This is a genomic window from Hyalangium ruber (assembly GCF_034259325.1).
Lineage (GTDB): Bacteria > Myxococcota > Myxococcia > Myxococcales > Myxococcaceae > Hyalangium_A > Hyalangium_A rubrum.
On the sequence record NZ_JAXIVS010000007.1, the window covers coordinates 1 to 461,373 of the forward strand.

Consider the following 461,373-nt stretch of genomic DNA (forward strand, 5'->3'; position numbering starts at 1 on the left):
GGCCGCATGGTCTCTCAGTCCCTGAAAGCCGGGCTCGGCCTATGTGCCGTGCCCGGCTTTTCTCATTGGAGGAATGCGCTACTGGCTCTCATTCATTTCTCTGCGATTGATCTTGTATTCCTTGAAAAATCCGCTTATTCAGTTCTCCATGAGATTCCGCGAAAGACCTGGGATCTCCTGCTCACCCACCGGCAAGGAGTCTGAAATGAAGGGATTGTTCGGAGCTGGCGTCGCGTTGGCCGCAGCCGCTTTCCTGCTCCCAGGGCTTGCGGAAGCTCAGCCTATCAAGCTGCAGCGCTGCAACGCGGATAGCCTGGATCCAGCGCAGGCAGAGAAGCGCCTGAACTGGGCTCGCCGCTGTGGCCTGCTCGTCAACGTCGGGGCCGCAGCCCCCTTCGACACCTACGCGCCGGCCGCGAACGGTGGGACCCTGCTGGAGTACCAAGAGGATGACATCAACTACAACTTCTTCGGCCAGAACACCTACACGGGCGAAGATGATGCGTACGAGATCAACTCCTCGTTCATCAACAAGCTTTTCCTGTACGGCCCGACCTCGCAGTTCATGGATGGCAACGGGTACTACCGCTGGGAGCGCCCGCTAGCGCGCAAGAAGGCCCGTCCGCTCTACCCCACCTTCGGTAGCGAGGACGACATCGACAGCACCACCAACAAGCAGCTGTGGCCGCACCCCAGCCAGCTCGTCGATGGCAGCGCGCTCAACTGCAACCTCTACCTCAACCAGGCCGGCACGGTGCTGGCGACGGGCTATAACTTCTTCGTCAACGCCTACTGCGAGGCGTCCTGCTACACGCCCGAGCAGCGCATCCGCTTCCCTGAGGGGGATGTGGCCATCGCCGAGGCCGTCACCCAGATGAAGGAGGACGTCGTCACCCTGACGCCGGACTCCAGCCTGGACAACATCGCGCTGAAGACCAACAAGACCCACAGCTATACGGCGGAGTTCCGGGACACCGAGCACCCCATCGTGCTGCTGGAGATGGCCTCCGGTGGCAAGCTGAGCGTGACCACCGAGCACCCGATGATCAACGGCGAGGGCCGTCTGGTCACCGCTCAGACGCTCAAGGTCGGCGACGAGCTCATCAAGGTGGATGGCTCGCGTGACGCCATTGTGAAGGCCGAGCACACCAAGTACTTCGGCAAGGTGTACAACCTGCGCCCGGCGACGGACGACCGCGTCTCGAACATCCTGGTGGCCGAGGGCTATCTGGTCGGCTCCTCGCTCTTCCAGAACGATGAGGTCGGCTACCTCAACCGCATCCTCCTCCACCGGGTGCCGCAGGCTGTGATTCCCTGAGCACCCTGAGGGCTCGGAGCCTCTCGGGGCTCCGGGTCTCTCTCGTGATACCGGCCGACGACACGCCCGGCCCGCGGATCACGACCCGGGCGGTGAGTGAGCCCGGGAGCTAAGGCTGCTTGTTCTTCTCATCCCAGAGCATCGGCTCCCAGAGCTCCACCTTGTTGCCGTCGGGATCCATGAGCCAGGCGAACTTGCCGTTCTCGTGCGACTCCGGTCCCTTGAGGATCTCCACGCCACCTTCTTTCAACTGCCGGATCAGCGCGTCGAGATCATCCACCCGGTAGTTGATCATGAAGCTCGACTCGCTCGGGCTGAACCAGCGGCTGTCCTTCTCCGCCACGTTCCAGACGGTGAGCCCCTTGTCCTCGGCCTTGTCCTCGGGCCACCGGATGATCGCGCCGCCCCACGGCTCGAGCGCGATCCCCAAGTGGCGCTGATACCAAGCGGAGAGCGCCTTGTGATCGCTCTTCGACTTGAAGAACACCCCGCCGATTCCCGTCACTTTCGCCATGGCCGCGCCTTATATCGCTCGTCGCTGGCGAGATCACCCCTGCTCCGCATCTGTTCAGTCCAACCCGACCTTGCCCGGTGCCCAGTACGCCTTGGCTTTGACACTCGCCAGGCCAATCCCTCGGGCCTTGAGCCCCTGGCGCACGCCCTGGATGGCTGCCGCGCGTCCCGAGAGGACGAGTGGAGCCCCCGGGTGCGCCTGCAGCGCGTTGGCTACCGCTTCGACCAGCACCTCGCGGTGAGCTTCGTTCGACTGGCGGGCGACTAGCGTCGCGCCGCTGAGACCCAGCGCGTCGAGGGCCGCTCGCGTCTCTCCCGTGTCGGTGACCTCGAGCACCGTCCGCTCGGGCGCGCCATTGGCCCTCGCCAGCGCCAGGCTCGTCTCGTCGCCGATGACCACCGCCGGCGGAGTACCGCCGACAACGAGCGAGCCTCGCGGTCCGAAGACCTGGATCGCCGCCCCAGGCTTGACCGTCCTCGCCCACTGCGAGCCCGGCCCTTCTCCGTGCAGATACGCGAGCAGCTCGGTCTCACCCGTGCCCGCATCCCAGCGCAGGGGCGTGTAGGCCCTCGTACCGATGCCCGGCAGGAAGATTTGGAGCTTGTCGCCTGGCGTCCAGGTCACTCCACGCAAGGCGGGACCCGAAAGCACCAGCCTTCGGAAATGGGGGCCAAGGTCCTCAACGCGGGTGACCGTGGCGTCACGGAAGAGCAGGCGGCCGATGACGCCCTGGAGGGCGGCTTTGGCGGAAGTCATGGCGATCCTCGTGCGTAAAGCGCAAACGCTACTCGGGGAGCCACTGTCGCGAGCATGAAGAAAAGTTGAGTGAGCACCTCATGGGTCGCTCAGCCCATTCGGATTCTTCTTCTGCAGCGGGTCCCAGACGTACTCCTCAGTAGGGATGAGTTTCATATTCGTGAAGCCGTGGCGCTTGATGAACTCGGCGAAGCGCTCAGAGACGACAATGTCACCCTGAAGGCCACGGGGACGAAACACGTCCTCGCCCCGCCAAGTGCCCGACTCCAGAGTAAAGCCGTGGATGGCATCTACCCCGGTATTGCGGCACTCAGAACAGGTCACGGGTTTATTGCGCTGCAAGCGACTGCGGGCCTCATCGACAGCCCCGTGACCGAAACGGGCGGTGGCGACGAAATAACAAGGCATTGTATCAACCTTGGGACCCCTGCCCTTCCTCCGAACACGTACCACTTCCACGGGATGAAAGCCGAGCAGCCCAACGAGCCCCTCCGCCTGAAAAGCCTCCTTCATACGTTCTGAGATGAGGACCTCATTGCCGGGGCCCCCCACGAAGTCGCCGAGACCCTGGCCATGCAGTTCCAACTCGGCACGGTACGGTGGCAGCCACATCAACATACCGATGGTCTTGCCGCACTTCGGGCATGGGGGCGGGTCTCCTCGACTCGCGGGTTCGAGCTTGCTGAACTTTGTGTCATAGGGTCCCCACACATCATCTTCGAGGATGAAGAATCGCGGGTCAGGTGGCAGGTCCGAAGCCATTGGGGAACCTCTTGAGCATATCCTTACGGTTGTAGAGTGCGCGTAGGAACGCCTCGAACTCCTTCTGCGTTGCATCATCGAAGCGTCTGATCCACCTGATGACCTCCAGGTCCACGTCACGGTGCCATTTTTGATAGCCGCAGTGTGACTCCTTATCCTTCGCCTTGGCTACGTAACGCTCATCCCTCGGCTCGTACAGCCCACTGAGGATCTTGTGGTCCATTAGCGCCTTGGCGATAGGCCGGGAGATGACGTGATGGTTCTGACCTGTGCAGTCGGGGGGCTCAGGCGCGGCTTCTCCTTCGGCTTCGGCAGCTTCGGCGAACTCGGCGTCCTCTGTCGATTGGGCCTCATCCTTGAGCGTCGCTGTCTCGGCTGGCATCGTCCCATAGACTGTCTTCAAGCCATTGAGGACTTCGGCAATCCTCGCGGGGCTGACCAGACAGCGGTTGGCCGCGGTCAGAGGATCCCGCACGATGCAGCAACTCTCCGTGTCCCAGCAGGAGATTTGAGCCAGATAGATGGGTTGGCTTGCGGTGGAATGCGCACTTGAGGAACACCCCGCCGTGAGCCCCGCAGTCACCAACAGACAGAAAAGGAGAGCACGACCCGCGTCTTTCATTCGATCCACCAGTTACGTTCGCCGAATTCGGCGCGAGCATCTCACGGTGGGGGCTCATCACTGACGAGTATTCAGCGCGGTCGACGGGGACTTCCTGATCGTCTACTCATGCCCGCCATGCACATCGTCGTTCTGGGTTGTGGCGTCTCGGGACTCTCCTGCGGCATCCGGCTGCTCGAGGCCGGGCACACCGTGGAGATCTGGGCGCGTGAGTTGCCCCCCAACACCACCTCCGACGTGGCCGCCGCCGTCTGGTCCCCCTACAAGGCCTGGCCCCAGGATCGCGTGACGACCTGGGCGGGGCGCACCCTGGAGGTGCTGTGCGCGCTGGCCGAGCGCCCCGAGGCCGGCATCCAAGTGGTTCGCGGCGTCGAGCTGTTCACCCAGGAGCCTCCCGAGCCCTGGTGGGCCTCGTGTGTCCCCACCTACCGCCGGGCCACTGCCGAGGAGCTGCCTCCGGGCTACTCCCACGGCTACTCCTTCGAGGCGCCCATCATCGAGATGCCCCGCTACCTGCCGTTCCTCATGGGCCGCTTCCGGGAGCTGGGCGGCCGAATCCTCCAGCGCGAGGTCCATTCCCTGGAAGAGGCGTGGCGCGAGGCCGAGGTGGTGGTCAACTGCACCGGACTGGGAGCGCGTTCCCTCGTGGGGGATGACTCCCTCTACCCCATTCGAGGCGAGGTGCTGCGCGTGGCACCTCCTCCCGTGCGGCGCTTCCTCTTCGACGACACGGAGGAGCACGGCGTCATCGCCTATGTCATCCCCCGCTCCGCTGACTGCATCCTGGGCGGGACGGCCGTGGAGGGAAACACCTCGCTCGTGCCAGAGCCCGCCAACGCCGCGGCCATCCTCGCCCGATGCAGGCGGCTGGTACCCCCGGAGGTCCACATGCAGGTGCTGGAACACCGCGTGGGCCTGAGGCCCGGCCGCCCTACCGTGCGCCTCGAGCTGGAGCGCGTGGCGGGCCGCCGCGTTGTCCACAACTATGGCCACGGTGGCGCGGGCGTCACCCTGTCCTGGGGCTGCGCCGAGGAAGTCGTCACGTGGGTGGCGTCGGCGCCGCCGTCGGCAGCTCCAGCGTGAAAGTGGTGCCCTGCTGGAGACCCGGGCTGGCGCAGGTGAGCTGCCCTCCCATCTCCTTGGCGGCCAGCGCGCTGATGTGCAGGCCAAAGCCATGCCCGGTCTTCTTCGTCGTGAAGCCCTGGGTGAACATCCGCGCCAGGTTCTCCGGCGCAATGCCCACGCCGTTGTCGGAGACCTCCAGCAGGAAGCGGGTTCCGCCCTCCTTCGTCCGGACATGGATGCCCAGGCACTTGTCCTGTCTGCCGCTCTCCAGCAGTGCATGCTGGGCGTTGCTCAGCAGGTTGACGAGGATCTGCAGCAGCTTGTGCCGGTCCACGACGATGGGCGGCACGTCCGCATAGTCTCGCTCGATGCGAATCCCCATCCGCTCCAGGGACACGGAGTGCAGGCGCAGCGCCTCGTCGATGAGCTGGGGCACCCGGGTGGGCTCCGCGGCCCCCGTGCCGCGCGCGTGTCTCTGCTGCATGCTGATGATCGACTTGATGTGCTCGATGCTCTTGCCCAGCGTGCGCATCTCTTGAAGCAGCTCCTCGCGCTCCTTATGGAGCTGCTCGGACAGGGCCGTGAGGTAGACCGGCAACTTCTGCCCCTGGGGATCGATCGTCAGGAAGGTGCCCAGCTCGGAGGCATGCTCTCGCAGCAACTCCACGCTCCTGGCCAGACCCGGGACACGAGACTTGTGCAGCTTGTCGAGGACGAGGTTGGCCGAGACGTTGATGCTGTTGAGCGTGTTGCCCACGTTGTGGAGCACGCCCGTGGCCACCTCCGCCATGCCCGCCTGGCGGGAGACGTCCACCAGGGTGCGGTGCATCTCTCCCAGCCGGGCCTCGGCCTCCTTTCGCGGGGTGATGTCACGCGCGAAGATCGTCATGCCCGTGACGCGGCCTCCCTCCCCCTGGATGGGATTGACACAGATATCCAGCGTGGCGCGCACACCTGCCCGCTCCTCCGTCTCCTCGAAGCGCGAGCGCTGGCCGACGAGCACCGGGGCAAAGTGTGCCTCCCATAGCTCCTTGAGCCGAGGCGGCATCGGCGAGAAGAGCGACTGCCCCAGCATGAGCTCGGAGCCGGTGCGCTGGAGGTGCGCCTGACGCATCGCCATGTTCGCGGTGAGGACGTGGCCCTCCCGATCGAGCGAGCAGACCTGATCATCGGTGCTCTCGATGAGGCTCTGAAGCCTGCTCTCGCTCTCGCTCAGGATCTTCAACGTGCGCTCGAGCAAGGCCTGGGCCGCATCCCGAGAAGCCTCGTGCAGCGAGCTCAGCCCCCAAGCCGCGAAGATGCAGATGCCACTGATGGCGTACAGCGGCCAGAAGTAAGGAGTGAGCTCCAGGTGCTGGCTGACCTGGTACAGGGGATGGAAGACCGACTGCGTCCCGATGAGGACCAAGGTGAAGAGCAGCCCCAGGCGCGGCCCCATCAAATACACCGCGAGAACGGGCAGCAGCGTGTGCGCGCTGTACATGCCCATGAATTGGAGGCCCTTCAACGTCAGGGTGACCACCACCAGCGCCAGGAAGACGCAACCACACAGGAGCATGGCCGGCCCGGTGGGCGAGGAGGCTCGGCGCACCAGCAGCAGCGTACCCAGATAGCCCAGGGCCAGAAGGACCAGGACGAACCGGGTGAGCGGGCCCGGCAACAACACGAGGACGAGCAGATCGAACAGGAGCAGGAAGGCCGCGGAGCCCGCCAGCACCCGATAGCGGATGAGCTCCGAGGCAACGGCCCCGCGCTGACGCTCCGAGAGGAGCAGATCCAGGTGCTCCAGGAACCAGATGCGAAGACCCCGAGACGAGCCGCGCGGCTCCAGTGGCGAAGGAGCAGAGGGACCTACCGGATCCACCTCGAGAACAGGAGTCATCGCATACGCGATGATGCCTCGCGAGGCGTGGACTTCACCCGACCCGGCCAGTCAATTGTTCCTTCACTCACGGTTGTGGAGACAGGCCGAGCAGGACCGCCAACAATGGGTTGGCATGCGCACTCTTGCGCCATGCCGCGTAGATGGGGAACTCCCGCGCGGGCTGGGTGAGCGGCTGGGCGACCACTCCCGGAACCCGAGGCCCCTTGGGCAGCAGCGAGGCGAGCAGCGAGTAGCCCAGCCCCGCGGCCACGAAGCCCAGGATGGTCTCCGAGGAGTCGGCCGCATGGAGCCTGCGCGGCGTCACCCCATGGTGCGCGAGCGCGGAGAGCTGCAGCTCTCGCAGTTGGAGGTCCGCGCTGTAGGCGATGAAGGGCTCGTCGCCGAGCTGCCGAGGGCTCGAGAGGCCCTTCCGGGCAAGCGGGTGGTTCGAGGGGAAGACGAGGAAGGCGCGCGTGCTGCCCACCTGCCGCGCTTCCAGGTCCGAGGGGATCTCCGGCAGGTGGTCCACCAGCAGGTCCGCCTCGCCCGAGCGCACGAGCGCCACCGCGGGGACCTTCGCCTCGAAGAGTTCCACCTCGATGTCGGCGCGCTGGCGCTGCAGCCGCCGCAGCCACGGCGGCAGGAGATAGCGCAGCATGTGCCCCGAGGCGTGGATCCGCAGCCGGCCGCCCACCTCGTTCGAGCGCAGCGAGCGGGCGACCGCGGGCAGCCCCTCCAGGAAGGGCGCCACGTAGGCGTAGAGCGTCCGCCCCTCGGGGGTGAGGAGGACCCGATCCTTGCCCACCCGCTCGAAGAGGCGCACCCCCAGCTCCGCCTCCAGGCGCTTCACCTGCTGGTGAACCCCGGGCTGGGTGATGGGGTACGGGAACGAGCGCGCGGCGCGTGCGTACCCCTCGCACCGCGCCACCCAATAGAAGCCCTCGAGTCGCTGGAGCTGAATCATTCACTCCAGGTTATCGAAACGGGATGGATTAGTTCCATGCAGTTGGCGATGGAAATGGGCATTCTGTTCCTCGTCAACGCAAGCGAACCCGGAGAGAGCCCATGTCCATGTCCCGCACGTCCCCTACCGCCGCTGTTCAGCCCGTCCACAGCCACGCATGGGTGATCCAGACCTGGCTCTCGTTCGTCCTTGCCCTCGGCGTGACGGCGATGGGCGTCTACCACCTGCCCGTGGATGGCTGGATGAAGGCCTTCCTCGGCATGGGCATGCTCTTCACCGTGGGCTCCACCTTCAGCCTCGCCAAGACGCTGCGCGACGTCCACGAGCAGCAGCGCATCACCGCCCGCATCGACGAGGCCCGCATGACCAAGCTGCTCGCCGAGGTCGACCCGCTGTCGCCCAAGCTGTAATCACACGCCCGGCGGCCCTCGGAAGGCCCGCAGGAAGTCGTCCGCCTCGGCGGCGATGAGCCCCAGCGAATCGCGCAGCTCGTGCCCGTCGTCCACCTCGATCAGCCGCACATGGCGCTTGCCCTGTGCCCACTGCCGCGAGGCGTGGATGTCCGTGGTGTCGTCCTGGCGCCCGTGGATGATGAGCGTGGGCACTCGCACGTCGGGCCAGCCTCCGGAGCGCCCGTCGATGACCTCGAGCTCCCTCGCGAAGCCGAAGTCCACCCGGCCCATCCGCTTCTCGGCGTGGTCGTGGATCGCCACCCAGCCCGTCTCCTCCCAGCGGCGCATCCCCTCCACCCCCACGCTGCGGCGCATCTGCTCCATTCCCCGCAGCGCCGGGGCCAGGAGCACCAGCGCGCACACCCGCGCGTCCTCCTCCGCCACCCGACAGGCCGTCAGCCCGCCCAGGCTCGACCCGAAGAGGATCGCCCGCTCCCTCTCACCGCCGATGGCCTCCCGCACCGTGCGCATCATCGCGCTCAGGCGCAGGTGCTCCAGCGACGGCTGCCGCAGGTTGAGCCGCTCCAGGTGGATGCCCTGGCGCGCGTAGTGCTCCGCGAGCGCCACGCCCTTGGCGGACTCCGGGCCCGAGGCGAAGCCATGGAGGTACAGCCAACGGGGGCCTGCGTGCGGAGCGTGCTCGACATTCATGGGCGTGCAATGTAGCGCGTGCCCCCGGCGCTTCGCCCACCTCGCCGTTCATTCCCATCGCGACCGTCTAGGCAGTGCCTTTTGCGTGGCGCCTTGCTAGTCATGGCCTCGCATGGGGAACACTCTGAACCTGCCAGCGGTGACGGACGCGCGCGGCCGACCGCTGGACATCATCGAGCTGCAGGGCCTCACGGTGGACTGCATCATCGGCATCTACCACCGTGAGCGCGTGGCCCCTCAGCCGCTGCGGCTGGATGTAGCCCTGTTCCTGGACACCCGCGAGGCGGCGCTGGGCGGCCGGCTGGGGCGCACCGTCCACTATGGGCGGCTGGAGGGTGAGCTGCGCTTCCTCATGGAGGCCTGCCGCTTCGAGCTGCTGGAGTCCGCCGCCGAGGCGCTGTGCCGCTACGTGCTGGCGCCGCCCACCGAGGACTCCCACCGTGCCTCCGTCCGCGCCGCCACCGTTCGCATCACCAAGCCCGAGGCGCTCTCCGCGCGGGCCATTCCCTCCCTCCAGGTCCACCGCGCCGCGGAGGAGATGCACTACGCCGGCGAGGACACGCCCTTCGGCCACGTGGACGTCATCCACGAGGGCCACGGCTATGGCATCTACCGCCTGCGCATCAAGCCGGGCGGCACCCTGCCCGCGCACGCACACCAGAAGCTGGAGGAGAGCGAGCTGGTGCTCGGCCCAGGACTGCTCTTGCAGGGGCAGCCCGTCGCGCGCGGCCAGTCCTTCCACTGGCCCCAAGGCGCCGCGCACCAATACGACAACCCCAGTCCCACCGAGCAGTCCGTGTTGCGCGTGGACCGGCCCCGCCTCGCCTCTTCCCACGAGGTGGAGGCACGGGAGCCCGCCTCACTCCAGAGCCGCTCCTACTACCCTCCGGAGTAGCCCGCGCGCGCTACCGCAGCAGCGCCAGGGCCCGTTGGAAGTCCTCGGGCAGCGGGGCCTCGACCCGCACGGGCTCTCCCGTCAAGGGGCTCGGCAGCGAGAGGCGCAGCGCATGCAACGCATGCCGCCCCAGCGCTTGCGCCGCCGGGTGCATGCGCGCCTCCACGGGGCCATAGATGGCATCCCCGAGCACCGGGTGGCCCGCCTCCGAGAGCTGCACGCGAATCTGGTGCGTGCGCCCCGTCTCCAGCTTCACCTCCAGCAGCGTCGCGCCCGCCAGCCGCTCGCGCACCTCGAAGGAGAGCGCCGCGCGCCGCGCCGAGCGCACCCGGGTGGTGAACTTCCGCGGATCCTTGGGGTCCCTGCCGTAGGGGCCCTCCAGCCGCCCCTGCTCGGGCGCCTCTCCCAGCACGAGCGTCCAGTAGCGCTTGTCCACACGCTTCTCCTGGAAGGCCCGGTCCAGCGCCGCTACCGCCGCGTCCGTGCGCGCCAGCGCCAGACAGCCGCTCGTCTCCCGATCCAGCCGATGCACCACCCCGGGCCGGGCCACCCCCTCCACGTCGAAGGGAGGCCGCTGCGCCGCCAGTAACTCCACCACCGAGGCCTCGGCCCCCCCCGGCTCCACCACCAGCCCCGCCGGCTTGTTCACGATGAGCATCGACGCATCGTCGTGGAGCACCGGCAGGGCGGGCCCCTCCACCCGGGGGCTCGCGGCGGCTCGCGGCGGCGGGCGCTCCAGTTCGATCTCCTCGCCGCCCCAGAGCTTGCGCGTCGGCTGGCACTTCTTGCCGCGGATGCGCACGTGCCCCTGGGCGATCAGCGCGCGCGCACGCTCCAGCGAGAGGCCCGGCACGCTCTTGGAGAGGTGTTTGTCGAGCCGCTCTCCAGCGGCCTCCCGGGGGACTGTGAGTGTCTGCGGCGCCATGGGTCGTCTCGCTCTCCCGCCTTCAGCGGTACAGCCGCTCCAGGAACGCCCGCAGGCTCTCACGCTCGAAGGGCTTGTGCAGGAAGTCGAGCGCGCGCGCCTCGATGAAGCTGCGAGCCTGCGCATCGAATACGCCGCCGGACATCAGCCCCGTACGCCGCGCCATCTCCGGCGCCACCCGCTCCAGTTCCTGGACGAACTGCACCCCGCTCATGCCCTGCATCATCACGTCACACAGGATGGCGTCATAGCGCTCTCCCCGGGCGATGAGCCCGAGCGCCTCGCGCGCGTCCTGGAGGGTGTGGACCTCGTGTACCCCGCGCAGGAGCCGGCGCACCGAGGCCCCCACCGCCGGCTCATCGTCGATGAGGAGCACGCGCCGACGCGGCTCCTGCGTGGGCGGCGCCACGGGCGTCGGGGCGGGCTCCGGGGCCGCGGCCTTCTCCTGGTAGACCGGCAGCACCAGCCGGAAGGTGCTCCCCTTGCCCTGGGTGCTCTGGACCTCGATCCAGCCCCCCATGACCTGGATGAGGGTGTTGGAGATCGACAGCCCCAGGCCCGTGCCCTTCCCGATCGGCTTGGTGGTGAAGAAGGGATCGAAGATGCGCTTCTGGACCTCGGAGCTCATCCCCTGCCCGTTGTCCTCCACCTCGATGTGGACCCAGGCGCCCTTGTGGTGCGTCGCGATGCGCACGCTGTTCTGCTCGGACGGACGATCGATAGGCAGGGCCTGCAGCGCGTTCACCAGCAGGTTGACGACGACCTGGCCCAGGCGCCCCTCGCTCCCATGGACCGCGGGCACCGGCTCGAGCGCGCGGGTGAGCAGGGCGCGGTGCTGGAACTCGTTGCGGACGATGCGCAGCGCGCCGTGGATGACGCGGTGGACATCCACCGCGCCCTGCTTCTCGTCATCCGCGCGCGCGAAGAACTTCAGGTCCTGGACGATGCCGCGGACACGCCGGGTGCCCTCCAGCGATTCGAGGACGGCCTGTCGGAGCTCAGTCCGGGCCTCGTGTTCGAGCTCGTCCTGCGCCAGCTGCTCGGCGATGAAGGACAGGTTGGAGGAGATATAGGCCAGCGGGTTGTTGATCTCATGCGCCACCCCGGCCGCCAGCGCTCCCACCGAGGCCATCCGGTCCGCCAGCCGCAGCTGCATCTCCAGCCGCCGCGACTCGGTGACGTCGCGGATGACGGCCACGATGAACTGCTCGCCGCCCGCGCCCGTGAAGGCCGCCTTCGTCGTGATGAGGGTGCGCGAGCGCCCCGCGCTGTCCGTGAGCGTCTCCTCGTTCTCGTTCGGCTGCCCGGAGCGAAAGACCTCCTCGTCCTTCCGCCAGAAGATGCTGGCTTCGTGCTCGGGGACGAAGTCGTAGTCGGACTTGCCGATCAGCTGCTCCTCGGTGCGCGCCATGAACCGGGCGAACGCGGCGTTCATGGCGACAAAGCGGTGCTCGCGATCCTTGACGAAGACGGGATCCGGAACGGCGTTGATGATGTTCGACAGGAAGTCGCGCGTGTGCTCCAGCTCGGCCTGGGCCCGGCCGCGCGCCAGCTCCGCGCCCGCCCGCGTCCCCAGCGCCCCGAGCAGCGCATAGTCCATGATCCCCGCCTCGAAGGGCTCGCCGTGCGCGACCGCCATCACCCCGACGGCCTGCTGGTGGGAGTCCCTCAGCGCCACGCCCAGGTAGGCCCGGTAGCCCTGCTCCTGGAGGAGCGCGTCATCCGGGAAGCGCTCCACCAGCGCATCGGGAATGTGACAGCTTCCATGGGTGATGGCCTCCTGGTGCGGCGTGCCTCGCAGGGGCAACAGGCGGCTCTCCCGGAAGCCCCCGTCCGTCCAGAACGCGAGCAGTTGGAGGTGCTCCTTGTCCGGGGTGAGCGCCCCCACCAGCGCGCCGGTGACGCGGAACGCCGAGACGAGGTGCGCCACCAGGGCCCGGAAGAACTCGGGGCCGATGTCCGCCGAGGTGCTGGACAGCAGCGCGTAGAGCGCCTCCTGGGCGGTGACGCGCGGCTGCTCCAGCCGGACCAGCGCCGGGGCCTCCATGCCGTCCAGGTGCAACCGCCGGCTGAGGGCGATGAGCCGCACGCCCCAGTCCTCCCCGGGTGGGGAGATGCACTCATCCGCGCCCGCGCGCGCCAGCGCCTGCAGCTCGACGGGGCTCCGGCGCGTCAGCACCGTCAGGTGCGTGCGCCAGGAGAAGCGACGCGCGTGGACCCGTCGGCACAGCTCCACCATCTCCTTCAGCGCCCCTCCGTCATCTCCGAGGATGACCAGGCCCGGGGGCAGCCGCTCGGGAAGGTGCTCCAGGCCGGCCGCGCGGAGCACCTGGCAGCGGGGCTCCTGGCCGCCCTCCCCCTGCAGCCTGCGCTCCACCTCATCGCACAGGAGCAGGGGCACCTTCAGCAGAATGACTTGCACCGTGCCTACCCTCCCGAGAACTCACCCAGGATGACCCGCGCCCGGCCCTCCATGGGCAGGGCCTGCTCCTCCACGGTGGTAAAGCCCCGCTCCCGCGCCAGCGCCGCGAGGTGCCGCATCCACGGATTGTAGGGCATGCTGTTGTCGGAGCAGCACGGAACCACCGCGAACGGCAACCGGTGTATCGCCGCGTATTCAATGATGATTCGCGTGGCGCCGTCCGGGTGCATGCCCACGAGCAGCTCCGCCTCACACGGCTCGTCCAGGGTGAATGCTCTCTCCGCGAAGCGGACGGGTAGGTGCTTGTGGCGTAAGTCGAAGGTGGTGACGGTGCGCCCCAGCTTCGTCAGCGCCTCGTTCAACCGCCCCTGGCCCCCGGCGATGTCGAAGATGCGCGGTGCGGGGAAGCGCTCGACGAGGAAGCGGGCGAAGAGGTCGAAGCGGCGCTTGTCAGCCATGGGCCGTCTCTACCTCAAGTCTCGCCCGGGCGTCGCCGCGCGTCTTTCCGGCCACCCGGGCCAGCGCCCGCCCGCCGCCCTACCCCTCTGGAGGACCGGACAGCGCGCTCCAGATGGCCTCGGCGCCCGGAGCGTCCACCGTGCCGTGCAGGCTGGCCAGCACCCGGCCCTGCTCATCCAGGGCCAGCACGTAGGGCTGCCGGCTCGTCGCCAGTCCGAAGGTGTCCGCCAGCTTCCCGTTCTTGTCGAGCCAGGTGTCCGCCCAGAAGCGCCGGGGCACCTGCTCCTTCGCCCGGCCGCGCGCCATGCCGGTGCTCACGTAGAAGGGCAGGCTCAGGGAGATGATGGAGGCGCGGTGGACCTCCTCGGGGAGGCGGGCGGCCGCGCCGTCGAACCAGCGCCGCATCTCGTCTCCGGCGTGCTGCTCGGTCATCACCACGAGCAGCGTGCGCTGGCCCCTCCACTCGCTGCTCACGTGGGGCGTGTCGAGCAGGTCCTTCGCCGTGAAGGAGGGCACGCTCTCCCCCGGCCCCGGCAGCGCCCCCACCCGTCCCGGCAGGAGGAGGGCCGCCCCCATCCCCAGCACCACGAGAAGCCGAAGCATCGCCATGGCCCACCTCCTGTCCCTCTAGAGATGTGTACGGCCCCGCGCCCGCTCCAGCACGGGCGCGCGGGGAGGTGGCGCCCTGCCCGCCTGCCCCTACACCGTCCGGGAGAAATGCGGTGACGCGCTCCAGTGAAGGTAGGCATCGAAGACCATGGCCACGTTGCGCACGAAGAGCCGCCCCAGGGGCGTGAGCTCCAGTTGCGTGCCGGTGCGCACCAGCAGCCCGTCGTCCTCGAAGGCGCGCAGTTGCGCCAGCTCCTGCGCGAAGTAGCCCGCACCCTCCGGCCCCAGGTCCACCCAGAAGTTGCACATGAGCTGGGAGATGACCGAGCGCCGACGTTGGTCATCCTCGGACAGGCGCAGGCCGCGCACGGTGGCGAACCGGCCCTGCTTGATGTGGGCGGCGTAGCGCGGCAGCTCGCGGACGTTCTGGAAGTAGGCTCCCGCCACGTCGCTGATGCCGGTGCTGCCCACCGCCACCACGTCCGTGGCGGCCTTCACCGTGTAGCCCTGGAAGTTGCGCCCCAGCGTGCGCCGCTCCTGAGCCCGTGCCAGCTCGTCCTCCGGCACCGCGAAGTGGTCCATGCCGATGGGCCGGTAGCCCGCCTCCAGGAAGGTGGCGTAGGCCGCGCGGAACAGCTCCAGCTTCTCGCGCGGATCCGGTAGGGCCTGCGCCGGCAGCCGCTTCTGGTGCTTGAGCACCTGGGGCATGTACGCGAACGAGTACACCGCCAGCCGATCCGGCCGCATCTCCCGCACCTGCGCCAGCGTTCGCGCCCAGCCCTCGGGCTCCTGGTACGGCAGCCCGTAGATGAGATCGAAGTTCACCCCGGAGAAGCCCAGCGCCCGCGCGTGCTCCAGGAGGGCCCGCGTCTGCTCGGGCGTCTGGAGGCGGTTGGTCACCTCCTGGACCCGGGGGTCGAAGTCCTGCAGGCCCATGGAGAGCCGGTTGAAGCCGAGCCGCCGCAGCAGCGTGAGCTGCTCGGGAGTCGTCACCGCGGGGTGGACCTCGATGGCGAGCTCCGCGTCCGGCAGCGGGGTGAAGTGCCGGGTGAGTTCGCTCCACAGGCGCTCGAGCTGCGCCTCCGAGAGGAACGTGGGCGTCCCTCCGCCCCAGTGAACCTGCGCCAGGGCGCGCCGCTCGCCGAGCCGCTCCGCCAACAGCTCCAGCTCCAGGGACAGGTGGTCGAGGTAGCGATCCGCCGCGCACTGTTCCCGGCCGACGACGACGTTGCACCCGCAGTACCAGCAGAGGCTGCGGCAAAACGGGAGGTGGACGTAGAGGGAGAGCGGGGTCTCCTCCCCCGCCGTGCTGGCGACCGCGAGCCGCTCGGCGAACTCCTCCGCGCCCAGGTCGTGCCGCCACTCGGGGACGGTGGGATAGCTCGTGTAGCGCGGCCCCGGAACGTTGTACCGACGCATCAACGCTTCAGAGGGAGTCGGGACTTCGTGGGAAGCAAGCATGCTCCCTGCCGACTCCAAGGTTCGTGCCAGGGCCACGCCCCCGGCCTGGGAGCGCAACGCCCGCGCGGGGTTTGCGCCCGCGCGCAAGCGTTGCGCGTTCCAGGGGCTCCGGGACTACTCCCGACGCCTCCGGGCCAGCAGCGCCGAGAGCACCGCCAGGCCCACCATCGCCAGGGACGAGGGCGTGCTGCCGGTGGTCGTGCAGCCCACACCGCCGCCGATGATCGCTCGATCCACGGGGGGAGGCAGGACGTTCCAGGCGGCGGTGGCGGGGGTCGCATCCACGTTGCCCGCCCGGTCCTTGGCGCGCACCTGGAGGGTGTGCTCGCCCAGGGCGAGATCCTCGAAGGTGACGGGGTCCGCGCAGGCGGTGAAGGTGGCGCCATCGAGGCTGCACTCGTACGTCACCTCGGCCTCGGTGGAGCTGAAGTCGAACCGGGCGTCCGGTTCCACGGTGTCACCCGAGGGACCCGTGACGATGGTCGTGTCCGGTGCCGCCGTATCGATGATGAAGGCCACGCTCTGGGAAGGAGCGCTGGTGTTACCCGCGGCATCCGTAGCGGTGGCGACGAGGGTGTAGGGGCCATCCGCGAGCGGCGTGGTGGGCGTGAACGTCCAGTTGCCCGCCGCGTCCACCGTCACCGGGCCCACCTCGGTGCCATTGAGGGTCAACGTCACCGTGCTGCCGGGCTCGGTGGTGCCGGCGATCGCAGGCGTGTTGTCGCTCGTCACCGTGCCCCCGACGGGCTGGGTCACCACCGGCGCGGCCGGCGCCACGGTGTCGACGGTGAAGCGATTGACGTTGGAGCTCGGGCTGACGTTGCCTCCGGCGTTGGTGGCCACGGCGCTGACCTCGTGCGCGCCATCCGCGAGCGGGGTGGCGAGCGCGAACGTCCAGTTGCCCGAGGCATCCGACTGCGTGATGCCCAGCGCGGCGCCATCCAGGAACACCGTCACCGTGAGGTTGGGCTCGGACGTGCCGGTGATGACGGGCGTGTTGTTGTTGGTCAGTGAGTCGTTCGCCGGCGTGAGCACCACCGGCGCCGCGGGAATCGTCGCGTCCACGATGAAGGTGTTGGTCGCGGAGTCAGGGCCGGTGTTGCCCACCGCATCCCTGGCGTGCGCCCGCACCGTGTGCGTGCCATTCGCGAGCCCCGTGGTGGGCGTGAAGCTCCAGGTGCCCGCCGCACTCGCCGGCGTCGTCCCCACCTCCACCCCGTCCACGATGAGGGTGACGGTGCTGTTCGGCTCCGCCGTGCCGCTGTAGGTCGGCGTGTTGTCGCCGATCGTCTCCCCATCGGCCGGCGTGAGCACCACCGGTGCGGCTGGGGCCGTCGTGTCCACGGTGAACGTGTGGGTGGCCGAGTCCGCGCTGGTGTTGCCCACCGCATCCGCCGCCCGCGCCAGGACCGAGTGCGGACCGTCCGCCAGGGGCGTGGTGGGCGTGAAGCTCCAAGTGCCACCGGTCGCCACCACCGTGGTCAACACGTTGCCATCCACCACGATGGTGACCGTGCTGCCCGCCTCTGCCGTGCCGCTGTAGGTCGGCGTGTTGTCGCTGATCGTCACCCCATCGGCCGGCGTGAGCACCGCCGGTGCCGCCGGAGCCGTGGTGTCCACGGTGAAGCCGTTGGTGGCCGAGTCCGGACCCGTGTTGCCCAGCGCATCCGTGGCCCGCGCCAGCACCGTGTGCGGACCATCGGCCAGCGCCGCCGTGGGCGTGAAGCTCCAGGTGCCGTCGGTCGCCACCACCGTGGTCAGTACGCTGCCGTCCACGACGAGGGTGACCGTGCTGCCCACCTCCGCCGTGCCGCTGTAGGTCGGCGTGTTGTCGCTGATCGTCACCCCGTTGGCCGGCGTGAGCACCACCGGCGCCGCAGGAGCCAGCGTGTCCACGGTGAATCCGTTGGTGGCCGAGTCCAGGCTGGTGTTGCCCACCGCATCGGCCGCCCGGGCCCGGACCGTATGCGGGCCATCGGCCAGCGCCACGGTCGGCGTGAAGCTCCAGGTACCGTCGGTCGCCGTCACCGTGGTCACCGCCGTCCCATCCACATAGATGGTGACGAGGCTGCCCAGCTCCGCCGTGCCGCTGTAGGTCGGCGTGTTGTCGCTGGTCGTCGTCCCATCGGCCGGCGTGAGCACCACCGGCGCGGCTGGGGCCGTCGTGTCCACGGTGAACGTGTGGGTGGCCGAGTCCGCGCTGATGTTGCCCACCGCGTCCGTGGCCTGTGCCAGCACCGTGTGCGGGCCGTCCGCCAGAGGCGTGGTGGGCGTGAAGCTCCAGGTGCCGTCGGTCGCCACCACCGTGGTCAGCACGCTGCCGTCCACGACGAGGGTGACCGTGCTGCCTGCCTCCGCCGTCCCGCTGTAGGTCGGCGTGTTGTCGCTGATCGTCACCCCGTTGGCCGGCGTCAGCACCACCGGTGCCGCCGGAGCCGTGGTGTCCACGGTGAAGCCGTTGGTGGCCGAGTCCGGACCCGTGTTGCCCAGCGCATCCGTGGCCCGCGCCAGCACCGTGTGCGGCCCGTCGGCCAGGGGCGTGGTAGGCGTGAAGCTCCAGGTGCCATCGGTCGCCACCACCGTGGTCAGCACGCTGCCGTCCACGACGAGGGTGACCGTGCTGCCTGCCTCCGCCGTCCCGCTGTAGGTCGGCGTGTTGTCGCTGATCGTCACCCCGTTGGCCGGCGTCAACACCACCGGCGCCGCAGGGGCCAGCGTGTCCACGATGAAGTTGTTGGTCGCGGAATCCACGCTGGTGTTGCCCACCGCGTCCTCCGCTCTCGCCCGGACCGCATGGGGACCATCGGCCAGCGCCACGGTCGGCGTGAAGCTCCAGGTGCCATCGGCCGCCACCACCGTGGTCACCGCCGTTCCATCCACGTAGATGGTGACGAGGCTGCCCAGCTCCGCCGTGCCGCTGTAGGTCGGCGTGTTGTCGCTGATCGTCACCCCGTTGGCCGGCGTCAGCACCACCGGCGCCGCAGGCGGTGTGGTGTCCACGGTGAACGTGTTGGTGTTGGAGTCCGGGCCGGTGTTGCCCAGCGTATCCGTGGCCCGCGCCAGCACTGTGTGCGGCCCGTCGGCCAGGGGCGTGGTGGGCGTGAAGCTCCAGGTGCCACCGGTGGCCACCACCGTGGTCAGCACGCTGCCGTCCACAATGATGGTGACGGTGCTGCCCGCCTCCGCCGTGCCGCTGTAGGTCGGCGTGTTGTCGTTGATCGTCGCCCCGTTGGCCGGCGTGAGCACCACCGGTGCGGACGGGGCCGTCGTATCCACGATGAACGTGTTGGTGTTGGAGTCCGGGCTGATGTTGCCCACCGTGTCCGCCGCCCGCGCCACCACCGTGTGCGAACCGTCCGCCAGCGGCGTAGTGGGCGTGAAGCTCCAGGTGCCACCGGTCGCAACCACCGTGGTCAGCACCGCTCCGTCCACGATGATGGAGACCGTGCTGCCTGCCTCCGCCGTGCCGCTGTAGGTCGGCGTGTTGTCACTGGTCGTCGTCCCGTTGGCCGGTGTGAGCACCACCGGAGGGGCCGGCGGCGTGGTGTCCACGAAGAACGTGTTGGTGTTGGAGTCCACGCTGGTGTTGCCCAGCGCATCGGCCGCACGTGCTCGCACCATGTGCAGCCCATCCGCCAACTGCGTGGTGGGCGAGAAGCTCCAGGTGCCATCGGTCGCCACCACCGTGGTCACCACCGCTCCATCCACGATGATGGTGACGGTGCTGCCCACCTCCGCCGTGCCGCTGTAGGTCGGCGTGTTGTCACCGGTCGTCGACCCGTTGGCTGGAGTAATCACCACCGGAGCCGGGGGCGGCGTGGTGTCCACGATGAAGTTATTGGTGGCCGAGTCCGGGCCGGTGTTGCCCACCGAGTCCGTGGCCCGCGCCAGCACCGTGTGAGGCCCATCCGGAATCACCGTGGTGGGTGTGAAGCTCCAGGTGCCACCGGTGGCCACCACCGTGGTCAGCACGTTCCCGTCCACGATGATGGTGACCGTGCTGCCCGCCTCCGCCGTGCCGCTGTAGGTCGGCGTGCTGTCGTTGATCGTCACCCCGTTGGCCGGCGTCAGCACCACCGGCGCCGAGGGGGGAGAGACATCCACGGTGAAGGTGTTGGTGTTGGAGTCCGGGCTGGTGTTGCCCGCGGCATCCGACGCCCGGGCCATCACCGTGTGCGGGCCGTTCGGCAGCGCCACGGTGGGCGTGAAGCTCCAGGTCCCCCCAGCGGTCGCCGTGACGGTGGTCAACACGCTTCCGTCCACGAGGATGGTGACGGTGCTGTCCGCCTCCGCCGTGCCGCTATAGGTCGGCGTGTTGTCGCTGATCGTCACCCCGTTGGCGGGAGTCAGCACCACCGGCGCCGGAGGGGCGATGAGGTCCACCGTGAAGTTGTTGGTGGGGCTCGGAGGGCTCTGCAGACCCAGGCCCGTGTTGATCGCCACGGCATAGATGGTGTGGCTGCCCGACGCCAGCGGCGTGGTCGGAGTGAACGACCAGTTGCCCGAGGCATCCGGGGTGACGCGCGCCACCTCGGCGCCATCGACATAGATGATGACCTGGGTCCCCGCCTGCGCGGACGGATCGAGCGTTCCGCTGTAGATCGGCGTGGTGTCGTTGGTGCTCGAGTTGTGAGCAGGCGTCACCACCGTGGGGATGGGCAGCGAGGTGTAGCAACCCGGGATGGTCTCGATGAGCCCAGGCCCGCCAGGCTCCGCGCCGTAGGGATTCCCCTCGTCCGGGAAGCCCGGATCCGGGTGCGTGCCGGCGTTACCGCCTCGGACGGAGTTCTCCACCGGGGTGCAAGTGCCGCCGCAAGCCTGAATGAGGATGCGACCACCACCGCCACCACCGCCGGGGCCAACGAAGGTCCCGCCCGCCTCGGCATTCGTGCTGCTGCCATTGCCGCCCATGGCCTCGAGGGCGACGCAGTTCGCATTCCCCGCGAACCGCATGTGGATGCTGCCGCCCGCGCCACCGCCGCTTCCGCCTGTCGTGCCAGCGGCCGCGGCGTTGATGCCATTGCTGACGATGCTGCCGCCACCGGTCAGATTGGTCGCCCGGAAGAAGATGATGCCGCCGCCTCTGCCACCCGGCTGCCCCAGGCTGTTCGCGGCGTGTCCCGTACCGCCCGAACCGCCCGGCGTCATGTGATTGACCAGGGAGTAGAGCAGCGCCGTGCCACCCTCTCCTCCCACCGGCCGACTCCCATCCAGGAGCAGGTCGCTGTTACCGCCCTGACCACCGGCGCCATAGTTGCCACCACCGCCGCCACCCGAGCTGAGGCACACCCCGCCCGCTCCGCCGTTGGTCACTCGCCCGCGCCCGGTCTGGTTCGTTCCAAAACGCCCCGGGGCGATCCCGTTCCCCTTCTGGCCACCGCGAGGAGCAGGCTCGTCCAGGCCGGTGCAGCCCACCGCGCCGGTGTTGTCCACCACGGACTGGGGGTTGCCGAAGCCGCGGTTCGTGGCGCTGATGGAGCCATCATTGGTCACCGTGCCCGTGGCCAGGAAGGCCACGATGCCGCCAGTGTTCGTGAGCGGGGTCCACTGCTGGGCGATGATGCTCCGGGTCGGGCCGATGGAGACGCTGGTGAACTCGGGCACCCGGACCACCTGGGTGCCAGGAGACGCGTAGGAGTACAGCAGCGGCTCTCTCAGGGTCAGCAACGTCGACGTCCCGGAGGCCAGCCGTGCCAGTTCCCAGCGGCCCACCATGTTGTTGCTGAGATCGATGGGCCCCGCGCTCCCCGAGGGCGGCTCGGGGCTGATGCCCGTCGTCTGTATCACCAGCACCAGGTCGTCCCCGCCGAAGGACCCTGAGCCCGTGACGGCATTGATCGGGATCTGGGTGGCGCCGGCGGGCACCGCCGACGTCACCCGGGCGTAGGCGTTGATGACGGAGTTGAAGCCCGCGCCGTATGCGCCGTCGCTGCCGTTGCCCAGGAAGTAGGTGTCAGCCCCGGCCAGTGCTGGCAGCGCACTCACGGTCACCGCCAGCAGCGCGGCGCGGAGGAGGGTTCTCAGGAGTGTGTTCGTCATGTGGCTCATTCCCCGCGGTTAGCGCTGCTCTTCGCCCTCGCGGGGCGTGGTGAGGAACTCGACCCGGCGGTTGGCCGCCCGGCCCTGCTCCGTGGTGTTCGACGCGACGGGACGATCCTTGCCGAGGCCCCTCGCCTCCAGCCGCGCGGGCGCCACGCCCTTGCGGATGAGGTAGGTGCGCACCGCGTCCGCGCGCCGCTGCGACAGGTCGCGGTTGAAGTCCAGGGTGCCCGTCTCGTCCGTGTGGCCCTCGATCCAGACCTTCTCCAGCTCGGGGTGCTCGATGATGACCTTGGCCACCTGATCCAGCAGCTTGAAGCTGCGGCGCTGGATCGTCGACTTGCCGGAGTCGAAGAAGACCTTGTCCTTGATCTCGATGCGGTCCTGCTGGATCTCCACCAGCTGCTTCTGCTGCACCGGGCAGCCCTGGTTGTCGACAGGGCCCGCCTCGGTCGGGCAGTTGTCGCGGTGATCCGGCAGCGTGTCGCCGTCCGTGTCCTTGGACGGGCAGCCCTGCAGCTCGCGGATGCCAGGCTCGGTCGGGCACTTGTCCTCGGAGTCCTGGATGCCGTCCTTGTCCGTGTCCGGGCAGCCCTGGAACTCACGCACGCCCGCCACCGCCGGGCACTTGTCCTCGGAGTCCTGGATGCCGTCCTTGTCCGCGTCCGGGCAGCCCTGGAACTCGCGCACGCCCGCCACCGCCGGGCACTTGTCCTCGGAGTCCTGGATGCCGTCCTTGTCCGTGTCCGGGCAGCCCTGGAACTCGCTCAGGCCTGGCACCTCCGGGCACCGGTCGTCCGGATCGACGATTCCATCGCCGTCCGAGTCCTTCACCGGGCAGCCCTTCTCATCCACCCGGCCACCCTGGGCCACGCACGTGTCGTCACGGTTCTGCACCCCGTCGTTGTCGTCATCCAGCTCGGGGCACTCCTCGGGAGCATGGTCGCCGCCCGCCACGCACTTGGGCGGCACACCTCCATAGGCCACGCCCAGGAGCCCGCGGAAGATGGGTGTGCCGGGCGCCTCTCCCAGCCCGATGCCCGCCAGCGCGTAGGCTTCCAGCGAGGCGTTCAGCGGCAGCCGCGCGCCGGCCAGCACCTCCAGGGCGCTGCCCTCGCGGTTGAAGGGAACCGCGGCGATGAGGTTCAGCTCGCCGCGCAGCCCCTCGCCCGTGGTGGCCACCGCCGCGCCCAACCGCAGCATCGTGCCCACCTCGTCCTGGATGTTCTCGTCGGGGCTGAGCACGGTGCTTGAGCGCAGCATCACCCCCACATCCGCCGCGGCGCGCAGGAAGCCAAAGCCCTTGCCCACCATCACACTGGGGAGGATGCGCGCGGAGCTGTCCCGCGCCAGCGCCGAGGCGCTGCCCACGGGCAGGCCCACCTGCGCGCCGAGGGCCAGGTCCACCGCGTTCTCGTCACGCTGGGACAGCAGCCCCAGGCGCACCGAGAGGTGCGGGGTTCCCAGGGCCGGGCCCGAGGCGGGCTTGGGCAGCCCGCGTCCCGTCAGGTCGTCGCCGCTCTGGGTGAGCAGCAACGGCAGCTGCGCGGCCACCTCCACCCGGTTGAACAGACCGTACGCCGCCGTCAGGTGGCCCGTCAGCCGACTGCCCACCAGCGCTCCCACCCGCTCGCCGTTCTCGTGAACCACCAGCGGATCACTCTGGTAGTGGCCCGTGAAGGAGAAGCGATAGCCGCGGCGCTGCAGCAGCTCACCCGTGCCCAGCAGCAGCGAGCCCGTGCCCGCGGGGTTGAGCGTGATGCGCTCCAGCTCGATCTGCGGCAGCCCTTCCAGCTGCGCGGAGGCGGCGGAACCCGTCAACAACGTGCCGAGCGCCAACAGGCGCACCAGGGCGAACGGGGAGCGCGGCAGACGCGCGCGTCGGGCTGCTCTGGCCGGCGAGCCGGTGAGCGGTGTCACTTCGGTCATGTCTCGTCCTCTTCCTGAGAGGGCAACGGCACTGAACTGGGAGAAACGCGGTGGGGGCCGCGCCAGGACGTTATTGATCAAACACCATCGTACCCGTTCAGGCGCGGGCCGGCACGTTACGCTCCTACACTCGAGGTGAAGGCACGCCCCAGCCCCTCTGCTACAGGAAGCAACGGCCTGGAGCGCGACGTCCGACATCCGCCCTCGGGACCGAACCTGTTGGATTGGGCTACCCCCCTTCGCGGGAGGTATCGCGTGCGCAGTCTCCTCGGGAGAACGGCGGTGCGGACACTCCCGCGGGGCGCGGTGTGCGCCCGGGTGACGCCTCGCGGGCGGGTGGAGCGCGACCTCCACGCCGTCCACGACAAGCCGGGAAAGGTGACGAAAGCCCGCGTCGAGCGTTACCATGCGTCTCAGCCCCGTGAGGGCACCGGCGAGAACACGCGGGTGCGCTTCCGGCAGGGGGGAGATGACGACATGTGGCAGCGCCTGAATGCACCTCGGCAGCCCACGCTCATCCACCGGGGCTTTCTCCTCCCAACGCGTCCTCTCCCCGAGCCCGGGCCACGCCTTCAGGGAAGCGTATTGAAAAAACCGCTCCCCTCTGGCGCCTGGAAGATTCTTCGTGTATTGAACACTTCAGGCGTTTTTCTTGAATTTCAATCAAACCAAGGAAGCCTTCTTTCCTTCGGTTTACTTCTCCCGCTCATCACACTTCCCGCGCATGGGGGCGACACCCCATGTTGAGGCCGGCGCGGCCCCGTTCGCTGTCCCGCTCTTTCTTGCCAACCCGCCGTCGTAACCCCACCGCCATGCGCATGTCCTCTCCTCCTCCATCGCCCGCCAAGTCCCAGAACACCCCGGACCCGCTTCAGCTGCTGCTGGAGAGTCACCAGCAGATGCGCAAGTTCGCCGCGCTCGCCGCCCAGCTGGGCAAGGCCCGCGGCAAACAGCCCGCGGAGCTGTCCGAGGCCGCCTCGCAGATCATCCGCTACTTCACCCTGGGCATGCCCATGCACGCCGAGGACGAGGACTACTCGCTGGCCCCGCGCCTGTTCGACGTGACGCTCCCGCCCGAGGTCATCAAGGGCCTGTGGGAGATGGCGCGCCAGCACGAGGACCTCGAGCGCGCGGTGGATGAGCTGCTGCCGGCGTGGGTCGCCGTGCGCGACACGCCCGAGCGTCACCGCGAGCTGGCGGCCTACCTGACGCTGGGCGGGCGGCAGCTCATGTCGCAGGTGGAGGAGCACCTCTCCATGGAGGAGCAGCGCCTCTTCCCGCTCATCCGCGAGCGGCTGGATGAGGAGACGCTGGCGGTCATCGCCATGGAGATCCTCGACCGGCGGGGTCAGCTGGCCTGAGCCCGCGGGGCCGGCTCAGCCGGCCAACGAGGTGTGGGTGAGGACGCCACGGCCAATGGCCATGATGGCGCCGACGATGAGCACCAGGGCGGCGGCCACGGCGATGACCGGCAACAGGTAGCCGGGGTTGGGGCGCTTGCGGTTGATGCTCAGCAGCGCGTGGGTCACCCCGATGGCCAGGATCATCATCACGATGTGTCCGATGAGCCTCGGGTAGTAGCGGCCCAGGGCCACCATGACGAGGCCCAGCAGCATCTGCAAGTCGAGCAGCCCGGCGAAGATGGCGCCCATGACGCGCCCGCCCTTGCCGAAGGGGCGCTTGGCCACGAGCCCGGACAGGAAATACGCCAGGGCCACCAGGCCCGCGAGCAGCACGAGGTAGCGCAGCCCGGAGTGGGCATGGAACAGGATGTTCATGCCCGCCTCTTACTACCCGCGAGAGCGGTACGCACGAGCCATCACGAGGGGTCCGGCTCCGGCGTCTTCCGGGTGCTCTTCGGCAGCTCGGGCGGGGCGAGGTAGTGCTGGGGCAGCTCGCCGGTGAGGCTGCGCAAAAAGGCCACCACGTCCTCCACCTCGGAGTCCTTCAGCGTCTTGCCGAGCTGGTGCTTGGCCATCAGGCGCACCATCTCCGGCAGCGCCTGCACGGAGCCGTCATGGAGGTAGGGCCCGGTCTTGTCCACGTTGCGCAAAGTGGGGACGCGGAACTTGGCCTGGTCCTCCTCGTTGCGCGTCACGTCGAAGCGGCCCTTGTCGGCCAGGTGGGGCCACTCCTCGATGAGGCCCAGCTTCTGAAAGGAGGTGCCGCCCACCGCCGGCCCGTTGTGGCACGTGGTGCAGCCGGAGGAGACAAAGAGCTCCAGCCCGCGGCGCTCCGCCTCGGTGAGCGCGGCCTGCTCACCGGCCAGGAACTGGTCGAAGCGCGAGGGGGTGGTGAGCTGGCGCTCGAAGGCGGCGATGGCCCGCGCCGCGTTGCCCGCCGTCACCGGCTTCTTCTCCCCGGGGAAGGCCTGCTTGAAGTGCTTCACGTACTGCGGAATGGAGTTGAGCGTGGCCACCAGCCGCTTGTCGTCCGGCATGGCCATCTCCACGGGGTTGAAGATGGGGCCCTCGGCCTGCACCTCCAGCGTGGGCGCGCGCCCGTCCCAGAACTGGGCCACGTGGTTCGCGGCGTTGTAGACGGTGGGCGAGTTGCGCGTGCCCTTCTGCCCGCGGTGCCCGTCCGACAGCGCCTTGTTGTCCACGCCGAAGGTGGCCAGGTTGTGGCAGGTGTTGCAGGAGATGTCGTGGTTCTTGGAGAGCCGCGGGTCGTGGAAGAGCATCCGCCCGAGGGCGATGCGGACCTCGGTGTCCTGGACCTGGGGCGCGTCCTTCACGGGCGCCAGCTTGAAGGGGGCCAACAGCTTGGCGGGGTCCACGGGCTTGGGCTCGGCGGGTGCGGCGGGGACTTCGGGCGCAGCGGGCGCGGCGGCCACCACGGCGGGCTTCGCGGGGGGAGCCTCGGTGGGAGGGTTGGAACAACCGTTCAGGGCAAGCGCACCCATCGCCAGCAGCGCGGTGCGCCCTGGAGTGAGCCTGAGCCAAGTCCGGTCCTTCATTGCGAGCCTCCCACGGCGCCAATCAACGGGCGACACAGAGTAACAGGGTGACGGCCTCGCTTGTGCCCTGTGTTCTCGGAGGGCATGGCCCGGGCTTCCACCCTCCATCAGCACCGCCCCGCCTCTGCTGGACGGCCCTCGGCGCCCGCTCGCTGAGCAGGCTGTCGATGAGCCACGCCAGGCCGAGCCCCACCGCCGCCCCCGCCGCGTCCCAGGCCAGGTCCTTGACCGAGAAGAGGCGCCCCTGCGAACGGTCATGGAGCTCCTTGCCGAGCCCTACGCCGAGCGAGAGCCCCGCTCCCGTCAGCCAGCGCACCGGCCGCTCCTCGGAGAGCGCCGCGCCCGCGCCGTAGCCCACGCCCGCGAGGCCCATGCTGATCAGGAAGTGGTTGCGCTTGTCCGCGGAGAACCAGTCATCCCTCGGCGGCGCGCCCAGGGCGGCGGGGCTGGAGAGCAGCAGGACGAGCAAGGCGAGGCGGCCGCGGGCACGGATACGCATGGCCCCGTGCTGTAGCACTGGCCCATACACCCCGTCATGCCGGGAGCGAGGCGGCATCGGTCATCCGGCCGCACGCCTGGCGTTTTCGAGACGGGCCCCGACTCTCCACGTATGCTCCGCGGCGCTTGCAACTTTCGGACTCCTTCAACCTGCGGCCCCCTCGCCACCCCGCCCTGGATGGTGCGCGGGGCTTCGCCGTGATGGCGATGGTGCTGGGCCATACGTTGGATGCCCTCCTGGCGCCCGCCACCCGCGAACACCCGTGGGTGCAGTACTACTGGAGCCTGCGAGGCATCACCGCGCCCCTGTTCCTGCTGGTGAGCGGCTGGGCGGTGGTGGCCGCGCTCGACAACCGCCCCGGCGCGGCGAAGAGTACCTACGGCCGCCGGGTCCGACGCGCGCTGCTGCTGCTCTTCCTCGGCTATCTGCTGCACTGGCCCGGCTGGGAGGCCCTGCACGCGCAAGGCTGGAGCCAGGCGCTGCGGGTCCAGTTCTTCTCCTTCGACGCGCTGCAGTGCATCGGCGTCAGCCTGCTGCTGGGCGCCACCGTGCTGGCACTCACCCCGGGCACCTGGTCTCGGGCCGCCGCGCTCGCGGCGTTGGCGGTGGGCATTCCCCTGGGCAGCGCGCTGCTATGGGGCATGAGCCTGGGCATGCCCACCGTGCTGCACCATGCCCTCGGTGCGCAGGGCAGCCCGTTCCCCCTCTTCCCGTGGGCGGGCTTCTTCTTCATCGGCGCGCTGGCGGCCCACCTGCTGCGGCTGCTGCGTCCGGGCTGGCCCCAGGGCGTCATGCTGGCGCTGCTGGGCGGAGGACTGCTCGGCCTGACGCACCTCTTCACCGAGGAGTGGAGCCCTACCAGCGTATGGGTCGTGGTGCTCCGCTCGGGCCAGGGCCTGCTGGTGCTGGCGGCGATGAACCTCGTGCCCCAGTGGCTGGCGCGGCTCTTCTCCCCGCTCGGGCGGCTGTCACTCGGCGTCTACGTGCTGCACCTCCCCGTGGTGTACGGCTGGGCGGGCACCCCAGGGCTCATCGAGCGCGTGGGGCCCACGCTGGGGCTCGATCTGGCGCTCCTCGTCGGCGTGGGGTTGCTCGCCGTCACCTACTTCATCTCCCGCCTGGGACTGTGGCTGCGCGGGCTGTCGGTTCCCTGGCGCGTGGGCTCGACGACGTTCAGCCCGGGCCTGGGCAGCGGCCAGCGCGTCTGAGGTTCCGCTTCAGTTCCGGACCGGCGGCTGGGTGGCCTGCCCGCGCCGGATGAGCTCGCGCGCCACGGCCTCCAGGGCCTGGATGCGTCGGCCGGCACGTCCGGGAGCCCAGAGCGCGGGAGGCTCGGTGCCCAGCAGGGACACGGCCTGCTCCACCCCACCCGCCTTGCCCTTGAGGGCCCGGGCCGTCGCCATGCGGATGTTCGTCGCGGGCCTCCGGGTGACTCCGTCGCGCCACAGCAGGTCCAGCGCATAGGTGGTCCACACCGCGAGCACCGCGTCCTGGCCCAGGAACGCCTCGAAGCGGGCGAGCGCCGTGTCGCGGTCCTCGCCCGCGCGCAGGACGCTCTCCTCCAGCTCGGTGTGTAGGGGCGTGCTTCGTGCGAGCGGCTGGCGGGGCGCGAGAATGGCCTCGAAGCGCTCTCCCGTGGCCGGGCGGCAGGCCACCAGGTGGACCAGTTCCGGCTCCAGGCCCGCCTCCAGCGGGTGGGCATTGGCCTCGGCGTATAGGAGGACGAGCCGGGGGAGGTCCTCGGCGAGCGAGCGCAGCTCCAGCGGGGGCTGCCACGGCGCCTTGTAGATGCGACGGCGCGGCGGATCCTCTCGGGTGGACTGGCTGTCGAGCTGCGTGTCCACCATGAACTCGAAGGGGTTCAGCATGGCGTCGAAGCGCTTGGGGTCTCCGCCCTCCAGCGCGCCGAGCACCTCCACGACCGCCTCGATGGTGGAGACGCAGTGCTCGGCCGGCTCGGCGCGGATGCGGTAGTTGCTCGGCCGGCTCGGGGTGAAGCCGATGCGCGGCAGCCCCGCGAGCATGGGGTTGGTCTTGACGACCTTCTTGGCCAGGGGCCACGTCCCATCGACGACGATGAGCGCCTCGGGAGGATTCGCCTTGGCCTGTTCCAGCGTCATGGCCCCTTCGCCGGGGAAGAGCACCGCCACGCGCTGGGGGCTGGCGGCGAGCGCTTCAATGCGGGAGTGGCCGGTGAAATCCACGCCCAGGTGCAGCTCGGAGTTGGGCAAGGACAGGTGGGCCATGCGCGCGGTGCCGATGGCGACCCGGCGCTCCCGGGGGTGCTGGAGGAAGACGACGCGCATGCGGGTCTCGAGGCGGGGCAGCCGCGCGCAGTAGCACGTGGACTCGGGACGACGACAGCGCAGGCAAAGGGGACGCACGCTCCGTGCTTTACGGCACCCGGCATCGCCCCGCAAGCCGCTGGAGATGACCCCGGCCTACCGACCCGCTGCACGCCCGCTCGCCGCTCAACCTCTTGAATCCTTTAGAGGTTCACGGCGGTCCTGCATCGTGGCTCCCCCGCACTCCAGACGAGGAATCCCACATGCACCTTGTAGCCTGTTGTCATCGAAAGGCGCAGCGGCTCCATCGGCTAAGCGGTCTGGCGCTCCTGCTGCTTCTGACCGGCTGTGCCGCAAAGCCCTCCCTGGCGGGGCCGCAATGGTATGGGCAGAGCGGCGCTGGACTAGCTTATGACTCTCCGGCAGCCGCGAGTGCCGGGCAGTCTGCTGTCGATGTCGACTTCGAGGTCCCCACGCCTCAGCAGGCGGGTGCTCTGCACCGCCGCGGCGTCATCCTGCCCCGCGTCACTCCAGGCACAGCCGACCCACGGACACATCGAGACTTCATCGATCTGCGCGTGACGGCCGTGGGCTTTGGCATCACCGCCGGAGGCTATCTCCTTTACTGCGAGGGGCTGCCTCTGCCTGTGCTTGTCCCTGAGGCTCATGTCGACTTGGGAATCACGAGCGCGGAGCCACTGAGCGTCTCCGTCCATTCGGACCGAGACACGGCTCTGGAGGACCTTGCGGCCCATCCCACCAGCACAGGGCACAAGGCGTACGCCTATTACCGTGGGGCGGGAGGCGCACTCATTGCGCCCACTCTCTTCTCTCCGGCTACTACCCCGCGCACTGCCCAGGCGATGCTTGAGGTTCGCCAGCAGCTGGCGGAGACGATGCAGCGCGACTTGAAGGTGCTGCTGGTGAGCCTTACAGGCACCAAGGTTCTGCAGGGCGTCTTCTCGCGTGTGGTGCGGGTGAACCCGGAGCCAGCAGTCCATCCGCTCCCTCGGCGCCAAGGTCAGGGGGGGCAAACTCTGGAGCCGCGACCGCCGGCACAGAACTCCGCGACACACACACTTCCGCCCTCGCCTGGACTGGTCCAAACGCTGACTGGCAACAACCCCACGCCACCGATGACTCCTGGTCCGCGCTTGCCTCAGGATGTCGGAGTCAGCCCGAAAGTGCCTCAGCAGTTGCCAACAAACCGTCCCATCGGCTTCAGCCCTACCCAGAACGCGCAGCTCCAAGCGGACATCCGCTATCTGCGGGACATCGGCGCCACAAACATCCGCGTGAACCAACAGCAGCTCAAGGTGGACAACGGCCAACGCATGGGAACCAATCGACCGGATCTGCAGTTCGACTATAACGGTCGTCGCTACCACGTGGAGTACGAGACGCCCACCTCGAATCGTGGCCCTGGTCACCAGTCGCGCATCACCTCCAACGACCCGGATACGGAGGTCATCCTCCTGATCGTGCCCTGAAGGACGAGGCGTACATAATGGCCGAAGACATGAAAGGGCTCCTCCTGGATGACCGCTGGGCCCCTATCACTTCGGAGATGGGCTTTCTGGAAACCAGTGCAGCGCACGCCGCGCGTGCTTTCGCCGCGTGGCAAGCAGGGCTGCTGACACCCCGTGGCATTGCCGTGCAGGTACACCCGGCTTCGGGCTCTCTCGAGCAGGTCCTCTCCTCCCTGCTACCCCTGACCACTCCCGAGAAGCGACGGCACCTCCTCATGCCGACCCGCAGCCCGTGGACCGCCTACATCGACAACGGATGGCGGGGGACCGACGCCGCGAGCGCCATGTCCTATATGGCCGAAGCACTGGGCTGCCGGGGCCTGCGTGTCGTCGCAGTGCCCCATACCCTAAGCAAGAACCAAGGCCGCTATGGCGCCGTGATGTTCGAGATGTACGGCCCACACCGAACGGACTGGCTCAACTATGTCCGGACTCTCCATGCAGCAAACGATGGCGGGCGCTGGGTCTTCGATGAATCTGGAGAGCCCTTCCCCTTCGAGAAGGTGGAGCGGTACCAGGCGCGCCGCGCCAGGGACCGCTTCACCTTCGACATGCTCAAGGAGTACCTGCACCACCTCGGCCTGTCCCCCTTCGAGGAGGACTTCTACCTGCCGGACGGTGCCCCCGGCTGGCTGGTGGAGAAGACGGGGCCCGTCGCCTCCACCCACCAGGAGTACAGCCTGGCCCAAGCGCGTGAGCAGTTCTGACGCGAACTTGCGCTCAGTGCTCCCCGCCTCCGGTGACCTTCAGGCCGACGATGGCGACGAGGAGCATCCCCAGGAACACGATTCGCATCGGGCTGACCGGCTCGCGGAAGAGCACGATGCCCAGAATGGCCGCGCCCAGCGCCCCAATGCCCACCCACACGGCGTAGGCCGTGCCAATCGGCAGGCTCCGAGCCGCCCACGACAACAACGCCATGCTGGCGATGAGGGCAATGGCCGTCAGGATGCTGGGCAAGGGACGGGTGAAGCCCTCGGTGTACTTGAGCCCAATGGCCCAGCAGACCTCGAGCAGCCCTGCAATAAGGAGAAGAACCCACGGCATGACACACGCTCCCTGTAAGCGTCGTCTTGTCGTGACCGGGTACGGCGCGCCTCGTCCGGGCGCGATGACTCCCCAAGAGCCATCGCACGGGAGGAAGGAATAACCTCCCGCCGCGCGACTGGCAACCCACGAGAACCCCACGTGAACCTGCTCCTGCTCTTCGACGAGGACTTCCTACCCGATGGCACCGCCCGCCTCACCGGGCGCCGCGCCCAACACGCCCGGGAGGTGCTGCGCGCCGAGCCCGGAGAAACGCTGCGCGTGGGGCGCCTCGGAGGCCTCGTCGGCACCGGCGAGGTGCTGGAGAACACCGCGGACACCCTCCGCCTGCGCGTCTCCCTCACCGAGCCCCCGCCCGAGCGCGCCGGGGTGGACCTGCTGCTGGCCATCCCCCGCCCCAAGGCCCTCAAGAAGGTGCTGCCCGCGGTGGCCTCCCTGGGCGTGGACCGGGTAGTGCTCGTCAACGCCGCCCGCGTGGAGAAGAGCTACTTCGACTCCAAGGTCCTCGCCCCCGCCTTCGTCCAGGAACTGCTCCTCCAGGGCCTGGAGCAGGCCCGCGACACCCGCCTGCCCGAGGTCCATGTGCGCGAGCGCTTCCGCCCCTTCATCGAGGACGAGCTGGACACCCTCTTCGGGCGTGACGCACTGCGGCTGCTCCCCCATCCGCCCGCGCGCCAGCCCCTCACCACCACGGGCGTGGAGAGGGCGCCCCGGGTGGTGCTGGCCATCGGGCCCGACGGAGGCTGGGTCCCCTTCGAGGCCGAGCTGCTCGCCGCGCACGGCTTCCACCCCTTCACCCTGGGCCCGCGCATCCTCCGCGTGGAGACGGCGGTACCGGTCCTCCTGGGCCAGGTGGCCCTTCTGCGAGACAACACCTCGTCTCTCCGGACTTGAAGCCGCTCGCACGGTTGTTGAAGAGTTGCGCCATGACGACCCAGCCCCAAGCCGCTGCCGCCCAGCCCGTCACCTCCGAGCCGCAGGCCAAGCCCGCCAGCCACGACACCGTGCCGCCTCCAGCGCTGCTCGACTTCATGGTGAAGCGCTGGAAGCCGGTCACTCGCAAGCTGCCGCCCAAGCTCAAGTACGCGGACTCCTTCCTCAAGCGCCGCCGGGCCCTCTCCCAGCTCTTCCCCGGCGAGACGCTCGTCATCCCCACCGGCCACGAGAAGGTGCGCGCCAACGACACCTACTACCGCTTCCGCCCGGGCACGGACTTCTACTACCTCACCGGCAACACCGAGCCGGACTGCGTGCTGGTGCTCCAGCCCAAGGAGGGCGGGGGCCACACGGACATCCTCTTCGTGGAGCCCAACCCGGGCCGCAGCGACGCCACCTTCTTCACCGACCGTGTGAAGGGCGAGCTGTGGGTCGGCCCGCGCCTGGGCGTACCGGAGAGCAAGGCCCGCTTCGGCGTGGACGAGGCGCGCGGGCTGCCTGAGCTCAAGGACTTCCTCTCCGGCCTGCACGGCGCGGTGTCCCGGCCCACGCGCGTGCTGCGCGGCTTCTCGCCCAAGGTGGACGAGGTGCTGCCGGCCCAGGCCGAGCGGGACAAGGCGCTCGCCGTGGCGCTCTCGGAGATGCGCCTGCTCAAGGACGCCCAGGAGCTGCGCGAGCTGCAGGCCGCCATCGACTCCACGCAGCGCGGCTTCGAGGACGTCATCGCCTCGCTGAAGACGGCCAAGACCGAGCGCACCGTGGAGGGCATCTTCAACCTCCGCGCGCGCGTGGAGGGCAATGACGTCGGCTACGGCACCATCGCCGCCAGCGGCTCCCATGCCTGCGTGCTGCACTGGACGCGCAATGACGGCCCGGTGAAGAAGGGCGACCTGCTGCTGCTGGACGCGGGCGTGGAGGGCAACAGCCTCTACACGGCCGACATCACCCGCACGCTGCCGGTGTCCGGCAAGTTCTCCAAGGAGCAGAAGGAGATCTACGAGCTGGTGCTGGAGGCGCAGCTCCAGGCCATCAAGGCCGTGAAGCCGGGCAACGACTTCATGGAGCCCAACCGCGTGGCCATGCGCGTGCTGGCCGAGGGCCTTCAGCGGCTCGGCGTGCTCCCGAGCGCCGAGGAGGCGCTGAAGGACGAGCACCAGTTCTACAAGCGCTACTCGCTGCACAACGTCAGCCACATGCTGGGCCTGGACGTACACGACTGCGCCCAGGCGCGGCAGGAGGCGTACAAGTACGGCAAGCTCAAGGCGGGCATGGTGCTCACCGTGGAGCCGGGCCTGTACTTCCAGACGGATGACCTCACGGTGCCGGCGCGCTACCGGGGCATCGGCGTGCGCATCGAGGACGACGTGGTGGTGACAGCCAAGGGCTGCAAGGTCCTCTCGGAGGCCATTCCGCGCACGGCCAAGGACGTCGAGGCCTGGATCAAGCGCGTCTGGGCGCAGAAGAAGAAGTAGCCGCGGCGCATGCGGCTGGCGCTCATCTCCGACACACACATGAAGCACGCGGCGCTCACGGTGCCCGCGTGCGAGGTGCTCATTCACGCGGGAGACTTCTCGCGGCGAGGGACCCGCGAGGAGCTGGAGGGGTTCCTCGCCTGGTTCGCCTCCCAGTCCGCCCCGACGAAGCTCTTCATCGCCGGCAATCACGACTTCGTGTGCGAGCGCGAGCCCGCCCTGGCGCGGCGCCTCGCCCGCGAGGCCGGCGTCCACTACCTCCAAGAGGAGGAGGTCCACGTCGGAGGGCTGCGCATCTGGGGCTCTCCGGTGACGCCCTGGTATCGGGGCATGGCCTTCAACCGCGACCGAGGCGAGACCCTGCGCGCGCACTGGGAGCGAATCCCCGCGGGGCTCGATGTGCTCGTCACGCACGGCCCTCCACTGGGGCTCGGCGATCGCACCTTCTTGAAGTCCTCCGTGGGCTGTGCCGAGCTCCTGGCCCGGATCCGCGAGGTGCCGCCCCGGGTCCACGTCTTCGGCCACATCCATGAGGCCCGGGGCGAGTACTCGCTGCCGGGTGTGCCCACGCGCTTCCTCAACGTGTCGACGTGCCGGCTGCTGCCAGTCGGCCTGCGCGCCCCCGTGCTGCTCGAGCTGGAGCCCGCGTCCGAGCGGGAAGCCTCCGTCCGCCCGACGGCGTGAAGGGCCCTACTCCAGCACCTGCACCGGGTCGCCCACCTGGAGCGTCCCCGGACGGCGCACCAGGACGTTCTGGCCGAACATCACCTTGCCCTCGCTGCGGCGGAACGTAGCGAGCGTGCGCAGCGGCTCTCCGTCCGCGGCCTTCTGCCCCGTGCGCGGATCCACCGTGGTGAAGACGCACCGCGCGCACGGCTTGACCACCTCCAGCTCGACCTCTCCCACGCGCAGCCGCTTCCAGGAGTCCTCCGCGAACGGCTCGCTGCCCTCCACCACGAGGTTGGGGCGGAAGTGCTCCATCGTGATGGGGCGAGGCAGGCGCCGATTCAGTTCCTCCAGCGAGGCCTGGCCCACCAACAGCAGCGGGAAGCCATCCGTGAAGCCCACCCGGTCCCCGGGCGCCGCGTAGTGAGGATCCACCGGGCGCTCCATCCGGGCATCGACGAACACCAGATGGGTCGGCTCACCGAGGTAGCGGGAGAACCAGCGGTCCGCCTCCTGCCCGGCCTGCGGCGCCGAGCACTGGTCCTTCCAGATGGTGATCTCCAGGCGCGGCGCATCGGCCGGGGGAACGGGTACCTCCAGGTCCGGATGCCCCGGTGCGGACACGCGCAGCCCTCGTTCGGAGGGCACGGCGCTTACGAGCACCAGCGAGGGATTTTCACGCCCGGTGATGAACGAACCATCGGATCGGACCAGCATCCACCGACGGTCATTCTCCAGCCCCATAGGCTCGACGGTGGCCCGCGTCAGCGACAGTCCGCGCGTGGACTTGAGGGGGTGGATGAAGAGGTGACTCAGGGCTGGCATGGATTTCCTGGGTAGGCTGTGTCTATTGGGACCCACCGGGTCATAACTCCGCGTGAAGTCCTTGGGACCGCAAGCAGGACCCCCACTTGCGAGCGAGGCGGTCCGCACCATAGAACGCCCCCGCTTCTCGCGTTGCACCGCTTCACACAAGGAAACCCCCATGCTCAAGAAGATCCTCCTGGGCCTCGTCGTCGCCGTGGTGGCGCTGGCGGGCTACATCGCCTCCCGCCCCGCGCACTTCAGCCTGCAGCGCACCGCGACGATTCCGGCTCCGCCGGAGGTCGCCTTCGCGCTGGTGAACGACTTCCACTACTGGAACCAGTGGTCTCCCTGGGACAAGTTGGACCCGAACCAGAAGACCGCCTTCGACGGGGCGCCCGCGGGCACCGGCGCGAAATACTCCTGGGTCGGCAACGACGACGTGGGCGAGGGCCGGATGACGATCGAGGAGAGCAAGCCCAACGAGCTCGTCCGCATCAAGCTGGAGTTCATCAAGCCCTTCGAGGCCACCAACACCACGACCTTCCACTTCAAGCCGGAGGGTGAGGGCGTCTCGGTGACCTGGCAGATGGAGGGCGAGAACAACTTCATGAGCAAGGCCTTCTCGGTGTTCGTGAACATGGACGAGATGGTCGGCAAGGACTTCGAGAAGGGCCTGGCCAGCATGAAGACGGCGGCCGAGGCCGAGGTGAAGAAGCGCGCCGAGGAGGCCGCGAAGGTGGCGGCGGAGAAGGCGGCGGCGGAGAAGGCAGCCGCCGAGGCTGCTGCCGCCGCGGCCGCGGCCGCTGCGCCCGCCGAGGGTTCGACGGCGGCGGCTCCCGCGCCGTAAGCCGGGCTCCTCCCCTTCGCCTGTCAAGAGCTCCCCTCCCCTTCGCGGAGGTGGGGAGCCCCGAAGCGAGGAGGAAGCAGCCAACCTGCCAGGGGGGCTCTCCCGGTCCTGCCCGCACCCGCCGTAGACTCCGCCCACGAGGGTCTCGGCGATGACGAGTGGGCTGAAGACAGGGCTGGTGCTCGGCGGTGGCGCCGCACGCGGTGCCTACGAAGCGGGAGTCATCTCCTACCTGCGCGAGGAGTTCGAGCCAGAGTTCGGCCGTGAGCTGAAGCTGGACATCCTCGCCGGCACCTCGGTGGGTGCCATGCACGCCTGCTATCTGGCGGCCACGTGCGATCGGCCCCGGGAGCAAGCCCAGGGCCTCATCCAGCACTGGACCACGATGAAGGTGGAGGAGGTGCTCCGCTGCAGCTTCGGAGACATCTTCCGCCTCCTGCGCGAGGCGATGAGCAAGCCGGCTCCGCACGAGCGCGACATCCAATATGGCGGGCTGGTGGACCCCCGGGGGCTGCGCTACCTGGTGGGCCGAGGCATTCCCTGGCTGAACGTCGGCCGCAACCTGCGCAAGGGCCACCTGGAGGCGCTGGCCGTCAGCGCCACGCACGTGGGCACCGGCGGCGCCCGGGTCTTCATCCAGCGGCGCGGCGGCGGAATCCCCCAGTGGAGTGACGATCCCGAATACCGGGCGATCGCCACGCGCATCGGCCCCAACCACGCGCTGGCCTCGGCGGCCATCCCGGTCATCTTCCCCGCGGTGAGGATTCGGGGACAGCTCCACATCGACGGGTTCGTGCGGCTCAACGTGCCGATCAGCCCCGCGCTGCGGCTGGGGGCCCAGCGCGTCATCGTCATCTCACTGCGGCCCCGGGAGCGCATCCAGACGGGCGCCATGCAGGAGGAGCGTGAGCAGGCCGTCGCGAGCGCCCCGTTCCTCGTGGGCAAGATGTTCAACATGTTGATGACGGACCGCACGGACCAGGACCTCGGGCGGCTGCGGCGGCTCAACGCCACGCTCGAGGCGGGAACGGCGGCCTACGGGCCCGGCTTCGCGGACGTGCTCAGCTCGGCGCTCTCTCCGCACCGCAGCCAGCCGGTGCGCTACGTGCGAGAGCTGCTGGTGCGGCCCTCGCGGGATTTGGGAGAGCTGGCCGCCGAGTACGTGAAGACGGCCGAGTTCCGAAAGAGCGGCAACGGGCTGGCGCACCGCACCATCCTGAAGCTGGTGGAGCGCGAGGCGGCCCGCGAGGCGGACATGGCCTCCTACCTGCTCTTCGACGGAGGCTTCGCGGACATCCTCATCGACCTGGGGCGCCGGGACGCCCGGGCGCTGCGCGAGCAGTGGAAGCGCTTCTGGTCGGACGAGCCCCAGAGCGTGGCGGAGGCGGCCATGCGGAACAAGCCCGCCGCCACCGCCGCCTGAGCTACTTCTTGTCCGGGTTGTGCTCGAACACCTGGAACTGCCGGGGCTCGGTCCGCGTGTCCTCTTCCACGGTGAGGGACAGGCGGTTGATCTCGTGCCCGTCCTCCGTCTCCAGCACCACGCGCCAGTCACCGGGCTTGGGGTTGGAGGTGAAGGCATAGCTGCGGTAGCCGCGCTCGATGCCCTTGTTCGCGATGGTCAGCAGCGTGCCGTCACCGTAGGTGGTCCACCCCTTCTGCGGGTGGTCGTAGTACCAGCGCACGCGCACCTTGTACTGGTGGAAGCCCTTGGGCGCGAAGACGCTGAAGAAGTAGTAGGCCTTGTCGCCCGAGCGCGCCACGAAGTCCTGGTCGCCCTTGTGCCAGAACTTCCACCACACCTGCTCGTGCGAGAGCTGGTACGCCCCGCCCTTCTTCTCCACCGCGTGGTAGATGCCGCTGAAGGTCACCGCCAGCGGCACGGGGGGGATGACGCGCACCAGGAACAGCACCAGCAGCGCCGCCAGCGTGCCGTAGCCCGGGATGGCGATCTGCCGGATGGCGGCCAGCTGATCCAGCGTGCCCCAGCGGCGCAGCAGGTGGATGAGGCCGTAGATGACGCCTCCCGCCAGCACCATCGCGAGCAGGAAGATCCAGAAGTTCATCCGCCCGATAATCACCGGCAGCACGTAGGCCATGTACATGCCGACGCACAGGCTGAAGAGCGACACGCGCACCACCGGCCCGAGCTTGCGGAACAGGGGCAGCTCGTTGGCCACCAGCAGCGCGAACATGGCCACCAGGAACAGGAACGGCGTGAACCCCGACGCGCTCTTGAAGAAGAAGAGCATGAAGGAGCTCAGCAGGCTGCCGTAGAAGAAGTGGATGGCGTCCTCGCGCCAGCGCCACACCTTCGCCAGCACCTTCGGGGGCTCGGTGCCCTCGGGGTGGCGCTGCTCCAGCATCAGCAGCGTGGCCAGCACGCCCAGGTACACGAACTGCTGCACCATGGTGAGCGTGTCGTCGATGCGGCTCAGCGTGAGCACGTCGTAGACGAAGCCCACGAAGAAGAACGCCGCCATCTCCCACTTCTCATGCCGCGCGCGGAACTCCTGCACGCGGTCCATGACCGTCTTGATCTTCTCGGTGGGAGTCGAGTCCTCCGGGTCCGCCGGCTGCGCCACGGGCAGCGGCGCCGGCGCGGGCGCGGCCAGGCCTGGCGCGGCGGCTACCTCGTTGGAGACGGCATTGGAGGAGACGGCCGAGCTCGGCTCAGGAGTAGCGGTCGTCTCGCCAGGGGTGGGCGGTGTTGCTGTAGCCACGGCGTTCCCAGAAGCCTGGTTGATCGTGCTGGAGGAACTCGATGCGCTGGATCCACTTCGCCCCCTTCCAGGCGTACAGCTGGGGAGTGATCATCCGCACCGGGCCACCGTGTTCTGGCGGTAGCGGTTGCCCATTGTACGTGTGAACGAGCAGCACGTCGTCCTTGAGGGCCTCCTCCAACGGCAGGTTGGTGGTGTAGCCGTCCGAGGCGTGGATGAGGACGAACGCCGCCTTGGGATGAGGCCTTACAAGCGCCGCCACTGTGGAGAACTGTACCCCCTTCCAGTGGACGTCCATCAGGCTCCACGTGGTGACGCAGTGGAAGTCGCTCACGTCCTCGTACTGGGGCAGCGCGTGGAAGCCCTTCCAGTCCAGGGTGACGGGAGCCTCCACGGCGCCGTCCACGCGCAGGCGGAAGGACTCGGGGGTGACGGGCTCGAAGGGGACGCCCAGGTCCAGCACGGGCCACTTCTTCGTCTCGTGCTGGCCGGGGGGCAGCTTGGGCATGCCGTGCCGGTTGGCTGCCCCGCTGCCCATGGGGCGAGCGTCGCTCAGCGAGGGCGTGCCCTGCATCTTGTCCAGGTAGCGGGCGCGCAGCTTCAGGCGCGCCTCGACGATGCGCTGGAACTTCTCGTCCCGGTCGTCCATCTAGCTCTTCGGAGCGGCGATGAGGTCCTTCAGCTCGCCGCGCTCTTCCATCTCCATGAGGATGTCCGAGCCGCCGACGAACTCCCCGTTGATGAAGACCTGGGGGATGGTGGGCCACTTCGTGTAGTCCTTGATGCCCTGGCGCACCTCGGGGTCCGAGAGCACGTCCACCGTGTGGACCTCGCCGTACTGCTTCAAGATCTGCAGCGCGCGGGCGGAGAAGCCGCACTGGGGGAACAGGGCGTTGCCCTTCATGAACAGCACGATCTTGTGAGAGCGGACCGCCTCATCGAAGCGGGTCTTGAGTTCCGGAGTCATGTCGCATCCTTCCTAGCGAGGCCCGAGCTTCTTCCACTGCTCGGGCGAATAGGTCTTTAGCGCCAGCGCGTGCAGTTCGCCCGTGTCCAGCCAGTCCTGAACGGAGGCGTAGACGAGCTTGTGCTGCTGCACCAGCGTCTTTCCGGCGAAGTCGGCGCTGACCACGCGGGCCTCGAAGTGGTCGCCCGTCCCCGTGGAGTCCTGAATCTGTACCTCGGCGCCCGGCAGGGCCCCGAGAATCCGTGCGGCGATGCGCTCTGCGTCCAACATCAGTGCAGTCCCCTTCCCACCATCAGCATGGCCGGGTCCACGCCCATGCCCTTGAGCGTCTCTTCCCAGAGCTGGGCCGGATTGCCCTCAAGGATGGCCTGGGCGCTCGCCTCGGCGAACAACCAGGAGCCTGTCGCCATCTCCCCCTCGAGCTGCTTGGGCCCCCAGCCGGCATAGCCCAGGCAGAAGCGCAGGTTCGCGGTGGGGTTCTCCAACAAAGGCCCCAGCGCGTCCAGCGTAACGCTCAGGAACAGGCCTGGCAGCACCGTGTGCTTCTCGGCGATGCCCTCCACGTCGTGGAGGATGAAGCCCCGGTGGGGCTCCACCGGCCCGCCGACGAAGACGGACTGCTGGGTGCGCTCGGAGGCGATCTTCATCGACTGCCCCCGGGCCAGCTCACCGAGCGTCAGCGGCGCGCCCCGGTTGATGACCAGCCCCATGGAGCCCGTCTCCCCGTGCTCGATCATCAGCACGACCGAGCGGTGGAAGTTGGGATCCCCAAGCTGGGGCATCGCCAGGAGCAACCCGGGAGCGAGCGTCTTCACCCCCCGAGCATCGGGCGTTCGCGGTGAGCGCGCAACCGGTTCTCGCGCTCCCGCGCGGAGGGTGCCCCCGCCATGCCAGGAAGTGGGCAGAGGGGCGGGGCCTCAGTGCCAGCTGGTGTGCTTGGACTGGAGCGCCGAGGCCAGCTTCTCGGGAAGCACGGGCTTGCCGATGAAGAGGTCGGCGCCAAGTCCCTTGCACTTGCGCGCCATGGCGGCGTCGCTCATGGCGCTCACGCCGATGAGCACGGCCTGGGGGAAGCGCTCGCGCAGGCGGGACATGAGGGTGGCGCCGCTGCGGCCGGGCAGGAAGACGTCCACGATGGCGGCGTCCATGCGCTTGTTGCGCACGGCGAACTCGGCCTCCTCGGCGCTGCCCACGGGCAGCGGCTCGTAGCCCCATTCGGTGAGCATCTCGACGAGGAGCTCGCGGCTGGCGGGGTCATCCTCGACGACGAGCACCGCGCCACGCACGGGCTCGACCCGCAGCTCATCATTTTGCCGCTCGCGCTCCGTCGTCGCGAGACCCGGGACAGTGGAGATTTCATCGGTGGGCAAGGACATGGCGTCGGCTCGGGAATGACAGGTGGGATATGCGTTGAGGGAACCCGCCCGCGCGGGCGGGGAATTCCTCCGGCACGCCAAGGAAAATCGAGGGAGCTTGGGCGCTTCTCAGGCCCGCCGGGGGCCAGAGGCGAGTGCCTGAGACGCCAGCGAGGCGCCGAGCACCAGGAGCACGAGCAGCGCCCACGCGGGAATAACGACGCGAGTGCCCCCTTCGTAGATGAGGGCCGCGTAGCTGGTGCCGAGGTAGCGACCGAGCGACATGGGCTCCATGCGGGCGATGCCGAAGAAGCTCACGGTGGACTCGGCGAGGATGGCGGCGGGCAGACGGCTGAGGAACACCGCGAGCACGAAGGGCCGCAGGGAGGGCCACAGGTGGACGCGGAGCAGGTGCGGCCCGGTGCCTCCCAGGGCGCGCGAGGCGGCGACGAACTCCTGCCCCTCCAGCGTGTCCAGGCGGTTGCGGAACATGCGCGCCGGCCCCGCCCAACCCACCAGGGCCAGGGACACCACCATCAATCCAAAGGGTCCCAGGCCCGCGCTGGAGCCCGCGTCCGAGAGCGACTGGCCCGCGAGCTGGAGCACCATCACCACCAGCACGTCCGGCAGCGCGAAGAAGGCATCCGACAACCGCATGACCCAGCGCTCCAGGACTCCGCCCACGAGGCGGGCCACGGCGGCCACCCCGAGGCCCAGGCCAGTGGAGAGCGCCCCCGCCGCGAGCCCGATCGCCAGGGAGACCCACAAGCCCCCGAACGCCAGCTCGCACACCGTGCGGTCAGGCCGGCTCGGATCCCTGCCGAGCGGGCAGGTGTCCGCCAGCACCTCTGGGAAGACACGGCCGGCGAGGAAGCTCAGGGCGCCAAGCCCGCCCAGGAGCGCGAGGCCCACCCAGGCCCGTGCGGGGATGCGCCTCATGCGCGGGCCTCCCGGGCGCGGGGATCCACGAGCAGCCGCACCACCTCCACGGTGAGCCCCACGACGACGAGCACCGAGGCGAAGACGGTGGTGGCCACCACCACCACGGCCACCTGTTTCTGGAGGACGGCGAGGACGTAGAGCTGTCCGAAGTACGGCAGACCGAATACGCGCTCGGCGGCGAAGGAGCCCGCCAGCAGCGCGGTGGCCACGGGGCCGATGGCGTCCAGCAGCGCCGGCAGCACATTGGGCAGCACATGGCGGCGCAGCACCACGCCGGGCGGCAGGCCCTTGCTGGCGGCGGTGCGCACGTAGTCGCGCGCCAGCTCCGTCTCCAGCGCATCCCCGAGCAGCGTGCCCAGGAAGATGCCAGGCCAGAGGGAGATGACGAAGGCAGCAGTCAGCTCCGGGAGCAGATTGCCGCGCTCGACGACCGCGGGGGCCAGCAGGAGCGCGGGAATGAAGACGGGTGTGCCGAAGGCCACCGCGGGCACCGCGTCCCCCATCACGGCGAGTCGGCCGCGCCTCCACCGGTTCTTGAAGAGGGCGAAGGCCAGCGCCCACACCAGCGCGAGCACCAGCGCCACCAGCCCCACGCCCACGCTGCCGGAGAGCTTGAGGAGCAGCTCATCGCCGGTGACACCCTGGGCGCTGGTGCCCAGGCGCTCACCGCGGAAGAGCTTCTGCCACGGGCGAAGGAAGCCCAGCGGCTCGCCGACGCCCAGGTCCCTGCGGTAGGAGGCGGCGAGTTCCGGGGACACCTGGCGCTTGTTGTCGTCCTCGGTGGTGAGCGGCAGGCTGGCCATGAGGAAGTACGAGGCCACCGCGACGATGGGCACGAGCACGAGCTGCCGGCCGACCCGGAGGAGGAGCTGCCTCATGGCCGGGCCGCCTCCTGCGCCTCGGGAGCGAGCCGCAAGTCCCTCAGGGCGAGGAAGTTGAACGGGTCCACATCCAGGCCGCGCAGCCGAGCGCGGGCGCGGTAGTACCGGTCGGGGTGGTAGAGCGGAGCGATGACCGCCTGCTCTCCCACCAGCACCTCCTGGGCCTGGGCATACAGGGCGCGGGCCTTCTCGGCATCGGCCTCGGCGTCAGCCCGCACGAGCAGTTGCTCGAAGCGAGCCATGGGCTCCCCTGCCCCTTGTGTCTCCCAGCCGGACTGGTGATTGCCCTCGCGCTCGAAGAGGGTGAAGAAGGTATTCGGGTGCGCGTAGTCGGCCCCGAGCCGGCGCATGTACAGGTCATAGGCGCGCGACCCCTCCGGGGTGCGCCGGGCCACTTCGGCGGAGTAATCCGAGCGCGCATCCAGCGTCACGGTGATGCCCACCTCCGCGAGCTGCGCGGCGATGCGCTCGGCGATGGCCACCTCCGGCACGAAGGAGTCCCCGGCCCTGAAGACGAGGCGCAGCGGGCGCTCCAGCCCGGGCACGCCCTGGAGCGCGGCCCTCGCCCGCTCCCGGTCGAAGCGGGGCAGCCGCGCGGCCTCCTCCGGTGTCGCGGCGCCGGGCAGCTCCGGAGGCAGCAACACGTTCGTGGGCCGTACCGCGGGCAGCAGCCCCGCCAGCAGCGCCTCCCGGTCCAGCGCCTGGGAGATGGCGCGCCGCACCTCGGGCCGGTTCAGCGGAGGCCGCTCGGTGTTGAAGACCATGAAGTAGGTGGACAGCAGCGGCTCATGGCGGAGGTCCTCCGGGTGGCGGCCCCGCAGCGCCAGCGCGCTGTCGACGAAGACGAAGTCCACCCGGCCGCGCTCATAGAGGGCCGGACCGATCTCCGACTTCATCAACGTGACGACGGGCGCGAAGCGCTCCCCGGGCCCGAGCGTCGGCTGAAAAGCCGAGGCGGGGTTGTGGACCAGGCGCACGCGCTCTCCGGCCCGGTCCCAGCGCTCCACGCGGTATGGCCCGAGCGCCAGCGGGCGGCCCTCGCGGGGCCGGTCGAAGTAGTCGCGGATCTCCTCATCGGACCTGCCCGCGAGATCCACGGAGGGCGCCGGGAAGAATAGGTAGACGTTGGCCAGACGGGCCAGGAAGTAGCTGCGCGGGCGCTCCAGCGTCACCCGCAAGGTGTGGGGCTCCAGCGCCTCCACCCCCGTGCGCTCCAGCGCGGCGCGGACCTGCTCCACCGGTGCGCCGCGCTCCTGCAGCTCCAGCACCTCCCGGGCGCCGAGGATCTCCGCCATCTCACCGCGCTCCCGACCGAGCATCGCGCGGCGCCAGCCGAACACGAAGTCCTGGGCCGTCATCGACGTGGCGCCATCCGACCAGCGCACATCCCGCCGCAGGTGGAAGGTATAGACCTCGCGCCCCTGTGCGTCCCGCTCCCGCTCCCAGCGCTCGGCCAGACCGGGCTGCACGGAGTGATCCGGCCCCAGCGTGGTGAGCCCCCGCTGGGTGGCGAGCATGACTGGATAGTTCGACCAGCTCGCGGGATCCGAGTAGCTCCAGTCCAACGTGGTGGGCATCGCGGGGACGATGACCTTCACGCCCGGGTCGGGCTGGAAGCCGCACGGCCCACAGGCCGCGGCGAGCCACAGCCCGAGGAGCGTCAGCAGAAATCGAGGACGGGAAGCCACCAGCGGACTCTACGCCCCCTTCTTGCGCGCGATGTACTCATCGATGACCCGCTCCAGCAGGCCCATGGGCAATGCGCCATTCTTGAGCACCTGGTCATGGAACTCGCGGATGTCGAACTTGTCCCCCAGGGCGGCGCGGGCCTTCTCGCGCTGCTCGAGGATCTTCAGCATGCCGACCTTGTAGGCCAGGGCCTGCCCGGGGTTGACGAGGTAGCGCTCGATCTCGGCGATGACCTCGCCCTCGCCCATGCCGGTGTGCTCGCGCATGTACTGGATGGCCTGCTCACGGCTCCAGCGCTTGTGGTGCATGCCGGTGTCCACCACGAGGCGCACGGCGCGGAACATCTCCGCCTGCAGGCGGCCGAGGTCATCCAGCGGGTTCTTCTGGAAGCCGGCCTCCCACGCGAGGCGCTCGGTGTAGAGGGCCCAGCCCTCGCTGAAGGCGGTGAAGGGCACCATGCGGCGGAAGATGGGCAGGCCCTTGAGGTCCTGGGCGATGGCGATCTGGAAGTGATGGCCTGGCACGCCCTCGTGGTAGGCCAGCGTGCGCATGCCGAAGCGGGGGATCTCCGAGAGGTTGCGCAGGTTGGCGTAGAAGGTGCCCGGCCGCTTTCCATCCAGCGAGGGCGAGTTGTAGTAGGCGCCCGGCGCGGTCTTCTCCGAGAACTCGGGCACGCGCTTGACCACGACGCCCACCTTGGGCTTCACGGAGAAGTACGGGTCCAGCCCGGCGCTGATCTCATCGATGATGGCCTGGTAGTCCTTGAGCACCTGCTCGCGGCCCGCGTCGGTGTCCGGGTAGAGCTGCTCGGGCGCCTTGGAGAGCTGTGTCACCCGCTCGCCCAGGGTGCCCTCCGTGTAGCCGGCCTCGCGCAGGATGCGGTCCATGTCGGCGCCGATGCGGGCCACCTCGGACAAGCCGATCTGGTGGATCTGCTCGGCGCTCATCGTGGTGGTGGTGTTCGACTTCACCTCGTAGGCGTAATAGGCGTCGCCATCGGGCAAGCGCCACACGCCATCATTGGAGGTGGCCTTGGGCTGGAGCGACTCGAAGTAGGCGATCATCTCCCGGTAGGCGGGATAGACGTGCTGCTCGACGGCACGCGCCGCGTCCTCGAGGAGGACCTTGCGCTGCTCGGCGGAGAGCTTCGACTCCTCGATCTTCTCGAGCTTCTGCCGCAGCGAAGTGACGAGCATGTGCTCCGCCGGCTTGGGCTCGATGAAGCCGCGCATCTGCAGGAGCACCTTCTCGACGGTGAACTTTGGGGGCAGCACACCCTTCTGCTCGCGCAGGCGCAGCCCCTCGAGCACCTGGGAGAACTTGACGGAGAACTTCTCCAGGCGCGCGATGTAGTTACGCGCGTCCCGCTCGCGCTCGACCATGTGCTGGTCGGCCATGAAGTTCGGCAGCATGGACTGGACGCCGAACATCTGGTTGACGGGGAAGTTGTGGTAGCGCCAGGGCTCGCCCTCGAGCTGGCTCGACCAGAAATGATCCCAGACGTCGTAGGACAGCAGCTCCTGGCCGGTGAACTCCGAGCGGTCATAGCGCTTGAAGGTCTCGTAGTTCTCTCGGAGCCAAACGCGCTGGCGCTCCTCCTTCGCCAGAGAGGCGTCCGCCAGCTCGTCCGCATGGAAGTCGATGCCGTACTGATCGAGCAGCCGCATGCTCGTCAGCAGCTCGGGATTATCCAGCGCGAACTGAGCGAAGACCCGGTTGTAGTAGAGGTCGATGCGGAACGGCTTGAAATACCAGACGTGGATGAACAGCACTCCACTCAGAGTGAGGATCAGCAGCGACGGGTAGAGCAACAACCACTTGAGTACACGTTTCATCCAGGCGTTCCCTCGCAACAAAACAGGTTCGCGACGTTATCAGTCTGGGTGGGGCTCTTGACGCTCGACAGCCATGTCTTCCATGACAAGCCACATGAAGGTCGATCAGCAGGCGTGGACCGTCGAGGGCGGCTGGCGCGACGTGGTGGACGGGGGGGCGGGCCCCGGCGCGCGGCTGATCCTGCTGTTCGGCGCCAGGGCCGCGCTGCAAGAGCCCTCCGCCCTGGAGCACCTCCGCGCCCGCTACCCGGAGGCCCTCATCCTCGGCTGCTCCACCTCGGGAGAGATCTGCGGCACCTCGGTGCGAGATGACTCCCTGGTCGCCACGGCGGTGGGTTTCGAGCACACCACCCTGCGCCTGGCGCACGCGCAGGTGGACACCATGGAGCAGAGCCATGCCGCGGGTGTGACCCTGGCCCGAGCGCTCGACCAGCCTGGTCTGTCCCACGTGCTGGTGCTGTCCGACGGGTTGAAGGTGAACGGCACCGAGCTGGCGCGGGGCCTGCGCGGGCGCCTGCCCGAGACGGTGGCGGTGACGGGAGGGCTCGCCGGGGACGGCCCCCATTTCCTGCATACCCTGGTCTGCGGCAATGACACGCCCGCCGAGGGACAAGTCGCCGCGGTCGGCTTCTACAGCGACAGGCTGCGAATCGGCTATGGCTCGCTCGGCGGGTGGGACCCCTTCGGGCCCGAGCGCCTCATCACCCGCTCCAAGAGCAACGTGCTCTACGAGCTCGACGGCCGCTCGGCGCTGGAGCTCTACAAACAATACCTGGGCGAACATGCCGCGGGGCTGCCCGCCACGGCGCTGCTCTTTCCCCTGGCCCTTCGCAACGGCCGCGAGGGCTACAGGGTGGTGCGCACCGTCCTGGGCATCGACGAGAAGGAGCAGAGCATGACCTTCGCGGGCGACGTGCCGGAGGGGACGTACGCGCGCCTGATGAAGGCCAACTTCGATCGCCTCATCGACGGGGCGGCCGACGCGGCGCGCACGGGGCTGGAGCGCCTGGGCAGCTTCACGCCCGACCTGGCGGTGTTGATCAGCTGCGTGGGGCGAAAGCTGGTGCTCAAGCAGCGCGTGGAAGAGGAGGTGGAGAGCGTCCGCGAGGTCCTTGGGCCCAAGCCGGTGTTGACCGGCTTCTACTCCTATGGGGAGATCTGCCCTCATGGCGCCATCACCCGCTGCGAGCTCCACAACCAGACCATGACCATCACGGCGTTCACCGAATCGTGAGCTACCACAAGCTGCTCGAGAGACAGCTTCGGCGCTTCTTCGGCGACCCGGAGCAACTGCCGCCGGAGCTGAAGCCGTTCCTCAGCTCGGTGGATGAAGCCTATCGCACCTCGGACGACGACCGGCGCTCGCTGGAGCGCTCCCTGGAGTTGATGTCCGGGGAGCTGACGGAGCGCTATGAGCAACTGCGCACCGAGCTGGCCGACCGACAACGCGCCCAGCAGGCGCTCCTGAAGGAGAAGGCGGAGCAGGAGGCGCTGATCAAGAAGCTCGAGGACACGCACAGCCAGCTGGTGCAGTCGGAGAAGATGGCATCGATCGGCCAGCTCGCCGCGGGCCTGGCCCACGAGATCAACAACCCCGTGGGGTTCGTGAACAGCAACCTCGGCACCCTGCACGACTACGTGAACGGCCTGTTGGAGCTCACCGCCGCTTTCGAGAAGGAAGAGGAGGGCCTGAGCGAAGCGGCGCGCCAGCGCCTCGCTGAACTCAAGAAGCGGGTGGAGCTGTCGTTCGTGCGAGAGGACGCGCCGGCGCTGCTCACGGAGTCCTCGGAGGGGCTGCGCCGGGTGCGGCAGATCATCCGGGACCTGACCGACTTCTCTCACGTGGACGATCCGCATTGGCAGAACACGGACCTGCACAAGGGGCTCGAGAGCACGCTGAACATCGTGCACAACGAGGTCCGGTACGTGGCCGACGTCCACAAGGAGTACGGCGAGCTGCCGGAGGTGGAGTGCCTGCCCTCGCAGCTCAACCAGGTGTTCCTGAACATGCTGGTCAACGCGGCCCAGGCCATCAAGGGCAAGCGAGGGACCATCACGGTGCGGACGGGCAGGCCCGACGAGGCGCACGTCTTCATCGAGATCGCCGACAACGGCGAGGGCATCTCCCCCGAGAACCTCAAGCGCATCTTCAACCCGTTCTTCACCACCAAGCCGGTGGGCAAGGGAACAGGCTTGGGGCTCTCGGTCTCCTACGGCATCGTCGCCAAGCACCAGGGCCGCATCGAGGTGAGCAGCCGGCCAGGCGAGGGCACCACGTTCCGCATCGTGCTGCCGGTCAAGCAGGCGGCCTCGCCTGCTTCCCCGAACGACTAAACAAAAACCCCGCCCTCTCCAAGGGAGAGAGCGGGGTCGAAATCCTGCGAGAAGGCGCCTTCCGCTAGGCGGGAGCCCCGGCGGGAGCCGGCTGGACGTCCGGGCCCGTGGTGGGCGACTTCAGGCCATCGCCCACGGGCTTGCCGCGGCCGAACTCCTCCGGCTTCTCCAGCATCAGCGCCACGCGCAGCACATCGTCCACGAACTCCACGGGGATGATGCGCAGCTGCGAGCGGATCTTCTTCGGGATGTCCTTCAGGTCCTTCTTGTTCGCCTTCGGGATGAGGACGGTCTTGATGCCGGCGCGGTGCGCGGCCAGCGTCTTCTCCTTCAGACCGCCGATGGGCAGCACCCGGCCGCGCAGGGTGATCTCACCCGTCATCGCCACGTCCTTGCGCACCGGGACCTTGGTGAGCGCGGAGACGAGCGCGGTGCAGATGGTGACACCGGCGGACGGACCGTCCTTCGGGATGGCGCCCTCGGGCAGGTGGACGTGGATGTCGTAGTTCTCGAACACCTTGCGGTCGATGCCGAACTTCTCGGCGCGCGAGCGCACGTAGGACATGGCGGCCTGAGCCGACTCCTGCATCACCTCGCCCAGCTTGCCGGTGATGATGAGCTTGCCCTTGCCCGGCATGACCGTGGCCTCGGTGGTGAGGATCTCACCGCCCATCTCCGTCCAGGCCAGACCGGTGACGATGCCCACCTGGTCCTCGCGCTCGGCCACGCCGTAGCGGAAGCGCGGCGTGCCCAGGAACTTCATGGCCTGCTTGCGGTCCACCGCGATGTCGCGCTTGCCGTTCTTGAGGATGTCGCGGGCGATCTTCCGGAACACGCCGCCGATCTCACGCTCCAGCGAGCGCACGCCGGACTCACGCGTGTAGCGGTGGATGATGGTCCGCAGCGCGTCGTTGGTGAAGTCCACCTTCACCTCGGTGAGCCCGTTGGCCTCCTGCTCCTTCGGGATGAGGTAGCGCCGCGCGATGCTCAGCTTCTCCGGCTCGGTGTAGCCGGCGATGCGGATGACCTCCATGCGGTCCTGCAGCGGACCGGGGATGTTGTGCATCGTGTTCGCGGTGCAGATGAACATCACCTTGGACAGGTCGTAGTCGAGGTCCAGGTAGTGGTCATTGAAGTTGTGGTTCTGCTCGGGGTCCAGCACCTCCAGCAGCGCCGCGCTCGGGTCGCCTCGGAAGTCGGTGGACATCTTGTCGATCTCGTCCAGCAGGAAGACGGGGTTGTTGCTGCCCGCCTTCTTGAGGCTCTGGATGAGCTTGCCCGGCATCGCGCCGATGTACGTGCGCCGGTGGCCGCGGATCTCGGCCTCGTCACGCACGCCGCCCAGGGACAGGCGCACGAACTTGCGACCGGTGGCCCGGGCAATCGAGCGCGCCAGCGACGTCTTGCCGACGCCCGGAGGCCCCACGAAGCACAGCACGGGGCCCTTGAGCTTCTTCACCAGCTGCTGCACGGCCAGGTACTCGAGGATGCGCTCCTTGGGCTTCTTGAGCCCGTAGTGGTCCTCGTTGAGCACCCGCTCGGCCTCGGTGACGTCCAGGCGATCCTGGGTCTCCTCGTACCAGGGCAGCGTGATGATCCAGTCGATGTAGTTGCGAACGACGGTGGCCTCGGCGCTCATCGGGCTCATCATCCGGAGCTTCTTCAGCTCCTTCTTGACCTTGAGCGTGGCCTCCTTGCTCATCCGCTTGTTCTTGAGCTTCTCCTCGATCTCCTGGATCTCGTTCTTGAACTCGTCCCGCTCACCCAGCTCCTTCTGAATGGCCTGCATCTGCTCATTCAGGTAGTACTCCTTCTGGGTCTTCTCCATCTGCTTCTTGACGCGGGTGCGGATCTTCTTCTCCACCTGGAGGATCTCGATCTCGCCCTGCATCAGCTCGTAGAGCTTCTCCAGCCGCTTGGCCGGGCTCTCCGTCTCGAGCAGCGCCTGCTTGTCGTTCAGCTTCAGCGACAGGTGGGCGACGATGGTGTCCGCGAGCCGCGCCGGGTCATCGATGCTCGCCACCTGCATGAGCATCTCGGGTGGAATCCGCTTGTTGAGCTTGACGAAGGCCTCGAACACGGAGTGGACGCTGCGAACCAGCGCCTCCAGCTCGACGGTCTTCTCGCTCTGCTCCTCGACTTCCTCCACCTCGACCATGAAGAAGGCGTCGTTGGGCTGGAACTTCTTCACCTTGGCGCGGCGCACGCCCTCCACCAGCACCTTCACGGTGCCATCCGGCAGCGGCAGCAGCTGGATGACATGGCCGATGGTGCCGAAGTGGAAGATGTCGTCCGGGCTCGGGTCGTTCGTCTTGGCCTTCTTCTGCGCGGCCAGGAGAATCACTGCCTTGTCGTCGGGGCCCTTATGGGCCATCGCATCCTTGAGGGCCGCGATGGACTTCTCCCGGCCGACGAACAGCGGCACCACCATGTGCGGGAACACGATGATGTCCCGAAGGGGCAGGAGCGGGACCGTCAAGCCGCGCTTCTTCTCATCCTTCTTGTCGTCACGTCCGAAGAACATTTGCTCGCCACCTGCCTGCTTGCCGACCGAGGTCGCAAGCCCCTAGGAAGTTACTCGCATGCATGCCAGGCAGGCATGCGAGGTGAAATACCGTTCTATAACACGGCCATTTCAGCCGCCGTTCCCCGGAGTAAAAGTGGGGACCCTCGACCTGCCATCAAGGGAACACCCGTTCTTCGCCGGGTGTCCGCCTGCTCCTTCAGCGGGCTTCCGCCGTCGCTCCACCGGCGGGTCCCGTCATTCCGAACGTCTGGAAGAGAAAAGCGAACATGTCCGCGCTGGACTCGATGGCCTTGGCCACCTGGTCGGCGCCGGTATGGCCCGCGTTGGCCTCGATGCGCAGCAGCGCCTGCCCCGAGGGGCCCTGCGCGTTCTGCACCGCCGCCACGAACTTGCGCGCGTGCAGGGGGTCCACCCGGTCATCGTGGTCCGCGGACATCATCAACATGGGAGGGTAGCGCACCCCGGCCTTGACCGCGTGGTAGGGCGAGTAGGCGTGCAGGAAGCGGAAGTCCTCGGGCTTGTCGGCGGTGCCGTACTCGAGGATCCACGTCCGCCCGCTGCCGAACTGGTGGTAGCGCACCATGTCCAGCAGGGGCACCGAGCACACCACGGCGCCGTAGAGCTCCGGCCGCTGCGTCATCGCCGCGCCCACCAGCAGGCCCCCGTTGCTGCCGCCGTGGATGGCCAGCCTGCTCGCCTGGGTGTACTTCTCGCGCACTAGGTACTCGGCCGCGGCGTGGAAGTCGTCGAAGACGTTCTGCTTGCGGTGGAGGCGCCCGGCCTCGTGCCACGCCTTGCCGTACTCGCCGCCGCCGCGCAGGTTGGCCACCGCGTAGATGCCGCCGGCGTCCAGCCAGGGCAGAATGCTGGCGCGGAACGCCGGCTGCATGCTCACGTTGAAGCCGCCGTAGCCGTACAGCAGCGTGGGCCGCTCCCCGTCCCGCTTGAGCCCCTTGAGGTGTACCAGGAACAGGGGCACCTTCGTGCCGTCCTTGGACGGGTAGAAGACCTGGCTCACCGTGTAGCGCTCGGTGTCCGCGGGCAGCTCCACCTTCGCCCACAGCTCGGACTTCCCGCCGGAGACGGACGTCTTGTAGACCTGCCGGGGGGTGGTGAAGGAGCTGAAGAGGAAGAAGGCCTCGTCCTGGTCCTCCTGGCCCACGAGGTTGCTGGCGGCGCCCACGCCGGGCAGTTGCACGGTGCGCACCGTCTTGCCCTCCAGAGTGGCCACGCGCAGCTCGCTGGCCGCGTCGCGCATGTACTCCAGCGACAGGTGGCCACCGACGAGGGTCATGTTCTCCAGCGCCGCCACGGGGTCCTCGGGGACGATCTCCTTCCAGGCCGCGCGCTCGGGCTTGGAGGGCGAGAGGCGGAAGATGCGCTGACGGGGCGCGCCCTCATCGGTGAGGACGTAGAACTGATCCTTCCAGGCGACCACTTGGTACTTGGCGCCATCGCCCTTGGCGAGCAGGCGGAAGTCCTTCTCCCCCACCCGCTTCCAGTAGACGTCGTTCTCACTCCAGCCGCGCACCACGTAGGCGAAGAGGTACTTCCCGTCCCGGCTGAGGTCCGAGAAGAGGAAGGTGGTGGGGTCTCCCAGGCGCGGGTGGACCACCGTGTCCTTCTTCGGGTCGGTGCCCAGCGTGTGGAAGCGCACCTCGGTGTAGCCCGGCCGCTGGTCCACGGGGATGGAGGGGTCCACCGGCAGCCACTCGTAATAGAAGGCCTTGTTGTCGGGCGTCCACTTGGGGGTGGCGTACTTGCCACCTTCGATGACGTCCACCTGGGACCAGGTGCCGGTGTCCACGTCCAGAACGTGCAGCACGGCCTCGTCCGCCGCGTTGGGCCTCTGGGCGAAGGCCACCTTGCGGCCATCCCAGGAGGGCACCCAGACGCCGAGCGACACCGTGCCGTCCTTGCTCCAGGTGTTCGGGTCGAGCAGCACCTTCTCGGCGCCGTGTTCACCCTCGCGCCAGTAGACGATGGCCTTCTCCTTGTCCTTGTGCGTGCGGGCGTAGAAGAAGCGGTTGCCGTAGCGCACCGGCGCGGAGATGGAGTCCACGTAGAACAGCTCGCGGAAGCGCCTGGCGAGCGTGTCTCGGCCGGGAGCCTTCGCAAGCCAGTCGCGCGTGAAGGCATCCTGGGCCTTCATCCACGCCTGCACCTCCGGGGCCTTCTCATCCTCGAGCCAGCGGTACGGATCGGCCACCGCGACACCGTGCAGGGTGTCCACGATGGGCTCCGAGCGCGTCGCCGGATACGCCATGCGCTGTGCTCCTTCTTGTACAGACGAAGCCGCCCTGGGAGGCGACGTGGGAGATGCCGCGGAAGGGAGCTCTTCACGCGTGGCCTCCTTCGGGCCAGTGCAGGCGGAGAGCATCAGCATCGCGGAGAGCAGGAGTCTCTTCATCGACGATTCCAGATACAGGAAGGGCCACGCCCGTCCCACAAAAAGTGCGGGCGGGCCACCGTGCCCCACCCCTCGCTCGGTGGCACAGGAGGCATACACCCTCCCCCGCCCCGCTCCCAGCGGGAGACGGTAGAAGCGCGCGAGGCGCGCCGGAGCCGCTCTCGCGGTCCTGACGCGCCCCGTCATGCGTGGCCTGCCCGGAGGGAAGGCCGGTCCGCTAGGCGGACTCCTTCTTGGGCTCCGACTCCTTGTCGTGAGCGTAGAGCACCACCGGCTCGCTCTTCTTGAGGATGACCTCCTCGGAGATGAGCACCTCGCGGGCCGTCTTGCGCGAGGGCAGCTCGTACATCACCTCGAGCATGGCGCCTTCCAGGATGGAGCGCAGGCCGCGAGCACCCGCCTTGCGGCGGATGGCCTCGGAGGCAATCGCCTTGAGCGCCCCGTCGGTGAACTTCAACGTCACGCCGTCCAGCTCGAAGAGCTTGCGATACTGCTTGGTGAGCGCGTTCTTCGGCTGGCTGAGGATGTTCACCAGCGCGGGCTCGTCCAGTTCCTCCAGCGCGGTGATGATCGGCAGACGGCCGATGAACTCCGGAATCATGCCGAACTTGAGGATGTCCTCGGGCTCCACGTGCTTGAGCAGCTCGGTGAGGTTGCGCTGCTTCTTCGACTGGATGTCGGCGCCGAAGCCCAGGCTGCGCCCGCCCAGGCGCCGCTCGATGATCTGATCCAGCCCGCCGAAGGCGCCGCCGCAGATGAAGAGGATGTTGGTGGTGTCGACCTGCAGGAACTCCTGCTGCGGGTGCTTGCGGCCACCCTTCGGAGGCACGTTGGCGATGGTGCCCTCGATGATCTTCAGCAGCGCCTGCTGCACGCCCTCGCCCGACACGTCGCGGGTGATGGAGGGGTTCTCCGACTTGCGGGCGATCTTGTCGATCTCGTCGATGTAGACGATGCCGCGCTGGGCCCGCTCGATGTCATGGTCGGCGGCCTGGAGCAGGTTGACGATGATGTTCTCCACGTCCTCGCCCACGTAGCCGGCCTCGGTCAGGCACGTGGCGTCGGCGATGGTGAACGGGACGTTGAGGATGCGCGCCAACGTCTGCGCCAGCAGCGTCTTGCCGCTACCGGTGGGGCCCAGCAGAAGGATGTTGCTCTTCTGCAGCTCCACATCGTCCATCTGCACCTTGGACTCGATGCGCTTGTAGTGGTTGTGCACCGCCACCGAGAGCACCTTCTTGGCCCGATCCTGGCCCACGACGTACTCGTCGAGGATGGCCTTGATCTCATTGGGCCGAGGAATCCGCAGCTTGGTGTCCTTGGTCTCCTCGCGGTCGATCTCCTCCGCGATGATGTCGTTGCACAGCCCGATGCACTCGTCGCAGATGTAGACCGTCGGTCCCGCGATGAGCTTCTTCACCTCCTTCTGCGACTTGCCGCAGAAGGAGCAGCAGAGGGTCTGGTTGTCTCGCTTCTCCACGTTCTTGCCCGCCATGATGCCCTCGCTGCGCTCCTCGGAAAGAAACCGCCCGGAAAACCCGCGCCCGTCCCAATCTAGTCAGCCCCGATCCGGAACGTCCATTCACCTGCGGGGTAGTTAACAGCAGAAATTCTCCACCGCAGGAAGCACAAGGCCGGAGGCGCGGGGAATCATTCCCACGGCTCCGGCCGTCTGCCTCACTACGGGGCGCGCACGCGCCTACTTCTTCTCGTCCTTACCCACCGCCGTCGGCTTCCGGGGGTTCTGGATCTCGTCCAGGATTCCGTACGCCTTCGCCTCGGTGGCGCCCATGAAGTAGTCGCGGTCGGTGTCCTTTTCGACTCGCTCGAGCGGCTGGCCGGTGTGCTTGACGATGAGATCGTTCAGCTTGGCCCGCATGCGCAGGATTTCCTTCGCCTGGATCTCGATGTCGGTGGCCTGGCCACGCGCGCCGCCCAGCGGCTGGTGAATCATGATGCGAGCGCTCGGCAGGGCGTAGCGCTTGCCCTTCGCCCCGGCCAGCAGGAGCACCGCGCCCATGGAGGCCGCCTGGCCCACGCAGATGGTGGAAACCGGGCACTTCACGTACTGCATCGTGTCGTAGATGGCCAAACCCGCGGTGACCGAGCCACCGGGCGAGTTGATGTAGAGGTTGATGTCCTTGTCCGGGTCCTCGGACTCCAGGAAGAGGAGCTGGGCGACGATGGCGTTGGACACGTCATCGTCGATCTCCGTGCCGAGCATGACGATGCGGTCCTTCAGGAGCCTGCTGTAGATGTCGTACGAGCGCTCACCCCGGTGGGTCTGCTCGATGACGTAGGGAATGGGCATGAAGGGCATGTCGTCCTCGGAAAATCGCGTCAGAAGGGCCTAGGAATACTTCGCCTGAGCCTTCAGGAATTCAATCGTCTTTTCTTCCCTCAGTCGGAGGGACAACCCCAGGCGATCATCGGGGCGCTGGAAGTACTTCCGAACGTTGGCTACTGGCTGCCCGGCCTCGTTCGCCAGTTCTTCGATCTTCTTCTCGATGTCCTCCTCGCCCGCCTGGATGCCCTCCTTCTGGGCGATGGCCTCGAAGAGCAGCGTGCCCTTCACCTCCTGGACGGCGCGCTCGCGCATCTCCTCGCGCAGGCGCATGAAGTCCAGGCCGAGGTTGCGCACGTCCAGGCCCGAGCGGGCCATCTGCCGCATCGCGCCCTCGAGCATGGAGTCGATGGCGCGCTCCACCATCGCCCGGGGGACCTCGAAGGGGTTGCGCTCGACGAGGCCCTTGATGAGGGCGTCGCGCTCCTCGACCACGGCCTGGTTCTTCTTGGAGCGCTCCAGGTCCTCCTTCACCTTGGTGCGCAGCTCCTCGAGGCTCGCCGCGCCAATCTCCTTGGCGAAGTCGTCATTGAGCTCCGGCACCACCTTGGTCTTGATGCCCTTGAGGTTCAGCTTGAAGCGCGCCGTCTTGCCCTTCACCTCTTCGACCCGGTAGTCGGCCGGGAAGACGTAGTCGATCTCCTTGCTGTCGCCGACCTTCACGCCCTCGAGGGCGGCGATGTTGGAGTCCACCAGCTCACCGGGGGCAATCTCCACCACCACGTCCTCGGCCTTGCTGCCGGGGAAGGGCTTGCCGTCCACGTTGGCCTCGTAGTCCACGCTGGCGAAGTCGCCGGCGCGCGCCACGTCCCGGTCCGCCACGGGCTCCATGCGGCTCTGGTTCTGGCGCATCTTCTCGAGCTGCTCGGTGACCTGAGCGTCATCGACGGCCGTCTCGTTCTTCTTGAGCGCCAGCTCCTTGTAGTCCTTGGGCTCCAGCTTGGGCTTCACTTCCACCCGCGCCTCGAAGCTGAAGGGAGCGCCCGCCTTGAGGCCGGAGTTGGTGACCTGGGGCTGGCTGACGGCCTCCACGTTGTGCTCGCGGATGGCCTCCATGTAGGCAGTCTGCACCACGCGCTGGATGACGTCGTCTTCCACCTGCTCGCGGAAGCGCTGCTCGAGGATGCGCCGGGGCACCTTGCCCTGGCGGAAGCCGGGCAGCTTCACCTGCCGGCCCACCGCCGCGTAGGCGCGCGTCAGCTCGTCGGCCACGCGCGTGCTGTCGACCTCGATGGAGAGCTTCTTCTCGACCGGAGACAGCTCCTCGACCTGGACCTTCATGAACGCCTCGCTCGCCGGGCGGGGCAGTCCCGCGCCAGCGCCGGAAAAAGAGTGAGTGGGGGTGCGCCTTTAGGGGATACGCACGATGGGGTCAACGCGAAATGGGCGAGGAGGGACTCGAACCCTCACACCTTGCGGTACCAGATCCTAAGTCTGGCGCGTCTACCAGTTTCGCCACCCGCCCAGCGTCGCTGCGCGTCCTTCTACTCCGAAACGATCCGGGTGTTCAGCCCCGGACTGGAGGACCCGCGTGCGGTTCCCCGAAAAGACGTCGGGGCCCCTTCATTTCTGAAGGAGCCCCGACTTTACGACTTGAGAGCGGAGGGAATCGAACCCACAACCTATGGATTAAGAGTCCATTGCTCTGCCAATTGAGCTACGCTCCCGACCTGGCGCTCGATGCGGCCTGACGGGCCCGACGTCGAGTGGCGGCGGTGTCTACAGAAGCCGGCCCGCGCTGTCAAAACGTTTTTTATCCCCCAGCCCTATTCCGCTGAGACGAGGCCGGCCGCCCGCTGTCCGATCGGGCCTGGATCCGTCCCTGCTGGGGAGAAGGCCCGGATCACATCCTGTGTTGAACCACGCTGCGGCCTCTGATCGTTCCCGGGCTCTTTTTCCCGGGCGGTGGAGGGAAGCACTCACAGCGTGGTCGTACCGCAGCACGCCAGGTGTCGGCGGACGGTGGTCGTTCGCCTTTACGCAGTGTGTAGCTCAGGAGAAGCAACGTGACGGACGGACACAACAAGGACACGGCGGCTCAGTCGGCGTGGAGCCGGGAGCGCGTGGACCTCATCAAGCGGACCATCTGCCCCAAGGGCATTGGAGAGGACGAGTTCGCCCTCTTCATCGAGCAGTGCAAGCGCTCGGGGCTGGATCCGCTGCTGAAGGAGGCCTTCTGCGTGGGCCGGAGGCAGAACACCGGCAGCCGGGAGCGGCCCAACTGGACGACGCGCTACGAGTTCCAGCCCTCGGAGGCGGGGATGCTGGCGCGTGCCGAGCGCTTCCCGGACTTCAAGGGCATCCAGGCGAGCGCGGTGTATGCCGAGGACGAGATCATCGTGGACCAGGGCAAGGGCGAGGTGGTGCATCGCTTCAACCCGGCCAAGCGCAAGGGCGCGCTGGTAGGCGCCTGGGCGCGGGTGGTGCGCGAGGGCAAGCTGCCGGTGGTGGTGTGGCTGGACTTCTCGGGGTACGTCCAGCAGACGCCGCTGTGGGCCAAGATTCCCACGACGATGATCGAGAAGTGCGCCCGCGTGGCGGCATTGCGCAAGGCGTACCCGGAGGCCTTCGGCGGCCTGTACGTCCGCGAGGAGATGCCCGCCGAGGAGTACGAGCCTTCGTCGGTGGCGGAGGAGCCTGCTCCCTCCACGGGCAGCGGCACGTACGAGGTGCTCGGCGCCCGGGTGGGGCCGGTGAAGGCGTCCTTCCCTCCCCTGCCCACCGTGGCGAAGGAGGAGAAGGCGGCCAACGGCAACGGCCAGCTCACCATGGACGTGCAGCCGGCGGCCCCGGCGCCCACGCCCCGGGAGGAGCCGGCCGCCCCCGCCGAGCCGGCGGCGCGTCCGCGCAGCGCGTCCACGGTGGTGGCCTTCGGCCCCAACAAGGGCAAGACGGCCTCGGAGCTCAGCGATGAGGAGCTGAGCGAGACCATCGAGCTGGCCCAGGAGAAGCTGATGGAGCAGCCCAAGGCGAAGTGGGCCAAGGCGATGCGCGAGAACCTGGCGGCGCTGGAGGCGGAGACGGAGCTGCGCTGCCGTGTCCCCACGGCGCCGAAGAAGGAAGCGTCCGTCGAGGCGTAAGGGCCTGGAAACACGAACGCCGTGCCGGGGAAGCCCTGGCACGGCGTTTTTTTGCGCCCAGAGGGACTTGAACCCCCAACCCTCGGCTTCGAAGGCCGATGCTCTATCCAGTTGAGCTATAGGCGCTTACGGGAGCTAAAGGAGGGCGGCCAACCGGGATCGAACCGGTAACCTCTGGAGTCACAGTCCAGCGCTCTAACCAGTTGAGCTATGGCCGCCGTTACTGCACGGTGCTGCGAAAAACGGCGGCTTCCCTATCGTGGAAGCCGGAGCCATTCAAGGCCCAAATGATCCTAAGCCGGACAGCTGCGCCCCAGGCAGGGCTCGAACCTGCGACCCCCGGCTTAGAAGGCCGGTGCTCTATCCAGCTGAGCTACTGGAGCCTGTATGTCCGGTGCTACTCAGTCGGGGCGAGAGGATTCGAACCTCCGACCCCCTGCGCCCAAGGCAGGTGCGCTACCAGGCTGCGCTACGCCCCGATGAGACGGACATTCTTGTGACATCGCGGACGGACGCGCAAGGTGAACTTGGCTGACGGTGTCATCCACCTGCCTGGAGGCTCAACAGCGCGGCCCGCATCTTCCGGAAGGCCTCCCCCCGGTGGGAAATCCCTGATTTCTCCTCCGAGGTGAGCTCCGCCATCGTCTTGCCCAAGGCCGGAATGAAGAAGACCGGGTCGTAGCCGAAGCCATGCGCCCCCCGGGGGCCGGTGAGGATACGCCCCTCGCACCGCCCCACCTCGATGCGGACGCCCCCATTCGGAAGGGCCAGGCACAGGGCGCACCGAAACGAGGCCGTGCGCCGCTCCTCCGGCAGCCCCGAGAGCTCCCCGAGCAGCTTCTCGTAGCGCGCGCGGTCGTCGCCTTCCGCGTAGCGCGCCGAGTGAACCCCGGGCCGTCCCCCCAGTGCGTCCACGCACAGCCCCGAGTCGTCCGCCAGGGCGGGCAGTCCGGTGGCCTGGGCATAGGCGCGGGCCTTCTTCTCCGCGTTGGCCTCGAAGGTCTCCCCGTCCTCCACCGGCTCGGGCACGGGGGGCAGGTCCTTGAGGGACACCACCTCCACCGCGTCGCCCACCAGTTGGCGAAGCTCCTTCAGCTTGCCCGCGTTGGTGGTGGCGAAGAGGAGGCGAGGCGTCATCCCAGCACCTTCGCCTGGGCCTCGGTGAGCTTCTGGATGGCCGCCAGGCCCCCGTCGAGCATCGAGTCCAGCATCTTGCGGTCGAAGAGCTTGTGCTCGGCCGTGCCCTGCACCTCGACGATGCGCCCATCCCCGGTGGCTACCAGGTTCAGGTCCACGTCGGCGCTCGAGTCCTCCTCGTAATCGAGGTCCACCCGCACCTCACCGCCCACCACTCCCACGGAGACCGCGGCCAGCGGGGTGAGCTTCGGCATCTTCGACATGACGCCCCGGCTGTTCAGGTTGCGCATCGCCAGCACCAGCGCCACGTAGGCCCCGGTGATGGAGGCGGTGCGCGTGCCTCCGTCCGCCTGGATGACGTCGCAGTCGAGCGTGAAGGTGCGCGGCCCCATCGCCGCCAGGTCCACCGCCGCGCGCATGGAGCGGCCAATGAGGCGCTGGATCTCCATGGTCCGGCCGCTCTGCTTGCCCTTGGCCGCCTCGCGCGGCGAGCGGGTGTGCGTGGAGCGCGGCAGCATCCCGTACTCGGCCGTCACCCAGCCGGTGCCCTTGCCCATCAGGTGCGGCGGTACCCGCTCCTCCACCGAGCAGGTGACGAGCACGCGCGTGTGGCCGAACTCCACCTGCGCGGAGCCCTCGGCATGACGGGAGACTCCCGGGGTGAGGGTGACGGGACGAAGATCCAGCACACCACGTTGGAAGGACCGCACGGGAGCTCCTCGGGCTAGAGAGAGCCGCTGTCTAGCAGAGGCGCCCGGGCCCCGTTCAAGGAGAAGCGGGGGCTGCTACCGCGGGGGCCTCCTCGGCCTGTTCAGGCGCCGCCACGGCGGGGGCCGAGTCGCGCTTGCGCTGCTCCCCCAGGAAGCCCTTCACCCCCTCGGTGATGGCGGTGGCGAGCTTCTCCTGGTACTCGCCGTTGCCCAACCGAGTGCCCTCTGTCGGGTGGGAGATATAACCCACCTCGATGAGGACGGCCGGAGCGCCCACGCCCACCAGGACGAAGAAGGGCGCCTGGTGGACGCCCCGGTCCGAGGCTCCCGTGGCCGGAATGAGCTGCTGGTGGATGGCATAGGCCAGGCGCGAGGAGCCCTCGTGGGCCTCCATGCGCACCAGGTCGTTGAGGATGAGGTTCAGCGTGGAGTCGTCCTGGACGGCCTGGGCCTGGGGCGCCTCCGCGTTCTCGCGGGCCGCCACGGCGCGCGCGGCCTCACCCGAGGCGGACGCGGACAGGAAGTACGTCTCGATGCCCTCGATGCGCTCTCGCAGCTTCCGCGTGGGCATGGAGTTGGCGTGGATGGAGAGGAACAGGTCCGGCCGCTTGCGGTTGGCGAACTCCACGCGCGTGGGCAGGGGCAGCGTGCCGTCCTTCTCGCGGGTGAGGAACACCTGCGCCCCCACCTCCTTCTCCAGCTTCGTGCGCAGCCGCTTGGCGATCTGCAGCACGACTTCCTTCTCCTGCAGCGTCCCGGGTCCCTTGGCTCCCTCCTGGGAGCCACCGTGTCCAGGATCGATGACGATGCGCAGGCCGCGCTCAGCGGCGCGAGCGGACGGAGCCAGGAGCAGCAGCACGAGAGGGACGAGGGTGCGAAGCGTCATGCCGCCCCCGATGCTATCGGAGGCCGGGCCCAGGGGTGAATCCCCGGACTCCTACCTCAACCCACCACGTCGATTCCGGGACGGCCTCGCTGCACCTCGCCGATGAGGGCGACATCCACCCCTGCCTTCTCCAGGGCGAGGAGGGCCTTGCGGATGTCGCGCGCGGGCACGGAGGCCAGGAGCCCTCCGTTGGTCTGCGCGTCCGCGAGCACCCACTGAATCTCCTCGGGAAGTCCCTCGGGGAACCGTACGTGCTTGTGGACGTGGGCGAGGTTGGCCTTGGTCCCCCCGGGCACCACGCCCTGCGAGGCCAGCGCCGGCACTTCCTGGATGATGGGGATGCGCTCCAGCGACAGCACGCCCCGGGTCTTGGAGCCCTTCATCATCTCCAGCAGGTGCCCCAGCAAGCCGAAGCCCGTCACGTCCGTGAGCGCGTTCACCTTGAACTTCCCCGAGGCGAACGTCTCTCCCGCGGCGCGGTTGAGCGCGGACATCACCCCCACCACGCGCTTCATCAGCGCCTTGGAGGCCACGCCCCGTTTGATGGCCGTGGTGGCGATGCCCGAACCCAGCGGCTTGGTGAGCAGCAGCACATCACCCGGCTTCGCGCCCGAGTTGGTGAGCACCTTCTTGGGGTGAACCACGCCGGTGACGGCCATGCCGTACTTCGGCTCGGGGTCCTGCACGCTGTGGCCGCCCAGAATGGGGATGCCCGCCTCGTCCGCCTTGGACTGCCCGCCGGCGAGGATCTTCGAGAGCATCTTCAGCGGCAGTTCCTTGGGGAAGCCCACCAGGTTGAGCGCGAACAGCGGCCGCGCTCCCATCGCGTAGATGTCCGACAGCGCGTTGGCCGCGGCGATGGCGCCGAACTGGAACGGGTCGTCCACCACCGGCGGGAAGAAGTCGACCGTCTCCACCACCGCCAGCCCGGGCGTGAGGCGATACACGGCCGCGTCGTCGTTGGTGGAGAAACCCACCAACGCCTGAGGTGCCTTCGCGGTCTTCAAGCGGCGCAGGACCTGCGCCAGATCGGCGGGCCGGATTTTAGCCGCTCAGCCCGCACAGTGACTGAGCTCCGTCAACCGCTTGGGCTTGGGCTGCAGGGTGTCGGCCATGGTCTATCCCGCCTGGATGTACTCGCGCTTGACGAGCTGCATGACCGCCTCGGCCGTCAGAACGTCGTCCTGGTCCGAGTGGTCCAGCACGCCCTGGAGCGAGCCGTAGTTGTGGATGAGTTGCAGGATGTCGAGCAGCTCCGGCGTCAGCTCCTTGAGCGGCGCCGTCATCGGCTGCGCCAGCCGCATCGGCTGGGCCAGGTCCGGCAGGTTCGGCTGGATGCGCTTGAACTCGTCCAGCTGCCGAAGCGCGTCCATCAGCAGCGCCTCGGTGGACGAGTCCAGCTCCACCATGAACTCCTGGTTGTCGGCCGGGCGCAGCTCGAAGTCGCCCACTTCCCAGGTGATGATGCGGTTGAAGCTCTTCTGCGGCCCCAGGTTGTGGTTCTCGTCGATGACCGCGTAGTACACGCGGCCCTGGCGCAGGTAGATCTTCCCCTCCTGGGAGCTGCTGATGACCAGCACGCCGTTCTTCTTCGACGTGTGGAACAGCTGCAGCAAGTCAGGCAGCGGAATCTCCTCGATCTTCCCCGTCATGGACGAAGTCTTGGTGGAGCGCGCCGCCTGAGCCGCGGCCGCCTCCTCCAGCTTCTGCTTCGCCATGCTCTCGTCCACGTTGGCCGAGTCGGCGCCCTGGTGGATGAGCTTGAGGATCGAAGTGCCGATGAGGATGCGGTCACCCTCCTTCAGCCGCGCCTGCTTCACCTTCTCGCCATTGACGAAGGTGCCGTTGGTCGACCCGAGATCCTCGATGGTGATGGAGCCCTGGCTGACGAGGATCTTCGCGTGCTTGCGCGAGACCATGTCCTCCACGAGCACCATGTCCAGCTCGCTCGAGCGGCCAATGACGATCTGCTTGTCCGACTTCAGGGGGAACTCGCCCCCCTGATACTTGCCGGAGATGAACTTGAGGGCGAAGGCCTTCGCCGTCCCACTCGGAGTGCTCACGGTACCGAGACCTCGATGAAGAGGGTGTCCATGGAAATCAGCCCGCCTGTTCAGCCTTCCCCGCCGGTTCCTTCACCAGATTCAGGTACATCTGTGCGCTCTTGTTGCCAGGGCTGCGCACCAGCACGTCCTCCCACACCTTCACCGCCTCCACGCGCTGCCCCGCCGAGTAAAGCGCGATTCCATAATGCACGCGACCCGGCATGAACGCAGGGTTCTGCTCAATGGCCTGCTCGAACTGCTTGAGCGCCTCGTCATGCCGTCCCGCGTCCCGCAAGGCATCGCCCAGCTTGATGCGGATGTCCACGAACTGTGGACACAACACCAGCGCCCGCTGGTACTCCTCGATGGCCTGCCCCCAGGCGCCATTGGAGGCGAACACGTCGCCGATGTCGGCGTACATGTTGGCGATCTTCCCCTTGACGTAGGGGTCCATGTCCCCCGGGGTGTTCTTCTGCCGGGCGAGGGCGGCCTGGTAGACCTCCTTCGCCTCGGCGTACTTCCCCATGTCGTTGTAGATGACGGCCAGGTTCAGCGCCGCCTCCGTATACGCGGGGTTGATCTGTAGCGCGGACTCGAAGGACCGCTGGGCCCGGGCGAACTGGCCCTGATCATGGTAGATGATGCCGAGCATGTTGTAGACGTCGGCGAACGACTGGTTCTGCTCGACGAACTGCGACAGGTGCTGCTCGGCCTGCGCGTACTGCTTCTTGTCGAAGTACCCCCGCCCGAGGGTCAGCAGTTGCTTGAGCGGCTCGTCCATGTCCCAACCTTGCCAGGCCCGGCACTCCCGGCCACCGGATCGGTAGCCTACATGAGCGCGGGAGAAAACAAGAATTCCTCACCACTTCGTATGAGGATCAGCCGCCGCTCGCCACGTTGATCCACCGGTCGGGATGGCAAGGTCCCCTCCAGACGCCAGAGTTCGGTGACCACCGCCTCGTCCCGCTCCAGCCTCAGGCGCCACCCACTCACCCCGTAGCGCCGCTCCTTCAGCGCCAGCAGTTGCTCCAATTCCGGGCCTCCCACCTCCACCGCCCCCCCTCCGTCCTCCCGGGCCGGAGCCGCCAGGAGTGCCAGGGCCTCCCGGTCTCCCGCCTCCAGCGCCCGCCGCCGTCGCTCCAGCGCCAGCACCGCCGCCGCCAGCCGGGGCGCCTCCAACCCCTCGGGCACCCAGTCCCCGTCCTTGAGGACGAAGGGCACCCGCTCCACCCCCAACGAGCTGACCTCGATGGCGCCCAGGGTGCCGGTGAAGTCCAGGGTGGCCAGCGCCTCGGCGCGCTCGCCTCCGGGCTCTACCCGAACGGTGATGCGGGCGAATCGGTGCTCCCGGGCCGTGAGCGGTGTGGGGATTCCTGGGAGAGAGAGTGAGAGCCCCTCGCGCTCCGTGGCCTTGAGGGCGGAGATGATCTCCACCTCGGGCCCGGCGGCCCTCCCGAGCAAACGGGGGCCCAGCACCGCCAACGCCGTGGCGACCGCGAGCGCGGCGATGAGCACGCCGCCCAGCCGGCTCCAGTCCTCCGTGGTCCTCACGAGCCGAGCATGCGCTGGGCCCGCTCCGCGGCGGGCGTGTTCGGCAGCCGCTGGATGACCTTGCGCAGCGTCTCCTGGGCGCGCTCGGGCTGCTTGAGCTTCAGGTAGGTGTCATACAAATCGAAGAGCGCCTGCTCCTCGTACTTCGTGCCCGGGTAGCGCGTCAGCATGCCCTCGAGGCGCTGGGCCACCGCCGGCCAGCGCTCGCGCTTCTTGTAGAAGGCCGCCACGTACAGTTCGTGCTCCGCCAGGCGCCGCTTCGCGTCGTCCGCCTGCGTCTTCGCCTCGTCCGCGTACTCCGACTTGGGGTACTGGCGCAGGAAGTCATTCATCGCCCGGAGCGCCGACTGCACCTCCGTCTGGTCCTTCTCCTCCGAGGGCGGCAGCAGGATGAAGTCCGAGGGCATCTCCTGCACGTGGGTGAGCGCGGCCCGGTAGGCGGCGTAGTCCACCTTGGGGTGCGTGGGGTGCAGCTTCACGAAGGAGAGGTACTTCTCGCGTGCCTCGGGGAAGCGGTCCTGCGCGAAGTCCACGTCCCCCAGCCGCAGCTCCGCCTCCTTGGAGGCCTCCAGGTACGGGTACTTCGTCTTCACGTGCTCGAAGTACTGCTCGGCCCGGAAGTAATCCTTGTCATCCAGGGCCTCATCCCCCAGCCGGAGGTTCGCATCGGCCTGGGCGGCGTAGTCGGGCTCGCCTGCCTTCCCCTCGGAGAGGGAGGCACAACCCGTGGTCAAACACACGAAGACGGACAGGCACAGGACGGCAAGACGCATGGTCACGGGGCGCAAGCTAATCGTCCCGCTCCGAGGGGTCCAGCGATGGTTCGCCCAGCAGCCGATGGATGACGTCCTCGGAGAAGCCCCGGCTGTGGAGGAGCCGTCCAGCCCTCGCGCGCTCCTTGGGAGCCAGCTCGCGCCCCCAGAGCCGACGCTGCTCGAGCACCTTGCGCGCGGCCTCCAGCGGCTCGAACGCCACCGCGCCGCTGGCCGTCGCGAGCGCCGCGCGGGCCTCCTCGCCTTTCAGGCCGTGGGCCTCCAGCTTCTGGAGCACTCCTTCCGGGCCGAGCCTCCCCCGGCGCAGCAACGAGGCCGCTCGGTCCCGCGCGAAGCTCGCGTCGTCGATGTAGCCGTAGCCCTGGAGCTTCTCCAGCACCTGCGCCTGCACCTCGGCGGAGAAGCCCTTGCGCTTCAGGGCGAGCGTCAGCTCGTGCCGACTCCGGGCGCGCATGGCCAACAGCCGCAGGCACATGTCCGTCGCCTGCTTCACGGCCTCCGGTCCCTCCGCCTCCGTCGTCATCGCTTGTCCTCTAGCATGTGGTAACAGGCGCGGCATGCACCCACTCATCGCCCGCTACCTCGACCCCGAAGCCGCCCGGGAGACGCTCCGCAAGGAGAAGGCCGGCGAGCCCCTCAGCCCCGAGGAGCAGCTCTTCGCGGCCACCGCCGCCGGGCACCCCCAGCAGCGCGCCGAGCTGCTCGGCGTCTCGGGACGGAAGCTCTCCTCGGACATCCAGGCCTCGCTCGTGCTGCTGGCCGCGCACGCCGCCGCGCGCTCCATCGCCCAGGAGCCCCGCCTCGCCGCCGCCACCGCCAAGGCCCAGGAGGCGCTCACCTCCGAGGGCGCCAGCGCGGAGGAGACCGAGTCGTTCATCGCCTCCATGCTCCTGGAGGAGGCCTTCGGCTACGAGGACGAGGTGGACGACTTCGACGCCGACTATGTGGAGGAGGCGCTCGGAGAGGTGCCCGCGCTGGCCGCCCTCACCCGCGAGAGCGTGGACGCCCTGCTCATGAAGTTCGCCCAGCAGGGAACCTCCGAGACAGAGCGCACCGAGCGCTCGCGCATGGCCAAGGCCCTCTTCGATGTGGCCTGGTCCGAGGGGCCCGCGCCGATTACGCCCGAGCACATGGAGACCCTGCTGGAGGCGGAGGTGTCGGACCAGCCGGAGGAGACCCAGGAGGCACGGCTGCGCGCCATCGTGGAGCTGCTGCAGGCGCTCTCCCGGGAGGGCCTCATCGGGCCCCTGCGCCTGTCCCGCCTGCGCGCCCAGCTCGGCGACGAGGACGCCTGAGCGGGCACTGCGGTGGGATAGAGAAACAAGCGGCCCTCTCCCAGCAAGAGAGAGGGCCTGCCCTTCGCGCCTTCGTTAGAAGCGCTCGATGCTGAAGTCGTCGTCCCCACCGCCCGTGGCTGCCGCAGGAGGAGGAGGAGGACGCGCCGCGCCACCAGCGGGAGGACGTCCCGCGGCCTGCTGCGGAGGCGGAGGAGGACGGGAACCCGGCGGAGGCGGAGGTGTCGCCGCTCCCGGACGCGCCCCGGCCTGCGGCGGCGGGGCTCCACCCGGCGCGCCCTTCTGCGCGAACGCCTGCGTGCCCGGCACGGGCTTGGCCTCGCCCGCCTTGCCGTCGAAGTTGTCCCACTTCGAGTCCGCCGTGCCGCTGATGCCCGAGAAGCGCAGCGCGAAGTCGTCGGGGTTCGTCGCCTGGCGGTGCGCCTCCTCGTAGGAAACCAGCCCGTTGCGCACCAGCCCCATCAGCGACTGGTCGAAGGTCTGCATTCCGTACGAGTCGAAGCCCTGGGCGATCGCGTCGTGGATCTCCTTGGTGCGGTCCTTGTCCTCGATCATCTCGCGCACGCGCGCGGTGACGCGGAGGATTTCCACCGCCGCCACGCGGCCCTTGCCGTCCGCGCGAGGAATGAGGCGCTGGCTCACCACCGCCTTGAGCACCGAGGCCAGCTGCAAGCGCACCTGCTTCTGCTGGTGCGGAGGGAACGCCGACACGATGCGGTTGATCGTCTCCGTCGCGTCCAGCGTGTGCAGCGTCGACATCACCAGGTGGCCCGTCTCCGCCGCGTGGAGCGCCGTCTCGATCGTCTCGTAGTCGCGCATTTCGCCCACGAGGATGACGTCCGGGTCCTGCCGCAGCGCGCTCTTGAGGGCCTGCGAGAACGACATCGTGTCCACGCCCACTTCGCGCTGGTTGATGATCGAGCGCTTGTCGCGGATGAGGAACTCGATCGGGTCCTCCACCGTCATGATGTGGTTGGTCTCGTTGGCGTTGATGTGGTCGATCATCGCCGCCAGCGTCGTCGACTTGCCCGAGCCCGTCGTCCCCGTCACCAGCACCAGCCCGCGCTCCTCACCGCAGATCTTCTCGAGGATCTGGGGCAGCAGCAGGTCCTTGATCGTCATCACCTTGAAGGGAATGACGCGGAGCACCGAGCCGATGGTGCCGCGCTGCTGGAAGATGTTCACGCGGAAGCGGCCCAGGCCCGGAACTCCGTAGGCAAGGTCCACTTCGTTGCTCGCCTTGAACTTCTCCTTCTGGAACTCGTTCATGATCCCGAAGGCCATGCGGGCCACTTCCTCGGGCGGCAGACGCTTGCCGTCCTTGAGGGGCACGAGCGAGCCATCCACGCGGAACATTGGCGGGAGGCCGGCCTTGAGATGGATGTCCGAGGCGCCGCCTCGAAGCGCGATCTGAAGAATCTCGTTGAGTTCCATGGTCGGCGCAGATCCTAACACCGCATCTGGGGAAGGGCGAAGAGGTCCCCCTGGCCAAAAACACAACGGCGGAGGCTCCCGATTGGGAACCCCCGCCGTGGGTCGCTCCGAGAGGAGCAGGCAGGCTAGCGCTTGGAGAACTGGAAGCGACGACGCGCGCCCGGCTGGCCGTACTTCTTGCGCTCGACCGCGCGAGCATCGCGGGTGAGGAAGCCGGCCTTCTTGAGCACCGGACGGAACTCCGGGTTGAAGGCGCACAGCGCGCGGGCGATGCCGTGGCGGATGGCGCCCGCCTGGCCCGACAGACCGCCGCCCTTCACGTTGACGGTCAGGTCGATCTTGTCCTTCTGCTCGAGCATCTCCAGGGGCTGGAACAGCACCATCTTGGAGGTCTCGCGACCGAAGTAGTTGTTGATCTCGCGGCCGTTGATCGTCACGACGCCGCTGCCGGCCTTCAGCCACACGCGGGCGGTGGCCTCCTTGCGGCGGCCGGTGGCGTAGAAACCATTCTCAGGGTTGATAGGCATGGGGTTCTGCTCTCGTAATTCAAAAGGTGGGGGAGAAGGTTACGCCTCGACCTCGCGCGCGACAGGCTTCTGCGCGGCGTGCGGATGAGTGTCACCTGCGTAGACCTTGAGCTTGGTCATCATCTGCCGGCCCAGCGCGTTGCGCGGGAGCATGCGGCGCACGGCGTTGATGATGATGTCCTCGGGGTGCCGCTGACGCAGCTTCTGGAGATTGGTGATCTTCAGAGCGCCCGGGAAGCCCGCCCGCGGGTGGCGGTAGTAGAGCTTCGCCTGCTCCTTGGTCCCCGTCACCTTCACCTTCTCGGCGTTGATGACGATGACGTGATCCCCGGTGTCGATGGACGGGGTGTAGGTCGCCTTGTGCTTACCCTTCAGGAGGGTGGCGATCTGGCTGGCGGCACGGCCCAGCACCTTGTCCGAGACATCGATCACATGCCAATCGCGCTTGATGTCCCCTGCCTTCGCGCTGTAGGTCCTCTGCGACATTGTATGCACTCCAAAAGCTGCGGCGGCGGCCGCGTGCGCTGGCCGCCTGACATAGTCGAACCAACCACGGGTCCTATCCAAAAACTCCAAGGAGAGGCCCGGAAAGGCCGACCCTCTTAGGAGGACCGAGGGGGTAAGTCAAGGCCGCACCGCTTCCGGGGGCCTCAAACCCCACTTTCCCCTCGGGGAGGGCCTGCTCCCCCGCCTGCTCCCTTGGGCTTGAAGCGCTCCTTGAGGTTGGCGAAGAAGTTCTTCTCCTGCTCGGTCGGGGCACCCGTCCGGGGGGCATCCATGTCGATCAGCTCCACGGCCTCGGCGGGCAGGTCTTCCAGGAACCGCGAGGGGGTACAGGGGACTTCCTTGCCCCGCTTCACCCGGATCGCCGCCCGCGTCAGGTAGAGCAGCTCCTTGGCCCGGGTAATCCCCACGTAACAGAGCCGGCGCTCCTCCTCGAGGTTCTGCGGCTCGCCCTGCATGCCCTTGTGGGGCATCAGGTCCTCCTCCATACCAATGAAGAAGACCAGCCGGTACTCCAGCCCCTTGGAGGAGTGGACCGTCATCAGGGTCACCCGCCGGTTGCCGCCGGGCACCTCGTCCTCCTCCTCCTGCCGGGTGTCCAGGCTCAGGCGGTTGAGGTAGGTGAGCAGGCTGGCCTTGGGGCCCTCGCGCTTCTCGAAGGCCTCCAGCGAGTTGAGCACCTGGTCCACGGACTTGAGCTTCTTGTCCGCCGTCGTCAACGAGACGGCCGTGGCGCGCGTGGCCTCCTTGAAGCCGATCTCCTCCAGGAGGTTGCGCGTCACGTGCGCCAGGTTGCCGCCCTCGAAGAGGTTGCGGTAGCGCTCGATCATCCGGAGGAACTCGCCCACCTTGCCCGCCGCGCCCGAGGGCAGGTCCTCGTACTGCTCGCCGCGCTCCATCGCCTCCCACAGCGAGACGTTGTCGGCCCGCGCGTGCGCGTGCAGCCGCTCCATCGTCACGTCGCCGATGCCGCGCGCCGGCACGTTGACGATGCGCAGCAGGCTCACCTCGTCCTTCGGGTTGGCGATCACCTTGAAGTAGGCGATGACGTCCTTCACCTCGCGCCGATCGAAGAACTCGCTGCCGCCCACCACCTCGTAGCCGATGTTCTTCTCCCGCAGCGACTCCTCCACCGGCCGGGACTGGCCGTTGGTGCGGTAGAGCACGGCGATCTCGTCAGCGGGGATTCCGTGGGCGATGTGCTTCTGGATCTCCCGGGCGACGAAGCGGGCCTCCTCCTCCTCGTTGGGGCACGTCACCACGCGGATGCGCTCGCCCCCGTGGCGGTCGGTCCACATGCGCTTGGCCTTGCGCTCGGGGTTCTTGGCGATGACGGCGTTGGCCGCGTCCAGCACCGTCTGCATGGAGCGGTAGTTCTGCTCCAGCCGCACCTCCTTGGTGCCCGGGAAGTGCCGGTCGAACTCGAGGATGTTCTTCACCTCGGCGCCGCGCCAGCTGTAGATGGCCTGGTCGTCGTCGCCCACCGCGCACACGTTGCGCGCCTCGCCCGCCAGGAGCTGCAGCAGGTTCATCTGCGCCAGGTTCGTGTCCTGGAACTCGTCCACCAGCAGGAAGCGGAAGCGCCGGGTGTACTTGACCTTCAGGTCCTCGTGCTCGCGCAAGAGCCGCGCCGGCAAGAGCAGCAGATCATCGAAGTCCACCGAGCCCTGCGCCTTCAGCGCCAGCTGGTAGCTCGGGAAGACCATGTGGGTGATGAGATCGTAGTCGTCCCCCATCCCCTCCGGCTTGGGCTGGGGCTCCTGGCCCGAGTTCTTCGCCTTGGAGATGAGGGTGAGCACCTTGCGCGCGTCGAACGCCCGGTCGTCCACCTGGCGCTCACGCATCGCCCGGCGAATCAGCGCCAGCTGGTCCCCCATGTCCGCGATGGCGAACTTCTTGGGCCAGCCCAGCCGGTGGATGTCCTCCCGGAGCATCTCCGCACCAAAGGCGTGGAAGGTACACACCAGGACACCCTGTGCGCGTGGACCCGCCATCTTCACCAGCCGCTCCTTCATCTCCGTGGCGGCCTTGTTGGTGAAGGTGACGGCGAGGATGTTGCGGGCGGTGACGCTGAGTGGCCGCTCGTTGAGCAGGTGGACGATGCGGTGGGTAATCACGCGCGTCTTGCCACTCCCGGCGCCTGCCAGCACGAGCAGGGGGCCTTCCAGGGTGGTGACTGCTTCGCGTTGAGGGGCGTTGAGCTTCGAGAGGTCCATTGCGCGCCGCGCGGGGATACCTTTTGATCGGTTCCGTGCGCGAGATCAAATCCCTATTTGCCCTGCTCCTGCTGGCGCTGCCGCCGGGTTTCGGTTGTCTGGACGACGACCGCGCTCCGCGGTCCCCCGCGTCCGCCATGGCCTCGGAGGCGACGGCGGACGCACCCTGCGTGTACTTCAAGGATCTGGCGCCCTTCCTCCCCGAGGCGCTGGACGGCTTCACCCTGGCCACCACCGAGGGCTCCACCGGCAAGTACGGCGAGGTGTCCGTCAGCGAGGCCGAGCGCACCTTCACGCGAGGTGAGGACCGCGAGGTGAAGGTACGCATCGTGGACACCACGCTGGGGGAGAAGATCGCCAAGGCCATCCGGGCGGCGGCGAACGAGGCGAAGGGCCGGCCGGCGAGCGATCCGACGGCTCCCATCTTCTGGGATGCGGCGGTGGGCTTCGTGCGCTACGACGCGGCGGACGCCACGGCCGAGGCGAACCTGCTGGTGGGAGACAGGTATGTGGTGGCGGTGACGAGCCGGGGCTTCCCCAGCACCGTGGAGGTGCGGCGGGTGGCGCAGGGCATCGACCTCGCGGGGCTGGCGCGGCTGCGGTAGGTAGGCGGGTACAGAGACCGGAAGGAGTCTGCCGAGTGAAGGAGAAAGCAACGCGCTCCCCTACCCCCGAGTCGCTCTCGGAGGAGAAGGCGGCGCGAGAGGCGGTGGCGGCGCTGGGCAAGCGCGAGTTCATGGACCAGTTCCAAAAGCTGGCCAAGGGCTTCGCGGCGGACCCGGGCAACCCGGGCTCCTACTCATGCGAGGGGTGTCAGCGCTGCACCAACTGCATGTTCTGCAAGAACTGCGACAGCTGCTACCACTGCACCCATTGCGTGCGGTGCGAGCTGTGCAACAACTGCTCGCACTGCGTGGACTCGAAGAGCTGCACCGCGTGCGCCTACTGCGTGCAGTGCGAGAACTGCACCGGCAGCGCGTACCTGCTCCTGTGCCGCAACCTCCAAGACTGCAACTACTGCTTCGGCTGCGTGGGCCTGTCCAAGAAGGACTTCCACATCCTGAACGTGCCCTTCAGCCGCACCGAGTACTTCAAGGTGGTGAACCGGCTGCGCAAGGAGCTGGGCATCTCCTGAGGTGACTCACCCGCTGCGGCACTCGAAGGTCATCTCCGCCTTGTCGGCCTGGATGTCCGCGAGGCGCGCCTTCACCTTGGGCGTGATGGGGGCCTTCGGGAAGGCTTTCAGGAACTCCTCGAAGCCGGCGATGACCTCGGGCTTCTTGCCGCAGGCACAGCTCCGCTGGGTCATCATCTCATCGAGCCGGGTGAGCTGCTTCTCCACCTGCGCCGCGTAGGCCTTCGGGTGCTTCTCCGCGAACTCCAGCCAGCCCCGGTAGACCGGGATGAGCTCTGGCTCATCGAAGACCTCGCAGCCGCTGTAGTCCGTCTGCTGCCGGAAGTAGACCGGCCAGGCGTCATATTCAGGATAGGTGCGCTGGAGGTTCTCGAAGAAGGCCACGTCGACGGCCGTGCCCTTCTTGCGGGCGAGTTTCAGGAAGAAGCTGACCTTGGGGACGGCGAAGAGGGCCTCATGGGTGCCGACGACGAAGCCTTCGAGCTTCGTGGCCGCCGCGGGCAGCTGCTTGCCCGTCTCGTTCGCATTCACGATGGCCTTCTCGAGCTGCTCGGCCGCGACAAGCCCCTGCTGGAACACGGGCTCGAGCTCACCCTGGGGCCCCGCGCGCAGCTTCTTGAGGGCGGCGGCGTACTTCGCCTTGGGAGAAGCGTCCTTGCCCTTCGCCCGTGAGGAGAGTGGCACCAGGACGAGGAGCGCCACCAGCGCGCATGAAAACCGAGAGGAGATCATGCGCGCCAGTGTACGCGAGGCTCAGTCGACGAGGAGCGCTCCCGCACGAACCTTCACGGTCTTGCCGTCGAAGGTCTTCACCGTGAAGGCAAGGGGCTCGTTGTAGAGGATGCTCTGCTCCTGCAGCACCCGGAGGGCGATCTGCTCTCCCAGCCGGAGGGACTCGGAGTAGTCGGTGCGCCAGTGGACCCCGGCCATGTTGCGACCAAGGGCCATGTTCGCCGCGAGCTTGTCCAGCTCGCCGCCGAGGGTGAGCTGACCGGCGTCCGCGCCGGTGTAGTCGATGAGCGCGTCCCCCTGGGCGTTGGCCATCTGGACGGGGCCTCGCAGGGGCTGCCCTCCATCGAACCAGGCCTTGAGGACGGTGACGCACGCGCCCGCCACCGTGGCATGACCCGCGCCGTAGGCCGGGTGCGTCGGGCAGCCCTCCGGGAACACCTGCGGCAGCAGCGAGCTACCGAAGCGGCTGAGGATCCGCTGGAGCGCCTCGGACGACAGCAGCGCGGGGTGTACCGGGTAGCGGGCCAGCCCCAGCCGGAGCACTTCCACGCGGCCTCCGAACTCCTCGGGGCGCAGCCGCCGGTGGACGAACCACTTCTGGAACCACACGGCCTTCAGGGCCCGCGTGGCCACCTCGGACACCAGCGAGAGGATGTGCGGACTGCCCAGCGTCCCGAAGCCCTCCTGGTTGCGAGACCTCCGGTACGGATTGCCCGCGCCCACGGCCTGCTCCTGCTGCGACAGGAGGATGAGCGCGGCGTTGAGATAGGCCTGGTAGAGCGTGTCGCGGTGGACGTAGTGGGCCATGTCCCGCATGTCGCGGATGTAGCGGCGCGTGCGGTCGAACGCGGGCTCCTGGGCCGGCGAGTTGCCTTCCTGGATCGCCAGCCACGTGCAGAAGTCCGTGAGGTAGTCGCCCCCCGGCACCACCGTCTGCTGGAGCTGGGCCATCCGCAGCGAGCCGTAGGGGATCTCCCGCAGCAGGAACTGCGAGATGGGCGGGCCCATCATCGCGCCCACCGTGGAGCCCCGGAACACCGTCCTCGGCGTCAGGGTCACCCCGGGCGGAAGCCGGCCAAGGTGCTCCCGGTGCTTCTCGAGCTCCCTCGCCGCGGCGGCCACGTCTGCGTGCCGGTCGAAGTCGACGAAGGGCACGTCGCGCAGCAGCGCCATCCAGTACAGCTCGATCATCTCCGCCGTGGTCTGCGGGCTGTCGAAGCGCGGCGCCGGAGCCAGCGTCACGGCCTGGGCGTCGGCGCCCTCCAGCTCGTACGCCAGCCCTGCCTGGGGGTTGGTCAGCCTCCGGCCACCCGGGGCGCCCAATGGGATGTTCTCGAAGTCCGACGGCCGCCCCGTCCTCAGCGCGTGGTGGAGCTTCTCGAAGGCGTTCGGCTCCACTTCGCCCCGCGCGTTGTGGGGCAGCCCCTTGGAGTAGCTCGAGAAGGAGGCCTCCTCTCCGTTACCGCGGTGCTCGGGGAGCGGATGCGACAGGGACAGGCTCAAGGCCTGCTCACGGCGACGGCGGACCTCCTGGCGGCGCGTCTCAGGGGTGAGAGGAAATAGAGCAGTGCCAGTCATGTCACGGTCCTTTTCAGACTACTTGCGAAGCTCTCGGGCGATCCGCCCCGCTTCCTCGCTCCAGCCGGGCTCATTGCGCGCGGCGAGCTGCTCGAAGGCGGCGGCGGCACGTTCTTTCTGCCCCTGCTCTCGCAGCACCAGCGCCCGGTTCCAGAGCGCCTGGATGTGCTGGGGGTCGGTTCTCAGGGCGTGCTCCAGCAGCGCCATGGCCTCCTGGAGTCGCCCCTCCTGCATGGCCACCACCGCGAGATCATTGTCCCGGTCGGGCGAGGCCGGCGCCGTCTCCAGGTAGCCACGGGCCTGCGCCACATCCCCGTGGACGAGGAAGGCGGTGGCGATCGCGATCGCGTCCTTCTTCTCATCCAGTCGGGCAAGCTCCTGGAGCGGCAGGGGCTCCACCTCCGACGGGCCGCCGCGCATGGCCACGTAGGGGCGGTGTACGTCCACCCGGTCGTAGCTCAAGCGGGCCTCGATGCTCCGGGTTGGAGCCTCCGCGAGCCAGAGTTGAGCGGAGGGCTCCACGTTGAACACGCTCACGTAGAGCAGCGCGGCGAGGGCAGCCACGGCGGCCCCGCCCCAGGCGACGTTCCTGCGGGCGGCATGATGCGCGCGGGGAGGCGGGGCGCGCCGGGCCCGCTGGGGAGAGCGCACGCCCGTGGGGACAGTCACGGCGTCGGGCCTCGGCCTCGCGGCTTGTCCCTCGGTGTCGGCACACCGTCCGTCTTCGTGGAACGCCTCGGCGGCGAGCATCTCGAGCTGTACCGCATCCTCGAAGCGGGCCGCACAGGTGCCACAGCGCGCCAGGTGGCCGCGCACATGGTCTGCCTCGGGTTCGGCGAGTTCGCCGTCCAGGAAGGGGTTGAGCTTCTCGCAAAGGGTGTTCATGGGCGCACCTCGGGCTCCTCTGACATGAGCGTCTCTCTCAACTGCTTGCGGGCCTGGAAGAGCCAACTGCCAACCGTTCCCTCCGAGGCGCTCAGGGACTGGGCGATGGCCTTGTAGCTCTGGCCCGCCAGCCTCATGCGGAACGGCGCGCCGAGGAACTCCGGCAGCTGCTCCACGGCTCGCTGCAGCTCCTCGGGTGACACCTGCGCCCAGCGCTCGGGGCTCTCGGCGCCAGCGTGGAGCGCCGACTCGGCCACGGGCACCGGATCCGACAGCAGCTCTTCCTTGCTCTGCCGCCGGCACAAGTCGATGAACAGCCGAGAGACCGTCTGCGCGAGCCACGCCCGCTGCGCGTTGGGGTGCAGGCGTGACACCTGGGAGAAGTGGAGCAGCGCGCGCTCCAGCGTCTCCTGGACCAGGTCCTCGGCATCCTGGCCGCCACGGCAGAACCGCCTGGCAATCCTCAGCAGGCCCGGACGATGGCAGCGGATGAACTCAGAAAACTCCGACATGAGATTGCCCCCCTGGCCGTGGGGGTTCGGAGGCCCCCACGGCGAGACACCGCCAACCACCCTGACTCTCTCGTTCCTGGGGTCCCCCCTCCCGTACCGCGAGATCCCGGGCAGAGACCTCTCAGTTCTGCTCCTTCGGCCCCGGGGGAGGATCCACCGGGGGACCGCGGACCCCCAGGATGCTGCGAATCTTCTTCACGAAATTCGAAATGTAGTTCGACATGACGACCCACCTTCCTGTGCGAATCACTCAAAAATGAGGACGTCCCCTACCCACCTTTCTTGAGGACGGGTCTTCAGCCACGCGGCTCGCTCGGCTCCCAGGGCTACCGCCGGAGGAGCACCGTCCCGGATGCGCCGGCCCACGGCCTCGAAGAAGAGGCCCACGGTGTCGGGCACTTCCACCGTGGCGGCCAGCACGGCGCTGGCGCCCGCTTCGATGAACGCATCCGGCAATCCAAACGCCTGCTTGTGTGACAGGGGGTTTCGAGAGGCCGTGCCACAGGCGGCCAGGAACACCACGGGTGCGCGCTTCAGCGGGTGCTGGCGAAGCCTGGCGGCGGTGAGCGCGTATTGCCCATCGCTCCCTCGGGTCAGCGCGACGAAGGGCGCATCGAAGAGCTCCGGGCGCGAGAGTCCATGGGCATGGATCTCGATCTCGGTGGCCTGTTCCATCTCCGCGAGCACGCGGGGGAGCGTGGCCTGGGCACCTCTGAGTTCGATGACGCCCGGCGTCCCGGGCCGAAGGGTCCGCACGGAGAGGTTCGGCAGGCCCAGCTCTCGCGGGGGCTCGACGTTGTGGACGATCAGCCGTCGGGCCTCGGGGCCCGGTGGGGGATGAACCGTGTGGCCCACCCGGTAGCTCCAGGCCATCTCGGTGGGGAGGATGCGGGTACTCCCCAGCGCCGACGGAGAGGCGAGGACTTCCACCTGCTGGCAGCCCCGAAGCGCTTCGAGCTGGTGCGCGGGGATGACGCCCTCTCCGTTGCCGAGCGAGCGCGTCCGTGCCCCATCGAAGTGCGTCAGCACCTCTCCCTGGGCACCTCTCACCACGATCAGCAAGCGGGAGTGGCCGTCCTCCACTACCACGGCGCAGCGCATGGGGACGGCGATGCGGCGGTCCTCGGCCACCAGCGCCAGTAATTCCTCGATGCCCTCTGCACGAACATCGCGGCCCGCATCGAGGATGAGGGCGGAGTAGCCGTGCGCACGGGTATTTCGCGCGTCCAGGTCCGTGTCTGGCAGACGCCGGGCCTCCTCGATGGCCTGGCGTAACAGGTGCCGCCCCTTGTCCCGATCCCGCTCCAGTTCGAACTGCCCTTCGATGAAGCGCAGCCAGACCCGCGTGCCCGAAGAGGACGAGGAGCGACGGAGCGCATCCAGGGTGCGATGGAACTGCTCCACCTCCCAGTCGGAGACGCCAAAGCGCGCCAGCTCCGCCAGCAGATAGGCGCCCAGCTTCGTCAGGGGCTGCCCGCACTGGAGCGCCAGCTCCATGTGCCTCCGCTCTCCGGGAATGTCGAAGTCGAGCATGGCGAGGTTCGCCAGGTTCTGGTGGACGTAGACGCACTGCTCGGGATCCCGCTCGAGTGACTCCTGCAAGTACGCGCGCGCCAGCGGAGACTCGTACCGCGAGATGGCGATGTTGCTGAGTTCCTGCAGGAACGTCCGCTCGAAGGCCCATTCTCCCGACGCTCTCGCCAGCGCGAGGCTCCTGCTGGCGAGCCCCTGGGCCTCCGCGAGTCGGTCCAGGGCGATGTAGAGATCGGTCAGGGACTTGGCGATGTCGAGGCACCGATAGGCAAACCGCTGCGCATCGCAGCCCGTGTGCAGTGCCACCAGCGCCGCCTCGACCTGCCCGGCGCGTCCGGCACGCCCGGAGGAGAACTCCTGCATGGCCAGCTTCCCCTCCCCCATCATCCGGACCCAGGGATCGTCGGAGTTCTTGATCAGGGCCGCGAAGACCTCCGGGTGCTGGGCAATGGTTCCCTGGTCGAGCATCACTCCCATGGCGATGTCCTCCTCGCCTGCCGCGAGCGCCTGCTTCAGGAGCTCCTCCGGGTTCGCGTGCGCGTCCTGAAGGAGGAGGCCATAGTCACGTGCCAGCGGCGCCCGCTTGCGGAAGTCGCGTTGGGCCACATGGCGCACGTAGCCCTCGAGCGAGGCATCGCCTTGGAGCGCATCGAGCTGTTGGGCGATGGGAAGCAGCGCGAGCACCGCGTCCCGACTGGGGCTGGACCGGACGGCCTTGTAGAAGACCACCCGCGCCGTGCCCGGCAGCTCGCTGAAGGAAGAGGACACCAGCCGGGTGAGTCCCCCAGGAGACCTCACATTCGCCTGGAGCGTGGCCCAGGCAAGCCTCCGCGCTTGGATGTCCTGGCGCAGCCGCAAGGCCTCCGCGCGGGCCTCCTCGCTCCAGCCCGGCTCCCCCAGGCGGGCCACCTCATCGAAGGCGTTGGCCGCCAGGAAGGGCAGGTCCAGCTCGCGCAGCACCAGCGCCCGATTCCACAGGGCCTGCGGATGCCTGGGAGCCGCGTCGAGGGCAACGTCCAGCAGGCGCAGCGCTTCATTGAAGTCCTTCTCCTGAAGAGCGACCACCGCCAGATCACTGGCGTCATCGGGAGTCGAGGGCTCTTGAGGCAGCCGGGCTCGGGCCTGAACGTACTGGGCGCGGATGAGGTAGGTCGCGACGAGCGCGCGCCACTCCTGGTGTCGCTCGAGCCACGCCAATTCCTTCAAGGGGACTCGGGGGACCACTGAGGGCTCGGCTCGAAACGGGCGATGGTGATCCGCCAGGGGATGGGTGACCCGAGCCTCGATGCGTCGCGTCGGCTCCCCCGCGAGCAGGACACGCTCCAAGGCGGGCGTCCGCCGAGCTTGGCGGAGCGCGAAGGTGCCGGCGGCCAGCCCCGCCACGAGGGCTAGCAGCCAGAGCAGGCGCGAACCTCGGAAGTTCCAGGTCCACCGGGGACGGCTCGTCACCCGGTGCCCAGGCCGCCGGCGCGCTGCCCCCCGTGCTCCCTCGCTCGCTGGACTCTGGAGCATGGCGCTGGCCTCCCCCTTACCCGGCCCCTTCCCGCTCTCATGCTGGGCATGGCGCGGGTGTGTGCCAATGGAGGAGCGCGAGGCAAGGCTTCGTCGCGCCCCGGGCATTGCAGGGAGGAGCAGGCCTCCGACCAGGCGCTCAGTCCACGCTGGCGAATGGCGGCGCCGTTACGGTAGGGTGGCCGCATCCTGAGGAGCGCTGCAACGGGGCACCCTCCCCGCCAGGCTCAGGTTTCGTAACGGCGCTCGCTGACTCGTGGCTGGTTGCACGGGAAGCGAGCAAGAGCCCGCCTCCTCTGCGCCCAGCCCCCTGCCAATCAGGAGCAACACATGAGGGCTGCAGCCGATCTGAAGAAGTTCACCGACTATCACGTTGCCGACATCTCCCTGGCCGACTGGGGCCGCAAGGAGATCGCGATCGCCGAGACCGAGATGCCGGGCCTGATGGCGATCCGCGAGGAGTTCGCCAAGACGCAGCCGCTCAAGGGCGCGCGCATCGCCGGCTCGCTGCACATGACCATCCAGACGGCGGTGCTCATCCAGACGCTGGAGGCCATTGGCGCGGAGATCCGCTGGGCTTCGTGCAACATCTTCTCCACGCAGGACCACGCCGCCGCCGCCATCGCCGCCGCGGGCACCCCCGTGTTCGCCTACAAGGGCGAGACGCTCGAGGAGTATTGGGAGTACACCCACCGCATCTTCGAGTGGGCCGACGGTGGCGCGCCGAACATGATCCTCGACGACGGCGGTGACGCCACGCTGCTGGTCCACCTGGGCAGCAAGGCCGAGACGGACCCGTCCGTGCTGAACAACCCCGGCAGCGAGGAGGAGATCGCCCTCTTCGCCTCCATCAAGAAGCGCCTGGCGTCCAAGCCCGGCTGGTACACCAAGCTGGCCCAGAGCATCCAGGGCGTCACCGAGGAGACCACCACGGGCGTCCACCGGCTCTACCAGATGGCCAAGGAGGGCAAGCTGAAGTTCCCGGCCATCAACGTCAACGACTCGGTCACCAAGTCGAAGTTCGACAACGTGTACGGCTGCCGTGAGTCGCTGGTGGACGGCATCAAGCGCGCCACCGACGTGATGATCGCCGGCAAGGTGGCCGTGGTGGCCGGCTACGGCGAGGTGGGCAAGGGCTCGGCGCAGGCGCTGCGCGGGCTGCAGGCCCAGGTGTGGGTCACCGAGATCGACCCCATCTGCGCGCTGCAGGCGGCCATGGAGGGCTACCGCGTCGTCACCATGGAGTACGCGGCGGACAAGGCCGACATCTTCGTGACGGCCACCGGCAACTTCAAGGTCATCACCCACGAGCACATGAAGCGGATGAAGAACAACGCCATCGTGTGCAACATCGGCCACTTCGACAACGAGATCGATGTGGCGAGCCTCAAGCAGTACCAGTGGGAGAACATCAAGCCGCAGGTCGACCACATCATCTTCCCGGACAAGAAGCGCATCATCCTGCTGGCCGAGGGCCGGCTGGTGAACCTGGGCTGCGGCACCGGTCACCCCAGCTACGTGATGAGCTCCTCGTTCGCCAACCAGGTGCTGGCGCAGGTGGAGATCTTCGCCAACCCCGGCAAGTACAAGCCGGGCGTGTACATGCTGCCCCGTCACCTGGATGAGAAGGTGGCCCGCCTGCAGCTCACCAAGCTGGGCGCGGACCTGACTGACCTGTCCGACGAGCAGGCCAAGTACATCGGCGTGTCCAAGGCCGGCCCGTTCAAGAGCGACCACTACCGCTACTAAGCGGTGCCCAGCGCGCGTGTACCGTCTTCACACGCGCGCTGGAGTTGGACCCTTCAGCCCTACTGGGCGCCGAAGTCCTGCGTCCAGTAGTGGCTGTAGGTGCTGCCGGAGCGGAGGTAGTAGCCCACGCCCAGGTGCTTGTAGTTGACGTTCATGATGTTGTTGCAGTGCCCCGTGCTGGCCATCCAGCCGGTGACCACCGCGCTCGGCGTGCTGTACCCGGCGGCGATGTTCTCCCCCGCGTACTTATAGGTGTAGCCGGCCAGGTTCATCCGCTGGAAGGGCGTGGAGCCATTCGAGCCGGTGTGGCTGAAGATGTTGTTCACCGCCATGTCCATGGAGTGCTTGCGCGCAGCGCAGCGCAGCCGCGTGTCCAGGGTGAGCGCGGGCACCGCCGGCTTGGCGACCCCGCCACACGTGGCCCCCGCCGCGCGCCGCTGGTTCACCAGCGTGAGCACCTGATTCTCGAAGTCCGTCGACGCCGCCGGCCAGGTGGTTACGTCATCACAGTAGGCCAGGGCCGTGAGCTCCCGCTCCCCGGCAAGGCCCTCGGCTTCTACTTGGAGGGACTCGCCCAACACGCCCTCTGGCGTCACTTCGGTGCGCTCCTCGGCGCCACAGCCCGCCAGCAGCACAGTCCCCATCAGGAAGAAGGCAGTACGGTTCAGATACATGGTGTCCCCTTTCATGATTTTCAAGCTTAACACGTTTTACTGACTACAAGCCTGCACGCATGCTGGGGTGGCGTAGAGGCCCTCTCCCCTCCTTCGCCGGGAGGCGCTTCCGCGGCTTTGTGGAAGACTGCGCCCCATGCGAGCAGTGCTTCGTTCATCACTGGTTTCCCTGGCGCTCGTCCTCGCGGTCGTCGGTGACGCGGCCGCCCAAACGAAGACGCGGAAGGGCTTCGTCGAGCGCACCCCCGACGAGGCGCGCGTGGAGCGCGTCCTCCAGTCGTTGTCGCTGCGCGAGAAGGTGGGGCAGTTGGTGCTCGCCTATCCGCAGATCAGCAAAGAGGGGCCCGTGGAGGTGGGCGGCGTGCTGTTCGTGGGCGCGACGCTGCGGAAGATCGACGCGGCAAAGGAGAAGATCCGCTCGAGCCGCGCCCGCGCCCGGCTTCCTCCCTTCTTCGCGGTGGACATCGAGGGCGGCGGCTTCAACCGCCTCGACCGGCACCCCAGCCTCAAGGGCCTGCCATCCGCGCGGGAGATGGCGGCGATGCCGGACACCGAGGTGGAGACGTGGGGCACGCGCGTCGGCGGGGCCATGCGCGAGGTGGGGTTGAACATGAACCTCGCCCCCGTGTTCGACGTGTCCCCCTCGGGCCACATGTTCCGCAACGGGCGCGCCTTCTCGGGAGATGCCGAGGTGGTGAAGAAGAAGGCCACCGCTTTCTCCCGTGGCCTGGCCCGGGCGGGCGTGGTCGCCATCGGCAAGCACTTCCCCGGCTATGGCGACCTGGACGCCGACTCGGACCATGAGCGCGCCACCGTCGACTGGGACGAGGCCCGCGTCCGCGCGGAGGCCTCGGTGTTCCGCGCCGCGGACCGGTATCTGGGCGGGGTGATGATGTCGAACATCGTCTACTCGAAGTTCGGCTCCAAGCCGGCCATCCTCGAGCCCGCCCTGGTCGCCCTGGCCCATGAGAATGGGTGGATCACCGTGACCGATGACGTGGCCATCCGTGCGCTGGCCGAGCAGATCGGCGCCGAGCAAGAGGAGGTGGTGCGGCTGGCGTTCCTCGCTGGCAACGATCTGATCCTCACCACCGCGCCGCCGGACTGGGACAAGGGCATGGACTACTTCGGCATCCTGACGAAGCTGGCCCAGTCGGACCCGAAGCTGACCGAGAAGCTGGACGCGGCGGTCCGGCGCGTGCTGCGCCTCAAGGACCGGATGGGCCTGCTGGAGGGGCACCCCCTCGCGACCACGGAGGGCGCGGCGCCGTAGCGCGCCGGCCTTCCGCGCGTGGGTTACAAGGCGCGGACGTAGAGCGCCTTGAGGTACTCGGTCTCCAGCAGCCCGCCGAAGACCGGGTGGTCCAGCCCCGCGCCGCGCCGCTCGAGGATCTGCACCGGGCGCTTCGCGTCCTCGGCCGCCGAGAGCACCATCTCCTCGAAGGCCTCGCGGCCCAGCTTGCCAGAGCAGGAGCAGGTGACCAGCAGCCCCTCGGGCTTGAGGCACTTGAAGGCCCGCAGGTTCAGCTCGTGGTAGGCGCGCAGCGCCGTGGCCAGGCCCTCGCGGCGCTTGGCGAGCCCCGGCGGGTCCAACACCACCGTATCGAAGCGGCGGCCCGTGTCGGCGAAGCGCCGCAGCACATCGAAGGCGTTGGCGTTCTCCACCGTCACGTTGGCGCGGCCGTTGCGCGCGGCGTTCTCCCGGGCCCGCTCGGCCGCCTTGGGATCCTGCTCCACCGCGAGCACCGAGTCGCACGAGCGGCTGAGCGCCAGCGCGAAGCCACCGTGGTAGCTGAACAGGTCCAGCGCCTCACCCCGGGCCAGCTCTCCGGCGCGCAGGTGGTTGTCCACCTGGTCCAGGAAGGCCCCCGTCTTCATGTCGCCCAGCAGGTCCACCTCGAAGCGGTTCTCGCCCTCGTGGTAGGTGAAGCGCGCCTCGCCCTTGCCGTGCAGCAGCACCACCTCGCGCTTCAGGCCCTCGAAGTCGCGACCGGAGGCATCGTCCCGGCACACCACGTGCGTGGCCCCTGTCAGCTCCACCAGCGCCCGCGCCGCCCACTCCTTGCGCGCGTCCATGCCCTCCGAGAGCGTCTGGAGCGTGAGGCCCGTTCCATAGCGGTCCACGAAGAGGCCCGGCAGCAGGTCCGCCTCGCCGTGTACCAGCCGCAGCCCGTCCCGCTGCTTCAGCGGCGCGCGGCGCGCCAGCGCGGCCTCCAGGCGACGGCGGAAGAAGGCCTCATCCACCGGCTCCTCGGAGGGAGGGCGGCGCGTGAGCAGGCGCAACGCCAGCGGCGAGCGCTGGGCATAGAAGGCCTGGCCGATGGGGTTGCCCTGCGGGTCCACCACCGCCACCACCGCGCCGCGCGCCTCCACGGAAGGGGGCTCGGCCAGCTCGGTGCGGTAGAGCCAGGGGGTGCCTCGGCGCAGGCTCTTGGCGCCCTTGAGGCTGACACGGACAGTGGGAAGGGTTCGGGCAGCCATGGCTCACTCCAGGCCGCGTGCGGCCAGCTCTTCGTCGTCCTCGCCTCGCAGATGCCCCACCTCGTGTAGCAGCGTCACCTGGATCTGCTCCACGAGTTCCGCCGGGCTGTTCACCGCGCGCGCGAGGTTGCGGCGGTAGAGCACCACCGAGCGGCAGGGCGTCTCCGTCCCGTCGCAGGGCTCGGCCAGCGGCGGGCCCCGGAAGAGGCCCAGGATGGTGGGTGACAGCGGCGGCTGTCCGGACAGCAGGTCCGCGTCGGCGGGGATTTCCTCGGTGGTAACGGGCACGCCCTGCAAGTCCTTGCGCATGTCCTCGGGCAGCCCTTCCACCGCACGTGCCACCGCCGCTCGGAAGTCGGGCTCGGAGGGAAGGGGCGGCACCGGGAAGTCCTCGGGGGCCAGCTCGCGGGCCTTGTCGAAGTGGACCTGCGCCTGCTTCCACTTGCCCTCGCGCTCCAGGAGCAGACCGAGGTGGTGGTGCGCGTGGGGGCCATGCTCCACGTCGTTCACCAGGGCGGTGAACGCGGCCTTCGCGTCGGCGAAGCGGCACAGCTCGAAGAGGGCCAGGGCCCGCTCGTAGATGGCCTCGTGGCTCTCCGGCTCGCGCGCCAGCACGATGGACGCACGCGCCAGGGCCTCCTCCGCCTGGCCGAGATCATTGAAGGCCATGGCCGACAGGAGGGCGAACTGCACCACCAGGTCCGACGGCATGCCGGGCTGGGACAGGCCCTGCTCGGCGTAGAGCAGCCCCAGCTCGTCCCGCTCGCGGCTGGAGGGCAACTGCACCGCGTACAGGTGCGCGGCGCCCAACAGCGCGTCCGGAGAGCCCGGGTCGATGGCGAGCGCGCGGGCGAAGGCCATCTGCGCCTCGGGCACCCGGTCCAGCGCGGCCAGCGCCACACCCCGCTCGGCGTGGGCCGGGGCGAAGTCCGGATCCAGGGCCGCGGCCTGGGCGGCGCAGGACAGCGCCTCCTCGAAGCGACCCTCGTCGTAGTAGCGGCGCGCCGCCTCGAACGGGGGCGCCCCATCGGTCCGACAGACGGCCAACGGGGCGACGGCGGGTGTGGAGGCAGCGGGCCGTGCTGCCTCGGCGACGGGCGCGGCCACAGGGGTGGGTGCGGAAGTGTGCGCAGCGCTGGAGACAGGCTCCGCCGGAGCAGGCTCCGAGGAGCTGCGCTGACAGGCACCAAGCAGGAGGCAGAGGGCGAGCAGACCGCGCCGCGACATGGAGGCGCAGGCTACGGCATCCCCTCGCACTCGGGAAGAATCGTCCCCCGCCTGCCTGCCTATAGTGGGAGGCAGGGAGCTCGCATGGAACGCTTCATCGAGGTCAACGGAATCCGGTTGCACTACCTGGACCACCCAGGCGGGGCGCCGCTGCTGGTGCTGATGCATGGGCTGTCAGCCAACGCCCATTGCTTCGATGGGCTGGTCGAGGCAGGGCTGAGCCCGCGCTTCCGGGTGGTCTCCGTGGACCTGCGGGGTCGGGGGCTCAGTGACAAGCCGCCGAGTGGCTACTCCATGGCGGAGCACGCGCGCGACATCCTCGGGCTGCTGGATGCCTTGGGGACGGGACCGGTGGTCCTGGGAGGGCATTCCTTTGGTGGCCTGCTCTCCTTCTATATCGCCGCGCACTGGCCCGAGCGCGTCTCCCGCCTGCTCATCCTCGACGCCGCTGGCGCCATGCACCCCCGGGTGCGAGAGCTGATTCAGCCTTCGCTGGATCGACTGGGCAAGGTGCTACCCTCCGTGGACGCCTATCTGGCGGCGATGAAGCAGGCGCCGTACCTGGAAGGCATGTGGAACGCGGGCCTCGAGGCGTACTACCGGGCGGATGTGAAGGAGAACCCGGACGGTACGGCGCAGGCGCGCTCGTCGCCCCAAGCCCTCGCCGAGGCGGTGGAGAACGCCCTGGGCGAGCCGTGGCCCGAGCTCTTGCCTCGCATCCGTCAGCCCACCCTCCTCCTCCATGCGCCCAACGGCTTCGGTGTCGCGGGCACGCCTCCCGTGGTTCCCCGGGAGCAAGCCCTGGAGACGGTGCGCACGTTGCCGAATGGCCGCTACGTCGAGGTGCCTGGCAACCACTACACGATGCTCTTCGGCGGCAATGCCTCCGCCGTGGTGCAGGCCATCACCGAGCAGCTCATGGCGCCCAATCCCTGAAAGGCGTTTTGCTACGCTCGACCGATGAGACAACCGAAGCGGCTCGTACTGGGTTTCATGGGGTGGGTGCTTGCGGCCGTCGTCCTGCTCGGAGCGACTGAGTCACCGGCGGCACGCGCTCCGAAGACTCCAGCGCCCGCCTCGCTGCCAGGCACGCCCGCGGGGCGCGAGGCCGCGGTTCTGATCGAGGTGTTCAACACGGGTTCAGGCAGAGCGATGCTCTCCTTCATCGAGGACCACTACGCGAAGCCGACCCTGGCCCAACGCTCCGCCAAACAGCACCTCGACACCTTCGGGACGCTCTGGGAGAACACGGGCGGGCTGATCCCACAGAAGGTGGAATCGTCGAGTGAGCTGTCGATCGTCCTGGTGGCCCGGGACAAGCTGGCCGGCGACTCGGTGCGGCTTCAAGTCGACGTCGAGGCGGTGGATCCGCACAACATCCTGCGGGTGGAGGTCCAGCCCATCGAGCCACCCTCGAATGATGCGGGCCGCCCGCTGACGGACGCGCAGGTCGCCAGCGCGACCAAGGCCTACGTCGAGAAGCTGGTCGCCGCCGATGCCTTCTCGGGCGCGGTGCTGATCGCGCACGGGAACAAGGTGGTCTACCAGGGCGCGTTCGGCCTCGCGAGCCGCGCCTATCAGGTACCCAATCGGGTGGACACGAAGTTCAACCTCGGCTCGATGAACAAGATGTTCACCTCGGTGGCGATCGCCCAGCTCGTCGAGGCGGGGAAGCTCTCGTATGAGGACACGGTGGGGAAGATCCTCCCGGACTACCCGAACAAGGCCGTCGCGGAGAAGGTGACGGTCCACCAACTCCTCACCCACACCGCGGGCCTCGGCAGCTACTTCAACGACCAGTACATGAAGGCGGACAAGAGCCGCTTTCGCGACGTCAATGACTACCTCCCGCTGTTCGTGCAGGAGCCGCTCGCGTTCGAGCCCGGGACGAGCTGGCGCTACAGCAACTCGGGCTTCATGTTGCTCGGGGCGATCATCGAGAAGGCCTCCGGCCAGAACTACTTCGTCTATGTGCGCGAGCACATCTACAAGCCCGCCGGCATGACGAACTCGGAGGCGTATGAGCTCGACCGCGAGACGCCGAACCTCGCGGTTGGCTACACGAGCCAGGGGCCCGGCGAGCAGCAGAGCCCCACCCGTGAATGGAACAACCTCTTCCTGCACGTCGTCAAAGGAGGGCCCGCGGGCGGCGGGTTCTCGACCGTCGAGGATCTGTGGAAGTTCTCCCGCGCGCTCCAGGCGCACAAGCTGCTGAGCGCCAGGTCCACGGAGCTCGTCACCACGGGCAAGGTGCAGCCCAGCCCCAAGCATGAGAACGACAAGTATGCCTATGGCTTCTCCGATGAGCTCGTCCAGGGCACGCACATCGTCGGCCACAACGGCGGCTTCCCCGGCATCAACAGCCAGCTCGATATCTATCTGGGCAAGGACTACACCGTCGCGGTGATGTCGAACTACGACCCGCCCGCCGCGGGGCGCGTCGCCCAGAAGGTCCGTTCACTGCTGCTTCGGAAGTGACACCGCGCTAACGCCGCGCCAGGACCTGCAGCGCGGCGCGGAGTTCATCGGGAGAGCGGGCCCCCTGCAGCGTCTGCCCACCAATCTGGAAATAGGGCACGCCCCGGACACCGGAGGACGACGCCCAGGCCGCTTGCGCCCGCACGTCGGACAGGCGCTTCGGGTCGGTCGCGATGGAGCGGGCGAACTCGGCGGTGAGCCCCGCTTCCTCCGAGGCCGAGGCGAGCACCTGGACATCGCCGATGTTCAGCCCCTGCTCGAAGTACGCGCGGTGCAGCGACTCGAGCAGGGCGCGCTGCCGCTCGAGAGGCGCAGCCGCGAGCAGCGCGTGAGCGGCGGCGGTCTGCGGGGAGACGCGGACCTTCTCCCAGTTGAAGCGAACCCCGTACTGGGTCCCCATCTGCGTCACACGAGAGAAGATCTGATCGACGGAGACGTTGCCGTACTTCGCCGTCAGCATCGCGCGCAGGTCCGTGCCTTCCGCCGGAGCCCCGGGCTCGAGCAGGAAGGGGTGCAGGAGGAGCGTCACCGGAGGACCGGACCACGCGCTGAGCACCTGGCCCAGGTTGTGGAGACCAATCCGGCACCAGGGGCAGCTCATGTCGTGCCACACGTCGACCTGCAACCGCGTCGTCGCCTGAGCCGCCGGGGCCGCCTGCGGAGCACCTGCGTCGAGAACCGCGGGCGCCGGCTGCTCGCGCGTGCAGGCACACAGGGCCACCACACCCGTGAACTTCAGGAAGGCTCGGCGGTTCATCGTGGACATGGAACTCATCGGGACACGAGGGAAGGCCAGAGGATACCGGCATCCGCGGCGGGGTTCACCTCGGGAGCCTCCTCGCTTAGGGTGCGCCTCCATGCGAACCCTCATTCTCGCGTCCACCTCGAGCGCACGCCGAGCCCTGATGGATGGACTGGGACTGCCCTACCGCGCGGAGAGCCCGGGAGTGGAGGAGGACGTGTCCCCTACCCTCTCGGCCCGTGAAGCCGTGCAGGTGCTCGCCGGGCGCAAGGCCAAGGCCGTACATGCGCGCCACCCGGAGGCCTGGGTCCTCGGCGCCGACCAGCTCGTGGAGGTGCAGGGCGAGGTGCTCTCCAAGCCTCCCGATCGCGAGGCCGCAAAGCGACAGCTCGGCAAGCTGCTCGGGCAGACCCACGACATCTGCACCGGCGTGTGCCTGCTCGGTCCCGGCGGCCACATCGCCGAGGCCGTCGAGGTCTCACGGCTCACCTTCTATCCGGTGCGCGACGAGGAGCTGGAGCGGTACCTGGACCTCGGCGAATGGCAGGGCTGCGCGGGCAGTTACCGCGTCGAGGGCGCGGGGCAGGCGCTGCTCGCACGCCTCGAAGGAGACCGCACCAACGTGCAGGGGCTGCCCATGCTTACCGTGGTGCGGATGCTGCGCGACGCCGGGTTCCCGTTCTTCGAGCGTCCCGAGCCCCTGAAGCCGTGACGGCGATCCAGGCAGCCGATCCGAGGCTCGCTGCGGCCCTGACGCCCATGTCCACCCTCAGGGAGAGGAGGACGTCATGGATGTGCTCGCGCCGATTGGCCGGCTGCTCTTCTCGGCCATCTTCATCACCAGCGGTCTGAACCACTTCCTCCACCTTCAGGCCATGACGGGCTACGCCCAGTCCTCGGGCCTGCCCATGCCCCAGCTCGCCGTCCTCGCCTCGGGGGTCGTGCTCGTCGTGGGGGGTGTGTGCGTGCTGCTCGGCAGCTTCGCCCGACTGGGCGCCGCGCTCATCGCGCTCTTCCTGCTGACCTCCGCCTTCACGATGCACCGCTTCTGGGACCTGGCCGATGCGCAGCTGGTCCAGCAGCAACAGGTCCACTTCATGAAGAACCTGTCCATGGCCGGAGGCGCCCTGCTCCTCGTCTACTTCGGACCCGGAGCCTTCAGCCTCCGGCGCAAGAAGGCGGAGGGGCGGCGCACCTCCTTCGGAGTTCCCCTGCGACACCGCATCCAGGAGTAGCGCGCGCATCGAGCCGGTACTCAGCCGATGGTCTCGTTGACCATCTCCAACAGGAACAGCAGGTCATCGCGCGTCCCAAGCGGATCGAGCAGCCCCGCCACTCCGCACAGCATGTTGCCCAGCAGGTTGCTCCCACCAGACACGGCGGACAGGTCGAGCTGGAGCGGCGAGAGGTCGAGCCCCTGCCCCAACCGCCCCAGCTGGATGGTGCCAATGTCGAAGGTCACGAGATCGCAGACGGCCTTCTTCGTGGGCGTCGAGGAAGCGCGCTCCTTGAGCGAGGCCCGAATGCCCTTCACCGACTGTTTGACGTTCCCGAGGCCCCGACCGTTGGCCTTCCTCACCTTGCCCTCCAGGAACCCATCCACCGTCAGGCCCTTGAGTTCGTCGTAGCCCAGGCGGGTAACGGTGAGCTTCCCCGTGAACACCCCGCCATCCGAGAGCTCTCCCTCGACCTCGAGGTCCTTGAAGAAGTGCTCCTCGCTGATGGCTCGCGCCGAGAACGGCAGCACCGCAAGAGCGAGGAAGACCCACACCTTCCCCTGAGACGACCACATCCCGCGCGCCATGCTGTTCCCCCCTGTGATGGCTGGGCATGAAGGCGGCCACCCAGCGGGGCGAAACAGTGGGAACCGGATGGGAGGCTCACAATCAGGCCGCCGGGACGACCTCAATGTCGAGCGCAGCCGCGCGCTGATCCACACACAGCGCACGAGGCATCGCGACACCGCGCTTCACGGAAGCGGTTGCGCCCCCTCCAGAGGAATCTCCAGGGTGAACGTGGCGCCCTGGCCGAGGCCCACGCTGGTGCAGGAGAGCCGGCCCTTCATCTCCTCGGCGGCCAGGGCGCTGATGTGCAGACCGAAGCCGTGACCGTCGTGCTTCGTGGTGAAGCCCTGGGTGAACATGCGCGGCAGGTTCTCCGGAGCGATCCCCACGCCATTGTCGGCCACTTCGATCAGCAGCCGCGCGCGCTCGTGTACCTTCTGGACGCGGATGGTCATGCGCTTGTCCTGCCGAGCGCTGTCCAACAGCGCATGCCGCGCGTTGCTCAAGAGGTTGACGAGGATCTGCAGCAGCTTGTGCCGGTCCAACAGCACGGTGGGCACATCCGCGTAGTCGCGCTCGATGAGGATGCCGTGGCGATCGAAGGAGCCGGCGTTCAGGCGCAGCGCCTCATCGATGAGCTGGGGCACCGACACCGGCTCCACCGCTCCCGCGGCGCGCGCGTGCTTCTGCTGCATGCTGACGATGGACTTGATGTGCTCGACGCTCTCGCTGAGCGCACCCATCTCCTTGAGCAGCGTGTCCCGCTCCTCCCGCAGCTGCTCCGAGAGCGCGATGAGGTAGCCCGGCAGCTTCTGTCCCTGGGGATCCTGGGTGAGGAAGGTGGCGAGGTCCGAGCTGTGCTCGCGCAGCAATTGGGTGGCCCGGCTCAGCCCCGCCACCCGGGACTGGCGCAGCTGGTCGATGACGAGCCCCGTGGAGACGTTGACGCTGTTGAGCGTGTTGCCCACATTGTGGAGCACGCCCGTGGCCACCTCCGCCATGCCCGCCTGACGCGAGACGTCCATCATGCTGCGGTGCAGCTCTCCCAGCCGGGCCTCGGCCTCCTCGCGGGCCGCGATGTCCCGGCCGAGCTGGGCCAGCGTCCGCTCGAGCGAAGTCTGGGCCGCGTCCCGCGCGGTGCTGTGCAGCGTGCCCAGGCCCCAGGCGGCGAAGTACGCCAGGCCCGCGAAGAGCTGCGCGGACCAGAGCCCCTCGACGGTGAGTCCGCCGGGGAGAAGGCCATGGTGCGTCCAATAGAGCGGGTGCCCTACGCCCAGCGTCACGAACAAGATCAGGGCGAACATCAACCCCAGGCGGGGACCGCTCAAATACACCGCGAGCGCGGGCAGCAGCATGTGCGTGGCATGCATGCCGCTCAGGACATTGCCAGACGCAAAGCTGGACCCCACCAACCCCAGCCCCAGGGTCATCAACAGCAGGACGGCCGGCGCGGTGGCCGTGCGGGCACCGCGCGCCAACACCAGGCTCCCCAGGTAGCCCAGGCCGGGGACGACGCCCGAGGCCAAGGGCTGCCCCCACCTGAACAACCAGAGCACGTACAGCCCATTGACCACGAACAGGAAGAGGGAGGCCCCCACCAGGATCCGGTGCCGGACGAGCTCGGCCGGCGGCGCCCCGCGCAGGGACTCCGAGAGCAGAAGGTCCAAAAGGGACAGGACGCCGGAACGCGCTTCGGCGGATGCGGGCTTCTCCATGTGCGCCTTATCAGGGACGAGGACTCAACCGCTCGAGAGCTCCGCGAGGATCTCCCGGTAGGCGGCGCGCGCCTTCTCCAGCTCTCCCGGCTTGAAGCTCACCGCCGCCACCACCGGGTGCCCTCCGCCGCCGTAGCGCCCGGCGATGCCTGCCAGGTCATGCTTGCGCAGCTCCGGCCGCCAGGGATTGGAGCCCAGCGACACCTTCGCCCGGCTCGGCCCCTGCCCCACCCACAGCGTGTAGCGCGCCTCCGGGTAGAGCGCGTAGGCGATGAACTTGTTGAGGCTGTCCACGCCCTCGTCCGCCAGGTCGAAGAACACCACCCCGTTCTCGTAACGCGCCTTGGCGCGCACCTGCTCGATGTGACGCTGGTGGCGCTCGAGCAGCGGCGCCAGCGGCTCGGCGATCAGCGGAGAGGCCGCGATGGAGGCCAGCGACTCGCCCTGCATCCGCTGGATGACCTGGGGGATGAAGTCCGGCGACTTGTTGGCCTCCAGCACCGTCATGATACGCAGCGCCGGCTCCTCCAGCGCCACCGCCATCTGGGGGCTCGGGAACTGCGCCCCGTCGATGATCTCCGCCCAGTGGATGAGCTCCTGCATGGACGAGGCGTCCCACCCGAAGCGCTCCCGGGCCACGTCCGCCAGGTACTTCGTGCAGCTCTTGCGGTGCGCGTCATGGAACTTGCGCCCGCTCGTGTCCGCGCGGAAGTGCGCCTCGTCCCCCGGCTGCTGGAAGGCCGAGGCGTGGTGATCGAACCACCACGTGAGCCGCGCATCCTGGCTGTAGCGGAAATCGACGATGGCGTTCTCGTCCCCGGAGAAGACCGAGGCGTCGATGCCCTCGGCGCCCGGCTTGTGCGCCAGGCCCCGGTACGTGAAGGAGGCATCCGCGCGCACGCGCTCCCGGTAGAAGCGGGTGAACACCGCCGCGCTCGCGGCCCCGTCGAAGCAACTGTCGTGGAAGAGGACCTGGACTTTCATGGGAGCCCGCCTTTACTGCAATGCCAACCCGGCGCCCACCGCCACGAACGCCGACTCTCCACCCGTCGCGTCCGGCGGCGCCGCGACCACCGCGAAGCCCACCAGCCGCCCGTCCGCGAGCTTGCCGCAGCTGAAGGTGCCCCGGGCGCCGCTCCCCGTGCTCAGCTCGTACACCAGCGCCTTGGTCCCCATCGCCAGCGGCGCGTGCTTCGTCGAGGGCTTGATTGACGGATCTCCTCCGAACGCCTTGAGCAGCGCCTGGCAGTCCGCCGTCACCGGCTGGCTCGCCCCCCGGTCCACCCACAGCGCGCCGTAGCGGCCCTGAGCCGCGTCGCCAAACCCCACCCCGCTGCCCGTGAGCGTCGCCAACGGCAGCGTCAGGTGCGGCGCGAGCTGCTCACGCGGCAGCCGGCCCCAGCCCGCCGGCAGCTCGAGCTGGTAGCCCAGGTCCCGCCCCACGAGGAGCTGCCGCGCGTCACCGCCGGCGCCATCCACCGGGCCCATGGGCCGCACGAGGAAGACCGCTCCCAGCAGCGCCGCGACGACGCCCAGCCCCAGGCCGGCGTAGCGGCGCACCGGGCCCGGCTCTCCCACCACCGACACGAGCGCCACCACCGCGTGCGCCATGTACGCCAGGTGTACGGGCTCCAGCGGCGCCGCGCGCGCCAGGAACCCCGCCACCATCAACTGCAGCACCATGCCCACCTGCGCCAGCAACTTGGCAGGACCCAGGTTCAGCAACAGCACCAGCCCGAGCACCAGATCCAACGCCACCAGGCCATACACCCAGATCGGCTCGTTCAGGTTGCCGAGCACCCCGCCCGCGCGCAGGAACCACGCCACCGCGCCCACGAAGAACACCGCCACGATGGGGCCGGGGTGGGCCGTCACCTCTCCGGTGATGTTGCCCCCGAAGACGGTCTGCTCCATCTCCTCGCTGTCGCGCTGCCGGTCCACCCGCTTGCGCTGGCCCCGCTTGTACATCTGCAGGAACTCGAACGGCTCGTGACAGGAAGGGCACGCTTCGGCGCCGCGCGGGATGGGGCTGTGGCCGCAGCTCGGGCAGAGGGTCTGGGGCATGGCGCTCCCGGGTATACCGCACCGCGCTACTTCCCTAGGAGAACCCCGGGTATCCGACTTCTACCCACTCCACGTTTCATTGAAACGAAGTGTTGAATGCCCTGCAGTACTAGAACGAACCGAGGCATTCGTGACACGTTTTGAGGGGGCGGGTGGAAATCTTCCCACTCATTGCGGATCCACCATCCGTGTAAGTGCTTGAAACCTGGTGGGAGACATCAGGGCATGCGCCTGGCGCGTCGCTTGCTTATGTAAATGCCTGCAATCGGTGAACAACCCATGACGTTGGGTGGGGAGGAGCACCATGGCCAAGGCGACGACAGCCCGGAAGAGCCGTTCAGTCCGACGCCAGGCACGGCGGGTGATGCCCTCGTCGCGGCGCAAGAACCGACGGGCCCCGGCGCCTGCCGCCAAGACGGGCCCGCTCACCTTGGGTGAGCTCATCGCGGCGGCCTTCGACACCGCGGGGGGAGAGTTCCTGGAGGTCCTCCGGGTGGTCAGCTCCCCTCAGCTCTCCAAGGCCCTGGGTCGCCGTATCGTCCTGGAGACCTGAGCCTCGTCACGTCGCTACGGGTGATCGGCGCCCGCGTAGAAGGGCGTCGGGGTCGCCTCACCCGCGAGCGCCTTGGCGAAGTCGTCGGCGTGCTGAGGGCTGACCAGGAAGGTGCCCGCCGGCGTCTGCAGGCGCACCGGAGCGGCCTGCTCCAAGGTGCTCCCCACGGGTCCGCCGCCCCCATCCGAGAGGGCCGCTCCCGACGGAACGGTGGCACAGCCAGCAAAGACCAGGAAGCAGAGCGCGGCGTGGAGCTTCATCCGTGTCCTCCCAGGCGAAGGCCCGAAGTGTGGCGCGCTCTCCTACGTTGAAGTTCGCCGCGTGACAAGCCCCCTGCCCTGGGCCTGAATGCTCGCCTGCTCATGATCGACACCCACTGTCACCTCGATGCTTCCCGGTTCGAGCCGGATCGCTCCGACGTGCTCGTGCGCGCCTGGGCCGCGGGGCTCCACGGCATCGTCATTCCCGCCGTCGGCCCCGACACCTGGGAGCCGCTGCTGGAGCTGCCCCGGCGTGACGCGCGCGTGCAGGTGGGGCTTGGCATCCACCCCCAGCTGCTGCCGGAGTTGCCTCCGGAGCAGGACACGGCGCACCTGGAGCGGCTCGACGCGCTGCTCTCCCAAGGTGGCGCCGTGGCCGTGGGCGAGTGTGGGCTGGATGGGCCCTCCATCCCCGGCGCGTCGATGGAGCGACAGGTGGCCGTGCTCCGAGGCCACATGGCGCTGGCGCGCAAGCACCGGCTGCCCGTGCTGATGCACTGCCACCGGGCCCACCCCGCCCTCATCGAGTTCCTGAAGGAGGAGCCCTTCCCCGAGGCGGGCATCCTCATGCACAGCTACAGCGGCGGGGTGGAGCTGGCGCGCTTCTACATCCAGAAGGGGTGCCACTTCTCCTTCGCCGGCCCCGTCACCTGGGCCGAGGCGCGCAAGCCGCTGGATGCCCTGCGCGCCATCCCTCCGGACCGGCTGATGGCGGAGACGGACTCTCCGGACCAGGCCCCCACGCCCCACCGAGGGAAGCGCTCCGAGCCCGGCTTCCTGCCCCACATCATCGAAGGCATGGCCCAGGTGTTGGGAGAGCCCGTCGAGGCGCTCGCCCAGCGAACGACCGCCACCGCCCGCCGCTTCTTCCGGGAAGCCTTTCCCCCTCCTTCGCGGTAGGCATGCGTCGCGTTATAGAGGGACTCCATGAGCACGCAGCCCACCACCTCGGACATTTCCCCGGCCCCGGTTCCTGAAGCCGGTGCCCCTTCGCTCGCCAAGCCCTTCAAGCTGTCCCGGCGCTTCGATCGGACAGGACGTCTGCTCGGCGACTCGGCGATGGAACGCCTGGCCGCCGCGCGTGTAGTGGTGTTCGGCCTGGGAGGCGTGGGCAGCTACGCCGCCGAGGGACTGGTGCGCAGCGGCGTGGGCCACCTCACGCTGGTGGACCATGACGACGTGTGCGTCACCAACACCAACCGCCAGCTCCACGCCACGGTGCGCGGGGTGGGTAAGTCCAAGGCGGAGCTGATGGCGCAGCGCTGCCGGGAGATCAACCCGGACGCGAGGGTGGAGGCCGTGCGCGAGTTCTACCGTGCCGAGGTGGCCGAGCAGATGCTGCCGCCGGGCCAGTATGACTTCGTGGTGGATGCCATCGACAACGTGAAGGCCAAGCTGCACCTGCTGCACCGCTGCGTGACGCTGGGCCTGCCGGTGGTCAGCTCCATGGGCGCTGCGGGCCGGCTGGACCCTACCGCCATCCGCGTGGAGGACCTGTGCGAGACGCACATGGATCCCTTCGCCAAGGACATCCGCAAGCTGCTCAAGCGGAAGTACGGGGTGGAGACCGAGCGGCACACCGGGATTACCGCCGTCTATTCCATCGAGACGCGGCGCCAACCGGTGGCCCTGCGCTACGACGACGCCACGGATGGCTTCCTGTGCGTCTGCCCGCAGGACAATGACTTCCACACCTGCGATCACCGCACGCAGATCGACGGCAGCGCGGTGTTCGTCACGTCCGCCTTCGGCATGAACGCCGCGGGCGTGGTGGTGCGCCGGCTGGCCTCGACCCGCTGACCGCTTCCCCTGACTACCCGCCGATGTACCAGGTCAGGGCAATGATTCCGCGCACGGGTCCTCCATCGGCCGAGACGTTCTCCCGCGTCAGCCCGTTGTCCCGCGTGGCCTCCGCGAGCGGCAGCGCCGCGTCGACCTCGGCCCCCAGCGACACCGTGCGGAAGAGGAAGAGTTCAGCCCCCACCCCCGCAGTGCCGTAGACAATCGGCGTCACCGGCTCCAACACCCTCGCCCCGAGCCGCGCGTTCAGCCGCAACGGACCGAACTTCCCCGTCCGCAACGTCAACCCCGCGCCGTAGCCGAAGTAGGGCCCCTCGCTCTCCGCGTTCGCCTCCACCGAGGCGAAGAGACCCACGTACCGAGAGAAGTCATAACCGAGCCGCAGCCCTACCCCGCCACCATTGCGAAGCTCCACCTGGGTGTCCTGCTGCATCGCGGGATCGTCCACCGTGATCTTCCAGCCCGTGAGCGCGTGGATGTGCGGCTGGAGGTACAAGCCCGTGGGAGGCTTCTTCTCCTCCTCCTCGTCTGCGAACGCCGGGGACAGCGACAGGAACACCGACAACACCGCGCCGCGAGCAACGAGCTTCCGATGCATTCCGTGAGTCATCCTGGAGAGGGCCATGCGCGCCACGGACTGCAAGGCATGCGCCGCAACCGTTCCAAGGCATGCATGCACCTGCCCCTGCGGCGCGTGTGCAGTCCTCTGCCCACCACCGCGGCATTTCCCTGACAGCCCTGTCACAACCCGGCAGCGCGCAAACCGTCCTCAAGGAGGCCCCCGGCGTCAGGTGTTCCGCGCCGCCCTACCCTCCGGGTTGAAGAAAGGACAATTCTGCTTTTCCACGGCTAGCGGATTTCCTCCTGCATCAAAAGATTATTTCGGCCCCTTGGTACTCCCACACAGTGCCACCACCGAGCACTGGGCCAAGGGGGGCGGATTCCCCTGGAGGAACCATGGAATCGAGGGTCGAGAAGGTGTCACTCGCGCGCGGCGTCCACTTCGCGGTAGTGCTCTGTGCATGGCTGGTAGCAGGGCCGGTGCTGGCCCAGACCCCCGAGGGACAGGTGCCCTGGCCCTATCGGGCGCCTGACGCGGCGCTGCCGTCCGCCCAGGAGTCCAGCCCAGAACTCTCGAGCAGCGCGGCCTCCACCCTCCTCTACGTGCATGGCCCCACCCTGGTCTTCACCATGGATCTGGCCACCCGCGCGGCGGCCGACCTGGGCGCCGCGGGCGTCACCCTCACCGATGTGGCGCTGGCCCCCAACGGCATCCTCTATGGCAGCAGCTTCGCCGGGCTCTACCGCATCGACACGACGACGGGTGCCACGACCCGGCTCCCAGGCTCCTACCCCGTCCTCATCAACGCCCTGGTCTGGTCGCCGGATGGCTCCCTGCTGGCCGCCGGCAGCCGGACACTCCTGCGCATCAACCCGACCACCTGTGCCGCGACCGTCATCGGCCAGTTCGGCATTCCGTACGACTCGGCGGGAGACCTGGAGTTCGGCGCGGATGGCGCGCTGTACCTGACCGCGACCGGGCCCACCGCGACGACCGCGCTCCTGAAGGTGAATCCCCATACGGGCGCGGCCACCGTCGTCGGAGACATCGGCTTCGCCGGGGTGTTCGGCCTGGTCCGCGACGCGGAGGGCAGGATGTGGGGCGGCACCGATTCGGGGACCCTCCTCGAGATCAACACCGCGACGGGGCAAGGCACGGCGGTCTTCTCCTCGCGCCGGGCCATCTGGGGCATGAGCGGCCACCCCCAGGTCCGCCCCACGGACACCACGCCCCCTGTCATCACCACGCCGGGCGATCTCACCCTGGAATGCACTGGCGCGGCGCCGCCCATCGCCTCGCAGGTGAGCGCGGTGGACGCGGAGGACGGACCCGTGTCGGTGACGTGTACGCCGGGCGGCGCGTACCCGCGGGGCACCACGCTCACCACCTGCTCGGCCTCGGACGCGGCGGGCAACGTGGCGACGGCCCAGTTCTCGGTGACGATGCTGGCCACGGGCGCTCCCACCCTGAGCCTGCTGGGCGACAGCGTCATGGAGCTGGAGTGCGGCGTGGACACCTATGTGGACCCGGGCGCCACGGCGCAGGACTCCTGCTCGAGCCCCTTGGTGGTCCACAAGTACAACTCGGGACAGGACGCGTACGGCCCCGGCCCCAACACCGCCGCCGAGGGCACCTATTCGGTGCAGTACATCGCCTGGGACGCGACGGGCTACACGGTGAGCGCCCTCCGCTCGGTGAAGGTGAAGGACAACCGTCCGCCGACGCTCCAGCTCCGAGGGCCCTCGCACATGATGCACACGTGCGGCCGTGGGTGGGTGGATCCCGGCGTGGAAGCGGTGGATGCGTGCTACGGGAACGTGGCCCCCACGGTGCGGACCACGGGCTTCGTGAACGGCTGGGTCCCAGGCACGTACACGGTGCGCTACGAGGTGACGGACAGCGGGGGTAACAGCGCTCCGCCCGTGACGCGTACCGTGCAGGTCGTCAACTGCCCCTGGTAGCGGCACCAGGCCTCAGCGGCGCAGCGGCAGCTCCACGGAGAAGGTGGAGCCACGGCCCGGCTCACTCGTGACGTGGATCTTCCCTCCGTGGATGTCGACGATCTGCCGCACGATGAAGAGCCCCAGCCCCATGCCCCCGAACGAGCGCGCGGAGGCGGCGCGCTCGAACTTGTCGAAGATGCGCGGCAGCGCCTCCGCTTCGATGCCCATGCCCTCATCACGGACCACGAGCCGGGCCTTCTCCCCGTCGGTCGTCACCTCGATGAAGAACGTGAGCTGGAGCTGGCAGCCGCACCGCTGCGCCTCGGCCGCGAACTGCTCCGCCACCGCCTGCACCATGTGAGCGCCCGCCAGCTGGGACTGTCGTCCGCGAGCGCGCCCTCCGGTGTGAAGCACCCACACCACCTGCCCCGTGGCCTCGGCCGCCGCGCGCACCGCGTCGTGGTTCACAGGCTGCGTCATGGCTTCAAAGCCCCTCGTGTCTGGCGCTGAACGGAAGCTCGCGCCCCCTGGCTGAGCGGACAGGTCCTGTTCTGTAAACTGGGCTCCTCCTTTAACAGGGTGGGCGCTGGGGAGGGGCCTTCTGAGAAGAAGGTGGCGCCTGCCATGTCGGTCATGCCCTGGCGCGGGGTCTCCCTCCATCGCTGTCCTGGAGCGAGCCCATGAGTGCTACCCCGGCAGAGACTCCTCAGGTGCTGAACCCCGAGCAGGTCGTTCGCGGGCTGCATCCGCTCATGATGGCAGGCAGCTTCATCCTGTCCCTGGCGGTCACGCTCCAATACGTGGGCCAGTGGCGGCTGATGGCCTGGGCCTTCGGGCTGTCGGTCCTGCGCATCCTGGCCAATGTGCTGCTCTCGAAGGTGTTCAACCGCTGGCTCGCGCCGAACACGGTGGAGTGGATCCGGATGGTCTGCAACGTGTCGGGCGTCGCGGGGATCGGGCTCATCGCGGGGTGGAGCCTGCTGCTGTGGATCTACATCCCCTTCGCCATGCTCTGGATCTTCGGGATGGAGGGGCAGAGCCGCCTCCGAGCCCTGACCTACCTGGTGCTCATGGACACGACGGCGCTGCTGAGCGGGGCGGATCCGTTCCAGCCCGTGGCCTTCACCCTCCTGGCGGTGCTGATCTTCCGGCTGACCGAGAAGCGGGCCGAGCTGCTGCAGCAGTCGCTGGAGCACATCATCCACCAGCGCGAGCAGCTCTCTCAGGCGCAGGGGCAGCTGCGGGTGCTGCATGAGCGTGCCCTGGAGCAAGAGAAGTTCTCCAGCCTGGGCATGATGGCCGCGGGCGTGGCGCATGAGATCAACAACCCGATGGCCTTCGTCACCAGCAACGTCCACTCGCTCTTCAAGGACTTGCAGCAGGAGCCGGTGCTGCCCGCGCCCTTGAAGGAGTACGTGGACGAGGTGCTGCCGGCGACGCTGGATGGCATCAAGCGGGTGAACGCCATCGTGTCGGACCTGCGGCGCTTCGCGCGGGGCGACCCGGAGGCCTATGCCGAGTACGACTTGAACGCCGAGGCGGAGGCCGCGATGCGGATCGCCCAGGGGCAGCTCGGCCACTGCCGGGTGGAGGTGGCGCTGGGCGAGGTGGGCCTGCTGGTGGGTCGGCCGCGGCAGATCGTCCAGGTGCTGGTGAACCTGCTGGTCAACGCCGGGCAGGCCACGGGTTCAACCGGCGTGGTGCGGCTGTCCACGCGCCGCCAGGGCGAGGGGGTATGCGTGGAGATCCGCGACACTGGCGCGGGGATGACGCCGGAGACGCTGCGCAACCTGTTCCAGCCGTTCTTCACCACCAAGCCGCCAGGCATGGGCATGGGGCTCGGGTTGGCGGTGGCCCATGGCCTCATCACCGGACAAGGTGGCCACATCCAGGTGGAGAGCGAGCCGGGCAAAGGCTCGTGTTTCACCCTGCACCTGCCCCGGGTGGCGCACCGCGCTGCGTTGAGCTCCAACAAGAGCCAGGGCGTGACCCTGGCGGCTGGCTAGCCGCGCAGCCGACAGGGTAGCACCGGACCCTATCCCCCGAGGCGGGCTCCTCCCGCTAGACTTGGCACGGCATGGCCGCTCCCACCCCCTCCTTGTCGCTCCCGAGCCGGTTGCTACAGGACCATCTGCGCCAGGACGTCCTGCCGCGGGAGTCCTCCATCTTCCGGTTCATGGGGGGGCTGACGGCGTTCTGCGGCGTGGCCGTGTTGCTGGTCGGGGGAATCATCGGCTGGGCGCTGTCGCTGTGCATCGCGTCGCTGATGGCCCTGCTGTGCCTCTACTACGTCTGCACCCTGTGGCTGGTGCGGCGCCGTGGGGGCCTGCCTCCCGTGATCCAGTGGGTGGACACCGCGGTGATGGTCTCCATTCCCGCGGTGGTCTTCGCCCTCGACACGCTCTTCAACGGCGCGGAGTACGCGCTCACCACGCCGCCGCTCGTGGTGTGGGCCGCTCCCATCGTGGTGTGCTCGCTGCGCGCGGGAAAGCGGCTCGCCTACGTGGCGGCGACGCTCGCGGCGCTGGAGTACCTCGCGCTGTACTTCGTGCTGGCGCTGCCCCGGCTTCCGGCCGACACGCTGAGCACGCTGACACCGCCGCTCATCGCCTTCCGCGCGGTGTTCCTCTTCGCGTACGGGCCGCTCACGGCCACGCTGGCTGGACACCTGGTGCGAAAGGCCGAGGAGACGCTGCGGCTCATCCGCGAGCGGGATGTGATGGGCAAGTACCTGCTGCACGAGCGCCTGGGCGTGGGCGGCATGGCGGAGGTGTTTCGCGCCACGTACAGCCCCGAGGGCGGTTTCGAGAAGCAGGTGGCGGTCAAGCGCATCCTCCCGGCCTATACGGAGAACGAGAAGTTCCTCGCCATGTTCCGGCGCGAGGCGGAGCTGGGCTCGCGGCTCATCCACCCCAACATCATCCAGGTGCTGGACCTGGGCCGGCACCAGGGCACCCTGTTCCTGGCCATGGAGTTCGTGGACGGGATGCCCCTGAGCACGCTCTTGCAGCGGCTGCCCGGCAAGCGGCTGCCCCCAGCGGCGGTAGCGTATATCGGCGCGGAGCTGGCCGGGGCGCTGACCTACCTGCACGGCCGCACGGACGCCAAGGGCGAACCGCTGGGGCTGGTACACCGGGACGTGAATCCGCCCAACGTGCTCCTGTCCTGCATCGGCGAGGTGAAGCTGTCGGACTTCGGCATCGTCCGGGCTCGGCACGAGGTGCCCATCACCCAGGGCAACGACGTGAAGGGCAAGGCGGGGTACATGGCGCCGGAGCAGACCTACGGGCAAACGATCGACGGCCGGGCGGACCTGTTCGCCCTGGGCCTCACGCTGCACGAGGCCCTCACCGGCCGGCCCACGCTGTACGGCGAAAACGAGGTGGCGCTGATGCTCGCCGCCTCGGAGCAGCAGGTGGCGCCGCCCTCCAAGCTCCAGCCCGGCATCTCCTCCGTGCTGGATGCCATCATCATGGGGCTGCTGCACCCGGAGGCGGCCCAGCGCACGCCCTCGGCCGAGGTGCTGCAGCGCCAGTTGCTCGTGCTCGCCGGGGACGAGGCCCCCTACCCTCAGGGCCGCCAGCTCCTCGTGGAGGCCGTGCGCCAGGCCCGGAACGCTCCGCCGAGCGGGCCGGACATCAGCGCGGCGCCCACGGTGTCCTTCGAGCGTCCGCAGCGGCGGTCCTGGGCCGGCTGAGCGTCCGGTACGGCTCAGCCTCGCTCCAGGGCGATGAAGCATTTGGGGCAGGAGCGTAGGCTCCGGGCCTTGCGGCGGATGTCCGGGTCGAGATCCAGCGACGCATCACACGCCGGGCAGCGCCACACCGCGCAGGACAGGCCTCCGATCAGCCCTGCTCCCGCGATGACGAAGAACTCGGTCCACTCCCAATGCTCGAAGAGGATGAAGCCCACGATCGCGGCTGGGATGGTCCCCAGCCGCATCCCCAGGGTGATCCACATCCGGCGCCGGAAGGACTTGTGGACCCGATTCGTGAAGGCAATCCCGCTCTCCTGCCGCGAGAAGCGCTCCCCCGGAGTGCGGCCCGTACCCGCCGCGCGCTCCTGGCGTTCGGGAGCGGGCGGCTGTGATGGAAGCTCGAGGGAACGGGGGCGCTGCCCACGCTCGGACTCCTCTGTTCCCGCCCGCCCGAACTCCACCGCCAGCTCCGCCGTCTCCTTCACCACGCCCTGCAACTGGTCCCCGGTGAGGCTGGGCGGGAGCGGGACGATCAGTTCGTCTCCCGCGAGGCGAGCCCGGGGGTGCGTGGTGAGGAACGCGGGCAGATGCCGCAGCAGCGCCTCGTCCTTCAACAGGCGGATGGCGGCGGCGGGGTTGAGCGCTCGCACGTGGACGCACGTGTCGAAGGCGGGTACGCCCACTTGGATGTCTCGGAAGCCCGCGAAGCGCCCCGAGGCGCCGACCGCCTGCTCCGATTCGATCTGGAGCCCGGTAACGAGCGGCCCCGGAATGCGCGCCCGGGTCACGAACTCCCGCCGAGCGTTGAGCTCCAACCGCACGTCGGTGCCAAAGAGCCGTCCGCGCGCACCGCTCGGACCGGGAGGGCCCAACCCCAGGGTCTTCGCGAACTCCTCGAAGCGCTGGGAGATTTCATCGACCGTAGCCATGGTGGTACCCGAATAGATACCACCCGCCCGAGGCTCCAGGCACCCTGCCCCGCCCCGGTGCGAGGGCCATCATGCGGTGGTGAGCAAGCGGGCGGTGGTGTCTCGTACCGCGCGCCGCGTGGCCTCATCCTCGGCGACTGGAGGCCAGGACTGCTCGGCCTCCTCCACGAGCCAGCGCGCCTCACCGGGGGAAGACCAGCGCTCGCGGGCGAGGATCCGCGCCAGACGCGCGGCACACACCTCGGGTGCCTCCCAGCTTCGCTTCGCCAGCGACAGCAGCCAGCCGATGGGGCCCGAGCGCGCCCCAAGGTCCGTGCGCACCACGCCCGGGTGGAGCACGACAACGTCGATCGCCGGATAGGCGGCGGCGATGTCTCGCATGGCGAGAGCGAAGCAGAGCTTGGTGTTGCAGTAGGTGCGGATGCCGGAGAAGTCACCGCCGGTGGGAGTCCGGGCGGCGTCGAAGCGCCCCTTGAAGATCAACCCGGCGCTCACGACCATGATGCGGCGCAGGCGCTCGGCGTCGAGGAGCGCCTTCTGCATCATCAGGGGCGCCAGGTGGTTGACGGTGAAGGCGGTCTCGAAGCCTTCCGGGGTAAGCACCCGCTTGGAAGGCCACAGCCCGGCATTGTGGATGAGCGTCGCGCCCGGGGTGACGACCTCGACCAGGCGCTGCCCGAGGGCACGGGCCTCGGAGAGTGACGAGAGATCCCCCGGCACCGCGATGGCACGGCCGCCCTTCTGCTCGACGGCGGTAACGAGCGCGTCCAGGCGAGCGCGGTCCCGAGCGACAAGGACGAGGCGATCGTCGCGCCGCTCGGCGAGCGCCAGGGCCAGGGAGTGACCGATACCGCGAGAGGCGCCGGTGAGGATCAAGTCAGCCATGCCCCAAGCCTAGACAGGCGGGTCTCGAAAGTGGAATTTTATTCCAATTACGACGGACCCATGGGTCCAGGGCGATCGACCGCGGACAGCGCTCCGCATAGGGTGGAGCGCGCATGAGTCCCCCTCGAAGTGACGGAGTGAAGCGACGTGACGCGCTCCTGGACGCGGCGTTGCGATGCTTCGTGGAGCGGGGAGTGCTCGGCACGGGAATCGAGGAGATCCGCCGGGCGGCGGGGGCGAGCCCGTCGAGCGTCTACCACCTCTTCAACGGGCTGACCGGCATCACCCTGGCTCTACTGGAGCGCACCTTCGAGCGTCTCTTCGCGCACCTGACGGCGAGGGTGACGACGACGACGACGGCGGAGAAAGCGGTCATCGCCCTCGTGGATGGGCACCTCGAATGGATCCTTGGCCACCCGGACGAGGGGCGCTTCATGTACCAGGCCACTGCGCTCGAGTTCGAAGCCGACGCGAGGGACGCGCTTCAGGCGAGAAAGGCCGAGATGCTGGGGCCGATCGTCCTCCACCTGGGCCGCTTCATCGCCGAGGGGATGCTGCCCGCGTGGTCCCCGCTGGCCCTCGATGTGGTGCTGCTCGGCCCGAGTCACGAGGCGTGCCGCCGCTTCCTCGCCGGGGCTCCGCTCGATCCGGAGTGGATGCGCGCCACCCTGCCCCAGCTCGCCTGGCAGAGCGTCGCGCCCCGGCGCTCTACCCGACGTCGCTGATCAGGAACACCCGCCTCACTCCAGGACTCGCGACCCCTCCGGAGGCTCGTCCGTGGGAGCGCGGAAGCAGGCGCGCACCTCTCCGCAGGAGTGCGGGTGTACCAGGTCGTCGTCGGGCCCGACGCTTTCACCTGTCGCGACGCACCAGAACGTCGCGGTCGAGACGAAGCCCGCATCCCAGGACACCGCCGCGTCGTACCGGACGCCGGGCGTTCCCTTCGAACGCATCCGTCGGCAGACGCGCGGCGGCTTCTGCTCGGGGCTCGAGTCCATGCGCTCCCTCAGGCCGCGGCCGCAGCCAACACCGTTCTCCGAATCACCGCTTCGAGGACCGGAACCTTGTAGGCGTTCTTCGACAGGGGCGTCGCCCCCTTCACGGCCGTCTGCGCCACCTGTCGCGCGAGCCCCTCATCCAGCGTCTTCCCCACGAGGAGCTTCTCGGCCTCCGTCGCCCGCCGAGGCGTGGGCGCGACCCAGCCCATGGCGATCGACGCCTGCCGGATGGTCTTCCCCTCCATCTGCAGCACCACCGCCACGTCGCAGATGGGCCAGTCGTAGCTCTCCCGCTCACCCTGCTTGTGGTAGGCCGCCTTCGTTCCCGCTCCCGGCGCGGGGATGCGCACGCGCGTCAACAGCTCGTTCGGCGCGATGACCGTGTCACGCGGGCGATTCATGTCCGGCGGCAACAGGAACTCGGACAGGGGCACCACCCGCGACTTGCCTCCAGGGCCACTCAGCTCCACCGAGGCGCCATAGGCCACCAGGGCCGTGGCAGGGGTGGAGGCATGCACCATCACCGTGCGCTGGTTGTCGAAGATGGCGTGGTACTGGTTCTGGCCCGCGCGGACCCGCTCCACATCGTCTCCCCCGGCCTGATGAAAGTGGTCATGCCGGAAGTACCAGCAGCGGGGCCGCTGGAGCAGGTTCCCGCCAATCGTGGCGGCATTGCGGACCTGGGGAGTCGCGGCGTGCTCGGCCGCATCCGCCAGCGCCACGAAGCGACGGCGCACCTCGGACTCCCGCGAGAGGCGGGCCAGCGTCACCAGGGCGCCAAGCTCCAGGCCCTGTTTGGCATCGAAGCGCACCCCGTCCATTCCCTTGATGGTCTTGAGGTTGACCACCCGGCGCGGGGCCACCACCCCATTCTTCATCAGATCCAGCAGGTCCATTCCTCCGGCCTTGGCGACGACCGGCTGGCGCTCGTTGCCTTCACCCAGCAACGAGACGGCCTGCTCCACGGATTCAGCGTCTACCCATTCGAAGCTCTGCATGAATCCTCCGATTCGACTCAGGCGCGCAGCGCCGCGAGCACGTTCGCGGGCGTCATCGGAAGCGTCCGAATGCGCTTGCCCGTCGCGTTGTAGAAGGCATTGGCCACCGCCGCCGCGGTCGCCACGTTGGCGGGCTCGGCGACTCCGCGCGCATCCGTCGAGGACTGCGCCCCGAGCTGCTCGAGCAGGATGACCTCGATGTTCGGCACCTCGCGCGAACCGACGATCTTGTACTGGTCCACGTTGGCGTTGAGCTGCTGACCGCTGCCGGGGTCCAGGTGCCGCTCCTCGTAGAGGGCGTAGCTCACCCCCTGAATCACCCCGCCGTAGATCTGGCTCTCGGTGAGCTTGGGGTTGATGGGTCGCCCGCAGTCATGCACCGCGACCAGCCGCTCCACCTTGACGATGCCCGTCTCGGTATCCACCGAGACCTCAGCGAACTGCACGCCTCCGATGCCATGCTTGCTGATGCTCATCTCATCGGTCTGCATCATGTAGCCGTCGTAGTCGTCACGGCGCTCGGCCCGGTGGGAGATCTCCTGGAACCGGGCCTTCTTGACCGCCTCCCGGAACGGCATCGCCGATGAGGCCTTGCCCTTCACCATCACCTTGCTGTCGGCGAAGACGATGTCGTCCGCGTTCGCCTGGAGGATGGGAGCCAGCCGCGCGGCCAGGTCCCGGGCACAGCGATAGGCGGCGTTGCGAGCCGCGGGCGTCAGGGAGCTGGTGACCCGGCTGCCTCCGGAGGCGGGCCCCGTCGGATAGCGGGTGTCCCCCACGTAGGAGCCAATCTCCTCGGGACGCAGGCCGAACTCCTCGGCCACCACCTGCGCGAGGATGGTGCGCGTCCCCGTGCCGATGTCCTGCGTGGCGCTGAAGGCCTCGACGGAGCCATCCCCCGTCACCCGCACCTCACAGGCCGTGTGCCGGTGGACCAGGTAGAGCCACTGGGACTGGGCGAACCCGACTCCGCGCTTGATGGGCCCCTTGTCCGAGCCCGCGGGCCGCCGCTTGTTCCAGCCGAACCGCTCGGCGCCCACCTTGCGCTCCTGGGCGCGGGCCACGCAGTCATCCGTCCCCGAGACGTCGATCTTCCCCCGCAGCGCCAGGGGGTCCATTCCAATCTTCTCGGCCAGCTCGTCGATGGCCTGCTCCAGGCCGAAAATGCCCTGGACCTGACCGGGCGCCCGGAAGGCGGCGCAAGGCCCGGCGTTGGTGAAGACGTCGAACTGCTCTACCTGCACGTTCGGGCAGGAGTAGAGCGTGGCGTGACAGAAGCCCACCCCCGCGCCGCCGGCAACGCCTCCGCTGCCGTAGGCCTGGAGCTGGAGCGCCACGAGGGAGCCATCACGCTTCGCCCCCAGCTTGAGACGCTGGATGCTGTTGGGACGGTTGCCGCCCGAGACATGCTCCTCCCGGCGGTCCAGGACCATCCGCACGGGCAGGCGGGCCTTGCGCGAGAGGTGGATGGCGAGAAGGCCGTAGTTGCCAATCCCATACTTCGCGCCGAAGCCGCCTCCGGTGAAGTCGCTGATCACCCGAACCTTGCTCTTCGGCAGGTCGAAGTGCTCGGCCGCTTCTTCCCGCACGCTCCCCACGTACTGGGTGGAGGCGTAGAGGGTGAGCCCATCGTCCCGCCAGTCGGCGACGAGGCCGTGCGGCTCCATGGGCACGTGCGTCTGAACCTGAGTGCGGAACTCCGCCTCGATGACCACGTCGGACTCACGCAGCCCCTTGGCGACGTCTCCGCGCGGGCCCACGCCTCGGGGCTTCGTGTCGGGACCTCGCACGTTGCCCTTCTGGGGAAGGCCTGGGGGCGCGCCGCCACCGCCCGCGGTCGCCGGCTGCTCGGTGGGACCCGGGAAGACGCGCGGCGCGTTCTCCTTCATCGCCTCCTCGAGCTCGGTGACATGCGGCAGGGGCTCGTATTCGACTTTGATCAGCTTCACCGCGGCCTCGGCGGCGCGGGGACTGTCCGCCGCCACCGCCGCGATGGGCTGGCCCGCGTAGCGGATCGTCGGGTAGCGATTGCCCTTCTCCGCGTTGGCGTCGCGCAGCTTCGCCGTCGCGAGCACGCGCTCCAGGACGTGAATGGCGCGGACTCCCGGGTAGCGCTCGGCCGCCGAGGTGTCGATGGACTTGATGCGCGCATGGGGCTGGCTCGAGACGACCCGCGCGCCCCAGAGCATGCCGGGCAGCTGGATATCGAAGGTGTAGCGGGCCCGGCCGGTGACCTTCTCGATTCCGTCCAGCCGAGAGACCGGCTTGCCGATGGACTTGAGCTTCGCGTTCTCGGGCAGGGGCGGCGGCTCGTCCAGCGGCACCCGGCGGGTGACCTCCTTCAGATCCGCGCCGACAATCCCATACGGGAGTGCCTGCTGCCGGGAGGGCCCCGGGTTGGGAGTTGGCGGCTTCTGGGGTCCCCCGGCCTGTTCCTTCTGGCCATCGGAAGGCTTGTTGGAAGCGCGGGTATCGGAGGTGTCCTTGACGCCTTGCATATCAGCTCTTCCCCTTTCCCTTGCCGCCAGCCTTGGCGGCCGCCAGGGTCGCCTTGAAGACGTTGGGATAGGTGCCGCACCGGCACAGGTGACCGCTGACCGCCTGCTTCACATCATCGAGGGTGCATTTCGGATTGCGCTCGACCAGGGCGGCGCAGCTCATCACCATCCCTGGCGTGCAGAACCCGCACTGCATCGCATCGTTCTCCACGAAGGCGCGCTGAACCGGGTGGAGCTCGTCCCCCTGAGCGAGGCCTTCAATGGTGGTGACCTTGCGGCCCCGGGCGTCGAAGGCCAGCGTCATGCAGCTCGCGGCGACCTCGCCATCGAGCCAGACCGTGCAGGCGGAGCAGGCGCCGCGGTCGCAGCCAATCTTCGTTCCCGTCATCCCCAGGTGGTTGCGCAGGACCTCGGCCAGCGTCGTGGCGGGGTCGGCCTGAACGGCGACGGAGCGCCCATTGATGGACAGGGACAGGGATGCGGGCTCGGGCCCCACCACCGCCGGAGAGGCGTTCGCCGCCACGGCCGTGGCGGACTGGGCCAGGGTGGCGCTCAGGGCGGAGGCACCCGCTCCCGTGAAGAAAGCGCGGCGGCTGAGCTTGGGAAGCAACGGCTTGGAATCGGAGTCATCATCCGGTGGGGTCACTGTCGAACGCTCCTCTCGCCGGGCAAGGTACAAGCCCCTCTCCAGACGCCCCACACGGATTGCGCGGACTGGTTCACCAGCTATCGAATCGGCGCCAAGTCGGCTCCCGCCGCCCTCCCTGCGTCGGGCCGGGACGCATCCGCGTTTCCACGGGACGCAAAGAACGGCCGTATTGCTGGCTTTCCCTCTTAAGCGCGCATGGCCCGCTTCTTGCTGAACCTCTGCCCGTCATCAGGAACCGGACCTCTGAGGAGCACAGCATGCTGAACATGATCTCCAGCGTCAGTCGGCAGCCCGCGGCCCGCATGCACAAGACGGAAGTCCCCTCGATCGTCTTCGCGCTCGGCAGGCTCGGCTACGACTTCGGCTCCGAGGCACGGCGGGACTTCTTCCTCCAGCGGCTGGGCGGCACCGCGGCGCACCCCTTCTCCCCGCGGACGCTGGCCGAGTACCTCCTGGCCCACCCCGAGGACGCGCACGGCCTGACGTGGACCCTCACCCTGGACGGCGCGCCCGCCTATGCCCTGGAGCCCCTGGAGCAGTTCGCCGGCGCGGCCGTTCAGCAGTTGGTCCGGCTGCTGCTGGAGCAGGAGCAGGAAGGGGTCGAGCGCATCTCCCTGGCGGGCTGCATCGTCGGCTCCACCTGCCTGCTGACCGGCACCGGCCTGCCCAAGGTCGTCCCCCTGATGCGAGGCATGACCTCCTGGAACATCACCCGCTTCACCACGCGCTGCCTGGGAGCACTTCCGCCCGAGGAGGCGACGGAGGAGCGCGAGCGCTACGAAGAGCGGCAGGCGTACCTGCAGCGCTTCGTGGAGCAGCTCTCGCTGAAGGCCTGGAACCTGGGCACCTCGGCGCGAGATCGGGCGTTGAACTTCGCCATCACCCACGCCTTCCGCGCTGGAGAAGTGTTCGAGGACGCCTTCCAGTCGCAGCTGGTCCTGGACACCGTCAGCGTGGAGGGCAGCACCGCCTCGAGCCCTGGCTGCGAGTGCTGGGACGTCAAGCTGCGCTTCCGGGACCCAGCGGGCCGTCACGAGCACGCGCGCAAGGTCTACCGCTACACGGTCGACGTGAACGACTCCATCCCCAGCCTCCTCGGAGGGCTGCACACCCGCTTCGAGTTCTGAGGCGGGACTGTCTCCAAAATCACGCGGGCGGAGGGCTCCCGCGCTTTGGACTCGACGCGTGCCCCTCGCGCGGGGCTAGGGTGCCGGCCTTCTCTTGCAGTGGGGGGTACACATGGCCGCGAAGAAGGGGCGTTTCGACTGGTACGACTTGATGACGACCGACGTTGGCGGTGCCCGGTCGTTCTACTCGGACATCATCGGCTGGAAGACCACGAAGTGGCCTCAGGGCGACTACGAGATGTTCACCGTGGGCGAGCAGTCCATCGCTGGAATGATGAAGCTGCCGGAGGAGGCGACGAAGACGGGCGCGATTCCGCACTGGATGGGCCACATCGAGACCGATGATGTCGACGCCACGGCGAAGCAGGCCGAGCAGTTGGGAGGCCGGGTCTACAGGCGTCCGGAGGACATCCCGACCGTCGGCCGCTTCGCGATCCTGGCGGATCCCCAGGGCGCGATCTTCTCCGTGTTCAAGCCGCTGTCCCCCATGAATGACGCGCCCCGGGAGCCAGGCTTCTTCAGCTGGTACGAGCTCAACACCACCGACTACCAGGCCGCCTCGAAGTTCTACACGGCGCTGTTCGGCTGGAAGCAGACGGGCACCTTCAACATGGGCCCGGAGATGGGCGATTACTGGATGTTCGGCCTCGACGCCCAGAAGTCGATGGGCGGCATGTCGAACGTCGCCACGCAGATGAAGATGCCTGCGCACTGGCTGTACTACGTGACCGTCAAGGACCTCGACGCGGCCTTGGCCCGCGTCCAGCAGAAGGGGGGCAAGGTGCTCAACGGTCCCATGGAGGTGCCGGGCGGCGACAGGATCGCCCAGTGTCTGGACCCGCAAGGCGCCGCGTTCGCCCTCCACATGGGCGCCAAGACATAGCGCGCCGCCGCGTCACAGATACACCGTACACCCGCGTTGCTCGAGCCGCTGGAGCCACGCGGGAAGCGCCGAGAGCTTGTTCCACCGCAGGTCGAGCTTCTCCAAGCGTGGAAGCGCTCCGAGGCTGGCGGGGAGCGCGCGAAGCCTGTTGCCCCTCAAGTCGAGCGACACCAGGCTTCGCAGCTCCCCCAGAGACTCCGGGAGTACCCCGAGCTGGTTGTTCCTCAGGTCGAGCTCCACCAACCCCGTGAGCCCACCCATCGACGAAGGGAGCGACGCCAGCCGGTTGTTCTCCAGGCTGAGCTTCCGGAGGCGCACCAGCCGGCCCAGGGACTCCGGCAGCGAGACCAGCGCGTTGTTCTTCAGGTGGAGCTCCAGCAGGTTCGCCAGCTCGCCCAGCGACGCAGGCAGCACCTCCAGCCGGTTGTTGTACAGGCGCAGCTCGATGAGCGAGGCCAGCTCGCCCAGGGCTTCGGGGAGCGTCCGCAGCGCGTTGTCCGTGGCGTTGAAATACCTCAGCGCTCGCAGCTTGCCGATGGATGCGGGCAGGGCCGTCAGCGCGTTGTCACTGAGGTAGAGGTAGTCCGACAGTCCGGTGAGCTGGCCCAGCGTCTCGGGCACGGCGGTCAACGCGTTGTGGCCCAGGTCCAGCATCCGCAGCTTCGTCAGCGCGCCCAGCTTGGGGGACACGGACACGAGCTGGTTCTCCGAGAGATCCAACGTCTCGAGGTCCGTCAGGCGCCAGAGCGACTCAGGCACCTCGGTCAGCAGGTTCTTCCCCAGCCGCAGGTCCTTGAGCCCCGTCAACTGGCCGAGGTGCTCCGGGATGGCCGCCAGTCGGTTGCGCCGCGCGTGCAGCCGCTCCAGGCGCGTCAGCCGCGCCAGGCTCTCGGGAAAGGTGGTGAGCCGGTTGCCATCCGCGAAGAGCAGCTCGAGCTCGCCCAGCTCGCCCAGCGACTCGGGGAGCTGGGTGAGCGGGTTCTCGTCGGCCATGAGCCGCTTCAGCCGCCGCAGCCGCCCCACGCTCTCCGGGAGCTGGGTGAGCGAATTGCCTGTCACGTCGAGCTGCTGGAGCCCTTCGAGCGCGCCCAGGGACTCCGGCAGTGCCGTCAGGCCACACCCTCGCAGGGCCAGGCCACGCGGGACACCCTCCTCCAGATGCACGCTGGCCCCGTCTGCCTCGCTCTCGAGCCGGTCGATCGACACGGTGGGAAGGGACGCCCCTTCCGACAGATGACCGCTGCGCCGCAACAGGGCTTCGAGCTCGTCCAGGATGGGCATGGGTACACTGGCTCCTCAGGTGGGACCGCTGCGCTGACGTTCAGTGCCGCCCTGACGGTATGCTGAACGGGCCGCATTTCCGCGGCGCATCACACCAGAATCTCCCGAGACACCTCATGGCACCTGTCGCACTCGTTACTGGCTCCTCCACGGGCATTGGACTCAGCGTAGCCGTCCACCTGGCCAAGGCCGGCTTCGAAGTCGTGGCCACCCTGCGCAACCCGGAGAAGGCCGATCGCCTGCGTGCCCGCGCCGCCGAGGAGGGCGTCACGCTGGACATCCGCGCGCTGGATGTGGAGAGCGACGACTCGGTCCGCCAGTGCGTACAGGGCGTCCTTCAGCGCCACGGCCACATCGACGTGCTGGTGAACAACGCGGGGGTGGGCTTCTTCGGCTCGCTGGAGCAGACGCCGATCGAGGCCCTGCGGCGCATCATGGAGGTGAACTTCTTCGGCGTGTGGCGCGTCACCCAGGCGGTGTTCCCGTCGATGCGCGAGCGACGCTCGGGGCGCATCATCACCATGTCCAGCATCGGCGGGCTGCTCGGCCAGCCGTTCGGCGAGGCATACAGCTCGGCCAAGTTCGCGGTGGAGGGCTTCATGGAGAGCCTCGCCCATGTGGCGCGGCACCTGGGCATCCATCTCTCGCTCATCCAGCCTGGGCCGGTCCTCACGGAGTTCGTCAACACCGTGCTGGTGGCCGGCAACGGCATGGCCGGAGAGGCGGGGCCCTACAAGCCCCTGTTCGATGCATACATCTCCCAGTCCAAGGCCTACTTCGGCCCGTGGCAGACGGGCGATGACGTGGCACGCCTCACCGTCGAGGTGGCCACCGCCGCCCAGCCCCACCTGCGCTACGTCACCTCGGAGCGCGTGCGCGACATGGGAGCGCGCAAGTACGTGGACCTGACGGGAGCCACCTCCATCGCCTTCCCGCGCCTGAACGAACCCCAGGCCTGAGCGCGGGGCTACCGGGGCGGGGACACGGTCAGCACGGGCGGGGGGGTATAGGGCTGATTGAGGCGGGGGGCGGGAGAGACCTCGTCCTCCTTCTTCAGCTCGAAGTACTTCTGGAGGATGGCCATGCCCGTGGGCGCCGCGTCCACGCCGCCGGTGCCGCCGTGCTCGTTGAGGACGATGACGGCGATCTCCGGGTTGTCGGCGGGCGCGAACCCGGCGAACCAGGCGTGGTGGCGGGCGAAGAAGTCCATCTGGTGGGTCTTCAGGCGCACCGCGCCGATGCGGGCCACCTGGGCGGTACCTGTCTTGCCCGCCACCTTCACGTCCTTGAGCCGTGAGCCAAAGGCGGTCCCACCCACCTCGTTCACCGTGGCCACCAGTCCTTCGATCACCGCGCGTCGGTGGGCCTCGGGGATGCTCACCTCGCGCACCACCTGTGGCTCGAACGCCTCGAGCAGCTTGCCGTCGGGGCCCTCCAGCCGCTCCACCAGCTGCGGCTTGAGCAGGGAGCCGCCGTTGGCCAGGGCCGCATACAGCAGCGCCATCTGCAGCACGGTGACGTTGTCGTCGCCCTGGCCGATGGAGCTGTTGAGCGCGAGTCCCTTGAAGTAGCCGCCGGGGGTGACGCGGTTGTGGTACTCGGTGGAGGGCATGATGCCGGGCACCTCCGCCATCACGCCCACGCCGGTGGGCTGTCCGAGACCCAGCGCCTCGCCCATCTCCGCGATGACGTCCAGCCCCAACGTGTCGGCGACCTTGTAGTACCAGACGTCGCAGGAGGACTTCATGGCCTGCACGCCGTCGCGTGGCCCGTGGCCGCGGTCCAGGTGACAACGCCAGACACGCGAGCCCAGCTTGTAGCCGCCCGGGCAGTTCACCACGGTGTGAGGACTGAACGCGCCGGACTTGAAGGCGGCGAGCGCGGTCACGACCTTGAAGATGGAGCCGGGGGGGTAGTGCTCGGCGGCCACCCGGTTGATCATCGGCTTCATCGGATCGCGCGCCAGGGAGGCCAGCTGCGCCGGGGTGATGCGGCCGGTGAGCAGGTTCGGGTCGAAGCCGGGGCGACTCACCAGGGCGCGGATGAAGCCGGTCTTCACGTCGATGGCCACCACCCCGCCGGCGATGCCAGGGAAGGACTGCTCGGCGGCCTCCTGCAGGCGCATGTCGAGGCTGAGCACCACGTTGGCGCCGGCGGTGGGAGGCGTGACGGCGTCCGTGCCCAGAATGCCGCTGAGCTCCTCGAGGGTCTGACCGCGCGCGTTCACCACCTCCTTGCGCACCCCGTCCGCGCCGCGCAGCTTGCCCTCGAAGTAGCGCTCCAGGCCTCGCCGCCCCACGTAGTCGCCCAGGGCGTAGCGGGCGCCCTCGCTGTTGAGCTTCTCGAGCTCGTCGGGGTTGATCTCGTTCATGTAGCCCAGCACGTGGCTGAGCACGGTGCCGGCGCGGTAGTTGCGGTGCGGCACGGGCACCACATCCACGCCGTCGAGCACGTCGCGGCGCGCGTTGAGCCGGTCATATTCATCGCGATCGAGATCGACCTTCACGGGCACGGGCTGGAAGGCCCCGTTGCGCCTGCCGGCCTTCACCGCCGCCTCCAGCTTGAGCCGCTGTGCCTCGTCCCAGCGCAGCAGCTCCGCGAGCTTGGGCAGCACCTTCTGCGAGCAGTCCAGGCAGAAGGCGGGGATGAGGAAGGCGTCGAAGGACGGACGGCTGTCCACGAGGATGGTGCCCCGGCGGTCCTTGATGACGCCACGGTCGGCGCGCAGCCGCACCTCCTTGACGAAGTTGGCCACGCTCTTGGCGGCGTACTCCTCGCCCTGGATGATCTGCAGCCGGTACAGCTGCATGGCCAGCACGAACAGTCCCGCGATCAGGGCGAGGCCCAGGTAGAGGAAGTGGCGCTTGAGCTCGCGCCCCGATGTGGTCTGCCCGAGCGTCTGGCTCACCGCGACAACCCTCACTCGAGATTCGTACTGTCCACGAGCAACAGGATATCAAGGATAGGCTCACCGCTCGCCCATCGAGGAGGTTCCATGCCCAGAAGACCCAGCCGTGACGTGGAGAAGGCCTACCCCCGCAAGGAGTTCGTCGCCAAGCTGCGACGCCTGGCGGATGCCATCGAGGCGGAAAAATCCTTCACCATCCAAGTGGCCGGAGAACGGCTCCACATCCCCGCCGACGCGGTCTTCAACATCGAGCACGAGCGCGAGGGGGGCGTCGACGAGGTGGAGTTCCAACTTCGCTGGAAGCGGGATTGAGACCAGGGGACGCGAACACAGGAAGCCTCTCCCAGCCTGCCTGGTGCGCGGCTCGCGCGGGATGCCCAGACATTGGGGACTCTCCGCCGGGAGGCTGGTCATGCCTGAGGTTCGTTCCAAGGGAGCAAGCATCCACTACGAGGAGATGGGCCGCGAAGAGCCGGCACTGCTCCTCGTGCCTGGCTGGTGCTGTAGCCGCGCGGTCTTCGGCTCTCTCTCGACGCGCCTGAGCCCCCGGCACCGCGTACTCTCCATGGACCTTCGAGGCCATGGCCAGTCCGACGCGGGCTCCAGGGACTTCACCAGCGACACCCTCGTCGAGGATTTGCTCGCGGTGGTGGAGGCCAGCGCGGCGCGGCAGGTGGTGCCCGTCGCCTTGTCCCATGCGGGGTGGTTTGCCATCGAGCTCCGGCGCCGGCTCGGGCAGCGAGTCCCTGGGTTGGTATTGCTTGACTGGATCGTCCTGGAACCGCCCCCGCCATTCCTCGCGGCGCTCACGGGGCTGCAGTCCGAGTCCTGGCGGCAGAGCCGCGATGCACTCTTCGGCATGTGGTTGCAGGGCGTCGACTCGGAGGACATCTTCCGGTTCGTCCGCGAGGACATGGGCTCCTTCAGCGGGGAGATGTGGCAGCGAGCGGCCCGGGAGATCGCCAGCGGCTACAACCGGGACGGCTATCCGCTTCGTGCGCTCTCCGCCCTGACACCTCCGGTGCCGACGCTGCACGTGTATGCGCAGCCGGAGGATCCCGCCTACCTGATGGCGCAGCAGTCCTTCGCCGCTGAGCACCCGTGGTTCCACGTCGCCCGGTTGAACGCGCGCAGCCACTTCCCCGCGCTGGAGGTGCCTGCGGAGGTGGCCGAGCACATCGAGCGCTTCCTGGCGCTCATCGACCGCTCCGCTTCACGCGACACCCAGGGGCCTTCCGCCCCCACGGAGGCCGGCGCCTGAGCGCTCACGCCACCTTGGACGCCTGCGTCGCCTGAGCCGCCGCCTCCAGCCGCCCACAGGGGCGACGGAACGCACAGCGCACGCAGGAGGACAGCTCCTGCGTCATCGGAAACGCCGAGGCGTCCTGGGGCGTGTTGGTGGCCACGTCCTTGAGCATCCCGCGCATGCGCGCCACGCTCTCGGTGAAGCGCCCCTTGAAGGACTCCAGCGACGCCAAGTCCACGTGGACGTCCTGCTCCAGCCCCGCGTTGAGGTACACGAGCGAGGCGCGCACCTTGTCCAACGGGAACTTGTAGCGCTGCGCCACGTAGAGCGCGTAGCCCAGCACCTGCTCGTCGTACCCCTCGCGCGCCTTGCCCGTCTTCCAGTCCACCACCACCGGCGCGCCCGTCTCGTCCAGGTAGGCGAAGTCCGGGATGGCGAACACCTTCACCCCATCCATCGTGAAGTGGGAGAAGTCGAAGCCGGCATCCACCTCCAGCCACTGCGCCGGCTTGAGCGAGCGCGCCAGCGCCGGCCACCGCGAGGAGAAGAACCACGCGAGCGCCGCGCGCACCGTCTCCCAGTTCTGCTTCCAGGCCTCGTCCGCCACGGCCTCGGCGTACTCGTGCTCCACCAGCCCGGTGAAGCCCTTACGGTACTTCTGCGTCCAGAACGCCTTCTTCTGCGAGTGCCGGAAGTCGTCCTGCATCTGCTTGCGCGCCCGGGCCTCCACCGCCGCCGCGTCCACCGCGCGCCCGGCCCGCACGTCCAACAGCACGTCGCGGATGCTCTCATGCACCACGCTGCCCGCCCACGTGTAGCGGTTGCTCAGCTTCTTGAGCACGTACAGCTCGCGCACGTCCTTCGGCGCCTCCGCCTCCCACCCGCCCCACGAGCCGTAGTAGTAGAGGTAGTACGACTTGAGGCATTCGTTGAACTTCTCGTGGCGACTCTTGGACCAGGAGAAGTCGTTGGTAAGGGTGTTGCGCCGCATGGAGTGCGCGCATCCTAAGCCCGCGCACGTCCGGCCAGAAAGGGGGCAGGCAGGGAAACGAGCGAATCCTTCAGGCTAGCGCCGCCCTCCCACATCCGACCTGGCAGGTGACGCGCCTCCGAGGTGCCCTTGCTTTCACGGGGTGTGCGTCTCGTACCTGGGTACAGGGCTTACAAGTTTGGGAGCGCTCCCTACCTTGGAGGCGCAGTCTTCACCCGGGAGGCCGAATGGCCGCAAAGAAGAAGAGCAGCAGTGCCCGCAAGGGTGGCGCCGCGACCAAGAACCCGCGCCAGTACAAAGCCCTCAAGCGCAAGGGCATGCCCAAGGCCCGCGCCGCGAAGATCGCCAACGCCGGCAAGTCGGCCAGCCGCAAGGGCGGCAAGAAGGGCGGGGCTCGCAGCAAGTCCACCAGCCGCTCCAGCAAGAAGTAGCCAAAGCCCCACACCCGGTTCCACAGAGCAGCTCCGCCAGCACGCGGCCTCGGGAGTTCATATCCATACTCCTGAGGAGGAGTGTCATGCGTGCTGCACGTGGACTGTGGGTCATCGCGATCGGCATCCTCGCCGGCTGCATCCCGGAGGCCCGCCTCCAACCGCTGCCCGAGGCCCGATCGCTCGCGGGGGAGCCGAGCGCCGCCGTCGCGGAGTCCTTTGGAGTCCGGCTCATCGCCGATGGAGCCTCTTGGAAGGGCCGCCCCGGCAACCTCGAGCGCCGCCTGACGCCCGTCGAGGTGCGCCTGGAGAATCACAGCGGCCGCCCGCTGAAGATCCAGTACGAGTTCTTCGACATCGAAGGAGCGTCTCGCTTCCACTATGCCGCCATTCCGCCCACGAGCCTGGATGAGGCCACGGCGGACAGCACTCCGGTCTGCACGGCCTCGCGCCCGGCCTGGGGAATGAGCCTCGCCTGGGGGACGCACCGCCCTTGGGGCTGGCGCCGCTGGGGAGGCTACGGCCCGTGGGGCCCTGGATGGTCCAGTCCCTTCTATGACCCGTTCTACGATCCCTTCTATCGACCGTACGTGCAGTGCGAGGAGCCGCTGCCCACACAGGACATGCTGGATCGGGCCCTTCCAGAGGGAACCTTGGAGAACGGCGGCATCATCTCCGGCTTCCTCTACTTCCAGGGGGTCGCCGAGCGGGAGCGGCAGGTGACGCTCGTGGCCCGCCTGGTGGATGCGCGCACGGGAGAGCCGGTGGGGACACTGAGCATCCCGTTCCAGGTCCACACCGGCTAGAAGGCGGTCGCGGGGAAAGTCGCTTCGCCCCGGACTACCAACCAGGTAAGGTGCGCGCCGCATGACCCAAGGAGCCTTCGCAGGGCGAGTGGTCCTCATCACCGGCGCTTCGAGCGGCATCGGCCGGGCGGCAGCCCGCGCGTACGCGGCACAAGGCGCGCACATCCTCCTCGCCGCCCGGCGCGAGGAGCCGCTCCGGGAGGCGGCGCTGGAGGTCGAGGCCTTCGGCGTCCGGGCACTGCCGGTGCGCTGTGACATCACCCAGCCGGAGGACGTGGAGCGGCTGATGCGCGAGGCGCAGGCCGCCTTCGGGGGGTTGGACGTCCTCATCAACAACGCGGGCGTCGGGCTGTTCGGTCCGGTGGAGGCCATCTCCGAGGAGCAGCTTCGCCAGGTGTTCGAGGTGAACTTCTTCGCCCTGGTCCGGGTGACGCGCGCCGCCCTGCCCCTGCTGCGCCAGCGCCCGGGCGGGCAGATCGTCAACGTGAGCTCGGTGCTCGGCCACCGAGGGCTGCCGCTGCTGGGGGGCTACGGCGCGGCCAAGGCGGCGGTGAACGCGCTCACCGAGTCGCTGCGCGCGGAGCTGGCCGCCGAGAGGATCTCCGTGCTGCTCGTCTCCCCGGGCTTCACCGAGACGGAGTTCCGCCAGACGCGGCTCCATGCCGAGGGCTGGCGGCAGAGCCCTCCCCCGCTCAAGCAGATGAGCGCCGATGAAGTGGCCAAGGCGATGGTGCGGGCCAGCCGGCGCCACCACCGCGACACCGTCCTCACCCTGCCCGGGCGCCTCATGGTGCTCGCCAACCGGCTCGCCCCGAGCCTCTTCGACCGCGTCGCGCGCCGCATGGTCACCCGGATGGCCAAGCGCCCGGAGCCATGAGCAAACGCACCTCTCCCGCCCTCGCCTCCCACGTCCCGGAAGCACAGAGGCTCTCCACCATTCGCGGACCGCTGCTGGCCTGGTACGACCGCGAGCGTCGGGATCTTCCCTGGCGCCGCACTCGGGACGCCTACGCCATCTGGCTCAGCGAGGTGATGCTGCAGCAGACGCAGGTGTCCACCGTCATCCCCTACTGGGAACGGTTCCTCGCGCGCTTTCCCACGGTGGAGGCGCTGGCCCAGGCGCCACTGGAGGAGGTGCTCACCGGGTGGAAGGGGCTCGGCTACTACTCTCGCGCGCGCAACCTGCACCGCGCCGCCCAGGAGGTGGTGGCCCGCTTCGGCGGCCGGCTGCCCTCCACGGCGGAGGAGCTGCTCACCCTGCCCGGCTTCGGCCGCTACACGGCGGGCGCCGTGGCCTCCATCGCGTTTGGAGAGCAGGCCCCCCTGGTGGACGGCAACGTGGCGCGCGTGCTCTCCCGCCTCTTCGAGGTGGAGGGACTTCCCGGAGACCGGGCGCGCGAGGCCCGCCTTTGGGAATTGGCCCGCGCGTTGGTACAGGGCGAGCGTCCGGGAGACTTCAACCAGGCCCTCATGGAGCACGGGGCCACCGTGTGCCGGCCGGAGAGCCCCCTGTGCCTGCTGTGTCCGGTACGCACCGCCTGCGGGGCCTTCAAGCGCGGCCGCGTGGACGAGCTGCCCCCCGCCAAGGTCCGCGCCCCTCCCAAGCGCCTGACGCTCGTACTCGCCGTGTGGCCCCATGAGGACGCGCTGCTGTTCGCCCGACGCGCGGAGAAGGGGCTCTTCGGCGGCCTGTGGGAGCTCCCCGCCGCCGAGGTGGAACCTGAGGCCGAGCACACCGTGGCCGCCGAGAGCCTCTCGAAAGCACTGGGAGTCCAGGTGGCCCCCGAGGCCGAGCTGGGAACGGTGCGGCGCCAGCTCACCCACCGCGCCCTCACCCTGAGGCTGTTGCGCGTCTCTGGCCCCCGGCGCCCCTCCCGCGCTCCGGCCTTCCACGAGCTGCGCTGGTGTACCCCTGATCAGGCCGCCGGACTGGGCATGAGCACTGCCATGCTGCGCGCCCTGGAGGCCGCGCTCGCCGCCGGTGTGCTCGGCCGCTGAGCGGGCCACCGTCCTGCTCAATGTGTTCCGGTAAACACCCTGTCGCCGGCCGTGTTCAGCCGAGGACGACTGCACTCAGGTGCTATTCGCACAGCCGGCACGTTCGACGGATCTTCCCCCGGCTGTTTTCCCCACTCCTACGGAGAACCCATGGCCCGCAACACCGCCAAAGCCTCGGCCACGCCCGAGAAGACGACCGCCAAGGCCCCGCAGACGCCGGAGCCCGCTCCCGCGCGCAATGGCCCCAGCCATGAGCAGATCGCTCGCCGCGCCTATGAAATCTTCCTCGCGCGCGGCGGCGTGCCCGGCAACGAGACGCAGGACTGGTTCCAGGCCGAGCGCGAGCTGCGGCTCGGCCGCCAGTAGCCGGCGTCAGATGACGTAGAACTCGGGGCCGCGCTCGGTGTCGAGCGTCTCGTGCAGGAGCCGCTGCGCGCCCCGGAGTTCCCCCAGGATGCGCTCGGCGTCGGTGACCGAGCGCATTGCCAGCCCGCACGCGGGCGTGAGCAGCACGTGTGAGAGCACCTTCGTGAAGCTCCACCCCGGCGGCAGCGCCGCCTTGAACGAGGCCTCGATCGACTCGGCGAGCTCCTCCACGTTGTACGTGGAGCTGAGGTCCGTGGGGATGATGCCCAGGCACAGCGTGGCCCCCGCCTCCAGGAAGCGGTTGAGCGCCACGGTCTCCTCCAGCACCGCGTCCAGGGACAGGCGCACGTCCAGGGACAGCAGATCCGGCTGCACATCCAGCAGCGCGGCCCAGTCCGTGTTGCCGCAGCAGTGGATGCCCACCAGGGCGCCCTCGCGCCGCAGCGCCAGCACCAGCAGCTTCAGCTCCTGCAGCGCCAGCAGGTGGCGCGGCTGCGAGCGCTGGAAGGCGTAGAGCCCCGGCTCGTCCAGGAAGAAGATGGGCGTGGTGTTCGCGCGGCGCAGCGCCTTCACCATGGCCAGCGTGCGCGCCATCACCAGCCGGTACATGGCCTGATCCAGCCCCGGCACGTCCAGCGCCGCCGTTCCGTCACTGGTGCGCGCCACCGAGCGCACGGTGAAGGGACCCGCGAGGTGCGCCTTGGCGAGCGCGAGCTTGCGGTTCTCCACCTCCCACAAGAAGGGCCTCCAGGCGCGGCAGCCCTCCAGCGTCGGCTCGAAGGCCTCGAGCTGCCCGGAGGCCAGCGCCTCCTCCAGCCGGGCCTCGAAGGCCGCTCGCCCCGCCTCCCACTCGGCGAGGTTTACCGTACACATCCCCTCCTCGTCGTAGTGCAGACCCGGCAGCCCCTCGAGGGCCGCCGGAATCATGAACTCGGAGGGGTGGCGCAGCGGCAGCTGCGGCAGGAAGGGGATGTCCAGCGCCAGCGCGGCCTGGAGTCCCAGCTCCACCTGCGTGTGGGGCAGGCTCCCAATGCCCGTGGTGGCGCAAGGAGGAATCAGCTGAACGGCACGGCGGATGTTCGGCGCGCTCATGGGTTCACTCTATGTCACAGAGAAGTAGTGCGCCTGAGGATGATGGAAGACGACGGCGGACACCGAGGCCTCCGGCTCCATCATGCAGCCGTCTGTCAGCTGGACACCGATCTCCTCTGGACGCAGCGCGGCAAAGAGCAGCGCCTGGTCCTCCAGGCGCGGGCAGGCCGGGTAGCCGAACGAGTAGCGCTTGCCCTGGTACTCCGCGCGGAAGCGCTCCAGCATCGTCAGGTCCGGCTTGTCCGGGAAGCTCCACATGCTGCGGATCTGCGTGTGCAGCAATTCCGCGTAGCCCTCGGCCGTCTCCAGGGCCAGGGCCTGCACGGCGTGCATCTTGAGGAACTCGCCCTTGGCCTTGAACTCCTCGGACAGCTCGCGGATGCCCGAGCCCGCGGTGGTGACGAACATGCACAGGTTGTCGCGCGGCGCCCCGCCCTCCAGGGGCTTCACGTAGTCGGCCAGACACACCCCAGCCTCCTTCTCCTGGCGGGGGAACTCGAAGGCCACCTTCTGCTCGCCGGTGTTCCCGTCGAAGAGCAGCACGCGGTTGCCGTCACTGCCCGCCTTGAAGAACTGGAAGACGGCGCGCGCCTGCATCACCCCACCGCGCAGGAAGGATTTGATCTCCTCCACCGCCTCCTTGAGGGCCAGCGCCTTGCGGCCCTCCTCCGTCTTGGCCAGCTCCGCCTCGGCCGGAGTGCCCAGCGCACGCGACGAGGTGCGCAGGCCCAGGTGGCGCCCGTAGAGCATCACCGGGTTGATGAACTTCCAGATGTGGTCGAGCGGGGTGTTGGTCAGCACGTGCCGCGCGTAGTCCGGCACCGGCGGCACCTGCTCGAGCACCTTCACCTCGCGGCTGCGCAGCACGGAGACGGGGGCGCTCGGCTTGGGGCGCGACTGGGCTTCCTGGGCCAGCTTCAGGCGCCGCTCGGACAGGTCTCCGCGGAGCTTCTCGTGGGCCGCGGGATCGACGATCTGCTTGGCCAGGTCCAGGCCGCTCATGGCGTCCTGCGCGTAGGCCACCGTGCCCGAGTAGGCGGGGGCGATGTTCTTGTCCACGAAGTTGCGGCTGAGCGCGGCGCCACCCACCAGGATGGGCACCTGCACGCCGGCGCGCTTGAGGTCCTCCGCGGTGGCCACCATCTGGTGGGCGCTCTTCACCAGCAGGCCGGAGAGGCCGAGCATGTCCGGCTGGTGCTCCTTCACGGCCTTCACCAGCTGCTCGGGCGGAACCTTGATGCCCAGGTTCACCACCTGGAAGCCGTTGTTGGCGAGGATGATCTCCACCAGGTTCTTGCCGATGTCGTGAACGTCCCCCTTCACCGTGGCGAGGACGATCTTCCCGCGCGAGGCGGCCTGGGCCTTGCTCATGTGCGGCTCCAGGTGGCTCACCGCCGCCTTCATGGACTCGGCGCTCTGGAGCACCTCGGCGACGATGAGCTCGTTGGCGGCGAAGAGCCGACCCACCTCGTCCATGCCCTTCATCAGCGGCCCGTTGATGATCTCCAGCGGCGCGTACTTCTGCATCGCCAGATCCAGGTCCGCGAACAGGCCGTCGCGCGTGCCCTCGATGATGTAGCGCTGCAGCCGCTCCTCCAGCGGCAGCGAGCTGGTGGCGGCCTTCTGCGGCTTGCGCTCGCGGAAGTGCGCCGCGAAGGGCGTCACCGGGTCGGCGTTCCGGTTGTAGAGCAGGTCCTCCGAGAGGGTGCGCTCCTCCAGGGGCAGCGACGGGTAGCGCTCGAGCTTCTCCGAGTTGACGAGCGCCATGTCCAGGCCCGCCTGGACGCAGTGGTAGAGGAACACGGAGTTGAGCACCTCGCGGCCCGCGGTGGGCAGGCCGAAGGACACGTTGGAGATGCCCAGCACCGTCTTGCACTGAGGGAAGCGCTGTTTGATGAGGCGCACGCCCTCGATGGTCTCCACCGCGCTGCCCGTGTACTGCGCATCGCCCGAGGCACACGGGAACACGAGCGGATCGAAGTACAGGTCCTCGGCCCGCATGCCGTACTTCTTCGTGAGCAGCTCGAAGGAGCGCTCGGCCACCTCCAGCTTGCGCTGGCGAGTGACAGCCATGCCCTTCTCGTCGATGCAACCCACCACCAGCGCCGCGCCGTACTGGCGCGCCAGCGGCACCACCTTCTCGAAGCGCTCCTCACCGTCCTCCAGGTTGACCGAGTTGATGATGGCCTTGCCCTGGCTGTAGGTGAGCGCCATGGCAATCACGGCCTCGTCCGTGGAGTCGATCATCAAGGGCACGCGCACCTTCTTGATGACCACCTCCAGGAAGCGGCGCATGTCCTCGAGCTCGTCCCGGTCCGGGTTGGCGAGGCACACGTCGATGACCTGGGCGCCGCGCTTCACCTGGGCGCGGGCGATCTCCGAGGCGTCTTCGATCTGCCCGGCGACGATGAGCTCCTTGAACTTCTTGCTGCCGATGACGTTGGTGCGCTCGCCGACGATGATGGGGCGCTGGTCCTCGGTCACCTCCAGGTAGTCCACGCCGGACAGCGTGGAGCGCGGGCGCGGGGTGGCGAGGCGAGGCGTGAGCCCCTTCACCGCGTCGGCGATGGCGCGGATGTGGCCGGGCTGGGTGCCACAACAGCCACCCACCACGTTGAGCCAGCCCTGCTCACAGAAGCGCCTGAGCGAGCGGGCGATCATCTCCGGCGACTCCAGGTAGTGCCCGTTCTCGTCCGGCAGGCCCGCGTTGGGCACGCAGGAGACGGGCACCAGGCACTGCGCCGAGAGCGAGCGCAGGTGGTCCGTCATGAACTCCGGGCCCGTGGCGCAGTTGAGCCCCAGGTAGAGCAGCTCCACGTGCTCCAGCGAGGCGGCGAGGCTCTCCACCGACTGGCCCGCCAGCATGGTGCCCATGGGCTCGATGGTGCCCGACACCGCCACCGGCAGCGCGTAGCCCAGCTTGCGGAACGCCCGCTCGATGCCGAGCAGCGCCGCCTTGATGTTGCGCGTGTCCTGGCACGTCTCCACCAGCAGGTAGTCCGAGCCCCCCACGGCCAGGCCCTCGGCCTGCACGGCGAAGTTGTCGACCAGCTCCTCGAAGGTGATGCCGCCCGTCACCGAGATGGCCTTGGTGGTGGGACCGATGGAGCCGGCCACCCAGCGCATCCGCCCATCCTTCGCCTCGGCGGCGGCGGCGGCCCTGCGGGCCACGCGGGAGGCCTCGGCGTTGATCTCCAGCGCCTTGTGCGAGAGGCCGAACTCACCGAGCACCACCGGCGTGCCACCGAAGGTGTCCGTCTCCGTCACGTCCGCGCCGGCGGCGAAGTAGTCGGCGTGGATGCTCTCGATGACGTCGGGCCGGGTGAGGACCAGGTGCTCGTTGCAGCCCTCGTACTCGGCGCCGCCGAAGTCCCCCGCCTTGAGGTCGTGGTTCTGGATGAGCGTGCCCATGGCGCCATCGAGGACCAGGACGCGCTCGCGCATCGCGGCGCGCAGGGCCTCGACACGGCGACCGTTCTCGCCAGAGGGCGGCGGGAGGGGAGCAGGCAGGTGGCTCATACGGGTTTGACTCCGGTGAGGAGGAAGACGCGAAAGGGGCTAGCCCCATCGCGCGTGTGCGTGTCTCGAGTGATGGAGTGGAAGCCGGCCTCTTTGAGAGCGGCTTCGAGGAACTCGGGCGCGAAGCCCAGATGCTTGTGGCCCAGCCGCTCGAGCACCCAGCGCTCTTCGTGCGGCATCAACTCCAGCAGCACCAGCTTGCCGCCGGGCTTGAGCAGCCGGGCGGCCTCGGCCAGCACCGCCGCGGGAGACTCCACGTGGTGCAGGCTCTGGGAGATGACGACCAGGTCCCGCTCACCGCTGGGCAGCGACAAGCGGTGCAGGTCCTCGCACAGGAAGTGGATGTTGGAGCGCCCCTCTCGCGAGGCGCGCTCCTTGGCCTGGGCGAGCGCGTCGGCGTTCTGGTCGATGGCCCAGACGTGCCGGGCCCAGCGGGCGATGGCGACGGAGAGGGTGCCCGAGCCGCAGCCGAAGTCCGCCACGTCCAGCGGCGGCAGCAGCGAGGCGAGCGCGCCGGCCCACAGGAACCAGGACTGGCCAGGCTCCAGCAGCCGCTCGTTGAGCGCCTGGCGATCCTCTCTCGCGCGCAGCAGGTCCTTGAGCCGCGCCGAGTCGCCATTCTCATCCTCGGCCTCCTGGGCGAGGCGGATGAGGGGCCAGCGCGAGTCGTCCGCCTCCAGGGCGAGCGAGTAGTAGCTGTAGCCGGCCTGCCGCTCCTCGCGGATGAGGTTCAGTCCCTTGAGCTTGCCCAGGTGATGGGAGACGGAGGACTGCGCCACTCCCACCAGCGACACCAGCTCCGTCACGTTCAGCGGAGCCTGCGCCACGAGGCGGAGGATCCGCAGCCGCGTGGCGTCTCCAAGGACGCGAAAGGATTGGGAGAGGACGTCCATATCGCTGAATCAACATATGTCGATTCGCTCGGGCATCCAAGGGGTTTCGCGACGCGTCGCGTTGCCCCCGGAGGAACACTCGTCTATGTGGGCGCCATGCCCCCTCCCACCCTGCTCCAGCACCTAGAAGGCAAGCGCATCGGCCTCGTTCTCTCCGCGGGCTACTTCGGTTTCTACGGACACGCCGGCTTCCTCAAGGGGCTGAAGGCGGCGGGGGTACAGCCGGCGGCGTACGCGGGCACTTCGGCGGGCGGCATGGTGGCGGCGCTCGCGGCGTCGGGCGCGTCGATCGCCTCGATTGAAGAGCTGCTGCTGAAGCAGACGCGGAAGAACTTCTGGGATCCGGATCCGATCGGCGCGGTGATGGATGTGCGGCGCGGGCACGGCTTCACGGGGCTGCTCAAGGGCGAGCGCTTCCGGAAGCTGCTGGAGGACAACCTGCCGGTGCGCACCTTCGAGGAGCTGCCGCACCCGCTGCTGCTGGTGGCCGCCAACCTCACGCACGGCACGCACGAGGTGTTCACCCGGGGAGAGCTGGCGCCGCGCGTCCACGCCACGTGCGCCTACCCCGGCCTGTTCCGGGCGGTGCCCATCGACGGCAACCACTACTGGGACGGAGGCATGGTGGACAAGGCGCCGGCGCTGGCGCTGAGCGATAGCGCCTTCGGCAAGGAGCTGGACGCCATCGTGGTTCACTACCTGCCGAGCCGCACGCGCAAGGTGCTGGGCGGCCCCCTGGTGTACGCGCAGGGACTGGCGACGGCCTCGGCGGCGCTGCGGCACGATCACTTCCGCCTGCAGCTCACGGTGCTGGAGGCACGCAAGGTGCCCGTGTACGTCGTCACCTCGAACCTGCCGCCGGTGACACCATCCACGCTGGAGCGCGGCTTCGACGCGTTGGACCAGGCTCGCCTGGCCGCGGAGCGCGCGCTGGCCCGGCCTCCCCAGAAGTTCGAGGAGGCCTGACCTGCGCCCCGGGAAGCGCCCCTGTGGACTTCTCGTCCTCCTGGTGCTGATCACCGGGTGCGCTACAACGGATGCTCCAGGACAGAAGCCCTCTCGCGGCTTCTTGGCACCAAGGGCCCACTCCGCCAAGCCGCCACGGAAGATTCTGACCATGAGCGGCGCTCCGCCCATCAGCGGCGAGTCCTCTGGCCAGGCTGTACAGGGCTACAAAGTCCCAGGTCGAAATCCCGCCTCCCAGATGCCTTGGGAGTTCTTTCTGGGCAACGCCGCGCACCGGCTCATCGCCTACATCTACGGCGTGAATCACCCGCTGAATCGGGCCTTCTACAACAAGGAGACCCTCTTCAAGATCCTTTCCGAGGTTGAACTCGGAGATGCATCTCGCCTCCTCGAACACGAGCGAAACCTTCGCCCGGACATCACCGACGTCACGCGCTGGGGAGTCTTCGAGATCAAGCCCTGGAATGATCAGGGCCTCCAAGAGGGCAGAACCGAAGTGCAGACGTACCTCACCGCGCTGAATCGCGCTGTGCTGTCTCGCAGGAGGTTCGTGGGTGGCACGGACTTCTCCGGAGAGATTCTGATCCGGTTCGCGCAAGGGAACTACATCTGGCGCCTGGAGTGGAAGACCACCGAGCCCGGGGTTGCCCAGTATCGATGGACTCGGAGTCAGCAGCGCTTCGCCTCCGAGGCATCGGCCTACCGGGCCGGGCAATGGGTGGACCTCACCGAGCAGGAGTTGCACCAGTACGGAGGGTGGGTGGGCCAAGCCGTGGAGAGAATGGTCGACCGGCGCGAGCGCCTTGCCTCCTTCAGCGGAGCCATGGGCGTTGCCATCGACATCGTTGGCAACGTCGCAGTGGGGGCCTTCTCCGGCGCGCTCCTTGGAACCGGGGCACGCCCCAATAGCCAACAGCCCCCTGCTCAAGGAGGAGGCCAGGTCATCCCCTTTCCGTCACGCCCTCCTCCAACCGCGCCCTCCTCGATGCCGTTGCCTGCCGCCTCCGGCAGGTGATTTTGATACGACGCACGCCATGGAGCCTCGACAGCCTCTCTCCCTCTCCATGCCGGCCTTTCTCCATGGCCGCTATCTCGCCGTAGAACGCCAGGCGCGAGCAGAGGGGCTGCGGTCCGGAGAGCACTATCGGCGGACCGGTGCCTTCCCAGCGCCACTGGAGGTACAGGACCTACCTCCCGGCGAGCTCGTCGTGGCCCACGACGTGGTCGACTTCCAACGAGAGCGACCGGCCTGGCGGCTGTACATGGTGTCCAGTGTGCTGGACGGGGTGTACGAGACGCTGGAGTGGCAGAACCCCTTGCCCGTGAAGAGAGCCTATGAGGCCTCTTGTCGGGAAACGGCCTGGGGCGCGTTGTACTTCGCGATCTCTCGAACAGCCCCGAAGAGCGCGGAGCGCACGGCGCTTCTCCTCCAGGCGGTCCTGCGATTCTGGGATGTGCTCCAGTCCGCGCGCTACCTCTTCAGCGCCCCTGGGGCCACGCTCACACTCGATGAGCTGATGCTCACCGCTTGCGACTGGGCCATGGATGCATGGGCTCCCAAGCCAGGAGCATCGGTTCGTTCACGATTGGAAGCAGCCTCGGAACGGATGGCCCGCGCAACGCGCGAGGACAGCATCGATGCCATCCTCCGTCAGTTGCCTCGTGCCCTATCCTTCGCTCAGGGCCTCAAGCACCGGAACGTGCTCGAGAGCCCTGCCCTTCTACGCGAGCACCTCACCACGCTCGACCCGAACTCATTCGAGCGTGTGTCGGGTGCCTGCACATCGGATCTGCTCGAACTGCTTTACGGCTGGGATCAAGAACTCGGGATGCAGTAGGCCCCAGGCTACGCGGACAGCTGCTGCGCCTGGCCCTCCTCGGCCATCAGCTCGCACAGCGCCGCCTTGAGCTTGTCCTTGGCGCGGATCTCCAGCTGGCGGGCGCGCTCGCGCGAGAAGCCGAAGTGCTCGCCCAGCTCGCTCAGCGTCATCTCCGAGTCGCCCATCACGCGCTGCTCGATGATGAAGCGCTCGCGCGGATCCAGCCGCATCAGCGCCTGGCGCACGCGCTCACGGGTGATCTGCGCCTCCTGGCGGTCCGCCACCTCGTCCGCCTGCGAAGCGCCCTCGGACTCCACGAAGTCCAGGTGCGTCGAGTCGCCCTCCTCGCCCACCGGCGCGTCCAGCGACAGGTCGCGGCCGCCCATGCGCTGCTCCATCTCGCGCACCTCGGTGGCCTTCACGTTCAGCTTGCGGGCGATCTCCTCCGCGTCGACGATGTTGCCCTCGCCGCTGCCCAGCTTCTCCAGCTCACGGCGCGTGCGCGCCAGGGCGAAGAACAGCTTGCGCTGCGCCTGGGTCGTGCCGAGCTTCACCAGCGACCAGTTCTTGAGGATGTAGTTCTGGATGTAAGCGCGGATCCACCACACCGCGTAGGAGATGAGGCGGATGCCCTTGTCCGGATCGAACTTCTGCACCGCCTTCATCAGGCCGATGTTCGCCTCCTGGATGAGGTCGCCCATCTTGATGCCGTAGGAGCGGTACTCGTAGGAGACCTTCACCGCGAAGCGCAGGTTGCTCGTCACCAGGAGGTGGCCCGCCTGCAGATCCCCCTGACGGAAGCGCCGCGCCAGCTCCTGCTCCTGCGGCTGGGTGAGCAGCGGGTACTTGCTGATGTCCGCGAGGTAGGTCGAGAGAGAGTCGGGGGAGGAGAGGTTGGCCTGCATGGTGTTCCTCGGGGGCAAAGAAGTAAGGGAACCGCGTCGGGACCGCGTGCCCCTTGTCATGAGCAAGGCGGGTGCCAAGCCCCCTTCTGAGACGTTCCCGAGTAAATACAGCGACTTGCAAAAGAAGATCGGCGTGCTTAGGGCGGAAGGCGGGTAACTTTTTCAGGGCCGCCTGGCTGGTGCTTCCCCCCGTTTTCCAGTGGGCGGATGTAGGATCAGCTTTTGGACGTGTCCCGAGGCGCTCCGAGCAGGAACTCTCCCACACTTCCCTCCACGAGCGGATCCAGTCCGGAGGCGCGAGCGAACACATCCGCCCGGCCGCCCCCCAGCGCACACGGCGCCAGCCCCATGGCGGTCGCCACCATATAGAGCGTCTGGAAGATCACCCCCACGTGCTTGAGCATCAGCGCGTAGGCCATGGACTCGTACTTCCAGGCCACCGTCGCGAAGCGAGCGGTCAGCACCAGCAACACCTGCGGAGACTCGGACAGGGCCGCGCCCGTCACGGCTCCCTTCAACAGCTGCTCCACCTCAGGCGTGGCGCCCGTCATCCGGTAGAGGGCGTGGTTCTCGGGCCGGTAGGAGTACAGCCCTCGCTCCAGTCCCTCGCACTGGTGGGCGATGACATACACCTCGCTCTCGTAAAGGCCCCCTCCCGCTGGATAGGGGCGCGCCTCCCGCACGGGTCCGCCCTGCAACGCGGCCTGTCGCTCCCCCACGGCGCGGTAGAGCAGCTCGCCCAGCTCGGCGAGCGTCACCCGCCTCGGTCCGTGCTCGCGAATCGAGCGGCGGCGCTCCAGCACCTCCGTGAACGGAGGATCTCTCCGCCGCGCCTCGGCCAGGTCTGGCACGGGCAGCGCGAGCATCTCGCCGGACGGGGGCTCCTTCTTCTCGGGAGGCTTCGGAACCCTGTCCCGGAAGCGATACGTGGCTCCCGTCCCCCCCTCACGCGGAGGCCATCTCGAGCGGCTGTGGAACAGCAGGTCGTGAAACTCCCAGGTCGTCAGGGCTTCGGACTCATGAGGAGCGCCATCAGGCCCCGCCTCCGTCAGGACACCCGCCTCCGCCAGCATGCGCAGGAAGACCGTCACAGCCTCGGTGGAGATGCCAGGCACCAGCGCGCCCAGCTCCTCGGAGGACCTCGGCGTCGCGAGCGCTCCCAGGAGCGCGGGCCCGTGCCAGGTGGGCATCCACACACGCGTCGCGGAGAGAGGGGTCTCCAGCACCGTGCCGCCATCCACCGGCCGGGTGAAGGCAAAGCGAGACAGGGTATGGCGCACACCTTGTCCTGGCCCTGGCCCGGACGCGCGAGGGGTCGCGGGAGTGAGCGTCGCCAGGGGAATGCCCTCGCTCAGCAGGGTCCGCGAAAGGGCGCCATGCGTGCCCAGGGCTTTGAGCAACAACTGAAGCGTCGCGGCGTCAGCCACTCCCGCGCGGCTGGCGAGCCCCGTGAGCTCATCCGCCCCGTGCAAGCCACCGCACAACGCATCGAGCGCGGCTCCCACCTCGGTCGAGACCGGAGGCAGCACCAGTTGCACCCGCCCCTGGAGCGCACGGCGGCCGTCTGTCGTGGGCGTCATGCTCACCCCGGGTCTCAGGGAGAGCGTCTCGCGCGTACGCATCCGCTACCGAGTCGGTCTCATCGACAGCCGGCTCAGCAAGCACACGAGAAAGGCGCCGTGGACGGATCCGCCTCGTGGGTCGCCAGCGCGACCTCCCGCATGTTCATGTCCGGCGCGGGGGGGATGACCATCTGAAGGGTGTCGGCCTGCTGAACCGGAGTCGCCTCATGACGCTCGACGACCTGGAGGTGTACCCCAGCCGGCAAGGCGAATTCGTAGGAGGCCAGCAGCGTGCCCGTCGGATCGCGCTTCAGCGCCTCACGAAACTGTGCGTCCTGCCATGCGCGAACCACGCACTGCGCCCAGATGGTCCCGAACTGCTGCGAATCCGTGGCAATGACGTCCTTCATGATTGTCTCTCCTCGGGAGGCATTACGTCTTGTCAGCTTAAGCCTAACAAGAAGACACCACGCCTGGGAAATCCACGCTTTCGCCCAGGGAGGAATCTTGCAGTGAATGGCGGAATCTCTACATCCCAAGATAGGGAAAGACGCCGGAGCGTTAGAATTGGCACCCCTGCATGCGCGATCTCCTCGACCGAGTCCTTCAATTCAAACCCTCTCTGCGTCTGGAGCTGCTCGATCCAGGCCGCGCCTTCCTCCTCGGCGAGCGTGAGCAGTTCATGCTCACCGGCCCGGTCCAGGTGCGCGTGGCATCGGCGCTCGATGGACGCCGGCCCGTGCGAGAGGTGATCGCCTCACTCGAAGGGCAGCTCTCCACCCCCGAGGTGCTCTACACCCTCGCGATGTTGGAGAAGCGCGGCTACGTCGTCGACGTCGCGCCAGCCCTGGCCCCCGAGGTCGCGGCCTTCTGGCAGGCCCAGGGAATCTCACCCGCGGAAGGCGCCGCGCGGCTCGCCACCACCCCCGTGAGCGTGCATGCATTGGATGGGTTGGATGCGGCCCCCCTCTCCGAAGCCTTGCGCGCAGCGGGCCTCACCGTGCGAGACGAAGCCGCCCTCCCCGTCGTCCTCGTCCGCGACTACCTCACCCCGGAGCTGGAGTCGTTCAACCAGCGCGCGCTGGAGCGCCGCGAGCCCTGGCTGCTCGTGAAGGCCTCGGGCGGCACGCCCTGGGTGGGGCCCGTGTTCCGTCCCGGCGAGGGGGCGTGCTGGGCTTGCCTCGCGCACCGGCTGCGCTGGAACCGCCCCGTGGAGACCTATCTGCGGGCGCGCTCGGGCACGGCAGCGCCCCTCACCCCGCCCCGCGCCGAGCTGCCCGCCAGCCTCCAGGCCGGAGCACACCTCGCGGCGGTGGCCCTGGCCCGCTGGCTCGCCCTGGGCAAGCAGGGCCCGCTGGGGCAGACATTGATGGCCCTGGAGTTCCACCGGTTCCAGCTCACCGAGCACGCCGTGGTGCGCAGGCCCCAGTGTCCCGCCTGCGGCGATCCGGAGCTGTTGAAGGCGCGAGGCGCACGTCCGGTGGTGCTGGAGCCACGGCCCCGAGGCTTCACCGAGGACAATGGCTTCCGGAGCGTGACGCCCGAGGAGACCTTCGCGCGCCTCCAGCACCAGATCAGCCCCATCACCGGCGTCCTCAGCAGCATTGGGCCGCTGGAGGGGCGAGACCACCCACTGCGGCCCACCTTCGGGGCCTCGTACTTCACCCCTGTCCATATCGAAGCCCCGGACTTCAACGAGTTCCATGCGCAGAGCATGGGCAAGGGCCGCACCCCTGCCCAATCCCGCGCCAGCGCGCTCGGCGAGGGCATCGAGCGCTGGAGCGCCCTCTTCCAGGGAGATGAGCCCCGCATCCGCGCGCGGATGGCGGACCTGGGAGAAGAGGCCCTCCACCCGCGCAACGTGCTCATGTTCAGCGAGAGCCAGTACCGGGATCGCGAGGCGCTCAACAAGACGTACCGCCTGCCGCGCGGTGCCATCCCCCTGCCCTTCGATGAGCGCCAGGAGACGGACTGGACACCCCTCTGGTCGCTCACGCACGAGCGCCGTCGGTACCTGCCCACCGCGTGCTGCTACATCCGCTACCCCGCCCCACCGGAGGCGCGCTTCGCGCCCGCGGACTCCAATGGCCTCGCGGCGGGCAACTGCCTGGAGGAAGCCATCCTCCAGGGTTTCCTGGAGCTGGTGGAGCGGGATGCCGTGTCCATCTGGTGGTACAACCGCTTGCGCCGCCCGGCCGTGAACCTGGCCAGCTTCGCCGAGCCCTACTTCCACGCCCTGCTGGAGCACCACCGCGCTCACGGCTGGCAGGTGTGGGCGTTGGACCTTACGCACGACCTGGGCATCCCCACCTTCGCCGCGCTGGGGCGGTTCCCCGAGAACGGCCGGTACTGCGTGGGCTTCGGGGCCCACCTGGACGCGCGCATCGCCCTGCAGCGCGCGCTCACCGAGTTCAACCAGCTCTTCGATCCGAAGCAGAAGCTGCCCGCGCCCTGGCTCGAGTCCGAGATGGAGGACCCGGCCTACCTGCTCCCCGACGAGACGGTGCCCGCGCGCACCCCCTCCGACTTCCCCGAGCCTCCGCGCGAGGACATCCGGGATGACGTAATGACATGTGTGGCACGGGCCGCGCGTGTGGGCCTGGAGACGCTGGTGATGGACCTGACGCGCCCGGACGTGGGCCTCCATGTCGCGAAGGTGGCCGTGCCGGGGCTGCGCCACTTCTGGCCCCGCTTCGGGCCGGGGCGCCTCTACGACGTGCCCGTACGCCTCGGCTGGCTCTCGAGCCCGCTGCAAGAGAAGCAGCTCAACCCCTTCCCCTTCTTCCTCTAGGAGCAGCCCATGCGAGACGGCTCCCGAATCCTGGATGCGGATCGCCACGTCCTCGAGCCCATCGGCTTGTGGAAGGAATACCTGCCGGCCGAGTACCGCGCCGGGGCGCCCTACTACGAGACCCACGCGGCGACCGAGTCCCTGCAGCAGCGCGTGGCACGGCTGGGCCCCAAGGGGATGCTGCCCCCCATGCCGGTGCTGATGCTCGATGGCCAGCCGGTGCTCAACAAGCTCACGGAGCGTGCCCGGGTGGAGGTGACGTGGGGCATGGCCCAGCGCCACAAGGACGCCTCCGCCGGAGCCACCCCCACCCACCACCTGCGCTCCATGGAGCACTCGGGCGTGGACCTGGCCGTCTTCTACCCCACGGCGGCCTCGTTCCTGCTGCGCATCGACGGAATGGAGCCAGCGCGGGCCGCGGCCTTCGCCCGCGCCTACAACAACTGGCTGCGAGACTTCTGCCAGACCAACCCCGAACGCCTGCTCGGCGCGGGCGCCCTCAGCCTGCATGATCCGTCACGCATGGTGGAGGAGCTGGAGCGCGTGGCCGGCTTCGGGTGGAAAGTCGTCGTGGTGCCCCCCAACCCCGTCAACGGCAGGACGCTGTCCCACCCGGACTACGAGCCCTTCTGGTCCGCCTGCGAGCGGCTCTCCATGGCGGTCACCATCCACGAGGGGACCCACGTCCGGCTGCCGACGGCGGGCGCGGAGCGCTTCGACACCCGCTTCGCGCTCAATGCCTCCTCGCACCCCCTGGAGCAGATGCTGGCGCTGCTGACCCTCATCGAGGGAGGAGTGCTGGAGCGCCACCCCCGGCTGCGCGTGGCCTTCCTGGAGGCCGGCTGCGGGTGGGTGCCCTACTGGCTCTGGCGAATGGACGCCACGTGGCAGCACATGGCCGGCGAGGTGTCGGAGAACGTTCGCCTGAAGCCCTCGGAGTACTTCCGCCGCCAGTGCTTCGTCACCATCGAGCCCGAGGAGCCCGGCCTGGCCGAAGTCGTCCGGCTCCTGGGCACGGACAACCTCATGTTCGGCACCGACTACCCCCACGCGGACCACGGGGACGACCTCGTGGAGCACGCGCTGGGGCTTCGGTCGGTGTTGTCCCAGGAGGCCTTGCACAAGCTCCTCTGGGACAACCCCGCCCGGTTCTACGGAATCACCGGGTAATCAGCACACGCTGAAGGTCAGCCCCGGCAGCCAATCACACGCGCGCATCCCTTCCGCCTTCGCGTCCGGGCCGATGAGCGCGATCTCCTGCATGTCCATGGCCGGCGCGGGCGGAATGACCATGCGCAGGGTGTTGGCCGGAGCGGCCTTCACCTCCATGTCATTCTCGACCACCTGGAGGAGGACGCCCTCCGGCAGGCTGAACTGGTAGGACTCGAAGAGAATCCCCGCGGGATCGCGCTTCAAAGCCTCGCGGAATTGCGCGTCCTGCCATGCACGCGCCACGCACTGCGGCCAAATCATACCAAACTGCTGAGAATCAGAGGCAATGGCACTGTTCACGGTTTTCTCCCTTTGCAGGCTGAAGCTGGTGAGACATCCCCCTAAAGCGTGACACGCCAAGTCTTTGCAGACTTAATTCAGTTTAATAAACGACCTCATGGATAAAGCAATCTCTTTCGCGTCGAATTCTCATTCGACCCGGGGGGAGTCTTTACCAACCCAAGGCAGGGAGTCAGCTATGCGTGGCGCTGCCCGAGGAGCGCCCGCGCCCGAGCAATGTCTGGCGAGTCGAGCCCCTCGTTAAATCCTTGCAGCAAGGCTGCAAGGATTTCGCGAATCTCAGACTCCTGTCCCCGCAATTGAAGCAATTCATACAAGGAATGCGTGGATTTCAGCTCCGCCATCTTTGAGGACTGCTCCCGCGCGATGGAGATGGACTCGCGCAGGCAGGCCTCGGCGCCCGCGGTGTCGCCGCGCGCGCTCAGGCAGCGGCTCTCGAGGCGCAGCAGCTCCGGCATCATGTAGTGCTCGCCCAGGCGGCGGCCCCAGGCCATGACGTCCTGAATGACTTCGAGCGCCGAGTCGTAGCGCTGCGCGTCACACTCCACGTCCGCCAGCAGGGACTTGTAGTAGGTCATCCCCAGCTCCAGGCCGATGCTCTCCTGGGCCGCCAAAGCCTTGCGCAGGCTGTCCGCGTCCCGCACGGCCCAGCTGCGCAGCATCTGGCAATACGCTGTCTGCATGGCCAGACCGTGCCGCTGAGTGAACTCCAGGCCGGTGTCGGCCGCCTGGACGAGCTGCTCGCGCTCCCCGCGCACCTGGAAGATGGTCAGGCGATAGAGATACGCCGTCCCGAGGCTGCTGGGGTGCTTGCACTCCTGGGCCCAGGAAAAGCCCGCCTGGATGTGGGCGTTCGCCTGGTCGGGGTAGCCCAGCATCCACTTCACCAGGGCGATGGACGTCTCGGCCCAGGCCCGGGCGTCGAACCCGAAATGAATCGCCAGCGGCAGGTGGCGCGCCGGCTCATAGAGCGAGAGGACCTGCTCGAAGCTCGCCCGGGACTCCCGCAGCGAGCCCTCGGCGACGGTGTTGTTGCCCCGCGCCGCCAGCGCCATGAGCTTCAAGTCGCCATTGCCCGTCTGCTCCGCCATGGAGAGCAGCCTGTCCACCAGGGTGCGCGCCTGCGCCCGGTGTCCGCGGGTGTTGTGGTAGAGCCACAGCGCCCACAGTGTCGGGACGATCTGCGGGCTGTCTCCCAGGAAGTCGATGAGCTGCTGCGAGTGCTCCACCAGCTCCTTGATGCGCTCGTCCGACCAGCCCCGGATGACCATCATCGCCGGGATGAGGATGATGTTGAGCCCCAGCTCCAGCGTGGCCCGCTCGCGAGGGTCCTCCACCACCTCCAGCCACGACAGCGCCTCGGTGATGTGAGCGACGGTCTCCTGGTTGGCGTAGCGCATCAGCGCGGCCATGCCGGCCCGCTGCGCGTAGCCCAGCGCCTGGCGCTTCTGCTCCGCGGTGGCGTGGTGCATCGCCAGCAGGTCCGGGCGCGTCTCGACGAGCTCGGGGAAGTGCGCCTCCAGGGTCGCCGCGATGCGGGCATGCACCTGGCGGCGCAGGGGCTTGAGCATGGACTCATAGGCCGTGTCCCGGATGAGCGCGTGCTTGAAGAGGTAGGTGGGGCTGCGCACTCCGCGCCGGCGGTGGACGAGGTCGGCGTCCACCAGCGCCTTCAGCTCGCGCTGCAGCTCCTGCTCCTCGCGCTCGGAGACGGCCTTGAGCACCTCGTAGTTGAACTCACGCCCCAGCGCCGCCGCCAGCTGCGCCAGCTCCTTGGCCGGCCCCAACCGGTCCAGGCGCGACGTCAGCGAGTCTCGCAGCGTGGTGGGGATGGAGAGCTGGCTGGGGGAGTACAGGCGCGTGGGCGTATCCGTGCCTACCGGCAGCGACTCGGCCACCACGCGCGTCAGCTCCTCGACGAAGAGCGGTACTCCGTCCGTGCGGTTCACCAGCTGCTCCACCACCTCCTTGGGCAGGGGCCGCTTCTGGGTGAGGCCACTCACCATCTCCTCCACCCGCTTGCGATCCAGTCGGCTGAGCTGCAGGTGGTGGGTCACGGTCCACGGTGGTGAGAAGTCCGGGCGCGAGGTGAGCATCAGGCAGATGCGCGCGGTGGGAACATCGCTCACCAGCTGCGCGAGCATCTCCAGCGTCGTCGGGTCCGCCCAGTGCAGATCCTCCACCGACAGCAGCAGCGGCTGCTGCTGCGCCATCTCGAAGAAGAGGCTCACCACCGCATCGAGCATCCTCTCCTTGGCCAGCTGCGGAGAGACATTCGGCGGAGGGTAGCGATCGGCCCCCGCCTTCACCGACAGCAGCCCCAGGAACAGCGGCATCGCCTCGTCCAACACGAAGCCGTGCTGAGACAGCAGCGCCTCGAGCGCGCTGACGGTCTGCTCCGGCGTCCAGTCAGGGCTGACGCCCAGCAGCCGCGACAACAGGTCCACCACGGGGTCGAGCACGCTGTTGCGGCCTTCCGCCGTACAGCGACATTCGAGCAGGGCGTGCGAGGTGCCACGTACCTGGCGGATGAGCTCCTGGACCAGACGAGATTTGCCAATGCCGGGCTCGCCCGTGAGCAGCACGCTCTGCCCGGTGCCAGCCACCACCTGCCACCAGCGCTGCGACAGGAACTCCAGCTCCTGCGTGCGGCCGTACAGGGGGATGATCGCGGAGCCTTCCAGCAACTGGGACGAGGCCAGGCCCCGGTACTCATGAAGCAGGCGGAACGCCGAGTCGCTCGCCGGCTCGGTGGCGAAGTGGCCCCGCAGCAGCCTCGAGGTGGCCTCGCTGATGAGGATGGTGCCCGGCTCGGCCCGCGCCTCCAGCCGCACCGCCGTGTTGGGAGTGCTGCCGATCAGCGCCGGCAGGTCTCCTGGTCCCAGGGCACGCGGCTCCTGACTGATGACGAGCCCCGTGTGGATGCCCACCCGGAACTCCACCCGCCCGCCGCGATCGCGCGCCAGCGAGGCGCCCTGCTGCTCCATGCGCGCCACCATCGCCAGCGCCGCCCGGGCCGCGCGTCGCGCATCATCCTCCTGCGCCTTCGGGTAGCCGAAATAGAACAGCACCCACTCGCCCAGCACTCCGCCCACGTGGGCGTCGTAGCTCCGGGCGATGCTGGCACACGAGGCGTTCAGGGCGCGCAGCATCCGGTCCATATCCTCTTCATCCGTCGCACCGTCCGCCGCGCCGACCAGGCGCAGGCTGCAACAGACCGCGGTGAGCTGGCGGCGCTCACCCTCGTTCCGGGCGATGACCGTCTCGGGCATCTGCATCTGCGCGGAAGTAGGCGTCCGGGCCAGCTGCGCGTCGCTCAGCGGCCACCCCTCGGAGGAGCAGGCCTCGAGCTCGCGCAGCACGCTCTGGGCGGAGATGTCTCGCGTCTCGGCGTTCTTGTTGGTCACCTTGCGCAGCAGCCGGCCCAGCCGGTGGTTCTCGAGCCAGGAGGGCACGGCGATGGGCTCGGGCCCCAATTGCTTGTGAATGAGCTGCTGAAGGGTGGCGCCCTCGACGACCCGGCGCCCGGTGAGACACTCCAAGAAGATGAGACCCCAGGAGTACAGATCCGAGCGCGCCGTCACCGGCTCGCCGCGCAGCTGCTCCGGCGCGGCGTACGAGGGCGTGCCCAGCATCTCACTCGTGCGCGTAATGCGCGCCATGTCCTCCTGGGGGCTGTCGGCGGCGAGCGTGCCCAGCCCGAAGTCGAGCACCAGCGCGTTGCGCCGCACGCCCGTGGTGGTGACCATGATGTTCTGCGGCTTGAGGTCCCGGTGGATGACGCTCCGGTTGTGGGCGCACGCCAGCGCGTCGAGCACCTGCAGCATCAGGTGCGCGGCCTCCCACGGCGTGAGCGCCCCGTCCTCCGCCAGCACATCCGCCAGCGTCTTGCCCGGCACGTATTCGAAGACGGTGTACAGCAGGTCCGGCTCGGCCTTCCCCGAGTCGATGAACCGCACGATGTTGGGGTGGTAGAGCTGCGCGCAAAGCTGCATCTCACGTTGGAAGCGCGCGATGTGACTGTCATTCGTGGTGTGCAGGGCCCGCAGGACCTTGATCGCCACCTCGTGACGCGTCGCCATCTGACGCGCCCGGTACACCTGGCCGAATCCCCCCTCCCCCAACTTGCCAAGAATCTCGTAACGGTTCTGGAAGACGGTTCCCGCGGTGATTGGATCCAAGGTGTGGCCCTTCGGAGGCTGTGAGCAAGGCTGTATCCAAAAACATTACAGTCTTACTGTCGCCATACACTCATATCACACCCCGGAAAACCTGACCAAAAGGTCAGGTGCGCGCAGGTGATGCGGCATTGAAGCGCGGCCAGCGCTGAGCCCAGGGACGGGCCTGCTCGAGCTGGCCGGCGAGGCGGAACAGCGTGGCCTCGTCGCCCCAGCGTCCGGCGAACTGGACGCCAATGGGCAGCCCTCCCGAGCTCCAGTGGAGCGGCACGTTCATGGCGGGCTGGCCCGTGGCGTTGAACAGGACGGTGAAGGGGCAGATGGCCGCCTGGCGCTGGAAGAACTCCATATAGGAGAGCGGCGCATTGCCGTCCAGGTAGCCCAGCCGGAACGGCGGCACGGCGAGCGTGGGAGTGAGCAGCACGTCGTACTCGGCGAAGAAGCGGCCAACGGCGCGTGAGATGGGGTTGAGCATGCCCAGCGCGTTCTGCACCTCGGAGCCCTTGACGGTGCGGCCATGCTGCACCGTGGCCCAGGTAGAGGCCTCGAAGCTGTCCTGCCCGAGGGTGTGCCCCAGCATGGCCGAGACGGAGTCCACCCAGGCGGCGAAGCCCGAGGTCCAGAGCACCGCGCACGCGGCGTCCAGCGCCTCGGTGCTGTACTGGGGCACCGCTTCGATGACGTCATGCCCCAGCGAGGCGCACATCCGTGCCACGTCCTCCACGGCCGCCACGCACTCGGGGCTGACCGGTACGCCCGAGGGCGCCTTCCGGGAGAAGGCCACGCGCAGCCGCCCCGGCTCCCGGGCAGCCTCCTCGCGGAAGGGACGCTCGGGCGGGGGGATGATGTACGGGTCACCGAAGTCCGCCCCCGCGGTGGCATCCAGCATGGCCGCGCTGTCGCGCACCGAGCGCGTGAGCACGTGCTCGACGCAGAACCCGTTGAGGAGGTCTCCAATGTTGGGGCCCGCGGAGATGCGGCCCCGCGTCGGCTTCAGCCCGAACAGGCCGCACATCGCGGCGGGCACGCGGAGGGAGCCCCCGCCGTCGCTGCCGTGCCCCAGCGGAACCACGCCCGCGCGCACCGCCGCCGCCGTGCCTCCGCTGGAGCCTCCCGGGCTGCGCTCCAAGTCCCACGGGTTTCGAGTGGGGCCCCAGGCCTGGGGCTCGGTGGTCAGCAGCAGCCCCAGCTCGGGCAGGTTGGTGCGCCCCATGAGCACCACGCCCGCGCGGCGGTAGCGCGTCATCAGCGTGGAGTCGTACGGCAGCTTCAGGTTCAGCTCCTTCAGCACCCGGCTGCCCATCGCCGTGGGCACGTTGGCCGCGTGCAGGATGATGTCCTTGATGAGGAAGGGCACTCCCGTGAAGGGCCCCTCCGGCAGGCCTTGCTTCAACGTGGCCCGCGCCTCATCCTCAAGCGTGGCGATGACCGCGTTGAGCGTGGGATTGGTGCGCTCCAGGGCCGTAAGGGCCGTCTGCAGCAGTTCAGCGGCGGACACCTCCTTGCGCCGCACGAGCGCGGCCAGACCCAGGCCATCGAATTGGATGTATTCATTCAGGTGCATGTGTAGACCTTCCTCACCAGGTGGGGTTGACCGATGGAGCGGACCCACCGTAGCAGGTTGGGTGGACCCCGAGGCCATTGGCGTGCCAAGGTTCCCATGGCAGGCTGGGTCTCTTCCACCCCACGGCCCCCGCGTTTTCACGGTGGATGAGGATTCCAGCGAAGTGTAAAAAGCCAGTCGAGATGGAAATGTATTTCCTGGAAAGCCAGAACATCGCACCAAGACGGGAAGGGCAGTCGTGATCCGGTCGGTCCGCTTCGAGAACTTCCGCTGCCTGAGGGAGGTGGAGCTGTCGTTCACCCCGCTCACGGTGCTGGTGGGCCCCAGCGGCTCGGGGAAGACGTCCGTGCTCGAGGGCATGCACTACCGGCTGGCGTGTGAGACGTCCGACTACTGGCGCATGGATGCATCGCAGCAAGTGCTGCTGCAGTGGACGTTCACGGACGGCAACCAGGTGCGCCGGGTGTTCCCGCTGGCGGAGCTCGACTCGTTGTCGGTGCATGGGCACGCGGTGCAGGGCATCTCGCTGGAGCCCAGTGTGCTGCGCACCGACAGCCCGCTGGGGCGCGTCACGGCGCTGAGCCCCACGGGGGACAACCTCGCCGCCGTGTTCTCCTCGCTGGCGCCCGCGCAGCGCGAGGCCGTGGTGACTCAGCTCTGCCGCCTGGTGCCCTCCATTGGAGATGTCTCCGTCCGGCAGTCGGGCCCACGCACCCAGCAACTGCGCTTCCGAGACCGCTGGCAGTCCGACATCTGGTTCACCCCGTGGCAGGTGGCCGACAGCGTGCTGCTGTTGATGGCGCTGCTGGTGTTGCCGCACCAGCTCCCGCTGCCGGACGTGCTCACCCTGGACGAGCCCGAGCGGGGGCTGCCCTCGCGCGTGCTGGGCGAGGTGGTGGGGATGCTGCGGCGGCTGTCCATCGGGGCGCCCGGGGTGCCGCCGGTGCAGGTCATCCTCGCCACGCACTCGTTCGATCTGCTCGAGCACATCCAGCCCGACGAGGTCCGGCTGCTGTCGCGCTCGCCCGAGGATGGCGCCGTGCGCGTGGGCACCTCGCTCCAGGACTCGCAGGACTGGCGCGGCCGCTCCAGCGAGCCCTCCTGAGTCACCCGCGGGCCTGTCGCTCCGCCTTCACGGCCGGCAGGCTCACCCGGAACGTGGTGCCCTGGTCGAGCTGGCTCTCCACGGTGATGGTGCCGCCCAGCGCGGTGATGATGTTGTGGCACAGCGAGAGCCCCAGCCCCGTGCCCTGCCCCGAGGGCTTGGTGGTGAAGAACGGATCAAAGATGCGCTCCAGGTTCTCGGCGGGGATGCCGCACCCGGTGTCTCGCACCTCGACGATGATGCGCTCGGAGCTCTCCTGGCGCGCCACCACGCGGATCTCGTTCTGCTCCACCTTCCCCTCGGGGATGGCGTGCGCCGCGTTGATGAGCAGGTTGAGGAACACCTGCCCCAACCGCGCCGCGTTGCCCCGCACCAGCGCCACGCTCTCGAAGTCCTCCACCAGCCGCGCGCGGCGGCGAATCTCATGGGCGGCGATCTTCGCCGCGCTGCGCACCACCGCCACCAGGTCCGCCGTGCCGTTGCTCGCATCGTCCGGCCGCGACAGCGTTTTCAAATCCTGGACGATGAGGCGCACCCGCTCAGCGCCCTCCCGCGCCTCCTCCACCGCCTGGAGCAACTCCTTGCGCTCCTCGTCGGAGGGGGGCGCGTCCGTGCGCGCCAGCTCGGTGCGCAGGTAGTTGATGTTGGTGATGACGTAGACGAGCGGGTTGTTGATTTCATGGCCCACGCCCGCCGCGAGCCGGCCCATGGCGGCCAGCCGGTCGGTGAACATCAGCTGCGCCTGCATGGCCTGGAGCTGCCGCAGGCTGTTGGCCAGCTGGGCGTTGCTGCTCTCCAGCTCCGCGGTGCGCGTGCGCACCATCTGCTCCAGCAGGGTGTTGTAGCGGCGGATGTCGCTGGCGGCGACCTCCGCGTGGTGGCGCAGCTCGCGCTCGGCCGCCTCCGCCTCCGCCTTCATCACCTGCTCGCGCTGCTGCAGGGTGCCACGCAGCTCCTGCGTCATCCGGTTGAAGGCCTGTGCCAGGGCGCCCAGCTCGTCCTTGCGTCCCACCGGCAGCTCCACCGTGAAGTCGCCCTGGCCGATGCGCTCGGCCCCCGCCCGAAGCTTGCGCAGCTCGCGGTGCAGCGGCACCAGGATGAGCACCGTCAGCAGGCCCAGCAGCACGCTGGCGCCCAGGGGAATGATCCTCCCCAGCCGCTGGGAGCGCTCCAGGCTGGTGTTCATCAACACCTGCAGCCGCCGCATCTTCTCGTCCTGGGTGCCCTTGGCCTTCGCGAGCTGGGGATACACCTGACGCTCGTACATGGCGAGCAGCGACCACCACGCCTCGGGCGCGGGCCCCTGCCCGTCCAGCGGACGGACCACCTCCTCCACCTGCCGGGCCCACTGCAGCCGGGCCTGCGCCAGGGTCTCGAGCTGCAGGAGCTCGTCCGGGCTGGACTTCACGTCCACCCAGAGCTGCTCGTCCAGCACGCCCTGCCTCAGCTGCTCGAAGTCCGCGCGGATGATCTGCTCATGCTCTTGCAGCAACTGCCGCGTGTCCTGCTTCGCCCGGCGCGCCACCAGCAGGCGCTCCAGGTAGCTCCACGAGCTATGGGACATCTCGGCATAGAGGCTGAGCCGCTGGCCCGTGGCGCGCAGGCGCTGGCGAAGGGTCTGCGCCTCCGAGGAGCTCTGGTAGAGCGCCGCCCCGATGGCGACCACGAGGCCCAGGGCCACTCCGGCGAACAGCAAGACCCTGGTTCGAATCGTCATACGAGAAAGGGGGATGAGACGGACGGCGCGCCCGTCACTCCACCATAGCGTAGCGGGCGTAATCGATCTTCAAGCACCGGCTCTGCACCACCTGGATTCCCGCCCTCGCCAGCTTCTCCGCTGCCGCGTCGTTGCGGATGCCCGACTGGAACCACACCACCTTGGGCTTCTTGGCGATCATGTCCTCCACGTACTGCTCGATGACCTGGGGTCGGAGGAACACGTCCACCACGTCGAGGGCCCCGGGCACGTCCACCAGCCGGCGGAACACGGGCTTGCCCAGGATGTGCGTCACGTCCGGGTAGTAGATGGGCACCGGCACCACCTCCACGCCCGCCTGAGCCAGGTACTCCGGCACGAAGAAGGCCGGCTGCTCCGACTGCGCCTCCGTCTTGATGCCCAGCACCGCCACGCGCCGGGCGCTCTTCACCACCCGCTTGATGCCCGCCTCGTCCTCGATGAGGTTGTCCCGGAAGTTCATCGCGCCTCCTCCAGCATCTCCAACCGTGTCTGTGTCGCCAGCGTCCACGTCGCCTCCCCCACCTTCGCGCGCACCGTGAGGCTGCGGCGCACCGGCACGAAGTAGCCGCGCGCCACCACCTGCTCCCCCTCGCACGTCACTCCCGGTGTCAGCGCCGGCCCGCCCGCCGCCTCCAGGGCCTCGCGCAGCTCCGGTGGGGCGTTGTCCGGCAGCGCGTCCAGGCAGCGCAGGCTCATCACCAGCGCATCCCCCTGGTCCGTCAGCTCCGTGCCCGTCACGGTGCGCTGCAGCACGTACACCACCTCGCCCTCTCCCACGGGGAAGCTGTCCACGCCCCAGGTGTGCTGTCCCACGGTGAGGTTGCGCTGCAAGAGTCCGCCGTAGCGCGCCGCCCAGTCGCGGCGGGCCCGCGCCTCGAGGGAGTCCGGGGAGAAGAAGGCCTCCAGCGCCCCCGTCGGCTGGCCCGCGGGCACCACCTGGCGCAGCGCCTTGAGCCCCTCGTCGGGATTCACCACCTTCACGAAGGCGCCATCGGCCGCCAGTCGCACGCGCAGTGGAAAGCGGGAGAGCACATCGTCCACCACCGTCTCCACGGGCGTGCCTCCGCGCGTCATGCGCGAGCGGGCCACGGATTGGACGAGCTGCCAGCCATTCTCGGCCGGAGTGAAGCGCGTGACGGTGGTCATCTCCGCCTCCTCGGACTGGCGCGAGCCGCCGCTCTCCAGCGTGCGGGTGCTCAGGGTCCGCTCCGTCATGGCGCGGTCCACGGGAGGCCGGAACTCCAGCCGCACCGGGAGCGGCGCCCCGGCTTCGGGCACCAGCGAGGTGGCGGGCTTGGTGCAGGCGGCCATCAGCAGGGCACAACACAGCCAGGGCAGTCTTCGGTGGAGGCGCATAGGCCCGCGAACGCTGGCAGAAAGCGCCAGCGCCCGCGAGTGTCTTCCACCGGCCCCGTTCACGGGTGGCGCGTATGCCCCGGCGGAGCGTTCTCCACCATGTCCCGGCCAATGTTGCGCCGGTCCCGCACCGCCCCGTCATCGTCCCGCAGCCCGCCGCTGGCGAAGCGCCGCGCGGCCTCGGCCAGGTCGCGCATCACCTCTTCCTTCGACTCGTACTTCGTGCGCGGCAAGGACTTGAAGACGTTGATGAGGTCGGTCGGAGCGCCGTTGTCCGCGGCCGCCTTCACGAGCTGCTCGCGCCACACCGGATAGTCCACCGAGTCCAGGTGCGTGGGGATTGACAGCGCCGGGTCTTCCGCCTGTCCGTAAGCCATCGTGTCTCTGCCTTTCTGCCCGGATCCAGATCCGGGCCCTTTCCCTGAACGTGGGGACGATGGAAGCGCCAGACCACCCAGCGCGGCGCGGCCCACATCGCCCACCGGTCGGGCAGGCAACCGTGCCAGCCCGACTCTGGTGTAGATTGGCGCCGCCTCTGCTCACGGGACATTTGATGCTCGTCACCTCCCTGCTGCTCACCCAGCTCGCGCTCGCTGGCTCCCCTGCCTCCCAGGCAGCCTCTGCCACCCCCACTGCTCCCGCCCCCGCCGTGGCGGCGCCCGCTCCCGCTCCCGAGGGCATCTATCAGTGGGAGGACGCGGAGTTCGTGGCCCAGGCCCAGCGGGACCTCGAGCAGTTGCAGCGCTACGCCACCGGGCTGCGCGGGCTGCAGGAGCAGATCCGCAAGAACCTCGCGCTCTACAACCAGAAGCAGGACATCCCCTACACGCCGGAGCAGAAGCAGGCCCTGCTCTCCACGTGGGCGGCCTTCTTCGACTACTTCGCCTCCACGGAGGTGATTCGCCAGCGCTACTGGGACTTCGTGAAGGTGCCCGCGCTCACCCAGCCCACCAAGCACGGCTGGGGCTTCCTGCTCACCCACGGGGCGCTCACCACCATCCTGGCGCACGGGCTCACCTACGCGGAGCTCACCAACGGCCGCAAGCAGCTCGAGGTGCTCCTGGATGAGCCCTCGCCTGACTACGGCATTCCGGAGCGCGCCTTCGCCCAGTTCAAGGAGAAGGTCATCCATGTCTCCACCGCCACCCAGCTCTTCACCGGGGACGGCTACCGCGAGCCGCTGCAGCCGGTGCTGTCCAAGGTGGGGGCGCTCAAGTTCCGCCTCACCCCGTGGGTGCTCGAGGAGATGAAGGCCAACTCCAAGGTGGCCCGGGGCAAGCTGCTCAAGCGCGGCCCCTCCTTCTTCACCATGGCGGCCAAGGACATCGTCCAGGACAACACCCTGCGCGCCATCTTCCCGGTGCAGAAGTCGGTGGCCGAGTGGATGGGCGACACCCGCGTCAAGCGCATCGGCAAGCCGCTCATCTCCCGCGAGCAGGTGATGAAGGTGCTGGAGAAGATGGAGCCGGGCGACATCATGGTGGCCCGGCAGAACTGGTACCTCTCCAACATCGGCCTGCCGGGCTTCTGGCCCCACGCCGAGCTGTACGTGGGCACCGCGGACACGCTGGACGGCTACTTCGAGGGAGACGCGGAGGTGAAGGCGTGGCTCTCCACCCTGCCCGGCCAGCCGAAGACGCTGGGCGAGTACCTGGGCCGCCTCTTCCCCGCCAAGTGGGCCCAGTACCGGGGCACGGATGAGCACGGGGACGCCATCCGCATCATCGAGTCCATCAGCGAGGGCGTGTCCTTCACCGGCCCCGAGCACGGCATGCGCGTGGACTACCTGGGCGTCATGCGGCCCCGCCTCTCCAAGAAGGAGAAGGCCCAGGCCATCGTCCGCGCCTTCACCTACCAGGGCCGTCCCTACGACTTCAATTTCGACTTCTTCTCGGACTCCACGCTGGTGTGTACCGAGCTCGTCTACAAGTCCTACGCCCCCTCCAAGGAAATGAAGGGCGTGCGCGTGGAGCTGGTGGACGTGGCCGGCCGGCGCACCCTGCCCGCCAACGAGCTCGTCAAGCTGTTCGACCAGGAGTACGACACGCCGAACCGGCAGCTGGACTTCGTGGCCTTCCTGGACGGGCGCGAGGACAAGGCGGGCGCTATTGAAGAGGACGTGCTTACCTTCCGCCAGACGTACCGGCGCATGAAGTGGGACATCGCCCAGAAGTAGCCGCCCTCGCAGGTGAAGGCCGCGCAGCCATGACGGAAGAGACAGCCCAAGAGATGCTGGAGCTTGCCAGCCAGCTCTACGAGCGGATGATCGCCCAGCAACAGGCGAAGGTGATGCGCCTGGCCCGCGAGGCGGTGCCCAACATCGGCCCGGAAGACCTCCGCAACGCGCACGACTTTCCAGAACTCAAGGCACACCCCACCTTCGAATACGAAGATGGAATCCTGGCGGGACTCATCTCCGCCCAAATCGCTCTCCGGGCCGAAATCAAGGGGCGTCTACCCCTCAGGCCCCCTACAGCACCCTGACGAACGGCCGCCTGCCTTTGCCGTTCGGCCTCGGGTGGGTTAGTCCTTGCCCCGTGAACTTCCCCTCCGGATTCGGCTCTCCGCTCGCTCGGGAGCGTCTGGTGTCAGCCCTGGCCGCGGATCCACCTCGCCTGGACCTGGCGGCGCTGGCCATCGCCACGTTGGCCAACCCCTCGCTGGATGCCCCCGCGTGTCTGCACACGCTGGACGCGCTGGCGGCACGGGTTCAAGTGGAGGTGGAGCGCCACCTCGACGAGCAGGGTGAGTTCCTGGCGCGGCTGCGCGCGCTGCGCCACGTGCTCGCGGACGTCGAAGGCTTCCGCGGCAACGAGCGCGACTACTACTCGGCCGAGAACAGCTTCCTGGACCACGTGCTGGAGCACAAGGTGGGCCTGCCCATCTCGCTCTCCGTGGTGTACCTGGAGGTGGCCCGGCGCGCGGGCATTCCGCTCTATGGCGTGGCCTTCCCCGGCCACTTCCTGGTGGCGTGCAACGCGGGTGACCACAAGCTGGTCATCGACCCGTTCCACAACGGTGACATCCTCACCGAGCACGGCTGCGAGGAACTGCTCAAGCGCGTGGCGCCGCAGCTGCGCTTCGATGCCTCCAAGCTGTCGCCGGCGCCCGTGGAGCTCATCACCTACCGCATGCTGTCCAACCTCAAGCGCATCTACCTGGAGAAGGATGACGCGGAGCGTGGGCTGACGGTGGTGGACCTGCTCTTGCTGCTGGCTCCGGACCACCCAGGCGAGCTGCGCACGCGGGCGGTGCTGCTGATGAAGGTGGGGGCGTTCCGGACCGCGCTCAAGGACGTGGAGCGCTGCCTGGAGCTGTCGCCCGAGGCGCCGGACCGCGAGCGGCTGGAGCTGATGGTCAAGGAGCTGCGCGAGCGGCAGGCCAACCTCAACTGAAGTCCCTGGAGCCCGTGTGTCCCAGTCCCCCCGTCCCTGGACGCGCCTGCGCCGGGGCCTCGAGCACGACTACTTCATCCTCAAGGTCCGCGAGGACATCTACGCCGACCCGCGCACCGGGCACGAGCACCCGCGCGTGTACCTCGACACCCCGGAGTGGGTGAACGTCATCGCCGTCACGCCGGACCAGCAGCTCATCCTCATCCGGCAGTACCGCTTCGGCATCCAGGCCTCCACGCTGGAGATCCCCGGTGGGCTGGTGGATCACGGCGAGGATCCCGCCCTCGCCGCGGCGCGCGAGCTGGAGGAGGAGACGGGCTACGTGCCGGGCCGGGTGGTGCCGCTGGGCGCCGTTCACCCCAACCCCGCGCTCCAGGGCAACAAGTGCCACAGCTTCCTGGCGCTCGACTGTGTGAAGCACCACGCCGGGGCTCAGGACGAGGGCGAGGACATCGCCGTGGAGCTGCACCCCCGCGCCGAGGTGCCTCGCCTCATCCTGGAGGGCCACATCACCCACTCGCTCGTGGTGGTGGCCTTCTTCCTCGAGCAACTGCGCGCCGAGGGCCAGCGCTAGCGCCCGGCGTCGGTGGCGACCAGGTAGGCAGGCACCCTACCGGCCACTACCCACAGAGCCCTCCAGGAGGAGGAATTCGCTGTCCTGAGGTGGACGCGCCCCTCCGCATTGTCCAGAAGGCACCAGGGCCCGATGGGCTGGGGGGTCGGCAGCCAGGAGGGTCGTTCCTATCCTGACTCACCAGACTTTTACAGGAACGGTGTCACATGGCGCGGCTCACAGAGCCCCAGCTCGTGGGGAACAGACCCTCGGGCGCCCTCCAGCGACCGGTCGTCTTCGAGCACACGGTCGAGGGGCTCTTCCACATCGCGCTGAAGGACCGGCTGTCCCGGATGGCGGTGGCGAGCCTGAAGCGGGAGGGGTTGGATCTGTCGCAGAAGCTGCTGCCGGCCTACCCGGTCGAGATCTGGCGGCGGTGCCTGGCCATCGCGGTAGCGGACCTGTACCCGGTCGTGTCGCGGGCGGAGGGCTACCGGCGCCTGGGGCATGACGTCGTCGAGGGCATGGTGCGCACGGTGTTGGGGCGTGCGGTGGTGGGCGTAGCCCGGCTGCTGGGTCCGCTGCGCGCGCTGCGCCGGCTGGACCACAACCTCCACAGCGCGGACAACTACGTGCGGGCGAAGCTCGTCGAGCTGACGCCCACCTGGTGCGAGGTGTCGATCAACGAGGTGCTCGAGCAGCCCACCTACTACCAGGGCATCCTCGAGGCATGCCTGAAGATCGCCGGAGCCCAGGAGATCCGCGTGGAGCTGATCTCCCGCGAGGGAAGCGGCGCCACCTACCGCGTGCAGTGGGCGGAGTAGCGCGCCCTGCTCGCGATGCGACTCATCGCTTCTTGGATCCGCGATTCCAGGTCCCCGAGCGGCCGCCGGACTTGTGCTCGAGCTGCACCTGCTCGATGACCATGCCCCGGTCCACGCTCTTGCACATGTCGTAGACGGTGAGGGCCGCCGCGCACGCCGCGGTGAGGGCCTCCATCTCCACGCCCGTGCGGTCCACGGTGCGCACCTCGACGCGCACCTCCAGCCCCGCATCGAAGGGCTCCAGCGTCACCTCCACGCCGGACAGGGCGATGGGGTGGCACAGCGGCACCACGTCCGGGGTGCGCTTGGCGGCCATGATGCCTGCGAGCCGCGCCGCGGCCAGCACGTCGCCCTTCTCCACCTTGCCCTGCTGGATCCGCTTCAGCGTGGCGGGGAGCATCCGCAGGCGCGAAGTGGCCACGGCCTTGCGCTCCGTCTTCCGCTTGCCACCCACATCCACCATCTTCACCGCTTCACCCCCTGCGCCACGGCCGCGAGCAGATCCTCGACGATGTCCTCCGGGTCCTCGAGCCCCACCGACACGCGGATGAGGCTCTCGCCGATACCCGCCGCCGCGCGCTCCTCGGGCGTCATCCGGCGGGCGCTGGCGCTGGCCGCGTGCATGACCAGCGTACACACATCGCCCAGCGAGGGCCCTGGCCGCGCCAGCTTGAGCGCCTCCAGGAAGCGGTAGCCCTCCGGCCGACCGGCGCCCTTGATGTCGAAGGCCACCATGGGGCCGAAGCCGCCCTCCAACACCTCCCGAGCCACGGCGTGGTGCGGATGCGAGGACAGGCCCGGGTAGTAGACGCGTTCGAGCAACGGAGACTCGGCGAGGCGCCGAGCCACATGAGCCGCGTGCTCGTTATGCGCCTTCATGCGCACCGGCAGCGTACGCAGGCCGCGCTGGGTGAGCCACGCCTCGAAGGGCCCCAGCACGTCTCCGGCCAACAGGCGCATGGAGCGCAGGGGCGCCAGGCGCTCACGCGAGCCACTCACCGTGCCGGCCAGCGCATCGCTGTGCCCGTTGAGCCACTTGGTCGCCGACTGGATGGCGTAGTCGGCCCCGAGGGAGAGCGCGCGCTGCCCGTACGGCGAGGGGAAGGTGCCATCCACCGCGAGCGCGGCGCCCACCTGCCGGCAGGCCTTGGCCAGGACGCGCAAGTCCGGCACGGAGAGCAGCGGGTTGGTGATGCTCTCGGCGAGCACGAACTTCGGCGCCAGCGCGACCAGCCGCTCGGGTGCCTGGGAATCGGAGAGCACCAGCGGGTGCAGCTCCACGCCCGCGCGAGCGCAGAGCGTCTTGAAGAGCAGACGGGTGACGCCGTAGCCGTCGCCGGGCATCACCACCCGGTCCCCGGGCTTGAGGTTCTGCGCGTCGAAGACGGCCCGGAGCGCGGCCATGCCGCTGGCGTAGGAGACGCAGGCCTCGGCCCCCTCCAGCGCCGCCACCGACTCCTCCAGGAGCGACGTGTTCTGGGCGCTGATGCGCGAGTAGACGTAGTCCTTGCCGTCCAGCGCTCCGTCCAGCTCGTCGCTGCTGTCGAACCAGCCCACCGTGGACATATGGATGGCGGGCACCAGCGGCTGGGAGGTGCTGCCCACCAGCCGGCTCCCCGCGTGTACCGCCACCGTCTTCTGACTCAACCGCTTCGCGCTCATGTCCCGTCGTCTCGTGTGTGGAGCCGTACCGAGCTACTTGCCCTGCTCGATGAGCCAGCGCTCCGCCTCGATGGCGGCCATGCAGCCCGTGCCCGCCGCGGTGATGGCCTGGCGGTAGTAGCTGTCCTGCACGTCACCGCAGGCGTACACGCCCTCGATGTTGGTGCGGGTGGAGCCGGGCTCCGTCTTCAGGTAGCCGTTCTGGTGTGTCTCCAGCACGCCCTCGAACAGGTGCGTGGTAGGCGTGTGGCCGATGGCGACGAAGAGGCCCGTGGCGTTGAGCAGCTGGGTGTCGTTCGTCTTCACGTTGCGCACCACCGCGCCCGTCATCCCCTTCTCGTTGCCCACCACCTCGTCCACCACGGTGTTCCACATGACGGAGATCTTCGGGTTCTTCAGCACGCGCTCCTGCATGATCTTCGAGGCGCGCAGGGTGTCGCGGCGGTGCAGCAGGGTGACGTGGTTGACGATCTTCGCCAGGTAGGTGGCCTCCTCCATGGCGGTGTCGCCGCCGCCCACCACCAGCACGTCCTGGCGCTTGAAGAACGCGCCGTCACAGGTGGCGCAGGCGGACACGCCGCGGTTCTTGTAGAGGTCCTCGCCCTTGACGCTCAGCCACTTGGCGCTGGCGCCCGTGGAGATGATGACCGTCTCGGAGCGGTAGCTCACGCTCTCGCCCTGGATGAGGAAGGGGCGCGAGGAGAAGTCTACCTTGACGACGTTCTCCATGTGGATGCGGGTGCCGAAGCGCTCGGCCTGCTTCTGGAAGCGCTCCATCAGCTCCGGGCCGGTGATGCCCTCGGGGAAGCCCGGGTAGTTCTCCACGTCCGTGGTGATCATCAGCTGGCCGCCGGGCACGCGCTGGGGATCCTCCAACGTGGGACCGCCAGCGAACACCACCGGCTCCAGGTTGGCACGCGCGGCATAGATGGCCGCGGTGTAGCCCGCGGGGCCCGAGCCGATGATGGTGACCTTGTTGATCTTCTCGTCCGCCACGACGGTTGCTCCTTCAGAAGGGGGTGCGGAAAGTACCAGAGCGCCTCGGGCGCATGGTACGAAGGTGTCTGTATGGATGCTTCCTTCCTGAAAAAGGTTGCGCTCTTCGAGGGGTTGACTCAGGGCCAGCTGGCCAAGGTGGCCTCCATCGCCCAGCCCCGGAAGTTCGACGGGAGCGCCTTCCTCTTCCGGGAGGGGGATGTGGGTCAGGAGATGTACGTCATCGTCGAGGGACGGGTACGCATCTCCAAGAACGTGCCGGGCATTGGTGAAGAGGCGCTCGCCATCCTGGAAAAGGGCCAGTATTTCGGGGAGATGGCGGTTATCGACGACAGCCCGCGCTCCGCGGACGCCATCGCCCACACGCCCTGTACGGTGTGGGTCATCGAGCGGGCCAAGCTCGACCAGCTGATGTTCACGGACAAGGACCTGGCGTACGTGCTGCTCTGGACGTTCGTCCGCACGCTCTCCGAGCGACTTCGGGAGACGAGCGAGAAGATCAAGGGCTTCTTCGCCATCTCGCGCTTCTAGCCCGAGGCGTGGAGGTACACATGGATCCACTCTGGATGCTCGAGACGCCCGCGCCGGCCGCTGACGCTCGCATCCCCTACGGACAGGAAGCCCACCAGTTCGGGGACCTTCGCTTGCCCTCGGGGCCGGGGCCGCACCCGGTCGTCGTCATGGTGCATGGGGGCTTCTGGCGCGCGAAGTATGACCTGGAGCACGTGGGCCACCTGTGCGCGGACCTCACGCGGCGCGGGTACGCCACGTGGAGCCTCGAGTACCGGCGCGTCGGCCACGAAGGCGGCGGGTGGCCGGGAACGTTCGAGGACGTGGGCCGGGGCACGGACTTCCTGCGCACGCTGGCCCGCTCCCAGCCGCTGGACCTGTCGCGGGTGGTGCTCATGGGGCACTCGGCCGGGGGACACCTGGCCCTCTGGCTCGCGGCGCGAAGCCGCCTCCGTCCCGGCGAGCCGCTCCACGGCGCGGAGCCGTTCATGCCTCGCGGCGTGGTGGCGCTCGCGGGCGTGGTGGACCTCGAGCGCGCCCACGCCCTGCGGCTGAGCAACAACATCGTGGAGGAGTTCCTCGGCGGCACGCCCGCCCAGGTTCCGGAGCGCTACCGTCTGGGCTCCCCCTCCGCGCTCGCGCCCATCGGCGTGCGACAGGTCCTCATCCACGGGACCGAAGACGACACGGTCCCCGTGTCGATCAGCGCCGACTACCACGCCCGCGCGACGAAGCTCGGAGACGATGTCCGGCTCATCCCGCTCCCGGGTGCGGGGCACTTCGAGGTCATCAATCCCCTCTCCCGGGAGTGGCCTCAAGTGGTCGAGGCCATCACCTCGCTGATGTGAGTCCGTGAGTCCCGCTCAGCGGTCCTCGACGGTCAGGTTGCTGGCGCCGCCGGAGATCTCGATATCGAACCGGTCCGCGGCGCTCTTGTAATCGGGGGTCTCCAGGCTCATCTGCCCACCCACGGCGCCCAGACGTTGCGCCAGGAACGCCAGCTTGCTCACGCCCCCCTTCACCTGGAGCCGGGCGGCCACGCCCGTGGGTAGAGCGAGGGTGAGCTGGCTGGCCCCGCCGACGACGCGGATGGGGACGACGCCCGAGGGCCGAGGGAGTGTCACGACGCCGTCGCTGGCACCGCCCGTCAGCTCGATCGACTCCAGCCGCAGCGCGCTCAGGTCCGCGTTCAGCTTCGACACACCGCCCTTCAGCTCGATCTGCCAGGGGATGGAGCCATTGAGGGCGACATCCGCCTTGAGCTTGCGCCAGTCGAGGAGCGAGAAGCGCGGGTACTGGATTTGTACGGAGCCCCCCTCCTCCCGCACGGTCGGTGAGCGCCCCTCGAAACGCGCGACATAGAGCTGCGCCATCCCCGCATCCGCCCGAAGGGTGAGGTGCGAAACTCCGGACGTGAACCGGAGCCGCGCGCTCTCCAGCGAGCCCAGCGGGGCCGAGAACTCCCCGGGAGCATCCGCCGCCCGAGCGCCCTTCTCCGCGCGCAGGCTCGCCGTCTCCCCGTGCAGCAGCGTCGCGCCTCGAGTGAGGAAGTCCAGCAGGAGGCCCAGCTGCTCCTCGGAGTAGCCGGCACACAGCTCGGCCATGGCCCGTCCGGAGGCGCCCAGCAGCGCCTCGAAGTCACTGCCCCGCTCGGGCACGGCCTCGATGATGACGTGCCGTCGATCCTTGGGGTCCCTCACGCGCCGGGCGAAGCCGGCCTTCTCCAGCCGATCGATGAGCCCGGTGACGGCCCCCGAGGTGAGCCCCGTGAGCTCCGCGAGCTGGCCCGCGGTCACCGCCCCGGTGCGCTCCAGGATGCTCAGGCACTTGAAGTCCGTGAGGTTGATACCCAACCGGTCGGCGAGGGCCTGGCTGAACAGCACGTCCTGGTCGCTGAAGTTCCTCAGCTCCCGCCCCAAGCCCTCCATCAACTCCGCACGCTTTCCACGTCCGCTTGACACGGCACACGACTCCTCTTAGCTTGGATATATCTTAGTGACTAAGATATCTCGCCACGAAGAAATCAGACCCCTCAGTAAAGAGACTACACCGAACCACCCGTTGAAGGAACCCACAGGAGCCCGCCATGAACGAGTCTGCCCCCGGAAACCCGATGCCCCACACCCCCGCGACGCCCGAGGCGTGGGCGTTCCTCGAGAGCGGCGAGCAGAAGCGCACCTTCTCCGCGCCCCTCGGAGAGACGAGCCAGGGCCGGCTGGCGTTCCTGGGCGGGGCCTCGCGCGTCACGCTGAGGGTCGAGCCCTCGATGCCGGAGCTGTTCCGCGCCCGCTTCGAGGGGCCGGTGCCCGAGGTCCGGGTGCAGGGCGGCAGCGTCTCGGTCCGCTACCAGCTCTCCTTCTCGGACTGGCTCCAGTGCGTCCTGGACCGGGGTGGGCAGGACGTGGAGCTCACCTTGAACGGCGCCATTCCCTGGCAGCTGGACTTCCACGGGGGCGTCTCGGAGGTGTCGGGGGACTTGAGCCGGCTGCGGCTCAGTGGACTGGAGGTGGCGGGAGGGGCGAGCAAGCTCCAGCTGCGGCTGCCTCGGCCCACGAACGTGGTCCCCATCCACATCCACGGGGGCGCCAGCCAGGTGCGGCTCTACCGTCCGCTGGGCACCGGTGCTCGGGTGGAGATTGCCGGGGGCGTGAGCCATCTGGCCTTCGATGAGCAGCGCCTGGGCGCCATCGGTGGGTATACGCGGCTGGAGACGCCGGGCCTCGAGGACCGGCTGTCCCGGTATGAGATCATCGTCGACGGTGGGGCCAGCCACCTCACCGTCGATGCCCGATGAACCTCAGAAGCCGCGCGTCACACCACCGTCCGCCACGATGGACTGGCCGGTGATGTACGCCGCCTGCTCCGAGGCCAGGAACGTCACCAGCGCCCCCAGCTCCTCCGGCCGCCCGAGCCGGCGCGCGGGGATCTGCGAGGTGATGCGATCCTCGGGAACGCCCAGCTGCTTCAGGCGCTCCGTGGCGTGGTAGCCGGGCAGCACGGCGTTGAGGGTGATGCCGTGCTCGGCCACCTCGTTGCTGACGATCTTCGTGAGCCCCATCAACCCGGCCCGCAGGCCGCTGGAGATGGTCAGCCCCGACATGGGCTCACGCGCGGAGGACGAGGTGACGAGGATGATGCGCCCCCAGCGCTGCTCCTTCATCGCGGGCACCGCCGCGCGAATCCCCTCCACCGCCCCCATCCACAGGCTCTGGAAACCCTCCTGCCACTGGGCGTCGGAGAGCTCCAGGATGCCGCCCTTCGGCGGGCCACCTGTATTGACGACGAGGATGTCCACGCCGCCCAGCGCCTGGCGCACCTGCTCCACCACGGACTGGGACGCGCCGGGCTTGGACAGATCCGCCGCCACGCCCAGCGCGGCGCCCATGTTCGCCGCCGCGGCGCGGATGCGCTCCTCGCTGCGTGAGCAGATGGCCACCCGCGCGCCCTCCCGCACCAACTCCGAGGCGATGGCGAACCCCAGGCCAGCGGAGGCCCCCATCACCAGCGCTCGCCTACCCTTCAGGCCTAAATCCATCCGAGTGCTCCTCCACGAAAGGAACGAGCCGCTCCCGGATGAGCCGGGCGGCGCGATCGAGATCCACATCCTCCGCGCGCTTCAGGCCCTCGGCCAGCTCGGACACGATGCCGCCGGCGAGGGTGCCCACCTGGTAGGCCAGGCGGTAAGGCACGCGACTGAAGCTCACCAGCGTGTAGCGACTGAGGAATTGCCCGGGAAAGGCGTTGAGCAGCACCTTCTCCACCTGCTTCTCCAGCAGGAAGCGAGGGCTGGCGGTGCTGTCACGCATCTCGATGAAGTTCTCCACCGCCATGTCCGCGATGGCATCCGCGTTCGTCTTGCGCAGGTGGAAGAACTCGGTGAACACGTCCTCCCAGCGCGTGTGGCGCGAGAGGAGCGAGTCGAGCACCACGCAGTCCTCGAAGCCGCAGTTCATCCCCTGCCCGAAGAACGGGACGATGGCGTGCGCCGCATCTCCCAGCAGCAGCGCCCGGCCGCCCACATGCCAGGGCGCGCCCTTCACCGTCACCATCGTCCCCGTGGGGTTGTGGAAGAAGTCGTGCGTGAGCTCGGGGATGAGCGGCACGGCGTCCGGGAACTGCTCCTCGAAGAAGGCGGTGAGCGTCCCAGGCGAGTTGAGTGACGCGAAGCTCACCGGCCCCTCGAACGGAAGGAAGAGCGTGCAGGTGAAGCTGCCGTCCTCGTTGGGCAGCGCGATGAGCATGTACGCGCCGCGAGGCCAGATGTGCAGCGCGTTCTTCTCCATCCGGAAGGAGCCCCCAGGGCCCGCGGGGATGGTGAGCTCCTTGTACCCGTGGCTCAGCAACTCCGAGTTGGAGGAGAAGCCCGGCAGCTTCGTCATCTCCTGGCGCACGACCGAGCCCGAGCCGTCCGTGCCCATCAGCACCGGCGCGCGTTCCTGCCGCGTGGCACCGCCAGCCTCGTCCAGGAAGGAGAGCGTGCCCGCCGCGAAGTCCACGTGCTGGAGGCGCTGCCGGAAGCGGATGCGCACCCGGCCCGTCTCCTCCGCGTGGGTCATGAGGTACTTGTTGAGCCATGCCCGGGAGATGCTGTTGATGTGCTGCGAGTCGTCCTTGCCGTAGGGCTGCAGGGCCAACGCGCCGGACACCGGGTGGATCATCCGGCCACGCATGGGGATGGCGTGCCGCCGAGCCTCCTCCTCGAGGCCCACCTGCCGCAGCGCATGGAGCCCGCGCGCGGAGATGGCGAGGTTGATGGAGCGCCCCGCATCCACCGTCTCGCGCCGCATGTCGGGGCGGCGCTCGAACACCTCCACCTGGAAGCCGCGCCGCGCCAGGAACAGGGAGAGCAGCGAGCCCACCAGGCCCGCGCCCGCGACGGTGATGCTCTCGGATCGATCAATCTCGTGCATGGCTCTCGAGGATCCGCGCGAAGCGGTAGACGTCCAGGAAGCTGCAGTACAGCGGAGCGGGCGAGGCCCGGATGATGTTCGGCTCGCGGAAGTCGCAGAGGACGCCCGCCTCGGTGAGCCGGGTGACCAGACTCCGCGGCTCCCGGTTGAAGCGCAGCGAGAGCTGATTGCCCCGCGCCTTCACGTCCCGAGGGGTGATGATCTGCACGGTGCCGGGAGGGAGCCGATCGAGCAGGAACTCGAGGTAGCCCGTGAGCAGGTCTCCCTTGTGGCGGAGCGCCGGCATCGTCGCGCGATCGAACAACTCCAGCGAAGCGCGCATCGCCGCGAGTTGGAGGATGGGCGGGTTGGACAGCTGCCACCCTTCCGCGCCCGGCAGCGGTACGAAGTCCGGGCCCATCTTGAAGCGGGTGGCCTTGTCATGGCCCCACCACCCCTCGAAGCGGGGGATGCCCGGTGAGCGGGCGTGCCGCTCGTGGACGAACACCCCGCCCAGGGTTCCCGGGCCACCGTTGAGGTACTTGTACGAGCACCACACGGCGAAGTCGGGCCCGTCGTCGTGCAGCGACAGGCGCAGGTTGCCAGCGCCGTGCGCGAGATCGAACCCCACCTTGCAACCCTTGGCGTGCGCGGCGCGGGTGATGGCCGCCATGTCGAAGGCCTGCCCGGTGAGGTAGTTCACGTTGCCGAGCAGCACCAGGGCGGTCTCATGCCCGTGCCGTTCAATCATCCCCAGGATGTCCTCGGTGCGCAGCGTCTCCTCGCCGGGGCGAGGCTGCACGCGCAGCACGTCTTTCTGAGGGTCGAGCCCGTGGCAACGAACCTGGGAAGCGACCGCGTACTGGTCCGAGGGGAAGGCCCCCGCCTCCATGATGAGCTTCGGGCGCTCGGGGGTGGGCCGGTAGAACGACACCATCATCAGGTGGAGGTTCACCGAGAGGGTGTTCATCACCACCACCTCGAGCGGCAGGGCGCCCACCACGCGCGCCATCTGCTCGGTGAGGTTCTCGTGGTAGGGCAACCACGGGCGGCGCGCGCGGAAGTGGCCTTCCACGCCCAGGCGCTCCCAGTCGTCCATGGCCTCCAGGACGTACTCGCGCGCCCTGCGCGGCTGGAGGCCCAGCGAGTTGCCCACGAGGTAGACCACCGGCTCGCCATCCGCGCGCTGGGGGAAGAGGAACTCGTCTCGGAAGGAGCGCAGCGGATCCACCGCGTCCATGCGCCGGGCGAACGCCTCGCCCTCCTCGAACTGCACCGTGTCACCACCGCTCATGAAGCGAACTCCTCCGGAGAGCGCCCGAGCCACTCGAGCGCGTTGCGCCACAGGAGCCGCTCTCGCGTCGAGGGCTCCAGGTCCGCCAAGGACTCGATCAACGTGCCCGGGCGGTCTTCCCCGAGCGGGAATGGGAAGTCACTGCCCAGCGCCACCTTCTCCGGGCCGAAGAGCTTCAAGATGAAGCGCAGCATCTCCGCGTCATGGACGAGCGAGTCCACCCAGAAGCGCCCCAGATAGGCGCTCGGAGGCACCGGGTTGTCCACGGCCACCAGGTCCGGCCGAGCATCGAAGCCATGCTGGAGCCGACCGAACGTCCCCGGGAACGAGCCCCCGCCGTGCGCGAAGGCAATGCGCAGCCGGGGCAGCTTCTCCAGCGTTCCGGAGAAGAGGAGCGTGCTGATGGCCAGCGTCACCTCGGCGGGCATGCCCACCAGCCACGGCAGCCAGTACTTCTCCATCCGCGCCGCGCCCAGCATGTCCCACGGGTGGACGAACAGCGCCGCGCCCAGCTCCGCCGCGGCCTCGAAGAACGGGAACAGCGCCGGGTCGCCCAGGTTGATGCCGTTGACGTGGGTGCCGATCTGCACGCCCGGCAGCCCCAGCTCCCGCACGCAGCGCTCCAGCTCGCGCACGGCGAGCTTCACATCCTGGAGCGGCACCGTGCCCAGGCCCGCGAAGCGTCTCGGGTTGCCACGCACCACCGAGGCTAGGTGGTCATTGAGGAAGCGCGACAGGTCCAGCCCGTGCTCGGGCTTCGCCCAGTAGCTGAACATCACCGGCACGGTGGAGAGCACCTGGACATCGACTCCCGCCGCGTCGCACTCCTTCACGCGCTGAGCCGGGTCCCAGCAGTTGCTCTCCACCTCGCGGAAGAACTTCCCATCGTCGCGCACCATGCGGGCGCGGCACGGCGCGTGGTGGTCCAGGGTGATGAACCCGCCGTAGCCGTAGCGCTCGGCGAAGCGCGGAATCTCGGCTGGCAGCAGGTGGGTGTGGATGTCGATCTTCACTTGCCCCCGCCCCGGGTCATCTGGAAGCCGCACTGCTTGCAGGTGCAGTGGGCGGGGTCTCCGTAGAAGCGGTCGAACACCGGCGGCAGCTGGGTGACGATGTTGGAGACGTGCAGGTACTCCTCATAGAGCTTGGAGTCGCAGCGGGGACAGAACCACGCGAAGCCGTCCAGCTCGTGGGGCTGGCGCCGCCGCTCGATGACGAGGCCCACCGTGCCGGCGGGCCGCTGGGGCGAATGTGGCACCTTGGGAGGCAGCAGGAAGATGTCTCCCTCGCGGATGGGCAGATCCTTCGGCTTGCCGTCCTCGATGATGCGCAGGTTGATGTCCCCTTCCAGCTGGTAGAAGAACTCCTCGCTCTCGTCGATGTGGAAGTCGGTGCGCGAGTTGGGCCCGCCCACCACCATCACGATGAACTCCTGGTCCTTCCACACCATCTGGTTGCCCACCGGGGGCTTGAGCAGGTGGCGGTGCTCATCGATCCACTTCTTGAAGTTGAAGGGCGGCATCAGCGCCATGGCTCAGTCTCCGATCGTGGCGATGCACTTGAGTTCAATGGCGATGGGCGTGGGCAGCGCGTTGATCTCCAACGTGGTGCGGCACGGAGGGTTGTCCTTGAAGTACTCCGCCCACAGCCGGTTATAGATGGGGAAGTCCGCCTTCATGTTGGTGAGGTACACGGTGACGTCCACCAACCGGTCCCACGACGAGCCCGCCTCCTCGAGGATGTAGCGCACGTTGCGGAACACCGAGTGGCACTGCGCCTCGATGTCGTAGGAGGCGATGTTTCCCTGGGCGTCCAGCTCCACGCCGGGGATCTTCTTGGTGCCGCGCTCGCGCGGGCCCACCCCCGAGAGGAACAACAGGTTCCCTACCCGGCGCGCGTGGGGATAGAGGCCCACGGGCTCCGGGGCCCGCTTCGAGTCGATTCGCTCTTCCTGGCTCATAGCTTCACGCACACGTTCTTGGGCTCGGTGAAGAAGCGCAGCACCTCGTGGCCGCCCTCGCGCCCCACGCCCGAGTCCTTCACCCCGCCAAAGGGCGTGCGCAGGTCCCGGAGCATCCAGCAGTTGATCCAGACGATGCCGCTATGCAGACGGGCGGCGAACCGGTGGGCTCGGCTCAGGTCCTTGGTCCACACGCTGGCCGCCAGCCCGTAGTTGGTGGAGTTCGCCCAAGCGAGCACCTCCTCCTCCCGCTCGAAGGGAGTGAGCGTGGCCACCGGTCCGAAGATCTCCTCCTGGTTGGTGCGGCACTCGGGCCCCAGGCCCTCCACAAGCGTGGGCTGCACGAACCAGCCGTTGCGGCACCGGCCCTCCACCTGGGCTCGAGCACCACCGGCGAGGATGCGGCCGCCCTCCTGGCGGGAGAGCTCGATGTAGCTCATCACCTTGTCGAAGTGTTGCTGGGAGACGAGCGCGCCCTGGTCCGTGCCCGGCTCGAGCGGATCACCCACCTTCAGCGCGCGCGTGCGGGCCACGAGCGCCTCCTTGAAGCGCTCATAGATGGGGGCCTGCACGAAGATGCGCGGGCCGCACAGGCAGATCTGCCCCTGGTTGGCGAAGGACGAGCGCATCGTGGTGGCGAGCGCTTCATCGAAGTCGCAGTCGGCGAAGATGACGTTGGGGTTCTTGCCGCCCATCTCCAGCGAGAGCTTCTTGAAGAGGGGCGCGGCGGTGCGGGCGATCTCCGCGCCGGTGCGCGTGCTTCCGGTGAAGGAGATGGCGGAGATGCCCGGATGGCGGCTCATCGGCGCGCCCACCTTGGCGCCCAGGCCATGCACGATGTTGAGAACACCCGGGGGCAGCCCCACCTCGCGGCATACCTGCGCGAGGAGGAAGGCCGTCATCGGCGTCACCTCGGAGGGCTTGGCCACCACGCAGTTGCCGATGGCGATCGCCGGGGCGATCTTCCAGGTGAACAAGTAGAGCGGCAGGTTCCAGGGAGAGATGCAGCCCACCACGCCCAGGGGCGAGCGCAGGGTGTAGTTGAGCGCCACGGTGTCGGTGGCGTGAGCCTCGCTGGAGAACTGGGTCACCGCGTCCGCGAAGAACTCGAAGTTGAGCACGCTGCGGGGAATGTCGACGGTGGAGGCCACCGACAGCGGCTTGCCGGTGTCGATGGACTCGGCACGGGCGAAGGCATCGAGCCGCGCGCGGATGGCGTCGGCGATACGGCGCAGCAGGCGCGCACGCTCGGCGGCCGGGGTGGCGGACCAGGCCGGGAAAGCGTGGGCGGCGGCGTCGACGGCGCGCTGCACGTCGGTCTCGTCCGAGTCGGGCACGAGGGCATAGGGCTCGGCCGTGGCGGGCTCGGGCTTGTCCAGCCACTTCTGAGAGGTGGGAGGCACCAGCTCCCCACCGATGTAGTTGAGGACCTTTTGCACGCCGGATTCCTCCTGTGTGACAGGGCGCCCGAATACCACGGCGGCGCACGCCTGGACACGGGAGACCCTTGGGGATTTCACATAGGGAGCAGAAGCTGCTTGCGCTCGCCGCCAGGGCGCCCCGAAGCTCGTCCGCCCTGGCTCGCGGGGAGCAAGCACATGCCCATGACGCAACGGAATCATCAGGAGTTAGCCCAGTTGCTGGACCAGGCGCGCCTGGACGCTCGCTCCGTCCCGCCCCTCACGAAGTCCCAGCCCGAGCTGCCGTTGCCGGACGCCTACGCCATCCAGGCCGAGGGCATCCGCCTGCGCACGGCGCGAGGGGAGCGGGTGGTGGGCCTGAAGATGGGGCTCACCTCCGAGGCCAAGCGCAAGCAGATGAACCTGGATTCTCCGGTGTACGGGGTGCTCACGGACCGAATGCAGGTGCCCGCGGACGGTGTCTTTCGGCTGCAGGGCTTCATCCACCCGAAGATCGAGCCAGAGATCGCCTTCCGCACCTCGCGCGAGCTGCGCGGCCGCATTACGCGCGAAGAAGCACTCGAGGCGTGCTCCAGCGCGATGGCAGCCATGGAGATCCTCGACTCGCGCTACATCGACTTCAAATACTTCTCTTTGCCAGACGTGGTGGCGGACAACTCCTCCTCGTCGATGTTCGTGCTGAGCACCACCGAGCGCCCGCCGCGCGAGCTGGACCTGGCGCGCCTGCCGATGTCGATGGAGGTGAACGGCGCGCAGGTGCAGTCGGCGCTCTCCAGCGCCATCTCGGGTGACCCGATTCTTTCCGTGGTGCAGCTGTGCGAGCTGCTCGATGCACGGGGCGAGTCGCTGCCCGCGGGCAGCATCGTGCTCGCGGGCGCCGCCACCGTCGCACACATGATGCAGCCAGGTGACCAGGTCCGGCTCACCGTCGAGGGCCTTGGGAGCGTCGCGATTTCAGTGGCCCCCTGATCAGGCTCTGGGTCGCGAACTCCCAGCTGCCTCCAGCTCTGCATGAGCAAGGGTGAACTTTCGCAAGACCTCCCGTGCTCTGTTGGAGATTTCCAGGCGATGGTCCGGCGTGAGCCAGAAGTCGGCATCACGGTTCTCGCCGGTAATCTTGAGCCAGCGGAATTCAGGCAGGGTTCGCCCGGGAAATAGCTCCTGAAACTCGGGCGACACGCTCACTTCGACCTCGTCCAGGCTGAACCCCACCAGTCTCGCTTCTTCGAGTGACTTCCCCAGGGCGGCAGTGACGAGAAAACACGGGAAGACCTCTAGCAGTTCATCGCCCAACCAACCCTCGAAGCGATGATGAAGGCGAGACACCCTGGGCGGGTGGACAGAGGAATCCATGACGGTGTTGTCCCCCAGTTCCCCAGCAACTTCGGGAGACACCACCCACCGACTCTGGCTCACGGCGCATGTCCTCCAAGCGAAACAGGGGGCCTGAATATCGCACCCCACTGCCTGTCGAGTTGTGCTGCGAAGTCATGCACCTCCTGCTTCGTGGGCTTGGAGTACGACCGGTAGAACTCGTTCCAAGCGCGCCGAATCTTGCTGAGGTGGATGTCCGGGTTGATGGATTTCGGGATGCCGCGAAGATTGCTCAGCGAGTGAATCTCCGCTTCCGTGAACAGCCCTGGGTATCGTTTGAGCACCTGCTGCTCGATTGCATGATGTACGACGACTTTGTCGCGCAACTCCGGATGCGCCGAGAAGAATGTCTCTCGATAGTGGGGAGCCTCGGCTGCCGTCTCGCCTCCTCCCGCGTGCGCTGCCCCCTCATTGCTCCCGGCCACCATGGCGACCGCGGTAGGCGCCAGAGTAACGGTGAGTTGGCCCTCCACCACGGCCACCCTGCTCACCTGCTCCACCGCGGCCAACCGAATGCCCAGTTGCGTGGCCCCTACCGACGACGCCTCCATGAAGTGCGGCAACAGCGGCAGCCGTGCCGACAGCAACGAAGCCCCTCCCATCGCGCCCCGACTCACCAGGACTGTTACGACGAGGATGAAGATGCGAGTTCCCTGCTCTCCCATCACCCGTCCGAAGCGCTGGCTGGCTTCCTCCAACTCCTCGAAGGTGACAGCCTGGGCAGTAGCACGCCTCAGCTCGAAGCTCGCCTTGAGGACTTCCAGGAAGGCGTCGCTTCCCAGATACACCAGCAGCACCGCCGACACGATCGCCGCCGCCTTGGTGAACACCGGCTCGGGGTTAGCTGCCAGAACGACCCAGGTCACCATGGTGGTGGCGATGGCGGCGTAGAAGAGTTGCGGTGTGACCGTGTTCTCCACCGCTCTGGCAATGCTCTCGCTCATGGGAGCGAACGACAGGCCTACCGCCACAGCCAACTTGTCGGTGTCGCTCAGTCCCATCACGTCGTCCAACAGTGACAGGCAGTCCTGCTTTGGCTGGTGCGGCCGACACATGCCCCCAAAGCTCTTTCGCAGCAGGCCTTGCCACGGAGTCGTCGTGGGAGCGCTCGCGGTGGAGGTGCGCAGCAACCAGCCCTGTTGAGAAGAACGGATGCGCAGGGACTCCTGCAGCACCAACTGCGCAAGGGCCTCCTCGAAGTCCGCCGCGCTCACTGCCACGGATCTGTGCGCGGAGGGCGTGTACTCCAGGGGTGCGCCGTCCCCTACATCGAGGCGTACCCTACGACCGGTTCCGCACGCCGTTGCGAGAGCCAAGAGCAAGACCGCAACAGCCAGCCGAATTGCCACAGGACACTCTCCGATGCAGGGAGAGAAGCAGCCTACTCGTGCGCTCAGGCCAGGGGGGTGCTCTTTCAAAGCGCCAAGCCTGGGCCAACCCCTGCTCTGGCTCCGATGGCTGGAGCCCTTCACCTCCCTCAGCCCTCGCTCCCCATGCGCCTCTCTCGCCTCCTCCTGGCCGCACTGCTCACGGCCTGCGCCACCACGCCTCCGCCGCCAGCGGCCCCCGCGCCGCTCGCCCCCCCCCTGGCCCGGAAAGACAGGTCCGGAGCGCGTGGAGAAGACGGTCGCCTACTCAGTGGCGTGGGCCGCCGACAACCTCACCCTCTTCAAGGATGAGGCGTTCAACTCCGCCTTCCTCCTTACGCAGCTGGGCGTGGAGCAGTAACGGCCTCCGAGCCCGGTTGAACCGAGAGGCTCACCTCGCGGCGCCGCCAGGCGGTCCAGAGGTGGGTCCACGCGAAGTGGCCCAGCACTGCCCAGGCGAGGATGCCCACCACCGGCGCGGGCCCTGGGAAGAAGACCGTGAAATAGGACAGCGGGGGCGACAGCGTCCTCAGGTAGATCCAGTACACGAGGCCGATGAAGAGGCCCGAGGCCCAGCCCCACCGCAGCCCCGCGCGAAGGTCCACGAAGCACAGCAGGGGCGCGGCGAGCACCACGTACTGAACCCCGAAGCCCGGCGCGAGCACGAAGAACAGCGCGGAGCCGACAGCGGCCTGCTGGGCCATCGTCATCCCCGAGCGGAAGCGCGACAGCAGCGCCACCGCGGTGATGCTCCCCAGCACCAGGTAACGGCCCGCCTCGAGGAACCACGTGCGCACCGGCCAGAAGAAGGGCGAGAGGTTGGGAATCTCCAGCGAGAGATTGAGGAAGGCCATGAGGCCCCAGTTATCGGGCCGCGAGTTATAGGTGAGCATGTTGCGGTACATGCTCGCGGCGACCGTGAGCGCGGGTGGCAGGAAGGGCAACAGGCCGAGCACGCCCCCCGCCACCAGCCGCAGGAACGCGCGCCAGTCTCGTGGCGCCAGGAGGACAATGGGCAGCAACGCCAGGGGCAACAGCTTCACATTGAGCGCCGCGCTCCAGAGCAGCCCCGAGAGGAAGTAGCGCCGCTGGTCGAACATGAGCGCCGCCAGCAAGACGAAGGCGGCGTAGAGGCAGTCGGTATTGCCATGGTAGCTGCTCACGAGGATGGGCGCGGGCAGCAGGGCATACGCGGCGAAGGCGCGCGGACTCGCGAAGCGCCACAGGGCCCAGAGCACCAGCGCCTCGCCCAGCAGGCCCGGCAGCTTCATGAGGCGGGCAAAGCCCATCAGCTCGCCCGCGTTGCCGACGGTCTCGAGGTTGAGCGTGTTGTTCGCCAGCAGCTCACCGGTGACCGACCAGGCCCAGCGCGCATAGAGCCCCATGAGCGGCGGATGATTGAAGTCGCTGAAGAGCTCGTACGTGCGCGTCAGCCCGAGCTGGAACACCCGCTGTCCGTGGATGGCCCAGATATAGGAGTCGTTGCTGCCGAACGTGCCCCACCAGAGGCCGAGCCGCACGGCCACGCCGAGCACTCCCAGCGCCAGCCAGAGCCAGGGGGCTCCGCTCCAGGTCTTCCTCTCCATGGCCCGCGCTATATGCCCGGGCCTCCCCTGTCACAAGACTCCTGCCGCCAGGCGCTCAGAGGGAGCAGCCGTGTCCGCAGGGAATCCCGCCGTCATCCGAGTCGCCGCCCGTGCCGCCCATGGCCAGGCCGAAGGCGATGAAGCCCGCCGTCAGCCCGACGACGATGCCCGTGCCCAGCAGCACCGTCTTGCCCAGGCTGAACTTGCGCACCCCCGCGGACTCGAGTTCCTGCAGGGGAACCTCGACGGTCCGCCGGAACGCCGCCTGGGGAATGCCCCGGAAGTGCTGCCCGTCGACGCTCACCTCCACGTACCGCTCGGCGATGACGTCCCCGTCGGCCTCGACGAGCACCAGGGGTGTGTCCGCGCTGAAAACGTGCTCGGTGCCCTCGGTGTCGCGCAGTCGCCGCACGTCCTTGCGCTCATTGCGCAAGGTGCCCTCGATGTCCTGGAGCAAGGTCGTGTCCTTGCCGACCCAACCATCGAGCCGCGACAGCTCCCGCGTGGGGATGTCGTAGGTGGTGGTGCAACCTGTCACGGTGAGCAGCAGGGCAAGCGACGCGCGAGCACGCATGAGGCCTCCTCCCGGTGCCTCCAGGTTAGCGCGAGAGCCAGCCGAGCAGGTGCCGCCATGCACGCACCAAGGGTCCAGCGTTATACATGCCGGAATGGTCGCTCCCTCGGTCCCAGCCTCCGCCTCCTCCTCGCCCCAGGCGCTCGGGGCCCTGGTTCAGCTCCTGCGTGGCCGCCGCACCGTGGTGCTCACGGGCGCTGGCTGTAGCACCGAATCGGGTATCCCCGACTACCGCGGGCCCGGCACGCGCGCCCGCGCCCGCAACCCCATTCAGCACATGGAGTTCCTGACCCGGGCCGAGGTCCGCGCGCGCTACTGGGCCCGGAGCCTGCTCGGGTGGCCTCGCTTCTCGGCGGCCCGCCCCAACGCCGCGCACCAGGCGCTGGCGGGCCTGGAGCAACAGGGACATGTGCTGGGCCTCATCACCCAGAACGTCGACCGGCTGCACCACGCCGCGGGCAGCTCGCGGGTGATTGAGCTGCACGGGGCCTTGGCGGAGGCGCGGTGCCTGTCCTGTGGGGAGCTCGAGGCCCGCATCTCGCTGCAAGAGCGGCTGCTCTCCCTCAACCCAGGCTTCGTGGAGCACCAGGTGGAGCTGCGGCCGGATGGAGACGCCGAACTGCCGCTGGAGGCCGTGAGCGCCTTCCAGGTCGCCGACTGCCTGCGCTGCAACGGGCCGCTGAAGCCCGACGTGGTCTTCTTCGGGGACAACGTGCCCCGTCCCACCGTGGACGCCGCCTTCGCGATGCTCGAGGAGGGGGACGCGCTGCTGGTGGTGGGCTCGTCCCTGGCGGTCTTCTCTGGCTACCGCTTCGTGCTCCGGGCCTCCGAGCGCTACATGCCCATCGGCATGATCAACATCGGAGAGAGCCGGGGTGACGCGCTGGCCGATGTGCGCGTGGAGGCCCGCGTGGGCGAGGTGCTCCCCCAGCTCGCGGCGGCCCTGGCCGACGGCTGAGCGCCTGAGCCCTCGCCTGCTCTCCGGGGGGACGGGCGTGGCCTGGGAGGGCATGCCTACCTTCTCAGGCATGCAAGGACACGAGAACAGCGCTGCCGAGACGGGACGGTCGGATCCCAAGCTCGCCGAGGAGAAGCGGGAGCCTGGTGAGCTCAACGCGCGCGCCCGGGCCTTGAGGCTCCTGCGGGACGCGGGCATTCCCTTCGTGGTGGGCGGTGCCTATGCGTACGCCCACCATACCGGCCTGCACCGGGACACGAAGGATCTGGACCTCTTCCTCACCAAGGCCGACGCGGACCGGGCCATCGCGGTCTTCGAGGCGAGCGGCTGGCGCACCGAGCGCGACACCCACGGCTGGCTGCACAAGGCCTTCTGGGAAGACTGGCTGATCGACTTCATCTTCGGCTCGGCCAATGGCCTCGTCATGGTCGATGACGCGTGGTTGAAGCACGGCGAGGAGGGCGAGGTGCTCGGCCAGCCCTGCCTCATCGCTCCCGTGGAGGAGATCATCTGGAGCAAGGCGTTCGTGCTCGAGCGGGACCGCTTCGATGGGGCGGAGCTGAACCACCTGCTCCTGGCCGCCGGAGAGCGACTGGACTGGAAGCGGCTGCTCCAGCGGTTCGACCGGTACTGGGAGGTACTGCTGGGCCACCTGATGTTCTTCCGCTTCGCCTACCCGTCGGACCGGGAGAACGTGCCCGCCTGGGTGATGATGGGGCTGCTCGCGCGCGGCTTCGACAGCGTCCGGGGTGGCAACTGGAGCGGGCAGCTGTGCCGCGGCAACCTCCTGTCGCCCGTGGCCTACCGCGTCGACATCGAGGAGCGGGGCTACGAGAACGGACGCGCCTGGGATGAGCTGGAGCGCAAACGCGCCGGTCCGTCCGTCGAGGATTTACCCTCGAAGCACTGAGGCCCCCGTCTCCAGAATTGGACGGCACCGTCTCGGAGCTGGACGGTGCAGGTAGGGTCCCTCAGAGGGAACCTATCACGGCACGCCTGTTGCTAACGCCTCTGGAAGCAGCCGGAGGGCGGGATGGAACGGGCGTGGGTGTTGGGGATGGACGAGGTGGAGGGGACTGCGGGCGAAGGGTCGGTGAGGGCACGGCCTCACGAGATGGAGGAGGTGCGTGAGCGCCTCTTCAAGCTGGGGGCCTCGGCTCTCACCGACCTGGAGCTGCTCTCCGTGCTGTTGGAAGTCGGGCCGCGCACGCAGGGGCTCGCCGAGTCGCTGCTGCCGTATGGGGGTGGGCTCAAAGCACTGCTGCTGAAGGATCCGCTGGAGCTGTGTTCACAGCCGAGGCTGGGACCGGCCCGGGCGGCGCAGCTCGTCGCGGCGCTGGAGCTGGGGCGACGGGCGCAGCGCACCACGGAGCGGCGCCCCCGGCTGCGCACACCCAAAGAGATTCACGCCTACCTGGCGCCGTGGCTGAGCGCGTTGCGGCGCGAGGTCTTCCACGTGCTGTGCTTCAACCCTCGCAATGTCCTGCTGGCGGATGTGCGGGTGGCCGAGGGGACGATGAACACGTGCCCGGTGGACCCGCGCGAGGTGTACGCCGCGGCGCTGACCACACGTGCCACGGCCATCGTGCTGGCCCACAACCATCCCTCGGGCGACCCCGAGCCCTCGGTGCAGGACGTGGGGCTGACGGTGCAACTGGTCGAAGCGGGCCGGCTGCTGGGCATCAAGGTGCTGGACCACCTGGTGCTGGGAGATGGGGCGTACGTGTCGCTGATGGAGCGAGGGCTGCTGGAGGCCGAGGGCCACAACGGATGAGGCAGGACTGGAGGGGTATGACGATGGCGACGGTGATTGGGTGCGGTGGAGCGTGGCAGGTGGAAGTGATGGAGGAGACGCGGGCCCAGGTGGTGGAGCCGGAGACAGGAAAGGCTCGCCAATTGGACCGCGCCGCCCTGCCCCCGGGTACCCGGGAGGGAGACGTGGTGGTGGATGGTCGGCTGGACCCTGAGCTGAGGGCCCGGCTGGCCCGAGAGGTGGAGGAAAAACGAGGTCGGCTGGCTGTTCCGGTTCCGCCGGGGCTTGACCTGTAAGGTAGGGGCGATCCTCGGTTGACGATCCTACGGGAACAGTGAATATGCGACGGATGCAGCCAGAGGACCTGCCCCACTTCGCGCAAGCCCAGGCAGGCCTGGTCCGTCACTTCGGCCTGTCCGAGTTTCGCCCGGGCCAGGCCGAGGTCATCAACGCCGTGCTGGACGGGCGGAACACCGTGGTGGTGATGCCCACGGGCGCGGGCAAGAGCCTGTGCTACCAGCTCCCCGCCATGCTGCTGCCGGGGGTGACGCTCGTTGTCTCCCCGCTCATCGCGCTGATGAAGGACCAGGTGGAGCAGCTCACGGCGCGGGGGATACCGGCCACCTTCATCAACTCCTCTCTGACGGACCTGGAGCGGGCGGAGCGGATGCGACGGCTACGGGCGCGCGAGTACAAGCTCGTCTATGTGGCGCCCGAGCGCTTCCGGAGCTTCAGCTTCCTGGAGGCCCTCGGCGAGGTGGGGGTGGACCTGCTCGCCGTGGACGAGGCGCACTGCATCTCGCAGTGGGGCCATGACTTCCGGCCGGACTACGCGCAGCTCGGCCAGGTGCGCAAGCGCCTGCGTCCGCCGCGCACGGTGGCACTCACCGCCACGGCGACCCCCGAGGTTCGAGAGGACATCACCCGCGTCCTACTCATGAAGGATCCCCAGACGTTCGCCCAGGGCTTCGATCGGCCCAACCTCTTCCTGGACGTGCTGAGCGTCGGTGGAGACGAGGAGAAGCGGCAGGCGTGCGCCCAGCTGGCCGCCCAGGGGGGCAGCGGCATCATCTACTGCGCCACGCGCAAGGCCGCGGAGAACATGCACGCCTCGCTGCACGAGCGCGGGGTGAACGCCGTGCTGTACCACGCGGGCATGGAGGACGAGGCCCGGCGCATCGCCCAGGAAGAGTTCATGGCGGCCAAGGAGGCGGTGGCGGTGGCCACCAACGCCTTCGGCATGGGCATCGACAAGCCGGACATCCGCTTCGTGGCCCACGCCAACATTCCCCGGGCGGTGGAGGCGTACTACCAAGAGATAGGCCGCGCGGGCCGTGACGGGCTGCCCGCCACCACGGCGCTGCTCTTCAACCACGCGGACGTGTACACCCAGGAGCGGCTCATCGAGAGCAACCACCCTTCGGAGGCGGTGCTCGGTGACATCTGGAACGTGCTGCGCAACGTGCCCGAGTACAGCAAGGGCATCGGCGTCCTGGCGGGCATGGTGGGCGCCAGCGAGTTCGAGGTCTCCGCGGCGCTGCGCATCTTCGAGCGCGAGGGAAAGATCGAGCGCGGTGCGCGCGGCGAGGGCGAGCACGGCATCACCCTGACGGACAAGGCCCCGGCCACCCAGCCCCACGCGGAGGATGCGCGGCGGCTGCTGCAGTCGCTGCTGGAGATGTTCCCCGTGGGGCGCTCGGCCAGCGTGGAGCTTCCCGTGCTGGCCCGCCGCACCGGGCTGGAACTGGAGGAGGTACGGCACGCGCTGGGGCTGTTGGAGAAGGCCGGGGCGGCGAAGGTGCGCCGTCCGTTCGCCGGACGCTCCATCCGGGCGCTGGAGCCAGTGCCCTTCCGGGACCTGGGGGTGGACCTGAGCCGCGTGCGCGAGCAGGAGCGGCGCTCGCTGCTGCTGCTCAAGCGGATGACGGACTACGCGTACACGCGCCGGTGTCGCCGGGCCTTCATCCTGGGCTACTTCGGCCAGGCGGACCTGCCGCCCAACTGTGGGAACTGTGACGTGTGCTCAGGCAGCCGGCTGCCGCGCCCGGCGCCGATGACTCGCCCGGCTGGCGCCACGGCCACTGGCAAGCCCGAGGGCTTCAGCGAGCTGGCCGCCACGGAGCTGCGGCGCTGGCGCAAGTCGCTGGCAAAGGACTTGGAGGTCCCCCCCTTCATCATCTTCAACGACGCCACGTTGGTGGGCCTGGCGGCGGCCCTGCCCACGGACCGGGACTCCTTCCTCGCGGTGAAGGGCACGGGTGAGAGCCGCTGGGAGCGCTTCGGCCCCAAGGTGGTGGAGATCTGCCTCATGGCGCGCGCAGCGGGCCACGAGCCCGTGGCCCTCGCGGAGGCCCCTCGGGTCCGGCGCAGCCGCAAGGCGTGAGGAGAGCGCCCTACCCTCGCCCGCCCTGGTTGTACTTGCGCAGCGCGCGGCGCTCCACGTAGCTGCGGAGGCCTCCCACGATGAGGCCCACCACGAAGGCCAGCACGAAGATGATGGCGACGGTGGTCACCCCGAAGATGAGGCGCACCTGGTACTCGGGCAGCTTGCCGTTGAGGTAGACGCGGCGCAGCGGCTCCATGGCCCCGACGAACTCCAGCGCCCGGGCCGGCAGCGCATCCAGGGACAGGGAGAGCCGCTGGACGAATGTCGAGGGGTACACGCGACGCGCCCCCTCCACCGCGATGCCCACCAGCAGGTAGATGATGGAGAGCAGGAACGCGTTGCCCGCCATGATGTGCAGCAACGGATAGGGGGGCGGGCGCTGAGAGGGAGTCTGCACGCTACTTCACCCGCTTCTTGAGGTTGGGCAGGGCCTTCTTCACCCGCTTGGCCTCCTCGGAGGAACCGGCCAGCGACAGGAACGTCTCGTACTCCTGGATGGCGCGCGGCAACTCCTCGGTCTTGCGCGACAGCGCGTCGGCCAGGGCCAGGTGCGCCATGCCATGGGCCGGCTCCAGTTCCACGGCCTTGTTGAGCGCCGCCATCGCCGGCTCCTCCTGCCGCTGCCGGAGGGCCACGAGCCCCAGCGCCAGGTGCGCCCGCCCGTTGAAGGGCGCCAGCTTCACCGCCGCCTCCGCCGCCGTGCGCGCCTCCTTCAGCGCGCCGGCCTCCAGCAGCACCCGCGCCTTGGCCGTCTGCGCGAAGGCCTTGTCCCAGACGGTGGGCGCCTTGTCGGCGAGGCCGTCCAGCGCCTTGGCCGCCACGCGCCCTCCGGAGAGGTCCGCGTAGTGCTGCCCCACCATGCCGCACGAAGCGTCCGGCCCCTCGCGACGCGCCGCTTCGAATGCCGCCCCGGCGGCCTCCGCCTTGTCCTGGCGCAGGAAGGCATGGGCGATCTCGCAGAAGGTCTCCGCGTCCCTTGGATCGAGCTTGTTGGCCTTCTCCAGGGCGCTGAAGCCTCCCTTGGCGTCGCCGTTGGTGAAGAGGATGACGGCACGCACCCGGTGCGCCTCGGCGTCGCTCGCATCGAGCTTCACCGCACGCCCTGCCACCTCCGCCGCCTCCTGGCGCTTGCCCGTGTGGAAGAGCGCCAGGGCATAGCCCTTCTGCGCCGCCGCGCTCTCGGCGTGGGTGTTCTTCCACACCTCGAACTGCTGGAAGCCTTCCTCCGTGCGGCCCAGCGCCAGCAGCGCCCGGCCCAGTGCATCCCGGGCCTCGCCGTGGAAGGGGTTGCGCGTCACCGCCTGCGTGAGCGGCTTGAGGGCGATGTCCGGCACGCCGCGCGAGAGCAGCAGCCGCCCCAGCGCGCACGGGGCCTCGTAGTCGCGCGGGTCCTTCATGGCCTCCTCGAACTGGGCCTGCGCCTTGTCCGGCGCGCGCAGGCGCCAGTACACCTGTCCCAGCGCCACGCGCAGCTCCGTGCGAGGCCGCTTCACGGCGTTGACCGCCTTCTCCAGCGCATCGCGCGCCTGCTCGCCGTTGCCCTCCATGGTGTCCGCCATGGCGAGGTAGCCCACGGCCTCGGGGGGATAGCGGTTGTTCACCTGCGTCTTGCCCAGCTCCGAGCGCACCCGCTTCCAGTCCTCCAGCCGCGCGTAGGCCGCCGCGCGCACCAGCGCCACCCGGCGGCCGCTGTCTCCCTCCAGCCGCGCCAGCGCCTCCTTGGCGCGATCCCGGTCCAGCAGCGTCCGCCCCAGGCCCTCGCGGGCCTCCTCGCTCTTGGGCTGCAGCTTGAGGGCGGCCTCATAGGACTGCTGGGCCTCCTCCAGCTTGCCGCCCGCGCGGCTCGCGTCACCGACCGCCAGTTGGAACTCGAAGGCCAGGGGGCCCTTCGTGCCGCTGGCCAGCAGGTTCCGCGCCTCGTCATACCGCCCCAGCTCCGTGAGGAGCCGGCCCTGGACGAGCTGCAGCCGCGTGCGTGTCGCCTCGGGAAGCTCCGCATCCGCGCTGAGCCCCTGCATGTCGAAGAGCGCCGCCTCCAGCTCCTGCCCCAGCTCGAGCTGGTTCTCCGCCATGCCGATGCGGGCCAGCGGGTGCTCGGGAGAGGCCTTCCGGGCAAGCGAGTACATCTCCAGCGCGTTGGTGGGGTCGCCGAAGTCCTGGTAGTAGCGCCCAAGCTGCACCAGCGCGCGCACCGGACGCGGTGAGTTCACCGCGAGCTTGAAGCGCTCCACCGCCTTCTGCGGCTGCTTGTCCTCCAGCAGCACGCTGCCGGCGACGGTGTTCAGCTCGGGCGAGTCGTCCTTGGACTCCAGCAGCGCGCGGCGGGTGGTGGCCCGCGCCTTGTCGTCCGCCACGAGCACATCGGAGGCGAGGCTGAGCCCCACATGCTCGGCGCGCACGCCCGGGTACTCCAGGGCCGAGAGCGTCTGCTGCCGGCTCTCGAAGGCGCTCCCGTGGTCGGCGTAGAGCAGCGCGTGCGCGTAGGCCGTCAGCGCCCAGGCGCGGCTGCTGCCGTCGTCCATCTCCCGCGCGCGCTCGAGCAGACCGAGCGCCTCGCGCAGGGAGGAGCGCGTGTCCACGGAGATGGCGCGCTCGGCGCGATCCAGCACCTCCGCGAGCGTCTTGCCACCCTGCCGCGAGCGGATGACGACGAACGCCACGATGCCCACCATCAGCACCAGCACCCCGACCACGCCCACGGCGTGCTTCACCCCCAGGCGCGAGATGAAGGAGGGCTTCGCGGCGCTCTTGGCGTGCTTCTCGCGCAGCTCCTTCTCGTAGGCGGCGGCGATGGCCGCGGTGTCCGCCTCGGAGGAGGCGGTCGTCCGCACGGCATGAGGCACCGGAGGCTCCGCGGCATCCGGAATCTCATCGAGGAGCGCGCGCTTGGCGACGGCGGCAGCGGCGGAGCGCGGCCGAGGCGAGGTGCGCGCCGTATCGGACACGCGCGCCGCCGAGGGGATCGCCGCCAGATCATCCTCTTCCTCGGGAGGCGGAAGATCTCCCAGGAGCCCTCCGGCTCCCGGCGGCGGCTCCGCCTCGGAGGCCTGGAACTCCTCGTCGGGAACAGGAGGCGCCGTCCGCTCCTCGAGCGGCTCCTGACCTTCGGGAAGATCGACGTCCGGCAGCAGCCCTGCCGGAGCGGTGGGGGCCCGCCACAGATCCGTCAGCTTTCGGACCCCGGTCACCTCTTCCTGGCCCGGATCGAAGTCGCCATCCTCCGGAGGCGGAGGCGGCATGCCCTGCATGAGCCCTTCCCGCGTCTGTCCGGGAGGCAGGGTGTCCTCCTCGTCGGTGAGCTTCGAGGCGGAGCGGGGGTAGAAGTACACCACCTTCACTTTCTCGGGCGGAGACTTCCTCGGGGCCTCTTCCTCGCTCGGTGGCGGTGGCGGCGCGGCCACCGCGGGAGTGGATTCCTCCCGCTCCTCCGGGGGCGGTGGGGGCGGGGCCTCCGCCCTCCGAACGGGAGCAGCGGGGGCGGCCTCGGCCCGAGCCACCTGCGGCGTCTCGGCCTGCTTCACCTCGACGCTCTCGGGCTGCCGCAGCTCCGGCGGCGGCGCGGGTGGCTCTTCTTCCTCCTGAGGCTTGGGCGCGAGCGCGTTGGAAGTGAGCCCGGGCAGATCCGCCATCACCGGCGGAGGGCCACCCGAGAGCGCTTGCTGCGTCTGATCCAGCCACAGGCGCACCCGCCCATCATTGGGCTGCAGCGCCGCGGCCTTGCGAAGGATGGGCAGCGCCGAGCGGAACAGCCCGCGCTGCACCAGCACCTCGCTGATCAGGTTGTAGGCGTGGGCGTTCTCCTTATCGACAGCGATCGCCTGATCGAACTGCTCCATCGCCTGGGCCGGCTTGCCCAGGTGCAGCAGCGCCTTGCCCCACAGCACGCGGCCGATAACCGAGTTGGGGTGATGAGAGATGCCCTTCTCACACACCTCGATGGTGCGCGCCGGCTCCCCCTTCTCGAGGAGGGCCTTGGCGAGTTCTACGAAAACCGCGGAAGTGGGGTCCTGCAGCAGAAGCTGCTCGTACCGCTCCACCATCGACTTGGCCATGGACTTTCGAAACTCCGGTGCGCGGGCGAGGGGGTAGAGACGATAGCACCGGGATCTTCTTGTGGGGTCTCCTCTGGGTGCTACCTTCGCCTGTCATCATGCGCCCGCTCGTTTGGACCCTCCTGATGGCCCTGCTGGGTGGGGCCTGCGCCCACACGCCCACGACCACCGGTATGGAGGGCCTACGTCCCGTGGTGGAGGATTTTCACAAGCGCCTGCGCTGGAAGGACTTCCGCGGGGCGGCGCGCCACATCATCCCGGAGCGGCGCGAGGACTTCCTGCGGACGCGGCGCGAGCTGCACGACGAGCGGGATCTGTCGATCACCGACTTCGAAATCCTGGAGGCGGCGATAGCGCCCGACGGGATGAGGGCCGTCGTCACCACGCGGTTCCAGTGGATGCGGCTGCCCTCGGCCTCCGAGCAGACAGCCACCGTCACCTCGGAGTTCGTCTTCCGAGAGGGGGCATGGCTGCTGGAGCGGCAGCTCGACGGGCCCTTCGAGGGCGAGCTACCGTAGAAAAAAAACCGCCCGTCGACTCGGGGCCGGCCGAGGCGACGGGCGTCGAGAGTTCCCCTATGGAACTCCCTAACCATGCCTTCCCTTAGAGCAAGGCCGGTGCCACGGCCCCGTACCGGGGTATGGCCCTGAGAAATCAAGCACTTGCGCTGAAGAAGGACCCGCAGCCCCCTCTCAGAGAGGTGCGGCGCATGACACGGCTGTCAGGCGCTCCCTGCCCTTCGTGGCCGAGGCCCCTGACATGGCTGTCAGGGATGGCCCGAGGCTACTCGCCGATGACGGAGCGGATGGTCTCGCGCATGGAGAAGCGAGGCTTCCAGCCTGCCTCCTTGCGCCAGCGGTTGCCGTCCACGTTGCAGAGGAACTGGATGTGGTCCAGTTCGGGCGGCGGGAAGCTGGCCAGCCGGTACTTGAAGAGCATGCCCAGCACGGGCCGGGCGACGGGGTGCGGCACGGGGATGGGGGTATGGCCCAGCTCGCGCAGCACCGAGGTGAGGGGCACCTCGCCCGGGCCCACCACGTTGTAGACGCCCTTGAGCGTGGGGCTCAGGGCCTCGACCATGGCGCGCGACACATCCTCCACGTGGATGAGCTGCACCATGGGGTCGAACCCCGCCAGCGTCCACGGGTGGCGCAGCCGCAGGTAGTTGGAGGGGGCGTTCTTGATGGTGGGCCCGACGATGTGGACGGGGCGGAGGATGACGGTGTTGATGTCGGGGTGCCGCCAGAAGAAGCCGTGGGCGAGCATGTCGACCTCGATGAGGTCTCTGACGCCCGAGAAGCGGCTGGCCGCCATGAGCGGCGCGTCCTCGGTGAGGAAGTTGGAGTTGTCCGGGCTGGGGCCGTAGACGTTGGCCGAGGAGAGGACGACCACCTTCTTCACGCCGTACTTGGCGCAGTACTCGAGCAGGCGCGTGGTGCCCACGACGTTGAAGGAGTGGTGCTCCTCCTCGCTCATGCGCGGGTCATGCATGATGCCCATGTGGATGACGGCGCGGACCTCGTTCTTGCGGAAGACGTCCTCGGCCTTCTTCTTGCGAAGATCCAGCTGGTACATCTCGACATCCTTCGGCTTGCCCACGAAGGGGCGCCGATCGATGCCGATGATGCGCTCGTTCTTGTGCAGCTGCTTGGCGAGCGCGCGGCCCAGGTTGCCGCTGATGCCCGTGATGACGACGGCCGGTCTCATGGAGCCCCCCTCCTAGCACACGGCGATTGGCTCACCAGAAGATGCTCCGGCGCTCCTTGAGGCCCATATGGATCATCGACTGGATGGCGCCCTTCACGGTGCGCACCTTCTTGTCCAGCTCGCTGTCCTCGTCATCGGCGCGGCCGCTGAAGTGCATCGGGTCGCCGAAATAGAGCCGGTACTTGGTGGGCAGCGGGATGGGCAGCCCCGTGGGAGTGATGGGGAAGGACGGGAAGCCGAGCAGCTTGGCCACGGGCTTGATGTCCATCAGCGCGGGGGCCTGCTCCTCGGCGCCGACAACAGCCACGGGGACGATGGGAGTGTCCGTCTCCAGGGCCAGGCGCATGAAGCCCAGGCCGAACTCCTGGAGCTGGTAGCGCTGCGGCCACAGCTTGGAGATGCCTCGCGCCCCTTCCGGGAAGACGAGGATGGCCTCGCCCGCGTTCAGCAGGCGGCGGCAGTTCTCCGGGGTGCCGACGATCTGCCCCACCCGGGCGAAGAAGGTGGAGATGTACGGCAGCGTGGGCACCCACTTCTCCACCATGCTGCGGATGGCACGCGGGGGGTTGGCCTCCATCATCATGGCCACGCCGATCATCGCCCCGTCCATGGGCAGCTGGCCGGAGTGGTTGGAGACCAGGAGCACCCGGCCCTTGGGCACCTTCTCGATGCCGTAGGTCTCCACGCGGTGGTAGTTGCGATAGACCCACAGCAGGGGCGCCACCGCCGCGAGGCTGTAGTCGAGGTTGAAGCCGAACGGGTCCACCCCGTATTCGTTCTCCGTGCGCACGAGCGCCTGCAGCCGCTCCTTGCGCTCCTCGCCCGCCATCTGCTCCGTCCAGCCCTTCAGACGCTGCCGGACCTTGTCGCCGAGCCGCTCGAACATGTCGGCTCTTTACACCACCGCCTCCCGGGCTGGGAGAGCCTGCGTTGCGTTTCCCACTTCAGAGCGAGTGGGAGAGCCGCTCAGCCGCCTCGCGCAGGGTGACGACGTCGCGCTCTTCCTTCAGCCAGCGGAAGAGCGTCTCCAGCCGCTGCATCTTCCGGCTGGCCGACACGAGCAGGTCCCGCTGCTGGCGGACCAGCTCGGGGGGAATCCCGTCCGTCTCGTCCAGCACGTCCACCGCGTGCAGCTCGAAGTTGAAGAAGGCATCGCCCCGGCACGCCAGCCAGGCGGCACGGATGCCGAACAGCGGCAACGTGGTCGCGAAGGTACCGATGAAGGGAAAGCGCACGCCCGGCGTCACCGCCATGGGCAGCTCCAGCACCGGCCCCGCGCCCCGCCGATAGGGCTGAGCGGGCTCGGGCCGGTACGGGGTGCGAGGCGCCAGCAGCACGCGCGGGCTGTCCAGCACCGAACGCGAGGGGCGCCCCGTCAGCGCCAGCGCCCCCATTACCGCGGCCTTGGCGGCGTAGTACGGGGCCGCCGGAAACACGGAGGAGCCATAGAGGTAGCCACGCTCCACGGTGGCCGCATAGAGGGCGGCGTTCAGCGTATAGCCGGGAGCTCGGAAGCCCACTGGCCGCGTCCCCGTGACGGCGAGGATGGCCTCTTCGCCACGCACCAGCTCCTCGCGGATGGACTCGGGGGCCCGCCGTGTCAGCGCATAGTCGTGCGCGTAGCTGTGGTTGGCCACCTCGATGCCCGCGTCATGGGCCCGCCGGAGCGCCGCCGCGGCCCCCGCGTCCGACAGGTCCTCTCCGATGGCGAAGAAGGTCCCCGGTACCCCCACGGCGCCCAGCAGCTCCTGGAAGCGCGGCACGGCGGTGGCGTACACGAGCGCTCGGGCCCGGTCGTCCAGCACCGTCTCCGGCAGGCCGTGGATGCGGCAGTAGTGGTGCAGCGAGTCGAGATCGACGGAGATGGACGCCAGCCGGGAGCTCACGGCGAGCCCTCTCAGGTGCCGCGAATGCGGATGACGTAGACGAGCTTGCCCACGTTCCTCAGCACGTTGGGCACGCGCCGGAAGAGGTGGATGGAGGGCTGGCGCTTCTCGTGGAGCTGGATGGGGATCTCCATCACCTTCAAGCCCTCACGCCAGGCGCGGATGACGAACTCGCTGGCGAATACGTCCATGTCCACCACGCACTTGGCGATGACGGGCATGAGCGCCTCGCGCCGGAACGCCTTGAGCCCGTGGGTGTCCGTGCCCCGGAAGTCCAGCGCCACCCGGAGCAGCTTGTTGTGGACGCGGGTGGCCACGCGCCGGACGAGGGGGCGCTGGTCACTGGCCCCCTTGGCCGCCTTGGAGCCCACCACCATGTCCGCCTCGCCCCGCTCCAGCCAGGGCAGCGCGGCGTCATAGAAGGTGAGGTCGCACAGGTCGATCTCGTCGCACACCACGTAGGTGCCCTGGGCCTTGAGGATGCCGGCCTTGAGCGCCGCGCCGTAGTTGGGGCGCTCCGAGTGGAACCACCGCAGGCGCGGGTTCTGGGTACACATCTGCTCGAGGATCTGCGGCGTCGCGTCACGCGAGCCGTTCTCCGCGAAGATGACCTCATAGTCCCAGCCGCGCGCGTCCAGGCCCTGGCACAACTCCGCGGCCGCCGAGGCCACGATGGAGGCCTCGTTGTAGACGGGGATGACGATGGACAGGTACGGGGCGGCCATGGTCGACGGGTAACGCACAGGGGCGGAACGCGCGACCTAGCACGCCCGCCGCCGACCGTCATCAACAGTCCTCAACGCTCGTTCAGCACCCGGGCAGAGGCCCGGCCGCCCAGGATGGCGTCCTCCATGGAGGAGTACTCCCACTGCCCGTAGCGCCCGGCCGTGAGGATGCGGGCGTGCTCCAGGAAGCGGAGGATCTCCGCCTTCGCCGGCCCGTACGCCTCGTCATAGAGGACGTAGGCGTGGGGAATCTCCCGCGCCTGGGCGAAGAGGATGTCCTCGGCCGAGTGGATCATCTGAGAGCGCACCAGGTCCTCCACCGCGTGCTGCTCGCACTGCGCGGGGGACAGCTCGCCGTGGTGGCTGTACTCCACATAGAAGGTGGCCGTGTCCGGGGGCGCCAGCGGCGCGTACACCGCGGACGGAGAGCCGATGCGGTACGTCTTGAACTCGAGCTCGGGCAGGTAGATCCAATGCCACGGCTGCCGGTTCTTCCCCCGGGCCGCCACGCAGACATAGGTGACGGTGGTGGCGCGCAGCCGGCCAGCGGCGGCCCGGACCTCCTCCGGCACGCCCGAGGCCCCCTGGGCGAGCAGCCGCACCAGGTGCGGCAGGGAGATGGTGGAGAGCAGCTCCGAATAGCCGAGCGAGCGTCCATCCGAGAGGGTGACGCGGCGGGCCTTCCAGTCGATGGCGGTGGGCTCGGTGCGAACGCTCACCTCCCCGCCCTGAAGGTGGCGCAGCATGGCCCGGGCGAGGCTCTCGATGCCGCCCTCGCGCGGGTAGAGGAAGGAGGCGTTGTAGCCCAGGGCGTCGCTGCCCGCCCCGAGCGCCCCGTCCACCACCTCCTTGAGAGTCGGCCGCGGCACGAAGCGCCCCACCCAGGCCGCCGACAGCTCCCGCGGGTGTACCGTCCAGAGCTTCTGGTTGTAGGGCACCATGAAGTTCTTCGCGAAGCCCTCCCCCATGTAGCGGAGGATGAACTCCTCGAAGTTGCTCGGCTCGCGCTCGCGCAGCGCACGGCCCTTCTCCCCGTAGATGGCCTCCACGTAGCCGATGAGGTTCTCGGAGACGACCTCTGGCGGTAGTCCGTGGGTGTTGACCTGGTAGGGAAAGCGGGTGAAGACGCCGCGCGAGAAGATGCCCGCCTTGCGCTGGATGCTCGTCAGCTGGCCAGGCAGCCAGAGGGTGTTCACCAACTCACGGATCTCCGGATCTCTCAGGTGCAGCCAGTGCCCGGTCGGATCGAAGTAGCACCCGTCGATGACTTCGGTCTTGATGAGGCCGCCGACGCGCTCGGTCTTCTCGATGAGGCGCCAGGGGCGCTTGAGGAAGTGGGCAGCGGACAGCCCGGCGAGGCCGGCGCCGAGGATGACGGTAGGGTCCATGGCGCTCGGGGGTCTACCACCTCTCAGGAGGCGGTGGGGCCGCCGTATTCAGCTCGCCAGCCGCGTGTACTCAGCCCCCTGCCCCCTCGCCTGGACTCCGGGCACAGGAAAAGAGGGCCTCTTCGCGTTCTTTCCGCTCCCGGCACGCCTTGATAGCCTGCGCGCGCGAGGATGATCCGAGCCCCCTTGGGCGCTCGTGCTAGCAGGTCTCTGAAGGAACTCCATGAAAGTCTCGTGCCCGTCTTGCCAGACGAACTACAACATCGATGACAAGCGGATCCCGCCCGGGGGTGCGAAGCTGAAGTGCGCCCGGTGCCAGAACACCTTCCCCATCCGCCCAGCCTCGGAAGGGGTGGCGACGCCGGTCGCCATTCCGCTGCCTGGCGCCGCCGCTCCCCAGACCGCCATTCCGCTGCCTGGCGCCGCCGCGCCCCAGACCGCCATCCCGCTGCCGGGTGCCGCCGCTCCCCAGACCGCCATTCCGCTGCCGGGTGCCGCCGCTGCCATCCCGTTGCCGCCCGCGCCGGCCTCGGGTGCCATTCCGTTGCCGCCCGCGCCGGCCTCGGATCCGTTCGGCGACTACGACAGCGGGGACTACTCCCACCGCGATGAGTCGGAGTCCACCCGCGTGGTGGCGCTGTCTTCGCTGCCCACCGCCGCGTTTCGGGATGCCCCTCCGTCCGCGCCGCCCGCGCCGGCCTACGGCAACAACGACATGCTCGGCACCGCCCGGGACTTCGACTTCTCCGAGGAGCCCCCGCCGCCCGCCGATTCCTTCGGGCAGGACCCGAACGCCCTGCAGGGCCAGGCCGGCCCGTTCGCCTCGTACGATGCCGGGCAGGCCGCCATCCCCCTGCCGGGCACCGCCTACCCGCAGGACCCGGGCAACGCCATCCCCCTGCCCGGCGCCGCGGATCCGAATGATCCGTTCGCCCTCCCGCCGCCGTCCGGCAACTATGACGATGCCTCGGCCTATACCCAGGTGAGCGCGCCGCCCACGGAGGATCCGTTCGCCCTCCCGCCGCCGCCCGCCGGCCCCGACGCGGACCCCTTCGCGCTGCCGCCGCCCGAGGATCCGTTCGCCCTCCCGCCGCCGCCGGCCGATCCCCAGGGCGATGCCTTCGCCATGTCTCCGCCCATGGAGCAGGGCGGCTTCGATCTGCCGGAGATGGGCGCGCCGTCCGCGCAGGAGCCCATGGCCTTCGCGCCTCCGCCCCAGGCCGCTTCCTCCGAAGAGGATCCGTTCGCCGTCGACCTCTCGGATCCGCCCCCGGCCGCGCCCGCGCAGGACTTCAACCTCGACTTCAGCGAGCAGCCCCCTCAGCAGGCCGCGCCTCCGGCCGCGCCGGCGCCCCTCAACGTGGGCACCGACTTCGGGGACGTGAGCTTCGATGATCCGCTCCCTCCGGCGAGCGCCGCTCCGTCCATGGGCGACTCGCTCGAGTTCGACCCGACAGCCGCGCCGAAGCCCTCGGCGGGGGACGATCTCGAAGTGGACCTCTCCGCTCCCCTGCCGCCCCCGCCCACCTCGGGCGCCGCGGACGGCCTGGAGATGCTCAGCTTCATCGACGACGCCGCCAAGGACAACGGCGCCAAGGGCGCCACCAAGGCCAAGCGCTTCCACGTCCGCCGCCGCTCGGGCAAGGTCTTCGGCCCGTTCGAAGAGGGCGTCATCGTCAAGATGCTCGAGGACGGCCAGCTGCTGGGCAACGAGGACGTCTCCACGGACTCGGAGAACTGGACGCCCATCGGCACGGTGCCCTCCTTCGCCACCGCCATCCAGAAGCTGATGGAGGGCCCTGCCTCGAAGACGGGGCTGCCCGCCGTGGCCCCCAGCGCCGATGCGCCCCAGGCGCAGCAGGCGCAGGCGGCCGCTCCCGCCGCCAACCTGGATCGGATGAAGCAGCTGTACGAGGGCCGCATGGCCGCGATCTCCGTCGTGGATCGCAGCGGTGCCTATGAGAAGTGGCGCAAGCGCATGCCGTTCCTCATCGGCGGAGGCGTGGCGCTGGTCTTGGTCCTCATCGGCCTGAGCTTCGGCCTGACGAAGTACGGCATCTTCGGCATGCGCAAGTTCTTCCCCGCGCGCGTGGCGGCCGGCACTCCCGCCGCCGCGGACGTGAAGAGCGCGCAGGATGCGCTCCTGGAGGACACCTTCAGCGGCTACCAGCAGGCGCGGGATCTGACCGCCAAGGTGCTCGCGGCCAAGGAGTACCCCGAGGTCCGCGCGCTCTGGTGCCAGTCCATCTTCTATCTGCAGCGCCGCTACGCCGCCGCGGACCAGAAGGACATCGCCCGCTGCCAGGCGGCCAAGGAGGACTTCGAGCTGCTGGGCACCAAGAACCCCGCGGCGCTCAAGGCCTTCGCGGGCTCGGCCCTGGCCCGTCGCCAGGCGGACGAGGTGCTCACCGAGCTGAGGGACGCCTACAACCACGAGGCCAATGCGAGCGACCTGGAGGTGGCCTTCCTGCTGGCCGAGGCTCATGGCCTCAAGCGCCAGGAGAAGGACGCCATCTCCACGCTGGACCGGGTGCTCAAGACGCGCAAGGACTCGGCCAAGGCGCTGCACATGCTGGGCAACCTGCACCGGGACGCCGGCCGCGCGGACGAGGCCGCCAAGGCGTACGAGGCGGCGCTCCAGGCAAACCCCACGCACGTCGTCTCCGCGGTGGAGCTGGCGGCGGTGGAGCTGCTGGTGCGCAAGGGCGACGCCGCCAAGAGCCTGGCCGCCGTGGAGAAGGCGCTGGACGAGAAGGCCATGCAGGAGCTGGGGCCGGCGGAAGTGGCCCGCGCCCGCAGCCTCAAGGGCGTGGCGCTCGCCGCCCTGTTCAAGTTCAAGGAGGCCGAGACGGAGCTGAAGGCCGCCCTCGAGAAGGACCCGAACTCCATCTTCGTCAAGGCGACGCTGGCCCGCGTGCTGCGCGCCAACCGCGACTTCGCCGGCGCCCTGCCGCTCTACGAGGCCGCGGTGAAGGAGGAGGCCGGCAACCTCGACTACACCGAGGGCTTCATCACCTCGCTGGTGATGACGGGCAAGATGGGCGACGCGCACAAGGCGGTGGAAGCCGCCAACGGCCGCTTCCCCAACGAGCCGCGCATCGCCCTGCTCTTCGGCCGCATCGACGACGCGCGTGACCAGATTGCCGCCGCCGAGGGCCACTACCAGCGCGCGCTGAAGGCGGACCCCAACCTCTTCGAGGCCAACCTCTACCTGGGCCGCTTCTACCTGCGCCTGCGCCGCGGGGCCGATGCCCGCTTGCAGCTCGAGGAGGCCGCCAAGAAGGCGCCGGACAACGCGGGCGTTCGCGCCGGCCTGGGCGAGTTGGCCCTGGCGGAGAACAACGTGCGTCTGGCCGAGGAGGAGTTCAAGAAGTCCGCCGAGCTCAACCCCAGCCTCGCCGACGCCTACCTGGGCCTGTCCCGCGTGGCGCTGCTCAACGGGGACCTGGAGAAGGCCAAGACCGACTCCAACAAGGCCCTGGAGCTGGACCCGCACCTGCTCAAGGACGGGCGCCTGCAGCGCGGCACCGTGCTGTGGCGGCTGGGTCAGCTCGACGAGGCCGTCACCGAGCTGGAGAAGGCCAAGGAGGAGGATCCGCGCTCCATCAACATCCCCATCACCCTGGGCGCGGTGCTCTACGAGAAGGGCGACCTGGCCGGCGCGGAGAAGAACCTCATGCTCGCCATCGGCCGCGAGCCCTCCAACCACGAGGCCATCTATTACGTGGCCATGGTGAAGGCGAAGCGCGCCGAGTACACCGGCGCCATCGACCAGATGAAGCTGGCGGTGGAGAAGGCTCCGCAGCGCGCCGACTACCACTACGCCCTGGGCGAGATCTACCGGAAGGCCGAGCGCATCGCCGAGGCCATCGAGGAGTGGAAGGAGACGATCAAGCGCGATCCGGCTCACGCCGATGCCTACGAGGCGCTGGGCCGCGCTTACCTGGACGCCGGCAAGGTGGACGAGGCGATTCCCGCCTTCGACTCCACCCTGGCGGTGGACCCCAAGCGCAAGCGGGTGCTCGGCGCCATTGGCGATGCGTACTTCACCGCCGGCCGCTGGGACGAGGCCATCAAGCGCTACGAGAAGGCGCTCAAGGAGGCCCCGGAGCTCACCTACGTCTATTACAAGATTGGCCGTGCCTGGTCCGAGCGCGAGCAGCACACCCGCGCCATCGACTGGTACAAGAAGGCCATCGCGGCCGAGCCGGACAACGCCCAGGCCCACTACTACCTGGGCTTTGCCTACAAGGATAAGTACAAGAAGAAGGAGGCCGCCGAGTCCTTCAAGAAGTACCTCGAGCTGAAGCCCAACGCCGAGGACAAGCAGGAGATCGAGGACGAGATCGCCGCCCTCGAGTAGTCCGCTTTCCTGCCCGCGACGTCCGCTTCCGGGCGTCGCGGGTCAGGTGCTGCTTGCCGGGCCCGTCCGGGCTGACTAAGAGTCGCCCCCCATGCTGGATCTCCGGTACGTCGCCCAGAACTTCGATGCGGTAGTCGCCCGGCTCAAGGCCCGCGGCGGCAGCCTGGACCTTGGCCCCTTCCAGAAGCTCTTCACCGAGCGGCGTGAGCTCTACGTCGCCATGGAGTCTCTGGCGGCCCGCCGCAATTCCGCCAACGAGGAGATGAAGCGCAAGGCCAAGGAGGATCCGGCCGCGCTGGAAGCACTGCGCGGGGACCTGCGCGCCGTCTCCCAGGAGATCAAGGAGAAGGAGGCCCGCCTCAAGGAGGTCGAGGAGGAGCTGAACCGCATCCTTCTGCTCATCCCCAACATCCCCCACGAGTCGGTCCCCGTCGGCGCCAGCGAGCAGGAAAATGTCGTGGCGCGTACCTGGGGCGAGAAGCCCAACTTCCTCTTCACGCCCAAGCAGCACTTCGAGGTCGGCGAGAAGCTGGGGATGCTGGACTTCGAGCGGGCCGCCAAGGTGTCGGGCAGCCGCTTCACCTTCTACAAGGCGGCCCTGGCGCGGCTGGAGCGGGCGCTGGTCACCTTCATGATCGATGTCCACACGCAGAAGGGCTACATGGAGATGCTGCCGCCCTATCTCGTGCTGCGCGAGACGATGATGGGCACCGGCCAGCTGCCCAAGTTCGAGGAGGACGCCTTCAAGACGTCGGGCGACCCCGAGCGCTTCCTCATCCCCACCGCCGAAGTGCCCGTCACCAACTACCACGCGGATGAGATCCTCGAGGCGGGCCAGCTGCCGCTGAAGTACTGCGCCTTCAGCCCCTGCTTCCGCGCGGAGGCCGGCGCGGCGGGCCGCGACACGCGCGGGCTGATTCGCCAGCACCAGTTCCACAAGGTGGAGCTGGTGAAGTTCGCCACCCCGGACACCAGCCTCCAGGAGCTGGAGGGCATGACGGACGACGCGTGCGACATCCTGCGGCGCCTGGGGCTGCACCACCGGGTGGTGCTGCTGTGTACCGGCGACATGGGCTTTGCCTCGCGGAAGACCTACGACATCGAGGTCTGGCTGCCGGGCCAGGGAGCGTACCGGGAGATCTCCTCGTGCTCGGACTGCGGCGACTTCCAGGCACGCCGGGCCAAGATTCGCTTCCGCGCCCAGAAGGGCGACAAGCCCCAGCTGCTCCACACCCTGAATGGCAGCGGGCTGGCCGTGGGGCGGACGAGCATCGCCATCCTCGAGAACTACCAGCGGGAGGACGGAAGCGTCGCCATCCCGGAGGCGTTGTGGCCCTACATGGGCGGAATGCGGGAGATCCGGCCCCTGTAGGCCACATCCCCATTGCAATGGGCGATGGATCAGGTAGAAGGGCGGCCCCGCGCAGCTGGCGGGACCGCGCGGCTTGATAGCAGTGGAGGAGTGGCCGAGCGGCTGAAGGCAGCGGTCTTGAAAACCGCAGAGGGTGAAAGCTCTCCGTAGGTTCGAATCCTACCTCCTCCGATTTTTTGTTCTTGTCTTTCGCAGTTCTTTGACAGAGAAGAGTTGGAGAGATGGCCGAGAGGCTGAAGGCACAGGTTTGCTAAACCTGCATACTCGAAAGGGTATCGAGGGTTCGAATCCCTCTCTCTCCGCCACTTATCGTTGTAGCAGCGTTGGAAGACACGCTCCCTTAGCTCAGCTGGATAGAGCGTCGGACTACGAATCCGAAGGCCGGAGGTTCGAATCCTCCAGGGAGCGCCACACTTCCTCGCCGCTTCTCTCATGAGTGAAGACGAAGCTTTCATGCAGCAGGCGCTTGCGCTGGCGCGGGAAGCAGAGGCACTCGGAGAGGTTCCCGTCGGCGCGGTGGCGGTACATGAAGGCCAGGTCATTGGCACTGGCTTCAACCGCCGCGAGATCGACCGCAACCCCCTGGCACACGCGGAGCTGTTGGCGATGGATGCCGCCGCGAAAGCACGGGGTGCCTGGCGACTGTCGGGAGTCACGCTGTATGTGACGCTGGAGCCGTGCGCGATGTGCGCCGGCGCGCTGGTGCAGAGTCGAGTGACGCGGTTGGTATTCGGGGCGATGGACCCCAAGGCTGGAGCGGTGGGTTCGCTCTACAACCTGGCCGAGGAGCCTCGGCACAACCATCGGCTGCAGGTAACAAGTGGCATCCTGGCGGACGAGAGCCGCCTGCTTCTCAAGAGCTTCTTCGAGCGCCTGCGCGAGAAGAAGCGTGACAAGTGAATACTGGAGAGCTGGCCGAGTGGTCGAAGGCACCTGACTCGAAATCAGGCGTACCGGTAACGGTACCGTAGGTTCGAATCCTACGCTCTCCGCTTGTAGCAAGCCCCTGGAGAGGTGGCCGAGCGGTTGAAGGCACACGCCTGGAACGCGTGCATACCTTAACGGGTATCGTGGGTTCGAATCCCACCCTCTCCGTAGCTCTTGCTCGAAGTCGTCGAAAATCTTTGTGGTCGGGACAACGTGGGGACGTGAACCCCGCCAGGTCCGGAAGGAAGCAACGGTAGCGCACCTTCGCGTGTGTCCCGGCCGTTTCTCTTGAAGTGAAGAGCCGATGCCTCTCGTGGGCATCGGCTCTTTGCTTTGCGGGCTAGCGGGCGAGCATCGTCTCGCGGCCCACCTGCCCCACCACCCGGAAGCCCGCGGCTTGGAGCTCTGGCAGGGCCCGGCCCTCGAAAGTGACGGCGCGGTTGAAGGCTGGGTCCTGGATGGCGCGCTGGAAGGCCCAGTCATGGGGCCAGTCGCAGGTGAGCCAGGGGATGTTCTTGCCGAGGTAGAAGAAGCCCCCCGCGCCCCACAGGCCCTCGTTGACAATGAGCAGGCCGGTGGCTCGGGCGTCCCGCGTGGCGGTGACGATGGCCCGGAACTGGTCCGCCCGCAGGTCCTGCGGCGGATAGGAGGCGGCTGGCGCCACGGTGGCCACCAACGCCAGGGCCGCGCCGCCCCAGCGGAGCCGCTCCAGGCGGGAGGGGGCCATGAGCCAACCCGCAATGGCCGGCGCCGCCGCGAGCACCAGCAGCACGAGCGCCGGGTAGAGGAAGCGCTCCTCCTTATGCGGGGTGGCGCTCACCGCCGCCACGTACACCGCGGCGCAGAACAGCGGCAGGGAGACGGCGCGGCGGCGTAGAGAGGCTAGCCCTAGCGGCGCGGTCAGCCAGACCCAGAGGGGAATGGCCGTGAGGAGCACCGGCACGTAGAAGCCGCGTGGGTGGGCGCCGAACTGCTGCGCGGCTCCGTTCGTGAAGACGTTGAAGCGCAGGTAGGCCAGCAGGGAGTGGAAGGGCGAACCCCAGGTACTCCAGTCGAGCGCGCCCAGCCCCAACGCCACCGCCAGGCCTCCAAGGCAGGTAAAGGCCAGCACCCGCCACCGCCCCGCCAACCCCAGCCACACGAGCGCCGCGAGGACGACGACGGCCGAGCCGTAGCGCGTCACCACCGCCAGCCCGAGCGCCAGCCCGCCCAGCAGCCCGGCGCGCTCCAGGCGCTCCCTGCGGTCGAGGGCCTCCAGGGCGATGACGAGGAAGGCCGCGGAGAAGGACTCGCTCATCGTCCGGCCCCCGAAGACGAGCACCGGCCCATAGAGCCCCATCAACAGGGTCGCGAGCAGACCCGCCGCCTGCCCTGCCCGGCGCTCGGCATAGCGGTATGTGGCCAGCAACATCCACCCGTGCAGCGCCAACTGCGGCAGTTCCAGCAGGGCCCGGTAGGCCTGGGGGTGGGTGAGCCCCAGCAGGGAGGCCAGGCGCAGCAGCCACGAGAACAGCAGGGGCACCGCCCAGTTGCGCAGCCCGTCCTGCCACTCCCAGGCGAGCACGCCATAGCCATGGGCGCGGTGCCAGGCCGGCTCGAGCACCTGGTACACCTCGTCAGGATGGATGCGGCCCAGCTGCGTCACGGCGATGACCGCGGGCGCCAGGGCCACGGCCCCCATCAGGGCGAGCCACCCTCGCCCCAAGGCTCGGGCAGCGGGCGCGGCACTGGCGGCGAACGCCTGCGAAGGCTCGGGCGAGGTGGAAACGGAGGGCTGAGGCGCGGGCACGGACATGGGTGGCGGCGCGACTCTCCCCGTCCCGGAGCCCACACGCAAGCCGAGGGAATTTGTCCGCCTGCCCCAAGCTCGGCTAAGAGCCTTGGGAGCGGAGGGAATCCACATGCCAGATGTCATCGTGGTAGGCGCGGGCCACAACGGGCTCGTCACCGCGGCGCTGCTCGCGCGCCGGGGTTTGAAGGTCACCGTCCTCGAAGAGAAGGACATGGTGGGAGGGGCCAGCAAGACGGAGTACCCGTTCCGCTCGGCGCCCAAGCTGGGCGTGTCCACGGGCGCCTACCTGCTCGGCCTCATGCCTCCGGAGTTGATGCGCGAGCTGGAGCTGGAGCTGCCCCTCAAGCGCCGGGATCCGCACTACTTCCTGCCCACCCTGGACAAGCGCTACCTCCTGTTCGGCTCGAACGAGCAGGAGATGAAGCGCCAGTTCCTGGCGTTCTTCTCCGAGGCGGACTGGAACGCCAACCAGGCGATGAACACCGAGCTGGCCGCCATGCGCGATGACCTGGCCCCGGCGTGGCTGATGCCCCCGCTCTCCCTGGAGGAGACCGCCGAGCGCTTCATCCGCCCTGCCCTGCGCACCCCCTTCATCAACCTGTGTCGTGGGACCGCGCACGAGTACCTGGACCGCTTCGGCTACCAGTCGGACCTGCTCAAGGCCATGTACGCGGTGACCGACGCCTTCTCCGGGCTGGACGCGGGCTACGACACGCCCGGCGCGGGCATGAACCTGCTCGTCCACAACATGTGCCGGCTGCCCGGCAGCGGCGGCACGTGGATGATCGTCGGCGGCGGCATGGGCACCGTCACCCAGTCCCTCGAGAAGCTCGTGCGCAAGCACGGCGGCGAGGTGCGCACCCGCGCCAAGGTGGCCTCCATCCGCACCGACCGGGGCGTGGTGAAGGGCGTGGTGCTGGAGGGCGGCGAGGAAATCTCCGCCTCCGTGGTGGTGTCCAACGCGGATCCGTTCCGCACGCTGAAACTGGTGTCCGACTCGGCCCTGTCCGCCGACTACCGCCAGAGCATCGACGCCATGGCTACCCCGGGCACCACCCTCAAGGTGAACCTGTGCCTCAAGGGCCTGCCCACCTTCACCTGTCTGCCCGAGGACCGCGGCCAGTTCGGCCCCACCATCCACCTGCTGCCCCAGGAGGACGTGCTCGAGTCGCTCACCCAGTCCTACGCCGACACCAAGGCCGGCAAGCTCGCCGAGTTCCCCTCCATCGAGTGGTACTTCCACACGCCCGTCGACCCCTCGCTGCGCGACGCCGAGGGCCACCACAACTCCGCCCTCTTCGTGCAGTGGGTGCCCTACCAGCCCAAGGGCTCCACCTGGGAGAAGGAGGAGTCGCGCTACGTGCAGCACCTGCTGTCCATCTGCGACCGCTTCGCTCCCGGCACGAGCGATCTCGTCGTGGAGACCTTCACCCTGTCTCCGCCGCGCATCGAGGCCCACTTCGGGATTACGCACGGCCACATCCACCACGTGGACAACAAGCGCGGCTTCAACGAGCGGCTCCCCTATGAGACGCCCGTGCAGGGGCTCTACTTCTGCGGCGCCGGGTGCCACCCCGCTGGCAGCGTCATTGGCGCCGCCGGGCACAACGCCGCCGGAGTCGTGCTCAAGGCGCTCGGACGTTGAGTGAAGTCCGAGGGTGAAGACCGGATTTCCCCTGACTTACGGGCGGAGAATGTCGTTCTCCGCGCGGGGGCGGGAGTTGCGCATGGATCATTCGCGCCGCCGTGTTTAGATGACGGCCCCCATGAGCTACCTCGTCCTCGCGCGTAAGTGGCGCCCGCAAACCTTCGACGACATGACCGGACAGGAGCACATCGTCCGGACCATCGCGAACGCCATCAAGATGGACCGCGTGGCTCACGCCTATCTGTTCTGCGGCCCGCGTGGCGTGGGCAAGACGACGGCCGCCCGCCTGCTCGCCAAGGCCCTCAACTGTGAGAAGGGCCCCACCGCCACTCCCTGCGGCACCTGCCGCGCCTGCACCGAGATCGCCACCGGCACCTCCGTGGATGTGGCCGAGATCGACGGTGCTTCCAACAACGGCGTCGAGAACGTCCGCGAGATTCGCGAGAACGCCAAGTACCTGCCGCAGCGAGACCGGCACAAGATCTACATCATCGACGAGGTCCACATGCTCTCGGGGGCCGCGTTCAACGCGCTCCTCAAGACGCTGGAGGAGCCGCCCGGGCACGTGAAGTTCATCTTCGCCACCACCGAGGCCCACAAGCTCCCGGACACCATCCTCAGCCGCTGCCAGCGCCACAACTTCCGCCGCATCCCCGCCGCGCGCATGCTCCAGCGCCTCAAGCAGATCTGCGAGGCCGAAGGCGCCGGCATCTCCGATCGCTCCCTGTCGCTCGTGGTCCGCCAGTCCGAGGGCGGCATGCGCGACGCGCTCAGCCTGCTCGACCAGATCCTCGCCTCGTGCGGCGCCAACCCCACCGATGAGGCCGTGGCCGAGGCCCTGGGCGCCATCGATCGCACCATGGTGCAGGACTTCGCCGAGGCACTGGTGCGCAAGGACGCGCGCAAGGTGCTCTCTCGCGTCGAGGAGGTCTTCAACCGCGGCCTCGACCTCAAGCGGCTCGCCGAGGAGCTCGCGCTCCAGCTGCGCCACCTCTTCGTCACCAAGGCGCTGGGCGAGGCCCCCGCCGAGCTGGCCGAGTCCGAACAGAAGGCCCTGCTGGCCCTCGCCCAGGAGGCAGACTCGGCGCAGATCTCCCGCCTCTTCGACGTGGTGCATGGCTCGGTGTGGGACGTGTCCCGCGCCGCCCAGCCCCGGCTCGCGATGGAGATGGCGCTGCTCAAGGCCATCCAGCTCTCGCCGGCCGGCAGCATCCCGGACCTCATCGCCAAGATGGATCGGCTCGCCAGTGGCCTGAATGGCACCTCGCAGTCCCAGTCCGGAGCGCCGGGAGGTCGCTCCGGTCCCACCAACTTTCGCGTCTGAGCGCCCCGCGGACCCCGTCCGCGCGCCTCAGCCCCCGCGTCCCGCCCCCGCTCCTGTGGCCGTCGCCGCGCCGGAAGTCCGGAACGGCAACGGCAACGGCACCGCTCCGTCCGCGCCTCCGCCTCGCCCGTGGCAGCCGCCCCGGAACGAGGCCCCCGCGCCTGCTGCTCGCCCGCCGGAGCCCCCTCGCGGCCCCGAGGCCAGCACGCCCGTGGGCGCCACCCCGCTGTCGCGCGTCACCGAGCCCGCTCCCGAGGTGCGCGTCATCAACGTGCGCAAGCCTCCCGAGGCACTGGTCGCCAGCGCTGATGAGCGCATGTTCCCCGAGGAGGGCTCCGCCGAGGGCTGCGCCTCGGGAGAATGCCTGCCGGAACCGCCGGAGCCCGAGCCCGAGCCCGCTGTCGCGCAAGCTCCCGTGAGCTCCGGGCGCGACATTCCGACCCAATCCAACGTGGAGCGCTGGCGCGCGGCCGTGGAGGCAGTCCGCATCCAGAGCCCCCGCCATGGCACGGCTCTCGCCCATGGGCGGCTGCTGTGGCTGCGCCCCGGAGAGGTGGGTCTGGCCTATCCCCCGACTGCCGGCTTCCACAAGGCCCAGGTGACGGGCGCCGGCGGCCGGCCTGGGGTGGAGAAGGCCCTCTCGGACCACTTCGGCCGTCCCACCAAGCTGATAACGCAGGACGGCAACGCCGAGGCCGCCGCCGCCCCTCCCAGCCTCGCCGAGCAGGATGCCCAGGCCCGCGCCGCGTACACCCACAGCACCGAAGGCAAGGTCCGCACCCACCCCTCCGTTCGCGCCGTGTTGAAAATCCTGGGGGGTGAGATCGAACACATTCAGGTTCTCGAACCTGAACGGCCCCCCGCCAGCCCGGCGGTCGAATCTCCCGACGAGAGCGCCTGACAACGGGCGCGCACGACGGTAGGTTGCGGACCCACGCCTTTCATTTCGAGCGGCGCCCCCCGGCGGGCGCCCGCTCCCCCGCTCGAAGAAGGAAGAAGCATGCCCGGCATCGACCTGAACTACTTCATCCGGCAGGCGAACAAGCTCACCGAGAAGATCGAGCAGCGCAAGCAGGAGCTCGCCAGCGAGACCGTTGAGGCCAAGTCCGGCGAGGGCCGCGTCACGGTGGTCGCCAACGGCATCCAGGAGATCCAGAGCATCAAGATCGACAAGGCGGCCATCGATCCGAATGACCCTGGAATGCTCGAGGACCTCATCACCGCCGCCGTGAACGCTGCCCTGGCGACCAGCCGTCAGCACATGCAGAAGGAGCTGGGCAAAATCTCGGGCGGCATCAAGATCCCGGGCATTACCTAAAGCCGGATGACTCCCGATCCTCTCAACCGACTCGTCGCCCAGCTGGCGAAGCTGCCGGGCATCGGCGAGAAGACCGCGCAGCGCCTCGCGTTCCACATCCTGCGCGCTTCCGGCGACTACGCCGTGGAGCTGGCCCAGGCCATCCGCGAGGTGAAGGAGAAGGTGCATCTCTGCACCCGCTGCTACTCGCTCACGGACTCGGACCTGTGCGGCTTCTGCCGCGACACCCGCCGCGATGAGCGCTCGCTCTGCGTGGTGGAGACGTTCGCGGACCTGATGGCCCTGGAGAAGACGCGCGAGTACAAGGGCCGCTACCACGTCTTGCACGGCGTCCTCTCGCCGCTGGAAGGCATCGGCCCCGACCAGCTGCGCATCAAGGAGCTGCTGGAGCGGCTGACCGACAGCCGGGTGGAGGAGATCATCCTCGCCACCAACCCGGACGTGGAGGGCGAGGCCACCGCGCTCTACCTCACGCGCCTGCTCAAGCCGCTGGGGCTGCGCGTGAGCCGCATCGCCCAGGGCCTGCCCATGGGCGGAGACCTCGAGTACGCCGACCAGGCCACGCTGGCCAAGGCGCTCAGCGCCCGGCGCGAGCTGTAACGCGCGCTACCGCGTCACCCGGTAGTCGAACGGCAGCACCACGTTGACCTCCTGGTCTCGGTGGGCGGGGAAGCGCAGGCGCTCGGCCTGCGTCTCCAGGCACCGGCCCACGGACTTGGAGGCCAACGCGCCCTGCGTCGTGGCCTTCACCCGACCCGAGGAGGCGATCGCCAGCTGCACGCGCACCACACCCGTGTCCGAGGGCAGGTCCGCCTTGAAGCGCTCGAAGCAGGTGGCGATCTTCGAGCGGCCGCGCGCCACCACGCGCTCCACGTCCGCGATGCCCAGCGTCACCACGCGCGACTTCGTCGTCTTGGACGTCGTCTTGGTCGGCACCTTCTCCTCGGGCGCCTCGGGAGGCGCCACGGGCACTGCCTCGGGGACAGGCGTCTCGGTCGGAGACACGGCCGCTGCGGCGACGGTGGATGGCTCGGGGGGGGGCTCCGGCTCCACCACGGGCGGCGTCGCGGGAGGCGCTGCGACAGGGGCCGGGGGTGGCGTCGTGATGGCGGCGACCGGCGTCGGCGGCTGGCTCGAGATGCCTCGCCAGGCGATGAAGCCTCCACCCGCCGCCAACAGCAGCCCGCCCACCCCAATGGCCATCAACCCCCGGCGACGCGACTTGCCGCGCGCGGGCGCCTGCGTCGCGCCAGCATGAGGCGCACCGAGCGCCGGGGAAACCTCCCCATGCCCATTCGGGGTAGGAGCCCCCGCGGCGGGGAAGACGCCGCTGCTGGCGAACACCACGGATTTGGGCGGCGAGCTGTTGTTGCCCGCCTGGGCGTAGGTGGTCTTCAGGGTGGACAGCGTGGGGATGCGCGTCTTGCCCGAGAAGCGCTCCTCGCCGAACTGCTCCCGCAGGTAGTCGGCGAGCTCCTTGTTGGTAGCCAGCGGCACCTTGCCCGCGAGGCAGCGCTCCAGCGCGTCGGCGAACTCGGCCGCGGTGGCGTAGCGGTCCTCGGGGCGCAGGGCCATCGCCTTGAGCACCACCGCCTCCAGCTCGGGCGGAATGTCCCGGCGCAGCGCCGAGGGCGGCATGAAGTCGCCCTGCAACAGCGCGTTGAGCACCGCCAAGTCGTTCTCCCGCGCGAAGGGCCGCACGTTGGTGATCGACTCGTAGAGGCTCACCCCCAGCGAGAAGATGTCCGCGCGCCGGTCCACCTCCTCGCCCTTGGCCTGCTCGGGGGCCATATAGATGTACTTGCCCTTCACCACGCCGGTGCGCGTCTGCACCACGCGCGAGGTGGCCTTGGCGATGCCAAAGTCCAGCACCTTCACCTGCCCCTGGTACGTCACGTACAGGTTGGAGGGCGAGATGTCGCGGTGGACGATGCGCAGCGGCTCGCCCGCCTCATTGGTGAAGTCGTGCGCGAAGTGGAGCCCCCGGGCCGCGTCCACCAGCACCCGCATGGAGATGGGCAGCGGCGTGTACTGCCGCTTGCGGCCCGCCTGGCGCAGCGTGGTGGAGAAGTCCTCCCCCGCCAGGTACTCCATGCAGATGTAGTAGCAGCCCTCGATGAAGCCCAGTTCGTGGATCTGGATGATGTTCGGGTGCGACAGCCGCGCCGCCAGCCGCGCCTCGTCCCGGAACATCTCCACGAAGTCGGGCAGGCTCGATAGGTGCGACAGCATCCGCTTGATGACGACGTTGCGCTCGAAGCCGTCGGCGCCCAGCAGCTTGGAGAGGAAGATCTCCGCCATCCCGCCCTCGGCGAGCTTGCGGACCAGCACGTACTGACCGTAGGGCAGCAGGAGCGGCGCTGAGGGCGAACTCCCGGGCTCGGGCTGCTGGGTGGTCATTCCGCGGAACCTCGCTTCAGGGTGCGCACCAGGTACACCTCCGGTGCGCTGGCGTGCTGCATCTTAAACAGCAACAGGGGGGGCGAGCCCACTGGCTCCACCCACGTATCGAAGCGGTGCTTGCCATCCAGCGCCACGGGGCGTCCATTGACGGACACCTTCGCCCCCACCGGAGCCACTCCCACCGCTCGCACCCGCTTGCCTGCTCGCTGTCCGTTCTTGGGCGCTGTAACCACCAGTACGGGGACCGAGTTGTCGTAGACCAGGTCCAGCTTGTTCATCCGGCCCCCGCGCAGGGCCTGCCCCGTCTTCGACAGGGGCGTCACGGACCACAGGAAGCTGCCCTCCCCCAGCACGCCCGCCTCCAGGGGGGCCCGCGTCTCCGATACCGTCTGCTCGGCCACCGGCTTGGTGAGTTCTCCACTGCGATACACCGCGATGCGGTACCGGGCCGCCTGGGGCTCGGACGCGTAGGAGAAGGTCACCGCCGGAGGCTTGTCCTGGTAGAAAATGGTCGTCTTCTCCGGGCCCTCGGGCACCTCGTTGGTGAGGCGGGCGAGATCCTTCGGCGCCCGCTCCGGCGCGAAGCTCGCGCTGCCCCGGGTCAGCTCCGTTCCATCTGGCCGCCGCACCCGCCAGTACAGCGTGCCGCGCGTGGGCACGGGCACGTTGGCGAACGGCTGGTGGACCACGCCCCGCATCACGGTCCTGGTGAAGGCCGCGTCCGAGGCCACCTCCACCACCGCGTCTCCCGTTCCTTCCCAGGACAGCGCCACCTCGGACAGGCCTCGGTGAAACACCTGGGCCTTCTCCACCGACGGCAGGGCCAACGGCGCCTGGGCCAGCGGCGCCACCCGCGCCTGCTGCGCTCCCGCCACCGAGGCCTGCTCGCCGGCGCGCAGCGGCTGGCGGTCGGCGCCTCGCACCAGCACCACATCTCCGGCGCGCGCGGCCACGTCGAAGCCGTCCGCCGTGCGCCGCACGTTGAGGTGCGCTGCCCCGCCGCTCTCCAGTGTCAGCCCCGGCATCACCACTCGGCTGTCACGCTCGGACGCGAGCTTCAGGGCCACTTCGCCCTTGCGCAGGTCCACGCGCGCCTCGTCGCGAGAGCCCTGTTGTCCCGCGCCCTCCAGCACCAGCTCGCCGCCCGGAGCGAGCGCGAGGATCGACGAAGAGCCCGACAGGCTGAGGTGCGCCGTGCCTCCGCGCGCGCGCACCCCGTCTCCCGAGACGAGCGTCTGGCCCCCCTTGGAGACCGTGCGCCACTTCGCGCTGCCCTTGGAGCGAACCTCCACGCGCCCCGTGTCGCCCCGCACCGTCACCTGGATGGGCGCCAGCTCGATGACCTTCGCCGGCTGCTCCACCAGCTCCGCGCGGCCCGCGGAGACGGCCACGGACTGGCCCGCCGCGGCCTGCAGCGCCTGCCCGTCCTTCGACACGAACTCGATGGCGCCCAGCCGCACTTCCACGCGGCCCGAGTCGGGGCCGACGTCCACGCTCACCTCGCTGGCCGTCTCGCCGCTCACGCGCGTAAGGCCGTACGGGGTGAGGATGCGCAGCTCCACCTTCGGGCCTGGGCGCCCGGGCGAGGCCGCCGGCACCCGGGAGAGCAGGATGCCGCGTGCGACCTGCAGAACCACGCCGTTGGAGTCCTCGTCGAGCACGAAGCGCGCGTTGGGCCCCACCTCCACCGTGCGTCCGTCCGCGAAGTGGACCGTGGCGGAGCCGTCAGCTCCCGTCTCCAGGGCATCTCCCCGGTGCAGCGGCCCCTCGACGGCGGGGGTGGACTTCCCGTCCCGCTCCAGCTGCACCGCTCCCTTGAGCGCCTCCAGGCGGGCGAGCGAGCCGAGGCCCGCATCCGGAGAAGCCTCCGGGGCTCCCGGAGCGGGTTGTGCCGAAGGCGGAGGAGGCATTGGGGCCTCCTCGTCACACCCCCACGCCAGGCACAACAGCAGCGCGGCAAGACTCGCGCGAAGGGCTCTCACCGGGGCCTCGGGAAGAGATCGACGTTGAAGATGGCCTGCTCGCCATCACGCACGATGACGGACTTGGTCTGCGTCAGATAGCCCTTGGCGGAGATGATGATGCGATAGGTGCCCGGCTTGAGCTTCAAGGAGAAGGAGCCCTTGGCATCCGCGCGCGAGCGCACCTTCGCCGCGGGGATGACGAGCGTCGCGGCCAGGGGCCGCCCCTGCGTGCTGCGCACCGTGCCGGCGATGGTGGCGAAGCCCACGCGCCTGGCGAGCTGGAGCGGGATCGGCAGCACCGCCTCCTGGCCCGCGACGATGACCACCGCTTCCTCCACGGGCTGGAAGCCCGCCACGGAGACCTTCACCTGCACCGGCCCCGGAGGCAGCTTCTCCAGGCGGGCCTGTCCGGCCGCGTCCGTCCGCACTTCCCGCTCACCCACCACCACCGTCACCTCCGGCATCGGGACATTGCCGCGCTTGTCGGTGACGGCAATCCTCAGGCTCCCCACGGGCGGCGGAAGCTTGCGCGCGCGCACCTCCAATGTGGCGCGACCGCCCGGCGCGACCGTGGCGCGGCCCTCCGCCGGCTCATAGCCCGAGGCGCTCACCCGGGCGACCACCTCTCCCGGCGCCAGCTCCGGCTCCAGCACCTGTCCCTGGGCGTCGGTGGCGCGCGGAGCCTGGGCCGCGCCCTCTCCCAAGAACGTCACCTGGGCCCCCGCCATCGGAGTCCCCGTCTCCGCGTCCAGCACCTGGACCGCCAGCGCGCCCGGACGCACCTGGGGCTCCCCTGCTCCAGGAGACCGAGCGGACACGTCCGCGTCGAACCAGGAGAGCTGCAGCGCCGCGCCCACCCGCTGCAGCGTCTGCTCGGAGCGCACGCCACTGTCGGCCGTCAGCCGGTCCTGGACATATTGATAGTCCAGCACCAGCGCACCCTCCCAATGCCCCGCCTGCTTCACCGGGAAGAGCAGCGCGGCGCCTGCCCCGAAGCCCTTGGCGGAGGCGCCTCCTCCCGCCGCGTCCTGAGCGGAGAAGGCCAGGGGAAACTCTCCACGCAGCTCCCCTTGCGCGCGCAGAAACAGCGGGAAGCGCAGCCGGCCGCTCAGCAGCGCGGCATGGCGCCCTCCTCGCTGGAAGACAGGCTCGGGGTCGGCCGAGTCCGAGAACGTGGGCAGCTGGGCGAAGCCATACCCCGCGCCCAGCTCGCCCCGGACGGGCCCGAGCCGCCCACGCGCCACCAGTCCCGCGGACGCGCGCAGCAGGCTGCCCTCTGTAACGAGCGTGGACTCACGGTTGAGGGTGAAGGCCTCGCGCTGAACGCCGAGCTGGGCGCCCAGCCACTCCAGCCCCAGGCCATACACCGTCCCCCACACCGCGACGTCGTTGGGCGTCAAACCGGAGTAGGTGAGCCCCGGGCCGGGATCCACCTGCGCTCCCTCGCGCAGAGCCACCCCGTAGCGGAGCCGCAGCGCCACTCGCTCCAGCGCGGGGCCTGCCTCTAGAGCGGGCTCCTCCTGCGCGGAGGCCACGACCGGTGCTGTCACCAGGGTGAGCGCAAGGAGGGCGAGGAAGGCAGGGGTATGGCGCGGTCGGGCCAAGGCTCGGCGGAGTATAGGGAAGGCCGCCAGCGTCCCCAAAACACCGGCCAAAGAAATCTCATGGGTTGTCAGCGCCGCGTCCCATCCCGTAAAGACAGGGCATGCGCCTCATGTCCCTCCTCTTATTGCTGGCGGCCACCGACGCTCGCCTGCAACAGGGAGAAAAGCTGCTGGCGGCCCGGGACTGCGAGGGCCTCGAGGCGCTGTTCGCCCCCGCCGGCACCGCGAGCCCCGAGCGCAACACCGAGCGCAATATCGACGCCGCGCGACTGCTCGCCCAAGGCGCCACCGCCTGCCGGGAGCAGGACAAGGTGCTGGCCTTCGCCCTCACCCAGCGCGCCCTCGCCCTCGCGCCGGACGACTATGGCGTGCGCACCGCCCACGCCGAGAGCCTGCTGGCCGTGGACGAGCGCTCCGCCGCCGCGCGCCTGCTGGACGAGACCCTCCAGGCCCACCCGCGAGACGCCGTCCGCGCCCGCTTCCTGCGCGCCCGGCTGGCCGATGAAGAGGCCGAGAGCGCGCTGGTGGTGCGTTTGCTCGAACCCATCCTCCAGGAGCCCGAGTACGGAGAGCCCGCGCGCGCCCTGCACGCCCGCAACCAGAGCGCCCTCCAGTCCCACTCCCAGGCGCGCGAGACGATGGCCCGCGAGGAGCAGGCCCTCTCCGAGTCCGCCGCCCGCGCCCAGGAAGTCGCCTCCAGCCGCTCCTCCGAGGCTGATCGCCACGCCCCCCGCTCGGGCTCCGAGGTCTGGAGTGCGCGTGCCACCCTCAAGAGCGGTGCGCAGCGCACCTTCCGCACCAAGAACATCCAGGCCGGCGCCACCTACATCTTCCACGCCACCGGCGGCTGCACGGCGCCCTCCTCCAATAAGAAGGGGCGCAAGAGCCGCCTCGGCCCCACCGTGGACCTCTTCGGCCAGGACTTCCGGGTGCGAATCGGCACGCTGGACGCCATGCCTCTCAAGGTAGGCTTGGAGCCCGAACAGAACGCCCTCACTTTCCGTGCGGCCGAAAACAACCCCCAAATCTTCATCGAGGACCGAACGGACCTTCGTCCCGAGCGTCCCCGGTGTACGATCAGCGATGTAGCTGTGCGGGTGCCCTGAGTGAACCAAGGATCTCCGAGGAAGAACGGTCCGCTAAGCTTGCTGGACCCTGTGGTGTCTGCTAAGCATCCGCCGGTCGGGAGCGACGCATCTAACCTCCGAGATTCACTCCGGAAACCCTGGGGCCGCCAAATCGCGGGGCGAAGCGAACGCTGAGGAGCGTAGAGGAGCGTATACGCCCATGGGCACGCAATTGGTGATGTACGAAGAGGAGTTCACCAAGATCAACGCCGTTTGCGACCGCCTCACCAAGGACGCGAACGCGAAGGTGGTGTTCCTCGTCGACAAGAACGGGCAGCTCATCTCCTCGGCGGGGCAGACCCAGAACATCGACACCACCTCGCTGGCCTCGCTGACGGCCGGCAACGTGGCGGCGATGGGCGGGTTGGCCAAGCTGATCGGTGAGAACGAGTTCCCCAATCAGTTTCACGAAGGGGCGAAGGACTCGCTCTACATGACCATCGTCGGCAGCCGGGTGGTGCTGGTGGTCATCTTCGACAACCGCACCAGCCTGGGTCTCGTCCGCCTTCGCATCAAGAAGGCCAGCGACGAGCTGGCGAAGATCTTCGAGAGCCTGGTGAAGAAGACCGACAGTCCCGGGATCGGCTCGCCGTTCGCCGAGATCTCCGACGACGATATCGACAACCTCTTCAGCGAGTAACCCGGGAAGCCATGTCCTTCATCAACTACTCCTCCCGCGAGATCAACTGCAAGATCGTCTATTACGGGCCGGGTCTCTGCGGGAAGACGACGAACCTGCAGTACATCTACAACAAGACCGCCGCCGACACGAAGGGCAAGCTCATCTCGCTGTCCACCGAGACGGACCGCACGCTCTTCTTCGACTTCCTGCCGCTGTCGCTCGGTGAGATTCGCGGCTTCAAGACGCGCTTCCACCTGTACACGGTGCCGGGTCAGGTCTTCTACGACGCCAGCCGCAAGCTGATCCTCAAGGGCGTGGACGGCGTGGTGTTCGTGGCCGACAGCCAGATCGAGCGCATGGAAGCGAACATGGAGTCGCTGGAGAACCTGCGCATCAACCTGGCCGAGCAGGGCTACGACCTGAACAAGATCCCGTACGTGATGCAGTACAACAAGCGGGACCTGCCCAACGCGGTGACGGTGGAAGAGATCCGCAAGGCGCTCAACCCACGCAACATCCCCGAGTACCAGGCCGTTGCGCCGACCGGCGTGGGCGTGTTCGACACGCTCAAGGCGGTGGCCAAGCTGGTGCTCACCGAGCTGCGCAAGGGCGGCTAGCCGACAGGAGAGCGGGCTGCCATCCAACCCCCCGCCGCTGCGACGCGGGGGCCAAAGGGTGGTATGACCGCAGTCCGGTCGGGCCGGCTCCCCGTCGAGGTCGCTCGTGCGTTCCGCTTCCTCCAGTTTCTGTCTCTTCGCGCTGCTGAGCGTCAGCCTCTGTCTGCCGGCGCTCGCGCAGGAGACACCCGCGACGCCCGCGCCCGCATCCCCCGCTACCGAGGTGACCGTCACCCCGCCGGCCTCTCCGGCCGCGGCTCCGGCTCCGACTTCAGCGCCGAGCTCGGAGGCCATCTCCCCCACCCCGCCGGGGCCCTCCGCGCAGACGGCGGACGAGGCCTTCGACACGCGCGTCAAGACGATGGAGGAGCAGGTCGTCGACTTGAAGGAGAAGATCTACCGCTCCAAGGCGCGGCTGCTGCTGTTGCAGGAGACGGTGCTGGGTGGAGACCTGTCCACGGGCGCCCGCGCGGTGCTCTTCCACAAGAACGAGATGGGCAGCTCGTTCGTCCTGGAGTCGGTGGCCTACGCGCTGGACGGCGCGCCCATCTTCACCAAGGTGAACGAGAACGGTGACCTGGACAAGCTCGAGGAGTTCGAGATCTTCAACGGCCGCATCGTCCCCGGCCAGCACCAGGTGGCCGTGCGGCTGGTGTACCGCGGCAACGGCTACGGCGTGTTCAGCTACCTCGAGGGCTACAAGTTCAAGGTGCAGTCCAGCTACACCTTCAACGCCGAGGGCGGCAAGGTGACCACGGTGCGCGTGGTCGGCTTCGAGAAGGGCGGGCTCACCACGGACCTGAAGGACCGCCCCACGGTGCGCTACGACATCGAGGTGTCGCGCGACGCGCCCCAGCCCAAGAGTGCCCCGAAAGCTCCGGCGGCGACTCCGACGGCGGCCCCGGCCTCTCCGCCCTCCGCTGCCGAGACGAAGTAGGGGTCCGCCGGTGAACGCGTCTGACCCTCGCGTCCTCTTCCTCTCGGCGGTGCTGTCCCTGGCCCCCGCCGCCCGGCCCGCGCTCGCCGCTCCGGAGACGGTGGAGGTGCGCGCCAGCCGCGACGTGAAGCGCCAGCTGGAGCAGGTGGACAAGCAGCTGCAGAACGCTGACGAGAACATCCGCTTCGTCGAGACGCAGTTCACCCAGCGCCCCGAGCCCAGCGACGAGGAGGCCAAGCTGCGGCGCTTCTCGGACGGAGAGATCCAGTACCTCCTGGGCGACTGGACGGCCGCCTCCGTCCTCTTCTACGACCTGGTGAGCGATCCGCGCTTCCGCGCTCACGCGCTCTACCCGGACGCCCTCTTCTATCTGTCCGACTCGCTGCTGGAGCAGCAGAACTACATCGGCGCGCGGCTCTACCTGCGCGAGCTGCTCAGCCTGCCTCCCACGGACCGTTATAAGGATGCGCTCAGCCGCTACCTGAACGTCGCCAGCCGGCTCAACCAGTTCGACGGCATCGACGACTACATCGCACAGGCCCGGAAGCTCTCCGGAGGCCAGCTCCCGCCCGAGCTGGCGTACGTCTACGCCAAGTGGCTCTTCCGGCGCGCGGACCTCAAGAACGAGGAGCGCATCGCCCGCGCCCGTGAAGCCTTCGAGCCGCTGATGCGCTCCAACATCCGCCTCGTGCGCCTGCAGAGCGCCTACCACCTGGGCGTGCTGTCCGTGCAGGCCGGGGACTTGAAGGACGCCATCGAGCGCTTCCGCGAGCTGGCCTCGCTGCCCGTCAACGTGCCGGAAGAGGTGCGCATCCGCGAGCTGACGAACCTCTCCCTGGGCCGGCTCCTCTATGAGACGGGCAACCTGGACGAGGCGCTGGATCGCTACCAGCAGATTCCCGGCGAGAGCGAGTCGTTCGTGGACTCGCTCTATGAGGTGTCCTGGACGTACGTGAAGAAGGGCGACTTCAGCCGCGCCAAGAACGCCATCGACATCCTGCTGCTGGTGGACCCCGAGTCGTCGTTGGCCCCCGACGCGAAGCTGCTGCAGGGGCATCTGCTGCTCAAGCTGCAGCAGTACGAGGAGGCCACCACCACGTACCAGGGCGTCATCGACACGTACGGCCCGGTGCGCAACAAGCTCGACGAGCTGCTCTCCCGCACGATCGACCCGGTCGCCTACTTCGACAACCTGCTGAGCCGCAACGAGCGGACGCTCGACCTGAGCGTGCTGCTTCCGCCGGTGGCGCTGCGCTACGCGCAGACGCAGGAGCAGGTCGCGGGCGCCGTGGCGCTGGTGAACGACCTGGAGAGCGGCCGCAAGGGCGTGGGCGAGGCGCGGGCGCTGGCCACGCGCATCCTCCAGGCGCTGGAAGAGCGCGGGCTGGAGACGTTCCCCGAGCTGCAAGAAGGCTACACGCGCGCGGACGCGGTGGAGAGCGGCCTTACGCGCGTGGAGCAGGTGCTGGTGGCGGTGGAGTCCTCGGCGGTGCTGGAGCACCTCACGAGCGAGGAGCGCAAGAAGCTGGAGGCGGTGCGCGAGGAGCGCGAGGCCCTGGCGCGACGCTTTGCCCTGCTGCCCACCACGCAGCGCGAAGTAGAGGAGCGGCGCCAGCGGATGCAGGCGCGCGTGGACGAGCTGGACCGCGAAGCCTTCCGGCTGGGCTACGAGCTGCAGAGCCTGCGCGCCGTGGCCACCGCGGTGCGCAAGTGGGTAGAGGACACGCGCGCCGAGCGCAACACCCCGCCCGAGGAGGAGGTGGCCTTCCTCGGCCAGCTCCAGGCCGAGGCGGACACGCTGGAGGGGCTGCAGAGCGAGCTGGAGCACACCCGGCTCAAGCTGGCCGACGAGCGCAACGCCGTGGCCACCTCCGTGGGCGGCGAGGAGCTCATCCGCCAGCAGTTCTACGAGGTGCTGCAGCGCGAGCACCTGCTGGTGGCCTCCTTCGCGGGGCGCCTGCCCGACGATGTGGCGGCGCTGATGACCCGCCTGCAGCAGGTGCGCGAGCGCACGGACGCGCTGCGCACCCGGGTGACGACGGCCAAGGGGCAGCTCCGCGCCCAGCTCGAGCGCCGAGGCCGCGTCATCCGCGACAAGGTGCAGGCCGAGCAGGCCCTGCTGGGGCAGTACGACACGGAGGTGGCCGCCGTGTCCGGGCAGGCACGCAACCTCGTGGGCCGCATCGCCTTCGACAGCTTCCGCCGGGTGCGGCAGCAGTTCTACGACCTGGTCCTCAAGGGCGACGTGGGCATGGTGGACGTGGCCTTCACCCGCAAGCAGGACAAGACGGTGGAGATCCAGAAGCTGTCGGCGCAGAAAGACAAAGAGCTGCGCGAGCTGGAACGGGACTTCAAGGAAGTCCTCAAGGACGTTGAATAGCGATGCGCCGCCTGTTGCTCACGCTGCTGACGCTGACGCCCCTGCTCGCCGCCGCCCAACAGCCGGCCGCGACGCAGGAGAGCGCCGCGTCACTGCCGAAGCCCTCGTCCGCGCCCAAACCCACCCCGGGGCGCTACCTGGAGGGCATGGGCCGCACTCCCGAGGAGGAGGCGCTGCTGCAGGACATCAGCCGCGCCATGCAGGCGTATGAGGAGGAGTCGCGCGAGTACCGGCGCGAGGTGCAATTGCTGGTGGAGCGCAAGTACGAGGAGAAGCGCAACACGCTGGCCTCCTCGTACGAGAAGGCCATCAGCGATCTGGAGCTCACCGAGCGCAAGGAGCGCCTGGACGCCATCGCCCGCTTCGAGGAGTTCCTGCGCCGCTACCCGAAGGAGCCGCGCTACGCGCCGGACGTGATGTTCCGCCTGGCGGAGCTCTACTACGAGCGCTCCAGCGACCAGCACCTGGCGGCCCTGCGCGCCCACGAGGAGAAGCTCCGGGCGCTGGCCGAGAACGCGGAGGCCCCACCCGAGCCGGCGGTGGACTTCGCCCCGTCCATCGCCCTGTACTGGCGGCTCATCGCCGACTTCCCGGACTACCGGCTCAATGACGCCGCCTGGTACCTGCTGGGCTACTGCCAGGAGAAGCAGAACCAGTTCGACGAGAGCCGGGCCACGTACCAGGAGCTGATCGCCCGCTACCCCAAGAGCCGCTTCGCCACCGAGGCCTGGGTGCGCATCGGCGAGTACTGGTTCGATTCCTACAGCGATCCGTTCGCGCTGCCCAAGGCCGCCGAGGCGTACGAGGCCGCCACGAAGGACACCACCCACCCGCTCTACGACAAGGCGCTCTACAAGCTGGGGTGGACGTACTACCGCCTGGACCGCTTCGACGACGCGGTCGAGAAGTTCCTCACGCTCGCCGACTTCTACGAGGCGCAGAAGGAGCTCCAGGGCGAGGAGGGCGGCGGCGGAGACCTGCGCGAGGAGGCGCTCCAGTACGTGGCCATCTCGCTGGCGGATGAGACCTGGGGCGGCATGGCCAAGGCCCAGGCCCTGTTCTCCCAGCGGGGCGCGCGTCCCTACGAGGCGGAGGTCTACCGGCGCCTGGGCAATGTCTGGTTCGACCAGACGAACCACACCGCCGCCATCGAGGCGTACCAGGTGGTGCTACAGAAGGATCCGCTGGCCAAGGACGCGCCGCAGGTCCAGCAGAAGATCGTCCAGGCGTACGAGCGGGACCGGAAGATGGCCGAGTCCTACGCCGCGGCGTCCCAGCTGGCCGAGGTCTATGCGCCGGGCGGCGCCTGGTACAAGGAGCACGCGGGCGAGCCGGACGTGCTGGCCACCGCCGACGACCTGGCGGAGAAGAGCCTCTACAACACCGCGCTCTACCACCACCAGCAGGCGCAGGTGTTCAGCAAGGAGGGCAAGCTCGAGCAGGCCATGGTGGGCTACCAGGTGGCCGCCCGCGCCTACGGCGCCTATCTGGAGCGCTTCCCGCGCACCAAGGGCTCGTACGAGATGCGGTACTACTACGCCGAGTGCCTCTACTACTCGTTCCAGTTCGCGCTGGCGGCGCGCAACTACGAGGAGGTGCGCGACTCGCGGCTGGACGAGAAGTTCCGCAAGGACGCGGCCTTCAGCGCCGTCACCTCCTGGCAGCAGCAACTGGCGGCGGACCTGAAGGCTGGCACGGTGAAGGAGTACAAGCCCCTGCGCTCCACCGAGCGGCCCGAGGGCGAGGCCGTGCAGGTCATCCCCCTGGCGGCGACCGAGGCCCACCTGGTGTCGGCCTCGGATGCATACGTGAAGCTGCTGCCCCAGGACGAGAAGAGCCCGGGCATGGCCTACAAGGCCGCGGAGCTGTTCTACGCGCACAACGACTTCCCCGAGGCGCGCCGGCGCTTCGAGGCCATCGTGAAGAGCTACCCGAAGAACGAGGTGTCCAAGTTCTCCACCAACTTCATCGTGGAGAGCTTCCTCATCGACAAGGACTGGCGCAGCGTCGAGGAGGTCAGCGGCAGGCTCGCCGCGAACAAGGACGTCATCGATCCGTCCAGTGAGCTCTACAAGGACCTGGTGAAGTTCAAGCTCGCCGGCCGCTTCAAGCTGGCCGACCAGCTCATGGCCGAGGGCAAGTACGAGGAGGCCGCCAAGAAGTACATCCTCCTGGTGGACGAGGCGCCACGCCACGAGTTCGCCGACAAGGCGCTCAACAACGCCGCGGTCTGCAACGAGAACACCCGCCGATTCGACTCGGCGCTCAAGCTGTACGAGCGCATCTTCCGCGAGTACCCCACCTCCACCCTGGCCGACGCGGCGCTGTTCCGCGTGGCGGTGAACGCCGAGCAGTCCTACGACTTCGAGAAGGCGGTGGTCAGCTACCAGAAGCTGGTGAAGGACTACCCGGCCTCGAAGAACCGCGAGGCGGCGCTCTTCAACGCCGCGCGCCTGCTCGAAGGCCAGCAGCGCTACGCCGAGGCCGCCGGCGCCTTCCTGCGCTACGCGGACCTGTTCCCCAACGCCGAGGACGCACCGAAGAACCAGTACCGCGCCGCCCTCATCTACGAGAAGCAGGAGGACTGGCGGGGGCAGATCCGCGCCCTCAAGGAGTTCGTCGACAAGTACGCCAAGAAGCCCGCGCAGGTGGAACTGGTGGTGGACGCCCAGCGTCGTATTGGCGATGCGCACAAGAAGCTGGGAAACGAGAAGGAGGCCGAGCGCGCGTGGGCCGCCGCCGCCGATGAGTTCGATCGTCGCAAGCTCAAGCCGGATGCCCAACCGCTGGCCGCAGACGCGGCCGCCTACAGCCGCTTCCAGCTCGCCGAGCTGGAGCTGCAGACGTTCGACAAGTTGAAGATCAGCGGCTCGGGCAAGGCGCTGGAGCGCAGCTTCACCGCCAAGCGCAGCGCGGTGAAGACCGTCAACGAGGCCTACGCCAAGGTCTACCCGTACAAGCGCCTGGAGTGGACGCTGGCGGCCCTCTACCGGCGCGGCTACGCCCTGGAGCGCTTCGCCACCACCGTCATCGAGACGCCCGTGCCGGCGGACGTGAAGCGCCTGGGCGAGGAGGCCGTGGTGGCCTACCAGGACATGGTCGCGCAGCAGACGGCGACCCTGGAGGACGCGGCGGTGGAGAGCTACACGACCACCCTCCAGGAGGCGCGCAAGAACCGCGTCTCCAACGAGTGGACGCGGCGCACGCTCGAGGCGCTCAACCGCTTCCGCCCCAAGGAGTACCCCGTGCTCAAGGAGCCCAAGGAGGCCATCGCCTTCGAGGGCACCTACCCCGAGGGCATGGTGGGCAGCCTCCTCGGGCCGCAGCGCGTCGAGGAACAGGCCCCGCAGAAGCTCAGTGGTGGAGGTGACAAGTGAGCGCGTCCCGCCTGCTGACCGCCTGCCTGGCCCTGCTGCTGGGTGGCGCCTGCGCTTCCACGCCCAAGCCCGCGCCCACGCCTCCACCGGCGGAGAGCGCCGCCACGAGCACCCCCGCGCCCACGGAGAGCGCGCCCACTCCGGGAGCCGCTCGCCCCTCCGAGCCTGCCACCTCCGGCGGCGCCCAGGTGGTGAAGACGGTACCCGCACCATCGGCCACGCCCTCGGTCGAGCCGAGCCCTGCCCCTCCCCGGCCGCAGGCCACGGGCGCGCGGGGAGACTTCGAACGCGCGGTGGAGATCGCCCGACGCGGAGAGCTGGAGGCCGCCGAGCGGGGCTTGGAGGCCCTGCTGGAGGCCAACCCCAAGCTGGACTACGCCTGGACGAACCTGGGCGTGCTGCGCGAGCGCAAGGGCAAACCGGAGGAGGCTGAGCGCGCCTACCGCAAGGCCCTGGAGCTCAAGCCCGAGCAGGAGTCCGCCTGGGACTTCCTCACCCGGCTCTACTGCCGCACTGGCCGCGCCTCGCGCATCGAGGCCGAGCTGCGCCAGAAGCTGGAGGCCAAGGCCGACTCCGCGAGCATGCGCACCTCCCTGGCCCTGGCCCTGCTGCACCAGCAGAAGCTGGAGTCGGCCGCCACCGAGGCCAAGCGCGCCCTCAAGGTGGAGGAGCGCTACGTGAAGGCCATGCAGGTGCTCGCGCAGGTGTACTACCGCGAGAAGAAGTTCGAGCTGGCCCGCATGGTGCTGGAGAACGCCCGCGCCATCGACACGCAGGACGCGGCCACCCACAACGCGCTGGGCCTGGTGCAGCTGGCCCTCAAGGCCCGCCCCCTGGCGCTGGAGAGCTTCAAGCAGGCCGCGCAGCTGCGCCCGGACTTCGCCGAGGCGCGCAACAACTTCGGCGCCATGCTCAACGAGGCCCAGGACTACCCAGCCGCCATCACCGAGCTGGAGGCCGCCGTGCGCTCCGCGCCGGACTTCGCCTCCGCCCGGCTCAACCTGGGCAACGCCTACCGGGGCACCGGGGATTTCGTCCGCGCCAAGGACGAGTACGGGCAGGTCATCAAGCTCCAGCCCCAGCTGGCCGACACCTACTTCAACCTCGCCATCCTCTACCTCGACCTGGAGCCGCAGGGCATGGACACCCTGGAGCGCTTCAAGGCGGCCATCACCTGGTTCGAGCAGTACAAGGGCAAGGGGGGCAAGGACGAGCGCGTGGAGCAGTACGTCAAGGACGCCCAGAAGGGCATCGACAAGGAAGAGCGTCGGCGCGAGCGAGAGAAGCGCGATCAGCTCCGCAAGGCCCAGAAGGCCGAAGAGGACCGCAAGAAGGCCGAGGAGGAGGCGAAGCAGGCCCAGCAGGCCGCCCCCTCGCCCTCCGAGCCGGCGACCGCCACGGCGACACCGGACAAAACGTCCACACCTCCCAGCACACCCTCTGCCACCCCTACCCCGGGCTCGGGTAAGCTGACCTCCGACGATAAGTAGAGGCCCCGCCCATGCGCACCTTCCTCGCACTCCTTCTGATGATGGCCGCCCCCGCGCTCGCGCAGGACTCGGGCGACGCCCAGGGTGCCAAGAAGAAGAAGGTCATCCGCCTGGATGCCCTCACCGTCGAGGGAAAGATCCAGAAGCCCCAGGCCTTCTACATCCTCCAGCGCTCGAACCTGAACTTCGAGGAGCTCAACCGGCCCGAGAGCTTCGTTCCCAAAGTCGTCCAGAGCGTGGACAAGCAACCTTTCTAGGGCGGCCCCAGAAAACCATGGCTTCACCCCAGTCCCAGCCCAGCAAGTTGTTGCGCGTCGGCATCATCCAGGCCGACCGCATCCTCGAGGAGCGTCACGTCCTCCGGGACGACGTCACCATCGGCCACGACGCGAAGAACACCATCGTCCTGCCGCCCTCCGACGACCTGCCGGCCAAGTTCGCCCTCTTCGAGAACCGCAACAACCAGTACCAGCTCGTCTTCGACGACACGATGCAGGGCCGGGTGAACCTGGGCTCCTCGGACGTGGACTTCGACCGGCTGCGCAAGCAGGGCCTGGCCCAGGAGCGCGGCACCAACTACGTGCTGCCCCTGCAGGAGAGCGCCCGCGGCAAGGTGGACCTGGGCGACCTGACCCTCTTCTTCCAGTTCGTCTCGCCCGTGCCCGAGGCGGACAAGCCCAAGCTGCCGCCGGACGTGTCCGCCGGCTTCTGGAAGGGCCTGGACCGCACCTTCTTCCTCATCCTCGGCGTCTCCCTCTTCCTGCACTTCGCGTGGGGCGCCTACGTCTTCGCCGCCCAGCCACCGCCCGAGCCCGAGCTGACGCTGGACGAGCTGGAGGACCGCTTCGTCCGCGCCGACATCATCCCCAAGCAGCCGCCCAAGCAGGAGCAGGTGGCCGAGGCCCCCCAGGCCGAGGAGAAGCAGCAGGCCAAGGAGGACAAGAAGGATCCGAGCGAGGCCAAGCCCGCCGAGAGCAAGTCCGCCGACCCCGCGGAGCGCAAGGCGGAGGTCATCAAGAAGGTGTCCGGCAAGGGCCTGCTGAAGATCCTCGGCTCCTCGGGCGACGGCAGCGGCGGTGCGTTCGCGGACGTGCTCGGCGGCAGCACTGGCGGCGGAGAGATCGCCGAGGCGCTCGCGGGCGCCGGCGGCGTGGGCGTGGCCACCGCGGAGTCCATCGGCGCTGGAGGCCCCAAGGGCGGCGGCGCGGGCCAGGTGGCCGGCATCGGCGAGCTGGGCACCAGCGGCGGCGGCAAGGTGGACCTGGGCGCCAAGAAGGAGACCGCTGTCTCGGGACGGGTGAGCGACTCGACCCCCGAGGTGGAGAGCTCGGACGTGGATCGCGACGCGCTGACGCGCTACGTGAAGGCGCGCCTGAAGGCCATCCAGGGTTGCTACGAGAAGGAGCTCAAGCGCAACCCCAACCTCAAGGGCAAGGTGGTGGTGCGCTTCAGCATCATGCCCTCCGGCCGCACCGGCAACATCGACGTGGAGGAGAACACGCTGGGCAATGACGCGGTGGGCAGCTGCATCCGCACCGTCATCCGCAGCTGGGTGTTCCCCTTCAAGCCGGACGACGAAGTGCCTGTCGCCTACCCCTTCGTCTTCTCTCCCGCGGGGTAGCTCCCAGAGAGGGGCAGCATGGAGAAGCTGGACGTCATCACCGCTTCGCCGCTGTTCGAGATGCTCTCCCAGGAAGAGCTGGCGCACCTGGCCGAGCTCGCCGGGCAGCGCCGCTACGCCGCCGGCGAGGTCATCTTCGAGGAGGGAGCGCTGGGCGACAGCCTCTTCGTCATCGTCAAGGGCGAGGTGGAGGTGGTGCATCGCGAGGGTGACGCGGTGCGCCCCATCACCGTGCTCACCTCGCCAGCCTTCTTCGGGGAGATGAGCGTCATTGACAAGGAGTACCGCTCGGCCACCCTGCGAGCGCGCACGGACGCGGAGCTGCTGCAGCTCACCATGAAGGAGCTGGGGCGCTTCCGGCAGGCGCACCGCGACGGCTTCACCTTCATCGTCATCAACATCGCGCGCATCCTCTCGGCCCGGCTGCGCGAGGCCAACGCGCGTCTTGCGGGCAACGCCTGAGCCCCCTCGTGCGTTGACACCCCCGCCCCTCGCTTCTACGCTCGCGGCGTATGCGCATTGTCGGACTGCTGCCTGTGCTGCTCGTGGCGGGGTGGGCCGCCGCTCAGGGCACCAGGCCCGCGGCCCCTCCGGCTGCGCCCATGCCCTCGCTGCAGAAGGCCAGCGAGGTGCCGGATCCGGAGAAGCTCGAGCGCAGCGCCAAGGCCATCGCCGGCATGCGCACCGCGCTGCGCGAGGTGCTCGAGAAGCTCGAGGAGGCCCGCCGCACCAAGGACGTGGTGAAGCTCAACTGCGTCAACGAGAAGCTGACCCAGATCAAGGGCCTGCTTCGCATCTCCGAGCAGGCGGACGTGGGGCTGCAGGAGTCGGTGGCCCGCAAGGAGACGACCTCCGCCGAGCACGAGTACACCAAGGTGATGATCGCCCAGCAGAAGGTGTCCCAGCTGCGCTCGGAGACCGAGGAGTGCATCGGCCAGCTCGCCTTCCGCACCGACGAGAACCTCTCCGTCGAAGTCGAGGAGCCCCGGGACCTGCCCGGCGGTGATCCGACCAAGCCGCCCCCGCCGGGCGACGTCGTCGTCCGTCCGCCCCCCGCCAGTCCCACCCTGTAGGTTGGCGCGGGTTTCGTTACCCACCAGGCCGGACGGTGTCCAAGAAATTTGTGCGGGGGTCGGAGGGGTGCGTGTTATGACCCCCCTCAGGGCCCCAGTCAGCGGTAGGGAAAGGTAGCCGGCGTGCCGGCGTGATCGTCCGACTCATGACGCAGTCTGGCAACAAGTGCTGGGCTCTGTGCGTGCTGGTATTGGGGATGCTGGGTCCCGCCGTGGTCGGGGCGCAGACTCCGCCTGTGCCCACGGGCGGCAACGGCTTCAAGGTGGGAGAAGGGCGGCTGCACCCCTTCTTCGACCTGGAGACGCGGCTGGACACGGGCGTGGGCTACTTCCTGAACGAAGCCACGCCCGAGCCGAATGATCTCGAAGAGGGCCCCTCGAGCGAGATGGTGCTGCGGCTGCGGCCCGGGCTGAAGCTGGACGTGCCCTCCTCCAAGCTCACCTTCAACGCGTCGGCGCGGCTGGAGTACGTGCTCTACACGGGGCTCTTGGAGCCCCAGTCGACGTACGGCTCGCACCTGGAGGGGGCGGCGGACATCTCGGCCCACTTCAACCCCGAAGCGCCGTTGAGCTTCGTGCTGTCCGACCAGTTCATCCGCTCGGACCAGACGCGCAACGTGGCGCTGGGCGCGGGGGTGCTGTCGCTCTTCAACGAGCTGCGCGCCAAGATGCCCTACCGGCCCGGTGGCGGCGCGGTGGAGATCACCCCCGAGCTGGCCTGGGCGGTGGAGTTCTTCTCGCCCATCGGCCTGGCCGTGCCGGTGGGGTGCGAGGAGGGCGTGTGTGATCCCGACACGGTGGACGCCTTCGACTACAACAACCTGCACGCGGGGGTGGATGGGCGCTGGCGCTTCCTGCCGAAGACGGCGCTGGTGCTGGATGTGGACCTGGACCTGCGCAACTACTTCCAAGGGGACAACCCGGATGCGCTGCTCCTGCGCAGCATGGCGGGGCTGGCGGGCCTGGTGTCTCCGAAGATCGCCGTCACCGCCAAGGTGGGCTGGGGCTTCAACTTCGGCTCCACGGGGGGCAACACCTTCCTGGCGCAGCTCGAGGGCACCTACCTCTACAGCCCGACGATGACGTTCAAGGGCGGCTACTACCGCACGCTCAACCCAGTGGCCGCCTATGGGCTGTACCGCAATGATCGGGGTTATGTGGAGGCGCGGGCGCTGTTCGGCGGCAAGCTGGTGATGCATGGGTACCTGGCGGCCGACTTCCTGGGCTTCTACACCGCGACGGCGCCTCGCTCCGACACGCTGGTGAGCGTGGACCTCGGGCCGGAGTACCAGTTCAAGCCGTGGCTTGTGGGCGCGGCGGGCTACTTGCTGAGCACGCGGTCGTCCTCGATCGAGGGCACGGGCCTGAACTACACGCGCCACGAAGTCTACCTTCGGCTGACCCTGGTGTACTGAGCCCCGCCGATGAGAACCCCTCCCGCCCTGCTGCTTGCCCTGCTGATCGCGGCGGCACCCGCGTGCCGCTCGGCCGCGCCGACACCGGACCTGCCCCTGCCCACGGCGGAGGAGGCCCGCTCGGTGCCGGCGACGAGCAACACCCTGGGCCCGGGGGACCTGGTGGAGGTGCGCGTCTTCCAGGAGCCGGACCACTCGGGCATCTGGCGCGTGTCGCCCGAGGGCACGATCGACTACCCGCTGTGCGGCAAGGTGGAGCTGGCGGGCCGCACTTCGAGCACGGCGGCCGACTCGCTGCGCGAGTGCCTGGGGCGCTACGTGCGCAGGCCCCAGGTGTCGGTGCTGATCCGCGAGTACAACTCGAAGAAGATCTTCGTCTTCGGCGAGGTGCAGAAGCCGGGCACGTTCCCGTACGAGGGGGAGATGACGATCATCCAGGCCGTCACCCTGGCGGGCGGCTTCACCAAGCTGGCCGCCAAGAACAGCACCAACGTGACGCGGCTGGTGGAAGGCCAGGAGCGGAAGATCCGCGTGCCGGTGGAGGACATCGGTGTGGGGCGGGAGAAGAACTTCCTGCTCCAGCCCGGCGACATCGTCTTCGTGCCGGAGAGCTTCTTCTAGGCGGAGCAGCCTTCCATGCTCGCGCCCCAGCGCTGACGGGCCAGGTGGAGCACGCGGGCGTTCTCGGGCACGTGGCACAGGAAGCGCTCGCGGGTGGCCGCGTCCGGAAGGTCTCTCGCCCGCTGGTGCAGACACTCCATGGCCAGGCGCAGGGCCTCTTCCGCCGCCTCCTCATCCCTCTGTGCGTGACAGGCCTGGAACAGGGCCAGGCAGAGGCCCACGGAGGCCACGCCCGCTCTGCCCGTCCGCTCCAGGGCGCGCATGCCCTGCTCCGCCTCGCCCCGCGCCTCCAGGGCACGCCCTCGCGCCAGTAGCGCCGTGCTCCGGCAGGTGCGCGCGAGGAGCTGGTAGGTGCTGAGCGCGCTCAACAACTCGCACGCCTCGCGGGCCCACTCCTCGGCGTCGGAGGGCAGGTCCTGCGCGAGGGCCACCCGTGCGAGCGCCAGGGCGGCGAGGCCCCGGTGCATCGGGCTCGTTCGCTGCGTCTCCCGTGCGTGGAGCGCCATGCGCCGGGCCTCCTCGTGGTGGGTGGGCTCGGCGCTCCCGGATAACACCAGGGCCAGGTGGACATGGAGCCAGGTATCGGCCTGATCGAAGTACCTGGCCCTCTCCAGTCCCTCCCTCATCACCTGCACGGCCCTGGACAGCTCGCCCAACGCCGCCAACCCCAGCCCGCATACGGTGCGCGCGACGAACTCCTGCCGCTCCGTGCCGAGCGTGTCGAATGCCTTCATCCCCTCTTCCGACGCGACCTGACACCACCAGGGACGGGCATCGAAGTAGTACGCGAAGGAGCCCTGCCCTGCGTGCCACCATGCGTGGGCGAAGCTGTCAGGCCCTGGGTATTTCCTCGCCATCTGGCCCATGCGCTCCAGGACGCGCAGAGCCTCGTTTCGCTGGCCGGTCCATTGGTACAGGACACAGAAGTGAGCGATCGCCTCGCAGTAGACGGCCACGGCCTCGGGCGCGGGCTCGATGCCCAACAGCTGGTGCCCCAGCGCGACCGCCTCCTGGGTGCGACCGCTCTTGGCGTTCATGATGATGAGGTTGCCCACCACCTGAATCCATGAGGCGCTGCCCTCGGCCAGCTTGGGGAGAACCTCGCGGCCCACCGCGATGGTGCGCTCGAAGTCCTCCGTCCAGAAGGAGATCTCCGCCTCCAGCACCTGGAGCTCAATGAGGGCCTGGTCCGTGGGCTCACAGTCCAGCGCGGCCTTCAGACACTTCAGGGCCCCTTGCATGTCCGTGCGCTGCCGCTCGCAGTTCTGCTTGCAGGCCCGGGTGAAGAACTGGAGCGCCTTCTGCTTCTGTCCACCGAGCTTGTAATGCTCTGCCAGCACCAGGGGCTCGGACTCGCCGGCGGACTCCAGCCACTCACCGGCCCGCTGGTGCCAGCTGAAGCGGAGGCTGTCGGGCACGAGGCTGGCGGCGGCATCGCGCACCAAGGCATGGTGGAAGCGGTACTCGACCTCCGCCGAGAAGCGGCTGCAAGCCTGGGGCTGCACCACCTCCAGCTCCACCAGGCGTTGCAGCGAATGCGCCAGCTCCTCCGAGGAGAAGTCAGGTGCTAGCAGCGCCCCCACCCCTCCCGCCCAGAAGGTGCGCCCGAAGATGCTGGCGGCCTGCACCACGCGCCTCGCCTCCGGCTCCAGGCGCTGCAGGCGCGACTGGAGCATGGCCAGCACCGAGCCGGGAGGTTCCTCGCCCTGCCCTTCCGCCACCCCACGAATCAGCTCTTCCAGGAACAGGGCATTGCCAGCGGCCAGCCCCACCAGGCGTGCCACCACGTCCTCTGGCACCTGGGGCCCGAGCACCTCATGCACCAGCCGGGCGCAGGCCTTCTGACTCAGGCCCCGCAGCGAGACCTCCTGAGCGCTCCGCCCCCACAGCTCCGGGAACAGCTTCTTCACCTCGGGCCGTGCCAGAGCCAGCACCATGAGCGGCTGCTCGGAGAACTCTCGCAGCACCTCCTCCATCAGCTTGATGCTGGGCCCATCGCTCCAGTGCAGATCCTCCAGCATCCACAGCACCGCCCCCTGGGCACACTCGGCCCTGAGCCAGACGACCAGCGCCCGTGTCACCAGGGCGCTCATCAACTGGGGATCCTCCCGGGCCGCGCGCAGCCGGGGGTTGTCCTCCGAGGGGAAGGGAATGGCGCACAGCTCGCCCAGGAACTCGGTGACTTCCTTGTGCAGCGAGGCAGGCAGGTGACGCGTCAGCCGCTGGGCCAGTCTGGCTCGGCGCACCTCCAACGGCTCGCCATCCACCACCTCGCAGAGCCGGCGCACCGCCTGTCCCAGCAGGCCATGGGCCGTGCTGGTGTTCATGGGCTCACCCCGCCCCAGCAGCATGAGCGGTGGCCGGGCGTGGCGCTCCAGGCGCCGCAGCAGCTCATGGCGCAGGCGGGACTTGCCCATCCCCGCCGGAGCGGTGATCAGCAGGACGCGAGAGGCGGAGTCCTCCACGCAGCTGGTGAACGCCAGCTCCAGGAGGGCCAGCTCCTGCTCACGACCGACGCAGGGGGTGGGCCGGCCCAGCAGCGGACGGGACTCATCCGCTTCCAGGTTTTCGCAGCGCAGCAGGAAGCGGCTCGAGGAGGCCCGCTCCATCTGGAACCGCGCGCCCAACAGGCCCGCCGTGGTGTCATCCACCAGCACCGAGGCATCGGAGACCAGGGCGTGGGTCTTCTGGAGGTGGAGCAGCTCGCTGGCCTTGTCGACCGCCTCTCCCGCGGGCAGGAGACGATCGCGCAGGCTCAGGCCGGTGGTGAGCGCCACGAAGCTGTCCGGCCAGCGCTCCCGGACGGACAGCGCGCAGTGCGCGGCCAGGGAGGCCTGATCATTGGCCGAGCCACGCTCCAGGACGAAGGTGGCCACCAGAGAGCCATCGGCCAGCAAGGCGGCCTGTGCACTGTGAAGCTGGAGCTCGTTCAGCAACGCGAGGAGGTGCTGCCGCGCCCGGGCCTCCTCGTCCAGGTTGAGCGTGGGTGACTCCCGGAGGGAGGAGCGAGGCGTGGCCAGCAGCACGCTCACCAGGTGCTGCTCGGGGTGCGGCGGCTCGGGAGGCATCGAGACCGTGGAAGGCTGCGCGGGCAGCGCCGGGCGCGTCACCCGAGGCGGAGGCAACTCGAAGGGAGCCTCCAGGGCCTCCATCGCGCGCAGCAGGTGCCGCGCATCCGCGGGCCGAGGCCTGGGCGCCTTGGACAACATCCGCTCCACCAGGGCTTGGAGCGAGGTGGGCAGCTCCGGCCTCAGGGTGCGCAGCGGCACCGGCTCGGAGAAGAGGATCCGGGCCAGCACGGCGGCCACATGGGGCGCGCGGAACGGAGCCTGGCCCGAGAGGCACTCATAGAGCACACACCCCAGGGAGAAGATGTCGGCGCGAGGGGTGAGCGTGTCGAGGCTCGAGGCCTGCTCGGGCGCCATGTAGCCCGGAGTTCCCATCACCGCGGCGCTGCCCGTGAGCGGCTGGGAGGCGGTGTGGAGGTGCGCGAGGCCGAAGTCCAACAGCACCACATCGTGCGGCTGGCCCGCGCGCAGGAAGAGGTTCGAGGGCTTGATGTCGCGATGGATGATGCCCTGGGCATGCGCGACGGCCAGGGCCTCCGAGGCTCGCCGCAGCAACTGTAGGGACTCGGAGAGGCTCAAGGGCTTGTGGAGCAGCCGCTGGGCGAGGTCCTCTCCCTCCAGCCACTCCATGGCGAGGAAGGGCTGGCCCTCCTCCGTGAGGCCATGGGCCACGTAGGAGACGATGCCTGGATGACGCAGCGAGGCCAACAGCCGTGCCTCGCGAGCGAAGCGGCGGACCGAATCCGCGCTGCCCTGGGCATGGAGCAGCTTGAGCGCCACGGGCTGCCCGGAGAGCTCATCTTGCGCCAGGAAGACAGAGCCCATGCCGCCAAAGCCCGCCGGGCGCTGGAGCATGAATCGATGGGCGACAAGGGAGCCCGGAACAGGCAGCACGGGCAGAACGGGAGGCATTCCCCGTTAACGTACTATGGTTGACAGTCCTCTCAGGAGAGGGTCCCTCAGGACCACCCCAGGTCCTTGAGGAACTCTCCGCACTCCGTGTGAAGCTTGTCCGCCAGCCCTGGCGCGCTTGCCAGCACGTCCCCACGCATCACGTCGAAGGGCGAGCCGTCCATCAGCGTCATCACCCCGCCCGCCTCCATCACCAGCAGCGCGCCCGCGGCAATGTCCCAGGGCTTGAGGCGGAACTCGAAGAAGCCATCGAAGCGGCCCGCCGCCACGTAGGCCAGGTCCAGCGCCGCACTGCCCGTACGGCGGATGCCCTGCGCGCGGCGGATGAAGCGGTTGAAGAGGCCCACCGGCCCCTCGGGACGCTCACGCACATCGTACGGGAAGCCCGTGCAGAGGAGCGCCCGCTCCAGCTGGGTGGTGTCACTCGCCTTGAGCGGCTGGCCGTTGAGCGTGGCCCCCTGCCCGCGCGCCGCGGAGAAGAGCTCGTCCAGCATCGGGTCATACACGGCGCCCGCCAGCACGCCGTCGGGCCCATCCACCGCGATGCTCACGCAGAAGTGCGGCACGCGGTGGGCGTAGTTCGTCGTGCCATCCAGCGGGTCGATGAGCCAGCGCAGGCCCGTGCCCTGGGAGGCGCCGCTCTCCTCCGCGAGGATGGCGTGGCCCGGGTAGCGCTCACGCAGGAACTTCAGCAGCGCCTCCTCGGAGGCCTTGTCCGCGTCGGTGACCAGATCGATGCCGCTGCGCTTGAACTCGATGGTGCGCTCGCCCTGAAAGCGCTCGGCGAGGATGCGGCCGGCCAGCCGAGCGCCCTCCTCCGCGGTGCGGCGCAGCGCCGCGGGCGTCTCCTGCTCCATGGCCCTTCCCCTCACTCCGCGCGTTCGGCGAGGAGCTGTTCGATCTGCGTCTGGTACTTCTGGAGGAACTCCTCCGCGAAGCCCTCGTGGACGAAGCGCACCACGCCCTGACGGTCCACCAGGAAGGTGGTGGGCATCAGCTTCACGCTCAGCGTCTTCTCGGCCACCTGCGCGTTGGCGTCCAGGAGGATGGGGAGGTTCACCTTCGTCTCCTCCAGGAAGGGGGGGATGGCGCGCTCATCCTCGTCCACGTTGAGCGCGTACACCTTGAGGCCCTTCGCGCCGTACTCCTTGGCGAGCTGCTCGTAGATCGGCAGCGCATCCCGACACGGCTCGCACCAGGTGGCCCACACATCCAGCAGCACCACGCTGCCGCGGTCGCTCACCACGCTGTACGGCTCACCGCCCGGGTAGCGCTTGACCTGGAACGTCAGCGGAGCGCCCCATTCGGGCTTCGTCTCCGCGGGAGCCCCCGCCAGGGAGTTGGCCCGCGCGCCCGCAACCAGCGGGGGAAGCGAGCTGTTCTGGGAGCAGCCAACGAAGGCCAGGGAAACCAGAGCGAGGAGGAACGTGCGCATGGCCTCACCCTACCCTGACCGGGCCTGGAGCGCCGTGAGCAGCTTGTCGATGAAGCCCCCGAAGGCGCCGTTGCTCATCACCAGCAGCACGTCGCCGCGCTGGGCCTCGCGCGCCACGCGCTCCACCAGGGAGGGCACATCGGCGGCATGGTCCGCCTGGATGCCCTGGGCCTTCAGCGCCTCGCAGACCTGGGGCACGTTGAGCTCCTCGTTCGCGGGCACCTTGTCGTGGCGCTCAGGCACTTTGAGGCTCGCCCGGTTCGCGCCGGTGAAGGCGTGGGCGTAGTCCTCCTGGTGGATGTTGCGGCGGCTGGTATTGGAGCGCGGCTCGAAGATGGCCCACAGCCGCCGGTCCGGGTAGCGGTGGCGGATGGCGGCGATCGTCTCCCGCACCGCCGTGGGGTGGTGCGCGAAGTCGTCCACCACGAGAATGCCGCCCGGCTCACCGCGCACCTCCTGGCGCCGCTTCACGCCGCTGAACGAGGCCAGCCCCTTGGCGATCTCCTCGAAGGAGAGCCCCAGGCCGCGCGCGGCGGCGATGACGCTCAGCGCGTTCTCCACGTTGTGCGCTCCGGACATCTGCATCCGGGCCGTGCCCAGCACCGTGCCGCGCTCCACCACCTCGAAGCGCGCGCCCTCGGGGCCAAAGGAGACGTTGCGCGGCGTGTAGTCCGCCTGGGCGCCTTCCTTGCCCATGTACGTCACCACCTTGCCCGGGGTGCCGGTGGCGATGCGCACCGCGTTGGGGTACGCCGCGCAGACCACGAGCTGGCCGTCCGGAGGCACCAGCCGCACGAACTTCTCGAAGGTGGCCTCGTAGTGCGGCAGGTCCCGGAAGATGTCCGCGTGGTCGAACTCCACGCTGGTGAGGATGGCGGTGCGCGGCTGGTAGTGGAGGAACTTGGAGCCCTTGTCCCAGTACGAGGTGTCGTACTCATCCCCCTCGACCACGAAGTGCGGCCCTTTGCCCACGCGGTAGTTGCCCGCGTAGTTCTGGGTGACGCCGCCCACCAGGAAGGACGGATCCTTGCCGGCCTCCACCAGCACGTGGGCCATGAGCGAGGAGGTGGTCGTCTTGCCGTGGGTGCCGGCCACCACCACCGAGTGCGCGCGCTTGAGGAACAGCGAGCCCAGCGCCGCCGGGAAGCTCATCTGCGGCACGCGGCGGGTGCGCACCTCGGTGGCCTCGGGGTTCACCCGGCGGATGACGTTGCCGATGATGACGAGGTCCGCCTTCGCCGCGTCCAGATTCTCGGGACGGTAAGGGGTGAGCACGGGAATGCCCCACGTCTTGAGCATGTCGCTCATGGGTGGGTAGACGTTCTCGTCGCTGCCCGTCACCTCGTAGCCGGCGGCCTTGAGCATGCCGGCGAAGGAGCCCATGCCGGTGCCTCCCACACCCACGAGGTGGATGCGGCGCGCGGCGCCGGGCTCGATGGTCTCCAGGACGTTTCCGTTGTCGTCAGCCATGGTTCCCTTGGTTCGGTTCGTCGAGCTGCTCGAGGCCGAGCGCACCGACGACGAGATCGTGAAAGACGGGCCGGAACTCGCGGATGCGCGTCTCCTTGCGGCCGTGGGCCACGCGGTTGGTGACGAGCGCCACCACGAGCGCGCGGCGCAGGTCCACCCAGAGGCTGGTGCCGGTGAAGCCCAGGTGCCCCACGGCGCCCGGCGCGGCGTTGCCAATGAAGTGGCCGGCGCTGGAGCCCTCCAGCGAGGGCGAGTCGAAGCCCATGGAACGCGTGCTGCCCGACACGAGCGGATCCGTGGCGAGCAGTCGGTGCCACAAGGGCGCCGGGGCGAGGCTGGGGTTGCCGGCGCACCCGTCCAGAATGGCCTGCCCGAAGCGGGCCACGTCCACGGCGGTGCCGAACAGCCCCGCGTGCCCGCTCACGCCGTCCATCACCCAAGCGTTGTCATCATCCACCTCGCCGGGAGGGCTGGAGCGCGTGGGCAGCTCGCCCCACATGCCCTCCTGGCCCGGCGCGGGCTCGCGGGGACGCGTGGGGCCGGTGGGAGCGGCCTTGCCGTCCGTGAGCAGCTCGGAGAGGCGGTGGAAGCGCGCGCCGAGGCCCAGCGGCTCGGCGACGTGCTGCTGGAAGAGCACGTCCAGGGGCGCGCCGGCCACGCGGGAGATGATCTCCCCCAGGAGGATGAAGCCCACGTCGCTGTACGCGGTGCGGGTGCGCGGAGGCGCGGCGAGCGAAGTGCTCGCGGCGGCCTGGACCACCTCCTCGCGCACCCGGGCGCGGGTGGCCTGAGGGCAGGTGGGCTCGAGCAGCTCCGGGTGGGCGGTGAGCGCCTGGGAGAAGAAGGGGACGAAGGGCGGCAGGCCCGAGCGGTGGTAGAGCAGGTCCGCGACGGTGGCTCCCGCGTCCGCCACGGGCGAGCCGGGGAAGAAGCGGGCCACTGCCGTGTCGGGGCCGAGCTTGCCGGCCCCCCACAGGCGCAGGAAGAGCGCGGTGGTGCTGAGCACCTTGGTAACGGAGGCCAGGTCGAAGCGCGTGTCGCCGGTGGTGGCGCCGGCCACGCCGCCGAACACCTGGGCGCCGCGGTGGAGCACCACCGCCTGGGCGGAGGGGAAGAGTCCCTCGTTGACGCCCTCTTCGAGGAGAGCCTGGAGACTGCCGATGGGGTTCATGCGCGCACGGCTCCTTCCAGGAAGGTGAGGCGCGCCTCGCCCGCGTCCAGTCGGACGGTGGTCCCCAGCGGGACGGGCTGGTTCACGGCGCCATGGCCGATGGGGAATCCCGCGGCGCAGGGTACCCCGGCCTCCTGCGCCAGCGAGCGCAGCACATCAGCGGAGTTGTAGGCGGCGTTCTTCTCGTCGCAGTCGGTGAAGTCCCCGAGGACGATGCCGCTCACGCGCTCGAAGACACCCGCGAGCCGCAAGTGGGTCCACATGCGGTCCACGCGGTAGGGGCGCTCGCCGATGTCCTCCAGGAGGAGCACGGCGCCATCGAGCGAGGGCAGATAGGGGGTGCCCAGCAGGCTGGCGAAGAGCGAGAGGTTGCCGCCGATGAGGGGGCCCTCGGCGGTGCCGGGGACGTAGGTGGCGGTGCCGGTGAGCGGGGGCGCGGGCTCGGGGGACTCGAGGAGGCGGAAGAGGCGCTCGTGGACGTCGGAGGACTGCCTGCCGAGCTGGGTCAACACAGGGCCGTGGATGGAGACGCGGCCGAGCGCCTGAAGGGCGAGGTGAACGGCGGTGATGTCCGAGAAGCCGACGAGGACGGAGGGAGCGGCGTCGGCGAGCGGCAACTCCGGGAGCAGCCGCATGGTGCCGTAGCCACCCCGGGCACAGAAGAGGGCACGGGCCTGGAAGTCCATGAGCGCGCCGGAGAACTCGTCCTGGCGGCGCTCGTCATCGCCGGCGAGGTAGCGATGGGACTCGAAGAGGTCGGGGCGGTGTACGGGGGTATACCGCTGGCGGATGATGGCCAGACCTGCCTCGAAGCCGGGCCTGTCGAAGGGGCCGGCGGGGGCGATGACGTGGACAGTGTCCTGAGGACGGAGCGGGAGCGGCTTCTGCCAGCGCACGGGGGCCTTCATAGCACCCGGAGCGCGAGGGGCACGGGACTTCGGAGGGACCCGGCGGGCAATCGTCCAAAACCCCCCTCCCCCTACCCCGAGCGTTCGAGCACCGCCGCGAAGAACCCATCGGTGCCCTGCCGGTGGGGGGAGCAGAGGAGAAACCCGTCCTGGATGCACTCCGGGCGGAGCCACCCCGGCCCCGGAGGCGCGAGCTGGTAGTCCGGCCGCAGGCGGAGGAAGTGGGCGACGAGGTCCTGGTTCTCGGCGTGGTTGACCGTACAGGTCGCGTAGACGAGACGCCCGCCTGGACGTACCAGGTCTCCTGCCCGGGCGAGCAGCTCGCGCTGGACGGGGACGAACTCCTCCAGAACGGAGGGGGTCTTCAGGAAGCGCAGGTCGGGTCCACGGCGAAGGGAGCCCAGCTCGGAGCACGGCGCATCCACGAGCACCCGGTCCACGCGCAGGTCCGCCGGAGGGGCGCGGAGCACCTGGACATTCGAGAGCCCGGCGCGGGAGCAGCGCCGCATGAGGCGGTCGAGCCGCTCGGCGTCCGGGTCATAGGCCAGGAGCCGGCCCTGGTTCTCCATGGCGGCGCCGAGCTGGAGCGTCTTGCCGCCCGCCCCCGCACAGAGGTCCAGCACGGTCTCACCGGGCCGGGCCTCCACCAGCAGACCCAGGAGCTGGCTCCCCTCGTCCTGGACCTCCAGGAGTCCCTCCTGCAAGGCCCCGAGCCCATAGAGGTTGGGCCGAGCGCCCTCCACCCGGAGCGCCAGGAGACTCCAGAGGCCAGGGCGCGTCTCCACCCCCTCGGCGCGCAGCCGCTCGGCGAGGGCCTCACGAGAGGTGCGCAGGGTGTTTACCCGGAGCGAGATGGGGCCCGGGACATTGAGGTGGGCACAAAAGTCGTCCGCCTCGGCCCCCCACTCGCGGGCGAAGTGGTCGGCGAGCCAGTCCGGAAGGGAGGCGCGGAGGGCCAGCGAGGGGGGCTCTCCGGGGGACAGCCTGGGCGGAACCGCCACTCCGGCCAGCCGGGAGGCCTCGTCCGAGGGCACTCCCGCGAGCCCATGTAGGAGTGCATGGAGGAGCAACGGGGCCGGGGCGTCGAGCTGGCCCAGGAGGAAGCCGAGGCGTCGCCGCCAGAGGCCGACATTGAAGACGGCCTCCTTAAGGGCCTGGCGCTGCTCCCGGGAGAGGGCGCGATGCTCCCGGAGGGTGCGGTCCAGGACGCGTTCGGCGGGGGTCCCCGCCAAGACCCGGGCGATGGCGTCGGCGGCGAGAGGAGCCAATCCCGAGAGGGCTTCCCAGGGCTGGACACGCAAGCGGGCAAGCGGATCAAATCGATCTGTTGACAGGTGCGGCTCCGTTCTCTAGAAAGCTCCCCGTCGCGGCGCTCACAAAGCACAGCGACGGACATATTCCCCGATAGCTCAGCTGGTAGAGCGGGTGACTGTTAATCACCATGTCCGTGGTTCGAGTCCACGTCGGGGAGCAAGACTCCTAAAGAATTTGGGGTCCTGGACAACAACAACAGTCCAGGGCCCTTTTCTTTTGCCCTTCCCTGCCCGTGGGCAAAATTTGGGCACCCCATGGGTCTTCCCAGTAGAGGTGCTCATGGGGAAGGACGCGTCCAGCGCGGCGGGTACTCGGTACGAGGAGACGTGGGCCGGAGGGTACGTCCCCGCAGCGATGGACCGGCTCCTGCCCACCATCTGCAGCCGCTGCCAACCTGGCGCACTGCTCGGGCAGCCCTCGTCAGCGGCCCTCCCTCGGCCCCTCCCGCTCCGGTCCGCCACCTCTCAACAGGCCTTCAATCCTTCCTGTGCCCTTGGGGGTTCTTCTCCGCTATCGTGCTCCAGCAGCCTAGCACGGCCCGCCCCCAGCGCCCTATATGCCTGCGCGGGCGGGCTCGGGTACTCGGAGCCCTGCGCAAGGCCGGCGACGCGCAGCGGGCAGCCCAGAGCGGTGCGAAACCTGGCTGGAGTCCAGGCTCCGAAGTCGCTCCGCTCGGAATTTGGTGGTACGGGAGGCCCAGACTCGTAACGGGTCGCCTGCCCTGTCCTGGACTGCTTGCGTCGATGCCTTCCGTCGAGTTCCCGCCCTTGAGTGAACCCGCTGCCGTTGAGCCTTTCCAGCTTCCGTTGATGCCCCCCACGGCAAGCCCTGGTTTCACTGGCGCACCTCAGGAAGAGTACGGCGTCGAAGGCCGCCAGCTCTGGAAGCGAGTCCAAGCGGGTGCCAGGGTGGGACCACGGATGGCGCTGCCTGTCCCCCCAGGCCTCGCGCGGGAGCGAGAAGCCATGAGGGCTGCTTGGGAGCTAGCCTTCCTGCAGGGGAGAAAACCCAGGAGGCTCGATTCCCCGACGAGGAGCGAACAACTACGCGTGGTGGATCTCTTCGCCGGTTGCGGCGCCATGTCTCTGGGGTTGAAGTGCGCAGCGGAGGCGCTGGGACTCGATTTCGTCCCCCTCCTGGTCGCGGACGCCAATGTGGAGATTCTCGACATCTACGAGCACAACCTGAATCCCCTGCAGCGATTTGATGGGGACCTGTCGCAGGTCGTCCAGTTCGACTCGAATGAGGGTTCCGAACAGGGGGGATTCCGCAAGCAGCCCGCGTTGCTCGAGCAACGGTTCTCGTCGTTGGGCAAGGTCGATGTCCTGATCGGTGGACCTCCATGCCAGGGGCATTCGGACCTCAACAACCACTCACGTCGGAACGACCCCAAGAACGCACTGTACCTGCTCATGCCAGCCATTGCGGCCTGTCTCTCGCCCCGGGCCATCATCATTGAGAACGTCCGCTCAGTCGTGCATGACAAGTCGAGAGTGGTGCAGAGAACCAAGAGCCTCCTTGAGGGCATGGGCTATCACGTGGACGATGGCCTGGTATTGGCCTCGGAGGTCGGCGTTCCCCAGCTGCGGCGCAGGCACTTCCTGCTGGCGACTCGAGAGCGGAAGGTTCGCGTAAGCGACGTCGTCAGTGCCTTTCGGACCGCGCCGCGTCCTATCGGTTGGGCCATCGAAGACCTCTTGGATGTCGCCGAGAACGACGTAATCGACACGCCATCCAAATTGAGCGCCATCAACCAGAAGAGGGTCGACTGGTTATTCAAGCACAAAAAGGATGACCTACCTGATGAGTTGCGCCCCTCGTGCCACAAGGACAAGCCGCACAGCTACAAGTCGATGTACGGCCGCATGAAGTGGAGCGAGCCAGCGCAGACCATCACGAGCGGCTTTGGCTCACCCGGCCAGGGACGATTCATCCATCCTAGGCAGCGGAGGCTGATCACCCCCCACGAAGCAGCACGCCTCCAATTCATCCCCGACTCCTTCCAGTTCTCGGGGAAGAACGGCTTCCCCAAAAGGACCCGCCTTGCAGAAATGATTGGCAACGCGGTGCCACCCAAACTGGCCTACGTCATGGGGCTCGGCGCCATGAGCGCCTTCCTCTGAACGCAGCAAGTCGTCCGGCGTAGACTTCCAAGAGGTGCATCGATGCAGCAACTTCGCCTCATTTCCGAGCAGGAAAAGCAGGAAGCCGAAGAGCAGATCGTCGAGAAGCAGCGTGACGTCGACTACGATACGAAGGAGTACCCCGTCGAAACGGTGGTGCAGAAATATCTTGAGGGGAAGGATGAAGACGAGAACGAAATCTTCATTCCAGACTACCAGCGAGACTTTGCTTGGGACGTCAAGCGACAGTCCAAGTTCATCGAATCCGTCTTGATAGGGCTTCCCATCCCCTACGTGTTCGTAGCCGATGCGCACGAGAATCCAGGGCGTTTGGAGATCGTCGATGGTTCCCAGCGCATCAGGACGCTGGCGGCATTCCTGTCAGGAGATCTGGTGCTGAGTGAGATGGAGAAGCTGAACAAGCTGAATGGCTTCCGCTATCAAGACCTTCCGCTCTCGCGTCAGCGGCGATTCAATCGCCGGACCATCCGCATGATCGAGTTGACGGAAATGGCGGACGAAGAGGTGCGGCGGGACATCTTCGAGCGCATCAACACGGGGAGCGAGGAACTCAACGACATGGAGAAGCGGCGCGGGATTCTCGAAGGGCCGCTCACCGACTTCCTGTCCGAATGTGCGCAAGAGCCGCTGCTCGCTAGGCTGGCTCCACTTCCCCAGGCTGCGATCAGGCGGCGGGAGCGCGAGGAGTTCATCCTGCGCTTTTTTGCCTACCTGAACAACTACACCGCCTTCAAGCACAACGTCAACGACTTCCTCAACGACTATCTCAAGACCAATCAGGGCACCTTCGATCGCGCCACGATGAAGGCCGAGTTCGTGCGGATGCTGGAGTTCGTCGCGCGCTACCTGCCGAACGGGTTCAAGAAGGCCAGGGGGCATACGCGTACGCCGCGCATCCGGTTCGAGGCCATTGCGGTGGGGGTGGCTCTTGCCTTGCGCCAGATCGCCGATCTGGTGCCACAGTCGGTTACCTGGGTGGAGTCCGACGAGTTCCGAGAGTTGACGACCTCCGATGCAAGCAATTCGCGCGTGAAGGTCGTCAAGCGAATCGAATACGTCCGTAACAATCTGCTGGCGGGGTCGAGCGGGTGATGACGACGCTCAGGGGTGAGTTCGAGATCCGGAAGAAGGAGATCGAGGGGTATTTCTCGTTCATCGAAATGATTGCCAGTGATGGCGCCACGGTTTCTTTCGTAGATACCGAGGGTAATCCAGTCTCCAGGCCTGTCGACAAGGACGTCGCCAAGACGTTGAAGGCCGCAGGGTTCTTGTTGCTCTACAATCTCGTCGAGTCCGCGATGACCAACGCGATTGGGGCGATCTTCGACGAACTCAAACAGAAGCGCGTGAACTTCGACACGGTGCGGGAAGAGCTGAAGAGGGTAGCCATCGATAATTTGAAGCGCAATGGAGGACGTGACCTGCATGCCTCCATCCAAGATCTCTCGGTGGACATCCTGACGGCCGCGTTCGATAGAAGCAAAATCTTCTCAGGGAACCTCGATGCGCGAAAGATTCGCGAGGCGGCGGAGGAGTACGGCTTCTCCGCGACGACCAACGCCAGACTCACCAACAACGGCAAGAGCCTGTTGACGGTGAAGACCAATCGCAATGACCTCGGGCATGGCGACAAGTCATTCTCCGAGGTGGGGCGTGACTACGAGATGATGCGCCTTGCCGAGATCAAGACGGAGGCCATTGCCTACTTGAGCGACATCATCGGCAACATCGAGAAGTACATCTCCGAGATGCACTATCTCGCTGCGCCTCCTAACTCGTGACGCGGCACCGCCGACAGTGGGGTTATGCCCAAGGCGTGAAATGCGCGCACGACGTCGGATGCTCTGGAGTCTCGGCCATGCGTCACTGCTCGATTCCTAGTTCCCGAGCCAGGAGCGCCGGAAAGTCCGGGCTTCTCGTCTGGCACTCCCAGAGGACGATCACCCGGAAGCCCAGTTCGCATAGCGACTGCACCTTGCGTCGATCCCGCTGTACGTTGTCCTCGAACTTCTTGCTCCAGAACTCCTGATTCGAGCGCGGGAACGTCGCGTGCCGACATCCCGGGTGACGGTGCCAGAAACACCCATGGACGAATATGGCGAACCGCCGACGCACGTTGGCGACATCCGGTGAGCCCGGAAGTGAGCGAACGTTGAGCCGGTAGCGAATGCCTCGGGCGACCAGTACTCGCCGGACGACCAACTCCGGCCGCGTCCCCTCTTGCCGGACCGCTTTCATCCTGCGGCTCGTCACGGCCAGGGGCTGGTGTTTGCCCCCCCGCTTCGTCATTTGCCCCGCCTACCCTTTTTCCCGCTGGGCGCCCCACTGCCGGCGGCTGCCTGCCTCATGCGTGCCCGCCGGGAGTCCTCCATGCTTGTCATGAACTTCCCGAGGCTGTCCTGTAGCACCCGGTCGTCCCGGCCAGCCTCCATGACCCGACGGATACCGTCCCGGCCATAGATGCTCAAGAGCAGGCAGCTCAAAAGCTCCACGGGCGTCTGGGCCTGTAGGGGAAACGCTGGCAACTTACAGGGGAGCCAGGGCGGGCAGTTGAGCAGGTTGTCGCTGTCCTTGAAGAAGGAGTTGATGGGCTGTGCATGATAATAGTCGTGCAGCCCTTCCTCTCCATCGACGCCGTGAGGCGTCTCGAAGCGAAAGCCGATCGAAACAGGCCGCTTGTCATCGTCGAGTAGGAAGAAGGCCAGGCGAAGCCCTACGTTCGGAAGCGAGCCACTGAAGTCGCAGTTCAGATTGAGGACCGGCAGGCTCCGCGAGGCCTTCTCGGGTGGCTTCAGGTAGATGAAGGCCCTGCGGCCTTGTGCATGGTCGCTGAGGAACCGCTCATTGTCGGGGTCGGGAAGGAACTTCTGCAATGCGTCTCGACCCATGGGCGGGTACACGGGCGCAACATAGGGGTGTACTGGCCCCAGCGGCATCGTCTGTGGGTCCAGTTGGAGCGCGTCGAACACTGCAAAGACAAGGCTTCTGAACTGGCGGGCATCTCGACTCATGCTTGCCAACCACCACCTCACATGGAGAAGCGAACCGCTGGCTTATAGGTCACCCGAGCCACCTCCTCGACGTACCTGCGAACGAACGGGGAAGGCAGGTCCGCCGCGAACTCCTTGGCCTTGTCGTGCCGAACGAACCGGGACGTATCCTCACAGAAGACGACGTCTGGAGCCTTGCTCGACCAGGGCCTCGCGACCTCCTCAATGTCCTGGCACTCGGACAGTTCCCGCCAGAACCAAGCAGGGCGGGAGAGCCAGTGGGCCTTCTTGAACGCGAAGCGCGAAATCTTCTCGTGATGGATACCCAGCCGGTCGAGCGGAGCGGCGAGGAAGGTCGTTGCATTCCAGGACTCCAGGATGGTCGCTTTCTTCTTCAACAGGCTTGGATACCTGAGCACGAGGTGGGGGGCATCCACCAGGATATCCTGCCCGGGCAACACCATGCGCTCGAGCCACTTGGAGATGCGCGCCACGGCGATCCGCTCCTTCGCTCCGGCTTGGGGCCATGGCGCGTCCTTGCGCTTCAGTCCGTTGCCCATGGGCTCAAGGAAGTCCTCGAAGGTCACCTCCTGTGGCTTCTTGGTTCCTCCCGCGATGAACGCGAGGATGGAATTGGGAATCGAGGACACGACGCTCGCGGGGAACTCAAGAAACTCAAGGATCGGCCGATCCATGTTGTTCTTGATGTCCTGAATCCTCTGGTCGAAATCAGCAAGGGCCTTGGGAAGTGACGGCCATGCCCAGGGACAGAAGCGCTTGGTGTGCTCCCCCCAGAGGCCCGGCTCATGCACCTGACTTCCCCCGAGGTTGAGATCGGCGAAGGATTCGGGATGGCCCTTGAGCGTCAGGTCAAATACGTTGTCACCGAACTGGTTGAGCGCCAGGATGATCTTGCAGCGCGAGTAGCACCGGGCCAAGTAGGCAACGGATTCACCTGTCAGGTACACCTCCTCCTTGCCCTGGTCGAGGCGTATCAGGTCGAAGTCGACGATGAGAATGGATGCCTCGTCGAAAATCGATGGCTCCCCAGAGTCCTTGCCCTTGCGGGCCTCGCTGCGTCGGCGCTCCAGGATGGCAATCTCTTCTCTGAACGTACGGACGACTCTCTCGGGTTTAGACTCATCGATGCCCTTCACGTCGAAGTGGCCCTTGACCGCCTGGACCCGCTCCAAAGCTTCATGCCATTTGCGTTCAGCGGTGGTCTCGTCATCGCAGATCAGGACCAGGGGACGCGCCTTCTGCTGTTTCTTCCGCTTCATTCCTTCTCACTCCATTGTATTTCGAACGAGGTGTTGAAACCTTCGTCGGGTTCGATGAAGGCCACCTCGCACCCCAGATTGGTTGCCAGCATGCGGACGATAGTAAGGCCCAAGCCCATTCCACCCATGCCCATGGCACTGCGCTCGGTGGAGAGCTTCAGCCGTCGCACGAAGGGCTGGAAGAGCTCTTCCGCCGATTCAAGGCCGACGCCGCAACCGGTGTCGAGGACCCGAAGGGAGCGGCCCTGCCCCCGGGCCCGAGAGCGGACGGCGATGTGCCTCTTCTTCGAGTCCAGCATGGCGTTGGTCGCATTGACGAAGGCGTTCTGAAAGATGGCGCTCCACTCGGCGAAGGTCCCCTTGGGCAGGCGCAGTTCCGCGTCGACCTCCGAGGTGTCGATCTCGATGCCCCGGGTCAGCACGGCCGTCTGTCTCTTCACCTGATCGAGCAGGGGGCGGGCGCGCAGGCGGGCGACCCGCTCACGATCTTCCGCATCCAGCAGGGGAGAGAAGAGCATGCGCGTGGCACGGGCCTGTTCGATCCACTGGGTGAGCTGCTCGCGAATCTCCGCGAGTGTCCTTCGGACAGCTGCATCCTTGATCGAAAGCTCCCCTAGGTGCTCCGCGATTCCCTCAAGCGCATGGAACTGCTTTCCCACCTCGTGTTCGTAGGCCAGTGCGGCCATTCCCGCCGTGGCCAGCGGGCCGAGCAATCTCATCTTCTGCTGGCTCAGCTCGGTCTCGGCATCGGTAGCGGAGGCTGCCTCGCGCAACTCCTTGCGAAATTTCTCGTATGTCTTGGGTGGGAGCGCGGCAGCGTGCGCGGAAACGATGCTCTCGATACGTTCGATCTTGGTGCGGCTTGGCTCCGTGGGGCGCCGGGCCTCGGCCTCGGCCAGCTTTCGCCGCGTCTCCTCCATCGCGTAGTAGTCGAGTGCCCAGCGGACCGCGTTCTTGAGAGCTTGATAGGCCGCGTTCTGAACGAGCCTGTCGCGCGACACCTGAACCGTCAGGTGTTCACCGCGGCCTTCGAGACTCCGTCGTGCTGCTTCGGCGCGCTCCTTGCCCGTGTTGACATGGACCACCCCAAAGATGCGTGACTGGGTAGGCAGGTTGTTCAGCCCTGCGGAAACCTGCAGGTCGTCAGGGAGGAGCTTCGAGGTAGAGAGTCGGTGAGAGTGGTCTCTTTCGATGTCGAGCCAGTCCTGGTGTCTGCCGTAGTAGGGCAAGTGGAAACCCGCGTCGTAGACATGGACCCCACCGAAGAAATTGAGATACTCCCTGGCATCGTAGACCTTGACGCCCTGGGCCTGTCTGTATTTCAGATGGAAGATGCGGATCTCGAAGTCTAGGGAGGAGAGATGTCCCCCCTGGACCCGATAGCGCAGGCTCCTGCGGGTACCATCGTTGAACTCCAGCGATAGCTCGATCTCTTGGGGCTGATTCTTGCCGCCAGGAGAGGAGTCGACCCTCCTGCCCACGAGCTTCGAATACCAGAGCCCGAGAGCCGCATCCAACTGCTGCCGGAAGGCCGCTTCCTCCTCGGGATTGGGGCTCTCCAGGTTAATTGAGAAGCGATACCGGTCGCTCTCTGCATCCTGGGGATTGCTGCGAAAAGGAGGACGGAGCGTCCATATCTCCCGTGCCAACCCCCTGAACATCTCGGTGTCCCACTTCTGGTTCAGGTCCTTCAGGATGATGGAGGTCCCATGAGGGAACTTCTCGGGGAGTTTGGTCGCGGGCGCATCGTCATCGAGCATGGCAACCGCCTTGGTCAGCTCCCCTGCCTGGACGGCCTTGTCCCAGTCGACCGAAACCTTGTACGCGCGCACGGGGTCCTTTTTGGGAACGGTGTGAAGCTCTACGTGGCGGGCCAGGAACTGTACGGCCAGTCGACCAATCCCCTTGGACCCGGTCAGCGGGCGCCGCAGTTCACGCGAGAACCCTTCGGCCTGCTTGTGGGGCGTGCCGATCCGCATCCAGAAGTTCTGGATGTCCTCCTCGGTCATGCCATGACCGTTGTCGGAAATTTCGAGCTTGTTCGGAGCGATACGAATGCTCACCTCGTGGGCATCCGCGTCGTAGGCATTCTTCACCAACTCGGCGAGGGCAATGTGCGGCTGTCCCACCAAGCGCTCGCCCAACTCGCGAAGCAAGGCTGCATCAACAGTGAAATTGATCGGCCTCTTGCTCATGACGCTCCCCTTGGGGTTCTCCAAGGCGGATGTGCCAACGGACAGATGCGTGGGTAGCTAGGACGCATGCGGAACTCAAGAGAATAGGGCCTGCATCTGACGAGTCCAGCTGCGTGAGGTGTGGAGGCAGGGTGCGAGGCTGGCCCCCCGCCAGCGCGCTCGCTATCAAGGGAATGAGCGCCAGGGCGACCCACGAAGCGGATTGGGCCAAGTCGAGCAACCTCCAGGGTCAACCCTACCATAGCCGAGAGCCCTATCTCGCCGCCTTGGGAGCCGCTCGGCTGGTGCTCGCAACCCTGACTTTTTCGACTCCCTCCAGGGTACGCAGGAGGTCCCACGACGGCTGGCGCCCGTCACAACAGGACACGACGAACTCTTACAGCACCACGACCAGGGGCTATCTTAGGAGCATGGCGAGTGTGACCCTCTCCAGGCTGCTGCACCTGAGCGTGGCTGAGCGCATCCAGCTAGTTGAGGACCTGTGGGACAGCGTGGCCGCCTACCCCGAGCAGGTGGAGACCTCGCCGGAGCAGCTCGCCGAACTCGAGAAGCGACTGGCCGAACTGGACGCAGCCCCTGAGGGGCGCGAGTCCTGGGACGAGGTCAAGGCGCGCATTCTCAAGTCGCTGTGAGCCACTTGCCGCAGATCCGCAAGCCCGCGCAGGCCGACATAGAGGATGCGGCCCGCTGGTACGAGGCGCGAGACAAAGGCCTGGGCGCGGAGTTCCTTCGAGCTGTTGAGGCATGCCTCTCGAACATCCAGCGCAGCCCGTGGAGGTTGCCGGCAGCAGTGTGCCCTCACCGTCAAGGTGTCGGGATTTCTTCGTCGACGTCGGGTGGAATCGGGTCGGGGTCGGACGCCAGCGCGGCGCTCGGCTTTCGGGGATGCGTGTAGCGCTCCTGCCCTACCCCAATCACCAGCTTCCCAGCTTCGAGGTGGAGCGAGAGATCGGGAGGATCTTTCTCCGGCGCCGCCTTGAGCATGTCCTCGATGGGGGCGCGGACGTACTTCTTCAAGAACACGGCCATGGTCTTGCCCGCCTTGGCATCCAAATGGGCCCAGGCGTCCTTGCCGACATGCACTTCGCCGCCTTGAGCGAGGAACGCCTTCTTGAGCTCGTCCAGCTTCGGGTTCGAAGTGCTGTCGAAGACCACCAGCACGGGCTTGTACCGGCTCGCCTTGCAGTCCTTCGGGAAGTCCAACTCCTCGCCCCAACGGCCTTGCCCCGATGCCGCGATGGTCACCCGCATCTTGATCTCGTATGCGGTCTTGCCCAGCAGACAATCGACCTGCCGCCCACCCTTCCCGCTCCGCCGCTTCACCGGGCTCTTCTTCGCGGGCGCAGGCGTGCCGCCAACGCTGAGGGCGATGATGGGCTCGAACAGGTAACCCGTCTCCTGCGCCGCTCGGTTGTCGATGTCGTAGACCCACTTGCGCCACAGCAGGAAGGCCGTCAGCGCCTTGGGCGACATCGTGCCGTACTGAAGCAGGCCGCGAGCGCCAACTTGCTCCATCGTGGGCAGCGGCTGGCGCTCCAGAATCCGGGCGTACTTCAGGCGGTGCTTGTGGAGCGCCGCCAGGCACACGAAGAAGGTGATGGCTTCCGCATCCTTGGCCGCAAGACGCTCGATGAGCGGCCCGAACGGAACGCCAGGAAGCGCCAGCTCAGCTGGCGGCGCGTCCCCGTAGAAGTCCTTCAAGTCCTTGGGCAGCTTGGGGAAATGCTTGGAGAGGCCAAGGTCTCGCGCAACCACTGCAGCAAGGTATGAACAGATCGGGTCGGTCAGTGGCACCGCGAGGTCCGCCGCGCCCACGCTGCGCGCCTTCTCCACCATCGCCGACTGTGCTCGCGTCAGCCCCATAGCTGCAGTTGCTCCTTCGGTTCGAACCGCACCCCGAAGGTCGCCATCACCAGCTCGGTTGTACGTTCGAGCGCGGGGCTCATCCCCTGCGACGCCGTGGGCACGAAGCTCAAGAGAGCCCCGGGCTTCGGCTGGAAGCCGCGTTTGATGCGCTTGAGGTCGGCTGCCAGACCGCGGCCGATCACTTCGCCGAGCGCTGGCGGGACCGCGTTGCCAATGTGGAGCATCTGGGCGGTTGGCGGGCCCAGGAACTCAAAGTCGTCAGGGAAGGTCTGCAGCCGCGCACACTCACGGATGGTCAGGAAGCGGTCCTCGACCGGGTGGAGGAACTCATTGCGAGAGGCGCTCGTGATCGCCTTCGACGGCTCGTCCCCCTTGAGACGCCGGATTCCAGAGGGCGCGCCGCCACGCCGTTCGGTGGGCGTCCCATCCATCACCCGCCGGAAGGCACGTCGCGTGTAGCTCTGATGCTGAAGCTCCGGCGGGAGATCGCGCATTCGCTGCCCAGGCAGCAGAGCTCGAATCCGCTTCAGGTCCATCGCACTGACCGGCGGAGCGTAGTGCCCTTGAGGGCGCCCTTCCGGCCCGGAGGCTGGCTCTGACAAGCCCTCGAGCCCATCCAGGATCGTCGGGGTCTTGGGCCGCTCGCGTGCCACCAGATGGGCCCCTGGAGCTCCGAACGCCATGTGCGTGGGCGCGGGGAACGACGGGTCCCACCCCAAGCCTCCGATGGCGAGCACCCGCTTGCGGTGCTGAGGTACGCCGTAATTCGCGGCGTTCACCTTTCGCATGTGGATGCGATACCCGGCATCCACCAAGGGGCGGAGCAATTCGAGAACGTGAGCCCCGTCCTCCCCGGTCAGGAACCCTTCCACGTTCTCGAACACGAACGCCGTGGGCTTCCTCTCCGCGATGAGGCCCGCGTAAACCCCCACCAACGTGTTCCGTGCATCTCCGCTGCGACGCGAGCCCGCGGACGAGAAGCCCTGGCACGGAGGTCCGCCCACGATCACCGAGGCTTCTGGCAGACGGGTGTCCAGCCCGATGTCCGCCTCGACAACGTGGTCGCCGAGATTGCGCCTGTAGGTCTGGACCGCCCATTCGTCATGATCGATGGACGTCAGCACGCGAAAGCCCGCTTGCCGCAGACCGAGCGAGAGCCCTCCAGCGCCGCAGAACAGGTCGACGACCGTGAGTTCGGGTGCCTTCTTCATCGGAGCCCGGACTGTACAGGATCCACCCGGTCGTCGACCCGGGGAATTGGAGCTCAGCGCCCCTTGAGGTTCTGCGCGACGAAGTCCCAGTTCACGAGCTTCTCGAGGAACGTGTCGATGTACTTGGGACGCGCGTTGCGAAAGTCCACGTAGTACGCGTGCTCCCACACATCGAGCGTGAGCAGGGCCTTCTGGCCGTGCTTCATGGGCAGGTCCGCGTTGCCCGTCTTGGTCACCGCGAGCTTGCCCTTCTCGAGCACGAGCCACGCCCACCCCGAGCCGAACTGCGTCGCGGCTGCGTTGGCGAACTCCTCGCGGAAGCGCTCGAAGGAGCCGAAGTCCCGGACGATGGCCTCCGCGAGCTCACCCGTGGGGCGGCCGCCCCCGTTCGGCTTCATGCAGCTCCAGTAGAATGTGTGGTTCCACACCTGGGCCGCGTTGTTGAAGACCCCGCCCTCGCTGCCAAGGATGACCTCTTCGAGCGTCTGGTGGGCCTCGGGCTTGCCCTCGAGCAGCTTGTTCAGGTTGTTCACATACGCGGCGTGGTGCTTGCCGTGGTGGAACTCGAGCGTCTCCGCGCTGAGGTGCGGGGCGAGGGCGTCCTTCGCATAGGGGAGCTCTGGCAGCGTGAAGGGCACGGGGTGCGTCCTTTCGTGAGGCGGGTGGGGTGATGCGTGCGTCTGCTCTACCGGCACGCCGCGCGCGCGTCAGCCCCGCGACCAATAGATGAGCAAAATGCCAATGGACTGGCAGGGCACCCGTCAAGCCCTGGGCGCGGTGAAGAGGCCTCGCAGGCTCGCGGGCAGGACGCCGCCCAGGAGCTTCAGCGCTTCGTCCTGCAGCTTCACCAGCTCCGCCAGCTCCGCCGCGGCCCGCGCCACTTCGGCCACGAGGCGACGCTGCACCTCCACCGAAGGCAGGGGCAACCGCAGCAGCGGGAAGTGATGCGCCCGGATCGCGGCGTAGTTCGTCGAGCCCTTCACGAAGGGCCGGATGTCCGCCTCCGGGATTCCCGACCGCATGTACCAGTCCAGGTACTCCGGGAGCGCCACCGCGCGGTCGATCTCGTAGACGAAGTAGTGGCTGCTCACGATGGCGCCCTCCAGCTCCGCGGGCACGAGGCCGAAGCCTCCCAGCTTCGCGTCGATCTCCGCGACGATGAGGTCGTCCTTGCGCACCACCTGCTGCCGCCGGGTCTTTATCTCCGCGCCTCGCTTCTTCCCTCGGAACGCGAGGCCCCGGCCGTGGAGCTGGACCGTGAGCAGCGTGTACTCCACCGCGTCCTCGATCTCGATGAACTCCTTGCGAAGCTTCAGGCAGTCCGAGAGCGGACGCTCCGAGCCTTGAGGCGACATGTCCCGTAGGAGCTCCAGCGCGCGCTCGCTGCGTGCCGCCACCTGCTTCGAGACCTCCGCCGCGCGCCGGAACAGCTCCGTCGGCGAATGGGCTTCGACCTCCTTCCGCACCCGAGGATTCGGCACATCCAGGTCGAAGTCCCGCGCGACCAGCTCCTCCACGGGTACGCGCCAGGAATGAGGCCCCTCGGCGCGCGCGCGCCACCACTCGATGCAGGGGGTGAACTCCTCGAACCGGAAGGGCCGGGTCTTCGAGTACATGTGGCGATCCGTCGGCCCCGGCACCTCGTAGAACCACACCTCCTTCGTGGGACCCGACCGATCGAAGAACAGCAGGTTCGACGCGATGGGGGTGTAGGGCGTGAAGACGCCGCGAGGCAACCGCACCACCGTGTGCAGGTTGCACTCCGAGAGCAGCTGGCTCTTGATGCGCGCGGCAACCCCCTTCGTCGACAGGAACCCGTCCGAGACGACGATCGCCGCGCGCCCGGGCTGGTCGCCCCGCCTCAACCTCCACATGATGAGCTGCAGGAACAACAGCGCGGTCTCCGCCGTCTGCTTGTCCTCGGGAAAGTTCTCGAGGATGCCCCGCTCCTCTTCCCCGCCAAACGGCGGATTGGTGAGGATGACGTCGACGCGGTCCTTCGGGCCGATCTCCCGCAGCGGCGTGGCCAGGCTGTTGCCCAGCACGATTCGCGGGGACTCCAGCCCATGGAGCAGCAGGTTCATCTGCGCCAGCATGTAGGGCAGCGGCTTGGCTTCACCGCCCAGGATGGAGTCGGCCTGGAGCTGGGTCCTCTGCCGGCTCGTCCTGCACTGCGCCGAGAGGTGCTGGAACGCCTCGACGAGGAATCCGCCCGTCCCACACGCGGGATCGAGCACCCGCTCTCCGAGCTTGGGCTCGACCATCCGCACCATGAACCGGACCACCGACCGCGGCGTGTAGAACTCGCCCGAGTCGCCCGCTCCGTCCCCCATCTCCTTGAGCATCGACTCGTAGAAGTTCCCCAGCGTGTGGATCTCCTCGGACGCGGTGAAGTGGATGCCGTTCACCTTGTTGAGGACATCTCGCAGCAGGTACCCGTTGATCATCCGGTTGACCGTGCCCTTGAACACGGTGGCGATCACATCCCGACGGTCCCCGTCCTTCGCGCCGCGCAGGCTCCTCAAGTAGGAGAACAGGCCCGCGCCCCTCGAGCCATCCGGGCGGCGGCACCGCTCCTGGTTGATGAAGGCGATGAGCTCCTCGCCGGTGATTCCGTCCTCCTTGGCGGCCCAGTCGCGCCAGCGGTAGGGGGCCTCGATCGCGGGCTTGAGCCGCTTGCCCTCGCGCCGGGCCTCCGCCTCCCGAAGCGCCTCCATGTCGTCGAGGAACTTCAGGAACAGGATCCACGTGAGCATGGGCAGTCGATCCAGGTCCCCGTTGAGCCCCTTGTCCTTGCGCATGATGTCGCGCGCGGACTTGAGGAGACTCCCGAGCCGCTCGGCCGTGGTCACCGGAGCACTGCCCTGCTTCGCCTTGGCCTTCATCATCGTCGCCATGGAGGTTCTGGCTCGACGCCATAGGCCGCATCGAGGAGCATCCGCAACCCCACCCCTCGGAGCCCCCATGCACCGTAGCCGCTTCTGTGCCCTCGTCATCGACTGCAAGGTCGATGACATTGACGCCGCCGCGACCTTCTGGAGCAGCGCGTTCGGCAAACCCGTCGTGCCCCCCTCGCCCGATAGCGGCAACTACCGCGAGCTGTCCACCGGGGACGATGAGCCCATCATCCTCTTACAAAAGGTAGATCACGAAAGCCGCGTACACCTGGACATCGAAGCCGATGATTTGGATGCCGAGGTGAAGCGCCTGGAGGCGCTCGGCGCCAAGCGGGTGGCCTTCGTCCGCCAGCGCTGGTGGGTCATGGAGGCCCCCACCGGCCACCGCTTCTGTGTCGTCCGCCCCCAGCGCGGCGCCCTGGAGGGTCGCCCCCGCACTAACTCCTGGGACGGAGGGGCAACCTCACCGTAAAGGTGGTGCCATCCCCCTCGTGGGAGCGCACCTCGATGTTCCCCCGGTGCGCTTCGACGATCTGCCGGGAGATGAAGAGCCCCAACCCCAGGCTGCCTCGACTCCCCGTCCGGTGCTCCTGCCCCCGCTGGAAGGGCTCGAACAGCGTCGGGAACACCTCCGCGGAGATGGGCGCGCCCAGGTTGTGGACCTCGAAGAGCACGCCCTCCCCTTCCACCCGGGCCGACGCCTGGATGGGTGAGTCCGGGGGGCTGTGCTGCATCGCGTTGCCCAGCAGGTTCGCCATCACCTGCGCCAGCCGATCCGGATCGGCCTCCACCCAGCTCCCCGCCTCCACGCGGAGCTCGAGGTGCCGCTCGGGGTAGGCGGACCGAATCTCCTCCACCACCTGCCGGGCCAGCCCCCCCAGCTCCACCGGCTGGGGGTGGATGGGAATGCCCCCCACGCGCGCCTGCGTGAAATCCAGCAAGTCCCGGATGAGCCGGTGTGCCCGGTCCGCCGCCGCGTAGATGCGCGTGGCCGCCTTCGCGGTGCGCGCGTCGAGGTCCTCGCGCTTGATGAGCGTCGAGGCCGACAGCGAGATGGCGTTCAGGGGGTTGCGCAGGTCATGGCTGACGATGGCCACCACGTCCTCGCGCACGCGCACCGCCTCCCGGGCCTCCTGGTAGAGCCGCGCGTTGTCGATGGCGATCGCCGCCCGGTCCGCGACCCCTTGCGCCACCGTCACCAGGGAGGGGCGCGCCATGCGCCCCGGCTCCCGCGATGCCAGGTTGAGCACCCCCAGCATCCGGCCCCGGGCCTTCAGCGGGAGGATGACGGAGGAGCGAGGCGCGAGCTCCTCCAGCACGGCCCGGTGCTCCGCGTTGCGCGCGGCGCGGTCCAGCCACTCGGAGGTGATGTCGACCACGGCCATCTCGCCCGTCTCGAACACCCGGGCCACCGGGCTCTCGGAACCGAGCCGCGGGGAGAAAGGCATGACCTGGCGGATGAGCTCCTTGTGGGCGGGATCCCTCGACAGCACCTCCAGCCGGTGCAACTGCCCGTCCTCTCCCAGCAGATCCATCATGCAGTAGTCCGACAGGTGTGTGACCACCAGGGAGGCGATGTTGCGCAGAATGGTGTGTACGTCCAACGACTGCGCGAGCACCGTGCCTGCCTCCACGAGCAGGGCCTGCGAGCGCTCGGCCTCCTTGCGCTGGCTGATGTCCCGAACGAGGCCGGTGAACACGCGCCCTCGCGCCAGCCGCGTCTCGCTGACCGCCAGCTCCATGGGAAAGACGCTCCCGTCCTTGCGCCGGCCCAGCACCTCGCGACCAATGCCGATGACCTTCCGCACCCCCGTACGCAGGTAGTTGCGGATGTACCGGTCATGCTCGCGACGGTAGGGCTCGGGCATCAGCATGCTCACGTCGCACCCCAGCAGCTCTTCCGGCGCATACCCGAACAGCCGCGTCGTGGCCGCGTTCACCCCCTGCATCACTCCGTGCTCGTCGATGGTGATGATGCTGTCCACCGCCGTGTCGAGGATGGCCCTCATGCGCTCGCTCGTCTCGAGCAGCGCCTCCTCCACCTGCTTGCGCTCGGTGATGTCCGTGGAGATGCTGCCCAGGGCGGCGGGACGGCCGTGCTCGGCCGGCAGCGGGAACTTCACCGAGAGATAGGTGTGCGGCCCGTCCTCCCCGGGGACGACCTCCTCGACCGTCACGGGGACCCCTCCCGCGAGCGCCCGAAGGTCCGTGGCCCGCAGGGTCCGGGCCACCTCCTCGGGCCACAGCTCCTCGTCCCGCTTTCCAATCAGCTCCTCGCGCGGACGGCCCAGCCGGGCCTCCATGTGGCGGTTGGTGACCAGCAACCGGCCCTCGGCGTCCTTCACGTAGATGGCGGCCCCGGCATGGTCCACGATGGCCTGCAGCCGCGCCTCGCTCTGCCGCAGCCGCTCGGTGAGCTGCGCCTGGACGATGAGCGAGGTGGCGCGCTGCGCCATCATCCGCAACAGCTGCTGGTCGTCCTCCGAGAAATCGTAGGCGGTACACGAGCCCATGTAGGCCACGCCAATCACCCGATCCTCGTGGATGAGCGGTACCCCATAGAGCGCGTGGATGCCCCGGCCCCGAGCGCTCGCGCCACGCGCCAGCGGATCCACGGCGGCGTCGCGCAGCAGCAGCGGCTCACGCCGGGCGGCCACCGTGCCCGCGAACCCCTCCCCCACCCGCGTGGAGCCGCCCTGCAGCCGCTCCTGCTCGAGCCCCATCGCCGCGCGCACGCGCAGGGTGTCCTGCTCATCCCTCAGGAGGATCGCCACCGAGTCCACCGCGGCGACCGTCTCCAGCAGGACCGTCATCAGCTGGGGAAGGAAGGTGTTCAGGTCCCCCGTCCCCAGCGCCGCCGAGGAGACCCGATCCAGGGCGCGCAGCGTGCGCTCGCGCGCCAGGGAGAACCGGGTCGCCGAGGCGGTGATGGTCTCGTCGATGGCCCGGTCGAGCTGCCGCACCTCGCGGACGCTGATGCCCACCGCCACCTCCTGCTCCCAGAGCTCCAGGATGGTGTCTCGCAGGGCACTCAGCTCCTCGGTGGCCGTTCGCAGGTCATAGCCCTCGTCCAGCCGCTCCAGGGCATGCTTGTCCGGAAGCTCCTCCAGCTTGCCGCGCGTGCCTGGGTAGCTGGAGCCCACCACGAGGGAGATGCGCTCCAGGATCTGCGGGATGTGGTCGCGCAAGGCCACGCGCTGCAGGTGCTTCGCGACAGGGAGGCTCCGGGCGCGGCGCTCCCACTCCTCCAGGATGGCGGCCTGGCGTGCCTGGATGAAGTCGCACAACCGGATGCCCCCCGCCGCCGTCTCAGCGCCTTGTTCCGCCATGAGCGAAAGGTAGCCACCCGCCAACCTCTCGCCTGGGGAAGCACTCGGGAGAGCGACAGGGCCCAAGCGCCGCGCTCACGCCACGGAGCGGGGTGCCTGGAGGCTCGCTCTGCCACCAGCCGAGCCACCGAAAGACAGCAGCCTCCCTACCTGCGGGGTGCTACGGTGCCGGTCCGTGGCGCGCGATGAATCCATGGCAGAGCGGGCGGACCGGCTGGAACTGCCGTTCAACGAGTTCGGCGTGGATCCGTATGGCATCTCCAAGAAGCACATTGCCCTGGCGGCGTCCGTCCTCGCCGTCCTCTACCGGAACTACTTCCGGGTGAAGTGCTACGGCATCGAGCACGTGCCGCCGCGGGGGCGCGGCATGCTGGTGGGCAACCACTCCGGCGGCTACGCCGTGGATGGGGCCATGGTCCTCACCTCCATGTTCCTGGAGATGGAGCCCCCCCGGCTCGCCCAGGGCATGGCCGAGAAGTTCATCAACCGCTTCCCCGTCGCCTCCCTCTGGACGAGCCGCACCGGCCAGTTCACCGGCCTGCCCGAACATGCGCGACGGCTGCTCGAGGACGACCGGCTGCTCATGATCTTCCCCGAGGGTGCGCGCGGCACCGCCAAGCTCTACAGCGAGCGCTACTCGCTGGTGGACTTCGGCACCGGCTTCATCCGCCTGGCCCTCCAGACGCGCAGCCCCATCATCCCCTTTGCCTTCCTCGGCGGCGGCACGGCGCTGCCCACCGTCGCCAACCTCTATGGGCTGGGGCGCCTGCTCGGAGTGCCCTACATCCCCGTCACGCCCTATCTGCTGCCCCTCCCCCTGCCCGCGCCGCTGGAGATCCACTACGGCGAGCCGCTCACCTTCTCCGGCAACGGGGACGAGGACGACGAGGTCATCGCCGGGTACGTGGAGCAGGTGAAGTCGCGCATCGCCGGGCTCATCGAGAAGGGGCGCGCGACGCGCGGCCGGAGGAAGGCGGAATGAGGGTCCTCATCCTCGGCATCGCGGGAGGCATCGCCCGGAAGCTGGCCACGCGGCTGCACAGCGCCGGGCACGAGGTGATTGGCATCGACGTCCGCCCCTGGTCGAGCGCGCCCCAGGGCATCGAGTTCCACCGGGTGGACGTGCGCAAGCGCGCCGCGGAGGACGTGTTCCGCCGCCGCCGCCCCGAGGCCGTGGTGCATATGGCCACCATCACCGCCCTCACCATGCGGGGCGGAGAGCGGGGCCGCATCAACCTGGACGGCACCAAGGCCGTCTTCGACCACTGCCGCGCCTACGGCGTGAAGCAGGTGCTCTTCGTGGGGCGCCACACCTTCTATGGCGCCGCGCCGGACTCGCCGCTCTACCACACCGAGGATGAGCCCCCTCGCGCCCTGGAGAAGGTGCCGGAGCTGGCCGATCTCGTCGCCGCCGACCTCTTCGCCGCCACTGCCCTGTGGCGCATGCCCGAGATCACGGCCGCCGTGCTGCGCATCTGCTACACGCTGGGCGCTCCGGGCACCGGCACGCTCGCGGGCTTCCTGCGCGGCCGGCGCGTGCCGATGGTGCTCGGCTATGACCCGCTCTTCCAGGTGATGCAGGAGGAGGATGTCGTCACCGCCGTACAGCTCGCGCTGGAGAAGCGCGTGCGCGGCATCTTCAACGTCGCGGGACCGCCTCCGGTGCCGTTCTCCGTCATCATTCGCGAGACGGGCCGCACGCCCGTGCCGATGCCCGTGTTCCTGCTCGCCCGATTGCTCGGGCGCGCGGGGTTCCCTCCGCTCTCACGGGGCGCGCTGGACCACATCAAGTACCCCATCGTCGTGGACGCCAAGCGCTTCCGCGAGGCCACCGGCTTCCAGTACGCCTTCGACGAGGGCCGTCTCATCCGCATCTTCCGGGAGTCCGCGCCGCTGCCGGGGGCGAAGTGGTGAGGCGGCGCGCCTGAGCGGTCGTCACGCCGCGCGGAGCAGGTAGAAGACGTAGCCGTAGCTGTCCCCGAAGCGCTCGTAGAGCTCGATCTCCCGAGCGGTGGAGGCGATGACTTCGGCGAGCGCCGGATCCGTGGCCGCCTCGGCTCGAAGCGTGGCCATGCGGCCCTGGAGCGGGCGGTAGTAATCGTCCCACCATGCCGAGGCCGGCAGGGGGAAGGTGTCCAGCACCTCGTACCCTGCTCCTCTCGCCGCCTGGGCGTTGGTGGTGACGGTCCCCATCGTGGGGTAGGCCTCCCGCCAGAACGCCGCCGCTTCCGCGGGGGGATGGTCCGTGAGCCAGGTGGCCTCGGTCGCGGCCATCAAGCCACTTGGGGTGAGCAGCGGGCGCCAGCGCCTCAGCCCCTCCGACCAGCCCAGGTGGTAGATGGCGCCCTCCGACCAGAGCAGGTCGTAGCTGCCGGGAGGATCCTGGAGGCTCCCGAAGTCAGCGCACCGGGTGCGCACCAGGTGACGCAGGCCGCTTCGCTCCGCCGCTGCCTCCAGTTCCGCGAGGAATGGGGCATGGAGGTCCACGGCGGTGATGGGGCTCCCAAGCTCCCGGGCAAGCACCAACGTCTGCCGCCCTGGCCCGCAGCCCAGGTCGATCACCCGAGGGGAGGCGGGGAGCGCGGGGAGACGCCGGAGGGCTTCGCGCGTCGCGTCGTCGCTTCCTGGACCCTCGCGCGGCAGTTCACTGAAGAGACGGAAGAAGGCTTCAAGGCTCACCGGGACACTCTATCCAGCCCTTCGAGGAGCCTGCTTGCCTGCTCTTCGCTCACGTACACCTTCCGGCAGCCCCGGGCATTCCTGATAGGAAGGGCTCGACGCATGCTCCCCCCGCTCCCGCCAGAGCCCTCTCCGCCCACGCTTGACCGGGAGCGCTTCGATGCGCTCGTGGCCCAGGGCTACAACCAGGTGCCGCTCGTGCGTCGGCTCGAGCTGGGCGCGCTGCGGCCCGTGGATCTGCTGCGCGTGTTTCCGGAAGGCAGCCGCTTCCTGCTGGAGAGCTCTCGCGTGTCCAGCGAGGGGCGCTACTCCTTCCTCGGCGCGCGGCCCTTCCTGAGCTTCACCGCCAAGGAGAGAACATGCCGTGTCCAGGGAGAGCCCCACCCGGGCGAGCCGCTGGAGGTCCTGCGGGCCCTGCTCCAGCGCTGGCGTGGCGTGCGACTGCCGGGAATGCCTCTGTTCTGCGGCGGCGCGGTGGGCTTCTTCGGCTACGAGGCAAACCACTACTTCGAGGCGCTGCCTCGCCACCCGCGTGACGACCTGCGGTTGCCGGATATCGCCTTCCACTTCGTGGACACATTCCTCGCGGTGGACCACCTCACGCACAGCCTCCTCGTGGTGGCCTCCGGCTCCGACTTCGATGACTGTGTCCGCCGGGCCGATGCGCTGGAGGAGAGCGTACACCGCGCGGTCCCCACGCCACCGCCCGCGCCACCACCCCTGGAGGCGCCCACCCTCACGCCTCGCTCCAACTTCACGCTGGAGGGCTACCTGCGTTCCGTGGAGCGCGTGCAGGAGTACATCCGCGCGGGCGACACCTACCAGGTGAACCTCTCCCAGCGCCTGGAGGTGGAGTACTCCGGCGCACCGCTCGCGCTCTACGAGACGCTCTGCGCCACCAACCCCGTCCACTTCGCCAGCTACCTCGAGTTCGACGGCTTCCATGTCGTGAGCGCCTCGCCCGAGCGACTGGTGCGCGTGGAGAACGGACGCGCCACCACGCGGCCCATCGCCGGCACCCGCCGCAAGGGTACGGCCGAGGAGAACGCCCGCTTCGCCCAGGAGTTGCGCACCAGCGAGAAGGAGCGCGCCGAGCACGCCATGCTCGTGGACCTGGAGCGCAATGATCTCGGCCGCGTGTGCGCCTATGGCTCGGTGGAGGTGACCCGGCTGATGGAGATCATCGAGTACGCCCACGTCCTGCACATCGAGTCCGAGGTGGTGGGCACGCTGGCCCCCGGCGTGGGCCTGCTGGAGGTGGTGGGCGCGGTCTTCCCCGGCGGCACCATCACCGGCGTCCCGAAGATCCGCACCATGCAGATCATCACCGAGCTGGAGCCCCACGCCCGCGGCCTCTACACGGGCTCCATCGGTTACCTGGGCTTCGCGGGGGGAATGGACCTCAACATCGTCATCCGCACGTTGGTGCTCCAGGGCGGCAAGGCCTACGCCCAGGTCGGAGGCGGCGTGGTCCACGACTCGCAGCCTCGGCAGGAGTACAAGGAGACGCTCCACAAGGCGCGCTCGCAGCTCATCGCCCTGTCCGCCTGTGGGGCCAAGGCGTGATCCTCCTCATCGACAACTTCGACTCCTTCACCTTCAACCTCGTGCAGGCGCTCGGCGGCCTGGGGGCGGAGCTGAAGGTGGTGCGCAATGACGCCATCTCCGTGGCGGAGGTGGAGGCGCTGCGGCCGGACCACATCGTCATCTCTCCGGGGCCGTGTACGCCGCGACAGGCGGGGGTCTCCCTGGAGGTCATCCGTGCCTTCGCGGGCCGGGTTCCCCTGTTGGGCGTGTGCCTGGGGCACCAGTGCATCGGAGAGGTGTTCGGCGGCCAGGTGGTGCGCGCTCCGGTGCCCGTCCACGGGAAGACGGCGGCCGTCGAGCACACCGGGCAGGGCGTCTTTCGCGGCATGCCTCAGCCGTTCGTCGCCGCGCGCTACCACTCGCTGGTGGTGGAGCGCGCCACCCTCCCCGAATGCCTGGAGGTGACGGCCTGGTATGACGGCCTCGTCATGGGCCTGCGGCACCGCGAGCTGCCAGGGCTCGAAGGTGTGCAGTTCCACCCCGAGTCCTTCCTGACGCAGGATGGGAAGCGACTGCTCGCCAACTTCCTGGCGACGGGGCGCTGACACCGGGAGGCCTTCCGCATGTTCGGCACGGTCGCGGTGAATGGGGCGGTACACCGGCTGGAGGAGCTGCGCCTCCAAGACTTCCCTTCCGCGTTCTTCTTCGGCGCGGGCTTCTTCGAGACGTTCCTCGTTCGCGACGGTGCGCCCATGTTCCTGGAGCGACACCTCGCCCGGCTGCGCACGAGCCTGGCGGCACATGGGGGCTGCGTTCACGGGCCTCCCGCCGAGGTGCTCGCTCCCGCCGCCGTGCGCGAGGCGCTGGGTCGATGCCTGGAGGCGGATGCCGCCCTGGGGCCTGGCTTCACCGGCGTGGGCAAGCTCACCGCGGGAGATGGACGACTGCTGTTGTCCTTCCGGTCGCTTTCGCCGAACCATGAGCACCTTCAGCGCCACGGGCGGAGCCTCGATTCGGTGGAGGACACCTGCTACCGGCGGGGTGACCGTACCCTCCAGCACAAGAGCCTCTCGTACCTCCGGCAGCACCTGCACATGGAGCGCATGCCCGTGTTCCTCAATGAGGCGGGCGAGGTGTGCGAAGTGCCCAACGCCAACCTCTTTCTCCAGCTCGGAGAGGTGCTCGTCACCCCGCCTGTCGATGCGCCCTGCCTCCCTGGCATCATCCGGGAAGTGCTGCTGGAGGCAGGCCATGTGGCTGGACTCCCGGTGGTGGAGCAGCCCGTGCATCTCTCACGGTTGAATGATGCGCGTGCCTGCTTCCTCACCAACTCGGTGGGACTCGCGATTGCCGTGACGCACCTGCTGGGACGAAGCCTCCCTGAGAGCCTCGGTCTCGCCGAGGACACCCGGAAGCTGATTGAGAGCGCAGGTTGAGCCCGCCAGGGCCCACGGGCAGACTCCATGAACCATGGAGCGATCCCTCTTCATCGTCCCCCGCTGGGCTGGACGGCCCGATACCGACTTCTACGCCTGGCTCGAAGGAAAGCTTCGCGAGTCCCCTCAGGGGTTCGCTTCGGTACGCACGCTCGACATGCCCAACCCCTCCACGCCCACCATCGAGGCGTGGGTGGGGGCACTCGCCGGCTCCGTGGGTTCCGCGCCCGCCTCCTCCACGGTCCTCATGGGGCACAGCGTCGGGTGTCAGGCCATCATTCGCTACCTGGCGACCCTGCCGCCGGGGCACGCCATCGACGGCGTGGTGCTCGTAGCGGGCTGGTGGGACGTGGACAAGCCCTGGGAGAGCATCGTCCCGTGGATCGAGACGCCCGTGGAGCTCGCGCGCGTGCGCGCCGCGGCCCGCCGCTTCGTGGTGCTCCTGTCGGACAATGATCCGTTCACCGCGGATCATGTCCGCAACCGGCGCCTGTGGGAGGAGCGGCTTGGCGCGGAGGTCACCCTCGCTCCCGGTGGGCGCCACTTCAACAATCCTCACGAACCCGCGGTGTTGGAAACGCTCCTGTCGCGGTTCGGCTCCTCGGCGAACTAAAGGTGGATTCCACCGTGTCCTCCTCCACTCCGGAAGCCGCTCGCGAAGTCCTCTCCGGCACGCCCTCCTTTCTCACCTTCGGTGCCTGGGAAGCGGAAGGCACCGTCTTCGAAGTCGCCAGCCGCCGCCGACTCGACACCCGTCAGGTCATCCCCTACTTCGAACACCTGGGCCGGTTGCACGTCGGCGTGCTCCAGCGGCGGCGTGCCTCTCGCGCCTTGCGCGGCGCGCCCCTGCTCGGCCTGGAGCCCATCGGCATCGACTTCGGCGGCGTGGATGAGACCGGTGACATCCTCGAGTACGGCCGCTCCGTCTTCAACGCGCGCACCCGCGTCCCCATCGATGAGCAGCGCCTGAAGGTCCCGCTGCCCAGCTACGCGCGCTCCATCGGCTACCTCACCGAGCTCACCCTTCCCCTCTTCCTCGCCATCCACCCTCCTTCCTCTCCGGAGATCGACGTCGAATGGGACGGGGCTCGCCATCGGCTCCTCTTCCGCCCGGCGGACGCGCTCTTGAACGAGGTGGAGGCCGGAGTTCATCCGCACAGCGAGGATCTGCTCCTGCTGCTGCGTGCCCTCCTGGGTCCCGTCACGGCTCCGGCGCGTCCTCCCCCGGAGGATTCTCCCGGAGCGCGCGCCCTGATCGAACGCGAGCCAACCCGGGTCTGGGACGTGGAGCGGCTCGCGGCTTTCGTCGAGCGCGCGCTGGATGCACAGACAGCGGCCGGGTTCCGGCGGCGACCGCCTCTCACGGGCGCGGAGCTGCGCTTCCTCCATGCACACCGCGTCCATCTGGACGGACAGTGGTGGGAAGTGGTGACGCCGGGAACGGGCCAGTCCCTCACGGTCCTCCCCTTCGTACGCCATGGGGGCGAGACGTACTTCGTCCTGTGGTCCGAGACCCGCGTCGCCGCCCTGGAGCGCCGCGTGCTCCAGCCGCTCTACGACCTGCCCATGCACCCGCGCTATGTGAACGCGACGGGCTTCTTCCTCACGCAGGCCGAGACCCGGGCACTGCCATCGGACACGGCGCTTCAAGAGCTGGTCGCCCGTCGGCTCGGCTCGGCGCTCGGGCAGCCCGTGGGGGTACGTTCGCTGCGGCGGCTCGGAGCCGGGGCGGAGCCCGCGCCGGCCGTGAGCGCCGAGGTGCGCCACCGCGTCGCCTGTGAGTTGGATGTCTCGGAGCTGCGCACGCTCCCGGACGAGGTGTTCCTCATCCGCGCGGCGGAGCTCTCGCGTGCCGTGGCCGAAGGCCGCGTGCGAGATCCGGTCATCGTCTCCGGGCTGCTCACGCTGGGAGCGGAGCTGGCCGTGGACCCCTTCCGAGAGGCCCGAACGGCCCCTGTCGAGTCGCGGCTGGGGTTCCTCGACACGATGACGCACGGCTCGACGGTGCAGCGGCGCCTGAAGACGTACTCCTCCATCGAGCAGGAACAGCTCCAGGCCCCCACCTACGCGCGGCTGATGACGCTGCTACAGCACGAGTACGGCGTACGGGTGGCCTACCCCCAGAACGAGGCGGACCGCTCCTTCTTCAAGGCCGCCTTCCGCGTCTTCATGGCGGCTGACCGTGGCGAGAACCGGGCGCTCCAGGGGCTTCACTGGTCCCATGACGCGTTCCACTTCGCGCTGGGCAACCACACCCTGCCCCCTCCCGCCGACTTCGAGCGCTGGTACGTGGAGGGCGAGCCGGTTCCTCCCGCCCCGCCCCCCGAAGGCCCTGCCTTCGAGCAGTACGCACGGGCGCTGAAGTCCTCGGAGGACGAGGCGACGTTCTTCAGCTTCTGGACGCTGTACCAGGAGGTCCCCTCCCTGGCCCGCTACGTGGGCTCGCTCACTTTCCATGAGGCGCTGCGCGACATGGGCATCACGGAGCGCGCGACGAGCCGATCCCTCTTCGACGCCCTGACGGTGCGCGCGGAGATCCCCACTGAGGCGGAGCGCTCGGAGGCCTACCGGAGCCGCAAGGACATCCGAGACCTCTTCGAGTACATGCGGGGCTTCCGGGACTACCACCTGAAGGACATCCGCGAGGCCTGGAAGTACGCCACGCGTGACATGTATCGGGGATTCTTCCTGCGCTTCGGCCTCTACTCGGGAGAAGCGGACGCGTACGTCCATGGGGTGAAGGCCTTCCAAGCCCGGCTGGATGCGTACCCGCCCGGCCTCAACCCGCTGCTGGCACAGTGCGCGGATGTACGGGTGGCGCTGGCGCTGCGTGTGTACGACGGCACCAAGGCACTCCGGCTGGTCCGCACCACCCAAGCGGACACGCAGGAGACCGCGCGCCAGCGGCGACGGGAGTTCCTGCACAGCGTGGTGGAGCCCTACTTCGCAGCGCTGGAGGAGCAGCACCGGGCACTGGAGGCGCTGCGCGCGCGCGTGCGGAACGCGGAAATGGTGCCGCTCAATGAGTACACCCACGCGGACATCCAGGCCCTGGCCGCCACGGTGGAGACCCTGCGAGGACGGCTCTGGGATGACGTGGAGCGGACCGGCCTGCTCACGGCCGAAGCGCTCGCTTCCGAGCGAACCCGCGAGCTCCCACGCTGATCAGGCGCTGAAGCCGAGCCCCTCCGCGACTTCACGGCCTTCCAGCATCCGCCAGGAGCCCACGGGCACATCCAGCACCACGGAGCCCACCGCCTCGCGGTGCAGCGTGCGCACCGGGTGCCCCACCGCGGCCAGCATGCGCTTGACCTGGTGGTGCCGCCCCTCGGTGAGCACCAGCTCCACCCGATCCGGCGCCAGCAGCCGCGCCTGCGCGGGAAGCGTCGGCCCATCGTCCAACACCAGCCCCTGCCTCAGCCGCGCAAGGGCCTCCTCCGAGGGCCGCCCCGCCACCTCGGCCACGTAGCGCTTGGGCAGGTGCGTCTCCGGGGCCGTGCCGTGCCGCACCACCCGCTCCTCGTTGGTGAACAGCAGCAGGCCCGTGGTGTCCCGGTCCAGGCGCCCCACCGCGTACCACTCGAAGCCCCGTAGCTCCGCGGGCAGCACCGCGCGCAGGCGCTCGAACACCGTCCCCACCGCCTCCGGGTCCGTCCCCGCCACGACGACGCCCGCGGGCTTGTGGAACATCAACACGTGCAGCGGCGCATCGAGGCCACGCACCTGCCCGTCCACCCGCACCTCGACTCCGGGAGGCACGGGCGCGAAGGGCTCCCGTTCGACCCGGCCCCCCACCTCCACCCGGCCCTCTTGAATGGCCCGCTCGGCTTCGGCCCGGGGCATTACTCCCGCACGCCCCAGCGCCCGCGACAGCCAGTCCGCCCGGCCACCGGGCGGCACCGGCTCCGTGCGCCGCCGCGCTGCTTCCAGCCACCGGGGGGTCTTCTTCCTCCGCACCGTGACGTCCTCGCCTGCTCGGGTTTATTCCCGAGGTGGACCACCGTACACCGCCGCGCTTCATTCCAGCGCATGCGCTCCTGGCCTCTGCCGCCTGCTCCGCGAGCGGTGCGCCTCCCGCGTCCGGCGGATCTCTCGCCGTGCATAGCTTTCTCTACATGAGGCGTCGTGCGGGCGGGCGGAACCCTGCCGCGATGGCGCACCACTCACGGGAGGCAACATGGCCAGTTTCATCGAAGGCAGTGGGATCCAAGGATCCAGCTACGTGAACAAACCCGGGCTCGGCGGAGACATCTCCGGCCAGGCCGGGACAGGCGCCGGAATCGCGCAGGCCGGCAAGGAGCAGGTGAAGCGACTGGGCGGTGTCACGCGCGAGCGCGTCTATCACCAGGTGGATGACAAGAAGGAGGAGTTCATCAAGAGCCTGCATGGCATCGCCGACTCGCTGCAGGGCGTGGGCAAGGAGGGAAACCTCGGCGCCGTACAACCCCTGGTGGAGAGCGCCGTCCAGGTCATCCACAAGGTGTCGGACCGCCTGGAGAAGGGTTCCACCGAGGAGCTGATTCGCGACGCGCAGACGCAGATCCGTCAGCGCCCCGGGCTCTTCATCGCCGGCTGCGTGGCCATTGGCTTCCTCGCGGGTCGCGTCCTGAAGATCTGACCGAGGGCGCCATGGAACCTTACGACTCTCGAACGAACGGACAGAGCACGAACGGCTCCTCCTCCTTCCAGTCCGCTGGGGTGGAGCGTGAGCCGTCCCGGCCCATCAAGGAGCTCGTCTCCGAGCTTCTCGACCAGGGCCGGCGCCTGGTGCGCGCGGAGGTGCAGCTCGCGCGGGCCGAGGTGAAAACGGAAGTGAAGAAGGCGTCGGTCGGCGTGGGCCTGACGGCGGGCGGTGGCCTGGTGGTGCTCCTGGGAGCGTTCACCTTCGTCGCCTTCCTCGTCATCGCGCTGGCGGGCGTCATGCCGCTGTGGCTGTCGGCGCTGCTCGTCGCGGTGGTGTTGCTCGCCGGTGGCGCGGGCATCGCCTACCTCGGCCTCCAGCGGATGAAGACAGTTCACGGACCCACGAAGACCCTTCAAACCCTCAAGGAGGACGGACAATGGGCGAACAGGACCATGCACTCCATGAAATCGCAGATGCACGGGCACGCATGAGCGAGATCGCCGACGAGCTGGCGCTCCACGCCCAGCCCGAGCGGGTGAAGGAAATCGCCTCGGAGAAGGTGTCCGAGTGGAAGGAGAAGGCCAAGGAGCTGGCCACGGAGAAGGCCGGCGAGCTGAAGCAGCAAGCCAAGGATGTGGCGGTGGAGAAAGCCACCGAGATCAAGACGCGCGCCAAGGAGGCGGTGATGAACAGGACGATGGAGTTGAAGGAGCGGGCGGACACCCCGCGAGGCTGGAGCCTCCTGGGGGCCATTCTCGGGGCCGGCGTGGGTGCGGTCCTCATGAAGAAGGCGTTCGCCGTTCGCGAGGAGCGCGCGGGCGATGGCTATGACCCCTCGGAAGCCATGCACTCGGTGAAGGACAAGGCGCACGAGCTGAAGGACAAGGCCGTGGGCGCCGTGGGGCAGGTTCGCGACCAGGCCTCGCACCTTCGCGAGAGAATCCCCTCTGGCGGTGAGATGAAGGTCCGGACCTCGGACTGGTTTGACCGGACCCTGGAGAGCCAACCCCTGATGCTCGCGATAGGTGGCATCGCGCTGGGCATGTTCGCCTCCATGCTCCTGCCTGTGAGCAACCGCGAGCGCCAGCTCATCGAGCCCGCCAAGCGCAAGGCGCAGGAGAGCCTCTCCCAGTTGGGGGACCAGCTCGAGCAGAAGCTTCAGGGCAATGCGGGAGACGTGAGTGCCTCCAGCAGTTCCATGAGCAGCTCCATGGACAGCTCGACGATGGGCTACATGGGAAGCTCGGAAGGCCTGATGGGGGCCGAGCGTCCGGGCTTCGAGGAGTCAGACCGCTCCGAAACCCTGGCCTCGCCCACGGGCTCGCGCATCCCGCCGCTGGCACCGTTGGATGACCTGACGTCGAAGATCCACTGAGCCGTCAGGGCTCAGGTGGCTGCCGGGCGCGCGGAGTGGGCTCCCGGCGGCCACCCCTCCGTTAGCGGCGTGGGCGCGCGGCCCACTCCCGGTCGAGGATGGCGTGGATGAGCGAGTCGCACCACTCGCCCTTGAGGAACACGTTCTCGCGGAAGTGCGCCTCCCGGCGCATGCCCAGCTTCTCCTGCACCCGAATCGAAGCGGTGTTGCGCGGATCGCAGTCGCCCCACACCCGGTGCAGCCCGAGCGTCCCGAAACCGAAGTCCAGCATCGCCTCGGCCGCCTCGGGGATGTAGCCCTTCCCCCAGCGCGAGGGATCGAGGATGAACCAGAGCGCCCCTTCGCGCTGCTCGGCATCCGTCACCTTCAGCCCACAGCGGCCGATGAGGGTCCCCTCCTCCTTCAGGACGACGGCCAGGTCATGGATTCGCCGGGGTGACTCGCGCGCCGTGGCCATGGAGTCCTGGATGTACTTGCGGCTCTCCTCCGGCGTCCGCACCCCATGGGACTGATAGCGCACGACGTCCGGATTGGACTCGTAAGGCCAGGTGGCACCCCAGTCCTCCTCCACGAACTCACGAAGCTTCAGCCGGGCGGTGAGCAGTTCCATGGGGAGCAGCGCACAGCGAAGGGGCCCGAGCGTCAAGCAGGGAGTTTGACTCGCCCCGGAGGCTCTGCCATGTGCCGCGCGTGATTCCACCCGAAGAGCACGCCTCGTTGAGCGAGCCGCCCCCCGGCCCGGCGGTAGCGTTCACGCTGCGACTGGGTCAGGCCCTCCACCGCTACGGCACTCCAGCCCACCGCCTGGAGGAGCAGATGCGGCAGGTGTCGGAGCGCCTCGGCCTCGAGGCGCGCTTCTTCTCCACGCCCACGTCCATCTTCGCCTCGTTCGGGCCGCCCGAGGCGCTGCGCACGAGCCTCATCCGCACCGAGCCCGGCGCCATGGACCTCGAGCGACTGACGCTGCTGGATGCGCTCGCGCTCGAGGTCATCCAGGGCAAGCTCACCCCGGAGGCGGGCGCGGCGCGAGTGGAGGCCATCCTCGCCGCGCCGACGCGCTATGGCCCGCTCATCACCCTGCTGTGCTGGACGGTGGGCGCCGCGGCGGCGGCGCGGCTCTTCGGCGGAGGGCCTCGGGAGATGGGCGTCGCGGCGCTGAGCAGCCTGCTCATCGGCGTGTTGGAGCAGCTCACGCGGGCGCGACCCACGACGGCCCGGGTGCTGGAGCCCGTGGCCGCGCTCCTAGCCTCGGCGCTCGCGGTGACGGCGGCCAGTATCATCGGCCCGCTGTCGGTCCAGGTGGCGACCCTCTCGGGGCTCATCGTGCTGCTGCCCGGACTGGGGCTGACGGTGGCCCTCAATGAGCTGGCCACGCGAAACCTCATCTCGGGCAGCTCGCGGCTGATCGGCGCGGCGATGGTCTTCCTCCAGCTCGCCTTCGGCGTGGCCCTGGGTGGGAAACTGGCCGAGCTGCTGCCCCCAGCCCTGCCGCTGCCCGCTCCGGAGCCCCTGCCCCTCTGGACGGCGCTGGTGGCCCTGGCCGTGGCGGCGCTGGCGGTGACCGTCCTCTTCCGGGCGCGCCCCCAGGACGCTGTGTGGATCATCCTCCTGGGAGGGCTCGCCTTCGGCGGAGCGAGGTTCGGAGCCCAGGGCCTTGGCCCGGAACTGGGAGCCTTCGTGGGGGCGCTGCTGCTGGGCATGGCGAGCAACGCGCTGGCGCGGCTGCGCAACCGACCGTCGGTGGTGACGATCGTCCCCGGGATGATGCTCCTGGTGCCGGGAAGCCTCGGCTTCCGCAGCCTGGAGTCCCTGCTCGCCCGGGACGTCCTGGCCGGCGTGGGCACCGCCTTCTCCATGGTGATGGTGGCGGTGGCCATCGCCGCGGGCCTGCTCATCGCCAACGCGCTGGTGCCCTCGCGCCGGGTGCTCTGAAGCCCGAAGTTCGCCCGAACTTCAGCGCCCGGTGCTTCTCGCGGCCTCCACCGCGCGGAGGATGGCTTCGGGCGTCGCTGGAGAGGCCAGCTGCACCTCCGTGCGCGGCGGACCGAACCCCGCGATGGCATGCCGCAGCGCCGTCACCGCGCCGATGGCGAGCATGAACGGGGGCTCCCCCACCGCCTTGCTGCCATGGATGGTGTTGTCCTGGGGCGCGCGCTCCAGCAGCGCGACTCGGAAGTCCTCGGGCGCGTCTCCCAGCGCCGGAATCTTGTACGTGTCCGGCGAGTGGGTCAGCAGCTGCCCCTTCGCGTTGAAGAGGACCTCCTCGCAGGTGAGCCACCCCAGTCCCTGGATGAAGCCGCCCTCCACCTGGCCCTTGTCGATGCTGGGCACCAGCGAGCTGCCCACGTCATGGAGGATGTCCACCCGACGCACGCGGTGCTCGCCCGTGAGGCCCGACACCTCCACCTCCACCACGGCGGCGCCAAAGGCGTAGTAGTGGAAGGGCTTGCCCCTGCCCGTCGCCCGGTCGTAGCCGATGTCCGGCGTGCGGTAGTACCCCGTCGCGGACAGGGACACCTGGGCCAGGTAGGCCGCCTGCGTCACCTCCTCGAAGCTCACCCGGCGCTGCGCTCGCTCCGGGTGGAACACCCCGCCCCCGGAGAACACGAGCTCCGCGCCACGCTCCACCTGCAAGAGCCGCGCGGCGACGGGCCGCAGCCGCTCGCGCAGCGTCTCGCAGGCGGCCTGGATGGCCATGCCGTTGAGGTCCGAGCCGCTGGAGGCCGCCGTCGCCGAGGTGTTGGGCACCTTGTCCGTCGCGGTGTGCATGACTCGCACGCGCTCGACGGGCACACCCAGCTCGTGCGCGCACACGGCCCGCATCTTGGTGTGCAGGCCCTGCCCCATCTCCGTGCCGCCGTGGTTGAGCTGCACCGAGCCGTCCGCGTAGATGACGACGAAGGCGCCCGCCTGGTTCAGGAAGCTCGTGGTGAAGGAGATGCCGAACTTCACCGGCTGGTAGCCGATGCCGCGCTTGGTCCACCGGGAGCCGGCATTGAACGCGTCGATCTCCTCCCGGCGGCGCGCGTAGTCACTGGAGGCCATCAGCTCCGCGTGGATGCGCGGTAGCCGGTTGCCCTCCACCGGCTGCTCGTAGTGCGTGCGGTGCTCCGGCCCCTGATAGAGGTTGCGGCGCCGCACCTCGGCCGGATCCAACCCCAGCCGCTCGGCGGCGCGGTTGAGCACCTCCTCCATCACGAACATGCCCTGCGGCCCACCGAAGCCTCGGAACGCCGTGTTGGAGGGGTAGTTCGTCCGCGCCACCTTCCCCAGCACGTCCACGTCCGGCAGGAAGTAGGCGTTGTCCAGGTGGAACATCGCCCGGTCCAGGATGGCGTGCGACAGGTCATTGCTCCACCCGCCGTCGGACACCAGCTCGGCCTTGATGGCCAGCAGCCGGCCCTCCGTGTCGAAGCCCGCGTCGAACCGAGCCCAGAACGGGTGGCGCTTGCCCGTGCGCTCCATGTCCTGGTCCCGGTTGAGCCACACCTTCACCGGCCGGCGGGTGACCACCGCTCCCAGCGCCGCGAGCGCCGCGAAGGGCGCCGCCTGCGTCTCCTTGCCGCCGAAGCCGCCGCCCATGCGCGGCACCTCCACCGTCACCTGGTGCCGGCCCAACCCCAGCACCTCCGCCACCTTCTCCTGCACCTCGGAGGGGTGCTGCGTGGAGGACCACAGGCGCACCGCCCCGTCCTCCTCCGGCACCGCCAGCGACACCTGCGTCTCCAGGTAGAAGTGGTCCTGCGCGCCCGTCATGCTCTCGCCCTGGATGCGCACCGGGGCCGAGAGCAGCACCTGCTCCGGATTCCCACGGCGAATCCGGTGCGGATCCGGGAACTTCGGGTGGGGAAGGAAGGACTCCTTCGCGATCGCGTCCCGGATGGTGAGGATCGCCGGCAGCACCTCGTACTCCACCTCCACCAGCGCGGCGGCCTGGCGGCAGAGCGCCGCGCTCTCGGCCACCACGAACGCCACCAACTGCCCCACGCAGTACACCGCGTCCACCGCCAGCAGCGGCTCGTCATGCACGCCCTTGACGGCGCACACGTCGTTCACCCCGGGGATGTCCTGGGCGAAGAGCACGGCGTGGACTCCCGGCAGCGCCCGCGCCCGCGTGGCATCCCGGCGCACCAGGCGCGCGTGGGCATGGGGCGAGGCGATGACGAGGCCCACCAGCGAGCCCGGCGGCGTGGGCAGATCATCCACATAGAGGGCTTCGCCGCTGGTGTGCTTCAGCCCACTCTCGTGGGGCGAGGGAGCGTGCAGCGGGCTCCTGGGCTCGGGCTGCTGCCGAGGAGCGATATCGGAGGAGGGTATGGCGACCATCTCTTCACCTCACCTGGACCGTGGCGGCGTGGCGTTCCTGGAGTCGCGGAGCGGGCTCCGCCAGCGTCTCTTGGAAGAACCCTCGCAGCAGGTTCTTCGCTACCAATGCCCGGTACCAGGTCGAGCCGCGATGATCCGTGAGCGGCGTGAAATCCTCATCGAGGTGGGGGAGCGCCGCCTCCACGCTCGCCTCCTCCCAGGGCTTCCCCACGAGGGCCTCCTCGGTGCGCCGCGCACGGGCCGGCCGAGCCGCCATGCCGCCGTAGGCAAGCCGCGCCTCCGCCACCCGTCCCTGCGCGTCCACCACCACCCGGAAGCCCGCGGCCACGGCGCTGATGTCCAGCTCGCGGCGCTTCGACACCTTGTAAGCGATGGTCCGCGCGCCAGCGGGCTGAGCCGGCACCTCCACGAAGGCGAGGATCTCCCCCCGCTGGAGCGCCGTGCGGCGGTAGGCCACGAAGAAGTCCTCCAGCGGCAGGCGCCGCTCGCCCGCGCGCGAGAGCAGCACCGCCTCCGCGCCCAGGGCGATGAACACCGGCGCCAGGTCTCCAATTGGCGAGGCGTTGCACAGGTTGCCGCCCACCGTCGCGCGGTTCTTGATCTGCCGCGCGCCGAAGTAGCGCAGCATCCGCTCCAGGGGCGGGCAGGCCGAGCGCGCGTAGTCCTCCAGGTCCGTCAGCGACACCGTGGCGCCCACGCGGTGCCCACCCGCGCGCGGCTCCAGGGCTCGCAGCGATGGCAGCGCCTCCAGGGACACCAGGATCGGCGGCTCCGCGTAGCGCTTGGTCACCTCCAGCGACAGGTCCGTGCCGCCCACCACGAAGCGGGCCTCCGGGTTCGCGTCCAGCACGTCCCACAGCGCCTCGAGGGTGGCCGGCGTGAAGAAGCGCTGGGAGCCCGCCGCGTAGCTCAGCTCCATGGGCTCGGGCTTCGTCTGCACCAGGGCCTTGGAGAAGCGATCCACCGGGTTCAGCCCCGCCACGCGCGCGGTGGCCTCGCGGATGGGCCGATAGCCGGTGCAGCGGCAGAGGTTGCCGCACATCTGGGCATCCAGCTTCCAGGGCTCGTCGAAGTCCTTGCGGTGACAGGCCTCCAACATCGCCATCGCCACGCCCGGGGTGCAGTAGCCGCACTGAGAGCCCAGCGCCTTCGAGAGCTCCTCCTGCACCACGTGGTACTTGCCGCTCTCCTTGAGCGCCTCCACGGTGTAGACGCGCTTGCCCTGCAGCATGGGCAGCAGCAACAGACAGGAGTTGATCGCCCGAAGGGCTTGGGCCCCCTTCCCGTCCTGCTCCAGCACGGCCACCGTGCAGGCGCCGCAGTCACCCTCCGCGCACCCTTCCTTGGTGCCTGTCAGGTGTGCGCGTTCGCGCAGGTAGCGCAGCAGCGTCGTGGTGGGAGAGAGGCCCGACTCTTCGACGAGCCGGTCATTGAGGTAGAAGCGCAGCCGGTCCATTCCGGGGCACTCTACCCCAGCGGCGCCCGCCGCCTCACCCTCGGTTGAAGAAGACAGCCGCCAGGCTGACCAGGAAGTAGGGGGCAATGCCCGCCGCTCCCGCGTAGTCCTTGGCCAGGCGCTGGCCGCCCAGCAGGGCCAGGAAAGTCACGCCGCTGAGCATCCCTCCGATACAGGCGATGCGCCCCGAGCCGGTGGCCACCAGCATCACGAGGCCCACCGCGCACAACAGCCCGTCGAGGATCTCCAACACTGTGAGTGTGGCCAGCGCGGGCTTCACCTGTCCCCGCAGCACGGGCACCTTGGAGAAGAGCTGCGTCTGCCAGCCCAGGTTGCCCTTCCAGTCGAGGACCTTGTCCAGGCCGGACTGGAGGAAGGTGATGGCCAGGTAGGCCACTGGCAGCACCTGCAACATCCAGGTGGCGAACTGGGGCGAGTCGAGGGGCGGCATCGCGCCCACTCTACCCGCCTCGCGCCCGTCCCCAAGCGCATCTTCAACGTGTGGAATTCACCGTTGCGCGCCGATTCTCCCTTCCACCCCGCTCGGGACGTTCTTAAGTCGGCGCCATATGGCCTCCGACTTGACTGCCCGGCGCGTCTTCACGGCACTCATCATCATCTCGATCCTCTTGCTGGCGCTGGTCATCCAACCCTTCGCCAAGGGCCTCTTCCTGGCCGCGGTGCTCGCCGGAGCGCTCTATGGCACCCACAAGCGGCTCACCCGCGCCTTCCGCGGGCGCCCCAACCTGTCGGCGGGCCTGCTGTGCTTCGGCGTCATCATTGCCCTGCTGCTGCCGCTCACCGGCTTCACCGCCTTCCTCGTCACCGAGGCGGCCGATGGCGTGCGCTTCATCCAGGAGACGGTGAACAAGGAGGGCATCGAGGGACTCGTGGATCGGCTCCCCGGCCCGGCGCGCAAGCTCACCGAGAACCTGATGGACCGGCTCGCGGTGGAGGAGACGCAGCTGGACAAGACCCTGGAGCAACAGGTGAGCAGCCAGGGCGGTACCGCCGCCAAGGCCGTCACCGGCGTGGTGGCCGCCACCGGCTCCTTCGCCTTCCAGACGGCGATGATGCTCATCGCCTTCTTCTTCCTCCTCGTGGATGGACGCAAGCTCGTCGACTGGCTCGAGAGCATCTCCCCGCTCCAGACCGGGCAGACCACGGAGATCCTCATCGAGTTCCGCCACGTCGTCATCGCCGTGCTGATGTCGTCCCTGGCCACCGCGGGCGTGCAGTCCGTGGCCGCGCTCGTGGGCTACCTCATCGCCCGGGTGCCCGTGCCCTTCTTCTTCGCTGGGGTGACGTTCTTCCTGGCCCTGGTGCCCGCCATCGGCGCGGCCGTGGTGTGCCTCGTCGCCGCGCTGATCCTCCTGGCCACCGGCCACCCCTGGGCCGCCCTCTTCCTGGCCGTCTGGGGCGTGGTGGTGGTGGGCCTGGTGGACAACGTCATCAAACCCCTGCTCGTGCGGCGAGGCCTGCACCTGCACGGGGCCATCGTCTTCTTCTCGCTGCTGGGAGGCCTGGCCGCCTTCGGGACGGTGGGCCTGCTCATCGGCCCGCTCATCGTCTCCTTCTTCCTGGCGCTGCTGCGCATCCACGAGCGCGACTACGGGCGGGCCTCTCCTCAGCCCTCGGCGCCGGCGACGCCGCCCACCTGAGGCGCCCCTGCCCTACCAGGATGCGAAGGACTCCTCCCACAGGTCGTCCACATCCTCGACCAGGGGCTTGTCCCGGCGCGTACTCGGAGGCCGCGTCCCCCACTCGTAGGGCTGAGAGGCCGCCGCCGCCCGGGGATTGGAGGCGTCAAGGCGCTGCGGGTCGAGGGCGGTGTCGAACTCTGGAGTGGTCATGGTTCCCTCTGCGTTCGGTCCGTGGCGGGTGTTCAGCGCAGGATGAAGGCAATCCGCATGCCAGCTCAGCCAAGCCTGATAAACGTGTAAATCCTGCCCACTCGTGAATCTGGGGCTTCCTACCTGGAACCGGAAGCGGGGGGAAGCCAATTTCGGGGGGTTGGCGACCCCGTCCTCCCCCGCATTTGTTGCGTGTTCGCGCATCTTTGACGTCCCCGGAGGTAGGGCACCCTAGTGCGGCGATCTGACATTTCTGTCCTGTCGCGCGCATTTGCCCGAACGGCGGGCGCACTGGTGCCTGAAGGGGCTCCCTGCGTCCAGGGCCCCCTGCCCGCCGGCTATCCGTCAGTGGACGGAACCGCGTGACCTGGGGGCCACACTGTCCGAAAGGCGAGGCTCCGAGGCCACACCGCTGCGTCAGGGCGACGCGGAGGGCTGGGCCGATACCGCGGCCGGGGCCTTCACGACGAGGGTCTTGTAGACGTCCTTCAACGTCTCGGGCGCGCCCGCCAGCTGGGCGGCGACCTTGGTGGCCTCGGCGGGAGGCAGCTTGCCGAGCACGCTGCGCTCGAGGTGCTGGGCGATGAAGCCCTGGGTGGACTCCACCTTCAAGTCCATCACCTGCCCCTTGGCGTCGAGCACGGGCACCAGGCGCGGCGCGGTGAGGAAGAGCACCGCCGGCACATCCGCGGCCTTCACGCGCGCGGCCACCTCGTCGCGCAGCTTCGGATCGAACTTGATGCCCTTCTGCGTCACCAGGTCTCGAATGGCCGCGTAGTCGCCGGTGGCCTTGATGACCATCAGCTTGGAGAGCAGCTCGCCCACCGCCTCGCGCATCTTCGCGAAGTCCGTCACCACCCAGTAGGTGCGCTCGCCCTCCACCACCTGCTTCACCACGCCCTTGTCGATGAAGAAGTTCACCGTCATGTGGTGGCCGCGCTGGTGGTCCTCCTCGAACTCGGCCCCCTTCTCGACGCGTGCCAGGTTGGTGAGCCCCTCGACGAGGAAGTCCCGGTACATCTGCTGGGCGATCTTCTCGTGGTCCGGCGACAGCTCCGCCAGCGAGGGGTCGAAGGCGTGCCAGAGCGCCACGAGGTCGGCGCGCGCCTCCTCCAGCGTGTTGTCGTACTCCTTGAGGAACTTCGAGGGCGGCTGGTTCTTGAGCTTCTTCTTGTCCACCTGGCCGGAGGCATGGCCGAGCACCTCATGGAAGGCCACCAGCCACTTGCGCGCGGTGGCCGAGTACTTCTCGGCCTGGGCGCGATCCTCGGGCGTGCGGGAGAACTCGAGCGCCAGCGGCAGCCGGCGCAGCGCCGAGGCCGCCTCCATCACGTTGGCCACCAGCACGCTCTTGCTGCCGTACTTCTCGCGGATGTTCTGCTCGTTGGGCAGGTTGATGCCGGCGGGGGGCTGCGGATAGGTGGCCACCAGGCTGATGGCCTTGGCCACCGGCAGCGCCACCTTCTTGCGCTTGTAGGCCTGGGGCCAGGGCATGCGCTCCTCGAAGTACTGAGCCCGCTTGCCGATGAGCACCATGATCTGGTTCTCCGTGGGGTCGCGGTAGTTGATGAGCGCCTCCCACTGGCCCTTCTGCCCGCGCGGATCCACGTACGTCTCGACGAAGCCCATGGTGGCGTCCACCGGCGGATCCGCCTTCAGCCAGGCGATGTTGTAGGCGTCCCAGTCCTTGGGGTTGCCCGTCTGGAAGTAGCGCACCAGCTTGCCGAGCACCGGCTTCTGCAGCTTGTTGGCGGACTTCGTCGCCTCCTGCAGGTGGGCGATGACACGCGAGAGTTCCTCGGCATACAGCCCCGCCGGCACCTTGCGGTCTCCGGCGCGGAACACCTGCTCCACCAGCTTGCCCTTCACCTTCACCACGCGGGAGTTGAGCGGGTTCTTCTCCTTGAAGTCCTCCAGGTCCTTCAGCGTCACCCCGGGCCCGTAGGCGGTGTTCGCCGAGGCGGTGATCATGTCCTGCCCCTGCGGCGGAGACTTCGAGGTGAGCGAGGGCTCGAAGTTGGCATCGAAGATCGTCGGCTGCAGGTCCTTGAGCCAGGTCCGCAGGGCCCGCTCGTCCTTCACGCCGAAGGGAGCGCCCGCGCGGTAGGCGCGCACCGCGGCGGCCTCCAGCTCGCCGGAGGTGAAGCCGGGGACGAACTTCTGGCCCGTCACCTGGTCGTGGTTGCCGGAGTGGCCGTAGAAGCGCTCCAGGTAGGCGGTCAGCCGTTGGTCGAAGAGGCCGGGGCCGCCCGCGCCCTCCTGGCCGAAGAGGTAGACGCCCTCCAGCAGGCGCTTGAGCTCCACCACCCGCCAGCCGAGCTGGTCGTAGGCGATGTCCTCGCCCGCGTGAGCCGCGAGCGTCAGGTGCCAGGCGACGCGCTTGTCATCCGCCGAGAGCTCGGTCACCCCGGGCGCGAAGATCTGCGCGATGGCGGTGTTGCCCGAACGCGCCTTGAGGAACGTCTTCGCCGGGACGGGGCCGGGGGCCTCGGGCTTCGCCTGGGGGGCGGCGGCGAGCAGGGCGACCAGGAGAAGGGCGTTCATACGGGCTCCAGAAGAGGACAGGAGCCTCGCAGTTAGCACCCGTCCACCCTCTGTTCCAGTTTGGGACCGCCCTCCGGCCGCTCAATCGCTGGTCACGAGCAGCGGCGCCGTCAGCGGGCGCTCCTCGCAGTCGCGCGCGGAGCCATCCTCCCAGGCCAGCATCAGGAAATCGGCCGGCCCCTCGAGGGCGATGATGGGGTGGTGCCAGACCCCGGCGCGGTAGTTCACTCCTTGTCCGGGCCCACAGAGGAAGGCCCGCAGGCCGGCGAGATCCGGCTCGCCCTGGGCATCATCCGGGCAGACGACGACCAGGAAGCGCCGGCAGGCCATGGGCACGAACATCTGCGTCGAGCAGGGGTGGCGCTCCAGCAGACGCACCTGGAAGGGCAGCGCCTTGGGTACCGAGTGGAACACGGCCAGGTTCGGCCGCGCCTCGGGCCGGCTGCTGGCGAGCTGGGCGACGTGGTTGTACCGGGTGGCCGTGCCCTGGTTGGCGCTGGCGCCTCCGGCGAGTTCCGAGCCAATGACTTCCCCGAATGGGGCGAAGGCCTCTCGTGTGAGGGGCTGTGCCTTCAATGGAGCGCGTGTGCTCATTCGAGAGAATCTTCGCTCCGTTCTGGCCTATGACGCCAGCACGGTCCGGGCTCGCAGTGGCGCGACTGCTACTCCACTTCACCGAGGCATTCCAGCTGCCCCTCAGCAATGTCCCGGTAGTGTGGCACGACCTCGACAGCCAGGATCTCACGCATCTGCTGACATGCCCCCTCGAGGTCCCCCGCATCCCGCAGGCGGTACATCTGGTGCAGTCCTCGTGAGAGTCGGCGCGAGCCCTCCGTGATGCGGCGCCGGATTTCGTGGAGCAGCGTGGTGGCGCTCTCCGTGGAGGTGAGAGCCGCTTCCGCTTCTGCCTCATGGATCGCCACCGTTGGAGCGGTGCGCCGGAGGAGGGCGCGTGCCTCGTCAGTGAGTACAAGCGGCTCGCCCTGCTGCACCCGATTGTCCAGCATCCGGATGGGATACCAGTCGTCCTCCAGGTTCTTCTCCGTCATCTTCACAGCCCTTTCTTGCCGGGCGGCCAGCACATCCCGAATGGCCAGTCTTGCTGTCCCTCACAGCGTCGGAGGCAAGCGTAACAGGGGCCTTGCCAGTTCGGTTCGGCCTGGCAAGCCACGTAGTTTCGGATGCACTCCTGTTTCCACTCTGGCAAGTGGGTGTTGTTGGCGAAGTCATCCGCCTTTGCAGCGTCTGCTTCTGCTGCCTCCTCACCATCCTGTGTGGCCATCGTCGCTGTCTCGGTCCGCACGTCCCCGCCGAGTTGCTCCAGGACGGAGAGGATGCGTGCCGCTTCCAGGGGATCCGCGCCACATCTCTCGACGAAGGTGAGGGGGTGGTTCTGGATACAGCAGCTCATCGAGTTCCAGCAGGTTCCAGCAGCCTGCGCCAAGTAGATCGGGTCGCTCGGGGCGATGGAGTGGCTCGCCTCGGGCTGACGGCTCGCCGTGGAGTGAGCCCCGGAGGAACAGCCCCCCATCAGGCCCGTGAGGATGACAGGCAACCAGGGCGCAAGGGCGCGACTCAGTGATTTCATGAATTACGTTATAGAAGACCGGGCGCGGAGGGCTGAAAGTCAATCAAGGGAGGCTGAGGTGTCGCCCCCAGGCAAACCATGCGCCTCGCGCCCCGGACATCCTTCATGAACTGGCTGTGGGCCTCGCATAAGGGAACGCCGTTCGACGAGTCATGCCTTCGACGAGAGTTCCTCCGCTTCTTTCGATCGCCCTACTCTGCACATCCCTCGTGTGGCCCTGGCTCCCACTTCCAACGGGTTGGAACCAGGCCGCACTTCCAACGGGTTGGAACCGGGCGCTCACTTCCAACGGGTTGGAAGTGAGCGCCTATCCTCGCGTGGATTTTCAGAGGGTTACGTCAGTACGCGGTGCCGTTGGCGCGCTTGCCCGGCGAGGACGCGGTGCTCCCCACGCTGGTGTGTAGGACAAAGGAGCCAGTGCTGCTGCCATCCGGGCTCCGGTTGGCCGACACGCCGTCGGTGCCCGAGAGCGACGAGCTATAGGTGAGGGTGTCCATCGCCGTGCCCGACGCGTTCTTCAGCGTCACGGTGTCCCCGCTGTTGGACAGGTTGAGCTGCGCGGTCGAGGCCCCCACCGCGTTGGTCAGCCCCGCCGGGATGCCAGCAGCCGCCCCGAAGACCACGATCGCCTTGCCCGCGGCCAGGCTCGTGCCGCTCGCGAAGGTGTGCCGCGTGCCCGTGGCGTCGGAGATCGTCCAGCCCGACAGGTCCACCGCCGCGGTACCCGAGTTCACCAGTTCCACGAACTCGCCGTTCACGTCCGAGCCCGCCTCGTTGGCCAGCACCTCGTTGATGAAGACCTTGCCCGTGCCCGTCGGCGTGGTGGTGATGGTGAAGGCCGTGTTGCTCATGTCGGTGAGGGCGGAGTTGGACGCATCGCTCACGCGCACCCGCGCGGCGGTGGAGGCGGTGCTCGGCACCGTCCAGGTGTAGCTGCTCGCGGAGGCCGCCGTGCTGGAGGTGATGACGGTCCAGGTGCTGCCATTGAGCGTGTACTCCAGCTTCACGTTCGTCACGCCCGTGGCCGCCCAGGTGATGCTCTGCGAGCTGCCCGCCGTGAAGCTCTCACCGCCATTGGGCGAGTTCACCGTGACGCCCGCGGTCACCGTGTCGCTGGGGATGAGGAAGTCCTTGATGACGGCCATGTGCTGCATGTTGGTGGCGCCGCTGTCGGAGCTCAGCGCCGGGGAGATCTCCGAGATGGGCGAGTAGACGCGCGTATCAATCACCGTGCCGGCGGCGAAGCTGCTGCCGCCGATGACGGTGGCCGTCTGATAGGCACGCAGGTCGCTGTCGACGAGAACGTGGTCATACGGCTTGCCGCGGCTCGCGTTGGTGTTGGTGTTGCCGTTGCGGTCGGCCGGGTACGGGGACGCCGTCGACACCACCTGCGAGAAGGTGGAGAAGGCGGCCTCGGAGCGGCTGTCGGTGTTGAAGTCACCACCGATGGCCAGGTAGTCGCCCGTGGGGATGTTGGCCTTGATGAAGTTGACCAGGTTGACCGCCTCCGTGTTGCGCACGCTGGAGCTGGCCGTGAGCAGGTGCACGCTCACCACCCAGAGGTCCTTCGGGCCGGGGACGTCGATGCGGGCCCAGGCGAAGTCACGGTTGGTGACCTGGTTGTCGTCCCACTCGCCCGAGGCGATGATCGGGTAGCGGCTGATGACGCCGTTGGGGATCTGCGCGCCGGCCTCGCGGTAGTAATAGAAGCTCGAGCCGAACGCCGTGTTGACGAAGCTCCGGATGGCGGTGGCCGAGTTGTCGCCGTAGTTGAACTCCTGAATCATCACCACGTCCGGATCGGTGCCCTGGAAGATACGGGTGCCGTTGCCAGGGTCGTAGCTCTGGAGGTTGCCACTGGTGGTGTTGGCGGCCATCAGGCGCAGCCGGACGCTGGCCAGCGCGTTCTCCTGGGTCGCCAGGGCTTCATCGCCCGCTCCTTCCAGTTCCGTGCCTCCACACGCCGCGAGCGTCAGGGAGAGCACGGCCGCCAGCAATCGACGGTCGAGGAGTGAGTGCCTCAAGGAGGGTTCGATGATTCGCACGTTGTCAGGTCCTGCCCCGGGGGGAGCGGTGGGAGGGTTGACGGAGACACCAGGTCTCCATGGGAAGCAGGGCTGAAGACCTGCTCCTCCAAGTATCTTTATCGATTTCGAGAGCAGGCGCGTTGCGTGAAACACAGTGAAATACACAATCGCTCACAGTGCGGTCATCACGGACACCGCAACGAACGCGTAACGCAGGCCCTTGCCCAGCGTGGTGAACACCAGGAAGGGCACCGCGCGAACTCCGACGACCCCCGCGGCGAGCACAAAGGCGTCGCCCACCACGGGCAGCCAGGAGAGCACGAGCGCGGGCGCTCCCCACCTGCGCAGCCGCTCGCGGGCGCGCTCCAACCGAGGCCCTTCACGCTCCATGCGCCGCGAGGCCCACCGACCCAGGCGCCCTCCCCCGCCCCGCGCCACCCAGAGGCCGAGCAGGTAGAGCGACAGCGCGCCCAGCACGTTGCCCACCGTCGCCACCATCACCGCCCACACAGGAGACCCGCCGCCGTGGAGAATGGCCACAAGCAACGCCTCGGACGGCATCGGCACCACCGAGCCCGCCAGCATGGCGACGACGAAGAGCCCTGGCAGACCCCAGGTGGCGAGCGTGGAGGGATCAAACATGTCTGGGTACACTTTCGTGTACCACACCCCGGGTGAAACACTCCGGGGAGCCGCACATTTTGCACCGCGCCCCGCACGCTCCTGGCACTCGCGCAGGACTTGCGTGCGGGGCAGGACTTTCGGGCAGCCCTCGGGGTGGCATGTCCGTTGCTCCGTGCAGGGGCATCCCTCTTCCTGGACACCTCTGCATCGATGAGCACTTCTGTCCCGAGTCCTGACCTCCGCCTGGTCCCCGTCGAGATTGCCCCCGAGACCTTCTGGGTCGGCAAGCGCGAGCAGGGCAGCATCTTCTACGCGAACCCCTACCTGCGGCGCTTCCGCGGCACGGATCCCAAGACGCAGAAGCAGACCGAGTTCAACCTGCTGATCGACCCCGGCTCCAGCAGCGACTTCTCCACCATCCACACCAAGGTGACGTCGCTCATCGGCGGGCTGGATCGCCTCTCGGCGCTCTTCATCAACCACCAGGATCCGGACGTCGGCTCCTCGGCGGCCATCCTCTCGGCGCGCTATGCCCCTCGGGCCGGCATCGTCTGCTCGGAGGACACGTGGCGGCTCATCGTCCACTTCAACCTGCCGCGCAACCGCTTCATCGCCACGGAGAAGTTCGCCCAGGGCTTGAACGTGCCCACCGGGCACCGCCTGGTGCCGGTGCCCTCGCCCTTCTGCCACTTCCGCGGCGCGGTGATGCTCTATGACCCGCAGACGCGCGTGCTCTTCACGGGGGACCTGTTCGGCGGCCTGACGGACGCCAATGCCCAGGGGCTGTGGGCTCAGGAGTCCGACTGGACGGGCATCCGCGCCTTCCATCAGATCTACATGCCGGTGAACGCGGCGCTGATACGCGCGGTGGCCGCCATCCGCAAGCTCGAGCCGGGCGTGGAGATCATCGCGCCCCAGCACGGGCGCGTCATTCGCGGGGCGCTGGTGCAGCAGTTCCTGGACCGCATGGAGCGACTGCAGGTCGGCCTGGACATCATGGACGAGGCCCAGGACCGCACCCACCTCCAGGCATGGAACTCGGTGGTGGACCGCGTGGTGACGCTGGCGCGCGGCTACCTGGGCACCTCCGTGGAGGCCAAGCTCGCCACCAGCCAGGAGCTCACGGACACGGCCGCCTTCGATGGCAAGCGCCTGAAGGTGAACCGGATGGGCAAGTGGACCCTGGAGCATGTGGTGGATCTGCTGTGCCAGGGCGAGCCGCCGGAGATCTCCGGTCCCATCATCGTGGAGGCCACGAGCGCCGCCGCCGAGTACAACCTGCCCACGCCGCACCTGGACCTCGAGGGCACCGCGGCCCCCGCCCAGGTGTCGCTGCTCAACAACTGAGTGGCGCCCGTGGAGGATCCTGTGCGGCGCAAGGACGAAGACTCGACCGGAGTCACCTACCTGGGCTCGGGAGAAGCCTCTCCCCTGCCCTCCCCGGCTCGTACACCGTCTGGGACATTGATTCAGGGGGCGGTGACGCCGGTGCCCTCCGGCGCGCCCGTGGTGCGTGGGCTGGTGCCTGGGCAGCTCGTCGCCAGCCGCTACCGCGTGGAGCGGTGGCTGGGCGCCGGTGGCAGCGCGACCGTCTATGCCGCCATGGACCTCCAGAAGGGCACCGAAGTGGCGCTCAAGCTGCTGACGGCGCCGGGGCCTGACGCGGCGCTCGTGGCCCGCTTCCGACAGGAACTGGAACACGCGCGGGTGCTCGACCACCCCAACATCCTGCACGTGCTCGATGTGGGGATGGATGGGGAGCGCCACTTCCTCATCGTGGAGCTGCTGCGGGGGATGGACCTGCGGCGCGTGCTGCAGTCGCGGCGCCTCACCCTCGCCGAGTCCCTGCGCTGGCTCACCCATGCCGCGTGCGCGCTGGAGCACGCGCATGAGCACGGCGTGCTGCACCGGGACGTGAAGCCCGGCAACCTCTTCGTCACGCACACCGGGGTGCTCAAGCTGATGGACTTCGGGCTCGCCAAGAGCGAGCACGTGGCGGGCATCACGGCCCAGGGAGCGGTGTTCGGCACGCCCGAATACATGGCCCCCGAGCAGGTGATGGGGACCGCCGTCTCGCCCGCCACGGACCTGTACTCACTGGGCGTGGTGGCCTACGAGCTGCTCACCGGGCAACTGCCCTTTCGTCACACCCAGCCCGTGCCGCTGATGTTCCTGCACGTGCAGCAACAGCCCGTGCCGCCCCGCACCTTGAATCCCCAGGTGCCCGAACCCTTCGAGCGCGTCGTCCTCGCGCTGCTCGCCAAGCAGCCCGAGGCGCGCTACTCGAGTGCCGGAGCATTGCGCTCGGCACTTCGGGAACTCTGGCCGCTGGTGTTGCCAAGCGTGCCCAAGGTCCGCCCGACGACTACGGGCCCTCGGATCGAGCACGTCTGAGCGTCACGTCCACGGGTGCGCCTTGCGGCAAGCGCGAGAGGTGCATGAGCTGATGGGGGGTGTTGCACAGCTCGATGTGCTGGCCCCCGGGGTGGAGGAAGTAGAGCGCCCGGGGAGCCTGGAAGGCCGTTGGGATGGAGACCTCCTGAGAGGGCACCACCTGTCGAACCACGCGCCAGTGACGCACCACGGGCCGATGACGCAGGTGGTGGTGTACCTCCACCGTCACGGTGTCGACGCCCGCCATGATCCAATCGATCGAGAGGTTCGGGCCATGCTGCCGCCGTTCGCTCAGCAGCGGATAGGCGCGGGCGCCGACGTACGCCGTCACATCCACCTTCGCCCCGTCGAGGGAGCTGAGGAAGTCCACCTCCATCCGGGAGGCATCCATGGGTACGCGGAAGGTGTAGCGCATCCGCCCCATGTTCCGCTCGGTGGCGCCCAGATAGGTGTTCGGCGGATCCACCTCGGTCAGCTGGGCGCGCTCACCGGCGCGGAACTGCTCCACCCACCTGGGAGCCGCCAGGGCGGGGGCCTCGTCGAGCAGCTCCACCCGCTTCCAGCCGGCGGTCTGGTCCGAGGGGGTATAGCAGGGCTGTACGGGACTGCTGGCCAGGACCAGCGCACCGGCCAAGGGGAGCATCGGTCCCATCTCAGGCGCTCCGGGCCGTGGAGCGGGTGGAGAGGTATGCGCCACCGAGCATTAGCAGGCCCGCGCCCGCCAGCCCCACCACGCGCAGCGTGCCGCTGAGGTGCGTGGTGTCATAGATGAGCGCCTTGCCCAGGGAGATGGCGACGAAGGCGAAGCCCGCGTCGCGGATGACGGCCTCGCCGCGCTTGCGACCGTGGAGCACCAGGGCCACGCCCGCGACGAGCCAGCCCAGGGTGAGCACGAGGCGACGGGCCACGTCATCCTCCGCGAAGCCCAGGGTGAGGAAGTGGAAGTAGAAGGCCCAGGACGCGGCGATGGCCGCCGCCGTCAGGCCGTACCAGGTGAGGAAGGACTGGACGCGATCGGGCTCCTCCGCCGAGCGCCGAGAGCGCCAGACGGCGAAGGCCGCGGCGACGAGCGTCACCGCCAGGCCGATGAGCAGCAGGCCGGACTTGGTGGCCGCGTACCAGGCGCCTCCGAGCACCGCGGAGGTGAGCACGAGGATGGGCCCCGCCAGGGGTCGCTCTCGGGGCACACCGGCAGCGGCGAGGCCCACGGCGCCCACCGCCACCACGCCGAGCAACATCTCCGAGGGCACCTGCAGGTCCCTCCAGAGAAACACCGCTGCGAGCGCCAAGAGCCCCACGCCCGCGATCGCCAGGACACGCACATCCCACTTCGTTCCGTTCATCCGAGTTCTCCTCCGTATGGCGGAGGGGCATTGCAGCGCGCGCGCCAACGGTTGACGCACGGCGGCATGGGGACTTACGAGGGCGGGTGTGCAGGGCTGTGCAGAGGGACGCACAGCCCCGCGGCGCGCGCATGCACACAGCCATCCCCCTGACTCCAGGAGAGCGCTAGGGTCCGGGCGCCACACAACCTGGGAGGTCACCTCATGCCTCAGTTGGACAGCTTCGTGCAGTACACCCTGGAGTTGTTGGAGCCGCTCGGGCCGGTGCAGGCGCGCGCCATGTTCGGCGGCTGGGGCGTGTACTCCGGCGGGATGATGTTCGGGCTCATCGGCAACGGCCGGCTCTACCTCAAGGTGGACGACGTCACCCGCCCGGCCTTCGAGGCCGCCGGCTGCGAGCCCTTCGTGTACGACAGCGGCAAGGGCAAGCCGCCCGTGGCCATGTCCTACTGGACGCCCCCCGCGGACGCGAGCGACGACTCCCACGCGCTGCTGCCCTGGGCTCGCCGCGCGGTGGAGGCGGCCCAGCGGGCCGCTGCGAAGAAGGCCCCTGCCAAGGGCAAGGCCAAGGCCAAGAAGGCACCCGCGGCAAAGAAGACCGCCAGCAAGGCCGCCGCCCCCAAGAAGCCCGCCCGCACCGCGAAACGGCTCAAGCGGTCTTGATGGCGTCCGCGGTCTGAAGGCCCAGCTCGGCCACGGACACCTCGCGCATCCGGAACTTCTGCACCTTGCCGGTCACCGTCATCGGGAACTCGCCCACGAACTTCCAGTAGCGAGGCACCTTGAAGGTGGAGATACGGCCGGTGCAGAACGCCACCAACTCCGCCTCCGTCAGCGTGACGCCCGGCTTCGCCTTCACCCAGGCCATCACTTCCTCGCCGTACTTCGCGCTCGGAACGCCGATGACCTGGGTCTCGCTCACGCCCGGGTGCGTGTGAAGGAACTCCTCCACCTCGCGCGGGTAGATGTTCTCCCCTCCCCGGATGATCATGTCCTTGATGCGGCCGACGATCTTCACGTACCCGCCCGCATCCATCGTCGCCAGGTCCCCGGTGTGCATCCACCCCGCCGTGTCGATGGCGAGCCGGGTGGCCTCGGCGTTGTTCCAATACCCGAGCATCACGCTGTAGCCCCGCGTACACAGCTCTCCCGGCGTGCCCTGGGGCACCACCGCGCCCGTCTCCGCGTCGACGATCTTCACCTCGACGTGCGGGTGGACCCGCCCCACCGTGGAGACGCGCCGGTCCAGCGGATCATCCAGCGAGCTCTGGGTGGACACGGGCGAGGTCTCCGTCATGCCGTAGCAGATGGTCACCTCGCGCATGTTCATCCGCGACTGCACGTTCTTCATCACCTCCACCGGGCAGGGCGAACCAGCCATGATGCCGGTGCGCAACGTGGACAGGTCGAACTCCCCGAACCGCGGGTGGTCCAGCTCCCCGATGAACATGGTGGGCACGCCGTAGAGCGAGGTGCAGCGCTCGGCCTGCACCGCCTCGAGCACCGCCAGCGGCTCGAATGCCTCGCCCGGAATCACCATGCACGCGCCATGGGAGGTGCAGGCCAGGTTGCCCATCACCATCCCGAAGCAGTGGTAGAAGGGCACGGGGATGCACACCCGATCCTCCGGGCCGTAGCGCAGCACCTCTCCCACGAAGAAGCCGTTGTTGAGCACGTTGTGGTGCGACAGCGTGGCGCCCTTGGGAAAGCCCGTGGTGCCCGACGTGTACTGGATGTTGATCGGATCATCGAACTGGAGTGACGCCTCGCGGGCCTCCAGCTCGCGCGCGCTCGCCCTCTCCCCGCTGGCCAGCAACCGCTCCCAGTCGTCCTCCAGCACCAGCGCCTGCCGCAGCTGCGGGCAGCGGGGACGCACCTCCTCCAACATCTGGCGGTAGTTGGCCTGCCGGAAGCCTCGCGAGAGCAGCAGCACGCTCGTGCCGGACTGGACCAGCGCGTACTCCAGCTCCGCCGTCTTGTAGGCGGGGTTGAGGTTCACGAGGATGGCCCCCACGCGTGCCGCGGCGTACTGGGTCACCACCCATTCGAAGCGGTTGGGAGACCAGATGCCCACCCGGTCCCCCTTCTGCACGCCGGCCGCCATCAGCCCGAGCGCCACCCGCGTGGTCAGCTCCCAGAGCTGCCGATAGGTGGCTCGAAACCCCTGCGAGCGAACCACCAGCGCCTCGCGCTCCCCGTACCGCTCCACGGTGCGGCGGAGGTTCTGCCCCAGGGTGTCTCCCAGGAGCGGCGTGACGCTGGTGCCATGAGCGTAGGAAGGAGCGGAGGCCATGGCCGATCATCCCCCCACGCGCCCGGCACGCGGAGTGAAAAGCCTTGGAGCAGCGCACCATTGAACCATCCGTTATAGTGGAAAAGCCTCCGTTCTTCTGCCCGGGTTGGGTTAACGTCGCGCTCCCCATGGATGCCCCTTACGACAGGCTGTTCTCGGTCCTGCTGGAGAGCCGCGAGCGCCAGTGCTTCCCCTCGGAGATCCGCACCGCCGCGCCGGAGTTCGTGCAGCACGTGCTGGGGCTGCTCTTTCCCCACTTCGCCGAGCGGGTGGAGTGCGGCGCGGCCGCCGTGCGGCGCGACGTGATGGCGGTGGAGGCCAACCTCGTCCGGCTGCTGGCCCTGCTGGGGCCCCTCTACCCGGGCACGGACGCCACCATCCCCCAGCGCTTCATGGAGGAGCTGCCGGACATCTATGACTTCCTGCGGCAGGACGCCCAGGCCATCTACGAGGCGGATCCGGCCGCCCGCAGCGTGGACGAGGTGCTGCTCACCTATCCGGGCTTCTACGCCATCGCCATCTTCCGCGTGGCGCACGCGCTGCACGCGCTGGGCATGCCGCTGCTGCCCCGGCTGCTCACCGAGTTCGCCCACCAGCGCACCGGCGTGGACATCCACCCGGGCGCCACCATCGGCCGGCGCTTCGTCATCGACCACGGCACCGGCGTGGTGATCGGCGAGACGACGGTCATCGGCGACGGCGTGAAGCTCTACCAGGGCGTGACGCTGGGCGCGCTCGTGGTGGAGAAGAGCCTGTCGGACAAGAAGCGCCACCCCACGTTGGAGGATGACGTGGTGGTGTACGCCAACGCCACCATCCTCGGCGGCGGCACCGTGGTGGGCCGCGGCAGCATCATCGCCGGCAACGCCTGGCTCACCCAGAGCGTGCCGCCCCAGTCCGTCGTCAGCCGTCGTACCGAGGTGCGCCACCGCACCTCCAGCGCCGCCGAGGAACTCGGCGAGCTCGAGTTTCACATCTGAACCGCGAAGTCCCTCAACCCCCGAGGCTCACCCGAATGAAGGCCGCCAACATCCTGCAGACCATTGGCAACACCCCGCACGTCCGTATCAACCGGCTCTTTCCCTCGCGCGTCGAGGTGTACATGAAGCTGGAGCGGGCCAACCCGGGTGGCAGCATCAAGGACCGCATCGCCCTGTCGATGATCGAGGACGCCGAGCAGCGCGGCATCCTCAAGAAGGACAGCGTCATCATCGAGCCGACCAGCGGCAACACGGGCATCGGCCTGGCCATGGTGGCGGCGGTGAAGGGCTACAAGCTCATCCTGGTGATGCCCGAGTCCATGAGCCAGGAGCGGCGCCGGCTGATGGCCGCCTACGGGGCCACCTTCGAGCTCACCCCGCGCGCACAGGGCATGAAGGGCGCCATCGCCCGCGCCCAGGAGATGGTGACGCAGACGCCCAACGCGTGGATGCCTCAGCAGTTCGAGAACGAGGCCAACATCGAGGTCCACAAGCGCACCACGGTGAAGGAGATCCTCCAGGACTTCCCCGAAGGGCTCGACTACCTGATTACGGGCGTGGGCACCGGCGGCCACATCACCGCGTGCGGCGAGGAGCTGAAGAAGACGTGGCCGAAGCTGAAGGTGTTCGCGGTGGAGCCGGTCAAGTCGCCCGTCATCAGCGGCGGGCAGCCCGGGCCGCACCCCATCCAGGGCATCGGCGCGGGCTTCATCCCCAAGAACCTGCGCACCAGCGCCATCGACGGAGCGATCCAGATCCCCGAGGAGGAGGCGTTCGACTTCGCTCGCCGCTCGGCGCGCGAGGAGGGCATCTTCGTCGGCATCTCGTCGGGCGCGGCGCTGGCGGCGGTAAACCGGAAGCTCGCCGAGATTCCGGATGGCAGCCGGGTGCTCACCTTCTGCTACGACACGGGCGAGCGCTACCTCTCCATCGAGAACCTCTTCTAGGGCCCGCTCAGGCGAGCCCGCGCAGCATGAACCCCCAGTAGAGCCTCGGCAGGCCGTAGCGCTTCATCAGCCACATGTCGTGCCGCTCCTGGAGGGTGTTGATGAGCGGGAAGCTCGGAGTGGGCTTCCCGTCGTAGTCGAACTCGGCCAGCAACAGCCGGCCGTAGCCCGTGGTGAGCGGGCACGAGGCATAGCCGTCATAACGCGCCACGGGCTCGCGGCCCGCCATCACCGCCAGCAGGTTCTCCACCAGCACGGGCGCCTGCTTGCGGATGGCGGCGCCCGTGCGCGAGGTGGGCAGGTCCGAGGCGTCTCCCAGCGCGAACACCTCCGGGTAGTCCGGGTGCCGGAGCGTGTACTTGTCCGCCTTCACCCAGCCCTTGCTCGGGCCTTGTTGGTGCGCCAGGGGACCGCGCTGGATGAAGTCCGGCGCGCTCTGCGGCGGCGTGACGTGCAGCAGCTCGTAGGGGATGACCACCTGCTCCTGGCCGCCCTCCCCGCGCGTCACCTCGAAGACGGCTTCGCGCTTGTCGCCCCGTACCTCCACCAGGTTGTGCTGGAAACGCGTGTCGATGCCGTAGCGCGCCACCACGCCCTGGAGCACCTCGGCGAACGGCTTGACGCCGAAGATGGCCTTGCCGGCCGAGCCGAAGATGACCTTCGCCCGAGAGAGCTTCCCGGTGCGCCGCCAGTGGTCGGCCGCCAGGTACATGATCTTCTGCGGAGCCCCGGCGCACTTCACCGGCGTGGCTGGGTGCGTGAAGAGCGCGGTGCCCCCCTGGAAGCCACGGATCAGATCCCACGTCTTCGGCGCCAGCGCGAAGTCGTAGTTGCTGGACACGGAGGGCGTCTTCAGCGCCTCGCGCAGCCCCCGCACCTTGTCCCAGTCGAGCTGGATGCCCGGCGCCACGACCAGATAGTCGTAGCCCACGCGCAGGCCCTCGGCGGTGCGCACCTCGCGGGCGACGGGGTCCACCTCCACCGCCCGATCCTGGATCCACCGCACGTCCCGGGGGATGAGGCGCGCCTCGTCCCGCACGGTGTCCTCCGCGCGCGCCACGCCCGCCCCCACCAGCGTCCACATCGGCTGGTAGTAGTGCTGGCGGGAGGGCTCGATGATGGCCATGTCCTTCACGCCCCGGCGCCGCAGCCGCGCCGCCACGGAGATGCCCGCCGTGCCTCCGCCAATGAGCACGACGCGGAAATGCTCACGCGCGGGTACCAGGGCGATCGGTGAAGCAGGAGCCTGGGTTGTCGGAACAGTGCTCATGGAGTCTCCCTCACTGGAACGTTTGGGTTGGGTCTCTCCCCGTAGAGCAGGGACCGTGCCAGGGAGGTCCCGCGTCGGTCCTCGCCTGGGCGCGCAAACCTTGCGCCTGGGCGCTCTCTCCTGAAACGCTTCACGAAACGTTGCTGAAACGCCCGGCTGCCTGGGTCAGGAGAGAACATCCATGAAGAGCGGTGCCAGGCTCCTGCCTGAAGAAGTGCTGAGGCACTCGCTGAGGGCCCTGGAGCTGTTCGCCGGTCCCACCGTGCTGCTCGATGCGCAAGCCCGGGTGCTCGCGCTGGGAACCGAGGCACAGGCCCTGACCGAGAACCGCCTGAGCCCTGGGCAGCGACTCCATGAGGGCTTCGCCAAGACGGCGGAGAATGAACTTCAGGCGGCGCTGCGCTCGCCACGCGAGGCGGTGGTCTCGCTGGCGGGCCCCACGGCCAGCCCGAGGACACGGGCGCTCCGGGTGCGCGCCACGCCCTTGGCGGAAGAAGGTCGGAGCACGGGCTGGGCCGTTCACCTGTCCCCCTGCCACGTGGACCCCAACAGCCGCGAGGAACTCTTCCACGGCCTGTGGACACAGGACCTGCGGATGCGGCGGCTCTTCCGCATCATCGAGAAGGCCGCGCGGACGGAGGCCAATGTCCTGGTCCGAGGCGAGAGCGGCACCGGCAAGGAGCGGGTCGCCACCGCCCTGCACGCCCTCTCGTCCCGAGCCCGAGGCCCCTTCCGGGCCATCAACTGCGCGGCGCTCTCCCCCAGCCTTCTGGAGAGCGAGCTGTTCGGTCATGTGCGCGGTGCCTTCACGGGGGCCGTACGCGACAGCCCGGGTCACTTCCGCCTGGCCCAGGGAGGCACGCTCTTCCTGGACGAGGTGGCGGAGCTGTCTCCGGAGCTGCAGGCCAAGCTGCTGCGCGTGCTGGAGACTCGCACCATCATCCCCGTGGGCGGGCGCGAGCCCATCTCGGTGGACGTGCGCATCGTGGCCGCCACCCACCGCGCCCTGCGCCAGGAGGTGGAGCAAGGCCGCTTCCGCGCGGACCTCATGTACCGGCTGCGCGTGGTCCCCATCTTCCTGCCGGCCTTGCGCGAGCGCCCGGGCGACATCCTCCCGCTGGCCGAGCGCTTCCTCGCCGAGCTCAACGCCCGCGGGAGCCATCCCGTCCTGCGCATCTCCGCCCAGGCTCGGCGCCAGCTCCAGGAGTATGCCTGGCCCGGCAACGTGCGAGAGCTGCGCAACGTCATGGAGTACGCCCACGTCATGAGCGAAGGGCCCACGCTCACGGAGGCCGAGCTGCCGCCCGAGTTCAACGAGCAGGCACGCCCCGCGCGTCTACGTCGCTCCCTCGCCAGCCCTGCTCCCACCGCCGTACAGCCTCGGGACCTCCACCTGGAGGACATCCACCGGGCACTCGAGCAGACCCAGGGCAACCGTGTACGCGCCGCCTCCCTGCTGGGCATCAGCCGCGTCACCCTGTGGCGGCGACTTCGCGAAGGGCAAGGGGCCAAGGCGCGCTGAAACGTTGCATGAAACACTTCCGCAACGCTTGGAGCTGGCCCGCTCGGGTGAGGTCGGCTTGGCACGAGGGGGATTCCTGCTGGCACGCGGCTCGCAATGAGAGTTCGGCCGGAGGGATGACGCCGTGCTCTTTCGTCAGCTTTTCGATCCCGAGTCCTCGACGTACACGTATCTGGTCGCTGATCCGACGACCCGGCAAGCCGCCCTCATCGACCCCGTGCTGGAGCAGCTCGAACGGGATCTCACGTTGGTGAAGGAGCTGGGTCTGACGCTGACGCACGTGCTGGAGACGCACGTCCACGCGGACCACGTGACAGCCTCGGGGCAGCTGCGCGAGCACACGGGCTGCCAGGTGGTCGCGAGCCAGGGCGGAGCCTCCTGCGCGGACCGGCACGTTCGGCACGGCGAGAGGGTGAAGGTGGGCGAGCTCTCCTTCCAGGTGCTCTCCACGCCAGGCCATACGGACGACAGCGTGAGCTACCTGCTGGGAGACCGTGTCTTCACGGGGGACGCGCTCATGGTGCGCGGCACTGGCCGCACCGACTTCCAGAACGGCGACGCCGGGCAGCTCTACGACTCCATCACCCGCACCCTCTTCACGCTGGCGGATGAGACGCTGGTGTACCCCGCCCACGACTACAAGGGCCGCACGGTGACAACGATCGGCGAGGAGAAGCGGTTCAACCCGCGCCTGGCCGGCAAGGACCGCGCCGCCTTCATCCAGCTCATGGACGAGCTCCACCTGCCGCCCCCGAAGAAGCTCGACATCGCGGTCCCCGCCAACCGCTCCTGTGGCCTCGGCCCGGCGCTTCCCCAGGTCTGATCTTCATGCATTCGGAACGCATCCTCTCCGTGGCTCCCGCTGGCCTGGAGGATCTGCCAGCTTCCGTGCGTCGCATCGACGTGCGCGAGCCCTCTGAGTTCGCGGGGCTCCTCGGCCGCCTCCCGCGCACCGAGTTGATTCCCCTCGCCAGCCTCCCAGCGGCCGCCGAGTCCTGGGCGCGCACCTCACCACTCCTCCTCATCTGCCGATCGGGAGCGCGCTCCTTGAAAGCAGCGCAACTGCTGACGACCAGCGGCTTCACCACGCTCTACAACCTGGAGGGTGGAATGCTCGCGGTGCGCGAAGCGGGCTTCACGGTAGAGGGGCCGTCCCAGCCCATGCACACGAGCCCTGGACAGATTCGGGAGGCCTTGTGTGCCGCGCTGCGAGAACTCTACCCCTCGCCTCCCCCGTATGAGTCGCTGTTCACGGACCACACCTCAGCCTCCCACCCGAACCGTCAGGAATTCCTCGGCGCCCTAGAACGACTGCGAGCGCGGGCCCACGCGGACAGGCTGGAGGCCCATGCCATCGACACGCACATGCGGCATCTGAGGGATCTGGTGGCGCTCCTCCAGGAACAGCAGGCGTGGGTGCCATGACGACGCTGCTGCTCGGTGCCGCCCTCATGCTGGTGGCGGGGCTCTCGCTGGGGCTGCTCGGCGGCGGCGGCTCCATCCTGACGGTGCCCATCCTCGTGTACGTGCTCGGCATGGAGCCACGGAGCGCCATCGCCACCTCCCTGGTGGTCGTCGGGGTGACGAGCGCGACGGGCATGCTCTCGCATGCGCGGGCGGGTCGTTTGGAATGGCGGGTGGGCCTCCTCTTCGGCGCGGCGGGAATGGTGGGAGCGGCGGTCGGCGGTCGCGTCGGGAAGTTCGTTCCCCCGGCGCTGCTGCTCGTCGCCTTCGCGGGCATGGTGCTCGCCACGGCCATCGCCCTGTTGCGCTACCACCCGGCTCCGGTCTCCCTTCCCATGGGGTCCGCGCGGCAGCGCTTGTTCGTGGTGCTCCGCAACGGCTTCGGCGTGGGCCTCCTGACCGGCCTGGTCGGCGCGGGCGGAGGCTTCATGGTGGTGCCCGCCCTGGTGCTCTTTGGCGGACTCTCCATGCCGCGAGCAGTGGCCACCTCGCTCCTCGTCATCACGCTCAACTCGGCCTCGGGGCTCTTCAGCGCCACCCAGTCCGGCGCGCCCGTGGACTGGGTGCTGGCCGGGGGCATGTCGGGGACCGCCATCGCCGGCTCGCTCGTGGGAGCCCGGCTGGGTCGTGGCCTCTCCCCCGAAGGGCTGCGCACCGGCTTTGCGCTCTTCATCGCGGCGCTCGGTGTCTTCATCCTCACCCGCGAGCTCGCTACGCTCGTCCATGTCACCTCCGGGAGGGCTGCCCTGGCGGGTGGCCTCTCCGCCGGAGCGCTTATCCTGGTCAGCGCTCCCCTCTTGAGGAGACGCTGGGTACGCGAGCAGCCTTCTCCATGATGACCTTCCCCATGCACCCCTTCATCACCGCCCTCATCGGGGGCGCGCTCATTGGCCTGAGCGCCTCGCTCCTTCTGCTCTTCAACGGCCGCATCGCCGGCATCAGCGGAATCGCGGGAGGACTCCTCTCCACTCCCAACCGGAGCGAGTGGGCCTGGCGGCTCGCCTTCCTGTGCGGACTGCTGGGAGGAGGGCTGCTGCTCCGGGCCTTCTGGCCTCATGTGCTGGGGGCGCCCATCGTGTCCGGAGCGGCCTGGGTGGTGGCCTCCGGGCTCCTGGTGGGATTCGGCACGCGGCTGGCCAACGGCTGCACCAGCGGGCATGGCGTGTGCGGTATCTCCCGGGGCGCCCCACGCTCCCTCGTGGCCACCCTCACCTTCATGGCCACCGGCGCCATCACCGTCTTCCTCGTCCGCCATGTCCTCGGCGGTGCGCCATGAGCACGTGGGTCACGGCGGCGGTGGCAGGGCTCCTCTTCTCGCTCGGCCTGGGTATGGGAGGCATGACGGATCCAGCCCGAGTCCAAGGCTTCCTGGACTTCACGGGCGCCTGGGATCCCACCCTTGCCTTCGTGATGGGCGGCGCGCTCGCGGTCCATGCTCCCTTCTCCTGGCTCATCCGCCGCCGGAGCGCTCCGGTGCTGGCCCCTGCCTTCCCCGAGTTGTCGAAGACACGGGTGGACGGGCGGCTCCTCCTCGGGGCCTCGCTGTTCGGCATGGGCTGGGGACTCTCCGGCTACTGTCCGGGCCCGGCCCTGACCTCTCTCGTCACGGGAGGCGGAATGGTGGCCCTCTTCGTCCTCTCCATGTTGGGAGGCATGTGGCTCTTCGACAGCCTCTCCAACTCCTCCGGCAGGGCGAAGAAGAGACAGACTACCGAGCGCGTCGGCGAGCCCACACGGGAAGCAGCATGAGCACCACCCACGCCAGGCTCGCCGCTCCTCCGGGCCCGGATTGGCAGCCGCTCTTGGGCGCCTCGGGGCTCAGCTCCACCGTCACCGTGAAGGTACAGCTCGCCGTCTTCCCGCCCGCGTCACTCGCGGTGGCGGTCACCACCGTCTCTCCCAGAGGCAAGGTGCTGCCGAAGGCAGGGCTGTAGCTCACCTCGGGCTCCGTGAGGTTGTCCGTCGCGCTCACCCCGGAGAAGCTCACCACCGCCCCCTCCTCCGTCGAGGCCTTGGCGTACTGCGGGCCTGGACAGGTGATGGACGGATCCACCCTGTCGATGAGGTTGACGCGGAAGGTGCATTGGGAGCTGTTGCCCGCCACATCCTCCGAGGAGAGGGTGACGAGCGTGTCCCCCACCGGGAAGGTGCTCCCGGAAGGATGGCTGGCGCTCACCTGCGGCGGGGAGACGGCCTCCTCCACCTGGGGCTCATAGGTGACGACCAGCTCCTCCGCGCTCGTGACCACCCGCGCCACATCCGGCGGGCAGGTGAGCCGCGGCGCTGTCGTGTCCCGAATCTCGACCGGGAAGGTACAGCGGGACTCCTTCAACGCCGCATCGCGCGCGACGACCTCGACGAGCGTCGTCTGGATCGGGAACGTGGTCCCGGGGGCCTGGCTGTACTCCAGCGCCACCGTGCTCGAGACGGCGTCGCTCGCCACCACGAAGTAGTTGGCCACCGCGCCCGCCGCGCTCGTGGCCTCCTGCTGCACCCGCTCCGGACACAGCAGCAGCGGAGGGGTGGTGTCGTTTACGCGCACCTGGAAGGTACACATGTTGCGGTTCCCCCCCAGGTCCCTGGCGGTGACGCTCACCGGCTGCGCCCCCACGCCGAAGGCATGCCCGGAAGGCAGGGAGTAGTTCACCGTGAGGCCCGAGAGAGCGTCATCCAGCACGGTCGCGGGTGGGTAGGAGACCACCGTGCCCTGGGAGCTGACGGCCTCCACCTCCAAGTCCCCCGGACAGGCGAGGCTGGGCGTGGAGCAGTCCACCCCGCCGAACGGCAGGACAAACAGCTCCTCGCCCCTGGAAGGATCCGTCGCCACGAAGAAGAGGCTCTGACCGGAGAGCACGAAGCCGTGGGGACTGGAGCTCCCGGCCGGCATGAGGTCCGCCATCCGGAAGGTGCCCTCGGGCGTCCCGTCGCTCCTCCAGGGCTCATTGCCGGAGACGAGATCATCCAGCGACATCAGGAGCATCCCCGGCCCCGGCGTCAGCGACCAGTCCGGCGGGTTGCCCATGGGAACGATGTCCTTCACCAGCCGGGTCCCATCCCTCGTCCCGTCGCTGCGCCACAGCTCCAACCCGCTCACGCCGTCATTGGCCACGAAGAACAGGGTGTTGCCCATGGCGGTGAGCGTCTGGGGATCCGAGCCCGAGTTGCCCGCCTGGATGTCCTTGACGATGACGGTGCCGGCGCCCGTGCCATCGCTCTTCCACAGCTCCTTGCCAGACACCCCCTGAACCTCCAGCACGAAGAAGAGCGTGTTCCCCATGGCCTCGAGGTCCTGCGGGGAGGGATCATTGGGGCCGGTGAAGTCCTTGACGAGCGTCACCCCCGTGCCGTTGCTCTTCCAGAGCTTGGCGTTGCCCGTGGCACTGCCCTCGACGGCGGTGAAGAAGAGCGTCTGCCCCACGGGCGTCAGCTCACCGGGAAAGCTGGACTCGATCCCGGGAGCGAGGTCCGCCACGCGCAGGGTTCCCAGATCCGTCCCATCGCTCTTCCACAGCTCATAGCCGCTGTCGCCGGTGCTGCTGTCCCGACCGTTGGCCGAGAAGAAGAGCAGGTTGCCCATCGCCGTGAGGCCCGTCGGGTACGAGCCCCCCAGGCCCTCGGCGATGTCCTTGACGCGCACCGTGCCCGAGGGCGTGCCGTCGCTCTTCCACAGCTCGACGTCGTCGTTCGGCCCTTCGTACGCCACGAAGAACAACGTGCTGCCCACGGCGGTGAGCTCGGCGTTCAAGGCCGGCACCATGTCCGGGAAGCTCTTGAGCCGCACGGTGCCCACGTCCGTCCCATCGCTCTTCCACAGCTCCAGGCCCACGGGCCCCAAGGGCACCAGGAAGAACAGGGTGCTGCCCACGGCGGTGAGCTCTCGGGGAGAGGCATTGGCGCCCCCCGGCCGGATGTCCGCCACGCGCTGGGTCCCCGCCTCGGTCCCATCGCTGCGCCACAGCTCGACGCCGGACACGCCATCGTCGGCGGCGAAGAACAGCGTCCCATTCACATCCACCAGCTCGGAGATGAAGGAGCTGTCGGCGCCGGGAGCGATGTCCCGCACCACGACCGGCGCGGCACACGGCTGGGTCGACCCCAGCGCCGCCGCCCTGTGCCAGGGCCAGAAGCTCGCCGCCACGAGGAGCAGGAGGAACAACCGCGGGTGTGTCGCGCGCTGCATGGTTCCGCTCTTCCCAGGGCCGAGGCCCTGGCTCCTGTCTACCTCAGTTTCGCCATGGGCGGGAGCCCTGTTCCCGGCTCGGGCCGAGCCCCCAAAAAGACAGCGGCCGGTGCCCCTGTTCCGGGCACCGGCCGCCTGAGACTTCACTCGGTCAGGACTAGCGCTTGGCCAGCGTGCCCTCGCCCTTGACCGTCGTGGGAGCCACGATGCCGTTGGAGGGCACGGACACCGTGCACGCCGCGGACGTCGTGTTGCCCGAGCTATCGCCCACCAGGAAGTTCACCGTGTACACGCGGGTCTGACCGGGCTGGGTCTTCGCCTTCAGGGTGAACTTGCTGTTGTCGACGATGATGATGTCATCCGCGTCGGTCGCAGGCTGGTTGCTGGTGATGTCCGTGATGAGACCCAGGCTGTTGATGTCCATGTAGCCCTCGCAGACATCCCAGGCGAACGTGCACTCGCTCAGCTGCATCGTGCGCATGGTGTTGTCGGCGGGCGTGAGCCGGATGGTGGGCTTCACCGTGACCTCGGGCTGGAAGGTATCGACGACTTCCACCGTGCGGCTGACCGGGTCGGCCCAGTTATAGGCACCGTCACGCACCTGGTACTGCAGGGTGTACGTGCCGGGGATCTGCTTGTTCACCTCGCCGAAGCGGAGCACCGCCGCGGACAGGTCGCCGTAGCACTGGTCCTCGGCCCAGGCGCCCTGATCGACGTAGGGGTTCGGATCCTCTTCCGGATCCTCATCCGGATCGTTCGGGTTGTCGGTGGGCAGGAAGCACTCGACCTGCTCCGTGTCCGAACCGACGAGGCCGAGCACCGGCTTGAGGGTATCCGTCACGTAGACCGAGAGGATGGCGCTGTCGGTGTTGTAGGCCTCATCCCACGCCAGGTACTGCACATAGTAGAGACCCTCGACCTCGGTGGTCGGGCCGGGACCGAAGTCATCCGGATCGCCGCCCGGGCCGCCGGGCAGGCCGTCCTCGTCGTCGTCGCCCGTGTTGTACTGGTGCACGGGGATGGAGCCCTCGCAGGTGTCGGTCGCGGTGGCGACCGGCGCCTCCCAGATGTTGCCAATCGCGTGGCCCGTGCACTCGTAGTAGATGTTCTGGTCCTCCAGAGACAGCTCCGGAACCCCCGTGTCCTCGACCGTGATGGTGCGAGTCACCGGCACCGTGCTCGTGTTGCCCGCCGTGTCCGTGGCCGTGTAGGTCACCGTGTACTGGCCCGGCACGCTCGGCAGCGAGGACGGGGTAGCGGTGATCGTCACGCCGTTGGGGTAGCAGGCATCCGTGGCCGTCACACCCAGCGCGGGCTGAGTGCCGCACTCGATGGTCTCACCGTCGTTGTTGGCGATGATGGTCGGCGCCGTCGTGTCCTGCACGTGCAGGTTGATGGTGTCGAACGCCAGGTGGCCCACGTTGTCGCGCGCCTGGTAGCGAGCGATGTAGTCACCCTCGACGTTGATGTTCAGGTCCGTGAACTCGCGGAAGATGGTCGAGGAGACGTTGCCCTGGCACTGGTCCGTCGCCGTACCGGTCGGATCGGTGAAGGTGCTGATGGCGCACTCGAGGGTGACGTCCTCCACGCTCATGGTCAGCGTCGGACCTTCGTTGTCCTGGACGATGACGTTGCGCGAGGCCGGCGTGGTGTTTCCGCTGCTGTCGGAGGCCTGGTAGTTGACCAGGTAGCCGCCCGGCACCTCCAGGTTCACGTTGTTGGAGACCACCGTGACCGGACGCGCGCCCGAGCAGATGTCGTTGGCCGTGCCGCCCAGCTCCTCGTACGCGTTGCCTTTGCACTCGAGGAACGTCGGGTTGGGCCCGTTGAGCGAGATGGTGGGCCCCAGCGTGTCGAGCACCGTCACGAAGCGCGTCACCGTGGGCGAGATGTTGCCCACCGTGTCCTGCGCCGTGTAGCGCAGCGGGTAGGTGCCCGCCGTGGTGTGGTCCACCGTGCCCGTCACCGTCACCGGCACCGGCCCCGCGGTGCACAGGTCGGTGGCCGTGGCGCCCGGATCCTCGTACGGAGAACCGCACTCCATGACCTGGTTGCTCGGACCATTGAGCGTGATGGTCGGCGGCGTGTTGTCGTTCACGCGCACCGTGCGGACCACCGGCGAGACCGTCTGGTTGCCGGACGGATCCGTCACGCTGTAGGTGATGCGGATGGCACCCGGCTGGCTCGGATCCGGCGTCTGGGTGGCGACGATGACCGGCGTCAGGTTGCCGGCGCACACGTCGCTGGCCGTAGCGCCCGGATCGACGTAGCTGGTGCCGCACTCGAACGTGTCGTTGACCGGGCCCTGCACCGTGATGGTGGGAGCCAGGGTGTCGCTCACGTTCACCGTACGGCTGAGCGACGGGGCAGCCTGACCGGCGGGGTCAACCACGTTGTAGACCACCGGGTAGGAGCCAGGCACGCCCGTGTTCACCGTGCCGCTGACGGTGATGGAGCCCGTCAGGTCCCCGAAGCACGCGTCGTTGGCCATGGCACCCGGGTCGTTGTACGGCGAACCGCACTCGAGGTTCTGGGTCGCCGGGCCGTTGAGGGCCAGGGTGGGCGGAGCGTTGTCGTTCACCGTCACCGTGCGAACCACCGGAGAGGTGACGCTGTTGCCGGACGGATCCGTCGCGCTGTAGGTGATGGTGAAGGAAGTGCCCGGAGCGCTCGGGTTGCCGCTCTGCTGAGCGACCACCGTCACGTTGCCGGCGCACTGGTCGGTCGCCGAGGCGCCCGGATCGACGTAGGCCGAGCCGCACTCATGCACCTGGTCGGCGGGGCCGTTGACCGTGATGGCCGGGGCCAGCGTGTCACGCACCGTCACCGCGCGGTTGACCGGCGCGGCGGCATTCCCGCCCACGTCGGACACGTTGTAGGTGACCGTGTAGGTGTTCAGCACCGCGGGGTCCACCGTGCCGCTGCGCACGATGCGAGCGGTCAGGTCGCCCTCGCACAGGTCGTTGGCCTCGGCGCCAGGGTCGACGTAGGCGCTGTTGCACTCGACCAGCTGCGTGGCAGGACCGACGAGCGACAGGGTGGGCGGCAGCTCGTCGCTGACGTTCACCGTGCGCTGCACCTGGGCGCTCTGCACGCCGTCCGACGCGCTGTAGGTGATGGTGTAGCTGCCACCCTGGTTCGGGTTCACCACACCGCTGATCTGGACCGTCAGGTTACCGACGCACGCGTCGTTGGCCGTGGCGCCCAGCTCGTTGTAGGGCGAACCGCACTCCAGGCCCACGGTGGCCGCGCCGTTGAGCGCGATGACCGGAGCGGAGCTGTCGGTCACCGTCACCGTGCGCGACTCCGCGGCGGTGGTCTGGTTGCCCGACGGGTCGGCCACGCGGTAGCTCAGGGTGTAGGTGCCGCCCGCGCCCGTGTTCACCGAGCCCGTGCGGACAATGGCGCCCGTCAGGTCACCGGCGCACACGTCGCTGGCCGTCGCACCCGGATCCGCATACGGACCATTGCCGCACTCGAACTGCTGGTTGAGCGGGCCGAGGACCGTGATGGAGGGAGCCAGCGTGTCGCTGACGTTGACGGTGCGGTTGACCGCCGGAGCGCTCTGGCCCGCCTGATCCGTCACGTTGTAGGTCAGCGTGTAGGGGGCCGGCACCATGTGGTTCACCGTGCCCGAGACCGTGATGCGGCTCGTCACGTCCCCGAAGCACACGTCGTTAGCCGTGGCGAGCGGATCGACGAACGGAGTGCCGCACTCGAGGCCCTGGGTGGCAGAGCCATTGAGCACCAGCACCGGCGGCTCGTTGTCGTTCACCGTCACCGAGCGGGTGACCGGCGAGGTGTACGAGTTACCCGACGGATCCGTCACGCTGTAGGTGTAGGTGATGACACCCGGCTGAGAGGGATTGCCCGTCTGAGCGACCGTGATGCGGTTGGTCACGTTACCGGCGCACGCATCCTCGGCCGTGGCGCCCGGGTCGATGTAGTTGCTGCCGCACGCATACGTGTCGTTCAGCGGCCCCTGAAGCGTGAGGCTCGGAGCCAGCGTGTCGTCGTACGTCACCGTGCGGGTGACCGCCGGAGCGCTGCGGCCCGACGGATCCGTCACGTTGTAGGTCAGCGTGTAGGGGACGTCGATGACGGTGGGGTCCACGGTGCCGGTGCGAACGATGCGAGCCGAGATGTTGCCGGCGCACAGGTCGTTGGCCGTGGCGCCCGGATCGTTGAACGGCGTCTTGCACTCCAGCGTCTGGTTGGCAGGGCCGGTAAGGGCCAGCGTCGGAGGCAGCGTGTCAGCGACCGTCACCGTGCGGCCGGTGGCCGAGGTGCCGGTGTTGCCCGACGGGTCGGTGGCCGTGTAGCGGATGACGTAGTCCTGCGGCGCGTTCGGATCCACCACGGTGCTGGGCACCGCGGGCAGCGCCCCGGCGCACGCATCGTTGGCCGTCGCGCCCGGATCGGCGTACGGGCCGTTGCCGCACTCGATCTGCTGGCTGAGCGGACCGGTGACGGTGACGACAGGGGCCAAGGTGTCGCTGACGTTGACGGTGCGGTTGACCGCCGGAGCGCTCTGGCCCGACGGATCCGTCACGTTGTAGGTCAGCGGGTAGCTGCCCGGCGCACCCGTGTTCACCGTGCCGGTGACCGTGATGCGGCTCGTCACATCCCCGAAGCACACGTCGTTGGCCGTGGCGCCCGGATCGGCGTACGGGTTGCCGCACTCCAGGCTCTGGGTCGCATTGCCCAGCAGCACCAGCGTGGGCGGCTCGTTGTCGTCCACCGTCACGGTGCGAACCACCGGCGAGGTGACGCTGTTGCCGGCCGGATCCGTCGCGCTGTAGGTGATGGTGAAGGAGCCCGGCTGGCTCGGGTTGCCGCTCTGCTGGGCGACCACCGTCACGTTGCCGGCGCACAGGTCATTGGCCGTGGCGCCCGGATCCACGTAGGTGGAGCCGCACTCGAAGGCATCATTGGTCGGGCCGTTGACCGTGATGGACGGAGGCAGCGAGTCGCTGACGCCCACCGGGCGAGTGGCCGTGACCGTGTGGCCCTGGCCGTCCGACACGCTGTAGCCCAGCTCGTAGTTGCCAGGCGTGCCCGTGTTCACGCCGCCGGTGGTCACGATGGCGCCCGTGAGGTCGCCAGCGCACAGGTCGTTAGCGGTGGCACCCGGATCGTTGTACGGCGAGGCGCACTCCACGTTGGAGGGACCAGGCCGCAGCGTCAGCGTCGGCGCCAGCGTGTCGCTCACCGTCACCACACGGCCGCCAGCGGCGGTGCCCGTGTTGCCCGACGGGTCCGTGGCACTGTAGGTGATGGTGGAAGAGCCCGGCACTCCCGGGTTCACCACACGGCTAGGCACCGCGGGCAGGGCCCCGGCGCACGCGTCGTTGGCCGTCGCGCCCGGGTCAGCGTAGGAGCCGTCACCGCACTCCACCGCGATGGCGGAGGCACCCACCATGGTCACGGCGGGAGCCAGCGTGTCGCGCACGGTCACCTGGCGGTTGGCCGTAGCAACATGGCCCTCGTCGTCCGTGGCGGTGTAGGTCAGCGTGTAGGGCGCAGGCGCCATGTTGTTCACGCTGCCGGAGATGACCGGCGTCAGCGGACCGTCGCACTGGTCGTTGGCCGTGGCGCCCTGCTCCGTGTACGCCGTGGCGCACTCCAGGTTCTGAGTCGCCGCGCCGTTGAGCGAAAGCACCGGAGCCAGCGTGTCGCTCACCACCACCGTGCGGCTGCCCGCCGAGGTGCCCGTGTTACCCGACGGGTCGGTGGCGCTGTAGGTAATCGTGGTGGAGCCCGTCTGGCCCGGGTTCGCCACGCGGCTGGGCACCGCGGGCAGCGTCCCGGCGCACGCGTCGTTGGCCGTCGCACCCGGATCGGCGTAGTCGGTCGCACCGCACTCCACCGGCAGGGTGGAGGGGCCCACCATCGTCACCGTGGGAGCAATCGTATCGGTGACGTCCACCACGCGCTCGGCCGAGGCCGTACGACCGGCAGGATCCGTCACGGTGTAGCCAACCTGGTAGGTGGCCGGCTGCTGGGCGTTCACGGCGCCCGTGGTCACGATCGAGGCCGTCAGGTCACCGGCGCACTGGTCGTTGGCGGTGGCGCCCGGGTCGTTGTACTCCGAGGCGCACTCCACGTTGGAGGGACCGGGCCGAACCGTCAGCACCGGAGCCAGCGTGTCGCTCACCACCACCGTGCGGCTGCCAGCGGCGACGCCGGTGTTACCCGACGGGTCCGTGGCGCTGTAGGTAATCGTGGTGGAGCCCGGCTGGTTCGGGTTCGCCGTGCCGTTGGCCACGGCGGGCAGCACGCCCGCGCACGCATCGTTGGCCGTCGCGCCCGGGTCGGCGTAGGAGCCGTCACCGCACTCCACCGGAATGGTGCCCGGGCCCGTCATGGTCACCACGGGAGCCAGCGTGTCGGAGACCGTGACGACGCGGCTCTTCTCATCGGCCGCGTGGCCGGTGGGGTCCGTCACGTTGTAGCGAACGATGTAGCTGTTGGGCGCCATGTGGTTCACGGAGCCCGCGATGGTCGGGGTCAAGGTGCCCGCGCACTGGTCATTGGCCGTGGCGCCCGGCTCGGCGTACGCCGTGCCGCACTCCAGGCCCTGATTGGCCGCGCCATTCAGGGTGATGACCGGCTTGAGCGTGTCGGACACCGCGACGGTGCGCGTCACCTCGGGAGCGCTGTTACCCGCCTCATCCTGAACGTTGTAGCGAACCGTATAGGAGGCAGGCGTGTTCGGGTTCACCGCGCCCGTCACCACGATGGCACCCGTCAGGTCCATCTCCGGGCACGCATCGTTGGCGGTGGCGCCCGGATCCGAGTACGCCGAGCCGCACTCCAGCGACTGGTTGGAAGAACCGGAGAGCGCCAGGGTCGGAGCCTGGTCATCCGTCACGGTCACCGTGCCGGTGCAGGAAGACGACTGGCCCGAGTTATCCGTACACGTCAGGGTCACCACCGTCTGGCCGAGGCCGTAGACGGGCATGGGGTCCTGACTGCAGTTGCCATCCTCGAGGTCTCCATCCTCATCGTAGGAGCCGTTGTTGATGTCCGCGTAGGCGCCGCAAGCGGACCCGGCGCCGACCGTCACGTTCCGGCACACGGCCACCGGAGGATGAGACTCATTGGGGATATTGGGGAACTTGCAGGACGCAGTGCAGGTGCCCAGGTTACCGCTGATGTCACGACCGTTGCCGAAGCCCAGGTCGCACTCCTCACCGGCGTTCACGATGCCGTCGCCGCACCAGTCGTACTTGCACGACCACGAGCAGGTGTCCTCGCGACTCGCCGGGAAGTTGGTGGCGCGCTGGCCGTTGACGCCGTCACCCAGGTCGCACTCCTCACCCGACGGCATGTAGTCCGGGTTACCGCAGCCCAGGGACCTGGCCATGGCGCCGCGAGCGAGGATGTAGGGCGTGCCCGCGATCCCCTCACCCGCATCGTAATCGAAGTAAGGCCAGGAGCCGGGCATGCTGCCATCCGTATCCACGGCAAGCGCGGCGATGGCGAAGTTGCGCTCCGGGTAGCTGGTGAACACCGACCTCGCCACACAGGCCGAGTCGCCGCCCAGCAGCCAGTTCCCCACGTTCATCATGGGATTGTTGTCGAACGGGGCCATGGCGATGGCGTGACCGGTCTCCGAGCAGGGCACACCCGCAACGGTGAAGCTGCCGAACGGCTCCAGCAGCGTCACGGCCGTGTTGGGCGCGGCATCCTGATAGGCGCAGCCCAGCGAGATGTACATACCCGTCGTGCGGACACCACCCGAGGTAACGAAGTTGACGCTGCTCGTCACCATGTCGGAGATGTTGTTGCTGGCGGGGTTCGTGCCGAAGATCACGACGGGACCATCGACGATGGCGCCCCACTTGGCCCGGGTCTCAATGGCGGCCTGGAAGGCCTCCTCACCCGCCTGACAGGCCGCGTCACCGATGATGAGGGCGCGGTACGTCATGAACTGCTCGGCCGTCTTCTCGCGCCACCCGTCGGCGTCGACGATCTCTACCGCCATCGTGCCGTTCGAGCTGTTTTCCGCCGCGAAGGCCTCGAGGCTGCCCTCACCACTGGAACCCAGGATGAGCACCTTGCGCTCACTGCGTGCTTCCTGACGTGTCGTGCGCACATTCGCCGGGGTCGGCTCTGGCTGCGGCGCACTTTGCTCCTCGTCGCAGGAGCTGGCCGCCAATGCGACCATCACCAGCGACGCTCCCCATACGCCTTTGAGTTTCATGCTGTACATCCCCCACGGCTTGGACACTTTTGAACGAACCTCGTGCTAGTCATCCCAGAACTTCTCTTCATCCGACTTCGGATTCACTCGCAGTTGGCGATGTGGGCGCAACCCACGGACTGCCCTTTCCGCCTATCTCGCCTATTGGAAGTGGACCTTCAGCGGCCACGCAATTTTCCCCTTTTGCTGAAGACAGGCAAGTAGATATTTTCTCGGTTTGAACGAATTCCCTGGAGTCATGTAGGGGGATGGTTACACCTGCGTACTTGCGCTCTCCTGCGCCTCAATCCGCCGACGGCATCACACACATCCACGAGGCAGGGCACGCGCTGTTCTCCTGATAGCAGTTGAAGCAGGCAAGCGCCTCTGGATCGTGCGGGAGCAGGTGGGGGTGCCAAAGCACGGCACGCTGACTGCCCAGCTTCGTCGATCGCCACCACCGGCCCCAAGCCAAACACTCGCAATCACTTGCACGGGCCTTCCTCGAGTGCGTGGCCCGCTGATTGCTCTTGTCTCAGCTCGCCGTCCTTCACCACTTCCCTCAACACAGACAAGGAGCAGTCCCATGACGCACCGCCGTCAACGCCACGGTTTTACCCTCATCGAGCTCATGATCGTCGTCGCCATCATCGGCATCCTGGCTGCCATTGCCATTCCCAACTTCACCCGCTTCCAGGCACGCGCTCGGCAGTCCGAGGTCAACACCAACCTCAAGAGCCTCTTCACCGGCCTGCGCACCCAGCAGCGCATGCCGCCGCCGACCATCCACGCCTCTGGCTTCGCTCCCGAGCGCGGCAACCGCTACAGCTACCACCTCGATGACGGCTGCTCGTCCTTCGAGGATCGCTCCGGCATCAATACGGTGTCGAACGACTCCGACACGTGCATCGGCGTGGACACCTTCAAGTATCAGGGCTTCCCCAGCGCCTTCCCCGTCAACCAGCCGGCCTCCGCCACCTGGAACAACTCGGCCACCTCCAATGGCATGGCCACCAGCGCCGGCATCTACGGCTACGCGGGCACCTGGGACTTCCTGGCCTACGGCGCCGGTGACGTCGACAACAATCCGATGGACACCTCCGACACCTGGCTCATCTCCTCTTCCGATGGCCAGCTCTCCGCCACCTGCCCGGCCACCCCCTTCGCCGAGAACGTGTCCGCGGGTGAGCCGTTCAACGTGAGCAACGACGTCAACTGCGACTGATTCAAGCCCTACCCTCACCCAAGACCCCGGGAGCCATACGGCTCTCGGGGTTTTCTCTTTGTGCTCTCAAAAGCCAGTGTCAAAGCTCGTCACGCCAACTGCCCTGCTTCGTCAATCACAGGCACTGGCCGCGAGCCAAACACCCGCAATCACTTGCACACGCACGTGGCCCGCCGATTGCTCTTGTATCAACTCGCTGTCCTTCACCACTTCCCTCGACACAAACAAGGAGCAGTCCCATGACGCACCGCCGTCAACGCCACGGTTTTACCCTCATCGAGCTCATGATCGTCGTCGCCATCATCGGCATCCTGGCTGCCATTGCCATTCCAAACTTCGTCCGCTTCCAGGCACGCGCTCGGCAGTCCGAGGTCAACACCAACCTCAAGAGCCTCTTCACCGGCCTGCGCACCCAGCAGCGCAAGCCGCCTCCGACCATCCACGCCTCTGGCTTCTCTCCCGAGCGAGGCAACCGCTACAGCTACCACCTCGATGACAACTGCTCGTCCTATGAGGACCGCTCCGGCATCAATGCGGTGCCGAACGACTCCGACACGTGCATCGGCGTGGACACCTTCAAGTATCAGGGCTTCCCCAGCTTCTTCCCGGTCATACAGGCGGGCGGCGCTACCTGGAACGTCTCGGCCACCGCCAACGGCATGGCCACCAGCGCCGGCATCTACGCCGACGCAGGTACCTGGGACTTCCTGGCCTACGGCGCCGGTGACGTCGACAACAACCCGATGGACGCCGCCGACACCTGGCTCATCTCCTCTTCCGATGGCCAGCTCACCGCCGTCTGCCCCGCCAGCCCCGGTCAGGAGAACGTGTCCGCGGGTGAGCCGTTCAACGTGAGCAACGACGTCAACTGCGACTGAGCCTTGCTCTCTCCAGAAATAGAAAACCCCCGGGAGCCATCTGGCTCCCGGGGGTTATTCCCTCACGGAGGGCTATGGCGTTCCGCGGCTCGCCAGCGTCGGAGACGGAGCGCTCACCGTGTAGCCCGCCCCCGCTCCATCGTCAGCAGGCACCCCGCGTCCGGCGGCGGAGGGAACCGTGATCTGGCACAGGCCCGGGCGCGCGTTGCCCGCGAGGTCCTTCAACTCGAAGCGCACCCCGTACACGCGGCCGTTGCCATTGCTCTGGCGCTCGGCACGCAGGCGGAAGGAGCTCCTGCCGGTGATGACGATGTCCTGCACGGTGCTGCCGTCGCTATCGCCCGAGGCGTCCTCCGGCTCATCGCTGTAGATGGAGAGGATGGTGCCGTTGTTGGCGTTGGACCAGCCATCACACACATCATTGGCGGTGACACAATCGGCCAGCGTGAAGTTGCGCATCGTCTGGTCCGCGGGCGTCACCGACACCTGGCGGTACGTGAGCGTGGGGCCCTGGGTGTCGACCACCTGCACGGTGCGCGTGAGGGTGGGGGCCTTGAGCAGCGTGCTGTCCTGCACGTTGTAGGTGATCGGATAGGAGCCCAGCACCCAGGCGTTCACCCAGCCCGACTTCGTCACGGACTGCGTCAGGTCTCCGTAGCACACGTCGAAGGCGGAGTAGCCCGGATCGACGAACTCGCCGCTGGCGCACTCATGCTGCACGATGGACGAGCCCACCAGGGTAAGGGTCGGCTTGAGGCGATCCACCACCTTCACCGTGCGCAGGGCCATGGTGGTGTTGCCCGACACGTCCCACACCCCGTACTGGATGTTGTACGTACCCACCGCCGAGGTGTTCGCGCCGCTGCCGTAGATGTTGATGGCGCTCGTCATGTCGCCCTGGCACGCGTCATACGCCGTGGCCCCCAGCTCGGTGTACGTGTCCACCTTGCACTCCAGCTCCATGTTGGCCTGGCCGTTGACCGTCACCACGGGGCCCTTGCTGTCTCGCACGGTGACATTGCGCGTGACGCTCTCGGCCGCGTTGCCGGAAGGATCCGTGACGCTGTAGGTGATGGGATAGGTGCCCGGGGCGACGATGTTCTGCGTGCCCGAGACGGTGATGCGGTGGGTGACATCCCCCGCGCACACGTCCGTGGCCGTGGCGCCCACGTCCAGGAAGGCGTCGCGCGAGCACTCCACGGTCGGCGTACCCGAGCCCGCCAGGACGAGCGTCGGCGGACGCGTGTCCACCACCCGCACGTCCCGCACCTTCTCCGTCGTGAAGCCGTGGCCGTCCTCCACGCGGTAGCGCACCGGGTAGGCGCCCGGCACGTTCGCATCCACCTCGCCCGTGATGGCGACGGCCCCCGACAGGTTGCCCGCGCACAGGTCCTGCGCCACCGCGCCCTGCTCGGAGTAGGTGTTCACCCGGCACTCCAGCACCAGGGTCGAGCCACCGTTGAGGTAGAGGTCCGGCGGCAGCGTGTCCCGCACCTGGACGTCTCGCACCGCCGTGGCCGTGTTGGCGCCATCCGTCGCGGTGTAGGTGACCGGGTAGCTCCCCGGGGTGGCCGAGTTGATGTACCCGTGCTGGATGTTGATGGAGCCGGAGACGTTGCCGGCGCACGCATCCACCGCCGTGGCGCCCGGCTCGGAGTACCAGTCCCGCATGCACTCGAGCTGCATCGGGTTGGCGCCCGTGAGGGCGAGCGTCGGCCCCTCGCTGTCACTGACCTGCACCGTGCGCGTCACCGACGGCGCGACGTGGCCCGCCGTGTCCGTGGCGTTGTAGGTGAGCACGTAGTTGCCCGCGTGCTGGATGTCCACCGTGCCCGAGATGGTGACACGGTTGCTCATGTCTCCCAGGCACAGGTCGTGGGCGGTCGCGCCCTGCTCGATGAAGGGCGTGCCGCAGGCGAGGCTCAGGGTCGCCGGACCGTTGAGGGCCAGCGTCGGCCCCTGCGTGTCCTGCACTGTCACCGTGCGCTGCACCGGCGCCGAGGTGTTGCCGGCCGAGTCCACCGCCCGGTAGCTCAGCGTCTGAGGCCCCAGCTGAGCCGTGTCGACCGAGCCGGTGATCGTCACCTGAACACCCTGGGTGCCCATGCAGGCATCGCTCGCGGTGGCGCCCTGCTCGGTGTAGCTCGTGCCACACTCCACCGTGCTGCTGGCGGCACCGTTGAGCGCGACGGCCGGCGCCTGCGTGTCCCGCACCGTCACCGTGCGCAGCAGCGCCGGGGCGGCGTTGCCGGACGGATCAGCCACCGTATAGCGCAGCTCGTAGGCGCCGGGCTGGGCCGGGTTGACGCTGCCCGTGGTCACCACCACGGCGGCCAGATCGCCCGCGCAAGCATCGATCGCTCGGGCGCCCTGGGGCACGTAGGCCTCGCCGCACTCCAGCACCTCGTTGGCCAGGCCGTTGAGCGCCAGGGTCGGCGCCAGGGTGTCGCGCAACGTCACCGTGCGCTCCAGCGCCGGCGCGAGGTTGCCGGAGGGGTCCGTCACCGCATAGCTCAGCGTGTACGTCCCCAGCTGACCGGAATCGACCGCGCCGGTGATGACCAGCGAGCCGATCTCCGCCCCCGAGCAGGAGTCATCCGTGCTCACCCCAGGATCGATGAAGGAAGCGCCGCACTCCAGCACCTCGCTGGCCGAGCCGTTGAGCGTCACCGAGGGTGCCAGGGTATCCACCACCGCCACGTTCCGCGTCACCACCGAGGCGCTGTTGCCCGCGCCATCCGCCACGCTGTAGCGCCGGGTATAGGTGCCCGGCACCTGCGTATCGACCGTGCCCGTGGCCACCACCTCGTCGCTCACGTCCCCCTGGCACGCGTCGTTCGCGCTGTAACCAGGCTCCGTGTAACCCGTGCCGCACTCGAGCAACTGACTGGACGAACCCTGGAGCGTGATGACGGGCGCCCGCGTATCCACCACGTTCAACGGCGCCGAGCACTGGGCCACATTCCCCGAGGTATCCGTCGCCGACCAGGCCAGCGTCGCCGTGCCCAGCGGGTACCAGGCCGCCGTGGGAGCGGCCACCGCCACCGCCGAGCACCCATCCGTCGCGCTCGCCGAGCCCACTCCGCTGCTGAAGGCGCCGCCGTTGGCGCACTCGATGGTGGTCTCCGCCGGGCAGGTGATGGAGGGGGGCAGCGTGTCCACCACGCGCACGCTGCTGGTGCAGGTCTCCGAGTTCCCCGCCGCGTCCGTCGCCGTGTACGTGACGGCCGTGCTGCCCAGCGGGTAGGAGCCCGTCTCAGGCCCGCTCACGCTGACCGCGGAGCACTGATCCGTCGCCTGCGCCTCGCCCGACGCCACGGTGGCCGACTCATTGCCCGTACACTCGGCAATCACTGGAGACGCGCAGGTGATGGCCGGCGGCGAGCAGTCGCGCACCCGGATGTTCGCCGTGCAGCTGGCGCTCGAGTTCGCGTCGGACGCCGTCAGGACCACGTCCCGAGCGCCGATGCCATAGGGCCCCGCGGGAGACTGGGTGAGGGTGAGGGGATCGCCGTCCGGGTCATACGAGCCGTTGTCCACGCTGATCTGCGCGGCACAGCTGTTCTGCGTGGCGCAGACGTCGCGCGACTGGCAGAGGGCCATCGGCCCGCTGTTCTGCCGGGAGATCGTCAGATCGCTCAGCACCGGGTCCCCGCCGAAGTTCGCCGAGCGCAGGACCACCTTGATCTCGAGGAAGCGACCATCGACCCCCGTAAAGGCCTGGCCGTTCACCAGCGGGGGGTAGGTGAAGAGGCGCGAGGACAGGGCCTCGCGCGTGTCCGCGGCCCGCGCGTACACCTGGATGCTGGAGCCCGGGGGCGTGGCGCCCTGCGGCTCGCTGTTCCAGGAGACCGTTCCCCAGTGCGCCTGGGCCTGCCCGCTGTCATGCACCACGCTCCAGATGCCCTGGCGCAGCGTGAAGTGGTGGTGCTGGAAGCCCGTCATGTCCGAGGACGTGAGGGGCAGACCTCCTCCCGCGGGATGGGTCTGGGTCGAGCCCGTGGTGGTGGGGTTGATGACCGACAGCGAGTCGCTGCTGGAGTTGACGACCCAGATCCGGTTGTCCGGAGCCACCGCCACGCCCTCGGGCCGCGTGCCCACCACCCAGGAGTTCAGGAAGGAGCCGCTGGAGCTCACGCGCAGCACGCGCCCGGAGGACCAGCACGCCGCCCAGATGTCACCCGCGGCGTCCACGGCGACTCCGTGGGTGCGTCCCACGCAGCCCCCTCCCCCGCCCACCACCTGGGCCGTACGCGCCACGAAGTCCGCGCGCACCACACCGGAGACGGAGTCGGAGTCCGCGCCCAGCCACACCATGCCATTGCGGTCCACGGTGATGCCGAAGGTGGCCACCGGCGCCGACAGCGTGTCCACCACGTGGCTGCCCGAGCTCGCGTTCGGGTTGATCTTCCGGATGGACCGCGTCGAGATCCCATCCGAGGTGTAGAGGTAGCCGCCCGGTCCAACCGCCAACCCCAGGATGCCGGTCGTCACTCCAGTCTCGGCCCGCAGATCGATGACCTTCAGAGCCGCACCGGTATCCCCAGACAGCTTGTAGAGCTTCGAGGAGCCGTAGCCGGCAACCCAGACGTTCTGCTCGGCGTCCACCACCAGGGAGCGGCCCGGGTCATCGACCCCCGCGTAGTTCTTCGTCCACTGGATGCAGTCATCTGACTGGCCGGCGAACTCGGCCGCGTTGCTCGTGCTGATGATGCCATCGCCGTTGGCGTCGACCGAGGTGGTGATGACGCCATCGCCGTTGCGGTCAATACACCGGGCCAGCGAGCCCGTGTACTTGGTGATGGCGGCGAAGGTGCCGGAACAGTTGCCCCGGTTGACGACGAAGACATCGCCGTTGGCGTCCACCGCCGTATGCACCGGGAAGTTGCAGGCATCGCGCGGCGGCCGCACCGAGGGCGTCGAGCCATCCCAGTTCTGCGTCAGCACCGAGTCATAGCGCGCCACCTGCTTGCCGGTGCGCGTATCCACCTTGGTGACGGTTCCCAGGTTGGAGTTGGCCACCCACAGGAATGGAGGCAGTCGCGCTCCCGTTGCGATGCGCAGCTGATCCGACTGCGGCGCACCCGCTCGGGCACCATCGAAGGTGCCCAACGCGAAGTCCGCGTCCGTGGTGAAGGTCCGCCCTAAATCGGAAGCGGATTCCTGCGCCATGCTCGATGGTGTCCAGAGGAGGATGCCCAATGCGACGGATGCCGCAGATGCGAGAGTTCTCATACAGCGTGCCCTCAGGGGTGAGACCGCGGTGACTTTCCCCCCGTGGAACGGGCGCAGGCATCTGGCGCTCCGTCACACGAGGAGCGTCACGAATTGTACCGACGCGATCCTCACCTGTGCAGTGGGGCAATCACGCTCCGCTGTGCGGATAACGGAGCGGCGCTCGCACTGAATCGTCAGCGCGACAGCATTTTTCCGGCAGCAGGCGCTACTTAAAGGGTAGGGCCTTCATCACCCACCCCGGGTCAGGTCGGACCTTCGATGATGAAGAGCTCCTGGCGGGCGATCCCCAGCTTCTTCATCCGGCTCTGCAGCGTGGAGGGCTTGAGCCCCAACAACTGCGCGGCGCCTCCCGGGCCGTAGATGCGACCCTTGGTGAGCGCGAGCACTCGCAGGATGTGCTCGCGCTGCACCGCCGCGAGCGTAGGCACCTTGCCCGGCTTGTCCTCCGCGAGCTTCTCGGCGGGTGCCTCGGGCGCCCGCACGTGCGTGGGCAGATCGAGCGCCTGCGGCCCCAGCTCCGGCCCCCGCGAGAGGATGGTGGCGCGCTCCAGGACGTTCGCCAGTTCCCGCAGATTGCCCGGCCAGTCATAGGCCCCCAGCCGCGCCAGCGCCTCCGGCAGCACCCGCATGCCTCGCCGCCCCGTGCGCCGCGCCTGCTCATCCAGAAGGAAGGCGCACAGCTGAGGCAGGTCCTCGAGCCGCTCACGCAAGGGCGGCAGTCGCAGCGGGAAGACGCTCAGCCGATAGTAGAGGTCCTCCCGGAAGCGACGCTGGGCGATGGCCTGCTGCAGGTCCACGTGCGTGGCGGCGAGGATGCGCACGTCGGCGCGCACCGTGCGGTCACTGCCCACCGGCTCGAAGGTCTTCTCCTGCAACGCGCGCAAGAGCTTGGCCTGCAGCTCCACCGGCAGCTCTCCCACCTCGTCCAGGAGCAGCGTGCCCCCGTGCGCCATCTGGAAGCGCCCTGCCCTGTCCTTCGTCGCGCCGGTGAAGGCCCCCTTCACGTGGCCGAACAGCTCGCTCTCCAGGAGCCCCGCCGGAATGGCCGCGCAGTTGATGGTGACGAAGGGGTGGTCGGCGCGCGAGCTCCAGCGGTGGATCGCCCGCGCCAGCCGCTCCTTGCCCGTGCCCGTCTCGCCCAGCAGCAGCACCGGCGTGTCCGTCTCCGCCACCTGCCGCGCCCGCCGAGCGAGGTCCCTCATGGCGGGGCTCAGGCTCGTCTCCAGCACCCCTTCCGAGTCTCCGCCCAGCTGCGACTCCAGGAGCTTGGCGTGCTCGTGGTCCTGCCGGTGCAGCCGCTCGAAGTCGCTCCGCTGCTCGGCGTTCTGCAGCGCCGTGGCCAGCAGCTGCCCGTACACCTCCACCAGATCCACCACCGTCTGGGGATACGTCTCGCACTCGGAGCGGTCCAGCGTCAGCACGCCATAGCAGCGCTCGCCCGAGCACAGCGGCACCACCATGCACGAGTGCCCCGGCGGAAGGTCCAACACCCCGTCGAAGGGATCGCCCTCGCCGCTGTGGTCCTCCTCCGTGAAGGCGCGCGCCCGCCGCGTCTCCAGGGCCTGACGCACCATGGGGAACGCCGCCAGGTCCAACACGTGGCCACGCACCCGGGCATTGGCCAAGGGCCCGCGCGCCGCCACGGCCACCAGCCGAGCCTCCCGCAACAAAAACAGCGTTGCCAAATCAAACCGGGCGATGCGGGTCAGCCAGTCCAGCCCCCGGCGCAGCAGCTCCGACACGGTCTCTTCCGTGTTCGCCAGCTCGACCAGATCCTTGGCCTCGCGGGCCAATTGCGGCGCGCCCAGCGGGGTATTCTCGTCTCCCATGCCTCACGAATACTCAGTGGCCACCGAAATTGCAGTGGCAAAAGGCACCGAAATTTCGTTATTCACCTACCCGGCGGCGCCGTTCCAGAGGGTTGAATTTCCAACCCCTTGAAAAGACTGAAACCCTTTTTCTGGCACGGCATCTGCTCTGGTGGTAGCTCGAAAGGCCATTTCCGGCCTGTCCCGAAGGGGGCAGGCCACCAACCCCCCATAAGGAGTCAAGCATGCTGACTGTCGGCGACAAGCTTCCCAACTTCACCGTGAAGGCCACCGTGAGCCTGGAGAAGGGCAAGGAGTTCACGACCATCCACCAGGACAGCTACAAGGGTAAGTGGCTGGTGCTGTTTGCGTGGCCGAAGGACTTCACCTTCATCTGCCCGACCGAGATCGCGGAGTTCGGCAAGAAGAACAAGGACTTCCTGGACCGCGACGCGCAGATCCTCGGCATCAGCACGGACAACGAGTTCGTGCATCACGCCTGGCGCACGCACCACCCGGACCTGAAGAACCTGCCCTTCCCCATGCTGGCGGACATCAAGCACGAGCTGTGCTCCGCGCTGGGCATCCTCCACAAGGAGGAGGGCGTGGCGCTGCGCGCCACCTTCATCGTCGACCCGCAGGGCATCATCCGTCACGTGACGGTGAACGACCTGTCGGTGGGCCGCAACGTGAGCGAGACGCTGCGTACGCTGGACGCGTTCCAGACGGACGAGCTGTGCCCCTGCAACTGGCAGAAGGGTGAGGAGACGCTCACCAAGAAGCTGGCGAAGGCGGGGTAGTCAGCCATGGCCTCGCTCGAAGTCGTCCGCAGCGAGCTCGCGGACGCCCACAAGGACACCCGCCTCAACCTCCAGGCGGTGCTGGAGGGTGGAAGCCTCACCCCCGAGCAGCGCTGGGGGATTGCCGTGGCCTGTGCCTTCGCCTCTCGGAACGACCGGCTGAAGGAGACCATGCTCAATGAGGCGAAGAAGGCCCTGGCCACTCCCGAGCCCGTCATCGAGGACGCGCGCGCCGCGGCCTCGCTGATGGCGATGAACAACGTGTACTACCGCTTCCGGCACATGATCGGGAAGGAGTCCTACTCGACCAAGCGCCCGGGGCTGCGGATGAACCGGCTGGCACAGGTGGCGACGAACAAGGTGGACTTCGAGCTGGTCTGCCTCGCGGTCAGCGCCATCAACGGCTGCGAGATGTGCGTGCGCTCTCACGAGAAGGTCGTCCTCGAGGGCGGCCTGACCGAGGACCACGTCCACGACGCGGTGCGCATCGCCTCCGTCATCCACGCGGCGGCGGTGGGCCTCGAGTCGTAAGCCTTCCTGAGGCAATGCAGTCCTGAGCGCCCTCCGGTGGAGACACCGGGGGGCGCTCTGCTTTTCACGCAGAGAACGTCCGTGTCTCGATTGCCGCCTCGCTCCACGAGCGGCTGGCCGATGGTAGAGCGTCCGCCCCTCGACGGTCCGCCGTACGGAGGGGGCTGGGTTGGCGCGCTGCCGTGGAGACCCCATCGTTGGCGATGAAGGCTCTTCCACTCCAGGCCTTTCCTCGAACGGGAGACCCGCCAACAGAGAGGGCGTCTGGCTGCTGTCCGGGAGAGGCCCGGGCAGCAGCTCCGCGCCTCACGGCACCTGCCCATGAAGCAGCCGCCCGAAAGCATGGAGTCCCTGGCCACGGCTTCGGGCTGTGAAGGTCACCCCCCGCTCCTGGAGTCCATCGTCGCCAGCATGGGGGAAGGGGTCGTGGCGGCCGATGCGCATGGGCGAATCATCCTCGTCAACCCGGCGGCGGAGCAGATCCTGGGCAGGGGCCTGACAGAGCAGCCCCTCGCCCGCTGGGCGGAGCACTACGGCCTCTATCAGGCGGATGGGGTCACCCTCTTCCCGGCCGACCAACTGCCGCTGGCCCGGGCCATCCGAGGCGAGGATGTGGAGCGCACGGAGCTCCTCTTGCGCCACCCCTCGAAGCCCTCTGGGGCCTGGCTGCTGGTGAATGCCCGTCCGATCCGAGACAAGCGCGGCGCTCTTCAGGGCGGAGTCGCCGTCTTCAACGACGTCACCGAGCTCAAGCAGGCGGAAGAGGCGCGACGCAAGGAAGAGGAGAAGTACCGGTCGCTCTACAACAGCACCCCGGTGATGATGCACTCCATCGATCAATCGGGGCGCATCCTCAGCGTGAGCGATTGCTGGCTGGAGTCGCTCGGCTATGAGCGCTCCGAGGTGATCGGCCACAAGTCCGTGGAGTTCCTGACGCCGGAGTCCAGCAAGTACGCCCGCGAGGTCGTCCTGCCTCGGTTCTTCCAGACGGGAGAGTGCAGGGATGTCCCCTACCAGTGGGTGAAGAAGTCAGGCGAGCGGCTCGATGTGCTGCTGTCGGCCATCGCGGAGCGGGACGCCCACGGGCAGGTGGTGCGCTCGCTCGCGGTGCTCATCGACGTGACCCAGCGGAAGCGCGCGGAGGAGGCCCTGCGCGAGAGCGACCAGCGGATGCGGGCCATCCTGGACAACACGACCGCCGTCATCTTCCTGGTCGATGCGCAGGGGCGCTACATCTTCGTGAACCGCCAGTGGGAGTTGCTCTTCCACCACACCCGGAGCGAGGTCACTGGGAAGACCCCGTATGACATCTTCGAGCGGGAGATCGCCGACGCCTTCCAGCAGGGCAATATGGCCGTCTTCCAGACTCGCACCCCCGTGCAGCAGGAGCTGCTCGTTCCGCATGACGACGGGATTCACACCTACCTCGCGCAGAAGTTCCCGCTCATCGACTCCTCGGGAGAGCTGTATGCGGTATGCGGCATCTCCACCGACATCACCGAGCGCAAGCGGAGGGAGGTGGCGCAGCGCTTCCTGGCCGACGCGAGCCGAGAGCTGGGGACCTCGCTCGACTATGAGACCACGCTCCAGCGCGTCGCCGAGCTGGCGGTCCCCACGCTGGCGGACCTGTGTGTCGTCTTCGTGATGGGGGCGGAGGAGACGCTGCGCCCGGTGGCGGTGGCGGACCGCTCGCCTACCCGAGCCCGGTGCGTACGTGAGTTCCTCGAGCGCTACCCACCGGCCCCGGACGCGTCCCTGGGCCCTATCCGCGTCATGGCCACGAGAAGACCGGAGGCCTCCCAGGAGGCTTCGGGGCTGCTGGGCCACGCGGCCCTGGAGGAGGAGCAGTGGCGGGCCGTGAAGGCGCTCCAGGACAAGCCTTCGATCAGTGTGCCGCTCGAGGCGCGAGGTCGCGGCCTGGGCGTGCTGTCCTTGATCTTCGCGCGGCCGCGCCAGCGGTATGTCCCCCTGGAGCTGGAGCTGTTCGAGGAGCTGGGCCGCCGAGCGGCCTTCGCGATCGACAATGCTCAGCTCTACCGTGAAGCCCAGCAGTCCATTCGCGCCCGGGACGAGTTCCTGTCGATCGCCTCCCATGAGCTGAAGACGCCGCTGACGTCCATGAAGCTGCGCGCCCAGCAGCTGGAGCTCTCCCTGGCACGACAGCACGACGACTCGCTGTTGACCGAGAAGGTATCGGGGATGCTCGAGCTCTTCCACGGACAGATGCGGCGATTGACGCAGCTCGTGGAGCACCTGCTCGACGTCTCCAGCATCGACCAGCGGCAGATCGCCCTGCGCCTGGAGCCGATCGATCTGGCGGGCGTGGCGGGCATGGTCGTGAACAACCTCAAGGAGCAACTCGCGAAGACTGGCTGCGTGCTCCAGTTGGAAGCTGAGGGGCCCGTGATTGGGGAGTGGGACAGGCTCCGCCTGGAGCAGATGCTGATCAACCTGCTGACGAACGCGATGAAGTATGGAGCCGATGGTCCCATCCGCGTGAGCGTGGGGCTCCACGAGGGCAAAGCGTGGCTGCGGGTCGAGGACCACGGAGTGGGCATTCCCCGCGAAGCCCAGGCGAGGATCTTCCGGCGCTTCGAGCGCGCCTCCTCCCGCAACTATGGAGGGCTCGGGCTCGGGCTCTTCATCACCCGGCAGATCGTCGAGGCACACGGCGGAAGGATCTGGGTGGAGAGCGAACCGGGGATGGGGGCGACGTTCGTCGTCGAGCTGCCCCGGCGGGGCTGCGAGGCGCCACCGCCGAACGCCCCTGAAGCCAGGAGCCCCGCCACCCGGTGACGCCAGAGTCCCGGGCTGTGCATCCGGGTGCGCAGCCTTTTGGGGTTGGCGCATCGCGGCAGTCTCTTCTTTCGCGGACTTACGGAGAGGCACGGCCGTTGCTCTTCCGAGGACTGCCCGCTGTGAACCGCGGGCCTACCTTGGAGCCTCGCCCATGCGCCGTACACTGACCCTGACCCTCCTCACCACGCTGGCCACCGCCTGCGGAGACAGCGCCCCCACCCAGGAGGAGATCGACGAGGCCCGAAGCCATGTCGAGGTCGCGCTCACCGCGGCGACCCAGGCCCGCTCGGCGCTCGAGCTGCTCGGCCTCCTCCCCGTGTACACGTGCGGTGAGCCGCGCCGCAGCTTCGTGGCGCAGGCGGCCGACGGGTTCGACGCGCAGGTGGGGTGCATCCGCGCCGGCACCGAGTCCCTGGACGCGACGACGGACGCGGTGGTGCTCTCCTTCGGAGAGACAGGCTGCGAGGTGCGCAAGCACACCGTCTCCGGACAGACCGCTTTCAAGTACTCGGGGGGCGAGGACCGGATGGAGGTGAAGGCGGACCTGCGCCAGTTGGTGGTGGACGGGCACGCGCTGCAGGCCGAGGTGGGCTACGGCACCTGTGGGGATGAGTCGCGCTACTTCGCGCTGGCGCAGGGCGCGGTGCCTACCCAGCCCGACTACACCTATAAGGTGGATGGACAGGTGGGTCAGCGCGACGGGCTGCCCCTCATCGGCGGCACCTCGCTGGTGCTCAATGGCCCCGGAGAGCTCACCGGCCCGTCGGGCACCCACCGGCTCACCCTCACCGAGCTGATGTATGAGCTGGGGGAGTACGCGCCCAAGGAAGGCGAGGCCCTGCTGGAGACGGCGGAGGGCCGCACGGTGAAGGCCACCTTCCGCCCGGCCCTGTGGCGCCTGGGCAAGATGGAGCTGGTCATCGACGAGCGCGAGCCGGTGACGGTTCCCATCCTCCGCTGAGCCAGAGTTGACGCAGAGCGCCACGCTCCCCGCGAAATTCGGGCATTTCGATCAATAAACCCGAAATACCCAGCTCCCTCCTCTTTCTCGGTGGAGGGATTTTTACGGCTTCTCCCTCCTCTGACATTGGGAGAACATTCATGAAGCGCACCCGTTTCACTCTCGAGCGAGCCTTCCTTGGTGGCGCTCTTCTCTTGTCCCTGTCGGCCTGCTCGGGCCCCCCGGAGGAGCTGTCCGCGGAGGAGGCGCAGCTCGAGCAGGGCCTGGCCTCCGCGTGGGCGCCCAACACCGCCTATGCCGTGGGCTCGCAGGTGACGTACGGCGGCGGCACCTATCAATGTATCCAGGCGCACACCTCGCTGGTGGGTTGGGAGCCGCCCAACGTCCCCGCGCTCTGGCAGGCCGGCTCCAGCCCCACCGACACGCAGGCGCCCACGGTCCCCTCCAACCTCTCCGCCCCGTCGAAGTCGACCACCTCCGTCTCGCTGAGCTGGAACGCGTCCACCGATAACGTCGGCGTCACCGGCTACGACGTCTACCGCGGCACCACGCTGGCCGGCAGCACGGGTGGCACCTCCTTCACCGTCAATGGCCTGACCGCGTCCACCCCCTATTCGTTCTCCGTCAAGGCCAAGGACGCGGCCGGCAACGTCTCGGCCTCCTCCAGCACGCTCTCGGTCACCACCAACGCCTCGGGCGGCACCTGCGCGACGGCGCCCAGCGTTCCGTCGGGCCTGTCCTCTCCATCGAAGTCCTCGACCTCGGTCAATCTGGCCTGGACCGCGGCCGCGGCCGGCACCAACTGCACCATCGCCGGCTATGACATCTACTCCGGCACCACCCGCGTAGCGCAGACGAGCGGCACCGGCACCAGCTTCAGCGTCGGCGGCCTGAACCCGAACACGAGCTACACGTTCTCCATCGCGGCGCGCAACGAGTTCGGCGCCTCCGCCCGCGGCGCGAGCCTGAGCGTCACCACCAGCCCGAACACTGGCGGCGGCAACCCCATCATCCTGGGCTACTTCGCGCAGTGGGGCGTCTACGGCCGCAACTACCACGTGAAGAACATCGTGACGAGCGGCTCGGCCAGCAAGCTGACCCACATCAACTACGCCTTCGGCAACGTGACCAACGGCCGCTGCGTGCTGGGCGACACCTACGCCGACTATGACCGGGCCTACAGCGCCGCGGAGAGCGTGGACGGCGTGGCGGACACCTGGGACACGGGCGCGCTGCGCGGCAGCTTCAACCAGCTGCGCAAGCTCAAGCAGCTCTACCCGAACATCAAGGTGCTCTTCTCCTTCGGTGGCTGGACCTGGTCCGGCGGCTTCACCCAGGCGGCGGCCGACCCGGCGACCTTCGCCGAGTCGTGCTACCAGCTCCTCGAGGACCCGCGCTGGGCGGACGTGTTCGACGGCATCGACATCGACTGGGAGTACCCGAACGCCTGCGGCCTCAACTGTGACGCCAGCGGTCCGGACGCGTACGTGCGGCTGATGCAGGCGCTGCGCTCGCGCTTCGGCTCCAACTACCTGGTGACGGCGGCGGTGCCGGCGGGCGCCGCGCACATCAACGCGGCCAACTACGGCGCGGCGGCCCAGTACATCAACTGGTACAACGTGATGAGCTACGACTTCTTCGGCGCCTTCGCCGCCGCGGGTCCCACGGCTCCGCACTCCGCGCTGTACGCCTGGCCGGGCATGCCCACGAGCAATGGCCAGGACAAGCACTACACGGACGCCGCCATCCAGCTGTTCAAGAACAAGGGCGTGCCGGCGAACAAGCTGCTCATCGGCATCGGCTTCTACGGCCGTGGCTGGAACGGCGTGTCCAACACCAACGGCGGCCTGAACCAGCCGGCATCGGGCGCCGCGCCCGGGACGTATGAGGCGGGCATCGAGGACTACAAGGTGCTCGTCAACCGCTGCCCCGCCACGGGCACCGTGGGCGGCACGGCGATGGCCTACTGCGGCGGCCAGTGGTGGAGCTACGACACACCCTCCACGATCGCCGGGAAGATGACCTACAAGAAGAACCAGGGCCTCGGCGGCGCGTTCTTCTGGGAGCTGTCGGGCGACACCGCCAATGGCGAGCTGATCAACGCCCTGTACACCAACCGCTAGCAGGACCGATTCACCCGCTGTTCCGCCGCCCGGTGAGGCTCTGTTCCTCATCGGGCGGTGTGCGCTCGTGGCGTGCCTTCCCTCGGCTTTTCAAGGAACCCCTCCAGATGAAGACCTGTCCTTCCTTTCGTTCGCTCGCCGCGCGCCGCTCGGTGCTCGGATGCTTCACCGGGATGTTGCTCGGGGCGCTCGTGCCCGGCTGTGGTCCCGCGACCTCCGAAGAGCTGAGCCCGACCGCCCACCAGGAGGCTGCGCTCGCCGCCCCCGCCTGGGCCCCCAACATCGCCTATGTGGTGGGCGATCTCGTTACCTACAACGGGAAGACGTATCGCTGCCGCCAGAGCCACACCAGCCTCTCCACCTGGACCCCCGAGGCCGTCCCCGCGCTCTGGGAGCTGAGCGGTGACACGGAGCCGCCTCCCCCCACGGACACGATTCCCCCGACGGTGAACGTCTCCGCCAACCAGACCGCGTTCACGGCCGCGGGCACGCTGACCCTGACCGCCAGCGCCACGGACAACGTGGGAGTAACGCGGGTCGAGATCCTCGAGAATGGGACGCTCGTCGGCTCGGCCACCACGTTCAGCCGGAGCTTCAGCTCCTCCACGCAGAACGGGACGTACGCCTACACCGTCAAGGCGTACGACGCGCGGAACAACGTGGGCACGCAGTCAGTCCAGGTGACCGTCAACATCGGCGGCCAGCCCCCTCCTCCGCCTCCTCCCGGCAGCAGGATGTACATCGGCTATGCCAGCAGCTGGAACACGAGCATCAATGACCTCACGCCGGCGAACATCCCCAGCTACTACACGCACCTGAACCTCGCCTTCGTGCGGCCGAACACGACGTACCAGAAGGGCTCGTACGCGTTCGATCAAGAGGTGTCGGGCTTCGAGTTCTTCGAGGGCGCCACCACGAACAACGGCCAGAAGCGGTTCACCGCCGCGCAGGCGCAGACGCTGCGCAACAACATCCAGGCGCTGCGCGCCCGGGGCACGCAGGTGTGGCTCTCGGTCGGTGGCTGGAGCTACAGCCAGGGCACCCAGTGGGCCAGCTTCAACGCCGCCCGCGTCGTGGACCTGGCGCAGGACCTGGGCGCCAACGGCATCGACATCGACTGGGAGTCGAGCGGCAGCAACTGCAACAAGCTGCCCGCCTCGCAGTTCAGCTGCACCAAGGATGGAGAGATCGCCAACATCATCACCAGCCTCCACGGCACCATTCAGGCCCGGGGCCTGTCGCTGGGCATCTCCATCGCCGGTTGGTCCACGGGCGCCTACTACGTGCAGGGCACGCCCTTCGAAGAGGGCAAGGTCCAGTGGGGCTCACCCTTCGGCGGCACGATGTACAACGTCGTGAAGAACCACGGGAGCAAGCTCCACCACATCAACCTCATGTCCTACGACGGCGGCGACTACTACGACCCGCGCGAGGGCTATGAGTCGTACCGCGCCATCTACAACGGCCCGATCGCGATGGGACTCGAGATCGCTCCGGAGGGCGCGGGCGGCGCGGTGCTGAAGCTCAACGCGGAGCCGGGCACCGTGTACGACGCGGAGATGCTCACCGGTCAGAACAACATGGCGACGAAGTATTACAACGTCGAGACGCTGGCCACGTACATGAAGAACAAGGGCCGCGCGACCGACGGCATGATGGTCTGGCAGATCTGGAAGGAGCGCGTCCACGCCCCTGCCCCGACTGGCGCGGCCTCGGTGAACTCCGCGGGCCAGAAGGTGTGCCAGATCCTGGGCATCACCAGCCAGTGCAACCAGAGCATCCCCACCCTCCCGAAGTACTGAGGCCGCTGCAAAACCCGAAATAATCGGGCGTGGCTCTCCATAGAGGAACTCCGCGCCCGCCTCCTGGCGGGCGCACCCTCGCAACAAGGAGAGCGTGCATGTCCCTTCGTCGTTGGAAGGCCTTGGCCCTCGCGGGCCTCTTCTTCTTCCTGGCAGCCCCCCAAGTCCACGCGCAGACGGTGAGCTGCACCGGCATCCCCGCCTGGAACGCGCAGACGATCTACAACCCGGGCGACAAGGTGGTGTACCAGAGCAAGCTGTACGAGGCCCTGGTCGCCATCTGGACGGCGGACCCTGTCTGGGGCACCGCCAGCGGCTGGTACCGGCTGCTGGGCACCTGCGGCACGGGCGGTGGCGGCGCTCCCACCGTCAGCCTCACCAGCCCTGGCAATGGCGCCACCTTCCAGGCTCCCGCGGACATCTCCCTGTCCGCCAATGCCTCGGACACCGGCGGCAGCATCACCAAGGTGGACTTCTTCGCCAACGGCAGCTTCGTGGGCACCGACAGCTCCAGCCCCTACCAGATTGCCTGGACGGGAGTGGCGGCCGGCGCCTACGCGCTGACCGCCGTGGCCACGGACAACTCGGGACTGTCCACCACCTCGTCAGCCATCAACATCACCGTCAACGGCGGCACGGGTGGCGGGGGCAACCTGCCCAAGCGACTGCTCGTGGGCTACTGGCACAACTTCGTCAACGGCGCCGGCTTCATGAAGCTGCGGGACGTCTCCAATGACTGGGACGTCATCAACGTCTCGTTCGCCGAGCCGGTGGCGGGCTCCACCTCGCGCATGGCGTTCGTGCCCGACTCGAACACCTCCGCCCAGGAGCTCAAGTCCGACATCCAGCTCCTGAAGAACCGAGGCAAGAAGGTGCTGATCTCCATCGGCGGCGCCAATGGCCACGTCCAGATGCGCACCGAGACGGAGCGTCAGGAGTTCGTCAGCACGATGAAGCAGATCATCAGCGAGTACGGCTTCCACGGCATGGACATCGACTTCGAGGGCAGCTCGATCTCGCTCAACAGCGGGGATGCGGACTTCAAGAACCCCACCACGCCGCTGGTCAAGCACCTCATCTCCGCCATCCGGGAGATCCGCAACCACTTCGGCCCCACCTTCATCCTCTCCATGGCGCCCGAGGTCTACTACGTCCAGGTGGGCTATCAGGTCTACGGCCCGACCGCGGGCGCGTACCTGCCCGTCATCTACGGCGTGCGGGACATCCTCACCTATATCCACCCGCAGCACTACAACACCGGCTCGGTGCTGGGGCTGGACAACGTGGCGTACAACGCCGGCACGGCGGACTTCCACGTGGCCATGGCGGAGATGCTGCTGCGCGGGTTCCCCGTCGGCGGCAACGCCAACAACGTCTTCCCCGCGCTGCGCCCGGATCAGGTGGCCATCGGGCTGCCCGCGACACCGCAGGCGGCCGGCAGCGGCTTCACCTCGGCGGCGGACGTGCAGAAGGCCGTGGGCTATCTCACCAAGGGCACGTCCTTTGGCGGCAGGTACCAGCTGCGCAATCCCGCGGGCTACTCCGACTTCCGCGGGGTGATGACCTGGTCCGTCAACTGGGACAAGTACGGCGGCTTCTCCTTCTCCCTGCCGCACCGCCAGTACCTGAACACGCTGCCGTGAGGTACGGCGGCGCGCTCAGAGCATGAACCGAGCCTCTCGGCCCACCTCTCGGGACAGGATCTCCCGGAGGTGGGCCCTTCCCATGCGCAGCCGGCTGCGGACGGTCTCGAAGGGGACCTCGAGGGCCTCTGCCATCTCCGGCACGCTCATGCCCATCACATGATGGAGCAGCAGGGCGCGCCGCTGCTCGTCCGAGAGCTGCTCCAGCAGCTTCTCCAGCTGGCGGCGGAAGAGACAGTCTTCCGGGGAGGCACCCTCCGCCGGCTCCTCCGCCAGTTCCTCCGTCGTCTCGGCGTCCACCTGACAACGCTCGGCACGGGCCCGCTTCAATGCGGCGAACATCACCCGCACCACCACGCGCTCCGCCCAGGACATGAACGCGCCCTCCCCGCGATAGGTGGGCAGCCCTCGAAGGATCGCCACCAGCGCCTCCTGGGTGATGTCATCCACCTCGGACTCACCCTGGACCGAATAGCGGACCAGCGTGCGCACCCTCGGCAGGAGCTCCGCCAGCAGCGACTCGGTCGCGTCGCGCTGTCCTTCCATGGCGGCACGAATGCGCGGCTCTTCGGTGGGAACGGGCATCGAACGACAGGGGGCGTTGGCTCGGATCATCATGGGCAATGAGAGGGATGGAGGGAGGGGCAAACCCCGGGAGCGGCGCTTCACCGCTCCCGAGGCACTTCGCTCACGACGGCGGGAACACCGGCTCAGGTCAGTTCAGCTCGACGAGCCGGCTGCTGCGCCCATCGCTCGCGCGGGCCCGGAGCAGGACCTTGCCCGCGACGCCCACGGGCGCGGCATACGCCGCCCAGGTCTTTCCACCGTCGATCGAGTACTCGATGCCCAGGCCGGGGAAGCGCACGTTGGCGTGCAGCTTTCCGTCCAGCACCTTCGCGCCCGGCAGCGGGATGCGGTAGTTCACCCCCACGCTGTCCGGCAGCTCGTTGCGCAGGTCCACGGGGCGGTAGGCCCCCAGCCTCGGCAGGACGGAGTGCCCCAGGCTGGTGGTGAACCGCGCCCAGAGCGCGGGCATCTCGCCCACCGGCGGCAACTCCGGGTTCCAGGCACGCTCGGCCACTCCCAACACCTTCGGGAAGGCGAGGTACTCGAGGATCTCCGGCGACTTCACGTTCTCGCCCCAGAGCAGCCCGTGCATGCCGAGGATGTTCCGCTTGCCCTCGGCCGTGAGGCGCTCCTTGCCGTCCCAGGCGGACGGGGCCAGCGCATTGCCCATGCGGTCCTGGGTCGCGTTGGCGAAGATGTCGAACGGCCGGTACTCGAAGGTCTTCTTCTCGTCGACGAAGTTGGCCCAGTAATAGCCCGGCTCGTCCGGATCCTTGTTGTAGGCGAGATCCATGTAGAGGTTTGTCGCGTGCGACAGAACCACCCGGTAGCCCTGGTTCGCGTACTTGTAGGCGTCGTCCTCCCGACCCCAACCCCAGACATTGCTCCACGGCATGGGGATGAACCCGTCGAGCTGCAGGCCGTTGTGGATGATGTCGTCCCAGCCCGTCATCTCCGCGCCCGTCGCGGTGATGATCTGGCTCCACCGGGTGAAGAAGCGGTTGAAGAGCTGGGCGTCGTTCATGTCCTTCGTCGCGGGGGCCGCCTTGCACAGCGGAGAGCCCTGCCACCACACGTTCGAGGACAGGCTGGGGAGCTCGTCACCGCCGCCATGGATGGCCACGAGCCGGGCGCCCGGCACCGCGTCGTAGCGGGCCTTCAGCTCGGTCACCACCTTGCCGAGGAAGGCGTACGTGCTCTCCAGGCAGGGGTTCATGAAGTTGTCCGTGTAGCCCTGCACGCTCACGTGCGCGGACGTGTCGTCCGGATCCACCAGGCGGTACTCGGAGGCCTTCGCGGCATCCGTGTCCTTGAGCTTGCGGTAGCGGTACTCCATGGCCTTCACGGCCGCCCGCGCGTGGCCCGGCACGTCGATCTCCGGAATCACGTCGATGTGCCGCTCCGTCGCGTAGGCGAGGATCTCCTCGAAGTCCTGGGTCGTGTAGTAGCCGTTGCCCTTCCCAACGAAGTTGAGCGTGGCCGTCTCGAAGCCCTGGTAGGACGGCATGACGTCCGCGTTGGCCTTGGCGGGAGAGATGGGCTTGCGCGCGATGCGGTCGCCCTCCCCCAGGTCGTTGCTGGAGCCCATGCCCGCGTGGAGCATCTCGGCCTCGGACAGGTCGAACCCGCGCCGCGCGCCGTAGCTCGTGAGCTCCGGGATGCCGGGGGTCTCGATGCGCCAGCCCTCGTCATCCGTCAGGTGGAAGTGGAACTTGTTGATCTTCAGGTGCGCCAGCACGTCGAGCAGCTTCTTGACCGTCTCCTTGGACTGGAAGTGACGCGCCACATCCAGCGCCATGCCGCGATAGACGAAGCCAGGAGCGTCGGCGATGGACACCTCGGGCAGGGCGAGCGCCGCGGGGCGAGCGCTGGGGTTCACCGCGGCCTGGTAGGCCTCCACGGGCACGAGCTGGCGCAGGGTCTGGATGCCGTAGAACACGCCCGCCGCGTCCGCGCCCCGGATCGTCACCTTGCCGTTCTTCGCCTCGAGGACATAGCCCTCCGCGTCACGCTGCCCGTTGCCGTCGATGTCGAGCGCCGCGTCGACACTCAGCTCGATGGTCCCCGAGGCCGCGCCCGCCTGCGTCACGATGGGCGCGGAGAGCACATCCGCCAGCGCCGCCTTCAGGTAGGCCGCCTCCCCTTGCAGCTCCGCCGGGTGGCTGATGGCCACCTGGGTCTGGAGCGTCACCGTGCCCGCGCCCGCCTCCACCCGGCGCGGGACCGGGAGCAGCCGCGCCTGGAGGTCCAGCGCCACGGGGGCCGGGTTCTCGTCGAAGCGCAGCCCAGGGGTCTGCACGGGCGCCACGTCCCCCTCGAAGCGCGTGGTCTGCTTCGGGTCGGACGCCTCGAGCTTGACCGTCGCCGGCACCGCATAGGCGATGTCGTCCTTGAACAGCCCGCCTTCGAACACGATGTGGAAGCCGGCGGGCGCATCCGCCTTCAGGATCGCCCAGTCCTGGGCCAGCACGGAGAAGGTGCGCTTCTGCCCGGGTGCGAGCGGCGTGAAGTTCGGCAGGGGCTCGAGGACCAGGTAGTCACCGCTGCCCGCCTTGTCCGCCTTGGAGATCTTGATGCCCTGCGCGGCGAGCGCCTGGATCCCGGTCGCGTCGCCCTCGTCCTCGTTCAGGATGCGCCGCACGAAGCTGAAGTAGAGCTTCCAGCCGCTGCTCCCCAGCTCGCCGGGGCCCTGGTTGTCGAGCACGAACTCGGAGCGGAAGAACTTCCAGCTCCCCACCGAGTTATCCACCGGCTGCCATTGGACGGAGAGCTTCACAGGAAGCTCGAGGGGCTGCTCCTCGCCTGGCGGCTCCGGTGGCTTCGCGAGCTGATCGTCGGAGCATCCCGAAGCCAGGACCGCGGCAACCGAGAGCGACAGGAATACGCGCTTCTTCATTCTCGACCCTCCCAACGTGGGACCACAGATGGCTGCTGCGACACGCGAAGGCAGGGCTCCGCCCGCTACCGCGCGCGTCGAAAGCGCTTTCATAAAAGGGCGGGAGAAAAGCCCCTTCTCCCGGAGCTGCTGTTCGAACGGAGCTAGGCCATGAGGGAGCGGAGCGAGTCCGCGACCCGCTCGGCGGTCGGGCCGATGATGACCTGCACGGAGCCCTTGGCGGGTCGCACCACGCCACGGGTGCCGAGCCCCTTCAGCGCGGCTTCGTCCACACGCTGATCATCGGCCACGCTGAGGCGCAGGCGCGAGACGCAAGTGCCCACCTCTCGCACGTTGGAGGGCCCACCGAGGGCCTTGAGCATGGCGCGCGCCAGCACGAGCTCCTCGGAGGCAGGCGACGTGGGTGCGCTGCGCAGGGACTCCTGGACCTCGCTGGCGATCTGATCAGCGAGCGGACCGATGATGACCTGCACGCTGCCCGGTGCCGGACGGAGCACTCCGCGTGCGCCGAGCGCCTTGAGTGCCTGCTCGTCCACGCGGGCATTGTCCGCCACCGAGAGGCGCAGCCGGGTGGTGCAGGCATCGACGACCTGAAGATTCGAGGCCCCGCCCAGCGCCTTCAGATAGGCCGCGCCCCGCGCCAGGGCGGGGATGGGAGCGGGAGCGCCCTCCCCCGAAGTGGCCGCGTCAGAGGCGGGAGCGGTGGAGGCCTCGTCCTCGCGACCGAGCGTCTTCAGGTTGAACTTGGAGATGAAGAAGCGGAACAGCCCATAGTAGACGACGGAGTAGACCGCGCCGATGGGCAGCAACAGGATGGGGTTGGTCGACTTGCCGTAGTTCAGCACGTAGTCGAAGAGCCCCGCCGAGAAGCCGAAGCCGAGCTTCACGTTCAGCACGTCCATGATGACGAGCGACAGGCCGGTCAGCACCGCGTGCAGCACGTAGAGCAGCGGCGCGAGGAACATGAAGGCGAACTCGACGGGCTCGGTGACGCCGGTGAGCGCGGACGTCAGCGCCATGGACAGCAGCAACCCACCGACCTTCTTGCGGTTGTGCTTGGGGGCGGCCTGGTACATGGCGAGGCAGGCCGCCGGCAGGCCGAACATCATCACCGGGAAGTAGCCCGCCATCATGGCGCCCGCCGTCGGGTCTCCCGCGAAGAAGCGCTTCAAGTCCCCCGTCACGCCGTTGAAGTCGCCCAGGATGAACCAGGCGATGTTGTTGATGATGTGGTGCAGGCCCGTGACGATCAGCAGGCGGTTGAGCACGCCGTACACGAACAGGCCCAGCCTTCCGGCGCCGACCACGGAGCGGCTGAGGGTGTCAAGGGCCGCCTCGACGACCGGCCAGCCGAACCCGAACATCAGCGCGAGGCCCAGGCAGGCAAAGCCAGTGATGATCGGAATAAAGCGGCGGCCTCCGAAGAAAGCCAGGTACTCCGGCAGCTTGATGTCCTTGTATCGGTTGTACAGCACGCCCGCGAGCAGACCGGACAGGATGCCTGCCGGCATGCTGATCTTCGCCGTGAGGCGTGTCTTGAAGGCGGAGACCGCCAGGTCCCTGGCGGGGCCCACGAGATCCTTGAGGACCTCGGGCGGCACGTTGACGAGCGCCTCGGTGCCCTTGATGGTGATGAGGAAGCCGATGGCCCCCGCCAGCCCCGCCGCGCCGTGATTCTCCCGCGCGAAGCCCACCGCCACGCCCACCGCGAACAGCAGGCCGAGGTTGGAGAAGATGGCGTCACCCGCGGCCGCCACGAAGGCGATGCCCAGCAGGTCCGGCTGCCCGAGCCGGAGCAGCAGGCCGGCGACGGGCAAGACGGCGATGGGCAGCATCAGCGCGCGCCCGAGTTGCTGCAATCCTGCGAACCTGGTGCTCACCATGTCCGTGTGTCTCCGTTGAAGGGGGCAAGCCTCACAGGCCCGGCCAGGTGCTCTTCACCAGAGCACGTACGTCGTCGCCGCTTTCGAGTTCCAACGCCTTGCGCGCCACGTCCTCGCACTGCGCGGAGGTGAGCGTCCGGATGAAGGCCTTGAGGTCCGGCACCACGGCCGGGGTCGCCGACAGCTCCGTGACGCCCAGGCCGATGAGCAGCGGCGCCGCCAGCGCCTCCGAGGCGATGCCACCGCACACCGCCACCGGGCGCCCGTGCTTGCGCGCTCCCGCCACCGTCTGGGCCACCAGCCGCAGGACGCCCGGGTGCAGGCTGTCGAGCCGCGCCGCCACGTACGGGTTGCCGCGATCCATGGCGAGCGCGTACTGGGTGAGATCGTTGGTGCCGATGGAGAGGAAGTCGCACTCGGCGGCCAGCCTGTCCGCCTGGACGGCGGCGACCGGCACTTCGATCATCGCGCCCAGCTCGATGGTGCGGGTGATGCCCAGCGCCTGGCGCTCCGCCTCGATCATGGCGCGCACCATGCGCAGCTCGGACACGCTGGCGATCATCGGGACGAGGATGCGGCAGACGCCCGCGGGCTTGACTCGCAGGATGGCGCGCAACTGCGTGCGCAGGACTTCGGGGTGCTGCAGCGCGATTCGCACGCCGCGCAGGCCCAGGACCGGGTTCTCCTCGCGCGGCAGTGGCAGGTAGGCCAGCGGCTTGTCGCCGCCCACGTCGATCGTCCGGATGACCACCGGCCGGCCCCGCAGGGTGTCGGCGATCTCCTGGTACTGCGCGAGCTGCTCGGCCTCGCTGGGCGCGGTCGAGCGCTCCAGGAACAGGAACTCGGTGCGCAGCAGGCCACAGCCCTCGGCGCCCTTCGCCATGGCCGAGGCCGCGTCTCCGGGGCGGCCCAGGTTGGCGAAGACCTCGATGCGGACGTTGTCCGCCGTGCGGCACTCCTCGTGCGCCGTGGCCAGGTTGGCTTCCTGGCGCGCCGCGGCGGCGCGGCGGGTGGCGTCACGCACCTCGGCGGGAGGGAAGACGTGAACCTCTCCGCGATTGCCGTCCACGATCAGCGGCGCGCCGTGGGGCACTCGGAGCGCCGCGTCGCCCATGGCCACCACCGCCGGGATGCCCATGCCCGAGGCCAGGATGGCGACATGAGAGGTGGGGCCACCCCGCGCCATGCAGAGGCCGGCCAGGCGCCCAGCGGGAATCGCCGCCAGCTCGGAGGGCAGCAGCTCGTCGGCGACCAGGATGGCGTCCGGCGGCAGCTCGGCCGGCACGCGCGAGCCGCCTCGGCCCGTCAGCTGGGAGATGACGCGACGCTCGATGTCGCGCAGATCTCCGATGCGCTCCGCCAGGAGGGGATCATTGAGCTCGTGCAGCACCTGGGCGTGCCGCGCCACGGCCTTCCGCCACGCCCACGCCGCGCCGCGCCCAGCGGCAATCTCGCGATGCGCCGCCTCGGTGAGCTCCGGGTCCTCGAGCAGGGCTAGGTGCGCGCGGAAGATCTCCGTCTTCGCCGCCTCCCCTGCTCCCTCCCGGGAGACCAGGGCCTCGATATCCCGGCCCACGCTGGCGAGGGCGTCGGCGAGGCGCTGGGTCTCGGCCTGGATGCCCTGGCCGTCCATGGGCAGCTCCGCCGACTCTTCGAGCACCCGGACGGCATTCCCTACCCCCACTCCCGGGGCCGCGATGGTGCCCTTGAGGAGGACTTCCTGGTCCGGGGTGAAGTGCTGGGGAGCCGTCACCTCGGCGGGGACCTCGGGCTGCTCGGCGATCGGTTGGACGGGGTCTCCGAGCCCGCTGATGACCAGCTCCATCAACTCCTGGGCCACCCGCTCGGCCTGCTCGCCCTGCACGGTGAGCGTCAGCATGTCGCCGTGACGCGCCCCGAGCCCCATGAGCGAGACGACGCTCTTGGCGTTGGCGCTGCGGCCCTTGTTGACGATGCTCACGGAGCCCGCGTGGAGCTTGGCGTGCCGGGCCAGGGCCGCGGCGGGACGGGCGTGGAGCCCGTGGGGAATCAGCAGACGGACGCGCCGCTCCGCCTTCTCGTCTCCCGCTGTTTCCTGGACCGCCGACGAAGACTCGCCCGCGACCGCCAGCAACAGCTCCCCGACGGCGACCTCGCGGTCCTGCACCCGGTTGGTGACCGTGTGGGCCTCGCCGTTGACCACCACCATGGCGGTCAGGAGGCTGCGCGCCTTTCGGGCCAACAGGTCCATGTCGAAGCTGATCAACGGATCGCCGGCACGGACGCGCTGTCCCTCTTGAACTCGAACCGTGAAGCCCTCGCCCCGCAGGCTCACCGTGTCGATGCCAATGTGGAGGAGGATCTCCGCCCCCGTCACCGCCCGAAGCGTGCAGGCATGGCGGGCCCCATGCACCGAGACGACGACGCCATCACAGGGCGCCCGAAGCTCGGCCGACGTCGGGTCGACCGCGATGCCATCGCCGACCATCCGCTGGGCGAACGCGGGGTCGGGGACTTCTTCCAGCCGCGTCGCCCAACCGGCGACGGGCGAGCCAAGCGTTAGCGTGGACATGGGCCGCGTCCCCCTTTGTTCGTTACGCTCGAAAGAGCGACGCGCAGGTTTCCCCTGGCGCGCTTCAGGGCGGCGTCGGCCTCCGCCTCGGAGGCACCCGCCAGCCCGAGCACCGCGCGCTGGATATCGCCGTGCCGCTCGAAGGCCTTGGCGGCGACCTCCTCGCCGACCCCCGCGATGCGCGAGACCATTGACACACAGCGCTGACGCAGCTTCGCGTTCTCCGGCCGCACGTTGCACATCAGGTTGTCGAAGACGTACCCGAGCTGGACCATGACGGTCGTCGAGAACAGGTTGAGCACCACCTTCTGCGCCGTCCCCGCGCCGAGCCGCGTGGAGCCCGCGATGACCTCCGCCCCCGTCTGGACGACCACGGCGTGCTCCGCGGCCCGGACCAGCGGAGAGTCCGCGAGGCTGGAGATGGCCACCGTCAAGGCGCCATGGCGCCGCGCCTCATCGACGATTCCCACCGTGAAGGCGCTATGCCCGCCGGCGGAGACCCCCAACACCACATCCGAAGGACCCGGCCGGACGTCTCGAACCCGGGAGCGGCCCGCGCCCTCGTCGTCCTCGGCCCCACCATCGAGCCCGCGTGCCAGATCGAGCCCTCCCGCCAGCAGGATGCTGAGACGCGCCGAGGGCCAACCAAAGGTGGGCCCCAGCTCACTGGCGTCCAGCGCCGCGAGCATTCCGGAGGACCCCGCGCCGGCGTAGACCAGTCGCCCGTTGCCCGAGGACAGCCGCTCGACCGCCGCGTCCACGCCCCGCTCCAGCATCGGCAACGCCGGCAGGCACGCAGCCGTCGCGCGGGATTGGCTGCTCCACAGCGTCTCGAGGACCTCTCCGGTGCCCCAGGTATCCAGCCCCTGGAATCGTCGAGCAGCTCCTTCCGTGTCTCTGGCCATGAGCCCTCCCTTCACGGCAGACTGGTATTAGAGTGGACTGGTACTAGATACCAGTTTGACTAGCGCTTTCAAAGCGGTTTTTGGCGATTTTCTGAAATCCCCGTCAGCCCGGGCGTGAGGAGTCTTCAAAAAGCCGAATCAATCTGGTCACTTAACGCGTCACGCCATTGTGACCTGGGGCCTGGGTGGTTCAGCCGGTGGTGTTAGAGTGGTATTCTGGTTTTGAAATGGTATTATATTGGTCGCGAGTCGCACGGAGGACCCAGACCCCATGTCGAACCACCTGAGCGCAGCCGATTCCTTCGACAAGGCCGCGCTTTCGAGCGACTTGCCGCTCCCGCTCTATCTCCAACTGGCGCGGTACCTGCGGGGGCTGATCGCCAGCGGCAAGTTCGGCCATCAGGACGCGCTGCCCAGCGAGCGGGAGCTGGCCGAGCGCCTGGGCGTCTCTCGGGTCACGGTACGCAAGGCGCTGCGAGAGCTGTTGGACGAGGGGCTGCTGCAACAGCGCCAGGGCGCTGGCACCTTCGTGAATCGGGGCCCCTACGTCGAGCAGCGCCTGTCCACCTTGACCAGCTTCTCCGATGACATGAGCTCGCGCGGGCTCTCCGCGGGCTCGCTGTGGCTGCACCGCCAGGTGACGATCGCCTCTCCCGAGGAGACCCTGGCCCTGGGGCTCAGCCCGGGCGCCACGGTCAGCCGCATGCAGCGCCTGCGCACGGCGAACGACACGCCCATGGCGCTGGAGCTCGCGGTGGTCCCTACCCGCTTCGTGCCCGATCCCTCCGAGGTGAAGGGCTCGCTGTATGACGTGCTGCGACGCCGGGGCTGCACGCCGTTCCGCGCCCTCCAGCGTCTGACCGCCATCAAGTTGCAGGCCGAGCAGGCCGAGCAGCTGGGGGTGCCGGAAGGGGCCCCGGCCCTCTACATCGAGCGCCGCACCATGCTCGAGGATGGCACCCCGGTGGAGTTCGTCCGCTCGCACTACCGAGGGGATGCCTACGACTTCGTCGTGGAGCTGAACCTGGCCGGAGGCAGCCGCGTCCAGGAGGTGGGCTCGTGAACACCGACACCCAGGCCGTGCCCGCCATGGCGCGCGAGGCCACGCAGGCCGCGGAGGCCGCTCGGCGGCAGATCCGAGACTACGGGGCCGCTTTCGCCGAGCTCGGAGAGCGCCTGCGCCGCCGGCCGCCGCGCTTCATCGTCACCTGCGCGCGGGGCAGCTCCGACCATGCGGCCAGCTATGGCAAGTACCTGCTCGAGACCACGCTGGGGCGCGCCGTGGCCTCCATGGGGCCGAGCGTGGCGTCGGTCTACAACACCCAGGACATCGACCTGAGGGACGCGCTCTTCATCGCCGTCTCCCAGTCCGGCCGCAGCCCGGATCTCCTGCGGCTGACGGAGAGGGCCCACGCTGGGGGCGCCCTGGTCGTCGGCTTCATCAACAACGTGCAGTCTCCCCTCTTCGAGCTGTGCGACATCGGCCTGCCGCTCTGCGCGGGGCCCGAGGAGAGCGTCGCCGCCACGAAGTCCTATCTCACCTCGGGGCTGGCGTTCCTCCAGCTCGTGGCGCACTGGTCTCAGGCGGGAGCACTCCGCGAGGCCGTCTCGGCGTTGCCCGAGTCGCTGGAGGCGGCGCGCGCGCTCGACTGGTGGCCGGCGCTCGAGCCGCTCGTCGATGCGCGCAGCCTGTTCGTCATCGGGCGCGGCATCGGGCTCGGCGCGGCCCTGGAGATGGCGCTGAAGTTCAAGGAGACCAGCCGGCTTCACGCCGAGGCCTTCAGCACCGCGGAGGTGCTCCACGGCCCGCTCGCCCTGGTCGGTCCGGGCTTCCCCATCCTGGCCCTGGCCCAGGAGGACAGCTCGGCCGAGAGCACGCGCCACGTCGTCCATCGGCTCGTGCAGTTGGGGGCGGACGTCCACTCGGTGCTCCCCGTGCCGGGCAGCAAGCCGCTGCCCACGGTGCCGGGCGTGCCGCACGCGATCGCGCCGCTGTGTCAGGTCCAGAGCTTCTACATGGCGGTGCATCGGCTGGCGGTGGCGCGCAAGCTCAACCCCGACATGCCCGCGCACCTGCGAAAGGTGACGGAGACAGTGTGATGACACGGGTCTTGACGGGGGCGCGCCTCTTCGACGGCGACCGATTGCTCGACGGCTACGGCGTCGTGGTGGACGGTGAGCGCATCACCGCCGTGCTGCCCACGAAGGACGCTCCGGCCCAGGCACAGGTCGTTCGACTGCCCGAGGGCGCGCTGCTGGCCCCAGGCTTCCTCGACGTTCAAGCCAACGGCGCGGGCGGGGTCCTGTTCAACGACACCCCCACCCCCGAAGCGGCGCTCGCCGTGGCGGCGGCGCTGCGGCGCACGGGGACGACTGGCCTGTTGCCCACCTTCATCACCGATGAGCAGACCCGGATGCGCCAGGCCTGCGAGGCCGCGCTGGAGGCGATGGCTCGGCCCGCCAGCGGTGTGCTCGGCATCCACCTGGAAGGCCCGTTCATCAGCGGTGAGCGGCCCGGCGTTCATGATCCGCGCTTCATCCGCGCGCCGGATGCCCGGGACCTCGAGTATCTGACGGCGCTGCCCAAGCGCCTGGCCAGCAAGGCGGGCCGCCTGTTGATGACCGTGGCGCCGGAGGGGGTCGAGGATGGCTTGCTCCGGCGACTCGCCTCGGCGGGGGTGATCCTCTCGGCGGGCCACACGGCGGCGACCTATGAGCGGACGAGCGAGGCCCTCGCGGCCGGCGTTCGGGGCTTCACCCACCTGTTCAACGCCATGCCGCCGGTGCTCAACCGCCAGCCGGGGCCCATCCTGGCCGCCCTCGACAACGACGAGGCGTGGTGCAGCATCATCGCCGATGGCTTCCACGTCCATCCGGCCGCGCTGCGCCTGCTCCTGAAGGTCAAGCCTCGGGGCAAGGTCATCCTGATCACCGACGCCATGCCGCCGGTCGGCGTCGAGGCCACCTCGTTCACGCTCTATGGCCGCACCATTCTGCGCGACGGCGGCCGACTGGTGACCGAGAACGGGACGCTGGCCGGCGCCGACATCGACATGGCGGCGTCGGTGCGCAACTGCATCCGCCTGCTGGGGCTCTCCCTGGAGGAGAGCCTGCGCATGGCGTCGCTCTACCCCGCGTCCTACCTCGGTCTGGACGGCCAGCTGGGCCGGCTGGCACCGGGCTATCGCGCCGACCTCACGCTGCTCGGGCCGGAGCTCACGGTCCTCGCCACCTGGGTGTCCGGCCAGGAGCAGTGGTACTGAAACGCCGCGCAAGAGAGAGGCGCGCGGGCCCAGGCTCCGCTAGCTTGCGCCTCCGTGAGCGACGAATCCACGATTCCAGCATTCCGTTCCGTGCCCCGCACGGGCGTCATCTACGTCACCACCGAAGCGGGCCGCCGGGGCTACCGGCCGGGAGACCCGGAGTGGTGCAACCTGGGCCAGGGACAGCCGGAGACGGGTGACCTGCCCGGCGCTCCGCCGCGGGTGGGCAAGGTCCCCGTCGACGTGGCGGACCTGGAGTACGCCCCCGTCGCGGGACTCTGGGAGGCGCGCGAGGCCATCGCCGGCCTCTACAACCGCCTCTACCGGCGCGGCATGCCCAGCCAGTACAGCGCCGAGAACGTGAGCCTGTCGGGCGGCGGGCGCACCTCCCTCACCCGCGCGGCGGCGAGCCTGGGCGCGGTGAACCTGGGCCACTTCCTCCCGGACTACACCGCCTATGAGGAGCTGCTGGACGTCTTCAAGGCGTTCACCTCCATCCCCATCCTCCTGGAGGGCGAGCGCGGCTACGCCTTCACCCACGAGGACCTGCGGCGCGAGGTGCAGGGGCGTGGCCTGTCCGCCCTGCTCTTCTCCAACCCGTGCAACCCCACCGGCAAGCTGGTGCAGGGAGACGAGCTGGCGCGCTGGGTGGGGGTGGCCCGCGAGCAGGAGTGCGTGCTCCTCATCGACGAGTTCTACTCGCACTACATCTGGACGGGGCGCCCCGGGCACCTCCCCGTGGAGAGCGCCACGCGCTACGTGGAGGACGTGAACAAGGACCCGGTGGTCGTCTTCGACGGCCTGACGAAGAACTGGCGCTACCCGGGCTGGCGGATGACGTGGACGGTGGGGCCGCGCCAGGTCATCGAGGCGGTCTCCAGCGCCGGCAGCTTCCTGGATGGTGGCGGTAGCCGCCCCCTGCAGCGTGCCGCGCTGCCGCTCCTGGAGGAGCAGCACGTGGTGGAGGAGACGCAGGCCATCCACACCGCCTTCCGCGAGAAGCGGGCGAAGTTCCACTCGCGGCTGGAGCGGCTCGGCATCCGCACGGACCGGCCGCCGGATGGGACGTTCTATGTCTGGGGCAACCTGGCCGGGCTGCCGCCGCCGCTCAATGACGGCATGGGCTTCTTCCGGGCCGCGCTGGAGCAGAAGATCATCTGCGTGCCGGGTGAGTTCTTCGACGTGAACCCGGGCAAGCGGCGCGCCCGCTCCTCGCGCTTCCGCACCTACGTGCGCCTGTCCTTCGGACCCTCGATGGAGGTGCTGGACAAGGCCCTCGATCGACTGGAGGCCCTGGTGCTGCACTACAGCCGCCACCCCGAGGCCCCCGCTCCCCGCTAGGCTTGCCGCTCGGGGGTGCCCCACCCCCGGGCCGCGACGGGCCACGCGCGCTCCACCTCGCCCCCGCGTACGGCCCAGAGCCGCTCATGCAGGTTCACCGAGGCGCAGACGTGGTTGGGCACCACCCGCACGCGGTCCCCCACGCGGGGCCGCCACTCGGTCTCCGTGAGGTCCAGCAGGCCATGCTCCTCGGAGAGGCCTCGCACCACCACCTCCGGCCACTCCAGCAGCACCCCGTAGCCTCCGCCCGGCGCGAACCCCTCCTCCTTCGCCAGCGCCTTGGAGCCCGCGTCGATGACGGCCTGCCCGGGCACGGCGGTGCTCACCACGGTGGCCAGCACCGAGTAGGCCCACTCGTCCCAGCCACAGGCCCCCACGCTCGCCGTGTTGCGGTCGTTGAAGATGTTGATGCCCGGGCGGATCTCCGTCAGCCCCACCACCTCGTGCGAGCGCCAGAGCGTGGGCGTGGAACCGCCACTCACGACCTCGGGCCGCAGGTCGGCGCGCGTCAGCTCTCCCACCACCTCGCCCAGCTCCGTCGAGAGCGCTTTCAACGCGGCGTCCTGGTCCCCCAGCAGGGCGCGCACATGCCCGGGGTAGAAGGTGATGCCGCGATATTCGAGCGCCTCCGAGGCCTGGATGGCCCGCGCCAGCACGAGGGCCTCTTGGGGCGTCTGCACGCCGACCCGGCGCATCCCCAGGTCCAGCTCCACCAGCACGCCCACCTTCCGCCCCGCCTCCCGCGCCGCGGCGTTCAGCCCCTGGAGCGCCTCGCGCGAGTCGAGCCCCACCGAGAGCCGGACACGCGGTGGAAGCCTCATCAGCCGGGCGAGCCGGGCGGTGCCCACGGGCGGATATGCCAGGAAGATGTCATCGGCGACCGAGGCCATCACCTCGGCTTCGTGCGGTGTCGCCACCGTGACACCCGAGGCCCCCGCCTGGAGCTGGAGCGCCGTGAGCTCCGGCACCTTGTGCGTCTTCGTATGGGGGCGCCACTTCAGGCCATATTGGTCCGCGTACGCGTGTACGCGCCGCAGGTTGGCCTCCACCCGCTCCATGTCCACGAGCGCGGCGGGCGTCTCCAAAGATTCCAGTGATGGCCTCTCCATAGATGGTCCACGATAATGCGCCTTCCGCGTGAAGATCTCCCCTTCCAAGCTCGGACTGCTCGGCACGCTCTACTTCGTGCAGGGCATGCCCTATGGATTCCAGGCCGGTGCCCTGGCCGCGTACGCGCGCTCCCATGGCATGTCCCTCAAGGCCATCGGCTTCCTGAGCGCGCTCTACCTGCCCTGGCTCCTCAAGCCCCTGTGGGCCCCCCTCGTGGAGCGCTACGGCTCGGAGCGCATCGGCGCGCGCAAGTCGTGGATCCTCCCCATGCAGGCGGGCATCGCCCTGGCCTGTCTCACCGCCTCCTTCTTCCCTGGCCGGGAGAACATCCTGCCCCTGCTGGGGCTCGTCTTCCTGATGAACCTCTTCGCCGCCACGCAGGACATCGCCGTGGATGGGCTCGCGGTGGACCTGCTCCATGGGGAGGGCCTCGGCTGGGGCAACGCGGTGCAGGTGGTGGGCTACAAGCTGGGCAGCCTCACCGGAGGCGGGCTGCTCATCTGGGCCAGCGAGTACATCGGCTGGCGGGGCATCTTCATCGCCATGGCGGTGCTCGCGGCGGCGGGGATGGCCATCACCCTGGCCGCGCATGAGCCTCCCCGCGCGGCTTCAGGGGGAGCCGTGCGGATGGAGTGGCGGGAAATCTTCGGCCGGATGAAGAGCGCCATGCTCCTGCCCGGCGCGGGCTGGATGCTGCTCTTCATCGGCACCTACAAGCTCGGCGAGTCCCTCTCGGATGCGCTCTACAAGGCCTTCCTCGTCGACTCGGGCTTCACCCTCGTCCAGGTCGGCAAGTGGTCGGGCACCTGGGGCACCGTGGCCTCCTTGAGCGGCTCCATCCTGGGAGGGCTGCTGGCCACCCGAATTCCCCTGCTGGGGGCCGTGTTCGTCACCGCCACCCTGCGGGTGTTTCCGCTGCTCGGCCGGTGGGTGCTCGCGCTCGCTGTCCCAACGCAAGAGGCCATCATCGGCGTCACCCTGGCCGAGGAGTTCTTCGGCGGCGCCCTCACCACCGCGATGTTCGCCTTCATGATGTCGCGCGTGGACCGGCGCATTGGCGCCGCCCACTACACGCTGCTCGCGGGCATCGAGCTGCTCGGAAAAATGCCCGCCGGCCCCGTCGCCGGAATCCTCGCCGACGACGCGGGCTGGAGCTACGCCCAGGTGTTCCTCCTGGGCACGGTGCTGTCGGTCGCCTTCCTCCTCCTGCTCATCCCGCTGCGGCAGCCCCGCCCGCCCGCCAGCCCGCCAGCCACGCCCTGAGTCGAGGGGATGGGCAAGAACCCACCCATGAGGTAGGGTGAGCCTCCCACTACCGGAGGCATCTGATGGCCCGTCCCTCTCGCTCTCCCGCGCTCGGCCCCGCCGTGGACCGTCGGCCATGATGCGCCGGCTCGCCCTCGCCGTGGTCCTCGCCGGGGCCCTGTTCCTCGTGTTGCTCCCCAAGCGGACCCTGGATGGCTTCCAGGAGGCCGCGCCCCCCGTCCTGGATGAGCGGGGAGACATGAACGGGGCGCCCCTCATGCTGAGCGTTCTGCCACCGAGCCCGGTGGTGGGCTTCGAGCCGCTCCCCGTCCTGGGGCGCGGAGCAGTCCCCGAGCTGCCCGACCCGGTGCCGCGAGGGCGCAAGCGCGCTCCCTGCACCCGGCGGGGCGAGGTGGAGCTCCACGGCAGTTGCTGGGTCCCCGTCGGGACGGAGAAGGCGCCCTGCGGCGCCGACTGGTACGAGCATGAGGGGCGCTGCTACGTGCCCACCATGCCCCCCGAGCGCCCTCCCGCCGAAGGTTCGCCGCGCTGATCAGCGCCGGATGCGCTTGAAGATCACGCCTCCCGTGACGAGAACCGCCGCAGCGGCAAGGCCGAATGGAAGGGCCCTCCGCAACTGGTGCTCCCACGAGTCCACCCGGTCCGCCATGAGCAGCATCATCCAGTGCCGCACCCAGTGGTCCGGGTAGCGGTAGGCCACCGTGCGCAGCACGCCGCTGAGGGCCTTGGGCGGCGCCGCCGTGCCGAACACGGGCGGCATCTGCTTACGGCCGCCGTGTTTGTGGACCACCGGCACCTCGGCCACCTGCGGCTCGATGGGCGACTGCGAACCCGGCAGCGGGTGCGGCGTCATCTCCATCGGGATTCCCGGACGATTCGCGGGGTCCGCGTCCGCGCCCCAACCTCGGATGTTCTCTGGATTCTCCATGACCGTCTCCTTGTCAGGCGCTCGCGCCGTTGGGGGTGAGCACGCACTTCACGCAGCCGTCCCGCTTCTGGGCGAACAGGTGGTAGGCGTGGGGCGCATCCTCCAGCGGGAAGCGGTGGGTGATGATGCCCTTGGTGTCGATGCGCCCGGCCCGGATGTGCTCGAGCAGGTGCGGCATGTACCGGCGCACGTTGCACTGGTTCATCCGCAGCGTGAGCCCCTTGTTCATCGCCGTGCCGATCGGCACCAGGTTCCACGGCGGGCCGTACACGCCGATGATCGACACGGTGCCCCCCTTGCGCACGGTGGAGATGCACCAGTTGAGCGCCGTGGGTGAGCCCGCCTCCATCTTCAGGCCCAGGCCCAGCAGGTTGTGCATCTTCGAGCCGTCGGCCTCCATGCCCACCGCGTCGACGCACGAGTCGGGGCCGCGCCCGCCGCACAGCTCCCGGAGGTGCATCACCACGTCATCCACCTCCTTGAAGTTCACCGTCTCCACCTTCGCGTACTGCTCGGCGAAGGCCAGCCGGTAGGGCACGTGGTCCACGCCGATGACGCGCTTGGCGCCCATCAGCCACGCCGACTGCATGGCGAACAGCCCCACCGGGCCACAGCCGAACACCACCACCGTGTCCCCCGGCCGGATCTGCGCCATCTCCGCGCCCTGGTAGCCGGTGGGCAGGATGTCGCTGAGGAAGAGCACCGACTCGTCATCCATGTCGTCCGGAATCTTCATCGGCCCCACGTCCGCGAACGGCACGCGCACGTACTGGGCCTGGCCCCCCTCGAAGCCGCCCGTGGTGTGCGAATAGCCGTACACGCCGCTGGCCACGTCGCTGGCGGGGTTGGAGCTCTCGCACAGCGCCGTCAGCCCTCGCTGGCAGTAGAAGCACGCCCCGCAGGAGATGTTGAAGGGCACCACCACGCGGTCACCCTTGCGCAGCTGCTTCACCTCGTGGCCCACCTCCTCCACCACGCCAGTGAACTCGTGTCCGAAGGTGCAGCCAATCCGGGTGTCCGCGATGAGGCCGTGCAGCAGGTGGAGGTCCGAGCCACAGATCGCCGAGCGAGTCACCTTCAGCACGACGTCCTGCCCATGCTCGATGTGAGGATCCGGCTTGTTCTCCACTTTGACCCGGTAGGGGCCCTGGTACGTCAATGCGCGCATAAGGTTTCCACTCCTTTGGCCTTAAAGGGTGAGGACCCACCGCGCACGGAGCAACGAGGCCAGGGGTCTCCCCCCCTGGGCACGAGGGCATCCAGGCAGGCAACCCCTGGTTGGGATTCCCTGTGGCGCACCTCGAGCGGCGTGCAATGGCTCAGGACTCGGGGAGATCCAACGAGCGCCAGAGGTACCAGCTCGCCACCGTGCGCCAGGGACGCCAGCGCTCGCCGTATGCCAGCACTTCGCGGGGGCGTGGTGACTCCGGCAGGCCCATCAGCCGCATGAAGCCCTTGCGAATGGCGTAGTCGTCCACCGGCAGCACATCCGGGCGGCCCAGCCGGAAGATGAGGAGCATCTCCACCGTCCACTGGCCGATGCCGCGCACGAGGGTGAAGCGCTCGATGAGCTCCTCGTCACCGAGGCGGTGTACCTCGGCCAGCGAAGGCACCGCGCCCTCCCGCGTCTTCTGCGCCAGGTCCTTCAGCGCCGCGGCCTTGGCGCCCGACAGGCCCACCTCGCGCAGGGAGGTGTCCGGCAGGGCCAGCAGCGCCTCGGGCTTGAACCGCTTCCCCTCCCCCACCCGCTCGCTCAGCCGGGCGAAGATGGAGGCCGCCGCGCGACCGTGGAGCTGTTGGTAGACGATGGACTCGGCCAGCGCCGCGAAGGGGCTGTGCAGGGGCTTGAGCTGAAGCTTCAGAGGCCCCACCCGCCGCATCAGCGCCGCCAGGGCCGGATCAGCTCGCGCCAGGGCTCTGCGGGCCGAGGGAGTGAAGGCCTCGGGGAGCAGCGGGACGGGATTCACGACGCGAGGGGCGGCAGGCATGGTCGAGCCATGCTGCCACCCCCGCGCGCGGACTGCACGTCAGTTCAGTCAGCTCATCAGATGGGGGCCGCGGTGTCCGTCTGCATGGGCACCTCGTTGCGCGGCTCGGCCTCCATCAGCTCGTCGAACTCCGCCTTCATCTGGACGCCGAGCGCCAGCAGCTGGTCCTCCGAGAGGATCTTCTTCACGTCCTTGAAGAGCTCCTTCTCCTCCTCCTCCACGTGGTGCTCGACGTTCTCCATCAGCACCTTCATCTTCGCGTCGAAGTTCTCGTCGCTGGGCTCCATGTCCAGCAGGTCCGCGATGAGGCGCTTGACGGCCAGGTGCTCCTCCACCGCCTCCAGCAGCTGGTCCTCCGTGCGGGCGGACTTCGAGGCGGGATAGAAGTACTGCTCCTCGATGGTGGCATGAGCAGAGAGCCGGTCGGCGATCTGGATGAAGAGCTCCCGGCGCTCCTCGTCGGCGCTGTCAGCGAGCTTCTCGTACCGCTTGAAGAGCTTGTTGACCTCGTCGTGCTGTTCCTTGAGCAGTTCGATGGCGTTCATCGTTCGTCTCCGTCGCTGGGTTGTGCCTCAGTTGCCTCCGGCGCCAATCGCCGGGAGGCGAGATCCTTCACCGCGGGTCCGTTGAGCACCTTGCCCGTGGGGCTGTAGCGAGCGCCATGGCAGGGGCAGTCCCATGAGCGCTCAGCGTTGTTCCAATGCACGTGGCACCCGAGGTGCGTACACACTGGGGACACGGCGTGGCAGGCGCCACCTGTCTCTCGGTACACCGCCACCTTCTGCCCATCCACCTCGAGGATCTTCCCCTCGCCCGGGGCCACCTCGGACAGCTTGCGCGCGTCGGGCCGGCTCAGCCGGTCGGCCACGAAGCGGAAGGCCACGTCCGCGTTCTCCTGGATGAAGTCCTTGGCGCCCGCCTTCACCTTCACGCGCGTGGCGTCGTAGAGCGCCGCGTACGGGTTCTGCCGCCCGAGGATCAGATCCGTGAGGATCATCCCCGCCAGCGTCCCCCACGTCATGCCCGTGCCGGAGAAGCCCGTGGCCACCCACGTGTGCCGCGAGGCGCTGTTGCGGCCGATGTACGCCAGCCCATCCGCCGGCTCGATGACCTGCCCGGACCAGCGGTGGCTGATGGGGCCCACGGGGAAGCGCCGCTGCGTGTACGCCTCCAGCGCCTGGAAGTGCTTGTCCGTGTCCTCCTCGGAGCCCACCTTGTGGTCCTCGCCACCGACGATGAGGTGGTCCACGCCGTCGATCCGCTGCGTGCGGATGTAGTGGTACGGATCCTGGCTGTCGTAATAGAGGCCCGCCTCCAGCGGGCGCTCCAGCGGCGCCGCCACCGCATAGGTGCGGTACGGGTAGAGCTTGGTGTGGAGGAAGACCCGGTTGAGCGGCGTCGTCGTCGCCTCCACCACGTCCTCGGCGATGATCGTGCCGTGGTCCGTCACCACCCGGCAGGGCACCCCATCGCGGATCTCCACCGCCCGCGTCTCCTCGAAGATGTGGCAGCCGTCGCCCACGAGCCGCTCGGCCAGCGCCAGCAGGTACTGGCGCGGATGGAACAGGGCCTGATCCTCCAGCCGCAGCGCGCCCTTCACCGGGTACGGCAGCGGCACGTCCTCCACGAACCGGGCGAGCAGCCCCACCTCCTTGGCCGCCTCGACCTCCTCGCGCAGCTCGCGCAGCTCGCTCTCCGTCTCCGCGTAGCGGAACAGGGGCACGCGCTGGAAGCCGCAGTCGATGCCCAGCTCCTCGATGATCGACGCGATCTGCTCGATGGAGGCCCGGCTGGAGGCCGCCGCCATGCGCGCCCCCTTCTCCCCGAAGTCCGACAGGAGCGTGGAATACGGCGTGTCCAGCAGCTCCGTGAGGTGGGCTGTCGTCTGCCCCGTCTGCCCCGTGAGCAGCCGGTTCATCTCCACCACCGCCACCCTCTTGCCGGCCCGCTTCAGGAGCCAGGCCGTGGTGAGCCCCGCGATTCCGCCCCCAATCACCACCACGTCGACCGTCATGTCCCCTGGCAACACTCCGAAGCTCCGGCCCGGAGCGCTCGTCGTCCAGAGAGACTTGTGGATCCGCTCATCCGTCATGGACCAAACCTAGGAATGCCCCACCCACCTGGTAAACCAGCAGGCCCAGCTCGCATGCCCGGCTGCCCTCCCTTCGCGCCCCGGGCGGTGTATGCGAGGCAACAGAGCCCCTTCCGGGGTGTTGGCAATTCGCGGACTTCGGTCGAAACCCTGGGGCTCTGGGGGAGGTCCGCGCTATGAAAGGAAGCTGCGGCCCTCTCACGCCCAGGAGTGCAGGATGCCTGTCGCCCGAAACCCTGGAAACACGAGCATCGTCGACATCCTGGACCGGGTCCTGGATCAGGGGATCCGGTTCGAGGCCTGGCCGCGATCGGCCCTGCTGACGCCTCGGCCGCCGGCGGGCGGGGTCCGCTTCACCGTCCAAGCCGTGGAGACGCACCTGGAGCACCCCACGAACTCGCCTGGAAAGACAGGAACCGGAGCGTAGCGCCTTGTCGTCCGCCGCCCCTCTGCCGCCCCCTTCCACGCCTGGAACCGAGGAGCTCCCCGAGTCGGGCTCCCTGCCCCCGGGCCACGAGCGCGCCCTGCTCCTGCGCCTGCTCGACGCGGTGGCGGACCCCATCCTCTTCACCAACCCAGAGGGTCAGCTGCTCATGGCCAACGCGCGCGCGCGCCAGCTGCTCGTGGCCGGCGCCCAGGCCTCCGAGGGCCTTCGCCGCGCGGTGGAGCTCAACCAGCGCCTCTTCCTCGCCGCGCTCGCCAGCTCCGCCACCGGCGCCGCCTCCAGCGTGCGCCGCAGGGACCTGGCCCTGGTGGAGCCCGTGGAGGGCACGGACCTGCTCTTCGAGCTGGTCATCACCCCGGCGCACGAGCCAGAGGCCCCCTCCGGCATGGTGTGCGTGCTGCGCAACGTGACGGACCTGGGCCGCGCCACCCGCGCCCTGGGCGAGAGCTACCGCCGGCTCCGGGCCTCCGAGCAGGAGGCGCGCTCGGAGCGGCTGCGCCTCGATCTGATCCTCGACTCGGTGGCCGACCCCATCATCCTCACCGACCCCACGGGCGTCACGGTGCTGATGAACGACCCCGCCGAGCGGCTCTTCGCCGTGCCGCCCGAGTCCGGCGAGGCCACGCTGCGGCGCGCGCGCACCAACGACGCGCACTTCTCCTCGTTCCTCTCCCACCTGCTGTCGCCCGGCGGCTCGCGGCGCTGGCGCGGCGAGCTGGCCCTGCTGGAGCCCGCCAGCGGCGCCTCGCTGCCCATGGAGGCGGTGGCCAGCAAGGTGCTGTCGGACACCGGGGAGACGGTCTCCATCGTCACCCTGATGCACGACAGGACCGAGGCGCGGGAGAAGGCACGGCTGCTGGAGCAGATCCGCGCGGCCTCCACCGAGCTGGAGGCCAAGGTGCATTCGGCCACCGCGGAGCTGGCCGAGCAGAACGAGAAGCTGCGGCGGCAGGCGCTGCAGCTCGAGCAGGCCAGCGCCGCCAAGTCGCAGTTCCTGGCCAACATGTCCCACGAGTTCCGCACGCCGCTCAACGCCATCCTCGGCTACACCAACATGCTGCTGCAGGGCGTCTCGGGGGAGATGACGCCGCAGCAGAAGCGCAACCTGCAGCGCATCGACTCCAACGGCCACCACCTGCTGCAGGTCATCAACGAGATCCTCGACATCACCCGCATCGAGGCGGGGCGGATGCCGCTGAACCTGTCGGACTTCGAGGTGCCGGAGCTGCTCCAGGAGGTGGTGGCGGAGCTGGATCCGATCGTCGCCCGGACCCAGTTGGAGGTGGGCACCGAGCTGTCGCCGCAGCTGCCGGCCCTGCACACCGACCGGCAGAAGGTGAAGCAGATCGTCCTCAACCTGCTGTCCAACGCGCTGAAGTTCACGCACGAGGGCTCGGTGCAGGTGATCGCCGACTATCAAGTGGCCACCTCCACGGTGAGCATCTCCGTGAAGGACAGCGGCATCGGCATCGCTCCGGAGCACCAGGAGAAGATCTTCGAGGACTTCCAACAGGTGGATAGCTCGCCCACGCGAGCCTACGGCGGCACGGGCCTGGGCCTGTCCATCTGTCGGCGCCTGGCGGCGATGATGGGCGGTCGCGTCACCGTCCAGAGCACGCTGGGAGAGGGCTCCACCTTCACGCTGCACCTACCGCGACGCACGAGGCGTACATGACGAACTCTTCAGCGGGAGGCGACAAGCCGCTCGTGCTGGTGGTCGACGACTACCAGGACGCGAGAGAGATGTATGCGGAGTACCTGGAGTTCTCCGGCTTCCGGGTGGCGGAGGCGACGAACGGCGCCGAGGCGATCGACAAGGCCTTCGAGCTGCGGCCGGACATCATCCTGATGGACCTGTCGCTGCCCATCATCGACGGGTGGGAGGCCACGCGCCGGCTCAAGGGTGACGAGCGCACGAAGGCCATCCCCGTAGTGGCGCTCACCGGACACGCGCTGAATGATCAGCCCGGCGGGGCAAAGGGCATGGGCTACGACTCCTTCGTCATCAAGCCCTGTCTGCCGGATGCGCTGGTGGAGGAGGTCAAGCGGGTGCTGGCGGCACAAAAGGCCACCGGGACGCAGTGAGGACGCCTCCGATGAGCGAGCAGCCCGAGCCAACCCCCTCGGCGCCCACGCCGGTGGCCATCCCCGAACCCCGCCCCTTCTCCGAGCCGCAGGCGGGAGTGGCCTCCGCGCGAGGGGTGTACGTCTATGGGGTGTATCGCACGCAGAAGGAGCTGAGCTTTGGCGCCATCGGCCTGGGTACGCCCCCGGCGCGGGTGGGCACGGTGTGTCACCGCGAGCTGGGCGCCGTGGTCTCCGACGGCCCCGCGGGCGTGCCGGACCCGACGCGGGACAACGTGCTGGCCCACCAGCGCGTTCAGGAGGTGGTGCTGGATGAGCACACCCTGCTGCCCATGGCCTTCGGCATCACCTTGCGCACCCGCGACGAAGTGGTGGAGCTGCTGCGCTCCGCTTATGACGCCTTCGACGGGGTGCTCCAGCGCCTGGAGGGCCATGTCGAGCTGGGCCTGAAGGTGCTCTGGGACCGAGACCGGGTGGCTCGGGACGTGGAGGCGAAAGAGCCAGAGCTGGGAAGCCACAAGGAGGAGCCCCCTGGCAGCCCCGGCCGCGTGGAGTACGAGCGGCGGATGGAAGAGGCGCTGCGGCAACGGGCGGAGCGGGACGCGCAGGCGCTCGTGGACACGCTGAGGCCCATGGCCACGGCGGCGCGCGTGGTGAGCCCCCTGGGCGAGCGGATGATCCTCAACGCCGCGTTCCTGGTGTCCCGCGAGCGGGAGGCCGCCTTCGACGCGAAGGTGCGTGCCCTGGCCGCGCGCTTCGAGCTGCTCACCTTCCAGTTCACCGGGCCGTGGGCGCCCTACCACTTCGTGGACATCCGCCTGCGGCTGGAGCACCTCACCTCACCGTGAGAGCGGCGTGAGCTTCGCGGGGATCTCCACCTGAAGGGTCTGCTCCTGCTCGCCCATGGTGAGCGGGACGCGGAAGGCACCCTCCTCCCCCATCAGCACCACCAGGGTGTACACGCCCGGGCCAATGTCCTCGAAGCGCAGACCGCCCTCTTCCCGGCGGCCCGCCCGGTACCCACCGCTCTCGGGGATGTGCGCCCCCGTGGGGAGGAAGCCCGCGCGGGCGGCCTTTCCGATGTTGACCTGGCTGGGGAGGTCTCCCACGAAGAGCAGGGCGCCGTAGGGCTTCTTCGCGCCCTGGAAGCGCACGTGGAGCGGGGACACGACCGCGGGCTCGAGGAAGTCCACTTGCGGGGAGACCTTGGGGTCCATCCACATCAGCCGGTAGTGATAGAAGCGCGGCAGGGGCGGCGTGTAGACCAAGAGCTGGACCGAGCAGAGCCCTCCCGCGAGGCCCTGGGGGATGTGGAACTCGCCTCCGGGCTGGAGCTGCATCTGCTCACTGCCGCCCGCCTCACAGTGTGCCTGCACGCTTCCCATCTGGGGTTGCCCCTTGGCGTTCAGCACCTTGCCGCTCACCCCGATGCCAGCCTCCAGCGCGACCTGGAGCTCGGTCTGCCGCTTGTCCAGGTGGGCCCGCTTGGAGAGGAAGCTCTGGTTCTCAATACTCAGGTCGAGCGGCCTGGCCGGATACTCCGTGAGCTCCGCCCAGCCGTCGGGGCCATGTCGGAATACGCGGCCCGACCCCTCCTCCTCCGTCGCTTCCACGGTGATCATGGCATGGGGCAGCGTCGCGCCATTCCGCTCGTCGGTGACGCGCACCTTCCGCAGCAGCTCAGGCTCCATCCGGAGCTTGCCCATGTCGACATCCTTCTCCGGCTCGACGGTGATGGTGCGATAGAGCCGGGCCATGCCGGGCGCGGAGAAGCACATGCGCCGCGGGCCCACCTCGCAGGCGGGGAGATCGAAGCGCCCATCGGGCGAGGAGGACGTGTACCCACCGCAGCCGGGCAGCAGATCCGCCACGGGAGAGCCGTCCTGTTTCACCACGCTCCCGAACACCCTCCCACAGCTCTTCATCCGCACGGTGATCGGCTCGTCGCCCGGTCTGACCGCTCGGTCGGACTCCGTGGTGATGAACCCATAGGCGCTCACCTCCAGCCGGTAGGGCATGTCCGGCACGCCCTTGAACTCGAAGCGCCCGAAGTCGTCGGCGGTCTCCTCGGTGCTCGGACCGTGCTCGGGCGCCTCGGGAAGACGGGCGCCCGGCTCTACCTTGAGCTTCACCCGCGCCTGCTTCACCGGAGCCCCCCTCTTGTCCACCACCACGCCGGAGAGGGTGCGCAGGGTCTTCAGCTTCAGCTCCACGCCATCGCGGTCCTTCCGGAGGGGCACGGAGAGCGACGCATCGGCGGCGACCTTGCGCCCAGGCCCCGGGGCCTCGACCGCCGCGTAGAGCGAGTAGACGGCGGGAGGCAGCTGCTCCAGCAGGAACCGTCCGTCACCGTCGGTCTTCCCCTGGCGGCCTCGGGTGCCAGGAAAGCCACAATCGATGGGGGGCCCCTCGGGCAGCGCGCTGTCGCAGATCGCCACCACGAGGGCAGCGCGCGCGGGCTTGCCATTCGGGTCGAGTACGCGACCGCTGATGCGCAGCAGCGGCTCGGCGCCCTGAGCCGCCAGTGGCAGCGCCATAAACAGCAGGGCCAGCGCGACACCGAAGGCGCGCTGGCGCCGGGACTGCTCGAGCGGCAAGGTTCGCATGGCCCGCCAGCATAGCGCGGGACGCGGGTGCCTAGCCTCCGGAGGCGGCTCCCGAGGCCACCTTCGCGGCCTCGGTGGCGAGCGTGTCCACGCCAGTGTGCAGCTTCGCCCAGCCCGGGGTGTGCTCGGTGCGCGCGAAGAAGTCACCCTTGTCGCCGCGCGCCACGATGACGTGGCCCACCACCTTGGCGCCAAGCTTGTACTCCACGCGGAACACCTCTTCCGGAGCGCCGCCGGGCGGCTCGTCGCCCCGGCCGACGAAGTCCATCGGTAGCAGCCGCCACACGCGATCGTGCCAGTTGCGCGCGAACTCATCCGGCTTGTCCGGGGCGCCCTGCGGCGCCACCGTCACCGGGGCCGGGGGCTTGCCGCTCACGACGAACGCGCGCGAGTTCTTGCCCTGGGTCACCGTGAAGGCGTCGTACTCGCCCTGCTCGAAGGCGTGCATCCGGCGATCCACGAGGCGGCTCGAGGCGCCCTCCAGGTCCGGGAGGACGGTCGGCCCCAGCAGGAACACCCGGCCATCGTCGCGGCGCAGGTAGGGGCTGCCCCAGGAGTTGCCCGAGGGCGTGGCCAGGACGAAGGCATGCTCGCGGCCATCCACCGTCAGCGTCAGCTTGCGCGGGCTGTTGGTGAGCCCCAGCTCCTCCTGCTTCTTGGCGTCCAGCTCGCCCAGGGCCCGGGTGGCCTTCAGGGGCGCGAGGCGGGCGAAGAAGTTCCGCGCCGTCTCGTTGCCGCGCAGCTCACGCGGCGGGGGCGGCGGAGGCGGCGCGGCCGGAGTGCCGGCATCCGCGCCTCCCGTGGGAGCCCCCACGCCACCATCCGCGCCGGTGCCCGGCACGCCCCCATCCCCCACGCCCCCGTCGGTCGCGGTGGGCTTGGGCGCGGGAGGCGGAGGCGGCTTCTCACCGAGCCGCACCCAGACGGTGTCCTCATCGCTCGCGTCGCGGTACAGCTCCACGGAGCGGGTCGCATCGTCGTAGCGGATGCGCTGCAGCGCCCGCTTGGAGACATCCAGCACCGTCACCTCGCCGGGCATGCCCTCGGGCTCGCGCTGCCAGACGAAGAAGGCGGCCACCAGGCCCACCACGGCGAGCCCGGCCTGCAACGTCACGCCTCGCACGTTCATCGCGCACCTCCTTCCGGCGCGACGCGCGGGCCACGCTTGCCCCGCCGCCGCGTCACGAAGAAGCCCACCCCCAGCACCACCGCCGGCGCCAGCAGCACCGTGGCGTAGAACCAGAGCACGTCCTGCTCTCGGGTGTGCTGGATGGGCACGTCCTCCTCACTGGATACCGCGCCCGCCAGCGCCTCTTCCCCGGTGAGCCAGCGCAGCGTGTCCAGCGCCAGGTAGGCATTGCCCAGGTTCGGCAGCACGCCATCGGCCAGCGCATCCGAGTCGCCCATCACCACCGCCCGCATGCCCTCCTTGCTGCCCTGGATCGGCTTGTCGATCGCCATCACCAGGGGCCAGGCGCGGCGATCCTCGCCCTCGTCCTCGGTGAAGTTCCGGTTCTTGTCCACGAACGTGGCCTCGTGCGCCCGCACCGACACGTCCAGCCCCAGGCCCTGCTGCGGGTTGCTGCGCGTCTCGAAGGCCCCCGAGCCCAGGAAGGCCACCGGCGCCTGCCCTCCCAGCGAGGCCAGCGTGGAGACGGACGGGTGCGAGGAGTACGCCGCCGTGGCCAGGTTCGCCCGGTCGCTCTGCTGCCGCGTGGCGCGGAAGTACACCTGGTCGTTGGCCAGCAGCGTGTTCACGTACCGCACGCCCAGCGGCTCCACCAGCGCGTCATAGCTGGGGCCCTCCGGCTCCAGCGCCAGCCACAGCCGCCCGCCCTTGTTCAGGTACTCCCGCAGGGCGTTGATCTCCTCCTGGAGGAACTCCTTCGTGGGGCCGATGATGGCCACCACCGCCGCGTCGCGCGGCACCTCCGAGCCCAGCCCCTCGGCCACGCCCAGCGGCTGGACCTCCACGTTCTGCGCGCGCATCAGCTCCTTGAGCTGGCCGATACCGGGGCGCGGCGTCTCTCCGGGCGCCGCCTTGCCGTCCCCGCGCTCGCCATGGCCGGTGGTGAGGTAGAGCACCCGCCGGGGCCGCGCCACCGTGAGCAGCCGCTTCTGCACCTCCTGGTCCAGCCGCTGCAACTGCCCGCGCGCCCGGTCGATCTCCAGCCCCACCGTGAGCACCTCGCGCTGCTCGCCGCGCGAGAAGACGACCACGCCGTTGGTGCTGACGCCCAGCGTGCGCGCCCGCGACGGCTCGACGGCCTGGTCCAGCCGCTCCACCTGGAGCTGCGGCGCGTCCTGGCCCAGCTCGCGGAAGTACTGCGCCACCGCCTCGCCCACCTCGTTGGCCGGAGGGAAGAAGAGCGTCACCTGCAGGGGCTCATTGAGGCCCTGGATGAGCTTGCGCGTGGACTCCCCTGGCTTCGCGGTGCGGAAGTAGGACAGGTCCCACGTCTTGTCGAGCTGGGTGGCCACGTACATGGCCGAGAAGGAGAAGATGAGGACGAAGGCCGTACCCAGGCCCGAGAAGAGCGCCCCATGGGCCCGCTCCGTCTCCAGCACCGGCGCGCGCGCCATGGCGGCGGCGGAGGCCTCCAGCAGCGCCAGCGGCAACAGCGAGAGGACGAGCAGCGCCGGGAAGAGCGCCTGGGACACCACCGCCAGCTTCGGCGAGGACTGGGACAGCGCCGTGCCCAGCAGCCGCGTGCCCAGCTCCGACTGGGCGGTGTAGAGCAGCAGCCCCACGAAGCCCACCACGTAGCAGAGCAGCGCCCAGCGCCACAGCACCTTGCGCCCACCGCTCGCCTGCGCCATGCGCGTGGCCGCCCAGCCCACCACGGCCAGCAGCAGCACGGTGCGCGCGACGACGATGGCGGTCAGCGCGGTGCCCGCGCCAGCGATGCGCTCGAGCACGAGCCCACCCACCAACACCACGGCGAACACCAGCGACAGCACGAGACTGCTTCCACGGGGGTTCATCGCCACCTCCGCGCTTCCAGCACCCGCGTGGCCGCGAAGAGCGCCACGTAGGTGAGCAGCAGGTAGTAGGCCACGTCCCGCAGGTGTACCAGGCCGGCCTGGAACGGCGGGAAGTGCTGGTTCCACAGCGACAGCGCGCTGAACACGCTGGAGAGCGGCTGCTCGGTGATGCGCGCCAGCAGCCAGCAGAGAATCAGTGCCACCAGCATGCACGCGGTGATGATGGCCGCCATGAGCTGGTTCTTCGCCAGCGCCGAGCCGAACGTGCCCACCGCCAGCGACGCGCTGCCCAGCAGCAGCAGGCCCGCGTAGCCGGCGACGATGTGCCCCACCGACACCTTGCCATGCACCATCACCAGCAACGGCATGTAGAGCGTACACAGCAGGTACACCGCCAGGAACGCCAGCCCCGCCAGGTACTTGCCCAGGACGATGTCCCGGTCCCGCACCGGCGAGGAGTACAGCAAGGGCAGCGTGCCCGCCTGCCGCTCCTCGGCCAGCAGCCGCATGGAGATGAACACCGAGGCGACGATGGTAAAGCCGCTCGAGTAGTAGAAGAAGTTGGAGAGCACCGTCGCCGAGCGCTCGGCGGCCTTGCCCAGCGCGAACGCGTTGAAGAACAACCCGTTCACCGCGAGGATCACCGCGACGATGATGTAGCCGCTGAGCGTGCGCAGATACCCCGCGATCTCACGGCGTGCGATCAGCAGCGCCTTCACGATGCCACCTCCCGGGGCGCGGCCCCGCCACTCTGCTGTGTCAGGCGCAGGAAGATGGACTCCAGCCGCTCGGTGCCGCGGTCGAGCCGCAGCAGCTCCAGCCCCGCGCCCACCAGGGCCTGCGCCACCCGGGGCCGCAGCTCCGGCGAGGCCTCCACGCGCAGCGCGAGCACCCCACCCTCCTCCCGCGCCACGCTCACCGGCCCGACGCCCGCGAGCGCCTCCAGCGCCTTCGCCCGGTCACCGCGCACCTCCACCTCGATGGAGCCTCCGCCCAGCTTCCGGGCCAGCTCCTCCTCCGTGCCCTGCTCCACCAGTTGCCCGCCGTGGATGATGAGCAGCCGGTCACACGTCTCGCTGATCTCCGGCAGGATGTGGCTGGACACCAGCACCGTGTGCATGCCCTTGAGGCCGCGGATGAGCTCGCGCATGCCTCGGATCTGCGCCGGGTCCAACCCGCTGGTGGGCTCGTCCAGGATGAGGAACGCGGGGCGGTGGACCAGCGCCTGCGCCACCCCCACGCGCTGCCGGTAGCCATGGCTCAGCGTGGAGATGAGCGCCGTGTCCACCTCGCGCAGGCCCGTCTTCTCCTCCGCCTCGGTGACGCGCGAGCGCGCCTCGGACGGCGCCACCCCGCGCAGCTGGGCGACGAACGCCAGGTACTCGCCCACCGTCATCTCGTCGTAGAGCGGCGGCGTGTCCGGCAGGAAGCCGATGCGCTTGCGCACCTCGTGCGGATCTCTCACCGCGTCGTACCCGTCGATGACGACACGCCCCGAGGTGGGCAGCAGCACACACCCGAGAATCTTCAGCGTCGTCGACTTCCCGGCCCCGTTGAGGCCCAGGAAGCCGATGACCTCGCCCTTGCCAATGGTGAAGGCGACGTCCCGTATCGCCGCGTGCTCGCCATAGTACTTGGTGAGTCCCTCGACCTGGATCATTGCGGACCCTCTGTACCGCGCGAAAAACGGCTCTTAATTCGCGCAGGAAAACGGTTTGTCAAGGCTGCTCCGGAGCCGGCCCCAGGGTGAACTGGGGCCCGGCGGTGGTGCGCCCCAGGGTGAAGCGCAGGGCCCCCTCCAGCTCCAGGTGGGTGAACGTGTAGCCGTGCCGCTCGGCGACCTCGGGGCGGACATGGACGCCCTCCAGGAGCACCTCCTGCCCCATCTGCCCGAACATGGCGCGCACCGCCACCGCGGGCAGCGGCATCACCGCCGGCCGGGAGAGCACCCGCCCCAGCGTCTTGGCGAACTCCTCCTGGCGCACCGCGTGGGGCGCCACCGCGTTCACCGGCCCGCGCAGCTCGGGGGTGAAGAGGGCGAACTGGATGAGGCCCAGCACATCCTCCATCGACACCCAGCTGAACCACTGCTGGCCGCTGCCCACCCGCCCGCCGCCGCCCAGCTTGAAGGGCGTCACCAGCTCGGCCAGCGCCCCGCCCCGGGCGTCGAGCACCACGCCGATGCGCAGGCGCACCACGCGGATGCCCGCCTCCTCCGCGGGCGCCGTGGCGGCCTCCCAGTCCCGGCACACGCTGGCCAGGAAGCCCTCGCCCGAGGGGCTCGCCTCCGTCACCACCTCGTTGCCCCGGTCCCCGTAGAAGCCGATGGCCGCGGCGCTCACCAGCACCTTGGGCTTGCGCTGCATCCGCGCCAGCGCCTCGCACAGCGTGCGCGTGCCCTGGTTGCGGCTCTTGCGGATGCGCTCCTGCGCCTCGGGCGTCCAGCGCTGGGCCACGTTCTCGCCCGCCAGGTGGACCACCGCGTCCACGCCCTCCAGCGCCGCCGTGTCCACCTCGCCCTTGTCCGGGTCCCACGCCACGTCCCCGCGCGCCGCGTTCGGCCGGCCTCGCACCATCCGCCGCACCTGGTGCCCGCCCGTGGTGAGGAAGGGCAGCAGCGACTTGCCCACCAGCCCGCTGGCCCCCGTCACCGCCACCGTCAGCGGCCCCCGCGAAGCGAAGGACGCGTGCCGCCGCAGGTCCTCGCGCGTCACCGTGTGCCGGTAGGCGAACATCCGCTCCAGCCGCTTCCGGGCGATGCCTCCGCCCACGCCCTGCCCCAGCGCCCCCATGGGCAGCTGGTACTCCAAGTCATCCTCCAGCACCGAGGCGTCGGGCGGCTCGGGCCACATCCGGTGGTTGTGGACCCAGCGCGGGAAGGGGCCCGACTCCATCGTGTCCTGGAAGAGCGAGCCCTCGATGTACTTGGTATGGCGGGCCACCAGCGTCTGGGACACGGGGCCGATGCGCACCCGCACCACCGCCCGGGCCCCCTCGCGGATGCCCTCGCCGGTGCGCTCCACCAGCTCCATGCTCTCCCAGGGAGGCGTCAGCCGCTCCAGAGCCCCCTCTCGGGCGTGCCAGGCGAACAGCTCCGTCGCCGGCACTGGCATCCGGCTCCTCGCGTTGAACATCAACGACTTGCCCATGCTCCCTCCCGGCGCAACAGTGAGGACGCGCATGCTTACCCCGGACCTTCTCGAACGCGCAGTGGAAATCCTCCGCCAGGGCGGTGTCGTCGCCCTGCCCACGGAAACCGTGTACGGCCTGGCCGCCAACGCCGAGGATGAGCTGGCCGTGCGCCGCGTCTTCGCCATCAAGGGCCGGCCGGCCACCCACCCGCTCATCGTCCACATTCCCGGCGTCGAGGCCCTGCCGGACTGGGCCCGCGACATCCCCGAGGAGGCCCGGCGCCTGGCCGCCGCCTTCTGGCCCGGGCCGCTCACCCTGGTGCTGCCACGCACCGCGCGCGCCACCGACGCCGTCACCGGGGGCCAGGACACCGTGGCCCTGCGCGTGCCCGCCCACCCCATCGCCCACGCGGTCCTCTCCGCGCTGGGCGGCGGGCTGGCCGCGCCCAGCGCCAACCGCTTCGGCCGCGTCAGCCCCACCACCGCCCCGCATGTCCGCGAGGACCTGGGAGCCGAGGTGGACCTGGTGCTGGACGGAGGCCCCTGCACCGTGGGCGTGGAGTCCACCATCGTGGACCTCAGCTCCGGCGAGCCCGCCATCCTCCGCCCCGGTGGTTTGGCCTCCGAGGAAGTCGAGCGCGTGCTCGGCCGCCCCGTGCCGATACGCACCGCGTCAACCGTGCGCGTCTCCGGCTCGCTGGCCTCGCACTACGCCCCGCGCGCCGGGGTGGTGCTGGTGGAGCCCGCCGAGGCGCTCGCCAAGGCGGAAGGCCTGCGCGCCCAGGGGCTGCGGGTGGGGGTGCTGGGCCCTTCGAGCCTCGTGCTGCCCCCGGATTTCCCCCGCTTCGAGGTGCCCGAGGACCCCGCCGGGGCCGCGCGCTACCTTTATATGCGCCTGCGCGAGGCGGACCAGGCCGGCCTGGAAATGCTCGTCGCGTGTCTGCCGCCCGCCCGGGGCCTGGGGCTGGCGGTGCGGGACCGGCTCTCCCGCGCGGCCGCTCCCCGGCCTCCGGGTGCTTGAAGCTCCGCTCGCAGTCCGATATCCCGCCCCTCGCATCCCAAGGAGCGTCCTCCCGTGAAGCGAAGCCTCATCGGTCTCCTCCTCCCCCTCTGTGCCTTCACCGCGTGCAAGGACACGCCTCCCGGGCAGATGGAACCCATCCCCCGCCCTCCCGGCTACGTGGAGCCTCCCAAGGAGGAGGCGCCCAAGCCGGCCGCGGCACCCGCCCCGGATCCCAACAAGGTGGTGCTGCGCTGGAACCTCGTGGTGGACACGCCCGTGGCCTTCCGCCTGGAGGGCACTCCGGAGTCCACCGATTCCAAGGCTCCCGCAGCCGCCGCGCTGCGCACCACCTATGCGCTGCAGCGGCCCCGCGAGGGGGACTACCAGCTGCGCTTCACCACGGAGGGCGCTGGGGCCACGCAGGACCAGGGCACCGTGAGCGAGCGCGGCTTCGTGCTGGACGGGCTGAACCCCTCGGAGCGCAACCTCGCCACGCTGTGGCTGGAGCTGCCGAGGGACCCGGTGGCCATCGGTAACACCTGGGCGCTCGGCGCGGACCTGGTGGACGTGTCGCCGCTGGGGCCGGACTTCGTCCAGAAGAAGGCGGAGCGGCGCAACAGCGTGAAGCTCACCGCCCTCATCCCCGAGGCGGACGACAAGGTGGCCACCGTCGAGTACGACCTCCACGAGCTCGTTACCGGCAGCTTCCCGCCCAGCCCGCACGCGCTCCACACGATTCCCGCGGCCCCCGCGAAGCCCGCCGACAAGAAGAAGGGCAAGAAGGAGACCGAGGAGCACGCGTCCCAGGGGCCTCGTGAAGTCACCGCCACGGTGACGATCAAGGGCCGGGGCGACTTCCTGGTGAAGGCGGGCCGCTGGCGCAGCTGGCAGGGCACGCTCACGGCGAAGCAGGAGGGCTACACGCCGAAGACGCCGAACGAGTCCCTGGTGAAGGTCCCCACGGGCACCTTCAAGCTGCAGCTCACCGCGCTGGACTCGGTGCCCGCGGAGCTGCAGCAGCCGGCGGCGAAGAAGTAGCCGCGGAAGCGGTGCCGTCCGCCTCGTGGACGAGGCGGACCACCGCGTCCACCCACGCCGGGTGAGCGTTGAGCGAGGGCACGAGGGTGAGCGCCTCGCCCCCGCTCTCCAGGAACTGCTCCCGGGCGCGGATGCCCACCTCCTCCAGCGTCTCCAGGCAGTCGGCGACGAAGGCCGGGCACATCACCGCCAGCCGCCGCACGCCCTTCTTCGCCAGCTCCGGCAGCACGAAGTCCGTGTAGGGCTTCACCCACGGGGTGCGGCCCAGGCGCGACTGGAACGAGACGGTGTAGCCCTCGGGCGCCAGGCCCAGGCGCTCGGCCAGGCCCCGCGAGGTGGCGAAGCACTGCGCGCGGTAGCAGTTGCGGTTCACGTCCGTGAGTACGTCACAGCAGCTCGCGGAGGCCAGGCAATGCCGCCCGGACGGATCGCTCTTGCGCATGTGGCGCTCGGGCAGCCCGTGGTAGCTCATGAGCACGTGGTCGGCGCGCAGCTCGGCGATGACGGGCCGCGCCACCTCGGCGAAGGCCTCCAGGAAGCCCGGGTGGTCGAAGAAGGCCGGCACCGCCCGTACGGGCGCCACGTCCCACGCCTCGGACAGCACCTCGTAGACGCGCGCCAGGCTGGAGCTGGAGGAGGAGGCGGCCGCATGGGGGTAGAGCGGGAGGACGACGAACTCGGAGACGCCGCGCGCCTTGAGCGCCTTCACCGCGTCCGGCAGGGAGGGGTTGCCGTAGCGCATGGCCAGCTCCACCTCGTACTGGCCGGCCAGGCGGGAGGCCACCTCGGCCGTCAGCGCGCGGCTGTGGACGAGCAGCGGCGAGCCCTCCTTCATCCACACCTTCCGGTAGGCCTCGGCGCTCTTGGCCGGACGGGTGGGCAGGATGATGAGGTTGAGCAGCGCCCAGCGGCCCACGGGGTGGATGTCCAACACCCGGGGGTCATTGAGGAACTCGCGCAGGTAGCGGCGCACGGGCCCCGTCTCCGGAGCGTCCGGCGTGCCCAGGTTGACCAGCAGCAGCCCCTTCTTCGGTGCGGGCATGGGCGCTCAGTGCAACGCGTGCGGCATGGTCAGGGCGAACTCGGCGATGCGGGCCTCGAACTGCTGCCCGTCCGGCCGCACCATGGCGTAGCTGCCGTGCATGGAGCCGAACGGGGTGCGCAGCATGGCCCAGCTCGTGTACTCGAAGCGCTCGCCGGGGGCCAACTTGGGCTGCTTGCCCACCACGCCCTCGCCGCGCACCTCCTCCACGCGCCCGTTGGCATCGGTGATGATCCAATGCCGGCTGCGGAGCTGCGCGGGCGCGGTGCCCACGTTGGCGATCTCCACCGTGTACTTGAAGGCGTAGTGGCCAGACTCAGGAGCGCTGCGCTCCTGCCAGTAGGCCGGCTTCACGGTGATGCGAATGCCCTCGGAGGTGGTCGTGGACATGTTCCCCACATTGGGACGGGACGTGCCCGGGTTGCAAGCAAAACGCCCGGAGGCGCTCTAGGTCTTGGCGCTCTCTCGGTCGTGCCCCGGCTCGGGGGCCTTGGGCCAGATGAGCGAGGCGACGATGCTGGCCACCAGGATGCCGGCGATGACACCGAGCGACAGCACGATGGGGACGTGGATGTCGAAGTAGGTGATGAGCATCTTCACCCCCACGAAGCCCAGGATGGCGGCCAGGCCCACCTTCAGGAAGTGGAACTTCTCCATGAGGCTGGCCACCACGAAGAACAGGGAGCGCAGGCCCAGGATGGCGCAGACGTTGGACGTATAGATGATGAAGGCGTCCTGGCTGATGCCCAGCACCGCCGGGATGGAGTCCAGCGCGAAGAGCAGGTCGGTGGCCTCCACCACCAGCAGCACCAGGAACAGCGGAGTGACCTTCATCCGCCCGTCCTCGTGGATGAAGAAGCGGCTGCCATCTCCCAGGCGGGACACCGGCAGCACCCGGCGGGCGATCTTCACCACCGCCTTCTGCTCGGGGTCCACGTCCTCGTCCTTGGACACCAGCATCTTCACGGCGGTGAAGACGAGGAAGGCGCCGAACAGGTAGATGAGCCAGTGGAACTCCTTCACCAGCGCCGTGCCCGCGATGATGAGCACCGCGCGCATGATGAAGGCGCCGATGATGCCCCAGAAGAGCACCCGGTGCTGGTGCTCGGGCGCTACCCGGAAGTAGCTGAACACCATCAGGAAGACGAAGAGGTTGTCGACCGAGAGCGAGTACTCGACGACGTAGGCGGTGAGCCACTGCAGCGCGGGCTCGGGGCCCGAGAAGCGCCAGATGCCGGCGCAGAAGAGCATGCTGATGGTGACCCACACCACCGTCCAGATGCCGGCTTCCTTGGGCGACACCGTGTGCTCTTTGCGGTGGAACAAGCCCAGGTCGATGGCGAGCATCGCCAGCACGAAGACGTTGAAGCCTACCCAGAGCGCGACTTGCGTATTCACGGACGGTTCCTGACTGGCTGCGGAAACGCCCCACCCTAACCGGCATGGCCGCGCGCCGTCGACAACGGACTGATTCTTCTGCCCACCGCTGGCTATTCCGTCGCCGGCCGCCGCAGCACCACCATGGAGCGCCCCACCACCTGCACCTTGCCGCCCGCCGGCGTGTGGGTGTGCGCCGATTCCCCCGAGGCCGCCGTATCCACCACCAACTCCCAGTCGGCGCCCCACTCGATGGCCGGCAGCAGGAAGGTGATTGGCTCGTGGTGCGCGTTCATCAGCACCAGCAGCGTATCTCCGACGATGCGCTGGCCCTCGTCGTCCAGGGTGGCGATGGCATCGCCTCCCAGCAGGAAGCCCACGGAGCGCACGTGGGGCTTCTCCCAGTCATCCTTGCGCATCTCCTTGCCGTCGGGCCGGAACCACGCCAGGTCCTTCAGCTCGCTGTCCCAGATGTGGGCGCCACGGAAGAAGCGGCGCTTGGAGAGCACGGGCTGCTCGCGGCGCAGCTGGCTGATGCGCACGGTGAACTCCAGCAGCGCGCGCTGTCGGGAGTCCAGGTTCCAGTCCACCCACGAGAGCGCGTTGTCCTGGCAGTAGGCGTTGTTGTTGCCCTTCTGCGTGCGCCCCATCTCGTCGCCCGCCACCAGCATGGGCACGCCCTGGGAGACGAAGAGCGTGGCCAGGAAGTTGCGCTTCTGCTGCTCGCGCAGGGCGACGATTTTCGGGTCCTCCGTCTCGCCCTCCACCCCGCAGTTCCACGAGTGGTTGTCGTTGGCGCCGTCCCGGTTGTTCTCCTGGTTCGCCTCGTTGTGCTTGTCGTTGTAGGTGACCAGGTCGTGCAGGGTGAAGCCGTCGTGCGCGGTGATGAAGTTCACGCTCGCGGTGGGCCTGCGCCCCGAGAGCGAGAACAGGTCCGAAGAGCCGGTGAGCCGGTAGCCGATCTCCGCCGCCTGCCGGTCATCGCCCTTCCAGTAGCGGCGGATGGTGTCGCGGTACTTGCCGTTCCACTCGCTCCAGAGCACCGGGAAGTTGCCCACCTGGTAGCCGAAGTCGCCCACGTCCCACGGCTCGGCGATGAGCTTGACCCGGCTGAGCACGGGGTCCTGGTGAATCATCTGGAAGAAGGCCGCGCGCGTGTCGTAGCCCGTCCGGTCCCGGCCCAGCGTGGTGGCCAGGTCGAAGCGGAACCCGTCCACGTGCATCACCTCGACCCAGTAGCGCAGCGAGTCGGCCACCAGCTTCAGGGAGTACGCGTGCGAGGCGTTCCACGAGTTCCCGCACCCGGTGAAGTCCAGGTAGAAGCGCGGATCCTTGTCGCTGAGCCGGTAGTAGGCCGCGTTGTCCAGCCCCTTGAAGGACAGCAGGGGCCCCATGTGGTTGCCCTCGCACGTGTGGTTGTAGACCACGTCGAGGAGCACCTCGATGCCGGCGCGGTGCAGCGCCTTCACCATCTGCTTGAACTCGGTGACCTGGCCGCCCAGGGAGCCGGAGCTGCTGTAGCGCGACTCGGGGGCGAAGTAGCCCAGCGTGTTGTAGCCCCAGTAGTTGGTGAGCCCCTTCTTGGTGAGGAAGGGCTCGTCGGCCAGGGCGTGGATGGGCAGGAGCTCCACGGCGGTGACGCCCACCTTCCGCAGGTGCTCGAGCACGGCCGGGTGCGCCAGCCCCGCGTAGGTACCGCGCAGGGGCTCGGGCACGTCCGGGTGCAGCTTCGTGAAGCCCTTCACGTGCAGCTCATAGATGAGCGACTGATGCCAGGGGATGGCCGGCGGCCTGTCGCCCTCCCAGTCGAACGCATCGGTCAGCACCACCGCCTTGGGCATGCCCGCGGCGCTGTCGCGGGAGTCGATGGTGAGGTCCGCTTCCTTGTCGCTCTCGTCCCCGACTTTGTACGGGTAGACGGGCACGGCGTAGTCCACGTGGCCGTGGAGGGCGCGCGCGTACGGGTCCACCAGCAGCTTGTCGGGGTTGAAGCGCATGCCCCGCTTCGGCTCGTAGGGGCCATGCGCGCGCAGGCCGTAGAGGGTGCCCGGCTGCAGGCCGGGGACGTAGCCGTGCCAGACCTGGTGTGTCGTCTCCAGCAGGGGGAAGCGACGGATTTCTCGCGTGGGGTCCGCGGGGTCGAAGAGGCAGACCTCCAGCTTCCGGGCATGCTCGCTGAAGACCGCGAAGTTGACCCCGTGTCCGTCGTACGTGGCGCCCAGGGGGTACGGCTTCCCTGGAAGCACCTCCGCCCGCCTCATCCCGTGCTCCTCTCCAGTAGGACGACCGGGAAGCTCGCGAGGAGCGGTGAGAGGGGCAGCACCACGCCGCCCCGCCTTCCGCGCTCTGCTCGGACCTCGCGCCCGGTGAACACGTCCCGGAACATCATGCCTCCATAGGCCTCCGGAAGGTCTACGAAAGTGCCTTCATACGCGCGGGCCAGTCCCCCCCCGGACTCCAGCGCCGAGAGCGTGAAGCGCGGCACCACGGTGAGAACCACCGAATCCTCGTGCTCGCGGGCGAAGGCCACGGCCGCCTCGGAGCGCTTGCCCACCAGGTGCAGCACCCGGTAGCCGCCCGTGCGGAAGAGGGCCGCCTGACGCTGGCGCAGCCGCAGGCCCTGGGTGAGCGTGTAGAGCTTCACCCGCCCATCGGTCATGTCCGCCGTCAGCCGGGCGCACAGGGCCGCCGGGTCGCTGGCGGCCTCACGGTCCAGCTCCTCCAGCAGGCGCATGCGCAGGGTGTAGTCCACCGGCCGCCGGTTGTCCGGGTCCACCAGGGACAGGTCCCACAAGTCGCAGCCCTGGTAGGTGTCCACCACGCCGGGCGAGGCCAGCTTGAGCACCAGCTGCCCCAGGGCGTTGAGCTGTCCGGCCCGCTCGATGCGGCGCTTGAACTGGCGCACGTCCTCCAGGAAGACGTTGCTGCCCTTGCGGTCGAAGCACGCGTCCACGAAGCGCGCCACCGCCGCGTCGTAGTCGGCGTCCGGGTTGGTCCACGCGGTGCGGACCTTGGCCTCCTTGATGGCCTTGCCCATGTACTCGCGCACCCGGCGCTGGAAGTCCTCGTGCTCCGCCTCGGACAGCGAGTCCCCCATGGGCCAGGCGCCCACCACCGTCTGGTAGAAGAGGTACTCGTCGTTGTGCGTGGGCGCGGGGCCGCCGGGCAGCTCCGCCACGTGGCGGGCGTTGAGCCGCGACCAGCGGTGGACACGCTGCCGCCACTCGTCGGTCAGCTCGGTGAGCACGTTGAGCCGTGCCCGCACGTCCTCGCTGCGCTTGGTGTCGTGGGTGCTGCTGGTGAGCAGGCTCGCGGGCCAGTGCTCGGCGCGCTCCTGGTTGCGCTGGTGGAACAGCGAGGCGGGGATGCCGAAGTGCTCCGGCTCTCCGCCCACCTCGTTGAGCGAGACGAGGCGGTTGTAGATGTAGAAGGCCGTGTCCTCCAGCCCCTTGGCCATCACCGGCCCCGTCACCTGCTGCAGCTTCATGGCGAAGCGCAGCATCACCGCCCGCTCCTGCTCGTTCAGGTGCTCCGGGTAGCGCCGCAGGAGGATGTCGCGCAGGAAGTCGTAGATGCTGGCGTTGGTGGTGGCATTGCGCTCCTTGGCCCGGGCGATCGTCCACTCGATGTACTGCACGTCTCGCTCGTCCAGCTCCGGGCGCCAGCCATCCACGTAGGTGCGGTAGACGGGGAACAGGGCGATGAACTCGATGAGCGCCCGGCGCAGGCTGTTGAGCGTGAAGTCGCGCGTGCGCCGGTTCATCTCCGAGATGCGGTTGAGCTCATGGGCCAGCATGTTGAGCTCGCTGGACATGGCCGTGCGCAGGATGAGCAGCTTCTTCTGGTGGACGAGCTCCTCGAAGTCCACCACCTCGTTGATGAAGCGGTGGTACGTCTCCGTCATCGCCTTCTCGGCTTCCGGCTGGACGAAGAGCCCGCCCAACGCGTTGGCGAAGCGGTAGCCCGTGGTGCCATGCACCGCCCAGGAGTCGGGGATGCGCTCCTTGCCACCCTGGATCTTCTCCACCACCACGAAGAGCGCCTTGCGCAGCGGCGAGCTGGGATCGGCGGCCACCTCCTCGCGCCACCGGGTCACCAGGCGCTGCTCCACCACGGGCCAGCGGACCTCCTCGGCGCCCTGCTCCTTCTGGAGGCGCGCGCGGGCCTGCTCCACGAAGAAGCGCTCCTGGAGCCGCAGGAAGTACGCCGTGGGGTCGAACAGTCCGTCCGGGTGATCGATGCGCAGGCCATTGATGCTGCCGTCGCGCAGCCAGTCGAAGATGCGCGCGTGCGCCTCGTCGAAGACCTCGTCGTCCTCCACGCGGATGGCGGCCAGCCCGTTGATGTCGAAGAAGCGCCGGTAGTTGATCTCCTCGCCCGCCACGCGCCAGTGCGCCAGCCGGTAGCTGCACGAGGCCAGCAGGGAGTCCAGCCGGTTGAACGAGCGCGGATCGCCCTTCGTGCCGTTGAAGGCCTGCACGTTGGCGGCCACGAAGGCGGCCACCTCGGGGCTGGCCTCCACCACCGCGGCCAGGCGGCGCTTGATGACCTCCTTCTCACGGTTGCGCTCGATGACCTTGGCGCGCTCCGTCTCGGTGCGCACCGGCAGGTGCTCGATGGCGGTGAGGACGGACTGCAGCTCGATGAGGTGCGCGTTCGTGGCGCCCAGCTTCGACTCCAGGCCGGCGAGCTCATGGCGCAGGACGGTGGCGTACTGGCGTGGCGCCAGGGGCAGCTGGTGCTCGTAGTACTGGATGAAGAAGGCCCCGTCCTTGTAGGCCAGCTTCAGCTCCCCGTTCTCCAGGACGATGCCGTACTGGTCGCCGAGGATGGGCAGCAGCACCTTGTCGCGCAGCTCCGACTTCACCGGCGCCCAGTCGATGTCGAAGTATTTCGCGTAGACCGAGGACGGGCCGTTCTCCAGCACGTCGAACCACAAGGGGTTGAAGCGCTCGATGCCCATGTGGTTGGGCACCACGTCCAGCACCTGCCCCAGGCCGTGCTCGCGCAAGGTGCGGCACAGCGCCGCGTGGTCCTCGGGCGAGCCCACCTCGGGGTTGAGCTGCTGGTGGTCCACGCAGTCATACCCGTGGGTGCTGCCGGGCGAGGCCTTCAGGTAGGGCGAGGAGTACAGCTCGCTCACGCCCAGCTTCGCCAGGTAGGGCACCATGGCCCGGGCCGCCTGGAAGTTGAACCCCTGGTGCAGTTGCACCCGGTACGTGGACAGCGGCGTCTCCTTCGCGCGCGCCAACAACTCCTCCCGCACGCGCTCGTACAGCCGGTCCGCCAGGGACTTCTCTCGCTCCGCCGTCTGAGACTCGGCGGTAGCACCCTCTTCCGATCCTTGGAGAAGCATCGCCGCAGAGAGGTAGGTCTTCTGGAGCACATTGACCAGTGCGCAGGTGCCCAACCGCCCACCTGAAAACACAAAGGGCCCGCCGGTGTCTGGCGAGCCCTTGGTGGTGCGCGGACCCTCTTTCGAGGGCGGGCGACTACTTCTTCAGGTGCTTGAAGGCCTGGGCGACCTCGGTCATCTTGATCTGCTTCTTGTTGCCGTAGACGGCCTTGAGCTTGTCATCCAGGTTGATGAGCTGGCCCTGGTTGAGCGAGTTCTTCTTGATGTAGTCCCAGATGTTCTTGATGACGGCGGTGCGCGGCAGCGGCTTGCTCCCAACAACCGCGGCGAGCTCGGCAGACGGGGTGAACTCCGCCATGAACGCGGCGTTCGGCTTACGCTTGGCGCCAGCAGCGGCCTTCTTCGCAGGAGCCTTCTTCGCAGCGGTGGTCGTCTTCTTCGCAGCAGCCTTCTTAGCGGCCATTCTTGGGTCTCCTCCCCTCCGAAGGGGACATGGATTACGGCATCTAGAAGCTATAGCCGTGGCGGCGTAGTAGCACGGCCGAAGCCGAAAAACAGCCCTTTCAACGCTGTTTTCCCTCGGAAGATCGACTGCTGATCGCTTCATTTCCCTCGGGAACGGGGCCGCTGATCGCACTTTTCTCCCCTGACTGCGGGGGGATACGCCCAGGGAATTGTGCTTGCGCGCGCCCTGTCTTTGCTCTGAAAACAGGTGGACATGAACGTCCTCATCACCGGTGGAAACGGCTTCCTGGGTACCTGGCTCGCACGCGCGTTGGTCGCGCGGGGCGACAGCGTGGCGTGCCTGCTGAGGCCCTCGAGTGACGTCTCCGGCCTCGCGGGGCTGCCCTACACCCGCGTGGACGGGGACGTGACGGACAGCGCCTCGCTGGAGCGCGCCGTCCAGGGGCGAGACGTGGTGTTCCACCTGGCCGGCATCCGCCGCGCCGCCACGCGCGAGGAGTTCATGCGCGTCAACGCCGAGGGCACCCGCAACCTGTGCGAGGCCCTGGTGCGCGCCGGGGGCAAGGCCCGCCTGGTGCTCTGCGGCTCACTGGCCGCCTGTGGCCCCTCCTCCCTCCAGCGCCCCCACGTGGAGGAGGACCCCTTCCACCCCGCCGAGTGGTACGGCGAGAGCAAGGGCGAGGCCGAGCGCATCACCCTGTCCTACGCGGACCGGCTGCCCGTCACCGTGGCCCGCCCGCCCCGAATCCTCGGGCCCGGGGACCACGAGAACCTCACCTTCTTCAAGCTGGTGAAGAAGGGCATCCGCCTGAAGATTGGCGGCGGCCCCCGGCCCCTGACGCTGGTGGACGTGGAGGATGTGGTGGACCTGCTGCTGCTCTTGGCCGACCGGAAGGAGGCCCTCGGACAGGCCTTCTTCGTGGCGGGGGACCGGCCCCTCACCCTGGAGGAGCTGCAGGACATCGGCGCCCAGACGTTGGGTGTCCACCCTCGGACGGTGTACCTGCCCCCCGCGGTCCTCAAGGGCCTGGCGGCCACCGCGGACGTGATTACCCAGGCCACGGGCCGGAAACTGCCGCTGAACCGCAAGCTGGCGCGCCAGTTGCTGGCCCCCGCGTGGACATGCTCGGGGGCCAAGGCCGAGCGGCTGCTGGGCTTCCGGCCACGGAGAGACGTCGTGGAATCCATCCGCCGCAGTGCCCACTGGTACCAGGAGCAGGGCTGGTTGTAGGCCCGACCCCTGGGGTTCAGAGGCGAATTCCCAGCCTTCTTGCGCCGTTGACACACCTGCACAGGAGTGTCAGGAAGCCGCCAGCCCATGCCCGCCAAAGCTGCCTTCTACGATGTCGACGGGACGCTCGTGAAGACGAACATCGTCCACGTCTACGCCTATTACGCGATGAACCGTGGCTCGCTCCTCGGCATGGCGGGGCGTTCGCTCACCACGGCCGCCAGCCTGCCGCTGTTCGGAGCCCTGGACGTCCTCAACCGCAAGGTCTTCAACGAGTTCTTCTACCGCTACTACCAGGGGCTCACCGAGGACCGACTGCTCACCGTCGCCGAGGACATGTTCGAGGACGTGCTCAAGCCCGCCCTCTATGACCAGTCCAAGGACCTCATCGCCGAGGCGCGCCGCTCCGGCTGCCGCATCGTCCTGGTCACCGGAGCCCTGGACTTCACCATGCGCCCGCTCGCCCGCTACCTCGGGGCGGACGAGCTCATCGCCAACAAGATGCAGTTCGTGGGGGGCGTGGCCACCGGCAAGGTGATTCCCCCCATCATCGAAGGCGCCTACAAGGCCAACGCCATCCGCGACTACTGCGCCCGCGAGGGCCTGTCGCTGGCCCACTGCCATGGCTACTCGGACAGCGCCTCGGACTACGCCATGCTGGCCATCGTCGGCCGGCCTACCGCCGTCAACCCGGACATGCGACTGCGCTCCCTGGCGCGCGCCTACAACTGGCCCATCCTCGATCTGAAGTAACCCGACTCCGCTATGCGCCCCATCAAGACGCTCCAGAAGCTGTACGACGAGGAAAGTCAGGTCGTCATCACCGAGAAGGGCAGCCCTCCGCGAGCCCTCTTCTCGGGCGAGAACTTCCTGCTCGAGGACCTGCCCGTCGGCACGCGGGTCATCTTCCCCCGCCCGCCCATGGCCGGCGTCCCGAACGTCAAGGCCGCCATCCGCTGGGCCATCAACCACCCGGAGGGCATGGACCCGCTGCACGCCCTGCTGCGCCCGGGCATGAAGCTGACGTGCGTCATCGACGACATCTCCGTGCCGCTGCCGCCCATGGTCACCCCGGACGTGCGGCAGACCATCCTCGAGGTGGTGCTGGAGCTGGCCGCCGACAGTGGCGTGGATGACATCCACCTGGTCATCGCCAACGCGCTGCACCGCCGCATGACCGAGGCGGAGATGCGGCGCATGGTGGGCCAGAAGATCCACGACGCCTACTACCCGGACCGCTACTACAACCACGACGCGGAAGACCCGGACGGCATCATCGAGCTGGAGCGCACCACCCACAACGAGGTGGTGGCCCTCAACCGCCGCGTGGCCGAGAGCGACCTCATCGTCTACGTGAACGTGAACTTCGTGCCGATGAACGGCGGCCACAAGTCCATGGGCACCGGCGTGACGAACTACGCCAGCCTCCGGGCGCACCACAACCCGAAGACCATCCGGGACTCCGACAGCTACATGGAGCCCAAGTCGAGCGACCTGTACCGGAAGAACACGCGCATCGGCACGGTCATCGACAAGCACCTGAAGGTCTTCCACATCGAGACGACGCTGAACAACCGCATGTTCGGCGCGCCCCTGGAGTTCCTCGGCAAGAAGGAGGAGGACTACACCGAGGGCGACCGGCTCAAGCTGCAGGCGATGCGCTTTGCCCTCAAGCGCACCCCGCGCGCGGCGGCCCGGAAGATCTTCAACTCGGTGCCGGCCCCCTATGACGTGACGGGGGTGTTCGCCGGGGCCACCGAGCCGACGCACGCCAAGACGCTGGAGATGAGCTGGAAGCAGTACTCCGTGCCGGTGGAGGGGCAGAGCGACATCGTCATCTTCCCCATCCCCTTCGTCTCGCCCTACAGCGTCAACTCCATCCTCAACCCGCTGCTGTTGCAGGTGATGGGGCTGGGCTACTTCTTCAACCTCAACCGCGGCATTCCGCTGGTGAAGAAGGGCGGCGTGCTGATTCTGCTGCACCCGGCGTACGACGAGTTCGACCCGGTGCAGCACCCCAGCTACATCGAGTTCTTCAACCGGCTGCTGCCGGAGACGCGCGACTCGATGAAGCTGGAGCACAAGTACGAGCGCGAGTTCGCCGAGAACCCCAGCTACGTCCACCTGTACCGCAAGGGCAATGCCTACCACGGCGTCCACCCCTTCTATATGTGGTACTGGGGCGAGAACGGCCGCCAGCACGTGGGCAAGGTCATCGTCGCCGGGGCGGAGAACAACCACGTCCCCGGGCTGCTCGGCTGGGACCGCACCGACACCCTCACCGAGGCCATCGAAGAGGCCCGCGGCTTCATGGGCCGCTCGGCCACCATCAGCCTGCTGCGCATCGCGCCCACCCTGCTCGCGGACGTGAAGCTCTAAGCCACGCCCACAGCGCCCCGAGTCGCCCATGAGTCAGCTGCCCGAATTGAACGTCTCCCAGGTCTTCACCGGCAAGCGCCTGCTGTTCGCCGGCTCCACCGGCTTCGTGGGCAAGGTGACGCTGTCCATGCTCCTGACGCGCTACGGCCAGGAGCTCGACAAGCTCTATGTGCTGGTGCGCAAGGGCAGCGCCGCGTCCGCCGAGCGCCGCTTCTTCGACAAGGTCGCCATCAGCGAGCCCTTCCAGCCGCTGCGCGATGCGTACGGCGATGAGGGCGCGCTCGAGTTCATCCGCGCCAAGTGCGAGATCCTCGACGGCGACATCACCGACCCGAACATGGGGCTCACCGACGCGCAGGTGGAGGCGCTCACCGGCAAGGTGGCCGCCATCGTCAACTGCGCGGGCCTGGTGTCCTTCAACCCCTCGCTGGAAGTCGGCCTCAACGTCAACACCCACGGCGTGAAGTACGTGGTGGAGCTGGCGCTGAAGTGGAACGCGCCGCTCATCCACATGTCCACCGCCTTCGTGGCGGGCAACCGCAGCGGCCTCGTCTTCGAGGACGAGGAGGTGCTGGGCTACTTCCCCAAGAAGGACGAGCTGGACGGGCGCGACTTCAACCTGGAGCAGGAGCTCAAGGACGCCGAGCGCATCGTCGCGCGGCTGCGCGAGCAGGCCGATGACAAGGCCCTCACCTCCACGTTCCGCAAGAAGGCGCTGGACCGGCTCGAGGAGGAAGGCCGCGACGTCAACGACGAGAAGACGCTGCGGCTGGCGGTGGGCCGCGAGCGCAAGCTGTGGCTCACCGGCGAGCTGGTGCGCGCCGGCATGGAGCGCGCCCTGCACTGGGGCTGGCCCAACACGTACACGTACACCAAGAGCCTCGGCGAGCAGGTGATGGCCGCCACGCCGGGCCTGCGCTACTCCATCGTGCGCCCCTCCATCGTGGAGAGCGCGATGCACTTCCCCTTCCCCGGGTGGAACGAGGGCTTCACCACCTCGGCGCCGCTGGCGTTCGCCGGCCTCAAGGGGCAGCGCGGCATCCCCGCCGGCCACAGCACCATCCTGGACATCATCCCCGTGGACAAGGTGGCTGGGGCCACCATCGGCATCACCGCCCACGCCCTCACGGTGGAGGAGCGGCGCGTCTACCACCTGGCCTCCGGCGACGAGAACCCGTTCTACGCCAGCCGCTCGGTGGAGCTGGTGGGCCTCTACCGCCGCCGCTACTACCGGCACAAGGAGGGCGGCAACGCGCTGATGAACGCGGTGCGCTCGCGCGTGGAGCCGCAGCCCGTCTCGCGTCAGGCCTTCGAGCGCTTCAGCGCCCCGGCCTTCGTCAAGGGCGCCCAGTTGCTCAAGAAGGTCATCGACGAGGTGCGGCCTACGTGGGGCGCCCCCGGCGTGCAGGCCCTGCTGGATCGGGCCAAGACGAAGCTGGATGACGTGGAGGAGCAGGCCTCCAGCCTGGCCATGCTCATCGAGCTGTTCCTGCCCTTCATCTGGGAGAACCGCTACGTCTTCCGCTGCGACAACACGCGCTCGGTCTACACGCGGATGGCGCACTCGGACCGCGTGAAGATTCCGTGGGACCCCGAGCACATCGACTGGCGGGCCTACTGGCTGGAGACGCACCTGCCCGGCCTGGAGAAGTGGGTGTTCCCCGGCCTGGAGGAGGAGACGCAGAAGCGCACCGTCATCCCCGCGCACCGCGACTTGCTGGAGCTGTTCGAGGCCAGCGTGCATGCGTGGCGGCACCGGGTGGCCTTCCGCATGTTCTCCGACGAGCGGGAGGAGCGCTTCACCTACGGCGAGGCGCACCGCTACGCCTCCCGCGTGGGCAGCGCCCTGCTGCGCTCCGGCGTGAAGCACGGAGACCGGGTGCTGCTGGTGTCGGAGAACCGGCCCGAGTGGGCCATCTCCTACTTCGGCATCCTGCGCGCGGGCGCCACCGTGGTGCCGGTGGACCCGGCGCTCACCGAGGCGGAGGTGGTCAACATCTCCCGCCGCGCCGAGGCCAAGGCGCTGCTCATCTCCGAGCAGGCCTCCGAGGAGTTCCCCGGCCTCATCACCGCGCTCCAGGGCGGCGAGAAGCCTCCGGTCGTCATGAGCCTCGCCGAGGCCATGGCGGGAGACCCCGCCTTCCCGGACCGCATCGGCAAGGTGCGCAAGACGGCCGCCGCGGATGACGTGGCCAGCCTCATCTTCACCTCGGGCACCACGGGCAACCCCAAGGGCGTCATGCTCACCCACCGCAACTTCGCCTCGCTGGTGGCGAAGCTGGCCGGCGCCTTCAACATCGGCGTGGGCGATGGGCTGGTGTCCGTGCTCCCGCTGCACCACACCTTCGAGTTCTCCGCCGGCTTCCTCACCCCGTTCTCGCGCGGCGCGGAGATTACGTACATCGACGAGCTCACCTCGGACCGGCTGGGTGACGTGTTCGAGACGGGCCGCGTAACGGCCATGGTGGGCGTGCCGGCGCTGTGGCAGCTCCTGCACCGCAAGATTACCCAGGAGATGGCCAGCCGCCCGCCGGTGGTGGAGCAGGCCCTCAAGGCGCTGATGGCCTCGCACGGAGAGCTGCGCAACCGCAGCTCGGTGAACCTGGGCAAGCTCCTGTTCTGGCCGGTCCACCGCAAGTTCGGCGGCAAGGTGAAGTTCCTGGTGTCGGGCGGCTCGGCGCTGCCGGACGAGGTCCACAAGGCGTTCCACGCCCTGGGCTTCAACATCACCGAGGGCTATGGCCTCACCGAGGCGGCCCCCGTGCTCGCCGTGGCCGAGCCCACCAACAAGCGCCAGCCGGGCACCGTGGGCAAGCCCCTGCCGGGCATCGAGATCCGCATCGACAGCCCCGACAACGAGGGCATCGGCGAGGTGCTCGCCAAGGGCCCCAACATCATGGCCGGCTACTTCGGGGACCGCGAGTCCACCGAGGCCGTGCTCAAGGAGGGCTGGCTGCACACCGGCGACCTCGGGCGGCTGGATGCCGAGGGGCGCCTGTACCTGGTGGGCCGCAAGAAGGATGTGATCATCGACGCCAACGGGAAGAACGTCTACCCGGACGAGCTCGAGGATCTCTACGGCATCCACACGCATATCAAGGAGCTGTCCATCGTCGGCCTGCCGGACGAGGGCGGCGGCGAGAAGGTCGCCTGCCTCTGCGTGCCCGACTACAAGGAGCGCCCCCGCGAGGAGGTGCGCCGCGAGCTGGAGGAGCACTTCAAGAACGTCAGCGCCGACATGCCCTTCTACCGCCGGGTGAAGGTGCTGCGCTTCTGGGACGGGGAGCTGCCCCGCACCTCCACGCGCAAGGTGAAGCGCAAGCTGGTGGTGGAGGAGCTCAAGCGCCTGGAGCGCCTGGCCTCCAGCACCGAGAAGGCCCGCGAGAAGGTCACCGCCACCGGCGGCGTGAGCGACTGGCTCTACCCCCTCATCGCCGAGGTGGTGAACCGGCCCCTCGCGGACGTGCGCCCCGAGGCCCGCCTCTCGGGAGACCTGGGCTTCGACTCGCTCATGCTCACCGAGCTGTCGGTGGCCCTGGAACAGGCCGGCGTGCCGCTGCCCGCGGTGAATGACTTGACGCAGGTCAACACGGTGGACGACCTGCGCAAGCTCATCGTCGCCTCCGGTCGCAGGCCGGCGGCCGAGGCGCGCGCCAAGGAGATCTCCGAGGACAACAAGCGCTCCGAGGAGATGGAGATCCCCGTGCCGGACCTGGTGGCCAACCTGGGCCGGCAGCTGCTCACCTTCGGGCAGAAGATGCTCTACGGCGGCGCGTTCGACGTGAAGGTGACGGGCAAGCCCTTCGTGCCGCAGAACCGCAACTTCCTCGTCATCGCCAACCACGCCAGCCACCTGGACGCGGGCCTCATCCGCACCGTGCTCGAGGAGCAGGGCCAGAAGCTGGTGGCGCTGGCGGCGCGCGACTACTTCTTCGACACGGCGCTCAAGCGCGCCTACTTCGAGAACTTCACCGACCTCATCCCCATGGACCGGCACGGCAGCCTGCGCGAGTCGCTGCGGCTGGCGGGCGAGTCGCTGCGCATGGGCTACAACCTGCTCATCTTCCCCGAGGGCACCCGCTCGGTGACGGGCGAGCTGCTCGAGTTCAAGCCGACGCTGGGCTACCTGGCGCTCACCTATGAGGTGGACGTGCTGCCGCTCTACCTCAAGGGCACCTTCGAGGCGCTGCCCAAGGGCACCATGTTCCCGAAGTCCAAGGAGCTCGAGGTCCACATCGGGCCGGTGCTGAAGTACTCGGACCTCCGCGCCAAGACGCAGGGCATGGCGCGCTCGGAGAGCTACCGCTACGCCACGCGGCTGGCGGAGGAGGCCATCAAGGCGCTGCGGGCCGGCCGGGTGCTCAACCTGGACGCCGCGGCCACCACGGAGGAGCAGCGGCGCGCGCTGGGCTCCACGGGAGGGCAGGACGCGTGAAGCTGCTCGTGACGGGAGGCACCGGTTTCCTGGGCATCCACCTGGTGCCCAAGCTGCTCGAGGCGGGCCACGAGGTGCGCCTCATCGGCCGCACCCCGCCCACGGCCTCCGTGCTGGCCAAGGCGGAGTTCGTCCAGGCGGACCTGAAGAACCGCGAGGCCGTCAAGCGCGCCCTGGAGGGCGTCGAGGCCGTCTACCACCTGGCGGGGCTCGTCTCCTTCCAGGACAAGGACGCGCGGAAGATGTACGAGCTGCACGTGGACGCCACGCGCGAGCTGGTACGCGACGTGCGCGAGGCCGGGGTGAAGCGCTTCATCCTCGCCTCCACCTCCGGCACCATCGCCGTGTCCAAGGAGGAGCGCGTCGGCACGGAGGAGGACGACTACCCCATCACCGTGGTGGGCCGCTGGCCGTACTACCTCTCGAAGATCTACGAGGAGAAGCTCACCCTGGAGTACTGCCGCAAGCACTCCATCCCCCTGGTGGTGCTCAACCCCAGCCTGCTCATGGGGCCCGGGGATGACCGGCTCTCCTCCACCTGGACGGTGGTGAAGTTCCTCAACAAGGAGATCCCCGCCATGCCCGGCGGCGGCATGTCCTTCGTGGACGTGCGCGACGCGGCGGACGCCTTCGTCAACGCCCTCACGCGCGGCGAGCTGGGCGGCCGCCACCTCATGGGCGTGAACATGTCCATGCCGGACTTCTTCGACCGGCTGGCACGGCTCACCGGCGTGAGCGCCCCCCGGCTCCACCTGCCCTCCCAGGCCAACGTGCTGGGGGCCAAGCTGCTGGAGCGCTGGGCGAAGCTGCGCGGCACCAAGCCCCTGCTGGATCCGCAGGAGGTGGATGTCGGCGAGCACTTCTTCTACCTGGACGCCTCGAAGGCGGAGCGCGAGCTGGGCTTCCGCGCCCGGGACCCGCAGGAGACGCTGCACGACACGGTGCAGTACATCTTCACGAAGATGCCTCCCCAGAACCTTCCGGGCACCAAGGGTCGCCTCTCGGAGCTGCGCGAGGGAACCTGATAGGATTCCACCCTTGCTGGATCCAACCCGGCAAGCCTTGATCAATCCCCTTGGCAACGGCTTGATGGGCGTGGACGCCACCGCGTACACGCGGTCTCCCTTGGGCATGCCTCCATGAAGGATCCGAAGTTCACAGATATCTCGACGGCCGCCACGCCCAGACGCACGAGCGCCCAGGTGTCGGGCCCAGTCCCGGCGCTGACCCTCATCTCCCACCCCACCCCCCAGCGCGCGGGGGAGCGGCTGATCCTCGAGGCGCTCGCCAGCGGCGGCACCGTGGCGCTCTCGCGCATCTCCCCGGACTTCGTCCGCCCGGGCAGCACCCTGGCCATGCCCCTGGCCGATACCTTCCTCAGCCGAAAGCCCCTGCTCTTCGACCGCGCGGCCAACGGCGGCGTCCGGCTGACGGTGGAGGAAGGCGGCACGCTGGTCCAGATCGGTGAGACGCCGTTCACCGGCACCCGGGAGTTCGGACCCGAAGAGCTGAACTCGGGCGTACCCCTCGTGCTCGCCGAGCGCGTCGTCCTGCTGCTCCATCTGGTGGTCTCCCCCGAGGCGCACACCCCCAACGATCTGGGCATGGTGGGCTCCGGCGCGGGCACCCGCCGCGTGCGCGAGGACATCGCGCGCGTGTCCGACCTGAACGTGCCCGTGCTCATCCGGGGCGAGACAGGCTCGGGCAAGGAGCTCGTCGCGCGGGCCATCCACCAGCACAGCCCGCGCCGGTCCGCGCCCTTCATCAGCGTCAACCTGGGCGCCCTGCCCAAGGAGCTCGCCGCCGCCGAGCTCTTCGGCGCGCGCAAGGGCGCCTACACGGGCGCCACCCAGGACCGGGAGGGTTTCTTCCGCGCCGCCCACGGCGGCACCCTCTTCCTCGATGAGGTGGGCGAGGCCCCTCCCGAGGTCCAGGTGCTGCTGCTGCGCGTGCTGGAGACGGGAGAGGTGTTCCCGGTGGGCGGCCACGCGCCCGTGCCCGTCGACGTGCGGCTCATCACCGCCACGGATGCCGACCTCGAGGAGCGCATCCGCCAGGATCTCTTCAAGGCCCCGCTGCTGCACCGGCTGGCGGGCTTCGAGATCCAGGTGCCTCCGCTGCGCGAGCGCCGCGAGGACATCGGCGTGCTCTTCTACCACTTCGCTCGCCAGGAGCTGGAAGCCCTGGGCGAGGCCCATCGCCTCGAGGCGGCGGCATCCCAGGCCGACCCGTGGCTCCCCACCGCGCTGGCGGCCCGGCTGGTGCGCTACGCGTGGCCCGGCAACATCCGCCAGCTCCGCAACCTGACCCGGCAGATCGTCATCGGCAGCCGCGGCCAGCCCCGGCTCCAGGCCAACCCCCGCCTCGAGCAGGAGCTGGATGCCTCCGAACCGGTGATGCCCTCGCGTCAGGCCGCGGCCCTCGCGCCCGCCGCGAAGGAGCCGCCCGCGCCCCCGGAGCCCGCAACGCCCCGCCGCAAGCCCTCCGAGGTGACGGACCAGGAGCTGCTGCAGGCCCTGCGCTCCACCTCGTGGGACCTCAAGGCCGCCGCGGAGCGCCTGGGCATCACCCGCCCCTCGCTCTACATGCTCATCGACAAGAGCCCCAGCCTCCGCACGGCGGGGGATTTGAGCACCGAGGAGATCACCCGCTGCTTCCAGGAGTGCCGCGGAGACCTGGACGCCATGGTGCAGCGCCTCGAGGTCTCCAAGCGCGGGCTCCAGCGCCGCATCCGGGAGCTGGGCCTGGGCAACGACTGAGCGCGGGCTCCGGGGGTCCTACCCCGCTCCCCCCGGCTCGGGCGGCTTCGAGGTGTACCAGTCCACGTGGAGGCTCCACTCGTAGCAGCGCAGGCACCGGGTGTGCCGCCACTGCATGCCACAATCCGGGCATTTGGCGGCCGTGTCGAAGGTGTTCCACTCACACCCGCAACGGCAGGCCCAGCGATCGGACTTGCGCGGCTGCCAGGAACACTTCGGACAGCGGATGCGTCCGCCCCCCACGAGGTCCTCGAGCCGCTCCTGCTGCTGCGTATCCCCGTCCCGCTGGGGCTCCAGGGGGCCATGCTTGGCTTCTCTCCGAATCAGGGGCTCGTGGTGGGAGCAGGACACCTCCAGGAGTCTGCCATCCCGCCGACGCGAGGTGGAACCTGACACGTCGGGGCGGGCCGCTGACACGTCAGGCCCCCTTTGACGCGCAGGTGTACTGTCGAAAGGTGCGTACTTCCGTGGCTTTTGTCATGGTTGAAACCTTGCAGCTACACTATGAGCCCCCGCCTGGGTACTCCCCAGACACAGGAGTCGTGTAACTCAATGAAGACGCCCCTTTTCCAAGTCTGGCGCCGTCTGCCAGCGCTGCTCGCCGCCTGCTGCGTCGTCGCGGGGGCCTGCGGCCAGTCCCTCCCGGAGCCCGCCGCCGCACCGCGCCAGGAGACCCCGCTCGTCGGTGACGATGGCGAGGTCACCGTCACCCTGCCCGGCGTGGTGCTCAACCGGTATGCCGTCCTCGCGGCGAACGCCGCCGCGGGCTCCACCCGCCTCGAGCTGACGAACATCCAGGATCTGGATCATCCGACCTTCGGTCCGCTGGGCATCGGCGATCTGGTCCTCATCATCCAGATGCAGGGCGCCAGCATCGACACTTCGGACAGCGCCGCCTACGGCGCCATCACCAACCTCCATGGCGCGGGCTTCCATGAGTTCGCCGTCGTCCGGGGCGTCGAGAACAACACCGTGACCCTGGCCTGCAATGGGCTGGAGCACAGCTACTCGGTCGCGGGGCGGACGCAGGTGGTGCGCGTGCCGCAGCTCACCAACCTCTTCGTTGAATCCGGTGGCACCGTGGTCGCCGCCCCCTGGGATGGGCTGCGCGGCGGCGTCGTGGCGATCCACGTCGCGGGCGTCACCAACCTCTCGGGAAGCATCGACGTCTCCGGCCAGGGCTTCCGCGCCGGCGCGCGGGAGAACACCTCGGGTGACGCCAACACCCTGATCTCGCTCTACCGCTCGAGCGACGCGGCCGCTGGCGCCGAGAAGGGTGAGGGCATCGCGGGCGACAGCACGGTCTACGACACCCTGGGTGGACGTTATGGCCGTGGCGCTCCCGCCAACGGTGGCGGCGGCGGCAACAGCCACAACGCGGGTGGCGGTGGCGGCTCCAATGGCAACAACAGCCAGCCCTGGGATGGCCAGGGCGTGATGAGCGGCTCCGTCCCCGGTGCCTTGGCCTGGCAGCTCGACCCGGGCTTCATCTCCAACGGGAACGCGCGGACGAACGACTCCGGTGGCGGGCGCGGCGGCTACACCTACTCCACCGTCAACGCGGACGCGTTCAACGTGGGTCCGAACGATGCGGCCTGGGGTGGCAACTCTCGCAGCGAGGTGGGCGGGCTCGGCGGCCGGCCGCTCAACAACGAGCCGGGCTCGCGCCTCTTCCTGGGCGGCGGCGGCGGCGCGGGTGACGGCAACAACAACGCGGGCGCCGCGGGCGGCAATGGCGGCGGCCTCGTGTACCTCATCTCCTCCACCGTGAGCGGCGAGGGTCAGGTCCTCGCCAACGGCAGCAGTGCCCAGAACACGACCGGCTCGCACAACGACGCTCCGGGCGGTGGTGGCGCGGGCGGCAGCATCGTGATCCTCAGCAGCGACCTGAGCGGCGTCTCCGTGGAAGCCAATGGTGGCCGGGGCGGCAACCAGCTCATCACCAGCGACGAGGCCGAGGGCCCTGGCGGCGGCGGTGGCGGCGGCTATATCGCCCTGCGCGGTGGCACCGGGTCGACCTCCGTCCTGGGCGGATTCTCGGGCACCAGCACCTCGTCTTCGGTCACCGAGTTCCCCGCCAACGGCGCCACCGCTGGCGGCACGGGCCAGGTCGTGCAGAACACGCCCGAGGTCCCCACGCCGTGGCTGAGCTGCGATCCCACTGACACGGCGGACCTGTCGATCAACCTCACCGCGACGCCGAACCCCGTCTCGCCCGGCAGCGACCTGACCTACACCGTCCAGGTGGGCAACGCCGGCCCCGACACCGCCAACGCCGTGACGGTGACCTTCCCGGTCCCCGCCGGCACCACCTTCTCCAGCGTCGGCGGCGCGGGCTGGACCTGCGCGGCGGCGGGCGGCGTGGTGACCTGCACCCTGCCGAGCCTGGCCATCGACACCACCGCGACCTTCACCATCGTGGTCGTCCCCACGGCCCAGAGCGGCTCGATCATCGGCTCGGCGACCGTCACCTCGCCCACGCCGGACCCCACCAGCGAGAACAACAACGACACGGAGACCACGGGGATCGCCGCCACCAATGACGCCCCGGTGAACACCGTGCCCGGTCCGCAGACCACGCCCGAGGACACCCCGCTCGTCTTCTCGCCGGCCAACGGCAACCCCGTCTCCATCGCCGATCCCGACGCGGGCACCGAGCCCGTCCAGGTGACGCTCACCGTCACGAACGGCACGCTCACCCTGGGCAGCACCCCGGGCCTGACCTTCACCGAGGGCGACGGCGCCTCGGACACGAAGGTGACCTTCACCGGCACCCAGGCCGACATCAACGCGGCGCTCGCGGGCCTGACCTTCACCCCGGACGCCAACTACAACGGCCCGGCCACCCTCACCCTCACCACGAACGACCAGGGCAACAGCGGCGATGGCGGCCCCCTGAGCGACACCGACACCGTCGAGATCAACGTCACCCCGGTGAATGATGCGCCCACGGCCGTCGACGACACCGCCTCGGTGCCCTTCGACTCCGCGGGCCAGACCCTCGACGTGCTGGCCAATGACTCGTTCGCGCCCGACAGCGGCGAGACGCTCACCATCATCGAAGTCACCCAGGGCTCGGAGGGCGGCACGGTGACCATCACCGAGAACGGCACCCGCGTCACCTACACGCCGGCGCCGGGCTTCGAGGGCTCCGAGACCTTCACGTACACCATCAGCGACGGCAACGGGGGCACCAGCACCGCCACGGTGACCATCACCGTGAAGCGCATCGAGCGCCGCGTGGTGGGCCGTGGCTGCAGCGCCTCCGGCTCGGGCGGGCTCTCGGGCCTCGTCGGGCTGCTGCTGGCCCTGTTCGTGCTGCCCCGCCGGGGGCAGCGCGGGTCCCGCTCGCTCCTGGCGCGGCTGTCGGGCGCCCTGTTCGTCCTGTGCGGCGGGGTGCTGCTGACCAGCGCCTCCCCCGCGTGGGCCCAGAGCTCGGCCATCGACGTGCAGCAGTTCAAGCCGGCTCCCGGGCAGTCCGACGTCCTGGGCCTGCACGGCGCCGGGGTGCCGGGCCACCTGAGCTGGCGCGCCGGGCTCTACCTCAACTACGCCCATGAGCCGCTCGTCATCATCAACCCGGCCACGGACGACCTGCTCCAGCACCTGGTGAAGAACCAGCTCGGCTTCGACCTGATGGGCTCCCTCGGCCTGGGCAAGTACTTCGAGCTGGGCGCTGTCATTCCGGTGAATCTTCAACACGGCGAGTTCGAGCAGACGCCCAACGGCAGCCTGGAGCAGAAGTGGAAGGGTGGCCTGGGCGACCTGAGGCTGGTGCCCAAGGCGGTGATGCTGGAGGAAGAGAAGCTGCGGGTGGCGTTCGCGCTGCCCATCGTGCTGCCCTCCGGCGGCTCCGGGAACCTGCGCGGCCAGGACGGCGCCGGCGTGCAGCCGCGCCTGACCGCCGACTACTCCTTCGAGGGGGGCACCCGCGTGCTCGCCAACGTGGGCGTCAACTTCCGCAGCCGCCAGGAATTGCTCAACCTCTCGGTGGGCAACGAGCTGAGCTACGGACTGGGAGCCGCCATTCCCTTCCAGCTCCGGGGCCAGCAGTTCACCGGCATGGCCTCGGTGGCGGGCGCCATGGGCCTGGGCGCCACCGGCGGGGCGAACGAGGAGGAGGTGCCCCTGGAGATGCAGGCGGGCGTCCAGTACCACTTCAACAAGAGCGTGCTGGCCACCCTGGGGCTCGGTCGCGGCCTCACCCTGGGCTACGGCATGCCCGCCATCCGCGTGTTCTCCGGCGTCTCGTGGACCGCGGAGGCCCCGCCCCCCGTCATCCACAAGGACTCGGACAACGATGGCCTGCTCGATGAGGAGGACACCTGCCCCAACGAGCCCGAGGACCGCGATGGCTTCCAGGACGAGGACGGCTGCCCCGACCTCGACAACGACCAGGACGGCATCCCCGACACGGCGGACAAGTGCCCCAACGAGCCCGAGGACAAGGACGGCTTCCAGGATGAGGACGGCTGCCCCGACCCCGACAACGACCAGGACGGCCTGGCCGACGCGGCGGACAAGTGCCCGCTGGAGGCCGAGGACAAGGACGGCTTCCAGGATGCGGACGGCTGCCCCGATCCCGACAATGACCAGGATGGCCTGGCCGACACGGCGGACAAGTGCCCGCTGAAGCCCGAGGACAAGGACGGCTTCCAGGACGAGGACGGCTGCCCCGACCCCGACAACGACCGCGATGGCGTCGCCGACGCCGATGACCAGTGCCCGGAGGAGGCCGAGGTCATCAACGGCGTGGAGGACACGGACGGCTGCCCGGACGTGGGCGAGACCAAGGTCAAGGTCACGGGCAACCGGATCACGATCAAGGAGAAGGTCTACTTCGCCACCAACAAGGATGTCGTGCTGGCGCGCTCCTTCCCGCTGCTGCAGCAGGTGGGCCTGGTGCTCAAGGCCAACCCGCAGCTCACGAAGGTCCGCATCGAGGGCCACACCGACGACCGCGCGGACGACGCCTTCAACCTGGACCTCTCGCAGCGGCGCGCGGGCAGCGTGCTCAAGTACCTGGTGGAGCAGGCGAACATCGACCCCGAGCGCCTGGAGGCCGTGGGCTACGGCGAGACGCAGCCGGTGGACACGAACAAGACGGAGCAGGGCCGCGAGAACAACCGCCGCGTCCAGTTCACCATCCTCACCACCGACGACGAGGCCCAGTAGGAAGCGCAGGAGGGACGGCTGTTAACGGGCCACTGTCTTTGGCCAGCTTCCGGCCGTCCCTCCCGCGTCCCTCTCCAGGAACGCCCAGCAACCCCACTCAGCCCGGAGTCACGCGCCCGCCAATCTCCGGGAAGCGCTCGTAGGCCCGATTGAGCGCGTCCAGGTGGGCGGGGTTGTCATAATCGAGCGGCGCATCAGTGAGCTTCACAACCCATCCGCCCGCCGGCGTGCGCCGCGCCCGCGTGAGCAGTTCGGCGTCGCGGGCCGGGTCCGGGAACCCGATGGCCTGCGCGGCAGCAGCAGACCAATAGTTCAACCACCCGAGGAAACAGGGAATCTCAGGCGCGGGGAGGTTTTCTGGAAGATTGAGCATGGGAAGTCCTCGGGGTGAGCGCTCCGGTCCATGAGGCGAGCGACGAAACTGCTCCGAGACTTCCGCGCCGTAACTATACCGTGACGCATGCCCCCAGAACGCGCGCGCCCCCTCCGCCATGGCCTCGAGCATGGCCGCCGCTGCCGAGATAACAGCCTCGTCTAGTGGCAACTTCGCATGAACGTCGAGTTGCGGCTGACCGCCTGGGCTGAGGAGTGCTGGACTCTGTCTCCCCGAAACCGTCACAGGGTAACTCTCGTCCCCGTTGCACAGAAGAGGGATTCTCCCGTCCTTAATCCTTTCTGTGAGCCACGCGTCGCGCTGCGGCAAGGCGATGGGGCGCCCGCTTTCGGAGATCCTCCACGCTAGGCGCAAACCGGGAAGGGCCCTTTCCATCCCATGGATGACATCGAGCGCGCGGCCGTCTTTGCCCACGAGCGCAGGCGCGTAGACGATGAAGACGAGAACTCTAGGTATGGTCATCGTGTGCATCCCGTGACAACGACATGGAGGGTGGGAATCCGGGCGATCAGCGCGAGTCTGTGCGCTTGCGTGCTCACCCCAACGACGAAGTCGTATCCACAGGCCCGCGAAGCGGCGAGTTCCTTGGTCAATTGCTCCACCTCCTTCTCAATCTCCCGCTCCTGGATAAAGTCAGGGTAGGTGTCAAATCGGTGGGTCTTGATCTCCCACAACACACGTACGCCGACTTGCAGCGCATCGAAGCGCTCACCGCCCACGAATACGTCCATGCCGGGATAACGGTTGGGCGGAAACTTATCGGCGCACTCGTTATGCGGGACATCTTCGCCCGCGTGCCGCACCGGGATGGGCTCGCACGACGGACGGCGCGGCGTGGTTTCTGGCGGTGGGGGGAAGATGTCTCCGGTGCTCGACCCCTTTGGCTTTGGCGTTCGGTCCGCTAACGGTTCCTGAGCGGGCTGCGTTTGAGCCTTGGGCTTCGCGCGCTCGCGGGATGCGTTCCGTTGATACGCATCAATCCCCTCCTGGATGGCGGCTGCTACCACCACCGCGCCAATAACAATCACTGCACCGACAACGAGCTCGGGTGCCGCGAAAACACAGAGGGCCACGACTGCGGGAGCGGCTGCATCCGCGTAGGCGACAGCGCATCTTTTGGTGACATCCCTCAACCTGACCCTGTCGCGATCGAGAGCATGAAAGCACCGCCCCGCAAGGATCGGCCACTCGTTGGAGGCTTCCCGCACCACGCATTTCCCATCATCCGTCCACGGGTACTGCGCCGCTCGCTGAAGGTTGGCGAATCTCGGACTCTGGGGACTCGGGTCCCCCATCTCTCCCGGGCTCGGATCCATCGTAGCGCAGGCCGAGAGCAGGAGCAGGAGCAGGGGGGCGCTGCAAGTTCGCGCACGCATGGCCACGTTCTTTCAATCAAGCAATGTGCTGCGGGTCACGGCTCCGGTTCTCCGCTGGAGCATATCAGCACGTCCCACAGCGAGAGCCGATGGAGGAGCGCGCGTCCGACAGCGCCAGTTCGGGCAGGTGGCGCGCTCCAGGACGGCAGCCATGGTCGCCGCGTCCTGCTCGGCCCCGGTGGCGTGCGTCGAACGGCTCGTTGTGTTCGAGGTGCCGCTGGCCGAGGTGGACAAGCTCACCGAGGCGGTAATGGACGGTGTCCCGCCGCTCCGGGATGTACAGTAGTGACAAAGGCAGTTGAGTGACATGGGAGAACCGCACGGGTGAAGTCCCGCGCGTGCGGCTCTCGCTGCTGGCTTGAGCTCTCTCTGTACCTGGTTCAGTCGGGCTCTTTCAGCCAAGGCCCCAACCCCTCAAAGATTCGTCGCCCGAGGAAGTTCTTGTCGAACTTGTCTTCGCGCTCCTTCATGGCACGGCGCAGATTGGAGCGGTTGAGGTGGGCGTGGACCATCTTCAGCCTGAAAAAGTCGTCGTTCCCGTTGCCCGGGAGCATGCTTTGGTTGAGCCAGTTCCATGCCCGACGATCCGCCGAACGCAGGAACAGAACCCACGCTGCGTAGCTCTCCTCATGGCTTCGAGCCGCCCGGTAGGTGCGCCACCAATGGTCCGCGCAAGCCTCGGTGTAGCGCGATCGAGCGGACTTGCGTCGCAACTCTTCGTGGCTGGTTCGGATCTCGCCGTCCGGCCAAGCATCGCTCACGGGCAGGCTGTTGCCCGTTCTGAAGCCGTCGAGAACGACGCCCCTTTTTCGTCGCCAGGCCAGAAGCGACGCCTTGTCCGCTTCGATGGCGCGGGCAAGCCATCCCGTCTTGCCATTGAGAGTGGCAGCAAGCGCGACCTCCAGCAGGCCTTTGTCTGTGTGGCAGCAACGAAGATCGAGTAGTTCCGCGCGAAGTGCATCGACTTCCGCCGTGTCAGGCGCTCTAAAGGGGATGTGGATGAGTTCGTCCACCCGGGCGAGGCCAATGTAGCGGGTCTCAAGGGTTTCTCGCAGGCTTCGCCACAAAGCTGCGCCAGCATGAGCATCGTGCTCCAGCAGCGCTTCACACAGAGCAAGGTATGCGGTCTCGGCGAGACCGACCCGACGCTTGAAGTCGCTGGTAGGCCCGCTCATGCCTTCCAGCCATAGCTCCACCAAGTCTGGTGCATGCCGGAGGACTGGCGCAAAGTCCTTGGCTTCGATGTTCGCCAGGAGAAGGCTTGCCCCCGAGCGCTGGGCCGCGTGAATGAGCTCGACCGCTATGTCACGAGCGCGTTTGTACACCTTGGCCTGGGCCTCGCCAGTGAAGGCCCTATGCAACTCAGTTGGCCCCGGTGTCACAGAGAACCTGAGCAGTCCGGAGTCCTCATCTGTCCGGTCTACGGTCAGAGGCGGGTCCACATCCGGGGCGTGGCCTTTCTCAGCTGCGAGGAAGCTACTGGCGATGTCGATGGCGAGACGGATCTCCGCCGGATCGCCTCCTCGCTGCCGCGCTGCCTCCAGAAGGCGCCACGGAGCCAGTCGCGGTGCGACCTGCTCGAAGGGCAGAGCCCCCGCGGCTGCGATCAGCGCGCCAGAACCGTAGTGGTTGATCCAGTGCTCCGCCTCTGCGGACCAGTGCCAGTTCAGTGCAAGCAATGCACGCCCGAACCGCGTCGCGTCCGCTCCTGCGAGTGCTCGGTACGCGAAGCGGCGAAGATTCTCGTCGGAGCCTTCGGCAACGTTCATAAGCCAGGAACAGGCGGCTTCGCTGAGCGCAATCTCGTGTTGAGACAACAGGATGAGGAGGGTGCGCTGCTGTGCCGCTGAGCCGGTGCCGAAGCGGGCAATCAACGTGTCAACGTCAGCTGGCTCAGGCTTTCTCAGGATGACGCCAAGATCCACAAGGATGTTCTTGAGATCTGCCTCAATAAGTGTCTTCAGTTGAATCAGCGCATCCCGCTCATGCAACTCCAACATGAGTAGATGGTTGGCAGCGAAGAGTTCGTTGCCCTCTTCCCTTTCGGGGCTACTGAGTCTCAAGGCTCGGGCCGCCGCCCCCTCCCTCTCCTGGGCGAGTACAAGATGCGCGGTACTCTGGATGGCAGCCCCATATCGGGAAGAGGGAGGGCAAGTGGCTAGATTCTGCAACTTCCGGCGCAGGAGGTCAGCCAAGAGGTCGGGAGCACACCGTGCCAACGCTGGCTCCAGTTCCTCGAAATCGTGTTCCTCGACCGTGTAGTGGCGCTGACGGTAGAGCTTGTCGACGTCGATGGAGGCCGCAGCTGCACGGACCTCATCGACGAAGGCGGCCGGTGGCGCGAATGCTGGGTCAAGCCACAAATCGCGCGTCCGTTGGATTCGTGCGCGGGGCCCCACGCCGGTGTCGTTCAGTACGTTCTCGACATGGCGCCGCTCCAGCGGGAAGAAGCTCCTGCTTGGATGCGGTAGGTAGTCCCTCTCGTATTGAAGGCTGCGATCCAGGCCCGGATCGATCGCGACCGCTGCCGTTTCGTCTGCTTCCTCGCCGGTCAACCACAGCAGCAGTGCTGCCGCGCGAGAGGGGAGTGCCGGATTCACCAGTGCTTCCGGTGTGCGCGCTCTCACTGCAACCGAAAGTGCCCGCAGCGCGTTCGTCGTTTCCGCTGGATCGACTTCGTTGAGAAGGCAGAGCCAATTCAGCCCATCCCAACTCTGGTTGCGTCCGCCGGCAGCCATGGCGATAGCAGCAGTCTCGAATACAACAGCGGCAGGGGTGAGGGGGAATCCTTCCAGAAGAGATGGCGCCGTCTGTCCCAGAATGCCATCGTCCCGATCCACGAACTCAAGTTCCCGTCCAAGCACCTTCAGCGATCCAGAGGCATCCACTCCCACCCGCGTGAGAAACCGTCGCGATCGCTGTCGGTCGGCGTCCTCAAACTGAGGGTCAAGAGCCTCGACGTCGCGCGAGACGATGCTAAACCAGCGGCAAACTCTCTCCACGATGACGGAGAGGACGGAGGCGTTCGACCGAGGGATCGAGCGCAGGGCATTCACCGCCCAGAGGCGGGCGGACGCGTGGGTATGCTCGCGCGACTGCTCGATGGCGTCGAGCAGTGCTTCAGGCAGGCTCGTCGCCAGTCCCGACAGCTCACGTCGGTGCGCCTCGGTTACGTTCTGCGTCTGCAGCCAAGCAGTCACCAGCACGCCAGCCACGGGGGTGGCCGTGGGCCCACCCCGTTCGACGAGAATGGACACCGCCGCGCGGAGAATCTCCGCACGCTCGTCGAGCCCGGTGATGGGATCCAGCCATTGAGTCAGTGCAGTCTCGACGGTGGCGAATGTCGTCGGGAGTGCGGCGTCCAACTGCGAGAGCAGGGCGGCGCCCAGCGCGTGGGACACGACAGCAGGCTTGAGCTGAAGCTTGCCAGCCGACCCGGAAGTGGTGAACTGACCATCAATGATGTCGCTCAGTCTCGCGAACACTTCGCGGTCGGTCAGATCCGGCCTCGTGGTGGTCTCCCCCAGCGTCCTCAATGAGAAATCCCGGACGCCGTCACGGTAGTGACACGCTATCTCCTGCAGCCAAGCTCTCCAATCGTCCTCGCTGAACGATTTCCCAGCACGGTCTCCAAACGTGTCCCGGCCATACTCCCAGAGAACGCGGTGGACGGTGACCTGGCCTGCCTCCACCAAGCGCTCACGGAACCTGATCACCAATTTGAACAAGCGCGGTGTGCGCGACAGTGCAATCAGGTCCGGGGGGAGGTCGCCTTGTTTCAACCCTTCGAAGGCCAGCATCTGATCGAGCTCGCCACCCGGGGAGACGTCGTAGGGGTCGACCTGGACGAACACCGCAGGCGCGATGAGGCCGCGCAATCGCTGGAGGCGATTATCCAGATGGTGATTGCGCGTGCTGAGGATGACCCGGATGCGCCCTTCGAAAGTCTCTGCTTGGAACCCCTTCAATATCTGAAGCCAGGGAACGGACGGTTCCTGGTTCATGCCATCGAAGAGGACCGTCAGGACAGGTCCTTCATCGCCTGGCCGCTTGAGCAACTTCTCAAGGCGCCGAAGCCAGTGATCACGGTCACGGACCTGGGCCAGTTCATGAAGACGGTCTGCGAGGAATCGCTTGATCGCTGTTTCCGAACTGCCGGTGAACTCCACCGCCGTTGAAGAGGGCACGATGAGGATGATTGGCTGCTCGTCCTTGTGGTCCACCAGCCAATCGAGCGTTGCCCAGGTTTTACCGACACCTTCGTACCCCACGACTGCGACCGGTGCATCTCTTTGGGCTGCGTCCCTCCACCACGTGGTCAGTCCATCGTGGGCGGCATCCCGCCGAACCTTCCGGTCTTGTGCCCCACCGGCTGCGTTCTGGCCGAGGGCGGCATTGGAGGCTTTCGGAGAGTTCCAGATCTTCTCCAGTCTCGTAAGGGATTCCGCCCTCAGCGCATTGAACCCCAAGCTCCATGATTGGAAGTCACGGCGGAGCCGGTCCAGGGCCTCGGTCGAAACGGGCTGTAAGGCTCGGGCATGCACTCCTGCCTCGGCGGAGAATTCAGCTGCGACGAGGTTGGGAGCGGACGCACAGAGTGCGGCGAGCGAGGCAAGCTCCGCAGGCTTCCAGTCCAAGATGAGGACGGGAACGCCAATCAACTCGCCTTTCTGAACGAGGCTCTGTTCAATCTGCTCTGGAACTTCGCGCGTGGCGACGAGGATCCAGGCTTCGAGCGCTGCGTCGCGGGCGAGTGCGTGATCCAGTTCGCCCAGGAGTTCACGCTCGCTGAAGGAGGTGGTGGCACTGTACTTCTTGCACTCGAGTCGCAGCCGGCGACCTTGTCGCCCAGCGGGCCCGGCGTCACCGCCATGCTGGAAGCCGGACTGTGCGACGGCGACCGTGACGCCGAGCAGTTGGCCGACCAGCGCGGCGGCCAAGCGCTCAAGCTTTGAGGCATCGCTCTCTGCGTGAAGCGCAGCCTTCAGCTTCCTCTCGTTGTCCCGATCTGTTGCGGTCAGCATCATGAGTTCGGCTACGAGAGTAGCGTGCTTTTGCGTGTCACCGAACCACTCTGGTTCAGCTGACTGAACGGTCGGTCAGCTGAACCAGAGACCGCGTGCGAGTCCCCCCTAAGCGGGAACGTACGCCAACCTGATCACGTCCTCGTCCATTCGCTGGCTGGATTTGAGGTGGAGTGGCGGCCGAGGGCCGGCGAAGAAGGGCTTGCCGGAACCAAGCACGACGGGGTGCAGGTAGACGCGATACTCATCAATGAGACCGAGGTCCGTCAGGCTTCGCGCCAGGTCCGGGCCTGCAACGTCAATCTCTCCCTCGAGCTCTGCCTTCAGCCGGCGGACCGTCGCCTCGAGGTCGTTCGCGACAAGGGTGGCGTTGGGGCCGACGGACTTCAGCGTGCGTGACACGACCCACTTCGGTTGGCTCCGCCAAGCCGTTGCGAAGTCGCGTTCCGCCGCGTCCCACTCAGGATGATCCTCGTCCCAATAACGCATCACCTCGTACATGCGGCGACCGTACACACTGCCAGCCAGACCGCGAACCTGCTCGATGAAATGGCGAAAGAGGACGGGGCTTGGCGCAAACGCCATGTGGTCGACGTAGCCGTCCAACGACTGGTTCATTCCGAAGACGAGTCGCGCCATCTCAAGGAATCTCCCCTCCTGGGTACTCTACGATGAGCCAGACACTCGGTCCACGCCGAGCCCCACGGGGGCGCTCTTGCAGCGGAGCAGAACAGAACCGCGGCCATCTCGAAGGAGCTTTCAACACTGGGCTGAGGGTGCTCCTTGAGCATTCAAGCCCGAACGAAGTGCCACAACACCCAGACGAACCCGGCCTCGAGGTGATATAGGAGCCCCGTGCTGCGGATCTGGCTCTGCCTCTTCACCTTGCTCTTCGCCCCGGTTGGCGGCTTCGGCTTCATGCCCGCCGTGTCCTCCGGCGGCGTGTGCATGCAGAGCTGCCCGGACGATGATGAGCAGGGTCAGTGCGCTCTCGACTGCACCGACTGCACCTGTTGCTCCCATGTACGCCCGGTCGTGCTCGCCCGCACCAACACCGTCATCCCGAGCCCTCCCGAGCCCGACTCCACCGAGCATGACGAGCAGCAACCTCCGTCCGCCGACGCGGGCGACATCCTGCACGTCCCCATAGCCCACCTCGCGTAAGGCCACTGGTTCGCCGTCCTGTCCCTTGAGGCTGCACCGGGAGAGGTGTGCCCTTGCGCCACCTCGCCCGCGGTGCTCGCCCCGTGTCCGCGAGGTTCCCCGTGTTCCACCGTCTGACGACGGCAGCCCTCGGGCTTGCCGCCGTGCTTCTCTGTCCGCGCCTCGGTGCGGCTCAGCAACCCACTCCACTCACCCTGGAAGAAGCCCTGGCCCAGGCGCGTCAGCAGGCCCCGGCACTGCTGGAGGCCGCGGGCCGCGTGGCCGAGGCGCAAGGCCGCGTAGCGGGTGCTGCTCCCCTGTTGCGCGACAACCCCACCCTGGAGGCGGAAGCCGGGCCACGCACCTTGGAGGATGGGAGCCGTGCGCCGGATGTAGCCGTGGGGCTGTCCCAACCCTTCGAGCTGGGGGGCAAACGCGGCGCGCGTCGTGACGCGGCCCGTGCCGCCCTCGCCAGCGCCACGTCCCGGCTAAGGGACGCGGAGCGACAAGTCCTCGGGCAGGTGGCCGCGAGCTTCCTGCGCACGCTGCAGGCCCGGGAGCGGCTGCGCCTGGCGCGGGTAGCCCAGGAGGCCGCCCAGGACATCTTCCAGGTCGCCCAGCGGCGCTTCGAGGCGGGGGATGTGCCTGTAGTGGATGCCAACGTGGCGCGCGTCGCCCTCGCACGAGCCCGTGCGAGCGTGGCGGGCGTGGAGGGTGAAGAGGCTGCCCGCCTCGGCGAGCTGCGCGTCCTGCTGGGGCTGCCGGCGGATGCGGCCCTGGAAGTCACGGGCGACCTGAACGCCCTGGCCCGCCAGCCCGTGGAGATGCCCGCTGCTCCACCGGAGCGCCCGGACATCACCGCCCTCACGGAGGAGCTGAAGGAGGCACAGGCCGAGCTGCGGCTGGCCCAGGCTGCGGCGTGGCCCGACCTCAGCCTGGGGGTCCGCTATGAGCGCGAGGGCAACGAGTCGGCCATCGTGGGTGGGCTCAGTGTGCCGTTGCCCTTCTTCAGTCGGGGGCAGGAAGCGCGGGCGACGAGCAGTGCCCGGGTGCGTCTGCTGGAGCAGGCGCTGGAAGCCACCCGCCGAGTGCGCAACGCCCAGGTCGAAGCCGCCCTGGCTCAATACCGCAAGAACCACGAGGCCCTGGAGACGCTGGAGCGCGAGGCGCTGCCGCTGCTTACAGAGAACGAGTCCCTCGCACGCAAGTCTTACGAATCCGGGGAGATGGGGCTGGCCGAGTTCCTCCTGGTGCGGCGTGACGTCCTCGACGCCCGCGCCGACTACCTCGACCGCCTGCTGGAAGCCGCCCTCTCCCGCGTCCACCTCGCTGCTCAAGTTGGAGTTCTTCGATGAAGCCCTTGTACCCCATCCTCTTGGGCACTCTCCTTGCGGCGTCCGCCTGCAAGCGCCAGGAGCCGCCGGCCGAGAAAGAAGGCCACGCCCACACGGAGGAGGCGGAAGCCCACTCCGACGAAGGCCACGGAGAGAACGAGAAGATCGTCCACATCGATCCGGAGATGCTGCGCGACCTGCGCATCACCACGGCTCCAGCGCGAGAGCGTCCCGGGGGTGAGGTCGTCACCGCGCTGGGCGAGCTGACGTTCAGCGAGAACGCCTACGTCGAGGTGGCCACCCCCATCCCCGCCCGAATCGTCACCGTTCACGCCTCCACGGGGCAGAAGGTGAAGGCGAAGGAGCCGCTCGTCAACCTCCAGAGCCCCGAGCTGGGCAAGGCGCGCGCAGCCCTGCGGGCGGCCCAGGCACGAGCGAATGCCGCGCGTCAGGCCGCCGAGCGCAAGCGCACCCTGGCCGCCGAGCGCATCGTCGCGCAGAAGGACGTGCAGGCCGCCGAAGCGGAGGCGACCGCGGCCGAGGCGGAGGTCTCCGCCGCACAAGCCGAGCTGGGAGCGCTGGGGGCCGGCAACGCGGAGCTGAGCGGTGGACAGGGCGCTCCATGGTTCACGTTGCGCTCCCCCATCTCCGGCACCGTCATCGAGCGCCATGCCCGGGAGGGGCAGATGGCGGACCCCTCGCAGGCGCTCTTCCACATTGGCGACCTCACGCGCCTCTGGCTCATCGTCCAAGCCTTCGAGCGCGATGCGGTTCGCATCCAGCCCGACACCGAGGCACGCATCACCTTCGCCGCCTTCCCAGGCAAGGAGTTCACCGCCAAGGTGGGGCATGTCGGTCAGCGGGTAGACCCTGCCTCGCGCACCATCCCCGTGCGGCTGGAGCTGGACAACCCGGAGGGGTTGCTGAAGCCCGGCATGTCCGCCTCGGCCTTCATTCCCCTGGGAGAGAAAGGGGCTCGCATCCTCACCGTCCCGGCGGCATCGCTCCAACGTCTGGAGGACGGCTGGTTCGCCTTCATGCCCGTGGGCAAGGGCTCCTTCGAGCAGCGCGCGGTGGGCCGTGGCCGCACGCTCGGGGGAGAGGTGGAGGTGCTCTCGGGCCTCGAGCCCGGCGAGCCGGTGGTGGTGGAAGGGGCCTTCCTCCTCAAGTCCGAGGTGGAGAAGTCCCGTGGCGGCGGCGAGCAACATGAGCACTGAGGGACGCGAACCATGATTGCTCGAATCCTCCAGGCCTCCTTCTCCCGGCCCGGCCTCACCTTGGTGCTGGCCCTGGCCCTCTCGGCCTTCGGTGCGATGGCCTTCCGGGGCCTGCGCCGGGACGTCTTCCCGGACCTGTCCGCTCCCATCTTCAACGTCATCGTGCAGAACCCGGCCATGGGCGCGGAGGAGTTGGAGACGGCGGTGGCCATGCCCATGGAAGTGGCGCTGGCGGGCCTGCCAGACGTGCGCCGCATCCGCTCCACCTCTCAGCTCGGCGTCACCCAGGTGACGGTGGAGTTCGAGCCGGACGCGGACTACTACCGCAGCCGCCAGCTCGTGGCCGAGCGCGTGGCGGCGGCCAACACCGAGCTGCCGCCCGGCACGGACACGCCGCTCGTCTCCAGCCTCACCGGCCGGCTCAACGAGGTGTTCGAGTTCACCCTGGAGGCCGAGCCGGAAACGGTGGACCTGATGACGCTGCGGGACCTGGCCGAATTCGAGGTGAAGAACCGGCTGCTCGCGGTGCCAGGCGTCGCGGGCGTCGAGCGGCTGGGCGGCTACCTGCGGCAGTTCCAGGTGCAGCTCGACCTGGAGCCAATGGCCGCACGCGGCGTCAGCCTCGACGAGGTGGAGCACGCCCTGGAGGGCGCCAACCTCAACGCCTCCGGCGGCTTCGTGGTGCAAGGGCCCATGGAGTGGACGGTGCGTGCCGTGGGCCGCGCCCAGACGCTGGAGGATTTGCGCAGCACCGTGGTGGCCATGCGCGGGGGAACGCCCGTGCTGTTGGGCGACGTGGCCGACGTGCGCGAGGGCCCTGCCGTTCGCCGGGGGCTGGCCCACCGCCTCAAGGGCGAGGTGGTGAGCTGCCGCGTCATCAAGCAGTTTGGCGCGGACACCATGCGGGTGGCGGCGGGTGTACGCGAGGCGCTCACGGAAGTGCAACAGAGCCTCCCCAAGGGCGTGCACCTGCGTGTCGTCTATGACCAATCGGAGCTGGTGGGCTCCGCGCTGGGAGGTGTGAGCCGGGCCATCCTCCTGGGAGCCTTCCTCGTGGTGCTTGTCCTCTTCGGCCTGCTGGGGGACTGGCGCGCGGCCATCATCGTCACCCTCACGCTGCCGCTCTCCCTGGCCCTGGCGGGCCTGCTGCTGAAGGCCACCGGCATCGGCATCAACACCATGACGCTGGGGGGACTGGCCGTCGCGGTGGGCCTGCTGGTGGACGCGGCCATCATCGTCACCGAGAACATCGTCCACCGGCTCCACACCGGAGCGGACCCGCAGGCTCGGCGCAAGGAAGCGCTCTCGGCCTCGGTGGAGGTGGGCCGGCCGATCACCTTCGCCACCCTCATCGTGGTCTCCGTCTTCATTCCCCTCTTCGCCATGACGGGCATCGAGGGGCGCATGTACCAGCCCCTCGCGGCGACCGTGGTGGCGTGCCTCGCCGCCTCCCTGGCGCTCGCCCTCACGCTGGTGCCAGTGGCCTCCGGCCTCTTCCTCCGGCCGCGCAAGCAGGGGCAGCAAGAGGACGTGTGGCTCATCCGCAAGGTGAAGGCGGGGTACGCACCGCTGCTGGACGCCTGCATGCGGCGGGCGGGGCGGGTTCGGGTGGTGGCGCTCGCCATCACGGTGCCTGCCCTGGCGCTGGCCTTTGCCGTGGGCAGCGACTTCATGCCCCGGCTGGACGAGGGCGCGCTGCTCATCCAGACGATGCTGCCACCCGAGGCGTCGTTGGAGGAGGTGGACCGGCTCAACCACCGCATGGAGGACGTGCTGCGCGAGTTCCCCGAGGTGGAGGACGTGGTGCGCCGCACCGGCCGGGCCGAGCGCACGGAGGACCCCATGCCGCACACCGTCTCGGACGTGCTGGTGGTGCTCAAGCCGGACAGGAAGAAGAGCCTGGAGCGGCTGGAGGCGGAGATGCGGGAGGCGGTGGAGAAGGTGCCTGGAGTGTCCGCCCTCTTCACCACGCCCCTGGGCATGCGCATCGACGAGGGCCTGGGCGGCAGCCCCGCCGATGTCTCGGTCCGCATCTTCGGCCCGGACCTGGAGACGCTCGCCCAGTTGGGTGAGCGGGCCCGCGCCGTCATGTCGCGGGTGGAAGGCGTGGAAGACCTGCGCGTGGAGAAGCTCAGCGGACTGCCGCAACTGCGCATCGAGGTGAACCGGGCTGCCGTGGCTCGAGTGGGCCTCACTCCGGGCGATGTCATCCGAGCGGTGCGCGTGGGGCTCGTCGGGCAGGAGGCATCCCAGGTGTGGCAGGGCCAGCGTCGCTTCGACCTGGTGCTGCGGCTGGCCGATCACCACCGGGGAGATGTAACGGACTTGCGCAACCTCCTGGTGGACGGGCACGACGGCACGCGGATTCCGCTCAGCCAGCTCGCCACCATCGAGGAAACATTCGGTGCGGGCAGCGTGCGCCGTGAGGCCGGCAGCCGCCGCATCGCCGTGGAGGCGGGCGTCTCGGGACGCGACCTGGGGAGCACGGCCGCGGAGATACGTGAGCGACTCTCCCAGGAGCTGAAGCTGCCCACCGGCTACTTCATCGACGTGGGCGGCCGGGTGGAGAGTCAGGAGCGCGCGGCGCAGTCGCTGGTGATGGCCATCGCGGTGGCGCTGCTGGCCGTCTTCGTCCTCCTGTACCTCGCGCTAGGCTCGCTGGCCGAGGCGCTCGTCATCCTGGCCACGCTGCCAGACGCCTTCGTGGGCGGCATCCTCGCGCTGCTCATCGCGGGCGAGACGTGGAACGTCTCCAGCCTCGTGGGCCTCATCGGCCTGTTCGGCATCGCGGTGCAGAACGGCCTCGTGCTGGTGTCACAGACGAAGAGCCTCATGGCCGAGGGCAAGCCCTTCCCCGAGGCCGTGCGCGAGGCGAGCATCGGTCGCGTGCGCCCCAAGCTGATGACGGCGGGCACGGCCATCCTCGGCCTGTTGCCGCTGCTGGTGCTGCCGCTGCATGGCACCGAGATCGAACGCCCCCTGGCGGTGGTCATGGTTGGGGGGCTGCTGACCTCGACCGTCTTCACGCTGCTGGCCCTGCCCACCTTCTACGCGCTGGTGCATGGTGTCCAGGAGCGTGTGGGTCAACGTCTCGCGGCTCGGAGGGCCCCATGAGTCGGAGTCCCGAAGTCGTGGCCAAGCTGGTAGAGGACCTCACATGCCCCTGATGACCCTGCTGCTCCTCTCGCTGGGATTGGCGATGGATGCCACGGCCGTCTCCATCGCGAGTGCTGTCGCGGCTCCACGCGTCCGGGCGCGCGATGCCCTCCTGCTCTCCTTCCTCTTCGGTTTCTTCCAGGCACTCATGCCCACCATCGGCTGGGCCGTGGGTGCCCAGTTCGCGAACGCCATCTCCGCCTGGGACCACTGGCTCGCCTTCGTGCTCCTCGGAGGCATTGGGGCCAAGATGCTTCATGAGGCGTACACCCACCACCATCCGGGAGAAGGAGACGTACGGAAGGCCGGCAAGGCGTCCAACGCGCGCAGCCCGTTTCATCCAGGGCGGCTCGTCATCATGGCGGTTGCCACCAGCATCGACGCGCTGGCCGCGGGGGTGACGCTGCCATCGCTCAACGTCTCCATCGCGACGGCGGCCGCCATCATCGGCGGGGTGACCTTCGCGCTGTGCTTCCTGGGGGTGAGTGTCGGCCGTCGATTCGGCGAGGCGCTCGAAGGCAAGCTCGACATCCTTGGTGGCCTCGTCCTCATCGGGCTCGGCATCAAGACGCTTCTGGAGCACCTCCTCGCAGCCTGAGGGAGACGGGGCGGCGTTGAACACCGGTGCCCCACTGCTTCAAGGCGAGGTGGGGTTCGGCCCCAGCCTCATGAGCACCTCAGCCACTCCGTCCGCGTGCTGCGGGTTCTCCTGGGCCACCATGCGGAAGCCGCACTTCTCGAGGACGCGGATCGACCCGACGTTGTGGACAGCGACCCACGCATGGAGCGGACGAATCGGCTCGAGCACGAGGAACTCCGAGAGCGCCCGTGTCGCGATGCCCTTGCCCCAGTGCTCGCGACCCATCCAATAGGCGACGAGGCGCTTGCCGTCCTGTTCCCAACTGCCGATGTACCCAGCGACCCGGCCGCCCATGACGATGGTGCGGGTCACGTTCTCGGGGCGGAGAACCCTCGTGCGCCAGTGGGTCAGGAAGGCATCGCGTTCCCGCGACGGGAATGCGGCCATGCGCAGCGCGACTGCGTCCCGTTGGTGCTCGAAGAAAATCGGCAAGTCTTCATCTGTCACGTCGCGCAGGATCACCAAGATGCTCCACCGGGCCCAGCTCCCCCCATTGCCTGGTACTACAGTTGTAGTAAAGGCTTCGTAGAGCCTGTTTCGGTATGATTCTTTACGGCCCTGTAAAGTAGATACGATTCTTCTGCGCCACGTACAGGTAGAAGGTCGCTGCGTCGAGTGCACGGTGCAAGGCTGCTTCTTCAGCCTTCGTCAACTCCTTGTCCTGGCTGACGACTAGGTTATCGCTGAACTCCGTTCGAAGCTTGCGCACGGCGAATACCAAGCTGATGAGATCACTCATTTTCTTCTCGCTGGCGCGCAGCGTGCGCTCAGCCTCCATCGAAAGATCGTTCCTCGTTAGCTCAGCATCAGCATCAACTACTTTCGGCTCAGCGGAGGGAGCAGCCTTCTCTTTGAGGACGAGCCATGTCACCAATGCCCCGAAGAGCGCTGCGAGAATGATGGATTCCATTCGAGCAGTATGCCCGTCCCTCGCGTGTGCCTGAAGCCTGCTACTACAGCCGACCGTCTTGCCCCCTTCAGGACGGGGGACGTCGAGCTGATACCGGGGCCGAGTTGGCGCTGTCCGACGCGCGCGCCCCCGGATCAAGCTGTCAGCGCATGCTGACAGCTTCCCGACGGGAACTGGCCCAACTGCGACCCGCACAGCCCCCTCTTCGATGAAAGGACGTGGAATGAACTTCCAAACTTGCAGCGCACTCCGCCAAGCCGTTGCCGTTGCCGGAGTCGTAGCGGGGTGCGCCACCTCTCAAGAGGCGCCTGAGACCTACGCTTGGGCGCCTGTACGCCCACCCCCTGTGCCCGGCACGGGCCTCCCCACCCCCGGGCAGCCAGGGCAGGTTCGTCCCCAGCCCCTGCCGCGCAGCCCACACAAGCGCGTGTTGCCGCCCACCCGGGAGCCGGGCCTTTGGGCCGGAGACGCTCCTCGGGCCTCGCAGGAACCGGAAGCGGACCCCACACCGGAGAGGTCCAGAGCGAACAGGAGGGACCCACCTGCCCCGGTGACCGCGGAGCGCCGCCGCCCGGAGTGCGAGCCCATCCCGGTTCCTCACGCGGGCGAAGACGACCCACATAACGAGTGCGCCGACACGTTTCCGCCGAACCGCTACCCCGGCAATGACGTGCTCGTTGGCGGCAAGCGCTTTGATGCGCTGCAAGTCGGCGTGCGTGTACTATGGGAGATCAAGACCCATCGATTTGAAACGTACAGTGGCTTTCTGCGGGGTCAGGTGACCAGAGATCAGGTGGTCGAACTGGTGGAAGCTCGAAACATCGCGGCGTCATGTGGATATGGTTTCGTCGTTGGGGTGAGCACCCAAGCCCACAAAGACGTGCTGGAGGCAGCCGAGCCCTCTCTCACCCTCGTCGTCACGGGGTGCGAGCGATGACCGAACAAAATTCACTCCTTCTCATCGTCTACGCTCCTGCGCTCGTGGGCAATGACGGTCGCTCGCTCGCGGTAGTCCATGGCATGGAGCGAGCGCTTCCCGGCTTGCGTTTGGAGTGGAAGGTTTCTCCGGAGGGGAAGCCCATCGCGTTGCCGCAGCGTGATGCGTGGCTCGTCGAAGGAACCCAGAGCGGCGGATTCCCTCTCGTGTGCAACGGCGACGAGGGGTACCCTGTGACGGTCACGGGATGGGGAAAACCGGCACGCCTCAGCCCAGGCGGCCAGCCCCTGCTTGAAGTCCATGCAAACCTGCCACTGGACGGGGCCGTGCTCACGGCATCGACGGAGTTGCTCGAAGGCGTGGCAGAAGGAGCGCGCGCGCTGTGGGGACATGCGACTCCGTTCAGCGCCGGGGTGGAGATCGCGCGACAAACGACTGATCCGGTGCATAAACCAGGAGGTCCTCCTCGGGGGCTGCCTGCGCTCAAGTTCCCAGAGAAAATCCGCTCGTCTGAGATTCCGCATCGCCTCGGATGGCTCAACTACTGGTCTGCCGCTGCCGCAGGCGCCATTGGGTTTCCGGCCCCCTCGCGTGACGCGGACCTACTCTCTCGGGCGCGGCGCACTACGAGCGGCGGGTGGATCGTTCGGCTCACGGATGCCCCACTCGATCTCGACAACCCCATGCACCTTGCGGCGCTCATGCGCGTGTATGAGCGCTTCCCAGAGATCGGCGGGCGCGTTACTTCGGGCTGAGCGGGTGCCCCCTCAGGGCGTTGCTTCACAGCGTCCCCTGTCAGGGGAAGAGGGACTCCACCGGGACGTAGTAGCGCCCCTGGCTCCCGTCACCGAGCTGCCCGTTGTCGCTCGAGCCCCACGCCCAGGCTGTGTTGTCGTTCCTCACGGCCTGCGAGTGAAGAGCGCCTGCGGAGATGGCAATGACGTCGAGCAACTGGGGCACCTGCGTCGGAGTGGTCCGCTGGGTGGTCGTTCCATCGCCGAGCTGTCCGTTGGCGTTGTTGCCCCAAGTCCAGACAGTGCCCGTGTCGCTCAGGGCCAGGGAGTGGCCAGAGCCCGCGGCCACGGCGATGATGCTGACCAGCCCATCGATCCGCGCAGGCGTGAGCCGGATGCTGGTCGTCCCATCGCCCAGCTGCCCATTGTAGTTGGCGCCCCAGCTCCAAACCGTGCCATCGGTTCGCAGGGCCAGCGAATGTTGGCTCCCCGCCGCGACGGCGAGCACGCCCGTCAGTCCCGAGGCCTGGACGGGACTGAGCCGCTGGGTGACTGTCCCGTCTCCGAGCTGGCCGGAGGTGTTGCCGCCCCACGTCCAGACCGTTCCATCGCTGCGCACCGCCATCGAGTGGAAGAAGCCCGCGGAAATGGCGGTGACGCGGGTGAGGCCCGGAATCTGGACGGGCGTGGAGCGTTGGGTGGTCGTCCCAAGACCGAGCTGCCCGGAGTTGTTGAAGCCCCAGGCCCAGACGGTGCCGTCACTGCGCAGCGCCAGCGCGTGGTAGACGCCCGCGGCCAGCTGGGTGATCTGGGTGAGCCCAGAGACCGGGATGGGGGTGAATCGGTCGATCGTGGAACCGTCTCCGAGCTGTCCGAAGTGGTTGTAGCCCCAGGCCAGGACGGAGCCGTCATTGAGCAGGGCCATGGAGGAGAGGCTTCCCGAGACAACCTGGGAGACGCCTGCCAGCTCCGCCACCTGCGCGGGGGTTGCACGGCTCAATTCACTCAGGGCACCGAGCTGCCCATAGACATTGTTGCCCCAGGACCAGACCGTGCCATCACTGCGCAGGGCCAGCGCATGGCCCGAGCCACCGGACAGGGCGGTGACCCCGATCAGGGCAGCGAGCTGCGAGGGCGTGTGCCGTTCCGCGGGTATGCCCCTGCCCACCTGTCCGGAGGTGTTCTGGCCCCAGGCGCGAACGGTGCCATCGGCTCGCACGGCCAACGCGTGGTTTCCTCCCGCCGCGAGCGCCGTGACCTGGGCCAAATCCACCACTTTCCTGGGGGTGCCCGAGTGGGCGCCCTGCCCGATGCCGAGCTGGCCCCAGGCGTTTTCCCCCCAGGCCCAGACCGTGCCGTCCTGCTGCAAGGCCAGCGCGTGGTTGCCTCCGGTGGCAACGGCGGTGATCTGCGACAGCTCCGGCACTTGCGTGGCCGAGTTGGAGATGGAGAGGCCATTGTAGCCCCAGGCCCAGGCGGTTCCGTCCGAGCGCACCGCCATGGAGAAGTTCTCGCCAGCGGCGACGGCGGTGACGCCAGTCAGCTCGACGACCTTGCCTGGAGTCGCTCGGGAGTTGCGCGTCCCGTCTCCCAACTCGCTGTAGCTGTTCTGGCCCCATGCCCAGAGCGTGCCGTCATCCTGGAGGGCCAGGGTGTGTGCCTCGCCCGCGGCGATGGCGATGATGTTGCTCAGCTGGGGGACTTGTCCGGGAGTGGGTCGGGAAAGAGGAGACGCCTGGCCCAGCTGGCCCTCGCCGTTGTCCCCCCAGGTCCAGACCGTACCGTCTTCACGGAGAGCCACCGAGTGCTGGGTTCCCGCGGCGAGGGCGGTGACGCCGCTCAGCTCCGCCACCTGGGCCGGCATGGCTTGGGAGGCGGGACCGGTGTTGCCGAGCTGGCCCTCGGAGTTGTTCCCCCAGGCCCAGACCGTGCCATCGGCCCGCAGGGCCAGGGAGTGGGTCCCTCCCGCGGCGACAGCGCGGAGATCCTTCAACGCCAGGATTTGGGTGGGGCGAATGGCAGGTGGGCTGGAAGCCGCCCCTGTTCCGAGCTGACCCTGGGTGTTGTCGCCCCAGGACCAGAGGGTGCCGTCGGCGCGCAAGGCCAACGAGTGGGCGTTTCCCGCGGCCACGGAGGGTGTCGGGCAGGCCGTCACGGAGACCGTGAAGGACCGGGAGGCAGTACCCTGCTGAGCATCCGTGACGGTGACGGTGACGGTGACGACGGTGCCCGCGGGTAGACACAAGGGGGCCGTCCACGTCACCTCGCTGGTGGTCCCGGTGCTCGTGGGGGCTCCGGCGGAGCCATGACTGGCCACCCATGAGAACTGGAGCTCGCTGCTCTCGGCGTCCTGGGCTGTCACTTGGAAGGTGACAGTTCCCTCGGCCATCACGCTGCTGGCGGACTGGTGGGCTTCCGTGAAGGCGGGGGCGGTGTTCTCGGTCGGACCCGCGTCAGGTCCTCCATCCGGGCCTCCTCCACCGGAGTCGGCACAGCCGGCCACGAGCAGGAGCACCGCCAGTACGCCCATGAAGCCGCGCATCTTCTGAAGAATAGCTGCACCGGGAGTGAATAAGAGGTTTTTGCTTACGTCCGCTTCCGAACATCCCTTGGGAGAAGGGCCTCGTCCTGACTGGACGAGAAAGCACAACTTATGAGCCGTCATCTGAAGAGTACGTTCCTCGCGCTGTGTGCGCTGGCATTCACCTTGAGCATCGCAGGTTGTTCCGGCGGAGAAGAGCCGCTGAATCCGTGTGAAGGGCTCACCTGTGGCGCGGGGCGCTGCATCGACGACGCGGGGAGAGCAGCCTGTGAGTGTGACTCGGGCTACCACGCGGAGGGGCTGACCTGCGTCAAGGACAACGAGCCGCCGAAGAACCCCTGCGAGCCGAATCCGTGCATCCAGCCCAACCGCGGGGTGTGCCACAACGTGAGCGGCCAGGCCGTCTGCGAGTGCAATCCGGGAACCCAAGAGGGGCCAGGAGGCGCCTGCATCATCCCCAGCCCGTGCGAGCCGAACCCCTGCACCCAGCCGAACAAGACGGACTGCAGTGTGTCCAACGGCCAGGCGGTCTGCGCGTGCGTGAGCGGCTATGTGCCGGACGGCGAAGCGTGCAAGCCGGAGCAGACCGTCTCCTGTACGGGGCAGCACTCCGAGGGAGACGCCTTCGAGCCCGATGAGTGCCCGGCGCTCGCGCGCGCCGTGGGCGCCAGCGGGACGCTGAACGAGGAGCACACGCTGAGCCCCGTGGGCGATGAGGACTGGCTGAAGCTCACCGCCGTCGCGGGGCACGTCTACGAGGCCGTCGCCACGGGGGCGGCGGGCGCGCGGCTGAACCTGGATGTGTACGCCGCGGACGGCACCACGGTGCTGGCGTCGGACCATCGTGGGCAGGCAGTGGCGAAGCTCGTCCACAAGGCAGCAGCGTCGGGAGTGCTGTTCTTCCGGATCCGCGCCTTCGTCAGCGGCGAGACGGGGGCCTACACCCTCTCCATCGTGGATCTGGGCGAGGACGACTTCGCGGATGAGCCGTCGCTCGCCACCCGGCTGAACGTGTCCAGCGGGACCCCGGTGTCCGGGGCGCTGCAGTTCGAGGGGGATCGGGATGTGGTGAAGCTGCCGCTCACGGCGGGCCACAGCTACCGCTTCGAGGCGGCGTGGAGCGCCACGAGCACCGACTCGCTGCGGCTCGAGCTCATCGCGCCCGACCAGACGACGGTGGTGGTCTCCAGCCAGCAGGTGGCGCCGAGGGCGCTCACGCGCATCACCATCACCGGGGACTACTTCCTGCGGCTCCAGGAGCCCACGGGGAGCCTGCGCGCGGGCTACACCTTCACCGTGACGGATCTGGGAGTGGATGACCATGGGGATGGGCCTACCGAGTCCTCCCCGGTGATCATCGACGCGCCGCCCGCGGACGGTGGCTTCGAGCATCCGGAAGACGTGGACGTCTTCTCGTTCCAGGCGCAGGCGGGCCATATCTATGCCTTCACCTGCAGCCCGAGCGGAGGGACCACGGCTTGCCACGTGAGCCTCTCCGATGCGGCGGGCAACGTGCTGGCCGTCGATAACAACGGAGGCACGGGCTACATCGTCCATGAGTACGCGCAGGCGGGGACGTACTACTTCCGGCTCTCCTCGGAAGGCGTCGGGAGCTACACGTACCGGCTGGAGGACCTGGGCTTCGATGACCACGGGGACACCTCGGGCACCGCGACGGCGCTGACGGCACCTGCTTCGGGCTCGGGCCGGCTGGAGCTTCCGGGCGACGTGGACGTGTTCTCCTTCACCGGCTCCGCCGATGAGACCTACGAGTTCACCTGCACCGGCACCTCGGTGGACTGCAATGTGCTGCTGGTGGACTCCAGCGGCGGCACCGTGGCGTCCGACACCGACACCACCGCCAACGCGCGGATCGTCTACCGGCTGCCCCAGGCGGGAACCTGGTTCCTGCACGTGAAGAGCACGCCGGTGGGCACGGGGAGCTACGGCTATCAGCTCGTGAGCCTGGGCACCGACGAGCATGGTGACACTCCCGCCACCGCGACGCCGGTGGGCGTGGGGGCTCCCGAGGCAGGCGGTCGGATCGACACGCCGACGGATGTGGACGTGTTCTCCTTCGACGCGCTCGCGAACCACATCTACGAAATCACCTGCACCAGCACCCAGCTGACCTGTCAGCTGCAGTTGCTGAACGCGGCGGGGGCCGTGCTGGACTCCAACAGCGGCACCCATGCGAAGGTCGTCTACGAGGTGGGCGCCGCGGGGACCTACTACTTCCGGCTGGCCAGCGCCTCCAGCACGGTGGGCACCTACGCGTACCGCGTCGTGGACCTTGGGGTGGACGACCACGGGGATACCCGGGCCACCGCTACGCTCATCACGGCCTCCACCACGAGCAGCACGGGCCGGGTGGAGACGCTCGGCGATGTGGACTACTTCTCGTTCGCGGGAGCGGTGAACACCACCTACGAGTTCAGCTGCTCCAGCAGTGCCATCGACTGCGATGTGGTGCTCTCCGACGCCAGCGGCGCCGTGCTGCTGTCGGACACGGGCAGCAGCAGCGAGGCCAAGGTGACGTATGTGGTGCGCACGGCGGGCACCTTCTTCCTGAAGGCCTCCAGCGGGACCACGACGACCGGTGACTACACCTACCAGCTCAAGAACCTGGGACCGGATGACCATGGCAACACCCTCGACAACGCCACGGCCGTCACCCCGTCCACCACCTTCAGCAATGGGCGGATCGACTCCGCGACGGACGTGGACGTGTTCTCGTTCGTGGCGGTGGCCGGGCACATCTACGAGGTCGAATGCACCACCACGACCATCGACTGCGACCTGGTGCTGATGGACAACACGGGCACGGTCATCGCCTCCGACACGGGCTCGGGCACGACGGCCCGGGTGCGCCTGGAGCTGAACACCGCGGGCACGTACTACTTCCGCATCCAGCCGGGCACCACCACCTTCGGTAACTACTCGTACCGGGTGCGGGACCTGGGGCTGGATGACCATGGCGATGCGCCGGCCACCGCGACCCTCCTCGTTCCCATGGCGAGTGCCGCCACGGGCCAGATCGAGACGTCCGGGGATGTCGATGTCTTCGCCTTCAGCGCCACGGCGAACCGCATCTACGAGTTCACCTGCACGGGGGCCGCGGGCGACTGTGACCTCGAGCTGGTGAATGGCACGGGAGACGTGCTGATCCGGGACAACAGCTCGTCCTCCTCCGCCAAGGTCGTCTACGAGTTCGGGACCGAGGGGACCTACTACCTGCGGCTGCTGTTCGGGAACGCCTCGACCACCGTGATCGGAGGCTACACCTACCAGCTCAAGGACCTCGGGGTGGACGACCACGGAGACACGCTCGCCACGGCGACGCTCATCACCCCGTCCGCCACCGCCAGCACAGGCCAGCTCGAGACGCTGGGAGACCTGGACTACTTCTCGTTCTCCGCCTCGGTGAACACCACCTACGAGTTCAGCTGCTCCAGCAGCGCCATCGACTGCAACGTGGTGCTCTATGACTCCAACGGTACGGCGGTGCAGTCGGACACGGGCAGCAGCAGCTCGGCCAAGGTGACGTACCTGGTTCGGGCCGCGGGGACCTTCTCCGTGAGGGTCTACAGCGGCACGGCCACGCTGGGCGCCTACACCTACCAGCTCAAGAACCTGGGAACGGACGACCACGGCAACACGCGGTCCGATGCCACAGCGGTGACGCCGTCTTCCACCTCCGTCAATGCACGGATCGACGCGTCGGGGGATGTGGACGTGTTCTCGTTCGAGGCGGTGGCCGGGCACATCTACGAGGTCGAGTGCATTGCCTCGGCGTTCGACTGTGACCTGGTGCTGATGGATGCGGAAGGGACGGTGATCCTCTCCGACACCACCAACTCCACGTCCGCGTCAGTGCTGGCGGAGCTGAACACGGCGGGCACGTACTACTTCCGCATTCAGCCAGGGAGTTCGTTTGGCGCGTACGCCTACCGGCTCCGGGACCTGGGAATGGATGACCACGGGGACAGACTGGCCACCGCCACACCCATCGCTCCCTCCGCTACCAGCATCAACGCCCGGTTCGAGGTGAGTGGGGATGTGGACTGGTTCTCCTTCACGGCGGAGGCGGGCCACATCTACGAGTTCACCTGCGCGGCCCAGTACGTCAACTGCAACGCGTACCTGTATGACGCGGAGGGCACGCTGCTGCTGTCGGACACCGCCACGAGCAACACGGCCCGTGTACGGATGGAGTTCACCACGGGCGGTACCTACTATGTGGCGACAGTGGCTACGGATTGGGCCACCTACACCACCAGCCACTACACGTACCGGTTGGTCGACTTGGGCGTGGATGACCATGGAGATACGCAGGCCACCGCCACGCCCATCGTGCCTTCCACCACCAGCACCCCCGCCCTGTTCGAGGTGAGTGGGGATGCGGACTGGTTCTCCTTCACGGCGGAGGCAGGCCACGTCTACGAGTTCATCTGCATTGCCTCGCTCATCGACTGCAACGCGTACCTGTACGACGCAACGGGCACCGTGCTGCGCTCGGACATCGCCTCGTCCTCCACCGCTCGCGTGCGGATGGAGTTCACCACGGGTGGCACCTATTACCTGAGGGCCGTCGCCGCCGATTGGTACTCCACCAACGGCTACACCTATCAGCTGCGCGATCTCGGGGTGGATGACCATGGAGATACGCAGGCCACGGCCACGCCCATCGTGCCTTCCACCACCAGCACCCCCGCCCTGTTCGAGGTGAGTGGGGATGTGGACTGGTTCTCCTTCACGGCGGAGGCAGCCCACATCTACGAGTTCACCTGCAGCCCCTCGTCCATCGACTGCAATGTGTACCTGTATGACGCGACGGGCACCCTGCTGCGCTCGGACACCTCCACGAGCAACGCCGCCAGCGTGCGAATGGAGTTCACCACGGGAGGCACCTACTACCTGAGGGCGGTCGCCGCCGATTGGAGCACCACCAACGGCTACACGTATCAGCTGCGCGATCTCGGGGTGGATGACCATGGAGATACGCAGGCCACGGCCACGCCCATCGTGCCTTCCACCACCAGCACCCCGGCCCTGTTCGAGGTGAGTGGGGATGTGGACTGGTTCTCCTTCACGGCGGAGACGGGCCACATCTACGAGTTCATCTGCAATGCCGCGTTCATCGACTGCAACGTGTACCTGTATGACGCAACGGGCACCCTGCTGCGTTCAGACACCTCCACGGGCAAACTCGCGAGCGTGCGAATGGAGTTCAACACGGGAGGTACCTACTACCTGAGGGCGGTGGCCGCCGATTGGGGCTCCACCAACGGTTACACGTACCGGTTGGTCGACGTGGGCGTGGACGACCATGGAGATACGCAGGCCACGGCCACGCCCATCGCTCCTTCCACCAGCAGCACCCCCGCCGTGTTCGAGGCGGGTGGGGATGTGGACTGGTTCTCCTTCACGGCGGAGGCCAGCCACGTCTACGAGTTCACCTGCAATGCCGCGTTCATCGACTGCAACGCGTACCTGTATGACGCGGCGGGCAACCTGCTGCGCTCGGACACCGCCTCGTCCTCCACGGCTCGCGTTCGGATGAGGATGACCACGGGTGGTACCTACTACCTGAGGGCGGTGGCCGCCGATTGGTTCTCCACCAACGGCTACACGTATCAGCTGCGTGATCTCGGGGTGGATGACCATGGAGACACTCAAGCCACGGCCACGCCCGTCGTGCCTTCCACCACCAGCACCAACGCGAGCATCGAGGTGACGGCAGACCAGGACTGGTTCTCCTTTACCGCCGCGGCAGGCCAGACCTTCGACTTCTTCTGCACCACGAGCAGCTTCGACTGTGACCTGTTCCTGTACAACGCGGCAGGCACGGAGCTGGCCTCCGACACCAGCAGTTCTACGAACGCGCAGCTGACTCGGCGGTTCACTGCCGCGGGCACCTACTTCGTGAAGGTCATCTCCGGCAACAGCGTGCTGGGCCCCTACGCCTACCGCTTGAATGACCGTGGCGTGGATGAGCACTCGGACACCTTCACGGGAGCCACCGCGCTCACGCTGGGGACCGCCACGGCTGGCAACATCCAGATCGCCAGCGACCTGGACTTCTTCGCCGTCAACCTCGCATCCAGCACCGGGTACACGCTGACTCCGACGGGCATCGCCCTCACGCTCACCGTGTATGCCCCGAACCAGACGACGGTGCTCTATACCGGCGCGGGCCCTGCCACCTTCACCAGCACCGCGGCAGGTGGCACCCACTATGTCCGCGTGCAGGGAGCCGCCTCGGGCACGGGCGCTTACACCGTCACGGTTCAATAGGAAGCACTCGCCCACTCACTGAAAAGAGAAGGCGCTCCAGCCCTGAACGAGCTGGAGCGCCTCCTAAGACCGCAATGTCCGCTTCTTGCTGGAGATCAAACCCCTCCTGTAACGTCAAGAGGATGGAACACTACCGGTCACGTCAGCTTCATCCCGGGGTCACTCGCCAAGTCGGTTCGGGAGCCGCTGTCCACGGGGGGAAGATGCTCAAGGCGCTCGGGTGGGCCGCGGTGGTTGCCTTGTGCTGTGCAGCAAGTGCGGTGGCCGGGGAAACGGTGCCAGATGCGCGCTTGCAGCAGGCACAGACAGCCTATGAAGAGGCAAAGCGGCTCGATCAGGCGGGAAAGTACGCCGAGGCCGTGGCGCAGGCCGAACAGGCGCTCTCGCTGCGCGAGTCCGTGCTCGGAGACAAGCATCCGGAAGTCGCCGACTGTCTGGACCTGCTTGGAGCGTTATATCGGTTTCAGGGGGAGTTTGACCGGGCCGAGCCGCTGATCCAACGCGGACTCGCCATTCGGGAAGGGGCCTTCGGCCAAAACCATCCCGATGTCGCCCAATCCCTCAACAATCTGGCCAACATCTACCAAGCCCAGGGGTTGTATGACCGGGCCGAGCCGCTCTACCAGCGCTCACTCGCCATCCGGGAAGCGACCCTGGGCAAGAACCATCCCTCCGTCGCCGCTTCGCTCAACAACCTCGCCGTCCTCAACGATCGCCAGGGCCGGTACAGCCGCGCCGAGCCGCTCTACCAGCGCGCGCTCGCCATCCGGGAAGCGGCCTTTGACAAGGACCATCCCATCGTTGCCACCTCGCTCAACAACCTCGCCATCCTCTACGCGGAGCAGGGGCTGTACAGCCGCGCTGAGCCGCTCTACCAGCGCGCGCTCAGGATTCGAGAGGCAGCCCTGGGCAAGAACCATCCCGACCTCGCCGCGTCGCTCGGCAACCTCGCCAACCTCTACTCAGACCAGGGAATGTACAGCCGGGCAGAGCCCTTCTACCAACGCGCGCTTGCCCTCAAGAAGGAGGCGGCCTTCGGCAAGGACCACCCCGACATCGCCATCCATCTCAACAACCTCGCCGTCCTCTACGATCGCCAAGGCCTGTACAGCCGCGCCGAGCCGCTCTACCAGCGCGCGCTCGAAATCCGGGAGGCGACCCTCGGCAAGAACCATCACGATGTCGCCGCCTCACTCAACAACCTTGCCGACGTCTACGCCAAGCAGGGCGCGTACGGCCGGGCCGAGCAACTCCACCAGCGGTCACTCGCCATCTATGAGGCGGTTTTTGGCAAGACCAACCCCGAGGTTGGCCAGACGCTCAACAGCCTTGCCCGCGTCTACGCGGAGCAGGGGCAGTACAGCCGCGCCGAGCCGCTCTACCAGCGCGCGCTCGCTACCAATGAAGCGACCCTCGGCAAGAACCATCCCGCCGTTGCGCGCTCGCTCAACGATCTCGCGACGCTTCAGTTGGCCCGGCGTCGACTCGCGGCGGCCGTTCCGCTGCTGGCGCGTGCCTTCGCCATGTCCGAGCAGCGCCTGCGCCACGAGGCGCTTGATTTCTCCGAGGCGCGCCTGGCCAGCTTCCTCCAGTTGCTGCGCGCCGACGAGGAGCGCCTCTACGCGGTGGTCCAGTCACATCCCAACGACGCCAGCATGCGGCGTCTGGCCCTGAGCGCTGCCCTGCTCCTCAAGGGCCGATCGATGGAGGAGACGGCGCATATCTCCCGTGCGGTCTACCGGGGCTTGGGCTCCCAGGGGCGCGACACCTTCGAGCGGCTGCGTGGGCTGCGCACCCAACTGGCCAGCCTCTCGCTCCAGGGTCCCGGCTCGCGCCCCCTGCCCGTCTACCAGAAACAGCTCCGGGAACTCGCCGAGCAGGGCGATGCGCTCGAAGCGGACCTCGCCCAGCGCTCCGCCCCCCTGCGCGCGCTGACGGCTCTGCCGTCCCCTGCGGTCATCGTCGACCGGGTTGCTCAATCTCTGCCCAAGGACAGTGCCCTCATCGAGTTCATCTACCATGAGGACCACTCGCGGGTACCCAAGCCGGGCGAACCCAAGGCCCAGCTCCGCTACCTGGCGCTGGTGCTCTTTCCAAACGCCACCACTGTCGCGCTCGACCTGGGCCCCGCCGAGCCCATCGACTCGACCGCCTTGCACCTGCGTGCCGCGTTGGCCAACCGGGACGTTGCCTTCCACGCCCACGCCCAGACGCTCTACCAGCTCGCTTTCCGTCCCCTGCTCCCGCTGCTGGGAAAGACGCGCCGCCTCTTCCTCTCGCCGGATGGCCAGCTGTCCCTGGTCCCCTTCTCAGCGCTCCACGACGGTCGCCAATTCCTCGTGGAGTCCTTCGACTTCACCTACCTCACTTCTGGCAAGGATCTGCTGCCTCGACTCCAGGAGACAGCCCACGCCTCCTCGGTGGTCGTCCTCGCGGCCCCAGACTTCGACGCCCCCCTCCAGCCACCTGACTCCTTTCAGGGAGGGGGCGAGGCACAGAAGCATCGCGCTGCCTCGCTCGAGCATTTCTTCTCCTCTCTGCGCGAGGGCTCAGCCCCCCGAGCCTGGGTCACTGCCCCCCTTCCGGGCACCCGCAACGAGGCTGAAGCCATCCAGCGCCTGCTCCCCCAGGCTCAGCTCTTCCTCGGCGCGAACGCCACCAAGCAACGCCTGCTGAACCTGCCCACTCCTGGCATCCTCCACCTGGCCACCCACGGCTTCTTCCTCGAGGATGCGGCAGCGCCCGACGGCTCCCGCGGCGTCGGCCATTTCGGTGCGCTGGGCGAAGAGCCAGCCGCCTCGCGTCCTCCGGATCCGTTGCTGCGCTCGGGCCTGTTGCTGGCAGGGGCCAGTGCGGCGACGGCCTCTTCCCGGGCTCCCTCCGAGAACGCGCTGGTGACGGCGCTGGAGCTGGCGAGCCTGGACCTGTGGGGCACCCAGCTGGTCGTCCTGTCCGCCTGTGACACCGGTCGAGGCGACGTCAAGATGGGCCAGGGCGTCTACGGCATGCGCCGCGCCTTCATCGTGGCCGGAGCCGAGACGGTGGTCACCAGCCTCTGGAAGGTGGACGACCAGACCACGAGCACATTGATGGAGGCCTATTACCGCAATCTGCTGGCAGGCCAGGGACGTGCCACAGCCCTGCGCGAGGCCATGCGCGCGTTGCGGACCACCCAGCCCCACCCTCACTTCTGGGCGCCCTTCATTGCCCTGGGCAAGGATGCGCCCCTGCGCTCGCTCTCGCCTGGCACCCTGAACACACCGCAGAAGTAGCGTGAAGATCGCGAACTCGCCCCAAGGCGCGCCGTCTCGAAGGTCTCCAGGTCGGCCGGGTGGTGCGTGCCGATGCGCGCGCGCGCGACCCAGCACCCTCTACCCTGCTCACCTCCTCGTACGAAGGAGTGCCACATGCTGCGATGGCGAATGCTCTGGAAGGCAGAAGCGCTGTTCCTTGCGCTGCTCGTGGGGTGCGCCAGCATCCCTCGGGTCCCCCTCGTGGAGAACATGGGCCAGGGCAAGGCTATCGTTCACGTTCCCCGCTCGGCGGACCTGCAAACGGTGGAGTTGGAGGAAGAGGAGTTCCAGCAGGCCGTCAGGCGCCTTGCGCGCGAGGTACAGCTGACAGGCACGCCTCGCCAGACGGCGGAAAAGGCGTTTCAGATGGACCCTCAGAGCGGCAATTACCTTTACTTGGAGCGGGATAAGAAGCTGGTGCCAGCAGGGCCCGGTGAGCCCTGGGATGGCACGTTGACAAAAGAAGACAAGGAGCTGGCGGAACGCTATCGGCTCTGGTGCCAGAGCGCTTACAGCTTCTACGGCGACTGTCTCGGGGGCGCGCTGGTGGCTGGACGCTATCTGGACATGCAAGGCCGTTACGTCTGGGCTCTGGCGATGAGCAAGAGCCCCGTCCTGGGCGAGATGAAGAAGGCGCTGGGAGAGATGGTGGAATTCCGCGCCTTGATCAGCGCGGCCCTGTGGACATTGGGTTCCATGCTGCTGATCATGCTCCTCAATCCCGTGGCTCCGGCGCTGGTGGCGGCCTTGGGCGTCGGGATGCTCCTATACGTGGGCTATGACACGCTCCGCAACCTCGTGACGGGCTGGGGGGATTTGACGGAGGCGGCGAAGGTCGCAACCACCTTCGCGGAGATCCGCGAGGCGGGCGAGAGGTTCGGGAAGCTCATCGGGCGAGAGGCCGCGCGCGCGTTCGCCATGCTGCTGGTTGCGGCCATTGGATCAACGGCTCAACTGTTCGCGGCGAAGGTCCCGACGCTACCTGGCTCGGCGCAGGTGGCCATGCAGTCCGAGGGGCAAGCAGGAATCTCACTGCACGCGATGGGGGCGGTGGAGGAGATCGCGGTCAGTGCCAAGGGCGTCAGCATCACGCTTCCCGCAAACGTGGTAGCCATGGCGGCGCGGCCCAGTCGCGGCACGGGCCCCTGCATCGAGACGCACCACATCGCCACCGTCTGCAACGACCAGTCCACCGCGCGCGGTGGTCCGTGGACTCCGCGATTCCGCCGCATCTTCGCCAAGGCGGGCATGTCGATGGAGGACCCGGCGAACAAGATGCCACTTCCGGGTCACTACGGACCGCATCCCGAGCGGTATCACCAGATCATCTTGGACGAACTTGCCGATGCAACGGCGACCTGTCACAGCGTCGTGGAGTGTCAAGCGAAGCTGAAAGCGGCCCTCAAGGAACTCGCGAAGCAAATCGCCACCCCGGGAACTGAGCTGAACCAACTCGTCGCCCGGCCGTAATCGCGCTATCTGGAGCCCATGTCCCAGCGTTTCTTCAGACTCTCCGACGATGTGAAAGTTCCGAACCGCTGGGACCTGGACACGCCGACGGACAGGCAGGGCCGACAGGTGGATGACGGGCAGTTCAGGCTCGGAACGCCGGTCCACGTCACGGACCGTTTGAGGATTCCCGTCGAGATTGCGGGGAAGCCGCTGGACTTCACAGAGGCGGGCATCATGATCCCGGTGGTTCATGTCCGGGTCGCATCCATGTTCGCGGAGCTGGCCCCGGACGACGTGCAACTCATCCCCGTGGACGTGGAGGGCCACCCGGATCAGTTCCTTGTCCTCGTAGCCACGCGCCTTATCCGCTGTATCGACGAGCAGGCGTCTCGGATCCAGCTCTGGACCCACGAGAACGGAATTCCGGACATGGTTGGGAAATACTTCTCCGTGCGTGACATGCGTATCGACAAGGCCAAGGTGGGAAGCGCCAAGGTGTTCCGGTGCGAGGGGTGGACGGGCCCGCTGATCGTCTCAGGGGAGATCAAGACTGCCTTGGATGGCATGCGCGCCACGGGCACGAGGTTTGAGGAGGTCTAGTCCAAGCCCCGGAGAGGCGGCGCCCGGTTTCGATCACTCCGGCCGGTGGAGCCAGGCTCCAGTTCGGCCCCTCGCCCCGCGCCTCCTCACTTACAGCGAGAACAATAACAAACACTTCCATTGGACCGGCAGAGATGACTTCAAAGAGCAAGCTGCTGGCTCTCGCGAAGGACTAGCGGGTCATTCCGCAGGAGCCCCGCGTGCGACTCTTCGGGAAGCTGCCCCAACCGACCTTCGATTTCCTCACCTTCGAGGAGGCCGAGCGGTTGATCGACACAGCCGAGCCGGAATGGCGAACGTTGCTGCTCGTGGCGCTCAAGACGAAGCTTCGTCAGGGTCAGTGGGATCAGCTTTCTGAAGGGTCCTCATTCAACAGGCGCTGAACCTCTGTAGCTTTGAGGCTCACCCTTGCGGCTATCTGCGCCACGGTGAACCCCTGGCGTTGAAGTGCCATCACGCGTTCTTTCGGGTTCTCACGCAGCTTCGGGCGAACATCCAGGTCGAAAATGGCCTGAGCCTCGCGCACGATGGCGCGTTGCCCATATTCCGACGGAGCTACGTCGCGAACGTCAGGTCTGATCCGGCGCAGGAGTGCCATGCGCGATTCCTGGTTACGGCAATCCGGGAATCTGGGGTCGGTCTCAAGCGCAGTGGCGAACTCTCGGATGAGATCCTGCTCCTTCTGTTGAAGAGCCTCATCATCGTCTTCTTTTCATCTTCGCTGAACTCGTCACTCTCCTCGTTGAGGGAGAGGAATTCGTCATGCCACGCTTCGCTCTTCGACCAGGCGTGGAACACACCATCAAAGCGGAACATCACCGTGAGCAGGGTCAAGCTACCGAGTCAAATCAGGGGCCTTCCGGATCCGAGTCCCTGGGCACTTTCCGGATCCTTCCGACATATGCGACACTGCCCCTCGGAGTCGTTCCCGTAGGCGAACCCCGTCCCCCTGCCCAACCGCCACGAAAGCGGTGTTGAACGAGTTGCCGTTGCGCTGGGTAACGTCCATGAACCGGGCCCCCCTACCCTCGAAGCTCATTCCCCTGTAGAGAGAACGCACTTCGACTCCTGCTCAGCCTGTTGCAACCCGAAGAAAAACGCTCCTGTGGAGACATCCGCCGGGGGGATGGAGCCATTGAAATGTACCGTGCGAGCCTGGCGTGTGTGTCGGCTATCGTTGTGATTGTGGGCGCGTTGAGTTGCAGCGCGAGCGAGCCCGAACAAGCGCCAGCGGAAAAGCTGGCGAACCTGCGCACCGCCGCGCTTCAAGTCACGGCGGGCAACTGCTCCACTTGCCTCGACATCCGCCTGAGCGGCTACAACCTGTTCGTTCTCGAGAACTACAGCGGAGGCACCAACATCGAGGGCAAGGTGGCGGCAGGCGGCAGCATCACGCTGAATGACTTCTCCGTGGGCTCTGCGCTGCCGGATGACAATGTCTCCAACACACTGGTGGCGGGCGGTAACCTCGCCCTCTTGCGCGGCGGCGTGTTCGGCGCTGTCTGGTATGGGGGCAGCTATACTCCCGACTGGAGCGTGAACATCCAGCGAGGCACGGCCGCGCATGGCACTCCCATTGACTTCGCAGCCCGATTCGCTGAGTTGCGCAGTCTGTCATCGCGGTTGGCCGCCCAGGCAATCAATGGCACCACCCAGCCCCAATGGGGCAACGTGTACCTGACGGGCACGGACCCGTGCCTGAACGTTTTCGAAGTGCAAGCCAGTGACTTCAACAGTGCCTGGGTGCGCCACATTTCCGTGCCGGCCGGCTCGTTCGCGCTGGTCAACATCATCGGTACGGGTCCCACCCTTCGCGGCGGCTTCAACGACGACATCAACCCGCGCCGCGTGCTCTACAATTTCGTGGATGCCACCAGCCTCGACGCTCGCGGCTTTGGCCTGGCGGGCACGGTGCTGGCACCTCACGCCCGCGCGACACTCAACGACGGGAGCTGGTCCGGCGGTATCTACGCCGTTTCACTGATCGGCAATGCAACAGGCCGCTTCAGCCCGCTTGATGAGCTGGAGGGCACCACCGATGAAGCGTGCAATGGGGCGGATGACAACTGCAACGGGCAGATAGACGAAGGCTTCGAGTGTGCCGGAGCGAGCAGCCGGAGCTGCACGGCATGGTGCGGCGCGGCTGGGACGCAGACCTGCGATCCGGCCACCTGCGGTTATGGAGAGTGTGCCTCCGCGAGTTGTTGCCGAGCCGATGCCGACTGCGGGGGCGGCTCCTTCTGTGAGGGCAGCACCTGCGCGGCACAGAGGGAGAACGGAGAGTCCTGCAGCAGTGCCAACCAGTGCGCCAGCGGGCAGTGCGTGGATGGGGTGTGCTGCAACGGCGCTTGTGATGGGGCCTGTGACGCGTGCAACCTGACGGGCAGCGTGGGCACGTGCGGCTTTACTCCTGCAACAGTGCGCTGCCGGGACTCGGCGGGCACCTGCGATGTGGAGGAGTACTGCACGGGGATGTCCGCGAGCTGTCCGGCGGATATCTTCCTCTCCGCGGGTACGGCCTGCACCCCGGATGGCAACTCCTGCACCCTGGACATGTGTAATGGCTCCGGCCACTGCGCCCACCCGCCAGCGCCCGTGGGCGTGAGCTGCAATGATGGCAACGCCTGTACGACGGGAGACGTGTGCAATGGCGCGGGCACATGCGGTGGCTCAACCCTGAGCTGCAACAGCCCGCCCGACGCTCAGTGCTACCAGTCCGCGGGCACCTGCACCGACGGAGCCTGTAGCTACACGCCGAAGTCCGCCGGCACGAGCTGCAATGATGGCAACACCTGTACGACGGGAGACGTGTGCAATGGCGCGGGCACATGCGGTGGCACAGCCCTGAGCTGCAACAGCCCACCCGACGCTCAGTGCTACCAGTTCGCAGGCACCTGCACCAACGGAGCCTGTAGCTACACGCCGAAGCCCGCCGGCACGAGCTGCAATGATGGCAGCTCCTGCACGAGTGAAGACGTGTGTAACGGCGCAGGCAGCTGCACAGGCAATGTGGTGCCGTGTTCTGGCGTGCCGGGAACCACCCTGCGTGTCCCCGAAGGAGCGACACAGGCCACAGTCTCACTCTGGGGCGCTGGAGGCGGCGGCGGAAACCCCGGCTTTGGAGGAGGGGGAGCCTGGGTCAACGCCAGGATTCCTGTGACGCCCGGTGACCGACTCGACATCCTTGCCGGCCGGGGTGGGCAGGAAGGAGGAGGCGGGGGTGGCGCCTCCTACCTCTTCCGGAATGGACAGCTCATGCTGGTCGCGGCAGGGGGCGGTGGAGCAGGCGTGGATGGGTGCGGCGGCTGCAGCGGCGCGTTGGATCCCCTTGCCGGTGCGGGAGGTGGAGGCGGCTTTCCCGGAGGCACCGGGCAGGCGGGACGCGCGAACAACTACGCTGAGACCAACTCCGGGGGAGGCCAGGGAGGTACACAGAGCGCCGGTGGGGCCGGGGGCACGAGCACCAACAACAGCCCCTACAGCCAGTGTTCATCTCCTGGCCTGCCCGGCAGCACGAGCCGGGGTGGCGCGGTCCGGGGTGATTGCACCGCCATCCTTGTCGAGGCCTTCGAGCTGGTGGGAGGCCAGGGCTATACCAACGGTAGCAGTGGAGGCGGGGGCGCTGGCCGCTACGGCGGAGGAAGCGGTGGCCAGATGTATACCTATACGGGAGGCGGAGGCGGAGGCGGCTCATCGTGGATACACCCTTCAGCCACTCTCCTGGGCGGCGGGAGCGGCGATGGACCGATCCCTGGAGGTGTCACGAGCCCCGGCTACAGCGACCCCGTTGGACGCGGTGGCGCCCCTGTCACCAGGGGTTCGAATGGGCAGGTCCGCCTTACCTGGTAGGCGGCTCTTCGTGCGGTATGCCGTCATCGACCACGTAGATGTGCCTCGCCCGTCGAGTGCCCGTGGACAGATCAAATGCGCCCATGGCGATCGTTTCTTTCGTTGCTCTACTTGGGAGCGGCGGGAATCGAACCCGCCGCTTGGAACTTCTGGAGAGAGGGCTCGCGCCGATCGAGCGCAGTTCCGTAGGGCTGCCCAGCAGGGCGCTGCCAGAGCGGGCTTGGCGGAGTTCAGCGGGAGTTTCTGCACACCAGACCACTGGCCTTGCTGATAGCCAGAGCGTGGCTTGGTCGCCAAGCGCCGCTCACTCTGCTTCTGGCTGTCCGAGGCAGGCCTCCTCGTACTCCCAGCGCTCCTGGCTGACGCCAGGGGAGAGTGCCTGACGTACAACCGCAAGAGGGACGCTGGGGGGAATGTCAATGGCTACCAAGCGAGGCAGATGGCTACGCTCGGTGTCGCACCCCAACTGCTCCAATAGGCTGCACACCTCGGACACCTGGGTCTCGTCGTGAACGAGAATGCGGAAGGTGCTGTGACCAGAGGATTGAAGGACCTGCTCGTAGCGCAGGACGCCCTCCTCGGCTCCTTCCTCGGGTACGGCGGACACGACATCCCCCCAGGCAAGGTCCCGCGCAAAGAAGGGTATATTGTCTATCTGGTAGCGCCCGTCTCCAATATGGAGAGCCCATAGCCGCTCTGAGCCCACGGGTGGGTATCCATCCTCGTCCTGCTCCAGCGGAACAATGATTTTGACATGGCGCTTGGACTCGTCACCCTTCACCGCGGCACCTCCCTTCATTGCTCCTTGTCGCCTTTCTTGAGGTTACAGTCCCTGCAGAGGACTTGGCCGTTGTCCGGCACTCCCTTGCCACCCTTTGACTTTGGAACAACGTGGTCTACCTGCGTCTCGTTGGTGGGGGGAGTAACTCCTTTCTTGTGCTGCTGGGCTGGAACTGTCTCGACATCGCAGTTTTCGCAGCGGTTCGTACCGTCGTTGCGGCTCGCGTTCTCCTGTTTGACGCTCTCCTTGCTCTTTGGAGTGAAGCGCGTGCCTCTTTGCTTGCCTGCGATTCCAAGGCCTTCAATCTCACCAAGGAGGGCGGCCAAGAAGCAGCCTCTTGATGCTCTCTGATATGCCTCGGCCGGATCGCCCAGGAGTACGAACGCGCAGACCGGCTACTGCGGCTTGAAGACCTGCTTGAAGCTAGCCAGATTGAGCACGTCTTCCCAGCGAACTCCGTGGTGTCCGATGGTGCGGACGCTGAAGAGCGGCTTGATCGGGCACACGTAGATGATGCAGCGCCCGTCGCCGAAGTCTCGGAACATCATGATCGCGTCGCGGAAGTGCCAATCGACCGAGCCGTACACGTCATCTCCCCGAGCCGGCGTGCTGATCATTGCACCCTTCGGGTCAGTATAGGCGGCGAAGTGGCACCGGCCATACGGTGAGAACTCCACAGTACGCTCATCTACGGCGGTGACGCCCTCAATGTTCTTGAGCACGTAGTCCAGCGCCTTCCGGCGGTTGGCGTTCTGATGTCCGTTGCCGCTGGCGAGAAAAGCCTTGCCCATGCGCATGCCTCCGTAGTTGCGGACGCACCCTACCGGGCGAGTTCGTTAGCGTGCAAAGCGCAAGATATTAGGAGCGGGCTTGGCTCAGAGCGGCGGGTTGTTGTGCATGGAAGCGGCGGGAATCGAACCCGCAACAAGGCGGAAGCAAAACTCCAAGCAGGTCGCGCTGTTACCGGCTAACGCCTTATCTCACAGTGGATCGTTCCTCCGCTCCGTCCCGTCTCGTCCCGTCTCGTCCCGTTCAATTCCCCGCTGGAGGGTCACACTGGGGACACATGCGGCCCAACAGGGGCAATCTGCTTGGAGGCAAGCGGCCTGAGTTCCCCGGTCTCCCAGGGCTCACGAGAACCCCGTGGGAGGCGGACAGGAGCGTGTGCCCGCTGCCGGAGGGTTCAAGCCGCCCCAGCCAAGAGAGCCAAGCCCCTTCCGCGTACCTCATGGGAGCGCGACCAGGGCCGACGAGTACCCCAAGGGGCTGCGCGGCTTCTCCACCCGCCTGGCGCACTGTTCAGGCGGCCCCCGTCAGCGGCCCTCCTCGGCCCCTGCACTCCAGCCCGCCACCCCTTAACAGGCCTTCCATTCTTCCTATATTCCTCACCCCCCGAAAAATGACATAAAGTGTCTTCCCTTGTTTTCCAGGAAGAGGTCACACCATGCGCTTCGTTGCGATTGTCGGTCTTCTGGGTGTTCTGAGCGGCTGTGGTCCTGCCACCGAGGCGGAGGCTTCGGCAAACGCCGATCAGGTCGAGCAGCTGGCGCCGCCCGAGACCTGGTGCAACAGCTACAAGACCCAGCAGTACTGCCCGACCTACGCGGGATGTTACTGGGTGAGCACTAACCCGGTCGGCACCCAGTGCACCGCCAAAGCGGTAGAGATGTAGTCCTCCCGCAGGCGAGCTGGCGGCACTGGCTCGCCTCCATGGGCGCTACGCCAACCTGCGAGGGCTGGAGTTGCTCCTGTCAAATCGGCCAGCTCAGGGTTGAGAGTGAGCAGCACGGAACTCGCGGGGTGACTTCATCTTGAGCACTCGGTGCGGATGGCCGCGGTTGTCGTCGTCGAACCAGGCCGGGAGCCGAGTGAGGACGTGAGTGGCCGAGGGCCGCTCATCGCCGGTGTCCTTGGCGGTGTAGACCGGGCCGTTGTCAGAGAGCCCCTCCTGCGGGTGGGGCGCCTGAACCAGGCCCGGTGTGCGCAGGGAGTGGAGGCCGGCGTCGCCGACGCGGGGACAGCGGGACGTGGCCCAGGCGGAGTTCTTTGGGGGCTTGCTGGAAGCTACGCAACGGCGACAGCGGGAATCGAACCCGCCGCGCCCTGAACGGTGACTCGCAGGACGCTCCGGCGCCTGGAAATCGGGGCGCCGGAGCGTCACCGTCGTCGTTACGGGGCGAAATGGAGGAGCATCGCTCGCGCGCTGTTGTCCCCGTCACCCGGCATGCCGGGGCCGAAGCCGCGGTCGTACAGCCCTGACAGGGTGATGCTCCGATCAGGCGCCACGGCCAAGCCCCGCGCCCAGACATAGACACCGTGGGAGAGTTGCTGGCTCCAGCGGTGCTCCCCGCAGGCCATGCGGTACTTGGCCACGAAGAAGCCTTCGTACGGTCCGCCGAGGGTGGGCGCCGTGGTGAGGGGCCCTCCGCCGAAGTCGAGCGTGCTGCGGAAGGTGCCCATCACCACCACGTCCCCCGCCGCGTCGATGGCCACCCCGCGCCCGAACGTCGCCCCCTCGTTGCCCATCCACCGCCACCAGCGCTCGCTCCCGTCGGGCTCCACCACCGCCAGGAAGGCGCTGTACAGGCCGGTCGAGTATGCCGTCTCCGTGCCGATGCGGATCCACTGCGAGAAGGCGCCCACGCCCGCGATGGCCCCGTCCGCCGCCACCGCGACGTCGAGGAAGGCACGCTCCGCGTAGCTGTAATCCGAGGACAGGAAGCCGCGTACCCAAACCGCGTACCCTGTAGGGCTGAGCTTCGCCAGGAACGGCGCCACGGAGCTCTCCGGCAGCGCCGTCGTACCGAACGCCACCGTGCCCTGGTAGCTGCCTCCCACCACCACCTCGTCCGAGGGCCCCACGGCGATCGCCTCCCCACGCACCATCGTCGTGGCCTGGAAGCGCTTGAACCACACCGCTGTGCCGTCCCCGGCGCTCAGCTTGAGCACGAGCAGCTCGTTGCTCTGGCTCCCTGGCGGAGAGCCCGCGCGCATCGCCTGGCCCGAGGCGAGCACATGGCCCTGGCTGTCGAACGCGACACTCCTGAGATCGCCATCCACCGGCCGCGCCCAGACGAGCACTCCTTCCGGAGAGAACTTCGCCGCGAATCCGCCGGCCGGGAGCACTCCGGAGCCCAGGTTCACACCGGCGCGCGAGAAGCCCACCACCGCGATGTTGCCCGCGGTGTCCACCGCCACATCCTCCGCCCGCGCCCAGCTGCCCGGCGCGCCGAAGCCCTTCGACCAGACGTGGCTGCCGTCCGCGCGCCGCTTGACCAGCGCGATATCCGAGTCGGAGATGTCGCCCGTGCCGTGGTTGGGCAGCGCTCCCCCGCCAAAGTCCACACTGCCTTCATACTGGGCGATGAGGATGCGGTGGCCCTGCGCGTCCACGGCGACACCGTTGCCGGTCTGGTACCCCGTGCCGCCCCACGACTGGCCCCCCTGGTAGGTGCCGCTGGCCGGAGTGTCCCCGCCCCCGGGAGCGCACCGGGCGATGTGCGTCGTCACCACGAGCTGCGGGCGCAGGGAGGCATCCGGATGTTCGCTCGAGGCGAAGCCCGCCCCATCCGTGCTCTCGGGCACGAGCGCGAAGGAGACGAGCGGGCCGCCGAGGAAGGCACCCGTGACGTCCAGCTCGAGCCAGGAGCCCACGGGCGTCGGGCCCGCGTTCGCCACCGGGCCCCCATCCGGATAGGGCGCGTACGCGTCCGTCACGCTCGACTCGGACCAGTCCACGGAGGTGGTCCACACGGAGGGGCCGTCCGAGGTGCCATTGAGGACGAACAGCCGGAGCTTCGCGCTCGCCACGTCTCCGCGCAGGCCCGACACGTCGAAGCGCAGGAAGCTCAGCATCCGGCTCGGCGCGGTGTCCACGCGCAGCTCCGCCGTGTTGAAGTTCCCCCACTCATGCGCCGAGTCCGTGTATGCGTCGGCCACCGCGCCGAAGGTGCGCGTCTCTCCCGAGGGGGGCGTGCCCCCCTCCACCGTCACCACCAGCTCGGGCGTGTGGTCCACCGCCTCACGCGAGTTGAAGTCGACACCGTCCGTGTCCAACGGCACGAGCCCCACGGACACGACGCCGTCACCGCTCACCAGCTGCGTCACATCGAGCTCCACCCACTCGTTGAGCGCCACCGCGCCCAGGTTGTCCACCGACTCGCCCTGGAGCGCCGGGCGCGTGTTCCAGGTGACCGACTGCTCGTCCCACGGATCGGCGACGGCATGCACCGAGGGCCCCTGGGAGGTCGGGTTGGTGCTGAACAGGCGCAGCTTCGCGCTCACCACGTTGCCCGACACTCCCGCGACGCGGAAGCGCAGGTACGTCGCGCTCCGAGGCGAGCCGTCCACCTCGAGCGTGGGCCGGTTGCCGAAGTTCGTGGTGGGCTGGGCCTCCTGCACGTGCGCGTCCGCCTCGGCGGAGAAGCGCAAGTCCGTTCCGCCGCCCGCGTCCTCCACCTCGAGGACCAGCTGCGCCGGGTTGCGCCCCGCCTCCCGCGACAGGAACTCCACCCCGTCGCTCCCGGTCTGCAGCATCAGGAAGGCCACCGCTCCATCCCCGCGGACATGGGGCGTCACCTCGAAGCCCACCCAGGCCTCCTGCGGGATGGCATGCGCATCCGCGCTCGGGATGCCCACGCGCGGCGGCCGGTTGTTCCACGTCAGGCCGCTCTCCGTCCACGTGGTGCTCGTGGCATACACCTCCGGCCCATCCGAGGTGGGGTTCACCGCGTAGAGCCGCAGCGTGGCCCGGCGCACCGTGGCGTTGCCCACGCCGCTCACGTCGAAGCGCAGGAAGGCCTCGCCCCGAGGCCCCCCATCGACCTTGAACTGCGAGGCACTGCCTCGGCTCACGTTCGGCGCCGACTCATCCGCCCAGGTATCCGCGGCCACCGGGAAGGTGAGCGTGCGCATGCGCTGCTGCGCTCCCTGCTTCACGGCAACACGTGAGGGCTCGGCCTCCAGCGCCCGCGCCTCCTGCCCGCCTTCGCCCTGAACCCCACACCCCACCACCCCGAGCAGGGCCGCGATTAGCGCCGCCCTCCCCCATCCCCACACTCGCATGCCTGCCCCTCGATCGAGCTTCGCGCGCAGGGACTCTCCCCCCGCGGCGACTTTCCTGTTCGCCAGCGACCGAGGGTTTGCAGTGGGGATGCCACTTACAGACGCGGAGAATTGGGAAGCCGCGTTCCCACGGGTGTGAAGCGAATGCGCCTCTCGCGAACCCCGAGGCCCCACCGAGGGTACGAGGCGTTACTTCAGCAACGCCCCCAGCTTTTCCTTCGCCCCCTGCGTGAGCCCGGCATGGCCGTCGGCGACACGGGCGAAGTGTACCTCCTCCAACTTACGCAGGGAGGCGAGGTTCTGCTTCCGGTCCTCGGAGACGGGAACGGGCGAGGGTCCCAACCCGCTCTTGGTGCGCAGCAGCGAGTCACCGGTGAAGAGCACGTCCCGCCACAGGTACGCGGCGCTGCCCGGCGTGTGCCCCGGCAGGTGGATGACGCGGATCGACGCTCCGTCCACGCTCAGCTCCGCCCCATCCTGGGCCTCCTCCAGCTTCGCGGGCACGGGCGGCCGGGCCATGGAGCGCGTCAGCCGCCCCACCAGGCTCTTCTGGACGAACTCGCCGCGAATCACCGCGGCCTCTCCGGGCCCCACCACCACCCGGGCATTGGGGAACAGGTGCGCGGCGCCCCAGTGGTCCACGTGCCCATGGGTGAGCAGCACCGTGTGGACCTTCTCCGGGCTCACCCCTTGGGCGGCCAGCTCCGCGAGCAACTCCTTGCCCTGGGTATCCATGCCGGCATCCACCAGCACGGCGCCCTGGGGCGTCTTCAGCACCCACGCGTAGGAGTACCCGCCCAGCAGAACGCCCACCAGCCCTGGCTCGACCTCGATGCGCGCCGCGCCCTGCTGAGGCAACTGCGGCCAGGCCCACGCGGCCCCGAGCATCACCAGGCCCAGGAGGATGAAGAACCCCCGCGCCAGCAGCGATGGTGCGCCCTTGGCCACTTCCTAGCCGATCACCCGGTTGCGGCCCGCCTTCTTGGCCCGGTACAGGTTGGCGTCCGCCACCTTGATGAACTGGTTGGGCTCGGTCATGTCCGGCGTCATGTCCGCCACGCCGATGGAGATGCTGACCGGGATCTCCTTGTCCTCGAAGATGAACTGCTTCTCCTCGATGAGCTTGCGGATCTTCTCGGCGAACACCCGCGCCTTCTCCGGCCCGTCCTCGGGCATCACCAGCGCGAACTCCTCGCCGCCGTAGCGCGCGAAGCACTGCTCGCGGCGCACCATGCGCTTGATGGACTGGGCCAGCTCGCGCAGCACGTAGTCACCCGCCAGGTGCCCGTGGACGTCGTTGATCTTCTTGAAGTGGTCGATGTCGAACATCATCAGCGACAGCGCCCGGTGGTAGCGGTGCGAGCGCCCCATCTCCCGCTCGAGGTACTCGAGGAAGTAGCGCTTGTTGCTGATGCCCGTCAGACCGTCGGCGATCGTCAGCGTGTAGATCGTCTCGTGGTACTGGGTCTCGATGTTGTCGCCATCGAGGAACTTGAAGATGGAACCGCCCACCTTCACCAGGTCCCCGCTGCGCAGCGGCTGGGCGCTGAGCACCTCCTGGTCGTTCAGGTAGGTGCCGTTGGTGGAGCCCAGGTCCTCGACGAACATGCGGCCTTGCCTGCTGCTGATGCGGGCATGTCGGCGCGACACGTTGTCCAGGTCCACGACGATGTTGTTGTTCTCGTCGCGCCCGATTGTGTAGTCCTCGGAGTCGAGCACGTACTTCTTGCCCAGCTCCGGCCCGTGGATCTCCACGAGGCAGCAATCCCGGTTCGCCACGCTCTTGATGTTGATCGAGGCGATCTTGGTGACCCGAGTTTCGTCGGCAGCCATCGAAAAAGAGGAATATCACGCTGGAACGGTAGAAGCCATGTAGGTGGGAGCCCTCCCCTGGCTTTCAGCCAGAGCGGACGGGCGACCCGGGGCGTTGGGCAACCGCCAGGGGTGGTACCGAGGCGGTTCGGCACTCAACGAACGGAGCGGGAGTCTCGCGAGCGGCCTTGTCGGATGTGGGTGTGCGGCTAACGTGCCACACCTTATGGCAAAGCTGCTGGCGATGATTCTGGCAGGTGGTGCAGGGACACGGCTCGAGCCACTCACTCGAGAGCGCGCGAAGCCCGCGGTGCCGTTTGGCGGCCGCTACCGCATCATCGACTTCGTTCTCTCCAACTTCGCGAACTCCGGCGTGTACCGGATGAAGGTGCTCACCCAATACAAGAGCGACTCGCTCAACAACCACCTGTCGCGTGCCTGGAGGATGACGGCCTTCCTGGGCCACTACGTGGAGTCGGTGCCCGCGCAGATGCGCACCGGCATGGACTGGTACAAGGGCAGCGCGGACGCCATCTACCAGAACCTCAACATCATCACCGACGAGGAGCCCGACCACATCTTCGTCTTCGGCGCCGACAACGTGTACCGCATGGACGTGCGGCAGATGTTGAACTTCCACGTCGCCAAGAAGGCGGCGTGTACGGTGGCCGCCATCCCGGTGCCGATTGAAGAGGGGCGCGACTTCGGCATCATCGACGTGGGGCCGGACGGGCGGATGCTCCAGTTCCTGGAGAAGCCCAAGAACCCGCCGCCCATGCCGGGCAACCCGAAGATGTGCCTGGCCTCGATGGGCAACTACCTCTTCTCCACGGACGTGCTGGTGCAGGAGGTGGTGCGAGACGCGGCCAACGAGGCGAGCGCGCACGACTTCGGCAAGTCCATCATCAGCGAGCTCTACAAGACTTCGCCGGTGTACGTGTACGACTTCGCCACGAACGAGATTCCGGGCCAGGAGGAGAAGGAGCGCGGCTACTGGCGGGACGTGGGGAACATCGACGTGTACTACCAGTCCAACATGGACCTGGTGGAGGTGGACCCCGTCTTCAATCTCTACAACGACCGCTGGCCCATCTACACCCAGCCGCACAACTTCCCGCCGGCCAAGTTCGTCTTCGCCGACGAGGCCAACCACCGGGTGGGCAGCTCCACCGACTCGCTGGTCTCCGAGGGGTGCATCATCTCGGGCGGCCACGTGAACCGCTGCATCCTCTCGCCCAAAGTGCGCGTGAATTCGTACTCGGAGGTGCAGGACTCGCTGCTCTTCGAGAACGTCACCATCGGGCGGCGCTGCCGCATCCGCCGCGCCATCATCGACAAGAACGTGGAGATTCCTCCGGGCATGACGATTGGCTACGACCTGGAGGAGGACAAGCGGCGCTTCCATGTCACCTCGGGCGGCGTGGTGGTCATTCCCAAGGGCATGAAGGTGACGTGAGTCGCATGGCGGCTCCCGGCCTCAGACTGCGCCCTGCCACCGGAGAGGATCGGCGGGCGATGTGGTCGGTCCACTCCCGAGCGGTGGAGGCCCTCTGTCGGGGGGCCTACTCCGCCCAGGAGGTGCGGACGTGGGTGGAGTTGCTGCGGCCGGAGGGTTACCTGCGGCCGGACCTGCCGCGCACGGTGCTGGTGGCCGAGCGCGGGCACACCCTGGTGGGCTTCGGGCAGCTGGATGCGATGCTGGGCGAGTTGGAGGCCCTCTACGTGGCGCCCGAGGAGGTGGGCACCGGGGTGGGCTCTCGGCTGCTGGAGGCGCTGGAGGCCCTGGCCTGGCGGGCGGGGGCGCGGATGATGAACCTGGACGCCAGCCTCAACGCGGAGACGTTCTACCGCTCGCGCGGCTACCTGCGGCTGCACGCGGCGCGGCGCATCCTCACCGCGGAGGTCCAGCTGTCGTGTGTGCGGATGCAGAAGCGTCGGCCCGCCCTCGCGCTGGGCGAGGGCCGGGGAGGAGGGCTCCTGTCCCCTCGCCCCGGGCCGTGAACCCGCGCGCTACTGGAAGGCGGCCTTCACCTCGGGCTTGTTGAGCACGATGAGGGCGTAGATGCCCGCCGGCAGACCGATGCAGCCACAGGGGCAGCACGGCAGGAGCGCGACGATGGAGGCCGCCATCGCCAGCCCGTAGCTCTGCAGGCCCTTCATCTTGATGGCACCGAAGATGATGAAGCCGTTGACGGCCATCGAGATCAACGGGCCGATGGCGCCCACCGAGGCCGACGAGGTGCTGGCGGACTTGAGCCAGTCCGGCAGGTCCGGGTTGCTGAGGATCTGGTTGAGCTGCTCCTGCTGAGCCGCTGACCCTCCCATGAGTGACCCCACCAGGCTCACCAAGGCATAGGCGATGCCCAGGCCTCCGGCGACCATCAACAGGATGGCGGGAACCGATACCGTGTTCCTCGCATCCGGCGCTCCTCCGTACGTGTTCTCCAAGCTCCCCTCCCAATCAGGTGCCGCAGGGCCGCTCCCGTGGGAGCGACCCTTTCCGGCCGGGGATTCCACCCGGAGGACGCGATGGGCGCCAGAGAATTGATGCGCCTTTCATGCTCTCCGGGTCTGTTCCCCGCTCAAGCCTTGAACGTCAGCAGCGGCGCCATGCGCGCCACCTCGCGCACGATGCCGGCCTCCACCTGCGAGGCCACCACCGGCCCGATGGGCTTGTAGGCGGCCGGCGCCTCCTCGACGCGGCGCTCCTGGCGCAGGGTGATGCAGTCCACGCCGGTGAGCCCCAGCGCCTCCTCGCGCCGATCCGCCCCCCCCCGCGACATGTCGAAGCGCGAGCGCGCCCGCCCCGCGCCGTGCGAGGCCGAGGCCAGCGCCGCCGCGTCGCCGCATCCCACCATGAGGTAGGAGGCCGCCCCCATGGAGCCGGGGATGATGACGGGCTGCTCGGCCTCCGCGGGGCAGGCGCCCTTGCGCGCCAGCCAGCCGCCCTCGTACGGCAGGGTGATGTTGTGCGGCACGTCGTAGACGAGCGGCGCCTCCACGTCCCCGAACAGCTCGCGCAGGGTGAGCCGCAGCAGCTCCGCCAGCAGCAGCCGGTTGAGGAAGGCGTAGTTGGCGGCGGTGGCCTCGGCCCGGAGGTACTCCGCCACGAGCGCGGGCTCCCCCAGCGGGAGGATGCCGCTGTCCGGGTAGGGCGCCCCGGCCGGCCACGCGGCGCGCGCCCGGTCCTGCCAGGCCATGCCCACGTGCTTGCCCACGTCGCGCGAGCCGGAGTGGATCATGAAGGCCAGCTGGCCCTCGCGCACACCCCACTCCCACGCCCGCGTGCGGTCCGTCACCGCTTCCACGCGCTGCACCTCGACGAAGTGGTTGCCCCCGCCGATGGTGGCCAGGCCCGCGTCGCGCACCACGCCCGGCTTCACCAGCCCCGAGGGTGCCCAGCTCGGCTCGCCCTCCAGCGCCCCGCCCAGGTGGATGCGGGTGGACTCCTTGTCGAGCTGGGCCAGGTCCGCCTTCGCGGCACAGCCCAGCGGCTGCTCCATGGACTCCAGGAGCCAGCCCGGAATGCCATCGCGCAGCAGCGCCTCGGCGGCGCGCGAGGACATGGACACATCCCGCGTGCCGAAGAAGTAGTGGCCCTTCATCCGCTCGACGAAGGCGTCGCGGCGGGAGAGGAAGGCCTCCACGCCAATGTCCGCGACATGCAGGCGCATGCCGCAGTTGATGTCCGTGCCCACGGCCCCGGGCACGACCAGGCCGCGCGTGTGCAGCACCGAGCCGATGGCCACGCCGGAGTCACCCGGGTGGAAGTCGGGAGTGGCGCGCACGCGCAGGACGGCGCCACCCGTGGGGTGCTTCAGGGCGGCGAGGTGGGCGAGTTGCCGGAAGGCCTTGCCCTCCACGGGCAGGTCCGGCGGGAGGAGGACTTCCGCGGGCGGCGCGTTCGCGTCGCCCAGGAGGCGGACGGTGTAGAGGTGACCGTCATAGGTCACCTCGAGCCCCTCACGGGCGAGTGCCCGGAGAAGCCGATTCAGGTTCGGCTGCATGACCCAACTCGGAGCTACCCCGCGCCCGGAAGGCACGGGGGGACGTGGACGAATGAGAGAGGGGGACCTCGGGTCAGCAGCCGCGGTCGCCGGACGGCGCGAGGCCGTCCTTCAGGCGCCCTGGACGCGGGGGGCCTCTTGCGCCTGACACCCCCAGCGTTTTTTTCGTTTACGATGGAATAGTCGGAGTTCACCCTCGTGACGTGTCCAGCGACGAAGGGTGCGGCCACGCGCGCCTTATGTGAGGCTGCACCGCGTGGGGATCCTGGAACGTGTACGCGTCGAATGGGCAGCGGCCACCTTCGGCCTGCTGGTCGGCGTCACGATGGTGTACGTGCCGTACGAGTTCGTCATCAGCCTCTACCAGATCATCTACCCGCACATCCGCCTGCTGGGGGCCGTGTTCCTGGTGAGCTCGGCGACGATGGTCGCCGCCATGCTGTACCCGGACTGGCCTTCCTGGGTTGGCTGGCTCGGGCGCGGCGCGTTCCTCGGAGCGATCGCGGTCTACTGGTGGACGGTCACCATCCTCCCCCGAGGGATGACCGGAGCGCTGCTCTACCCGCTGATGGTGGCCGGGCTGCTCGGCGAGACGCTGCCGCGCTGGCGCGACCGGGGCCTGTTCCTCCCGTTCCTCGCCTCGCTCGCGCTCGCCTTCGGGGGGCTCATGCTCCTCGACCCGCGCTACTTCGGGCAGGCCCTCTTCGCGGCGCTCCAGCCCGTGGTGCTGCCGGTCGGGCTGCTCTACCTGGGAGGCGGGCTGCTGCTGTTCATCGCGCTCGTCCGCCGGTGGTGCGGGCTGGTGCGCCTCGCGGTGGGCGTCCTCGGAGTCCTCTTCGTCTACCTGGGCTTCGTGCTCGCCTCGTCCCGCTCGTGGGCCGGGATGGAGATCTACCTCGTGATCGCGGCGGAGTGCCTCCTCGCGCTGGTGCTGCGCCGGATGCCCCAGCCTTCCGGGGTGCGCTGGCGCCTGTTCCGCGGGATGGCGTTCGCCTCGGTGCTGCCCATCCTCGGCCTGGGCGCCATCGTCTCGGTGCTCGCGCAGAAGGCCATCGAGCGCGAGCTGCGCGGCAACGCGCGGCAGGCCGTCGCGGCCGAGGTCGCCTGGCTGGAGCAGACCGCCTCCATGGCCCGCGCCATGCTGCTCACGCACTCCGAGGACCCCGCCTTCCTCGCGGGGGTGCGCGCGCGCGAGCCGATCGTCATGCAGTCCCGGGTGGCGATGCTGGAGCACCAGCCGGGCCTCTTCGATGCCGCCTGGCTGCTCGACAGCACCGGCGATCCGCTGGTGCCCTCCTTCCGCCTCGGCCCCGTCCACGCCAACCTGGCTCACCGGGACTACTTCCAACTGGTGCAGCGCGACGGTCAGCCCTCCCTGTCCCTGCCCTACATCAACGCCGTCGGCTTGCCGTTCGTCGCCTTCGCCGTGCCGGTGGACGCGGACCTGTTGCGCCGCGACGTCCTCGCCGGCGGCATCTCACTGGTCCGCCTGGGGCTCCAGCCCACGCTCGCCTCTCGCAGCTACCACGTGCAGCTCTTCGATCAGCGCGACGGCAGCCTCCTGCGCGACACGGAGCACGGAGATGTGCTCACCCGCGCGAAGGTCCTCTCCCTCGTGGGTGAGGGGGCCCTCTCCACGCCCGAGGGCATGACCGAGGCGTTCGATCCCTCCGGGCGGCGCCTGCTCATCGCGCATGGCCAGGTGCCGGGCGCGCCGTGGACCGTCGCGGTGACCACGCCCCTGCGCGAGGCCTTCGCGCCGGTGACACGGCTGAGCGCCCTCGTCGTGGGCATCGCGGTGCTCGCTGGCGCCATCGCGCTCCTCTTGTCCCAGTGGGTGGGCCGGGACGTGGCGCAGCGGCTCGAGGTGCTCCGGGATGGCTTCACCGGCCTGGGAACACTGCCGCTCGACCACCCGGTGCCCGCCCGCGGCGACGACGAGCTGGCGCAGCTCACCTCGGGCTTCAACGAGATGGCGGCCCGAATCGATCGGACGCAGAAGGAGCTGCGCGAGGCGATCGCCATCCGGGACCAGTTCCTGTCCATCGCCAGCCACGAGCTGCGCACGCCGCTCACCCCGCTCAAGGCGACAGTGGATCTGCTGCTGCGCAAGGCCGACGCGGGGCAGGGGCTCGACCCAGAGAAGCAGCGCGCCACGCTCGAGCGGCTGCGGCGCCAGGTGGAGCGGCTTACCCGGCTCGTCAACGACATGCTGGATGTGGCCCGCATCCAGTCCGGCCGCTTCTCCCTCAAGCCCTCCCCGGTCGACCTGTGCGCGCTGGCGCGAGAGGTCGTCGATCGCACCCAGCATGCCCAGCGCGACCGGAGCGCTCCCATTCAGCTCACGCTCGCCACGGAGTCCCTGGTCGGCCAGTGGGACGAGCAGCGCCTGGACCAGCTGCTGACCAACCTCATCGAGAACGCGGTGCGCTACTCCCCTCCTGATGCCCCCATCCAGGTGCGCGTGCGGCCCGAGGGCTCCGGCGCGCTGCTCGAGGTGGAGGACCGGGGAATCGGCATCCCCCCCGAGAACCTGTCCCACCTCTTCATGCCCTTCTACCGGGCGCCCAACGCGGCGAAGCACTACGCCGGCGGCCTGGGGCTGGGGCTCTCCATCTGTCGGGAGATCGTCGAGCGCCACCACGGCACCTTGCGCGCCACGAGCGCGGGCGTCGGGCAGGGCACCTGTTTCTCCGCCTTCCTCCCCAAGACAGTGGCTCCCAAAGAGGGGGGTTCCTGAGGGAAAACCTCAGCGAGCGGCGCGCTCGCCCCCAGGCCCGGTGATTGTCGGGCAGCGCTCCAGGCGGGCAGGCTCGGACGGTTTCGCGCCGCTCCGCGCTGGACCCCCTGGGTCAGGACGATCCACGATGTGCTAGGAGCGGCGTATGGCGAACAGGCAGCGGGGTCCCCTACCCCCGGTGATGTCCACCGAGGAGACGCGCGTCAAGCCTCCCGAAGAGGACGAGGCGGAGCTGCCTCCCGAGGAGCCCTCCTGGGATCCGCAGCGGGATCAGACGCAGCTCCTCTCCAACACGAATCCGCCCGCCCCCTCCTGGGAAGACGGAGACGAGGCGACGCCTCCCGTCCCCCGGAAGATCGACCCGATTCCGCTCGCGGGCCCGGACGACAAGACGCGCCCCATTCCTCGCAAGACCGGCGCCCGTCCCGCCCTCCAGGACCCGGACGACGCGACGCGCCCCATTCCCCGCAAGACGGGCGCCCGCCCCGCCCTGCCGGATCCCGACGTCCAGGGCCCCGACGAAGTCACGGGCCCCGTGCCCCTGCCTCGCAAGACCGGCGCCCGCCCCGCGCTGGAGGATCCGGACGACGCCACGCGCCCCATTCCTCGCAAGACCGGGGCTCGCCCCGCCCTGCAGGACGCGGACGACGCCACGCGCCCCATTCCTCGCAAGTCCCAATCCATTCCTGGCAAGTCCAACGCCGCCCTGCCCTGGGAGCCCAAGGAGGATGACGACGTCGCGTTCCCCACGACGGCCATGCAGCAACTGCCGCCCATCGTCACCGCGCCCTACACGCCGCCTCCGACGCCTTCGGGGGGGCCTCCCGTCCTGAGCCCCGTCGCCGCTCCGCCTCCGCGCGTCCCGGCGAGCGCCCCATTCCAGATTCCGCTCACCACCCAGCCCGAGTACCACCCGGCCGGTGGGCCTTCCGCGCCGGAGCACTTCCCCACCGAGCCGGTCCGCCTCCCCTCGAAGCCTCCGGCTCCGAGCCCCGTCTTCACCCAGCCCAACTACGTCTCGCCGCCCTCCGCCCCGGTGGCCCCCATCGTCACCGCGCCGCACCTCGTCCCGGCCCCGAAGGCCGTGGCCAGCGCGGAGCCTCCGGCGGAGGAGCTGCGCACGGCGTTCTCGAACAAGGCGGCCCTCATCGCCGACCTCGTGAAGGCGACCTTCGCGCGCCGAAGCTACGGGATTGCTCCCTACCGGCTGCGCATCGATGAGCCGGATGGCCCCAGCACCGCCGGCGGGCTCCACGCCCGACAGCCCATCTCGCTCGTGGCCAACCTGGAGTCGACCCCCACCATCGTCTGTGGCTGGGTGGACGTCGCGAAGAAGGAAGCCCAGCTGCGCAGCTACGGCGTGGTGGTGAAGCGCCACCAGAACCGCTACCGCGAGGGCTTCGACATCACCGAGGAGGAGTACGAGCGGTTCCTCAACGAGCTGGTCGACACCCTCTTCTACGGCGGCATCAAGATCCTGGTGATGGTTCCGGACGACCAGGAGGCCCAGCAGGCCCAATCCCCCGGACAGGCTCCGGCGCAGCAGCGCGCCCCCCGCTCCTCGTTCCTTGGGAAGCTGCTGCTCGCGGCGCTCGCCTTCGCGCTGGGGCTGGGCGTGGGGATGAACAAGGAACAACTGACACCTGTGTTCGAAGCCGTCTTCGGCCAGCGCTGAGCATGTCTATGCGGTCCACTCGAGTCCTCCTGGTGGCGGCCTGGGTCCTCCTGGTCGCCGGTTGTCCCCGTCCCACCCGCGCTCCCGTCACCCGAGCAGAGGATGCGCTGGTCGAAGTCTCCCAGCCGCTCGAACTTCGGGACGATGGAACCCCCGCGGCGCTCCGGATCGCCATCGCCGAGAGTCTCGTCTGGCTGAAAACCCGGCCCGTGGAGGAGCGCCTCGTCTTCGGCAAGCGCGAGGTGCCGGCCACGGAGCTGCGCGCCGCGCTCGAGCGCCTGCACGCGCGCATCACCGATGACCTGAGCCCCCAGGCTCTCACGGCGCGAGTCCTCGAGGAGTTCGAGCCCCTGGAGTCCGCGGGCGGCGACGATGGCCAGGTGCTCTTCACCGGCTATTACGAGCCCACCATCGAAGCCAGCCTCACGCGGACCGAGGAGTACGCCGTCCCCATCCTCGGGCCTCCGGGGGACTTGATCGAAGTTCCCCTGGAGCCGTTCGCCGAGCGATTCAAGGCGGAGCGCGTCTTCGGGCGCCTGGAGGGGCGGCGGGTGGTGCCCTACTGGAACCGGGCGGAGATTCGCGGCGGGAAGCTGGACAGCCGCAAGCTGGAGCTGGCCTGGGCGAAGGACCCCGTGGCGCTCTTCTTCGTGGAGGTGCAGGGCAGCGGCACGCTGCGGCTGCCCGACGGGAGCGAGCGACGCATCGGCTACGCGGCCTCGAACGGGCGCCCCTACCGCAGCATCGGCTCGCTCCTCATCCAGGAGGGCGTCATCCCCCGCGAAGCGATGTCGATGCAGGCGCTGCGGGCCTGGCTGGCGGAGAACCCCTCCCAGTGCCACCGCGTGCTCGACTTCAACGAGTCCTATGTCTTCTTCCGCTTCCTGGAGAGCGCCTCGGTAGGCTCGCTCGGGCGGCCGGTGACGCCGGGCCGCTCCATCGCCACGGACGCGCGCATGTTCCCCAAAGGCGCGCTCGCCTTCATCCACACCGAGCGGCCCGTGGTCCGCGCCGACGGGGTGGTCGAGTGGAAGCCCTTGTCGCGCTTTGTGCTGAACCAGGACACGGGCGGTGCCATCCGTGGCGCGGGCCGCGTGGATGTCTTCTGGGGCCGAGGGCCCGAGGCGGAGCTGTCCGCGGGGATGATGAAGCAGAAAGGCCGGCTGCTCTTCCTCGTCCCGCGCCTCGGTAGGTCGGCCCCGTAGAACCCGGTATCGTTCCGGTCATGTCCAAGACCGAGTCCGCTCCGGCCGGGGCCGCTGTCGCCAAGGCGCCAATTCCCGCCTCGCAGTGCCCGCACCTGGGCGCGGAGTACAACCCCTTCACGGGCGAGCACCTGCAGAACCCCTTCCCCTTCTTCGCGCGGCTGCGCAAGGAGGCACCGGTCACCTTCAGCCCCATGTTCGGCGCGTGGCTCATCAGCCGCTACGACGACATCTGCGAGGTGCTGAAGAACCCGAACAGCTACTCCTCGGCCAACATCGTCGCCACCACGGGGGACCTGTCGCCCGAGGCCCAGGCCATCCTCGGACATGGAGAGCTCGTCAGCCCCAGCCCGCTCAGCACCGATCCGCCCGAGCACACGCGCCTGCGCCGACTGCTGCAGCCGGCGTTCATGCCCGCCCGCATCGTGCGCCAGGAGCTCCTCATCCGGCGCATCGCCAACGATCTGATCGGCGGGTGAAGACCTGGGGCTCCCACTTCTTCGGGCTGCTGTTCGGCAAGGTGCCGCCCGAGGTGCAGCCCGTGCTGGCCCGCAGCGTCGTCGAGTACAAGCGCTACTGCCAGGACCTCATCGAGGACCGCAAGCGCAACCCCCGCGAGGACCTGACCAGCTACCTGGTACACGCCGAGGCCACGGGAGATGCCCTGACGATGCACGAGCTCGTCTCGCTGCTGAGCGCCTCGCTCCTGGCCGCGGCGCAGGAGACGACGACGGCCCAGCTCGGCATCAGCCTCAAGCTGCTGCTGGAGCAGCCGGAGCGCTGGCAGCAGCTCCTGAAGGACCGCTCCCTCGTGCCCAAGGCCGTGGAGGAGTGCTCGCGCCTGGAGTCAGTGTCCCACTACATGATCCGCACGGCGGTCGAGGATGTGCAGGTGGGCGGAGTGCTGCTGCCGAAGGGCTCGCGCCTCATCCTGCTCTACACCTCCGCCAACCACGATGAGACGCAGGTGGAGCACCCGGAGCGCTTCGACCTGCACCGGGACAACCCGCCCAACCTCACGTGGGGCCGTGGCCTTCACTTCTGCATCGGAGCCCAGCTGGCCCGGCTGGAGCTGCGCGTCGGAATCGAACAGCTCCTCGAGCGCATCCCGGACATGCGCCTCGTGCCGGGCCAGGATGTCGGCTACCAGTACGATCTGCCGCTGCTGCGCAACATCCGGCGCCTGCACGTCGAGTGGCCGGTGCGCTGACTCAGCGGGAGAACCCGGTGAGGCGCACCGTGAGCTGGTACAGCTCCTGGTGGTGGAAGGGCTTGCGCAGCTCGGTCAGGTTCGGGCCATCTCCGAACTCCCGGATGAGGTCCTCCCACGAGTATTCGGAGTAGGCCGAGCAGATCACCACCGCCTGCTCGGGAAGCACCTTGCGCAGCTCGCGCAGCGTCTCCACGCCGCTCCAGCCCGGGGGCATGAGGTAGTCCAGGAAGACCAGCGCGTAGGGGCGGCCCTCCGCCATCGCCGCGCGCGCCATGGCGAGCCCCTCCTGCCCCTGGAAGGCCGAGTCCACCTCGAACACGGGCTCGGAGGCTTCCGCCGCGGAGACCGTCAAGCCGAACAGCGCCTCCTCCAGCTCCGACAACTCCTCCTGGCTGCCCATGTGCTCGGGGCTCAGCACCCGGCGAAAGTCCCGGTGGATGGACTCCGAGTCATCGATGACCAGGATCCGCTTCTTGCGCGTGCGCTCGCTCACGGTATTGCCTCGGAGACCTCGGGCCGCACCAGGGGAGTCAGGATCTCCTTCCAGTGGGTGAAGAGGGAGAAGTGTCCGCCGCCGGGGAGGAAGTGCGGCACGGTCCGCGGGATGCGCGAGGCGAGGTAGCGCCCCATCTGCGGCGGGACGATGCTGTCCCCCTCCCAGTACCAGAGGTGTACGCGTGAGCGGATCTCCTCCAGCGGGAAGCCCCAGCCTCCCACGAGGATGGCGGCCTCGCGGCGCATGCCTCGGATGCCCTGGCGTGAGGCCTCGGAGCGCCAGCCCTGGACCTGGGCGGCGATGGCCGGGTCCGACAAGGTGGTGCGGTCCGCGGGCGAGCAGTGCGCCATGAGCGCCGACAGCGCGCGCGAGGGGTTGCGGCGCACCGACCGGTCATGCATGGCCATGAGCGGGTGCAGCACCCACTCGGGCCAGCCGGCCATCGTGTAGGCGTTGCGGTAGTCGCGGTTGACGCCCTCCATGGCTCCGGGGCGGTTGAAGGGCGCGGCGCCGGCGACGATGGCCACGTGGGTGAGGCGCTCGCCCAGGCGCCAGGCGCACGCGGCCGCATACGGGCCTCCGGCGGACACCCCGAAGAGGGCGAAGCGGCCCAGCCCCAGCATGTTGGCCAGCTGCTCGATGTCCGAGGGGCAGTCGAGCAGCGTGCGCTCCGGCTGGTAGTCGGACAGGCCGTAGCCCGGCCGGTCGGGGGTGATGAGGCGCACGCCCAGGCTGTAGGTGAGGTTGTCGTCCGGGTGCCGCATGTAGCGCGAGCCCGGGTTGCCATGGAGGAAGACGACCGGCATGCCGGCCGGATCTCCAGACTCGACGAAGGCGAGCCGGCGCCCGTCCCTCAGGCGAATGGTCCCCTCTCGCAGTGGCGTCATCGGCATCTTCATCGCGATCATGACTCCATGTGCCGTGAGCGCGCGGAAATCCACTCGGTGATGGCGGGCCAGACCTTGGTGGGACTCTTGCTCGAGGCCGACAGGCCGATGTGGCCTACCGGGAAGCGCAGCGTCTGGTGGTCCTGGCCGCCCACCAGGCGCGTCAGCGGCTCGCTCATGGGGGGCGGAGCGATGGTGTCCTGCTCGGCGATGATGTTGAGCACGGAGCAGCGGATGCGCCCCAGGTCCACGCGCTCGCCGCCCACCTCCATCTTCCCCTGGCAGAAGAGGTTCTGCTGGTAGCAGTCCTTGATGTACTGGCGATAGACCTCGCCGGGGAAGGGCACGGCGTCGGCGCCCCAGCGCTCCATGGCGAGGAAGGTGGTGACGTACTCCGGATCGTCGATCTGCCGACACACGTCCAGCCAGCGCGTGAGGCGCTGCACGGGGGCAGCGGCGAAGAAGCCGCTCTCCAGCACGCGCGAGGGGATGTTGCCGTAGGCATCCACCAGCGAGTCCACATCGAAGTGCCGGGGCTGGGTCCACAGCGAGTAGATGCCGCCGTGGCTGAAGTCCACGGGGGTGGCCTGCGCCACGAAGTTGCGCACGCCCTCGGGGTACAGGCTCGTGTAGGCCAGGGCCAGGGTGCCGCCCATGCAGTAGCCGTAGAGGGTGAGCTCGTCACTCTGGCTGGCGCGCAGCGTCCAGCGCACCGCCTGGCGCACCAGGCCTCCCAGCAGCTCGGGCCAGTCGAGGTGCTGCTCCTCCGGTCCGGCGATGCCCCAGTCGATGGCGTAGACGTCGAAGCCGGCGCGGGTGAGGTGCTCGATCAGGCTGCGCCCGGGCAGGAAGTCGAGGATGTACCACCGGTTGATCATCGAGTAGGCGAAGAGGATGGGCGTGCGGTAGCGGCGCTGGGGCGCGGCATAGCGCAACAGGCGCAGGGAGCCACGGGTGTACACCACCGTGTGCGGGGTGGGGCTGAGGGGCGGCTCACGTACGCCGGAGGCCTTCTCGATGATGGGCCGCAGGTACGGGTACGGGTTGAGGGGGCGCTGCTCGAAGGCCTGCGAGAGCGCCCGAGAGAGCTCGACCTGACCCGAGACGAAGGAGCGGAAGCGCTGGAAGGTATTGGGCGACATGGAGACTCTCCGGGCGCTCAGGTGCCGCGCTTGCGGCGCGGGACGGGCTCGAGGGGCGGTGCTTCCTCCAGGGACTTGCCGGGCGGCTCGGCGCGCTCCTGGCGCTCGAGCAGATCCACGACCAGCTCGAGCTGCGAGCCCAGCGCCTCGACCTGGTGATTCAGGCGACGGAGCTGCTCGCGCATGGCCTCCACCTCGGAGGACGCGGGCAGCCGCAGCGCCTGAAGCGCTCGCTCCTGCAGGGACTGGCGACGGATGCGCAGGTCGAACCCCCGCCGCATCACCCCACCGCTGAAGCGCAGCCAGGTGGGACTCTCACTCAGCCGCGCGGTGACCTTGGTCAGGCCGCGCTCAGCCTTGTTGAAGACACGGCCCGTTCGGGTCTCGGCACTGGTGAGACGTCCGACCAGCTTGAGGCCGCGGGCCAGCAGCCCCTTGGGAGGGGGGCGAGAGGAGTGATTCATGGGCGCACAATCTAACCAAACGCCGGGCCATGCACGCCTCTCGTCATGATCGACCTACACTGCGGGTCTTAGCGCGGCGGCTTCCCTCTACCATCGGTCACTTACGGCGCTCCCGGACGTCGTGACATGGTCCGCTCTCCCCCACGCGCGGAAGCGCCTGCCACAGACACGCCGTGAATCATCCTCCGCTGAACCGCCTCGTCCTGGTGTCCGTTCTCCTTTCACTCGGGATGGCCTGCCGAGATCCGGCGCCCGCCTCCCTGGCTGCCCACCCGGCGCCGCCCCATGTCTCTCCCGAGGCGCCGGGCACGCCGTTCGACCTGGGCGAGGTGATCCGCCGCGCCCACTTCGCCTACCGGCCCGAGGGGAACGGCTGGACCGCCGGCCATGGCACCTGGTCCGCGCGCGCCACCGCGCAGGGCCTCACCATCACCCCGCGCCATGCCTTGGAGCCCGCGGCGCAGGCCTCGGCCCCACGCATCCTCAAGGGCACGCCGATCACCTTTGGTGCCCCGGTGCTCTCTCGCGGTGAGCGCCAGCTGGAGCGTGCGGCGCCCAAGGGCACGGTGCGGGAGGATGGCTCGCTCGCGCTGACGTGGGGCGAGGTGGAGGAGCGGCTCGAGAACAGCGAGGACGGCATCACCCAGAGCCTGCGCTTCACGCGGGAGCCCCGAGGCGAGGGGGCGCTGCGGCTCCGGATGCCGGTGAGCGGCCTGGGCTTCGCGGGCGAGACCCCTCGGGGAGCCCACTTCGCGGACGAGACCGGGCTGGGGGTCCGCCATGGAGACGCCACCTGGACGGACGCCTCGGGGAGGCGGACGGAGCTGCGGACCCGCGCCGTGGAGGGCGGCGTGGAGTTCCAGGTGCCCGCGGCGCTGCTGACCGGCTCCTCCTTCCCTTCCACCCTGGCCTTCAACATCTCACCGGAGTTCGGCCTGGACCTGCCGGTGCTCAATCCGGGCGCGGGCACGCAGCGCGAGCCCGCCGTGGCCTCCAACGGCACGGACTACCTCGTGGTCTGGACGGACACTCGAAACGAGGAAGGCACCTCGGACCTCTACGCTACCCGCGTGAGCGCGTCCGGCGACGTCCTCGACCCCTTGGGCATCGACCTCACCCCCACGACCAACGCGCAGAGCAACGCGGCCGTGGTCTTCGATGGGACGAACTACTTCGTTGTCTGGCAGGACGGCCGGCGCGGCAGTGGGACGGATATCTACGGGGCACGCGTCAGCCCGAGCGGCGTGGTGCTGGACCCGAGCGGCCTGGCCATCTCCACCTCCGGGACCCTCAACCACTTCAAGCGGCAGCCGAAGCTCCTGTTCGACGGGACGAACCACCTGGTCGTCTGGCAGGAGCAGCTCGGGTTCACCACCCCGTTCGATCTCTATGGCCAGCGGGTGAGCAGGACGGGAGCCCTGGTGGGCTCCCGCATCACCGTCTGCAACACCACGTCGAACCAGAGCAACGCCGCGCTGGGTTTCGACGGGACGAACTACCTGGTCGTCTGGCAGGACGACCGCGCGGGGAACGACGATCTCTACGGCACGCGGATCTCGACCCTGGGCACGGTGCTCGATCCCCCCTCGGGCCTGGCGCTGATCACGACGAGCACGGCGCAGGGCAACCCGACGGTGGCGTTCAATGGATTGAGCTACTTCATCGCCTGGAACGAGTTCTCCACCCAGGGCGACATCTTCGGGGCTCGCATCACGACGAGCGGGAGCGTGCTGGATCCGTCAGGGCTCGCGCTGATCCAGGCGACGGCCAATCAGACCCACCCGAAGCTCCTGCGCCGCGGCAACGAGTACCTGCTGACGTGGCAGGACTTCCGCTTGGGGCAGTGGGACATCTATGCCGCTCGGGTGAACTTCACCGGCGCCAGTATCGACGGTCAGGGGTTCCCCATCTACACGGGGGCCGGCAACCAGACTGGCCCCGTGACCGCCGCCAACAGCACCGGCTCTCTCATCGCGTGGACGGACGCACAGGCCTTGGACATCCGCGGGGCCCGGTTGAACTCCACGCGCACCGTGCTCGATCCCTCGGGCCTGACGATCAGCACCGCGCCCAACAGCCAGGTGGCTCCGGCCATGGCCTTCGATGGGACGAACTACCTCGTCACCTGGCATGACAACCGCGATGGGGAGTTCAACCTCTACGGCGTGCGGGTGAGCAGCGACGGCACCGTGTTGGACCCCTCGGGTTTCGTCATCTCCAACGCCCTCAGCCATCAGCGCTACCCGGCGGTGTCCTTCGACGGGACGAACTACCTCGTCGTCTGGGAGGACTCGCGCGCGTCCCCTCTCGACATCTACGGAGCCCGGGTGAGCCCCGCGGGGACGGTGTTGGATCCCAACGGGTTCCTCATCTTCGATGGGGCCAATTGGCAGGAGCAGCCTGCGGTGGCATTCGATGGCACGAACCACCTGGTCGTCTGGGAGAGCGTCTCCGGCTCCATCGTGGTGATCCGCGCCACACGGATCAGCCCAGCGGGCGTCGTGCTCGATCCGACTGGCATCACGCTCGGCACGAGCCCCCAGAGTCGTTACGATCCCAAGCTCGCCTTCGATGGGACGAACTACCTCGTCGTTTGGAGCGACTACCGGGACGCGCCCTACTTCGACATCTACGGCACACGGGTAAGCCCGGCGGGCGCGGTGCTCGATCCGACGGGAATCCTGTTCGCGGGAGGAACCGATAGCCAGCGCAACCCCGCCCTCGCTTTCGATGGGACCCACTACCTGGTGGTCTGGGGAGACCATCGGGGCTGGAACCTCTTTGCCCAGCGCTTCACTCCAGCGGGTACTTCGCCCGACGCGGCGCCCATTCCCCTCTCGCAGGCCGCGCAGACCCAGTACTACCCCTCGGTCACGTATGACGGGACGGAGTTCGTCATTGCCTGGCAGGACAATCGGAGCGACGCTGGCTATGACATCTACGGGGGCCGCATCACTCGCGAGGGTGTGCCGCGAGATAGTGACGGGTTCATCCTCTCCGCGACCCCCACCGCCGAAGTCAGCCCTGCCCTGGCCTCGAGCGGAGGGGGCAACAGCCTCGTGGTGTACCAGTCCCGAGATCTGTCCCTGGGCCGCAACGTGCAGCGGTTGAGGGCGCGGCGAATCACCCAGACCAACACACCGCCCATGGCGAACCCGGGGAGCGTAACCACGGGGGAGGATGTGCCTGCCTCCGTGGTGCTCTCCGGGAGTGACCCGGAGGGGGACGCGCTGACCTATACGCTTGTCTCCGCGCCCGCGCATGGCACGCTGACGGGCACGGCGCCGAGCCTCACGTACACGCCCGCGCCGGACTACCACGGGCCTGACAGCTTCACCTTCACCGTCTCCGACAGCCTGGGCACCTCGGCTCCGGCCACGGTGTCCCTCACCATCACTCCCGTGAACGATGCGCCAGGCGCGGCCTCCCTGAGCCTCGTGACGCCGGAAGACACGGGGAAGGAGCTCACGCTCACCGGCTCGGACTTGGACGGAGACCCCCTGAGCTTCACCGTGGCGTCTGCTCCCAGCCATGGAACACTGACGGGCACGGCGCCGAACCTCACGTACACGCCCGCGCCGGACTACCACGGGCCTGACAGCTTCACCTTCACCGTCTCCGACGGGCAGAGCACGTCCGCGCCCGCCACCGTCTCCATCGACGTGACGAGCGAAAACGATCAGCCCATCGCCCTGGCGCAGTCACGCGAGACGGACGAGGACGTCCCCCTCTCGCTCACGCTCACGGGCTCCGACGTGGACGGCGATCCGCTCACCTTCAGCATCACCACCATGCCCGAGCACGGCACGCTGACGGGCACACCGCCGAACCTCACCTACGCACCTGCCTCCGACTATCACGGGCCCGACAGCTTCACCTTTGTCGCCTTCGATGGGCAGGCCTTCTCGGTGCCAGCTACCGTGTCGATCTCCGTCGCCCCGCGCAACGATGTGCCGGAGGCCACGGCGCGCTCGGTCACCACGGAGGAGGACACCTCCCTCCCAGTTGCCCTCTCGGGCTCCGATGTGGACGGGGACAGCCTGACCTTCGCCCTCGCCTCGCAGCCCACGCATGGCACGCTGAGCGGCACGGCGCCGAACCTCATCTACACGCCCGCCTCCGACTACCACGGGCCCGACAGCTTCACCTTCACCGTCTCCGACGGCCAGCTCACCTCGACTCCGGCCACCGTGGCGCTGACCGTCCTGTCTCGCAACGACTCACCGGTGGCCCGCGCGCGCTCCCAAACGACCGAGGAGGACACGCAGGTCCTCGTGTCACTCTCCGGAACGGACGTCGACGGGGACACCCTCTCCTTCACGGTGGTGTCCGACCCGAGCCATGGCACGTTGACGGGCACGGCGCCGGACCTCACGTACACGCCCGCGCCGGGCTACCACGGGCCTGACCGCTTCACCTTCACCGTCTCCGACGGTCAGATCAGCTCCGCCCCCGCCACGGTCTCGCTCACCATCACCTCGGTGAGTGATCTGCCGGTCGCACACGCCCAGGACGCCACCACGAGCGAGGACACGGAGGTCTCCCTCACACTCACGGGCAGCGACGAGGACGGCACGAGCCTGTCCTTCCAAATTGCCTCGGAGCCCACCCACGGCACGCTCATCGGTGTGGCGCCGAGCCTCACGTACACGCCCGCGCCGGACTACCACGGGGCCGACAGCTTCACCTTCACGGTCTCCGATGGCCAGGGCTCTTCCGCACCGGCCACGGTGTCGCTCACCGTCACTCCACTCAACGATGCGCCCGTGGCCGTGGCCCACTCGCTCACCACGGAGGAGGACACGGCCACCGCCATCACCCTCGCGGGCTCGGACGTGGATGGCGACACCCTCTCCTTCGCCCTCGCCTCGCAGCCCGCCCACGGGACGCTGACGGGCACGGCACCGGACCTCACGTACACGCCCGCGCCGGACTACCACGGCTCCGACAGCTTCACCTTCACGGTCTCCGATGGCCAGGCCACCTCGGCTCCTGCCACCGTCTCCCTCACCGTGGTGTCTCGCAACGACGCGCCGGTCAGCGAGCCGCAGGCGCTCACCGTTCCTGCGGGCCATCCCACGCCCCTCTACCTGACGGGCAATGACGAGGACGGCGATCCGCTCACCTTCTCCATCGTGACGCCGCCCGAGACTGGCAGGCTCACCGGAACGCCTCCCGATGTGGTCTACACCGCGCCCGCCAACTTCCTGGGCACCACGCGCTTCACCTTCTCGGTCAGCGACGGCTCGGAGTCCTCTCTGTCCGAGGTGCAGGTGACGGTGGTCAAGCGCTCCCTCACGGTGAGCGCGGCGGTGGACTCTCGCCGCCCGGCGGAAGGACAGCAGGTGCGCTTCTACGCCAACGCGGTGGATGAGGCCGGCGCCTCCATCTCGCTCGAGTGGAACTTCGGCGACGGTCAAACCTCCACGGAAGAGCTCCCGGTCCACGCCTTCACCGCCCCGGGCACCTATGACGTCCGGCTCAAGGCCACCACCGCGACCGAGGAGGCCTCCACCACGCTCCGCATCCGGGTCAGGAGCGCCGACGCCATCCCCGTGGGCACGAGCGCCGCGCCTTCGTCTTCGCACGTCGGGGAAGAGGGCTCCTCGCTCTCCTTCCGTGTCGAAGCCCCGCAGCCGGCGCTCACCTACACCTGGGACTTCGGGGACGGCACGGCCAACACCACCGGCACCACCGCGTCGCACACCTGGGCTGATGATGGGCGCTTCACCCTGAAGCTCACCGCCTCCGATACGCGTGGCCAGCACTGGGTCGCCACGCGCACCATCACCATCCACAACGCGCCGCCCGTGCCACTACCTCAGGCCCGGGTGACTGCCCGCGTGGGCGAGCCCGTGTCCGTTCAACTTGCTGGCACGGATGCGGCGGGCGCCAGGGACCCACTCCAGTGGGAGCTGCTCGGTGGCGAAGGCATGCTGTCCTCGGACGGCATGTTCCGCTGGACACCGACCCAGCCAGGGCTGGCCACCGTCGTCACCACGGTCATGGATGACGATGGGGGCGAGGCCCCGCTCGTGTTCCAGGTCTCCTCGGATGCCAGCGCCGAGCCCGAAGAGCCCGAGCCCGAAGAGCCCGAACCCGAGCCCTCGACGGGGTGCGGCTGCGGCACGACGTCCGGGAGCGCTTCCAACGCCCTGGGGCTGGGGTTGCTGCTGGCGCTCCTGACCTTCTCGCGTCGGCTCCTCGGCTGAGAGGCCCGTCCTGACTGGTCAGGAGTCCCTGAAGGGGTCCATGCCTGACCAGTCAGGCATCCCCAAAGGGGTCCATGCCTGACCAGTCAGGCATCCCCAAAGGGGTCCATGCCTGACCGGTCAGGCATCCCTGAAGCGCCAGATTCCAGCCCAACAGAAATAATGAACGGCTAAGGAGGGGGTCGGGTCCTGACCGGTCAGGAGTCAGCGAAGGGAAACCACTCCGGAGGCGCTTTCGCCAAACCTGTCTGGTTGTCTGACAGGTTTTCCTGGCACCCGTCGCAGGCAGGCCCTCCCACCCGGGTCGGGCGTTCTTCCCGGCACCGAGGCCAATCCCTGGTCAGGGCTTCTTGGGACGACCAAAGAGAAGACCGCGCAGGCCGAGCTCCTCGCCGCCTTCGTCCCCCTCGGCACGCGCCTTCATGCAGGCACGGCAGGCCAGCCCATCCCGCAGCGCCTGCCCCTGGCGCAGCGGCTTGCGCTTGCCACACACCACGCACGCGAAGGTGCCCGAGGTGTCCTCGGGAGGAACCTCTTCCTCGGCGCTCAGCGCGATCACCTCGGGTTCCTTGGGAGCCTCGGGAGCCCGAGCGACCGGCACCGGGGGAGGCGCGGCACGGGGGGCGGGACGCTGAACCGCCATGGGCTGCGCGGGCCCGGAGCGCCGAGAAGTTCCGCCCTGCGACCGGACACCGATCTGCGCCAGTTCATCCTTGTCGAGGAACATGCCCCGGCACGCCGAGCACACCTCGACGGCGATGCCCGCGGGCAGCTGCGCGGGAGTCATGAGGATCCGGCACAGCACACAGCGCCGGTGCGTCATGCCCCCCACGAGCTCGTACTGGGCAGGAGGACCGAACGCGTCCTGGATCCGCCCCCGCTCCCCCCAGAAACCACCGCAGGAGGTACACCGCTCCAACTCCACCTCGGCACCGGAGGGTGCCTTCACGAGGAAGTCCTGAAGCGGCTGAGCGCAATGAGGGCAGGAGCGCTGGGAGCTCATGAGCGTGCAGTCTACATCGCGGCGGACAGCCCCCCATCCACGGGGATGGCCGCGCCGGTGAGATAGGACGCGCGCGCCGAGACGAGGAAGGCGACCAGATCCGCGAACTCCTCGGCCCGACCGATGCGCCCCAGGGGAACCCCCGCCTCGCGGCTCTTCTCGGCGTACAGCACCTCGGGCGGCTTGCCGGAGGCCTCGGCGCGGCGGGCCCACTGGCCGCTCTCGATCATGCCCACCATCACGGCGTTGACGCGGATCCCCTCGGGCCCCAGCTCCTTGGAGAGGACCTTGGTCAGCGCCAGCCCCGCGGCCCGGGACACGGACGAGGGCATCGTGTTCTTCCCCGGCTCCTTGGCCTTGATGGACAGCACGTTGACGACAGCCCCACCTCCAGCCGCGCGCAGGTGGGGCACCGCCAGCCGCACCGCGCGCATCGCGCCGAACAGCTTGAGCTGCAGATCCTCCTCCATCTCCGCGTCGGTGAGCGCGGCGAAGGACTTCGCCGAGGCCGTACCCGCGTTGTTCACCAACGCGTCCACCCTGCCCCACCGCTCGTGCGCGGCACCTACGAAGCGCGCCACGTCCTCCGCCCGGGACACATCGGCGGGCACGGCGAGCACCTCTCCGCCCTGGGCGCGCAGGGTGGCGGCGGTGGCCTCCAGCCGCTGCGCGTTCCGGGCACACAGCGCCACGCGTGCCCCCTCCCACACCAGCCGGTGGCACACCGCGGCCCCCAGCCCCTCCGAGCCGCCAGTCACCAGCACCACCTTGCCGGAAAGCTCCAGGTCCATGCGCGCGCGAGCCCTTCCTTTATATGCGGGTGCGGCCTCAGGCCGGCTGCTTCACCGGCGTGGGCCGCTTCTCGGCCGAGGGCCGCTTCTCGAACGCGGCCAGCGTGGTGGCGATCTCCTGGTTCACCGCGCGCAGCATGTCCTGCTTCTCACGGAACGGCAGGAAGGCGCTCTTGAAGCCGGAGACGATGATGGTGGTGAGGTCCTCCAGCTCCAGCCCCAGGTTCTTGTGCGCCAGCCACAGCTCCTTGGTCACCGTGGTGTCGGTGATGAGCCGGTTGTCGGTGTTGATCGTCACCCGCAGGCCGTAGTCGAAGTAGAACTTCAGCGGGTGTGCCTGCAGGCTCGGCACCGCGCCCGTCTGCACGTTGGAGGTGGGGCACACCTCCAGCGGGATGCGGTGGTCGTTCACGTAGTTGAGCAGGTCCCCGTCCTCGCGCAGCCGCGTGCCGTGGCCGATGCGATGCGCGCCCAGGTAGTGGATGGCCTGGCCGATGGACTCGGGGCCGAACGCCTCGCCCGCGTGCGCGGTGCAGTTGACGTTGTTCTTGAGGATGAGCTGGAAGGCGTCCTTGTGGTCCTTGGCGGGGAAGCTCGCCTCGGCGCCGGCCAGGTCGAACCCGATGACGCCCCGGTTCTTGTAGGCCACGCTCAGTTCGGCCAGCCGGATGGAGGTCTGCGGGTTGATATGGCGGATGCCGCAGACGATGACGCCGCACTTGATGCCCGTCTCGCGCTTGGCGGCGCGCAGGCCCTCGAGCACCGAGTCGATGACGGTGGTCATCTTCAGGCCCTTCTGCAGGTGCAGCGCGGGCGAGTAGCGCACCTCCAGGTAGCGCACGTTCTCGGCGGCGGCGTCCACCGCCAGCTCATAGGCGGCGCGGTAGAGCGCATCGGCCGTCTGCAGCACCGACAGGGTGACGTCGAACGCCACCAGATACTCCTCGAGGTTCTTGCACACCTGGCCCATGTGGATGGCCTGGGCCAGCCCATCCACGGTGTCCGCGGGCAGCTTCACCTTCTGCTGCTCGGCCAGCTCGAGAATGGTCTTCAGCCGCATCGAGCCATCGAGGTGGCAGTGCAGGTCCGTCTTCGGGAGCGCGTGGAGCAGCTCCTCCGTCACATCGATGGCGGGAGGTGGGGAGATGTCGGTACGACGGGCGGAGGAGGGAATGCCGGTCGCGTTGGGGAGCTCATCATCGCGAATGGAGGCCATGGTGCAGGTTCCTTGCTTGCCAACCGTGGTGCGGGTCGGAAGATGCGTACCCTCAAACCATGCTGCCGCGCGCCTGTCCATGCACCGTCATCCTGCTCGTGCTCCTGGTGACAGGTGTGTCCGGGTGCCAGAAGCCGGCGGAACGGGTGTTCGAGTTTTCCACGGATGCCTCCTCGCGCGCGGGGATGGTGGCGCTGGAGGACAGCGTGGTGCTGGGCAACGAGGTGGGGGCGGTGGTGCGCCTGGATCGGCGCGGGGAGCCCGTCTGGCGGGTGAAGTTCGCCCAGGAGGTGGCGGCCCGGCCCACGGTGTCCGGTAACAGCGTCATCGTCGGCACGGTCGGCGGAGAGCTGGCCAGCCTGGGGCTGGCGGACTCGACGGAGCGCTGGCGCGTCACCGGGGAGCCGCCGGTGCTCACCCCCCTCGTCTCGGACACCACCTCCGTCTACGTGCTGGGCCCGGATGGCGCCGTGCGCGCGCACGCGCTGGATACGGGGAAGCTGCGCTGGCGCCGACCGCCTCCGAAGGCGGAGGAGGCCCGCATCGACCCGACGCAGCGGCTCCCCACCCCCGTGCTCGGGGAGGGCGTACTGGTGGTGTCGCTCGGGGAGGCGGGGCTCATGGGGCTGTCCACGACGGACGGAGCCATCCGCTGGCGCCACCCCCTGCCCCAGCCGCTGGGCATGACGCGCGAGGGAGACACCCTGTACGCCTCCGCCCGTACCGGGAGGGTGATTGCTCTAGCGATCGCGGATGGCGTCCCCCGCTGGGAGCAGGCGCCAGCCACCGGGCTCACCAGCCCACCAACCTACGCGCTGGGAACCCTCTGGGTGGGCGCCGAGCCCCCGGAGCTGCTGGCCCTCTCCCCCTCGGATGGAAAGCGGCTCTCGGGCATCGCCCTGCCCGCGCCCCTGGTGACGCAGCTAGCGGTGTACGGGAACCTGTTGCTGGTGGCCACCAGCAGCCGGCAGGGCCAGCTCCTCGGCCTGCGGAGCCAGGGCGGCCCGCCCGTCTTCTCCCTGCGCACGGACACGCCGCTGCGCACGCCCCCCGTGGTGGTGGGCGATCAGCTCTTCGTGCTGGGCTTGGATGGGCGGGTGCTCTCCTGGAGCCTCCGCGTGCCGGACCCGTGAGACCACGGGCCCGGACACAGGGACCTACGACGCCATCGCCACGGCGAAGATGATGCCGGCGACAACGGCGATGCCCGTGAGGGCGACGAGGATCCACCCGAGGATCAGCGCGCCCTTGGCGAGCGGCCGGCCCTTGGCGGGAGACTCACCGCGATCAATGGCGGCGATCTCCTGCGTGGCCATGATGATGGAGACGATACCGAGCGGCCAGAGACAGTTCATTCCGACGATGGCGAGCACCAGCGCCGTCACCGCGCGGCTGGAGGCCTTGCCGCCGAACTCCCGCTGGTAGCAGTTCGCGCAGTACTCGGTCCCCTCGTGAACCTCGACACACTGAGCGCACGCGAAGCTGCCGCAGCGCTGGCAGGTGATGGCGGCGCCCACCGTGGGGTGGACTCCGCAGAACGCTCCGGCGCCAATCATTACATCGCGGCCCGGGAGAGGATGTTGACCAGGATGTTGCCAATCACTCCGATGGCCCACCCGGTGATGATGAGCTGCTTCTTCGGGTGATCGAACTCATTGGCGATGTAATAGATGATGTAGCAGGGGATACAGAGCACCATGAACCCCTTGCCCACGCTCTTCTGGAACGCGTCGATGAGAATGAAGATCGACGAGACGAGGCCGATCAGGCCGCAAACCAGGCCCAGAACCGCGATGAGAGCCATCATGTGAACACCCCTCTTTTGTCCTGCGTGTGTGAGCTAGGGGAACCGTTCCCCCAAGCCAAGAAAGACCAGGAAGCGAATCGCGCCGAAGGCGGCGAACGCGGTGAAGCAGATGCGGTAGCCCCGGGCGATGGGCGCCGAATGCGAGCTGACCCAGGCCTCGAAGCGCGTGTAGACGCTCCGAGGCGCCAGCGTCACCAGCGCGAGCACCAGGAACAGCGGCCAGGCCAGCAGCGCGAACGGGTTGAGCGCGATCGCGGTGGAGAAGTCCCCCTGGCTGATGGCGGAGATCGCCCGTGACAGCCCACAGCCGGGGCACGGCAGCCCGGTGGTCGCGTGCAGGATGCACAGGTCCACCCCCAGGCCCTTGATCGGAAACACGAACGAGATCGCCATCACCACGACGGCCAGGTAGCGGGCCGAGGGGGTAAGGAGCGCTCGATATGTCCAGGGATCAGGCTTGGCGGCCGGTGCGAGGGTCGTCATTGCAGGGGCGTACGGCGCGCGTTCGCGGCCGCGGAGACACCCCTGAGCCTATGAGAAAAGAAAACTTTTGAACAGTCTGGATCTACCCGCCCTGCGAGGGCGGGCGGCACCAGGGTTTATCCCGGCATGAGAAAACGGGCGATGACGCGCTTGAGGCCCACGCTTCCGCCGAACTCGACCGTCACCTTGGCGTTGGGCCCGGATCCGTCGGTGGAGATGATCCGCCCCACGCCGAACTGCTCGTGGCGCACGCGCATCCCCCGCACATCCCCGCTCACGCCCTCCATGTCGGAGGACTGCGAGTAGGAGCGGTCGATGCGAGGGCCGCCATCGTCGTCGAAGCTCCGGCGGCGAGGCGCCACGGGAGCAGCGGCGGGACGCGGCGCCGGCTGCATCTCGGGCTCGATGCCGAAGAGGTTGGGCGGCACGTCGCGCAAGAAGCGCGAGGGGGGGTTGTAGCGAAGCTCGCCGAAGAGGGAGCGGCATTGCGCGAGGCTGACGAACAGACGCCGGCGCGCACGGGTGAAGCCCACGTAGCAGAGCCGCCGCTCCTCGGCCATCTCCTCGCCCTCGCCCTCCTCCGGGTCCTCGAGGCCGGACAGGGCGCGCGAGTGCGGGAAGATGCCGTCCTCCATGCCGGTGAGGAACACCGCGTCGAACTCCAGGCCCTTGGCGGCGTGCAGCGTCATCAACGCCACGCGGCCCTCCCCCACTTCGGCGTCGGCCTCGCCCACCAGGCTGATCTGCTCCAGGAAGGCCTGCAGCGGGGGCACGTCCGCGGTCAGGGGCGCCGCGTCCACTTCGGGCGGAGGAGGCTCCGCGTTCTCGGCCTCCTGGGCCGTGGCGGCTGCCACCGCCGCGGCGGCGCGGTTGAGGTCGAACTCCTGCGCGGCGCCGAGGAACTCCTTGAGGTTCTCGGCGCGGGTCAGGGACTCGTCACTGCCCTCGGCGGTGAAGGCCTCCACGAGCTTGGCCTCGTTGAGCATCTGGTCCACGGCGCTGGCCGCGTCCGTGGCGCCCTGGGCAAACCCGTTCAGGGAGGTGACCAGCGCATGGAAGCCGGCAAGGCGCCGCGCGGCGGTGGTGTTGAGCCCAGGGATGCGCTCCGGCCGGGCGATGGCCTCGTAGAGGCTGCTGCCCTGCTGCTCGGCGAAGTCGGTGAGGCGCTCCACGGTGGTGTCGCCGATGCCGCGCGCAGGAGTGTTGATGACGCGCAACAGGTCCGCGTCCGAGCGCGGGTTGACCATGAGGCGCAGATAGGCCGCCGCGTCCCGCACCTCGGCGCGATCGTAGAAGCTGCGCCCGCTGACCAGGGTGTAGGGCACGCGGGCCAGCCGCAGGGCCTCTTCCAGCACGCGGCTCTGCGCGTTGACGCGGTAGAAGACGGCCATCCCCGAGTACTTGATGAAGCCCTCGCGCTGCAGGGCATGGATCTGCCGCGCCACCTCCTGGGCCTCGCCGCGCTCGTCGCGGCTGATGATCAGCTGGAGGTTCTCGCCCGGGGGCCGCTCGCTCCAGAGCGTCTTCTGCATGCGCCGCCGGTTCTTGGAGATGACGGCGTGAGCGGCCTTGAGGATGTTCTGGTCCGAGCGGTAGTTCTGCTCGAGCTTGACCACCTTGGCGCCCGGGTAGCTGTCCGGAAAACCGAGGATGTTGTCCACGCTGGCACCGCGCCAGCGGTAGATGGACTGGTCGTCATCACCCACCACCACGAGGTTGGAGCTGGGAGGCGGAGCCAGCAGGCGCAGCAGCTCGTACTGGACGGGGTTGGTGTCCTGGAACTCGTCCACGAGGACGTGGGTGAAGCGGCGCCGGTAGTTGGCGAGCACATCCGGACGCTTGCGGAACAGGGACACCAGCAGCAGCAGCAGGTCGCCAAAGTCCACGGCGTTCGAGGCGCGCAGCAGCCGCTGGTAGGCCTGGTACGTCTTCTTCACCACGATGCCGCGCGGATTATCCACGTCCACCTGCATCTCATCGGGCAGGCGTGCGGCGTTCTTCTCCTGGTCGATGCGGTGGAGGATCTCCCGCGGCTGCATGATGGGGTCGACGCGGGCCTCGCGCATGGCGCGCTTGACGAGGTTGAGCTGGTCGCCATCGTCGTAGATGACGAAGCTGCGGGTGAGCCCCACGGCCTCGGCCTCGCGGCGGAGGATCATCGCGGCGGACGAGTGGAAGGTGCTGACCACCAGCTCGTTGGCCTGCGCGCCCAGGAGCTGGGTAAGGCGCTCGCGCATCTCGCGCGCGGCCTTGTTGGTGAAGGTGACGGCGAGGATGCGCCAGGGAAAGACGCGGTGGACCTTCACCAGGTAGGCCACACGGCGAGTGATGACGCGCGTCTTGCCACTGCCCGCGCCGGACAGGACGAGCAGCGGCCCGTCGCCATGGAGGACGGCCTCCTTCTGGGGCGGGTTCAGGTCTTCGAGGAGGGCGTTTTCGTGCGGATTCAAGGCGGTTCCCATGAGCGGCGAGCCCTGTCTTCTAACCGCTTTCGATGCGCCGCGAAGGATGTTCCGCACCTCACCCCCAGGGTCCTCTTCACGGCTGCACGCCTGGAGCCCGACCGAGGCCCTTCGCCCGAGCGAAGGACTCTGCCAGACTGCCGAGCCCATGCTGTTCCGCTCGCGCCTGCTGCCGTTCCTCGTGGGAGGGTCCCTGATCGCCCTGGGAGCCATCCTGCTGCTATCCGTGGAACCCTGGAAGTACTCCAACCTGGAACACTTCGATCCCTCGGATAACCCGCTCGGCTCCTGGCTCACGGGAGGCGGGCTGATCATCGTGGGGCTCGTGTTCGCGCTCCCGCCGCTGGTGCAGTGGATGAGCGAGGGCGCCTTCAAGGAGGCGGTCCTGGAACTCCCCGAGGAGGGCGCCCCGCTGGGCGGAGAGACCGTGGTGCGGGTGCGGCTGGTGCCTCGAAAGGCCCTGAAGGTGGCCTCCGCGGAGCTCCGCCTCATCACCGAGGAAGCGGCGGAGTACATCGAGGAGTCCGAGGGCATCAGCTTCAACAATGAGGATCAGAACCAGCTGCGGACACGCCTCATGGAGCTCCACCGCTGGAACTCACGGCTGGCGGTCCCTCTGGAGCTGAGCGAGCCGCTGGAGCTGGACGTCGCGATTCCGATTCCCCGGGAGCTGCCGCCCACCTTCCGCTGGGACCGTCACATGGCGCAGACCCGACTGGAGCTGGAAGTGAACCTCGTCGGGCGCATGGATCTGCACCTGGAAAAGGAGCTGATCATCCTGCCCCGCTACGCCGCCCCGAGCGCCTCATGAACCTCATCTGCACGGTGCAGTTCGACGAGGCCGAGGTCGAAGCGGGGGGCCTGCTGACCGGTCGGGTCTGCCTCCTGGAGGACACCTCGGCCCTGAGGGAGGCGCGCAAGATGCGCCTGAGCGCCATCTGCCGGGTGGAGGGCCCCGGAAAGCCGGAGGTGCGGGTGCTGAACACGGCCGAGCTGCCGGGCCCGTTCAAGCCTCAGGTCGACCTCCCCTTCCGCATCCCGATTCCCGAGAAGGGGCCGATCACCTACCAGGGGATCATCCTCCAGATCCGCTGGCACCTCGACGTGCAGCTCGTGGTACCGGAGGGCTTCTCTCCACGGAAGGAGACCTCCTTCGACGTGGTACCCGCCAGCGCCGCCCGTTCGCGGAGAGGGCCACCCCGGGCCCACCCGAAAGCACCTCCCGCGTAGCCCTGGCGTAAAGTGCGGCCCATGTCCGACACCTCGTCCCGCCCCACTCAGGAGCAACTCGACCGTTACGCGGAGCAATTCAACCAGAGCCTGACCCTGCGCTTTCTCGGCGTGCGTGTCTCCTTTCCCGAGGGCCGCAAGGTGGTCGTCGCCATCCCCGAGGTCCGCCCGGAGCACCGCGGCGGCCTGGGCACCACGGCGATCAACGGCGGCATCATCTCGGCGCTCTTCGACCTGGTGATCGGCTGCACCCCGGCGTTGCTGGATCCGACCCGGCGCTGCGCCACGCTGCAACTCTCCGTGAGCTTCCAGCGCCCTCTGACGGGGGACTCCGTGCAGGCCGAGGCGGAGATCGACTCGCACGGCAAGAACACCCTCTTCGCCTCCGCCCGCGTCCTGGACTCCCAGGGCACCGTCTGTGCGCGCGCCCAGGGGATCGTCCGCATCTCCTCTGCTCCATGGGCCTCCGGCGAGAGCCCCGCCATCAACTAACGTACCCTCACCTACATGCATCTCCACCCGCCTCGATATGCCAGCCCGGGTGGAGCGTTCTCAGGGGTACCTGGGGACAGCCAGCCTCTGGGAGACCACCGGGACGATAGGAAGAAGCGATGGTGGGAGCGGCGGTGCAGGGCTTGCCGATGACGGGCCGACAGCGAGAGGACGCCGAGCAGCCCGCCGAGAGCTCTCCCTCTGGGGAGGATGAGCTTACGGAGAAGGCCCTGGCTGGGGATCGCCGGGCCTGGGATGGACTCATCGCGCGCCACCATCGCCGGGTCGTGGTATCGCTGCTGGCTCGGGGCATCCGGGTGGACCGGGCCCATGAGCTGGCCCAGGAGACCTGGGCGCGACTCATCCAGCAACAGCAGCGAGGGCTGCTGACGGAGTTGCGCCTGCCGAACCTCGCGCTGACCCAGGCGGCCTTCCTGGCCGCGGACGACGCTCGCCGCGCCCGGCGCGAAGCGATCTCGGGGAACGTAGAGGAGCTACCCGAGCGGCAGCACCCGGTGGACCCCACGGCCTCGGCCGAGCGGCGTCTGGTGTCCGAGGAGCAGCTGGCCAAGGCGCACCAGGCGTTGGAGGGGTGCTCCCCGAGCGCCCGCAGCGTGTTCCTCCTGGCATGTGATGGCCAGGAGCTTCCCCATGCCGAGGTCGCGGCGCGTGTCGGCCTGTCCGTGCAGCGCGTGCGACAGATCCTGTGCGAGGTGCGCAAGAAGCTGCGGACCGCGCTCGAGGAGGAGACCCATGGCTGATCCACACCTGAGCCCGTCCGACGTGGAGCACTACGTCCTGGGTGCGCTGGATCCCGACGCGGAGCGAAAGCTCGAGGCTCACACCCTGGAATGCGACGCGTGCGCCCGACTGCTGCAGCGAGAAGCACAGCTGGAGGAGCAACTGCGCGAGGTGGCGAGCACGGCGCCGAGAGGGAGCAACGTGATCCGCCCTACCCGCTGGCGCCTGACACGGGTGGCAGTGCCAGCCCTGGCGGCGGCCGCGGCGCTGGCGCTGGTGCTGCTGCGTCCGGAGACAGTCTCCGAGCCCGTGCGAGAGGCCCCAACGGTCCTGTCGCTGGAGCTGCCAGTAGCCGCGCCGAACGTGGTGGTGGCCTGCCCGGACCTCAGCACGCAGGAGTCCTGCGCCGAGGAGGCAGCGGCGCGGGGCCTGCTCGTCCAGTATCCAGTGGGCATGGGCGAGGTGCCCCGCTACGAGGGAAGCGAGGGACTGCCCGCGGGAGCCCTCTCCTCCCGGCCGGCGTCCCTGTGAGGCTCCCCATCATGACTTCGGCCAGGACAAGACCTCTCCCTGCGTTGCTGGCGCTCGTGCTGTTGAGCGCGGGAGTGGCCTGGGCAGACGCGCCAACGGCCCCCAAGGGAGGAACCTCCAAAGGACTGCCCGCGGGCTGGTTCGTGACCCAGAGTGCTCCCAACCTCTACGAGGCGGGCGTGGACACGGCCACACCGTGTGAAGGCAGCCGCAGCGCCTTCCTGCGCTCGCGTACGGAGACACCGACGGGCTACGGCACCTTCATGCAGGCCTTCGGGGCGCAGGACTTCCGAGGCAAGCGGCTGCGCTTCTCGGCGGCCGTCCGCTCCAAGGATGTCGAGGGCTGGGCCGGACTGTGGATGCGGGTGGAGGGTACGGACCCGAAGCAGCCCTTGGGCTTCGACAACATGCAGTCTCGCGCGCTGGTGGGCAGCCTCGGATGCAAGCGCTACGACGTGGTGCTGGACGTGCCGCGAGAGGCCACCTCCATCATGGCGGGGCTGCTGCTGTCGGGCACGGGGCAGGCGTGGCTAGACGGGGTGCGCTTCGAGGTGGTGGAGCGCACCGTTCCGGTGACAGATCTGCTCGCTTCGAGCCCAGCGCCGCTCCCAGGCGGTCCCCAGGGCCTCGAGGAGGCGCCCGCGACAGCGAGCCACGAGCAGGTGCCCACCGGCCGAGTGGGAAGCATCTGGTTCAACCTGGGCCGCGTGAACATGGACAAGAGCTACACGCGCCAGTCCACGGGCGCCTGGCGCAACATCCTCGCGGAGGAGATCACCGAGCAAGGCCAGGAGGTGCGCGGAACGTTCCTCCAGCGTGCCGTGGCCCTGAAGGTGAAGACGGAAGGGCCACGAACCCTCATCGAGGGAAGCTGGGGTGTGGACCCCGTGAGCATCCAGCTCCATCCGGAGCGGCTCCACATGAAGTGGGGCATCTACGAGCGCGAGCTGCAGCGCGTGGCGGACTACAAGGAGGACGCCAACTGCATCCGCTACCAGCGCGTCGAGGGCCCGCGAGTCACCGACCGTCTCGACGTGTGCGGCGCGGCGCTGAGCCGGAAGCCTCCCGCGGCGCAGCTCGCGCTGGCATTCCTGGGCAACGGCTTCCGGCGGAACCCGCCCTACAGCGGGCTGCCCCTGCCCTCCATCCCCAACCCTCCACGTGACTCCATGAGCGGAGGCATTCCTCCGCAATGAAACGCGCGGGGCTCAGAAGGTGAAGTCGCGCTCCAACGTCTCCCCGCCCGCCTGCACGGTGAGGTGAGCGGTACGGGCGCCACCGGCATCCGCGCCGAGATCAAAGGAAAGCCCCTCGGGCCCCTGCGAGGGCTTGAGCGAGGGCTTTCCAGGGTTGAGGAACACCGCGGCGGTGACGGTACGGCCGGCCAGCGGCTGCACCAGCAGCCTCACACGCTGACGCTCGCGCACGAGGAGTACGCGAAAATCACGCCGCTCTTCCAGCACCTCCCGCCGCTCGGGGTGACGGGCTCCGGGACGACGAGGAACGGGAGCACTCGAGGTACGCGCGCCAGGTCCAGCGGCCCCCTCCGCCTCCAGTTCCAGCGCCTCCTCGATGGCGGTATCTCCCTCCTCGAGGGCGAGAACGGCCTGGGCACAGTCGGCGCACTTCGCGGTATGGGCTTCCATGCGGGCGCGCTCATCCACGGAGAGCAGACCAAGGTCGAAGCGCCACAGCTCATCGGAACTCAAATGGCGGCGCGGGGGCTGCTCGACGACAGCGGCGTCCGCGAGATCCGCGCGACATTCGGCACAGCTCTGCAGGTGGGCGCCGAGAGCCCCGGACTTGCCTGTCCAGGAGGCCACCAGCTCATCGCACTCGGCTCGGGCGGAGAACCACCAGGACTGGCTGCGTTCATTCGAGTCGAGCAGGTCGCGCTCTTCTCTGCGGTGCGGGTTCAGGGGGATGAACCAGCGGGCCCTCGGGCGGAGCGCGGCGTCAATGTTCCCGAGGGCCTGGAGAAATGAGGTTCTGCGCTCTGCCGCTTCACCCGTAAGAGATCCCTGAAGCGCTTCCCACTCACCGAGGGCGCGGGCGGCGGAGGCGATGCGATCTCGAGCGACCAGCCCGTCCATCGCGGAGGCCCGCCACATCTCGGCCTCTTCACTGCCCTCCCCCAGCGCGACCTCGACGGCTTCCTCGGCTGCGCGGAGGAGCGTGGTCCTCAACTCCGCGGGTTTCAGACTCTGGAGCCATGTCTCGATCTGCGGTCGGGTCAGGGCGCGGAGGGAGGGCTCGACACCTTGAGTTCCTAGCCGAGCCCCACGGCGAAGGAGATCTCCCGCCGCTTCGAGCGTGCCTCCCACGGAGGCGGATCCCCCGGTAAGTTGCTGGCGCCGGGCCTGATAACGGGAGAGTGCGTCGCTCATCGCATACCTCGGGTGAGAGAAGGGGTTCGAAGGTTCACTCCTTCCCCTCGGCCGCCTGCCGCAACTCGAGCAGGTACAGTCGGAGGTAGGCCTGGGCGCGGCTGACGCGCTTGTAGGAGTTGGCCACGGTGATGTTCAGGAGACGGGCGCATTCCTCGTGATCCTCCACGTCCTTGTGGTGGTAGAGGTCCCACGCTCCAGCCTCCTTGGGGTGCTCCTCCTGGAGGCGGGCGAACGCGGCCCAGTAAAGCTCTTGTGCCTCGGAGCGCTCTTGGGTGCGGCGAGCGGTCTCCACGGCGCGAGCCACCTCGGAAGGCGGCTCCTCCATGACGTCATCCGGATCGCTCGGAGCGGGAGCGAGGTCCTCGCGCTGACGCCGGTAGAAGTCGATGGCGACGTGCTTGACGATGCGCAGGAAGAACGTCTTGGGAGACGCGCTCTTGCCGGGCATCTGCTCGGAGACGCCGCGGAACTGCTCCAACCCGCGGTCGATGAACTTGCCCACCGCGTCCTGGAAGAGCTCGTCCGCGTCCGCGGGAGACCCGCGTTTATAACTGGCCTGGATTTTGCTAATGACGTACCGAGCAGGGCGGCCCCAGCGCTGGACGAGCGCACCGAGGGGGCCTCCGAAAGGCTCTCCAGCGGAGCGGCTACGGGCCACTTCCGCGAACAATTCGTCATCCGTGAGCTGGTCGTACACCGGAGGGACCTGGTTGCGCCGAGGGGTTCAGGAATGGCCCACCGACAGGGTGGGATTCGCATCCACGGCTCGGCAAGGTACCACGATGGCATTCCCAGGCATCCTCCGATGACGCGAAGCCCCGCATTCCGGTGAACTGCCAGACGGGGCACGTCCAAGAGCGGGACGCGGCCGTTTTAGGATTCCTGACAGAACAATCAGGGGTCCCTGAGGGGTGCCTGGCGGCCTGCTCCCGGAAGAGACGGGCGAGAAAATCCAACGTCAGGAATAGGGGGAGCCGCCGTCCCTGGCAGCAACCTTTTCGAGCGCCCGGCCGAAGAGGCCTTACAAGCATAGGTGGTTCGACTCCACCCACCCGCACTTCCTAACTTTCATGCGGGTGTCGTCGGCGGTCCGACACTGAACGGTCAATTCAGCGCACTTCACGGCTTCCTCACTCGGGCGCTCATTTCTTCGAGGTGTTGTTCCATGTCTGCCCGCACCATCGTCATTGGCGACCTTCATGGCTGTTACGACGAGGCCATCGAACTGCTCGACAAGGTAGGCGCCACCTCCAGCGACCGCGTCATCTTCGCCGGGGATCTCGTAGACCGAGGCCCCAAGCGGCTGGAGTGCGTCGAGCTGGCCATGCGCCACGAGTCCATCCAAGGAAATCACGAGGAGAGCCACCTCCAGCAGCGGCACCGTCCGGACGAGCGTCTATCGCCGGACCACCTGGAGACGCGTCGTGTGCTCGAGCCCGAGCACTACGACTACCTCGCCAGCCTGCCGCTCTACATCCGCTTGCCCGAGCACAACGCCGTCGTCGTCCACGCCGGTGTGCTGCCCGGCAAGCGCATTGAGGAGCAGGACCCGTACCACCTGCTCCATGCACAGTGCGTCCTGCCCCCAGCGAAGAAGAGCTATTGGCCCTCCAAGGCCCCGGTCACCCACCGGTTCTGGACCCACCACTGGCAGGGCCCTGAGCGGGTCATCTTCGGACACACGGTCTTCGACAAGCCGCTCGTGACCGAGCATGCGGTGGGCATCGACACCGGCTGCGTGTACGGCCGTTCGCTGACCGCGGTGGTGCTCCCCTCCTGGGAGATCGTCTCGGTCAAGGCGCGGCGGTCCTACCGCGGCGGCAAGGATGTGGCGCTGTTCCCCATCCACGAAGACGTGTCCGTCTTCTCGTAATCCCTCACCCTCTTCACTTCCATTCACCGAAGGCGGGCTCCGAAACGAGCCCGCTTCTTTCGTCTTACCCGCAGCACGACCCTGGAGGGGATCATGACGACGAAGCAGAACACCCCCATTCTCCCGGAGGCGCAGCTCGGGCCCGCCGAGCGTCTGCTCGAGCTCGTCCTGGGGGGCTCCGCGCACCTCTGGCACAACCGTCCCGGCGTGGACGTCCACGGCACCTGGCAGCCGGCGCGCCGGGGCGTCAAGGTGCTCCCGGCGAACCAGAAGCAGGTGAGCCCGGGCCTCTTCGTGCCCGCGGCGGTGAAGCTCTACCGGCAGCTGCTGGACATCTACAAGCTCAACACGGACCTGATGGCGCACTTTGCCTCGTACGCCCTCACGCAGACGGACTGGCGTGACCTGAAGGTGGCGACCTGCGCGCTGATGCTGGTGCAGGGGCACGCGGGGCAGCCGGTGCGTGAGGAGGACGGCACGGTCGCCTTCTACGACGACGACCACCGGGTGATCGGCGAGGCGATGATCCTGCACTACGAGCGCAAGTCCACGCGCATGCTCACGCCCAAGGCGGTGCTGCGAGTGGCGGAGCTGCTCGAGACGCCGGAGATCGCCCGCATGAACCGGGAGGCCGGCTTCGGCGACCCGGGCTCCAAGAAGCCGCCCATGGGCCGCTGGAAGCGGGTGGCCCAGAAGTGGCTCCAGGCCCGGGAGAAGAACCTGCCCATGCTGGAGGGCCTGGTGAAGGCCGGCTTCAAGGAGACGCTGAAGAAGATCGCCCGCAAGGCCGGCTACAGGCCGGAGTCGCAGGCCTTCTTCGAGCTGCTCGGCTGGAAGCAGAAGCAGGCGTCCGGGGGCCACCGTCAGGTGGGGCTCGTGGGGCTGACGCTCGTCAAGCGTGAGCGGTTCGATGGGCTCTCGGAGGCGGAGATCTGCGAGTCGATCGAGACCGGGCGGCTCTCCTACAAGGAGGTGGTGGGCCGGCTGCCGAAGGACGTGGGGCTCACGCCCGCCATCATGGTCGCGCTGTTGCCGTCGCTGTCGGACAGGGACTTGCGGATGATGACGCCGACGCTCGAGGAGCTGGGCTTGCTGTCCGAGCCCACGATTCGGGCGCGCTGGGAGAAGGCCGTGCAGACGGCGACCGACCAGCGGGCGCTCCACATCGCGAAGAACGTCCGGAGCAAGGAACTGCGCGAGAAGCTGGAGGAGGCGAGCGACAACGCCGCGCGCCTGGCCGTGGCCGAGGCGACCGCGGAGGCGGACGTGCGGGTGATGTTCCTCATCGACAAGTCCGGCTCCATGGAGGGGGCCATCGAGCAGTCCAAGGAGGCGCTCACGCGCATCCTCGCGGGCTTCCCGGTGGACAAGCTGCACATCGCGTCGTTCGACACGGTGGGTACGGTGCTCAAGCCGAAGGCACCCAGCCGGATGGCGGTGCAGCACATGCTGCAGGGCCTGAAGGCCTCGGGTGGCACCACGCACGCGGCCGCGGTGCATGCACTGCACCGGGACGGCGTGACGGTGCCGACGGAGGCGAAGCTCATCGTCATCGTCGTGGGTGACGAGGCGGGAGAGGCGGGGGACCAGTTCACCCGGGCCTTCCGCGAGTGCGGCTACACGGTGGCGGCGATGGCGCTGCTGCTGAGCGTGGCGGGTGCGCGGGGGAGCACCGTGCGCACGTGCGCGGGGCAGCTGAGGGTGCCCTTCAGTGAGGTGTCGGTGGAGCAGTTCGCGGACCCCTACCAGGTCCCGCGGGTGCTCAAGGCGCTGATGGACGCGCCGACGGCGACGGGCGCCAGCCAGTCCGGCTGGGTGGAGCGGGTGATGCGTACCCCGCTGCTGAAGGTGGCGTAGCTCCAGGATGGGCCACCACTCCGGTACTCCCGGGGTGGTGGCCCATTTCTTTCTTCAGGATGCCAGTTGGGCCTCGCGAAACAGGGCGAAGGCGCTGGTGTAGCCATGAAGGAAGGTGGTCCCTCCCACCGGGCCGATCTCTCCGTTGCAGAAGAATCCGCCCAGCGGAACGGACCCGAGCGCGCCCTCGAACAACGAGGTGTCATGGTCCGGGCGACCGTAGAGGTGCATGCCTCGGCCGAGACACGAGAAGAGCAGCGCGCCCCGAGGCGCCGCGACCTGCCCCCGCTCCTCTCGGTAGCGATGGAGCATGCGCGTGAGGTCCTCGGCGGCCGTGCGCGCATCCCGCAGGTGGAATTGCACGGCCTGGTAGGGCTCGAGCGTCGCGCCAACGGTGATGGCCCCGGACTGGGGATCCACCCCGGCGATGTTGCGCACGAGGAAGTCCCCTTGCTGGTACTCCACCTGATCCTTCTTCATCTCGAAGCCCAGGAAGAGCGAGTGCCGGAACAGCGCCTGGTCTCGCTCATCCAGGGACTGATGGAGCTCACGCAGCACCTCGATGGGAGACCGCTCGTTGAGCTTCAGCAGCTCATTGCCCTCACAGCGGGTGACGAGCATGGGCGTGCCGATGGGCCGACATCCCTGGGCGACGATGGAATCGACCACCACGTTCCCCATCATCGCGAGTCCCACCGCACCGGTGCGCCACGAGTTGCCCCCCAGGAACAGCCGCGTGCTTCCGGGCATACGGCTGCCGCTGGCCAGGCCCCCTACTTTCAAGGCCCCCGGGTAGGCCCGGTCGAGCCCGGCCACCAGCGCCTCGGCATCGCACGTGAATGGATCGACGACGAGCAGCAGAGAGGGCCGCGCCTCGGGAGAGATGCGCAGGAGCTGGTGCCACGCCTCTGGCTTCTCCCCCGGCTCCGGCAGCTGGTTCATGTCCAGGTGGAACGGGACGAGCCGAACCCCAGGCAGAATCGCCCCGGTGAGGGAGAGCGCCGGCGCCCCCTCCACCTCATGGTTGGCGCCGATGATGCCCTCCCCCGAGCAGCCCACCAGCACGGCCTTGGGCAGCCGCGCATGCAGCAACTCCGCCACATCGGCCCCCTCCACCAGGGAGGGTGAAGCGAAGGCGATGAGCAGATCCGGCTCACGGCTGCCAAGCCGAAGGCACAGCTCTTCCACGGCCTGATCCACGGCTTCCTTGAGGTTGCCGGACCGAGACAGCGCGGACGCCCACTTCATGCCACTCCCTTCGCTCTGAGCTCGCTGGAGAATCTCATTTACGCCGGAGATCCAAAAAGGCAGGCTGTCCCAACCAACGGCCTGTTCGCCATCAAGAACCCGAAGGTGCGCTGCCAGGAGGCCTCCTGGATGACACCCGCCGGGTGTGGCACTTGCCCCTACCCGTCGGGTTTTCCACTGAATGCCGCTTTACATCGCATCCTAAAGCGGACAGACTGCGCCTCCTCATAAGCGACGCTCGGGTCCCGGTCCGGGCGTCGAGCATTTTGCCCCCCAAAAAGGAGCTCCGAATGAAGCGCTTCCTCCGCATCCCCTTCTCCCTCGCGGCTGCCGCGATGCTCGGCATTGGCTGTGGCGCCACCGAGGAGGACACCCAGCCTGAGGTGGAGCTTGGCGAGGAGGAGATGATCTCCGCCGAGATCAACGCCCTCAAGGTCTCCGAGGCCGTGGAGTGGTGGCGGGTACGCAACGCGCTCAAGAAGTACCGGGACGTGAACGTGGCCACGGCCGACGGCTACATCCCCGTGAGCCCCTGTGAGTCGCTGGCGGGCGACGGCGGCATGGGCATCCACTACCTGCACCCGGGCCTGGCGGGCGACCTGACGACCGATCCGTACAAGCCTGAGATCCTGCTCTACCTGCCGGACGGCAAGGGCGGGCTCGAGTTCCTTGGCCCTGAGTACTTCCAGGCGGACGCGGGCCAGGCCCGGCCGTCCACCATCGGCAAGGGCTTCGATGGCCCGATGCCCGGCCACAGCCCGGACATGCCGGTCCACTACGACCTGCACGTGTGGCTCTTCAAGTACAACCCGAAGGGCCTGTTCGCCATCTGGAACCCCCGCGTGGTGTGCAAGTAAACCAGCGCGCTGCTGAATCGCGCATGGCTTGAGCTGTTCGGATGGAGGCGAGGTGGCCCAAGGCCCCCGCCTCCATCGTTTTTTTGTACGCCTCTACGGCGCCTCCCTGCGTGACGGTTCATGCGCCGCACGTCGCAGGGCATTGACGAGCCGATGCGCCCGGCGCGTTGTCTCCGGCTCCCGGTAACGCGGGCTCACACGCAGCACCCACTCCACGGCGGTGGGCAGATCCATCAAGTGCCCCGGAGAGACGTAGACGGGGCTCACGCCGCGCCGGGTACGCACCGCCATCCCAACGACTTCTCCTCGGTGCCGGATCTCCGCCGTGGCGCCCCGCTCTGGGCCGAGATGCCCGTAGGTGCCCACCAACAGGGACTTGGCACACCCGATGGACGGAACGCCAAAGAGCAGTCCGCCGTGGCAGGCCAATCCGAAGCGCCGCGGGTGCGCGATGCCCTGCCCATCGAAGATCAGGAGGTCTGGCTTCTGCGCCAGCTGCTCCCAGGCGGCGGCGAGCACAGGCAGCTCACGGAAGGAAAGCAGCCCTGGGATGTAGGGGAGTCGAAGCGTGACGGCCGCGCCCGCTTGCTCCAAGGGGAGCAGTGACATCGCATCGAGCACGACGACGCCTCCATAGCCAGTGATGTTCCCGCGCTCGGTGGAGATATCCGCGCCGGCGATGCGAGACACGCGCAGCTCCGCCGGAGGCCTCAGCACCAGACGCTCGCGCAAGGTGTTCTGCAGCGCCACCGCCTCCTGGGGTGTGACCTCCCAGCCATGCAGAGACTCGAGTTCCATGAACCTGCCCTCCTCACCCCCACTGTATACCCACCAGGTAGGGCGCGCTCAGCACAACGTCATGAGTAGGGAGGCAGGGTTCAGCGCGCCACACTCCTGGCGCGCCAGGCAGCCGACCAGGCAGGCAACTTGAACTCAGTGGGGAGCGGCGAGCCGATCGAGCAGGAGCCCGAAGAAGCTTCCTTCACCCTGAAAGGCCCACCCGAGATGGGTCCGACACACGGCGCAGTGGGCGAACTCCCAGACATAGCCCGCGAACCAGGAGTCCTCAGCGGTGGGAGGTCCCTCTACGAGACACCCCTCGGCCTGGGCGAAGCAGCCGAAGTGGAAGACGAACCCATAGGGATTGACGCGGGTATGGGCATGCCGGCCATTGACGGTCGTGCGGTGGCGCTCGAGGGTGATGGAGTGGCCACAATGCACGCAACACAGCGGTCCGTCCGGAGGCGCCTTCTCCGGCGCGTCCACGGGCTGTCCCGAGGGCTTCTTCTCGGGGGAGGAGCCCTCCTTGAGAAGGAGGGCCCCCGGTGCATGTTCAGGTCCCGATGGGAGCACGGAAGAAGCATCCCGCCTGGCTACACGGGACGCGTGCGTCTCACGGTGCGGGGGGATAGAGATACCTGAGGATCTGCTCGGCCCGAGCCGCCCAGGCGGCCTCGTTATGCCGGCCTCCTTCTACCTCCAGGTACTTGAGATCGCTGTCCAAGGCCCAGCCCTCGGCGATGAGCGCATCCCGCAAGAGGCGCGTATCGTTGACCGCGATCTGGGAGTCCCCCACAGAGGTATCCTCGTTGGTGCCAATGTCCGCCCAGATTCTCAGCGGGAGTTTGCCGGAGAGGCTCTCGACCCGCGTGACGATGTCGCGATTGGCCCACCACACCGACGGCGAGACAACGCCGAGCCGCGTGAAGGTGCTCGAGTGCGTGAGTCCGAAGTACATGGACACGAGCCCTCCGAGGGACGAGCCCGCCACGCCGGTGTGCTCCGCCTCGGGCATGGTGCGATAGGTGGAGTCGATGAGCGGCTTGACGACCTCCACCAGCAGTCGGCCGTAGGCATCTGCCCTGCCTGCATCCGGGTACTGGGTGGTAGGCACCTGCGTATACTCAGCGATGCGATCCTGGGTGTTGTAGACGCCCACGATGATCATGGGCTCCACCTGCCCGGCCTCGACGAGGCGCTGGGCGGTCTCGTCCACTCCCCACTCGACATTGCCAAAGGCAGTCCGGGCGTTCATCAGGTTCTGCCCATCGTGCATGTACAACACGGAGTAGCGCCGGGTCGTCTGAGTGTCATATCCAGGCGGCAGCCAGACGATGAGCTGGCGGTTCCTGAGGCCCACGGAGGCCCCGTCCACATCGTGGTACTGGATGTTGCCGGTGAGCGTATCCGGCTGCTCCTCGACAGGCCCCAGGTCCCGCCAGCTCCCTACCTGGACGCTGATCCGGGCCGGCGCGGAAACGGCATGGAGGTGATTGTCGATCTCCCCTCCCTGAGCATCCTTCTCCACCGAGTCCCAGGAACCACGGGTGACCTTGAACTCCAGGTTGGTGCCCGTGGCGAAGGGGATGCACGTGAAGTAGCGGCTGCCCGAGCTGCCCTTCTCGAGCTTCACCCCCGCGCCGTTCCACTCGCCCAGCGCCGGCTGATTGCCGGACAGCCAGATCTCCGCGTTCGCGGGTGTGTTGGCGGGCACCTCGACCGAGAAGTGGACGGGAGGCCGCGCAGCATTACCGGCCAGCGACCACCGGGTGACGGTCGGTTTGACCTCGATGCCCTCGCGATCCGCGACCGTGAAGGAGCGGACATCCAGGATGCGTCCAATCGTGTCGACTTCCTGCGCACCGGAGCTGGAGAGGAGGATGTTGTAGGAGATGGTCTTCCTGACAGGAAGCACGGCTGACCCGCGGAAGTGTCCATCCGCGTCGCGCGTTAAAGTCAGGCCCGGCAGCTTCCAATTCCCCAGGGCCTCATCGTTTCCGATGATCGCCACGGTGGCGTCACAGGGGGTAGCGGCGGGGGTGGTGACGTCGAACTCAACCGCTACGCTCTCAAATGTGGGGGCGGGAGGAGGAGGCAGCGTCGGAATCTCATCTTCCGAGTCACTGCACCCCAGCAGGGGAGCCCCCAGGAGGGCTACCAGGGAAAGAATGACTCTGATGCCAGGAAGGGTCCTTGTCATGGGCGCGGAGCATACCCGCCTGGCCGACCTCCTTTCGACGAGGGCACCCAGGACGTCAGGAACCCGTCGCTCCCCACGTCCCGAGGGGCTT

General features: G+C 68.4%; 378 protein-coding genes, 12 tRNA genes, 1 other RNA gene and 2 riboswitches. Of the genes, 180 read left to right on the forward strand and 211 right to left on the reverse strand.

Annotated features, from left to right (window positions below):
* Together SYV04_RS20535 and SYV04_RS20540 are read left to right on the forward strand one after the other, a co-directional pair.
* Positions 1-204 (forward strand): hypothetical protein (locus tag SYV04_RS20535; RefSeq protein WP_321547551.1); only part of this gene is annotated, 204 nt, incomplete at its 5' end.
* A gap of 1 nt (position 205) precedes the next feature.
* Positions 206-1,318 (forward strand): Hint domain-containing protein, encoded by a 1,113-nt coding sequence (locus tag SYV04_RS20540; RefSeq protein ID WP_321547552.1) that lies wholly within the window; start codon positions 206-208, stop codon positions 1,316-1,318.
* Positions 1,319-1,427: 109 nt separating this feature from the next.
* Here the strand turns inward: SYV04_RS20540 and SYV04_RS20545 are convergent, their stop codons facing one another.
* The 4 genes from SYV04_RS20545 to SYV04_RS20560 form a co-directional block, all read right to left on the reverse strand.
* Positions 1,428-1,832, reverse strand: a complete 405-nt coding sequence (locus SYV04_RS20545) for a VOC family protein (RefSeq protein WP_321547553.1) — start codon at positions 1,830-1,832, stop codon at positions 1,428-1,430.
* A gap of 54 nt (positions 1,833-1,886) precedes the next feature.
* Positions 1,887-2,588, reverse strand: a complete 702-nt coding sequence (locus SYV04_RS20550) for a siderophore-interacting protein (RefSeq protein ID WP_321547554.1) — start codon at positions 2,586-2,588, stop codon at positions 1,887-1,889.
* Positions 2,589-2,666: 78 nt separating this feature from the next.
* Entirely contained in the window at positions 2,667-3,350 is a 684-nt protein-coding gene (locus SYV04_RS20555; RefSeq protein ID WP_321547555.1) for an imm11 family protein, read from the reverse strand.
* On the reverse strand, positions 3,328-3,825 hold the full coding sequence (locus tag SYV04_RS20560) for a Wall-associated protein precursor (RefSeq protein ID WP_321547556.1): 498 nt from the start codon (positions 3,823-3,825) through the stop codon (positions 3,328-3,330). Before SYV04_RS20560 ends, SYV04_RS20555 begins: the two co-directional genes overlap by 23 nt.
* A 255-nt stretch (positions 3,826-4,080) precedes the next feature.
* On the opposite strand from SYV04_RS20560, the gene SYV04_RS20565 reads away from it, so the two are divergent.
* Complete coding sequence (locus SYV04_RS20565) at positions 4,081-5,055, forward strand: FAD-dependent oxidoreductase (protein ID WP_321547557.1); 975 nt, start codon at positions 4,081-4,083, stop codon at positions 5,053-5,055.
* Here the strand turns inward: SYV04_RS20565 and SYV04_RS20570 are convergent.
* Together SYV04_RS20570 and SYV04_RS20575 are read right to left on the reverse strand one after the other, a co-directional pair.
* Positions 5,012-6,919 (reverse strand): sensor histidine kinase, encoded by a 1,908-nt coding sequence (locus SYV04_RS20570; protein ID WP_321547558.1) that lies wholly within the window; start codon positions 6,917-6,919, stop codon positions 5,012-5,014. The genes SYV04_RS20565 and SYV04_RS20570 overlap by 44 nt on opposite strands.
* Before the next feature lie 67 nt (positions 6,920-6,986).
* Positions 6,987-7,865, reverse strand: a complete 879-nt coding sequence (locus SYV04_RS20575) for a LysR family transcriptional regulator (protein ID WP_321547559.1) — start codon at positions 7,863-7,865, stop codon at positions 6,987-6,989.
* 101 nt (positions 7,866-7,966) lie between these two features.
* Between SYV04_RS20575 and SYV04_RS20580 the strand changes: the two genes are divergently transcribed.
* Positions 7,967-8,275, forward strand: a complete 309-nt coding sequence (locus tag SYV04_RS20580; protein WP_321547560.1) for a YiaA/YiaB family inner membrane protein — start codon at positions 7,967-7,969, stop codon at positions 8,273-8,275.
* Here SYV04_RS20580 and SYV04_RS20585 read toward each other — a convergent pair whose 3' ends face one another.
* The gene (locus tag SYV04_RS20585; RefSeq protein ID WP_321547561.1) at positions 8,276-8,968 is read right to left on the reverse strand and encodes a YqiA/YcfP family alpha/beta fold hydrolase; all 693 of its coding nucleotides are present in this window, start codon (positions 8,966-8,968) and stop codon (positions 8,276-8,278) included.
* Positions 8,969-9,080: 112 nt separating this feature from the next.
* Between SYV04_RS20585 and SYV04_RS20590 the strand changes: the two genes are divergently transcribed.
* Positions 9,081-9,863 carry a dihydroneopterin aldolase gene (locus SYV04_RS20590; RefSeq protein ID WP_321547562.1) on the forward strand — a complete coding sequence of 261 codons (783 nt, stop codon included), beginning with the start codon at positions 9,081-9,083 and terminating at the stop codon, positions 9,861-9,863.
* Positions 9,864-9,873: 10 nt separating this feature from the next.
* Here the strand turns inward: SYV04_RS20590 and SYV04_RS20595 are convergent, their stop codons facing one another.
* The 7 genes from SYV04_RS20595 to SYV04_RS20625 all read right to left on the reverse strand — a co-directional run bounded on the left by SYV04_RS20595 (position 9,874) and on the right by SYV04_RS20625 (position 23,707).
* Positions 9,874-10,788 (reverse strand): RluA family pseudouridine synthase, encoded by a 915-nt coding sequence (locus SYV04_RS20595; protein WP_321547563.1) that lies wholly within the window; start codon positions 10,786-10,788, stop codon positions 9,874-9,876.
* A gap of 22 nt (positions 10,789-10,810) precedes the next feature.
* Positions 10,811-13,210 carry a hybrid sensor histidine kinase/response regulator gene (locus tag SYV04_RS20600; protein ID WP_321547564.1) on the reverse strand — a complete coding sequence of 800 codons (2,400 nt, stop codon included), beginning with the start codon at positions 13,208-13,210 and terminating at the stop codon, positions 10,811-10,813.
* 5 nt (positions 13,211-13,215) lie between these two features.
* Positions 13,216-13,668 (reverse strand): hypothetical protein, encoded by a 453-nt coding sequence (locus tag SYV04_RS20605; RefSeq protein WP_321547565.1) that lies wholly within the window; start codon positions 13,666-13,668, stop codon positions 13,216-13,218.
* A 79-nt stretch (positions 13,669-13,747) separates the two neighbouring features.
* The gene (locus tag SYV04_RS20610) at positions 13,748-14,278 is read right to left on the reverse strand and encodes a hypothetical protein (protein ID WP_321547566.1); all 531 of its coding nucleotides are present in this window, start codon (positions 14,276-14,278) and stop codon (positions 13,748-13,750) included.
* Positions 14,279-14,368: 90 nt separating this feature from the next.
* Positions 14,369-15,697: an oxygen-independent coproporphyrinogen III oxidase gene (gene hemN / locus SYV04_RS20615; protein WP_321547567.1), complete on the reverse strand. Its 1,329-nt coding sequence runs from the start codon at positions 15,695-15,697 to the stop codon at positions 14,369-14,371.
* 156 nt (positions 15,698-15,853) lie between these two features.
* Entirely contained in the window at positions 15,854-21,778 is a 5,925-nt protein-coding gene (gene agmC / locus SYV04_RS20620) for an adventurous gliding motility protein AgmC (RefSeq protein ID WP_321547568.1), read from the reverse strand.
* A gap of 18 nt (positions 21,779-21,796) precedes the next feature.
* The gene (locus tag SYV04_RS20625; RefSeq protein ID WP_321547569.1) at positions 21,797-23,707 is read right to left on the reverse strand and encodes an OmpA family protein; all 1,911 of its coding nucleotides are present in this window, start codon (positions 23,705-23,707) and stop codon (positions 21,797-21,799) included.
* Between the two features lie 812 nt (positions 23,708-24,519).
* Here SYV04_RS20625 and SYV04_RS20630 point away from each other — a divergent pair.
* Complete coding sequence (locus tag SYV04_RS20630) at positions 24,520-25,068, forward strand: hemerythrin domain-containing protein (protein ID WP_321547570.1); 549 nt, start codon at positions 24,520-24,522, stop codon at positions 25,066-25,068.
* Between the two features lie 15 nt (positions 25,069-25,083).
* Here SYV04_RS20630 and SYV04_RS20635 read toward each other — a convergent pair whose 3' ends face one another.
* The 3 genes from SYV04_RS20635 to SYV04_RS20645 are packed head-to-tail and all read right to left on the reverse strand — an operon-like array spanning position 25,084 to position 27,165.
* Entirely contained in the window at positions 25,084-25,485 is a 402-nt protein-coding gene (locus tag SYV04_RS20635) for a hypothetical protein (protein WP_321547571.1), read from the reverse strand.
* A 41-nt stretch (positions 25,486-25,526) separates the two neighbouring features.
* Entirely contained in the window at positions 25,527-26,666 is a 1,140-nt protein-coding gene (locus SYV04_RS20640) for a cytochrome-c peroxidase (protein ID WP_321547572.1), read from the reverse strand.
* A gap of 22 nt (positions 26,667-26,688) precedes the next feature.
* Positions 26,689-27,165 (reverse strand): hypothetical protein, encoded by a 477-nt coding sequence (locus tag SYV04_RS20645; protein ID WP_321547573.1) that lies wholly within the window; start codon positions 27,163-27,165, stop codon positions 26,689-26,691.
* Positions 27,166-27,290: 125 nt separating this feature from the next.
* Between SYV04_RS20645 and SYV04_RS20650 the strand changes: the two genes are divergently transcribed.
* Positions 27,291-28,373, forward strand: coding sequence for an acyltransferase family protein (locus SYV04_RS20650; RefSeq protein WP_321547574.1), 1,083 nt, complete (start codon positions 27,291-27,293; stop codon positions 28,371-28,373).
* 9 nt (positions 28,374-28,382) lie between these two features.
* On the opposite strand, the gene SYV04_RS20655 is transcribed toward SYV04_RS20650, so the two are convergent.
* Entirely contained in the window at positions 28,383-29,549 is a 1,167-nt protein-coding gene (locus SYV04_RS20655) for a tRNA-uridine aminocarboxypropyltransferase (protein ID WP_321547575.1), read from the reverse strand.
* A 1,097-nt stretch (positions 29,550-30,646) separates the two neighbouring features.
* Here SYV04_RS20655 and SYV04_RS20660 point away from each other — a divergent pair.
* Together SYV04_RS20660 and SYV04_RS20665 are read left to right on the forward strand one after the other, a co-directional pair.
* Entirely contained in the window at positions 30,647-30,940 is a 294-nt protein-coding gene (locus SYV04_RS20660; protein ID WP_321547576.1) for a hypothetical protein, read from the forward strand.
* 254 nt (positions 30,941-31,194) lie between these two features.
* Positions 31,195-31,686: a hypothetical protein gene (locus SYV04_RS20665; protein ID WP_321547577.1), complete on the forward strand. Its 492-nt coding sequence runs from the start codon at positions 31,195-31,197 to the stop codon at positions 31,684-31,686.
* Between the two features lie 13 nt (positions 31,687-31,699).
* On the opposite strand, the gene sugE is transcribed toward SYV04_RS20665, so the two are convergent.
* Positions 31,700-32,026, reverse strand: a complete 327-nt coding sequence (gene sugE / locus SYV04_RS20670; protein WP_321547578.1) for a quaternary ammonium compound efflux SMR transporter SugE — start codon at positions 32,024-32,026, stop codon at positions 31,700-31,702.
* Between the two features lie 15 nt (positions 32,027-32,041).
* Positions 32,042-32,112, reverse strand: a riboswitch (guanidine-III (ykkC-III) riboswitch).
* Positions 32,113-32,167: 55 nt separating this feature from the next.
* Here sugE and SYV04_RS20675 point away from each other — a divergent pair.
* From SYV04_RS20675 to SYV04_RS20685, 3 genes are read left to right on the forward strand one after another with little or no spacing between them, the layout of a single operon-like run.
* Positions 32,168-32,920, forward strand: a complete 753-nt coding sequence (locus SYV04_RS20675; RefSeq protein ID WP_321547579.1) for a 16S rRNA (uracil(1498)-N(3))-methyltransferase — start codon at positions 32,168-32,170, stop codon at positions 32,918-32,920.
* Positions 32,921-32,952: 32 nt separating this feature from the next.
* Entirely contained in the window at positions 32,953-34,434 is a 1,482-nt protein-coding gene (locus tag SYV04_RS20680) for an aminopeptidase P family protein (protein ID WP_321547580.1), read from the forward strand.
* A 9-nt stretch (positions 34,435-34,443) separates the two neighbouring features.
* Complete coding sequence (locus SYV04_RS20685; protein WP_321547581.1) at positions 34,444-35,118, forward strand: metallophosphatase domain-containing protein; 675 nt, start codon at positions 34,444-34,446, stop codon at positions 35,116-35,118.
* A gap of 6 nt (positions 35,119-35,124) precedes the next feature.
* Here the strand turns inward: SYV04_RS20685 and SYV04_RS20690 are convergent, their stop codons facing one another.
* The gene (locus SYV04_RS20690; protein WP_321547582.1) at positions 35,125-35,925 is read right to left on the reverse strand and encodes an MOSC domain-containing protein; all 801 of its coding nucleotides are present in this window, start codon (positions 35,923-35,925) and stop codon (positions 35,125-35,127) included.
* 160 nt (positions 35,926-36,085) lie between these two features.
* Between SYV04_RS20690 and SYV04_RS20695 the strand changes: the two genes are divergently transcribed.
* Both SYV04_RS20695 and SYV04_RS20700 read left to right on the forward strand, forming a co-directional pair.
* Positions 36,086-36,754, forward strand: a complete 669-nt coding sequence (locus tag SYV04_RS20695; RefSeq protein ID WP_321547583.1) for an SRPBCC family protein — start codon at positions 36,086-36,088, stop codon at positions 36,752-36,754.
* A gap of 151 nt (positions 36,755-36,905) precedes the next feature.
* Positions 36,906-38,177, forward strand: coding sequence for a patatin-like phospholipase family protein (locus tag SYV04_RS20700; protein ID WP_321547584.1), 1,272 nt, complete (start codon positions 36,906-36,908; stop codon positions 38,175-38,177).
* Position 38,178: 1 nt separating this feature from the next.
* On the opposite strand, the gene SYV04_RS20705 is transcribed toward SYV04_RS20700, so the two are convergent.
* The 10 genes from SYV04_RS20705 to SYV04_RS20750 all read right to left on the reverse strand — a co-directional run bounded on the left by SYV04_RS20705 (position 38,179) and on the right by SYV04_RS20750 (position 47,146).
* Positions 38,179-39,477, reverse strand: a complete 1,299-nt coding sequence (locus tag SYV04_RS20705) for a DUF2914 domain-containing protein (RefSeq protein WP_321547585.1) — start codon at positions 39,475-39,477, stop codon at positions 38,179-38,181.
* Positions 39,428-40,126, reverse strand: coding sequence for a sulfite oxidase-like oxidoreductase (locus SYV04_RS20710; RefSeq protein ID WP_321547586.1), 699 nt, complete (start codon positions 40,124-40,126; stop codon positions 39,428-39,430). Before SYV04_RS20710 ends, SYV04_RS20705 begins: the two co-directional genes overlap by 50 nt.
* Positions 40,127-40,444: a Grx4 family monothiol glutaredoxin gene (gene grxD / locus SYV04_RS20715; protein ID WP_321547587.1), complete on the reverse strand. Its 318-nt coding sequence runs from the start codon at positions 40,442-40,444 to the stop codon at positions 40,127-40,129.
* Between the two features lie 12 nt (positions 40,445-40,456).
* A complete protein-coding gene (locus tag SYV04_RS20720) occupies positions 40,457-40,714 on the reverse strand; it encodes a BolA family protein (RefSeq protein ID WP_321547588.1) in 258 nt (85 codons plus the stop codon).
* Complete coding sequence (locus SYV04_RS20725; RefSeq protein WP_321547589.1) at positions 40,714-41,259, reverse strand: YqgE/AlgH family protein; 546 nt, start codon at positions 41,257-41,259, stop codon at positions 40,714-40,716. Before SYV04_RS20725 ends, SYV04_RS20720 begins: the two co-directional genes overlap by 1 nt.
* A gap of 102 nt (positions 41,260-41,361) precedes the next feature.
* The gene (locus SYV04_RS20730; RefSeq protein ID WP_321547590.1) at positions 41,362-41,820 is read right to left on the reverse strand and encodes a response regulator; all 459 of its coding nucleotides are present in this window, start codon (positions 41,818-41,820) and stop codon (positions 41,362-41,364) included.
* A 108-nt stretch (positions 41,821-41,928) separates the two neighbouring features.
* Entirely contained in the window at positions 41,929-42,738 is an 810-nt protein-coding gene (locus tag SYV04_RS20735; RefSeq protein ID WP_321547591.1) for an ABC transporter permease, read from the reverse strand.
* Positions 42,735-43,619 (reverse strand): ABC transporter permease subunit, encoded by an 885-nt coding sequence (locus tag SYV04_RS20740; RefSeq protein ID WP_321547592.1) that lies wholly within the window; start codon positions 43,617-43,619, stop codon positions 42,735-42,737. Before SYV04_RS20740 ends, SYV04_RS20735 begins: the two co-directional genes overlap by 4 nt.
* Complete coding sequence (locus SYV04_RS20745; protein WP_321548019.1) at positions 43,616-45,199, reverse strand: peptide ABC transporter substrate-binding protein; 1,584 nt, start codon at positions 45,197-45,199, stop codon at positions 43,616-43,618. The genes SYV04_RS20740 and SYV04_RS20745 overlap by 4 nt, the downstream gene beginning before the upstream one ends.
* Before the next feature lie 120 nt (positions 45,200-45,319).
* Positions 45,320-47,146: a DUF885 domain-containing protein gene (locus SYV04_RS20750; RefSeq protein ID WP_321547593.1), complete on the reverse strand. Its 1,827-nt coding sequence runs from the start codon at positions 47,144-47,146 to the stop codon at positions 45,320-45,322.
* A gap of 73 nt (positions 47,147-47,219) precedes the next feature.
* Here SYV04_RS20750 and SYV04_RS20755 point away from each other — a divergent pair, with 73 nt between their 5' ends.
* Positions 47,220-48,380 carry an FIST signal transduction protein gene (locus tag SYV04_RS20755; RefSeq protein ID WP_321547594.1) on the forward strand — a complete coding sequence of 387 codons (1,161 nt, stop codon included), beginning with the start codon at positions 47,220-47,222 and terminating at the stop codon, positions 48,378-48,380.
* Positions 48,377-49,480 carry an ATP-binding protein gene (locus SYV04_RS20760; RefSeq protein ID WP_321547595.1) on the forward strand — a complete coding sequence of 368 codons (1,104 nt, stop codon included), beginning with the start codon at positions 48,377-48,379 and terminating at the stop codon, positions 49,478-49,480. The genes SYV04_RS20755 and SYV04_RS20760 overlap by 4 nt, the downstream gene beginning before the upstream one ends.
* A gap of 64 nt (positions 49,481-49,544) precedes the next feature.
* Here the strand turns inward: SYV04_RS20760 and lon are convergent, their stop codons facing one another.
* The 7 genes from lon to SYV04_RS20795 all read right to left on the reverse strand — a co-directional run bounded on the left by lon (position 49,545) and on the right by SYV04_RS20795 (position 58,428).
* Positions 49,545-52,004, reverse strand: coding sequence for an endopeptidase La (gene lon / locus SYV04_RS20765; protein WP_321547596.1), 2,460 nt, complete (start codon positions 52,002-52,004; stop codon positions 49,545-49,547).
* Positions 52,005-52,203: 199 nt separating this feature from the next.
* Positions 52,204-54,273, reverse strand: a complete 2,070-nt coding sequence (locus tag SYV04_RS20770; protein WP_321547597.1) for a prolyl oligopeptidase family serine peptidase — start codon at positions 54,271-54,273, stop codon at positions 52,204-52,206.
* Positions 54,274-54,634: 361 nt separating this feature from the next.
* Positions 54,635-55,912, reverse strand: a complete 1,278-nt coding sequence (gene clpX / locus SYV04_RS20775; protein ID WP_321547598.1) for an ATP-dependent Clp protease ATP-binding subunit ClpX — start codon at positions 55,910-55,912, stop codon at positions 54,635-54,637.
* 204 nt (positions 55,913-56,116) lie between these two features.
* Complete coding sequence (gene clpP, locus SYV04_RS20780) at positions 56,117-56,737, reverse strand: ATP-dependent Clp endopeptidase proteolytic subunit ClpP (protein WP_321547599.1); 621 nt, start codon at positions 56,735-56,737, stop codon at positions 56,117-56,119.
* Positions 56,738-56,767: 30 nt separating this feature from the next.
* Entirely contained in the window at positions 56,768-58,042 is a 1,275-nt protein-coding gene (gene tig, locus SYV04_RS20785) for a trigger factor (RefSeq protein WP_321547600.1), read from the reverse strand.
* A 102-nt stretch (positions 58,043-58,144) separates the two neighbouring features.
* A tRNA-Leu gene (locus SYV04_RS20790) sits at positions 58,145-58,226 on the reverse strand.
* 129 nt (positions 58,227-58,355) lie between these two features.
* A tRNA-Lys gene (locus SYV04_RS20795) sits at positions 58,356-58,428 on the reverse strand.
* Between the two features lie 339 nt (positions 58,429-58,767).
* Between SYV04_RS20795 and bet the strand changes: the two genes are divergently transcribed.
* Positions 58,768-59,841 carry a phage recombination protein Bet gene (gene bet, locus SYV04_RS20800; RefSeq protein WP_321547601.1) on the forward strand — a complete coding sequence of 358 codons (1,074 nt, stop codon included), beginning with the start codon at positions 58,768-58,770 and terminating at the stop codon, positions 59,839-59,841.
* 52 nt (positions 59,842-59,893) lie between these two features.
* Here bet and SYV04_RS20805 read toward each other — a convergent pair.
* From SYV04_RS20805 to SYV04_RS20865, 13 genes are all read right to left on the reverse strand, one after another.
* Positions 59,894-59,967, reverse strand: a tRNA-Arg gene (locus tag SYV04_RS20805).
* Positions 59,968-59,985: 18 nt separating this feature from the next.
* Positions 59,986-60,059, reverse strand: a tRNA-His gene (locus SYV04_RS20810).
* A gap of 91 nt (positions 60,060-60,150) precedes the next feature.
* A tRNA-Arg gene (locus tag SYV04_RS20815) sits at positions 60,151-60,224 on the reverse strand.
* Positions 60,225-60,246: 22 nt separating this feature from the next.
* Positions 60,247-60,320: transfer RNA gene (locus SYV04_RS20820), tRNA-Pro, on the reverse strand.
* 61 nt (positions 60,321-60,381) lie between these two features.
* Entirely contained in the window at positions 60,382-60,978 is a 597-nt protein-coding gene (locus SYV04_RS20825; protein ID WP_321547602.1) for an XTP/dITP diphosphatase, read from the reverse strand.
* Entirely contained in the window at positions 60,975-61,688 is a 714-nt protein-coding gene (gene rph / locus SYV04_RS20830; protein ID WP_321547603.1) for a ribonuclease PH, read from the reverse strand. Before rph ends, SYV04_RS20825 begins: the two co-directional genes overlap by 4 nt.
* A gap of 55 nt (positions 61,689-61,743) precedes the next feature.
* Entirely contained in the window at positions 61,744-62,574 is an 831-nt protein-coding gene (locus tag SYV04_RS20835; RefSeq protein WP_321547604.1) for an N-acetylmuramoyl-L-alanine amidase family protein, read from the reverse strand.
* Positions 62,575-62,630: 56 nt separating this feature from the next.
* The gene (gene selD / locus SYV04_RS20840) at positions 62,631-63,689 is read right to left on the reverse strand and encodes a selenide, water dikinase SelD (RefSeq protein ID WP_321547605.1); all 1,059 of its coding nucleotides are present in this window, start codon (positions 63,687-63,689) and stop codon (positions 62,631-62,633) included.
* 3 nt (positions 63,690-63,692) lie between these two features.
* Complete coding sequence (locus tag SYV04_RS20845) at positions 63,693-64,637, reverse strand: FHA domain-containing protein (protein WP_321547606.1); 945 nt, start codon at positions 64,635-64,637, stop codon at positions 63,693-63,695.
* A 37-nt stretch (positions 64,638-64,674) separates the two neighbouring features.
* Complete coding sequence (locus SYV04_RS20850; RefSeq protein WP_321547607.1) at positions 64,675-65,400, reverse strand: tetratricopeptide repeat protein; 726 nt, start codon at positions 65,398-65,400, stop codon at positions 64,675-64,677.
* 47 nt (positions 65,401-65,447) lie between these two features.
* Entirely contained in the window at positions 65,448-66,170 is a 723-nt protein-coding gene (locus tag SYV04_RS20855; protein WP_321547608.1) for a hypothetical protein, read from the reverse strand.
* Positions 66,167-66,943, reverse strand: a complete 777-nt coding sequence (locus SYV04_RS20860; RefSeq protein WP_321547609.1) for an outer membrane protein assembly factor BamD — start codon at positions 66,941-66,943, stop codon at positions 66,167-66,169. The genes SYV04_RS20855 and SYV04_RS20860 overlap by 4 nt, the downstream gene beginning before the upstream one ends.
* A gap of 16 nt (positions 66,944-66,959) precedes the next feature.
* Positions 66,960-67,466: a regulatory protein RecX gene (locus SYV04_RS20865; protein ID WP_321547610.1), complete on the reverse strand. Its 507-nt coding sequence runs from the start codon at positions 67,464-67,466 to the stop codon at positions 66,960-66,962.
* A gap of 34 nt (positions 67,467-67,500) precedes the next feature.
* Between SYV04_RS20865 and SYV04_RS20870 the strand changes: the two genes are divergently transcribed.
* Positions 67,501-68,238 (forward strand): hypothetical protein, encoded by a 738-nt coding sequence (locus SYV04_RS20870; protein WP_321547611.1) that lies wholly within the window; start codon positions 67,501-67,503, stop codon positions 68,236-68,238.
* Positions 68,239-68,313: 75 nt separating this feature from the next.
* Here SYV04_RS20870 and SYV04_RS20875 read toward each other — a convergent pair whose 3' ends face one another.
* From SYV04_RS20875 to SYV04_RS20890, 4 genes are all read right to left on the reverse strand, one after another.
* A complete protein-coding gene (locus SYV04_RS20875; protein ID WP_321547612.1) occupies positions 68,314-69,672 on the reverse strand; it encodes a type IV pilus twitching motility protein PilT in 1,359 nt (452 codons plus the stop codon).
* A 125-nt stretch (positions 69,673-69,797) separates the two neighbouring features.
* Positions 69,798-70,199: a 30S ribosomal protein S9 gene (gene rpsI, locus SYV04_RS20880; protein ID WP_321547613.1), complete on the reverse strand. Its 402-nt coding sequence runs from the start codon at positions 70,197-70,199 to the stop codon at positions 69,798-69,800.
* Between the two features lie 39 nt (positions 70,200-70,238).
* Complete coding sequence (gene rplM, locus SYV04_RS20885; RefSeq protein WP_321547614.1) at positions 70,239-70,685, reverse strand: 50S ribosomal protein L13; 447 nt, start codon at positions 70,683-70,685, stop codon at positions 70,239-70,241.
* Positions 70,686-70,849: 164 nt separating this feature from the next.
* A complete protein-coding gene (locus SYV04_RS20890; RefSeq protein ID WP_321547615.1) occupies positions 70,850-72,919 on the reverse strand; it encodes an ATP-dependent helicase in 2,070 nt (689 codons plus the stop codon).
* 137 nt (positions 72,920-73,056) lie between these two features.
* Between SYV04_RS20890 and SYV04_RS20895 the strand changes: the two genes are divergently transcribed.
* Positions 73,057-73,524, forward strand: a complete 468-nt coding sequence (locus tag SYV04_RS20895) for a hypothetical protein (RefSeq protein ID WP_321548020.1) — start codon at positions 73,057-73,059, stop codon at positions 73,522-73,524.
* Between the two features lie 35 nt (positions 73,525-73,559).
* Positions 73,560-74,054 carry a caib/baif family protein gene (locus tag SYV04_RS20900; protein WP_321547616.1) on the forward strand — a complete coding sequence of 165 codons (495 nt, stop codon included), beginning with the start codon at positions 73,560-73,562 and terminating at the stop codon, positions 74,052-74,054.
* A gap of 6 nt (positions 74,055-74,060) precedes the next feature.
* Here SYV04_RS20900 and SYV04_RS20905 read toward each other — a convergent pair whose 3' ends face one another.
* The 5 genes from SYV04_RS20905 to SYV04_RS20925 form a co-directional block, all read right to left on the reverse strand.
* On the reverse strand, positions 74,061-74,786 hold the full coding sequence (locus SYV04_RS20905; protein WP_321547617.1) for a hypothetical protein: 726 nt from the start codon (positions 74,784-74,786) through the stop codon (positions 74,061-74,063).
* A 21-nt stretch (positions 74,787-74,807) separates the two neighbouring features.
* Positions 74,808-76,364 (reverse strand): vanadium-dependent haloperoxidase, encoded by a 1,557-nt coding sequence (locus tag SYV04_RS20910; protein WP_321547618.1) that lies wholly within the window; start codon positions 76,362-76,364, stop codon positions 74,808-74,810.
* An 18-nt stretch (positions 76,365-76,382) separates the two neighbouring features.
* Positions 76,383-77,249, reverse strand: coding sequence for a tetratricopeptide repeat protein (locus SYV04_RS20915; protein WP_321547619.1), 867 nt, complete (start codon positions 77,247-77,249; stop codon positions 76,383-76,385).
* On the reverse strand, positions 77,246-77,761 hold the full coding sequence (locus SYV04_RS20920) for an RNA polymerase sigma factor (RefSeq protein ID WP_321547620.1): 516 nt from the start codon (positions 77,759-77,761) through the stop codon (positions 77,246-77,248). Before SYV04_RS20920 ends, SYV04_RS20915 begins: the two co-directional genes overlap by 4 nt.
* 246 nt (positions 77,762-78,007) lie before the next feature.
* A complete protein-coding gene (locus tag SYV04_RS20925) occupies positions 78,008-80,806 on the reverse strand; it encodes a CHAT domain-containing protein (RefSeq protein ID WP_321547621.1) in 2,799 nt (932 codons plus the stop codon).
* A 185-nt stretch (positions 80,807-80,991) separates the two neighbouring features.
* Positions 80,992-81,061: riboswitch (S-adenosyl-L-homocysteine riboswitch) on the forward strand.
* Between the two features lie 75 nt (positions 81,062-81,136).
* Between SYV04_RS20925 and ahcY the strand changes: the two genes are divergently transcribed.
* A complete protein-coding gene (gene ahcY / locus SYV04_RS20930) occupies positions 81,137-82,555 on the forward strand; it encodes an adenosylhomocysteinase (RefSeq protein WP_321547622.1) in 1,419 nt (472 codons plus the stop codon).
* Positions 82,556-82,614: 59 nt separating this feature from the next.
* On the opposite strand, the gene SYV04_RS20935 is transcribed toward ahcY, so the two are convergent.
* Entirely contained in the window at positions 82,615-83,229 is a 615-nt protein-coding gene (locus tag SYV04_RS20935; protein ID WP_321547623.1) for a CAP domain-containing protein, read from the reverse strand.
* 136 nt (positions 83,230-83,365) lie between these two features.
* On the opposite strand from SYV04_RS20935, the gene SYV04_RS20940 reads away from it, so the two are divergent.
* A complete protein-coding gene (locus SYV04_RS20940; protein WP_321547624.1) occupies positions 83,366-84,502 on the forward strand; it encodes a glycoside hydrolase family 3 N-terminal domain-containing protein in 1,137 nt (378 codons plus the stop codon).
* A 23-nt stretch (positions 84,503-84,525) separates the two neighbouring features.
* Here the strand turns inward: SYV04_RS20940 and SYV04_RS20945 are convergent, their stop codons facing one another.
* Entirely contained in the window at positions 84,526-85,710 is a 1,185-nt protein-coding gene (locus tag SYV04_RS20945; protein ID WP_321547625.1) for a class I SAM-dependent rRNA methyltransferase, read from the reverse strand.
* 3 nt (positions 85,711-85,713) lie between these two features.
* Complete coding sequence (locus SYV04_RS20950; RefSeq protein ID WP_321547626.1) at positions 85,714-86,937, reverse strand: metallopeptidase family protein; 1,224 nt, start codon at positions 86,935-86,937, stop codon at positions 85,714-85,716.
* An 84-nt stretch (positions 86,938-87,021) separates the two neighbouring features.
* Between SYV04_RS20950 and SYV04_RS20955 the strand changes: the two genes are divergently transcribed.
* Positions 87,022-87,873, forward strand: coding sequence for an alpha/beta fold hydrolase (locus SYV04_RS20955; RefSeq protein WP_321547627.1), 852 nt, complete (start codon positions 87,022-87,024; stop codon positions 87,871-87,873).
* Between the two features lie 57 nt (positions 87,874-87,930).
* Positions 87,931-89,415: a serine hydrolase domain-containing protein gene (locus SYV04_RS20960; protein WP_321547628.1), complete on the forward strand. Its 1,485-nt coding sequence runs from the start codon at positions 87,931-87,933 to the stop codon at positions 89,413-89,415.
* Positions 89,416-89,422: 7 nt separating this feature from the next.
* Here the strand turns inward: SYV04_RS20960 and SYV04_RS20965 are convergent, their stop codons facing one another.
* On the reverse strand, positions 89,423-90,181 hold the full coding sequence (locus SYV04_RS20965; protein WP_321547629.1) for a DsbA family oxidoreductase: 759 nt from the start codon (positions 90,179-90,181) through the stop codon (positions 89,423-89,425).
* 91 nt (positions 90,182-90,272) lie between these two features.
* On the opposite strand from SYV04_RS20965, the gene SYV04_RS20970 reads away from it, so the two are divergent.
* Positions 90,273-90,869 (forward strand): Maf family protein, encoded by a 597-nt coding sequence (locus tag SYV04_RS20970; RefSeq protein ID WP_321547630.1) that lies wholly within the window; start codon positions 90,273-90,275, stop codon positions 90,867-90,869.
* 76 nt (positions 90,870-90,945) lie between these two features.
* A complete protein-coding gene (locus tag SYV04_RS20975; RefSeq protein ID WP_321547631.1) occupies positions 90,946-91,392 on the forward strand; it encodes a DoxX family protein in 447 nt (148 codons plus the stop codon).
* A 20-nt stretch (positions 91,393-91,412) separates the two neighbouring features.
* Here SYV04_RS20975 and SYV04_RS20980 read toward each other — a convergent pair whose 3' ends face one another.
* The 4 genes from SYV04_RS20980 to SYV04_RS20995 form a co-directional block, all read right to left on the reverse strand.
* Positions 91,413-91,961 (reverse strand): hypothetical protein, encoded by a 549-nt coding sequence (locus tag SYV04_RS20980; protein ID WP_321547632.1) that lies wholly within the window; start codon positions 91,959-91,961, stop codon positions 91,413-91,415.
* Between the two features lie 165 nt (positions 91,962-92,126).
* On the reverse strand, positions 92,127-93,656 hold the full coding sequence (locus tag SYV04_RS20985; RefSeq protein ID WP_321547633.1) for a sensor histidine kinase: 1,530 nt from the start codon (positions 93,654-93,656) through the stop codon (positions 92,127-92,129).
* 24 nt (positions 93,657-93,680) lie between these two features.
* Positions 93,681-94,640, reverse strand: a complete 960-nt coding sequence (locus SYV04_RS20990) for a hypothetical protein (RefSeq protein ID WP_321547634.1) — start codon at positions 94,638-94,640, stop codon at positions 93,681-93,683.
* 12 nt (positions 94,641-94,652) lie between these two features.
* On the reverse strand, positions 94,653-95,720 hold the full coding sequence (locus SYV04_RS20995) for a zinc ribbon domain-containing protein (protein WP_321547635.1): 1,068 nt from the start codon (positions 95,718-95,720) through the stop codon (positions 94,653-94,655).
* A 304-nt stretch (positions 95,721-96,024) separates the two neighbouring features.
* On the opposite strand from SYV04_RS20995, the gene SYV04_RS21000 reads away from it, so the two are divergent.
* The gene (locus SYV04_RS21000) at positions 96,025-96,273 is read left to right on the forward strand and encodes a hypothetical protein (RefSeq protein ID WP_321547636.1); all 249 of its coding nucleotides are present in this window, start codon (positions 96,025-96,027) and stop codon (positions 96,271-96,273) included.
* Between the two features lie 14 nt (positions 96,274-96,287).
* On the opposite strand, the gene SYV04_RS21005 is transcribed toward SYV04_RS21000, so the two are convergent.
* On the reverse strand, positions 96,288-96,533 hold the full coding sequence (locus SYV04_RS21005; RefSeq protein ID WP_321547637.1) for a hypothetical protein: 246 nt from the start codon (positions 96,531-96,533) through the stop codon (positions 96,288-96,290).
* A 102-nt stretch (positions 96,534-96,635) separates the two neighbouring features.
* On the opposite strand from SYV04_RS21005, the gene SYV04_RS21010 reads away from it, so the two are divergent.
* Entirely contained in the window at positions 96,636-97,433 is a 798-nt protein-coding gene (locus SYV04_RS21010; RefSeq protein ID WP_321547638.1) for a TatD family hydrolase, read from the forward strand.
* A gap of 27 nt (positions 97,434-97,460) precedes the next feature.
* A complete protein-coding gene (locus SYV04_RS21015) occupies positions 97,461-98,333 on the forward strand; it encodes a tRNA threonylcarbamoyladenosine dehydratase (RefSeq protein WP_321547639.1) in 873 nt (290 codons plus the stop codon).
* Positions 98,334-98,346: 13 nt separating this feature from the next.
* Here the strand turns inward: SYV04_RS21015 and SYV04_RS21020 are convergent, their stop codons facing one another.
* Positions 98,347-98,931, reverse strand: a complete 585-nt coding sequence (locus SYV04_RS21020; protein WP_321547640.1) for a hypothetical protein — start codon at positions 98,929-98,931, stop codon at positions 98,347-98,349.
* Between the two features lie 359 nt (positions 98,932-99,290).
* On the opposite strand from SYV04_RS21020, the gene SYV04_RS21025 reads away from it, so the two are divergent.
* A complete protein-coding gene (locus SYV04_RS21025; RefSeq protein WP_321547641.1) occupies positions 99,291-100,856 on the forward strand; it encodes an immunoglobulin-like domain-containing protein in 1,566 nt (521 codons plus the stop codon).
* A 12-nt stretch (positions 100,857-100,868) separates the two neighbouring features.
* Here SYV04_RS21025 and SYV04_RS43770 read toward each other — a convergent pair whose 3' ends face one another.
* A complete protein-coding gene (locus SYV04_RS43770) occupies positions 100,869-101,318 on the reverse strand; it encodes a sensor histidine kinase (RefSeq protein WP_422723958.1) in 450 nt (149 codons plus the stop codon).
* A gap of 200 nt (positions 101,319-101,518) precedes the next feature.
* On the opposite strand from SYV04_RS43770, the gene SYV04_RS21035 reads away from it, so the two are divergent.
* Both SYV04_RS21035 and SYV04_RS21040 read left to right on the forward strand, forming a co-directional pair.
* Positions 101,519-102,844, forward strand: coding sequence for a sensor histidine kinase (locus SYV04_RS21035; protein ID WP_321547642.1), 1,326 nt, complete (start codon positions 101,519-101,521; stop codon positions 102,842-102,844).
* Positions 102,845-102,915: 71 nt separating this feature from the next.
* The gene (locus tag SYV04_RS21040) at positions 102,916-104,535 is read left to right on the forward strand and encodes a serine/threonine-protein kinase (RefSeq protein ID WP_321547643.1); all 1,620 of its coding nucleotides are present in this window, start codon (positions 102,916-102,918) and stop codon (positions 104,533-104,535) included.
* Positions 104,536-104,549: 14 nt separating this feature from the next.
* On the opposite strand, the gene SYV04_RS21045 is transcribed toward SYV04_RS21040, so the two are convergent.
* Both SYV04_RS21045 and SYV04_RS21050 read right to left on the reverse strand, forming a co-directional pair.
* Positions 104,550-105,464 carry a hypothetical protein gene (locus SYV04_RS21045; RefSeq protein ID WP_321547644.1) on the reverse strand — a complete coding sequence of 305 codons (915 nt, stop codon included), beginning with the start codon at positions 105,462-105,464 and terminating at the stop codon, positions 104,550-104,552.
* 69 nt (positions 105,465-105,533) lie between these two features.
* The gene (locus tag SYV04_RS21050; RefSeq protein WP_321547645.1) at positions 105,534-106,349 is read right to left on the reverse strand and encodes an SDR family NAD(P)-dependent oxidoreductase; all 816 of its coding nucleotides are present in this window, start codon (positions 106,347-106,349) and stop codon (positions 105,534-105,536) included.
* Positions 106,350-106,462: 113 nt separating this feature from the next.
* Between SYV04_RS21050 and SYV04_RS21055 the strand changes: the two genes are divergently transcribed.
* Entirely contained in the window at positions 106,463-107,074 is a 612-nt protein-coding gene (locus tag SYV04_RS21055; RefSeq protein ID WP_321547646.1) for a TetR/AcrR family transcriptional regulator, read from the forward strand.
* Positions 107,075-107,089: 15 nt separating this feature from the next.
* On the opposite strand, the gene SYV04_RS21060 is transcribed toward SYV04_RS21055, so the two are convergent.
* Genes SYV04_RS21060 through SYV04_RS21075 form a run of 4 tightly spaced genes read right to left on the reverse strand, consistent with a single transcriptional unit; the run spans position 107,090 to position 111,489 of the window.
* On the reverse strand, positions 107,090-107,347 hold the full coding sequence (locus tag SYV04_RS21060; protein WP_321547647.1) for a hypothetical protein: 258 nt from the start codon (positions 107,345-107,347) through the stop codon (positions 107,090-107,092).
* 8 nt (positions 107,348-107,355) lie between these two features.
* On the reverse strand, positions 107,356-108,345 hold the full coding sequence (locus SYV04_RS21065) for an FAD binding domain-containing protein (protein WP_321547648.1): 990 nt from the start codon (positions 108,343-108,345) through the stop codon (positions 107,356-107,358).
* A gap of 17 nt (positions 108,346-108,362) precedes the next feature.
* A complete protein-coding gene (locus tag SYV04_RS21070) occupies positions 108,363-110,843 on the reverse strand; it encodes a xanthine dehydrogenase family protein molybdopterin-binding subunit (RefSeq protein ID WP_321547649.1) in 2,481 nt (826 codons plus the stop codon).
* A gap of 1 nt (position 110,844) precedes the next feature.
* Positions 110,845-111,489, reverse strand: a complete 645-nt coding sequence (locus SYV04_RS21075; protein WP_321547650.1) for a (2Fe-2S)-binding protein — start codon at positions 111,487-111,489, stop codon at positions 110,845-110,847.
* Between the two features lie 260 nt (positions 111,490-111,749).
* On the opposite strand from SYV04_RS21075, the gene SYV04_RS21080 reads away from it, so the two are divergent.
* Together SYV04_RS21080 and SYV04_RS21085 are read left to right on the forward strand one after the other, a co-directional pair.
* A complete protein-coding gene (locus tag SYV04_RS21080) occupies positions 111,750-112,619 on the forward strand; it encodes a cyanobactin maturation protease PatG family protein (protein WP_321547651.1) in 870 nt (289 codons plus the stop codon).
* A 112-nt stretch (positions 112,620-112,731) separates the two neighbouring features.
* Complete coding sequence (locus SYV04_RS21085; RefSeq protein ID WP_321547652.1) at positions 112,732-113,502, forward strand: VOC family protein; 771 nt, start codon at positions 112,732-112,734, stop codon at positions 113,500-113,502.
* A gap of 12 nt (positions 113,503-113,514) precedes the next feature.
* Here the strand turns inward: SYV04_RS21085 and SYV04_RS21090 are convergent, their stop codons facing one another.
* A complete protein-coding gene (locus SYV04_RS21090; protein ID WP_321547653.1) occupies positions 113,515-114,783 on the reverse strand; it encodes a leucine-rich repeat domain-containing protein in 1,269 nt (422 codons plus the stop codon).
* A gap of 116 nt (positions 114,784-114,899) precedes the next feature.
* On the opposite strand from SYV04_RS21090, the gene SYV04_RS21095 reads away from it, so the two are divergent.
* Positions 114,900-115,742, forward strand: coding sequence for an SDR family oxidoreductase (locus SYV04_RS21095; RefSeq protein ID WP_321547654.1), 843 nt, complete (start codon positions 114,900-114,902; stop codon positions 115,740-115,742).
* A gap of 8 nt (positions 115,743-115,750) precedes the next feature.
* Here the strand turns inward: SYV04_RS21095 and mrdA are convergent, their stop codons facing one another.
* Positions 115,751-117,691, reverse strand: coding sequence for a penicillin-binding protein 2 (mrdA, locus tag SYV04_RS21100; protein WP_321547655.1), 1,941 nt, complete (start codon positions 117,689-117,691; stop codon positions 115,751-115,753).
* Between the two features lie 87 nt (positions 117,692-117,778).
* On the opposite strand from mrdA, the gene SYV04_RS21105 reads away from it, so the two are divergent.
* Together SYV04_RS21105 and SYV04_RS21110 are read left to right on the forward strand one after the other, a co-directional pair.
* Positions 117,779-118,003, forward strand: coding sequence for an amphi-Trp domain-containing protein (locus SYV04_RS21105; protein WP_321547656.1), 225 nt, complete (start codon positions 117,779-117,781; stop codon positions 118,001-118,003).
* 100 nt (positions 118,004-118,103) lie between these two features.
* A complete protein-coding gene (locus SYV04_RS21110) occupies positions 118,104-118,952 on the forward strand; it encodes an alpha/beta fold hydrolase (protein ID WP_321547657.1) in 849 nt (282 codons plus the stop codon).
* Positions 118,953-118,956: 4 nt separating this feature from the next.
* Here the strand turns inward: SYV04_RS21110 and SYV04_RS21115 are convergent, their stop codons facing one another.
* Complete coding sequence (locus tag SYV04_RS21115) at positions 118,957-119,928, reverse strand: PD-(D/E)XK nuclease family protein (RefSeq protein ID WP_321547658.1); 972 nt, start codon at positions 119,926-119,928, stop codon at positions 118,957-118,959.
* A 227-nt stretch (positions 119,929-120,155) separates the two neighbouring features.
* On the opposite strand from SYV04_RS21115, the gene SYV04_RS21120 reads away from it, so the two are divergent.
* The 5 genes from SYV04_RS21120 (at position 120,156) to SYV04_RS21140 (ending at position 123,529) form a co-directional block, all read left to right on the forward strand.
* Entirely contained in the window at positions 120,156-120,359 is a 204-nt protein-coding gene (locus SYV04_RS21120) for a DUF7218 family protein (protein WP_321547659.1), read from the forward strand.
* Between the two features lie 86 nt (positions 120,360-120,445).
* The gene (locus tag SYV04_RS21125; RefSeq protein ID WP_321547660.1) at positions 120,446-121,165 is read left to right on the forward strand and encodes a hypothetical protein; all 720 of its coding nucleotides are present in this window, start codon (positions 120,446-120,448) and stop codon (positions 121,163-121,165) included.
* A 61-nt stretch (positions 121,166-121,226) separates the two neighbouring features.
* The gene (locus SYV04_RS21130) at positions 121,227-122,042 is read left to right on the forward strand and encodes an SDR family oxidoreductase (protein ID WP_321547661.1); all 816 of its coding nucleotides are present in this window, start codon (positions 121,227-121,229) and stop codon (positions 122,040-122,042) included.
* Complete coding sequence (gene mutY, locus SYV04_RS21135; RefSeq protein ID WP_321547662.1) at positions 122,039-123,163, forward strand: A/G-specific adenine glycosylase; 1,125 nt, start codon at positions 122,039-122,041, stop codon at positions 123,161-123,163. Before SYV04_RS21130 ends, mutY begins: the two co-directional genes overlap by 4 nt.
* 150 nt (positions 123,164-123,313) lie before the next feature.
* Positions 123,314-123,529 (forward strand): DUF2934 domain-containing protein, encoded by a 216-nt coding sequence (locus tag SYV04_RS21140; RefSeq protein ID WP_321547663.1) that lies wholly within the window; start codon positions 123,314-123,316, stop codon positions 123,527-123,529.
* Between the two features lie 6 nt (positions 123,530-123,535).
* Here the strand turns inward: SYV04_RS21140 and SYV04_RS21145 are convergent, their stop codons facing one another.
* Genes SYV04_RS21145 through SYV04_RS21155 form a run of 3 tightly spaced genes read right to left on the reverse strand, consistent with a single transcriptional unit; the run spans position 123,536 to position 129,033 of the window.
* The gene (locus SYV04_RS21145) at positions 123,536-124,621 is read right to left on the reverse strand and encodes a uroporphyrinogen decarboxylase/cobalamine-independent methonine synthase family protein (RefSeq protein WP_321547664.1); all 1,086 of its coding nucleotides are present in this window, start codon (positions 124,619-124,621) and stop codon (positions 123,536-123,538) included.
* 9 nt (positions 124,622-124,630) lie between these two features.
* Complete coding sequence (gene metH, locus SYV04_RS21150; protein ID WP_321547665.1) at positions 124,631-128,140, reverse strand: methionine synthase; 3,510 nt, start codon at positions 128,138-128,140, stop codon at positions 124,631-124,633.
* Positions 128,137-129,033, reverse strand: a complete 897-nt coding sequence (locus tag SYV04_RS21155; RefSeq protein WP_321547666.1) for an ArsR/SmtB family transcription factor — start codon at positions 129,031-129,033, stop codon at positions 128,137-128,139. Before SYV04_RS21155 ends, metH begins: the two co-directional genes overlap by 4 nt.
* Before the next feature lie 96 nt (positions 129,034-129,129).
* Here SYV04_RS21155 and SYV04_RS21160 point away from each other — a divergent pair, with 96 nt between their 5' ends.
* From SYV04_RS21160 to SYV04_RS21170, 3 genes are all read left to right on the forward strand, one after another.
* Positions 129,130-129,999: a patatin-like phospholipase family protein gene (locus tag SYV04_RS21160; RefSeq protein ID WP_321547667.1), complete on the forward strand. Its 870-nt coding sequence runs from the start codon at positions 129,130-129,132 to the stop codon at positions 129,997-129,999.
* Between the two features lie 151 nt (positions 130,000-130,150).
* Positions 130,151-131,014 carry a hypothetical protein gene (locus SYV04_RS21165; RefSeq protein WP_321547668.1) on the forward strand — a complete coding sequence of 288 codons (864 nt, stop codon included), beginning with the start codon at positions 130,151-130,153 and terminating at the stop codon, positions 131,012-131,014.
* 19 nt (positions 131,015-131,033) lie between these two features.
* On the forward strand, positions 131,034-131,837 hold the full coding sequence (locus tag SYV04_RS21170) for a hypothetical protein (protein WP_321547669.1): 804 nt from the start codon (positions 131,034-131,036) through the stop codon (positions 131,835-131,837).
* A gap of 8 nt (positions 131,838-131,845) precedes the next feature.
* On the opposite strand, the gene SYV04_RS21175 is transcribed toward SYV04_RS21170, so the two are convergent.
* The 3 genes from SYV04_RS21175 to SYV04_RS21185 form a co-directional block, all read right to left on the reverse strand.
* Complete coding sequence (locus SYV04_RS21175; protein WP_321547670.1) at positions 131,846-132,724, reverse strand: RNA polymerase factor sigma-32; 879 nt, start codon at positions 132,722-132,724, stop codon at positions 131,846-131,848.
* A 215-nt stretch (positions 132,725-132,939) separates the two neighbouring features.
* Positions 132,940-134,304: a SagB/ThcOx family dehydrogenase gene (locus SYV04_RS21180; protein ID WP_321547671.1), complete on the reverse strand. Its 1,365-nt coding sequence runs from the start codon at positions 134,302-134,304 to the stop codon at positions 132,940-132,942.
* A 74-nt stretch (positions 134,305-134,378) separates the two neighbouring features.
* Positions 134,379-134,696 (reverse strand): hypothetical protein, encoded by a 318-nt coding sequence (locus tag SYV04_RS21185; protein WP_321547672.1) that lies wholly within the window; start codon positions 134,694-134,696, stop codon positions 134,379-134,381.
* Between the two features lie 170 nt (positions 134,697-134,866).
* Here SYV04_RS21185 and SYV04_RS21190 point away from each other — a divergent pair, with 170 nt between their 5' ends.
* Complete coding sequence (locus tag SYV04_RS21190; protein WP_321547673.1) at positions 134,867-137,077, forward strand: TOMM precursor leader peptide-binding protein; 2,211 nt, start codon at positions 134,867-134,869, stop codon at positions 137,075-137,077.
* Between the two features lie 9 nt (positions 137,078-137,086).
* A complete protein-coding gene (locus SYV04_RS21195; RefSeq protein WP_321547674.1) occupies positions 137,087-138,247 on the forward strand; it encodes an amidohydrolase family protein in 1,161 nt (386 codons plus the stop codon).
* Here the strand turns inward: SYV04_RS21195 and SYV04_RS21200 are convergent, their stop codons facing one another.
* From SYV04_RS21200 to SYV04_RS21210, 3 genes are all read right to left on the reverse strand, one after another.
* Complete coding sequence (locus SYV04_RS21200) at positions 138,248-138,550, reverse strand: hypothetical protein (RefSeq protein ID WP_321547675.1); 303 nt, start codon at positions 138,548-138,550, stop codon at positions 138,248-138,250.
* A 215-nt stretch (positions 138,551-138,765) separates the two neighbouring features.
* Entirely contained in the window at positions 138,766-142,770 is a 4,005-nt protein-coding gene (locus SYV04_RS21205; protein ID WP_321547676.1) for a TOMM system kinase/cyclase fusion protein, read from the reverse strand.
* A gap of 103 nt (positions 142,771-142,873) precedes the next feature.
* Positions 142,874-144,331 (reverse strand): amidase, encoded by a 1,458-nt coding sequence (locus SYV04_RS21210; RefSeq protein ID WP_321547677.1) that lies wholly within the window; start codon positions 144,329-144,331, stop codon positions 142,874-142,876.
* 238 nt (positions 144,332-144,569) lie between these two features.
* Between SYV04_RS21210 and SYV04_RS21215 the strand changes: the two genes are divergently transcribed.
* Positions 144,570-145,436, forward strand: coding sequence for an AAA family ATPase (locus SYV04_RS21215; protein ID WP_321547678.1), 867 nt, complete (start codon positions 144,570-144,572; stop codon positions 145,434-145,436).
* Between the two features lies 1 nt (position 145,437).
* Here SYV04_RS21215 and SYV04_RS21220 read toward each other — a convergent pair whose 3' ends face one another.
* The 4 genes from SYV04_RS21220 to SYV04_RS21235 form a co-directional block, all read right to left on the reverse strand.
* Positions 145,438-147,132: a sensor histidine kinase gene (locus tag SYV04_RS21220; RefSeq protein WP_321547679.1), complete on the reverse strand. Its 1,695-nt coding sequence runs from the start codon at positions 147,130-147,132 to the stop codon at positions 145,438-145,440.
* A 55-nt stretch (positions 147,133-147,187) separates the two neighbouring features.
* Positions 147,188-147,634, reverse strand: a complete 447-nt coding sequence (locus SYV04_RS21225) for a CoA-binding protein (RefSeq protein ID WP_321547680.1) — start codon at positions 147,632-147,634, stop codon at positions 147,188-147,190.
* Positions 147,631-148,485 carry a hypothetical protein gene (locus SYV04_RS21230; RefSeq protein ID WP_321547681.1) on the reverse strand — a complete coding sequence of 285 codons (855 nt, stop codon included), beginning with the start codon at positions 148,483-148,485 and terminating at the stop codon, positions 147,631-147,633. The genes SYV04_RS21225 and SYV04_RS21230 overlap by 4 nt, the downstream gene beginning before the upstream one ends.
* A gap of 104 nt (positions 148,486-148,589) precedes the next feature.
* Positions 148,590-148,907: a DUF2795 domain-containing protein gene (locus tag SYV04_RS21235; RefSeq protein ID WP_321547682.1), complete on the reverse strand. Its 318-nt coding sequence runs from the start codon at positions 148,905-148,907 to the stop codon at positions 148,590-148,592.
* A gap of 176 nt (positions 148,908-149,083) precedes the next feature.
* Between SYV04_RS21235 and SYV04_RS21240 the strand changes: the two genes are divergently transcribed.
* The 5 genes from SYV04_RS21240 (at position 149,084) to SYV04_RS21260 (ending at position 153,302) form a co-directional block, all read left to right on the forward strand.
* Positions 149,084-150,706, forward strand: coding sequence for a YiiX/YebB-like N1pC/P60 family cysteine hydrolase (locus SYV04_RS21240; protein ID WP_321547683.1), 1,623 nt, complete (start codon positions 149,084-149,086; stop codon positions 150,704-150,706).
* A 29-nt stretch (positions 150,707-150,735) separates the two neighbouring features.
* Positions 150,736-151,014 (forward strand): hypothetical protein, encoded by a 279-nt coding sequence (locus SYV04_RS21245; protein WP_321547684.1) that lies wholly within the window; start codon positions 150,736-150,738, stop codon positions 151,012-151,014.
* Between the two features lie 53 nt (positions 151,015-151,067).
* Positions 151,068-151,925, forward strand: coding sequence for a SirB1 family protein (locus SYV04_RS21250; protein ID WP_321547685.1), 858 nt, complete (start codon positions 151,068-151,070; stop codon positions 151,923-151,925).
* Positions 151,926-151,941: 16 nt separating this feature from the next.
* On the forward strand, positions 151,942-152,499 hold the full coding sequence (locus SYV04_RS21255; RefSeq protein ID WP_321547686.1) for an NUDIX hydrolase: 558 nt from the start codon (positions 151,942-151,944) through the stop codon (positions 152,497-152,499).
* Positions 152,500-152,705: 206 nt separating this feature from the next.
* Positions 152,706-153,302 (forward strand): DUF2378 family protein, encoded by a 597-nt coding sequence (locus SYV04_RS21260; protein WP_321547687.1) that lies wholly within the window; start codon positions 152,706-152,708, stop codon positions 153,300-153,302.
* Between the two features lie 22 nt (positions 153,303-153,324).
* Here the strand turns inward: SYV04_RS21260 and moaC are convergent, their stop codons facing one another.
* Genes moaC through trxB form a run of 3 tightly spaced genes read right to left on the reverse strand, consistent with a single transcriptional unit; the run spans position 153,325 to position 155,960 of the window.
* Positions 153,325-153,771: a cyclic pyranopterin monophosphate synthase MoaC gene (gene moaC / locus SYV04_RS21265; protein WP_321547688.1), complete on the reverse strand. Its 447-nt coding sequence runs from the start codon at positions 153,769-153,771 to the stop codon at positions 153,325-153,327.
* Positions 153,768-154,964, reverse strand: a complete 1,197-nt coding sequence (locus tag SYV04_RS21270; RefSeq protein ID WP_321547689.1) for a trans-sulfuration enzyme family protein — start codon at positions 154,962-154,964, stop codon at positions 153,768-153,770. Before SYV04_RS21270 ends, moaC begins: the two co-directional genes overlap by 4 nt.
* 33 nt (positions 154,965-154,997) lie before the next feature.
* Positions 154,998-155,960, reverse strand: coding sequence for a thioredoxin-disulfide reductase (gene trxB, locus SYV04_RS21275; protein WP_321547690.1), 963 nt, complete (start codon positions 155,958-155,960; stop codon positions 154,998-155,000).
* A gap of 72 nt (positions 155,961-156,032) precedes the next feature.
* On the opposite strand from trxB, the gene SYV04_RS21280 reads away from it, so the two are divergent.
* Entirely contained in the window at positions 156,033-156,491 is a 459-nt protein-coding gene (locus SYV04_RS21280) for a cyclic nucleotide-binding domain-containing protein (protein WP_321547691.1), read from the forward strand.
* A gap of 20 nt (positions 156,492-156,511) precedes the next feature.
* Entirely contained in the window at positions 156,512-157,318 is an 807-nt protein-coding gene (locus tag SYV04_RS21285) for an alpha/beta hydrolase family protein (RefSeq protein WP_321547692.1), read from the forward strand.
* 15 nt (positions 157,319-157,333) lie between these two features.
* Here the strand turns inward: SYV04_RS21285 and SYV04_RS21290 are convergent, their stop codons facing one another.
* Complete coding sequence (locus SYV04_RS21290) at positions 157,334-158,431, reverse strand: MarR family winged helix-turn-helix transcriptional regulator (RefSeq protein ID WP_321547693.1); 1,098 nt, start codon at positions 158,429-158,431, stop codon at positions 157,334-157,336.
* A 125-nt stretch (positions 158,432-158,556) separates the two neighbouring features.
* Between SYV04_RS21290 and SYV04_RS21295 the strand changes: the two genes are divergently transcribed.
* Positions 158,557-159,264: a hypothetical protein gene (locus SYV04_RS21295; RefSeq protein ID WP_321547694.1), complete on the forward strand. Its 708-nt coding sequence runs from the start codon at positions 158,557-158,559 to the stop codon at positions 159,262-159,264.
* A gap of 3 nt (positions 159,265-159,267) precedes the next feature.
* Here the strand turns inward: SYV04_RS21295 and SYV04_RS21300 are convergent, their stop codons facing one another.
* From SYV04_RS21300 to SYV04_RS21330, 7 genes are read right to left on the reverse strand one after another with little or no spacing between them, the layout of a single operon-like run.
* Entirely contained in the window at positions 159,268-160,005 is a 738-nt protein-coding gene (locus SYV04_RS21300; protein ID WP_321547695.1) for an SDR family oxidoreductase, read from the reverse strand.
* Positions 159,983-161,380 (reverse strand): FAD-dependent oxidoreductase, encoded by a 1,398-nt coding sequence (locus SYV04_RS21305; protein ID WP_321547696.1) that lies wholly within the window; start codon positions 161,378-161,380, stop codon positions 159,983-159,985. Before SYV04_RS21305 ends, SYV04_RS21300 begins: the two co-directional genes overlap by 23 nt.
* Complete coding sequence (gene kynU / locus SYV04_RS21310; protein WP_321547697.1) at positions 161,367-162,653, reverse strand: kynureninase; 1,287 nt, start codon at positions 162,651-162,653, stop codon at positions 161,367-161,369. Before kynU ends, SYV04_RS21305 begins: the two co-directional genes overlap by 14 nt.
* Positions 162,650-163,666, reverse strand: a complete 1,017-nt coding sequence (locus tag SYV04_RS21315; RefSeq protein WP_321547698.1) for an amidohydrolase family protein — start codon at positions 163,664-163,666, stop codon at positions 162,650-162,652. Before SYV04_RS21315 ends, kynU begins: the two co-directional genes overlap by 4 nt.
* Complete coding sequence (gene nbaC, locus SYV04_RS21320) at positions 163,663-164,184, reverse strand: 3-hydroxyanthranilate 3,4-dioxygenase (RefSeq protein WP_321547699.1); 522 nt, start codon at positions 164,182-164,184, stop codon at positions 163,663-163,665. The genes SYV04_RS21315 and nbaC overlap by 4 nt, the downstream gene beginning before the upstream one ends.
* A gap of 3 nt (positions 164,185-164,187) precedes the next feature.
* Complete coding sequence (locus SYV04_RS21325; protein ID WP_321547700.1) at positions 164,188-164,613, reverse strand: RidA family protein; 426 nt, start codon at positions 164,611-164,613, stop codon at positions 164,188-164,190.
* On the reverse strand, positions 164,610-166,052 hold the full coding sequence (locus SYV04_RS21330) for an aldehyde dehydrogenase (RefSeq protein WP_321547701.1): 1,443 nt from the start codon (positions 166,050-166,052) through the stop codon (positions 164,610-164,612). Before SYV04_RS21330 ends, SYV04_RS21325 begins: the two co-directional genes overlap by 4 nt.
* A 159-nt stretch (positions 166,053-166,211) precedes the next feature.
* Between SYV04_RS21330 and SYV04_RS21335 the strand changes: the two genes are divergently transcribed.
* Positions 166,212-167,003: a 2-keto-4-pentenoate hydratase gene (locus tag SYV04_RS21335; protein WP_422723959.1), complete on the forward strand. Its 792-nt coding sequence runs from the start codon at positions 166,212-166,214 to the stop codon at positions 167,001-167,003.
* On the opposite strand, the gene SYV04_RS21340 is transcribed toward SYV04_RS21335, so the two are convergent.
* From SYV04_RS21340 to SYV04_RS21355, 4 genes are all read right to left on the reverse strand, one after another.
* The gene (locus tag SYV04_RS21340; protein WP_321547702.1) at positions 167,004-167,450 is read right to left on the reverse strand and encodes a hypothetical protein; all 447 of its coding nucleotides are present in this window, start codon (positions 167,448-167,450) and stop codon (positions 167,004-167,006) included.
* On the reverse strand, positions 167,447-168,757 hold the full coding sequence (gene sitA5, locus SYV04_RS21345; RefSeq protein ID WP_479691445.1) for a SitA5 family polymorphic toxin: 1,311 nt from the start codon (positions 168,755-168,757) through the stop codon (positions 167,447-167,449). Before sitA5 ends, SYV04_RS21340 begins: the two co-directional genes overlap by 4 nt.
* 353 nt (positions 168,758-169,110) lie before the next feature.
* Positions 169,111-170,361: a glycosyltransferase 87 family protein gene (locus tag SYV04_RS21350; RefSeq protein ID WP_321547704.1), complete on the reverse strand. Its 1,251-nt coding sequence runs from the start codon at positions 170,359-170,361 to the stop codon at positions 169,111-169,113.
* Between the two features lie 55 nt (positions 170,362-170,416).
* Positions 170,417-170,935, reverse strand: coding sequence for a hypothetical protein (locus SYV04_RS21355; protein ID WP_321547705.1), 519 nt, complete (start codon positions 170,933-170,935; stop codon positions 170,417-170,419).
* A gap of 94 nt (positions 170,936-171,029) precedes the next feature.
* Here SYV04_RS21355 and SYV04_RS21360 point away from each other — a divergent pair, with 94 nt between their 5' ends.
* The 5 genes from SYV04_RS21360 (at position 171,030) to SYV04_RS21380 (ending at position 176,029) form a co-directional block, all read left to right on the forward strand.
* Entirely contained in the window at positions 171,030-171,893 is an 864-nt protein-coding gene (locus tag SYV04_RS21360; protein WP_321547706.1) for an NAD-dependent protein deacetylase, read from the forward strand.
* A 52-nt stretch (positions 171,894-171,945) separates the two neighbouring features.
* On the forward strand, positions 171,946-172,803 hold the full coding sequence (locus SYV04_RS21365; protein WP_321547707.1) for a nucleotidyltransferase: 858 nt from the start codon (positions 171,946-171,948) through the stop codon (positions 172,801-172,803).
* Positions 172,804-172,926: 123 nt separating this feature from the next.
* Positions 172,927-173,667 (forward strand): RadC family protein, encoded by a 741-nt coding sequence (gene radC / locus SYV04_RS21370; RefSeq protein WP_321547708.1) that lies wholly within the window; start codon positions 172,927-172,929, stop codon positions 173,665-173,667.
* Between the two features lie 17 nt (positions 173,668-173,684).
* Positions 173,685-173,942, forward strand: a complete 258-nt coding sequence (locus SYV04_RS21375) for a DUF3006 domain-containing protein (RefSeq protein WP_321547709.1) — start codon at positions 173,685-173,687, stop codon at positions 173,940-173,942.
* Between the two features lie 44 nt (positions 173,943-173,986).
* Positions 173,987-176,029 carry a RecQ family ATP-dependent DNA helicase gene (locus tag SYV04_RS21380; RefSeq protein ID WP_321547710.1) on the forward strand — a complete coding sequence of 681 codons (2,043 nt, stop codon included), beginning with the start codon at positions 173,987-173,989 and terminating at the stop codon, positions 176,027-176,029.
* Positions 176,030-176,039: 10 nt separating this feature from the next.
* On the opposite strand, the gene SYV04_RS21385 is transcribed toward SYV04_RS21380, so the two are convergent.
* Both SYV04_RS21385 and SYV04_RS21390 read right to left on the reverse strand, forming a co-directional pair.
* Positions 176,040-176,381, reverse strand: coding sequence for a hypothetical protein (locus SYV04_RS21385; RefSeq protein ID WP_321548022.1), 342 nt, complete (start codon positions 176,379-176,381; stop codon positions 176,040-176,042).
* A 49-nt stretch (positions 176,382-176,430) separates the two neighbouring features.
* Complete coding sequence (locus SYV04_RS21390) at positions 176,431-180,084, reverse strand: tetratricopeptide repeat protein (protein WP_321547711.1); 3,654 nt, start codon at positions 180,082-180,084, stop codon at positions 176,431-176,433.
* Between the two features lie 191 nt (positions 180,085-180,275).
* On the opposite strand from SYV04_RS21390, the gene SYV04_RS21395 reads away from it, so the two are divergent.
* On the forward strand, positions 180,276-180,602 hold the full coding sequence (locus SYV04_RS21395) for a hypothetical protein (RefSeq protein WP_321547712.1): 327 nt from the start codon (positions 180,276-180,278) through the stop codon (positions 180,600-180,602).
* A 265-nt stretch (positions 180,603-180,867) separates the two neighbouring features.
* Here the strand turns inward: SYV04_RS21395 and SYV04_RS21400 are convergent, their stop codons facing one another.
* The 5 genes from SYV04_RS21400 to SYV04_RS21420 form a co-directional block, all read right to left on the reverse strand.
* Complete coding sequence (locus tag SYV04_RS21400) at positions 180,868-181,791, reverse strand: SDR family oxidoreductase (RefSeq protein ID WP_321547713.1); 924 nt, start codon at positions 181,789-181,791, stop codon at positions 180,868-180,870.
* A gap of 31 nt (positions 181,792-181,822) precedes the next feature.
* Complete coding sequence (locus tag SYV04_RS21405; protein ID WP_321547714.1) at positions 181,823-182,677, reverse strand: lysophospholipid acyltransferase family protein; 855 nt, start codon at positions 182,675-182,677, stop codon at positions 181,823-181,825.
* Between the two features lie 58 nt (positions 182,678-182,735).
* Positions 182,736-183,677, reverse strand: a complete 942-nt coding sequence (locus SYV04_RS21410; protein ID WP_321547715.1) for a polysaccharide deacetylase family protein — start codon at positions 183,675-183,677, stop codon at positions 182,736-182,738.
* 11 nt (positions 183,678-183,688) lie between these two features.
* Positions 183,689-184,402, reverse strand: a complete 714-nt coding sequence (locus tag SYV04_RS21415; RefSeq protein WP_321547716.1) for a glycosyltransferase family 2 protein — start codon at positions 184,400-184,402, stop codon at positions 183,689-183,691.
* 71 nt (positions 184,403-184,473) lie between these two features.
* Entirely contained in the window at positions 184,474-185,790 is a 1,317-nt protein-coding gene (locus SYV04_RS21420; RefSeq protein WP_321547717.1) for a protoporphyrinogen/coproporphyrinogen oxidase, read from the reverse strand.
* A gap of 223 nt (positions 185,791-186,013) precedes the next feature.
* Here SYV04_RS21420 and SYV04_RS21425 point away from each other — a divergent pair, with 223 nt between their 5' ends.
* The 9 genes from SYV04_RS21425 to ffs all read left to right on the forward strand — a co-directional run bounded on the left by SYV04_RS21425 (position 186,014) and on the right by ffs (position 192,741).
* Positions 186,014-190,153 (forward strand): tetratricopeptide repeat protein, encoded by a 4,140-nt coding sequence (locus SYV04_RS21425; RefSeq protein WP_321547718.1) that lies wholly within the window; start codon positions 186,014-186,016, stop codon positions 190,151-190,153.
* Positions 190,154-190,244: 91 nt separating this feature from the next.
* Positions 190,245-191,525, forward strand: coding sequence for a serine--tRNA ligase (gene serS / locus SYV04_RS21430; protein WP_321547719.1), 1,281 nt, complete (start codon positions 190,245-190,247; stop codon positions 191,523-191,525).
* A gap of 84 nt (positions 191,526-191,609) precedes the next feature.
* A tRNA-Ser gene (locus SYV04_RS21435) sits at positions 191,610-191,696 on the forward strand.
* Positions 191,697-191,740: 44 nt separating this feature from the next.
* Positions 191,741-191,830, forward strand: a tRNA-Ser gene (locus SYV04_RS21440).
* Between the two features lie 29 nt (positions 191,831-191,859).
* Positions 191,860-191,936, forward strand: a tRNA-Arg gene (locus SYV04_RS21445).
* A gap of 21 nt (positions 191,937-191,957) precedes the next feature.
* Entirely contained in the window at positions 191,958-192,425 is a 468-nt protein-coding gene (tadA, locus tag SYV04_RS21450; RefSeq protein ID WP_321547720.1) for a tRNA adenosine(34) deaminase TadA, read from the forward strand.
* Between the two features lie 5 nt (positions 192,426-192,430).
* Positions 192,431-192,517 (forward strand) — tRNA-Ser (locus tag SYV04_RS21455).
* Positions 192,518-192,533: 16 nt separating this feature from the next.
* Positions 192,534-192,620, forward strand: a tRNA-Ser gene (locus SYV04_RS21460).
* A 28-nt stretch (positions 192,621-192,648) separates the two neighbouring features.
* Positions 192,649-192,741, forward strand: an RNA gene (gene ffs / locus SYV04_RS21465) — signal recognition particle sRNA small type.
* 51 nt (positions 192,742-192,792) lie between these two features.
* Here the strand turns inward: ffs and SYV04_RS21470 are convergent.
* Complete coding sequence (locus SYV04_RS21470) at positions 192,793-194,247, reverse strand: glycosyltransferase family 39 protein (protein WP_321547721.1); 1,455 nt, start codon at positions 194,245-194,247, stop codon at positions 192,793-192,795.
* Between the two features lie 106 nt (positions 194,248-194,353).
* Here SYV04_RS21470 and SYV04_RS21475 point away from each other — a divergent pair, with 106 nt between their 5' ends.
* The 5 genes from SYV04_RS21475 (at position 194,354) to recR (ending at position 199,134) form a co-directional block, all read left to right on the forward strand.
* Entirely contained in the window at positions 194,354-195,889 is a 1,536-nt protein-coding gene (locus SYV04_RS21475) for a phytoene desaturase family protein (protein ID WP_321547722.1), read from the forward strand.
* Between the two features lie 121 nt (positions 195,890-196,010).
* Positions 196,011-197,216 carry a DNA polymerase III subunit gamma/tau gene (gene dnaX, locus SYV04_RS21480; protein WP_321547723.1) on the forward strand — a complete coding sequence of 402 codons (1,206 nt, stop codon included), beginning with the start codon at positions 196,011-196,013 and terminating at the stop codon, positions 197,214-197,216.
* Between the two features lie 55 nt (positions 197,217-197,271).
* Entirely contained in the window at positions 197,272-198,117 is an 846-nt protein-coding gene (locus SYV04_RS21485) for a DNA polymerase III subunit gamma/tau (protein WP_321547724.1), read from the forward strand.
* A gap of 99 nt (positions 198,118-198,216) precedes the next feature.
* Positions 198,217-198,534 carry a YbaB/EbfC family nucleoid-associated protein gene (locus SYV04_RS21490; protein ID WP_321547725.1) on the forward strand — a complete coding sequence of 106 codons (318 nt, stop codon included), beginning with the start codon at positions 198,217-198,219 and terminating at the stop codon, positions 198,532-198,534.
* A 6-nt stretch (positions 198,535-198,540) separates the two neighbouring features.
* A complete protein-coding gene (gene recR, locus SYV04_RS21495) occupies positions 198,541-199,134 on the forward strand; it encodes a recombination mediator RecR (RefSeq protein ID WP_321547726.1) in 594 nt (197 codons plus the stop codon).
* A 6-nt stretch (positions 199,135-199,140) separates the two neighbouring features.
* On the opposite strand, the gene SYV04_RS21500 is transcribed toward recR, so the two are convergent.
* The 3 genes from SYV04_RS21500 to SYV04_RS21510 form a co-directional block, all read right to left on the reverse strand.
* Positions 199,141-200,934 carry a protein kinase domain-containing protein gene (locus tag SYV04_RS21500; RefSeq protein ID WP_321547727.1) on the reverse strand — a complete coding sequence of 598 codons (1,794 nt, stop codon included), beginning with the start codon at positions 200,932-200,934 and terminating at the stop codon, positions 199,141-199,143.
* A complete protein-coding gene (locus SYV04_RS21505; RefSeq protein ID WP_321547728.1) occupies positions 200,931-202,847 on the reverse strand; it encodes a FecR family protein in 1,917 nt (638 codons plus the stop codon). The genes SYV04_RS21500 and SYV04_RS21505 overlap by 4 nt, the downstream gene beginning before the upstream one ends.
* Before the next feature lie 68 nt (positions 202,848-202,915).
* Positions 202,916-204,505, reverse strand: a complete 1,590-nt coding sequence (locus SYV04_RS21510; RefSeq protein ID WP_321547729.1) for an MSCRAMM family protein — start codon at positions 204,503-204,505, stop codon at positions 202,916-202,918.
* A 101-nt stretch (positions 204,506-204,606) separates the two neighbouring features.
* Between SYV04_RS21510 and SYV04_RS21515 the strand changes: the two genes are divergently transcribed.
* The 13 genes from SYV04_RS21515 to SYV04_RS21575 all read left to right on the forward strand — a co-directional run bounded on the left by SYV04_RS21515 (position 204,607) and on the right by SYV04_RS21575 (position 219,785).
* Positions 204,607-205,611, forward strand: a complete 1,005-nt coding sequence (locus tag SYV04_RS21515; protein WP_321547730.1) for a tetratricopeptide repeat protein — start codon at positions 204,607-204,609, stop codon at positions 205,609-205,611.
* A gap of 181 nt (positions 205,612-205,792) precedes the next feature.
* Positions 205,793-206,272, forward strand: a complete 480-nt coding sequence (gene mglB / locus SYV04_RS21520; RefSeq protein WP_224249754.1) for a gliding-motility regulator GTPase-activating protein MglB — start codon at positions 205,793-205,795, stop codon at positions 206,270-206,272.
* 11 nt (positions 206,273-206,283) lie between these two features.
* On the forward strand, positions 206,284-206,871 hold the full coding sequence (gene mglA, locus SYV04_RS21525; protein ID WP_002613100.1) for a gliding-motility regulator Ras-like GTPase MglA: 588 nt from the start codon (positions 206,284-206,286) through the stop codon (positions 206,869-206,871).
* A gap of 106 nt (positions 206,872-206,977) precedes the next feature.
* The gene (locus SYV04_RS21530; protein ID WP_321547731.1) at positions 206,978-207,808 is read left to right on the forward strand and encodes a dihydrolipoamide acetyltransferase; all 831 of its coding nucleotides are present in this window, start codon (positions 206,978-206,980) and stop codon (positions 207,806-207,808) included.
* Positions 207,809-207,818: 10 nt separating this feature from the next.
* Positions 207,819-210,188, forward strand: coding sequence for a tetratricopeptide repeat protein (locus SYV04_RS21535; protein ID WP_321547732.1), 2,370 nt, complete (start codon positions 207,819-207,821; stop codon positions 210,186-210,188).
* 2 nt (positions 210,189-210,190) lie between these two features.
* Complete coding sequence (locus tag SYV04_RS21540; protein WP_321547733.1) at positions 210,191-213,565, forward strand: tetratricopeptide repeat protein; 3,375 nt, start codon at positions 210,191-210,193, stop codon at positions 213,563-213,565.
* Positions 213,562-215,055, forward strand: coding sequence for a tetratricopeptide repeat protein (locus SYV04_RS21545; RefSeq protein WP_321547734.1), 1,494 nt, complete (start codon positions 213,562-213,564; stop codon positions 215,053-215,055). Before SYV04_RS21540 ends, SYV04_RS21545 begins: the two co-directional genes overlap by 4 nt.
* Positions 215,056-215,066: 11 nt before the next feature.
* Positions 215,067-215,312 carry a hypothetical protein gene (locus tag SYV04_RS21550; protein ID WP_321547735.1) on the forward strand — a complete coding sequence of 82 codons (246 nt, stop codon included), beginning with the start codon at positions 215,067-215,069 and terminating at the stop codon, positions 215,310-215,312.
* 17 nt (positions 215,313-215,329) lie between these two features.
* Entirely contained in the window at positions 215,330-216,676 is a 1,347-nt protein-coding gene (locus SYV04_RS21555) for an AgmX/PglI C-terminal domain-containing protein (RefSeq protein WP_321547736.1), read from the forward strand.
* An 18-nt stretch (positions 216,677-216,694) separates the two neighbouring features.
* Positions 216,695-217,138 carry a cyclic nucleotide-binding domain-containing protein gene (locus SYV04_RS21560; RefSeq protein ID WP_321547737.1) on the forward strand — a complete coding sequence of 148 codons (444 nt, stop codon included), beginning with the start codon at positions 216,695-216,697 and terminating at the stop codon, positions 217,136-217,138.
* A gap of 50 nt (positions 217,139-217,188) precedes the next feature.
* Positions 217,189-217,749: a hypothetical protein gene (locus SYV04_RS21565; RefSeq protein WP_321547738.1), complete on the forward strand. Its 561-nt coding sequence runs from the start codon at positions 217,189-217,191 to the stop codon at positions 217,747-217,749.
* 131 nt (positions 217,750-217,880) lie between these two features.
* Entirely contained in the window at positions 217,881-219,164 is a 1,284-nt protein-coding gene (locus SYV04_RS21570; RefSeq protein WP_321547739.1) for a hypothetical protein, read from the forward strand.
* A gap of 9 nt (positions 219,165-219,173) precedes the next feature.
* On the forward strand, positions 219,174-219,785 hold the full coding sequence (locus SYV04_RS21575; protein WP_321547740.1) for a polysaccharide biosynthesis/export family protein: 612 nt from the start codon (positions 219,174-219,176) through the stop codon (positions 219,783-219,785).
* On the opposite strand, the gene SYV04_RS21580 is transcribed toward SYV04_RS21575, so the two are convergent.
* From SYV04_RS21580 to SYV04_RS21610, 7 genes are all read right to left on the reverse strand, one after another.
* Positions 219,782-223,765 carry a serine/threonine-protein kinase gene (locus tag SYV04_RS21580; protein WP_321547741.1) on the reverse strand — a complete coding sequence of 1,328 codons (3,984 nt, stop codon included), beginning with the start codon at positions 223,763-223,765 and terminating at the stop codon, positions 219,782-219,784. The genes SYV04_RS21575 and SYV04_RS21580 overlap by 4 nt on opposite strands.
* Before the next feature lie 47 nt (positions 223,766-223,812).
* Entirely contained in the window at positions 223,813-224,622 is an 810-nt protein-coding gene (locus SYV04_RS21585; protein WP_321547742.1) for an inositol monophosphatase family protein, read from the reverse strand.
* Between the two features lie 11 nt (positions 224,623-224,633).
* On the reverse strand, positions 224,634-225,200 hold the full coding sequence (locus SYV04_RS21590; RefSeq protein WP_321547743.1) for a TlpA family protein disulfide reductase: 567 nt from the start codon (positions 225,198-225,200) through the stop codon (positions 224,634-224,636).
* A gap of 9 nt (positions 225,201-225,209) precedes the next feature.
* On the reverse strand, positions 225,210-226,670 hold the full coding sequence (gene mpl / locus SYV04_RS21595; protein ID WP_321547744.1) for a UDP-N-acetylmuramate:L-alanyl-gamma-D-glutamyl-meso-diaminopimelate ligase: 1,461 nt from the start codon (positions 226,668-226,670) through the stop codon (positions 225,210-225,212).
* Positions 226,663-227,841, reverse strand: coding sequence for a serine hydrolase domain-containing protein (locus SYV04_RS21600; protein ID WP_321547745.1), 1,179 nt, complete (start codon positions 227,839-227,841; stop codon positions 226,663-226,665). The genes mpl and SYV04_RS21600 overlap by 8 nt, the downstream gene beginning before the upstream one ends.
* Positions 227,838-228,749: a S66 peptidase family protein gene (locus tag SYV04_RS21605; protein WP_321547746.1), complete on the reverse strand. Its 912-nt coding sequence runs from the start codon at positions 228,747-228,749 to the stop codon at positions 227,838-227,840. Before SYV04_RS21605 ends, SYV04_RS21600 begins: the two co-directional genes overlap by 4 nt.
* Positions 228,750-228,820: 71 nt before the next feature.
* On the reverse strand, positions 228,821-230,050 hold the full coding sequence (locus SYV04_RS21610; RefSeq protein WP_479691446.1) for an RsmB/NOP family class I SAM-dependent RNA methyltransferase: 1,230 nt from the start codon (positions 230,048-230,050) through the stop codon (positions 228,821-228,823).
* Between the two features lie 97 nt (positions 230,051-230,147).
* On the opposite strand from SYV04_RS21610, the gene SYV04_RS21615 reads away from it, so the two are divergent.
* The 4 genes from SYV04_RS21615 (at position 230,148) to SYV04_RS21630 (ending at position 233,988) form a co-directional block, all read left to right on the forward strand.
* Positions 230,148-230,220 (forward strand) — tRNA-Asn (locus tag SYV04_RS21615).
* 892 nt (positions 230,221-231,112) lie between these two features.
* Positions 231,113-232,186, forward strand: coding sequence for a DNA cytosine methyltransferase (locus tag SYV04_RS21620; RefSeq protein ID WP_321547748.1), 1,074 nt, complete (start codon positions 231,113-231,115; stop codon positions 232,184-232,186).
* A 42-nt stretch (positions 232,187-232,228) separates the two neighbouring features.
* Positions 232,229-233,299, forward strand: a complete 1,071-nt coding sequence (locus SYV04_RS21625) for a DUF262 domain-containing protein (protein ID WP_321547749.1) — start codon at positions 232,229-232,231, stop codon at positions 233,297-233,299.
* Positions 233,299-233,988: an MAE_28990/MAE_18760 family HEPN-like nuclease gene (locus SYV04_RS21630; RefSeq protein WP_321547750.1), complete on the forward strand. Its 690-nt coding sequence runs from the start codon at positions 233,299-233,301 to the stop codon at positions 233,986-233,988. The genes SYV04_RS21625 and SYV04_RS21630 overlap by 1 nt, the downstream gene beginning before the upstream one ends.
* Positions 233,989-234,070: 82 nt before the next feature.
* On the opposite strand, the gene SYV04_RS21635 is transcribed toward SYV04_RS21630, so the two are convergent.
* The 4 genes from SYV04_RS21635 to SYV04_RS21650 are packed head-to-tail and all read right to left on the reverse strand — an operon-like array spanning position 234,071 to position 238,672.
* On the reverse strand, positions 234,071-234,496 hold the full coding sequence (locus tag SYV04_RS21635; protein WP_321547751.1) for a very short patch repair endonuclease: 426 nt from the start codon (positions 234,494-234,496) through the stop codon (positions 234,071-234,073).
* Positions 234,493-235,218 carry a hypothetical protein gene (locus SYV04_RS21640; RefSeq protein WP_321547752.1) on the reverse strand — a complete coding sequence of 242 codons (726 nt, stop codon included), beginning with the start codon at positions 235,216-235,218 and terminating at the stop codon, positions 234,493-234,495. Before SYV04_RS21640 ends, SYV04_RS21635 begins: the two co-directional genes overlap by 4 nt.
* 17 nt (positions 235,219-235,235) lie before the next feature.
* Positions 235,236-236,477, reverse strand: coding sequence for a hypothetical protein (locus SYV04_RS21645; RefSeq protein ID WP_321547753.1), 1,242 nt, complete (start codon positions 236,475-236,477; stop codon positions 235,236-235,238).
* Positions 236,474-238,672, reverse strand: coding sequence for an ATP-binding protein (locus SYV04_RS21650; protein ID WP_321547754.1), 2,199 nt, complete (start codon positions 238,670-238,672; stop codon positions 236,474-236,476). The genes SYV04_RS21645 and SYV04_RS21650 overlap by 4 nt, the downstream gene beginning before the upstream one ends.
* A 419-nt stretch (positions 238,673-239,091) precedes the next feature.
* Between SYV04_RS21650 and SYV04_RS21655 the strand changes: the two genes are divergently transcribed.
* Positions 239,092-239,304, forward strand: a complete 213-nt coding sequence (locus tag SYV04_RS21655; RefSeq protein ID WP_321547755.1) for an addiction module protein — start codon at positions 239,092-239,094, stop codon at positions 239,302-239,304.
* 172 nt (positions 239,305-239,476) lie between these two features.
* Here the strand turns inward: SYV04_RS21655 and SYV04_RS21660 are convergent, their stop codons facing one another.
* From SYV04_RS21660 to SYV04_RS21675, 4 genes are all read right to left on the reverse strand, one after another.
* Positions 239,477-240,487 (reverse strand): hypothetical protein, encoded by a 1,011-nt coding sequence (locus SYV04_RS21660; protein ID WP_321547756.1) that lies wholly within the window; start codon positions 240,485-240,487, stop codon positions 239,477-239,479.
* Between the two features lie 38 nt (positions 240,488-240,525).
* The gene (locus tag SYV04_RS21665) at positions 240,526-241,749 is read right to left on the reverse strand and encodes a DNA cytosine methyltransferase (RefSeq protein ID WP_321547757.1); all 1,224 of its coding nucleotides are present in this window, start codon (positions 241,747-241,749) and stop codon (positions 240,526-240,528) included.
* Positions 241,750-241,802: 53 nt separating this feature from the next.
* Positions 241,803-242,387 (reverse strand): superoxide dismutase, encoded by a 585-nt coding sequence (locus SYV04_RS21670; protein ID WP_321547758.1) that lies wholly within the window; start codon positions 242,385-242,387, stop codon positions 241,803-241,805.
* 123 nt (positions 242,388-242,510) lie between these two features.
* Positions 242,511-244,646: an N-6 DNA methylase gene (locus SYV04_RS21675; protein ID WP_321547759.1), complete on the reverse strand. Its 2,136-nt coding sequence runs from the start codon at positions 244,644-244,646 to the stop codon at positions 242,511-242,513.
* 67 nt (positions 244,647-244,713) lie between these two features.
* Here SYV04_RS21675 and SYV04_RS21680 point away from each other — a divergent pair, with 67 nt between their 5' ends.
* Positions 244,714-245,118 (forward strand): VOC family protein, encoded by a 405-nt coding sequence (locus SYV04_RS21680; RefSeq protein ID WP_321547760.1) that lies wholly within the window; start codon positions 244,714-244,716, stop codon positions 245,116-245,118.
* Here SYV04_RS21680 and SYV04_RS21685 read toward each other — a convergent pair.
* Positions 245,084-247,975, reverse strand: a complete 2,892-nt coding sequence (locus SYV04_RS21685) for a PAS domain S-box protein (protein ID WP_321547761.1) — start codon at positions 247,973-247,975, stop codon at positions 245,084-245,086. The two genes, SYV04_RS21680 and SYV04_RS21685, sit on opposite strands and share 35 nt — an antisense overlap.
* Positions 247,976-248,168: 193 nt before the next feature.
* Here SYV04_RS21685 and SYV04_RS21690 point away from each other — a divergent pair, with 193 nt between their 5' ends.
* Positions 248,169-248,957: a lysophospholipid acyltransferase family protein gene (locus SYV04_RS21690; RefSeq protein WP_321547762.1), complete on the forward strand. Its 789-nt coding sequence runs from the start codon at positions 248,169-248,171 to the stop codon at positions 248,955-248,957.
* Positions 248,954-249,889, forward strand: a complete 936-nt coding sequence (locus SYV04_RS21695) for an SDR family oxidoreductase (RefSeq protein WP_321547763.1) — start codon at positions 248,954-248,956, stop codon at positions 249,887-249,889. Before SYV04_RS21690 ends, SYV04_RS21695 begins: the two co-directional genes overlap by 4 nt.
* Before the next feature lie 21 nt (positions 249,890-249,910).
* Here SYV04_RS21695 and SYV04_RS21700 read toward each other — a convergent pair whose 3' ends face one another.
* Positions 249,911-250,654: an SAM-dependent methyltransferase gene (locus SYV04_RS21700; RefSeq protein ID WP_321547764.1), complete on the reverse strand. Its 744-nt coding sequence runs from the start codon at positions 250,652-250,654 to the stop codon at positions 249,911-249,913.
* A 102-nt stretch (positions 250,655-250,756) separates the two neighbouring features.
* Between SYV04_RS21700 and SYV04_RS21705 the strand changes: the two genes are divergently transcribed.
* The 5 genes from SYV04_RS21705 to SYV04_RS21725 are packed head-to-tail and all read left to right on the forward strand — an operon-like array spanning position 250,757 to position 256,782.
* Entirely contained in the window at positions 250,757-252,220 is a 1,464-nt protein-coding gene (locus SYV04_RS21705; protein ID WP_321547765.1) for an anthranilate synthase component I family protein, read from the forward strand.
* Complete coding sequence (locus SYV04_RS21710; protein ID WP_321547766.1) at positions 252,217-252,786, forward strand: anthranilate synthase component II; 570 nt, start codon at positions 252,217-252,219, stop codon at positions 252,784-252,786. Before SYV04_RS21705 ends, SYV04_RS21710 begins: the two co-directional genes overlap by 4 nt.
* Positions 252,787-252,804: 18 nt before the next feature.
* Positions 252,805-253,617 (forward strand): aminotransferase class IV, encoded by an 813-nt coding sequence (locus tag SYV04_RS21715; protein WP_321547767.1) that lies wholly within the window; start codon positions 252,805-252,807, stop codon positions 253,615-253,617.
* Between the two features lie 34 nt (positions 253,618-253,651).
* The gene (locus tag SYV04_RS21720; RefSeq protein ID WP_321547768.1) at positions 253,652-254,230 is read left to right on the forward strand and encodes an RBBP9/YdeN family alpha/beta hydrolase; all 579 of its coding nucleotides are present in this window, start codon (positions 253,652-253,654) and stop codon (positions 254,228-254,230) included.
* Positions 254,231-254,244: 14 nt separating this feature from the next.
* Complete coding sequence (locus SYV04_RS21725; protein WP_321547769.1) at positions 254,245-256,782, forward strand: hypothetical protein; 2,538 nt, start codon at positions 254,245-254,247, stop codon at positions 256,780-256,782.
* Here the strand turns inward: SYV04_RS21725 and SYV04_RS21730 are convergent, their stop codons facing one another.
* A complete protein-coding gene (locus SYV04_RS21730; protein WP_321547770.1) occupies positions 256,783-257,574 on the reverse strand; it encodes a pseudouridine synthase in 792 nt (263 codons plus the stop codon).
* Positions 257,575-257,794: 220 nt separating this feature from the next.
* Between SYV04_RS21730 and SYV04_RS21735 the strand changes: the two genes are divergently transcribed.
* From SYV04_RS21735 to SYV04_RS21745, 3 genes are read left to right on the forward strand one after another with little or no spacing between them, the layout of a single operon-like run.
* Positions 257,795-258,235 carry a hypothetical protein gene (locus SYV04_RS21735; protein ID WP_321547771.1) on the forward strand — a complete coding sequence of 147 codons (441 nt, stop codon included), beginning with the start codon at positions 257,795-257,797 and terminating at the stop codon, positions 258,233-258,235.
* 11 nt (positions 258,236-258,246) lie between these two features.
* Entirely contained in the window at positions 258,247-258,732 is a 486-nt protein-coding gene (locus SYV04_RS21740; protein WP_321547772.1) for a phage holin family protein, read from the forward strand.
* Entirely contained in the window at positions 258,729-259,616 is an 888-nt protein-coding gene (locus SYV04_RS21745) for a hypothetical protein (RefSeq protein ID WP_321547773.1), read from the forward strand. Before SYV04_RS21740 ends, SYV04_RS21745 begins: the two co-directional genes overlap by 4 nt.
* A 61-nt stretch (positions 259,617-259,677) precedes the next feature.
* Here the strand turns inward: SYV04_RS21745 and SYV04_RS21750 are convergent, their stop codons facing one another.
* The gene (locus SYV04_RS21750) at positions 259,678-260,226 is read right to left on the reverse strand and encodes a GNAT family N-acetyltransferase (RefSeq protein WP_321547774.1); all 549 of its coding nucleotides are present in this window, start codon (positions 260,224-260,226) and stop codon (positions 259,678-259,680) included.
* 80 nt (positions 260,227-260,306) lie between these two features.
* On the opposite strand from SYV04_RS21750, the gene SYV04_RS21755 reads away from it, so the two are divergent.
* Positions 260,307-261,548 carry a threonine/serine exporter family protein gene (locus SYV04_RS21755; protein ID WP_422723960.1) on the forward strand — a complete coding sequence of 414 codons (1,242 nt, stop codon included), beginning with the start codon at positions 260,307-260,309 and terminating at the stop codon, positions 261,546-261,548.
* A 21-nt stretch (positions 261,549-261,569) separates the two neighbouring features.
* On the opposite strand, the gene xdhB is transcribed toward SYV04_RS21755, so the two are convergent.
* From xdhB to SYV04_RS21770, 3 genes are read right to left on the reverse strand one after another with little or no spacing between them, the layout of a single operon-like run.
* On the reverse strand, positions 261,570-263,942 hold the full coding sequence (xdhB, locus tag SYV04_RS21760) for a xanthine dehydrogenase molybdopterin binding subunit (protein WP_321547775.1): 2,373 nt from the start codon (positions 263,940-263,942) through the stop codon (positions 261,570-261,572).
* Between the two features lie 4 nt (positions 263,943-263,946).
* Positions 263,947-265,398, reverse strand: a complete 1,452-nt coding sequence (gene xdhA / locus SYV04_RS21765; RefSeq protein WP_321547776.1) for a xanthine dehydrogenase small subunit — start codon at positions 265,396-265,398, stop codon at positions 263,947-263,949.
* 34 nt (positions 265,399-265,432) lie between these two features.
* On the reverse strand, positions 265,433-265,849 hold the full coding sequence (locus SYV04_RS21770; protein ID WP_321547777.1) for a DoxX family protein: 417 nt from the start codon (positions 265,847-265,849) through the stop codon (positions 265,433-265,435).
* A gap of 118 nt (positions 265,850-265,967) precedes the next feature.
* Here SYV04_RS21770 and SYV04_RS21775 point away from each other — a divergent pair, with 118 nt between their 5' ends.
* The gene (locus tag SYV04_RS21775; RefSeq protein ID WP_321547778.1) at positions 265,968-267,059 is read left to right on the forward strand and encodes an AI-2E family transporter; all 1,092 of its coding nucleotides are present in this window, start codon (positions 265,968-265,970) and stop codon (positions 267,057-267,059) included.
* 12 nt (positions 267,060-267,071) lie between these two features.
* Here SYV04_RS21775 and SYV04_RS21780 read toward each other — a convergent pair whose 3' ends face one another.
* From SYV04_RS21780 to SYV04_RS21805, 6 genes are all read right to left on the reverse strand, one after another.
* Entirely contained in the window at positions 267,072-267,251 is a 180-nt protein-coding gene (locus SYV04_RS21780) for a hypothetical protein (RefSeq protein WP_321547779.1), read from the reverse strand.
* A 417-nt stretch (positions 267,252-267,668) separates the two neighbouring features.
* Positions 267,669-269,795 carry a dipeptidyl-peptidase 3 family protein gene (locus tag SYV04_RS21785; RefSeq protein WP_321547780.1) on the reverse strand — a complete coding sequence of 709 codons (2,127 nt, stop codon included), beginning with the start codon at positions 269,793-269,795 and terminating at the stop codon, positions 267,669-267,671.
* An 81-nt stretch (positions 269,796-269,876) separates the two neighbouring features.
* Positions 269,877-270,389, reverse strand: coding sequence for an ureidoglycolate lyase (locus SYV04_RS21790; protein WP_321547781.1), 513 nt, complete (start codon positions 270,387-270,389; stop codon positions 269,877-269,879).
* 68 nt (positions 270,390-270,457) lie between these two features.
* Positions 270,458-270,844: a DUSAM domain-containing protein gene (locus tag SYV04_RS21795; RefSeq protein WP_321547782.1), complete on the reverse strand. Its 387-nt coding sequence runs from the start codon at positions 270,842-270,844 to the stop codon at positions 270,458-270,460.
* A gap of 877 nt (positions 270,845-271,721) precedes the next feature.
* A complete protein-coding gene (locus SYV04_RS21800; RefSeq protein ID WP_321547783.1) occupies positions 271,722-273,428 on the reverse strand; it encodes a lamin tail domain-containing protein in 1,707 nt (568 codons plus the stop codon).
* Positions 273,429-273,581: 153 nt separating this feature from the next.
* Positions 273,582-274,052 carry a YqaA family protein gene (locus SYV04_RS21805; RefSeq protein WP_321547784.1) on the reverse strand — a complete coding sequence of 157 codons (471 nt, stop codon included), beginning with the start codon at positions 274,050-274,052 and terminating at the stop codon, positions 273,582-273,584.
* A gap of 192 nt (positions 274,053-274,244) precedes the next feature.
* On the opposite strand from SYV04_RS21805, the gene SYV04_RS21810 reads away from it, so the two are divergent.
* Together SYV04_RS21810 and SYV04_RS21815 are read left to right on the forward strand one after the other, a co-directional pair.
* Positions 274,245-275,381: an oxygen-binding di-iron domain-containing protein gene (locus tag SYV04_RS21810; RefSeq protein ID WP_321547785.1), complete on the forward strand. Its 1,137-nt coding sequence runs from the start codon at positions 274,245-274,247 to the stop codon at positions 275,379-275,381.
* A 21-nt stretch (positions 275,382-275,402) separates the two neighbouring features.
* Complete coding sequence (locus tag SYV04_RS21815) at positions 275,403-276,428, forward strand: serine/threonine-protein kinase (RefSeq protein ID WP_422723961.1); 1,026 nt, start codon at positions 275,403-275,405, stop codon at positions 276,426-276,428.
* On the opposite strand, the gene SYV04_RS21820 is transcribed toward SYV04_RS21815, so the two are convergent.
* The gene (locus SYV04_RS21820; RefSeq protein WP_321547786.1) at positions 276,400-277,080 is read right to left on the reverse strand and encodes a hypothetical protein; all 681 of its coding nucleotides are present in this window, start codon (positions 277,078-277,080) and stop codon (positions 276,400-276,402) included. The two genes, SYV04_RS21815 and SYV04_RS21820, sit on opposite strands and share 29 nt — an antisense overlap.
* 1 nt (position 277,081) lies before the next feature.
* Positions 277,082-277,771: a DUF2339 domain-containing protein gene (locus SYV04_RS21825; protein WP_340371384.1), complete on the reverse strand. Its 690-nt coding sequence runs from the start codon at positions 277,769-277,771 to the stop codon at positions 277,082-277,084.
* 204 nt (positions 277,772-277,975) lie between these two features.
* Here SYV04_RS21825 and SYV04_RS21830 point away from each other — a divergent pair, with 204 nt between their 5' ends.
* Positions 277,976-278,434 (forward strand): TfoX/Sxy family protein, encoded by a 459-nt coding sequence (locus tag SYV04_RS21830; protein WP_321547788.1) that lies wholly within the window; start codon positions 277,976-277,978, stop codon positions 278,432-278,434.
* Here the strand turns inward: SYV04_RS21830 and SYV04_RS21835 are convergent.
* On the reverse strand, positions 278,421-280,064 hold the full coding sequence (locus SYV04_RS21835) for an AMP-binding protein (RefSeq protein WP_321547789.1): 1,644 nt from the start codon (positions 280,062-280,064) through the stop codon (positions 278,421-278,423). The two genes, SYV04_RS21830 and SYV04_RS21835, sit on opposite strands and share 14 nt — an antisense overlap.
* A gap of 128 nt (positions 280,065-280,192) precedes the next feature.
* On the opposite strand from SYV04_RS21835, the gene epsC reads away from it, so the two are divergent.
* Together epsC and cysK are read left to right on the forward strand one after the other, a co-directional pair.
* Positions 280,193-281,044 carry a serine O-acetyltransferase EpsC gene (gene epsC, locus SYV04_RS21840; protein WP_321547790.1) on the forward strand — a complete coding sequence of 284 codons (852 nt, stop codon included), beginning with the start codon at positions 280,193-280,195 and terminating at the stop codon, positions 281,042-281,044.
* A gap of 35 nt (positions 281,045-281,079) precedes the next feature.
* The gene (cysK, locus tag SYV04_RS21845; RefSeq protein WP_321547791.1) at positions 281,080-281,991 is read left to right on the forward strand and encodes a cysteine synthase A; all 912 of its coding nucleotides are present in this window, start codon (positions 281,080-281,082) and stop codon (positions 281,989-281,991) included.
* A gap of 7 nt (positions 281,992-281,998) precedes the next feature.
* Here cysK and SYV04_RS21850 read toward each other — a convergent pair whose 3' ends face one another.
* Positions 281,999-283,261, reverse strand: coding sequence for an NAD(P)/FAD-dependent oxidoreductase (locus SYV04_RS21850; RefSeq protein WP_321547792.1), 1,263 nt, complete (start codon positions 283,259-283,261; stop codon positions 281,999-282,001).
* Positions 283,262-283,442: 181 nt separating this feature from the next.
* Here SYV04_RS21850 and SYV04_RS21855 point away from each other — a divergent pair, with 181 nt between their 5' ends.
* The 6 genes from SYV04_RS21855 (at position 283,443) to SYV04_RS21880 (ending at position 287,996) form a co-directional block, all read left to right on the forward strand.
* Positions 283,443-284,783, forward strand: a complete 1,341-nt coding sequence (locus tag SYV04_RS21855) for a sigma-54 interaction domain-containing protein (protein WP_321547793.1) — start codon at positions 283,443-283,445, stop codon at positions 284,781-284,783.
* A 124-nt stretch (positions 284,784-284,907) separates the two neighbouring features.
* Positions 284,908-285,606: an MBL fold metallo-hydrolase gene (locus tag SYV04_RS21860; protein ID WP_321547794.1), complete on the forward strand. Its 699-nt coding sequence runs from the start codon at positions 284,908-284,910 to the stop codon at positions 285,604-285,606.
* Positions 285,607-285,611: 5 nt separating this feature from the next.
* Positions 285,612-286,208: a rhodanese-like domain-containing protein gene (locus SYV04_RS21865; RefSeq protein ID WP_321547795.1), complete on the forward strand. Its 597-nt coding sequence runs from the start codon at positions 285,612-285,614 to the stop codon at positions 286,206-286,208.
* Positions 286,205-287,083 (forward strand): sulfite exporter TauE/SafE family protein, encoded by an 879-nt coding sequence (locus SYV04_RS21870; protein ID WP_321547796.1) that lies wholly within the window; start codon positions 286,205-286,207, stop codon positions 287,081-287,083. Before SYV04_RS21865 ends, SYV04_RS21870 begins: the two co-directional genes overlap by 4 nt.
* Positions 287,080-287,523, forward strand: coding sequence for a YeeE/YedE family protein (locus tag SYV04_RS21875; protein WP_321547797.1), 444 nt, complete (start codon positions 287,080-287,082; stop codon positions 287,521-287,523). The genes SYV04_RS21870 and SYV04_RS21875 overlap by 4 nt, the downstream gene beginning before the upstream one ends.
* A complete protein-coding gene (locus SYV04_RS21880) occupies positions 287,520-287,996 on the forward strand; it encodes a DUF6691 family protein (RefSeq protein WP_321547798.1) in 477 nt (158 codons plus the stop codon). The genes SYV04_RS21875 and SYV04_RS21880 overlap by 4 nt, the downstream gene beginning before the upstream one ends.
* Here the strand turns inward: SYV04_RS21880 and SYV04_RS21885 are convergent.
* Both SYV04_RS21885 and SYV04_RS21890 read right to left on the reverse strand, forming a co-directional pair.
* The gene (locus SYV04_RS21885; protein ID WP_321547799.1) at positions 287,956-290,427 is read right to left on the reverse strand and encodes an ELWxxDGT repeat protein; all 2,472 of its coding nucleotides are present in this window, start codon (positions 290,425-290,427) and stop codon (positions 287,956-287,958) included. The genes SYV04_RS21880 and SYV04_RS21885 overlap by 41 nt on opposite strands.
* A 157-nt stretch (positions 290,428-290,584) precedes the next feature.
* Positions 290,585-298,636 carry an immunoglobulin-like domain-containing protein gene (locus SYV04_RS21890; protein ID WP_321547800.1) on the reverse strand — a complete coding sequence of 2,684 codons (8,052 nt, stop codon included), beginning with the start codon at positions 298,634-298,636 and terminating at the stop codon, positions 290,585-290,587.
* 565 nt (positions 298,637-299,201) lie between these two features.
* Here SYV04_RS21890 and SYV04_RS21895 point away from each other — a divergent pair.
* Entirely contained in the window at positions 299,202-299,840 is a 639-nt protein-coding gene (locus SYV04_RS21895; protein ID WP_321547801.1) for a prepilin-type N-terminal cleavage/methylation domain-containing protein, read from the forward strand.
* A 239-nt stretch (positions 299,841-300,079) separates the two neighbouring features.
* The gene (locus SYV04_RS21900; protein ID WP_321547802.1) at positions 300,080-300,718 is read left to right on the forward strand and encodes a prepilin-type N-terminal cleavage/methylation domain-containing protein; all 639 of its coding nucleotides are present in this window, start codon (positions 300,080-300,082) and stop codon (positions 300,716-300,718) included.
* A 72-nt stretch (positions 300,719-300,790) separates the two neighbouring features.
* Here the strand turns inward: SYV04_RS21900 and SYV04_RS21905 are convergent, their stop codons facing one another.
* Together SYV04_RS21905 and SYV04_RS21910 are read right to left on the reverse strand one after the other, a co-directional pair.
* Positions 300,791-305,890: an immunoglobulin-like domain-containing protein gene (locus SYV04_RS21905; RefSeq protein WP_321547803.1), complete on the reverse strand. Its 5,100-nt coding sequence runs from the start codon at positions 305,888-305,890 to the stop codon at positions 300,791-300,793.
* A gap of 308 nt (positions 305,891-306,198) precedes the next feature.
* Complete coding sequence (locus tag SYV04_RS21910; protein ID WP_321547804.1) at positions 306,199-307,785, reverse strand: sigma 54-interacting transcriptional regulator; 1,587 nt, start codon at positions 307,783-307,785, stop codon at positions 306,199-306,201.
* A gap of 224 nt (positions 307,786-308,009) precedes the next feature.
* Here SYV04_RS21910 and SYV04_RS21915 point away from each other — a divergent pair, with 224 nt between their 5' ends.
* The 7 genes from SYV04_RS21915 to SYV04_RS21945 all read left to right on the forward strand — a co-directional run bounded on the left by SYV04_RS21915 (position 308,010) and on the right by SYV04_RS21945 (position 318,423).
* Positions 308,010-308,564, forward strand: coding sequence for a peroxiredoxin (locus SYV04_RS21915; protein WP_321547805.1), 555 nt, complete (start codon positions 308,010-308,012; stop codon positions 308,562-308,564).
* Positions 308,565-308,570: 6 nt separating this feature from the next.
* Complete coding sequence (locus tag SYV04_RS21920) at positions 308,571-309,095, forward strand: carboxymuconolactone decarboxylase family protein (protein ID WP_321547806.1); 525 nt, start codon at positions 308,571-308,573, stop codon at positions 309,093-309,095.
* Positions 309,096-309,437: 342 nt separating this feature from the next.
* Positions 309,438-311,891, forward strand: coding sequence for a PAS domain-containing sensor histidine kinase (locus tag SYV04_RS21925; protein ID WP_321547807.1), 2,454 nt, complete (start codon positions 309,438-309,440; stop codon positions 311,889-311,891).
* A gap of 154 nt (positions 311,892-312,045) precedes the next feature.
* Positions 312,046-312,855, forward strand: coding sequence for a hypothetical protein (locus tag SYV04_RS21930; protein ID WP_321547808.1), 810 nt, complete (start codon positions 312,046-312,048; stop codon positions 312,853-312,855).
* A gap of 140 nt (positions 312,856-312,995) precedes the next feature.
* Positions 312,996-314,978 (forward strand): glycosyl hydrolase family 18 protein, encoded by a 1,983-nt coding sequence (locus SYV04_RS21935; protein WP_321547809.1) that lies wholly within the window; start codon positions 312,996-312,998, stop codon positions 314,976-314,978.
* Between the two features lie 107 nt (positions 314,979-315,085).
* Positions 315,086-316,780, forward strand: a complete 1,695-nt coding sequence (locus SYV04_RS21940; RefSeq protein ID WP_321547810.1) for a carbohydrate-binding protein — start codon at positions 315,086-315,088, stop codon at positions 316,778-316,780.
* 98 nt (positions 316,781-316,878) lie between these two features.
* Positions 316,879-318,423, forward strand: coding sequence for a chitinase (locus tag SYV04_RS21945; RefSeq protein WP_321547811.1), 1,545 nt, complete (start codon positions 316,879-316,881; stop codon positions 318,421-318,423).
* 15 nt (positions 318,424-318,438) lie between these two features.
* Here SYV04_RS21945 and SYV04_RS21950 read toward each other — a convergent pair whose 3' ends face one another.
* From SYV04_RS21950 to SYV04_RS21970, 5 genes are all read right to left on the reverse strand, one after another.
* Positions 318,439-318,969 carry an RNA polymerase sigma factor gene (locus SYV04_RS21950; protein ID WP_321547812.1) on the reverse strand — a complete coding sequence of 177 codons (531 nt, stop codon included), beginning with the start codon at positions 318,967-318,969 and terminating at the stop codon, positions 318,439-318,441.
* Between the two features lie 169 nt (positions 318,970-319,138).
* Complete coding sequence (locus SYV04_RS21955; RefSeq protein WP_321547813.1) at positions 319,139-321,886, reverse strand: family 20 glycosylhydrolase; 2,748 nt, start codon at positions 321,884-321,886, stop codon at positions 319,139-319,141.
* 143 nt (positions 321,887-322,029) lie between these two features.
* Positions 322,030-323,769 carry an N-acetylglucosamine-specific PTS transporter subunit IIBC gene (gene nagE / locus SYV04_RS21960; RefSeq protein ID WP_321547814.1) on the reverse strand — a complete coding sequence of 580 codons (1,740 nt, stop codon included), beginning with the start codon at positions 323,767-323,769 and terminating at the stop codon, positions 322,030-322,032.
* A gap of 31 nt (positions 323,770-323,800) precedes the next feature.
* Positions 323,801-326,320 (reverse strand): phosphoenolpyruvate--protein phosphotransferase, encoded by a 2,520-nt coding sequence (ptsP, locus tag SYV04_RS21965; RefSeq protein WP_321547815.1) that lies wholly within the window; start codon positions 326,318-326,320, stop codon positions 323,801-323,803.
* Entirely contained in the window at positions 326,308-327,225 is a 918-nt protein-coding gene (locus SYV04_RS21970; RefSeq protein WP_321547816.1) for an N-acetylmuramic acid 6-phosphate etherase, read from the reverse strand. The genes ptsP and SYV04_RS21970 overlap by 13 nt, the downstream gene beginning before the upstream one ends.
* A gap of 271 nt (positions 327,226-327,496) precedes the next feature.
* Between SYV04_RS21970 and SYV04_RS21975 the strand changes: the two genes are divergently transcribed.
* Genes SYV04_RS21975 through SYV04_RS21990 form a run of 4 tightly spaced genes read left to right on the forward strand, consistent with a single transcriptional unit; the run spans position 327,497 to position 331,829 of the window.
* Positions 327,497-328,288, forward strand: a complete 792-nt coding sequence (locus tag SYV04_RS21975; RefSeq protein WP_321547817.1) for a GntR family transcriptional regulator — start codon at positions 327,497-327,499, stop codon at positions 328,286-328,288.
* Positions 328,285-329,325 (forward strand): SIS domain-containing protein, encoded by a 1,041-nt coding sequence (locus SYV04_RS21980; protein ID WP_321547818.1) that lies wholly within the window; start codon positions 328,285-328,287, stop codon positions 329,323-329,325. Before SYV04_RS21975 ends, SYV04_RS21980 begins: the two co-directional genes overlap by 4 nt.
* Positions 329,325-330,488 (forward strand): N-acetylglucosamine-6-phosphate deacetylase, encoded by a 1,164-nt coding sequence (gene nagA, locus SYV04_RS21985; protein ID WP_321547819.1) that lies wholly within the window; start codon positions 329,325-329,327, stop codon positions 330,486-330,488. Before SYV04_RS21980 ends, nagA begins: the two co-directional genes overlap by 1 nt.
* A 54-nt stretch (positions 330,489-330,542) precedes the next feature.
* Positions 330,543-331,829, forward strand: coding sequence for a pyridoxal phosphate-dependent aminotransferase (locus tag SYV04_RS21990; RefSeq protein WP_321547820.1), 1,287 nt, complete (start codon positions 330,543-330,545; stop codon positions 331,827-331,829).
* Here SYV04_RS21990 and SYV04_RS21995 read toward each other — a convergent pair.
* On the reverse strand, positions 331,826-332,914 hold the full coding sequence (locus SYV04_RS21995) for a D-TA family PLP-dependent enzyme (protein WP_321547821.1): 1,089 nt from the start codon (positions 332,912-332,914) through the stop codon (positions 331,826-331,828). The two genes, SYV04_RS21990 and SYV04_RS21995, sit on opposite strands and share 4 nt — an antisense overlap.
* Before the next feature lie 52 nt (positions 332,915-332,966).
* On the opposite strand from SYV04_RS21995, the gene SYV04_RS22000 reads away from it, so the two are divergent.
* Together SYV04_RS22000 and SYV04_RS22005 are read left to right on the forward strand one after the other, a co-directional pair.
* Complete coding sequence (locus tag SYV04_RS22000; protein ID WP_321547822.1) at positions 332,967-334,202, forward strand: MFS transporter; 1,236 nt, start codon at positions 332,967-332,969, stop codon at positions 334,200-334,202.
* A 118-nt stretch (positions 334,203-334,320) separates the two neighbouring features.
* Positions 334,321-334,737, forward strand: coding sequence for a hypothetical protein (locus SYV04_RS22005; RefSeq protein ID WP_321547823.1), 417 nt, complete (start codon positions 334,321-334,323; stop codon positions 334,735-334,737).
* On the opposite strand, the gene SYV04_RS22010 is transcribed toward SYV04_RS22005, so the two are convergent.
* The 5 genes from SYV04_RS22010 to SYV04_RS22030 all read right to left on the reverse strand — a co-directional run bounded on the left by SYV04_RS22010 (position 334,738) and on the right by SYV04_RS22030 (position 339,213).
* Positions 334,738-335,133 carry a hypothetical protein gene (locus SYV04_RS22010; protein ID WP_321547824.1) on the reverse strand — a complete coding sequence of 132 codons (396 nt, stop codon included), beginning with the start codon at positions 335,131-335,133 and terminating at the stop codon, positions 334,738-334,740.
* A 13-nt stretch (positions 335,134-335,146) separates the two neighbouring features.
* On the reverse strand, positions 335,147-336,301 hold the full coding sequence (locus SYV04_RS22015) for a zinc-dependent alcohol dehydrogenase (RefSeq protein WP_321547825.1): 1,155 nt from the start codon (positions 336,299-336,301) through the stop codon (positions 335,147-335,149).
* 151 nt (positions 336,302-336,452) lie between these two features.
* Positions 336,453-337,121 (reverse strand): DNA-3-methyladenine glycosylase family protein, encoded by a 669-nt coding sequence (locus SYV04_RS22020; RefSeq protein ID WP_321547826.1) that lies wholly within the window; start codon positions 337,119-337,121, stop codon positions 336,453-336,455.
* Positions 337,122-337,177: 56 nt separating this feature from the next.
* The gene (locus SYV04_RS22025; RefSeq protein ID WP_321547827.1) at positions 337,178-337,666 is read right to left on the reverse strand and encodes a hemerythrin domain-containing protein; all 489 of its coding nucleotides are present in this window, start codon (positions 337,664-337,666) and stop codon (positions 337,178-337,180) included.
* Positions 337,663-339,213 (reverse strand): FAD-dependent oxidoreductase, encoded by a 1,551-nt coding sequence (locus tag SYV04_RS22030; protein ID WP_321547828.1) that lies wholly within the window; start codon positions 339,211-339,213, stop codon positions 337,663-337,665. Before SYV04_RS22030 ends, SYV04_RS22025 begins: the two co-directional genes overlap by 4 nt.
* 217 nt (positions 339,214-339,430) lie before the next feature.
* Between SYV04_RS22030 and SYV04_RS22035 the strand changes: the two genes are divergently transcribed.
* Genes SYV04_RS22035 through SYV04_RS22050 form a run of 4 tightly spaced genes read left to right on the forward strand, consistent with a single transcriptional unit; the run spans position 339,431 to position 342,591 of the window.
* Complete coding sequence (locus SYV04_RS22035) at positions 339,431-339,640, forward strand: hypothetical protein (protein ID WP_321547829.1); 210 nt, start codon at positions 339,431-339,433, stop codon at positions 339,638-339,640.
* A 4-nt stretch (positions 339,641-339,644) separates the two neighbouring features.
* Positions 339,645-341,333: a PAS domain-containing sensor histidine kinase gene (locus tag SYV04_RS22040; protein WP_321547830.1), complete on the forward strand. Its 1,689-nt coding sequence runs from the start codon at positions 339,645-339,647 to the stop codon at positions 341,331-341,333.
* Positions 341,330-341,743, forward strand: a complete 414-nt coding sequence (locus SYV04_RS22045) for a response regulator (protein WP_321547831.1) — start codon at positions 341,330-341,332, stop codon at positions 341,741-341,743. The genes SYV04_RS22040 and SYV04_RS22045 overlap by 4 nt, the downstream gene beginning before the upstream one ends.
* 11 nt (positions 341,744-341,754) lie before the next feature.
* Positions 341,755-342,591, forward strand: coding sequence for a GvpL/GvpF family gas vesicle protein (locus SYV04_RS22050; RefSeq protein ID WP_321547832.1), 837 nt, complete (start codon positions 341,755-341,757; stop codon positions 342,589-342,591).
* On the opposite strand, the gene SYV04_RS22055 is transcribed toward SYV04_RS22050, so the two are convergent.
* The 6 genes from SYV04_RS22055 to SYV04_RS22080 are packed head-to-tail and all read right to left on the reverse strand — an operon-like array spanning position 342,583 to position 350,483.
* Positions 342,583-344,349 carry a carboxypeptidase-like regulatory domain-containing protein gene (locus tag SYV04_RS22055; RefSeq protein WP_321547833.1) on the reverse strand — a complete coding sequence of 589 codons (1,767 nt, stop codon included), beginning with the start codon at positions 344,347-344,349 and terminating at the stop codon, positions 342,583-342,585. The two genes, SYV04_RS22050 and SYV04_RS22055, sit on opposite strands and share 9 nt — an antisense overlap.
* 31 nt (positions 344,350-344,380) lie before the next feature.
* Positions 344,381-345,478, reverse strand: coding sequence for a hypothetical protein (locus tag SYV04_RS22060; RefSeq protein WP_321547834.1), 1,098 nt, complete (start codon positions 345,476-345,478; stop codon positions 344,381-344,383).
* Positions 345,475-347,334 (reverse strand): Gldg family protein, encoded by a 1,860-nt coding sequence (locus SYV04_RS22065; RefSeq protein ID WP_321547835.1) that lies wholly within the window; start codon positions 347,332-347,334, stop codon positions 345,475-345,477. The genes SYV04_RS22060 and SYV04_RS22065 overlap by 4 nt, the downstream gene beginning before the upstream one ends.
* The gene (locus tag SYV04_RS22070; protein WP_321547836.1) at positions 347,331-348,053 is read right to left on the reverse strand and encodes an ABC transporter permease; all 723 of its coding nucleotides are present in this window, start codon (positions 348,051-348,053) and stop codon (positions 347,331-347,333) included. Before SYV04_RS22070 ends, SYV04_RS22065 begins: the two co-directional genes overlap by 4 nt.
* Positions 348,050-348,994 (reverse strand): ABC transporter ATP-binding protein, encoded by a 945-nt coding sequence (locus tag SYV04_RS22075; protein ID WP_321547837.1) that lies wholly within the window; start codon positions 348,992-348,994, stop codon positions 348,050-348,052. Before SYV04_RS22075 ends, SYV04_RS22070 begins: the two co-directional genes overlap by 4 nt.
* Positions 348,995-349,052: 58 nt before the next feature.
* Positions 349,053-350,483: a TIGR01777 family oxidoreductase gene (locus SYV04_RS22080; RefSeq protein WP_321547838.1), complete on the reverse strand. Its 1,431-nt coding sequence runs from the start codon at positions 350,481-350,483 to the stop codon at positions 349,053-349,055.
* Between the two features lie 31 nt (positions 350,484-350,514).
* Between SYV04_RS22080 and SYV04_RS22085 the strand changes: the two genes are divergently transcribed.
* Both SYV04_RS22085 and SYV04_RS22090 read left to right on the forward strand, forming a co-directional pair.
* The gene (locus SYV04_RS22085) at positions 350,515-351,486 is read left to right on the forward strand and encodes an L-threonylcarbamoyladenylate synthase (RefSeq protein ID WP_321547839.1); all 972 of its coding nucleotides are present in this window, start codon (positions 350,515-350,517) and stop codon (positions 351,484-351,486) included.
* A gap of 54 nt (positions 351,487-351,540) precedes the next feature.
* Positions 351,541-352,506 carry a hypothetical protein gene (locus SYV04_RS22090; RefSeq protein ID WP_321547840.1) on the forward strand — a complete coding sequence of 322 codons (966 nt, stop codon included), beginning with the start codon at positions 351,541-351,543 and terminating at the stop codon, positions 352,504-352,506.
* On the opposite strand, the gene hemH is transcribed toward SYV04_RS22090, so the two are convergent.
* The 6 genes from hemH to SYV04_RS22120 form a co-directional block, all read right to left on the reverse strand.
* Entirely contained in the window at positions 352,451-353,548 is a 1,098-nt protein-coding gene (gene hemH / locus SYV04_RS22095) for a ferrochelatase (RefSeq protein WP_321547841.1), read from the reverse strand. The genes SYV04_RS22090 and hemH overlap by 56 nt on opposite strands.
* Before the next feature lie 6 nt (positions 353,549-353,554).
* Entirely contained in the window at positions 353,555-353,938 is a 384-nt protein-coding gene (gene apaG / locus SYV04_RS22100) for a Co2+/Mg2+ efflux protein ApaG (RefSeq protein WP_321547842.1), read from the reverse strand.
* A 57-nt stretch (positions 353,939-353,995) separates the two neighbouring features.
* The gene (locus tag SYV04_RS22105; RefSeq protein WP_321547843.1) at positions 353,996-354,946 is read right to left on the reverse strand and encodes a TerC family protein; all 951 of its coding nucleotides are present in this window, start codon (positions 354,944-354,946) and stop codon (positions 353,996-353,998) included.
* A 92-nt stretch (positions 354,947-355,038) separates the two neighbouring features.
* A complete protein-coding gene (gene glgX, locus SYV04_RS22110) occupies positions 355,039-357,186 on the reverse strand; it encodes a glycogen debranching protein GlgX (protein WP_321547844.1) in 2,148 nt (715 codons plus the stop codon).
* Positions 357,183-360,281: a malto-oligosyltrehalose synthase gene (treY, locus tag SYV04_RS22115; protein WP_321548025.1), complete on the reverse strand. Its 3,099-nt coding sequence runs from the start codon at positions 360,279-360,281 to the stop codon at positions 357,183-357,185. Before treY ends, glgX begins: the two co-directional genes overlap by 4 nt.
* Positions 360,282-360,417: 136 nt before the next feature.
* A complete protein-coding gene (locus tag SYV04_RS22120; RefSeq protein WP_321547845.1) occupies positions 360,418-360,744 on the reverse strand; it encodes an SWIB/MDM2 domain-containing protein in 327 nt (108 codons plus the stop codon).
* Between the two features lie 255 nt (positions 360,745-360,999).
* On the opposite strand from SYV04_RS22120, the gene SYV04_RS22125 reads away from it, so the two are divergent.
* The 6 genes from SYV04_RS22125 to SYV04_RS22150 all read left to right on the forward strand — a co-directional run bounded on the left by SYV04_RS22125 (position 361,000) and on the right by SYV04_RS22150 (position 371,550).
* Positions 361,000-361,977: an NAD-dependent epimerase/dehydratase family protein gene (locus tag SYV04_RS22125; RefSeq protein WP_321547846.1), complete on the forward strand. Its 978-nt coding sequence runs from the start codon at positions 361,000-361,002 to the stop codon at positions 361,975-361,977.
* An 87-nt stretch (positions 361,978-362,064) separates the two neighbouring features.
* Entirely contained in the window at positions 362,065-362,730 is a 666-nt protein-coding gene (locus tag SYV04_RS22130; RefSeq protein WP_321547847.1) for an HAD family hydrolase, read from the forward strand.
* Positions 362,731-362,742: 12 nt separating this feature from the next.
* A complete protein-coding gene (gene larAH, locus SYV04_RS22135; RefSeq protein WP_321547848.1) occupies positions 362,743-364,356 on the forward strand; it encodes an NPN-dependent hydroxyacid isomerase, LarAH14/15/16 family in 1,614 nt (537 codons plus the stop codon).
* A 28-nt stretch (positions 364,357-364,384) separates the two neighbouring features.
* Complete coding sequence (locus SYV04_RS22140; protein WP_321547849.1) at positions 364,385-368,791, forward strand: AMP-binding protein; 4,407 nt, start codon at positions 364,385-364,387, stop codon at positions 368,789-368,791.
* Entirely contained in the window at positions 368,788-369,816 is a 1,029-nt protein-coding gene (locus tag SYV04_RS22145; RefSeq protein ID WP_321547850.1) for an NAD-dependent epimerase/dehydratase family protein, read from the forward strand. The genes SYV04_RS22140 and SYV04_RS22145 overlap by 4 nt, the downstream gene beginning before the upstream one ends.
* Positions 369,817-369,930: 114 nt before the next feature.
* The gene (locus tag SYV04_RS22150) at positions 369,931-371,550 is read left to right on the forward strand and encodes a sigma-54 dependent transcriptional regulator (RefSeq protein WP_321547851.1); all 1,620 of its coding nucleotides are present in this window, start codon (positions 369,931-369,933) and stop codon (positions 371,548-371,550) included.
* A gap of 18 nt (positions 371,551-371,568) precedes the next feature.
* Here the strand turns inward: SYV04_RS22150 and SYV04_RS22155 are convergent, their stop codons facing one another.
* Positions 371,569-371,967, reverse strand: a complete 399-nt coding sequence (locus tag SYV04_RS22155) for a hypothetical protein (protein WP_321547852.1) — start codon at positions 371,965-371,967, stop codon at positions 371,569-371,571.
* 135 nt (positions 371,968-372,102) lie between these two features.
* Between SYV04_RS22155 and SYV04_RS22160 the strand changes: the two genes are divergently transcribed.
* On the forward strand, positions 372,103-376,725 hold the full coding sequence (locus SYV04_RS22160) for an Ig-like domain-containing protein (protein WP_321547853.1): 4,623 nt from the start codon (positions 372,103-372,105) through the stop codon (positions 376,723-376,725).
* A gap of 97 nt (positions 376,726-376,822) precedes the next feature.
* Here the strand turns inward: SYV04_RS22160 and SYV04_RS22165 are convergent, their stop codons facing one another.
* Positions 376,823-377,581, reverse strand: a complete 759-nt coding sequence (locus tag SYV04_RS22165) for a DUF5953 family protein (protein WP_321547854.1) — start codon at positions 377,579-377,581, stop codon at positions 376,823-376,825.
* Positions 377,578-378,495 (reverse strand): DUF6310 domain-containing protein, encoded by a 918-nt coding sequence (locus SYV04_RS22170; RefSeq protein WP_321547855.1) that lies wholly within the window; start codon positions 378,493-378,495, stop codon positions 377,578-377,580. Before SYV04_RS22170 ends, SYV04_RS22165 begins: the two co-directional genes overlap by 4 nt.
* A gap of 151 nt (positions 378,496-378,646) precedes the next feature.
* Between SYV04_RS22170 and SYV04_RS22175 the strand changes: the two genes are divergently transcribed.
* Complete coding sequence (locus SYV04_RS22175; RefSeq protein WP_321547856.1) at positions 378,647-378,781, forward strand: hypothetical protein; 135 nt, start codon at positions 378,647-378,649, stop codon at positions 378,779-378,781.
* Between the two features lie 94 nt (positions 378,782-378,875).
* Here SYV04_RS22175 and SYV04_RS22180 read toward each other — a convergent pair whose 3' ends face one another.
* Positions 378,876-383,522 (reverse strand): hypothetical protein, encoded by a 4,647-nt coding sequence (locus tag SYV04_RS22180; RefSeq protein ID WP_321547857.1) that lies wholly within the window; start codon positions 383,520-383,522, stop codon positions 378,876-378,878.
* Positions 383,523-383,627: 105 nt separating this feature from the next.
* Complete coding sequence (locus tag SYV04_RS22185; RefSeq protein WP_321547858.1) at positions 383,628-384,158, reverse strand: dihydrofolate reductase family protein; 531 nt, start codon at positions 384,156-384,158, stop codon at positions 383,628-383,630.
* Positions 384,159-384,374: 216 nt separating this feature from the next.
* Between SYV04_RS22185 and SYV04_RS22190 the strand changes: the two genes are divergently transcribed.
* The 5 genes from SYV04_RS22190 to SYV04_RS22210 all read left to right on the forward strand — a co-directional run bounded on the left by SYV04_RS22190 (position 384,375) and on the right by SYV04_RS22210 (position 390,967).
* Positions 384,375-384,683: a hypothetical protein gene (locus SYV04_RS22190; protein ID WP_321547859.1), complete on the forward strand. Its 309-nt coding sequence runs from the start codon at positions 384,375-384,377 to the stop codon at positions 384,681-384,683.
* A gap of 101 nt (positions 384,684-384,784) precedes the next feature.
* On the forward strand, positions 384,785-386,017 hold the full coding sequence (locus tag SYV04_RS22195; protein WP_321547860.1) for a TolC family protein: 1,233 nt from the start codon (positions 384,785-384,787) through the stop codon (positions 386,015-386,017).
* Positions 386,014-387,213 carry an efflux RND transporter periplasmic adaptor subunit gene (locus SYV04_RS22200; RefSeq protein ID WP_321547861.1) on the forward strand — a complete coding sequence of 400 codons (1,200 nt, stop codon included), beginning with the start codon at positions 386,014-386,016 and terminating at the stop codon, positions 387,211-387,213. Before SYV04_RS22195 ends, SYV04_RS22200 begins: the two co-directional genes overlap by 4 nt.
* A 12-nt stretch (positions 387,214-387,225) precedes the next feature.
* Positions 387,226-390,327 (forward strand): efflux RND transporter permease subunit, encoded by a 3,102-nt coding sequence (locus SYV04_RS22205; RefSeq protein WP_321547862.1) that lies wholly within the window; start codon positions 387,226-387,228, stop codon positions 390,325-390,327.
* Between the two features lie 43 nt (positions 390,328-390,370).
* Positions 390,371-390,967, forward strand: coding sequence for a manganese efflux pump MntP (locus SYV04_RS22210; RefSeq protein WP_321547863.1), 597 nt, complete (start codon positions 390,371-390,373; stop codon positions 390,965-390,967).
* A gap of 39 nt (positions 390,968-391,006) precedes the next feature.
* Here the strand turns inward: SYV04_RS22210 and SYV04_RS22215 are convergent, their stop codons facing one another.
* Both SYV04_RS22215 and SYV04_RS22220 read right to left on the reverse strand, forming a co-directional pair.
* Positions 391,007-391,471, reverse strand: a complete 465-nt coding sequence (locus tag SYV04_RS22215; protein ID WP_321547864.1) for a GNAT family N-acetyltransferase — start codon at positions 391,469-391,471, stop codon at positions 391,007-391,009.
* An 88-nt stretch (positions 391,472-391,559) separates the two neighbouring features.
* Entirely contained in the window at positions 391,560-391,919 is a 360-nt protein-coding gene (locus SYV04_RS22220; RefSeq protein WP_321547865.1) for a hypothetical protein, read from the reverse strand.
* 550 nt (positions 391,920-392,469) lie between these two features.
* Between SYV04_RS22220 and SYV04_RS22225 the strand changes: the two genes are divergently transcribed.
* Entirely contained in the window at positions 392,470-392,856 is a 387-nt protein-coding gene (locus SYV04_RS22225) for a DUF6310 domain-containing protein (RefSeq protein WP_321547866.1), read from the forward strand.
* Positions 392,853-393,611, forward strand: a complete 759-nt coding sequence (locus SYV04_RS22230; protein WP_321547867.1) for a DUF5953 family protein — start codon at positions 392,853-392,855, stop codon at positions 393,609-393,611. Before SYV04_RS22225 ends, SYV04_RS22230 begins: the two co-directional genes overlap by 4 nt.
* Positions 393,612-393,651: 40 nt before the next feature.
* On the opposite strand, the gene SYV04_RS22235 is transcribed toward SYV04_RS22230, so the two are convergent.
* Entirely contained in the window at positions 393,652-396,120 is a 2,469-nt protein-coding gene (locus SYV04_RS22235; protein WP_321547868.1) for an RCC1 domain-containing protein, read from the reverse strand.
* A gap of 123 nt (positions 396,121-396,243) precedes the next feature.
* Here SYV04_RS22235 and SYV04_RS22240 point away from each other — a divergent pair, with 123 nt between their 5' ends.
* From SYV04_RS22240 to SYV04_RS22255, 4 genes are all read left to right on the forward strand, one after another.
* Positions 396,244-402,429, forward strand: a complete 6,186-nt coding sequence (locus SYV04_RS22240; RefSeq protein WP_321547869.1) for a pre-peptidase C-terminal domain-containing protein — start codon at positions 396,244-396,246, stop codon at positions 402,427-402,429.
* Between the two features lie 203 nt (positions 402,430-402,632).
* A complete protein-coding gene (locus SYV04_RS22245; RefSeq protein ID WP_321547870.1) occupies positions 402,633-405,701 on the forward strand; it encodes a CHAT domain-containing tetratricopeptide repeat protein in 3,069 nt (1,022 codons plus the stop codon).
* Between the two features lie 135 nt (positions 405,702-405,836).
* The gene (locus SYV04_RS22250) at positions 405,837-407,192 is read left to right on the forward strand and encodes an AHH domain-containing protein (RefSeq protein WP_321547871.1); all 1,356 of its coding nucleotides are present in this window, start codon (positions 405,837-405,839) and stop codon (positions 407,190-407,192) included.
* 18 nt (positions 407,193-407,210) lie between these two features.
* Positions 407,211-407,774 (forward strand): imm11 family protein, encoded by a 564-nt coding sequence (locus SYV04_RS22255; protein WP_321547872.1) that lies wholly within the window; start codon positions 407,211-407,213, stop codon positions 407,772-407,774.
* A gap of 346 nt (positions 407,775-408,120) precedes the next feature.
* On the opposite strand, the gene SYV04_RS22265 is transcribed toward SYV04_RS22255, so the two are convergent.
* Positions 408,121-408,372: a hypothetical protein gene (locus tag SYV04_RS22265; protein WP_321547873.1), complete on the reverse strand. Its 252-nt coding sequence runs from the start codon at positions 408,370-408,372 to the stop codon at positions 408,121-408,123.
* A gap of 542 nt (positions 408,373-408,914) precedes the next feature.
* Between SYV04_RS22265 and SYV04_RS22270 the strand changes: the two genes are divergently transcribed.
* The gene (locus SYV04_RS22270) at positions 408,915-411,623 is read left to right on the forward strand and encodes a choice-of-anchor A family protein (protein WP_321547874.1); all 2,709 of its coding nucleotides are present in this window, start codon (positions 408,915-408,917) and stop codon (positions 411,621-411,623) included.
* Between the two features lie 304 nt (positions 411,624-411,927).
* On the opposite strand, the gene SYV04_RS22275 is transcribed toward SYV04_RS22270, so the two are convergent.
* From SYV04_RS22275 to SYV04_RS22285, 3 genes are all read right to left on the reverse strand, one after another.
* Complete coding sequence (locus SYV04_RS22275) at positions 411,928-412,404, reverse strand: DUF4265 domain-containing protein (RefSeq protein WP_321547875.1); 477 nt, start codon at positions 412,402-412,404, stop codon at positions 411,928-411,930.
* A gap of 14 nt (positions 412,405-412,418) precedes the next feature.
* Positions 412,419-412,730, reverse strand: coding sequence for an HNH endonuclease (locus SYV04_RS22280; protein ID WP_321547876.1), 312 nt, complete (start codon positions 412,728-412,730; stop codon positions 412,419-412,421).
* 69 nt (positions 412,731-412,799) lie between these two features.
* On the reverse strand, positions 412,800-413,201 hold the full coding sequence (locus SYV04_RS22285; RefSeq protein WP_321547877.1) for a hypothetical protein: 402 nt from the start codon (positions 413,199-413,201) through the stop codon (positions 412,800-412,802).
* A gap of 647 nt (positions 413,202-413,848) precedes the next feature.
* Here SYV04_RS22285 and SYV04_RS22290 point away from each other — a divergent pair.
* On the forward strand, positions 413,849-414,076 hold the full coding sequence (locus tag SYV04_RS22290; protein ID WP_321547878.1) for a hypothetical protein: 228 nt from the start codon (positions 413,849-413,851) through the stop codon (positions 414,074-414,076).
* Positions 414,077-414,573: 497 nt separating this feature from the next.
* Here the strand turns inward: SYV04_RS22290 and SYV04_RS22295 are convergent, their stop codons facing one another.
* The 3 genes from SYV04_RS22295 to SYV04_RS22305 all read right to left on the reverse strand — a co-directional run bounded on the left by SYV04_RS22295 (position 414,574) and on the right by SYV04_RS22305 (position 419,301).
* A complete protein-coding gene (locus tag SYV04_RS22295; protein ID WP_321547879.1) occupies positions 414,574-417,468 on the reverse strand; it encodes a CBM96 family carbohydrate-binding protein in 2,895 nt (964 codons plus the stop codon).
* Between the two features lie 189 nt (positions 417,469-417,657).
* On the reverse strand, positions 417,658-418,416 hold the full coding sequence (locus tag SYV04_RS22300; RefSeq protein WP_321547880.1) for an MBL fold metallo-hydrolase: 759 nt from the start codon (positions 418,414-418,416) through the stop codon (positions 417,658-417,660).
* 3 nt (positions 418,417-418,419) lie between these two features.
* Positions 418,420-419,301 (reverse strand): GGDEF domain-containing protein, encoded by an 882-nt coding sequence (locus SYV04_RS22305; RefSeq protein ID WP_321547881.1) that lies wholly within the window; start codon positions 419,299-419,301, stop codon positions 418,420-418,422.
* A 205-nt stretch (positions 419,302-419,506) separates the two neighbouring features.
* Between SYV04_RS22305 and glgC the strand changes: the two genes are divergently transcribed.
* Entirely contained in the window at positions 419,507-420,736 is a 1,230-nt protein-coding gene (gene glgC, locus SYV04_RS22310; RefSeq protein ID WP_321547882.1) for a glucose-1-phosphate adenylyltransferase, read from the forward strand.
* Between the two features lie 59 nt (positions 420,737-420,795).
* Positions 420,796-421,281: a GNAT family N-acetyltransferase gene (locus SYV04_RS22315; protein WP_321547883.1), complete on the forward strand. Its 486-nt coding sequence runs from the start codon at positions 420,796-420,798 to the stop codon at positions 421,279-421,281.
* 9 nt (positions 421,282-421,290) lie between these two features.
* Here SYV04_RS22315 and SYV04_RS22320 read toward each other — a convergent pair whose 3' ends face one another.
* Positions 421,291-421,728: a hypothetical protein gene (locus SYV04_RS22320; protein ID WP_321547884.1), complete on the reverse strand. Its 438-nt coding sequence runs from the start codon at positions 421,726-421,728 to the stop codon at positions 421,291-421,293.
* A gap of 134 nt (positions 421,729-421,862) precedes the next feature.
* Positions 421,863-423,287: an RtcB family protein gene (locus SYV04_RS22325; protein WP_321547885.1), complete on the reverse strand. Its 1,425-nt coding sequence runs from the start codon at positions 423,285-423,287 to the stop codon at positions 421,863-421,865.
* A 256-nt stretch (positions 423,288-423,543) separates the two neighbouring features.
* Between SYV04_RS22325 and SYV04_RS22330 the strand changes: the two genes are divergently transcribed.
* The 5 genes from SYV04_RS22330 (at position 423,544) to SYV04_RS22350 (ending at position 430,117) form a co-directional block, all read left to right on the forward strand.
* Entirely contained in the window at positions 423,544-426,027 is a 2,484-nt protein-coding gene (locus SYV04_RS22330) for an ATP-binding protein (RefSeq protein ID WP_321547886.1), read from the forward strand.
* 145 nt (positions 426,028-426,172) lie between these two features.
* Positions 426,173-427,702, forward strand: coding sequence for a hypothetical protein (locus tag SYV04_RS22335; RefSeq protein WP_321547887.1), 1,530 nt, complete (start codon positions 426,173-426,175; stop codon positions 427,700-427,702).
* Positions 427,703-427,704: 2 nt separating this feature from the next.
* A complete protein-coding gene (gene mltA, locus SYV04_RS22340; protein ID WP_321547888.1) occupies positions 427,705-428,907 on the forward strand; it encodes a murein transglycosylase A in 1,203 nt (400 codons plus the stop codon).
* 20 nt (positions 428,908-428,927) lie between these two features.
* Positions 428,928-429,386, forward strand: a complete 459-nt coding sequence (locus SYV04_RS22345) for a cytochrome P450 family protein (protein WP_321547889.1) — start codon at positions 428,928-428,930, stop codon at positions 429,384-429,386.
* Positions 429,383-430,117, forward strand: a complete 735-nt coding sequence (locus SYV04_RS22350) for a cytochrome P450 (protein WP_321547890.1) — start codon at positions 429,383-429,385, stop codon at positions 430,115-430,117. The genes SYV04_RS22345 and SYV04_RS22350 overlap by 4 nt, the downstream gene beginning before the upstream one ends.
* A gap of 1 nt (position 430,118) precedes the next feature.
* Here SYV04_RS22350 and SYV04_RS22355 read toward each other — a convergent pair whose 3' ends face one another.
* From SYV04_RS22355 to SYV04_RS22370, 4 genes are read right to left on the reverse strand one after another with little or no spacing between them, the layout of a single operon-like run.
* The gene (locus tag SYV04_RS22355; protein WP_321547891.1) at positions 430,119-430,613 is read right to left on the reverse strand and encodes a response regulator; all 495 of its coding nucleotides are present in this window, start codon (positions 430,611-430,613) and stop codon (positions 430,119-430,121) included.
* Positions 430,610-431,524: an alpha/beta fold hydrolase gene (locus SYV04_RS22360; RefSeq protein WP_321547892.1), complete on the reverse strand. Its 915-nt coding sequence runs from the start codon at positions 431,522-431,524 to the stop codon at positions 430,610-430,612. Before SYV04_RS22360 ends, SYV04_RS22355 begins: the two co-directional genes overlap by 4 nt.
* Positions 431,521-432,645 (reverse strand): alpha/beta fold hydrolase, encoded by a 1,125-nt coding sequence (locus SYV04_RS22365; RefSeq protein ID WP_321547893.1) that lies wholly within the window; start codon positions 432,643-432,645, stop codon positions 431,521-431,523. The genes SYV04_RS22360 and SYV04_RS22365 overlap by 4 nt, the downstream gene beginning before the upstream one ends.
* Positions 432,646-432,662: 17 nt before the next feature.
* Entirely contained in the window at positions 432,663-433,109 is a 447-nt protein-coding gene (locus tag SYV04_RS22370) for a hypothetical protein (RefSeq protein ID WP_321547894.1), read from the reverse strand.
* Positions 433,110-433,282: 173 nt separating this feature from the next.
* On the opposite strand from SYV04_RS22370, the gene SYV04_RS22375 reads away from it, so the two are divergent.
* The gene (locus tag SYV04_RS22375) at positions 433,283-439,321 is read left to right on the forward strand and encodes an Ig-like domain-containing protein (RefSeq protein WP_321547895.1); all 6,039 of its coding nucleotides are present in this window, start codon (positions 433,283-433,285) and stop codon (positions 439,319-439,321) included.
* A gap of 340 nt (positions 439,322-439,661) precedes the next feature.
* On the opposite strand, the gene SYV04_RS22380 is transcribed toward SYV04_RS22375, so the two are convergent.
* From SYV04_RS22380 to add, 3 genes are all read right to left on the reverse strand, one after another.
* Complete coding sequence (locus tag SYV04_RS22380; protein ID WP_321547896.1) at positions 439,662-440,270, reverse strand: zf-TFIIB domain-containing protein; 609 nt, start codon at positions 440,268-440,270, stop codon at positions 439,662-439,664.
* Positions 440,271-440,335: 65 nt separating this feature from the next.
* Positions 440,336-441,115 (reverse strand): SDR family oxidoreductase, encoded by a 780-nt coding sequence (locus SYV04_RS22385; RefSeq protein WP_321547897.1) that lies wholly within the window; start codon positions 441,113-441,115, stop codon positions 440,336-440,338.
* 37 nt (positions 441,116-441,152) lie between these two features.
* Positions 441,153-442,331 carry an adenosine deaminase gene (gene add / locus SYV04_RS22390; RefSeq protein ID WP_321547898.1) on the reverse strand — a complete coding sequence of 393 codons (1,179 nt, stop codon included), beginning with the start codon at positions 442,329-442,331 and terminating at the stop codon, positions 441,153-441,155.
* A 59-nt stretch (positions 442,332-442,390) separates the two neighbouring features.
* Here add and SYV04_RS22395 point away from each other — a divergent pair, with 59 nt between their 5' ends.
* On the forward strand, positions 442,391-443,464 hold the full coding sequence (locus tag SYV04_RS22395) for an outer membrane protein assembly factor BamB family protein (RefSeq protein WP_321547899.1): 1,074 nt from the start codon (positions 442,391-442,393) through the stop codon (positions 443,462-443,464).
* 24 nt (positions 443,465-443,488) lie between these two features.
* Here the strand turns inward: SYV04_RS22395 and SYV04_RS22400 are convergent, their stop codons facing one another.
* From SYV04_RS22400 to SYV04_RS22415, 4 genes are all read right to left on the reverse strand, one after another.
* Positions 443,489-443,887, reverse strand: a complete 399-nt coding sequence (locus SYV04_RS22400) for a DUF4190 domain-containing protein (RefSeq protein WP_321547900.1) — start codon at positions 443,885-443,887, stop codon at positions 443,489-443,491.
* Positions 443,887-444,138, reverse strand: a complete 252-nt coding sequence (locus SYV04_RS22405; RefSeq protein ID WP_321547901.1) for a hypothetical protein — start codon at positions 444,136-444,138, stop codon at positions 443,887-443,889. Before SYV04_RS22405 ends, SYV04_RS22400 begins: the two co-directional genes overlap by 1 nt.
* 33 nt (positions 444,139-444,171) lie before the next feature.
* Positions 444,172-444,621 (reverse strand): DUF2752 domain-containing protein, encoded by a 450-nt coding sequence (locus SYV04_RS22410; protein ID WP_321547902.1) that lies wholly within the window; start codon positions 444,619-444,621, stop codon positions 444,172-444,174.
* A 116-nt stretch (positions 444,622-444,737) separates the two neighbouring features.
* Complete coding sequence (locus tag SYV04_RS22415) at positions 444,738-447,083, reverse strand: ATP-dependent helicase (protein ID WP_321547903.1); 2,346 nt, start codon at positions 447,081-447,083, stop codon at positions 444,738-444,740.
* A gap of 148 nt (positions 447,084-447,231) precedes the next feature.
* On the opposite strand from SYV04_RS22415, the gene SYV04_RS22420 reads away from it, so the two are divergent.
* From SYV04_RS22420 to SYV04_RS22445, 6 genes are all read left to right on the forward strand, one after another.
* Positions 447,232-447,894 carry a hypothetical protein gene (locus tag SYV04_RS22420; RefSeq protein ID WP_321547904.1) on the forward strand — a complete coding sequence of 221 codons (663 nt, stop codon included), beginning with the start codon at positions 447,232-447,234 and terminating at the stop codon, positions 447,892-447,894.
* A complete protein-coding gene (locus SYV04_RS22425; RefSeq protein ID WP_321547905.1) occupies positions 447,891-448,313 on the forward strand; it encodes a hypothetical protein in 423 nt (140 codons plus the stop codon). Before SYV04_RS22420 ends, SYV04_RS22425 begins: the two co-directional genes overlap by 4 nt.
* Positions 448,314-448,334: 21 nt before the next feature.
* Entirely contained in the window at positions 448,335-448,805 is a 471-nt protein-coding gene (locus tag SYV04_RS22430) for a PaaI family thioesterase (protein WP_321547906.1), read from the forward strand.
* Between the two features lie 119 nt (positions 448,806-448,924).
* On the forward strand, positions 448,925-449,566 hold the full coding sequence (locus tag SYV04_RS22435) for an RNA polymerase sigma factor (RefSeq protein WP_321547907.1): 642 nt from the start codon (positions 448,925-448,927) through the stop codon (positions 449,564-449,566).
* Positions 449,559-450,077 carry an anti-sigma factor gene (locus tag SYV04_RS22440; protein ID WP_321547908.1) on the forward strand — a complete coding sequence of 173 codons (519 nt, stop codon included), beginning with the start codon at positions 449,559-449,561 and terminating at the stop codon, positions 450,075-450,077. Before SYV04_RS22435 ends, SYV04_RS22440 begins: the two co-directional genes overlap by 8 nt.
* A gap of 74 nt (positions 450,078-450,151) precedes the next feature.
* On the forward strand, positions 450,152-451,273 hold the full coding sequence (locus SYV04_RS22445) for an AraC family transcriptional regulator (protein WP_321547909.1): 1,122 nt from the start codon (positions 450,152-450,154) through the stop codon (positions 451,271-451,273).
* Positions 451,274-451,285: 12 nt separating this feature from the next.
* On the opposite strand, the gene SYV04_RS22450 is transcribed toward SYV04_RS22445, so the two are convergent.
* Positions 451,286-452,464, reverse strand: coding sequence for a hypothetical protein (locus SYV04_RS22450; protein ID WP_321547910.1), 1,179 nt, complete (start codon positions 452,462-452,464; stop codon positions 451,286-451,288).
* Between the two features lie 34 nt (positions 452,465-452,498).
* Positions 452,499-453,164: an RNA polymerase sigma factor gene (locus tag SYV04_RS22455; RefSeq protein ID WP_321547911.1), complete on the reverse strand. Its 666-nt coding sequence runs from the start codon at positions 453,162-453,164 to the stop codon at positions 452,499-452,501.
* 468 nt (positions 453,165-453,632) lie between these two features.
* Here SYV04_RS22455 and SYV04_RS22460 point away from each other — a divergent pair, with 468 nt between their 5' ends.
* A complete protein-coding gene (locus SYV04_RS22460; RefSeq protein ID WP_321547912.1) occupies positions 453,633-454,340 on the forward strand; it encodes a metallophosphoesterase in 708 nt (235 codons plus the stop codon).
* Between the two features lie 93 nt (positions 454,341-454,433).
* Positions 454,434-456,197 carry a vWA domain-containing protein gene (locus tag SYV04_RS22465; RefSeq protein WP_321547913.1) on the forward strand — a complete coding sequence of 588 codons (1,764 nt, stop codon included), beginning with the start codon at positions 454,434-454,436 and terminating at the stop codon, positions 456,195-456,197.
* A gap of 54 nt (positions 456,198-456,251) precedes the next feature.
* Here the strand turns inward: SYV04_RS22465 and SYV04_RS22470 are convergent, their stop codons facing one another.
* Positions 456,252-457,445: an FIST signal transduction protein gene (locus SYV04_RS22470; RefSeq protein ID WP_321547914.1), complete on the reverse strand. Its 1,194-nt coding sequence runs from the start codon at positions 457,443-457,445 to the stop codon at positions 456,252-456,254.
* A gap of 290 nt (positions 457,446-457,735) precedes the next feature.
* On the opposite strand from SYV04_RS22470, the gene SYV04_RS22475 reads away from it, so the two are divergent.
* Positions 457,736-458,302: a hypothetical protein gene (locus SYV04_RS22475; RefSeq protein WP_321547915.1), complete on the forward strand. Its 567-nt coding sequence runs from the start codon at positions 457,736-457,738 to the stop codon at positions 458,300-458,302.
* 93 nt (positions 458,303-458,395) lie between these two features.
* Here SYV04_RS22475 and nfi read toward each other — a convergent pair whose 3' ends face one another.
* The 3 genes from nfi to SYV04_RS22490 form a co-directional block, all read right to left on the reverse strand.
* Positions 458,396-459,100, reverse strand: coding sequence for a deoxyribonuclease V (gene nfi / locus SYV04_RS22480; protein ID WP_321547916.1), 705 nt, complete (start codon positions 459,098-459,100; stop codon positions 458,396-458,398).
* Between the two features lie 135 nt (positions 459,101-459,235).
* Entirely contained in the window at positions 459,236-459,655 is a 420-nt protein-coding gene (locus SYV04_RS22485) for a cereblon family protein (protein ID WP_321547917.1), read from the reverse strand.
* Positions 459,656-459,695: 40 nt separating this feature from the next.
* Positions 459,696-461,282: an alpha/beta hydrolase-fold protein gene (locus tag SYV04_RS22490; protein WP_422723962.1), complete on the reverse strand. Its 1,587-nt coding sequence runs from the start codon at positions 461,280-461,282 to the stop codon at positions 459,696-459,698.
* Between the last annotated feature and the right edge of the window lie 91 nt (positions 461,283-461,373).

Excerpts from the sequence above, each read along its gene's own strand:
- SYV04_RS20540 (WP_321547552.1), top strand. The coding sequence starts at position 206 with ATGAAGGGATTGTTCGGAGCTGGCGTCGCGTTGGCCGCAGCCGCTTTC.
- SYV04_RS20545 (WP_321547553.1), bottom strand. The coding sequence starts at position 1,832 with ATGGCGAAAGTGACGGGAATCGGCGGGGTGTTCTTCAAGTCGAAGAGC.
- SYV04_RS20550 (WP_321547554.1), bottom strand. The coding sequence starts at position 2,588 with ATGACTTCCGCCAAAGCCGCCCTCCAGGGCGTCATCGGCCGCCTGCTC.
- SYV04_RS20555 (WP_321547555.1), bottom strand. The coding sequence starts at position 3,350 with ATGGCTTCGGACCTGCCACCTGACCCGCGATTCTTCATCCTCGAAGAT.
- SYV04_RS20565 (WP_321547557.1), top strand. The coding sequence starts at position 4,081 with ATGCCCGCCATGCACATCGTCGTTCTGGGTTGTGGCGTCTCGGGACTC.
- SYV04_RS20570 (WP_321547558.1), bottom strand. The coding sequence starts at position 6,919 with ATGACTCCTGTTCTCGAGGTGGATCCGGTAGGTCCCTCTGCTCCTTCG.
- SYV04_RS20575 (WP_321547559.1), bottom strand. The coding sequence starts at position 7,865 with ATGATTCAGCTCCAGCGACTCGAGGGCTTCTATTGGGTGGCGCGGTGC.
- SYV04_RS20580 (WP_321547560.1), top strand. The coding sequence starts at position 7,967 with ATGTCCATGTCCCGCACGTCCCCTACCGCCGCTGTTCAGCCCGTCCAC.
- SYV04_RS20585 (WP_321547561.1), bottom strand. The coding sequence starts at position 8,968 with ATGAATGTCGAGCACGCTCCGCACGCAGGCCCCCGTTGGCTGTACCTC.
- SYV04_RS20590 (WP_321547562.1), top strand. The coding sequence starts at position 9,081 with ATGGGGAACACTCTGAACCTGCCAGCGGTGACGGACGCGCGCGGCCGA.
- SYV04_RS20595 (WP_321547563.1), bottom strand. The coding sequence starts at position 10,788 with ATGGCGCCGCAGACACTCACAGTCCCCCGGGAGGCCGCTGGAGAGCGG.
- SYV04_RS20605 (WP_321547565.1), bottom strand. The coding sequence starts at position 13,668 with ATGGCTGACAAGCGCCGCTTCGACCTCTTCGCCCGCTTCCTCGTCGAG.
- SYV04_RS20610 (WP_321547566.1), bottom strand. The coding sequence starts at position 14,278 with ATGGCGATGCTTCGGCTTCTCGTGGTGCTGGGGATGGGGGCGGCCCTC.
- hemN (WP_321547567.1), bottom strand. The coding sequence starts at position 15,697 with ATGCGTCGGTACAACGTTCCGGGGCCGCGCTACACGAGCTATCCCACC.
- agmC (WP_321547568.1), bottom strand. The coding sequence starts at position 21,778 with ATGACGAACACACTCCTGAGAACCCTCCTCCGCGCCGCGCTGCTGGCG.
- SYV04_RS20625 (WP_321547569.1), bottom strand. The coding sequence starts at position 23,707 with ATGACCGAAGTGACACCGCTCACCGGCTCGCCGGCCAGAGCAGCCCGA.
- SYV04_RS20630 (WP_321547570.1), top strand. The coding sequence starts at position 24,520 with ATGCGCATGTCCTCTCCTCCTCCATCGCCCGCCAAGTCCCAGAACACC.
- SYV04_RS20635 (WP_321547571.1), bottom strand. The coding sequence starts at position 25,485 with ATGAACATCCTGTTCCATGCCCACTCCGGGCTGCGCTACCTCGTGCTG.
- SYV04_RS20640 (WP_321547572.1), bottom strand. The coding sequence starts at position 26,666 with ATGAAGGACCGGACTTGGCTCAGGCTCACTCCAGGGCGCACCGCGCTG.
- SYV04_RS20645 (WP_321547573.1), bottom strand. The coding sequence starts at position 27,165 with ATGCGTATCCGTGCCCGCGGCCGCCTCGCCTTGCTCGTCCTGCTGCTC.
- SYV04_RS20665 (WP_321547577.1), top strand. The coding sequence starts at position 31,195 with ATGCCGACCCGCAGCCCGTGGACCGCCTACATCGACAACGGATGGCGG.
- sugE (WP_321547578.1), bottom strand. The coding sequence starts at position 32,026 with ATGCCGTGGGTTCTTCTCCTTATTGCAGGGCTGCTCGAGGTCTGCTGG.
- SYV04_RS20680 (WP_321547580.1), top strand. The coding sequence starts at position 32,953 with ATGACGACCCAGCCCCAAGCCGCTGCCGCCCAGCCCGTCACCTCCGAG.
- SYV04_RS20685 (WP_321547581.1), top strand. The coding sequence starts at position 34,444 with ATGCGGCTGGCGCTCATCTCCGACACACACATGAAGCACGCGGCGCTC.
- SYV04_RS20690 (WP_321547582.1), bottom strand. The coding sequence starts at position 35,925 with ATGCCAGCCCTGAGTCACCTCTTCATCCACCCCCTCAAGTCCACGCGC.
- SYV04_RS20695 (WP_321547583.1), top strand. The coding sequence starts at position 36,086 with ATGCTCAAGAAGATCCTCCTGGGCCTCGTCGTCGCCGTGGTGGCGCTG.
- SYV04_RS20700 (WP_321547584.1), top strand. The coding sequence starts at position 36,906 with ATGACGAGTGGGCTGAAGACAGGGCTGGTGCTCGGCGGTGGCGCCGCA.
- SYV04_RS20710 (WP_321547586.1), bottom strand. The coding sequence starts at position 40,126 with ATGGACGACCGGGACGAGAAGTTCCAGCGCATCGTCGAGGCGCGCCTG.
- grxD (WP_321547587.1), bottom strand. The coding sequence starts at position 40,444 with ATGACTCCGGAACTCAAGACCCGCTTCGATGAGGCGGTCCGCTCTCAC.
- SYV04_RS20720 (WP_321547588.1), bottom strand. The coding sequence starts at position 40,714 with ATGTTGGACGCAGAGCGCATCGCCGCACGGATTCTCGGGGCCCTGCCG.
- SYV04_RS20730 (WP_321547590.1), bottom strand. The coding sequence starts at position 41,820 with ATGTCCTTGCCCACCGATGAAATCTCCACTGTCCCGGGTCTCGCGACG.
- SYV04_RS20735 (WP_321547591.1), bottom strand. The coding sequence starts at position 42,738 with ATGAGGCGCATCCCCGCACGGGCCTGGGTGGGCCTCGCGCTCCTGGGC.
- SYV04_RS20740 (WP_321547592.1), bottom strand. The coding sequence starts at position 43,619 with ATGAGGCAGCTCCTCCTCCGGGTCGGCCGGCAGCTCGTGCTCGTGCCC.
- SYV04_RS20745 (WP_321548019.1), bottom strand. The coding sequence starts at position 45,199 with ATGCCCACCACGTTGGACTGGAGCTACTCGGATCCCGCGAGCTGGTCG.
- SYV04_RS20750 (WP_321547593.1), bottom strand. The coding sequence starts at position 47,146 with ATGAAACGTGTACTCAAGTGGTTGTTGCTCTACCCGTCGCTGCTGATC.
- SYV04_RS20755 (WP_321547594.1), top strand. The coding sequence starts at position 47,220 with ATGTCTTCCATGACAAGCCACATGAAGGTCGATCAGCAGGCGTGGACC.
- lon (WP_321547596.1), bottom strand. The coding sequence starts at position 52,004 with ATGTTCTTCGGACGTGACGACAAGAAGGATGAGAAGAAGCGCGGCTTG.
- SYV04_RS20770 (WP_321547597.1), bottom strand. The coding sequence starts at position 54,273 with ATGGCGTATCCGGCGACGCGCTCGGAGCCCATCGTGGACACCCTGCAC.
- clpX (WP_321547598.1), bottom strand. The coding sequence starts at position 55,912 with ATGGCGGGCAAGAACGTGGAGAAGCGAGACAACCAGACCCTCTGCTGC.
- clpP (WP_321547599.1), bottom strand. The coding sequence starts at position 56,737 with ATGCCCTTCATGCCCATTCCCTACGTCATCGAGCAGACCCACCGGGGT.
- tig (WP_321547600.1), bottom strand. The coding sequence starts at position 58,042 with ATGAAGGTCCAGGTCGAGGAGCTGTCTCCGGTCGAGAAGAAGCTCTCC.
- SYV04_RS20825 (WP_321547602.1), bottom strand. The coding sequence starts at position 60,978 with ATGACGCCTCGCCTCCTCTTCGCCACCACCAACGCGGGCAAGCTGAAG.
- SYV04_RS20835 (WP_321547604.1), bottom strand. The coding sequence starts at position 62,574 with ATGACGCTTCGCACCCTCGTCCCTCTCGTGCTGCTGCTCCTGGCTCCG.
- SYV04_RS20850 (WP_321547607.1), bottom strand. The coding sequence starts at position 65,400 with ATGGACGAGCCGCTCAAGCAACTGCTGACCCTCGGGCGGGGGTACTTC.
- SYV04_RS20860 (WP_321547609.1), bottom strand. The coding sequence starts at position 66,943 with ATGCGTCTTGCCGTCCTGTGCCTGTCCGTCTTCGTGTGTTTGACCACG.
- SYV04_RS20865 (WP_321547610.1), bottom strand. The coding sequence starts at position 67,466 with ATGACGACGGAGGCGGAGGGACCGGAGGCCGTGAAGCAGGCGACGGAC.
- SYV04_RS20870 (WP_321547611.1), top strand. The coding sequence starts at position 67,501 with ATGCACCCACTCATCGCCCGCTACCTCGACCCCGAAGCCGCCCGGGAG.
- SYV04_RS20875 (WP_321547612.1), bottom strand. The coding sequence starts at position 69,672 with ATGGAACTCAACGAGATTCTTCAGATCGCGCTTCGAGGCGGCGCCTCG.
- rpsI (WP_321547613.1), bottom strand. The coding sequence starts at position 70,199 with ATGCCTATCAACCCTGAGAATGGTTTCTACGCCACCGGCCGCCGCAAG.
- rplM (WP_321547614.1), bottom strand. The coding sequence starts at position 70,685 with ATGTCGCAGAGGACCTACAGCGCGAAGGCAGGGGACATCAAGCGCGAT.
- SYV04_RS20890 (WP_321547615.1), bottom strand. The coding sequence starts at position 72,919 with ATGGACCTCTCGAAGCTCAACGCCCCTCAACGCGAAGCAGTCACCACC.
- SYV04_RS20895 (WP_321548020.1), top strand. The coding sequence starts at position 73,057 with ATGGCCTCGGAGGCGACGGCGGACGCACCCTGCGTGTACTTCAAGGAT.
- SYV04_RS20905 (WP_321547617.1), bottom strand. The coding sequence starts at position 74,786 with ATGATCTCCTCTCGGTTTTCATGCGCGCTGGTGGCGCTCCTCGTCCTG.
- SYV04_RS20910 (WP_321547618.1), bottom strand. The coding sequence starts at position 76,364 with ATGACTGGCACTGCTCTATTTCCTCTCACCCCTGAGACGCGCCGCCAG.
- SYV04_RS20915 (WP_321547619.1), bottom strand. The coding sequence starts at position 77,249 with ATGAACACCCTTTGCGAGAAGCTCAACCCCTTCCTGGACGGCGAACTC.
- SYV04_RS20920 (WP_321547620.1), bottom strand. The coding sequence starts at position 77,761 with ATGTCGGAGTTTTCTGAGTTCATCCGCTGCCATCGTCCGGGCCTGCTG.
- SYV04_RS20925 (WP_321547621.1), bottom strand. The coding sequence starts at position 80,806 with ATGCTCCAGAGTCCAGCGAGCGAGGGAGCACGGGGGGCAGCGCGCCGG.
- ahcY (WP_321547622.1), top strand. The coding sequence starts at position 81,137 with ATGAGGGCTGCAGCCGATCTGAAGAAGTTCACCGACTATCACGTTGCC.
- SYV04_RS20935 (WP_321547623.1), bottom strand. The coding sequence starts at position 83,229 with ATGTATCTGAACCGTACTGCCTTCTTCCTGATGGGGACTGTGCTGCTG.
- SYV04_RS20940 (WP_321547624.1), top strand. The coding sequence starts at position 83,366 with ATGCGAGCAGTGCTTCGTTCATCACTGGTTTCCCTGGCGCTCGTCCTC.
- SYV04_RS20945 (WP_321547625.1), bottom strand. The coding sequence starts at position 85,710 with ATGGCTGCCCGAACCCTTCCCACTGTCCGTGTCAGCCTCAAGGGCGCC.
- SYV04_RS20950 (WP_321547626.1), bottom strand. The coding sequence starts at position 86,937 with ATGTCGCGGCGCGGTCTGCTCGCCCTCTGCCTCCTGCTTGGTGCCTGT.
- SYV04_RS20955 (WP_321547627.1), top strand. The coding sequence starts at position 87,022 with ATGGAACGCTTCATCGAGGTCAACGGAATCCGGTTGCACTACCTGGAC.
- SYV04_RS20960 (WP_321547628.1), top strand. The coding sequence starts at position 87,931 with ATGGGGTGGGTGCTTGCGGCCGTCGTCCTGCTCGGAGCGACTGAGTCA.
- SYV04_RS20965 (WP_321547629.1), bottom strand. The coding sequence starts at position 90,181 with ATGTCCACGATGAACCGCCGAGCCTTCCTGAAGTTCACGGGTGTGGTG.
- SYV04_RS20970 (WP_321547630.1), top strand. The coding sequence starts at position 90,273 with ATGCGAACCCTCATTCTCGCGTCCACCTCGAGCGCACGCCGAGCCCTG.
- SYV04_RS20975 (WP_321547631.1), top strand. The coding sequence starts at position 90,946 with ATGGATGTGCTCGCGCCGATTGGCCGGCTGCTCTTCTCGGCCATCTTC.
- SYV04_RS20980 (WP_321547632.1), bottom strand. The coding sequence starts at position 91,961 with ATGGCGCGCGGGATGTGGTCGTCTCAGGGGAAGGTGTGGGTCTTCCTC.
- SYV04_RS20985 (WP_321547633.1), bottom strand. The coding sequence starts at position 93,656 with ATGGAGAAGCCCGCATCCGCCGAAGCGCGTTCCGGCGTCCTGTCCCTT.
- SYV04_RS20990 (WP_321547634.1), bottom strand. The coding sequence starts at position 94,640 with ATGAAAGTCCAGGTCCTCTTCCACGACAGTTGCTTCGACGGGGCCGCG.
- SYV04_RS20995 (WP_321547635.1), bottom strand. The coding sequence starts at position 95,720 with ATGCCCCAGACCCTCTGCCCGAGCTGCGGCCACAGCCCCATCCCGCGC.
- SYV04_RS21000 (WP_321547636.1), top strand. The coding sequence starts at position 96,025 with ATGGCCAAGGCGACGACAGCCCGGAAGAGCCGTTCAGTCCGACGCCAG.
- SYV04_RS21005 (WP_321547637.1), bottom strand. The coding sequence starts at position 96,533 with ATGAAGCTCCACGCCGCGCTCTGCTTCCTGGTCTTTGCTGGCTGTGCC.
- SYV04_RS21010 (WP_321547638.1), top strand. The coding sequence starts at position 96,636 with ATGATCGACACCCACTGTCACCTCGATGCTTCCCGGTTCGAGCCGGAT.
- SYV04_RS21015 (WP_321547639.1), top strand. The coding sequence starts at position 97,461 with ATGAGCACGCAGCCCACCACCTCGGACATTTCCCCGGCCCCGGTTCCT.
- SYV04_RS21020 (WP_321547640.1), bottom strand. The coding sequence starts at position 98,931 with ATGCATCGGAAGCTCGTTGCTCGCGGCGCGGTGTTGTCGGTGTTCCTG.
- SYV04_RS21025 (WP_321547641.1), top strand. The coding sequence starts at position 99,291 with ATGGAATCGAGGGTCGAGAAGGTGTCACTCGCGCGCGGCGTCCACTTC.
- SYV04_RS43770 (WP_422723958.1), bottom strand. The coding sequence starts at position 101,318 with ATGACGCAGCCTGTGAACCACGACGCGGTGCGCGCGGCGGCCGAGGCC.
- SYV04_RS21035 (WP_321547642.1), top strand. The coding sequence starts at position 101,519 with ATGAGTGCTACCCCGGCAGAGACTCCTCAGGTGCTGAACCCCGAGCAG.
- SYV04_RS21040 (WP_321547643.1), top strand. The coding sequence starts at position 102,916 with ATGGCCGCTCCCACCCCCTCCTTGTCGCTCCCGAGCCGGTTGCTACAG.
- SYV04_RS21045 (WP_321547644.1), bottom strand. The coding sequence starts at position 105,464 with ATGGCTACGGTCGATGAAATCTCCCAGCGCTTCGAGGAGTTCGCGAAG.
- SYV04_RS21050 (WP_321547645.1), bottom strand. The coding sequence starts at position 106,349 with ATGGCTGACTTGATCCTCACCGGCGCCTCTCGCGGTATCGGTCACTCC.
- SYV04_RS21055 (WP_321547646.1), top strand. The coding sequence starts at position 106,463 with ATGAGTCCCCCTCGAAGTGACGGAGTGAAGCGACGTGACGCGCTCCTG.
- SYV04_RS21060 (WP_321547647.1), bottom strand. The coding sequence starts at position 107,347 with ATGGACTCGAGCCCCGAGCAGAAGCCGCCGCGCGTCTGCCGACGGATG.
- SYV04_RS21065 (WP_321547648.1), bottom strand. The coding sequence starts at position 108,345 with ATGCAGAGCTTCGAATGGGTAGACGCTGAATCCGTGGAGCAGGCCGTC.
- SYV04_RS21070 (WP_321547649.1), bottom strand. The coding sequence starts at position 110,843 with ATGCAAGGCGTCAAGGACACCTCCGATACCCGCGCTTCCAACAAGCCT.
- SYV04_RS21080 (WP_321547651.1), top strand. The coding sequence starts at position 111,750 with ATGCTGAACATGATCTCCAGCGTCAGTCGGCAGCCCGCGGCCCGCATG.
- SYV04_RS21085 (WP_321547652.1), top strand. The coding sequence starts at position 112,732 with ATGGCCGCGAAGAAGGGGCGTTTCGACTGGTACGACTTGATGACGACC.
- SYV04_RS21090 (WP_321547653.1), bottom strand. The coding sequence starts at position 114,783 with ATGCCCATCCTGGACGAGCTCGAAGCCCTGTTGCGGCGCAGCGGTCAT.
- SYV04_RS21095 (WP_321547654.1), top strand. The coding sequence starts at position 114,900 with ATGGCACCTGTCGCACTCGTTACTGGCTCCTCCACGGGCATTGGACTC.
- SYV04_RS21105 (WP_321547656.1), top strand. The coding sequence starts at position 117,779 with ATGCCCAGAAGACCCAGCCGTGACGTGGAGAAGGCCTACCCCCGCAAG.
- SYV04_RS21110 (WP_321547657.1), top strand. The coding sequence starts at position 118,104 with ATGCCTGAGGTTCGTTCCAAGGGAGCAAGCATCCACTACGAGGAGATG.
- SYV04_RS21115 (WP_321547658.1), bottom strand. The coding sequence starts at position 119,928 with ATGCGGCGCAACACCCTTACCAACGACTTCTCCTGGTCCAAGAGTCGC.
- SYV04_RS21120 (WP_321547659.1), top strand. The coding sequence starts at position 120,156 with ATGGCCGCAAAGAAGAAGAGCAGCAGTGCCCGCAAGGGTGGCGCCGCG.
- SYV04_RS21125 (WP_321547660.1), top strand. The coding sequence starts at position 120,446 with ATGCGTGCTGCACGTGGACTGTGGGTCATCGCGATCGGCATCCTCGCC.
- SYV04_RS21130 (WP_321547661.1), top strand. The coding sequence starts at position 121,227 with ATGACCCAAGGAGCCTTCGCAGGGCGAGTGGTCCTCATCACCGGCGCT.
- mutY (WP_321547662.1), top strand. The coding sequence starts at position 122,039 with ATGAGCAAACGCACCTCTCCCGCCCTCGCCTCCCACGTCCCGGAAGCA.
- SYV04_RS21140 (WP_321547663.1), top strand. The coding sequence starts at position 123,314 with ATGGCCCGCAACACCGCCAAAGCCTCGGCCACGCCCGAGAAGACGACC.
- SYV04_RS21145 (WP_321547664.1), bottom strand. The coding sequence starts at position 124,621 with ATGAGCGCGCCGAACATCCGCCGTGCCGTTCAGCTGATTCCTCCTTGC.
- metH (WP_321547665.1), bottom strand. The coding sequence starts at position 128,140 with ATGAGCCACCTGCCTGCTCCCCTCCCGCCGCCCTCTGGCGAGAACGGT.
- SYV04_RS21155 (WP_321547666.1), bottom strand. The coding sequence starts at position 129,033 with ATGGACGTCCTCTCCCAATCCTTTCGCGTCCTTGGAGACGCCACGCGG.
- SYV04_RS21160 (WP_321547667.1), top strand. The coding sequence starts at position 129,130 with ATGCCCCCTCCCACCCTGCTCCAGCACCTAGAAGGCAAGCGCATCGGC.
- SYV04_RS21165 (WP_321547668.1), top strand. The coding sequence starts at position 130,151 with ATGAGCGGCGCTCCGCCCATCAGCGGCGAGTCCTCTGGCCAGGCTGTA.
- SYV04_RS21170 (WP_321547669.1), top strand. The coding sequence starts at position 131,034 with ATGGAGCCTCGACAGCCTCTCTCCCTCTCCATGCCGGCCTTTCTCCAT.
- SYV04_RS21175 (WP_321547670.1), bottom strand. The coding sequence starts at position 132,724 with ATGCAGGCCAACCTCTCCTCCCCCGACTCTCTCTCGACCTACCTCGCG.
- SYV04_RS21180 (WP_321547671.1), bottom strand. The coding sequence starts at position 134,304 with ATGACGCCCACGACAGACGGCCGCCGTGCGCTCCAGGGGCGGGTGCAA.
- SYV04_RS21185 (WP_321547672.1), bottom strand. The coding sequence starts at position 134,696 with ATGAAGGACGTCATTGCCACGGATTCGCAGCAGTTCGGGACCATCTGG.
- SYV04_RS21190 (WP_321547673.1), top strand. The coding sequence starts at position 134,867 with ATGCGCGATCTCCTCGACCGAGTCCTTCAATTCAAACCCTCTCTGCGT.
- SYV04_RS21195 (WP_321547674.1), top strand. The coding sequence starts at position 137,087 with ATGCGAGACGGCTCCCGAATCCTGGATGCGGATCGCCACGTCCTCGAG.
- SYV04_RS21200 (WP_321547675.1), bottom strand. The coding sequence starts at position 138,550 with ATGATTTGGCCGCAGTGCGTGGCGCGTGCATGGCAGGACGCGCAATTC.
- SYV04_RS21210 (WP_321547677.1), bottom strand. The coding sequence starts at position 144,331 with ATGCACCTGAATGAATACATCCAATTCGATGGCCTGGGTCTGGCCGCG.
- SYV04_RS21225 (WP_321547680.1), bottom strand. The coding sequence starts at position 147,634 with ATGAACTTCCGGGACAACCTCATCGAGGACGAGGCGGGCATCAAGCGG.
- SYV04_RS21230 (WP_321547681.1), bottom strand. The coding sequence starts at position 148,485 with ATGGCCGCCTGCACCAAGCCCGCCACCTCGCTGGTGCCCGAAGCCGGG.
- SYV04_RS21235 (WP_321547682.1), bottom strand. The coding sequence starts at position 148,907 with ATGGCTTACGGACAGGCGGAAGACCCGGCGCTGTCAATCCCCACGCAC.
- SYV04_RS21240 (WP_321547683.1), top strand. The coding sequence starts at position 149,084 with ATGCTCGTCACCTCCCTGCTGCTCACCCAGCTCGCGCTCGCTGGCTCC.
- SYV04_RS21245 (WP_321547684.1), top strand. The coding sequence starts at position 150,736 with ATGACGGAAGAGACAGCCCAAGAGATGCTGGAGCTTGCCAGCCAGCTC.
- SYV04_RS21260 (WP_321547687.1), top strand. The coding sequence starts at position 152,706 with ATGGCGCGGCTCACAGAGCCCCAGCTCGTGGGGAACAGACCCTCGGGC.
- SYV04_RS21270 (WP_321547689.1), bottom strand. The coding sequence starts at position 154,964 with ATGAGCGCGAAGCGGTTGAGTCAGAAGACGGTGGCGGTACACGCGGGG.
- SYV04_RS21280 (WP_321547691.1), top strand. The coding sequence starts at position 156,033 with ATGGATGCTTCCTTCCTGAAAAAGGTTGCGCTCTTCGAGGGGTTGACT.
- SYV04_RS21285 (WP_321547692.1), top strand. The coding sequence starts at position 156,512 with ATGGATCCACTCTGGATGCTCGAGACGCCCGCGCCGGCCGCTGACGCT.
- SYV04_RS21295 (WP_321547694.1), top strand. The coding sequence starts at position 158,557 with ATGAACGAGTCTGCCCCCGGAAACCCGATGCCCCACACCCCCGCGACG.
- SYV04_RS21300 (WP_321547695.1), bottom strand. The coding sequence starts at position 160,005 with ATGGATTTAGGCCTGAAGGGTAGGCGAGCGCTGGTGATGGGGGCCTCC.
- SYV04_RS21305 (WP_321547696.1), bottom strand. The coding sequence starts at position 161,380 with ATGCACGAGATTGATCGATCCGAGAGCATCACCGTCGCGGGCGCGGGC.
- kynU (WP_321547697.1), bottom strand. The coding sequence starts at position 162,653 with ATGAGCGGTGGTGACACGGTGCAGTTCGAGGAGGGCGAGGCGTTCGCC.
- nbaC (WP_321547699.1), bottom strand. The coding sequence starts at position 164,184 with ATGGCGCTGATGCCGCCCTTCAACTTCAAGAAGTGGATCGATGAGCAC.
- SYV04_RS21325 (WP_321547700.1), bottom strand. The coding sequence starts at position 164,613 with ATGAGCCAGGAAGAGCGAATCGACTCGAAGCGGGCCCCGGAGCCCGTG.
- SYV04_RS21335 (WP_422723959.1), top strand. The coding sequence starts at position 166,212 with ATGCCCATGACGCAACGGAATCATCAGGAGTTAGCCCAGTTGCTGGAC.
- SYV04_RS21350 (WP_321547704.1), bottom strand. The coding sequence starts at position 170,361 with ATGGAGAGGAAGACCTGGAGCGGAGCCCCCTGGCTCTGGCTGGCGCTG.
- SYV04_RS21355 (WP_321547705.1), bottom strand. The coding sequence starts at position 170,935 with ATGCGTGCTCGCGCGTCGCTTGCCCTGCTGCTCACCGTGACAGGTTGC.
- SYV04_RS21360 (WP_321547706.1), top strand. The coding sequence starts at position 171,030 with ATGGTCGCTCCCTCGGTCCCAGCCTCCGCCTCCTCCTCGCCCCAGGCG.
- SYV04_RS21365 (WP_321547707.1), top strand. The coding sequence starts at position 171,946 with ATGCCTACCTTCTCAGGCATGCAAGGACACGAGAACAGCGCTGCCGAG.
- radC (WP_321547708.1), top strand. The coding sequence starts at position 172,927 with ATGGAACGGGCGTGGGTGTTGGGGATGGACGAGGTGGAGGGGACTGCG.
- SYV04_RS21375 (WP_321547709.1), top strand. The coding sequence starts at position 173,685 with ATGACGATGGCGACGGTGATTGGGTGCGGTGGAGCGTGGCAGGTGGAA.
- SYV04_RS21380 (WP_321547710.1), top strand. The coding sequence starts at position 173,987 with ATGCGACGGATGCAGCCAGAGGACCTGCCCCACTTCGCGCAAGCCCAG.
- SYV04_RS21385 (WP_321548022.1), bottom strand. The coding sequence starts at position 176,381 with ATGGCGGGCAACGCGTTCCTGCTCTCCATCATCTACCTGCTGGTGGGC.
- SYV04_RS21390 (WP_321547711.1), bottom strand. The coding sequence starts at position 180,084 with ATGGCCAAGTCGATGGTGGAGCGGTACGAGCAGCTTCTGCTGCAGGAC.
- SYV04_RS21400 (WP_321547713.1), bottom strand. The coding sequence starts at position 181,791 with ATGAGACCGGCCGTCGTCATCACGGGCATCAGCGGCAACCTGGGCCGC.
- SYV04_RS21405 (WP_321547714.1), bottom strand. The coding sequence starts at position 182,677 with ATGTTCGAGCGGCTCGGCGACAAGGTCCGGCAGCGTCTGAAGGGCTGG.
- SYV04_RS21415 (WP_321547716.1), bottom strand. The coding sequence starts at position 184,402 with ATGGCCGCCCCGTACCTGTCCATCGTCATCCCCGTCTACAACGAGGCC.
- SYV04_RS21420 (WP_321547717.1), bottom strand. The coding sequence starts at position 185,790 with ATGGACCCTACCGTCATCCTCGGCGCCGGCCTCGCCGGGCTGTCCGCT.
- SYV04_RS21425 (WP_321547718.1), top strand. The coding sequence starts at position 186,014 with ATGAAAGTCTCGTGCCCGTCTTGCCAGACGAACTACAACATCGATGAC.
- serS (WP_321547719.1), top strand. The coding sequence starts at position 190,245 with ATGCTGGATCTCCGGTACGTCGCCCAGAACTTCGATGCGGTAGTCGCC.
- tadA (WP_321547720.1), top strand. The coding sequence starts at position 191,958 with ATGAGTGAAGACGAAGCTTTCATGCAGCAGGCGCTTGCGCTGGCGCGG.
- SYV04_RS21470 (WP_321547721.1), bottom strand. The coding sequence starts at position 194,247 with ATGTCCGTGCCCGCGCCTCAGCCCTCCGTTTCCACCTCGCCCGAGCCT.
- SYV04_RS21475 (WP_321547722.1), top strand. The coding sequence starts at position 194,354 with ATGCCAGATGTCATCGTGGTAGGCGCGGGCCACAACGGGCTCGTCACC.
- dnaX (WP_321547723.1), top strand. The coding sequence starts at position 196,011 with ATGAGCTACCTCGTCCTCGCGCGTAAGTGGCGCCCGCAAACCTTCGAC.
- SYV04_RS21490 (WP_321547725.1), top strand. The coding sequence starts at position 198,217 with ATGCCCGGCATCGACCTGAACTACTTCATCCGGCAGGCGAACAAGCTC.
- recR (WP_321547726.1), top strand. The coding sequence starts at position 198,541 with ATGACTCCCGATCCTCTCAACCGACTCGTCGCCCAGCTGGCGAAGCTG.
- SYV04_RS21500 (WP_321547727.1), bottom strand. The coding sequence starts at position 200,934 with ATGACCACCCAGCAGCCCGAGCCCGGGAGTTCGCCCTCAGCGCCGCTC.
- SYV04_RS21505 (WP_321547728.1), bottom strand. The coding sequence starts at position 202,847 with ATGCCTCCTCCGCCTTCGGCACAACCCGCTCCGGGAGCCCCGGAGGCT.
- SYV04_RS21515 (WP_321547730.1), top strand. The coding sequence starts at position 204,607 with ATGCGCCTCATGTCCCTCCTCTTATTGCTGGCGGCCACCGACGCTCGC.
- mglB (WP_224249754.1), top strand. The coding sequence starts at position 205,793 with ATGGGCACGCAATTGGTGATGTACGAAGAGGAGTTCACCAAGATCAAC.
- mglA (WP_002613100.1), top strand. The coding sequence starts at position 206,284 with ATGTCCTTCATCAACTACTCCTCCCGCGAGATCAACTGCAAGATCGTC.
- SYV04_RS21540 (WP_321547733.1), top strand. The coding sequence starts at position 210,191 with ATGCGCCGCCTGTTGCTCACGCTGCTGACGCTGACGCCCCTGCTCGCC.
- SYV04_RS21550 (WP_321547735.1), top strand. The coding sequence starts at position 215,067 with ATGCGCACCTTCCTCGCACTCCTTCTGATGATGGCCGCCCCCGCGCTC.
- SYV04_RS21555 (WP_321547736.1), top strand. The coding sequence starts at position 215,330 with ATGGCTTCACCCCAGTCCCAGCCCAGCAAGTTGTTGCGCGTCGGCATC.
- SYV04_RS21560 (WP_321547737.1), top strand. The coding sequence starts at position 216,695 with ATGGAGAAGCTGGACGTCATCACCGCTTCGCCGCTGTTCGAGATGCTC.
- SYV04_RS21565 (WP_321547738.1), top strand. The coding sequence starts at position 217,189 with ATGCGCATTGTCGGACTGCTGCCTGTGCTGCTCGTGGCGGGGTGGGCC.
- SYV04_RS21575 (WP_321547740.1), top strand. The coding sequence starts at position 219,174 with ATGAGAACCCCTCCCGCCCTGCTGCTTGCCCTGCTGATCGCGGCGGCA.
- SYV04_RS21580 (WP_321547741.1), bottom strand. The coding sequence starts at position 223,765 with ATGCCTCCCGTTCTGCCCGTGCTGCCTGTTCCGGGCTCCCTTGTCGCC.
- SYV04_RS21585 (WP_321547742.1), bottom strand. The coding sequence starts at position 224,622 with ATGGAGCAGGAGACGCCCGCGGCGCTGCGCCGCACCGCGGAGGAGGGC.
- SYV04_RS21590 (WP_321547743.1), bottom strand. The coding sequence starts at position 225,200 with ATGCGCACGTTCCTCCTCGCTCTGGTTTCCCTGGCCTTCGTTGGCTGC.
- mpl (WP_321547744.1), bottom strand. The coding sequence starts at position 226,670 with ATGGCTGACGACAACGGAAACGTCCTGGAGACCATCGAGCCCGGCGCC.
- SYV04_RS21600 (WP_321547745.1), bottom strand. The coding sequence starts at position 227,841 with ATGAACCCCATCGGCAGTCTCCAGGCTCTCCTCGAAGAGGGCGTCAAC.
- SYV04_RS21605 (WP_321547746.1), bottom strand. The coding sequence starts at position 228,749 with ATGAAGGCCCCCGTGCGCTGGCAGAAGCCGCTCCCGCTCCGTCCTCAG.
- SYV04_RS21625 (WP_321547749.1), top strand. The coding sequence starts at position 232,229 with ATGCAGCAACTTCGCCTCATTTCCGAGCAGGAAAAGCAGGAAGCCGAA.
- SYV04_RS21630 (WP_321547750.1), top strand. The coding sequence starts at position 233,299 with ATGACGACGCTCAGGGGTGAGTTCGAGATCCGGAAGAAGGAGATCGAG.
- SYV04_RS21635 (WP_321547751.1), bottom strand. The coding sequence starts at position 234,496 with ATGACGAAGCGGGGGGGCAAACACCAGCCCCTGGCCGTGACGAGCCGC.
- SYV04_RS21640 (WP_321547752.1), bottom strand. The coding sequence starts at position 235,218 with ATGAGTCGAGATGCCCGCCAGTTCAGAAGCCTTGTCTTTGCAGTGTTC.
- SYV04_RS21645 (WP_321547753.1), bottom strand. The coding sequence starts at position 236,477 with ATGAAGCGGAAGAAACAGCAGAAGGCGCGTCCCCTGGTCCTGATCTGC.
- SYV04_RS21650 (WP_321547754.1), bottom strand. The coding sequence starts at position 238,672 with ATGAGCAAGAGGCCGATCAATTTCACTGTTGATGCAGCCTTGCTTCGC.
- SYV04_RS21665 (WP_321547757.1), bottom strand. The coding sequence starts at position 241,749 with ATGAAGAAGGCACCCGAACTCACGGTCGTCGACCTGTTCTGCGGCGCT.
- SYV04_RS21675 (WP_321547759.1), bottom strand. The coding sequence starts at position 244,646 with ATGGCGACGATGATGAAGGCCAAGGCGAAGCAGGGCAGTGCTCCGGTG.
- SYV04_RS21680 (WP_321547760.1), top strand. The coding sequence starts at position 244,714 with ATGCACCGTAGCCGCTTCTGTGCCCTCGTCATCGACTGCAAGGTCGAT.
- SYV04_RS21685 (WP_321547761.1), bottom strand. The coding sequence starts at position 247,975 with ATGGCGGAACAAGGCGCTGAGACGGCGGCGGGGGGCATCCGGTTGTGC.
- SYV04_RS21690 (WP_321547762.1), top strand. The coding sequence starts at position 248,169 with ATGGCAGAGCGGGCGGACCGGCTGGAACTGCCGTTCAACGAGTTCGGC.
- SYV04_RS21695 (WP_321547763.1), top strand. The coding sequence starts at position 248,954 with ATGAGGGTCCTCATCCTCGGCATCGCGGGAGGCATCGCCCGGAAGCTG.
- SYV04_RS21705 (WP_321547765.1), top strand. The coding sequence starts at position 250,757 with ATGCTCCCCCCGCTCCCGCCAGAGCCCTCTCCGCCCACGCTTGACCGG.
- SYV04_RS21715 (WP_321547767.1), top strand. The coding sequence starts at position 252,805 with ATGTTCGGCACGGTCGCGGTGAATGGGGCGGTACACCGGCTGGAGGAG.
- SYV04_RS21720 (WP_321547768.1), top strand. The coding sequence starts at position 253,652 with ATGGAGCGATCCCTCTTCATCGTCCCCCGCTGGGCTGGACGGCCCGAT.
- SYV04_RS21735 (WP_321547771.1), top strand. The coding sequence starts at position 257,795 with ATGGCCAGTTTCATCGAAGGCAGTGGGATCCAAGGATCCAGCTACGTG.
- SYV04_RS21740 (WP_321547772.1), top strand. The coding sequence starts at position 258,247 with ATGGAACCTTACGACTCTCGAACGAACGGACAGAGCACGAACGGCTCC.
- SYV04_RS21745 (WP_321547773.1), top strand. The coding sequence starts at position 258,729 with ATGAGCGAGATCGCCGACGAGCTGGCGCTCCACGCCCAGCCCGAGCGG.
- SYV04_RS21750 (WP_321547774.1), bottom strand. The coding sequence starts at position 260,226 with ATGGAACTGCTCACCGCCCGGCTGAAGCTTCGTGAGTTCGTGGAGGAG.
- xdhB (WP_321547775.1), bottom strand. The coding sequence starts at position 263,942 with ATGGTCGCCATACCCTCCTCCGATATCGCTCCTCGGCAGCAGCCCGAG.
- xdhA (WP_321547776.1), bottom strand. The coding sequence starts at position 265,398 with ATGGACCGGCTGCGCTTCTACCTCAATGACCGGCTCGTCGAAGAGTCG.
- SYV04_RS21770 (WP_321547777.1), bottom strand. The coding sequence starts at position 265,849 with ATGCCGCCCCTCGACTCGCCCCAGTTCGCCACCTGGATGTTGCAGGTG.
- SYV04_RS21775 (WP_321547778.1), top strand. The coding sequence starts at position 265,968 with ATGGCCTCCGACTTGACTGCCCGGCGCGTCTTCACGGCACTCATCATC.
- SYV04_RS21780 (WP_321547779.1), bottom strand. The coding sequence starts at position 267,251 with ATGACCACTCCAGAGTTCGACACCGCCCTCGACCCGCAGCGCCTTGAC.
- SYV04_RS21785 (WP_321547780.1), bottom strand. The coding sequence starts at position 269,795 with ATGAACGCCCTTCTCCTGGTCGCCCTGCTCGCCGCCGCCCCCCAGGCG.
- SYV04_RS21790 (WP_321547781.1), bottom strand. The coding sequence starts at position 270,389 with ATGAGCACACGCGCTCCATTGAAGGCACAGCCCCTCACACGAGAGGCC.
- SYV04_RS21795 (WP_321547782.1), bottom strand. The coding sequence starts at position 270,844 with ATGACGGAGAAGAACCTGGAGGACGACTGGTATCCCATCCGGATGCTG.
- SYV04_RS21805 (WP_321547784.1), bottom strand. The coding sequence starts at position 274,052 with ATGTTTGATCCCTCCACGCTCGCCACCTGGGGTCTGCCAGGGCTCTTC.
- SYV04_RS21810 (WP_321547785.1), top strand. The coding sequence starts at position 274,245 with ATGAGCACTTCTGTCCCGAGTCCTGACCTCCGCCTGGTCCCCGTCGAG.
- SYV04_RS21820 (WP_321547786.1), bottom strand. The coding sequence starts at position 277,080 with ATGGGACCGATGCTCCCCTTGGCCGGTGCGCTGGTCCTGGCCAGCAGT.
- SYV04_RS21825 (WP_340371384.1), bottom strand. The coding sequence starts at position 277,771 with ATGAACGGAACGAAGTGGGATGTGCGTGTCCTGGCGATCGCGGGCGTG.
- SYV04_RS21830 (WP_321547788.1), top strand. The coding sequence starts at position 277,976 with ATGCCTCAGTTGGACAGCTTCGTGCAGTACACCCTGGAGTTGTTGGAG.
- SYV04_RS21835 (WP_321547789.1), bottom strand. The coding sequence starts at position 280,064 with ATGGCCTCCGCTCCTTCCTACGCTCATGGCACCAGCGTCACGCCGCTC.
- epsC (WP_321547790.1), top strand. The coding sequence starts at position 280,193 with ATGGATGCCCCTTACGACAGGCTGTTCTCGGTCCTGCTGGAGAGCCGC.
- cysK (WP_321547791.1), top strand. The coding sequence starts at position 281,080 with ATGAAGGCCGCCAACATCCTGCAGACCATTGGCAACACCCCGCACGTC.
- SYV04_RS21850 (WP_321547792.1), bottom strand. The coding sequence starts at position 283,261 with ATGAGCACTGTTCCGACAACCCAGGCTCCTGCTTCACCGATCGCCCTG.
- SYV04_RS21855 (WP_321547793.1), top strand. The coding sequence starts at position 283,443 with ATGAAGAGCGGTGCCAGGCTCCTGCCTGAAGAAGTGCTGAGGCACTCG.
- SYV04_RS21865 (WP_321547795.1), top strand. The coding sequence starts at position 285,612 with ATGCATTCGGAACGCATCCTCTCCGTGGCTCCCGCTGGCCTGGAGGAT.
- SYV04_RS21870 (WP_321547796.1), top strand. The coding sequence starts at position 286,205 with ATGACGACGCTGCTGCTCGGTGCCGCCCTCATGCTGGTGGCGGGGCTC.
- SYV04_RS21875 (WP_321547797.1), top strand. The coding sequence starts at position 287,080 with ATGATGACCTTCCCCATGCACCCCTTCATCACCGCCCTCATCGGGGGC.
- SYV04_RS21880 (WP_321547798.1), top strand. The coding sequence starts at position 287,520 with ATGAGCACGTGGGTCACGGCGGCGGTGGCAGGGCTCCTCTTCTCGCTC.
- SYV04_RS21885 (WP_321547799.1), bottom strand. The coding sequence starts at position 290,427 with ATGCAGCGCGCGACACACCCGCGGTTGTTCCTCCTGCTCCTCGTGGCG.
- SYV04_RS21890 (WP_321547800.1), bottom strand. The coding sequence starts at position 298,636 with ATGAAACTCAAAGGCGTATGGGGAGCGTCGCTGGTGATGGTCGCATTG.
- SYV04_RS21895 (WP_321547801.1), top strand. The coding sequence starts at position 299,202 with ATGACGCACCGCCGTCAACGCCACGGTTTTACCCTCATCGAGCTCATG.
- SYV04_RS21900 (WP_321547802.1), top strand. The coding sequence starts at position 300,080 with ATGACGCACCGCCGTCAACGCCACGGTTTTACCCTCATCGAGCTCATG.
- SYV04_RS21905 (WP_321547803.1), bottom strand. The coding sequence starts at position 305,890 with ATGGCGCAGGAATCCGCTTCCGATTTAGGGCGGACCTTCACCACGGAC.
- SYV04_RS21910 (WP_321547804.1), bottom strand. The coding sequence starts at position 307,785 with ATGGGAGACGAGAATACCCCGCTGGGCGCGCCGCAATTGGCCCGCGAG.
- SYV04_RS21915 (WP_321547805.1), top strand. The coding sequence starts at position 308,010 with ATGCTGACTGTCGGCGACAAGCTTCCCAACTTCACCGTGAAGGCCACC.
- SYV04_RS21920 (WP_321547806.1), top strand. The coding sequence starts at position 308,571 with ATGGCCTCGCTCGAAGTCGTCCGCAGCGAGCTCGCGGACGCCCACAAG.
- SYV04_RS21925 (WP_321547807.1), top strand. The coding sequence starts at position 309,438 with ATGGAGTCCCTGGCCACGGCTTCGGGCTGTGAAGGTCACCCCCCGCTC.
- SYV04_RS21930 (WP_321547808.1), top strand. The coding sequence starts at position 312,046 with ATGCGCCGTACACTGACCCTGACCCTCCTCACCACGCTGGCCACCGCC.
- SYV04_RS21935 (WP_321547809.1), top strand. The coding sequence starts at position 312,996 with ATGAAGCGCACCCGTTTCACTCTCGAGCGAGCCTTCCTTGGTGGCGCT.
- SYV04_RS21940 (WP_321547810.1), top strand. The coding sequence starts at position 315,086 with ATGAAGACCTGTCCTTCCTTTCGTTCGCTCGCCGCGCGCCGCTCGGTG.
- SYV04_RS21945 (WP_321547811.1), top strand. The coding sequence starts at position 316,879 with ATGTCCCTTCGTCGTTGGAAGGCCTTGGCCCTCGCGGGCCTCTTCTTC.
- SYV04_RS21950 (WP_321547812.1), bottom strand. The coding sequence starts at position 318,969 with ATGGAAGGACAGCGCGACGCGACCGAGTCGCTGCTGGCGGAGCTCCTG.
- SYV04_RS21955 (WP_321547813.1), bottom strand. The coding sequence starts at position 321,886 with ATGAAGAAGCGCGTATTCCTGTCGCTCTCGGTTGCCGCGGTCCTGGCT.
- nagE (WP_321547814.1), bottom strand. The coding sequence starts at position 323,769 with ATGGTGAGCACCAGGTTCGCAGGATTGCAGCAACTCGGGCGCGCGCTG.
- ptsP (WP_321547815.1), bottom strand. The coding sequence starts at position 326,320 with ATGTCCACGCTAACGCTTGGCTCGCCCGTCGCCGGTTGGGCGACGCGG.
- SYV04_RS21970 (WP_321547816.1), bottom strand. The coding sequence starts at position 327,225 with ATGGCCAGAGACACGGAAGGAGCTGCTCGACGATTCCAGGGGCTGGAT.
- SYV04_RS21975 (WP_321547817.1), top strand. The coding sequence starts at position 327,497 with ATGTCGAACCACCTGAGCGCAGCCGATTCCTTCGACAAGGCCGCGCTT.
- nagA (WP_321547819.1), top strand. The coding sequence starts at position 329,325 with ATGACACGGGTCTTGACGGGGGCGCGCCTCTTCGACGGCGACCGATTG.
- SYV04_RS22005 (WP_321547823.1), top strand. The coding sequence starts at position 334,321 with ATGATGCGCCGGCTCGCCCTCGCCGTGGTCCTCGCCGGGGCCCTGTTC.
- SYV04_RS22010 (WP_321547824.1), bottom strand. The coding sequence starts at position 335,133 with ATGGAGAATCCAGAGAACATCCGAGGTTGGGGCGCGGACGCGGACCCC.
- SYV04_RS22015 (WP_321547825.1), bottom strand. The coding sequence starts at position 336,301 with ATGCGCGCATTGACGTACCAGGGCCCCTACCGGGTCAAAGTGGAGAAC.
- SYV04_RS22020 (WP_321547826.1), bottom strand. The coding sequence starts at position 337,121 with ATGCCTGCCGCCCCTCGCGTCGTGAATCCCGTCCCGCTGCTCCCCGAG.
- SYV04_RS22025 (WP_321547827.1), bottom strand. The coding sequence starts at position 337,666 with ATGAACGCCATCGAACTGCTCAAGGAACAGCACGACGAGGTCAACAAG.
- SYV04_RS22030 (WP_321547828.1), bottom strand. The coding sequence starts at position 339,213 with ATGACGGATGAGCGGATCCACAAGTCTCTCTGGACGACGAGCGCTCCG.
- SYV04_RS22035 (WP_321547829.1), top strand. The coding sequence starts at position 339,431 with ATGCCTGTCGCCCGAAACCCTGGAAACACGAGCATCGTCGACATCCTG.
- SYV04_RS22045 (WP_321547831.1), top strand. The coding sequence starts at position 341,330 with ATGACGAACTCTTCAGCGGGAGGCGACAAGCCGCTCGTGCTGGTGGTC.
- SYV04_RS22050 (WP_321547832.1), top strand. The coding sequence starts at position 341,755 with ATGAGCGAGCAGCCCGAGCCAACCCCCTCGGCGCCCACGCCGGTGGCC.
- SYV04_RS22055 (WP_321547833.1), bottom strand. The coding sequence starts at position 344,349 with ATGCGAACCTTGCCGCTCGAGCAGTCCCGGCGCCAGCGCGCCTTCGGT.
- SYV04_RS22060 (WP_321547834.1), bottom strand. The coding sequence starts at position 345,478 with ATGAACGTGCGAGGCGTGACGTTGCAGGCCGGGCTCGCCGTGGTGGGC.
- SYV04_RS22065 (WP_321547835.1), bottom strand. The coding sequence starts at position 347,334 with ATGAACCCCCGTGGAAGCAGTCTCGTGCTGTCGCTGGTGTTCGCCGTG.
- SYV04_RS22075 (WP_321547837.1), bottom strand. The coding sequence starts at position 348,994 with ATGATCCAGGTCGAGGGACTCACCAAGTACTATGGCGAGCACGCGGCG.
- SYV04_RS22080 (WP_321547838.1), bottom strand. The coding sequence starts at position 350,483 with ATGGGCAAGTCGTTGATGTTCAACGCGAGGAGCCGGATGCCAGTGCCG.
- SYV04_RS22085 (WP_321547839.1), top strand. The coding sequence starts at position 350,515 with ATGCTTACCCCGGACCTTCTCGAACGCGCAGTGGAAATCCTCCGCCAG.
- hemH (WP_321547841.1), bottom strand. The coding sequence starts at position 353,548 with ATGCCCGCACCGAAGAAGGGGCTGCTGCTGGTCAACCTGGGCACGCCG.
- apaG (WP_321547842.1), bottom strand. The coding sequence starts at position 353,938 with ATGTCCACGACCACCTCCGAGGGCATTCGCATCACCGTGAAGCCGGCC.
- glgX (WP_321547844.1), bottom strand. The coding sequence starts at position 357,186 with ATGAGGCGGGCGGAGGTGCTTCCAGGGAAGCCGTACCCCCTGGGCGCC.
- treY (WP_321548025.1), bottom strand. The coding sequence starts at position 360,281 with ATGCTTCTCCAAGGATCGGAAGAGGGTGCTACCGCCGAGTCTCAGACG.
- SYV04_RS22120 (WP_321547845.1), bottom strand. The coding sequence starts at position 360,744 with ATGGCCGCTAAGAAGGCTGCTGCGAAGAAGACGACCACCGCTGCGAAG.
- SYV04_RS22125 (WP_321547846.1), top strand. The coding sequence starts at position 361,000 with ATGAACGTCCTCATCACCGGTGGAAACGGCTTCCTGGGTACCTGGCTC.
- SYV04_RS22130 (WP_321547847.1), top strand. The coding sequence starts at position 362,065 with ATGCCCGCCAAAGCTGCCTTCTACGATGTCGACGGGACGCTCGTGAAG.
- larAH (WP_321547848.1), top strand. The coding sequence starts at position 362,743 with ATGCGCCCCATCAAGACGCTCCAGAAGCTGTACGACGAGGAAAGTCAG.
- SYV04_RS22140 (WP_321547849.1), top strand. The coding sequence starts at position 364,385 with ATGAGTCAGCTGCCCGAATTGAACGTCTCCCAGGTCTTCACCGGCAAG.
- SYV04_RS22150 (WP_321547851.1), top strand. The coding sequence starts at position 369,931 with ATGAAGGATCCGAAGTTCACAGATATCTCGACGGCCGCCACGCCCAGA.
- SYV04_RS22160 (WP_321547853.1), top strand. The coding sequence starts at position 372,103 with ATGAAGACGCCCCTTTTCCAAGTCTGGCGCCGTCTGCCAGCGCTGCTC.
- SYV04_RS22165 (WP_321547854.1), bottom strand. The coding sequence starts at position 377,581 with ATGACCATACCTAGAGTTCTCGTCTTCATCGTCTACGCGCCTGCGCTC.
- SYV04_RS22170 (WP_321547855.1), bottom strand. The coding sequence starts at position 378,495 with ATGCGTGCGCGAACTTGCAGCGCCCCCCTGCTCCTGCTCCTGCTCTCG.
- SYV04_RS22175 (WP_321547856.1), top strand. The coding sequence starts at position 378,647 with ATGGTCGCCGCGTCCTGCTCGGCCCCGGTGGCGTGCGTCGAACGGCTC.
- SYV04_RS22180 (WP_321547857.1), bottom strand. The coding sequence starts at position 383,522 with ATGATGCTGACCGCAACAGATCGGGACAACGAGAGGAAGCTGAAGGCT.
- SYV04_RS22185 (WP_321547858.1), bottom strand. The coding sequence starts at position 384,158 with ATGGCGCGACTCGTCTTCGGAATGAACCAGTCGTTGGACGGCTACGTC.
- SYV04_RS22200 (WP_321547861.1), top strand. The coding sequence starts at position 386,014 with ATGAAGCCCTTGTACCCCATCCTCTTGGGCACTCTCCTTGCGGCGTCC.
- SYV04_RS22205 (WP_321547862.1), top strand. The coding sequence starts at position 387,226 with ATGATTGCTCGAATCCTCCAGGCCTCCTTCTCCCGGCCCGGCCTCACC.
- SYV04_RS22210 (WP_321547863.1), top strand. The coding sequence starts at position 390,371 with ATGCCCCTGATGACCCTGCTGCTCCTCTCGCTGGGATTGGCGATGGAT.
- SYV04_RS22220 (WP_321547865.1), bottom strand. The coding sequence starts at position 391,919 with ATGGAATCCATCATTCTCGCAGCGCTCTTCGGGGCATTGGTGACATGG.
- SYV04_RS22230 (WP_321547867.1), top strand. The coding sequence starts at position 392,853 with ATGACCGAACAAAATTCACTCCTTCTCATCGTCTACGCTCCTGCGCTC.
- SYV04_RS22235 (WP_321547868.1), bottom strand. The coding sequence starts at position 396,120 with ATGGGCGTACTGGCGGTGCTCCTGCTCGTGGCCGGCTGTGCCGACTCC.
- SYV04_RS22240 (WP_321547869.1), top strand. The coding sequence starts at position 396,244 with ATGAGCCGTCATCTGAAGAGTACGTTCCTCGCGCTGTGTGCGCTGGCA.
- SYV04_RS22245 (WP_321547870.1), top strand. The coding sequence starts at position 402,633 with ATGCTCAAGGCGCTCGGGTGGGCCGCGGTGGTTGCCTTGTGCTGTGCA.
- SYV04_RS22250 (WP_321547871.1), top strand. The coding sequence starts at position 405,837 with ATGCTGCGATGGCGAATGCTCTGGAAGGCAGAAGCGCTGTTCCTTGCG.
- SYV04_RS22255 (WP_321547872.1), top strand. The coding sequence starts at position 407,211 with ATGTCCCAGCGTTTCTTCAGACTCTCCGACGATGTGAAAGTTCCGAAC.
- SYV04_RS22265 (WP_321547873.1), bottom strand. The coding sequence starts at position 408,372 with ATGGCACTCCTGCGCCGGATCAGACCTGACGTTCGCGACGTAGCTCCG.
- SYV04_RS22270 (WP_321547874.1), top strand. The coding sequence starts at position 408,915 with ATGTACCGTGCGAGCCTGGCGTGTGTGTCGGCTATCGTTGTGATTGTG.
- SYV04_RS22285 (WP_321547877.1), bottom strand. The coding sequence starts at position 413,201 with ATGCGCATGGGCAAGGCTTTTCTCGCCAGCGGCAACGGACATCAGAAC.
- SYV04_RS22290 (WP_321547878.1), top strand. The coding sequence starts at position 413,849 with ATGCGCTTCGTTGCGATTGTCGGTCTTCTGGGTGTTCTGAGCGGCTGT.
- SYV04_RS22295 (WP_321547879.1), bottom strand. The coding sequence starts at position 417,468 with ATGCGAGTGTGGGGATGGGGGAGGGCGGCGCTAATCGCGGCCCTGCTC.
- SYV04_RS22305 (WP_321547881.1), bottom strand. The coding sequence starts at position 419,301 with ATGGCTGCCGACGAAACTCGGGTCACCAAGATCGCCTCGATCAACATC.
- glgC (WP_321547882.1), top strand. The coding sequence starts at position 419,507 with ATGGCAAAGCTGCTGGCGATGATTCTGGCAGGTGGTGCAGGGACACGG.
- SYV04_RS22315 (WP_321547883.1), top strand. The coding sequence starts at position 420,796 with ATGTGGTCGGTCCACTCCCGAGCGGTGGAGGCCCTCTGTCGGGGGGCC.
- SYV04_RS22325 (WP_321547885.1), bottom strand. The coding sequence starts at position 423,287 with ATGCAGCCGAACCTGAATCGGCTTCTCCGGGCACTCGCCCGTGAGGGG.
- SYV04_RS22335 (WP_321547887.1), top strand. The coding sequence starts at position 426,173 with ATGGCGAACAGGCAGCGGGGTCCCCTACCCCCGGTGATGTCCACCGAG.
- mltA (WP_321547888.1), top strand. The coding sequence starts at position 427,705 with ATGTCTATGCGGTCCACTCGAGTCCTCCTGGTGGCGGCCTGGGTCCTC.
- SYV04_RS22345 (WP_321547889.1), top strand. The coding sequence starts at position 428,928 with ATGTCCAAGACCGAGTCCGCTCCGGCCGGGGCCGCTGTCGCCAAGGCG.
- SYV04_RS22360 (WP_321547892.1), bottom strand. The coding sequence starts at position 431,524 with ATGATCGCGATGAAGATGCCGATGACGCCACTGCGAGAGGGGACCATT.
- SYV04_RS22365 (WP_321547893.1), bottom strand. The coding sequence starts at position 432,645 with ATGTCGCCCAATACCTTCCAGCGCTTCCGCTCCTTCGTCTCGGGTCAG.
- SYV04_RS22370 (WP_321547894.1), bottom strand. The coding sequence starts at position 433,109 with ATGAATCACTCCTCTCGCCCCCCTCCCAAGGGGCTGCTGGCCCGCGGC.
- SYV04_RS22385 (WP_321547897.1), bottom strand. The coding sequence starts at position 441,115 with ATGGACCTGGAGCTTTCCGGCAAGGTGGTGCTGGTGACTGGCGGCTCG.
- add (WP_321547898.1), bottom strand. The coding sequence starts at position 442,331 with ATGGCCTCCATTCGCGATGATGAGCTCCCCAACGCGACCGGCATTCCC.
- SYV04_RS22395 (WP_321547899.1), top strand. The coding sequence starts at position 442,391 with ATGCTGCCGCGCGCCTGTCCATGCACCGTCATCCTGCTCGTGCTCCTG.
- SYV04_RS22400 (WP_321547900.1), bottom strand. The coding sequence starts at position 443,887 with ATGATTGGCGCCGGAGCGTTCTGCGGAGTCCACCCCACGGTGGGCGCC.
- SYV04_RS22405 (WP_321547901.1), bottom strand. The coding sequence starts at position 444,138 with ATGATGGCTCTCATCGCGGTTCTGGGCCTGGTTTGCGGCCTGATCGGC.
- SYV04_RS22410 (WP_321547902.1), bottom strand. The coding sequence starts at position 444,621 with ATGACGACCCTCGCACCGGCCGCCAAGCCTGATCCCTGGACATATCGA.
- SYV04_RS22415 (WP_321547903.1), bottom strand. The coding sequence starts at position 447,083 with ATGGGAACCGCCTTGAATCCGCACGAAAACGCCCTCCTCGAAGACCTG.
- SYV04_RS22420 (WP_321547904.1), top strand. The coding sequence starts at position 447,232 with ATGCTGTTCCGCTCGCGCCTGCTGCCGTTCCTCGTGGGAGGGTCCCTG.
- SYV04_RS22425 (WP_321547905.1), top strand. The coding sequence starts at position 447,891 with ATGAACCTCATCTGCACGGTGCAGTTCGACGAGGCCGAGGTCGAAGCG.
- SYV04_RS22430 (WP_321547906.1), top strand. The coding sequence starts at position 448,335 with ATGTCCGACACCTCGTCCCGCCCCACTCAGGAGCAACTCGACCGTTAC.
- SYV04_RS22435 (WP_321547907.1), top strand. The coding sequence starts at position 448,925 with ATGGTGGGAGCGGCGGTGCAGGGCTTGCCGATGACGGGCCGACAGCGA.
- SYV04_RS22440 (WP_321547908.1), top strand. The coding sequence starts at position 449,559 with ATGGCTGATCCACACCTGAGCCCGTCCGACGTGGAGCACTACGTCCTG.
- SYV04_RS22450 (WP_321547910.1), bottom strand. The coding sequence starts at position 452,464 with ATGAGCGACGCACTCTCCCGTTATCAGGCCCGGCGCCAGCAACTTACC.
- SYV04_RS22460 (WP_321547912.1), top strand. The coding sequence starts at position 453,633 with ATGTCTGCCCGCACCATCGTCATTGGCGACCTTCATGGCTGTTACGAC.
- SYV04_RS22465 (WP_321547913.1), top strand. The coding sequence starts at position 454,434 with ATGACGACGAAGCAGAACACCCCCATTCTCCCGGAGGCGCAGCTCGGG.
- SYV04_RS22470 (WP_321547914.1), bottom strand. The coding sequence starts at position 457,445 with ATGAAGTGGGCGTCCGCGCTGTCTCGGTCCGGCAACCTCAAGGAAGCC.
- SYV04_RS22475 (WP_321547915.1), top strand. The coding sequence starts at position 457,736 with ATGAAGCGCTTCCTCCGCATCCCCTTCTCCCTCGCGGCTGCCGCGATG.
- nfi (WP_321547916.1), bottom strand. The coding sequence starts at position 459,100 with ATGGAACTCGAGTCTCTGCATGGCTGGGAGGTCACACCCCAGGAGGCG.
- SYV04_RS22490 (WP_422723962.1), bottom strand. The coding sequence starts at position 461,282 with ATGACAAGGACCCTTCCTGGCATCAGAGTCATTCTTTCCCTGGTAGCC.